416 protein-coding genes, 3 tRNA genes, 4 pseudogenes and 1 riboswitch are annotated in these 461373 nt (G+C 45.8%); of the genes and pseudogenes, 236 read left to right on the top strand and 187 right to left on the bottom strand.

Annotated elements, in window-relative coordinates; genetic code table 11:
* Nucleotides 1-360 precede the first annotated feature (360 nt).
* The 10 genes from Q7A_RS02100 to Q7A_RS02055 all read right to left on the bottom strand — a co-directional run bounded on the left by Q7A_RS02100 (nucleotide 361) and on the right by Q7A_RS02055 (nucleotide 15133).
* A complete protein-coding gene (locus Q7A_RS02100; protein WP_041354241.1) occupies nucleotides 361-1620 on the bottom strand; it encodes an alginate export family protein in 1260 nt (419 codons plus the stop codon).
* Nucleotides 1621-1688: 68 nt separating this feature from the next.
* Nucleotides 1689-2375: a carbonic anhydrase gene (locus tag Q7A_RS02095; protein ID WP_014705676.1), complete on the bottom strand. Its 687-nt coding sequence runs from the start codon at nucleotides 2373-2375 to the stop codon at nucleotides 1689-1691.
* A 16-nt stretch (nucleotides 2376-2391) separates the two neighbouring features.
* Complete coding sequence (gene narI / locus Q7A_RS02090; RefSeq protein WP_014705675.1) at nucleotides 2392-3087, bottom strand: respiratory nitrate reductase subunit gamma; 696 nt, start codon at nucleotides 3085-3087, stop codon at nucleotides 2392-2394.
* On the bottom strand, nucleotides 3087-3620 hold the full coding sequence (gene narJ / locus Q7A_RS02085) for a nitrate reductase molybdenum cofactor assembly chaperone (RefSeq protein WP_202971546.1): 534 nt from the start codon (nucleotides 3618-3620) through the stop codon (nucleotides 3087-3089). Before narJ ends, narI begins: the two co-directional genes overlap by 1 nt.
* Before the next feature lie 9 nt (nucleotides 3621-3629).
* Nucleotides 3630-5174 (bottom strand): nitrate reductase subunit beta, encoded by a 1545-nt coding sequence (narH, locus tag Q7A_RS02080; protein WP_014705673.1) that lies wholly within the window; start codon nucleotides 5172-5174, stop codon nucleotides 3630-3632.
* A 31-nt stretch (nucleotides 5175-5205) separates the two neighbouring features.
* The gene (locus Q7A_RS02075) at nucleotides 5206-8961 is read right to left on the bottom strand and encodes a nitrate reductase subunit alpha (protein ID WP_014705672.1); all 3756 of its coding nucleotides are present in this window, start codon (nucleotides 8959-8961) and stop codon (nucleotides 5206-5208) included.
* Between the two features lie 40 nt (nucleotides 8962-9001).
* On the bottom strand, nucleotides 9002-10612 hold the full coding sequence (locus Q7A_RS02070; RefSeq protein ID WP_014705671.1) for an MFS transporter: 1611 nt from the start codon (nucleotides 10610-10612) through the stop codon (nucleotides 9002-9004).
* 12 nt (nucleotides 10613-10624) lie between these two features.
* Nucleotides 10625-11890 (bottom strand): MFS transporter, encoded by a 1266-nt coding sequence (locus tag Q7A_RS02065; RefSeq protein ID WP_014705670.1) that lies wholly within the window; start codon nucleotides 11888-11890, stop codon nucleotides 10625-10627.
* 661 nt (nucleotides 11891-12551) lie between these two features.
* On the bottom strand, nucleotides 12552-13214 hold the full coding sequence (locus Q7A_RS02060; protein WP_014705668.1) for a response regulator: 663 nt from the start codon (nucleotides 13212-13214) through the stop codon (nucleotides 12552-12554).
* Nucleotides 13211-15133, bottom strand: coding sequence for a type IV pili methyl-accepting chemotaxis transducer N-terminal domain-containing protein (locus tag Q7A_RS02055; RefSeq protein ID WP_014705667.1), 1923 nt, complete (start codon nucleotides 15131-15133; stop codon nucleotides 13211-13213). Before Q7A_RS02055 ends, Q7A_RS02060 begins: the two co-directional genes overlap by 4 nt.
* 793 nt (nucleotides 15134-15926) lie before the next feature.
* On the opposite strand from Q7A_RS02055, the gene Q7A_RS02050 reads away from it, so the two are divergent.
* The 3 genes from Q7A_RS02050 (at nucleotide 15927) to Q7A_RS02040 (ending at nucleotide 19151) form a co-directional block, all read left to right on the top strand.
* Nucleotides 15927-16316 carry a putative zinc-binding protein gene (locus tag Q7A_RS02050; RefSeq protein ID WP_041354239.1) on the top strand — a complete coding sequence of 130 codons (390 nt, stop codon included), beginning with the start codon at nucleotides 15927-15929 and terminating at the stop codon, nucleotides 16314-16316.
* A 113-nt stretch (nucleotides 16317-16429) separates the two neighbouring features.
* Nucleotides 16430-17437 carry a GTP 3',8-cyclase MoaA gene (gene moaA, locus Q7A_RS02045; protein ID WP_014705665.1) on the top strand — a complete coding sequence of 336 codons (1008 nt, stop codon included), beginning with the start codon at nucleotides 16430-16432 and terminating at the stop codon, nucleotides 17435-17437.
* 493 nt (nucleotides 17438-17930) lie between these two features.
* Nucleotides 17931-19151: an NnrS family protein gene (locus Q7A_RS02040; protein ID WP_014705664.1), complete on the top strand. Its 1221-nt coding sequence runs from the start codon at nucleotides 17931-17933 to the stop codon at nucleotides 19149-19151.
* A 118-nt stretch (nucleotides 19152-19269) separates the two neighbouring features.
* On the opposite strand, the gene Q7A_RS15695 is transcribed toward Q7A_RS02040, so the two are convergent.
* From Q7A_RS15695 to norR, 3 genes are read right to left on the bottom strand one after another with little or no spacing between them, the layout of a single operon-like run.
* Nucleotides 19270-19497: a cytochrome C oxidase subunit IV family protein gene (locus Q7A_RS15695; protein WP_014705663.1), complete on the bottom strand. Its 228-nt coding sequence runs from the start codon at nucleotides 19495-19497 to the stop codon at nucleotides 19270-19272.
* Nucleotides 19498-19518: 21 nt separating this feature from the next.
* Nucleotides 19519-20094, bottom strand: coding sequence for a cytochrome c oxidase subunit 3 (locus tag Q7A_RS02030; RefSeq protein WP_014705662.1), 576 nt, complete (start codon nucleotides 20092-20094; stop codon nucleotides 19519-19521).
* Nucleotides 20095-20122: 28 nt separating this feature from the next.
* Entirely contained in the window at nucleotides 20123-21679 is a 1557-nt protein-coding gene (gene norR, locus Q7A_RS02025; protein WP_014705661.1) for a nitric oxide reductase transcriptional regulator NorR, read from the bottom strand.
* A gap of 284 nt (nucleotides 21680-21963) precedes the next feature.
* Between norR and Q7A_RS02020 the strand changes: the two genes are divergently transcribed.
* Genes Q7A_RS02020 through Q7A_RS02005 form a run of 4 tightly spaced genes read left to right on the top strand, consistent with a single transcriptional unit; the run spans nucleotide 21964 to nucleotide 26526 of the window.
* Nucleotides 21964-22413: a c-type cytochrome gene (locus Q7A_RS02020; RefSeq protein ID WP_014705660.1), complete on the top strand. Its 450-nt coding sequence runs from the start codon at nucleotides 21964-21966 to the stop codon at nucleotides 22411-22413.
* A 16-nt stretch (nucleotides 22414-22429) separates the two neighbouring features.
* Nucleotides 22430-23842 carry a cbb3-type cytochrome c oxidase subunit I gene (locus Q7A_RS02015; RefSeq protein ID WP_014705659.1) on the top strand — a complete coding sequence of 471 codons (1413 nt, stop codon included), beginning with the start codon at nucleotides 22430-22432 and terminating at the stop codon, nucleotides 23840-23842.
* Between the two features lie 20 nt (nucleotides 23843-23862).
* Nucleotides 23863-25734 carry a nitric oxide reductase activation protein NorD gene (locus Q7A_RS02010; RefSeq protein WP_014705658.1) on the top strand — a complete coding sequence of 624 codons (1872 nt, stop codon included), beginning with the start codon at nucleotides 23863-23865 and terminating at the stop codon, nucleotides 25732-25734.
* 18 nt (nucleotides 25735-25752) lie between these two features.
* The gene (locus Q7A_RS02005) at nucleotides 25753-26526 is read left to right on the top strand and encodes a CbbQ/NirQ/NorQ/GpvN family protein (protein WP_014705657.1); all 774 of its coding nucleotides are present in this window, start codon (nucleotides 25753-25755) and stop codon (nucleotides 26524-26526) included.
* 534 nt (nucleotides 26527-27060) lie between these two features.
* Here the strand turns inward: Q7A_RS02005 and Q7A_RS01995 are convergent.
* The 6 genes from Q7A_RS01995 to Q7A_RS01970 all read right to left on the bottom strand — a co-directional run bounded on the left by Q7A_RS01995 (nucleotide 27061) and on the right by Q7A_RS01970 (nucleotide 38278).
* A complete protein-coding gene (locus tag Q7A_RS01995; protein ID WP_041354824.1) occupies nucleotides 27061-27330 on the bottom strand; it encodes a hypothetical protein in 270 nt (89 codons plus the stop codon).
* A 109-nt stretch (nucleotides 27331-27439) separates the two neighbouring features.
* Entirely contained in the window at nucleotides 27440-30394 is a 2955-nt protein-coding gene (locus Q7A_RS01990; RefSeq protein ID WP_014705654.1) for a DUF748 domain-containing protein, read from the bottom strand.
* Nucleotides 30395-30631: 237 nt separating this feature from the next.
* Nucleotides 30632-31366 (bottom strand): endonuclease/exonuclease/phosphatase family protein, encoded by a 735-nt coding sequence (locus Q7A_RS01985; RefSeq protein ID WP_014705652.1) that lies wholly within the window; start codon nucleotides 31364-31366, stop codon nucleotides 30632-30634.
* Nucleotides 31336-33453, bottom strand: coding sequence for a VTT domain-containing protein (locus tag Q7A_RS01980; RefSeq protein ID WP_014705651.1), 2118 nt, complete (start codon nucleotides 33451-33453; stop codon nucleotides 31336-31338). Before Q7A_RS01980 ends, Q7A_RS01985 begins: the two co-directional genes overlap by 31 nt.
* A gap of 129 nt (nucleotides 33454-33582) precedes the next feature.
* Nucleotides 33583-34893, bottom strand: a complete 1311-nt coding sequence (locus Q7A_RS01975) for a sodium-dependent transporter (protein WP_014705649.1) — start codon at nucleotides 34891-34893, stop codon at nucleotides 33583-33585.
* A gap of 430 nt (nucleotides 34894-35323) precedes the next feature.
* Nucleotides 35324-38278 carry a bifunctional diguanylate cyclase/phosphodiesterase gene (locus Q7A_RS01970; protein ID WP_014705648.1) on the bottom strand — a complete coding sequence of 985 codons (2955 nt, stop codon included), beginning with the start codon at nucleotides 38276-38278 and terminating at the stop codon, nucleotides 35324-35326.
* Nucleotides 38279-38452: 174 nt separating this feature from the next.
* Between Q7A_RS01970 and Q7A_RS01965 the strand changes: the two genes are divergently transcribed.
* The 3 genes from Q7A_RS01965 (at nucleotide 38453) to Q7A_RS01955 (ending at nucleotide 42522) form a co-directional block, all read left to right on the top strand.
* The gene (locus Q7A_RS01965) at nucleotides 38453-39334 is read left to right on the top strand and encodes a flagellar motor protein MotB (protein WP_014705646.1); all 882 of its coding nucleotides are present in this window, start codon (nucleotides 38453-38455) and stop codon (nucleotides 39332-39334) included.
* Between the two features lie 86 nt (nucleotides 39335-39420).
* Nucleotides 39421-41061, top strand: coding sequence for an acetolactate synthase large subunit (locus Q7A_RS01960; RefSeq protein WP_014705645.1), 1641 nt, complete (start codon nucleotides 39421-39423; stop codon nucleotides 41059-41061).
* 9 nt (nucleotides 41062-41070) lie between these two features.
* Complete coding sequence (locus Q7A_RS01955; protein ID WP_014705644.1) at nucleotides 41071-42522, top strand: aldehyde dehydrogenase family protein; 1452 nt, start codon at nucleotides 41071-41073, stop codon at nucleotides 42520-42522.
* A gap of 411 nt (nucleotides 42523-42933) precedes the next feature.
* On the opposite strand, the gene Q7A_RS01950 is transcribed toward Q7A_RS01955, so the two are convergent.
* From Q7A_RS01950 to cfa, 3 genes are all read right to left on the bottom strand, one after another.
* Nucleotides 42934-43404, bottom strand: coding sequence for a Dps family protein (locus Q7A_RS01950; RefSeq protein ID WP_014705643.1), 471 nt, complete (start codon nucleotides 43402-43404; stop codon nucleotides 42934-42936).
* Nucleotides 43405-43469: 65 nt separating this feature from the next.
* The gene (locus tag Q7A_RS01945; RefSeq protein ID WP_014705642.1) at nucleotides 43470-44927 is read right to left on the bottom strand and encodes a catalase; all 1458 of its coding nucleotides are present in this window, start codon (nucleotides 44925-44927) and stop codon (nucleotides 43470-43472) included.
* 139 nt (nucleotides 44928-45066) lie between these two features.
* On the bottom strand, nucleotides 45067-46170 hold the full coding sequence (gene cfa, locus Q7A_RS01940; RefSeq protein ID WP_151903889.1) for a cyclopropane fatty acyl phospholipid synthase: 1104 nt from the start codon (nucleotides 46168-46170) through the stop codon (nucleotides 45067-45069).
* Between the two features lie 510 nt (nucleotides 46171-46680).
* On the opposite strand from cfa, the gene Q7A_RS01935 reads away from it, so the two are divergent.
* Genes Q7A_RS01935 through Q7A_RS01925 form a run of 3 tightly spaced genes read left to right on the top strand, consistent with a single transcriptional unit; the run spans nucleotide 46681 to nucleotide 48991 of the window.
* Entirely contained in the window at nucleotides 46681-47004 is a 324-nt protein-coding gene (locus tag Q7A_RS01935) for a PepSY domain-containing protein (protein WP_238595939.1), read from the top strand.
* Between the two features lie 2 nt (nucleotides 47005-47006).
* Nucleotides 47007-47669 carry a response regulator transcription factor gene (locus tag Q7A_RS01930; protein WP_014705639.1) on the top strand — a complete coding sequence of 221 codons (663 nt, stop codon included), beginning with the start codon at nucleotides 47007-47009 and terminating at the stop codon, nucleotides 47667-47669.
* Nucleotides 47666-48991 (top strand): ATP-binding protein, encoded by a 1326-nt coding sequence (locus tag Q7A_RS01925; RefSeq protein WP_014705638.1) that lies wholly within the window; start codon nucleotides 47666-47668, stop codon nucleotides 48989-48991. Before Q7A_RS01930 ends, Q7A_RS01925 begins: the two co-directional genes overlap by 4 nt.
* 309 nt (nucleotides 48992-49300) lie before the next feature.
* Here the strand turns inward: Q7A_RS01925 and Q7A_RS01920 are convergent, their stop codons facing one another.
* Complete coding sequence (locus Q7A_RS01920) at nucleotides 49301-49618, bottom strand: PepSY domain-containing protein (protein WP_014705637.1); 318 nt, start codon at nucleotides 49616-49618, stop codon at nucleotides 49301-49303.
* A 184-nt stretch (nucleotides 49619-49802) separates the two neighbouring features.
* Nucleotides 49803-51035, bottom strand: a complete 1233-nt coding sequence (gene hmpA, locus Q7A_RS01915; protein WP_014705636.1) for an NO-inducible flavohemoprotein — start codon at nucleotides 51033-51035, stop codon at nucleotides 49803-49805.
* A gap of 86 nt (nucleotides 51036-51121) precedes the next feature.
* On the opposite strand from hmpA, the gene Q7A_RS01910 reads away from it, so the two are divergent.
* From Q7A_RS01910 to Q7A_RS01880, 7 genes are all read left to right on the top strand, one after another.
* A complete protein-coding gene (locus Q7A_RS01910; protein WP_014705635.1) occupies nucleotides 51122-51562 on the top strand; it encodes an RrF2 family transcriptional regulator in 441 nt (146 codons plus the stop codon).
* Complete coding sequence (locus Q7A_RS01905) at nucleotides 51559-52119, top strand: 5-formyltetrahydrofolate cyclo-ligase (RefSeq protein ID WP_014705634.1); 561 nt, start codon at nucleotides 51559-51561, stop codon at nucleotides 52117-52119. The genes Q7A_RS01910 and Q7A_RS01905 overlap by 4 nt, the downstream gene beginning before the upstream one ends.
* A 150-nt stretch (nucleotides 52120-52269) precedes the next feature.
* Entirely contained in the window at nucleotides 52270-55233 is a 2964-nt protein-coding gene (locus Q7A_RS01900) for a hybrid sensor histidine kinase/response regulator (protein WP_014705633.1), read from the top strand.
* 11 nt (nucleotides 55234-55244) lie between these two features.
* Nucleotides 55245-57443, top strand: coding sequence for an EAL domain-containing protein (locus tag Q7A_RS01895; protein WP_048480970.1), 2199 nt, complete (start codon nucleotides 55245-55247; stop codon nucleotides 57441-57443).
* Nucleotides 57444-57565: 122 nt separating this feature from the next.
* The gene (locus Q7A_RS01890) at nucleotides 57566-58090 is read left to right on the top strand and encodes a peroxiredoxin (protein WP_014705631.1); all 525 of its coding nucleotides are present in this window, start codon (nucleotides 57566-57568) and stop codon (nucleotides 58088-58090) included.
* Nucleotides 58091-58177: 87 nt separating this feature from the next.
* Complete coding sequence (gene gorA, locus Q7A_RS01885) at nucleotides 58178-59533, top strand: glutathione-disulfide reductase (RefSeq protein WP_014705630.1); 1356 nt, start codon at nucleotides 58178-58180, stop codon at nucleotides 59531-59533.
* Nucleotides 59534-59809: 276 nt separating this feature from the next.
* Nucleotides 59810-60943, top strand: coding sequence for a WG repeat-containing protein (locus tag Q7A_RS01880; protein WP_014705629.1), 1134 nt, complete (start codon nucleotides 59810-59812; stop codon nucleotides 60941-60943).
* Here Q7A_RS01880 and Q7A_RS01875 read toward each other — a convergent pair.
* Together Q7A_RS01875 and Q7A_RS01870 are read right to left on the bottom strand one after the other, a co-directional pair.
* Nucleotides 60940-62367, bottom strand: coding sequence for a sigma-54-dependent transcriptional regulator (locus tag Q7A_RS01875; RefSeq protein WP_014705628.1), 1428 nt, complete (start codon nucleotides 62365-62367; stop codon nucleotides 60940-60942). The two genes, Q7A_RS01880 and Q7A_RS01875, sit on opposite strands and share 4 nt — an antisense overlap.
* The gene (locus Q7A_RS01870) at nucleotides 62364-63824 is read right to left on the bottom strand and encodes a sensor histidine kinase (RefSeq protein ID WP_014705627.1); all 1461 of its coding nucleotides are present in this window, start codon (nucleotides 63822-63824) and stop codon (nucleotides 62364-62366) included. The genes Q7A_RS01875 and Q7A_RS01870 overlap by 4 nt, the downstream gene beginning before the upstream one ends.
* 205 nt (nucleotides 63825-64029) lie before the next feature.
* Here Q7A_RS01870 and Q7A_RS01865 point away from each other — a divergent pair, with 205 nt between their 5' ends.
* Complete coding sequence (locus tag Q7A_RS01865; protein WP_014705626.1) at nucleotides 64030-64407, top strand: DUF4168 domain-containing protein; 378 nt, start codon at nucleotides 64030-64032, stop codon at nucleotides 64405-64407.
* A gap of 77 nt (nucleotides 64408-64484) precedes the next feature.
* Here the strand turns inward: Q7A_RS01865 and Q7A_RS01860 are convergent, their stop codons facing one another.
* From Q7A_RS01860 to Q7A_RS01810, 11 genes are all read right to left on the bottom strand, one after another.
* Nucleotides 64485-67607 carry an efflux RND transporter permease subunit gene (locus Q7A_RS01860; RefSeq protein ID WP_014705625.1) on the bottom strand — a complete coding sequence of 1041 codons (3123 nt, stop codon included), beginning with the start codon at nucleotides 67605-67607 and terminating at the stop codon, nucleotides 64485-64487.
* A 9-nt stretch (nucleotides 67608-67616) separates the two neighbouring features.
* The gene (locus Q7A_RS01855; RefSeq protein ID WP_014705624.1) at nucleotides 67617-68843 is read right to left on the bottom strand and encodes an efflux RND transporter periplasmic adaptor subunit; all 1227 of its coding nucleotides are present in this window, start codon (nucleotides 68841-68843) and stop codon (nucleotides 67617-67619) included.
* A gap of 4 nt (nucleotides 68844-68847) precedes the next feature.
* A complete protein-coding gene (locus tag Q7A_RS01850) occupies nucleotides 68848-70143 on the bottom strand; it encodes a TolC family protein (RefSeq protein WP_014705623.1) in 1296 nt (431 codons plus the stop codon).
* Nucleotides 70144-70213: 70 nt separating this feature from the next.
* A complete protein-coding gene (locus Q7A_RS01845) occupies nucleotides 70214-70534 on the bottom strand; it encodes a hypothetical protein (RefSeq protein ID WP_041354231.1) in 321 nt (106 codons plus the stop codon).
* A gap of 32 nt (nucleotides 70535-70566) precedes the next feature.
* A complete protein-coding gene (locus Q7A_RS01840) occupies nucleotides 70567-70827 on the bottom strand; it encodes a hypothetical protein (RefSeq protein WP_014705621.1) in 261 nt (86 codons plus the stop codon).
* 25 nt (nucleotides 70828-70852) lie between these two features.
* Entirely contained in the window at nucleotides 70853-72241 is a 1389-nt protein-coding gene (locus tag Q7A_RS01835; RefSeq protein ID WP_014705620.1) for a sodium:solute symporter family protein, read from the bottom strand.
* Between the two features lie 124 nt (nucleotides 72242-72365).
* Entirely contained in the window at nucleotides 72366-72557 is a 192-nt protein-coding gene (locus tag Q7A_RS01830) for a YjfB family protein (protein WP_014705619.1), read from the bottom strand.
* 42 nt (nucleotides 72558-72599) lie between these two features.
* Nucleotides 72600-72956 carry a hypothetical protein gene (locus Q7A_RS01825; RefSeq protein ID WP_014705618.1) on the bottom strand — a complete coding sequence of 119 codons (357 nt, stop codon included), beginning with the start codon at nucleotides 72954-72956 and terminating at the stop codon, nucleotides 72600-72602.
* A gap of 76 nt (nucleotides 72957-73032) precedes the next feature.
* Nucleotides 73033-73467 (bottom strand): phage holin family protein, encoded by a 435-nt coding sequence (locus tag Q7A_RS01820; RefSeq protein ID WP_014705617.1) that lies wholly within the window; start codon nucleotides 73465-73467, stop codon nucleotides 73033-73035.
* A 39-nt stretch (nucleotides 73468-73506) separates the two neighbouring features.
* A complete protein-coding gene (locus Q7A_RS01815) occupies nucleotides 73507-73779 on the bottom strand; it encodes a DUF883 family protein (RefSeq protein WP_014705616.1) in 273 nt (90 codons plus the stop codon).
* A gap of 81 nt (nucleotides 73780-73860) precedes the next feature.
* Nucleotides 73861-74046, bottom strand: a complete 186-nt coding sequence (locus tag Q7A_RS01810; RefSeq protein ID WP_014705615.1) for a hypothetical protein — start codon at nucleotides 74044-74046, stop codon at nucleotides 73861-73863.
* Nucleotides 74047-74239: 193 nt separating this feature from the next.
* Between Q7A_RS01810 and Q7A_RS01805 the strand changes: the two genes are divergently transcribed.
* Both Q7A_RS01805 and Q7A_RS01800 read left to right on the top strand, forming a co-directional pair.
* Entirely contained in the window at nucleotides 74240-74404 is a 165-nt protein-coding gene (locus Q7A_RS01805; protein ID WP_014705614.1) for a DUF1328 domain-containing protein, read from the top strand.
* 278 nt (nucleotides 74405-74682) lie between these two features.
* Nucleotides 74683-75414 (top strand): Crp/Fnr family transcriptional regulator, encoded by a 732-nt coding sequence (locus tag Q7A_RS01800; RefSeq protein ID WP_202971545.1) that lies wholly within the window; start codon nucleotides 74683-74685, stop codon nucleotides 75412-75414.
* Here Q7A_RS01800 and Q7A_RS01795 read toward each other — a convergent pair.
* The 6 genes from Q7A_RS01795 to tpx form a co-directional block, all read right to left on the bottom strand.
* On the bottom strand, nucleotides 75411-76025 hold the full coding sequence (locus Q7A_RS01795; protein ID WP_014705613.1) for a nucleotidyltransferase family protein: 615 nt from the start codon (nucleotides 76023-76025) through the stop codon (nucleotides 75411-75413). The two genes, Q7A_RS01800 and Q7A_RS01795, sit on opposite strands and share 4 nt — an antisense overlap.
* Before the next feature lie 12 nt (nucleotides 76026-76037).
* On the bottom strand, nucleotides 76038-77033 hold the full coding sequence (locus Q7A_RS01790) for an XdhC family protein (RefSeq protein ID WP_014705612.1): 996 nt from the start codon (nucleotides 77031-77033) through the stop codon (nucleotides 76038-76040).
* A gap of 2 nt (nucleotides 77034-77035) precedes the next feature.
* Nucleotides 77036-79354, bottom strand: coding sequence for a xanthine dehydrogenase family protein molybdopterin-binding subunit (locus tag Q7A_RS01785; protein WP_014705611.1), 2319 nt, complete (start codon nucleotides 79352-79354; stop codon nucleotides 77036-77038).
* Nucleotides 79351-79815 carry a (2Fe-2S)-binding protein gene (locus Q7A_RS01780; RefSeq protein WP_014705610.1) on the bottom strand — a complete coding sequence of 155 codons (465 nt, stop codon included), beginning with the start codon at nucleotides 79813-79815 and terminating at the stop codon, nucleotides 79351-79353. Before Q7A_RS01780 ends, Q7A_RS01785 begins: the two co-directional genes overlap by 4 nt.
* 123 nt (nucleotides 79816-79938) lie before the next feature.
* Nucleotides 79939-80586: a hypothetical protein gene (locus Q7A_RS01775; protein ID WP_014705609.1), complete on the bottom strand. Its 648-nt coding sequence runs from the start codon at nucleotides 80584-80586 to the stop codon at nucleotides 79939-79941.
* Nucleotides 80587-80754: 168 nt separating this feature from the next.
* Nucleotides 80755-81249, bottom strand: a complete 495-nt coding sequence (gene tpx, locus Q7A_RS01770) for a thiol peroxidase (RefSeq protein WP_014705608.1) — start codon at nucleotides 81247-81249, stop codon at nucleotides 80755-80757.
* A gap of 369 nt (nucleotides 81250-81618) precedes the next feature.
* Here tpx and Q7A_RS15475 point away from each other — a divergent pair, with 369 nt between their 5' ends.
* The 4 genes from Q7A_RS15475 (at nucleotide 81619) to Q7A_RS15460 (ending at nucleotide 83684) form a co-directional block, all read left to right on the top strand.
* Entirely contained in the window at nucleotides 81619-82032 is a 414-nt protein-coding gene (locus Q7A_RS15475) for a molybdopterin-dependent oxidoreductase (protein WP_238595938.1), read from the top strand.
* A 66-nt stretch (nucleotides 82033-82098) separates the two neighbouring features.
* Nucleotides 82099-82416 (top strand): molybdopterin-dependent oxidoreductase, encoded by a 318-nt coding sequence (locus Q7A_RS15470; RefSeq protein ID WP_238595937.1) that lies wholly within the window; start codon nucleotides 82099-82101, stop codon nucleotides 82414-82416.
* Between the two features lie 115 nt (nucleotides 82417-82531).
* Nucleotides 82532-82954 carry a molybdopterin-dependent oxidoreductase gene (locus tag Q7A_RS15465; RefSeq protein ID WP_238595936.1) on the top strand — a complete coding sequence of 141 codons (423 nt, stop codon included), beginning with the start codon at nucleotides 82532-82534 and terminating at the stop codon, nucleotides 82952-82954.
* A 25-nt stretch (nucleotides 82955-82979) separates the two neighbouring features.
* A complete protein-coding gene (locus Q7A_RS15460) occupies nucleotides 82980-83684 on the top strand; it encodes a molybdopterin dinucleotide binding domain-containing protein (RefSeq protein WP_238595935.1) in 705 nt (234 codons plus the stop codon).
* Between the two features lie 127 nt (nucleotides 83685-83811).
* Here Q7A_RS15460 and Q7A_RS01760 read toward each other — a convergent pair whose 3' ends face one another.
* The 3 genes from Q7A_RS01760 to Q7A_RS01750 are packed head-to-tail and all read right to left on the bottom strand — an operon-like array spanning nucleotide 83812 to nucleotide 86120.
* Nucleotides 83812-85158: a TolC family outer membrane protein gene (locus Q7A_RS01760; protein WP_014705607.1), complete on the bottom strand. Its 1347-nt coding sequence runs from the start codon at nucleotides 85156-85158 to the stop codon at nucleotides 83812-83814.
* 15 nt (nucleotides 85159-85173) lie between these two features.
* Nucleotides 85174-85743 carry an OmpA family protein gene (locus Q7A_RS01755; protein ID WP_014705606.1) on the bottom strand — a complete coding sequence of 190 codons (570 nt, stop codon included), beginning with the start codon at nucleotides 85741-85743 and terminating at the stop codon, nucleotides 85174-85176.
* A complete protein-coding gene (locus Q7A_RS01750) occupies nucleotides 85740-86120 on the bottom strand; it encodes a FecR domain-containing protein (protein WP_169712021.1) in 381 nt (126 codons plus the stop codon). The genes Q7A_RS01755 and Q7A_RS01750 overlap by 4 nt, the downstream gene beginning before the upstream one ends.
* A 535-nt stretch (nucleotides 86121-86655) precedes the next feature.
* Here Q7A_RS01750 and Q7A_RS01745 point away from each other — a divergent pair.
* Complete coding sequence (locus Q7A_RS01745) at nucleotides 86656-86796, top strand: entericidin A/B family lipoprotein (RefSeq protein ID WP_014705603.1); 141 nt, start codon at nucleotides 86656-86658, stop codon at nucleotides 86794-86796.
* A gap of 93 nt (nucleotides 86797-86889) precedes the next feature.
* On the opposite strand, the gene Q7A_RS01740 is transcribed toward Q7A_RS01745, so the two are convergent.
* On the bottom strand, nucleotides 86890-87063 hold the full coding sequence (locus Q7A_RS01740; RefSeq protein WP_014705602.1) for a YqaE/Pmp3 family membrane protein: 174 nt from the start codon (nucleotides 87061-87063) through the stop codon (nucleotides 86890-86892).
* 175 nt (nucleotides 87064-87238) lie between these two features.
* On the opposite strand from Q7A_RS01740, the gene Q7A_RS01735 reads away from it, so the two are divergent.
* The 4 genes from Q7A_RS01735 to tpiA all read left to right on the top strand — a co-directional run bounded on the left by Q7A_RS01735 (nucleotide 87239) and on the right by tpiA (nucleotide 91315).
* Nucleotides 87239-87760: an ankyrin repeat domain-containing protein gene (locus tag Q7A_RS01735; protein WP_014705601.1), complete on the top strand. Its 522-nt coding sequence runs from the start codon at nucleotides 87239-87241 to the stop codon at nucleotides 87758-87760.
* A gap of 506 nt (nucleotides 87761-88266) precedes the next feature.
* Nucleotides 88267-89337: a class II fructose-bisphosphate aldolase gene (fba, locus tag Q7A_RS01730; RefSeq protein ID WP_041354228.1), complete on the top strand. Its 1071-nt coding sequence runs from the start codon at nucleotides 88267-88269 to the stop codon at nucleotides 89335-89337.
* Nucleotides 89338-89417: 80 nt separating this feature from the next.
* The gene (locus Q7A_RS01725) at nucleotides 89418-90422 is read left to right on the top strand and encodes a class 1 fructose-bisphosphatase (protein WP_014705599.1); all 1005 of its coding nucleotides are present in this window, start codon (nucleotides 89418-89420) and stop codon (nucleotides 90420-90422) included.
* A 44-nt stretch (nucleotides 90423-90466) separates the two neighbouring features.
* The gene (gene tpiA, locus Q7A_RS01720; protein WP_014705598.1) at nucleotides 90467-91315 is read left to right on the top strand and encodes a triose-phosphate isomerase; all 849 of its coding nucleotides are present in this window, start codon (nucleotides 90467-90469) and stop codon (nucleotides 91313-91315) included.
* Nucleotides 91316-91491: 176 nt separating this feature from the next.
* On the opposite strand, the gene Q7A_RS01715 is transcribed toward tpiA, so the two are convergent.
* Entirely contained in the window at nucleotides 91492-92241 is a 750-nt protein-coding gene (locus Q7A_RS01715; protein ID WP_014705597.1) for a hypothetical protein, read from the bottom strand.
* A 703-nt stretch (nucleotides 92242-92944) separates the two neighbouring features.
* On the opposite strand from Q7A_RS01715, the pseudogene Q7A_RS15455 reads away from it, so the two are divergent.
* Nucleotides 92945-93323, top strand: a pseudogene (locus tag Q7A_RS15455) (IS30 family transposase); the annotation flags it as partial.
* 24 nt (nucleotides 93324-93347) lie between these two features.
* On the opposite strand, the gene Q7A_RS01700 reads toward Q7A_RS15455, so the two are convergent.
* Genes Q7A_RS01700 through Q7A_RS01690 form a run of 3 tightly spaced genes read right to left on the bottom strand, consistent with a single transcriptional unit; the run spans nucleotide 93348 to nucleotide 96972 of the window.
* Nucleotides 93348-95261, bottom strand: a complete 1914-nt coding sequence (locus Q7A_RS01700) for an esterase/lipase family protein (protein WP_238595934.1) — start codon at nucleotides 95259-95261, stop codon at nucleotides 93348-93350.
* Nucleotides 95262-95293: 32 nt separating this feature from the next.
* Nucleotides 95294-96301, bottom strand: coding sequence for an Lnb N-terminal periplasmic domain-containing protein (locus Q7A_RS01695; RefSeq protein WP_238595933.1), 1008 nt, complete (start codon nucleotides 96299-96301; stop codon nucleotides 95294-95296).
* Between the two features lie 32 nt (nucleotides 96302-96333).
* Nucleotides 96334-96972, bottom strand: a complete 639-nt coding sequence (locus tag Q7A_RS01690; RefSeq protein ID WP_014705591.1) for a TetR/AcrR family transcriptional regulator — start codon at nucleotides 96970-96972, stop codon at nucleotides 96334-96336.
* 478 nt (nucleotides 96973-97450) lie between these two features.
* On the opposite strand from Q7A_RS01690, the gene Q7A_RS01685 reads away from it, so the two are divergent.
* The 9 genes from Q7A_RS01685 (at nucleotide 97451) to Q7A_RS01645 (ending at nucleotide 106786) form a co-directional block, all read left to right on the top strand.
* Complete coding sequence (locus Q7A_RS01685; RefSeq protein ID WP_014705590.1) at nucleotides 97451-98938, top strand: efflux transporter outer membrane subunit; 1488 nt, start codon at nucleotides 97451-97453, stop codon at nucleotides 98936-98938.
* Nucleotides 98939-98952: 14 nt separating this feature from the next.
* Nucleotides 98953-100032: an HlyD family secretion protein gene (locus Q7A_RS01680; protein WP_014705589.1), complete on the top strand. Its 1080-nt coding sequence runs from the start codon at nucleotides 98953-98955 to the stop codon at nucleotides 100030-100032.
* A gap of 3 nt (nucleotides 100033-100035) precedes the next feature.
* The gene (gene rbbA / locus Q7A_RS01675; RefSeq protein WP_041354222.1) at nucleotides 100036-102798 is read left to right on the top strand and encodes a ribosome-associated ATPase/putative transporter RbbA; all 2763 of its coding nucleotides are present in this window, start codon (nucleotides 100036-100038) and stop codon (nucleotides 102796-102798) included.
* Between the two features lies 1 nt (nucleotide 102799).
* Entirely contained in the window at nucleotides 102800-103930 is a 1131-nt protein-coding gene (locus tag Q7A_RS01670; RefSeq protein ID WP_014705587.1) for an ABC transporter permease, read from the top strand.
* Nucleotides 103931-104049: 119 nt separating this feature from the next.
* On the top strand, nucleotides 104050-104190 hold the full coding sequence (locus Q7A_RS15450) for a hypothetical protein (RefSeq protein WP_014705585.1): 141 nt from the start codon (nucleotides 104050-104052) through the stop codon (nucleotides 104188-104190).
* A gap of 221 nt (nucleotides 104191-104411) precedes the next feature.
* Entirely contained in the window at nucleotides 104412-104642 is a 231-nt protein-coding gene (locus Q7A_RS01660) for a helix-turn-helix transcriptional regulator (protein ID WP_014705584.1), read from the top strand.
* Nucleotides 104643-104720: 78 nt separating this feature from the next.
* A complete protein-coding gene (locus tag Q7A_RS01655) occupies nucleotides 104721-105230 on the top strand; it encodes an LAGLIDADG family homing endonuclease (RefSeq protein WP_104934283.1) in 510 nt (169 codons plus the stop codon).
* Between the two features lie 33 nt (nucleotides 105231-105263).
* On the top strand, nucleotides 105264-106379 hold the full coding sequence (locus Q7A_RS01650) for an AAA family ATPase (protein ID WP_014705582.1): 1116 nt from the start codon (nucleotides 105264-105266) through the stop codon (nucleotides 106377-106379).
* A gap of 59 nt (nucleotides 106380-106438) precedes the next feature.
* A complete protein-coding gene (locus Q7A_RS01645) occupies nucleotides 106439-106786 on the top strand; it encodes a hypothetical protein (RefSeq protein WP_014705581.1) in 348 nt (115 codons plus the stop codon).
* 14 nt (nucleotides 106787-106800) lie between these two features.
* Here Q7A_RS01645 and Q7A_RS01640 read toward each other — a convergent pair whose 3' ends face one another.
* The 3 genes from Q7A_RS01640 to Q7A_RS01630 all read right to left on the bottom strand — a co-directional run bounded on the left by Q7A_RS01640 (nucleotide 106801) and on the right by Q7A_RS01630 (nucleotide 109820).
* Entirely contained in the window at nucleotides 106801-108606 is a 1806-nt protein-coding gene (locus tag Q7A_RS01640; protein WP_014705580.1) for a relaxase/mobilization nuclease domain-containing protein, read from the bottom strand.
* The gene (locus Q7A_RS01635) at nucleotides 108587-108952 is read right to left on the bottom strand and encodes a plasmid mobilization protein (RefSeq protein WP_014705579.1); all 366 of its coding nucleotides are present in this window, start codon (nucleotides 108950-108952) and stop codon (nucleotides 108587-108589) included. The genes Q7A_RS01640 and Q7A_RS01635 overlap by 20 nt, the downstream gene beginning before the upstream one ends.
* Before the next feature lie 169 nt (nucleotides 108953-109121).
* A complete protein-coding gene (locus Q7A_RS01630) occupies nucleotides 109122-109820 on the bottom strand; it encodes a helix-turn-helix domain-containing protein (RefSeq protein WP_014705578.1) in 699 nt (232 codons plus the stop codon).
* Nucleotides 109821-110448: 628 nt separating this feature from the next.
* On the opposite strand from Q7A_RS01630, the gene Q7A_RS01615 reads away from it, so the two are divergent.
* A complete protein-coding gene (locus Q7A_RS01615; RefSeq protein ID WP_014705577.1) occupies nucleotides 110449-111594 on the top strand; it encodes a tyrosine-type recombinase/integrase in 1146 nt (381 codons plus the stop codon).
* 6 nt (nucleotides 111595-111600) lie between these two features.
* Here the strand turns inward: Q7A_RS01615 and Q7A_RS01610 are convergent.
* The 5 genes from Q7A_RS01610 to rpsU form a co-directional block, all read right to left on the bottom strand.
* Nucleotides 111601-111677 (bottom strand) — tRNA-Ile (locus tag Q7A_RS01610).
* Between the two features lie 10 nt (nucleotides 111678-111687).
* Nucleotides 111688-113526, bottom strand: coding sequence for an RNA polymerase sigma factor RpoD (rpoD, locus tag Q7A_RS01605; protein WP_014705576.1), 1839 nt, complete (start codon nucleotides 113524-113526; stop codon nucleotides 111688-111690).
* Nucleotides 113527-113621: 95 nt separating this feature from the next.
* A complete protein-coding gene (gene dnaG / locus Q7A_RS01600; RefSeq protein ID WP_014705575.1) occupies nucleotides 113622-115346 on the bottom strand; it encodes a DNA primase in 1725 nt (574 codons plus the stop codon).
* Nucleotides 115347-115414: 68 nt separating this feature from the next.
* Nucleotides 115415-115876: a GatB/YqeY domain-containing protein gene (locus Q7A_RS01595; protein WP_014705574.1), complete on the bottom strand. Its 462-nt coding sequence runs from the start codon at nucleotides 115874-115876 to the stop codon at nucleotides 115415-115417.
* 23 nt (nucleotides 115877-115899) lie between these two features.
* Nucleotides 115900-116115, bottom strand: a complete 216-nt coding sequence (rpsU, locus tag Q7A_RS01590) for a 30S ribosomal protein S21 (protein ID WP_014705573.1) — start codon at nucleotides 116113-116115, stop codon at nucleotides 115900-115902.
* A gap of 152 nt (nucleotides 116116-116267) precedes the next feature.
* On the opposite strand from rpsU, the gene tsaD reads away from it, so the two are divergent.
* Complete coding sequence (gene tsaD, locus Q7A_RS01585) at nucleotides 116268-117284, top strand: tRNA (adenosine(37)-N6)-threonylcarbamoyltransferase complex transferase subunit TsaD (RefSeq protein ID WP_014705572.1); 1017 nt, start codon at nucleotides 116268-116270, stop codon at nucleotides 117282-117284.
* Here the strand turns inward: tsaD and plsY are convergent.
* Complete coding sequence (gene plsY / locus Q7A_RS01580) at nucleotides 117276-117872, bottom strand: glycerol-3-phosphate 1-O-acyltransferase PlsY (protein ID WP_014705571.1); 597 nt, start codon at nucleotides 117870-117872, stop codon at nucleotides 117276-117278. The two genes, tsaD and plsY, sit on opposite strands and share 9 nt — an antisense overlap.
* Nucleotides 117873-117948: 76 nt before the next feature.
* Between plsY and folB the strand changes: the two genes are divergently transcribed.
* On the top strand, nucleotides 117949-118302 hold the full coding sequence (folB, locus tag Q7A_RS01575; protein ID WP_014705569.1) for a dihydroneopterin aldolase: 354 nt from the start codon (nucleotides 117949-117951) through the stop codon (nucleotides 118300-118302).
* A complete protein-coding gene (gene folK / locus Q7A_RS01570) occupies nucleotides 118299-118826 on the top strand; it encodes a 2-amino-4-hydroxy-6-hydroxymethyldihydropteridine diphosphokinase (protein ID WP_084227429.1) in 528 nt (175 codons plus the stop codon). The genes folB and folK overlap by 4 nt, the downstream gene beginning before the upstream one ends.
* Here the strand turns inward: folK and Q7A_RS01565 are convergent.
* On the bottom strand, nucleotides 118758-119477 hold the full coding sequence (locus Q7A_RS01565; protein ID WP_014705568.1) for an SDR family oxidoreductase: 720 nt from the start codon (nucleotides 119475-119477) through the stop codon (nucleotides 118758-118760). The genes folK and Q7A_RS01565 overlap by 69 nt on opposite strands.
* Nucleotides 119478-119493: 16 nt before the next feature.
* Here Q7A_RS01565 and Q7A_RS01560 point away from each other — a divergent pair, with 16 nt between their 5' ends.
* Nucleotides 119494-120657: a class I SAM-dependent methyltransferase gene (locus tag Q7A_RS01560; protein WP_014705567.1), complete on the top strand. Its 1164-nt coding sequence runs from the start codon at nucleotides 119494-119496 to the stop codon at nucleotides 120655-120657.
* A 53-nt stretch (nucleotides 120658-120710) separates the two neighbouring features.
* Here Q7A_RS01560 and Q7A_RS01555 read toward each other — a convergent pair whose 3' ends face one another.
* The 6 genes from Q7A_RS01555 to Q7A_RS01530 are packed head-to-tail and all read right to left on the bottom strand — an operon-like array spanning nucleotide 120711 to nucleotide 124179.
* Nucleotides 120711-121586, bottom strand: coding sequence for a hypothetical protein (locus Q7A_RS01555; RefSeq protein WP_014705566.1), 876 nt, complete (start codon nucleotides 121584-121586; stop codon nucleotides 120711-120713).
* 24 nt (nucleotides 121587-121610) lie between these two features.
* Nucleotides 121611-122621 (bottom strand): NAD(P)H-dependent glycerol-3-phosphate dehydrogenase, encoded by a 1011-nt coding sequence (locus tag Q7A_RS01550; protein WP_238595932.1) that lies wholly within the window; start codon nucleotides 122619-122621, stop codon nucleotides 121611-121613.
* A gap of 33 nt (nucleotides 122622-122654) precedes the next feature.
* On the bottom strand, nucleotides 122655-123137 hold the full coding sequence (gene secB, locus Q7A_RS01545) for a protein-export chaperone SecB (RefSeq protein WP_014705564.1): 483 nt from the start codon (nucleotides 123135-123137) through the stop codon (nucleotides 122655-122657).
* 22 nt (nucleotides 123138-123159) lie between these two features.
* Complete coding sequence (gene grxC, locus Q7A_RS01540; protein ID WP_014705563.1) at nucleotides 123160-123417, bottom strand: glutaredoxin 3; 258 nt, start codon at nucleotides 123415-123417, stop codon at nucleotides 123160-123162.
* Nucleotides 123418-123433: 16 nt separating this feature from the next.
* Nucleotides 123434-123853, bottom strand: coding sequence for a rhodanese-like domain-containing protein (locus Q7A_RS01535; RefSeq protein ID WP_014705562.1), 420 nt, complete (start codon nucleotides 123851-123853; stop codon nucleotides 123434-123436).
* Between the two features lie 35 nt (nucleotides 123854-123888).
* Entirely contained in the window at nucleotides 123889-124179 is a 291-nt protein-coding gene (locus Q7A_RS01530; protein ID WP_014705561.1) for an ArsR/SmtB family transcription factor, read from the bottom strand.
* A 158-nt stretch (nucleotides 124180-124337) separates the two neighbouring features.
* Between Q7A_RS01530 and gpmI the strand changes: the two genes are divergently transcribed.
* Genes gpmI through Q7A_RS01505 form a run of 5 tightly spaced genes read left to right on the top strand, consistent with a single transcriptional unit; the run spans nucleotide 124338 to nucleotide 129763 of the window.
* Entirely contained in the window at nucleotides 124338-125870 is a 1533-nt protein-coding gene (gene gpmI / locus Q7A_RS01525) for a 2,3-bisphosphoglycerate-independent phosphoglycerate mutase (RefSeq protein WP_014705560.1), read from the top strand.
* An 8-nt stretch (nucleotides 125871-125878) separates the two neighbouring features.
* Entirely contained in the window at nucleotides 125879-127027 is a 1149-nt protein-coding gene (locus tag Q7A_RS01520; protein ID WP_151903887.1) for a murein hydrolase activator EnvC family protein, read from the top strand.
* 24 nt (nucleotides 127028-127051) lie between these two features.
* Entirely contained in the window at nucleotides 127052-128383 is a 1332-nt protein-coding gene (locus tag Q7A_RS01515; protein ID WP_014705558.1) for a S41 family peptidase, read from the top strand.
* A 9-nt stretch (nucleotides 128384-128392) separates the two neighbouring features.
* Nucleotides 128393-128947 (top strand): DJ-1 family glyoxalase III, encoded by a 555-nt coding sequence (locus tag Q7A_RS01510; protein WP_014705557.1) that lies wholly within the window; start codon nucleotides 128393-128395, stop codon nucleotides 128945-128947.
* A gap of 12 nt (nucleotides 128948-128959) precedes the next feature.
* Complete coding sequence (locus Q7A_RS01505) at nucleotides 128960-129763, top strand: response regulator (RefSeq protein WP_014705556.1); 804 nt, start codon at nucleotides 128960-128962, stop codon at nucleotides 129761-129763.
* Here Q7A_RS01505 and Q7A_RS01500 read toward each other — a convergent pair.
* Complete coding sequence (locus tag Q7A_RS01500; RefSeq protein ID WP_014705555.1) at nucleotides 129760-130656, bottom strand: LysR family transcriptional regulator; 897 nt, start codon at nucleotides 130654-130656, stop codon at nucleotides 129760-129762. The genes Q7A_RS01505 and Q7A_RS01500 overlap by 4 nt on opposite strands.
* Nucleotides 130657-130756: 100 nt before the next feature.
* Here Q7A_RS01500 and metE point away from each other — a divergent pair, with 100 nt between their 5' ends.
* Nucleotides 130757-133036, top strand: a complete 2280-nt coding sequence (metE, locus tag Q7A_RS01495; RefSeq protein WP_014705554.1) for a 5-methyltetrahydropteroyltriglutamate--homocysteine S-methyltransferase — start codon at nucleotides 130757-130759, stop codon at nucleotides 133034-133036.
* A gap of 59 nt (nucleotides 133037-133095) precedes the next feature.
* Here metE and Q7A_RS01490 read toward each other — a convergent pair whose 3' ends face one another.
* The 4 genes from Q7A_RS01490 to Q7A_RS01475 are packed head-to-tail and all read right to left on the bottom strand — an operon-like array spanning nucleotide 133096 to nucleotide 136371.
* A complete protein-coding gene (locus tag Q7A_RS01490; RefSeq protein WP_048480968.1) occupies nucleotides 133096-133803 on the bottom strand; it encodes a (5-formylfuran-3-yl)methyl phosphate synthase in 708 nt (235 codons plus the stop codon).
* Nucleotides 133793-134383 (bottom strand): DUF447 domain-containing protein, encoded by a 591-nt coding sequence (locus Q7A_RS01485; RefSeq protein WP_041354215.1) that lies wholly within the window; start codon nucleotides 134381-134383, stop codon nucleotides 133793-133795. Before Q7A_RS01485 ends, Q7A_RS01490 begins: the two co-directional genes overlap by 11 nt.
* A gap of 7 nt (nucleotides 134384-134390) precedes the next feature.
* Nucleotides 134391-135818, bottom strand: coding sequence for a DUF6513 domain-containing protein (locus Q7A_RS01480; protein ID WP_014705551.1), 1428 nt, complete (start codon nucleotides 135816-135818; stop codon nucleotides 134391-134393).
* On the bottom strand, nucleotides 135811-136371 hold the full coding sequence (locus Q7A_RS01475; protein WP_041354213.1) for a flavoprotein: 561 nt from the start codon (nucleotides 136369-136371) through the stop codon (nucleotides 135811-135813). The genes Q7A_RS01480 and Q7A_RS01475 overlap by 8 nt, the downstream gene beginning before the upstream one ends.
* 137 nt (nucleotides 136372-136508) lie before the next feature.
* Here Q7A_RS01475 and Q7A_RS01470 point away from each other — a divergent pair, with 137 nt between their 5' ends.
* Nucleotides 136509-137825, top strand: coding sequence for an NAD(P)/FAD-dependent oxidoreductase (locus Q7A_RS01470; RefSeq protein ID WP_014705549.1), 1317 nt, complete (start codon nucleotides 136509-136511; stop codon nucleotides 137823-137825).
* Nucleotides 137826-138221: 396 nt separating this feature from the next.
* Here the strand turns inward: Q7A_RS01470 and gyrB are convergent, their stop codons facing one another.
* The 3 genes from gyrB to Q7A_RS01455 all read right to left on the bottom strand — a co-directional run bounded on the left by gyrB (nucleotide 138222) and on the right by Q7A_RS01455 (nucleotide 142044).
* Complete coding sequence (gene gyrB / locus Q7A_RS01465) at nucleotides 138222-140636, bottom strand: DNA topoisomerase (ATP-hydrolyzing) subunit B (protein WP_014705548.1); 2415 nt, start codon at nucleotides 140634-140636, stop codon at nucleotides 138222-138224.
* Nucleotides 140637-140708: 72 nt separating this feature from the next.
* Nucleotides 140709-141785, bottom strand: coding sequence for a DNA replication/repair protein RecF (gene recF / locus Q7A_RS01460; RefSeq protein WP_014705547.1), 1077 nt, complete (start codon nucleotides 141783-141785; stop codon nucleotides 140709-140711).
* Between the two features lie 94 nt (nucleotides 141786-141879).
* A complete protein-coding gene (locus tag Q7A_RS01455) occupies nucleotides 141880-142044 on the bottom strand; it encodes a rubredoxin (protein ID WP_014705546.1) in 165 nt (54 codons plus the stop codon).
* Nucleotides 142045-142184: 140 nt separating this feature from the next.
* On the opposite strand from Q7A_RS01455, the gene Q7A_RS01450 reads away from it, so the two are divergent.
* Complete coding sequence (locus tag Q7A_RS01450) at nucleotides 142185-143096, top strand: hydrogen peroxide-inducible genes activator (protein WP_014705545.1); 912 nt, start codon at nucleotides 142185-142187, stop codon at nucleotides 143094-143096.
* Here the strand turns inward: Q7A_RS01450 and Q7A_RS01445 are convergent.
* A complete protein-coding gene (locus Q7A_RS01445) occupies nucleotides 143093-143713 on the bottom strand; it encodes a hypothetical protein (protein ID WP_014705544.1) in 621 nt (206 codons plus the stop codon). The genes Q7A_RS01450 and Q7A_RS01445 overlap by 4 nt on opposite strands.
* 52 nt (nucleotides 143714-143765) lie before the next feature.
* Here Q7A_RS01445 and murJ point away from each other — a divergent pair, with 52 nt between their 5' ends.
* Nucleotides 143766-145310 (top strand): murein biosynthesis integral membrane protein MurJ, encoded by a 1545-nt coding sequence (murJ, locus tag Q7A_RS01440; protein ID WP_014705543.1) that lies wholly within the window; start codon nucleotides 143766-143768, stop codon nucleotides 145308-145310.
* A 104-nt stretch (nucleotides 145311-145414) separates the two neighbouring features.
* On the opposite strand, the pseudogene Q7A_RS01435 reads toward murJ, so the two are convergent.
* Nucleotides 145415-145879: pseudogene (locus Q7A_RS01435) on the bottom strand (OmpW/AlkL family protein).
* A gap of 254 nt (nucleotides 145880-146133) precedes the next feature.
* On the bottom strand, nucleotides 146134-146883 hold the full coding sequence (gene fnr / locus Q7A_RS01430) for a fumarate/nitrate reduction transcriptional regulator Fnr (protein WP_014705540.1): 750 nt from the start codon (nucleotides 146881-146883) through the stop codon (nucleotides 146134-146136).
* Between the two features lie 97 nt (nucleotides 146884-146980).
* Between fnr and hisB the strand changes: the two genes are divergently transcribed.
* The 10 genes from hisB to tatC are packed head-to-tail and all read left to right on the top strand — an operon-like array spanning nucleotide 146981 to nucleotide 152157.
* Complete coding sequence (gene hisB / locus Q7A_RS01425) at nucleotides 146981-147574, top strand: imidazoleglycerol-phosphate dehydratase HisB (RefSeq protein ID WP_014705539.1); 594 nt, start codon at nucleotides 146981-146983, stop codon at nucleotides 147572-147574.
* Nucleotides 147575-147621: 47 nt separating this feature from the next.
* Nucleotides 147622-148257: an imidazole glycerol phosphate synthase subunit HisH gene (hisH, locus tag Q7A_RS01420; RefSeq protein ID WP_014705538.1), complete on the top strand. Its 636-nt coding sequence runs from the start codon at nucleotides 147622-147624 to the stop codon at nucleotides 148255-148257.
* A 25-nt stretch (nucleotides 148258-148282) separates the two neighbouring features.
* On the top strand, nucleotides 148283-149032 hold the full coding sequence (hisA, locus tag Q7A_RS01415; RefSeq protein ID WP_014705537.1) for a 1-(5-phosphoribosyl)-5-[(5-phosphoribosylamino)methylideneamino]imidazole-4-carboxamide isomerase: 750 nt from the start codon (nucleotides 148283-148285) through the stop codon (nucleotides 149030-149032).
* A 5-nt stretch (nucleotides 149033-149037) separates the two neighbouring features.
* Nucleotides 149038-149811: an imidazole glycerol phosphate synthase subunit HisF gene (hisF, locus tag Q7A_RS01410; protein ID WP_014705536.1), complete on the top strand. Its 774-nt coding sequence runs from the start codon at nucleotides 149038-149040 to the stop codon at nucleotides 149809-149811.
* Nucleotides 149808-150191, top strand: coding sequence for a phosphoribosyl-AMP cyclohydrolase (gene hisI, locus Q7A_RS01405; protein ID WP_014705535.1), 384 nt, complete (start codon nucleotides 149808-149810; stop codon nucleotides 150189-150191). The genes hisF and hisI overlap by 4 nt, the downstream gene beginning before the upstream one ends.
* Nucleotides 150188-150508 (top strand): phosphoribosyl-ATP diphosphatase, encoded by a 321-nt coding sequence (locus Q7A_RS01400; protein ID WP_014705534.1) that lies wholly within the window; start codon nucleotides 150188-150190, stop codon nucleotides 150506-150508. The genes hisI and Q7A_RS01400 overlap by 4 nt, the downstream gene beginning before the upstream one ends.
* A complete protein-coding gene (locus tag Q7A_RS01395) occupies nucleotides 150505-150843 on the top strand; it encodes a histidine triad nucleotide-binding protein (RefSeq protein WP_014705533.1) in 339 nt (112 codons plus the stop codon). The genes Q7A_RS01400 and Q7A_RS01395 overlap by 4 nt, the downstream gene beginning before the upstream one ends.
* Before the next feature lie 9 nt (nucleotides 150844-150852).
* A complete protein-coding gene (gene tatA, locus Q7A_RS01390; protein WP_014705532.1) occupies nucleotides 150853-151098 on the top strand; it encodes a Sec-independent protein translocase subunit TatA in 246 nt (81 codons plus the stop codon).
* Nucleotides 151099-151103: 5 nt separating this feature from the next.
* Nucleotides 151104-151424 carry a Sec-independent protein translocase protein TatB gene (tatB, locus tag Q7A_RS01385; RefSeq protein ID WP_014705531.1) on the top strand — a complete coding sequence of 107 codons (321 nt, stop codon included), beginning with the start codon at nucleotides 151104-151106 and terminating at the stop codon, nucleotides 151422-151424.
* A complete protein-coding gene (tatC, locus tag Q7A_RS01380; RefSeq protein WP_014705530.1) occupies nucleotides 151414-152157 on the top strand; it encodes a twin-arginine translocase subunit TatC in 744 nt (247 codons plus the stop codon). The genes tatB and tatC overlap by 11 nt, the downstream gene beginning before the upstream one ends.
* Before the next feature lie 3 nt (nucleotides 152158-152160).
* On the opposite strand, the gene Q7A_RS01375 is transcribed toward tatC, so the two are convergent.
* Nucleotides 152161-152505 carry a pentapeptide repeat-containing protein gene (locus tag Q7A_RS01375; protein ID WP_014705529.1) on the bottom strand — a complete coding sequence of 115 codons (345 nt, stop codon included), beginning with the start codon at nucleotides 152503-152505 and terminating at the stop codon, nucleotides 152161-152163.
* An 11-nt stretch (nucleotides 152506-152516) separates the two neighbouring features.
* A complete protein-coding gene (locus Q7A_RS01370) occupies nucleotides 152517-152765 on the bottom strand; it encodes a hypothetical protein (protein ID WP_014705528.1) in 249 nt (82 codons plus the stop codon).
* 403 nt (nucleotides 152766-153168) lie between these two features.
* Between Q7A_RS01370 and Q7A_RS01365 the strand changes: the two genes are divergently transcribed.
* Nucleotides 153169-153405 (top strand): TIGR02647 family protein, encoded by a 237-nt coding sequence (locus Q7A_RS01365; protein WP_014705527.1) that lies wholly within the window; start codon nucleotides 153169-153171, stop codon nucleotides 153403-153405.
* Here Q7A_RS01365 and folA read toward each other — a convergent pair.
* Complete coding sequence (folA, locus tag Q7A_RS01360; RefSeq protein ID WP_014705526.1) at nucleotides 153402-153887, bottom strand: type 3 dihydrofolate reductase; 486 nt, start codon at nucleotides 153885-153887, stop codon at nucleotides 153402-153404. The two genes, Q7A_RS01365 and folA, sit on opposite strands and share 4 nt — an antisense overlap.
* Before the next feature lie 95 nt (nucleotides 153888-153982).
* Here folA and Q7A_RS01355 point away from each other — a divergent pair, with 95 nt between their 5' ends.
* The 10 genes from Q7A_RS01355 (at nucleotide 153983) to Q7A_RS01310 (ending at nucleotide 166850) form a co-directional block, all read left to right on the top strand.
* The gene (locus Q7A_RS01355) at nucleotides 153983-155599 is read left to right on the top strand and encodes a Na/Pi cotransporter family protein (protein WP_104934270.1); all 1617 of its coding nucleotides are present in this window, start codon (nucleotides 153983-153985) and stop codon (nucleotides 155597-155599) included.
* Nucleotides 155600-155844: 245 nt separating this feature from the next.
* The gene (locus tag Q7A_RS01350) at nucleotides 155845-158019 is read left to right on the top strand and encodes a primosomal protein N' (protein WP_014705524.1); all 2175 of its coding nucleotides are present in this window, start codon (nucleotides 155845-155847) and stop codon (nucleotides 158017-158019) included.
* Nucleotides 158020-158096: 77 nt separating this feature from the next.
* Complete coding sequence (gene argS / locus Q7A_RS01345; protein ID WP_014705523.1) at nucleotides 158097-159860, top strand: arginine--tRNA ligase; 1764 nt, start codon at nucleotides 158097-158099, stop codon at nucleotides 159858-159860.
* Between the two features lie 11 nt (nucleotides 159861-159871).
* Complete coding sequence (locus Q7A_RS01340; protein WP_104934268.1) at nucleotides 159872-160468, top strand: SPOR domain-containing protein; 597 nt, start codon at nucleotides 159872-159874, stop codon at nucleotides 160466-160468.
* Between the two features lie 93 nt (nucleotides 160469-160561).
* A complete protein-coding gene (locus Q7A_RS01335) occupies nucleotides 160562-161836 on the top strand; it encodes a formylmethanofuran dehydrogenase subunit B (RefSeq protein WP_014705520.1) in 1275 nt (424 codons plus the stop codon).
* A gap of 12 nt (nucleotides 161837-161848) precedes the next feature.
* Nucleotides 161849-163516, top strand: coding sequence for a formylmethanofuran dehydrogenase subunit A (locus tag Q7A_RS01330; RefSeq protein WP_014705519.1), 1668 nt, complete (start codon nucleotides 161849-161851; stop codon nucleotides 163514-163516).
* A complete protein-coding gene (gene fhcD / locus Q7A_RS01325; protein WP_014705518.1) occupies nucleotides 163513-164415 on the top strand; it encodes a formylmethanofuran--tetrahydromethanopterin N-formyltransferase in 903 nt (300 codons plus the stop codon). The genes Q7A_RS01330 and fhcD overlap by 4 nt, the downstream gene beginning before the upstream one ends.
* Nucleotides 164412-165227 (top strand): formylmethanofuran dehydrogenase subunit C, encoded by an 816-nt coding sequence (locus Q7A_RS01320; RefSeq protein ID WP_014705517.1) that lies wholly within the window; start codon nucleotides 164412-164414, stop codon nucleotides 165225-165227. Before fhcD ends, Q7A_RS01320 begins: the two co-directional genes overlap by 4 nt.
* Nucleotides 165228-165386: 159 nt before the next feature.
* Nucleotides 165387-166397, top strand: a complete 1011-nt coding sequence (locus tag Q7A_RS01315; protein WP_014705516.1) for a class 1 fructose-bisphosphatase — start codon at nucleotides 165387-165389, stop codon at nucleotides 166395-166397.
* Nucleotides 166398-166454: 57 nt separating this feature from the next.
* Entirely contained in the window at nucleotides 166455-166850 is a 396-nt protein-coding gene (locus Q7A_RS01310; RefSeq protein WP_014705515.1) for an MAPEG family protein, read from the top strand.
* A 25-nt stretch (nucleotides 166851-166875) separates the two neighbouring features.
* Here the strand turns inward: Q7A_RS01310 and Q7A_RS01305 are convergent, their stop codons facing one another.
* Nucleotides 166876-167133: a TIGR03643 family protein gene (locus Q7A_RS01305; protein WP_014705514.1), complete on the bottom strand. Its 258-nt coding sequence runs from the start codon at nucleotides 167131-167133 to the stop codon at nucleotides 166876-166878.
* Between the two features lie 48 nt (nucleotides 167134-167181).
* Here Q7A_RS01305 and Q7A_RS01300 point away from each other — a divergent pair, with 48 nt between their 5' ends.
* Nucleotides 167182-167712 carry a lipocalin family protein gene (locus tag Q7A_RS01300; RefSeq protein WP_041354209.1) on the top strand — a complete coding sequence of 177 codons (531 nt, stop codon included), beginning with the start codon at nucleotides 167182-167184 and terminating at the stop codon, nucleotides 167710-167712.
* On the opposite strand, the gene Q7A_RS01295 is transcribed toward Q7A_RS01300, so the two are convergent.
* Together Q7A_RS01295 and Q7A_RS01290 are read right to left on the bottom strand one after the other, a co-directional pair.
* Nucleotides 167688-170852: an efflux RND transporter permease subunit gene (locus Q7A_RS01295; protein ID WP_014705512.1), complete on the bottom strand. Its 3165-nt coding sequence runs from the start codon at nucleotides 170850-170852 to the stop codon at nucleotides 167688-167690. The two genes, Q7A_RS01300 and Q7A_RS01295, sit on opposite strands and share 25 nt — an antisense overlap.
* A gap of 6 nt (nucleotides 170853-170858) precedes the next feature.
* The gene (locus Q7A_RS01290) at nucleotides 170859-172034 is read right to left on the bottom strand and encodes an efflux RND transporter periplasmic adaptor subunit (RefSeq protein ID WP_238595931.1); all 1176 of its coding nucleotides are present in this window, start codon (nucleotides 172032-172034) and stop codon (nucleotides 170859-170861) included.
* A gap of 67 nt (nucleotides 172035-172101) precedes the next feature.
* On the opposite strand from Q7A_RS01290, the gene Q7A_RS01285 reads away from it, so the two are divergent.
* The gene (locus Q7A_RS01285; RefSeq protein ID WP_014705508.1) at nucleotides 172102-173178 is read left to right on the top strand and encodes an AI-2E family transporter; all 1077 of its coding nucleotides are present in this window, start codon (nucleotides 172102-172104) and stop codon (nucleotides 173176-173178) included.
* A 306-nt stretch (nucleotides 173179-173484) separates the two neighbouring features.
* Nucleotides 173485-173910 (top strand): plastocyanin/azurin family copper-binding protein, encoded by a 426-nt coding sequence (locus Q7A_RS01280; protein WP_014705507.1) that lies wholly within the window; start codon nucleotides 173485-173487, stop codon nucleotides 173908-173910.
* An 822-nt stretch (nucleotides 173911-174732) separates the two neighbouring features.
* Here the strand turns inward: Q7A_RS01280 and Q7A_RS01275 are convergent.
* Nucleotides 174733-176901, bottom strand: coding sequence for a TonB-dependent receptor family protein (locus tag Q7A_RS01275; RefSeq protein ID WP_014705505.1), 2169 nt, complete (start codon nucleotides 176899-176901; stop codon nucleotides 174733-174735).
* A gap of 1293 nt (nucleotides 176902-178194) precedes the next feature.
* Here Q7A_RS01275 and Q7A_RS01265 point away from each other — a divergent pair.
* The 7 genes from Q7A_RS01265 to Q7A_RS01235 all read left to right on the top strand — a co-directional run bounded on the left by Q7A_RS01265 (nucleotide 178195) and on the right by Q7A_RS01235 (nucleotide 186574).
* Nucleotides 178195-179007 (top strand): hypothetical protein, encoded by an 813-nt coding sequence (locus Q7A_RS01265; protein ID WP_014705503.1) that lies wholly within the window; start codon nucleotides 178195-178197, stop codon nucleotides 179005-179007.
* Nucleotides 179008-180045 (top strand): substrate-binding domain-containing protein, encoded by a 1038-nt coding sequence (locus Q7A_RS01260; protein ID WP_014705502.1) that lies wholly within the window; start codon nucleotides 179008-179010, stop codon nucleotides 180043-180045. It begins immediately after the preceding gene.
* A complete protein-coding gene (locus Q7A_RS01255) occupies nucleotides 180042-181565 on the top strand; it encodes an ABC transporter permease (protein WP_041354203.1) in 1524 nt (507 codons plus the stop codon). The genes Q7A_RS01260 and Q7A_RS01255 overlap by 4 nt, the downstream gene beginning before the upstream one ends.
* A complete protein-coding gene (locus Q7A_RS01250; RefSeq protein ID WP_014705500.1) occupies nucleotides 181562-182584 on the top strand; it encodes an ABC transporter ATP-binding protein in 1023 nt (340 codons plus the stop codon). Before Q7A_RS01255 ends, Q7A_RS01250 begins: the two co-directional genes overlap by 4 nt.
* A gap of 487 nt (nucleotides 182585-183071) precedes the next feature.
* Complete coding sequence (locus Q7A_RS01245; RefSeq protein ID WP_014705499.1) at nucleotides 183072-185291, top strand: NADP-dependent isocitrate dehydrogenase; 2220 nt, start codon at nucleotides 183072-183074, stop codon at nucleotides 185289-185291.
* A gap of 145 nt (nucleotides 185292-185436) precedes the next feature.
* Nucleotides 185437-186273 carry a plastocyanin/azurin family copper-binding protein gene (locus Q7A_RS01240; RefSeq protein WP_014705498.1) on the top strand — a complete coding sequence of 279 codons (837 nt, stop codon included), beginning with the start codon at nucleotides 185437-185439 and terminating at the stop codon, nucleotides 186271-186273.
* 224 nt (nucleotides 186274-186497) lie between these two features.
* Nucleotides 186498-186574 (top strand) — tRNA-Asp (locus Q7A_RS01235).
* 429 nt (nucleotides 186575-187003) lie between these two features.
* Here the strand turns inward: Q7A_RS01235 and Q7A_RS01230 are convergent.
* The 15 genes from Q7A_RS01230 to Q7A_RS01160 are packed head-to-tail and all read right to left on the bottom strand — an operon-like array spanning nucleotide 187004 to nucleotide 200163.
* The gene (locus tag Q7A_RS01230; protein ID WP_014705497.1) at nucleotides 187004-187759 is read right to left on the bottom strand and encodes an HAD family hydrolase; all 756 of its coding nucleotides are present in this window, start codon (nucleotides 187757-187759) and stop codon (nucleotides 187004-187006) included.
* Nucleotides 187756-187932 (bottom strand): DUF3012 domain-containing protein, encoded by a 177-nt coding sequence (locus Q7A_RS01225; RefSeq protein WP_014705496.1) that lies wholly within the window; start codon nucleotides 187930-187932, stop codon nucleotides 187756-187758. The genes Q7A_RS01230 and Q7A_RS01225 overlap by 4 nt, the downstream gene beginning before the upstream one ends.
* A gap of 19 nt (nucleotides 187933-187951) precedes the next feature.
* The gene (locus Q7A_RS01220) at nucleotides 187952-189235 is read right to left on the bottom strand and encodes a dihydroorotase (RefSeq protein WP_014705495.1); all 1284 of its coding nucleotides are present in this window, start codon (nucleotides 189233-189235) and stop codon (nucleotides 187952-187954) included.
* Nucleotides 189235-190206, bottom strand: a complete 972-nt coding sequence (locus Q7A_RS01215) for an aspartate carbamoyltransferase catalytic subunit (RefSeq protein WP_014705494.1) — start codon at nucleotides 190204-190206, stop codon at nucleotides 189235-189237. The genes Q7A_RS01220 and Q7A_RS01215 overlap by 1 nt, the downstream gene beginning before the upstream one ends.
* Nucleotides 190196-190726: a bifunctional pyr operon transcriptional regulator/uracil phosphoribosyltransferase PyrR gene (gene pyrR / locus Q7A_RS01210; protein WP_041354201.1), complete on the bottom strand. Its 531-nt coding sequence runs from the start codon at nucleotides 190724-190726 to the stop codon at nucleotides 190196-190198. Before pyrR ends, Q7A_RS01215 begins: the two co-directional genes overlap by 11 nt.
* Nucleotides 190723-191142, bottom strand: coding sequence for a Holliday junction resolvase RuvX (gene ruvX, locus Q7A_RS01205; RefSeq protein WP_014705492.1), 420 nt, complete (start codon nucleotides 191140-191142; stop codon nucleotides 190723-190725). Before ruvX ends, pyrR begins: the two co-directional genes overlap by 4 nt.
* Nucleotides 191139-191696, bottom strand: a complete 558-nt coding sequence (locus Q7A_RS01200) for a YqgE/AlgH family protein (RefSeq protein ID WP_041354199.1) — start codon at nucleotides 191694-191696, stop codon at nucleotides 191139-191141. Before Q7A_RS01200 ends, ruvX begins: the two co-directional genes overlap by 4 nt.
* Nucleotides 191697-191699: 3 nt before the next feature.
* Nucleotides 191700-193073, bottom strand: coding sequence for a Trk system potassium transporter TrkA (trkA, locus tag Q7A_RS01195; RefSeq protein WP_014705490.1), 1374 nt, complete (start codon nucleotides 193071-193073; stop codon nucleotides 191700-191702).
* Nucleotides 193074-193082: 9 nt separating this feature from the next.
* Nucleotides 193083-194357 (bottom strand): sigma-54-dependent transcriptional regulator, encoded by a 1275-nt coding sequence (locus tag Q7A_RS01190; RefSeq protein WP_014705489.1) that lies wholly within the window; start codon nucleotides 194355-194357, stop codon nucleotides 193083-193085.
* A 2-nt stretch (nucleotides 194358-194359) separates the two neighbouring features.
* Nucleotides 194360-196519, bottom strand: a complete 2160-nt coding sequence (locus tag Q7A_RS01185; protein WP_014705488.1) for a sensor histidine kinase — start codon at nucleotides 196517-196519, stop codon at nucleotides 194360-194362.
* Complete coding sequence (locus tag Q7A_RS01180) at nucleotides 196504-197085, bottom strand: DUF4390 domain-containing protein (protein ID WP_238595930.1); 582 nt, start codon at nucleotides 197083-197085, stop codon at nucleotides 196504-196506. The genes Q7A_RS01185 and Q7A_RS01180 overlap by 16 nt, the downstream gene beginning before the upstream one ends.
* Nucleotides 197063-198370 (bottom strand): 16S rRNA (cytosine(967)-C(5))-methyltransferase RsmB, encoded by a 1308-nt coding sequence (gene rsmB, locus Q7A_RS01175; RefSeq protein WP_014705486.1) that lies wholly within the window; start codon nucleotides 198368-198370, stop codon nucleotides 197063-197065. The genes Q7A_RS01180 and rsmB overlap by 23 nt, the downstream gene beginning before the upstream one ends.
* A complete protein-coding gene (gene fmt, locus Q7A_RS01170; protein WP_014705485.1) occupies nucleotides 198363-199295 on the bottom strand; it encodes a methionyl-tRNA formyltransferase in 933 nt (310 codons plus the stop codon). Before fmt ends, rsmB begins: the two co-directional genes overlap by 8 nt.
* A gap of 8 nt (nucleotides 199296-199303) precedes the next feature.
* Nucleotides 199304-199807 carry a peptide deformylase gene (def, locus tag Q7A_RS01165; RefSeq protein WP_014705484.1) on the bottom strand — a complete coding sequence of 168 codons (504 nt, stop codon included), beginning with the start codon at nucleotides 199805-199807 and terminating at the stop codon, nucleotides 199304-199306.
* Between the two features lie 38 nt (nucleotides 199808-199845).
* Complete coding sequence (locus Q7A_RS01160) at nucleotides 199846-200163, bottom strand: c-type cytochrome (protein WP_014705483.1); 318 nt, start codon at nucleotides 200161-200163, stop codon at nucleotides 199846-199848.
* 186 nt (nucleotides 200164-200349) lie between these two features.
* Here Q7A_RS01160 and Q7A_RS01155 point away from each other — a divergent pair, with 186 nt between their 5' ends.
* The 4 genes from Q7A_RS01155 (at nucleotide 200350) to topA (ending at nucleotide 205371) form a co-directional block, all read left to right on the top strand.
* Nucleotides 200350-201381 carry a LysM peptidoglycan-binding domain-containing protein gene (locus Q7A_RS01155; protein ID WP_014705482.1) on the top strand — a complete coding sequence of 344 codons (1032 nt, stop codon included), beginning with the start codon at nucleotides 200350-200352 and terminating at the stop codon, nucleotides 201379-201381.
* Between the two features lie 10 nt (nucleotides 201382-201391).
* Nucleotides 201392-202513: a DNA-processing protein DprA gene (dprA, locus tag Q7A_RS01150; RefSeq protein ID WP_014705481.1), complete on the top strand. Its 1122-nt coding sequence runs from the start codon at nucleotides 201392-201394 to the stop codon at nucleotides 202511-202513.
* Between the two features lie 23 nt (nucleotides 202514-202536).
* Complete coding sequence (locus Q7A_RS01145; protein ID WP_014705480.1) at nucleotides 202537-203004, top strand: DUF494 family protein; 468 nt, start codon at nucleotides 202537-202539, stop codon at nucleotides 203002-203004.
* A gap of 84 nt (nucleotides 203005-203088) precedes the next feature.
* Nucleotides 203089-205371 carry a type I DNA topoisomerase gene (topA, locus tag Q7A_RS01140; protein WP_014705479.1) on the top strand — a complete coding sequence of 761 codons (2283 nt, stop codon included), beginning with the start codon at nucleotides 203089-203091 and terminating at the stop codon, nucleotides 205369-205371.
* A gap of 53 nt (nucleotides 205372-205424) precedes the next feature.
* Here topA and Q7A_RS01135 read toward each other — a convergent pair whose 3' ends face one another.
* From Q7A_RS01135 to purE, 3 genes are read right to left on the bottom strand one after another with little or no spacing between them, the layout of a single operon-like run.
* The gene (locus Q7A_RS01135; RefSeq protein WP_041354194.1) at nucleotides 205425-205700 is read right to left on the bottom strand and encodes a SelT/SelW/SelH family protein; all 276 of its coding nucleotides are present in this window, start codon (nucleotides 205698-205700) and stop codon (nucleotides 205425-205427) included.
* Nucleotides 205700-206830: a 5-(carboxyamino)imidazole ribonucleotide synthase gene (locus Q7A_RS01130; RefSeq protein WP_014705477.1), complete on the bottom strand. Its 1131-nt coding sequence runs from the start codon at nucleotides 206828-206830 to the stop codon at nucleotides 205700-205702. The genes Q7A_RS01135 and Q7A_RS01130 overlap by 1 nt, the downstream gene beginning before the upstream one ends.
* A gap of 14 nt (nucleotides 206831-206844) precedes the next feature.
* Complete coding sequence (gene purE / locus Q7A_RS01125) at nucleotides 206845-207339, bottom strand: 5-(carboxyamino)imidazole ribonucleotide mutase (RefSeq protein ID WP_014705476.1); 495 nt, start codon at nucleotides 207337-207339, stop codon at nucleotides 206845-206847.
* Between the two features lie 234 nt (nucleotides 207340-207573).
* On the opposite strand from purE, the gene gltB reads away from it, so the two are divergent.
* The 3 genes from gltB (at nucleotide 207574) to hemE (ending at nucleotide 214692) form a co-directional block, all read left to right on the top strand.
* Entirely contained in the window at nucleotides 207574-212064 is a 4491-nt protein-coding gene (gene gltB / locus Q7A_RS01120) for a glutamate synthase large subunit (RefSeq protein ID WP_041354192.1), read from the top strand.
* Nucleotides 212065-212087: 23 nt separating this feature from the next.
* On the top strand, nucleotides 212088-213494 hold the full coding sequence (locus Q7A_RS01115) for an FAD-dependent oxidoreductase (protein ID WP_089418492.1): 1407 nt from the start codon (nucleotides 212088-212090) through the stop codon (nucleotides 213492-213494).
* A gap of 133 nt (nucleotides 213495-213627) precedes the next feature.
* Complete coding sequence (hemE, locus tag Q7A_RS01110; RefSeq protein ID WP_014705472.1) at nucleotides 213628-214692, top strand: uroporphyrinogen decarboxylase; 1065 nt, start codon at nucleotides 213628-213630, stop codon at nucleotides 214690-214692.
* A gap of 71 nt (nucleotides 214693-214763) precedes the next feature.
* On the opposite strand, the gene Q7A_RS01105 is transcribed toward hemE, so the two are convergent.
* The 3 genes from Q7A_RS01105 to Q7A_RS01095 are packed head-to-tail and all read right to left on the bottom strand — an operon-like array spanning nucleotide 214764 to nucleotide 217179.
* The gene (locus Q7A_RS01105) at nucleotides 214764-216047 is read right to left on the bottom strand and encodes an ammonium transporter (protein ID WP_014705471.1); all 1284 of its coding nucleotides are present in this window, start codon (nucleotides 216045-216047) and stop codon (nucleotides 214764-214766) included.
* A gap of 18 nt (nucleotides 216048-216065) precedes the next feature.
* Nucleotides 216066-216404, bottom strand: a complete 339-nt coding sequence (locus Q7A_RS01100) for a P-II family nitrogen regulator (RefSeq protein ID WP_014705470.1) — start codon at nucleotides 216402-216404, stop codon at nucleotides 216066-216068.
* Nucleotides 216405-216459: 55 nt separating this feature from the next.
* Entirely contained in the window at nucleotides 216460-217179 is a 720-nt protein-coding gene (locus Q7A_RS01095; RefSeq protein ID WP_014705469.1) for a TorF family putative porin, read from the bottom strand.
* 280 nt (nucleotides 217180-217459) lie between these two features.
* Here Q7A_RS01095 and lgt point away from each other — a divergent pair, with 280 nt between their 5' ends.
* Nucleotides 217460-218236, top strand: a complete 777-nt coding sequence (gene lgt, locus Q7A_RS01090) for a prolipoprotein diacylglyceryl transferase (RefSeq protein WP_014705468.1) — start codon at nucleotides 217460-217462, stop codon at nucleotides 218234-218236.
* Here lgt and Q7A_RS01085 read toward each other — a convergent pair.
* Nucleotides 218233-218592, bottom strand: a complete 360-nt coding sequence (locus Q7A_RS01085) for a diacylglycerol kinase (RefSeq protein ID WP_014705467.1) — start codon at nucleotides 218590-218592, stop codon at nucleotides 218233-218235. The two genes, lgt and Q7A_RS01085, sit on opposite strands and share 4 nt — an antisense overlap.
* 148 nt (nucleotides 218593-218740) lie before the next feature.
* Between Q7A_RS01085 and mnmG the strand changes: the two genes are divergently transcribed.
* The 15 genes from mnmG to Q7A_RS01010 all read left to right on the top strand — a co-directional run bounded on the left by mnmG (nucleotide 218741) and on the right by Q7A_RS01010 (nucleotide 232563).
* The gene (gene mnmG, locus Q7A_RS01080) at nucleotides 218741-220624 is read left to right on the top strand and encodes a tRNA uridine-5-carboxymethylaminomethyl(34) synthesis enzyme MnmG (protein WP_014705466.1); all 1884 of its coding nucleotides are present in this window, start codon (nucleotides 218741-218743) and stop codon (nucleotides 220622-220624) included.
* Nucleotides 220624-221250 carry a 16S rRNA (guanine(527)-N(7))-methyltransferase RsmG gene (gene rsmG / locus Q7A_RS01075; RefSeq protein ID WP_014705465.1) on the top strand — a complete coding sequence of 209 codons (627 nt, stop codon included), beginning with the start codon at nucleotides 220624-220626 and terminating at the stop codon, nucleotides 221248-221250. Before mnmG ends, rsmG begins: the two co-directional genes overlap by 1 nt.
* 5 nt (nucleotides 221251-221255) lie before the next feature.
* Complete coding sequence (locus tag Q7A_RS01070) at nucleotides 221256-222038, top strand: ParA family protein (protein ID WP_014705464.1); 783 nt, start codon at nucleotides 221256-221258, stop codon at nucleotides 222036-222038.
* Between the two features lie 16 nt (nucleotides 222039-222054).
* Nucleotides 222055-222918 carry a ParB/RepB/Spo0J family partition protein gene (locus Q7A_RS01065; RefSeq protein ID WP_014705463.1) on the top strand — a complete coding sequence of 288 codons (864 nt, stop codon included), beginning with the start codon at nucleotides 222055-222057 and terminating at the stop codon, nucleotides 222916-222918.
* 287 nt (nucleotides 222919-223205) lie between these two features.
* Nucleotides 223206-223580: an ATP synthase subunit I gene (locus tag Q7A_RS01060; RefSeq protein WP_041354190.1), complete on the top strand. Its 375-nt coding sequence runs from the start codon at nucleotides 223206-223208 to the stop codon at nucleotides 223578-223580.
* Between the two features lie 7 nt (nucleotides 223581-223587).
* A complete protein-coding gene (gene atpB / locus Q7A_RS01055) occupies nucleotides 223588-224487 on the top strand; it encodes a F0F1 ATP synthase subunit A (RefSeq protein ID WP_014705461.1) in 900 nt (299 codons plus the stop codon).
* 57 nt (nucleotides 224488-224544) lie between these two features.
* Nucleotides 224545-224778, top strand: a complete 234-nt coding sequence (atpE, locus tag Q7A_RS01050) for a F0F1 ATP synthase subunit C (RefSeq protein WP_007144166.1) — start codon at nucleotides 224545-224547, stop codon at nucleotides 224776-224778.
* 45 nt (nucleotides 224779-224823) lie between these two features.
* Nucleotides 224824-225294 carry a F0F1 ATP synthase subunit B gene (locus Q7A_RS01045; protein WP_014705460.1) on the top strand — a complete coding sequence of 157 codons (471 nt, stop codon included), beginning with the start codon at nucleotides 224824-224826 and terminating at the stop codon, nucleotides 225292-225294.
* 12 nt (nucleotides 225295-225306) lie between these two features.
* Nucleotides 225307-225837, top strand: a complete 531-nt coding sequence (locus tag Q7A_RS01040) for a F0F1 ATP synthase subunit delta (protein ID WP_014705459.1) — start codon at nucleotides 225307-225309, stop codon at nucleotides 225835-225837.
* Between the two features lie 24 nt (nucleotides 225838-225861).
* Nucleotides 225862-227403 (top strand): F0F1 ATP synthase subunit alpha, encoded by a 1542-nt coding sequence (gene atpA, locus Q7A_RS01035; RefSeq protein ID WP_014705458.1) that lies wholly within the window; start codon nucleotides 225862-225864, stop codon nucleotides 227401-227403.
* 14 nt (nucleotides 227404-227417) lie between these two features.
* Nucleotides 227418-228284, top strand: coding sequence for a F0F1 ATP synthase subunit gamma (atpG, locus tag Q7A_RS01030; protein WP_041354186.1), 867 nt, complete (start codon nucleotides 227418-227420; stop codon nucleotides 228282-228284).
* A 50-nt stretch (nucleotides 228285-228334) separates the two neighbouring features.
* Nucleotides 228335-229711, top strand: a complete 1377-nt coding sequence (gene atpD / locus Q7A_RS01025; protein ID WP_014705456.1) for a F0F1 ATP synthase subunit beta — start codon at nucleotides 228335-228337, stop codon at nucleotides 229709-229711.
* Between the two features lie 18 nt (nucleotides 229712-229729).
* Nucleotides 229730-230152, top strand: coding sequence for a F0F1 ATP synthase subunit epsilon (locus Q7A_RS01020; protein ID WP_014705455.1), 423 nt, complete (start codon nucleotides 229730-229732; stop codon nucleotides 230150-230152).
* 95 nt (nucleotides 230153-230247) lie between these two features.
* Nucleotides 230248-231615, top strand: a complete 1368-nt coding sequence (gene glmU / locus Q7A_RS01015; RefSeq protein ID WP_014705454.1) for a bifunctional UDP-N-acetylglucosamine diphosphorylase/glucosamine-1-phosphate N-acetyltransferase GlmU — start codon at nucleotides 230248-230250, stop codon at nucleotides 231613-231615.
* Nucleotides 231616-231648: 33 nt separating this feature from the next.
* A complete protein-coding gene (locus Q7A_RS01010; protein ID WP_014705453.1) occupies nucleotides 231649-232563 on the top strand; it encodes a type II toxin-antitoxin system PemK/MazF family toxin in 915 nt (304 codons plus the stop codon).
* Between the two features lie 707 nt (nucleotides 232564-233270).
* Here Q7A_RS01010 and bfr read toward each other — a convergent pair.
* The 3 genes from bfr to Q7A_RS00995 form a co-directional block, all read right to left on the bottom strand.
* The gene (gene bfr / locus Q7A_RS01005; protein WP_014705452.1) at nucleotides 233271-233750 is read right to left on the bottom strand and encodes a bacterioferritin; all 480 of its coding nucleotides are present in this window, start codon (nucleotides 233748-233750) and stop codon (nucleotides 233271-233273) included.
* A gap of 277 nt (nucleotides 233751-234027) precedes the next feature.
* Nucleotides 234028-234399 carry a hypothetical protein gene (locus Q7A_RS01000; protein ID WP_041354184.1) on the bottom strand — a complete coding sequence of 124 codons (372 nt, stop codon included), beginning with the start codon at nucleotides 234397-234399 and terminating at the stop codon, nucleotides 234028-234030.
* Nucleotides 234400-234552: 153 nt separating this feature from the next.
* A complete protein-coding gene (locus Q7A_RS00995) occupies nucleotides 234553-235128 on the bottom strand; it encodes a TetR/AcrR family transcriptional regulator (RefSeq protein WP_014705450.1) in 576 nt (191 codons plus the stop codon).
* A gap of 101 nt (nucleotides 235129-235229) precedes the next feature.
* Between Q7A_RS00995 and Q7A_RS00990 the strand changes: the two genes are divergently transcribed.
* On the top strand, nucleotides 235230-235706 hold the full coding sequence (locus tag Q7A_RS00990; RefSeq protein ID WP_014705449.1) for a nuclear transport factor 2 family protein: 477 nt from the start codon (nucleotides 235230-235232) through the stop codon (nucleotides 235704-235706).
* A gap of 111 nt (nucleotides 235707-235817) precedes the next feature.
* On the opposite strand, the gene Q7A_RS00985 is transcribed toward Q7A_RS00990, so the two are convergent.
* A complete protein-coding gene (locus tag Q7A_RS00985; protein ID WP_014705448.1) occupies nucleotides 235818-237203 on the bottom strand; it encodes a DegQ family serine endoprotease in 1386 nt (461 codons plus the stop codon).
* Nucleotides 237204-237224: 21 nt separating this feature from the next.
* Nucleotides 237225-238118: a DnaJ C-terminal domain-containing protein gene (locus Q7A_RS00980; RefSeq protein ID WP_014705447.1), complete on the bottom strand. Its 894-nt coding sequence runs from the start codon at nucleotides 238116-238118 to the stop codon at nucleotides 237225-237227.
* A 152-nt stretch (nucleotides 238119-238270) separates the two neighbouring features.
* Between Q7A_RS00980 and Q7A_RS00975 the strand changes: the two genes are divergently transcribed.
* Nucleotides 238271-240328: a TonB-dependent receptor gene (locus tag Q7A_RS00975; protein WP_014705446.1), complete on the top strand. Its 2058-nt coding sequence runs from the start codon at nucleotides 238271-238273 to the stop codon at nucleotides 240326-240328.
* A 77-nt stretch (nucleotides 240329-240405) separates the two neighbouring features.
* Here Q7A_RS00975 and Q7A_RS00970 read toward each other — a convergent pair whose 3' ends face one another.
* On the bottom strand, nucleotides 240406-241890 hold the full coding sequence (locus Q7A_RS00970) for a RimK family alpha-L-glutamate ligase (RefSeq protein WP_014705445.1): 1485 nt from the start codon (nucleotides 241888-241890) through the stop codon (nucleotides 240406-240408).
* 167 nt (nucleotides 241891-242057) lie between these two features.
* On the opposite strand from Q7A_RS00970, the gene Q7A_RS00965 reads away from it, so the two are divergent.
* From Q7A_RS00965 to Q7A_RS00910, 13 genes and pseudogenes are all read left to right on the top strand, one after another.
* Nucleotides 242058-243128, top strand: coding sequence for a DUF2817 domain-containing protein (locus Q7A_RS00965; RefSeq protein WP_014705443.1), 1071 nt, complete (start codon nucleotides 242058-242060; stop codon nucleotides 243126-243128).
* Entirely contained in the window at nucleotides 243112-244242 is a 1131-nt protein-coding gene (locus tag Q7A_RS00960; RefSeq protein WP_014705442.1) for a GNAT family N-acetyltransferase/peptidase C39 family protein, read from the top strand. The genes Q7A_RS00965 and Q7A_RS00960 overlap by 17 nt, the downstream gene beginning before the upstream one ends.
* Nucleotides 244243-244294: 52 nt before the next feature.
* Nucleotides 244295-244750, top strand: a complete 456-nt coding sequence (locus tag Q7A_RS00955; protein ID WP_014705441.1) for a tellurite resistance TerB family protein — start codon at nucleotides 244295-244297, stop codon at nucleotides 244748-244750.
* A gap of 489 nt (nucleotides 244751-245239) precedes the next feature.
* Nucleotides 245240-245731 carry a sigma-70 family RNA polymerase sigma factor gene (locus Q7A_RS00950; protein WP_041354182.1) on the top strand — a complete coding sequence of 164 codons (492 nt, stop codon included), beginning with the start codon at nucleotides 245240-245242 and terminating at the stop codon, nucleotides 245729-245731.
* A gap of 13 nt (nucleotides 245732-245744) precedes the next feature.
* Nucleotides 245745-246686 carry a FecR domain-containing protein gene (locus tag Q7A_RS00945; protein ID WP_014705439.1) on the top strand — a complete coding sequence of 314 codons (942 nt, stop codon included), beginning with the start codon at nucleotides 245745-245747 and terminating at the stop codon, nucleotides 246684-246686.
* 334 nt (nucleotides 246687-247020) lie between these two features.
* Complete coding sequence (locus Q7A_RS00940; RefSeq protein WP_014705438.1) at nucleotides 247021-249468, top strand: TonB-dependent receptor domain-containing protein; 2448 nt, start codon at nucleotides 247021-247023, stop codon at nucleotides 249466-249468.
* A 152-nt stretch (nucleotides 249469-249620) separates the two neighbouring features.
* Nucleotides 249621-250118, top strand: a complete 498-nt coding sequence (locus Q7A_RS00935) for a sigma-70 family RNA polymerase sigma factor (protein ID WP_014705437.1) — start codon at nucleotides 249621-249623, stop codon at nucleotides 250116-250118.
* A gap of 5 nt (nucleotides 250119-250123) precedes the next feature.
* Complete coding sequence (locus Q7A_RS00930) at nucleotides 250124-251077, top strand: FecR domain-containing protein (protein ID WP_014705436.1); 954 nt, start codon at nucleotides 250124-250126, stop codon at nucleotides 251075-251077.
* A gap of 75 nt (nucleotides 251078-251152) precedes the next feature.
* A complete protein-coding gene (locus Q7A_RS00925) occupies nucleotides 251153-253579 on the top strand; it encodes a TonB-dependent siderophore receptor (RefSeq protein WP_014705435.1) in 2427 nt (808 codons plus the stop codon).
* 207 nt (nucleotides 253580-253786) lie between these two features.
* Nucleotides 253787-253960, top strand: a complete 174-nt coding sequence (locus Q7A_RS15365) for a sigma factor (protein ID WP_014705434.1) — start codon at nucleotides 253787-253789, stop codon at nucleotides 253958-253960.
* A gap of 15 nt (nucleotides 253961-253975) precedes the next feature.
* A pseudogene (locus Q7A_RS15360) lies at nucleotides 253976-254296 on the top strand (sigma-70 family RNA polymerase sigma factor); the annotation flags it as partial.
* On the top strand, nucleotides 254293-255291 hold the full coding sequence (locus Q7A_RS00915) for a FecR domain-containing protein (RefSeq protein ID WP_014705432.1): 999 nt from the start codon (nucleotides 254293-254295) through the stop codon (nucleotides 255289-255291). The pseudogene Q7A_RS15360 and the gene Q7A_RS00915, both read left to right, overlap by 4 nt.
* 135 nt (nucleotides 255292-255426) lie before the next feature.
* Nucleotides 255427-257856 carry a TonB-dependent siderophore receptor gene (locus tag Q7A_RS00910; protein WP_169712020.1) on the top strand — a complete coding sequence of 810 codons (2430 nt, stop codon included), beginning with the start codon at nucleotides 255427-255429 and terminating at the stop codon, nucleotides 257854-257856.
* 235 nt (nucleotides 257857-258091) lie between these two features.
* Here Q7A_RS00910 and Q7A_RS00905 read toward each other — a convergent pair whose 3' ends face one another.
* On the bottom strand, nucleotides 258092-258274 hold the full coding sequence (locus Q7A_RS00905; RefSeq protein ID WP_041354180.1) for a HigA family addiction module antitoxin: 183 nt from the start codon (nucleotides 258272-258274) through the stop codon (nucleotides 258092-258094).
* Nucleotides 258275-258339: 65 nt separating this feature from the next.
* Nucleotides 258340-259884, bottom strand: a complete 1545-nt coding sequence (locus Q7A_RS00900; RefSeq protein ID WP_014705428.1) for a Fic family protein — start codon at nucleotides 259882-259884, stop codon at nucleotides 258340-258342.
* A 291-nt stretch (nucleotides 259885-260175) separates the two neighbouring features.
* On the opposite strand from Q7A_RS00900, the gene Q7A_RS00895 reads away from it, so the two are divergent.
* The 8 genes from Q7A_RS00895 (at nucleotide 260176) to Q7A_RS00860 (ending at nucleotide 270743) form a co-directional block, all read left to right on the top strand.
* A complete protein-coding gene (locus Q7A_RS00895) occupies nucleotides 260176-260676 on the top strand; it encodes a sigma-70 family RNA polymerase sigma factor (protein WP_014705427.1) in 501 nt (166 codons plus the stop codon).
* A 9-nt stretch (nucleotides 260677-260685) separates the two neighbouring features.
* Nucleotides 260686-261654, top strand: coding sequence for a FecR domain-containing protein (locus Q7A_RS00890; RefSeq protein ID WP_014705426.1), 969 nt, complete (start codon nucleotides 260686-260688; stop codon nucleotides 261652-261654).
* A 102-nt stretch (nucleotides 261655-261756) separates the two neighbouring features.
* Entirely contained in the window at nucleotides 261757-264174 is a 2418-nt protein-coding gene (locus Q7A_RS00885; RefSeq protein WP_014705425.1) for a TonB-dependent receptor domain-containing protein, read from the top strand.
* A gap of 12 nt (nucleotides 264175-264186) precedes the next feature.
* Nucleotides 264187-265308 (top strand): PepSY-associated TM helix domain-containing protein, encoded by a 1122-nt coding sequence (locus tag Q7A_RS00880; protein ID WP_041354177.1) that lies wholly within the window; start codon nucleotides 264187-264189, stop codon nucleotides 265306-265308.
* A gap of 545 nt (nucleotides 265309-265853) precedes the next feature.
* Entirely contained in the window at nucleotides 265854-266354 is a 501-nt protein-coding gene (locus Q7A_RS00875) for a sigma-70 family RNA polymerase sigma factor (RefSeq protein WP_014705422.1), read from the top strand.
* Nucleotides 266351-267328 carry a FecR domain-containing protein gene (locus tag Q7A_RS00870; RefSeq protein ID WP_014705421.1) on the top strand — a complete coding sequence of 326 codons (978 nt, stop codon included), beginning with the start codon at nucleotides 266351-266353 and terminating at the stop codon, nucleotides 267326-267328. Before Q7A_RS00875 ends, Q7A_RS00870 begins: the two co-directional genes overlap by 4 nt.
* 169 nt (nucleotides 267329-267497) lie before the next feature.
* Nucleotides 267498-269906, top strand: coding sequence for a TonB-dependent siderophore receptor (locus tag Q7A_RS00865; protein WP_014705420.1), 2409 nt, complete (start codon nucleotides 267498-267500; stop codon nucleotides 269904-269906).
* Nucleotides 269907-269912: 6 nt separating this feature from the next.
* On the top strand, nucleotides 269913-270743 hold the full coding sequence (locus Q7A_RS00860; RefSeq protein WP_014705419.1) for an alpha/beta hydrolase: 831 nt from the start codon (nucleotides 269913-269915) through the stop codon (nucleotides 270741-270743).
* 189 nt (nucleotides 270744-270932) lie between these two features.
* Here the strand turns inward: Q7A_RS00860 and Q7A_RS15445 are convergent, their stop codons facing one another.
* The 4 genes and pseudogenes from Q7A_RS15445 to Q7A_RS00845 all read right to left on the bottom strand — a co-directional run bounded on the left by Q7A_RS15445 (nucleotide 270933) and on the right by Q7A_RS00845 (nucleotide 272739).
* Complete coding sequence (locus tag Q7A_RS15445; protein ID WP_014705418.1) at nucleotides 270933-271271, bottom strand: hypothetical protein; 339 nt, start codon at nucleotides 271269-271271, stop codon at nucleotides 270933-270935.
* 150 nt (nucleotides 271272-271421) lie between these two features.
* Nucleotides 271422-271484 (bottom strand): annotated as a pseudogene (locus Q7A_RS15690) (hypothetical protein); the annotation flags it as partial.
* Complete coding sequence (locus tag Q7A_RS15160; RefSeq protein ID WP_014705417.1) at nucleotides 271474-271644, bottom strand: hypothetical protein; 171 nt, start codon at nucleotides 271642-271644, stop codon at nucleotides 271474-271476. The gene Q7A_RS15160 and the pseudogene Q7A_RS15690, both read right to left, overlap by 11 nt.
* A 105-nt stretch (nucleotides 271645-271749) precedes the next feature.
* The gene (locus Q7A_RS00845; RefSeq protein ID WP_014705416.1) at nucleotides 271750-272739 is read right to left on the bottom strand and encodes a helix-turn-helix domain-containing protein; all 990 of its coding nucleotides are present in this window, start codon (nucleotides 272737-272739) and stop codon (nucleotides 271750-271752) included.
* A 183-nt stretch (nucleotides 272740-272922) separates the two neighbouring features.
* On the opposite strand from Q7A_RS00845, the gene Q7A_RS00840 reads away from it, so the two are divergent.
* From Q7A_RS00840 to Q7A_RS00810, 8 genes are all read left to right on the top strand, one after another.
* Nucleotides 272923-274911 carry a TonB-dependent receptor gene (locus Q7A_RS00840; RefSeq protein WP_014705415.1) on the top strand — a complete coding sequence of 663 codons (1989 nt, stop codon included), beginning with the start codon at nucleotides 272923-272925 and terminating at the stop codon, nucleotides 274909-274911.
* Nucleotides 274912-274922: 11 nt separating this feature from the next.
* Nucleotides 274923-276038 carry a PepSY-associated TM helix domain-containing protein gene (locus tag Q7A_RS00835; protein ID WP_041354777.1) on the top strand — a complete coding sequence of 372 codons (1116 nt, stop codon included), beginning with the start codon at nucleotides 274923-274925 and terminating at the stop codon, nucleotides 276036-276038.
* 1 nt (nucleotide 276039) lies between these two features.
* The gene (locus Q7A_RS15100) at nucleotides 276040-276204 is read left to right on the top strand and encodes a hypothetical protein (protein ID WP_014705413.1); all 165 of its coding nucleotides are present in this window, start codon (nucleotides 276040-276042) and stop codon (nucleotides 276202-276204) included.
* Between the two features lie 2 nt (nucleotides 276205-276206).
* Nucleotides 276207-276902: a protein-S-isoprenylcysteine O-methyltransferase gene (locus Q7A_RS00830; RefSeq protein WP_014705412.1), complete on the top strand. Its 696-nt coding sequence runs from the start codon at nucleotides 276207-276209 to the stop codon at nucleotides 276900-276902.
* A gap of 159 nt (nucleotides 276903-277061) precedes the next feature.
* Nucleotides 277062-277601: a sigma-70 family RNA polymerase sigma factor gene (locus Q7A_RS00825; RefSeq protein WP_014705411.1), complete on the top strand. Its 540-nt coding sequence runs from the start codon at nucleotides 277062-277064 to the stop codon at nucleotides 277599-277601.
* Nucleotides 277598-278572, top strand: a complete 975-nt coding sequence (locus Q7A_RS00820) for a FecR domain-containing protein (RefSeq protein WP_014705410.1) — start codon at nucleotides 277598-277600, stop codon at nucleotides 278570-278572. The genes Q7A_RS00825 and Q7A_RS00820 overlap by 4 nt, the downstream gene beginning before the upstream one ends.
* Nucleotides 278573-278653: 81 nt before the next feature.
* Nucleotides 278654-281110 carry a TonB-dependent siderophore receptor gene (locus Q7A_RS00815; protein WP_014705409.1) on the top strand — a complete coding sequence of 819 codons (2457 nt, stop codon included), beginning with the start codon at nucleotides 278654-278656 and terminating at the stop codon, nucleotides 281108-281110.
* 303 nt (nucleotides 281111-281413) lie between these two features.
* Nucleotides 281414-281710, top strand: a complete 297-nt coding sequence (locus Q7A_RS00810) for a Rho termination factor N-terminal domain-containing protein (protein ID WP_014705408.1) — start codon at nucleotides 281414-281416, stop codon at nucleotides 281708-281710.
* 27 nt (nucleotides 281711-281737) lie between these two features.
* Here the strand turns inward: Q7A_RS00810 and Q7A_RS00805 are convergent, their stop codons facing one another.
* Together Q7A_RS00805 and Q7A_RS00800 are read right to left on the bottom strand one after the other, a co-directional pair.
* Entirely contained in the window at nucleotides 281738-282910 is a 1173-nt protein-coding gene (locus tag Q7A_RS00805; RefSeq protein ID WP_014705407.1) for a DUF748 domain-containing protein, read from the bottom strand.
* 112 nt (nucleotides 282911-283022) lie between these two features.
* Nucleotides 283023-285098 carry a catalase gene (locus Q7A_RS00800; protein WP_014705406.1) on the bottom strand — a complete coding sequence of 692 codons (2076 nt, stop codon included), beginning with the start codon at nucleotides 285096-285098 and terminating at the stop codon, nucleotides 283023-283025.
* 312 nt (nucleotides 285099-285410) lie between these two features.
* On the opposite strand from Q7A_RS00800, the gene Q7A_RS00795 reads away from it, so the two are divergent.
* From Q7A_RS00795 to Q7A_RS00765, 7 genes are all read left to right on the top strand, one after another.
* Nucleotides 285411-285926 carry a sigma-70 family RNA polymerase sigma factor gene (locus Q7A_RS00795; protein WP_014705405.1) on the top strand — a complete coding sequence of 172 codons (516 nt, stop codon included), beginning with the start codon at nucleotides 285411-285413 and terminating at the stop codon, nucleotides 285924-285926.
* Nucleotides 285926-286933: a FecR family protein gene (locus Q7A_RS00790; RefSeq protein ID WP_014705404.1), complete on the top strand. Its 1008-nt coding sequence runs from the start codon at nucleotides 285926-285928 to the stop codon at nucleotides 286931-286933. Before Q7A_RS00795 ends, Q7A_RS00790 begins: the two co-directional genes overlap by 1 nt.
* 80 nt (nucleotides 286934-287013) lie before the next feature.
* Nucleotides 287014-289425 (top strand): TonB-dependent siderophore receptor, encoded by a 2412-nt coding sequence (locus Q7A_RS00785; RefSeq protein ID WP_041354172.1) that lies wholly within the window; start codon nucleotides 287014-287016, stop codon nucleotides 289423-289425.
* Nucleotides 289426-289960: 535 nt separating this feature from the next.
* On the top strand, nucleotides 289961-290242 hold the full coding sequence (locus Q7A_RS00780) for a DUF3649 domain-containing protein (RefSeq protein ID WP_014705402.1): 282 nt from the start codon (nucleotides 289961-289963) through the stop codon (nucleotides 290240-290242).
* Nucleotides 290239-291882: a PepSY-associated TM helix domain-containing protein gene (locus tag Q7A_RS00775; protein ID WP_014705401.1), complete on the top strand. Its 1644-nt coding sequence runs from the start codon at nucleotides 290239-290241 to the stop codon at nucleotides 291880-291882. The genes Q7A_RS00780 and Q7A_RS00775 overlap by 4 nt, the downstream gene beginning before the upstream one ends.
* Nucleotides 291882-292232, top strand: a complete 351-nt coding sequence (locus Q7A_RS00770; RefSeq protein ID WP_014705400.1) for a DUF3325 domain-containing protein — start codon at nucleotides 291882-291884, stop codon at nucleotides 292230-292232. Before Q7A_RS00775 ends, Q7A_RS00770 begins: the two co-directional genes overlap by 1 nt.
* A gap of 26 nt (nucleotides 292233-292258) precedes the next feature.
* Entirely contained in the window at nucleotides 292259-292474 is a 216-nt protein-coding gene (locus tag Q7A_RS00765) for a hypothetical protein (protein ID WP_014705399.1), read from the top strand.
* Here Q7A_RS00765 and Q7A_RS00760 read toward each other — a convergent pair.
* Both Q7A_RS00760 and argH read right to left on the bottom strand, forming a co-directional pair.
* On the bottom strand, nucleotides 292471-293835 hold the full coding sequence (locus Q7A_RS00760) for a DUF5924 family protein (protein ID WP_014705398.1): 1365 nt from the start codon (nucleotides 293833-293835) through the stop codon (nucleotides 292471-292473). The two genes, Q7A_RS00765 and Q7A_RS00760, sit on opposite strands and share 4 nt — an antisense overlap.
* Before the next feature lie 91 nt (nucleotides 293836-293926).
* Complete coding sequence (gene argH / locus Q7A_RS00755; protein WP_014705397.1) at nucleotides 293927-295309, bottom strand: argininosuccinate lyase; 1383 nt, start codon at nucleotides 295307-295309, stop codon at nucleotides 293927-293929.
* A gap of 119 nt (nucleotides 295310-295428) precedes the next feature.
* Here argH and hemC point away from each other — a divergent pair, with 119 nt between their 5' ends.
* Genes hemC through Q7A_RS00735 form a run of 4 tightly spaced genes read left to right on the top strand, consistent with a single transcriptional unit; the run spans nucleotide 295429 to nucleotide 299338 of the window.
* Nucleotides 295429-296358: a hydroxymethylbilane synthase gene (gene hemC, locus Q7A_RS00750; protein ID WP_014705396.1), complete on the top strand. Its 930-nt coding sequence runs from the start codon at nucleotides 295429-295431 to the stop codon at nucleotides 296356-296358.
* On the top strand, nucleotides 296348-297115 hold the full coding sequence (locus Q7A_RS00745) for a uroporphyrinogen-III synthase (protein ID WP_041354169.1): 768 nt from the start codon (nucleotides 296348-296350) through the stop codon (nucleotides 297113-297115). Before hemC ends, Q7A_RS00745 begins: the two co-directional genes overlap by 11 nt.
* Nucleotides 297105-298139 carry a uroporphyrinogen-III C-methyltransferase gene (locus Q7A_RS00740; RefSeq protein ID WP_014705394.1) on the top strand — a complete coding sequence of 345 codons (1035 nt, stop codon included), beginning with the start codon at nucleotides 297105-297107 and terminating at the stop codon, nucleotides 298137-298139. The genes Q7A_RS00745 and Q7A_RS00740 overlap by 11 nt, the downstream gene beginning before the upstream one ends.
* Nucleotides 298136-299338 (top strand): heme biosynthesis HemY N-terminal domain-containing protein, encoded by a 1203-nt coding sequence (locus Q7A_RS00735; RefSeq protein ID WP_014705393.1) that lies wholly within the window; start codon nucleotides 298136-298138, stop codon nucleotides 299336-299338. The genes Q7A_RS00740 and Q7A_RS00735 overlap by 4 nt, the downstream gene beginning before the upstream one ends.
* Nucleotides 299339-299403: 65 nt before the next feature.
* Here Q7A_RS00735 and dnaN read toward each other — a convergent pair whose 3' ends face one another.
* Both dnaN and dnaA read right to left on the bottom strand, forming a co-directional pair.
* On the bottom strand, nucleotides 299404-300507 hold the full coding sequence (gene dnaN, locus Q7A_RS00730) for a DNA polymerase III subunit beta (RefSeq protein WP_014705392.1): 1104 nt from the start codon (nucleotides 300505-300507) through the stop codon (nucleotides 299404-299406).
* A gap of 14 nt (nucleotides 300508-300521) precedes the next feature.
* Nucleotides 300522-301886, bottom strand: a complete 1365-nt coding sequence (dnaA, locus tag Q7A_RS00725; protein WP_014705391.1) for a chromosomal replication initiator protein DnaA — start codon at nucleotides 301884-301886, stop codon at nucleotides 300522-300524.
* A gap of 265 nt (nucleotides 301887-302151) precedes the next feature.
* Here dnaA and rpmH point away from each other — a divergent pair, with 265 nt between their 5' ends.
* From rpmH to gloA, 8 genes are all read left to right on the top strand, one after another.
* The gene (gene rpmH, locus Q7A_RS00720; RefSeq protein WP_014705390.1) at nucleotides 302152-302286 is read left to right on the top strand and encodes a 50S ribosomal protein L34; all 135 of its coding nucleotides are present in this window, start codon (nucleotides 302152-302154) and stop codon (nucleotides 302284-302286) included.
* A 28-nt stretch (nucleotides 302287-302314) separates the two neighbouring features.
* Nucleotides 302315-302668, top strand: a complete 354-nt coding sequence (gene rnpA / locus Q7A_RS00715; protein WP_238595929.1) for a ribonuclease P protein component — start codon at nucleotides 302315-302317, stop codon at nucleotides 302666-302668.
* Nucleotides 302611-302889, top strand: coding sequence for a membrane protein insertion efficiency factor YidD (yidD, locus tag Q7A_RS00710; RefSeq protein ID WP_407939536.1), 279 nt, complete (start codon nucleotides 302611-302613; stop codon nucleotides 302887-302889). The genes rnpA and yidD overlap by 58 nt, the downstream gene beginning before the upstream one ends.
* Nucleotides 302882-304525: a membrane protein insertase YidC gene (gene yidC, locus Q7A_RS00705; RefSeq protein ID WP_014705388.1), complete on the top strand. Its 1644-nt coding sequence runs from the start codon at nucleotides 302882-302884 to the stop codon at nucleotides 304523-304525. Before yidD ends, yidC begins: the two co-directional genes overlap by 8 nt.
* A gap of 57 nt (nucleotides 304526-304582) precedes the next feature.
* Nucleotides 304583-305941 (top strand): tRNA uridine-5-carboxymethylaminomethyl(34) synthesis GTPase MnmE, encoded by a 1359-nt coding sequence (gene mnmE / locus Q7A_RS00700; protein ID WP_014705387.1) that lies wholly within the window; start codon nucleotides 304583-304585, stop codon nucleotides 305939-305941.
* 18 nt (nucleotides 305942-305959) lie between these two features.
* Nucleotides 305960-306583: a methyltransferase gene (locus Q7A_RS00695; RefSeq protein WP_014705386.1), complete on the top strand. Its 624-nt coding sequence runs from the start codon at nucleotides 305960-305962 to the stop codon at nucleotides 306581-306583.
* Nucleotides 306584-306963: 380 nt separating this feature from the next.
* The gene (gene corA / locus Q7A_RS00690) at nucleotides 306964-307917 is read left to right on the top strand and encodes a magnesium/cobalt transporter CorA (protein ID WP_014705385.1); all 954 of its coding nucleotides are present in this window, start codon (nucleotides 306964-306966) and stop codon (nucleotides 307915-307917) included.
* Between the two features lie 26 nt (nucleotides 307918-307943).
* Nucleotides 307944-308498, top strand: coding sequence for a lactoylglutathione lyase (gene gloA, locus Q7A_RS00685; protein WP_014705384.1), 555 nt, complete (start codon nucleotides 307944-307946; stop codon nucleotides 308496-308498).
* Here gloA and Q7A_RS00680 read toward each other — a convergent pair.
* The 22 genes from Q7A_RS00680 to dsbD form a co-directional block, all read right to left on the bottom strand.
* Nucleotides 308452-309858 (bottom strand): diguanylate cyclase domain-containing protein, encoded by a 1407-nt coding sequence (locus Q7A_RS00680; protein WP_014705383.1) that lies wholly within the window; start codon nucleotides 309856-309858, stop codon nucleotides 308452-308454. The two genes, gloA and Q7A_RS00680, sit on opposite strands and share 47 nt — an antisense overlap.
* Before the next feature lie 86 nt (nucleotides 309859-309944).
* Entirely contained in the window at nucleotides 309945-310862 is a 918-nt protein-coding gene (locus tag Q7A_RS00675) for a LysR family transcriptional regulator (RefSeq protein ID WP_014705382.1), read from the bottom strand.
* 484 nt (nucleotides 310863-311346) lie between these two features.
* Nucleotides 311347-313407, bottom strand: a complete 2061-nt coding sequence (locus Q7A_RS00670; RefSeq protein WP_014705380.1) for a BCCT family transporter — start codon at nucleotides 313405-313407, stop codon at nucleotides 311347-311349.
* 190 nt (nucleotides 313408-313597) lie between these two features.
* Entirely contained in the window at nucleotides 313598-313777 is a 180-nt protein-coding gene (locus Q7A_RS00665) for a PLDc N-terminal domain-containing protein (protein WP_014705379.1), read from the bottom strand.
* 79 nt (nucleotides 313778-313856) lie between these two features.
* Nucleotides 313857-315299: an efflux transporter outer membrane subunit gene (locus Q7A_RS00660; RefSeq protein WP_014705378.1), complete on the bottom strand. Its 1443-nt coding sequence runs from the start codon at nucleotides 315297-315299 to the stop codon at nucleotides 313857-313859.
* On the bottom strand, nucleotides 315296-318442 hold the full coding sequence (locus Q7A_RS00655) for an efflux RND transporter permease subunit (RefSeq protein WP_014705377.1): 3147 nt from the start codon (nucleotides 318440-318442) through the stop codon (nucleotides 315296-315298). Before Q7A_RS00655 ends, Q7A_RS00660 begins: the two co-directional genes overlap by 4 nt.
* Nucleotides 318443-318444: 2 nt before the next feature.
* Nucleotides 318445-319617 carry an efflux RND transporter periplasmic adaptor subunit gene (locus Q7A_RS00650; protein ID WP_014705376.1) on the bottom strand — a complete coding sequence of 391 codons (1173 nt, stop codon included), beginning with the start codon at nucleotides 319615-319617 and terminating at the stop codon, nucleotides 318445-318447.
* 3 nt (nucleotides 319618-319620) lie between these two features.
* Nucleotides 319621-320247: a TetR/AcrR family transcriptional regulator gene (locus Q7A_RS00645; RefSeq protein WP_014705375.1), complete on the bottom strand. Its 627-nt coding sequence runs from the start codon at nucleotides 320245-320247 to the stop codon at nucleotides 319621-319623.
* A gap of 78 nt (nucleotides 320248-320325) precedes the next feature.
* Complete coding sequence (locus Q7A_RS00640) at nucleotides 320326-321615, bottom strand: DUF2254 domain-containing protein (protein ID WP_014705374.1); 1290 nt, start codon at nucleotides 321613-321615, stop codon at nucleotides 320326-320328.
* Nucleotides 321616-321743: 128 nt separating this feature from the next.
* Entirely contained in the window at nucleotides 321744-322088 is a 345-nt protein-coding gene (gene erpA / locus Q7A_RS00635) for an iron-sulfur cluster insertion protein ErpA (RefSeq protein ID WP_014705373.1), read from the bottom strand.
* Nucleotides 322089-322238: 150 nt separating this feature from the next.
* On the bottom strand, nucleotides 322239-322676 hold the full coding sequence (locus Q7A_RS00630) for a bactofilin family protein (RefSeq protein WP_014705372.1): 438 nt from the start codon (nucleotides 322674-322676) through the stop codon (nucleotides 322239-322241).
* Between the two features lie 8 nt (nucleotides 322677-322684).
* On the bottom strand, nucleotides 322685-323389 hold the full coding sequence (locus Q7A_RS00625; protein ID WP_041354166.1) for a DUF6776 family protein: 705 nt from the start codon (nucleotides 323387-323389) through the stop codon (nucleotides 322685-322687).
* A complete protein-coding gene (gene argC, locus Q7A_RS00620; protein ID WP_014705369.1) occupies nucleotides 323389-324417 on the bottom strand; it encodes an N-acetyl-gamma-glutamyl-phosphate reductase in 1029 nt (342 codons plus the stop codon). The genes Q7A_RS00625 and argC overlap by 1 nt, the downstream gene beginning before the upstream one ends.
* Nucleotides 324418-324470: 53 nt before the next feature.
* Nucleotides 324471-327104 (bottom strand): class I adenylate cyclase, encoded by a 2634-nt coding sequence (locus Q7A_RS00615; RefSeq protein WP_014705368.1) that lies wholly within the window; start codon nucleotides 327102-327104, stop codon nucleotides 324471-324473.
* 13 nt (nucleotides 327105-327117) lie between these two features.
* Nucleotides 327118-328683, bottom strand: coding sequence for a bifunctional phosphoribosylaminoimidazolecarboxamide formyltransferase/IMP cyclohydrolase (gene purH / locus Q7A_RS00610; protein ID WP_014705367.1), 1566 nt, complete (start codon nucleotides 328681-328683; stop codon nucleotides 327118-327120).
* A gap of 29 nt (nucleotides 328684-328712) precedes the next feature.
* Nucleotides 328713-329003, bottom strand: a complete 291-nt coding sequence (gene fis / locus Q7A_RS00605) for a DNA-binding transcriptional regulator Fis (RefSeq protein ID WP_014705366.1) — start codon at nucleotides 329001-329003, stop codon at nucleotides 328713-328715.
* Nucleotides 329000-330001 carry a tRNA dihydrouridine synthase DusB gene (dusB, locus tag Q7A_RS00600; RefSeq protein WP_014705365.1) on the bottom strand — a complete coding sequence of 334 codons (1002 nt, stop codon included), beginning with the start codon at nucleotides 329999-330001 and terminating at the stop codon, nucleotides 329000-329002. The genes fis and dusB overlap by 4 nt, the downstream gene beginning before the upstream one ends.
* A complete protein-coding gene (prmA, locus tag Q7A_RS00595) occupies nucleotides 329994-330863 on the bottom strand; it encodes a 50S ribosomal protein L11 methyltransferase (RefSeq protein ID WP_014705364.1) in 870 nt (289 codons plus the stop codon). The genes dusB and prmA overlap by 8 nt, the downstream gene beginning before the upstream one ends.
* Before the next feature lie 11 nt (nucleotides 330864-330874).
* Nucleotides 330875-332215 (bottom strand): acetyl-CoA carboxylase biotin carboxylase subunit, encoded by a 1341-nt coding sequence (gene accC / locus Q7A_RS00590; RefSeq protein ID WP_014705363.1) that lies wholly within the window; start codon nucleotides 332213-332215, stop codon nucleotides 330875-330877.
* Between the two features lie 54 nt (nucleotides 332216-332269).
* Nucleotides 332270-332737 carry an acetyl-CoA carboxylase biotin carboxyl carrier protein gene (gene accB / locus Q7A_RS00585; RefSeq protein WP_014705362.1) on the bottom strand — a complete coding sequence of 156 codons (468 nt, stop codon included), beginning with the start codon at nucleotides 332735-332737 and terminating at the stop codon, nucleotides 332270-332272.
* Nucleotides 332738-332746: 9 nt separating this feature from the next.
* On the bottom strand, nucleotides 332747-333184 hold the full coding sequence (gene aroQ, locus Q7A_RS00580; RefSeq protein ID WP_014705361.1) for a type II 3-dehydroquinate dehydratase: 438 nt from the start codon (nucleotides 333182-333184) through the stop codon (nucleotides 332747-332749).
* A 135-nt stretch (nucleotides 333185-333319) separates the two neighbouring features.
* The gene (gene dsbD / locus Q7A_RS00575) at nucleotides 333320-335158 is read right to left on the bottom strand and encodes a protein-disulfide reductase DsbD (RefSeq protein ID WP_014705360.1); all 1839 of its coding nucleotides are present in this window, start codon (nucleotides 335156-335158) and stop codon (nucleotides 333320-333322) included.
* Between the two features lie 136 nt (nucleotides 335159-335294).
* Here dsbD and Q7A_RS00570 point away from each other — a divergent pair, with 136 nt between their 5' ends.
* The 11 genes from Q7A_RS00570 to Q7A_RS00520 all read left to right on the top strand — a co-directional run bounded on the left by Q7A_RS00570 (nucleotide 335295) and on the right by Q7A_RS00520 (nucleotide 349323).
* Nucleotides 335295-336944: an inorganic phosphate transporter gene (locus Q7A_RS00570; protein WP_014705359.1), complete on the top strand. Its 1650-nt coding sequence runs from the start codon at nucleotides 335295-335297 to the stop codon at nucleotides 336942-336944.
* 58 nt (nucleotides 336945-337002) lie between these two features.
* Nucleotides 337003-338226 carry an organoarsenical effux MFS transporter ArsJ gene (arsJ, locus tag Q7A_RS00565; protein ID WP_014705358.1) on the top strand — a complete coding sequence of 408 codons (1224 nt, stop codon included), beginning with the start codon at nucleotides 337003-337005 and terminating at the stop codon, nucleotides 338224-338226.
* Between the two features lie 81 nt (nucleotides 338227-338307).
* Nucleotides 338308-339000: a phosphate regulon transcriptional regulator PhoB gene (phoB, locus tag Q7A_RS00560; protein ID WP_014705357.1), complete on the top strand. Its 693-nt coding sequence runs from the start codon at nucleotides 338308-338310 to the stop codon at nucleotides 338998-339000.
* A 12-nt stretch (nucleotides 339001-339012) separates the two neighbouring features.
* Entirely contained in the window at nucleotides 339013-340302 is a 1290-nt protein-coding gene (gene phoR / locus Q7A_RS00555; protein ID WP_014705356.1) for a phosphate regulon sensor histidine kinase PhoR, read from the top strand.
* A 141-nt stretch (nucleotides 340303-340443) separates the two neighbouring features.
* Entirely contained in the window at nucleotides 340444-341400 is a 957-nt protein-coding gene (locus tag Q7A_RS00550; RefSeq protein ID WP_014705355.1) for a PstS family phosphate ABC transporter substrate-binding protein, read from the top strand.
* Nucleotides 341401-341555: 155 nt separating this feature from the next.
* Entirely contained in the window at nucleotides 341556-343832 is a 2277-nt protein-coding gene (locus Q7A_RS00545) for an ABC transporter permease subunit (RefSeq protein WP_014705354.1), read from the top strand.
* A 12-nt stretch (nucleotides 343833-343844) separates the two neighbouring features.
* Nucleotides 343845-345512, top strand: coding sequence for a phosphate ABC transporter permease PstA (gene pstA, locus Q7A_RS00540; RefSeq protein WP_014705353.1), 1668 nt, complete (start codon nucleotides 343845-343847; stop codon nucleotides 345510-345512).
* Nucleotides 345512-346354, top strand: a complete 843-nt coding sequence (gene pstB / locus Q7A_RS00535) for a phosphate ABC transporter ATP-binding protein PstB (RefSeq protein WP_014705352.1) — start codon at nucleotides 345512-345514, stop codon at nucleotides 346352-346354. The genes pstA and pstB overlap by 1 nt, the downstream gene beginning before the upstream one ends.
* Nucleotides 346355-346377: 23 nt before the next feature.
* Complete coding sequence (phoU, locus tag Q7A_RS00530) at nucleotides 346378-347094, top strand: phosphate signaling complex protein PhoU (RefSeq protein ID WP_014705351.1); 717 nt, start codon at nucleotides 346378-346380, stop codon at nucleotides 347092-347094.
* Nucleotides 347095-347228: 134 nt separating this feature from the next.
* Nucleotides 347229-348734, top strand: coding sequence for an exopolyphosphatase (ppx, locus tag Q7A_RS00525; RefSeq protein WP_014705350.1), 1506 nt, complete (start codon nucleotides 347229-347231; stop codon nucleotides 348732-348734).
* A 55-nt stretch (nucleotides 348735-348789) separates the two neighbouring features.
* Nucleotides 348790-349323, top strand: coding sequence for a hypothetical protein (locus Q7A_RS00520; RefSeq protein ID WP_014705349.1), 534 nt, complete (start codon nucleotides 348790-348792; stop codon nucleotides 349321-349323).
* Between the two features lie 48 nt (nucleotides 349324-349371).
* On the opposite strand, the gene Q7A_RS00515 is transcribed toward Q7A_RS00520, so the two are convergent.
* Entirely contained in the window at nucleotides 349372-349776 is a 405-nt protein-coding gene (locus Q7A_RS00515) for a c-type cytochrome (protein ID WP_014705348.1), read from the bottom strand.
* A gap of 428 nt (nucleotides 349777-350204) precedes the next feature.
* Between Q7A_RS00515 and Q7A_RS00510 the strand changes: the two genes are divergently transcribed.
* The 5 genes from Q7A_RS00510 to Q7A_RS00490 all read left to right on the top strand — a co-directional run bounded on the left by Q7A_RS00510 (nucleotide 350205) and on the right by Q7A_RS00490 (nucleotide 354140).
* The gene (locus tag Q7A_RS00510) at nucleotides 350205-350933 is read left to right on the top strand and encodes a sulfite exporter TauE/SafE family protein (protein ID WP_014705347.1); all 729 of its coding nucleotides are present in this window, start codon (nucleotides 350205-350207) and stop codon (nucleotides 350931-350933) included.
* Between the two features lie 42 nt (nucleotides 350934-350975).
* Nucleotides 350976-351914: a sigma 54-interacting transcriptional regulator gene (locus Q7A_RS00505; RefSeq protein ID WP_014705346.1), complete on the top strand. Its 939-nt coding sequence runs from the start codon at nucleotides 350976-350978 to the stop codon at nucleotides 351912-351914.
* A 127-nt stretch (nucleotides 351915-352041) separates the two neighbouring features.
* Nucleotides 352042-352875: a thymidylate synthase gene (locus Q7A_RS00500; RefSeq protein ID WP_014705345.1), complete on the top strand. Its 834-nt coding sequence runs from the start codon at nucleotides 352042-352044 to the stop codon at nucleotides 352873-352875.
* 1 nt (nucleotide 352876) lies between these two features.
* A complete protein-coding gene (locus Q7A_RS00495) occupies nucleotides 352877-353308 on the top strand; it encodes a bacteriohemerythrin (protein WP_014705344.1) in 432 nt (143 codons plus the stop codon).
* A 97-nt stretch (nucleotides 353309-353405) separates the two neighbouring features.
* Nucleotides 353406-354140 (top strand): cytochrome b/b6 domain-containing protein, encoded by a 735-nt coding sequence (locus Q7A_RS00490; RefSeq protein ID WP_014705343.1) that lies wholly within the window; start codon nucleotides 353406-353408, stop codon nucleotides 354138-354140.
* An 8-nt stretch (nucleotides 354141-354148) separates the two neighbouring features.
* On the opposite strand, the gene Q7A_RS00485 is transcribed toward Q7A_RS00490, so the two are convergent.
* The 4 genes from Q7A_RS00485 to radC form a co-directional block, all read right to left on the bottom strand.
* Nucleotides 354149-355285 carry a PepSY-associated TM helix domain-containing protein gene (locus Q7A_RS00485; RefSeq protein ID WP_014705342.1) on the bottom strand — a complete coding sequence of 379 codons (1137 nt, stop codon included), beginning with the start codon at nucleotides 355283-355285 and terminating at the stop codon, nucleotides 354149-354151.
* A gap of 71 nt (nucleotides 355286-355356) precedes the next feature.
* A complete protein-coding gene (locus tag Q7A_RS15440; RefSeq protein ID WP_331231974.1) occupies nucleotides 355357-356739 on the bottom strand; it encodes a TonB-dependent receptor in 1383 nt (460 codons plus the stop codon).
* A 33-nt stretch (nucleotides 356740-356772) separates the two neighbouring features.
* A complete protein-coding gene (locus tag Q7A_RS15435; protein WP_238595927.1) occupies nucleotides 356773-357393 on the bottom strand; it encodes a TonB-dependent receptor plug domain-containing protein in 621 nt (206 codons plus the stop codon).
* 126 nt (nucleotides 357394-357519) lie between these two features.
* Complete coding sequence (radC, locus tag Q7A_RS00475; RefSeq protein ID WP_014705341.1) at nucleotides 357520-358194, bottom strand: RadC family protein; 675 nt, start codon at nucleotides 358192-358194, stop codon at nucleotides 357520-357522.
* A gap of 505 nt (nucleotides 358195-358699) precedes the next feature.
* Between radC and Q7A_RS00470 the strand changes: the two genes are divergently transcribed.
* From Q7A_RS00470 to Q7A_RS00435, 8 genes are all read left to right on the top strand, one after another.
* Nucleotides 358700-359863: a cytochrome P450 gene (locus Q7A_RS00470; protein WP_014705340.1), complete on the top strand. Its 1164-nt coding sequence runs from the start codon at nucleotides 358700-358702 to the stop codon at nucleotides 359861-359863.
* Between the two features lie 551 nt (nucleotides 359864-360414).
* Nucleotides 360415-361140 carry an MOSC domain-containing protein gene (locus Q7A_RS00465; RefSeq protein ID WP_014705338.1) on the top strand — a complete coding sequence of 242 codons (726 nt, stop codon included), beginning with the start codon at nucleotides 360415-360417 and terminating at the stop codon, nucleotides 361138-361140.
* A gap of 200 nt (nucleotides 361141-361340) precedes the next feature.
* Complete coding sequence (locus Q7A_RS00460) at nucleotides 361341-361856, top strand: phosphate-starvation-inducible PsiE family protein (RefSeq protein WP_014705337.1); 516 nt, start codon at nucleotides 361341-361343, stop codon at nucleotides 361854-361856.
* A gap of 149 nt (nucleotides 361857-362005) precedes the next feature.
* Nucleotides 362006-362548, top strand: a complete 543-nt coding sequence (locus Q7A_RS00455; protein ID WP_041354160.1) for an NMCC_0638 family (lipo)protein — start codon at nucleotides 362006-362008, stop codon at nucleotides 362546-362548.
* 175 nt (nucleotides 362549-362723) lie between these two features.
* The gene (locus Q7A_RS00450; protein ID WP_014705335.1) at nucleotides 362724-363062 is read left to right on the top strand and encodes a hypothetical protein; all 339 of its coding nucleotides are present in this window, start codon (nucleotides 362724-362726) and stop codon (nucleotides 363060-363062) included.
* A 100-nt stretch (nucleotides 363063-363162) separates the two neighbouring features.
* Nucleotides 363163-364110 (top strand): malate dehydrogenase, encoded by a 948-nt coding sequence (mdh, locus tag Q7A_RS00445; RefSeq protein WP_202971543.1) that lies wholly within the window; start codon nucleotides 363163-363165, stop codon nucleotides 364108-364110.
* Between the two features lie 170 nt (nucleotides 364111-364280).
* Nucleotides 364281-364679, top strand: coding sequence for a DUF1801 domain-containing protein (locus Q7A_RS00440; protein WP_048480967.1), 399 nt, complete (start codon nucleotides 364281-364283; stop codon nucleotides 364677-364679).
* 67 nt (nucleotides 364680-364746) lie between these two features.
* Nucleotides 364747-365754, top strand: a complete 1008-nt coding sequence (locus Q7A_RS00435; RefSeq protein WP_014705332.1) for a YihY/virulence factor BrkB family protein — start codon at nucleotides 364747-364749, stop codon at nucleotides 365752-365754.
* A gap of 61 nt (nucleotides 365755-365815) precedes the next feature.
* Here the strand turns inward: Q7A_RS00435 and pstS are convergent, their stop codons facing one another.
* Complete coding sequence (gene pstS / locus Q7A_RS00430; RefSeq protein WP_238595926.1) at nucleotides 365816-366889, bottom strand: phosphate ABC transporter substrate-binding protein PstS; 1074 nt, start codon at nucleotides 366887-366889, stop codon at nucleotides 365816-365818.
* Nucleotides 366890-367086: 197 nt separating this feature from the next.
* Nucleotides 367087-368925 carry a fibronectin type III domain-containing protein gene (locus tag Q7A_RS00425; RefSeq protein WP_014705330.1) on the bottom strand — a complete coding sequence of 613 codons (1839 nt, stop codon included), beginning with the start codon at nucleotides 368923-368925 and terminating at the stop codon, nucleotides 367087-367089.
* 311 nt (nucleotides 368926-369236) lie between these two features.
* Between Q7A_RS00425 and Q7A_RS00420 the strand changes: the two genes are divergently transcribed.
* Complete coding sequence (locus Q7A_RS00420; protein ID WP_014705329.1) at nucleotides 369237-370700, top strand: phospholipase D family protein; 1464 nt, start codon at nucleotides 369237-369239, stop codon at nucleotides 370698-370700.
* Between the two features lie 239 nt (nucleotides 370701-370939).
* Here the strand turns inward: Q7A_RS00420 and Q7A_RS00415 are convergent, their stop codons facing one another.
* Nucleotides 370940-372226, bottom strand: a complete 1287-nt coding sequence (locus Q7A_RS00415; RefSeq protein WP_014705328.1) for an MgtC/SapB family protein — start codon at nucleotides 372224-372226, stop codon at nucleotides 370940-370942.
* A 186-nt stretch (nucleotides 372227-372412) separates the two neighbouring features.
* Between Q7A_RS00415 and Q7A_RS00410 the strand changes: the two genes are divergently transcribed.
* The 6 genes from Q7A_RS00410 (at nucleotide 372413) to Q7A_RS00385 (ending at nucleotide 376438) form a co-directional block, all read left to right on the top strand.
* Nucleotides 372413-372667, top strand: a complete 255-nt coding sequence (locus Q7A_RS00410; protein WP_014705327.1) for a DUF1488 family protein — start codon at nucleotides 372413-372415, stop codon at nucleotides 372665-372667.
* Between the two features lie 40 nt (nucleotides 372668-372707).
* Complete coding sequence (locus Q7A_RS00405) at nucleotides 372708-373319, top strand: uracil-DNA glycosylase family protein (RefSeq protein WP_014705326.1); 612 nt, start codon at nucleotides 372708-372710, stop codon at nucleotides 373317-373319.
* 132 nt (nucleotides 373320-373451) lie between these two features.
* Nucleotides 373452-373727 carry a DUF1971 domain-containing protein gene (locus Q7A_RS00400; RefSeq protein ID WP_202971542.1) on the top strand — a complete coding sequence of 92 codons (276 nt, stop codon included), beginning with the start codon at nucleotides 373452-373454 and terminating at the stop codon, nucleotides 373725-373727.
* A 116-nt stretch (nucleotides 373728-373843) separates the two neighbouring features.
* Nucleotides 373844-374164 (top strand): hypothetical protein, encoded by a 321-nt coding sequence (locus Q7A_RS00395; RefSeq protein WP_014705324.1) that lies wholly within the window; start codon nucleotides 373844-373846, stop codon nucleotides 374162-374164.
* Between the two features lie 247 nt (nucleotides 374165-374411).
* Nucleotides 374412-374708, top strand: a complete 297-nt coding sequence (locus tag Q7A_RS00390; protein ID WP_014705322.1) for a DUF1840 domain-containing protein — start codon at nucleotides 374412-374414, stop codon at nucleotides 374706-374708.
* Between the two features lie 155 nt (nucleotides 374709-374863).
* Nucleotides 374864-376438 carry a cation:proton antiporter family protein gene (locus Q7A_RS00385; RefSeq protein ID WP_014705321.1) on the top strand — a complete coding sequence of 525 codons (1575 nt, stop codon included), beginning with the start codon at nucleotides 374864-374866 and terminating at the stop codon, nucleotides 376436-376438.
* An 83-nt stretch (nucleotides 376439-376521) separates the two neighbouring features.
* Here Q7A_RS00385 and ycaO read toward each other — a convergent pair whose 3' ends face one another.
* Nucleotides 376522-378264, bottom strand: coding sequence for a 30S ribosomal protein S12 methylthiotransferase accessory factor YcaO (gene ycaO, locus Q7A_RS00380; protein ID WP_014705320.1), 1743 nt, complete (start codon nucleotides 378262-378264; stop codon nucleotides 376522-376524).
* 214 nt (nucleotides 378265-378478) lie between these two features.
* A riboswitch (cyclic di-GMP riboswitch) is annotated at nucleotides 378479-378558 on the top strand.
* A 17-nt stretch (nucleotides 378559-378575) separates the two neighbouring features.
* Here ycaO and Q7A_RS00375 point away from each other — a divergent pair.
* The gene (locus tag Q7A_RS00375; RefSeq protein ID WP_014705319.1) at nucleotides 378576-379334 is read left to right on the top strand and encodes a thrombospondin; all 759 of its coding nucleotides are present in this window, start codon (nucleotides 378576-378578) and stop codon (nucleotides 379332-379334) included.
* Between the two features lie 133 nt (nucleotides 379335-379467).
* Here the strand turns inward: Q7A_RS00375 and Q7A_RS00370 are convergent, their stop codons facing one another.
* Nucleotides 379468-379902, bottom strand: a complete 435-nt coding sequence (locus tag Q7A_RS00370) for a GlcG/HbpS family heme-binding protein (RefSeq protein ID WP_014705318.1) — start codon at nucleotides 379900-379902, stop codon at nucleotides 379468-379470.
* Nucleotides 379903-380490: 588 nt separating this feature from the next.
* Here Q7A_RS00370 and miaB point away from each other — a divergent pair.
* The 10 genes from miaB (at nucleotide 380491) to ytfE (ending at nucleotide 391088) form a co-directional block, all read left to right on the top strand.
* On the top strand, nucleotides 380491-381831 hold the full coding sequence (gene miaB, locus Q7A_RS00365; protein ID WP_041354751.1) for a tRNA (N6-isopentenyl adenosine(37)-C2)-methylthiotransferase MiaB: 1341 nt from the start codon (nucleotides 380491-380493) through the stop codon (nucleotides 381829-381831).
* Between the two features lie 21 nt (nucleotides 381832-381852).
* On the top strand, nucleotides 381853-382827 hold the full coding sequence (locus Q7A_RS00360) for a PhoH family protein (protein ID WP_014705314.1): 975 nt from the start codon (nucleotides 381853-381855) through the stop codon (nucleotides 382825-382827).
* Nucleotides 382824-383288, top strand: a complete 465-nt coding sequence (ybeY, locus tag Q7A_RS00355; RefSeq protein ID WP_014705313.1) for an rRNA maturation RNase YbeY — start codon at nucleotides 382824-382826, stop codon at nucleotides 383286-383288. The genes Q7A_RS00360 and ybeY overlap by 4 nt, the downstream gene beginning before the upstream one ends.
* A complete protein-coding gene (locus Q7A_RS00350; RefSeq protein WP_014705312.1) occupies nucleotides 383285-384154 on the top strand; it encodes an HlyC/CorC family transporter in 870 nt (289 codons plus the stop codon). The genes ybeY and Q7A_RS00350 overlap by 4 nt, the downstream gene beginning before the upstream one ends.
* The gene (gene lnt / locus Q7A_RS00345) at nucleotides 384154-385665 is read left to right on the top strand and encodes an apolipoprotein N-acyltransferase (RefSeq protein WP_014705311.1); all 1512 of its coding nucleotides are present in this window, start codon (nucleotides 384154-384156) and stop codon (nucleotides 385663-385665) included. The genes Q7A_RS00350 and lnt overlap by 1 nt, the downstream gene beginning before the upstream one ends.
* 6 nt (nucleotides 385666-385671) lie before the next feature.
* Nucleotides 385672-387123, top strand: coding sequence for a TrkH family potassium uptake protein (locus tag Q7A_RS00340; RefSeq protein ID WP_014705310.1), 1452 nt, complete (start codon nucleotides 385672-385674; stop codon nucleotides 387121-387123).
* Nucleotides 387120-387698, top strand: a complete 579-nt coding sequence (locus Q7A_RS00335) for a class I SAM-dependent methyltransferase (RefSeq protein ID WP_084227424.1) — start codon at nucleotides 387120-387122, stop codon at nucleotides 387696-387698. The genes Q7A_RS00340 and Q7A_RS00335 overlap by 4 nt, the downstream gene beginning before the upstream one ends.
* A 123-nt stretch (nucleotides 387699-387821) precedes the next feature.
* Nucleotides 387822-388022 (top strand): 50S ribosomal protein L31, encoded by a 201-nt coding sequence (gene rpmE / locus Q7A_RS00330; protein ID WP_014705308.1) that lies wholly within the window; start codon nucleotides 387822-387824, stop codon nucleotides 388020-388022.
* A 27-nt stretch (nucleotides 388023-388049) separates the two neighbouring features.
* Entirely contained in the window at nucleotides 388050-389525 is a 1476-nt protein-coding gene (locus tag Q7A_RS00325; protein ID WP_014705307.1) for a M48 family metalloprotease, read from the top strand.
* A gap of 888 nt (nucleotides 389526-390413) precedes the next feature.
* Nucleotides 390414-391088 carry an iron-sulfur cluster repair protein YtfE gene (gene ytfE / locus Q7A_RS00320; RefSeq protein WP_014705305.1) on the top strand — a complete coding sequence of 225 codons (675 nt, stop codon included), beginning with the start codon at nucleotides 390414-390416 and terminating at the stop codon, nucleotides 391086-391088.
* Nucleotides 391089-391109: 21 nt separating this feature from the next.
* Here ytfE and Q7A_RS00315 read toward each other — a convergent pair whose 3' ends face one another.
* Nucleotides 391110-391547, bottom strand: a complete 438-nt coding sequence (locus Q7A_RS00315; protein ID WP_014705304.1) for an Rrf2 family transcriptional regulator — start codon at nucleotides 391545-391547, stop codon at nucleotides 391110-391112.
* Between the two features lie 9 nt (nucleotides 391548-391556).
* Nucleotides 391557-392726: an NnrS family protein gene (locus tag Q7A_RS00310; protein WP_014705303.1), complete on the bottom strand. Its 1170-nt coding sequence runs from the start codon at nucleotides 392724-392726 to the stop codon at nucleotides 391557-391559.
* Nucleotides 392727-392802: 76 nt separating this feature from the next.
* Here Q7A_RS00310 and Q7A_RS15600 point away from each other — a divergent pair, with 76 nt between their 5' ends.
* Nucleotides 392803-393900: a methyl-accepting chemotaxis protein gene (locus Q7A_RS15600; RefSeq protein WP_014705302.1), complete on the top strand. Its 1098-nt coding sequence runs from the start codon at nucleotides 392803-392805 to the stop codon at nucleotides 393898-393900.
* 147 nt (nucleotides 393901-394047) lie between these two features.
* Here Q7A_RS15600 and Q7A_RS00300 read toward each other — a convergent pair whose 3' ends face one another.
* A complete protein-coding gene (locus Q7A_RS00300; protein WP_041354158.1) occupies nucleotides 394048-396447 on the bottom strand; it encodes a penicillin-binding protein 1A in 2400 nt (799 codons plus the stop codon).
* Between the two features lie 188 nt (nucleotides 396448-396635).
* Here Q7A_RS00300 and Q7A_RS00295 point away from each other — a divergent pair, with 188 nt between their 5' ends.
* The 8 genes from Q7A_RS00295 (at nucleotide 396636) to Q7A_RS00260 (ending at nucleotide 405003) form a co-directional block, all read left to right on the top strand.
* Nucleotides 396636-397694 carry a pilus assembly protein PilM gene (locus Q7A_RS00295; RefSeq protein WP_014705300.1) on the top strand — a complete coding sequence of 353 codons (1059 nt, stop codon included), beginning with the start codon at nucleotides 396636-396638 and terminating at the stop codon, nucleotides 397692-397694.
* Entirely contained in the window at nucleotides 397694-398254 is a 561-nt protein-coding gene (locus Q7A_RS00290; RefSeq protein WP_014705299.1) for a PilN domain-containing protein, read from the top strand. The genes Q7A_RS00295 and Q7A_RS00290 overlap by 1 nt, the downstream gene beginning before the upstream one ends.
* A 2-nt stretch (nucleotides 398255-398256) precedes the next feature.
* Complete coding sequence (locus tag Q7A_RS00285) at nucleotides 398257-398844, top strand: type IV pilus inner membrane component PilO (protein WP_014705298.1); 588 nt, start codon at nucleotides 398257-398259, stop codon at nucleotides 398842-398844.
* Nucleotides 398844-399392, top strand: coding sequence for a pilus assembly protein PilP (locus Q7A_RS00280; protein WP_014705297.1), 549 nt, complete (start codon nucleotides 398844-398846; stop codon nucleotides 399390-399392). Before Q7A_RS00285 ends, Q7A_RS00280 begins: the two co-directional genes overlap by 1 nt.
* Before the next feature lie 10 nt (nucleotides 399393-399402).
* Complete coding sequence (gene pilQ, locus Q7A_RS00275; RefSeq protein ID WP_052501223.1) at nucleotides 399403-401580, top strand: type IV pilus secretin PilQ; 2178 nt, start codon at nucleotides 399403-399405, stop codon at nucleotides 401578-401580.
* Nucleotides 401581-401672: 92 nt separating this feature from the next.
* Nucleotides 401673-402200, top strand: coding sequence for a shikimate kinase AroK (aroK, locus tag Q7A_RS00270; protein WP_041354156.1), 528 nt, complete (start codon nucleotides 401673-401675; stop codon nucleotides 402198-402200).
* A gap of 5 nt (nucleotides 402201-402205) precedes the next feature.
* Nucleotides 402206-403291 carry a 3-dehydroquinate synthase gene (aroB, locus tag Q7A_RS00265; RefSeq protein WP_041354743.1) on the top strand — a complete coding sequence of 362 codons (1086 nt, stop codon included), beginning with the start codon at nucleotides 402206-402208 and terminating at the stop codon, nucleotides 403289-403291.
* Nucleotides 403292-403299: 8 nt separating this feature from the next.
* Entirely contained in the window at nucleotides 403300-405003 is a 1704-nt protein-coding gene (locus Q7A_RS00260) for an SPOR domain-containing protein (RefSeq protein WP_014705292.1), read from the top strand.
* Here Q7A_RS00260 and Q7A_RS00255 read toward each other — a convergent pair.
* Genes Q7A_RS00255 through Q7A_RS00235 form a run of 5 tightly spaced genes read right to left on the bottom strand, consistent with a single transcriptional unit; the run spans nucleotide 404978 to nucleotide 410158 of the window.
* Nucleotides 404978-406159, bottom strand: a complete 1182-nt coding sequence (locus tag Q7A_RS00255; protein ID WP_014705291.1) for a pyridoxal phosphate-dependent decarboxylase family protein — start codon at nucleotides 406157-406159, stop codon at nucleotides 404978-404980. The two genes, Q7A_RS00260 and Q7A_RS00255, sit on opposite strands and share 26 nt — an antisense overlap.
* Nucleotides 406156-406731 (bottom strand): amino acid kinase family protein, encoded by a 576-nt coding sequence (locus tag Q7A_RS00250; RefSeq protein ID WP_014705290.1) that lies wholly within the window; start codon nucleotides 406729-406731, stop codon nucleotides 406156-406158. Before Q7A_RS00250 ends, Q7A_RS00255 begins: the two co-directional genes overlap by 4 nt.
* Nucleotides 406732-408117 carry an aminodeoxychorismate synthase component I gene (gene pabB / locus Q7A_RS00245; RefSeq protein WP_014705289.1) on the bottom strand — a complete coding sequence of 462 codons (1386 nt, stop codon included), beginning with the start codon at nucleotides 408115-408117 and terminating at the stop codon, nucleotides 406732-406734. It lies immediately after the preceding gene.
* A gap of 9 nt (nucleotides 408118-408126) precedes the next feature.
* Nucleotides 408127-409170 (bottom strand): hydantoinase/oxoprolinase family protein, encoded by a 1044-nt coding sequence (locus tag Q7A_RS00240; RefSeq protein WP_014705288.1) that lies wholly within the window; start codon nucleotides 409168-409170, stop codon nucleotides 408127-408129.
* Entirely contained in the window at nucleotides 409163-410158 is a 996-nt protein-coding gene (locus tag Q7A_RS00235; protein WP_169697660.1) for an ATP-grasp domain-containing protein, read from the bottom strand. Before Q7A_RS00235 ends, Q7A_RS00240 begins: the two co-directional genes overlap by 8 nt.
* A gap of 22 nt (nucleotides 410159-410180) precedes the next feature.
* Here Q7A_RS00235 and Q7A_RS00230 point away from each other — a divergent pair, with 22 nt between their 5' ends.
* Entirely contained in the window at nucleotides 410181-410876 is a 696-nt protein-coding gene (locus Q7A_RS00230; protein WP_014705285.1) for a HisA/HisF-related TIM barrel protein, read from the top strand.
* A gap of 41 nt (nucleotides 410877-410917) precedes the next feature.
* Here Q7A_RS00230 and fae read toward each other — a convergent pair whose 3' ends face one another.
* From fae to pilG, 12 genes are all read right to left on the bottom strand, one after another.
* A complete protein-coding gene (gene fae, locus Q7A_RS00225; RefSeq protein ID WP_269147703.1) occupies nucleotides 410918-411478 on the bottom strand; it encodes a formaldehyde-activating enzyme in 561 nt (186 codons plus the stop codon).
* 76 nt (nucleotides 411479-411554) lie between these two features.
* On the bottom strand, nucleotides 411555-412433 hold the full coding sequence (locus Q7A_RS00220; protein WP_014705283.1) for a triphosphoribosyl-dephospho-CoA synthase: 879 nt from the start codon (nucleotides 412431-412433) through the stop codon (nucleotides 411555-411557).
* On the bottom strand, nucleotides 412423-413349 hold the full coding sequence (locus Q7A_RS00215) for an ATP-grasp domain-containing protein (RefSeq protein ID WP_014705282.1): 927 nt from the start codon (nucleotides 413347-413349) through the stop codon (nucleotides 412423-412425). Before Q7A_RS00215 ends, Q7A_RS00220 begins: the two co-directional genes overlap by 11 nt.
* Nucleotides 413350-413358: 9 nt before the next feature.
* Entirely contained in the window at nucleotides 413359-414342 is a 984-nt protein-coding gene (gene mch, locus Q7A_RS00210) for a methenyltetrahydromethanopterin cyclohydrolase (RefSeq protein ID WP_014705281.1), read from the bottom strand.
* Nucleotides 414343-414404: 62 nt separating this feature from the next.
* Nucleotides 414405-415646, bottom strand: a complete 1242-nt coding sequence (locus Q7A_RS00205) for a multifunctional CCA addition/repair protein (protein WP_014705280.1) — start codon at nucleotides 415644-415646, stop codon at nucleotides 414405-414407.
* A 9-nt stretch (nucleotides 415647-415655) separates the two neighbouring features.
* Entirely contained in the window at nucleotides 415656-417599 is a 1944-nt protein-coding gene (locus Q7A_RS00200) for a transglycosylase SLT domain-containing protein (protein WP_014705279.1), read from the bottom strand.
* Nucleotides 417600-417608: 9 nt separating this feature from the next.
* Nucleotides 417609-418094 (bottom strand): chemotaxis protein CheW, encoded by a 486-nt coding sequence (locus Q7A_RS00195; RefSeq protein ID WP_014705278.1) that lies wholly within the window; start codon nucleotides 418092-418094, stop codon nucleotides 417609-417611.
* A gap of 22 nt (nucleotides 418095-418116) precedes the next feature.
* Nucleotides 418117-423822, bottom strand: coding sequence for a hybrid sensor histidine kinase/response regulator (locus Q7A_RS00190; protein WP_014705277.1), 5706 nt, complete (start codon nucleotides 423820-423822; stop codon nucleotides 418117-418119).
* Between the two features lie 28 nt (nucleotides 423823-423850).
* Complete coding sequence (locus tag Q7A_RS00185) at nucleotides 423851-425113, bottom strand: methyl-accepting chemotaxis protein (protein ID WP_014705276.1); 1263 nt, start codon at nucleotides 425111-425113, stop codon at nucleotides 423851-423853.
* Nucleotides 425114-425137: 24 nt separating this feature from the next.
* On the bottom strand, nucleotides 425138-425686 hold the full coding sequence (locus Q7A_RS00180) for a chemotaxis protein CheW (protein WP_014705275.1): 549 nt from the start codon (nucleotides 425684-425686) through the stop codon (nucleotides 425138-425140).
* Entirely contained in the window at nucleotides 425683-426054 is a 372-nt protein-coding gene (pilH, locus tag Q7A_RS00175; protein ID WP_014705274.1) for a twitching motility response regulator PilH, read from the bottom strand. The genes Q7A_RS00180 and pilH overlap by 4 nt, the downstream gene beginning before the upstream one ends.
* Before the next feature lie 7 nt (nucleotides 426055-426061).
* Nucleotides 426062-426469 (bottom strand): twitching motility response regulator PilG, encoded by a 408-nt coding sequence (pilG, locus tag Q7A_RS00170; RefSeq protein ID WP_269147702.1) that lies wholly within the window; start codon nucleotides 426467-426469, stop codon nucleotides 426062-426064.
* 648 nt (nucleotides 426470-427117) lie between these two features.
* Between pilG and gshA the strand changes: the two genes are divergently transcribed.
* Nucleotides 427118-428392 carry a glutamate--cysteine ligase gene (gene gshA / locus Q7A_RS00165; protein WP_014705271.1) on the top strand — a complete coding sequence of 425 codons (1275 nt, stop codon included), beginning with the start codon at nucleotides 427118-427120 and terminating at the stop codon, nucleotides 428390-428392.
* A 19-nt stretch (nucleotides 428393-428411) separates the two neighbouring features.
* Here the strand turns inward: gshA and Q7A_RS00160 are convergent, their stop codons facing one another.
* From Q7A_RS00160 to Q7A_RS00150, 3 genes are all read right to left on the bottom strand, one after another.
* Entirely contained in the window at nucleotides 428412-429554 is a 1143-nt protein-coding gene (locus tag Q7A_RS00160; RefSeq protein ID WP_014705270.1) for an FIST signal transduction protein, read from the bottom strand.
* A gap of 207 nt (nucleotides 429555-429761) precedes the next feature.
* On the bottom strand, nucleotides 429762-431204 hold the full coding sequence (gene gatB / locus Q7A_RS00155; protein ID WP_014705269.1) for an Asp-tRNA(Asn)/Glu-tRNA(Gln) amidotransferase subunit GatB: 1443 nt from the start codon (nucleotides 431202-431204) through the stop codon (nucleotides 429762-429764).
* A gap of 46 nt (nucleotides 431205-431250) precedes the next feature.
* Entirely contained in the window at nucleotides 431251-431907 is a 657-nt protein-coding gene (locus tag Q7A_RS00150) for a histidinol-phosphatase (protein WP_014705268.1), read from the bottom strand.
* Nucleotides 431908-432055: 148 nt separating this feature from the next.
* On the opposite strand from Q7A_RS00150, the gene Q7A_RS00145 reads away from it, so the two are divergent.
* Nucleotides 432056-432571: an RNA pyrophosphohydrolase gene (locus tag Q7A_RS00145; RefSeq protein WP_014705267.1), complete on the top strand. Its 516-nt coding sequence runs from the start codon at nucleotides 432056-432058 to the stop codon at nucleotides 432569-432571.
* Here Q7A_RS00145 and argA read toward each other — a convergent pair.
* A complete protein-coding gene (gene argA / locus Q7A_RS00140) occupies nucleotides 432568-433863 on the bottom strand; it encodes an amino-acid N-acetyltransferase (RefSeq protein ID WP_014705266.1) in 1296 nt (431 codons plus the stop codon). The genes Q7A_RS00145 and argA overlap by 4 nt on opposite strands.
* A 122-nt stretch (nucleotides 433864-433985) precedes the next feature.
* Between argA and ilvD the strand changes: the two genes are divergently transcribed.
* Nucleotides 433986-435839 carry a dihydroxy-acid dehydratase gene (gene ilvD / locus Q7A_RS00135; RefSeq protein WP_014705265.1) on the top strand — a complete coding sequence of 618 codons (1854 nt, stop codon included), beginning with the start codon at nucleotides 433986-433988 and terminating at the stop codon, nucleotides 435837-435839.
* Nucleotides 435840-436172: 333 nt separating this feature from the next.
* Here ilvD and Q7A_RS00130 read toward each other — a convergent pair whose 3' ends face one another.
* The gene (locus Q7A_RS00130) at nucleotides 436173-437957 is read right to left on the bottom strand and encodes an ABC transporter ATP-binding protein (protein WP_014705264.1); all 1785 of its coding nucleotides are present in this window, start codon (nucleotides 437955-437957) and stop codon (nucleotides 436173-436175) included.
* Between the two features lie 936 nt (nucleotides 437958-438893).
* Here Q7A_RS00130 and Q7A_RS00125 point away from each other — a divergent pair.
* Nucleotides 438894-439439: a HugZ family pyridoxamine 5'-phosphate oxidase gene (locus tag Q7A_RS00125; protein WP_014705262.1), complete on the top strand. Its 546-nt coding sequence runs from the start codon at nucleotides 438894-438896 to the stop codon at nucleotides 439437-439439.
* 41 nt (nucleotides 439440-439480) lie between these two features.
* Here Q7A_RS00125 and Q7A_RS00120 read toward each other — a convergent pair whose 3' ends face one another.
* On the bottom strand, nucleotides 439481-440158 hold the full coding sequence (locus Q7A_RS00120; RefSeq protein WP_014705261.1) for a TIGR04211 family SH3 domain-containing protein: 678 nt from the start codon (nucleotides 440156-440158) through the stop codon (nucleotides 439481-439483).
* A 154-nt stretch (nucleotides 440159-440312) separates the two neighbouring features.
* On the opposite strand from Q7A_RS00120, the gene arsC reads away from it, so the two are divergent.
* Nucleotides 440313-440753 carry an arsenate reductase (thioredoxin) gene (arsC, locus tag Q7A_RS00115; RefSeq protein WP_202971541.1) on the top strand — a complete coding sequence of 147 codons (441 nt, stop codon included), beginning with the start codon at nucleotides 440313-440315 and terminating at the stop codon, nucleotides 440751-440753.
* A gap of 33 nt (nucleotides 440754-440786) precedes the next feature.
* Here arsC and Q7A_RS00110 read toward each other — a convergent pair whose 3' ends face one another.
* Both Q7A_RS00110 and Q7A_RS00105 read right to left on the bottom strand, forming a co-directional pair.
* Nucleotides 440787-442577, bottom strand: a complete 1791-nt coding sequence (locus tag Q7A_RS00110) for a GGDEF domain-containing protein (protein WP_014705259.1) — start codon at nucleotides 442575-442577, stop codon at nucleotides 440787-440789.
* A gap of 93 nt (nucleotides 442578-442670) precedes the next feature.
* Nucleotides 442671-444023 (bottom strand): OprO/OprP family phosphate-selective porin, encoded by a 1353-nt coding sequence (locus Q7A_RS00105; RefSeq protein ID WP_014705258.1) that lies wholly within the window; start codon nucleotides 444021-444023, stop codon nucleotides 442671-442673.
* A 228-nt stretch (nucleotides 444024-444251) separates the two neighbouring features.
* Between Q7A_RS00105 and Q7A_RS00100 the strand changes: the two genes are divergently transcribed.
* The 3 genes from Q7A_RS00100 to groL all read left to right on the top strand — a co-directional run bounded on the left by Q7A_RS00100 (nucleotide 444252) and on the right by groL (nucleotide 446831).
* Nucleotides 444252-444707 (top strand): FxsA family protein, encoded by a 456-nt coding sequence (locus Q7A_RS00100; RefSeq protein ID WP_014705257.1) that lies wholly within the window; start codon nucleotides 444252-444254, stop codon nucleotides 444705-444707.
* Between the two features lie 147 nt (nucleotides 444708-444854).
* On the top strand, nucleotides 444855-445145 hold the full coding sequence (groES, locus tag Q7A_RS00095; RefSeq protein WP_014705256.1) for a co-chaperone GroES: 291 nt from the start codon (nucleotides 444855-444857) through the stop codon (nucleotides 445143-445145).
* A gap of 57 nt (nucleotides 445146-445202) precedes the next feature.
* Nucleotides 445203-446831: a chaperonin GroEL gene (gene groL / locus Q7A_RS00090; RefSeq protein WP_014705255.1), complete on the top strand. Its 1629-nt coding sequence runs from the start codon at nucleotides 445203-445205 to the stop codon at nucleotides 446829-446831.
* An 89-nt stretch (nucleotides 446832-446920) separates the two neighbouring features.
* On the opposite strand, the gene Q7A_RS00085 is transcribed toward groL, so the two are convergent.
* Both Q7A_RS00085 and Q7A_RS15685 read right to left on the bottom strand, forming a co-directional pair.
* Nucleotides 446921-447289 carry a DUF6164 family protein gene (locus tag Q7A_RS00085; RefSeq protein WP_014705254.1) on the bottom strand — a complete coding sequence of 123 codons (369 nt, stop codon included), beginning with the start codon at nucleotides 447287-447289 and terminating at the stop codon, nucleotides 446921-446923.
* Nucleotides 447290-447352: 63 nt separating this feature from the next.
* Entirely contained in the window at nucleotides 447353-447475 is a 123-nt protein-coding gene (locus Q7A_RS15685) for an alternative oxidase (protein ID WP_151903934.1), read from the bottom strand.
* 173 nt (nucleotides 447476-447648) lie between these two features.
* Between Q7A_RS15685 and glnE the strand changes: the two genes are divergently transcribed.
* From glnE to Q7A_RS00005, 16 genes are all read left to right on the top strand, one after another.
* Complete coding sequence (gene glnE, locus Q7A_RS00080) at nucleotides 447649-450456, top strand: bifunctional [glutamate--ammonia ligase]-adenylyl-L-tyrosine phosphorylase/[glutamate--ammonia-ligase] adenylyltransferase (protein ID WP_041354738.1); 2808 nt, start codon at nucleotides 447649-447651, stop codon at nucleotides 450454-450456.
* Between the two features lie 42 nt (nucleotides 450457-450498).
* The gene (locus Q7A_RS00075; RefSeq protein WP_041354149.1) at nucleotides 450499-451428 is read left to right on the top strand and encodes a branched-chain amino acid transaminase; all 930 of its coding nucleotides are present in this window, start codon (nucleotides 450499-450501) and stop codon (nucleotides 451426-451428) included.
* Between the two features lie 47 nt (nucleotides 451429-451475).
* Entirely contained in the window at nucleotides 451476-452225 is a 750-nt protein-coding gene (locus Q7A_RS00070; RefSeq protein ID WP_014705251.1) for a YebC/PmpR family DNA-binding transcriptional regulator, read from the top strand.
* 14 nt (nucleotides 452226-452239) lie between these two features.
* Complete coding sequence (ruvC, locus tag Q7A_RS00065; RefSeq protein ID WP_014705250.1) at nucleotides 452240-452779, top strand: crossover junction endodeoxyribonuclease RuvC; 540 nt, start codon at nucleotides 452240-452242, stop codon at nucleotides 452777-452779.
* A complete protein-coding gene (gene ruvA / locus Q7A_RS00060; protein WP_014705249.1) occupies nucleotides 452776-453372 on the top strand; it encodes a Holliday junction branch migration protein RuvA in 597 nt (198 codons plus the stop codon). The genes ruvC and ruvA overlap by 4 nt, the downstream gene beginning before the upstream one ends.
* 2 nt (nucleotides 453373-453374) lie before the next feature.
* Nucleotides 453375-454388: a Holliday junction branch migration DNA helicase RuvB gene (gene ruvB, locus Q7A_RS00055; RefSeq protein WP_014705248.1), complete on the top strand. Its 1014-nt coding sequence runs from the start codon at nucleotides 453375-453377 to the stop codon at nucleotides 454386-454388.
* Entirely contained in the window at nucleotides 454388-454792 is a 405-nt protein-coding gene (ybgC, locus tag Q7A_RS00050; RefSeq protein ID WP_014705247.1) for a tol-pal system-associated acyl-CoA thioesterase, read from the top strand. The genes ruvB and ybgC overlap by 1 nt, the downstream gene beginning before the upstream one ends.
* Nucleotides 454782-455450, top strand: a complete 669-nt coding sequence (gene tolQ, locus Q7A_RS00045) for a protein TolQ (RefSeq protein WP_014705246.1) — start codon at nucleotides 454782-454784, stop codon at nucleotides 455448-455450. Before ybgC ends, tolQ begins: the two co-directional genes overlap by 11 nt.
* Before the next feature lie 14 nt (nucleotides 455451-455464).
* A complete protein-coding gene (gene tolR / locus Q7A_RS00040) occupies nucleotides 455465-455911 on the top strand; it encodes a protein TolR (protein ID WP_014705245.1) in 447 nt (148 codons plus the stop codon).
* A 6-nt stretch (nucleotides 455912-455917) separates the two neighbouring features.
* Nucleotides 455918-457000, top strand: a complete 1083-nt coding sequence (tolA, locus tag Q7A_RS00035; RefSeq protein WP_089418489.1) for a cell envelope integrity protein TolA — start codon at nucleotides 455918-455920, stop codon at nucleotides 456998-457000.
* A gap of 11 nt (nucleotides 457001-457011) precedes the next feature.
* Nucleotides 457012-458313, top strand: coding sequence for a Tol-Pal system beta propeller repeat protein TolB (gene tolB / locus Q7A_RS00030; RefSeq protein ID WP_014705243.1), 1302 nt, complete (start codon nucleotides 457012-457014; stop codon nucleotides 458311-458313).
* Nucleotides 458314-458334: 21 nt separating this feature from the next.
* Nucleotides 458335-458904 carry a peptidoglycan-associated lipoprotein Pal gene (gene pal, locus Q7A_RS00025; protein ID WP_014705242.1) on the top strand — a complete coding sequence of 190 codons (570 nt, stop codon included), beginning with the start codon at nucleotides 458335-458337 and terminating at the stop codon, nucleotides 458902-458904.
* Nucleotide 458905: 1 nt separating this feature from the next.
* A complete protein-coding gene (ybgF, locus tag Q7A_RS00020) occupies nucleotides 458906-459736 on the top strand; it encodes a tol-pal system protein YbgF (RefSeq protein ID WP_014705241.1) in 831 nt (276 codons plus the stop codon).
* Nucleotides 459737-459759: 23 nt separating this feature from the next.
* On the top strand, nucleotides 459760-460401 hold the full coding sequence (queE, locus tag Q7A_RS00015) for a 7-carboxy-7-deazaguanine synthase QueE (RefSeq protein ID WP_014705240.1): 642 nt from the start codon (nucleotides 459760-459762) through the stop codon (nucleotides 460399-460401).
* Nucleotides 460398-461066: a 7-cyano-7-deazaguanine synthase QueC gene (gene queC, locus Q7A_RS00010; RefSeq protein ID WP_014705239.1), complete on the top strand. Its 669-nt coding sequence runs from the start codon at nucleotides 460398-460400 to the stop codon at nucleotides 461064-461066. Before queE ends, queC begins: the two co-directional genes overlap by 4 nt.
* Before the next feature lie 140 nt (nucleotides 461067-461206).
* Nucleotides 461207-461282: transfer RNA gene (locus tag Q7A_RS00005), tRNA-Lys, on the top strand.
* Nucleotides 461283-461373: the final 91 nt, after the last annotated feature.

Raw genomic sequence — 461373 nt, 5'->3', positions numbered from 1 at the left:
GTGGAAGTTGTTACTCTAGATCCAGATGTGAACTGGATGTGTAAGCTCCTTGTTCGGTGATTTCGTTGAGTAACTACAGGAGCGTCAGGTCATACACTGTTCCAGTGTTTAACTTTTCTGACGATGTGTAAGGCTGGGCTGTGGGCTCAAGCCCACACAGGAGCGACCACCCAGCCATGGCAATAAACGTTTTGATCATAAATCCCGATGATGCGAAATACACGGAGGTAACTCGCAAATGGCCCCCTCCTGCCTCTGTGGTGCCTTTTTATCCATAACAAAGGCGGATCTAAAAAGATCCACAATCCCTCGTTTTATAATCAAGATGCATTACAACTTTATAATTACGCCGCACAGAAATTAGAATTTAACTTGTCCATAAACCCAGAACTTTTCGGTGTCCACCAATGATGCATATTCTTTATCGGCATTGTAGTCGGCATATTTCACACCTAAAGTGTAATGCTCTTTAAAGGTTTTTTCTAACAGAATGTCGAGTTCATTACCGGCATCCAAACTGCCTTTATCGGTTTCAAAATCATGATAAACCACAACCAATTTGGCACCAAAAACACTGCCGGTAACCGTAAAGAATAGATCTTCCAGGCCTACATCGGGCGTAGCCAAAAATTGATCAGCCCAGCCCTGGAAAGCGTGGTTGGTGCCCAGACGTGTTTGAAAGCTGTCTGTACCATCACCTTCCAGCATTTCATAAGACACTTTGGCCAGCCAGCCCTTATATTTACCGCCCAGTTCAAACAGATAGTAATCTTGCCGATCCATTTCACCATCAGCAAAATCGTCTTGGGTTGCGTATTCAGCGCTATAAATCAGTTTTGTTGTTTCATTAACAGCCTGCACACCACTTAACCGTAACCCGTAGGTTTCGGTTGAAAACTTATTGTCATCTGGTGCATCAGAATAATCCAGTAGATAGCTATAACCTTCCAGGCTGCCGATCGGCAGACCACTGTATTGAATATTAAACAAATGACTGTTCATATCGACATCGCCATCTTTAACAAAGATTGCGGCAGCATCACGGTCATGACCAAAGATGGTATGGACTTTATTGAGGTAAGCGTAGCTGATTTTGGTATCAGGCAGCGAGGTATTACTGAAGCTCAAAGCATCAAATGATTGATGATTTTGACGCCATAGCACGTTACCAATAAAACGATGAAAAGGTGCATCACGATAGGTGATTTCCTGGCGACCAATTTTTACTTCCGTATCAAAACCGTTATATGACAGATAAGCCTGATTAACTTCGGTACTATCCGGATCGGCCACAACCGAATACTCTGTTTCGTCATTGGTTGTACTGTTAAAATTGTCTGAACCAATTTCAGACACGTCCTCAAACTCAATAAAGCCACTGAAACCGTGGAAAGCCCCTGTTTTATAACCCAAGGTAGTGCGTAACGTCAGCGCATCGGCATCTTTCAAAGCATTGTCCTGCTCTACTGACTCATAACGCATACGTGCTGAAAAGCTGACGTTACCTTCCGTTATCGCTTCAAGAAGATTGTCTTGTTCTGCCTGTGCCTGCGGTACAAATAAAACACTGATTAGACTTGCCAGCATTGTTATTGCCGATGGGCGGGAGTGTATGTTCATGATGATATCCTTACTTTAAGAATTTTCAACGTTAAGGCCTGCCCCCATGTATTTGCTGCTATAAAGGGCTATCTTTTGGAGCTAGAAAAAGGGCTTATCGGTCTTTTGTCGCCATTTGCCACAAGCACTTCAAACTTGCCACTCTCTTGCTGATACTGAAGTAATTCACCTTTATCCATATCGAAATACCAACCGTGTAAAGCCAGTTTGCCCAGCTCTACACGTTTGCTAATCCATGGGTACGACCGGAGATTTTCCAGCGAGATCAGTATTGAGGCCTGCTCGCAGGCATGCGCCTGAACCTCAGGCGTTTTATTGGGCAATTGTTGCAACACCTGCTCACGAGCTGATTCGGCAATTCCAATCCACTGTGAAATCAATTTCGATTCATCATTCTCAGGCGTTTTGTGTGTCATTAATGCCTGAATACCACCACAATGCGCATGTCCCATAATGATGACATGCTCTACTTCAAGACTGCTAACGGCAAAAGCAATGGCAGAACTTGTAGCGGCAAACAATCTGGCCTGATCATAGGGAGGCACCAGATTGGCGACATTCCGTACCACAAACATATCACCAGGCTCACAATCCGTAAGCAATGCCGGATCACAGCGAGAATCACAACAAGCAATCATCAGAGCTCGCGGACGTTGACCTTCTGTAAGCAGTTGATCAAACAGTGCGTGCTGCTCTCCCAGATAATGTTGCTGGAACCGTCTAAATCCCTGAAGAAACTTTCCAACATCTCGCATATGACTGCCTTTTATATCAAGACTTAAACTTACGTTTACTGCGAACAATTTGATACGGTCTTGCTAAGTAACCAATTGGCGCACTCCAGATATGTACCAAACGGGTAAACGGGAACACCAGAAATACTGTCATACCGAAAAACAGGTGTACTTTGAAAATGGTGTCCACACCCATCAGTAAAGCTGGTTCAGGTCGCAAATAAACGATACTTTGCACCCATTCAGCCAGAGCAATCATCACGCCCGGATCGCCAGCATTAGCATGACCAATCGATACTGGAATAGTTGACATTCCAATGATCAGGGTAACCATGATCCAGCTCAGCACAAACTTATCTGAGCCACGGCTTGCAGCTGAGACACGTGGATTAAACATACGGCGGATCCACAGCATTGCACCACCAATCAAACATAAAGTCCCAAAAATTGATCCGGCCCAGATTGCAATCATCTGATGGGCCATATCGGAGACTCCGATTGCCGTGAAAACACTATGTGGTGTTAACAACCCGACCGCATGTCCAAAGAAAATGGCAATAATGCCGATATGGAATAAATTACTGCCTAGTCGCAGATTTTTCTTTGATAACAATTGGCTGGAATCACTTTTCCATGTGTATTGCTCACGGTCAAACCGCATAAGACTACCGAACAAAAACAAACTCAAAGCAATATACGGATAAACTCCATAGAGAAAATTGTGCAGACTCATTATGATACTCCTTGGGCAGTTAAGCGCGTTAAAGTGGCGCGACTTCCCACTATGGATAGTAGTGCCGCGTATGGGCTACTGGCTTTTTCCAAATTTTCGGTCAAGATCGTCAGTATTTTTTTAGCATCCGACAGGAAGACCATCGCTTCGTTATCTTCCAGTTGGGCAGCAAACTCCAGAGTGAGTGGCAGATAATCAGGCAATTCATTGGTCACAACTTCCACGCCATAATCTTTGTACAACTCACCCAAGTCGATCAGTGCCGGCCCACGGTTTTTGTCATCGCCAAATAGATGATGTGATAGATGAAGACTATGTTCTGCCGTCATATCAAATGTTTGCACGTAATCTTCTTGCAGTTCAGTCAATGACTTACTGGCAAGATAGTCATTAAACCCGTGCAGTTTCTCAAGTTCATCATCTTCGAGATCGTCACTCTGCTCCAGTCGTTGTTTTATTTCCGGTAAGTTATCGATCAATTCCTGGCTTGGATATTCCAGCAGTACCGACAGTAATTTATATATTTGCATCATATTCTCCTGTTACTCATCCGCTGGAGGTGCCAGCTCTTTGGATTCCACTGTTTCTTTACGACGACGTGGAAACAACGTGATCTTGCTGACACCGGCGGAAGTATCATTGCCGAAAGTAAAGCCATTCTGTCCCTGGAAGCCAAAAGCATCATCCAGCGTTTCTTCTGTATGGCCAGTAGGAATAACGAAACGGTCTTCGTAATTGGCAATCGCCAGATAACGGTACATTTCTTTCGCCGTTTCTTCGGTAATACCAGCCGCTTCCAACGCCCGGGTATCTGCTTCACCTTCCACATGAACTGAACGATGATAACGACGCATCGCAATAAGACGATTGAGCGAACTTTCGACTGGCTCTGTTTTACCTGCGGTGAGCAGATTAGCCAGATATTGAACTGGCAAGCGCATAGAACCTGCTAGTGGAATGGCACCGTCAGGCCCGACAGGCAGATTTCCCTGATCAAGCTGTGACTGTACTGGTGACAATGGTGGTACATACCAAACCATCGGCAGCGTACGGAATTCCGGATGGATAGGGAAAGCGATCTTCCAATCCATGGCCATTTTCCAGATTGGTGATTTACGTGCAGCTTCTATCCAATCCTCGTTAATGCCTTCTGCACGTGCTGCTGCAATGACTTCTGGGTCGTTCGGATCGAGGAAGATGCGACATTGTGCTTCATACAAATCTTCTTCATCCGTTACGCTTGCCAACTCTTCAATGCGGTCAGCATCGTAGAGCATGATGCCGTTGTAACGGATACGACCGACACAGGATTCGGAACAAATTGTCGGCATTCCAGATTCTACGCGTGGGTAACAACCGACACATTTTTCCGCTTTTCCTGATTCCCAGTTGTAAAACACTTTTTTATACGGACACGAACTGACACACATCCGCCATCCGCGACATTTGTCCTGATCTACCAGAACGATGCCATCCTCTTCCCGTTTGTACATCGAACCGGAAGGGCATGAGGCAACGCAGGCCGGATTAAGACAGTGATTACAAATACGTGGCAGATACATGTGGAACGTATTTTCAAACTGTCCATACATCTCTTTTTGGATGTTATTCATGTTCTGATCTTCGCTGCGCTTGGCATACTCGCCGGCCAGATCGTCTTCCCAGTTTGGTCCCCAAGTGATTTTTTCCATCGACTTGCCCGTTATCTGTGAGATAGGTCGTGCGGTCGGCGCAGCCTCAGACAGGGGAGCATTTTTCAGATGTGCATAGTCAAAACTGAATGGCTCATAGTAGTCATCAATTTCGGGCAAATCAGGGTTAGCAAAAATATTCTTAAGCTTGGATGCGCGGGTACCAGATTTAAGCTCCAGCTTGCCTTTTTTAAGCTCCCAGCCACCTTTCCATTTTCCTTGATCTTCCCATTGCTTGGGATAACCAATACCTGGTTTGGATTCAACGTTATTAAACCAGGCATATTCAACACCTTTACGATTGGTCCAGACATTCTTGCAGGTTACTGAGCAGGTATGGCAACCAATGCATTTGTCCAAGTTAAAAACAAAAGCGAATTGTGCGCGTACTTTCATGTGATTCTCCTAATAATTCTGACCGGAACGCTTAGCGTTTACCGACCCCTATTGGGTTACGTTGTTCTTCCCGCTCCGCTGTCAGCGGACGTTCTAACCAGTCAATATCTTTATCCGCAATCTTATGCAGAACCACCTGTTCATCACGCTGGCAACCCACTGTCCCGTAATAATTAAAGCTGTACGAGAGCTGTGCATAACCACCGATCATATTGGTTGGTTTAATAATGACGCGGGTGACGGAGTTCAGGATACCGCCGCGTTTACCAGTGGAAGATGATCCCGGTACGTTGACGTTCTTTTCCTGAGCGTGATACATCATCGCCATACCACGGGGGACACGCTGCGATACTACGACACGAGCCATCGTGGCGCCGTTGCCGTTAACCGCTTCAACCCAGTCATTGTCTTCGAGCCCGATTGACTGTGCATCAGTCTCTGATACCCAAACGTATGGTCCGCCTCTGAATAACGTCAGCATGCGCAGATTATCCTGATAGGTGGAGTGAATCCCCCATTTGGAATGTGGCGTGATCCATGAGAGCACCAGGTGAGGCTTGGCTCTGACCGCATCTGGGAGAACCTCCTGAGCCTTCATATCTAACGGTCCACGATAAGCGCAGAAGCCTTCACCGAAATCAAGCATCCACTCATGATCCTGATAAAAATGAGCACGGCCAGTTAAGGTCCGGAACGGAATATGCTCATGAATATTGGTGTAACCAGCGGTGTAAGATACCGTTTCTGACTCAATGCCGGACCAGGTTGGTGCCGTAATAATCTTACGCGGCTGAGACTGAATATCTTTGAAGGTAATCTTGTCTTCATGACGACCAACATACAGATGGTGATGGTCAATACCGGTTTTAACAGACAAGGCAGACCAGGATTTATGTGCCACTTCACCGTTTGTTTCTGGTGCCATGCGCATTACCGCATCGCAGACATAGATATCCTCTTCCAGTGATGGCATCCCAAAGGAAATACCCGGTTCTTTAACCGTTTTGTTGTATTGTTTTAACTCTTCGTATTCCTGATCAGTGTTCCAGTCAATCCCTTTAACATTGTTTCCAAGTTTGGTCATTAACGGACCAAGAGCAATATACTTCCGGTAGGTATTGGCATAGTCACGCTCTACCACTTTAAGAATTGGCATGGTTTTACCTGGGATAGGCTCCAGTCCCTCTTTCTTCCAGTCAGATACATAACCGAATGGTTGAGCCATTTCAGCAGCGGAGTCATGTTGCATTGGCAGAGCGACAATATCCTTGACCGTTCCCAAATGCTTTTCTGCCAGTGCTGAGAACGTTTTGGCGATAGATTTAAAAATCTGCCAGTCAGATTTTGATTGCCAGCCCGGACTTACCGCTTCTGACAGTGGGTGAATAAACGGATGCATGTCCGTCGTGTTGAGGTCATTCTTTTCATACCAGGTCGCTGTCGGCAGAATAATATCGGAATGCGCACCGGTAGAGTTCAGGCGGAAGTTTATGTCCACCATCAAATCCAGCTTACCGGTAGGAGCCTCTTCATGCCATTTCACTTCTTTGTTATCACGACCGGCACCGGATTCCTGCAACACACCATTCTGTGCGCCAAGCAAATGTTTAAGAAAATACTCATGCCCTTTGGCGGAAGATCCGATAAGGTTGCCACGCCAGACAATCAAGTTACGAGGCCAGTTGACCGGATTGTCCACATCGGCAAACGAAACATCCAGCTCACCTGTTTTAAGCCTGTCAACGATATGCTGAGTGATTCCAGCTTCATCTTTTGCACCGGCTTTTTCAGCATCTGCAACTAACTTAAGAGGATTCGCGTTCCAGTGTGGTGCAGTTGGCAACCAGCCCATACGTGAGGCGGCAACGTTATAGTCGGCCAATGAATAACCTTTGTACTTACCTTTACCAGCAGGAGACAGCAAGTCATCAGCTTTTACCGTTTCATAACGCCATTGATCAGTATGGAAATACCAGTACGAGGTAGAATTCATATGACGTGGAGGACGGCTCCAATCCGTTCCGAAGGCGATCGGTGCCCAACCAGCTTGCGGACGCAGTTTTTCCTGACCTACGTAGTGAGCCCAGCCACCACCTGACTGACCGACACAACCACACATGTGCAGCAGATTCATGATCGAACGATAAGCCAGGTCATTGTGGTACCAGTGATTAATGGCAGCTCCCATGATAACCATGGATTTACCTTTGGTTTTGGAAGCGTTATAGGCAAATTCACGCCCTGTACGCTCGATATCAGCCGCTTTGACACCAGTTACCTTTTCAGCCCATGCCGGGGTATAGGCTACATTAGCGTCAGAATAAGATTGAGCAACATTACCGCCACCCAGTTTCCGGTCAATACCGTACTGCGCCACCTGCATATCGAAAACAGAAGTAACTAATGCTTCCTCGCCGTTGGCAAGCTTAACCTTGCGTACTGGCACATTGCGAAACAGCAGTTCATCTTCTCCCAGGTTGAAATGCGGAAAGCCAACCGAAACCACACTATCCAAGTTATCGATGCAGCTCAGTTCGGCAACAATGTCTTCCTGAGTTGCGGCATTCTTCGCTAACAGGTTCCATTTACCGTCCTCACCCCAGCGGAAACCGATAGAACCGTTAGGAGCAACAAACGCTTTTTTGACTTCATCATAAACGATGGTTTTCCAATCCGGATTATTTGTCTCTCCTAAAGCATTATCGAAATCGGAGGCACGCAGGAAGCGATCTGAAACATACGCATCGCCGTGCTTGCGAAGCATGACTTGCATTGGCAGATCGGTATATTTCTGAGCGTATTCTTGGAAATAAGGATCCTGCTTATCGATGTAGTACTCTTTTAACGCCACATGGCCCATTGCCAGAAATGCCGCGGAATCAGTACCCTGACGGATCGGCATCCACAAGTCTGAGAACTTACAGAATTCGGCATAGTCAGGTGCCATGGCTACAATTTTGGCCCCTTTATAACGAACTTCAGAAGCAAAATGCGCATCCGGTGTACGGGTCATTGGTAAGTTGGCACCGGTGATGATGATATAAGTTGAGTTATACCAATCAGCCGATTCCGGTACGTCAGTTTGTTCACCCCACGTTTGTGGAGAAGCAGCAGGCAAATCGCAATACCAGTCATAAAATGAGCCACATGCGGCACCAATCATTGACAGGTAACGTGCGCCGGCAGCATAAGAAATCATCGACATGGCAGGGATAGGAGAAAAACCGTAAATACGGTCTGGTCCCCATTTCTTGATGGTGTAGACGTTAGCAGCCGCGACGATTTCTGTGATTTCATCCCAATCAGTACGGACAAAACCGCCTAACCCACGCACCGCAGTATATTGCTTGCGTTTCTGTTCATCAGCTTGAATCGCAGCCCAGGCTTCTACCGGATCTTTACCTGTTTTACGTTCAGCCCGATACAAATCAAGTAAACGGCCACGAATCATCGGATGCTTGATACGATGTGGGCTATAGAGATACCACGAGAAGGAAGCGCCACGTTGGCAACCACGTGGTTCATGATCAGGTAGATCTTCTCGGGTCCGTGGATAATCGGTCTGCTGCATTTCGAATGACACCAAGCCGTTTTTAACGAAAATCTTCCAGCTACAGCCTCCTGTACAGTTAACACCGTGCGTAGAACGCACGATCTTGTCATGTTGCCAACGATGGCGATAAGCGCTTTCCCATTGGCGATCTTCGTTAGTGACGATGCCATGGCCGTTGGAGAAGGTCTCTTTGACCTTGTCGAAGAAATTCAAGCGGTCTAGAAAATGACTCATATTGTTTGCTCCAATTAAAATCGTTATTTCAGGGTGGCTTTTAAGGGTTCTTTATTTCAGCGCCGGGGCGCAGATAGAACCACCAGTTCAATACCAAACACAATGCATAGAATCCCGCGAAACCATACATGGCAATTTGTGGCGTGCCGGCCTGGATCTGTTGATTAATGATTGCCGGGGCGATAAAGGCACCATAAGCAGCAACTGCTGATGTCCAACCCAGTACTGGTCCTGCTTGTACCCGATCAAAAACCATCCCTACACTACGGAAAGTTGAACCGTTACCTATGCCACTTGCAGCGAACAAGATGACAAACACCACCAGGAATTGAGTAAAGTAAATTTCAGGGGTGGCCGACTGATACGCCTGCATCATTACAAATCCTGCGTAGGCTGAGGCCAGCACCATGATTGCAGAGATCATCTGAGTAACAATGGAACCGCCTACCTTATCGGAGATCCAGCCACCAACCGGGCGAATCAACGCTCCGACAAAAGGCCCGATCCAGGCATAAGTAAGTGCAGAGGGTGCATTCGGATTCCTGACGTGAAGCCACGTTTGGGTGGCAACATCATAGATATGCTTTTCACCAAAGATGATGGTGATCGACAATGGCAATGCCATCGAAAAGCCGATGAAAGAACCAAAAGTCAGTACATAAAGAACCGTCATCGACCATGTATGTTTATTACTGAAGATCGCAAACTGTTTTTGGATGTTTTCCTTCATGGTGCCAAAGGCAGCCAGCTTCATCATCAGCAGCGTACTCACCATGATCAATGGCAAAGCAACCCACATATTCAAAATACCCAGTCCCGTCGGTGCAGGCAGATAGAAGTACAGACCGACAATAGTCGGTATAAAGGTCAGAGTATAAAGCCAGGTGATTTTGATAAAAGCAACTAGCGTACCACCAATATCAGAGGAAATTGAAAGCAGATTATTCATTCCAAACCAGCTAGCAATTGCCAGTGGGATCAGCAATAAAAGCCACACATAACCAGCATTTTGAATAAACGTTGGGGTGCCCGCTTCAATCTTGCCCAGAATCCAGCCACTGTCTTTGACCAGCGCCACCGGATCACCACCCATAGCCCCAAAAACGCCGGCAGTCATCACCAGGGGGATCAGGATTTGCATGGTTGTTACACCAAAGTTACCGAGCCCAGCATTTAATCCCAGGGCAGTTCCCTGTAAACGCTTAGGAAAGAAGGTACTGATGTTACTCATTGAACTGGCAAAGTTGCCACCGCCGACACCTGACCATAATGCCAGCAACTGAAACACCCACAGCGGCCATTCTGGATGCTGCAGGGCAATCCCTGTACCAACGGCTGGGGTAATCAGCATTGCTGTTGTCAGGAAAATCGTATTCCGTCCACCGGCCAAACGGATGAAAAAGGAAGACGGAATGCGCATTGTCGCCCCCGCCAGGCCGGAAATGGCCGTCAACGAGAATAATTCTTCTTTGCTGAACGGGAAACCAAGGTTCAACATCTGAACACTGATCATGCCCCACATCAGCCATACCGCAAAACCACATAACAGACAGGGTATTGAAATCCACAAGTTACGGTAGGCGACGCGTTTACCCGTTGATTCCCAGAATTCCGGGTCCTCAACGTCCCACTTTTTAATATTGATAGTCACTTTATGGGCTCCTTAATATTGACTTTTTAATGGTTGGCTTGGCAGCTGATTGCTGCCAAGTTTGGTGGGGCGAACCTCGGTCCAGTACATCCACAGCAATGACACCCAGATGATGCCGAACATCAACATAAAAACGGATGAACGGATACCAGTCAGGTCGACTAATGCGCCAAACATGACGGGAAGTAGGAAGCCTCCCATGCCGCCCATAAGACCAACAACACCTGATACCACACCGATATTGCCTGGATAATCGTCAGAGATGTACTTGAATACCGATGCCTTGCCTATGGCGAAAGCAATGCCCAAAGTGAACATGATGATGGTGAAGAAGAGTACGTTCAGTCCGAGATGGAAACTTTTTGAACCATCTACCGTAAGAATGCTGATTTCAGTTTGTGGATAGGACAGAAAGAACAGGCATACCAGCGAAACCCACAATACCCACCAGGTCACAGTATGCGCACCAAATTTATCTGAAAAATACCCTCCCAAGGCTCTAAGAATCCCCCCCGGGATACTGAACGCGGCGGCCATCAACGCAGCCGTTTTTAAATCAAAACCATATTCCGTGATGTAATATTTAGTCATCCACAATGCCAAGGCGACATAGCCACCAAAAACGATTGAGTAATACTGACTGTATCTCCAGACTCTAGGGTCTTTGAGTACCGCTAACTGTTCTCGAATAGTGATTGCTTTGGCGACCTTATGTTCAGGGTCAGAAAAGGTAAAAATCCAGAATAGGATGGCCGTTACCAACATGAGAATTGCGTAAACCTTTGGCACCATCATCCAGCCGTATGCCACGACAATAAGTGGTGCAACCAGTTTGGTGACTGCAGCGCCCGTATTACCAGCGCCAAAAATCCCCATTGCCAATCCTTGTTTATTCTTTGGAAACCAATGAGCACAGTAAGCAATCCCTACCGTAAATGATCCACCAGCCATGCCAACAAAGAGACCGACAATCAAATATTGCCAAAACTGTGCGCAGTAGGAGATCAACCAGATGGGTATGACCGTGGAGAGCATCAATAGGAAAAAAACAATGCGTCCACCAAACTTGTCCGTGAGCATGCCAAGTGGTAGCCGCATTAATGACCCGGTTAATACCGGCGTGGCAATCAATATGCCAAACTCGGTTTCATTAAGTCCGAGGGTTTCTTTAATAGGGATCCCTATAACAGCAAACATCATCCAGATCATGAAGCACACTGTAAAAGAAAGCGTGCTTGCAATAACAACTGACCATGCTTTGTATTGTTGATTCATCATCACAGACCACCACGATTAGAACATGGTGCAATCTTAGGCTTATGCATGCATCGAGCATATTCCTCAGAAGCATAGGTTTAGCAATTAAAAGAACTAGTTCTTTTGAACTAGGACTGCCTGAAAATCGGTAAAATAAAACATGGCTGTAACGCAGACAAAAACAATATATGCCGGATAGGTCCTAAAATATTCATCCACAGGCAAGCGGCTATTTCACTTGGTGAGACAGCGCTTTGAACATAATGGAGCCCCTCGGACTCCAAAGACTTTCCGACGGGTTATCACCGCCCTGCGGGGCGCCGCAAACATTCATAACGTACAAAAGGACTTCATTGCGAAGGCGGAGGGGAGGCCGCAGGAATCCATACATCCACAGATCAAGCAGCTGGATGCAGATTATTCCAAGAGATGAACAAACCTATGCCATTATCGGCACGGCAATAACGATTCATTCCCAATCATCTATCGTCTGGTTCAACAGCGGCTTAGTTCTCAACTATCTCGAACATTAGGTTGCAAAAGCCCGGTCCATCAGCTTTAGTGTCGGGAGAGTGTAACTAAAAGACTTATTCTTAATTCGTGCACATATGCGTAATCTGCGGATTTATAAAAATGCCCTCTCGTTCCCATATAGAACTAATATATCGGATTGAAAAACAGATTATGATTTATCCACCAAACCGTTTTCTACCGCATATACGGCAGCTTGCACCCTGCTGGTTAGGTTGAGCTTACGTAATATTCCTTGTACATGAATTTTAACGGTTGACTCAGCTAAGCTCAGGTTGCGAGCAATTTCTTTATTGCTGGCACCTTGTGCCAACATGACAATCACATCCCGCTCTCTGGGTGAGAGCTTATTGGTATCCATGATTATTTTTTTATTGCTTCCATCGGATAAAGCACGCATGGCATCTGCCATTCTATTGGCCATTTCAACAGACATTACCGAATCACCGTTATTAGCGCGACGGATTGAGTCCAGCAGGTAATCGGTGTCGATATTCTTCAGTAAATAACCGCGGGCACCATTATGCAGGGCATCCAACAAGTCTTCTGCATCTTCAGAAACCGTTAGCATGACTACCTGGGCTTCAGGGGCCTCCTCTTTTATCAGAGGAATAGTTTCCACTCCTCCTATTCCCGGCATATGCAGGTCAAGCAAAACTACATCCGGAGACAGACGCTTCGCCAATTTAACCCCTTCCAGACCATTGCCTGCTTCCCCGACAACTTCAAAACCCTTTTGACGTTGTAACAGTAACTTGATACCACTACGAAACAGGGAGTGGTCATCAATAATAAGGATGCGTATCGGTTTCATGCTGTAATACGTTGCTCCGTGATTATCGAAACAGGCTGCCAGGAGAGGCTAACGACGGTTCCTTGATTGGTTGCAGAAGAAATGGAGAGTTCACCACCGAAACGATGGGCACGTTCTCGCATAATATAGATACCAACATGGGTATCATCATTTTTTTCATCGATATTAAAACCCTTACCATTGTCTTTAATGGTAAGACGGCTTTCACCTTCCGTGCGAAGTTCTACACTTACCTGTGTGGCAGTGGAATGTTTACGGATGTTAGAAAGCGATTCATGTACGATATGTAAAATTTGCAACGCATGTTCTGGAGGCAAGTCCATGGTGGGACCAGAATATTCAAAAGACGTACTGATTCCCACTTGTCCTTCGAATTTATTCAATGCGTTAGCGATAGCACCTTCCAGATCAGCATGTTTTAACCGGGTACGGAAATGTACCAGTAATTCCCGTACATCATCGTAACTTTCTTGCACACCTTCTCGAATTTGGTCAACCACTTGTAGGGCTTCAGCAATATTTTCATTATTCAGATCATTTTGTAACAACTGCACTTGTATGTTCAAAAAAGCAAGCGACTGGGCAATGCTGTCATGCAGTTCCTGTGCAAGTAAATTACGTTCTTCTGACACGGCCATTTCTCGTTCACGAGCAACCAAGCGCTGATTTTCAATAGCAACGCCAAGGTGTAAGCCTACTGATTCAAGCAGCTTTATCTCTGCAGGCGGCAGAATCCGTTCCACATTGAATAATAAATTGAGGGAACCAATAAGGCGCTGATTCGAGCGAATTGGAATCGCCGAAACGGCGCGGAATTTTTCCTTGTTACAAGATTGCTGTCTGGAAGTCTTCAAATCTGAACTAACGGCAATACCATTTTGGGCAACTTCGCCGCAAATACAGGAGCCCACCGATAGATAGTTTTCATTTTCCACAAATGCTTTACTGACTCCCTCGGCGGCTACAACGTGTAACTGTTCACCCTTGGGATCCGTTAGCCGTACGATACCACCACGAGCTCCGGTCAGATCCATCATCTGCTTTAATACACTTTCACACAGAGGCTCTGCAGAGGTGCTTGAGCTTAGAAAAGCAGCCACTTTATACAGTGCGCCAAGTTCACGATTCTTCACTTTAATACTGTCTGTTTTCTGAGCTACCCGCTGCTCCAGAGTGGTATAAAGATTCTGAAGCTTTTCTGCCATCTGATTAAAGCCCTGAGCCACTTCTCCTAATTCATCATTAGTAGATGCTGGCAGACGCACACCGAAGTCGGCCTTTCCCATGCTCTGTAATCCCTGGTTAATTCTTTGCACCGGCCGTACCAGTAGCAATGAAAAGATGTAATCTAAAAAAATAGTTCCCAGTAAGGCGACAACCATTAATGCAATCTGTATGTAACGTAGCATGGTTGTATAGTGCGCAGAATTTTTTTCCATTAAAAAGACCAGTTCATCAAGCTCTTTGACAAAACTTTCCATCATGGGGCGATAATTCGTCAGAAGCGTGTCTTTCTGCAGTGTTGCCGGGGTATCAAGAATCTTTTGGATGCCCGGTTTCATCGTATTGTACCAACTGCTACGCAACTGGTTCATCTGCTCCTTTATAATGGCATCTTCTGGAACAAATAGTGGTCTTTGTGGGTTTCCGTTTTGCAATTCGACCAATGTGTTTTCAAAAAAGACCATTTCTTGAGTGAGAGCATGCTCCAGATCAGGAGACGGATAATGTACCTGTTGCCCCAATAGATAGGCGATACGGTATGAGCGCATCCGTTCTCTGCCTGCGTCATTGATCGCAGCAGCACCACCTTCAAGTTTCCATGAAACGTAAAGGGTAGAACTTATGGCAATCAGGGCACATAAAAAATAAAACACTAACAGACCAGTGATTTTTTCGCGGATTTTCAGTTTCAACACTGAGGTTCCTCATGGAAAATACTATAACCGGTTTAGCTTACACCTCTTCGCATAAAATTAGCAGCCAACAGTGTAGGGAACCAGGCCGGTTATTGATCCTGATCAATGATGGAAAGAAACGTCTATAGTAGGATTACTGTTTGTCATCGTTATTGTTTTTCGAAAAGAAAGGCTCTAAAGAACCGTATCCCGCTAAGCTTTCTGGCCTTTGGAAAGGTTGAACATACATCACTGCCGCTTATGACTGGAAAGAGCTGAAGCAGTGATTGAGAAATACCGATTGTGAGATATATCAACGTATCTCTCCTTTTTTAGGATTTACACTCAACAGCGTTTATTACCATGGATGGATTGTTTGCGCGGTCGTTTTGTAATTGTTCTTTGCAGATGACGAGCAAAGCTTCTGCTCACGCCCGGAGGTGACTTTTCAACCTCTCTCCAGGGCCTCAGCCTTAATAAGGTTTACGTTAGAATATCAACACCGCACCTTTTTCGCCTTATCAGACCAGTTTAATTTTTCAACGGTGGAGGTGCGAACAGATAATCAAGCGCGAGAAGCAACACGATATTAATGCAAGGAAGCTGTTTAAACTGGGTTTTGAAGTGAGAGCTTTTTTGCTCCGTTAAATCTTACTGAAAAACAGATAAGTAGACTACTTTTGATCTGATACAAGTGTAATTATCTTAGGATAATTGATTGAGCCCGAAGCTGGTTACAAAAAAACAGCTGTCATTTTGCTGACTTGCCGAACAGACCAAAGTATTTATTTTTTAATGTAAACAGGAGGGTTGCATGTCTTCCAACCAATTGCCTATTGTGTACTCGTGTTCCGGCTGCTCAAATGTAGCTCAGTTGGCGAATACTCTAGCGCTACGACTGGATCGTTCTGGTGCTGCAGAAATGTCCTGTATTGCCGGTGTGGGCGGTAAAGTGCCAAAAATGGTTCGTACTGCTCGTTCCGGACGACGGATTGTGGCCATCGATGGTTGCAAAATGCATTGCACGCTGGCCTGTCTTGATAATATTGATGTAGAACCTGATTTACATTTGACGCTAAGCGATTTCGGTTTACGTAAGCGTTACGGTGAAGACTGTAATCTAGAGCAAGCGGATAGCCTCGAAGCAGAGATAAAACAAAAGCTGGAACTCCTGCAAAATACAACTGTTACTGAAAGCGTTTGAAAAAAAGATAAGGACTATCTCTGACATATGGCTGCTGGACGCTGCAGCGATGGGGGGATTACTGCAGACAATAACAGCTCCCCTCTCACCAAGATAACAACGAGAAACTAACCATGGCTGACATTCAGAAGCATGCAGGACTGGTAGATGGGCTGGGACGACAGATTGATTATTTGCGGATATCAGTAACCGATCGATGTGATTTCCGCTGTGTTTACTGCATGTCAGAGAAGATGACTTTTCTTCCTCGGCAACAAATACTCAGTCTTGAAGAAGTTGAGCGTTTAGCCGCATTTTTTGTTAGTCAGGGAGTGAAGAAAATTCGCTTGACGGGTGGCGAACCACTGGTACGAAAAGGCATTGTTAAACTCTGTGCCAAAATAAGTGAATTACCTGGCCTTCGAGAACTGGTAATGACCACTAATGGTTCGCAGCTAACCAATCTGGCCAAACCGTTGGCTGAGGCTGGTGTAAAACGTTTGAACATCAGTCTGGATAGCCTGAATGCGGAAAAATTCAACGCTATTACCCGAACCGGTAGCTTGTCTCAGGTTCTGGCGGGTATCGATGCTGCAAGTCAGGCTGGGTTTGAGCATATCAAACTGAATGTGGTGGTGATGAAAGGACGCAATGCCGATGAAGTACCGGATCTGATTGACTTCATTCTGGATCGGGGACTGGATATCAGCTTTATTGAGGAAATACCCTTGGGAAATGTCGGCCATTCACGAGGTGAGACATTTTGCTCCAGTGAAGAAGTCCGCTCGATTATCAGTCAAAAGCACTTTCTGATCGACAGCACTGAAAACAGCGGTGGCCCGGCACGCTATGTTCGGGTTAAAGGTTACTCACAAAGTCGCATTGGTTTTATTTCTCCTCATTCAAACAGTTTCTGTGCCACCTGCAACCGCCTTCGCCTGACGGCTGAAGGTCGGTTATTGTTATGTCTGGGAGAGGAAAACTCTCTGGATATGCGTTCACTGATCCGGCGTTATCCAACAACAGACGCACCGATACAGAAAGCCCTGCTTAATGCCTTGCAAGTCAAGCCGGCACAACATAATTTTTCTATCGAAGGCCCTGCAAAAGTAATTCGTTTTATGAATATGACGGGAGGTTAACTATCCTTCGCTTCCGCTTACTGGAACGGTGGGATTCTTAGCATCGGTTATTCTTTCGATTACCGTTTTATCTTGTTTATCTTAGTCTATATCGGCTCTCTATCGGCCTTAATAAACCGCTAGCCATTATCAAAGTTGTCCTGTTTTTTTAAGGATAAAGTAGAAGAACTACGGATTTTCGATTAACCTGATCACTGTAAAGTTCTTCATTGAACGACAAACGCTTCAGAAAATAAATGCTCATCGCATCATTCGCTACTAAAAAGGTTTACCATCACGTCTCGACAGATAAATGGTGTGTAGAGGTATTACTGAAACAATCCAAAGTTACGCATTCAGATTTGTCATTATTGATACGTAAATATGACGACTAGGCTGTCGTTTTCTCATTAAGGCGTATGGGTAGATTTTTGAATGTTCTTGCAATAGTCTTTTTTGTGATAACCATACTGTTTACGGCTTTCCAGGGCCGACAGATAACCGGAATTTAATTATGCAAAAGCTGAATAAACGTTGGCAGATATTTTCATCCGCACCACATCGTCTGTTCTTTTTTACAGGTACCATGCAAGCACTATTAGCCATGCTGTGGTGGTTTAGTGATTTAAGCGGTCGCTTTACCGACTTTGACATGCCGGTTAACTGGGTAATTCCGGCTAATGATGCGCACGCTTTCTTGATGATTTATGGTTTTTTTGCTTTTTTCATTTTTGGCTTTCTAATGACTACTTACCCTCGATGGATGCAGGGCGAAGAAGTTGATAGAAAACTGTATATCCCAGCATTCTCTTTGCTGAATGCAGGTATCTTATTGTTTTATATCGGGCTCATCAGCAACACGTTTATACTAACAATTGCTTTGGTGATCTTTCTTATAGGATGGTCTTTCGGACTATATGCTTTGTTGCAGGTTTATCTGCGAGCTAAACATCCCGACAAACGCCACGCAACCATTACGAGCGTAATGCTGGTTATTGCCTGGGTGATGATTGCCGGTTTCATCTCAGGACATTTTGAGATGGTGCGATTGGCCAAAATTGGTGGTGTCTGGTTATTTCTGCTTCCTTTATTTTTTGCTGTCAGTCATCGGATGATTCCTTTTTTTTCCGCCAATGTGCTGCCAAATTATGACATTATCCGACCATACCGGGCTTTATCACTCGTTCTGTTGTTTGCCATTATCCATGCGATCTTGGAAATGGGTAATCTTTATGCCTGGCTTTGGCTGGTTGACTTACCGATGGCCATTATTGGCTTTTACCTGACAGTCAAATGGCAAAGTTTTAAGAGCCTTGCCCACCCGCTTTTAGCCATGTTGCACATCAGCTTTGTCTGGTTTGGTATCGCCATGACGCTCTATACTCTTCAGAGCTTTTATCTGCTTTTGACTGGAGAATACATTTTACTCAGAGCGCCACTGCACGCACTCGTGATTGGTTATTTCAGCTCAATGCTGTTAGCCATGATAACCAGAGTCACACTGGGACATTCCGGCCGGCCGCTAATACTTGACATGGCCAGCTGGGCACTTTTTTTGTCTTTTCAGTATGTCACCATCTTAAGGATAGCAGCGGATATCCCCGGTATATCGTCTCTTTTCACCGGTTGGCTGTATCTTGCTGCCGGATCGCTCTGGTTACTGTGTTTTGGCGTATGGAGCTACAAATATGCCCCCATCTACTTGAACCCTCGAGCTGATGGACGAGCAGGCTAGTTTCCGTTAAACACATGAAACAAAAATATCCGATTTTGTCATTTTTATACTTGTTTAATAATGACCACCCAGATCAGCAAATTACATTGTAAGGCACCCTGATCTTGGACAATCCATATCAAAAATTAATGATGAAAAAACACGTTACCGGTAACATCACTGAATACAGTTGCATGGCACTTCGCCAAAGCGTAGGGGCGTGATTCATTTCCATGAAGACTTCGCAGATAGTTAGCAGTTTTACAATTGTTAACAGCAAGATCAGCAATTGAAAACTTTTAATATTAAAAGCGGCCATCATGCCCGTTGCAGTTATCAGAAATAACCAATAAAACCATAATTTCATAATCAACTACTCTTTGTTAATTCAGACTATATAAATGAGTAAAAACAGAATGATCCACAACATGTCGACCATGTGCCAGTAGCTGCCCGCAGACTGAAGCCCTTCCAGACTTGGTGGTGGATCCGCTTTTTGATAACGGCTGCGAAAATTATTCAGAATGATCAATGCCAGAATAACGTGTAACCAATGGAATAAAGTCAGAAAGAAATAAAAACTAAAAAAGGTATTGGTATGCAGGGTATAGCCAATACTATAAAGCTGCTGCCACTCCCAGAATTTTGTACCTATATATACAAAACCACAGATCATCGCCAGCAACAAATACCCGGCAACACGAGTATTCTGTTGTATCTTCGCTTTATTGACAGCCAAGGCAACAAACAGACTGGAAGTCAATAACATGATGGTGTTGATAACCCCCAAGTTTAAATGTAGGACGGCTTTATACTGCTCAAACGAACTGCCATTTAGACGATACAAAACGGAGTAGGTCAGAAAAAATAACGCAAACGTCGTAATCTCTACAAAAATGAATAACCAAACACCAGCATTACCCGGCAAAACTTTTGCTTGTCTGCTACTGAGACCCTGATACATAAACACTCCAGCGATAATTACTTTTTAATTACTCTAATCGTTTCATCAAACGATGAAAATTTCCTCTGTCTAACCCCAAAGAACGCGCTGCAGCACTTCGATTACCATCAAACTGGTCCAACCTTTCTTGGATCAGATATCTGAGAAACTCATCCTGTGCATCTCGGACGTTGTCAAAATGACTAAACCGGCTCCATTCTGGTGTTAACCCCGTTATTAATTCTTCCTCAACAGAATCCGTATCAGAATCCACGAGGTGCAAACCTAAATTCTTTTCCTGCAATATCACCGGATCCGGATGTTTTTTACCGGCAATTGCTTTTAACGCAGCCCGGCTAATTAAATGTTCGAGCTCTCGCACATTTCCGGGCCAGTTATAAGCGAGCAAAGCCTGCTGAGCCGCCTGTGATAACCGAAGCCCCCTCACACCCAGCCGACGTTGATTTGCCTCCATAAAATATCCCGCCAGCAACAATATATCGTTTTCTCGATCACGTAGCGGTGGTACGGTAATCGGATAAACAGACAAGCGGTGATATAAGTCGGCCCGAAATTGCTTACGTTCAATTTCTTCAAGCAGATTACGGTTTGTCGCAGCAACAATTCGTACATCTACTTCTTTATGTCGATCACTGCCCACTCGCTGTATCTCACCACTTTGCAAAACCCGTAATAATTTCGCTTGAAGAGACAGTGGTAATTCACCAATTTCATCCAGAAACAAGGTTCCACCATGTGCAATTTCAAACTTACCGGCACGATCACTGGTTGCGCCGGAAAAAGCACCTTTTACATGACCAAACAACTCACTTTCGGCAATGCCTTCAGGTAACGCTGCACAGTTGATATAAACCAATGATTTTTTATTACGTTGAGATTTGTTATGCACAGACCGTGCCACCAATTCTTTACCGACACCGGTTTCCCCCAGAACCAGTACTGTCAGATCTGACCGTGCCACCACATCTATTTCATTGCATAACTTTTCAATGGCAGGGCTGCTTCCTACTATTTCTACCTGTTGGTTTTGTTCTTGCAATGTTGCAGCAACTTGATGTTCATGTTCAGCGCGGGCGGCTAATGCCGCAATACGGCCTGCCGCCTTTACTGTCGCCTCCGTTAGACCAATAAAGGTTTTCAGAATCGTCGGTTCAATTTGATCAAAACGACGAGGATCCATTGCATCTAGCGTCAAAACTCCCCAGGGCCTGTTATTTATATGTAAAGAAGCCCCCATGCAATCGTGAACATGTAACTTATGTCCAGCATTTTCGACAAGACCATCATATGGATCCGGAAGCTCACTATCTGCAGCAAACCGGACAGGGTCACGGGAATGTAAAAGCCTTTGAAGCCGCGGGTGTTCATCAACTTTGAAACGCCTGCCCATTGTATCCACTGATAACCCTCTTACTGCCAACGGTTTTAGATAACCATTCTCAAATTGGAGTAAGGCGGCGGCATCACAAGGAAAAATATTTACAACTTCTTGTAATAAGCGGCTATAGCGCTCCTCAGCGGGAAGATCGCTGGAAAGATCAGAAACCAGGCGAATAAGCGCTTTATAAAAAACGGGTGATGTCATAAGCACAACTTTTGTTATTTTAACAACATTATCAGTGATGTCTAAATCACAACATGCTGAGCTGCTTATTTAGAAATCGTCAACTTCATCATATCAGCCAAAGCCGGAATAATCACAAAAGTGCTTGTAACACTTCGTTTAGCGAGCAGTTTCGCTATACAATAGACAGTCATAACTATTTGGCATGATTCTGGCTATGGTCTTTCTGGGTAGCATCTTATTTTAAGTCGGAGAACAACAAAAAATGTTTTTATCAATCAAGATAAACGGTATGAGGAGACACCATGGCGACTGAATTTTTTAACAAAGGAATGGCCCGTAATATCTATTACGGCGGCAGCTTCTTTTTTATCCTGCTCTTACTGGGGCTGACTTTTGACACGATGCTGGTTTTACCAGAACGGGATAACCGACATTTAATTACCGAGTCTGTCGTTGAGGGTAAGCACTTATGGGAAGCCAATAATTGTGTGGGTTGCCATTCCATTATGGGCGAAGGAGCCTATTACGCGCCAGAGCTCATGAATGTTTTTGATCGCTATGGTAATGGTGATGAAGAAATTTTTAAAGGGTTTATGCGTGGCTGGATGGCAGCCCAACCGTTGAATGTACCAGGTCGTCGTCAAATGCCCCAATTCAACCTGACTGATGAACAAGTTGATGCGTTGTCAGATTTTCTTATCTGGACTTCTCGTATCAAAAATAATAACTGGCCGCCTAATATTCAAGGTTAAAGAAGGAGTTTTTGTAATGAATTATCAATCTCAGGCGGTGGCAAAACCGTATTTTATTTTCGCACTCATATTATTCGCCGGACAGATCCTGTTTGGTTTGATTATGGGTTTGCAGTATGTTGTGGGTGACTTTTTATCCCTATACATACCTTTTAATGTTGCCAGAATGGTGCATACCAACTTATTACTTGTCTGGTTACTATTCGGCTTTATGGGAGCATCTTATTATCTGGTACCCGAAGAGTCACAAACGGAGTTATACAGTCCGTTATTGGCAAAAATAACTTTCTGGGTCTTTGCAGCAGCGGGGGTCGCCACAATTCTGGGTTATCTGCTGGTGCCTTATTCTGAGCTTGCCCGCCTAACCCGGAATGATCTGCTTCCAACAATGGGACGTGAGTTTCTGGAACAACCAACTATTACAAAAATTGGACTGGTTGTGGTTATTCTGGCATTCGTATTCAATATAGGAATGACCATTCTCAAGGGCCGTAAAACCGTCGTTAATATGGTATTGATTACCGGCCTGATCGGTTTGGCTCTCTTGTTTTTGTTTTCATTCTATAACCCGTCAAACCTGGTACTGGATAAATTCTTCTGGTGGTGGGTTGTTCATCTCTGGGTTGAAGGTGTCTGGGAATTGATCATGGGTGCTATTCTTGCCTTTGTATTGATTAAAGTCACTGGCGTCGACCGTGAAATTATTGAAAAATGGTTATATGTCATTATCGCTATGGCATTGATTTCCGGCTTAATCGGTATGGGACATCACTATTTCTGGATTGGCCCTGGCGAATACTGGTTGTGGTTAGGTTCAATTTTCTCTGCTATCGAACCTGTTCCATTTTTCATGATGATGCTGTTTGCTTTCCGAATGGTTGAACAACGTCGGATTCACCATAAGAACGAAGTAGCAACATTGTGGGCGAAAGGCACAGCTGTTATGGCATTCCTGGGTGCAGGTGTATGGGGCTTTTTACATACATTAGCTCCCGTCAACTACTATACCCATGGGTCACAACTTACAGCAGCACATGGTCACTTGGCCTTTTTTGGGGCTTATGCGATGGTTGTAATGTGTATTATTTCTTATGCCATGCCAATTATGAGAGGACGGCCTCAGGGTAACTCACCTCAGGCACAACAACTAGAACGCTTTGCTTTCTGGGCGATGTGTATTGCCATGATAGGTATCACGCTGGCATTAACTGCTGCCGGTGTATGGCAAATAATCTTACAACGTATTCCTGATGATGCTAATTCTCTGGCATTTATGGCCACACAGGAAGCTATCAGTCCTGTCTACTGGGCACGTCTCGGCTTTGGCCTGTTGTTCCTTGGAGGCTTGATTGCTTATTTTGCAAGCTTCTTTGTCGGTGGTGATACCGTTTCAGATACCGAAGCGAAAGTCGTTACCAATCCTGCATGATGTTGTGATAAGCAGGGGTTTTGGAGTCATCCAAAACCCCGTTTATTATCGTCTGGGAAGAGTCAAATATGGAAGAGTACGTTGGAACAGTCTGGCATAAACTCATCAGCCAGAAAGCAAATATCAACCATCAAGAAGCCACTGTATCGCTTTCGGACCTTCAGAGTGAATTGGCTACTTATTACCGCGCAATGGGTGGAGACCCAGGCAAGTCTATAGAGGCAGCCAATACCCATAAAGTCAAAATCCATCGCCGTTTTATCGATAAGGTTGCCGGTAGTCAGCAACGCTTTTACCTAGCCTGGCAAGATGAACGTTGTTTGCGACTTCCTCCAACAGTATCCATTTGTACCGATACCAGCCTTAATGAAGATATCTATTTTTGGCTTACGGCTATGGCAGCACAAATGCCAAATATAAACTCTTGGTTTACTGATAACCAATTTGCCACCTTACAACTACTCAAAAAAAGACCGGGACTAAAGCGCCGATATCACGAGTTAGTAGAAGCGGTTTCTGATGAACGCAAGCGTTATTGGAAAAAGCTATCTGCAATAAACGAACAAGAAATACAAATTCAACAGGCACTCAGCGAGCCTGGATCTGTTAAACAGCTGATAGAATCTAAACTTCATCCTTTACCTGTTGCCTTATGGCTATACCCTTCCCCCTGGATGCCCACAGACTTCATAGCGGCAGAAGAAACTGAGGAAGGAAGTTCATCCGAACCAGACGCTATTGAAGAAGCTGATGCCGGACGAAAACAAGCCAATCGTGAAGATGACAGTAAAGAAACGGACGGACTTTTAATTTTTCGGCTTGAGAGCTTATTCAGCTGGACAGAGCATATTCCAGTTGATCGACCTCAAGAAGAAGATATGGATGAGGATGCCAAAAGCGCTGCGGAGGATCTGGATGTCATCACATTGTCGAAAAAGCGCAGAGCCGGAGCAGCTAAAATACGCTTTGATATGGATCTTCCCTCTCCAATACATGATGAATTACCTTTAGGAGAAGGCATTCGGCTGCCTGAGTGGGATTATAAAAAGCAACAAATGCGAGACAACTTTTGTCTGTTGCAACCCTTTTTAGCCGATGAAGCCCCCCCCACGCCAATGCCGGTTCATCTGCGGGCTCTAGCCGCTAAAATTTGTCGGCAATTTGAATTGTTAATACCGGAAAGACGCTGGTTAAACCGACAGTCTCAAGGCGAAGAGCTGGATTTAAATGCCTGGATAGATCATTTGTCCAACCCGACACAATCCGTCGATATGCCAGATTGTTATCGTCGGCTCTCCAAAGATCACCGTGATTTATCCTGTCTCTTGCTGGCAGATATTTCCATGTCGACAGATGCCGCTATTAACGATGAACAAAAAGTTATTGATGTCATCAAGGACAGCTTAGTCATTTTCTCCTCGGCATTGGCATCCAGTCGTGACCATTTTGCACTTTACGGTTTTTCATCCGTTAAAAACAAACAAATCCGTTATCACCTGCTGAAAAACTTTAATGAACCCTTGTCAGATGGTGTTTATGGGCGAATTCATTCATTAAAGCCTGGATATTATACCCGTATGGGGACCGCCATCCGCCAGTCGACAGAAATACTGAAAGAGCAAAAAACCCAGCAGAAGTTAATGCTGATTTTGTCCGATGGTAAACCAAACGACATCGATCACTATGAAGGTCGTTACGGTATCGAAGATACGCGCCAGGCAATTCTTGAAGCAAAAAAGCAAGGGATTAAACCCTTCTGTATCACTATTGACCACGAAGCAAATAAATACCTGCCCTATCTTTTTGGCGAACAGGGCTTTTGTCTAATCAGCGATCCAGCACGTTTACCCATACTACTGCCCCGGCTGTATCTGAATCTGACCAAAAACTAAAATGGATGAATCCTTTCTATGGCTAATTTAAATTATATTTCACAGAACAATGAAGTCGAGATTTTCCTGGCAGCAGCAAATAACCGCTTACCGGTTTTATTAAAAGGGCCTACTGGCTGTGGCAAAACCCGCTTTGTTCAATATATGGCGGAACAACTAGAACGACCGTTATATACCATCGCCTGTCATGATGACTTGTCAGCAACAGACCTGGTAGGACGTCACTTGATCGATGGCAGTGGCACATATTGGCAGGATGGGCCGCTAACCAGAGCTGTACGGGAAGGCGCTATTTGTTATCTTGATGAAGTAGTAGAAGCACGTAAAGATACTACCGTTGTACTGCATCCACTCTCTGATCATCGCCGCGAACTACCATTGGAACGCACAGGAGAATTAATCCAGGCACATCCCAACTTCATGTTAGTCATGTCTTATAACCCGGGTTATCAGAATGCCATGAAAGGCTTAAAACCCAGTACCCGACAACGATTTGTATCTCTAAGCTTTGATTATCCCCAAACAGATCATGAAATCGTTATCTTGTGTCAGGAAACGGGCATAGAAAAGCAGACCGCTTCACTTTTAATTAGTCTCGCACAAGATTTGCGGCGCTTACAGGAACACGATCTGGAAGAAGCTCCCTCAACCCGTCTCTTGGTTTATTGTGCAATTATGATTAAATCCGGTGTGGATCCGAAACAGGCCTGTTATTCCTGCCTGGCAGAACCTTTATCCGATGACGCCGAAACACTGAAAACTATTTCGCGCATAATTGATAATTATTTCTAAATAACCAGAGCTTCACTATGACTTCACTTTCTGATAAGCGACCTGGCCTATTCCGACGTTTATCTCCGTTTTTCAGCAATTCCTGCTGCCAGACAGGAATAAATTTCTGGCAAAAATCATCGACTTCACAGAAAATTTCAACTAACTTGTCCATGCCTGCTTGCCTTTGTGATCAAATTATTCTTGCTCGAAAGATCTGATCCGTAAGCAGGCACTTAGTTCATTTTCTTATCCCGAGTTCAGGTTTGTTAGCCATTGAATAATGAAAAAACCCCACTATTCATGAAGTTTGTTCCTTTTTCTGTATGAAGCCAAAACAAACCAGCTAAATTCAACAAAACAGTTAACCAATAAATATTTATCAATTGCATAAGCGATAAATGCAAATAGACTCATCATTAGATACCGACAATAACTAAAGGCAACTTCAGTTGACAAACTCCAGCACAGTGAAAGTTTGGTATTGGGTGTATCGCATTATTATAAGTTCTCCCGACTTCCCAACCACTTTCTTAAAATTACAACAAGTGTAGGCTAGAAAAAAGTGTTTATTAGATCATGAAGGCTTGCCGACCAGCGCATATAGCCAAGCGATCCCAAATCGTCGTGTAAATCTAAAATCTCCATTGTAATTGCCACAAAGAACACTGGAAACAAAGCTAATACATCGAACCGCCCGCGCCGCCACAGTACTACAGCCAGGAAGAACACCAGCAAACCTACATGTATATGAATGGCATCTTTGGAAAGGCCCAGGACGTCAAGAATAGTTAGCTTCAGATTCTGATATGCGGAAGTTTCCATTCTTTCCACCTATTTTTAACAGCATGATAGTAAGACCGTTGGTCCCACAATATTTATTAATGGTCGGCTTTTCATTTTTGACCTTTTCATTTCTTACTCAAAAAATCATTCAGAGCGTATCCAAATCAAACTTCATGCTCAGCCAGCCATCATCAACTTTAGTGGAAAAATTGTCAGTGGTTTGCAGTTGGTCATCGTTTAATTCAGCGCTTTGCTTGATGAAAGCCACAACAGTTTGCTGTCTCTGCTCTGCCAGTGACTGCAACTGATCAACAGTGACCGGTTCGGCTTCGATTAGCCGTTCCTTTAATGCTGCGTTATACGCCAGCATGTCCCGTTGAGGTTCTGTCTGCTCCTCGCCTTCAGCGCTTGCTGAAAATTCTTGTTGCAGGGTTTGCAAGTCAGGGCTCAGACCGGCTTGACGATATAAGTCTTCCAGCACTTGCTGACGTTTTTCATCGCGTTGTTGGGTGGATTCTGTATCATCTAAACGGCTTTCGATTCGTGTTTCCACCGCCGTGACTCGTAACCTCTGCCCGTCGGCAGCTTTATCAAACGGGGCCGGTATTTGCAGTGTCAGTTGTGGGCGTTGTGATAAGGCTTCAACTAACTTATGCAGCTTTTCCTGCTCGGGTGGCGCCAGATCAGCTCGTCCTGCACGAAACCGAATCTCGTCTATGGCTTCATCGTCATTACCAAGACCTATCAGGCTGCCGAGAAAGCGGAAAGGTGCCGTCACAATATTCTTTAGTGCATTACCTATAGCCCCACGAATCACAGGACCCATCGCGAATTGTGGGTCGTTTACATTGCCACTCACGGGTATATTGAGTTCGATTACACCATCGCTGTTTTTGAGTAATCCCACGGTCAGATCCAATGGCAAATCCATTGCATCTGGTGATTCAACACGTTCGCCTAAACGGATATCGCGGATCACAATATTGTTTGATGCCGTTAACTCGCTTTCAACAATCTCGTAACTCAGATCAATATCGCCTTTTCCTTCAGCAATTCGTCGTCCGGCAAATTTGACGGTGTAAGGACTCATGGCTGGCAGATCCAGATTGCTGAACGCCAGGTTGATTACCGTTTGATCTGTGACATTCCGTGGATTTATCGCACCCTCTATGACCACCATGCCATATTCATCGACTTGCCCTTCCAGAGCAATATCTACTGGTTGTTTCGAGCGGGTCGAAAAGCCACTTATTTCACCGTTCAAATTCTGCATCTGGGCATCAAAAACAATTGGCAGATTCTGATCGGTAAAGCGCGAACTGGCGTTGTTAATCTTGACCCGTCCCAACGCAAATTCATAACCCGTTGCGTCACCCGCCCCCCTCATATCCGCATCAATATTTTCTGTTTTCGGTGGATCTTTCATCAATAAAGCCAGATTGGTCTCGCCGTTTTCATTAATTAATACCCGACTGTAAAGCGCATCGATAACGATTTCTGAAATAGCCGTACGCTGCCCGGCGAGTGAAAAATCAAAACTGTTCACGGCTAACGTGTCGATGCCTAACAACTTTTCTTCAAGCAGCTGGTTATCTAGCTGCAAAGTGGAAAGCGTCAGGTTGCCCTGTATGCCTAACGGCTCTTGCTGATCAATGGTGAAGCTGGCGATAGAATCAATTTTGCCACTGACCATTTCAATATAGGCAAATTCACTTAAATAGGGCTGAACCGGTAATAGTGACATTTGCTCAATATCTGTATCGACCTGAACAGCTAATGCAGGAAATAGCTGTAACAGCCCTTGTACAGTAATAACCCCACCTGACGCCAGGCTGATATTCGTCTTAAAAGGCATCTGTTGATCATCTGACAGACTGAAATCCTGCATCTCTGCAGATAACATCAAGGTGAGATTGGCCGGTATGGCGGGTGTTTGGTCTTCTAAAGTCAGTTCAGTATTAACCACTTCAATATTGGCAATATTCAGTTGCAGCTGCTGCACTTCACCCTCTATCGGCTCGCCATCAGTATTGCCACTGAGCAATGGCTCAAACAGTTGCAGCCAATTGAGTTCTCCCACACTATTTTGTGATGCTGCCAGCTTAAAGTCATTAAGCACCACATCACCAATGCTGAGCTGATTATCCGGAAAAATAAAATAACCATTTTTAGCCTTCAGTACTCCGCTTTGTAATAAAGCCGCGGATTCACCCGGTTGATGAAGGCTGAATCCGGACAGATCCAGAGTGATTTCACTCAGTTCTACATTTGCGGTATCGACCAGATCAATATCATAAGCAAACGCTAAACCCAGTCTGCCTTGTTTCAGTTCAAACGGCAGCTGAGCCTGCAGATACCGATAAGGTGTCTGCAGACTGAAGTTTTGCAGGTTAACCTGACCGGAAAACTGCAATGGAGAGAACACTATATTGCCATTTAAGCTCAGCCTGCTGTCATTTTCCAGCGCAATCACCAGATCCTTGCTCGCCATTTGTCCGGCTGCTGTTGAAAAATGATCCAGATGAATATCAATTGGCTTCAATATTGTTTCAAAACGGGTCGCTGGCACATCATCACGATAGGTAATTTCACCATTGCTATAATTGAACTCACCGATTTCCAGCACGAAAAGAGGTTCATCCTGCCTGCTGGCCTCTTCCTGCTCCATATTTTCTACAACCACCTCATCTTTAGTAGTCGCCTTCCAACGGTCGGTTAATCGGGTCAGTGTATTGTCGCTTGTCGAGTAACGTCGGAAATGCAGTTCTGGTGCATCAAAAGTGATTTCGTCAATTCGTAGCTTAAGTTGCAACAGTTGGAGTGGCTGCAGATTGAGATAGAGCCGGTCCCATGCCGCCAGTGGCTCATCCTGTTCATTAGCCAAATGTAGCATGTCGATCGTCACTTCAAACGTATAAGGATTGAAATGTATTTTTTCGACCGTGGCTTCAATGCCCAGCCGTTTATTCAATGTTTTCAGCAATTGGCGTTCGGTCAGCCAAGGCAGGAGAAAAAAGCCTATCAAGGTATATAGCAGCAGAATACCGGCAACCCAGATCAATAAACGTCGGTATTCGGGAAAGGTGTTTTTGACAGATTTCATAGTTGATGGATTGTCTCAGATCAAGAGATAAATCAGTGTACCTAAATAATGTGGCTGAGCGTAACGAAAAGGCTGAAATTGATCGTTGTATTCAACTTGATAGCTTTTTAACTTGCCAAAAATATGCTGGGGAAGATCCGTGTCGAGTAAGAAGGTTAATCGAAAAGCCGTCATCTTATGCAGCACCTTTCAGGATGGCTTTATACAACTAAACCTGTCTTAACTTTTTGCTGGCGATCAGAAAGCAATGTTGGCTACCAGCGGTAAATGATCTGACGCCTGTTTTGCCAATACAGATTTATGCACTGATAGCTTAATTTGGCATCGTTGCGGTGCAATCCAAATTCGATCCAGAGCAAAAAGTGGCCAGCGAGCCGGAAAAGTAGCCAAATGTGGTGGCGTACTGAAATGTCTGTGCAACCAACGCAATGGGCGTCCCCATAACAACCACTCATTCACATCACCCAGTAAACAGCTGATATCGGCTTCCTGTTGTGATTTAACATCGAGTAACTGCTTCACCTGCCAGCGTCGCTCTGCCGACTTCAACCCTAAATGGGTTGTAATTACCTGCAGTTCATAGCCGGCGACATCAAAAGTCGCTTCGATAGCTCCTCGCGGCTCGAAACCAGCAACACTTAAATCAATATGTTTGAAGGACTTTAATGGTAATTTTGTTAGCAGGGCATTGCCATAATGACGGGTTTCCCGAAACAATGTCGGACCGGCAATAGCTTCATGCCCCGTCTGATAGGCCAGATACTCCAGTAAGTCCAGCTCATCAATCGAATGGTGTTCGACTTCCTGTAAAGCAATAATATCGGCATCGATTTCTTTTAAAACGGCAGCGATACGGGCAGGATCAAATTGTCCATCCCCCCCTATGCAGGCATGAATATTATAAGTAGCGATCTTGAGGGTAATTGGTTGTTTTATTTGGGTCACGTGTCTGTCGAAATTCTGTTCAGCCATCTTTTGACACCGTACATCAAGCTACCAATCCCTAAAACCACCAATACAAAAATAGTAATCTCTAATGGTTCGGGCTGTTGAACGACACGTAACAGCGAATTCGCAAAAACGGTTATTGCTAAAATCCCCGGTAACATTCCCAGCAGGGTTCCCCAGATAAAGTCTCTTAATTTGATATGAGAAGCGCCAGCGACCAGGTTTATCAACACAAAGGGTGCGACGGGAATAATCCGAACCGTAATAACGGCCATCACACCATGATTGGCCAAACGTTTGGACAATCGGTTTAATTTTGATCCGGCCATTTGCGACACGCTTCTCCGACCCAGCCACTCACCAACGATATATCCCAAAATCGCACTCAGCATTGACCCCAGAATAGCGTAGAGACTACCCGGCCATGCACCAAAACTTATCGCAACGGCCACGACCAGTAAGGTCAGCGGTATGGCGAGCAAACCCGCAACAGCAAAACCGGTAATAACAATAAGGGGAGTAAAAGGATAGTCGTTGAGGGTCTCGATCAGTTGTTGAAGATTTTCAGCTGTTAACCAGTCATTTAGTGGTGTCCACTTCCATAAAGCCGTCATTGCAATGACGGCCAATAATACTAATGCAGCGATAATGATCTGTTTTTTTGGAGATTTTGGCTCATCAATTGGTACCAGCTTCCGGCTCATTTCAACCGAGTCTACCGGGCGTTCAGGATCAATATAATCAGCTGTGGGGGTTAATTCATCGATGCTTTCGTCAATTTCACAATCCAACCTTCTCAAGGTCCGTGGAAACTGTTCACGAGCATTAATCAACGAGATCAGCGAATCATGCTCTGCTAGCATTTCCTCAAGTTCATTCGCTGAAACATCAAGATGCTCACTCAGCAATCTATGGCGAAAAGCTTTTATCGCATCAGACTGTTCTGCATTTTCTGCTTCAATCGCCAAGTCACATTCACTATCAAGCCCCATCGAGCGATTACTTAAATTTGCTGAGCCCACTCGCAAAAACACATCATCAACAATCATCATCTTGCTATGCAGGCTGATGTAAATATCGCCTAATGCCTCGTGATGCGGGTAACAGATCCGCAAACGATCATATTTATCGGCATCACACAGCTTTCGGCTGACTCTTGCACGCAACACATCCATTGTGTGCTGTTCAAGCCAGCCACCGGTCATTCTGGGACAGATAATTACCACCTCCGGACCATCTTGCTCCTTAAGTCGCTGGGCTAAAACCTCCGCCAATTTCCAGGAGGTAAAATACTGATTTTCTATGTAGATAAGTTTTTGGGCCGCCGCAATGGCATCCAGGTAAAGAATTTCAACTTCGGTAATTTCCCTGTTCCCCTTAAATTCCGGCTGGGTTCGGGCAATAGCAATATTGACCTGTCGAAAATCAACGTTGATATCGTCAGGCCAAATATCATCCTGATTTGGGGAGGGGGGATCGAGATGCTGACCTGTTGCTTTTTGCCAACGTTGCCGCGCCAATTCTGCCAGGCTCTTTGCCGCTTCTCCATCAACCATCATCTGCATATCATGAAAAGGGGGATAGAGCTCATTATCAGGATCAATACGACGCTGATCGTCCGGTGCATGTTCACTGCTGTCCCAGCGATGTTTACCCGGATCAATACCACCACAGAAAGCGATTTTATCATCGATAACAACCACTTTCTGGTGCTGAGAACTACCAAATGGGCACTCACCATCAAGCTGATAATGTAATCGGGGCTGCTTTTTCCAACTGGGGCGAAACAGGGGTAGCCATTCCCGCTCCAGCGTATAGAGCATTGCCCAGTCCCAGTTGAGGATATAAATATTTAGCTCCGGCTTCTGCTTGAGAACGGCATTAATCAACTCTCCTAATTCCGCAGGCAAATCCGTATGGGTTTCCCCTCGCACCAGTCTCAGTCGGCTGTCAATATCCCAGGCAAGAATATAAACGGCAGATTGTGCTTGTGAAATTGCAGTCTGCAGGGTACGAAAGTAATTTTTTCCATCCACCAACAAGGAGGCTCTGTCAGCCTGAACATAACGCCAACAGTTTTCTTCCGGACGGATAATTTTTTTATCATGCATATTCAGAATGAGCTCCCTGCAATGATTCATTACCCGTCAAGCCTAGCACAGCAATGCTTGAAACAAATTTACTCAGGTTAACCACAAAAGTGGTTATCACATCAGATTCATCAATAATCTGTTCAAAGATCAACTGAAATACTTCATGAGAATAGTAATTAACATGAATATCGGCAGGAAACGGCCAACCAGATATATTCGCCATTCCCACCAATGTGAATACGTCCCCAAAACCGAATGAATTTTGGCCGGAGGTATGAACCAGCAAAACAATGCAGCGCCGATGATGCCAGACAGAATAATAATATTGCCCCCGGCAATCCTATCCACCATGTCGAGCACCGGTTCACCCGCTATCTGTAAATTCATTGGGGTAAAACTCAGAGCGGAGGCCGAGCCAAAAATCAACATAACCAACGCCACCAGCATAACCGCTTTAAAATTAGTGATGCCGAACTCCTCGGCAAAAGCGGATACAATGACCTTTAATCCTGCCAGCGTGGAGGTGAAGGCAGCGGCGAAAAACAAGACAAAAAAAACAATGCCAATGAACCAACCCGCTGACATTTCTGCAAACACTTTAGGCATTGTTGCAAAAGCCAATTGGGTACCTTCTTCTGGAGACAAGCCCTGACTGAACACAAATGGAAAGATCATCCATGCGGCAAGCAAGGCAATTGAAGTCTGAAATACCGCGACGATAATACACGCTCTGGGAAGGTTGGTTTTTCGCGGAATATAACTTCCGTAGGTGATTAGATAGCCTTGGCCAATTGCCAGCGTATAAAAAGCCTGGCCGAAGGCAAAAACCCATAATTCACCACTGGTCATTTTGGTCCAGTCAAATTTGAAGAAAAAATTAATGGTTTGTTCCCAGCCGGAAGTTTTACTGGCCATTACCACTAAAAAAACCATTACCGCCAGTAGCACCGGCATCAGCAATTTTGACAATCGCTCAATTGATTTCAGGCCGTTAATCAGGACGATAGAGGCCAATCCGATTATGACCAGAAAATACCAGAAACTGTTATAGCCCTCGGTAAACTGCTCAAATACTCTTAACTCTCCTCGGCTGGCATCAATGGCATAGCCCAGGGTCCAACCGGTAATAACTAAATAATAGCTGGTAATAGCAATCGTAATGGTCACAACCAACCAGCCGTAATAGCTTCCCAGACGATTGACTTGTCTGAATGTGGCAACGGTATTCCCATGGGTAAGACGTCCGGCTGCTACTTCAAGCATCATAATGGGTAACACAACGATAAATAACGCCAGTAAATAAGCGATGACAAAGACGCCACCACCATTTTCGCCCACAATATAAGGAAACCGCCATAGATTACCTAGCCCAACAGCTGCTGCTGCCATCGATGCTATAAAGGCCGGTTCAGAGCTCCATTGTTTTCTCGATTGAATGATAAAACTTTGGTCTGGCATAAAAATCTTCCGTTTCAAACATCAGAGTTAAACGGTTTAAAGTTAGTTGAAAACAGAATTACTGGGGAATAACGCGATAGTAACCACTTTTCCCACATATCAATAAGGCCGGAGTTCTAGCGGGTAACATTTCTTCAGCACTTTCGACCGCCTGAACAATTGCTATTTTGTTGCCCGCGGGTTTATCCAGAATATATTCAACGTTCAGCTCGGATTTCAGCTTTTATCAAAAGTCAGTTCTGCACCCAACATACCGTACCACCGATCACTGTTCGCTAGCGATGATGTTTAGCACCTGAGCATTTCTCTCTGATCTTCCGTGATGAGCCGATGCGCAGCCATCTTCAACCGCCATGATCTTGCCAAAATCAGATCAACTGATCTTTACTATCATAAGGTTTTTGATTGTCATGAGAAAATGCAACTGAGGTCAACTTACTTTATCTTGAAACAAGCTCCATTCATGCTGTAATTGGTATTCATGGCACCAGTTCAAAACGTTTTCGGCTGGCATAGGACGAGCAATCTGATAGCCTTGCGCAAGATCACAGCCCATCGATAACAACATCAAACCATGCTCAACTGTTTCGACACCCTCTGCAATCACTTGCCGATTAAATGCCTTGGCCAGACTAATGACACCATCAACAATATTGTAATCACTGTCATCTTCCAGCATATCCCGTACAAAACTCTGGTCAATTTTAACCGAGTTAGACGCCAAATGTCGCAGATGGGTTAGCGAGGAATAACCGGTACCAAAGTCATCAAGTGCAATCAAAACACCTACCCTATGACGGCAATCATCAATAATGCGACTGAGTGTAGGCACATCACCCAATGCACTGCTCTCCAGAATTTCCAGTTGCAGTGAAGCAGGCCGTATATCGTGATAACGATTTAAAATTTGTTGTAAAGACTGAATAAAGTTTTTGGCCTGCAGGTGATTTGCTGCAATATTAACACTTACCACAATCTCCAAACCGGCCTGCTGCCAGTACTGTAACTGTTGCAGAGCTGAATCGATAACCCACAGGCCCAGCTCAAACTCCAGCTCAGAGCCTTCCACATCTGACAAAAAGTCGCCAGGGAACAACAATCCACGCTCCGGGTGGTGCCAGCGAATCAAAGCCTCTACTGCAATTATTTCGCCGGTTCGCATATTTATTTCAGGTTGATAATGCAAGACAAATTCATCGTTTAACAAAGCCTCACGTAACCGCTGTACTACATGATGCTTGTGGATAACCTGCTGGTTTAGTTCAGGATTGAACATTCTGGAAGTATTGCGCCCAGTGATCTTGGCTTGATACATTGCCTGATCAGCATGACGCAGCAAGGTATCCAAATCCACATTATCCATTGGATACAGGGCGATACCACTGGAGGCGCTGATCGTAATGCTTCGGTTATCTATCCAATAAGGCTCTGCAAGTGTCTGATGCAATCTGATGAGTAGCTGCTCACATTGCTCATAAGAATTGATATCACGAAATAAAATAGCAAACTCGTCGCCACCAAAGCGGGAAATAGTATCTTCATCCCTGACGCTGGCACGTAGCCGATCAGCCACTTCAATCAGTAATAAATCACCCACATTGTGGCCATAGGTATCATTGACCGGTTTGAAATCATCCAAATCCAGAAAACAAATCCCTAACCAGGTACCTAAACGCTGACTATGAGCCACAGCCTGACTGAATCTGTCAGCAAATAACACCCGGTTTGGCAAGTGAGTCAGCACATCGTAATGTGCCATCAGTTCGAGCTTTTCCTGCTGCGTTTTTGACTGGGTAATATCGGAAAACAAGCCTGCGTAATATTGCTTGAGGCCTTGGGGATTAGTCATCACCGTGATGGTCAGTTGCAATGCATACAAATGTCCATCTTTATGCCGATTCCAGATTTCACCTTGCCAATGTCCGTGATTTTCCAGCTTTCGCCACATTTCCTCAAAGAAAACATCATCATGTTTGCCTGATTTCATGATGGCGGGTGTATTTTGCAACGCATCCTGAGCAGTGAAGCCGGTAATTTCAGTAAAAGCCGGATTAACTTCCAAAATACGTCCCTGGGTATCGGTTACCACTATTCCCTCATGTGCCTGACTGAAAATCTGCTCAGAAAAGTGAATTTTCTGTTCTGCCAGTTTACGGCTGGTTAAGTCATATACCACCAGTAACAACTCTTTGTTCACGGTATCATCCAGTGGTGAAACTGAAAGCAATACTTCGCGTTGTACACCATCTTTACATTGGACGCTGATTTCAACGGCGTGATCAGGCAACTGCTCTGCATCATTAGTTGAATCACACCAAGTATTTATTTTCTTCAAATATTCCTGATTGATATCGGTTTTATTCCACCACAAGGCAAGGCTTGGCAAATCAGTGAGGCTATAACCATAGTGTTCTGCAAAGGCGGGATTGATAAAACTGATTTTTCTGTCCTTCCCGACCAGAATATAAGGAATGGGTGATGACTCAATTACCTGCCGAAATTTCAGATTGGCCAGAGACGCTGTAAACATAAAGCGTACAAAAGCGGTCAACAAAGCAAAAATGGCCGATGCAATGCAGAAAAGCAGAACTCGGGATTGCCAGACAGCATTATTGATGGTTTTCCAGCCACCTTCAGGTTGTCCTGTCAGCAGCCAATAGCCTTCTGGTAAGGTCAATGGCATCGTTAAGACAGGATTTTCAAACAAGGAAGCTTCACCAAAAAATACTTCGCCATCCGTCCCAAGTCCATCCTTGCCACGAATCGCTACTTCAATGGGTAAGGTATTATCGATAAGACCAGAAGCCTCAAAAAACGCCTCAACATCAATAACGGCTGAAATAATGCCCCAAAAATATTCATCTCCTTTCTCATCATTAAGATAGACAGGGATACGGGTAATCAATCCAACCCCACCCTGTTTAAGCTCAAGCGGGCCAGCCAGTACCAGTTTTCGACTCAATCTGGCACGTTCAGCCGCGTCTTTTTGTGTGGGCTCCTGAAGATAATTCAGACCGATAGCCTGTTCATTTCCTGCTATCGGGTACATATAACGAATAACCATATCGGGTGCAGCAGCAATATTTCGCAGTTGCGTGTGCTCACCAATCAAATGTTGCATGGCAATTTCAAATTGTTGCTGGGTTAAGTCAGGATTTACGGCGAATAGGCCCGGTAGGCCACGCACGATCTGAATATGGTTCTGTAAATTTGTAACCAGATTGTTATGCAACATACTCAGGTGCTGCTGAGTTTCCGCCAGCAACGCATTTTTATGCCGATCCTGAATAACATGATCAAGATAAATTGCAGCGACCAGAATCAGTAAAGCGATTATGGCAATCATGCTGTTGAAAACCGGTTTAGTTGCAACAAAGGGACGCATTTGCAATCCGTGAAATAGTCAATAAATACCACATATTACAGCTGGAACAACGTGATAAAAAAGTGATTGCCGAACGATGTGTTATGGGTCACAACCTGTTCTACCCAACAGGATTACTATTAGGCGACTTGATGCTACGGCAAAATCTTGATTTATCATACAGTTACGGTAACAATGAAACCTCGAATAAATACTGTCTTAATCCCATCAGCCAATTATGAAAATCTGAATGAATTGGTGACCGGACAAATGACCAATCAAAAACGGATGCCGGGTGCTGCAAATCGCATGGTAAAACGCAAAGCCATTCCTGCTTATATCGCTATCTTTGCTGATTTGATGACGCTATTGTTATGTTTCTTTGTGTTACTTCTATCAATGTCTGAGCTCGATGTAGTGCGGTTAAAGATGGTTGCCCAATCCATGCATAATGCTTTTGGCGTTGAGCAACCGGAAGAGCCTGACCCCATCCCAAAAGGCACATCAATCGTACAGCAAACCTTTTCACCAAATCCTTCTGATATGACTGTCATTCAGCAAGTCCAACAGGACGCTGATCCTAATAACCCCACTCTTGACACCGCTGATCTCAATTTATATATGCAAGCCAAGCAACAGCGGCAATTGATGGAAATCAAAGAAGCTTTAAAAGAACAAATTGATGAGGGATTACTACAGGTTGAAACCCGAGAGGACCGGGTGGTCATCACCATTGATGAACAAGCCTCCTTTCCTTCTGGTCTGGCCTCAATAAAACCAGCTTTTGTTCCTGTTCTGAAAACTATTGCTGATGCCCTGGCAAATATTGAAGATCCCCTGGTCGTTTCTGGGCATACTGATGATCGACCTCTGAACACATCACAATATCGTTCCAACTGGGAGTTATCCGGTTCACGGGCCACTTCTGTTGTGCATGAACTGCTTCGCTATCCAGAATATCAAGCCGAACGTTTTCGTGTTGAAGGCTATGCTGATACTCGTCCGCTCACAGAAAATGATACTGAATCAGGTCGAGCACGCAACCGAAGGGTGGAAATAGCTGTCCTCACTCAATAAGGGCTGTGATGCCTTGATTATTTATGGTAAAACCAAGCGACGACGCAATGATTGCTCCGCCATCCCAGAGGACCTAGGAACACTCCATGAAAACATCTGATCTACTGGTTAAAGCGTTAGAAAACGAAGGGGTCGAATATATTTTTGGTATCCCCGGTGAAGAAAATCTCGATTTCCTTGATTCATTACAACACTCCTCCATCAAACTGATTATTACCCGGCATGAACAAGGCGCAGGCTTTATGGCGGCTAATTATGGACGGTTAACCGGCAAACCCGGTGTATGTTTGTCAACCCTGGGGCCTGGCGCGACCAATCTCATCACCCCCGCGGCTTATGCCCAGCTGGGGGGCATGCCAATGTTGATCATTACCGGCCAAAAACCGATAAAGGCCAGTAAACAGGCACTATTTCAAATTGTCGATATTGTTAATATGATGCGGCCCATCACCAAGTTCACCAAGCAGGTGGTACATGGTAATACGATTGGCGCCGTGGTTCGGGAAGCCTGTCGTCTGGCGGTCCAGGAACGCCCTGGTGCGGTGCATATTGAGTTACCTGAAGATATTGCTGCTGAGGAAGTTCAGGACAGAATTTATGTGGTGGAAAACATTCGCCGACCGGATGCAGATAACACGGCGATAAAAGATGCGCTGGAAATGATTCGCAAAGCTAATATGCCACTGTTATTGATTGGTGCCGGAGCAAATCGGAAACGTGCAAGCAAAGCGTTAACCCGATTTGTTGAAAAAACCGGGATTCCGTTTTTTAATACTCAGCTCGGTAAAGGCGTTATTGATGAGCGTCATGATAGTTATCTCGGTACAGCAGCATTGTCCGAGTCAGACTATCTGCACTGTGCCATCGAACGAGCGGATCTGATTATCAATGTCGGCCATGATGTCGTAGAAAAGCCGCCCTTCTTTATGAATGATGGTGGGGCACCGGTTATTCATATCAATTTCCAGCCAGCGGAAGTCGATCCGGTGTATTTCCCACAACTGGATGTCATCGGTGATCTTGCCACGTCAATTAATCGTTTATCTGATGCCTTGTCACCACAGTCAAACTGGGATTTTTCGTATTTCTATCGCGTTAAGCAGGAGGTTCAGCAACGTCTGGGGCTCTATAGCGATGATGATCGCTTTCCAATTTTACCGCAGAGCGCAGTCACCACTATTCGTGCAGCGCTGGGTGAAAAAGATATTCTGGCGCTGGACAATGGGCTATACAAAATCTGGTTTGCCCGGAATTACCAATGTTATGAAAATAACACGCTGCTACTGGATAACGCGCTGGCAACAATGGGGGCCGGCTTACCCACAGCAATGTTAGCCAAACTGATAAACCCCGATCGTAAAGTAGTTGCGGTATGTGGTGATGGCGGGTTTATGATGAATTCGCAGGAAATGGAAACCGCGGTTCGATTGAAACTGGATCTGGTGGTGATTATTCTTAATGATAACGCCTATGGCATGATCAAATGGAAACAGCAGGGCATGGGGTTTAAGGACTTTGGTTTAAGCTTTGATAACCCTGATTTTGTTAAATATGCTGACAGCTATGGTGCTATCGGCCATCGTCCCTCCAGCTACATTGAGTTTGATAAAATGCTACGTGAATCACTCAATACCCCTGGTGTTCATTTGATTGATGTTGCCATTGATTATTCTCTCAACCACTCAATACTTAATGAAGGGTTGAAACAAAAAATCTGCATTCTATAAGGAAGCTTTATGTCTAGCGCACCTCACTTCGCCCTGAATTTACCCGGCGTAGCAGCCAAACAATGGGCACAGATTGATGTGACCAATCCATATAATGATCAGCTGATCGCTACTGCTGATGTGGCAGATAGCGATGCCGTCGAAACCGCTCTGGAAACAGCGCATAGTTTATTTAATGATAGAAGCAAATGGCTTTCTGTTCCACAGCGTCTGGCTATTCTGGAAAAATCACTTGAATTAATGCAGCAACAATCTGATGAGCTGGCCAAAGGCGCTGCCGAAGAAGGTGGCAAGCCGTTGATTGACTCCAAAATCGAAATGGTACGTTGTATCGATAGTATCCGGCATTGTATGGACACCTTGCGTCATCAAACTTCGCATCCAGTTCCGATGGGCGTTAATCCGGCGTCACAGCATCGATTAACCATGCTGCACAAAGAGCCCATTGGTGTAGTGGTTGCCATCAGCGCCTTTAATCACCCGTTAAATCTGATTGCTCACCAGGTGGGACCGGCCATTGCGGCGGGATGTCCGGTAATTGTCAAACCGGCTGAAAACACTCCGTTATCCTGTTTCCGGCTGGTCGAAATCTTTCATCAGGCAGGTTTACCTGCAGAGTGGTGCCAGGCTTTACTGACAGAAAATCATCAGGTTGCGGAGCAACTTGCCACCGATCACCGGGTAGCTTTTTTAACGTTTATCGGCAGTGCCAAAGTAGGCTGGTATTTACGTTCCAAACTGTCGGCTGGAACCCGCTGTGCATTGGAACATGGTGGCGTGGCTCCGGTAATCGTCGATGAAAAAGCCGATATTGATGCAGCCATTCCTGGTTTGGCCAAAGGCAGCTTTTATCATGCCGGTCAGGTATGTGTGTCGGTTCAGCGAATTTTTGCTCATCATTCGATTGCACGTGAGCTGGCTGACAAACTGGCAGCGGCAGGCAATAAAATGCAAATTGGCGATCCATTATCGGATCAAACCGAAATCGGTCCATTAATCCGTAACAGTGAAGTGACTCGGGTGAATGACTGGGTACAGGAAGCGGTTAACCAGGGCGCAGAATTATTATCCGGTGGTGAAACGCTGGCAAATAACTGCTATGCAACAACGGTTTTATTTGACCCACCAGCAGATGACAAAGTATCGAAAAGCGAAATTTTTGGCCCGGTAGTCTGTGTCTATCCTTATGAGGATGTAGATGAAGCCATTGCCGAAGCCAATAGTCTTGATTTTGCTTTTCAGGCGTCGGTTTATAGCCATAATATTGATAACGCCATGTATGTTGCAGAAAGACTGGATGCTTCTGCTGTAATGATTAATGAACATACCGCATTCCGGGTTGACTGGATGCCATTTGCCGGTCTGAAACATTCAGGCCATGGTACCGGTGGCATTGCCTACAGCATGGAAGATATGCAGATAGATAAGATGATTGTACTCACCTCTAAAAGTATCCCTTAGGTGTGAATCCCATATTGCAGACAAAAAGAGACCGCCCGAGGGCGGTCTTAAAATTTGAGAGAGAAACTTAGGGTCTGTTAATCTTTCATAGTCGCTTCTGCTGGAGGCTATTTTTTCGGCCAACAAGGCGGAAATGATGCGATGTAGTTGTTCTACATAAGTCATTTTCCAACGCAGTGGGGCGGAAAAATAGTCCCAGCCCTACGGGTTGCGGCTGAAAATGCGCTACTCTGCGTTGCTCGTCGTTTATTTAGAACGACTACAAAAACGCCAGGAGCGTTTTTGAGCGCAAGCCCCAAAGGGGTGAGATACATGGATGTATCTCACAAACTTCACTCCTCGCGCCTTGATTGGCACATTTTCAGTCACAACAGAAGCAGCTATGAAAGATCAACAGACCCTAACATTTTGCTACTGCGTCATTGCCCGTAACATCCAGGCCGTTTTTTCATGGATCCGCATACGGTCTGATACTAATGCTAACGACGATTCATCATCTGCTGCTTCTGCCACTTTCAATACTTCACGGCAGGTTTTCACCACTAATTCGTGGTTATGCGTCAGAATTTCGGTCATTTCCATCGCATCAGGTACACCGTCCTTTTCCTTGATAGAACTTAATTCCGCAAACGCTTTATAAGTACCTGGAGCTGCGACACCCAGTGTTCTGATTCGTTCCGCAATATCATCGACGGCTGTGGCCAACTCGACGTAGTGTTCTTCAAACATCAAGTGCAGGTCACGAAAGCGTGGACCCGTGACATTCCAATGGAAATTATGGGTTTGCAAATACAAGGTATAAGTGTCTGCCAATAGCTTTTTCAAACCTTCGGCGACCTTTTCTCTGTCTTTCTTATTAATACCAATATCAATCGAACTCATACATTTACCTCCTGATAAAATTCGAAGTCTGCCGTGACATCACGGCGACCATGATCCATATTTGTTTAGTTCACATCGTTCAGCGAAATACCAATCGCATCCGCCACACCTTTGCCGTAGGCATGATCTGCTTTCAGACAATTGCGAATATGACGTTTCTTAACTTCGTCATCAGCACCATCAATTGCCCGAGCAGTATTTTCAAACAGCACTTGCTGTTTCTCTGGCGTCATCAAACGGAACAAGTTACCGGGTTGTGAATAGTAGTCATCATCATCTTCCCTAAAGTTCCAATGATCTGCAGCACCATTGATGGCTAACGGCGGTTCACTGAAATTAGGTTGTTCCTGCCATTCTCCATAGCTATTAGGTTCATAGCCTTTGGTACTTCCGTAATTACCATCAACTCGCATTGCCCCATCCCGATGATAACTGTGATAAGGACATCTAGGTGTATTCACCGGTATCTGATGATGATTCACCCCTAACCTATATCTATGGGCATCACCATAAGAAAACAACCGTCCATGCAACATTTTATCTGGAGAAAAGCTAATCCCTGGCACAACGTTAGCCGGTGTAAACGCTGATTGCTCTACCTCTGCATGATAGTTTTCAGGGTTACGATTCAGCTCCATTACACCAACATCGATCAACGGATAATCTTTATGTGGCCAGACTTTCGTCAGATCAAATGGATGAACATGATAGGTATCTGCATCTTTTTCAGGCATAACCTGCACTTTTAATTCCCAGCGGGGATAATCAGCGCGATCAATTGCTTCAAATAAATCCTTTTGATGACTTTCACGATCTTCACCGACGGCTCTGGCCGCCTCCTCATCGGTCAGGTTTTCAATACCCTGCATGCATTTGAAGTGAAATTTCACCCAAAAGCGCTCGTTATTCGCATTGATAAAACTATAGGTATGACTGCCAAAGCCGTGCATGTGACGGTAACTTTTTGGCAAACCGCGATCACTCATTACAATCGTTACCTGATGAAGTGCTTCAGGTAATAAGGTCCAGAAATCCCAATTATTCTGTGCGCTACGCATATTGGTCTTAGGATCCCGTTTTACGGCATGATTCAAATCCGGAAACTTCAACGGATCACGCAGGAAAAACACCGGAGTGTTATTACCAACCATGTCCCAGTTACCTTCTTCGGTATAGAACTTAACGGCAAATCCACGAATATCCCGCTCTGCGTCTGCCGCCCCTCTTTCACCGGCAACAGTGGAGAATCGGGCAAATAATTCCGTCTGTTTGCCAACTTCAGCAAAGATTTTGGCACGGGTGTATTGAGTGATATCGTTGGTCACCGTAAACGTGCCAAAAGCACCAGAACCCTTAGCGTGCATTCGTCGCTCAGGTATAACCTCACGATCAAAGTGAGCCATTTTCTCCAGAAACCACACATCCTGCATCAATAACGGGCCACGGGGACCAGTTGTCATGCTGTTCTGGTTATCTACAACCGGTGCACCACCAATTGTGGTGAGTTTTTGTTTGCCTGCCATGTTCGCCTCCTTGAGGGCATTAAATAAAACTCATGTTTGTGAGTTTTGAATAACTATAGATGAAACAGACGAATCGGTAAAACAATTAATACTAATAACATTAATCGTTTATATCGATACACAAAAATTTTGATATAACTTATCTTAGAGAGCGGTACTCGCCTTCACGGCCTCGTTTACTTAATACGAGTTGCCATAACTGGCCTTGTTTGGAGCGAAAGAAACCGGCACAGCTATGCAAATAATATTTCCACATACGGTAAAACCTTTCATCATAGTGGGTGGATAAATCGGGCCAGGCTTTATCGAAATTTTCCCACCACGCCATCAGTGTTTTGTCATAATCCGTGCCGAAATTATGCCAGTCCTCGATGACAAAACGGCTGTTAAGGACTGATGCCAGTTCTTCTGCCGAAGGCAATTTGCCATTACGAAAGATGTATTTATCAATCCATGGATCGACTTTCAACGAAGTGGCGTGAATGCCGATGGTATGCAGCAGAAACAGTCCTTCCGGCTTGAGCAATTTCATTGCGCTGTCAAAATAGATGGAATAATTTTTGGGCCCAACATGCTCGAACATACCGATGGAAACAATTTTGTCGAATTGACCTTCCAGATCGCGATAATCCATCAATTCAATCGTCACAGGTAAACCAACACAACGCTGCTGGGCCATGGTTTGCTGCTCTTTTGAAATAGTAATGCCATGGACTTCTACGCCATAATTCTCTGCAGCATATTGAGCAAAACTGCCCCAGCCACAGCCAATTTCAAGCACCTGCTCACCGGGTTGAAGCATGAGTTTTCTGCAGATTAAATCCAGCTTATGCTTTTGCGCCTGAGCCAGATTATCCGCCTTTGCCCAGTAACCACAGGAATAGCTCATTGTCGAATCCAGCATGCCCTGGAAAATATCATTGCCAGTATCGTAGTGCTTTTTCCCAACTTCGTACGCTCGTTTACTGGTTTGACGATTGAACAGGTTCTGGCGAAACATTTCAAAATACAAACGGATTTTGGCTACACTTCCAAGATGCTTTTCAATATCAACCTTCAACAGTCTATGAAACAGCTCATCCAGTTGATGGCTTTCCCACATATTATCCATGTAACTCTCACCAAAGCCGAGAGAACCCTGAGTTAACACCCGCCGATAGACTCTTGAATCAAACACCTGTATATCCCAGGGCTGATCGCCATTAAAACTGACACCAGCGAGATCCGCCGCCTCCTTTAAAATAGCGGGGGGGCAACCGTTTGACTTTGCCGTGCTTCTCTGGGCTTTACGTGAGGCACTTTTGAAGTAGAATCAGTCATAGACGGCTTTCTCCTCTATTCTTTCAGGGTTACAGCCCTACCATAGCTCAAAAATATAATGATTTGTATAGCGTTATGATGGATTCTTCAGCTCAGAAAGTTGATTAAAAAGGGTTTAAAGAGAAGAAAACCACCAGTGTTCTCTGCTCACTTACAGGTTCGTTATAAAGAACGCTCATATAACCAATAACATAGTGGCCTTTTATGGCGGTGAGAAATTAGTTCAAATCAGCAAAAGAAGTATGCCAACGGGTTCGCACAGCGCATCCTTGATACTGAAAAGGGCTTATGGAGAACCTTTGCTTGGTAAAAGGTGCTTCCGGCAGTAATGAAAAGAACAGATGGATTCACCGCAACCATTAAGCTTAAATTAAGCGTGATTGGCTAAAATGTCTCTTAACAAGCTTGAATAAAACAAATATATTCAGGAATAATGATGAAACAGCTATTTTCTTCTGCAATTCGATTAATCCGTTTTTTATTAATTTCTGTGATTATCACAAGCCCTGTAAGAGCTGAAGATGTAAACCATTCTGAAGCGAGAACGTTGCGTGAATCTGGCAAGATCCTGCCATTAGAAACTATTCTTGAAAAATCCAAGGCGTTCCGTCAGGGAGAAGCTATTGACACTGAGCTTGAGCGGGATAACGGCATGCTGGTTTATGAAATTGAGGTTCTGGATGATCAAGGTCGCGTGTGGGAGCTCGAGTTTGACGCAACCAATGGTGATTTACTCGAACTCGAGCTGGACGATTAAAAATGCGAATATTGCTGGTTGAAGATGATGTGCAGATGGGCCCAACGTTACAGAATGCATTATCACAAGCAGGTTATGCCGTTGATTTGTCTGTCGATGGTATTGATGCTGAAGCCTTGGGCGATATTGAACCCTATGATCTGATTGTATTGGATCTGGGGTTACCTAAACGCTCTGGCATGGAAGTACTGCAAAACTGGAGAAGTCGTAACAATCATGTACCTGTGGTCATTTTGACGGCCAGAGGCAGCTGGGAAGAAAAAGTACAGGGATTTAAAACGGGCGCAGACGACTATGTGGCCAAACCGTTTCAGACAGAAGAGTTATTGGCTCGGATCAGTGCCGTACTGAAACGTAGTTCCGGCACCAGTGGCGGGCCATTACAGGCTGCCGGATTACTGCTTGATGAAGATGCTCAGTCAGTTAAGTTAAAAGATGGCCGTTTTTTTAACTTAACGGGAACGGAGTTCCGACTGTTACGCTACTTTATGTTGCATCCAGGCCAGGTTATATCGAAAAGTCGTCTGACAGAGCATGTTTATGAATACGATAGTGATCGAGATAGCAACGTGATTGAGGTGTATGTCAATCGATTGCGACAGAAGGTCGGTACAGATTTGATTCAGACCCGCCGTGGACAAGGCTATATCTTCGGTCCTGCATGAACTCCTTAAAACGCCGACTGTCGATTGGTCTGACATTTACCTTGAGTCTGTTGATCTTATTACAATGGGCTCTGATAACACTGGTTATTGAACGTGTTACTGAAACACAATTGCTGGAGCGTCTGGAAAATGAAAGTGAAGGACTGCTGGCCAGCGTTGAAGTCAACCCAGATGGCTCGTTCTACCTTAGCTCGCTTCGCCTGAGCAGCTTGTATCAACGACCTTTTTCTGGCCATTACTATGTCGTATGTTCTGTCGCGTCCTGTAAACAGTCTCGATCCTTATGGGATGAATCATTAAAAATTGAACAACTTTCCAGCGGTCAAAAAATACAATCACTACTGAATGGCCCGAATGAAGAGCGCCTGTTCAGTCTGCAACGTGGCTATTTCAAACAAGGTCACAGTCTGACCATTATGGTGGGTCAGAATATCAGTGAACTGGAGGAAGATATTTTTCAGTTTCAGATGCTGTACTCCCTGGTATCCGCTATTGGGCTGTTTGTACTATTGCTCATCCAATGGCTAATTGTTGGCAAGGCACTTCAGCCCTTACAGCACATTCAACAACAACTTTCACGGTTGCGCCGTGGAGAAACGGAAGCCATTGAAGCTCAGGGACCAGAAGAAATTCAGCCGATGGTAGAAGAATTAAACCGTCTTTTAAAAACCATGACCCGTAAAACTCACCGTTCACGCGCCGCATTAGGTAATTTGGCTCATGCACTTAAAACCCGGTTAACCCTTTTAAATCAAACCGCTGAAAGTTCCGAGCTAAAAGGCATGCCTGAGACACAAAACGCATTGCATCAAGTCAGCCAACATATGGAACAAATTATTGAAAGAGAATTAAAACGTGCCCGTTTATTGGGTGCATCGATGCCCGGAAAAAAAGTCGATCTGGAGCAGGAAATTGCTGAAATATCCAGGACTTTGCAATTGCTTTATCGTGACAAATCTCCCATCATCGATTGGGAAATTGAAGCTGGTCTACTGTTTTTTGGTGATCGTGAAGATCTGCTGGAGATGCTGGGCAATCTGCTGGAAAACGCCTGCAAATGGTGTCGAAAACGGATCAATATTCATGTTTATCAAAACCAGTATTGCTGTTTTGTGGTTGAGGATGATGGTCAGGGTTGCGATGAGAGCAAAATGTCACAGCTGCCACAACGAGGATTCAGGGCGGATGAATCAGTGCCTGGTAGTGGCCTGGGTTTAGCTATTGTGTCTGACATTGTGGAGAGCTATGGCGGTGAAATACGATTCAGTCAATCTTCCATGGGTGGGCTGAAAGTGGAAGTTCGCTTACTTTTGACGGTCTAACATCTAACCCCACAGGGTTATTGACGAACAATTGAGAGCTGCTTTTAATCGCTATCAGTATAAACCCGATGTTATTAACTGCTGATTTGCATCCCGAATTAAAGTATCTGCAACAACGGGAAGCTTATTACCGTTTCAAATAAAGAAAATACCTTACTTTTTATCTCTAACTATTTTTATTAATGATGACCAGCGCTATAAAAGTAAAATTAATGCAACCTGAAGTTTAAATTTTATATTTACAATACAGATAAAAATACGGCCCGTTCAAAACGGGCCGCTGCTTTTTACATCAAGATTATTGAGTGATCAATCCCGTTCTACTTTTCGGATTTCACCCGTTTTGGCATGGATATCGATATCCCATTCCGTACCATCTTCTTGTACTACTTCGACTTCATATTCCCAGCCGCCACCATTGTCGATTCCATCTAACTCAATATCATCAACGACTCCTGACTTGGCTTTCAAAGCAATATTTTTAGCGTCTTCCACGCTGATCAGTCCAAACGTATCCACTTTCTCCTGCATTGAATGCATATCATCGTCTGCCATAACAACAGAGGTGGAAACAGTCAGTGCCGAAGCAAATAAAGCGGCTAAAGTGATTTTATTAGGTTGTTGCATGCTGTACTCCTTTTTCATTTAGGGTAAGCATACTTTACAAAATAAAACTTAAATCAACCTGAATAAAATTATTTCCACTTTTTATTATTTTATTTATATTGATAAATTAACGCTAACATTAATATCTTATAAATCGATACTTTTTTACGCCGTTATGGATGATTAAATCAAAATAATCGCTGTTTCATGTAAAGCGCCTTGCCTGAGGCTGTTGTTGATAAGGTCCAAAATATTCAATGAAAATAGAGGAGCCATTTACGCCGTACTCTTGAAGTAGCCTCACCGTGTTTTGCATCATTGCCGGCGGGCCACACAGATAATAGTCTGCTTGTAAGTCCAGTGATAACTGTTTAAATAATGCATGATCGATATAACCTTCACTATGATGAATCTGCTTGTTATGGTCATCGGTTAAAGGCTGGCTTAATCGAATGTACCAATGCAAATTTGGGTAGGTTTCAGCCAGTCCGGATAATTCCTCATAAAACGGCAAAACCTCATCATTTCTGGCTAACTGAATCAAGGTAAAAGACCGTTTGCTATCTTGAACCAAACCACTTTGCAACATGGCCATGAGTGGTGTTATTCCCACTCCACCAGCAATAAGGACGACTGGATGATTAACAGTGTCATGCCGTTTTAAGACAAAGCTTCCAACCGGCGGAGACACCAAAAGCAGGTCACCATCGTGTAAACGATCATGCAATAAGTTTGACATTACCCCGGCTTGTTGGCCTGGCATACCTACATGTCTTTTTACACTGATGCGAAAATAATCATCTCGTGGAGACATTGACAAACTATAATTACGCATTATCTGCCTACCGTCGGTCAGTTGGGCTTTCAGAGTAATATACTGACCTGGTAAATATGCTTGTAACGGCTTGTTATCCGTTGGTCGTAAATAGAAGGACGTTATATCGCTACTTTCTGAATACCGTCGAAACAGGAGGAACGTCTTAAATCCAGTCCAGCCATATTTATCCTGTTGTTGATGATATAAATCATCTTCTTTGTCGATAAAAATACCTGCCAACACACCATAAGCTTCTGTCCAGGCTTCGATGACTTCCTCTGTTGCCGATTCGCCCATTACTTCGCGAAGCGCCAACAGAAAATGATTTTCAACAATAGGGTAATGTTCTGGTTTTATCCCAAAAGAAACATGTTTTTGAGAGATAAGCCCTATTAATTGTTGTAATTGGTCAAAGTTCTCAATATGGCGGGCATACGCACAGATGGTTGCAGCCAAAGCCCTTTGCTGAGCACCGGAATGTTGATGAGCCGGATTGAAAAACGCTTTAACTTCTGGATTATTGTGGAACATATTTTTGTAAAAACAGTCAGCTAATAATTCGCCATGCTGCTCCAGGACGGGCACTGTTTGACGAATAATATCGAAAGTTTCAGGCTTCATTGCCGAACTCCTAATTAGCTGAACAGGCATTTTACATACCCGTTTAAAAACACATAGTATGGTTCCGTCTTTTTGGAGTCAATGAAATGCAGCTGACTACGCATACCGATTATGCCCTTAGATTACTGGTATATCTGGCGATACATCATGGAAAGCAAGCACCGACTATTCCGGATGCGGCAGCACGATTTGACATGTCATCCAATCATCTTGCAAAAGTCGCACAAACATTGGTTCAGCATGGCTATATTGTCAGCTATCGAGGCCGTGGAGGTGGCTTGAAACTGGCTTTACCAATCGATGAAATCGGCATAGGAAAACTGGTGAGGAAAACGGAAAACCTGCGATTACTCCCCTGTTTCGGGAGTGAAGCCTCCTGCCCGATCCAGCCAGCTTGTTTTTTGAAAAATGCTCTGCATAAAGCCCAGGATGCCTTTCTAAAGGTACTGGATGATTACACGTTGGCCGATATGGTATTAAATCAGGATCGGCTGCAGGAAATACTGAAAATATCGGAACCCGCATGACCACTTGGAAACAATGGCGCAACGAACAACGTTATCGGCTAACTCAACAACGGTTAGCTTTTGCTAATGATCTCCGCTTGATCCATCAGGTAGCGTTGTTTAATCAATTACAGTTAATTATTGATCCGCTACCCAAAGGTACTATTGGCTTCTACTGGCCCATTCGTGGTGAAATTGATTGCCGTGATTTTATTTGTGGACTCATCAAACAAGGCTGGCAAGCCGCTTTACCAAAGATTATTGCCCCCAAACAAGCTTTGCAATTTCGTCAATGGCGGCCAGAAACCATTATGCAGGCTGAAACATGGGATATTCCGGTTCCACAAAATACCCCCATCGTTGAACCTGATGTACTGATTATTCCATTAGTCGGTTTTGACAAGGATTTACATCGTTTGGGAAATGGCGGAGGGTTTTATGATCGCACTTTGGCCGTTTCTGAAAAACCATTATATATTGGTGTTGGATTTCAATGGATGTTACTTGAAAGCATAGATCCTCAACCGCATGATATCCCCATGGATAAGATTGTTACCGAAGAACAGATTTATTCATAACACCGCCTGTTGATCATTGCTGACCGGTAGCAATCACCTTTTTTTAGGATATCAAAGCTAAAAGCATGTGACGAAGCGCGTTATTAACGTATATTCATCCGTTAATTGCTTTTTTGTCACCCACAGCTGGATGGCCGGAGTCATCTATATATGATCATAAGCCGTTTACAGAACAGTCCTTTGTTGGATTGGCTGGTTTTTTTATTGCTGGTTCTGGTGTTGTTAGCCGATAGATACACTGTCCCGGGCTTTGCCCACGGAGTGTTATATACTCCCATTCTCGTGCTATCCGGTATCGGTAACCGTCTTCGTCGTCTGACAATTACTTTTACGTTCTGTCTTCTCTTTGTCTGGTCTGGTGTATTGATAATGCCCGCAGGTATGGAAGCCATTTTACAGTCTCAGTTTGTCGCTAATCGAATATTGGCAACGCTGGCGTTAATAACGATCTTTTTTCTTAGCCGTTTTACCATAAGCTCTCAACAGCAACAGACTAAAAACCAGCAGCAGCTCAAACTTGCTGCTGAAATCGCAAAACTGGGTTATTGGCAATGGGATAAGACAGGTTTTTTGCAGTTAAGTCCCGAAGCCGCACAACTTCTGGAACAAAAAAATCTCAACCCGTTTACGCAAAAACAATTTGTTTCCTGGTTCTCGGAGAAACAGCAGGATGCCTTGACTCAGGCATTAAAAGCCACATTACAAAACCAACAGCCCCTTGATGGTGAGTTCCTTTTTGCCAGCCAGAAGGGGCCGCGACGACTCCGAATAATGGCTTATCATGATCGGCATGTGACAGAGCATATTCAGGGCATCATTCAGGATGTCCATGACAGTAAACTGATTGAGAGCAGTTTATTAGAAGAACAGCGTCGTTCTAGTTATATGGCTGAAACGACCCTGCAATTGATGTGGACCGTCACCAAAGAAGGGTTGTTGGACTCTGTATCGCGTTACACCCTCGAGTTTTTCGGTGAATCAGAAGCTTATATTCTTCAAAACTGGCTTGAGCTTCTGCACCCTGATGATCAGTTGGCTGCAAGTGAACGCTGGTGGCATTCAATGAGAACTGGAGACGCCTATTCCGATGAGTACCGTCTACGACGTTTTGATGGTGAATATCTGTGGTTTTTGGCTCAAGCCAGTGCCATCCACGATGAACAGGGTCAAATCATAAAATGGTATGGCACCAGCATTAATATTCACCAAACTAAAATGCTGCAACAACAAAGTGAAGCCTTATCACAGCAACTGCAGAATACGCTGGAAAGCATCACTGACGCCTTTTTCACCTTAAACCCGGAATTATATTTTAATTATGTGAATAATCATGCCGTCGCTTTATTTAATATTCCGCAATCACGACTACTGAATCATAAAAGTATCGAAGACACCGATATTGATCCCAGCGGTTTCTTGCATAAAAAACTGTCATTAGCACTATCGCAACAGCAAGTGATTTCATTTGAATATTTTTATGATGCAAAACAACTCTGGCTGGATGTCAGAGTTTACCCTTCAAATAATGGGTTAACTGTCTATTTACGGGATGTGACTCGTCAACGCCGAGAAGGTGAAGAGCTTAAATTATTGCGAAGCGCCGTTTCACAACTTAATGACGTAGTCATTATTACAGAAGCTTCGCGTAATTCTCACGAAAAACCCAATATCGTTTTTGTTAATAGTGCTTTTGAACGCGTAACGGGTTATAACCGTCAGGAAGTCATCGGAAAAACGTTACAAATCCTGCATGGGCCAAATACTGAAAAAAATGAACTCCGTAAAATTAAAGCCGCCTACAACGCCTGGCAACCCATCCGAGCTCAACTGACGCAGTATCATAAAAATGGCCGTGAGATAGTGCTGGAACTGAATAGCGTGCCCATTGGATTAACGGCTGGTTGGTATACTCACTGGGTTTCAGTAGAACGTGACATAACCGAAGAACGCCATTTACAACAACAATTACAACTGGCTCAACGCATGGAGGCCATAGGGCAATTAACCGGCGGCATTGCCCATGATTTCAACAACCTGTTAACCGTCATCACAGGAAATACAGAACTATTAATTGAAGCCCTTACTGATAACCCAACCTTGCAACCTTTAGCAAAACTAATCAGTAGTGCAGCAGAACGTGGAGCAGGGTTAACCCGTAATCTGCTGGCCTTTGCCAGACGCCAGCCATTATCGCCAGAAGCGGTTAATATCAATATGTTGATACGTAATATTGAGCCCTTATTACGAAGTTCATTGGGTCAAAAATATCAACTGGAGCTAAATCTTAGTAGTGATATCTGGCCGGTTATGATCGATCCGGTTCAACTGGAAAGTAGCCTGTTAAACCTGACGCTCAATGCTCGTGATGCAATGCCTGAAGGGGGCAAGCTTAAGATAGTTACCGAACGATTTATCTTGCCAAATCATCAAAAAATTCCACTAAACGAACTTGAGGCAGGTGAGTACATAAAAATTGATGTTATAGATAACGGTGATGGCATACCTCCAGCGTTACAGGATAAAGTATTTGAACCCTTTTTCACGACCAAGCCAGCCGGAAAAGGCAGTGGTCTTGGGTTAAGTATGGTGTTTGGCTTTATCAAACAATCTGGCGGACATATTCAGGTGGAGTCTGAGCTTGGCCGGGGGACACGATTCCAGCTGTTACTCCCTCATAATGACTTAGTGACTCCTGTCTCAGTACTACAGGAGATTGATTCTCCGATAACGACACCGCATTATCAGCAAACAATCCTCGTGGTCGAAGATAATGATCTTGTCAGACATTATGCACTTTCCCAGCTACGGGATGCCGGTTATCAGGTGCTGTCAGCGGCAGATGGTCATCAAGCTTTAAACTGGCTTGCGTCTGCACAGCAAATTGATTTACTGTTCACAGATGTACTCATGCCCGGAGGACTGAGTGGCTACGAATTGGCACAACAAGCCCGACAGCTGCGAAAAAACCTGCCTGTTTTATACACATCCGGATACACTGAAAAAGTATTAAACGAAGAAGAAAAACAAAATGGAAGCATCCCTATTTTAAATAAGCCTTATCATCGTGCCGCGCTATTAAACAAGGTCGCACAAATGTTGGCTTATAAGACCTGAGTAATGAATACATGTCGGAACAAAGACTACTGATACTGGATGACGACGAACTGACTGGAGAAACGATCCGTAATGTCGCTGAGTACGCGGGGATGTCAGTAAAAGTAACCACCAATGCGAATAATTTTTTCAGTTTATTGAATGAATGGCAGCCATCCCATATTGCACTGGATCTGATCATGCCCGATATGGATGGCGTAGAAGTTCTGGGGGCATTGGGTGAGCAGATGGTTACGGCCAAAATCATTATCACCAGTGGTGTAGGTCATCAAGTTTTACAAGCCGCCGCCCGCTCTGCTGCAGCACACGGATTAAACATTGTCGGGATTTTACCAAAGCCCTTTAATCCGAAAGCTTTCCGTGAAATGATCGATTTGCCATCACTTAATCCGACTGATTTGCTTGATGGCCAACATCTGCAATCATCTTCCAGTGTCCCCGCCATCACAGCCGCAGATGTTGCTCAGGCAATTAGCAACCGGGAAATTACCTTGGCGTATCAACCCAAAGTAGGCTGTATCAGCGGTGAATTAATGGGGTTTGAGGCGCTGGCTCGGTGGAATCATCCGGAATACGGGTTTATTGCTCCGGATGTATTCATTGCCATTGCCGAACAAAACCATTTAATTGATGATTTGACCTTACTGGTTTTCGAACAAGCCCTACCCTGGTTTAATCAGTTCTGCCAGCAACAACGACAAAACCCTACCACGGCCCAAGCCAACCAATTAATCTGTTCCATCAACATTTCTGCTGTATCTCTTCGCAACCTGAAGTTATTTCATCAAATCGAAGCATTATGTGTTTCTCATGGGGTAAAACTTCACAGCATTATGCTTGAGCTGACTGAGACTGGAGCAATGGATGATCCGGTCGCTTCACTGGATATTCTGACTCGATTGAGAATGAAAGGCTTTCAATTATCGATTGATGATTTTGGCACTGGTTTTTCGTCGATGTTGCAACTGGTACGTATGCCGTTTTCTGAGGTAAAAGTTGATAAATCCTTTGTGATGACGGCACAGCAATCCCGAGAGTCAAGGTTGGTTATTCAGGCCATCATCGAATTGGCCCACAGTCTGGATATGAAGGTTATTGCTGAAGGTATTGAAGACTATGCCACTTTACAATTCCTGCAGCAGCAAGGTTGTGATAAAGCCCAGGGGTTTTTTATTGGCAGGCCTGTTCCAGCCGATGAGATTGATCAGTGGTTGCAACAACGCAAACTGGCACTGGAACAGCAACGGCTGAAAGCACTCGAATCATTAAAAATTATGGACACTCCAGCCGAACAGCGTTTTGATCGAATAACCCGGTTAGCTAAACGCATGTTCGATGTACCGATTGCACTGATTACTTTGCTGGATGACGAGAGACAATGGTTTAAGTCAAAAATTGGTTTAGATGTCTCTGAAACACCTAGAGAACAGGCTTTTTGTAATTATACCATCGAGCAGGAAAATGGCTTTATTGTAAATGATGCAAAAATTGATGCTCGCTTCACTGATAATTCACTCGTGGTAAATGCTCCTTTTATACGGTTTTATGCCGGCTTTCCGTTCCGGGCTCCCAGTGGCGAAAGATTAGGAGCGTTATGCCTGATTGATCATAAGCCTCGTTATATAAGTGAGCGGGATTCACGTTTATTAAGTGAGCTGGCACTGATGGTAGAAGAAGAAGTCGCTACAAATCAGCTATTGTGTGAAGATCATTTAACGGGCTTACTAAATAGAAGGGGCTTCGAATTCAGAGCAAACCATATTTTACAAATCTGCCGTAGCCAAGACTATGAAGCATCACTGATCTATTTTGATCTGGATAACTTTAAACAGATCAATGATGGCCATGGTCATCAGGCTGGCGATAATGCATTACTGCAATTCTCAATGCTGTTAAACAGCACCTTTCGTGACTCAGACTTAATCGGCCGAATTGGTGGAGATGAGTTTGTGGTGTTGATGGTTAATCAGAATGATTCTGATCAAGCCACGATCCTGCAGCGGCTTTCCAACACGGTAGATTCCTACAATCAATCTATTCATAGTGATATTCACTTACATTACAGTTTTGGTATCACGACGACAAAATCATTAAGTGATTACGATTTGCAGCAGCTTTACTCGCTGGCTGACGAAGCCATGTATAAAAATAAGCGTAGTGGGCAACAACTGAATATGGCGATTGATCTCAATAGCCAACCCTCCAGATAATCGTTTTTTTCGATTAGAAAAATTGAAACAATCTGTTTTATTAATTATTTTTTATTCGTTACACTGCTCGCAACTGAATAAATGTTCAGCTTATAACTCATACCAAAAAGGAGATTCACAACATGACTCAACGAGTACCTAATGTCGTTTTTAAAACCCGTGTAAGAGATGAAAGCATTGGTGGCGATAACCCTTTCCGTTGGCAGGATGTCACCACCGATGAAATTTTTAAAGGTAAAAGCATCATCGTATTTGCTCTTCCTGGTGCGTTTACTCCAACCTGTTCAAGTACCCACTTGCCCGGTTACGAAGAACACTATGATGAGCTGAAGGCAAAAGGCATTGACGAGGTTTATTGCCTGTCAGTCAACGATGCCTTCACCATGTTCCAATGGGGCAAACGTCAGGACGTGAAAAAAGTTAAATTGCTGCCGGATGGTAATGGTGAATTTACCCGTGGCATGAACATGCTGGTGAAAAAAGAAAATCTGGGCTTTGGTGAACGCTCATGGCGTTATTCCATGCACGTGGTAGATGGCGAAATCAAAAAACTGTTTGCTGAGCCAGGCCAGATGGATAATTGTCCTGATGACCCGTTTGAAGTCAGCGGTGTCGATACTATGCTCGATTATTTGAATAAACAATAACATGCATTAGTTATATTACACCGGGCCTGTGATCTTTCAGGCCCGGTATTTTTTTGTAACATTGAGTGGCCGACAGGAGTTTTTTAGATGCAATATGATTACGATTTATTTGTGATTGGTGCCGGTTCAGGTGGCGTTCGAGCCAGCCGTATGGCAGCATCCTATGGTGCAAAAGTCGCAGTATGTGAAGATCGTTATCTGGGCGGTACCTGCGTAAACGTGGGTTGTGTTCCTAAAAAACTCTATGTTTACGCTTCTGAATATTCAGCCCATTTCAACGATGCCAAAGGTTTTGGCTGGCAAGTCAGCAAACCAGCCTTTGACTGGGCGACGTTACGTGATAACAAAACGGATGAAATCAGTCGTTTGAACAGTGTTTATGAAGGCATTCTGGATCGTGCTGGCGTTGAAATTATCGACGGTAGAGGCAAAATAATTGATGCTCATACGGTAGAGGTCAATGGTCAGAAATTTACCACTGAACGTATTTTGATCGCCACTGGCGGCTGGCCTTTTGTCCCTGATATTCCCGGTAAAACACATGCCGTAGATTCCAATGGCATCTTTGATTTAGACGAGTTTCCGCAACGCCTTGCCGTAGTTGGCGGGGGATATATTGCCGTGGAATTTGCCGGTATTTTTCATGGACTGGGCGCTCAGGTTACGCAAATTGTCCGTGGTGGTGGATTACTTAACGGTTTTGATAAAGAGACGGCGGAATTTGCTGCAGAGCAGATTCAACAAAAGGGTGTGCATATCCGGTTTAATACCGAGATCACCTCCATCGAGAAACAACCGGATGGCAGCCTCGATTTAACCATGACTGACGGACAACATTTAACCGTTGATGCGGTGTTATTTGCTACCGGCAGAAAACCTCACCTGGACGGATTAGGGCTGGAAAATGTTGCCATCACGCTGAGTAAAAGCGGACATATTGAGGTGAATGAAACGTTTCAGACCTCTGAGCCCAGCATTTATGCTCTGGGAGATGTGACGGGGGGCATCGAGTTAACACCGGTTGCATTAGCCGAAGGTATGGCACTGGCGGGCTATCTGTTTGATAAGCAACCTTGTAAAGTGGATTACAGCAATATTGCCACCACAGTGTTCTGCCAACCTAATATTGGTACGGTTGGCATGACCGAAGAGCAAGCTCGTCAGGATTATTCCAATGTCTTGAAGTTTCGCTCAAACTTTCGTGCGATGAAGCACACCTTAGGGGGATCCCAGGAGCGGACATTAATGAAACTACTGGTCGATGGGGATACGGACAAAGTCCTGGGCGCACACATGGTTGGTGAGTCTGCTGGGGAAATTATGCAGGGTATTGCAATTGCGATTAAAGGCGGAGCAACCAAGGCCGACTTTGATGCTACCATTGGCATTCACCCCACTGCTGCAGAAGAATTTGTCACCATGCGTACTCCAGTGAGTGACTAATCAAAAAAATCCTGAGTTGCTTCGTGTGGATCTCTGAGGTTTTAGTGGTTGCAACCCGAGACGCTTTACCTAAGTCAGCAAATGCTGATATCAGGACTTGTTGATCTTTCATCTCCGCCTCTGGTTGTGAGGTGAAAAATCAACGCACCCTAGGGTAAGGCTGAAAGCTAAACAGAGCCTTTAAAGAGCGTTTTCCCATTTTAGATTTTCACCAGGTTTTCACCCGAGCGAGAACAGACTTATCATGGGAATAATTCCCGGAAAGTGGGTGAGGTTATGAGTAGAAAGCTATTTAAAACATTGGGATATATTCTGTCAGCGCTGACATTCACAGGCATCTCTGCCAGTCATGCTGTTCAGCCTACCATGGCTTATGTGGAAAACCTGAAGATTGATCTTATTTTTGATGATGCCGGCAGTTTTAAAAATGACCGGGCAGCGGTAATGATTGCCGATCAGGGCATTGCACAATTTGCCATGATCAATCCTGATGGCGACATTCTGTTCACTGCCGATGAAATTAATGATTTGGACAGCGGCGTCACTGCCTATCGTAGAAATAATCTATGGGGCATTGTGGATCGAAATGGAAAAATAATACTGCAGCCTAGCTATCCTAAAATTCAATCTTTTAAACAAGGATATGCTGCTTTTATCAAGGATGGCTCCTGGGGCTTTCTTAATACTTCTGGTCAGGAAGTAATCCCGGCCAAATATGACAATGTGGGCGTTTTCTCTGAAGGTCTGGCGGGTTTCAGAGTTAATGATCAATGGGGCTATCTGAATACTGAGGGAGAAGAAGTCATTAAGGCACAATTTGATGAAATTCAGATCTTCAGCGAACAACGTGCGGCCGTTAGAGTTGGCGAAGAATGGGGATATATCGATGCCGAGGGAAAACGGTTAATCAAGCCAGCATTTGACCAGAGCCGGGTATTTCGTGAAGGACTTGCGGCTGTTTCTGTTGATGGAAAGTGGGGGTATATCGATAAAAAGGGCGGCTGGCTGATACGTCCTCAATTTGATCAAGCCAAAGCATTTGGTGAAGGTTTTGCCGTCATTAAACAAAGTGGGCTATACGGTTTTATTGATTCCAGTGGAGAAATAGTAGTTAAGCCCTATTTTGATGATGCCTGGAATTTCCGCGAAGGTTTGGCCCGGGTGGAGAAAAACGCCAAGGTTGGCTATATCAATACCGATGGCCAGATTGAAATTGAACCGGAATATGTCTGGGCATATTCATTCTCGGATGGTCTGGCAGTGATAACCTACAACTACCGGCAGTATGGTTATATTAACCGGCAAGGTGAAGTGGTTATCGAACCCCAATTCGAACATGCTCAACCATTCAATGAAGGTTTGGCGGCAATAAAAATTCGTGATAAATGGGGTTATATCTCGAGGGATTAAGCGGTATCTTCTGCCTCATCAGTTTCCTCATCCAGCCAGCGATACAAAGTACGACGACCAATTCCCAGTAACGCAGCGGCGCGACGTTTATTACCGTCCACCTCTTTTAAAACCATATTTACATAACGTTTTTGTAACTGATCCAGGGTTGGCAATACAGCACCGGCCAATAACTGATCATTTTGCCTATCCGTTTCAGGGCTTGCCATCGCCGGTTGGGTCGGTTGATTTTCCAGTAAACGCGTTGGTAAATGCTGCGGTTGCACCCAGTCTTCGTTGCAAAAGGCAAACGCTCTCTCCACGACATTCTGTAGCTCCCTGACATTGCCAGGAAAGGCATAGTCACGAATAATGTCCAGTGCCTTATCGCTGAAACCCTGAATTTTGCGTCCCTGAGCCACTACCAGTTGTTGTAAAAACTGCTGTGCCAGAATTTCCCTATCCTCTTCACGGTCCCGTAATGGAGGAACTGATAAAGCAAAGGTTTCCATACGATAGAATAAATCTTCCCTAAAACTGCCTTCATAAACTTTTTGTTTCAGATCCCGATGGGTGGCCGCAATAATACGGACATCCACTTTTTCTTCGGTATCATGGCCCACCGGACGAATCGATCCATCCTGCAAGGCGCGTAATAATTTTGCCTGCAATGCCATTGGCATTTCACCAATTTCATCCAGTAATAAACTGCCCCCATTGGCTTCCTGTAATAACCCTTTGCGGGCTTTGTTAGCACCGGTAAATGAGCCTGCTGCATGACCAAAAAACTCACTCTCCAATAATTCTTGCGGAATGCCGGCACAATTCACCGCTAAAAATGGCCCGTCAGCACGATCACTTTCTGCGTGTAATGCTTTGGCGACCAGTTCTTTACCGGTTCCACTCTCGCCATTAATCAATACCGGCCCCTGAGCCCGGCCAATAACTTTAATCTGCTCAAATAAATTACGCATGGCTTCACTGCGACCAAACATCTGATGAAAGGCAGGCTGCCGGTTGAGCTTGCGAAATTGAAACAGCTCATCATGTAATTTACGGGTAGCGACCACCCGTTCAACCGCCAGCAAAAAATGTTCCAAATCCAGAGGCTTGGTGAGAAAGTCATCAGCACCCGCCTGTAAAGCCTGCACTGCCTGTCGCACACTGCCAAATGCCGTAATAACGATAAGCCCTGGTCGTTGTTCTTCCGGCCAGTGGGTGACGACCTGCTCAACCACCTGCATTCCATTGCCATCAGGCAACCGCAAATCAGTAACAATCAAAGCCGGTTGATTAATGTTGAGCCAGTCCAGAGCCGATTGAAGCTGATGATGAATCTCCAGATTCCAGCCTTCAGCTTCCAGCTCATCTGAAATCAGTCGGGCTAACGCCTGATCATCTTCTATCAACAGGATGGGTAAATTTTTATTCTGTTTTGTGGTCATGCGGTTGTTCCGGAATCTGTTGTTAAAACTAACGGTAAAATCAGACTGAATCTGGCGCCACCCAGTGGACTATGACTCAAAACAACCTCCCCCTGATGTTCTCGCAAGATCCGTTTCACAATAGCCAGCCCCAGACCACTGCCTTCACCCGGCGCTTTGGTCGTGACAAAGGGATCAAAAATCTGGGTTTTCTGCTCTTCGTTAATACCAGGGCCAGCATCATCTACATGGATTTGTAACTGTTTTCCACCCTGTTCCCAAGAGAGTTCAACCGGCCCATCAGGACAGGCCTGACAGGCATTGCGTAATAAATTGATCAAAGCCTGTTCCAGGCTTAATGAATCGCCTTTAATTGTTGCCATGGATCCCTTAACAAGGTTGACTCGATAACCTTGATTGGCCAACAATGCTTCGGCCCTTTCGATCAATGACGTCACATCAAGTTCTCGAAATTCAGCACGCGATGAACGGCCAAAGCTGAGTAATTGCTGAATAATCGAGGTCATTCTGGCTGCCTGCTGACGAATTTCATTTAATTCTTTTACGTCATTTTCATTTTCCAGCCGCCTTAATAATCGGCTGGCTCGTCCATCAACCACTGTGAGTGGTGCACCTAATTCATGAGCGACACCGGCCGATAATTGTCCAAGCGCTGCCATGGTTTCAGTTTGCCTGAGTCTTTCTGCCATCTGCTCCCGGGCGGAACGTTGCTGAGCTTCGCTTTTCTCTGCAGCTTCAATTGCATTGAGCATGCCATTGAGTCCTTTTGCCAATTGGCTAATTTCAATTGGTCCCTGTTCTGCTGCCCGGTGCTCTCTATCCCCCTGGCTTACTCGCCGCATGCTTTCAACCAACTTCTGCAATGGCGTTTCAATGGCACGTTGATGCGAATAGGTAATAACCCCGAGAATAATTAAGGACACCAGACCAAAGCCGCCCCAGGCCCAATATTTTAATTCGGTCAGCTCACGATCAATATCACTGCGCCGACGTGTTACCTGTAATAGGCCATTTGGCTGGCCAGTCGCATCAAATATAGGCATAAAAAAGGAATACACATTACGGCCACGAATCCGTTCATATTGTGCAAATTCACCTTCGACTATCTGTTCAAGTGCATCCGTCGCCTGTTCTTTTGTCGGATTAACGACACCAAAACTGCTTAAACGCCTGCCATTAGCATCGAATAAATAGGCTCCATATACCTCGGTAATACCAAAAACCGATGCCATACTGTTTTGTAACTGATCCAGATCCTGTCGTTCCAGTGCCTGAGAAACAGGTAAGTGAATGGTTCGAGCCACTTGCTGTAAATCCCGCTGCATTCTTTCCTCGATAAATTGGCCCACCATCGAGAGACCAATGGCGAGGATCATCGCCAGCACCAGTAACACTGGCAATGCAACCTGCATGATCAACACTAATCGCAGATTGCTGAAAATGGATGGAAAACGCATTCAATGCCCTTTTAACAAACTTGAATTTATGGCACATGGGCCAAATTGACACACACTAAGGCACCCGTCAAGCTACAAATAGACTTCATAAAATCTAACACAGAATATTTTATCTAATAAATACATTGACTTATAAATATGTGGATTTCTGGCATGATTGTCGCAATTGCTTATATGTGTTCCACAATCAATAAAGGAAAACACCATGAAAAAAACAGCTATTTTTGCTTCAATATTAATGGCCCTGGGTCTAAGTGCTCCTGCTTTTGCAGAACAACCACAACAGGCAGCTCCTCAAGCGCCAATGCCTGAAACAGCTCCAGCAACTGATTTCAGTGATACTGAGTTGCAAAAATTTGCCGATGTTCAGGGTGATCTTGAAGAAATTCGTAATGAATATTCAGGCCGTCTGGAAAGTACTGAAGATCCTGACCAAGCTGCCCAGTTACAACAGGAAGCCAGCCAGAAAATGGTCCAAACCGTTCAAAACGAAGGTCTGGATGTAGAAACATATAGCAATATCGCCTTGGCCATCCAAAGCGATGCTCAATTGCGCGACAAAGTGCAATCTATGTTGAACTAATACGTTTCAGCTTCGTATGTTGTGGAAAAGCCGGGGTTCTCCCGGCTTTTTCATTTCTAGCCTACCGACCTTCGACCTTATTTTGATTTGAATCTATAGGCTAAAAAATACAAGGCTGGTAACACCAGCAAGGTCAATAACGTTGAAGAAATAATTCCCCCCACCACGACCGTAGCTAATGGACGCTGAACTTCAGCACCGGTTCCCGTATTCAATGCCATCGGCAGAAACCCTAAACCGGCTACCAGGGCGGTCATCAATACAGGTCGTAAGCGTTGCATTGCACCGTCGAAAACAGCTTCCAGCAACACCAAACCCTGTTCCCGCAGCTGTCGAATAAACGTCAACATCACCACGCCGTTTAAGACGGCTATACCCGATAAAGCAATAAATCCCACTGCCGCAGAAATGGATAACGGCATATCCCTTAACATCAGTGCAATCAGTCCACCGGTTAATGCCATTGGTACACCGGTAAAAATCAGCAAAGCATCTTTTAATGAATTAAACACACTGAACAATAACATCAGGATCAGCAACAGTGTTACGGGCACCACAACCATAAGTCGCTTGCTGGCCGATTCCAATTGTTCAAAGGTTCCGCCATATTCCAGCCAATATCCGGCTGGCAAATCGAGCTGTTGTGCACTCTGTTGTACATCCGCTATAAAAGATCCCAGATCCCTATCCACCACATTGGCACTGATAATGACGTGACGTTTGCCGCTTTCACGGTTTATCTGATTGGGGCCGCTGATAGCTTTAATATCGGCAATTTCACCCAACGGCACATAAGATAAATCTGGATCATCACTGTTGGGTAAAGCAATGGGAAGTTTCGCCAAGCGGTCGGGATTCTTACGTATCTCATCCTCTAACCGAACCACGATTCGGAAACGTTTATCCCCTTCATAAATCAAGCCGGCAGAGGTGCCGCCAATCGCCGTTTGAATACTTTGCTGCAGACTGGCGATATCCAAGCCCAACAGAGCGAGATGATCACGTTGTGGCTCAATTGATAGCATTGGCAAACCGGTCAGTTGTTCCATCCTTACATCTGAAGCACCAGTAACACCTGACAACATTTGCTCAGTCTGAACGCCAAGTTGATAAAGCGTCTCCAAGTCATCGCCATAAATTCGTAAAGCCACGTCTGCACGGACCCCGGCAATCAATTCATTGAAACGCATTTCAATCGGCTGGGTGAATTCATAGAGATTTCCTGGCACCGCTTCAACAGCTTCACGTAATTCTGCCAGGAATTCCGCTTTGCTCAATTCAGGCTCAGGCCATTGTTCAAGTGAGTGCAAAATAACAAAGGTATCTGCAACACTTGGTGGCATCGGGTCAGTAGCGATATCCGGCGTACCAATTTTCGAGTAAACATGTTTGACCTGTGGAAACTCGGCGATCACCGATTCCAGCTGATTTTGCATTGCCACAGATTGTTCCAGTCCGGTGCCGGTAACACGCAAGGCATGCAAGGCAATATCACCTTCATCCAGTTGTGGCAGAAACTCGCTGCCTAAACGCGAACCATAATAAACCGTGATACTGACCATCAGCGTGGCCAGTAACACAATTATAAAAGGCAGACGTAAAGACAGACTTAACAGCGGCCGATAAACCCAGCGCGCCATTCGCATAATGGGATTTTCCTGTTCGGCCACCTTGCCGGTGATCAATACCGCCACCGCAGCCGGCACAAAGGTCACGGCAAATATCAAAGCCCCGGTTAGCGCTGCCACCACAGTAAATGCCATCGGATGAAACATTTTGCCTTCAACACCACTGAGGGCAAAAATCGGTAGGTACACCAGCATGATAATAAACATGCCAAATACCGCCGGGTTAAACACTTCACGGGTACTCTCAATTACCTCCGCCAGGCGTTCCTGCAAGCTTAATAAACGGCCCAGACGTTGCTGTGCCAACCCAAGACGACGCAAGGCGTTTTCCACGACGATCACCGCACCATCGACTATCAGGCCAAAATCAATCGCTCCCAGACTCATCAAATTGCCCGACACTTTGTTGCTGACCATTCCGGTAATGGCAAATAACATACTTAACGGGATGACCAGCGCCGTGATTAATGCTGCCCGAATATTTCCCAGCAATAAAAACAATACTACCATCACCAGCAAAGCGCCCTCGAACAGATTTTTTTGGACTGTTTTAAGTGTTTTGTCGACTAATGTAGTCCGGTCATATACCGCTTCAGCCACAATACCTTCCGGTAAACTCAGATTTACCTGCTCCAGACGTTCAGCAACTGCTCTGGCGACCACTCGACTGTTTTCGCCAATCAGCATAAACGCCGTACCTAACACCGTTTCCTTTCCATCCTGGGTTGCAGCGCCGGTACGCAACTGTTTTCCGTAAAACACCTCGGCCACATCCGCTATCCGGATTGGCGTGTCATCACGTTTGGTAATAACGACATTTCGAATATCTTGCAGAGAGGTTAACTGACCTGGAGAACGTACCAGCCACTGTTCACCATTACGTTCAATATAACCGGCACCCGCATTCTGGTTGTTGCGAATTAATGCCTCGCTGAGTTCGGCCAGGCTGACTTTGTAGGCCAGTAGTTTGGCTGGATCAGGAGCCACCTGATATTCACGTTCATAACCACCGATGCTATTGATCTCGGTAACGCCCGGCACTTTTACCATCTGGGGACGGATAATCCAGTCCTGGATGGTGCGTAAATCTTCTGCCGTATATTCAGTGCCATCGGCTTTCAACGCATCCAATTTCGCCTGCACACTGTAGGTAAACACCTCCCCCAAACCAGTGGCGATCGGTCCCATCTGCGGTTCTATGCCAACGGGTAACTCACTGCGAATTCCCTGCAGGCGTTCGTTTATTAACTGCCTGGCAAGATAAATATCTGTATCTTCTTCAAACACCACCGTGACTTGAGATAATCCATAGCGTGATAAAGATCGGGTGTAATCGAGATTGGGTAAGCCGGCCATCGCATTTTCGACGCTATAGGTAATTCGCTGTTCAACCTCCAACGGTGAATAACCTTCTGCTTCGGTATTAATCTGCACCTGGACATTGGTAATATCCGGCACAGCATCAATATTAAGCTGGAAAACGTTGTAAGCGCCCACTCCGGCAATAAGCATTGTTAAGAAAAGCACCAGCCATCGGCGATGCACTGAAAACTGTACAATTGAATGAATCATGCTTATTTCCTAGTGATCATGGGTGGCGCCGGATTTAAGCACCTCTGCCTTGAGCAGAAAACTGTTTGTCGTCACATACTGGCTGCCTGGTTTTAACCCCGAAAGCACTTCGATATAGTCCGCTCCCTGTTTGCCAAACGTGAGCATTCTGACTTCAAATGTATTGCCATAACGAACAAAAACTACCGGCATATCCCGATAACTTTGAATAGCACTGTGTTTTACAGCCAGCTCAGCAGGGTATTGTTCAACTGTCACTTCAGCGTTGACATGCATACCGGGTCGCCAATGCCCTTCTGCATTGGTAATTTCAGCACGGGCCCGGGCAATGTGACCTCCGGTCATTTTGGGGGAGATGTAACTGATTTTCCCCCCAGCTGATTCATGCTGATGTAAATCATTCACCTTGACCGGCATACCGACCCGTAATTGTTCGATATCAGAGGGAAACATCGACAGCTCAACCCAGACTCGGGATAAATCACTGACTTCCAGCAAACTGCCCATATCACTGTGATCACCGGCATTGGCCATACGCCGGGTGACCTCACCGTTGGCCGGACTGCGGATAGAGTAGCTTTGTAAAGTGGTTTGATTACGCACGGTCACTAGCACCTGACCTTTTTTGACTTTATCGCCGGTATTAACCATCACCGATTCAATAATGCCGGGGTACGGCGCATGCACCCGATACTGGCGGTCCTCCGCGACACTTACTACCCCATAGAGGGAATTCGTTATTGATAAGGTTTGTGGTCCAGCTGCTTCTGTTTCTATTCCTGATAGCGTTATCATGCGATCCGTTATCGTGCTGCGACCCTCAAAACTGTCATAGTGCCAATGATGGGACTTACCCTGATATTCGGCTTCCACAACCACTTCAAATGAATGTGGTTCGTCTATAACCGTATCTCCTAACAGATAATCCGCTTCAGTCGTAAAGTCGATAAGATTCTGTTCATCGTCCAGTCGATTTAACGTTACCGTTAAATTGATCTGCTGAGGATCGACTGGCTTTCCATGTTCATAGGCATAAACCCGCATTTCCGGTGGTACGCCCTGTTCATAAATGGTTATTTCCACCGCAAAGTTTTCATTCTCCAACAAACGTCCACCATGCGGTCCTTCCAGGGTTTCTTCGTGATCATGCGGTTCACTATGAGCATGATCGTTCGCCGCTAGAACTACTGAACTCGACAGTACCAGCAGGCTAAAAAATAAGGTGCTTAATTTCATCGGACTATTCCTGATAACTGGCAGTAAAGATTGAGCGGCTTAAAGGCATCCCGGTTAACCGCTCCAGTTCAAGTAACTGGGTATGTACAGCGGTTTGTGCTTCAATCAGATCACGTTCAACAGTGAATGCTTCGCGTTGTGCATCAATCCATTGCAAGACGTTGTATTGTCCTGACTGATAACCTGTTTCCGTTTGTTTCAAAAGCTCTTGCGTCAAAGGCGTCAGCGTTTTTTGCAGCCGATCGATTTGTTGATGGTTATTCAGCATGGCCTGATAGATTTCCAATAAGGCCATCCGCAATTCAGTTCGCGTCAGCTGTTGCTGCAATACTCCAGCTTCATATTCCGCATGTGCCGCGGCGATATTGCCCTGATTGCGGTCGTATAACTGCAGCGGCATTGAAAAACTGAACACCAGAGCATTGTCGTTTTGACCTTCCAGACGGCGAATACCGGCGCCGAAGCTGAAATCAGATCTGGATTTGGCTTCACTCAGACGTAATTGGGCTTCACGTAAGCGGATTAAGCTATGGCTCTGTAAGAAGGCCGGAGAATGAAGGATGGCCTGTTCCAACGTATCCTGTTCCGGCAAAGTTGGCAGTTCCTGTAATTGCCCTTCCAACTCGGCAAAATCGACTTCTTCTCCCCAACTGGCAGCGACATGCTGATAAGCAAGTTTGCGTTGTCCATTTAGCTGTTGTTGTCTGGACTCAGAGCGTTCAAGCAACAGTTGCATCCGTAAAACATCTGCCTGACCAACCGCTCCGGCAGCAGCACGTTGTTGTATAACCTCCAGGGCCTGCTGCTCAATCTGAATACGCCTTTGATTCCAGCTTACTAATGCATCTATCCGTAATGCCTGCAGATACTTGGCGGTCACATCAGAAAGCGTGTCCAGACGCTGGATCTCAAATTGCTGTTGCAATTGACTGGATTTGGCATCGACCAGATCGACGCGTTTCTGCCGTTTATCGCCCATTTCAACAAGCTGGCTTAACGATAGAGTTAATTCCGCACCGGAAAGACCCCGGCTATTGCCGGAGCCCAGCACATTTTCCAAATCTGCCTGTAATTTGGGATTGGGTGGCAACCCAGCCTGTAGTTTCTGTGCTTCAAGCGCGCGCTGTTGATAGGGGAACGGCTGTAATCTCGGACTCAGTAATAACGTGCGCTCTAGCGCTGTGGCCAGATTCAGACTTGTTCGGTTATCTGCGTTCACGGCTGACGTCGCTAACAATAGAGAGATCAGCAACAGCGGTATCAATACCCTGTCGGCGAGCGAATTTATTTGATAATTCATGATGAACTCCATAACACCACCAGCTTAGAAGCAGGCAGCAAAACTAAAAGTTTTTTAAAACGTTATGGAATTAAGCGTTGGGGGGCGGTAACAGAGGGGAATAATACAAAGTCACCAGCTGACTGCTGCTGGTGTGGGCAACGGCATCAGCCGTCCGAGCCTGAAAAAATAGTGAATAACTGACTAAATCCGCAACCAAATGCAGATGCAGCTGATGGTCATGATCAAGATTCTCATGCTGATAGTCATGATCAGCATGACTATGCGCAATACTCAAATGGGCTGAATAATGATCGTCTGGGAGGTGAGCCACAGACGCAGTAACGCCACTGACCATCAATAAATTGATGATAACAAAGAGAGCGGTCAGTATGCGTAAGCGGTCAGTCATGAAACAATTCTAGCGTGATTGCATCGTTAAAGTCAGCCTTTTAACAACACGGCATTTTCAGGAATATCCTGTTTCAACGTTTCACAGTCACCCTGGGCCGGTTGCTGTTCAGGATCACGATTTTTAAACCATATACGGCAAAAACCCGGTGAGGGAATATATTCGGCAGGGACTGCACTGGACGATCCCGAATAACGATCACTGTTGACGACACTATAAGCAGCACAACTGCTCATAGCAGCCAGTATCGGCAAGATCAGTAGTCCTTGAAGACGGGTTATCGATAATTTCATCTTGTAATTCCTCAGCAATGTCTGACTATTGAGCATCTGCCAGTTTAGCGGCTTTTGCAGCAGGTCTATCAACGCAAGTAAAGGCAATTAAGTTGGCAAAAAAACCAACCACCAAAGCATCAATCTGCCATGGCTGCTGTAATACTACATTCCAGACAATGGCAGAGCCGATTCCAGCCACCGCTCCGGCAATAAACCGTTTACGACTCACATAACAGCCCAGAATTGCCATCGTCAAAGGCACTAACACGGTTGGGGCCCAAAAGTTATACGCATAAATCAGAATATCGATTACGCTATCAATCGATAAAGCAAAAACCATTGATGCAATGCCCACTAATAATGTGACTACACGAGCGAGCATTAATTCTGCTTTGGCTGTTAAGGGTGTTTTCCGTAATGGCCTGACAATATCATTACTGAAGGCAATTGATGCCGAATTTAAAAACGAATCTGCTGAAGACATAATGATAGAAACAATGGCTGCTGCCACAATACCTTGCAGGATTGGCGGGACAGCCTGTTGAATAACATAAGGCATCGCTAAATTAGCATCTAGTGAGGGTTGCATGGCTAATGCCACTAAACCAATCAAACCGGTAATGGCAAAAAACGGAATCGAAAACAATCCGCTTAATAATGACCCACGAATAACATCTTTACTGCTTTTACCAATTAACAACCGTTGCAAATAGGGTGGTACCAACGTTTCACCCAGCATGAATGTCATAAATAACGATAATAATGCAATAACTGCCAATGGTTCTATGGGTAAGGTAAAGTGCGTTGCAGGTAAATTGTTTTGCATGGACTGCCAGCCACCAACATGCTGTAAACCAAAATACAATGTCATCGGGATGCCGAAGGCCAGCACGATAAATTGAATAATATCGGTCCAGACCACGGAACGCATTCCACCAACCGTTGCATATGCGATAACAATGCCGCAACCAATCAATACACCCCACACCCGATCAACATCAAGAAACAGGTTAAACACATAACCCATAGCACCAATTTGGGCGCCGAGGATCCCCGCGCACAGGGCGAGCGAAAATACACCACTGAATAGCCGGGCCCCTTTACCGTAATGTTCATCCATAATATCGCCTACTGAAATGGCATTTGGATAACGCATCATTTGCGGTGCAATATAGCGGGCGACCAGAATTTCTTTTATGCTAAAGCCCCATAACGCAACAATATTACTGATGCCAACCAGAAATACCTTTTCGGCATTTCCCATGGAAAATCCACCACCGATAAACGATGCCGATAAAGTGGCAAATATCACCAGCATGCCAAAAGATTTCCCTGCCAGAGCATAATCCTGCATGGTTTTTATGCCACGTCCGGCCCACAAGCCTATAAGCAGCACAAAAAACAGGTAAATAATTACAACAAGGGTTTCCATATCCACTTATCCAAGAAATGAAGTCAGGTAGAAGCTTACGTGTTTTTCAGGCATTAAAAAACCACCCGAGACAATGTCTGGGGTGGTTTCAATAAAACTTGTATTGTGAAACGTTAAATTCTTGTCACACTTTTACATTAATGATATTGCCTACATTTCCCTGAGGCACCGGAACAGCATCCAGTAACTTCAATACTGCCTGGCCTTGGGCCTCAATCTGATCATTGCTGAGTTTAAGCGTCGCAACCATTTGTTGCTGGGCTGACTGCTGAACGGACAACTGACTTGCCATTGCAGCAACATTCGTTGTATCCATTATGCCTTCCTAAAAACTTATTCTAAATGCTATATCGGCAGCTTATTTCAAAACTTTATCAGCAATTTGTTCAACAACAAACCCCAATACTTGCCGTATTTCATTTCGTGGCTGATCTTCCATCTCAGCAATCTCAGCAGCTGAGAGACCTTCAGACCAATGTTGACGGACAATACGCATTTTTTCAGCCGTTAATGAACTAAGCACTTCTGCTGTCATTTGATCCTCTATAAATTCAGGATCTACTTCACTTAGCTCCAGCTCACCGGTTACCGGCATTCTATCCTGCTGTCCCCACCTTTCAAGTAACAGACCCGCTTTGCTGATCCGTTCCTTACGCTGGTTTTGCAACGCTTCAATCCGCACTTTACCAGCAGTACGATTCAGTTTTTTTCCCACAGCACACCTGCCTGACGTCAATGAACTGAATGTTAATAACTTTTGATGACCAGCAAATTAGCTGGTCAGAAAAGCTTTATTTTTCTTCAAAGAAACGCTTAAATACGTCTTTCGCCGTATTACGCGTGTCCTCATTGTAACCGACAACCAACCCGGCAAGTAAAGTCGCTAAAACCGATTTGCCAGGATGCTGATGTACAATCTTGCTGAGTGCAGGCGTAATAACTGCTTGCAGAACATTTTCCAAATCATCCACATCCGGTTTACTGGACTTCTGGATACCTGGGGATGCTTGTTTTGTGCGGTAAACTGCAAATTTTGCTACCAGCATCACCAGGATGGCAGTAAGAGCATAACCACCAGCGGTGATGACGGCAGCAATATTTGGTGGGTAATGAGTCAATAACGCAAGATAGACGGCAAAACCAGCGAAGCCAAGCGCAAATATGCCTAACAGCGTTGCCACTGCTAGCGCTACGGTATTAATTTGTACTCTTGATCGCCAGCCCATAGATGTCTCCAGTAACCAATATCCGTATCAGATGTGATGTTAGCGATCCAGAATTTTGCCTAGAACCAAACCTAAACCAAAAGCAACAGCCATACTACTATATGGATGGCTTTCTACTTCATTTTGAACTTTGCCAAATGACTCTTTAACTTGATCCTGTGCCTGTCCAGCTGCCACTTTGACACGATCCTGGCTCTCTTTTGCGTACGCTGACGTCATCTCTCTTAATGTTTTAGTAACTTCTGCAAAATCTTTACGCAACGTATCCAATTGTTCCTGGAGTTCCTGGTTGGTCGCTTGAGTTGTTGCCATTTGACTATCTCCTTGAATAAATTTTGATGATTTTGAACCGTTCAATATCGGACACCAAAGTTAGACTAATTACTTCATCAATTAATCGGTCGCTTCTTCAATAGCGTCACCAGTTTCTTCTACACTTTCATCTATCGCTTCACCGGCTTCTTCAACTGGGCCTTGATCTTCACATGCTGTGAGAAAACCGGCACCTGACAAGACAAAAGTCATTAATAAAATTCTGGATAAAAAGCGGAAGGCGTTGGAGTTAATATTTTTGAACATAATCGTTTACCTCGTTGTTTAAAGAAAAGACAAAACGTTGAAGCACTTATTTATATTGGAAAAATTCAATACTTTTTCAAGTGTACTCTCACGGTAACTTTTGGGTTTATTTTTTGCTTTAACCTGTGTTAAGGATTTTTTTACTTAAACTTTCTATGGTGAATGCCCCCTTCAACTTTTACAAGGATATACCATGATTAGTTGGGCGTTAACATTTCTGATTATCGCAATTATTGCCGGTGTTTTAGGCTTAAGTGGTGTTGCAGGAACTGCAAGCAGTATTGCCTGGATTCTATTTGTGGTGGGTTTAGTACTTGCACTGATATTTTTTATCACCGGACGTAGACCACCGCTTTAACCTTTAAAAAATTTAAATAAATAATACAAATTATAAGGTTTAGTATAAATCTGATCCTGGTGATAGCGCAGGATTGAAATGAGATAAAGTCACCCCAGCCATTCAATTTATTTAGTAAGCATAGCCTACCAAATTGTTAGATGGTTACCTTTTGGCACCGCCCGTTTTTCGGGTGGTGTCTTTTTTTTGATTAGCGCTAATTTATTAAATTGACTTCACATATTTCCGGGGTATATTTCTTTCGAATCACATTTTTTAGTGAATATAAAGGAACGCTTATGAGTTTGCTCTTGGCTGAGAGCTGTATCGTTCATCAGTTCCAAAAATTCGCCGATCTCAACGAACATGAAATTCGCTTACTACAAGGATTGGAAAAAAATCTCCAAGAATTTGAGGCTGATCAGCCTATGGCCTTTGAAGGAGGTAAAGCCGAACGTTTTTTTACGCTTCAGTCCGGCTGGGCTTGCGCCATGCGGACACTTACCGATGGACAACGTCAGGTACTGGATATTTTTCTACCAGGTCAGATCCTTGGACTGCGAGAGATTGGTTTTAAACACAACCTTTCCGAATTCAGAACATTAACTCAAGTCAAAGCCTGTCCTTTTCCCCGGCAGCGTCTAACTGATATTTTTGATCAAGCACCACGTTTAACCGATATCTTTTTTTTGATCCTTGCCCGGGAGCAATCCATGCTGATCGAGCGGGTCATTAATATTGGCCGACGCAGCGCCGTTGAGCGGCTGGCACACTTTATTGTGGAAATGAAAGTAAGGCTCAATGTCGAAGCTGACAAATTTGAATTACCCATGAATCAAACGCTAATTGGTGACACCTTAAGCCTGTCTTCAGTCCATGTGAGTCGTACCTTTAAAGTACTGCGGGATGAGGGTTTACTTGACTCCAATAATGGTGATATTCATATTTTGGATCTGGAAGGTCTCATCGATATCTCTGGGTTTGATCGTAACTATTTAGAAAGTCATTCCAACTGGGCCAGACAGGACTAAACCTTACCTAAACGCTCGATAACAGTCACATCATCGATGGAATCAACGTCAGCTAATACCCCCCTTTCAATTGTCTTAATTTTGTGAATCTTATCCGCTTCTCGCTGTAGCAGGTTTTTGGCACCTGTATCTCCCTCTAACGCCATCAACTCATCTTTATAAACACTCTTAAATCCAACCGGGTGACCACGTTGATCGTCACAATAGGGTGCCGTAATGTCGGCACCCTGCTTTAGGTTCAGACAGATCTGCTGTAACACAGCATGAGGAATCAATGGCATATCGGCCAGACCAATGACCCAGCCGCCAGCTCCACCTGTAGCGGTGATAGCCGCTTTAAGGCTGTGGCCCATGCCATAAATTGCCTGTTCGGCTTCAATCAGATTAAGTTTTTGATACTGTTGCTCCGACCAGCTAATAATTGCATCTTTTAACATCGGATTATCCGGCCGGATGACAATGTATAATTCATCAAACACCGAACACCACAATTGCAGCGTATGCTGAATCAATAGTTGCTTTTTGTTCGCTATGGTTAGCTCATGTAATAATTTGTCAGCGCCAAAACGTGATGATTGTCCAGCGGACAGAATGATCCCGGTGGGAGTCATTAGCTGATTCATTTAATTACAAACGGATTGAATTTCTGCAACCTGGCTTGGCTTACTACTAGCCACTGCTGATCGTCTTAGCTGAATTAGCTCAGCCAATATGGCGATAGCAATTTCAGGCGGCGTTCTGCTGCCAATCGGTAAACCTACGGGTCCATGCAATCGCTCAATTTCCGAAGTCGATAAATCAAACATCGCCAAACGTTTCCGACGATTGGCATTATTGCTTTTACTGCCCAATGCACCGACATAAAAAGCAGCTGACTTGAGCGCTTCCAATAACGCCATATCATCCAGTTTGGGATCATGGGTTAATGCCACAATGGCGGTATGTGCATCCGGTTGCATGGCCAGCACTGCATCATCCGGCATCAGGTTGAGCAGCTCTACTCCATCCACGTCCCAGCTTTCCCGCATTGCATCACGCGGTTCACAAATTGACACCTGATAATCCAGCGACTGCGCCATCTCCGCCAGATAAGCCGATGTCTGGCCTGCACCGATAATCAATAATCGCCACCTTGGTCCATAGACTACAGATAGGTGCTGATCTGTGATTTGCACTGCAGTATCAGTAACTTTGGCATCGCTGCAATGCGATTGTAGTGAAGAAAGGTTTAATTCACGTTTTATTAATCGATGGCCATTTATTGCATTGAGAATTTCAGCTACCCATATGTTAGTTTTAACGGGCTCGACCACCAGCTCCAATGACCCGCCACAAGGCAGATTAAAGCGTTGAGCTTCATCCCGGGTCACGCCATACACCATTAATTTGGCCTGCTCTGTTGGCAGTTCGCCGGACACAGATTTACTGGCCAGATCATCTTCAATACAGCCTCCGGAAACCGATCCGACCAACACACCATCACTGCGTAACACCAGCATGGCACCCGGTTGACGTGGGCTGGATCCGAAGGTTTTCACCACCGTCACCAGCCATACCATCAAATCGGCTTCCAGCCATTTCTGCAATGTTTTAAAGACTGAAAGGTCAACACTGTCCATAATCAGCTTTCCAGTTGATAGCGAATAGGTAAATTACGGATCCGCTTACCGGTCGCAGCAAAAATAGCATTGCATATTGCCGGTGCAATTGGAGGCAGGCCCGGTTCGCCCACACCGCCTAATGGCGTATTGAAATCATCTGCGGGCAGTAAATGCACATGAATTTCGCGAGGCGATTCATTCATTCGAGTCACTTGATAACTATCAAAATTATCCTGCTCTACCGCACCGTCTTTAAAACTGATTTCACCAACGGTGGCCAGACTAACACCCATGATGCAGGCCCCTTCCATCTGTGAGCGTATTCGCTCTGGATTTACCTGAGGCCCACAATCCACAGCAATATCCATTCTCGGAATAGTTAACTCACCATCTTTTGACACCTCCACCTCTACAATAGCAGCGGTAAAGCTGACAAAACTGTAATGTGTTGCCAGCCCTAGTCCTCGCCCAGCCGGCAAGTCGCGTCCCCAGTTGGCTTTTTCACAAACGGCTTCGACTACCCGGCGTAATCTGCCTGTATCTAAAGGATATTTTTCCGGCGATTCCCCATAGTTCCATTCATCGTTCAGTTCTACCGGATTAATTTTCCGTGCCGGACCAATCAGTTCCAATAAAAATGCTTTGTGATCACGGTCCAAATCATGGGCCATTTCAGCAATAAAGGACTGGATCGCAAACGCCCGTGGAATATTGGCCACCGAACGGAACCAGCCAATCCGGGTATGGGCCTTGGCTTCCGGGTTTTCTATTTGCACGTTGTCGATGGCAAACGGGATATTCATTACCCCCATGCCCAGCTCAATCGGCATTTGATGTACTGAAGAAGCATCAAAGGTTGATGATATCGACGGTGCTACGGTGCGGTGTAACCATGCCGTGGTTTTACCATCAGCATTCACCGCGGCTTCAAGATGTTCTATTGAAACTGTGTGTAGATAGCCATTGTGTATATCGTCTTCACGAGACCAGGTGACCTGCACAGCACGTCCCTCCATTGCCTTGGAAAGTAATGCGGCTTCGACTAAATAGTCAGGCTTTGATTTACGGCCAAAGCCACCACCCAATAAGGTGACATGAATGGTGACATCCTCAGGTGACATTTCCAGCCATTTGGCAACGGTGTCTTTACTGGCTTGCGGGGCCTGGGTGGGTGCCCAGACTTCACATTTTCCATCCTGAATTCGGGCTGTAGCAACGGGTGGCTCCATCGGCGCCTGAGACAGATGTGGTATGTAATAATCTGCTTTGTAGGTTTTATCTGCAGTTTCTAACGCTTTAGCAAAATCACCACTGCTGCGGAGGACTTTGCCGCCAGAGGTTGAAGCGTCTTTGAGCATTTGTTGACGATATTCCTCGGTGTTATAACTAGCATTTTCGCCATGATCCCACTCGATTTTCAGCTTTTCACGGCCTTGCATGGCCGCCCAGGTATTTTCAGCAACCACGGCCACACCACCTAACGGATTAAATACCGCAGGTGGTGGACTGCCTTTCAAGGTCACGACTTTAATCACACCGGGGACTTTCAAGGCTTCACTGTCATCAAATGACTTCACTTTGCCACCATAGACCGGTGGACGGGCAATCACCGCGTGAACCATTCCATCAACTTGCACATCAATTCCGTAGATAGCTTTACCGGTAACAATATCTTCACCATCAATCAGCTTGGTGGATTGCTTACCGATATAACGGAACTGATCCGGGGTTTTTAAGCGCAATGTTTCGCGCTCTGGAACATCCAGCGCTGCAGCAGCTTTTGCCAATTCACCATAACCCAACATTTTGCCGGAAGCCCGGTGTTTGATTTGATGATTTTCAGCGAAAACCTCATCTACACTCACACCCCAATGTGCCGCAGCGGCCGCCTCCAGCATCATTCTGGCCGCTGCACCGACATTTCGCATCGGCATAAAAAAGTGTCTTACACTGCGCGAACCATCAGTATCCTGATTTCCATAACGTTCTTCATCACCGGGGGCCTGGATAACTTTAACTCTATCCCAGTCCGCTTCAAGCTCATCAGCCACGACCATCGGTAAGCTGGTTCGCACTCCCTGCCCCATTTCTGAGCGATGGCTGACAATCGTTACGCTGCCATCTTCTGCTATCGCAACAAATACCAATGGATTATCAACCCAGCCATGAGGCATGGCATCTCGTCCATATTTTGGCGCTTCTTCATCTTCGGCAAAACCAGTAAAGGGCATGCCCACGGCTAATACAAATCCCGTTAAGGCAAAGCCTTTTAGCAGATTACGGCGACTAATATTAGTGATTTCAGTTTGCAGACTTTCTTTTTTGAGTTGCGAGTTCATTGGACGCCTCCGTTATTGGTGGCGGCCAATTTAATCGCATCTCGTATTCGATTATACGTGCCACATCGACAAATATTGCCACTCATCGCATTATCAATATCGGCATCACTGGGGTTCGGGTTATCACGCAATAAAGCAGTAGCAGAGACTACTTGACCAGACTGACAGTAACCACATTGCGGCACACCCAGCTCTACCCATGCCTGCTGAATTACCTGGCCAACTTTATCTTTACTGACTGCTTCCACGGTAGTGATTTGTTTGCCTTGTGCTGCACTTATCGGGGTTGAACAGGAACGAATTGGCTGGCCATCGAGCATTACCGTGCACGCACCACAGAGCGCCTTGCCACAACCAAATTTAGTGCCGGTCATGCCCAGCACATCGCGTAAAGTCCAAAGAATGGGCATATCTTCAGGCAAATTAACTTCATGGCTCTCGCCATTGACTGATAATTTCATGAGGGCTTTCCTGTAGTAAATTTAAAGCGTAACCGGCTGTTGACAACGTTATCAGCTGCATATTATGGTTAGATTAACGATACGAAATTATCGTAAAGTTGCATTTAAAAGCTGTCGGACTCGCTAAGATTTAGTCACCATCGATTCCAACATGCCATTCACAATTCGTGATGCTTCATCGGTTTTGGTGCCCCGAAATATCGAGACCAAAAGCTTCGCTTCGTTATAAGCGGTATCAATTTCCTGACGGAACAATTCACGAAAGCGTTTACCTCCTATTACAAAGGAGCCTTGCTGCTGGGTAATCTGATCAAAAATCTGACCCTCAGTGACACTATGGCTTTGCACAATCAACTGTCCGGCCAGACGACTGAATACCGGAACGGCCATAACAAAAGTGATCAACTTGTTAACTTCACGTGGACTTCGCTGTTTCCAATACTGAGCATAAGAAGAAATCTTACGAAACGTGCGCCAATCCACTTCCGTCAGTTGTGCTATGGGTCCAGAAGGCTGCGCGCCATCAAACAAATGCTCCAGATCCACACAAAATGCATGATAATCCGGTAACGCGGCCAATGACAGTTGCGTCGCAATATTGGCGATATCGGCCTCCAGCTCCTCACGGGGCTCCAGAGTTCTGTCGTAAAAAATAACCGTTGAGTGGAATTGTAGAGTTTTACTGTCCTGCCAAAAACGGATTGCTTTCAGTTTTGGATGAAACTCTGCGATAACAGCCACTGAGGCAAAAAGTTGATCCAGATTATCCATAGCACCGGTTCACTATCAGAATTAATTTTGTCTTTGTCCTTGTGACAGAACAATCACTAAAAATATTCAACTTGTAAGCTAGGGCTTGTTGATCTCTCAGAGACTAAGCATACATAAAAAAATCCCGATGTTTGCCACCGGGATTTTAGTATCTGATTTCCAGCTTTATCAATTCAATGCGTTTAACGCAGCATCATAATCAGGTTCATCAGCGGTTTCGGCAACTTGCTCGGTGTAAATAACTTTGCCGTTTTCATCAATGACGACGACTGCACGGGATAATAGCCCTTTTAACGGACCGGTTTTAACCGTAACGCCATAGTCTTCACCAAAACTTGAACGGAATGCTGAACCAACTTCAACTTTATGCAGACCTTCAGCACCACAGAAGCGGGCCAAAGCGAAAGGCAGGTCTTTTGAGATACAGACTACCGTGGTGTTATCAAGCGTCGTAGCTTTTTGATTAAATTGACGAACTGACATTGCACAGGTGTCAGTATCAATGGATGGAAAAATATTCAGTACGATGCGACCACTGATATCCGTTAAATTCAGATCAGACAGATCGTCTTTTACTACTGAAAAATCAGGCGCTTTATCGCCAACTTTAGGCAGATTCCCCACGGTCTCGAATGGATTTCCTTTCAAAGTGACTGTTGCCATGCTATTGCTCCTTATTCTTTATCAACCAGATAGTGAGCCTACACCCAAGCTGTGGGATGTCAAATACATGCTTCTCTGGATAAAAACATACTAACTCGCAGACGATTACTGTTCACAATTTTAGTTAACCGGATTGATTTTACATTTAAGCAAACATTTTAAAATGATAGGGCGATTGTCCCCACCTCTCAAAATAAATCAACGTTACGCTCTACCCAACAGGCTAAAAAGGCAATAGATCATGTTTTAATCTTCAATATAAACAATAAAGTACATGTGCCTTAACAACGCTGTATCAGCGGACAAATTTCCCGTGACAGTCTTATAGTCAACAAATCTTGTTGATAATACCTCGGGAGGCAAATAGCCATGGCCAGTGTAATGAAAACCATCCATCACGGCGGCTGTCCGCTCGACTGCCCTGATACCTGTTCGATGGTTTACGAAGTCGAAAATGGTCAGTTACTTTCTGTTCGTGGAAACCCCGAACACCCAATGACGCGTGGTGGCTTGTGCGTCAAACTCAAAGATTACGAAAAACGTCATTATCATCCCGAGCGCGTTTTACATCCGATGCGTCGCGTTGATCCTAAAGGCCGTGGCCAGTTTGAACAAATCAACTGGGATGAGGCACTGACCGAAATTACCGACCGCTGGAAAGCAATTATTGAGGAGTATGGCCCGCAAGCCATTATTCCTTATAGCTATCTAGGCAATCAGGGCCTGGTAAATGGGTTAAACGGTGGCGATGCTTTCTTTAACAAAATGGGCGCCACCGTTTGAGAACGGACTTTTTGTGGTGAAGGCTCAGGCACCGCATGGCTGTTAACCGTCGGTCCAACGGCCGGTGTGGATCCCGAAAGTTTTATTCATTCCAAGTACATTATCATCTGGGGCTGTAACTCCGTCAGCACCAATCTGCATCACTGGCATATTGTGAAAGATGCCCAGAAACGCGGCGCTAAAATTATTGTCATTGATCCTTACAAATCCAAAACAGCCAAAGAAGCTGACTGGCATCTTTCCCCCAGACCAGGTACCGATGGAGCTCTGGCCATGGCAATGATGCATACCATCATTGAAGAAGGATTGGTCTATCAAGATTATGTCGATAACTATACTGTTGGGTACGCAGAATTAGCTGAGCGCGCTAAACAACGAACCTAAGAATGGGCAGAAGAAATTACCGGAGTAAGCGCTCACGACATTCGCCAGCTTGCACGCGAATTTGCCACCACCCAACCTGCAGCCATTCGCCTGGGGGTTGGTTTGGAACGTAATTATGGTGGATCGGGCAATCAGCTCCTTACCCGCATTAGTCGGCGCATGGCGGCATGTTGGCGGTGGTGCTTTACAATTCCCGGTCTGGGAACATCCTTATAAATTTGATGTTATCTGCCGACCGGATTTAATCCCGCAAGGTACTCGGGTGATCAACGCCATCCAGATAGGTCGCGCCTTGACCAATGAGATGAACCTGGATATTCCAATCAAATCGATGATGTGCTGGAATGCCAACCCTGTCACCCAAGCAGCTGAAACGGACAAAATCATCACGGGCTTGATGCGAGAAGACTTATTTCTGGTGTCGGCCGAACACTTTCTGTCGGATACTGCGTCTTTTGCTGATATCGTTTTGCCTGCTTCGATGGGCGCAGAAATGGCAGATATGGTGTTGTCATGGAGCCATCTTCACCTACAATGAAATCTTTCGTCGGCTCGCGGCCAAGATGGGCTACGAAGAAGAAAACTTCAAATGGAGCGATAGTGAATGTCTGGAAAATTATGTGGACTGGGATTCTCCAGCCTGTGAAGGCATTGATTTAACCTATCTGTTTGAACATGGTTATGCCCGCCTTAATGTTGGAACCCGAGATAACCGTGCACCGCACAAGGCCGGTAATTTTCCAACGGCTACCGGCAAATGTCATTTCCGTATTGATGATGCCACTAACTTTGTTGCCGGCCCATTCAGACAAATGTATGACGGTTTTCAGCCCGGTGAACCGCTGGATAGCCTGCCGGATTATGTGGCTTCAAGAGAAATGCCACAAACCAATCCGGAACTGGCTAAGCGTTTTCCATTGAATATCATTTCACCGAAAAGTCATGGCTTTTTGAACTCCTGTTACGCCAACATAGACAACAAGCTCAAAGCACAAGGTGATCAGTTTGTCATGATCAGTGCTGCTAATGCCGATCTAAGACAGATCCAACAGGGAGATACTGTTCGAGTATTTAATGACCGGGGCGGTTTTGATGCCAAGGCACAGAGCACCGAAGATGTCAGCCCGGGTATTGTTGTGGCTACGCTCGGATATTGGCGTCAACGCAATAATGGCACGGTGAACTGTGTCAGTTCAGCAGAGTTTGTTGATATGGGGCATGCGCCAACCTTCACCGATAATCTGGTGCAGGTGGAGGCTATTAGATAGTCTAAGGCTTTTTTATCTTTCATATCCACCACTGCTGGCGACTATTTTTGTGTCCAACCAGACGGAGATGAACGATCAATAAACCCTAGAAGCGGATATCATGAGTTAGTCGGATATCCGCTTTTATTTATTCTGTATCAGCTTCCTGATTGGCTACTGTAATCGCTTCTTCACGTTGTTCGATAGCCATGGTTTCCAGCAGTTTACCCATTGATTGCATCAACCAGTAACAGGCGTAGATACGGTCATAATAAACTTCGGTATAGTCAATGCCTGCACTAAGCAATTCATTCTCAGTATCTAATAAATCAACTAAGGTGCGTTGACCCACGCGAAACTGGGATGCATAAGCTTCACGAGTTTTTTCGGCAGCTTCAACGCGTTGCTGTAAGCCGGGTAAACGATTATTAGCATTTTCCAGTGCATTCCAGGCCAGGCGAACATTCAGCCTAATTTCCCGCTTTGCCCGATTAATCAGCTCTTTTTGCTGTTCACTCAAATGTTCAATTTGTTCCACCCGAGCCATGTCTGCGCCGCCATTCAGCAGGTTATATTGCAGGCGGAACATCGCATAAAGGCCTTTATCATGGCCAGACAAACCATCAATGTTATTGTCGGCTGATGCACCCAAATCCAGATCTATGCGAGGATGAAACGCAGATTTAGCTGCATTTTCCTGCGCCAGAGAGGCTTCGTGATCGGCCAGTGCGCTGCGTAGGGTTGGATGCTGGTTGTAGGCGATATTTACCGCATCATCCAGCGTGGCAGGAGCGTTATCGCAGCAATCATCACCTGGATTGGTGATATCTTCCGGCATGATGCCAACAACCCGCTGAAAGTTGGTTCGGGCATCTTCGATATTGCCAAGTTGTGATTCAAGATTTGACTGTGCCAGAGATAAACGTGCCTGGGCCTGTTCAACATCGGCCTGACGGCCTACCCCGCTCTCCGCTCGTTGCTGGATCTGAGAAAAAATTGTTTCATGCGATTTCAGGTTGGTTTGGGTCAGTTCCAAAAGATCCTGACGACGCAGAACATCAAGATAAGCTTCAATTGCCTGCAAACTAGTACGTTCAGAAATATCCGTTACTGCATACCCGGCCGAGTCGGCAGCGGCGGAGGTACGATCGACCTCGCTTTTGGTATAAAAGCCGTCATATAACATTTGCTTTGCGGTAATGCTGGCCTCGCCTCGCGTCAGCGTCTCGCTGTCGGGGCGTGTAGCAGGATTCTTGGTATATTCCCGACCATATCCCAAATTCAGGTCAACTTTTGGCGCATAACCAGCGCGTGCCTGATCAATCGTTTTATCCACACTCAATCGGCGGTATGCTTCGGCCAGAACTTCAGGGTTGCTTTGAATGGTCTGCTCGACGGCCTGAACCAGCGTCTGCGCCAGAATTGTCGGAGAAAAGGCCGTTACACCCGTCAACAAAGTAGTGCTTAGTGCGAGTACTTTAATTTTTTTGTTCATCTATCCAACACTCCATCAGCGAACGTCTATTTCAACACGTCGATTTCTTGCTTCAGCAACTTCATCGGCAGTATCAATTAGCAGCTCCGATTCGCCCATACCCTTGGTTGTAATGATATTTTCCGGAATGCCTCGCCGTATAAGTTCCTGACGAACCCTCTCTGCGCGGCGTTCTGACAATCCAATATTATATTGTTCAAAACCCATAGTATCAGTATGTCCGATAACAATCGCTTCAGCAATTTGTCTGGTTTTTATTTCATCAAATACTTTTTGAGCCGCTGCTTCTGATTCTGGAGTAAACGTGCTGGTATCAAAGATGAAATACAGACGGGCGCGATAAGGTTCTGCAGGTAAAGCGGCCATCGCAGGCTCCATTTCGGGATCTGCTTCTACAGGCGGCTTAGCACAAAACGGTGATTCGCCCTCAGCCAGCACAAAAGGAGCTTCAACCTCTTGCCGCATTTCGGAAGTTGGCGTTTCTGGGCCAAACGAATTGACAGCACTGCTGTAACCGCTGCATCCGGTGATGAATACGGAAAGTAACAAAAAAGATAAAATTCGGAATATATGTGTCAGCATCATGGCGCTTCTTTAGTAAGTGGTTCGACTTTTACTGATAATGTTGAACATGAAGCCGTCAGCGTCGTCGTTGGTGTATGGACTTTTACTGCATCCAGTCTTTTGGCTGTCAATTGGCCACCAACTAATGCCAGCGTTCCATTAACAATAGATAAATCTGCCTGTCCTTGTTGTGATTGGTTATCAAAATGATAACTGTCAATCGAAAAACGAGTGTTGGGGCCAGCACCGATACGGGTGTTGTCGTTAAACAAAATCCCTACACTGCTATTGCTGTCGGTGTGTAATGCATCATCAATGAAGACTTCATCTCCCAAGCCAACTTTAACAAATTCACCGGCACGAATTAACTGCACATCACCCAGCAGTGTTTTTACCACTCCCACACTTTGAGCATACCCTGTCGAGCTAAAAAGCAGAGTGAAGGATAATAAAGCTAAAACTATTTTTTTAGGCACCATATCTCTCAGAACCATCCATTGGTCACAGCCGTTATAACGAAGTTATACGTTTGTTTTAAACACTATAAAAGGCGAGATTGCTCTAAATCGCATGAATCACACAATGGTCAGATCTATGTTTTATTCAAAAACTTCCGCCAACACAATGTGAATTCTGTCACATTTTTTCGAGATGACTATATTTAACAGAAAAAAAGCTTATGAATTCAATTTCTTCAAACCAACAAACTGTACATCAATTAATAATCGTTTCTTTTGGATTGACTGTTAACCACATTATCGGCATAAATAGCATCTGGGTGAAGAAAAAATACAATAACAAAATGTAGCTCCAAACAGAGTAGGCGATTTAATTGACGGTAAAAAATTACCTGCAATTACGTTTGTTTGCTCTGGCCTTAAAGATTGGGTTTCCCTAATTCTTTTTACACATTCATTTTTCTAAGGAATTAACATGAAAATTACAGCTGTATTTTTATCTTTATTTTTTATCTTTGGACTAGCTGCTTGCAATACGATTGAAGGCGCAGGCAAAGATGTAGAGGCTGCCGGTGGTGCAGTTGAAGAATCTGCACAAGAAAATAAAAACTACTAGTGTTACGTGCTTTTCAACGAACCTACTTAGTTAAGTTAAATGAAACAAGCCCTGCTGACATAACGTTCCGCAGGGCTTTTTTTAGCGCGATTTTTAATGTTTCAAAATCACATATAACGCATGAATAATGCCTGGAATGAATCCGAGCAATGTCAGCAATATACTTAACCAAAAATGTCCTTTAAAACCAACTTCCAGGAACACCCCTAAAGGTGGCAGTAAAATAGCGAACAGAATTTTGATTGGATCGGTCGCGGTAAAAGCCATATTCATTTCCTTTGTTTTGGTTCGTCGATTTATTGCACGAGCATTCAGTATAGACACACTTCACTCATCCACATTAACCTGTGTTTAATCAAATCCTGGACAATTACATTTTTAGCTACAGGTCGACTCAACTCTGCCAGATTTTTATCAGAGAATAATCGATAAGGATAAACTCGTGGATACACCACAAGACAGTCAAAAACCCTCGCTTGATGATGAAACTCTGGAACTGGCGCAACAACTGTTCGAACTGGCACGACAAGGTAATACTGAAGCACTGGAAAAACCGCTGGAACTGGGATTGGCTCCCAATATTCGCGACAGCAATGGCAACAGTCTATTAATGCTGGCGACCTATAATGGCCACGAAGCGATGACCCGACTTTTACTGCAACATGGTGCGGATCCTGAACTCGCGAATTTACGCCGCCAAACACCGCTGGCGGGAGTGGCTTTTAAAGGTTATGTAGATATCGCTCAAATACTGATAGAGCATGGTGCTGACGTTAATGCCACCACTCCTGATGGAAAAACACCACTGATGTTTGCGGCTATGTTTAACCAAACAGCAATCATGGAGTTATTACTCTCTCATGGAGCTAATGCTGATTTACAGTCCGCCGATGGCATGACAGCAATGAGTCTGGCGCAATCAATGAATGCTCAGGACAGTATTCGACTATTGTCCAATCGTTAGTCCTAGGGCTTGTTTATCTTTCATCTCCGCCTCTGTTGTGAGCTGAAAAAGCGTCAATCAAGGCACGAGGAGCGCCCTTTAGTTATTCTAAATAAGTGACGAGCAACGCAGACCGGCGCGCACCTCCCTGGCGCGCCGGCATACAGTCCATCCGTGGACATAAGTGGCGCTTTTTCAGTCACAACCCGTAGGGCTGGGACTATTTTTGCGCCCGCCTGCGTTGTCAATCACTTATGTAGGATGGCTACACTGCGCGCTTTCCGCCTTGTCGGACACAAAAATAGCCTCCAGCAGTGGGGGGGGAGATGAAAGATAAACAAGCCCTAACATATACACATAACTTTTTCTTATACGCATCATAAAAACATCTAACTTCTTTTTATCAAAAAAATATGCCTAAACTGCCTATGGTTTTTATTCAAGCAAGGTCGATGCTGGCTTAAATCAGTTTCAGCGGCAGTCCTGCTTCAAAAAACCTCTGATTTGCAAAATAAAAAGGTAGGCTTATGGCGTTAATATCAATGCGACAACTGCTGGATTATGCTGCTGAACACCAGTTCGCGATTCCGGCTTTCAATGTCAGCAATATGGAACAGGTCCAGGCTATTATGCAGGCAGCTGATGCCGTCGACAGTCCTGTTATTCTGCAGGGCTCGGCCGGTTCACGTTCTTATGCTGGTGAACCCTTTCTTCGCCATCTGATTCTTGCTGCAATAGAACAATATCCACATTTGCCTGTTGTGATGCATCAGGATCATGGAGCAGAACCTGCTGTCTGCGCACGTTCAATTCAATCAGGCTTTAGCTCGGTGATGATGGATGGCTCTTTGATGAGTGATATGAAAACACCTTCGTCTTTTGACTATAACGTCGACGTCACCCGTAGAGTGGTTGAAATGGCTCATGCCTGTGGTGTTTCTGTAGAAGGCGAACTTGGCTGTCTGGGATCCCTGGAAACCGGCATGATGGGTGAAGAAGATGGCCATGGCTCTGATGACAAACTGGATCACAGTCAGTTATTAACTGATCCTGATGAAGCCGTTGAATTTATCAGACAGACCCACGTAGACGCGCTTGCAGTAGCTATTGGTACCAGCCATGGTGCCTATAAATTCAGCAAGCCACCGACTGCTGATGTGTTAGCCATCAGTCATCTGCAAAAGCTGCAACAACGTCTGCCAAATACCCATTTTGTAATGCATGGCTCCAGTTCGGTACCACAGGATTGGTTGCAAACCATTAACAATTACGGTGGTGATATTGCTCAAACCTATGGTGTGCCGGTTGACGAGATAGTCTCCGGCATTAAATTCGGCGTACGCAAAGTCAATATTGATACCGATTTACGTATGGCTACCACTGGTGCAATTCGACAGTATCTGGGCCAGCCGGAACATGCCAGCGATTTTGACCCACGTAAATTCTATAAAGCCGCTACCACGGCAATGCAGGCGATCTGCCAATCCCGTTATGAAGCTTTCGGTAGTGCCGGGCATGCCAGCAAAATCAAAGTGATTTCACTGGAAAAAATGGTGAAACGTTATGCCTCCGGAGAACTCTCCCCCAAAGGTATCTGATTTCTCTCCGTAACAAATCTCTGCCTTTTTTCTTTGGCATTGGCAGTAAATGGCGTAACCGTTTCTTAAGGATAACAACCATGAAGCCGCATATCAGCTTGACCCAATTTATTATTGATCAACAACGCAGCATTCCCAACGCATCTGGCGATTTCACCATGTTACTGAGTGATATTGCCAGTGCTTGCAAGCGTATTGCTCATGCCGTCAGTCGCGGTGCAATGTCGGGTCAGCTTGGCAGTGCCGAAAGTGAAAATGTGCAAGGTGAAACTCAAAAACAGTTGGATATTATTACCAATGACATCATGGTTGATGCGCTGGAGTGGACCGGCCACCTGAGTGGCATGGTCTCTGAAGAAATTGATGAGCCGATTGTCATACCCGAGCACTTCCCCAAGGGAAAATATCTCGCTCTGTTTGACCCGTTGGATGGATCATCGAATATTGATATCAACCTGACCGTGGGTACTATCTTTTCAATATTAAAGGGTCGCGAAGGCTGTAATGCCAGCCTGGAAGATTTTCTGCAATCAGGCAGCCAGCAGGTTTGTGCGGGGTTTGTTTTATATGGTCCTTCAACCTTGATGATTCTCACTACCGGGCATGGCGTTAATGGCTTTACGCTGGATCCGGATATCGGGGAGTTCGTGCTGACCCATCGCAATATGACCATTCCCGAAGATTCGCAGGAATTTGCCATCAATATGTCCAACCAGCGTTTCTGGGAAGCCCCTGTGCAACGTTACATTGATGAATGCATGCAAGGCAGGCAAGGTCCCCGCGGTAAGGATTTTAATATGCGCTGGGTCGCTTCCATGGTTGCTGAGGCTTATCGAATACTGACCCGTGGCGGAATCTTTCTTTACCCTCTTGATCAGCGTCAGCCAGACAAAGGCGGCAAATTGCGGTTGATGTACGAAGCCAATCCAATCGGCTTTATTATTGAGCAGGCTGGAGGTCTTTGCTCAACGGGTCGACAACGCATTCTGGATATTCAGCCTGACGGCATTCATCAACGTGTACCTGTCATTCTCGGCTCAAAAAGTGAAGTTGAACGGGTGGTTGATTACCATCAGCAAACGTAACCAGAACCATTGTTCAAAACCGTTTTATCTAAGGTGTAAAAATTATGCGTAAACCATTGGTGGCCGGAAATTGGAAAATGAACAATCCAACTGAAAGCCCACGAACATTACTCCAGAATATTTTACACAGCGCCCATATGCTGGACAGTATTCTTTCCAGTAGTGAGAACGCTCTCCCAATAGATATCGCTCTGTTTCCACCATCGGTGTATCTCAGAGAAGCACAGGAAGTACTGTCCGGTTCCAGACTTCAATGGGGCACCCAAAATGTCTCAGCCTACGATGAAGGGCCTTATACCGGTGAAATTTCTGCTTCGATGATAAAAGGCTTTGGCTGTCACTACGTGTTAATTGGCCACTCAGAACGTCGTTGCCTGTATGAAAAGCTGGAACTCGATCAATACGTTTTAGATCAGATCGTCGCTGAAAAATATGCCCAGGCAATCAACAATGACCTCACTCCCATTATCTGTATTGGCGAAACCGAAGACGACTATGAGTCAGGGAAAACTGAGGAAGTGATTGCTCGCTTACTGGATATTCTAATTGCTCATAAAGGGCCAAAAGCATTAGCCAATGTAGTGTTGGCCTATGAACCTGTCTGGGCTATCGGCTCCGGCAAATCCGCCACCCCGGAATGGGCTCAAAGTGTACACAGCTTTATGCGCCAGCGAATTGCCAAACATGACCAGGCCAGCAGTGAATCTGTTCGAATTATTTATGGTGGTAGCGTCAAAGCCCATAATGCTGCTGCAATCTTCTGCCAAGCAGATGTTGACGGCGGCCTTATTGGTGGTGCCTCACTCGACGCCGAGGAGTTTATCCAAATCTGTTTTGGCGCGACTCAATCCTACACTTGCCAGCCTGGCTATGTGAATGTCCCGCCATGGTAGTCAGCAAAAGAGTGTGTGTTCGCCTGAGAAGAGTCTAAGCCTAAGGTATTTAATGGGTTTGAGAATGGAAACATAAGAATAAATACTTGGCCCCACACTTAGGAATTTTCAGGGTTAGTTAAGCTTTCTACTTTTACTTGGAGTTCTGTCAATAACTGTACGATACATGATTTATATCAGTCTAAATCCGTAATTATTGCTGGTAAAAACTCAATCATATCTTGAGCAATTTTCATCAACATAAAGTATGGGAGTGGACAACCAGCAAAATCAAAGTCAAATAAATACTCTATTAACTTGTCGTACATATTATTTTGATCTTCTCTATTTCTATCTATTGGGTGTGAACCACCGAATGCATTAGCAACTCTATTTATCAGCATTTTTCTTGAGATACCTATGAGTTCTAATTTTCCATCACCGTTTCTAAAATTTAATCTAATTACTTCAGCACCAAGCCATTCAATAAAATTAAGTTGTTTTTTTACTGGATAAAGGTTTAGGTTTGGCGTTTCCTTTGGTAAAGAAGGATAATTGTAGCTAATATCAGATACTCTCATCGGCCCATCAATACCGTCCTTAGCAAATCTAAATGCTATCGTAGAGCCTGATTTAAAGTCTTTTCTTGAAGCAAAAAAGTTGCCCTTATCCGCATGGGTAATTACATAATCAGGCATAAATGTAATAAAAAATTCTGTGTGTTTGTAATTTTTAAGTACTTGTTTATTGGGGGAGTAATTCTTGAATAGTCTATTTGAGAGTATCTTATTTCCAGAAATAGCTGCTAGCCTATCTTTAATATCTACCCATACTCTTAAAGCATGTGAGAGATCTAGTAAAGAAACATCATCATATGTCTTCTCAACATGCTCATAATGCCTTTTTAGACGCTTAAAATCGGTCTTTAATGCTTCTGGAACGGTCATTTAACTTTTTTACCTGAATAAAAATTATTAATTCATAATAACCTTATGCATTAAAATATGTTTACCGAATAGAATAAATCTTAGCCTTAGTACTATTCTTAAACTTGAGGCTAAAACAAGTTACATTCCATATATTGTCTACATGAAATAAAAACAAAAAAGCCTTAGAGCTAAAAAGCGCTCTAAGGCTTTGATTTAATTGGTGGGCCCACCAGGACTCGAACCTGGGACCAAGGGATTATGAGTTGGTGAAGTAGATTTTAACTTATTGTTTTTATTAACTATTAACCGTGATGCCCGTTGCTAATTTGCATCACAATGCAGAACTTTTCACAATTCATCCACGCAAAATTCCCGCAGGAATGTTCAACAAGACTTTTTGATTAAATCAAGGCATTTGATATTCAAGTATCAGGTAGCCGTCATCAAAACACCACTCATCTTCTTATGCCAGGAGTTTTTTAGCAGCATCATGCAACTTTTCGGAACCGAAAATCGTTAAGTAAGCCTTCTCAATTTAAGTTTTAACATCAATGAATGGATGGGAGTATCCATTATCAGTGCGAGTGTTCGGCATGGAGTAATCCCCCAAGCGCTCGAAAATAGAATTGAGGATTCCCTAAGCACGGAAAGAACAAACTCATCAGCTGTAATAGTGCATGTAATCAGTACAGCCTTCACCACTTTTCTATACAAGCTTTCCACCATCCTCGTTAAATTAAAAGGCAAAGATGCGACATCCTTGCCCCATGCCCTGACAGATAAATTTAAAGAGATCTCTGTCGACCTTAAAAAGTCACTGACCTGAGATCGAGGGGTCTAATTAGCTAAACACGCTGAACTTACAGCAATACAGGTATGGCAGTGTATTTCTGCGATCCTCAGGGTCCCTGGCAGCGAGGCACGAATGAAAATAAAAATGGCCTTATCCGCCAATATTTCCCAAAAAAGAAATCTTTAGCTCAGCATTCACAACAAACACTGAACGTAGTGGCTGAGCAACTAAATACTGCCCGAGGAAAACACTTAAATTTGAAACACCGAGACAGGTAATAGAAAAGTGTGTTGTGTTGATAGGTTGAATCTGCACTCCCGGTACCATACAACTAGCGCACCGCTGAGTTGAGGGGTTCTTTCTGTTGGGTCATATCCTCTTTCAGAATGCGCTGGATCTCCAGTATTGCTGACGCATTCTGTTGCACGCTGTGCCCCGAAATGATGACTTTCTCGGACTGCGCGCCAGGCAGGTGAGAGCTGCGGTAAGGCACCAGACCATCATCAGAATCAACGAGGGCCACATCGGGATTAGCTTGGGCCACGATCGAGTGATAACGCACCTGGGTAGAGATGGGAAAGCCCGCAGCCGCGCGCAAGAAAGGATCGTTCTCGTCGAGGTTGTCGACGCTATTGGGGATATACCCCAGGCTTTGGTGGCTACTGGCCGCCGCATTGGGCACCAGTGTGTGGGCAAGTTCTTCGAGCACCGTAACGGGAAAGTGAATGAATCCCGCCATCCAGCGCCCGAGGCACCCACCCGCGACTGATGTGCCCCGGTGCGGTGCTGCGATGAAGATGGCACGGCTGACATGCGGGAAGGGCTCGAAACTCAACATCGGAGCTATGCGTTCTATCTGCTTCAGTGTTAGCCGTCCGCGGTCTCTGGCCAGCTGCACCAGCGACTGGTCGGTTGACGATACCATCAAACGCGCAATGACACCGCCCATGCTATGCCCTACCAGTACGAGGTCGGACGAGGCAGGTGACTGGCCGGAAGGATCGAAATGCGCCAGCGTATCCTTTAGCGTTCTGCGAATCATTGCGTGGTTCAATGCGATCGGCATATTGGTCGGGTAGTAGACCTGCCAGAGCTGGTAGTGCTGGCGCAGCAACTCATCTCCCAGGATTTCGTTGGCGAGTTCCACCCAGGCTTCCGGGCTGCTGGCCAGTCCGTGGAGCATGACGATGACACGTCTGTTCGGATCATAGGGCTGCATCAGGTAGACGTGAGGGCGGTCAATGCCACCTTCACGTCCAAGCAGGCTGCGGAGCGACTGCCGTTTGAATTTGGCACGAGCCAACCATACGCCGTAACCGGCGGTGAAATTAGCCGCCAGGGGTACGCGCTGACCGCGCATCATGATGGCCGACTCCACATAGGGGTCATGCACCGTCAAACGGACCGTACGGGTTTGCAACACGCTGTCCAGGTCGTCTCCATCCGGGTGCAACAGAACCGTCATGGACGGCGCGGGCATCTCGCTCCAGGGTAGAGGCTGCTGATTGCGTTTGACAGCTGGACGGCCATCCCGAGTGGCGGCAGTAGTCAAGGGTTCGTCCGGCATGACTGCCACCAACTCGGCTCCAAAACCGTCGCGGCGGTAGAGGCTGCGCAGTCCGCGGAAAGACAACGACGAGGCTGGCAAAAGTTCGGCTGGCACCGCCGTACTGCCCGGCAAACGCGCGCTGCGCATATCCACGTGCAATTCCCAACCTGCGATGTTTCGTTGGGGCTGCGGTGGCAACTGCGTAGCCGTTTGTTGCCCAAATTCAAACATCGCGGTGGCGGCACGTTCGACAGCATAGTTATACCAGTCCCGTACTTGTGTCTGGCGATCCTCGAAGGCTCGCTCTCCTGGGGTATGGTCGCCGAGAAAGAGGTAGGCATAGGCGTAACGGATGGTTTCAAACCAGGCGGCTTGCTGCTCGGATCCGGGCTTCATGGCTTGCGCCTGCGCCAGCCACAGTTCGGACAGCGCAGCCAAGCGTCGATCCGTGGCCACCCCCTTCACCTCGACTAGGGCTTCAACGCAATTCGCTGAGACTGGTTTTGCACAAGCTTGCGCATCTAGGGCCGCCACCCTGATGGTCTGGGTCGTCGCATCGCTGAGCTTGCCGCGTGTCAGGATGTCGCTGCGCTTGAGTTCGATGGCCTCCTCGGCCGTCAGCGTATGAATTTGCACCACTGGGCCGAATTCGCTCAGAATCGAACAGCCTCCCAGCAACAGCGGGGCTATGGCCATCCATGCCACAAGGAAGCAGGGCCGCAGGAACCTCATGGATACACCTCGTTGGCCGGCACGCCAGGCACACCCTGCCGAATTGAAGTCGAGAAATTGGCCGCCGATGTGTCGGAAGCAAGGGCGCGTTCGTTGATGTACCCCAGTGCCTGCAGTTCTGCGTAGCTATAATCAGGTACCAATCCGTGCAGGTCGTAGACGTATTCCGCAAAGTATCCCGACAGCATCAAGCGATAGTCTACCGGCAACGCTGGCGATATGAGCCGAGCTAGCTCGAACACGATGGTCGTGCAGTTACTGGTCAAGGTGTTGTAAAAGCGGGGAGACCGCCGCAGTTCATTGGCCACATCCACATACTCCAGAAACAATGCGCGGACTTTCACCTGACTCATCTGCAACCGATAGAGATACACCTGCTCGCCTCGCGCATTGCTGCGTGTACGCACAATGTCACCCTCATCGGCGGCTACCAGGATCTGCTCGAACTGACGGAAGAATCCACCGACTGCGGAGAAGGACTCGTGGCGCTCCTTGCGTATTTCCAGTGAGAACACTACCTGCTCACCATCATCGAAGCCGAACGACACCAGTGCGTGAGCGATATGCGGCCCCATCCAGTAAGAAAGTAGCAAGTCGGCGCTACGCAGGCGGGCCAGATCGTACGTGCGGCTCTCCCAACGAGGCGTGTAGTCGGTTTCACTGCGCCATTCGAAGTTGCGTACATTTTTCAGTTGAACATAGTCGCCGTCGACCCTGGCCTCCAGCAATTGGGTGACATCGTCAGCCCATAGACGGTGGTGCGAGGGCTTAAGAGTGTTCCACCACACCGCCAGGAGAGCTACGGCACTTGCGAACGCCATTGCCGTGAGATTGCGTGACTTCCGGCTGGGCAGGCCCGTCGACGCCACCACCATCGATAACCCGGCTGCCGCCCAGAGCACAAGGGTGATCATGCGGAAAGCCGGCTGCAGCATCTGATGCCATAGAGCCAGTAACCCCCACGCAGTCAGCATCAGCACCGCAAAGCCGGTCACCAATCGCATAAGGGGGCATCTGGTCTTTTGCCTTTCCCTGCTCATCTAGGTTGCAAAAGCTCAAACAGCAGTTGCCGATGCGCATCCCGTGTTTGCGTGAGCGATATGGAAGGGGTGCCCCTGGATATCATTAAGGAGTTCAGCCACAGCAGTGCGGGAGCGAGTGCGAGTGGGAAAAAGTGCTCGGTCAAGACGCTTGGGCGAATGACTCCAAGCTCTATGTAACGTTGGATAATAAGCTGTGCCCGCTCCCGTAATCCGCACGCAACCTCCTCATGCCAACTCCTTACCAAGTCTGGCGTTCTGGAACTTTCGGCCAGAAGCAACCGGTAGATCGACATCGTGGCAGGGGAGCTAAAAGTCGCATACAGGCGATCTAGGTAGACTTCTACCAGTTCTGGCAACGTCAGAACTTCATCCGGGAGCCAGCCCTGGAAATCGCAAATCTGCTTTGTCGTACGTTCGAGCATGGCGTGAAAAATTTCTTCCTTACTGTTGAAGTGGGCGTAGATGCCTGCCTTGGACAATCCCGCACATTCCGCCAGACGCTCCATCGACACGGCGTTGTATGTCCGATCCGCAAACTCGATCAGGGCCGCGTCCAGTATTTCCCCTTTCCTGGCCGCAGAGGATAGGTAGCGGCGCTTTTCTGGTACGTCATTATTTTTCTTGGTTGGCATTCAAAAGTTCCCTGTTCAGAAATCTGTTGGATTGTGCCATGGGCTGGTCACCGGTTCCACCATGAAAGCCTGATCAGCCCAGGCTAATCAATTCCAACTTACGGGTATGTAGCGCCTGGCGAACTGCTAGTTGCGTTTATGGGATTGTACCGTGTAAAATAAAAAACAACCACCCGGTCGTTTGTTTTGAAGCATGTACGATTTGCAGGGATGTATACGAACCCGAAACCCTGAAAAATGAAGCAGTAAGAGCCTCCAGCGATCGGCCGCTAGAGGCATCGGTGCAGACCTTAATAAGGAAGTGGCGTGAGATTGATAACTCTTTCGAGAAAGGCCATACGTGACGTAAACGACCATCAAGGTCGCGCTCGATTACAGCGTTTGTTGATGATTGACGTGCCGACGCAACGCTGTACGTGGGTGGCTACTCCTATACAGCCAGGCTCCATTCAGCTAGCCCCCCCTACGGAATGTGACTATGCCCCCAGCTCTTCCCTTATTTCCTGAGTTCAGGCTGCGCACTTTCTCGCTGGCGTTGAGCGCCGTCATATTTACTGGCTGCATGTCGCTCGCTCCTGCTCCTTACACCCCGCCGCTGCCGGTACCCGAGGTTTGGCCTGATCATATTGAATCGGGCACCGAGGGTGTCCGCGGGGGAGAGCTTGCCTGGCAGGCGTACTTCACGGATCCTTTGCTGCAACGCCTCATTAAGACAGCTCTGGAGAACAACCGCGATCTACGCCTGGCCGCGCTGCGTGTCGAGGAAGCCAGCACGGCATTCCGTATTCAGCGCTCGGATCGATTTCCTGCCGTACGCGTCGGGGCCCAGGGTGGAAGCGCACGCATCCCTGGCGATCTGAACGTTTCAGGCCGGTCGCAGGTTGGCGGCGAGTACCGGGCCGAGGTGGGTTTGAGCACTTGGGAGCTGGATTTGTGGGGCCGGGTCCGTAATCTGGAAGACGCTGCCCTGCAACGCTGGCTGGCTTCCGACGCGGCCCGCCAGGCCGTCCACCTGGCGCTGATCGCCCAGGTGGCCGACGGTTATCTGGGCTTGCGCGAGATAGACGAACGCGTGGCCATTGCGCGGCAAACCGTCGTGACCCGCGAGGAGTCCTATCGCATTTTCCGGCGGCGTGTTGAAGTCGGCTCGACTTCGAAGCTGGATCTCATTCAAGTCCAGACTTTGCTGAACCAGGCTCAGACGCTGCTAACCCGGCTTAAGCAAGCTCGCGACACGCAACTGCACGCGTTGGCACTGCTGGTAGGCGCCGATCCTGGTTCGCTGCCCGCCAAGGCACCCTTCGATGAAACAACGGTGCTGGCCGAACTCAGGGCCGGTCTGCCCTCGGAGCTCTTGGTCAGTCGCCCGGACATCATTTCCGCCGAACACAAATTACGTGCCGGCGATGCCAATATCGGCGCGGCCCGTGCGGCGTTTTTCCCGCGCATCGCGCTGACCGGCAGCCTCGGCACGGCGAGTTCCGATCTTAACGGCCTGTTCGATTCCGGCAGCCGCGCCTGGATCTTCATGCCTACCTTGTCGCTGCCCATCTTCGATGGCGGGCGGCGGCGCGCAAACCTGGAACTGAGCGAAGTGCGTCGTGACATCGCGGTTGCCGGCTACGAAAAGACTATTCAAACGGCCTTTCGCGAAGTGGCCGATGCGCTGAGCGCCAAGTACTGGCTGGCTGAGCAGTTGACTATCCAGCGAGCCAATCTGGAAGCGCAGAACGAACGCGCACGGCTGGCCCAGTTGCGCTACGACAACGGCTCGGCCGCTTTCTTGGAGGTGCTGGACGCTCAGCGCGATTTGCTTGATACCGAACAGCAGTTGATACAGGCCCGCCGTGCGCTGCTATCCAGCCAGGTGGCCCTATATGCCGCGCTCGGCGGCGGCACCCTCGCCGCAACTGGCCAGGCGCAGGATGCGACCTCGACGCCCGCTTCCATCCCATCAACCCGTTAAGGCACGCGAAACCTATGATTGTCTCATCCTCTCTCAAGAAAAAACTCCTGGTCGCTGCCGCTGCAGGGGTTGTTATCGCGCTGGCCTACTGGGGCTGGACAGAGCTTGCAGACAGCGGGCCCGGTGATGGGTTCGTCAACGGCAATGGCCGCATTGAAGCTACCGAGATCGACATCGCCACCAAGCTGCCCGGTCGTATCGAAGACATCCTCGTGCGTGAAGGCGACTTCGTCACGGCGGGCCAGCCACTGGCCAAGATGCAATTGGAAACGCTGGAAGCGCAGCGCGACGAGGCCCTCGCCATGCGCCAGCAGGCCGAGCACTCGGTGACCGCAGCGCAGGCACAGGTGGCGCTGCACGAAGCCGACGTTGTCGCTGCGCAGGCCCTCGTTGGTCAGCGTGAGTCGGAGCTCGACGCTGCGCAACGGCGGCTGAAACGTTCGCAGACCCTGTCCCAAGAGGGTGCCGCCTCGCTACAGGAGCTGGACGATGACCTAGCACGCGTACGGGGTGCACAGGCGACGCTCGCGGCAAGCAAAGCACAGACTGCCGCTGCCCGCGCCGCGGTCGAGGGCGCCAAGGCGCACCTTGTCGGCGCGAGATCCAGCGTATCCGCTGCCACGGCCAGCATCAATCGCATCGAAGCGGACATCCGCGACAGCGAACTGCGCGCGCCGCGCGACGGAAGAGTTCAGGTTCGTGTGGCGCAACCCGGTGAGGTGCTTGGAGCCGGCGGACGTGTCCTGAACCTGATCGACCTGTCGGACGTGTACATCACCTTCTTCCTGCCCGAAACCGTGGCCGGCCGCGTAGCGCTTGGCACCGAGGTACGCATCATTCTGGATGCCGCGCCGGATTTTGTTATTCCAGCCACTGTTTCCTTCGTCGCCAGTGTGGCGCAATTTACCCCTAAGACGGTTGAAACCGCGAGCGAGCGGCAGAAACTGATGTTCCGAGTGCGCGGGCAGATTTCCCAGGATCTGCTGCGTGAACATCTGGATCAGGTCAAGACCGGGCTGCCCGGAGTGGCCTGGGTCAAGCTCGACGCCAATGCCGAGTGGCCAGAGAACCTGTCCCTTCGCGTGCCGGAGTAAGGTATGAGCCACAGTGCACAACCCGTGACCGTTGCAAGCGTGTGTCAGGTGCGCTTACGTTACGGCAACGTCATGGCCCTGGACGGCATCGACCTGGACATCCCCGCCGGACAGATGGTCGGCCTGATCGGTCCTGACGGCGTAGGTAAGTCTAGCCTGCTCTCGCTACTGGCCGGTGTGCGCATCATTCAGGAGGGCACGATCGAGGTGCTGGGCGGCGACATGGCCAGCAAGCCCCATCGCAAGCAGGTGTGCCCTCGCATCGCCTACATGCCACAGGGGCTGGGCAAGAACCTGTATCCGACCCTCTCGGTTGAGGAGAATCTGCAATTCTTTGCGCGCCTGTTCGGTCATGTTCCCGCAGAACGCCGCCAGCGCATCGATGAGCTCACCGAGGCTACCGGCTTGTACAAGTTCCTGTCACGTCCTGCAGGCAAGCTTTCCGGGGGCATGAAGCAGAAACTCGGCCTGTGCTGTGCGCTGATTCACGACCCGGATTTCCTGATTCTCGATGAACCAACGACCGGCGTGGATCCGCTGGCGCGCGCGCAGTTCTGGGATCTTATCGAGCGCATCCGCGCCGATCGTCCCGGCATGAGCGTGATCGTGGCCACCGCCTACATGGATGAGGCACAACGCTTCGACTGGCTGGCCGCCATCGACGACGGCAGGGTCCTTGCCACCGGCACGCCGAAGGAATTGCTGGAAAAAACAAATAGCCCGAACCTGGAAGAGGCATTCATCCGCCTGCTCCCGGAAGAGAAAAAGCGCGGACATCAAGCGGTAGTCATTCCACCCTTGCCAGAGGGCGGCGCGGACGATATTGCCATCGAGGCCGAGAGGCTGACCATGCGCTTTGGCGACTTCATTGCCGTCGACGGCGTCTCTTTTCGCATCCGACGCGGCGAAATCTTCGGCTTCCTCGGCTCCAACGGTTGCGGCAAGTCCACGACGATGAAGATGCTCACCGGGCTGTTGCCAGCGAGCGAGGGACGGGCCTCGCTATTCGGCCACGAAGTGGATCCGCATGACCTCGACACCCGTCGCCGTGTCGGCTATATGTCGCAAGCGTTCTCGCTCTATAGCGAAATCACGGTACGACAGAACCTGGAATTGCACGCCAAGCTCTTCAGCGTGCCCCCGAAGGACATTCCCGGCCGCGTGAATGAGATGGTGGAGCGCTTCGGGCTAGTGGAAGTCCTCGACAGCCTGCCGGCCAGTCTGCCTCTGGGCATACGCCAGCGCCTGTCGCTGGCGGTCGCCATGGTGCACAAGCCCGAGCTGCTGATTCTGGACGAGCCGACCTCCGGCGTCGATCCGGTGGCACGTGACGCATTCTGGCGGCTGCTTATCGAACTGTCGCGGCGAGACCGGGTGACGGTCTTCATTTCCACCCACTTCATGAACGAGGCTGATCGCTGCGACCGCATGTCGATGATGCATGCGGGCAAGGTGCTTGATAGCGACGTGCCCGCCAGACTGGTCGAGAAACGCGGTGCTGAAACCCTTGAAGAGGCCTTTATCGGCTACCTCCTTGAAGCCGAGGGCGGTACAGCCGCCCCGCCCAGCCAGCCTGAGGCCGACAATCACGAGAAGCAGCTATCAGCGATGCACACTGAACACGGTCGGCACCGCACTGGCGGATTCAGCTTGCAGCGCATGTTCAGCTATCTGTGGCGCGAGACCCTGGAGCTCCAGCGGGATCCGGTCCGCGCTACCCTGGCGCTGGGCGGTTCTTTGCTACTGATGTTCGTGATCGGCTTCGGCATCACCATGGACGTCGAGGATCTGAGTTATGCGGTGCTTGATCGGGATCAGACCACGCTCAGTCAAAGCTATACATTGAACCTGGCCGGCTCACGCTACTTTACCGAGCATGCGCCGATCGTCGACTACGACGATCTCGACCGGCGCATGCGCAGCGGCGAACTGTCGCTGGCCATCGAAATCCCCCCTGGTTTCAGCCGTAATGTGTTGCGAGGTCAGAACGTGCAGATCGGCGCCTGGATCGATGGTGCCATGCCGCAACGCGCGGAAACCATCCAGGGCTACGTTCAGGGCATGCACCAGCACTGGCTGTTGGCGCAGGCCAGCGAGCGCGGCGGCCCCAGCATAACCGCAAATGCCAGCGTCGAGACTCGCTTTCGCTACAACCCCGATGTCAAGAGCCTGCCGGCCATGGTGCCGGCCGTGATTCCCCTGTTGCTGCTCATGCTGCCGGCGATGCTGACCGCGCTTGCGGTGGTGCGCGAGAAGGAGACCGGCTCGATCACGAATCTCTACGTGACGCCGGTTACGCGCATCGAGTTCCTGCTAGGTAAGCAACTACCCTATGTCGGCCTGGCCATGGTGAACTTCCTGCTTATGACGCTGCTCGCGGTCACTGCCTTCGGTGTGCCAGTCATGGGCAGCTTTTTTACCCTGGCGCTGGCCGCGCTGATCTTCTCTTTCGCTGCGACAGGAATGGGGCTGCTCGCCTCGGCCGTCACCCGCAGCCAGATCGCGGCCATGTTCTTTGCCATGATCGGCACTCTGATACCGGCCACCCAGTTCGCCGGTCTGATCGATCCTGTGTCCTCGCTCGAAGGTTCCAGCAAGTTCATCGGCGAGATCTATCCCGCCACGCACATGATCTCCATCAGTCGCGGCGTGTTCAGCAAAGCGCTCGGCCTGGCCGATCTGACAGGGCCGCTGTGGTCGATGCTCATGTCGGTCCCGGTCATTCTCGGCGCAGCCGTTTTGCTACTCAAGAAGCAGGAGCGCTGAGATGCGTAGAAGAAACCTAGCCAATATCTACGACCTCGGTGTCAAGGAGTTGTGGAGTCTGTGGCGCGATCCGATGATGCTCGTACTCATCGCCTATGTGTTCACCGCGTCAGTCTACACCTCAGCCACGTCCATGCCGGAGACGCTGCACAACGCGCCGATCGCGATCGTCGACGAGGATAATTCGGCGCTGTCCCTGCGGATTGCCTCGGCCTTCTACCCGCCGCAGTTCACGCCACCGGCCATGGTCGACTATGGGGATGTGGATCCGGGCATGGACGCGGGGATGTACACCTTCGCTCTGGTCATTCCGCTCAACTTCCAGCGTGACGTGCTGGCGGGGCGATCACCCGCAGTGCAGCTCAATGTCGACGCCACCCGCATGAGCCAGGCCTTCACCGGCAGCGGTTACATCCAACAGATCTTCACAGGTGAGGTCAATGAGTTCGTCAAACGTTACCGCGGCACCGAGGCGCTACCCGTGGATCTGGCATTGCGCGCGCGCTTCAACCCCGCGCTCGACAAGGCCTGGTTCGGCTCGGTGGTAGAGATCATCAACAACATCACGCTGCTGTCCATCATCCTGACTGGCGCAGCACTGATCCGGGAGCGCGAGCACGGTACCATCGAGCACCTGCTGGTGATGCCCGTGACTCCCGGGCAGATCATGCTCTCCAAGGTCTGGTCGATGGGCCTGATCGTGCTGGTCGCCGCGTTCCTATCTCTCAATCTCATGGTGCGCGGTGTCCTTGGTGTGCCCATCGATGGCTCTATTGCGTTGTTCCTTGCCGGCGCGGCACTTAGCCTGTTCGCCACCACCTCGATGGGCATCTTCATCGCCACCCTGGCGCGCAACATGCCCCAATTCGGCATGTTGATGATGCTCACCATCATGCCGCTGCAGATGCTTTCCGGTGGCGCCACACCGCGCGAAAGCATGCCCGAGATCGTGCAAAACATCATGCTGATCGCACCCACCACCCATTTCGTGGAACTGAGCCAGGCCATCCTCTACCGGGGCGCCGGCCTGGAGACGGTATGGCAGCCGTTCCTGGCGCTGGCCCTTATCGGCACGGTTCTGTTTTTCCTGTCGTTAGCACGCTTCCGCAAAACGATCGGCCAGATGGCCTAATCGTTTGACTGCCCGATTGGGCATTTCAATCCCAGCAAGGAGTTTGACCAAGAGCAATGAAACCATCCCCATCAACATCTTCAAGGCGAACCTGCAACTGCGCCTACAGCGCTTGATGCATGAAAACGGCCAGCAATGGCTGGAGAACTCCACGCGTGCTGGAAGCGAAAAACATTCCCGAGTCTGGCGCCGAAATTGGAAGTCTGCTCAAGACCCGGAACTGGCAGGAGTTGGCCATGCTGCCCGCGCAGGCCTTCTAGCGTCAGTTCCAGCACCAGATGGGCGGCGACGCAAGTCGCCATCAAGATCCAGACAACCTTCACCCATGGCACACAGTAAGCCATTTAGGATTAGCAGAAATCGGTCACGCAGGCCCTAGGTCAGGCAGATGCGGTCCTGCCGTTCCAGGGATATTTTCAAGCAGTGCGAAGCGGTGTGTGCGAGTATAATTTAATTAATCATGAATTAGGCCTTATACATAATGCCGGTCGAGCCGAACCAATTAAAAAAATTACGTAAAGAGCTAGGTTTAACCCAAGCTGAAGCAGCAGAATCAGTCCGCGTTGAACGCCAAACTTGGATTAGTTGGGAGCGTGATACTGATAAACCTACAGCAAGAACTATCCCTGATGGATTATTAGAATTGTTTTGTATCAAACATAAAGTTAATTATAAAGTACTTGACAAAAAAGTATACATCGTATACCATTAGTTTCAAATGTCACTTGCTTTGCGCCAGTTTTTTTTGGCCCCAACAGGTATACATTGTAAACTTTTATAGGATGTATATATGTCACTCTCAAAAGAATCAATCTCTACGGAAAATCATATTTTGGACCAAACAACTTCTTACCTAGATGAAGTATCAATCAAAGAAATGATGGCATTATCATGGGCAGGTGGTTTTATCGATGGTGAAGGCTGGATTGGCATTGCAAGGCAAACGCGTAAAGGCTATGACACTATCTCTCATCGTTTGAAAGTGGCCATTACCCAAAATAACCTCGAGGTGCTGGAGCACTTCAAAAATATTATCGGTGAGTCTGGAGCAATCAATAAAGGTGTGCGGACAGAAAAGATGAACCGTCAAACGTATTCTTTAGTATTTGATAGCCGGCATGCATTGAATGTTCTTAACAAAATCCGTCCTTACTTGAAGCGAAAAGGGCATGAAGCAGATGCCGTCTTTGCCATGTGGGAGGAGGGTCTTATGGGTAAACGTCCAGGGGCCAAAGGATGGCCACCAGAAATTTACAAAATTCGGGAAAAGTGGGCACAGAAGATCTCACGGCTGAAATGAGCTGTTCACATACCCCAACCGGGCGGTTGAGGTATGCAAACAATTTTACTGAGAATAATTATGGATAAGTCCACATTACATAAATTAATTGATAAAGCAGAAGCCAATAAGACTCAACCTCCCATGTTTTTTGATGAAGAATCCTATGATGAGATGTTGGTACAAGCAGCCTTGTCAGCAAAAAACCATAAAGTTATTTATGACAAATCCCTAGTCAATCGTGTGTACGACAATGAAACCAGCGGCAAACGAAAAATGATTCTGCGGGCTCTACTAAAAGAGCCCAATCATAAGCCTTTAGCTGCTCCCGAACCTGAGGTAATCCATAAGCTTGATGACCTAGCCAAACGGTTTGGTAATTTCAGTGACGTTATCAATATTTGTAAGAATGCATGTTTACTGGGAAGCTTAGTGACGCCCAACCTTTTTTCAATGCCTCCCCTGTTGCTGTCTGGGCCTCCTGGTGTAGGCAAAACACGATTTATTTCCGAGCTGGCATCAGTATTAGGTACAGACTTTTATTCGCTCGATTACTCTACAGTGTCATCAGGCTTTGTCGTTGCAGGTGGTGCCAGCTCATGGAGTGACAGCAAACCGGGTTTTATCAGCAACAGCATACGATCTAGCCGTTTTGCCAATCCCATTATTATGTTGGATGAGCTCGACAAAGCATCGGTTGATACAAGACACGATCCAATGGGTCCAATGTACAGTCTTTTAGAAAAGCACACCGCCAAACGATTTATTGATGAGTACCTGGAAATTCCTTTTGATGTCAGCTCAATCATTTGGATAGCGTCTGCTAATTATCCCGAAAGGATCCCAGAACCGATTCGATCTCGGATGTTAGAGATAACGATCCCTCTGCCAACAAAAGAGCAATCAATAGCCATTGTCCGCTCTATTTACACTGAGCTGTTATTGGAACCTTGGGGAGAACACTTTGCTGTTGAGCTCGATTTAAAAGTTATTAATAAGCTTGTAACTGTATCTCCTCGTATAGCAAGGATCCAGCTTGAAAATGCTATGGCGAATGCAGTACAGCGTTCAAAAGCTAAAGTTAAACCAATCGTGATTCTACCAAAAGATGTCTCCTCCTCATTAACCAAGCCAAAAGCAAGGGGCATCGGGTTTTTGGCCGAAATTTGAGAGAAGCTAATACAAAACACCAGCTAGAGCAGACAACTATTACTCACAAGGAGAAAGTAATGCTGATTGGTTTGCCCCGTTCAGATATTCAATTGATTAACTGGAATATCATCTGTTTAAACTTGCCATCTGGAGAGTCAGGAGAATTTTTCATCGGCTATAGCTTGAATGATCGACTGGCTCGTTTCAGCACACTCATTCTAGAGTTTGATGAAGAGAAAAAAATTGGTAAAACCAAATCCGGTTCTACTTACTCTTTGCTGGGTCAACCAGGACATCCTTGCGAAGATGGACTGCACGTTTTATATCAGTTATTTGGTAAAGCACGTATCCAAAATGAACTTTTCTCTGATGAGACTGAAGGTATTCTCTGTTTTAAATACTCTACTTCCAATAAATCCGATTAATTAGTAGAAAAGGTTTATGAAATAGTCTTCTTCTGTTGCTGTGATTTTTGTATCTGTGATGCTTGTTCCTTATTAAACCATATAGAATCAATCAATCCATTTCCAGGTTGACTAAACCAATTTCGTCCAACTTCTTTAGTAAAACGTGCATGCAACTCTCGAGATCGCTGAGACGCTGATTTGATAACATCAAGGCGTCGCTCTGACTTTGTAATTGTCTCAGCAATTGCCGCTCGAGCTCGGTTAATACGTTCTCGCTCATACATCTTCTCCATAATCATTTTCTGTTGGGGTGTGAGGGGAACAACATCAATGCCTTCTTTAAAAGCAAGTTCGGCAGCCAGCTCGAAAAATGCCAGACTGCCGCTAAGTTTGATCACTTGCCAATGCCTGGCCTTTGAGCCGGCAATCAAGCGTATTGCGGCTTTCTTGTCACTCATCTTTTTTGCTGTAAGGCTTGTTTTACCTACTTCGATTTGGCTTCCATCATTAAATCGCAAAAGCCTCTTATTCAAATCAATGTGTTGAATATCATTGAAAGGCAGGATTTCGCCAAACAGCTGTTTTTGTCTACGTGGTTGAGTGGGTACGTCTCTCTTTACTGCCGAAGGATCCGGTAACCGTTGTTGTACTGCGGGGCTGTTTCGTCGATTTGCACGCAAGTCCTGCCGTCGCAATTCTTGACTTTCAGTTTTTTTTGCGCGTCTTTGAGCTGACTCAACAGCCGGTTCTGATTCTGAACCTCGGCTTTGAGTTGCTCCAGTTGCCAAATTTCGTACTGAATCACCAGTACTGGCAACAACAGCAGGGAGAGACTCACCAAGAGCGGCATAAGCCAAATCAGCCTCCATTTCTTGTGCCACTTCTGTCTGAGATTTGATAGCTCGTTGATTTCGGCGAGTAGCACTGTTTTTTGATTGCTGATACTTTTTTTGATTATATTGAGCTCGCTCCCCACGTTTTTTTTCAAGCTGTCTGTAAAATGTTGCAGCTGCTGCCGAGTCTGGTTTTCTATCAACGCCATTTCTTCTTGCTGCTTTTGCTGCAAGCGTTCGGTCAAAGTCAAAGTTTTCATCAAATAGGGCTCCTTTTAATCGCCAACGGTTACCTGATTCAAGATCGGGATCCATTACGGTGATGTAATTTTTACCGGCACGGGATATTTCGAATCCTGCTTCTTCCAAGTAAGCAATCATGTCCTTACGGTCTTTGACTAAGCCGCTCACGATGCCCGTCTGAACATATTCAATAATGGCCTGCCTCGGATCTTCGAGGCCGCTGGTCACGGCAGTTCTGACATCCCGGTATACCCTGTGTCCCGGCTGAATTACCCTCGCATTTTCCGGGTGAGCATCGATGTCAGGACTTTTCCATCCATACCTTGTGTTGAAGTGGTCTCTCAGTGGATCGAAGGTTTTTTGCCAACCCGGTGGCGCAGGATTGAAAGACCTACCCGTTCTCAGCTCGACTCGGGCAATAATGATATGAAGATGAAAGCCTCCCAGATTGTCATCATGCCTTACTACGCCCCAAGAATATTGTTCGGGATCCATCCCGGCAAAAGCCGTCCTCTCAAATTCGTCGGTAAGCGTCTCAAGCTGTTCGTCGGTGGGCATATCGTCAGGGTGGAAGGAAACCACCGCGCTGCTGTAGCGATACTTGAAGTCCAAACTGTCTGCCAGTGAAGCTAACTGGTATAAATCGCCACGACGAATCTCAACGCCAGCTCTGCGTTCACCTTTCGCATCAGTGACAGCCAACAGGTATTCCACGGCATCAAGAACTTGACCGGTACCATGTTCAAGAAATTTGATGTGCATCCTGTACCCGTTTCAACCTGCGCTCGATGGTGAGCAAGGTCTTTAATAAATCAAGCGATGTGTCGAAATCGTTCTGGTTGACCCTTCTAGCTATCTGGTTAAGGTTGTTGCCGAGCCGGCTGATCTGACGTAATAAGTCAGGATCGACAGGTGTATATTTACGATAGGTCATCCTGCCTACAGGGCTACGCTTTAAGGTATCAAGGGCAAGCTGTCTGCGGGCATAATTGGCCAACGTTACACCATCAGCATCCGCTGCCTTTTTAAGCTTGGCAAACTCGTTTTCGGTAAGCCTGACCTTGAGCTGTCTATCTTTAGTTTCCTTCTTTTTTTTATCAGCAGTCATCTACTCTCCAGGGGTTTGAAGGGGCAGCGCCCCTCACCAGCCCTCGGTCACAAAACGCAAGTTTTGGGGTCCGAGGTAGGCTGGCTTAAACCAGATCCCAAAATATCACTCATGTGATTTCCTGGCGCGGTATTCGAGTTAACGATAAAAATAATTGATTGCACGAAAGTCATTTTTGCCCAGTCGTTATATGCCTTAACCAATCCATAACCTGTGCAGGCTTAAGCCCCAACTCGGTCGCTGCATCAATTACTTGTTCCCAGCTCATCACATTGGCGCCCCTAAACATCTCATTGAAGTCTGTAATCGATATAAAGCCTTTTTTCCATTCATGGATAGCTTCGGCAGACGCTTGCAACGGAGTTGGAAATGGATAACGACTATTATCTTGAATTGGCTTTAACCATTCAGTGTCTTCAAGATATTCTGGAGAAAACCAAGGTAATTTTCTGGCATCACTTATCGCGTCTTTAAAGGTAGATGTTTTTAATATCAACAATGCTTTGTGGCCACTTTCATCTGTGAGTGTTGCCATTGGCTGTGAAAACAAATCACTTAGTTCGTACCGCTTTACTCTTTTTTTAACGAGCGGCATTAATTTAGGTTTATCGAAACAGGTTTTTACGAGATGCTGGAGCTGCCCAAAGTCTCTTCCTACCCGCCAGACAAATACTTTAGACGTTGTTAATTGATCATCATCTACGCCAAGCACAAACTGGACTCTTTCAATTGCATCGTCACTCAAATAACGGTCTTGAGTGAACCAAGCCGATAGATTAGCCTGGTCAACCCCTGCATGATTTGCAATTTTTGTCATCGAAATTGGGCTCAAATCTATGAGAGCCCGCATGGTGATTTTATTTGTCATGTAATTTCTTAGCTCTAAATATACATTGATATACATTATAATTTGACTAGACTTACAATGTCAATATACAATGTATATCAATGTATTTATTTGGCTATATAAAATCATGCGGGGCTAAAAATACATCGCTGCGGAATCTATTTTTATGGTCGTAGTTACGCCCCGCCCTGACAATAATTAGAGGTATATATGTTTCAACTGATTCATACCGTTATGAGTATGTCGTTAGTCGCCGAACATTATATGGCGTTATTTAATCAACTGAAGCTAAAAATGCAGACAGAGATTGACGCCGCCGAGGAGAGAAAACGTCTGCTTTTAAGGGGTTGCGATCCTAATACAGGACCACCCTTATTCTCATTTTTACTGAACAGTTTACTCATGCTTAATCTAGGGATGGGTATGTCATGAGTAACCATTCCCCTCTTCCAAGAATTCTTAGGTTTCGCGATGCGCCAGGTTATCTCGGTATGGATCGCAACCGTTTTAACCTCATTGTCAGACCATTCATCACTGAGATCCCGATCGGAATACAAGGTATTGCTTTTGACAGACTTGAATTAGATCGCTGGGCGGACCATTATATATCTAGCAACGGGCGTCCCGGTAAGACATCAGGAGATGAATTATGGGACGAAAAAAACCCGCAGGGCTCTTTAACAGAGATGGAATCTGGCACATCGACAAATGGATCGGTGGGCGACGTATTTGCAAAAGCTGTGCAACAAGTTCACTCGCAGAGGCGGAAGCTCAATTAATTTGCCTCATCGAAGCAGACCGACAAGCACGCGTTTTCGGTATCCGCCCAAAGAGAACATTTGAAGAGGCTGCTGCTGCGTATATAAAAAAATATGCCGATCAGAAGTCTATCGATAGTGCTATTAGTAAACTCAAGCAGGTCGTGCCCTATATTGGTCATCTTCCGCTTGATGAGATTAATCGTGACACTCTTGATGAATGGGTGGCTATGCGTATGGAACTTAACCTAGCCACTAACACGATTAATCATGGCCTGAAGATCGTTAGGCGGGTGCTGAATGTTGCTGAGAGAGAGCTCATTGATGAAAACAATCTCACTTGGCTACTTAAAGCGCCTTTTATAAAGCTGCTGCCAGTAGAACAACAACGTGAGCCTTATCCCATTACTTGGGAGGAAGAAAAGGCTTTACTCAATGCGTTGCCGACACATTTAAAAGAAATGAGTCTGTTTGTACTTAATACTGGCTGTCGAGATCAGGAGATCTGTCATCTGCGCTGGCATTGGGAAGTTACTGTTCCAGGACTCAATATATCGGTATTTGTTATCCCCAAAGCTTTTACTAAGGGGAAGCGTGATCGATTAATCGTTTTGAACAGGATTGCCCGTGACATCGTAGAGCGGCAGCGAGGCAAGCATCCTGAGTTCGTCTTTTCGTATGGTGGCAATGGGCTCTACCAGATGAATAATACGGGATGGCAAAACGCTCGACAGAAGATTGAACTGCCTGAGCTGAGAGTACACGATCTGAGACACACCTTCGGCACACGTCTCAGAGCTTTGGGATCTTCTTTTGAGGACTGTCGTGATCTGCTTGGCCATAAACCCAAAAGGACTACTGATATATATTGTCAGCACAGTATTACGGGGCTACTCAGGGAAGTGGAAAAGTTATGCCCAAATGCCTTTGGTGGTCATCCAAAAATCGTGCTATTCAGGAAACCTGTGGGACTGGACTCCCGCAAAATTCCCGCAGGCAAAAAAAAGCGGCCAGCTGAAATTCAGCTAACCGCTTGATTTAATTGGTGGGCCCACCAGGACTCGAACCTGGGACCAAGGGATTATGAGTCCCCTGCTCTAACCAACTGAGCTATAGGCCCGATTTTGTAATCAGCTGTCTGAGTCGAGGAAGCTTCTCAGTTGATCCGAGCGTGATGGGTGACGCAGTTTACGTAAAGCCTTGGCTTCGATCTGACGAATACGCTCACGGGTAACATCAAATTGTTTACCGACTTCTTCCAGTGTGTGGTCGGTATTCATATCAATACCAAAACGCATACGCAATACTTTGGCTTCTCGTTCGGTGAGACCGTTCAGAACACCCTGAGTGGCTTCTCTGAGGCCTTCGATGATTGCCGAGTCTGCTGGTGACATAACGTTGATATCTTCAACGAAATCGCCCAGATGTGAATCTTCATCATCACCGATTGGTGTTTCCATCGAGATCGGTTCTTTGGAAATCTTCAGTACTTTACGTACTTTGTCTTCCGGCATTTCTACGCGTTCTGCCAATTCATCCGGAGTCGGTTCACGCCCCATTTCCTGCAGCATTTGACGGGCAACACGATTGAGTTTGTTGATGGTTTCAATCATGTGTACCGGAATACGAATGGTACGTGCCTGATCGGCAATCGAACGGGTAATCGCCTGACGAATCCACCATGTTGCATAGGTAGAGAATTTATAACCACGTTGATATTCAAACTTATCAACCGCTTTCATCAGACCAATGTTGCCTTCCTGAATCAGATCCAGGAACTGCAGACCCCGGTTGGTGTATTTTTTGGCAATTGAAATAACCAGACGCAAGTTAGCTTCGACCATTTCTTTCTTGGCACGACGTGCTTTGGCTTCAGCAATCGACATCTGACGGCTGATTTCTTTAATCTCGGAAATATCCAGTCCACGATCTTCTGCAATTTCCGCTAATTTGCTTTGTGCGGCCAGAATGTCATCAAGATTTTTCTTGATGGTGGAGGAATAATGTTTTTTAGCGCGAATGAATTTATCTGACCACTCAAGATTACTTTCATTGCCCTGGAATGCATCGATAAAGTCACGGCGATTCATACCCGCCTGCTCTACAACGATGTCCATAATGATTTTTTCTTGTTTACGCACTTCGGCGATGGTTTCTGCCATCAAGCCATTTAAATAAAGCAGCGTTTTTGGGGTCAGTTTGAATTCCATAAACAGGTTACTGGCCTGTTCACGAGATTCGATCATGGCATCACCTTCGGTGGCCAGAACGTTTTTGTAAGCTTCTTTCAATGCGGTAAAGCGAGCGCGGGCTTCTTCTGGATCAATTTCACCAGAATCATCTTCATCATCGCTTACGCCATCAACATCATCGTCATCATCGTCGTCGCTGTCAGAATCATCAGAGTCAGAGCTGCTGGTAACATCATCATCGTCGTCATCACTTGCGACCAGCTCTTCAGGTGCGACAAAACCACGAATCAGTTCATTCAGGCGCATTTCGCCTGCTTCAACAGCATCGTAGAATTCAAGGAATGACGAAATAACCGGTGGGTAAGTTGACAGCATCAGCAGACTTTCACGAAGGCCAGCTTCGATGCGTTTGGCGATAACGATCTCGCCTTCGCGAGTCAATAATTCAACAGAGCCCATCTCGCGCATGTACATACGCACAGGATCCGTTGTACGACCAAACTCACCATCGGAACTTGCCAGGACAGCTGCAGCTTCTTCATCAGAGACTTCGTCATTTGATGAGACAGCTTCGGCAAGACGTTCCATCTCATCGGTATCCATGCCATCTTCATGGACCATGATACCCAGGTCGCTGAACATACTGACGATATCTTCGACCTGATCCGCATCGACCAAATCTTCTGGAAGGTGGTCATTGATCTCGCCGTAGGTGAGATAACCGCGCTCCTTTCCAAGGGCGATAAGTTCTTTAACGCGTGATTGCTGATCTTTCATTCGGCCTCTTTATGCATGGTGACGCTGTTTTTGGCGGTAACACTATATTATAGTGAAAGCACTTCGTTATTGCATCATTTTTGATTACAAAACACCTACTTATAGGAATTAATTTCAATTCTTTCAGACTCAGTTAAATTGCTGAGTCCTTTATTTATCAAATAAGTATAGCGTTCATCTCTTGCTTGTTTGTTTAGACGACTTACAATTCCGATGAGTTCATGCTCCAGTTGTTCTGGCGACAAATTCAACGGTTGCATTGCGAGTTTTTCCATATAGGGAGCTTGTTGAGTATCTCGCCAACGCTCTAAAAGCTGTGCGGTTTTAAGATGGGGATGCTCACGCATGGTTTCAAGTAGCTGAATTAAAATCGCCAAACCTGGCATATCCAGCTGATGCAAATTACCTGTATCCGGAACAGCCTCATACAATTGTGGATGCTGTAACACAATCATCACCGCCATGCGCACAGGCGTCATATTGGCCATTGCATTTTGCTTGGCGTTCTTTGCTGGAGGTGGTGGCGCAGGTTTTTCCAGATGTTTATTTAACGTGGCAATATTGGTTTTAGCATGATCTGCCAGCTGCTGCTCCAACATATCGCGATACAAGCCTGCAGGGATATGCCTTAGATAGGGTTTGGCAATTTCAACCAGCCTGGCGCGGCCATCCATCGATTGACTGTCTACCCGGGAAAGTAATGTCGCAAAGAAAAAATCAGAATAGCTTTGCGCCTGACTGACTAACTGATGAAATGTAGCAGCCCCCTGCTCTCTTACCATGGTGTCAGGATCCTGACCTTCCGGCAGAAACATAAATTTCAGTTCAAAATTACCACCGAGTATCGGCATCGCATTTTCTGCGGCTCGCCATGCGGCTTCTTTACCTGCGCGGTCACCATCAAAACAAAAAATAATTTCCGGTGCGCTGCGAATCAACTGACGTAAGTGTTCTGAAGTTGTCGCCGTACCTAACGTTGCCACTGCATTGTTAATCCCAAACTGAGCCAGCGCAATAACATCCATATAACCTTCCACGATCAGGATGCTTTCCAGTCGACGATTGGCTTTACGGGCTTGATATAAACCGTAAAGCTCCTGTCCCTTGTGAAAGATTGGGGTTTCAGGAGAATTCAGGTATTTCGGCGTGCCGTCGGCATCAATAACGCGACCACCGAAAGCGATAACGCGGCCCCGACGATCGCGAATGGGGAACATTAATCGATCACGAAAACGATCGTAGGTTCGACCTTTATCGTTTTTAATCAACATCCCCGCTTCAAACAATTGATCCTGACTTTGCTGATTGTTGCCAAAAGTACGTAATACATTGTCCCAACCATCCGGCGCCATACCAATATCAAAAGCAGCTACGGTTTCAGCGCTAAGACCACGCTGTTGGATATAATCCTGAAAAGCCTGGCGCTGCGGATGGTTTTGCAACTGATGTACGTAGTAACGACTGACTTTATCCATCAGGTCGTAAAGGTTTTGTCTGGCGGGGGTGAGTGCAGCTTGTTGCGTGACTGGCACCTGCATACCGACTGTGTCGGCAAGCTCCTGAATTGATTCAGGAAAGCTGAGCTGGTCGTATTCCATCAGAAAACCGATCGCCGTGCCGTGCGCACCACAGCCAAAACAGTGATAAAACTGTTTATCAGGACTGACAGTAAATGAGGGAGTTTTTTCGTTGTGGAATGGACAGCAGGCGTACAGGTTTTTACCGGCTTTTTTCAGCGGTACACGCGCATCAATAATATCAACAATATCGACTCGTGAGAGCAATTCGTCAATGAACTGTGGAGGGATTTGTCCGGCCATAAATCAATTATGGCCGAAGTCTGTCTTGAATGTTAACCACGTCTGAAAAAAGACCTGGCATTGCTGGCTTAAGAACTGAGCGCGGCCTTAACCTGGCTGCTCACTGCGCCCATATCAGCGCGCCCCTGAACTTTCGGACGCAACACATTCATCACCGCACCCATATCTTTCTGGCTACTAGCGCCTGTCTGTTGAATTGCATCAGCAATAGCTGCCTGCAATTCTGCTTCGCTCAAGGCTGTTGGCAAGAATTCTTCAATAATCGCCAATTCAGCTTTTTCGATAACGGCTAAGTCATCACGGCCAGCTTGCTCAAACTGCGATAAGGCATCTTTGCGTTGCTTAGTCATTTTGGTCAGCACAACAATAATGTCATCATCTGACATATCCTGGCGATTATCGACCTCAACTTGCTTGATGGCAGCGGTAATTTGTCGCAATGTGCCAAGACGATCTTTGTCTTTGGCGCGCATTGCGTCTTTTACGCTATCTTGAATTCGAGCTTTGAGTGGACTGGCTTCTTGAGGCATTAGAATAAGATTCTAATCAGCAATTAGTACATGCGAACGCGGCTAGCGTTTTCACGTGACAGTTTCTTCTGGTGACGCTTAACAGCTGCTGCAGCAGCACGTTTGCGAACAGTTGTTGGTTTTTCATAAGCTTCGCGAGCGCGAGCTTCTGCAACCGTACCTGCTTTTTCACAAGCACGTTTGAAACGACGTAAAGCTACGTCAAATGGTTCGTTTTCTTTAACCTTAACAGATGGCATTCAATACATTCCTAAACAGACAATGACGGAAAAGCCCTTAATTGTACGAGATCTATTTCGGAAAGAAAATACTAAATGCTAATTAGTTGGATGAGACCACCCCCAGCAAGGCATAATAATCGGCATTTATTTAATGCAGTCAGAATAAATTTATGCGTGTTTTAGGAATTGAATCATCTTGCGATGAAACCGGTATTGCGCTCTATGATACTGAAAAGGGGCTGTTGGCTCACGCACTTTTCAGCCAGATAGAAATGCATGCCGAATATGGCGGTGTGGTGCCGGAACTGGCTTCCCGCGATCATATTCAGAAAACATTGCCCTTGATGCAACAGGTTTTGGATGAAGCGGGTCTGCAGCGTAAAGATATAGATGCGGTGGCTTATACAGCGGGTCCAGGCCTGGTAGGGGCTTTACTGGTGGGCGCGGCAATTGGCCGCAGTCTGGCCTGGGCGTTAAATATTCCAGCCTTGCCAATCAATCATATGGAAGGGCACCTTTTATCGCCGTTACTGGAAGCCAATCCACCGGCATTTCCATTTGTATCTTTATTGATTTCCGGCGGCCATACCTTACTGGTTGATGTTAAGGGCGTGGGGGAATATGAATTAATGGGCGAATCCATTGATGATGCGGTAGGTGAAGCATTCGATAAAACGGCCAAAATGTTGGGGCTGGGTTATCCAGGTGGCCCGGCCTTAGCGGCTTTAGCGGAAAAAGGCCAAGAGGGCGCCCATATCTTTCCCAGACCGATGACCAATCGTCCGGGTTTGGATTTCAGCTTCAGTGGCTTGAAAACATTTGCTTTAAACACCTGGCATAACAGTGATCAAAGTGAACAGGCCAAAGCTGATATTGCGCTGGCATTTCAAACAGCGGCGGTGGAAACCCTGGTGATTAAATGTCGCCGGGCATTAAAACAAAGTGGTCATAAGCGTTTGGTCGTGGCCGGTGGTGTCAGTGCCAATAAGTCCTTGCGCACGGCTTTAGATGCATTACCGAAAGTGCAGGTTTATTACCCGCAATTACAATTCTGTAGCGATAACGGGGCGATGATTGCGTTTGCCGGAGCGATGCGTCATCAGGCCATGATTGCTGAAACTGAAGCAACATTTAATGTGCGTTCGCGTTGGCCATTAGATGAGCTAACACCACCAGCTTCAGCCTGACTTCTTCTCTTCACCGGCCAGCAACCGCTGGATATTGCTGCTATGCCGCCAAAGCAAAAGCAGGGCAATTAACAGAATAACCGTGCGTGCAAACACCGTATCTATAAGCCACAAGCTATAAACCGGTGTCATTGCCGCAGCGGCAATGGCTGATAAAGACGAAATCCGGCTAATGGCAAAAACCACAATCCAAGTCAGTAACGCCGCTCCAGCCAACGCAGGTGACAGCGCCAGAAACGCGCCCAAAGCCGTTGCCACACCTTTGCCACCTTTAAACTGGAAAAATACAGGGTATAAGTGCCCAAGAAATGCAAAGAAAGCAATTAAAGCCAGGATATCGATATCAAAGCCTAGCATTCGTCCGATTAATACCGGGATGACGCCCTTTAGCACATCGATGAGCAAGACCAGTGCCGCCAGCTTTTTGCTACCCATCCGCAATACATTGGTCGCACCGGGATTTCCTGAGCCCTGAGTCCTTGGATCCGGTAAACCTGAGACCTTGCAAAGCATGACAGCGCTCGATAATGAGCCTATAAGGTAGGCGCCGAGCAATGCAAGCAGCGCGATGGCAGTTAATTCAGGCATGTTATGATGCGACCTTTGAAAATGTAGCGGTATTATTCAGTACCATTACCACTTTTGCCAACATTGAAGCGACATCATGGATAAAATTTTTCTAAATGATCTGAAAATTGACACGATTATCGGCATCTATGATTGGGAGCGCGAAACACTACAAACATTGCGCTTTGATTTGGAAATGGATTGGGATATCCGTAAAGCCGCTGCATCGGATGATATAACCAACACGTTGGATTATGGTGCGGTTGCCAATGTCGTTGTCGAGTTTGTCAGCAATAGTCGATATCTGTTGATAGAAAGCCTGGCTGAAGAGGTCGCGCAACTTTTACTCAAGACCTTTGCCATTCCGCGGCTCAAACTCACCTTAACCAAACCCGTCCAATTGCATGGGAAAAACCAGGCACAAATTGTGATTGAGCGCTCCAGCGAATGAAACAGCGGCAAGGCTATCTGCTTGGTTTAGGCAGCAACATAAATCCTCAGCAAAATACCGAGAAAATGGTTACTGCGCTGCTACAAGAGTTTAAAGAGCTAAAACTAAGCCGAGTGTTAAAAATCCCGCCTGTGGGTATGAACAGTCATCGGGATTTCCTCAATACCATCGTCTTCGTTGAAACCGATTTGCCCCAGATAGAATTAAAGCGCTTCTGCAATCAGATTGAAATCAATTTAGGTCGGGATAGGGACGATCCGTTAAGCAAAACCAAAGATCGACCAGCCGATATTGATATTCTGAAACAGCTAAGCTTGCCTGAAGAAGCTGATATCCCGGTCAGCAGCATTACTGATGAGTATTTTCTTTACCCCATTATTCGGGAGCTGCTTAGTTATCTAACGGACACTGCGGAAGTCACACCTCCTGCAGGTGTTTTGATACAAACGTCTAACTTACGCTTTGGAGAGACGGCGACCACCATCTACTGGGATAGTCGCGCCGGTAATAAAGGGGTTCTCTAACAAGCTTTTTATGGCGAGATAAACCGGCTCCGCACCACCTTCACGGGCCAGCGGGGTTTCAGATAGCATTTTCTGCCTGGCTTCCTGTGTATGTGACTCGGTGAATAAAACGGGTCCCGGAGCCACTGAATTCACCTTGATCTGCGGAGCAAGTTTTTTTGCCGACACCAGCGTCAGGTTATGCAATCCCGCTTTGGTTGTGCCATAAATATCAAACCGTGGGGTAGGGTTTTCAACATTGATATCGGTGATATGAATAATATCGGCCGGATCATTGCCTGGTCCCTTTAATAGCTTTGATAACGCCTGATTGATCAGAAACGGCGCTAACATATGTATGGTAAAAAAATGTTGATATTGCTCCGCAGCCTCAACCAAATCATCTGCTGTCGGTGTAAATGCTGAGGCATTATGCACAATGCCTCGATAAGCCGGACTGAATTGCTGCAGTTTGTCGATAAACTCCATAATGCTGGCAGTATCCTGCAAATCAGCCTGAATAGTCTGTATGTCTAATTGTTTTAGTTTTTGGACATCATCCGTTTCAGTACGGTAATGTGCCAATACCTCATAACCATCCTGCTTTAGCCTGGAAGCGATATGAAATCCGACCCGCTTTCCGGCACCTGTTACTAAAATGGGATTATTCACTGAAATTACCGACTAAATGAAACATACCGCCAAGTTACCTGCACCTGACCCCATTGCGCAACAGCATAGCGATCAACTGTTGCAACTGATTTTTCAGACCATAGAAGCCCGGAATGGTTGGCTGAGCTTTGCAGAATTTATGCAGATGGCCTTATACCAACCTGGACTCGGTTATTACAGCAATGGCTTAAGCAAGATCGGCGAAGCAGGGGATTTTATTACAGCACCGGAAATAAGCCCGTTATTTTCACTGGCGCTAGGCAATCATATTGCTGATGTGCTCAGACAAATACCGGCGGCAGATTGCCTGGAATTTGGCGCAGGTAACGGGCAAATGGCGGTCGATATTCTGCAGTATCTGCAGGAAATTGACTGCCTTCCGGCACATTACTACATTATCGAAGCAAGTGCCTACTTACGGAATAAACAAAAGGATATAATCCATAAACTTTTTGGAAGTGACCAGAATCGTGTGATTTGGCTGGATCAACTGCCTACTGAATTTAATGGAGTGCTCATTGCAAATGAAGTGTGCGATGCCATGCCTGTGCATCGAATGCAGTTTGAAGAAAATCAGATTCTGGAGTTAGGAGTAGGGCAGGAAGAAGGGCAACTGACATGGCTGTCACAAACGGTGACAGATCCTTTTTTACAGACACGTTGCGAACAGATTTATCCTTTACTGCAGCAGTTTCCCTATCAGACAGAAGTGGCTATGCAAGCACCTGCCTGGCTTGGCACTATCGCCGAAATACTGACACAGGGTGCTATATTTTTGATTGATTATGGCTATGAAGCCAGTGACTATTTTCATCCCTTGCGGCATCAGGGCATGTTGCGTTGCCATTATCAACATCAGGCACATAATGCGCCATTGACCCTGGTCGGCCTGCAGGATATCACTGCCCATGTGGACTTCACAGCATTAGCTGAAACGGCCCATGCAAAAGGGTTGCAGGTCGAGGGTTATCAAAGGCAGAGTGATTTTCTGCTGGCAGGTGACATTCTCAATCTCAGCCAACAGAATGCGCCAGATTCCTTTCAGCAGATGCAACAGGCCGCAGCTTTGAAACGTTTATTATTACCAGAACAGATGGGAGAACTGTTTAAGGTGCTCAGTCTGTCAAAAAATGTCGATATGGCTCGCTCCAAATCCGCTGATTTGCGTTATCGTCTTTAAAGAACGCAATAAAAAAGGCGCCGTAGCGCCTTTTTTAATGTATTAAGAAATCATTATTGCTGATTACTTTCGTCCAATTGTTGTTTGAGCTGTTCAAGCTGCTCAGACATCTCAAACAGGACTTCCTTAATATTGGCCACATCATCAGTCAAATTATCTGTTTGACGTTTGGTTCTGGCAATTTCTTCACGCATTTCAGGCGTTAATGCGCCGGTATCCTGTCCTTTACGCTCAGCTGCAGACGCTAAGACGGTAGGGATATCAATCACTAGCCAGTCAGACCGTTCAGAGCCATCTTCCTGATGATATGAAATGCCATTATCTAAAGCAATTTTGGTTGCTGGATCAGAATCGGACTTACGGGTTCCCGGTAATAATGGATTTACCCGACGATCTATTTCCTGACCAGTATATTGGTCTTTATCGCGATACTCCTGATGAACAAGACCAAAGATAATATTCAAACGGCCATTGTTATCAACAAACACGCGGCCACTGTTAGTTTTACGTTCCGCCGCAATCGCTCCGGCATGAACCCCTAGCGTGACAAAGGTAATATCTTCGTTGGGTTGGGCACGATTTAAACCCTGTGCTAGGGTTGAACTTAAAATTTGCAACTCACCCGGTGAAAACAATGGAACTTGCTGGTTTCTCAGTAAAACGCGCTGATTGACGTAAAGCGATGAAAGCACTTCACGCATTTCATCCTGATTAATTGGTAAAGGATGCTGATTGGTTCCAGGCTGATCGCGCTCTACCATGCGAACGTATTGCAGATTTGATTCCCACAGTACCGGACCACTTTGTGACATAACGACTTCATCATCATCTGATGATTTTTTACTGAATGGGTTGCCACAGGCAGACAAGCCGACAGTCATTGCCACGCTAAGTGCAATGATGCTGCTGTATTTCACAATGCCTTGCATATAATTTTCCTCAATTAATTCGTATCACGATTTTCCGATTACCGGAGATTCTGCTTTTTGTTCACGACATAATAATGCCTGAACCGATTTGCGCGGATCGTACCCTTCAAACAGGATTTTGCATACCTGCTCAACAATTGGCATCTCAACACCCGCCTGTTGAGCGCGTAATAAAACTTCTCTGGCAGCATGCATACCTTCTACCGTCTTACCGACTTTTGAAACCGCTTCATCAACTGTAAGACCTGAACCAATCGCTAAGCCTAGCTGGCGATTGCGGCTCTGATTATCAGTACAGGTCAGGATCAAATCCCCCATACCAGACAGACCAAACATGGTTTCCGGTTCAGCACCCAATACACTGGCTAAACGCATAATTTCTGCCATACCGCGGGTCAGCAGAGCAGCACGGGCGTTGGCACCATATCCTAATCCGTCACAGATACCTGCCGCAATTGCCAACACGTTTTTCACCGTACCACCGACTTGCACCCCTAAAACATCCTCCGTGGTGTAAGCCCGCAAAGCAGGTCCATGAAGCGCACTTGCCAAGGCTTTGGCAAACGCTGTATCACGGGAAGCAACCGTTAAAGCGGTAGGTAATCCGGTCGCAACCTCTGCGGCGAACGATGGGCCAGAAACGACGGCTAAAGCATGTTTAGGACCCAGAATTTCGATAGCCGTATCGTGCAGAAATTGACCATTGTGGGGCGTTAAACCTTTGGTCGCCCAACTAATCGGGATATCTTCAGACAGAAAAGGTTTAATGCAATGCAATATTTCACTAAACGCCAGACTTGGCACTGAAACCATTATATGCCTGCATTTCTCCAGAGATTTTTCCAGATCCATTTCAATTTTCAATGTATCCGGAAAAATAATTTCCGGTAAATAGCGGCTGTTCATCCGTTCAGCCGCTATCCTAGAAAGCTGTTCTTTGTCACGACCCCAAAGCCTGACTTCATGACCATTGCGGGCCATGGCAATCGCCAGCGCCGTACCCCAGGCTCCGGCACCGATGACAACTGTGGGCATTAAAGAAGAAGCGGTCATGACCATGTAGACAAACTAGTGCGTAGCTTGTGCTGCTTCCATCTGCTGACGAGCCTGATCAATCTGATGTTTGTACACTGCATCAAAGTTCACTGGTGCCAGCACGAGTTGTGGGAAACCGCCTTTGATAACCACATCAGAAATAACTTCCCGTGCAAATGGGAAAATAGTATTCGGGCAGTAGCTGCCAATCAGCGGTCCCATTTCTTCTTTGCTGTAACCGGTCAAAGTGAAAATTCCAGCCTGTTTAACTTCCGCCAGAAATGCGACCTGATCGTTTACTTTTGCGGTGACAGTGACGATCAGAATAATTTCATGGGTATCATCATCAAGACGGGTATATTCATTGCCTAGCTGCAGATCCAGTTTTGGTTTCCATTCTTCACGGAAAATTTCTGGAGAATTAGGCGTCTCAAATGAAATATCTTTGGTGTAGATCTTCTGAATGATGAACTTCGGTTGTTGTTCTTCTGTTGCTGCTGTGTTTTCTTCAGCCATGATTTTCCCTCTTTAATAGAATTTAATTATTTGTCAGTAAAACGTCGAGCTGACCCGAACGGTCGATATCAATCAAATCGGTATATCCACCCATTGATTTACCATTAATGAATATTTGCGGCACGGTACGTTGCTGACTTTTTTGCATCATTTCCTGGCGTTTTTCAGGATGCTGATCCACACGGATTTCGTCATAACTGACACCTTTTCGATCCAGTAACTGCTTTGCCATTGTGCAGTACGGGCAATGCGCGGATGAATAAATGGTGACTTTGCTCATAACAACACTCCAAGTCTTAACTGAATAACGGCAGTTTGGCATCTCGCCATGCGTGCAGACCACCTGACATTACGTAAATATTGTTGTATCCATGTTTTTTGAACTGTTTGGCAGCAGCTTTTGAACGCTGACCACTGTCACACACCAGTACCAGAGGCTGATCCTTCTTTTTTAGCGACTTGAGATTCGCCTCGATATCGGCCACCGGTACATTTATGGAATCGACTATATGTGACGTTTCAAATGCAGCTTTATCGCGAATATCGACAAAACAGCCTTTTTGCTGATTCACCAGATTAACAGCTGTTGGCACATCAACGGCATTAAACCCACCTAGTTTGCGAGTGAGTGAGTCAGAAAAAACCAAAAACAATAACACCACAAACAAACTGGACAGTATCCAATGATTAACAATAAATTCGCCCAGATTTTCCATTAAACAGCCCTAAATTTATGAATAAAAAATGATTTCTATTTTACGCAAAACAATTCGCACATCATGCTGATTAGCCGTAACAGACGCTCATCGTTAACACGGTAAAATATACGATTTGCTTCTCGTCTTGCCGCCAGAATGTTTTTCTCTTTCAGCTTGGCAAGGTGTTGAGACACATTGCTTTGTGTTGTGCCAACCTGTTCAACAATCTCCTGCACAGATAATTCATGATCGCCCAGTGCACAAAGGATTTTCAAACGCAGTGGATTCGACATCGCTTTCAACGCAAATGCGGCACGTTCAATATCATCATTCATAACCTGCATTTGCGGGTTTCCAGTTTGTGAAGAGAGGCCAATCAACTTGATTGCAACTGTAATTGATTACAAAAGACCATATAATACACAGCATTGTTGTTGATTTGCAGTGATCACTGTTTTTCATGACCGCAGGTCATCTCAACCCGTGTTTAAAGGATAGTTTCATGAGCCACAAGCACCGCCCACTTGCGCTAATCATTCTGGATGGTTGGGGTTATAGTGAAGAGGTACAGCATAATGCCATTATGGCTGCCAATACCCCTGTCTGGGATCACCTCTGGAAGGATTACGCACATACATTGATTAACGCCTCTGGCGCTGGCGTCGGCTTACCCGGCGATCAGATGGGAAATTCTGAAGTCGGGCACCTCAATATTGGTGCTGGCCGTGTGGTTTATCAGGAATTTACCCGGATTAGTGGCGTCATTCGAAACGGAACATTTTTTACGAATCAAACACTGACTGCTTTGGTGAATGAAGTGGTTCAAAAGGATAAAGCCCTGCATATTCTGGGCTTGCTCTCCGATGGCGGCGTGCACAGTCATGACAGTCATATTCAAGCCATGGTAAAGCTTGCTGCAGACCGCGGTGCGACCAAAATCTATCTGCACGCTTTTCTGGATGGTCGCGATACGTCACCCAAATCTGCTCAAAAATTCATTGAGAACATGCAAGCCAGTTTTAACAAGACCGGTAAAGGACGCTTCGCCAGTATTGTCGGACGCTTTTATGCGATGGACCGTGATCAACGCTGGGATAGAGTTCAACAGGCTTATGAACTGATTGCTAATGGTAAAGCTGTTTATCAGGCAGACAATGCAATTGAAGCTCTTCAGCAGGCTTATGCGCGAGAAGAAACGGATGAGTTTGTTAAAGCCACCAGAATTGGTGATGTAGTGCCGATTGAGGACGGTGACAGTATTGTCTTCATGAATTTCCGTGCTGATCGCGCTCGTGAATTAACCCAGTGTTTCATTGATACTGAGTTTGCTGGATTTCCTATATTGGCTGCACCAAAACTGTCAAAATTTGTCACGCTGACGGAATATAAGAAGGATTTTGATGTTCCGGTGGCTTTTCCGGCTGAAAAGCTCAAAAACCTGCTGGGCGAATGTATTTCTGCTGTCGGCTTGCGCCAGTTGCGTATTGCTGAAACCGAAAAATATGCGCATGTAACGTTCTTTTTTAATGGCGGAAGCGACGTTCCTTACGAAGGTGAAGATCGGATTCTGGTGCCCTCACCAAAAGTCGAAACCTACGATTTGCAACCGGAGATGAATGCTCCGGAAGTGGCCGAAAAACTGGTTAAAGCCATTCACAGCAATCAATATGATGTCATCATCTGCAACTTCGCCAATGCCGATATGGTCGGCCATACCGGTAATTTTGATGCGACCGTTAAAGCCATTGAAACACTGGATAACTGTCTGGGTAAAATCTGGTCCGCATTAAAAGAAAGCGGTGGCGAAATGCTGGTAACAGCTGATCACGGCAATGCTGAAAAGATGCTGGACAATGAGAAAGGACAGGCGCATACCGCCCACACCAGCAACCTCGTGCCGTTAATTTATGCCGGACGTTCAGCAGTGTGTGCGGAACAGGGTGGTTTATCTGATATTGCCCCGACCATGCTGAGCCTGCTTGATCTGCCGATTCCAGCGGAAATGAATAATCATCTTTTGGTGAAACTCACCTGAACGTGCAGATGATAATTCGTGGTTTGATCTTGTTTTTCTGGCTTTTTATGCCATTAAATCTTGCTGCTGAACCTTCTTCAGCCAAGAAGCTCGAAGCGGTACGCAGTGAAATTTCTGAACTTGATAAAACGCTTAGCCTCAATAAGAAAACCAAAGCGGAACTGCAACAGCAATTAAAAAAGCAGAGTCTCAAGGTTTCTGAAATAAGTCGCGAGTTAAACCAGATTAAACAATCTATTGCGGTTAAAGATGACGAATTACTCAATCTTCAACAACAGCTTGGAGTGACGCAAAAGCAACAGGCAAAGCAGCTGGAGGCTTTAAATCAACAGATTCGTTCTGCATTTATGAATGCTCAACCCAGTTATCTGAAGATATTATTGTCTGAACAATCACCTGAGCGGGTCAGTCGAAGTAACACTTATTACCGTTATTTTCACACGGCACGCCAGCAGCAGCTCGAGACATTACACACCACTTTGCAAAACTTAACGGAACAGGAAAAAGCTATTTATGCCGTTAAAAGAAATCTTGACGAACTGCAACAGCAACAACTGGCTCAGCAGGAAGCTTTCAAACAGCAAACTGTTGAACGTGAAAGAACACTTGCCGCACTGAATAAAAAAATCTCGGGACAGGATGCACAACTGGCTGCGCTAAAAGAAGAAGAGAAAAACCTGCAGTCATTATTAGACTCACTCGCCAAAAAAGCAGCAAAAAGACCTCCACCATCAAAACCGGTGAAACCAAGTGAACGATTTTCGAGTCTGAGTGGGAAATTACAATGGCCGTTGTCCGGAAAAATACTGGCAAGCTATGGTAGCCAGCGTAATCTTGATAAACTCAGCTGGAAAGGCATACTGATAGCCTCTGAAAAAGGCACATCTGTTAAAGCCAGCGCAGAAGGCAGAGTGGTTTTTGCCGATTGGATGAAAGGTTTTGGCTTGTTAATCATCATCGATCATGGCGAACAGTTCATGACGCTTTATGGCAATAATGACAGTCTGCTGAAAAACACGGGGGATACCGTGAGTGCTGGTGAAGTTATCGCTCAAAGTGGTGATCAGGGTGTCAGACAAACCGCTGGGCTATATTTTGAAGTACGTCATAAAGGCAGTCCGACCAACCCTATGCAATGGCTGCGCAAGCAAGGTTAATTTGAAATAAGGAATAAAGTTCATATGCGCTTTTTGAAACGTGATTTTGCGCTGGTAACAGCGGGTGTCATTATCGGCATCACATTGATTTTTGGCCAAATGGTCTTCGCCGATAAAGACACTGTCGCAAAGCCGGACCTGCCAATTGATGATCTAAGAGCTTTTTCGGAAATTTTTGGCCGCATTAAAAGTAGTTACGTTGAACCGGTGGAAGACAAAACTCTGCTGGAAAACGCTATTCGCGGCATGCTTTCTGGACTGGATCCCCATTCATCCTATCTTGATCTCAGCGAATTCAAAGATCTGCGTGAAGGCACCTCTGGAGAGTTTGGTGGCCTAGGCATAGAAGTTTCCATGGAAGATGGCTTCGTCAAAGTGGTTGCACCCATTGACGAAACTCCCGCTGCTGAAGCAGGTGTAAAAGCCGGAGACTTGATTATTCGCCTCGATGATACTCCCGTTAAAGGCCTGACACTGACGGAAGCCGTAGAGATTATGCGCGGTGAGCCGGGTAGCAAAATTGTTCTGACGATTATTCGTGAAGGCGCAGATAAACCGCTGAAACTGGAACTGACTCGCGCCATAATTAAAGTGAAAAGTGTGCGAACCGAAGTTCTCGAGCCGGGTTATGGCTATGTACGAATCACTACGTTCCAATCTCCAACCGGTGAAAATCTTCGTGACGCCGTTAATCAGCTCAAAACTGATAATGGTGGGAAGTTGAAAGGCATGGTGCTTGATTTACGCAACAATCCAGGCGGCGTTTTGGATGCTGCGGTAGAAGTATCTGATGCTTTCCTCAACAAAGGCATGATTGTCTACACGGAAGGACGTATTCAGGATGCTGATCAAAAATTCCATGCCAAACCTGGCGATATGCTGAATGGCGCACCTATTATTGTGCTGGTAAATGGTGGTTCAGCTTCCGCGTCTGAAATTGTTGCCGGGGCTTTGCAGGATCATCAACGGGCCGTGATACTGGGCACTAAAACCTTTGGTAAAGGGTCGGTACAAACGGTGATGCCTTTAACCAACGATACAGCGGTCAAAATGACAACTGCACGATATTATACCCCTTCAGGTCGTTCGATTCAGGCTGATGGTATACACCCTGATATCGTGATTGATGCCTTACAAATCAGTGCAGCTGAAGATAATGGCTTCCAGCCACTGCGAGAGATTGATCTCAGCCGTCATCTGGAAAATGGTTTACTGGAAGAGCTGGATGCTGAAACAACTGATAGCGACGTTGATGCTGAAGAAGAAGAGGAAAAACAACCTTTAGCGCTGCGTGATTATCCGCTTTCTCAGGCATTGAACCTGCTGAAAGGCATGAACATTATGAGCAAACGTTAAACGTTATTCATGGCAACGGTATTAATCCCACTCGCTGAGGGCTGTGAGGAAATTGAGGCGGTCACGCTGATAGATGTTCTCAGACGGGCTGAGATACATGTTGTTACTGCCAGTTTGACGGATGATCTACACATTACTGCTAGCCGTGGTGTCCGCTTGGTGGCGGATGCCACACTGGATGCAGTGATTGATGATGAATTCGACATGATGGTTCTGCCGGGCGGACAACCCGGCACCAACAATCTGAATGCCGATCAACGTATTCATGCGTTGCTCAAACGGTTTAACCAGGCTGATAAATGGTTAGGAGCAATATGTGCGGCGCCGATGGTTCTGGCACATGGAGGCCTGCTGGAGGGATTAAACGTCAGCTGTTACCCAGGAGCTCTGAAGCCAAACGAGTGGCCAGAAGTTCAATTCAGTAATGATGCTGTAGTCTGTGATAACAAAATCATTACCTCCCGCGGACCGGGAACGGCAATGACTTTTGCGTTAACAATTATCGAAAAACTTATGGATGAAGAAACTCGCCAACAAGTGGAAACGAGTCTCGTTATTCGCTAAAACGGAACCAGCATGTACTCGCTTAATGAATCAGAACTCTCGATATTACTGGTTGAGCCATCTTCCGTTCAGCTGAAAATCATCATGCGTGAATTACGCCAGGCGGGTGTGAATAAAATTGATGGTGTTCACGATGGCGCTCAGGCTATCGTGGCGATGCAGAAGTATCCACCGGATCTGGTGATCAGCGCCATGTATTTGCCTGACATGACCGCGACTGAACTACTCTCATCAATTCGTCGACTGGATAATCTGGAAAACACCCATTTTATGCTGATCTCCAGCGAATCAAATATTGAAGCGCTTGAGCCACTTCGCCAATCCGGTGTCGTGGCCATTCTGCCCAAACCCTTTGATCACGCCAATCTGCAACGAGCCATCCGTACGACCCTGCAGCATATCGATCCCACTGAAATTGAATTACAGAATTACGAAGTAGAACAGCTGGAAGTTTTACTGGTCGATGACAGCCTAGTATCGCGCAACCATCTGTTTCGCGTGTTTCAGAACATGGGCATAAACCAGATTCATCAGGCTGAAAATGGCATTGAAGCGATTGAAATGCTCAAACAACAGAGTTTCGATTTGGTAGTGACCGATCTGAATATGCCGAAAATGGATGGTCAGGCGCTGGTTGAACATATCCGCAGTGAGATGGGCAATACCTTCGTCCCCATTTTAGTTGTCACCAGCGAGCAGAACCAAACCCGATTGGGGCAGGTTGAGCAGGCGGGCGTATCGGCAATTCTGGATAAACCTTTTGAACCTGAGTCTATCCGTGAAATCCTTTATCGAGTGCTTGACGAACAAAGTTAATCGTTTACAGCATTGCTGGATTGCACGCCAAGGGAAATAAATTTTTGCAGGTAGCTGACATCCTGATCTGACTCTCTTATGGCAGCATAAAGCGTTTTCGCCAAACCGCCTCTTCCAAGTCGTATCGCTTTAACCGGCAGCGTTTGACAAAACTCATTGGCCAGCCAGTTAGGCAACACCGTCACCGCTCTCTGTAACGCCACCATCTGCACCATAATATCCATTGATTGCATGGCTTTGGTTCGAGGGTTAATCCCGGCGGGCATCAAAAACTGGGTAAACACATCAAGTCGTTCATGGGCGACGGGAAACGTCAGCAATAATTCCTTGTGCAGCGCTTCAGCCTGAATAAATTTCTGCTCACTTAATGGATGACCTTCAGCCACCAGCAAAACCAACTCATAATCAAACATCGGCTGATAAAGTACGCCAACCTGTTTTACGGCATCCGGCGTCACCAGCAAATCAATATGATGATTCAACAACCCTTCCATGCCTGAAAACTGGAATTGATGCACGATATCGACATCCATTTGCGGCATTTCGCGCAGATAGTCTGCCAGAATTTTTTTCAGCCATTCATAACAGGGGTGGCACTCCACGCCCAGACGTAAAATACCTGCCCGTCCCTCTGAATAGGCCTGTAAGGTCTGCTCAGTTTGCTCCAGAACCGGTAAAACCTGCTGAGCAACCTGCAACATCAGTTCGCCTGCCTGTGTCAGTCTTAACTTACGACCATCCCGCTGCCATAAGCTTATTTCCAGCTTCTGCTCCAGATATCGGATCTGATGCGATAAGGCGGATTGTGTGAGAAATAAGGCATTGGCTGCTGCCGTTAAACTGCCATTTTCTGCCAAGGCTCGAATGATTCGTAAATGCGCGCGCTCAATCATATATGAACATCCCTCATAAATAAGTAAATAATCATCATTATTACTCATCAATAAGTCTGATTACAATGGAGCTTTTTAAAACCGATTGAGAGGATATCGAATGGTCACCACACATAATCTTGGCTTTCCCCGTATTGGCAGCCAACGAGAATTAAAATTTGCCCTGGAACGCTATTGGCGCGGTGAAACAGCTGCTGATGATCTAGAACAAACCGGCAAAACATTACGTTTACGTCATTGGTCATTGCAAGCTGACCTGGATCTGGTGCCTGTTGGAGACTTTTCCTTTTACGACCATGTTCTGGACACCAGTCAGCTGTTGGATAATCTGCCATCACGAGTCGATAAAAATGCTGATGCCTTAACCCAATATTTTCAGGCATCGCGTGGACAGGCAGGTTCATCCTGTTGCAATCATCAGGTCGCAGCTGCAGAAATGACCAAATGGTTTGATACCAATTACCATTACCTGGTACCGGAATTTAACGCGGAAAGTGCATTTAAGGCATGTCCGGAACGATTGCTGGCGCAAATCAAAGAAGCAAAAGCTGCAGGTTTTAAAATAAAACCCGTTCTGGTTGGTCCAGTAAGCTATCTCTGGCTGGGTAAAACCAAGGACGAAACAGACAAACTCGCTTTACTGGATAAGTTATTACCGGTTTATGCAGAAATTCTGGATCAGCTAGCAGATAACGGCGTCGAGTGGGTGCAAATCGATGAACCTGTTCTGGTCACTGAACTGTCAACGGAATGGCAACAGGCTTTGCAGAAAGCCTACTTCAGTTTAGCGAAATGTCGTGTCAAATTGTTGCTGACAACCTATTTCGGCCAACTTCAGCAAAATCTGCAGCTAGCCTGCGAATTACCCACAGCAGGACTGCATATTGATGCGATCAATGCTGCAGATGAACTTGTCAGAGTGGTTGACTGGCTGCCTTCCCATAAAGTGCTGTCAGTGGGCATTATCAATGGCCGCAATATCTGGAAAACCGATCTAACTCAGGCGCTTGAACTACTGGAGCCGATTCATACCCGGCTTGCTGAACGCTTATGGTTGGCACCAAGCTGTTCGTTACTGCATGTGCCTATTGATTTAAGTTCTGAGCAGAATCTGGATGAGGAGACTCGTGACTGGTTGGCCTTTGCGGTACAAAAGCTGGAAGAGTTAACGTTAATAGCTCAGGCGCTCAATCTGGGGCGTGACAGTGTTGCCACACAGTTGGCAGACAACAAACAATCCATTCAACATCGCCAGCAGTCCACTCGGGTTCATAATCCAGCCGTCAAACAGCGTTGTGAAGCAACTCATTCCGCGTCAGGCCAGCGGCATAGTGCTTATTTACAACGGGCAGCCATACAACAGCAAGCGTTGCAGTTGCCCGCATTTCCAACCACGACTATTGGCTCTTTTCCACAGACCAATGATATTCGCCAGACGCGTAAAAAGTATCGCCTGGGTCAACTAGCTGATGCCGAATATCGCCAGCAAATTCAGGCGGAAATTCGCTATGCCATCGATAAACAACTGGAACTGGGACTTGATGTGTTAGTGCATGGTGAAGCTGAACGTAACGATATGGTCGAGTATTTCGGTCAACAATTACAGGGCTTTGCTTTCACAGAGTTTGGCTGGGTTCAGTCCTATGGTTCTCGTTGTGTGAAACCACCGATCCTCTATGGTGATGTGTCACGGCCTGGCCCTATGACCGTTGAGTGGATTCAATATGCCCAATCATTAACCGACAAACCGGTAAAAGGGATGTTGACCGGGCCAGTCACCATTCTCAACTGGTCTTTTGTCAGAGACGACCAACCGCGTAGCGAAACCTGTAAACAGATTTCACTGGCGATTCGGGATGAAGTAATCGATCTGGAAAGTGCCGGGGTCAATATCATTCAGATCGATGAAGCGGCTTTAAGAGAGGGTTTGCCATTACGTCAATCTCAATGGAAGACTTATCTGGACTGGGCAGTGGAATCATTCCGAATCACCGCTAATGGTGTGGCAGATGAGACACAAATCCATACTCATATGTGTTATTCCGAATTCAACGATATTATAGAAGCCATTGCCGCCATGGATGCCGATGTCATCACCATTGAGACCTCACGCTCGCAAATGGAATTACTGGATGTTTTTCAGAAGTTTGATTATCCCAATGCGATAGGGCCGGGGGTTTATGATATTCACAGTCCGAATATTCCATCAAAGCAGGAAATGGTGGAATTGCTCAAACTGGCCGCTCAGCGAATTGATAAAACACTGTTATGGGTGAACCCGGACTGCGGTTTGAAAACCCGTCGCTGGGAAGAAGTGGAACCTGCGTTGAAAGCCATGGTTTCAGCAGCACAATCACTAAGATTAAAACTGGCTGCTTGATAAAACATAAACCGGGTAGGGGGAGGTATCTTTCTCTATCCGGTTTTTTGCGTCTACGTCTAACAGGCCAACACTTCTGGCAAAGCCACGTTCAATTGGGTTTGTATTTGTTTAGCCAACTCAGGATCCAGAAGGTTAGTGCGGCGATGCTGCTGACATAACGCACTGCGAAAGCCAAGATAATCCGGCTGCAATGGACTGAGTGTTTCGATATCCTCAATCCTCAGTGCGCCGGCCAAACCGCACAACAGTCCAGCGGATTTTGCCTCCACAACAAACTGTTGCAGAGCTTCTACGGATAAATGATTCAACAATCCCTGACCATCTTTGCGGGCAGTATCCAGCATCACGCCGGCGAATCCGGATTTTGCCAGTAATGGAATTAGCTTTTGCTGAGGCAACTGATCAGCAAATATGACCGCAATCACAGGTTTTTTAAGACTTCTGATGGTGGGCTCTAATTGTTGAATGCATTGGATAAGCCCGGATTCATCGAACAGGCCAACTTTGACATAATCCACGCCTGTTTCAGCCATGCTGCGAATTGCTGCTGAAATTATCTCTGGTTGCATGGGAAGGTCACCTACCGTTGCACTACAAAGACAACCTTTGTTGATCCAATTAACGATCTCGGTGACAGTTTGATGGTTTAAAGCGCCCAGAGCGCCTTTAGACGGGTTTTTCATATCGAGGATATCTGGCAGCTGCTCCACCAGAAGTCTGGCCTCCTCAAGCGATTCTACGCTGGCTAACCATTTAGTTATCATTTAGCTTTATTCCGGATTGTTCAACTTTTTCCATTAACCAGCCCCAGGCCTGGAGCTCACGTTCACCAGCCGTTTTCTCAATAGCGATAGTCAGGTAGGCAATTTCGTCGCGGACTTTATGTTCTGGCAACATGCCCAGCCGACTCACCAGAATGGCTGCCTCAATTACTGCATTCTGGGCACGGTTAAAGCCTCTGAATGGCTTATGGTTTACATCGCAAATTACAGCGCCATAAAAACAGGCTCGTGGATCATCATCTTCCAGACGAACAATCTCCAGCTCAATATGTGAAAGTGCATCGTCGATAAACTCACCTTCAATCTGATGACAAGGAGAAGTCGGCCAATCACGATGTCCTGTTAATGCACCAGCAAAGATGCGTACATCATCGACAAAGTTGATTGAGCATTGACCATGCCGGAGCAAATTATCGTAAGTCGTAGAGGGTTTGAATGGCTTTATTTGAAAGTGACCACTTACTTCGCTTATCCCCATGGGTACAGAGTGTACTTTTCCATTCTCTGATATCGTAGTGACGATAACTTCATGAATCTGACTGGTCAGCAATGCCACATGCATGCTCCTGTTATTTATTCTTTTTACTCTCGGCTGTACCACAAGCCCGTTGCGGATCTTTTTGCATCGTCGTGCCTTTCGATTTCTGCCGGGTTAAGTCTTTCTCTTCCTCTTCAACAGCACAACCCCATTGCAGGTCTTCGTCCTGAGTATATCGTTTACCAAGTTGCCAGGCGATTTGAGCCCGAGCTAACTCCACTCCCAGATAAAAGGCGTGCCCGGGATCATCTTTTACTTGCAGCTGCGGATAAAAGGCGAACGGATCGGTACCCTGTAGCAAGCCATCCCGATTGAAAACAAATATTCCTTTAGGGGCAATTTTAATTCGATAGTTTGGATCTTTGATGTTCTCCGATAATTGGATAATTTCCTGCTCCGTATCGGTAAAAGGTCTACGTTCATGACTAACCAATAAGTCTGCAGTGAAATCTCGAGGTAAGCTATTGTCATCGCGAGCCGCAAACATCATCCGTCTGGCAATATCCGCTTCTTTGATGGCTCGCCGCGCATGCGGACTAACCTCGGTTGCCAATACATTGGTAATGTTTAATTCCGAGATAATCCCAAACAACAACGCATTGATCCCGCTGGTATCGGCATCGGTAAGCTCGGTTAAATTGCCCACCCCCATCATCATTGGTGCTTCAGGATATTTTTGGCGCAGAGTATGATAACGAACTATCGACTCTGTAAAACCAAAATGAATTGGATCCAGTATCGGATCCGCTATCCATGGTTTACCCAGTTTATCCATGGCTTCCATAGCACGCTCAAGTGATTCGAGGGGTCCGAGAGGAACCAGGACGGGGATTGCATCCGTTTCTTTGGCAAGGTCAATCGTTTTTTCCGACAGACTCAACAAATAATCTGCACCAGCTTTACTTGCACGCCTCAAATCATCCATTGACATTGAGTCGACACTAACTTTAAATCCATTTTCATGCAGTGCAGCTATCGCTTCTTCCATTAGTGGAAACTTTTCTTCCGGAAGACAACCAATATCAATGACATTTGCTCCTGCCTGACGATAATAATTGGCTCGCTCCAGAATGCCGGCAATATCACGTTGTGGAGCATCAACTATTTCTGCAAAAATATTGACATCATATTTACTGAGATCTGGCTCTTTGCGGGCTTTGCCAAAGAATAGTGGCAGATCCTTAATCTCTTCCGGACCACGTACCACCTCAATTCCAAGAAGTTTACTTAATTCAGCTAAATCACCACGACAGCGTCCTGGAACCATGATTTGTTTACAACCGGCATAATCCTCCGGTTTCAACCTTCTGGCAATCATTTTATCGGTCATTAATGCAGCAACCGACAACCCCAGCTGATGGATTTTATACTCAAATGGTAGCGGCGCCATTTCATGTAATACTTTTTCAACACTGGGTTGAGCAAGCTTACCGGTGAGGAAGAGAATGGTCTCAGCCATGATCGGCGTTAACGTGTTCCAGACGTTTTGTTAAAGTTTCGTGTAAAGCCGTTGCACTTTCCACGACGGTTGTCGCTTCAAATCCACGAAGAGTTTCCGTGTGTGCAAGATCTATTGCTCTGGGCCATAGCCTCACCATACGATCAGGAGCAGGGGTATCAACTTCTGAAACGGCATCACAGGCCAAAACGATACTAGGAACTCGACATTTTCCTGCCTGTGCATACACATTAGTGACCAAAGTATCAGACAAACCCAGAACCATTTTTGCAACCGTATTTGATGTGGCGGGCGCAACCACCAGAGTATGGTAATCCCCTCGATAGAATAATCCGACAGGGGGAGAGCTGGCGGCTCTATCTCGATAGACATGGCCGTCTTTATGCAAGGATTTAGGATCGTGCCCATACATGCGAATGACTTCCTCTCCTGCACGACTGTAAAACAGGTCCACATCCGGTAATTCACGAATAATTTCCAAACACTCTTCCAAATAATGTCCAGATCCTGTTATTGCCCAGGCCAACTTTGGCTTTTCCGGCCGTGATTGCATGCTACGATCTCAATTGATTTCAAGCTTTTAATTTTGCCAGAGTCTGGCCTAGTAGTAAAAATTATATAGGTTCATTACTATCATATAAGTTAAAATTAATAACAATTTTGCAACGGATTGATGGGAGTCATATATCTATGTCAGAAGCAGTGCCAAAAATTGTGGTTGTAGGTGGTGGAGCTGGCGGCTTGGAGCTGGTTACCAAACTTGGGAAAAAACTTGGCAAAAAAAAGAAAGCGCAAGTCACTTTGGTTGATAGCACGCATACGCATATCTGGAAGCCGCTATTGCACGAAGTTGCTGCTGGAACGCTTGATTCCCATGAAGATGAGATTGAATACCTCAGCCAGGCAATGTGCAGTGGTTTTCGTTTTCGTTTAGGCAAAATGGATGGGCTGGACCGCCAAAATAAGAAGATTATGGTGGCTCCGACCTTTAACGAAGAGGGCCTGGAAATTATTCCACGCAGAACTTTTGATTATGACTATCTCATTATTGCTGTTGGTAGTGTCAGTCATGACTTCGGTATCAAAGGTGTGGGAGATCATTGTTTATTTCTTGATACCACCAAACAAGCTGAGTATTTTCAAAATCAGCTTCTTGAATCTTATCTACGCGCACATACTCAAGGACGCCCCCTTGACGAAGGTCAGTTGAATATTGCAATTGTTGGTGCTGGCGCCACTGGCGTTGAATTATGTGCTCAACTCTATGAAGTATCTCACCTCTTAAATGCCTATGGACTGGATGAAGTTAAACCGCACGATGTAAAACTTTCTCTTATCGAAGCAGCTGATCGTATTTTACCTGGATTACCTGAAAATATTTCTGCTGCGGCTCATCAGGAGTTATCACAACTTGGTGTTGAAATCCTTGCTGGCGAACGTGTCATAGAAGTGACAGAAACAGAGATTAAGACGCAAAGTGGCCGTAATATTCCTGCAGCAATTAAGGTCTGGGCAGCGGGAATCAAGGCTCCGGAGTTTTTGAAGGATATTGGTGGCTTAGAAACAAACTGGATGAACCAATTAGTCGTCAAACAAACATTACAGACGACTTTTGATGACGATATTTATGCCATTGGTGACTGCTGTGCCTGTAAATGGTTGGGTCAGGATCAGAATGTTCCACCCCGTGCTCAAGCAGCGCATCAGATGGCGTCGCTAGTTTACAAATCCATTAAAAACCGTATGAAAGGCAAGGAAGACCTTCCTGATTATCACTACCATGATTATGGTTCTCTGGTTTCGTTGGGTCGTTATGGTACTGTCGGTAACCTCATGGGTAATTTAAGTAAAGGCAGTATGAAAGTTGAAGGTTTGATGGCGCGGCTGATGTATCTTTCTTTATACAAAATGCACCAAGTCGCACTATTCGGGCCATTCCGCGTGCTAATGCTTTCGCTTTCACATGTTTTCCGCCGTAGCGTACATCCTAAAATCAAATTGCATTAATTCTGTAATTTCTAATTTCAACAAAAAAGGCTCAACTAAGAGCCTTTTTTGTTATGAATGGCGAGAACACACAACTTTACCTCCACTGCTTATCTCTTTTTTTACTTTTAACACCGTCTATTCGATTGTCATTATTCGGCATAAAAAAACACCTAACCTTTCTTATGCCTTGTCTTTCCGCCTACAAGGCGAAAGTCTGCGTGCTGCTAAATCGATTGTCCCTGGCCGCTTATACTTACAGTATGATGCTTTTCGTACTTTGTTTGTAGAACCTCAATATCGTAAAAGCCGACCATACAAATACATATTAATTTCAATTAATAAAAGGAAGCCCGCTCCATGTTTGATGGTTGGCCAGGCTTGAGGTTGTTGTCTTGAGTTATTAGCTAGTTAGTGTTAAATATCTAAATTTGATGCCTGTAAAGCATGGGTTTCAATAAACTCTCTCCGTGGTTCGACATTGTCCCCCATCAAGGTGTTGAAGGTTTCATCTGCGGTGATAGCATCTGAGATTCTGACCTGCAGCAAACGTCGTTTCGATTTATCCATCGTGGTTTCCCATAATTGCTCAGGATTCATTTCGCCCAAGCCTTTATAACGCTGTACATGCTGTCCGCGACGGGCTTCCACCATTAACCACTTTACTGCCTGTGAAAAATGCTGAACTTTTTCGCTTCTTTCACCGCGTTCTATTCTTGCATCTCCCTCAAACAAACCATTGATTTTATTCGAAAAAGACATAATTCTCTGATATTCCGTACTGGCAAAGAACTCGCCTGGGACATGAAAATCATTACTTATACCATGCCGAGTGAAGCTGATGTTTACATGCGGCATTGGTTCATTTTCATTTTTTTGCAGATTCAGAACATAGTGGGTTCCTGTTGGCATGATGGCATTCATACGTGTTTCAATCGCTTTTAACCAAGTATTCATTGCCGTACCATCGTTGAAATCAGGTATCGCGGCCTGGTAAATCAGCTCATCTAAAAAAGCAGGGTAATAATGATTAGCCAGTCGTGTAATGATGGCTCTGATGGTTTGATATTCATTCACTAGCTGTGCTAATGCGTTGCCGTCTATCGGTGCTGCTTCTGCTGTTGGGTAGAGCACTGCATTGGTCAAAGCAACCTCTGTCAGATAACGCTCCATTTCAGCATCATCTTTTACATAACGCTCTTGTTTACCCTTTTTAATCTTATACAAAGGCGGTTGCGCGATATACACATGGCCTCGCTCAATTAATTCAGGCATCTGTCTATAGAAAAAAGTAAGGAGTAGGGTGCGAATATGTGACCCGTCTACGTCAGCATCAGTCATTATAATAATATGATGATAGCGTAGTTTTTCTGGGTCATATTCATCACGACCAATACCACAGCCCAAAGCAGTAATTAACGTTCCCACTTCCGCCGATCCAATCATCTTATCGAAACGAGCGCGCTCAACATTCAGAATCTTACCTTTCAAAGGGAGTATTGCCTGTGTTCTTCTATCTCGACCTTGTTTTGCACTACCTCCCGCCGAGTCCCCTTCCACCAAAAAGAGTTCCGACTGTGCAGGATCTCTTTCCTGACAGTCAGCAAGCTTACCTGGTAAACCAGCGATATCCAGCACACCTTTACGACGGGTTAATTCACGAGCTTTTCTCGCAGCATCCCGGGCTCGTGCAGCATCAATCATTTTGTTAGCAATCAGCTTGGCTTCGCTTGGATTTTCGATTAGAAAATCCTGGAAATATTCATTCACTAATGACTCAACAATCGTTCGTACTTCGGATGAAACCAATTTATCTTTCGTTTGCGAGGAAAACTTAGGATCAGGCACTTTTACTGAAAGCACCGCCGTGAGCCCCTCACGCGCATCATCACCACTGGTGACCACTTTTGATTTTTTGGCCAGCCCTTCACTTTCGATGTACTGGTTCAAGCTTCTGGTTAACGCCGCTCTAAACCCCGCTAAGTGAGTGCCACCATCTCGTTGTGGAATATTATTTGTAAAACAGTAGATATTTTCCTGATAGGAGTCATTCCATTGCATGGCTAACTCGACTACAACGTCGTCACGCAAACCACTAATGCTAATAACATGTTCATGTACGAACGTTTTATTCTTATTAAGATGTGTGACAAAAGCTTTGATTCCACCTTCGTAATGAAAAACTTCTGTTTTCTCATCTCTTTCATCTGTAAGTACGATTCTTACACCTGAATTTAAGAATGCTAATTCCCGGATTCGCTTGGCAAGAATTTTGTAATCATATGTTATGTGTGTAAATGTTTCTTCACTTGGCCAGAACTGTATTTTCGTTCCTGTCGCTGCTGTTTTTTCAAATGCTGTTAAGGGAGCATCTGGTACCCCATGGGTATAATTTTGTTTATGCAGAAAGCCATTACGTTTAATTTCAAGCGATAGTTTTTTTGATAACGCATTAACGACTGAAATACCAACGCCATGCAAACCACCAGAGACTTTATATGAGTTGTCATCAAACTTACCACCAGCATGCAGTACGGTCATAATAACTTCTGCTGCAGATACTCCTTCACCTTCATGCATATCAACGGGAATTCCGCGACCATTATCTTCAACAGAGACCGAGTCATCAGGATGAATCCGGACGTTTATTTCGGTACAATAACCAGCCAATGATTCATCAATTGAATTATCCAGCACCTCAAACACCATGTGATGTAAGCCAGTTCCATCATCAGTATCACCTATATACATGCCCGGTCGTTTTCTGACGGCATCTAATCCCTTAAGCACTTTGATATTAGAAGAATCGTAACTATTGTTTTCAGTGGTCATAAATTAATCCATTTACAGCAAGGTAAAGCCAAACATGCATTCTACTATGTATCGTCTTTCGTTGACAGCTTACTATGTTAGCCGAACATCTCCACGTTTCACGTGGAACATTGCGTCATTTTCATTTAACGCTAAGATTGCTGACAAATCAGGATTTGTAGAAGAAACAAAGGTTTGAACTTTTAAAGTTTTGATAGCTTGTAAGACATATCTCTGGTGATTACTGTCCAGTTCGGAGCTAAGATCATCAATAAGTAAAACGCTTTTTTGTTCCTTAACCTGTTGCATTATGGAAATTTGAGCAAAACAGATAGCAAGGAAAAATAGTTTTTGCTGTCCTCGTGAAAATAGCTCTGCTGGATCCAATCCATCAATTTTTATTGACCAATCGGCTGCATGGGGCCCAGCCCTGGTATAACCCAATGCGCGATCTCTATCGATTGTTTCGTGTAGAACTTCTGAAAAATCTTCACTTTTTGGCCATCCAGGTAAATATCGCAGTTCGAATTTAGCCTTTGGAAAATCATCACACAATAAGCGAAACCATTTCTCATACTGAACTACCAATTTTTTTAAATATTCCCTTCTGTACTGTGCTAACTTCAAGCCGTGAACATTTAAAGAGGCATCCCAAACCTTTATTTCTTCATTAGGTCTTTCGTTTCTTAAAGCCGCATTACGTTGAGAGAGCACTTTCTTATAAGCTTGCCAATGAAATAAAAAATCATGTTCCACGTGAAACAAACCCCAATCCACCACTCTCCTACGAAACCTTGGTCCCAACTCAAAGAACTCATGACAGTTTGCAGGTATATATTGAAGAGGGAGGTGGCAGGCCAGCTCAGACAGTTTTTTTAACGGCGCATTGTTGAGTCGAATTTGTAGCCCCGTCGTTTTACTGAACTGTAGTCCAACCGGAATACCCTGTGAGATTCTGGCAAACAACTGACACTGTTGCTGATTGTTTTGAACCACGTGTTTCAAATTACGAGAACGAAACGAACGCCCCATCGCCAGCAAATAAATCGCCTCTAAAACGCTTGTTTTTCCCGAACCATTTTCACCGACGAGCAAGTTTACCCCGGTAACGGGATAAAGGACCGACTTGTTAATATTTCGAAAATACGTAAGAGAAAGCTCTGTCAGCACATGTACTGCCAAATGGTAATACGATTAGTTCGTTTTAACATAGTATTGTGATCGCTTTAACTTTTATTAAATAAAGTTAAAGAAAATAAAAAAATTAAATTTCCAGCATTTCAAAATCTTCTTTACCTACACCACACTCCGGACATTCCCAATCATCTGGAATATCTTCCCATGCTGTACCGGGAGGAATGCCATCTTCTGGTAGCCCTAGAGCCTCATCATAAACAAAACCACATACTAAACACTGCCACTTTCGCATATTAAGTCCTATCAAATTTATTAAACCGTTCTGACATCTTACAACAAACGTCTTTTTTGTTGGTTTACGATTTACTATTCGTTATATGTTAAATTACACAAAACAAATCATTATAAGACTAATAAGTGGATAGACCGATTATGAGACTTCCGACCTTACGGCAGCTCCAATATCTGACCGCAGTAATTGATGAAAAACACTTTGGACGTGCGGCAGAAAAGTGTCACGTAACACAATCAACCCTTAGTGCAGGTATCCAGGATTTGGAAGACCTGCTGGAGATTGGTTTATTAGAGCGCACTAATCGAAAAGTACTGACAACGCCAATAGGAGAAGAAATAGCAGAAAGAGCCAGGCAAATTCTGTCGTTGAGTGATGATCTAGTCGACTTGGCACAAGCTGAAAAAAATCCTTTGGCTGGTCGGATACGAATTGGTGTAATACCAACAATAAGTCCATTTCTGTTACCTCGAGTACTTCCGCGCATTCGAAAACATTTACCTGAATTGGAAGTACTACTCTTAGAAGATCAATCCGAAAGGTTATTAGAGCAGGTAGAAAAGGGCAGTATCGATATAGCGATAATGGCTTTTCCATTCAATACCCGAAATTTAAACTTTCGTGTAATCTCTCAGGAACCTTTTTGGGTAGCACTGCCAAAACAACACGCTTTAAGTAAATACACATCATTACAACCACATCAACTTCCAATAACAGAGTTATTACTTTTGGCGGAAGGGCATTGTATGCGCGAACATGCCATCAGTGCCTGTCAATTACCAGCCTCAGCACAACGACGTAGTGTACAAGCAACTAGTTTATATACGTTGATCGAAATGGTCGCTAGTGGGTTGGGTATTACCCTGATTCCACAGATGGCAATAAACTCAGATATGGTGCGCCATGCAGATATATGTTTACGTCCATTAAAACAAAACAGTTTGGCTAATCGTGAAATTGGACTGGTGTGGCGGCCAAGTTTCCGCCGAACCAGTACGCTTGAAGAGTTGGTAATAAGTTTTACTGCAGCAATGGAAGAAGCGGTAATTTAATGCTTCAGAGCATATTGAGAGCGTAGCTGAATAAAACTTTGTCTTATGAAAACTGAAGTAAATGGGGCTTGAAACCCTGCTACAAGCATTGCTTTTGGATTGATTAAAAAAACGGTATGGTTCAGATCTTGATAGGAAAAACTACTGCTTGTTGTGAAAAACGCAGTCCACTCTTCCTGTTCCTTCAAAGAGCCTGAAGGGGTGATAATCCGGGCATCAAGATTTTGCAATTGACTTAGCCCCAAGAGCTTATCTGATTGAAGATCTGTAGTGCTCACTACCAGTTGAACTGAACGGTCTGCCAGCCCATCTTTTAGATTTCTTAGTACTCTGAAAACCGCATCACAATCAAGACAGTCTGCTGAAGGAATAAAAACAAAACTCCACTTACCTGTCAGCGCATCATTGGTAAACACCGTATTATCCGTTGAATAGGCAAGAAACTGAGGCACTTCCACGGTTGGATCAAAAACCGTCACCATAGACCGGTCTGTTTTTGGGATGTCCACTGGCTGTTGCTGGTTGAGTGTTAAAAAAAGCAACAACAAAAAAACTACTAAGCCAAGATATGTCAGTAAAAAACGCTTAGAATGGACATTTTTGAACATATTCTGCATCGTTTATTCTCCGTGACACGCTGACAATTTTCTCACTACTAATTAAGAGCCCATGAAAGAAAAATTGCTTAAGTCTACTCTGGTTGTCAGCTTAATGACCTTTTTATCCCGCATTTTAGGATTTGTTCGAGATATTGTCATTGCCAGATTTCTAGGTGCCGGGATGGGGGCGGACGTATTTTTTGTTGCTTTTAAGATTCCGAACTTTCTCCGTCGCCTGTTTGCAGAGGGAGCTTTTTCACAAGCGTTTATTCCCGTTCTCGCTGAGTATCGCGAACGCGGTGATCAGGATTTGAAACAACTTATTGCGGCAACCAGCGGCACACTTGCAAGCGTCTTATTTTTTATTACCCTGATAGGGGTAATTGCAGCACCAGTAATTATTCTGCTTTTTGCTCCCGGCTTTAGTGATCAGCCTGAAAAATTACAACTTGCCAGAGAACTGTTAAGGATCACTTTTCCATATATTCTGTTCGTTTCACTTACCGCACTGGCCAGCTCCATTCTAAACAGTTTTGGTAAGTTTGCCGTGCCGGCATTTACACCTGTTTTTCTCAACATTTCGATGATTGCCTGTGCATTATGGCTGGCACCACATCTAGAAGAACCGGTAAAAGCACTTGCCTGGGGGGTATTTATCGGTGGGGTGGTGCAACTCCTGTTTCAAATGCCTTTTTTGATGAAAATAGGGAGTTTGCCAAAACCGCGTTGGGGCTGGAAAGATGAGGGAGTCCAAAAAATTCTGCGACTGATGATACCGGCCATGTTTGGTGTCTCCGTTTCACAAATCAATTTATTGTTGGACACATTACTGGCGTCATTTCTCATCACTGGCAGTATTTCCTGGCTATATTATTCTGATCGTCTGGTGGAGTTTCCACTGGGAATATTGGGAATAGCGCTGGCGACTGTTATTTTGCCTAACCTTTCCCGCAAACATGCTACTGCCTCAATGCAAGAATTTTCACAGACCATTGACTGGGCATTACGCTGGGTGTTTCTAATCGGCGCTCCAGCAGCATTAGGCTTAATTATTCTTGCTGAGCCATTGCTGCTTACCTTATTTCAATATGGTGAGTTCACACCTTATGATGCCCATCAGGCATCGTTAAGCTTAAGAGCTTACGGTTTGGGATTATTGCCGTTTATCTTTATAAAAGTACTTGCCCCAGGCTTTTATGCGCGTCAGGACACAAAAACACCCGTCAAAATTGGCATTATTGCGATGATCAGCAATATGGGATTGAATATTATTTTGATGCAGTATCTGGCACATGTCGGACTGGCTTTAGCCACAGCATTATCCGCGATGCTAAATGCTGGTTTACTGTATTACACTCTTCGGAAAAAAGCGGTCTATCAACCTATCTCTGGCTGGAGCTTATTTTTTATCCGGATGCTCCTTGCTAATAGTGTTTTAGTGGTATTTTTGCTATGGCTAACACCCATTAATAGTGATTGGGTAGCGTGGAGTGGCTGGTATAGATTCAGCATATTAATGGGGCTGATTACCTCTTCTGCGATGGTTTATTTTGCCGTTTTGACTTTATGTGGCGTAAAACTAAAATCGCTCCTTTCTCCACAAAGCCATGAATAAAAAACCCTCTTGAAGAAGGCTTTCAGGCAAGGTTTGTGGCTGAGAGCGGAACTTAAAAACGGCACCCAATACCGAGACCATACACAAAGGGGTCAATATCAACATCAATTTTGGCATCGCCAACGGACGTTTTTTAAAACTGGCCGTCGTATCAATATCCAGCTATTTGACATCCATATTGAAAACCAATGCTGGTTCATCGCAATATCAACGCCGACTTGAGCTGCCCATCCCCAATAGCTATCCAGCTTTACTTCATCGCCCGCTTTACTCAGTTGAGAACTACTCGGAATTTTTTCATCAAAAAAGTAAGTGTAGTTCACCCCAGCTCGATATACGGACGAATAGAGGTTTCAGGCAAAAAGTGATATTGCAACGTTCGAGTAGGTGGCAACACTTTGGTTTCTGTGACATCTCCCAGGGCTGACCACGTTTTTTTCACTTGGAATAGTGCCTAAAATCAACTCCACCCGCCAATTACGGTTGAGCATATAGGTAATATCCAATTCAGAAACAGTATCATTGAAAACTTTTACTTTAGTGCCTTGACCCTCACCATGAATTGACAACCTACTACTACTGTCATTTGGATTAACATTAATAACACGCCCCCGAATTAGCTAGTCACCTGCTTCACAAGCCATAACTGTAGATAGTGGACTAACCAAGCTAGCAGCCAGCATGACTGAAGACATCAAGGAATTTTTTTTCATAGGACTTTTCCAAAGAATAATCAAAAGTGTTAAACCACTTCAGATCATACGAAGCGTCCCCTTTTTGGCATTGATCTAAATCAATGATTTCCCGTTGTGGTTAAGGTTGTTTATCCGCAACGTTGTTTTAATGTCGGCAAATCCAGAATAGTGAGTTCTTTACCCTGAATTATCAGCAACTGTTGCTCTTGTAATTGTGAAAATAAACGACTGACCGTTTCAATGGCTAATCCCAGATGATTGGCGATATCACCGCGAGACATGGTTAATTGAAAAGACCTCGCTGAGAAACCTCGCTCACTGAAACGTTGGGACAGTGACAACACAAAACTAATCAGCTTTTCCTGGGCATTTTTTTTCCCCAAAGACAATAACAAGTTTTTATCTGAAGATAATTCTTTACTCAAACGGGTCATTAATTGATTTTGTAATTCCGGAATAGTGGCACTTAAGCCCTGCAGATGCTCATAAGGGAGTTCACAAACACTACTGGCTTCAAGAGCGCAAGCGGTTGATAAATAACGTTGCTGATAAATAGCATCCATACCAATAAATTCACCCGGAAAATAAAAGCTGGTGACCTGCTCGCGGCCATCTGCCGCTGAAATGGTTGTCTTGAACGAGCCTGAGCGAACAACAAAAAGTGTTTTGAATGTCGATGATGGCTCAAAAAGAATTTGGTGACGTTTGTAACCTGAACTGCGTTTGATGATTTGATCGATCTTGGATAAGTCATCTCGATGCAGCCCCAACGGTAGACATAGCCGGTATAAAGCACATGACTGGCAAGCAAGTTGATGATGATGTTCAACCTTCGCCAAATCGTCAAAAAGTGGAGAGATCATGCGAACTTGTGTCATTTTTTTTCCATATAAATAATCACAGACCATGATAACGCTTCAAACCCGGCACTGAAACAGTTATTATTCGTTTTTATTTCAGTTTTCAGGAAAGCAAATGATCGCTCGTAGCGCCACTGTTGCGCGTAACACGCTCGAAACCCAAATTGAAGTTTCTATTAATCTGGATGGAAATGGTCAGTTTGAATCTGAAACCGGCGTGCCCTTTCTCGATCACATGATGGAACAAATTGCCCGTCACGGTTTATTTGATTTGCAAATCAAGGCCAAAGGTGATTTGCATATTGATGCACACCACACAGTTGAAGATGTCGGTATTACGATTGGTCAGGCTTTAAAGCAGGCCTTGGGAGACAAAAAAGGTGTTGTCCGTTATGGGCATTCTTATGTTCCGCTGGATGAGGCATTATCCCGTGTTGTTATGGATTTGTCTGGCAGACCCGGTTTTGAATTTGATGTTACGTTCACCCGCGACAAAATCGGTGAATTTGATGTGGATTTGTTTTATGAGTTTTTCCAGGGATTGGTCAACCATGCCGGTATCACATTACATATCGACAACCTCAAAGGTCGTAATGCACACCATATTGCCGAAACTATTTTTAAGGCTTTTGGACGTGCCTTACGAATGGCTGTTACCTTGGATGAGCGCGCCTTGCAACAATTGCCGTCGACCAAAGGTGCTCTATAATCGTTTAACGGTTTTAACTCTCTTTTTCTAGTTCGGGTCTTTGTTTTATGCGTCGCGTTGCAGTTATTGATTACGGCATGGGTAATTTACGCTCTGTCTCCAAAGCTTTGGAAGCCGTGGCTGATAATGACACTCAAATATTTATTACCGCTGATCCTTTTACTATCCGTGAATCAGACCATATTGTTTTTCCGGGCGTCGGCGCCATTCGGGACTGCATGGAAGAACTCAAAAAGCTTGAACTTGATAAACTCATTAGCGAGATGGCCACACAAAAACCTTTTTTGGGGATTTGTCTAGGCATGCAGGCGTTATTAACGCATAGTCAGGAAAATCAAGGGTCTGATGGCTTGGGCATTATTAATGGTGACGTTTTGTATTTTGACAATGCGTTTGAGCAAGGGCTAAAAGTGCCACATATGGGCTGGAACGAAGTTGAACAGACCATTACACATCCTTTATGGCAGGATATCCCACAAAATAGTCGTTTTTATTTTGTACACAGTTTTTATGTGAAACCTGCTGATGAAAGCAAAATATCTGGTCGCTGTCACTATGCATTACCATTCGCTGCCGCACTGAGCCAGGAAAATCTGTTTGCCGTTCAGTTTCACCCCGAGAAAAGTCAGCATGCTGGCTTGCAGTTATTGAAAAATTTTATCAACTGGGACGGTCAGTCCTGACATTTTGTTTGATGGAGATAGTGTTATGTTATTAATCCCTGCCATTGATCTTAAAGAGGGTCACTGCGTTCGATTGCGTCAGGGACGCATGGAAGATAACACCGTATTTTCAGAAGATCCGCTGGCAGTGGCGACCAGATGGGTTGAAGCAGGTGCCAAGCGTTTGCATATGGTGGATCTGGACGGTGCTTTTGCGGGTAACCCGGTTAACGCTGAAGTTATTCACCGAATTTGTGCTGCTTTTCCAGATCTTGACGTGCAAGTCGGAGGAGGGATTCGCGACGAAGACACTATTCAAACTTATCTTGATGCGGGTGTACGTTATGTCATTATCGGCACGAAAGCCATTAATGCACCGCATTTTGTCGGTGATGTCTGCGCCGAATTTCCAGGACATATTATCGTCGGTCTGGATGCCAAAGATGGCAAGGTTGCCATCGATGGCTGGTCAAAATTGTCCAATCACGACGTAATCGATATTGCTCAGCAATTTGAACAGGATGGGGTAGAAGCCATTATTTACACTGACATCAGTCGTGATGGCATGATGCAGGGAGTAAATTTACAATCCACTCGCGATTTGGCCCGTGCCATTAATATTCCAGTAATTGCTTCCGGTGGTGTCACCAACTACGATGATATCAAAGCACTTTGTCACTACGAATCTGAAGGTGTAATGGGAGCCATTATTGGTCGTGCTATCTACGAGGGCACCATTGACTTGGCAGAAGGTCAGGCATTGGCTGATCGTTTAAATCCACCGCTGCAATTCTAACTAATATGGCTCTGGCAAAACGCATTATTCCCTGCCTGGATGTCGACGCTGGTCGTGTAGTAAAAGGCGTGCAGTTTGTCGACATTCGTGATGCCGGTGATCCGGTTGAAATTGCTAAACGTTATGATGAACAAGGTGCTGATGAACTGACCTTTCTGGATATCACCGCCACACATCACAACCGTGACACAATGGAAGATGTTGTCAAAGCGGTTGCCAGCCAGGTGTTTATTCCTCTCACTGTTGGAGGTGGTATTAGAACTGTAGCGGATATTCGCCGCATGCTGAATGCCGGCGCAGATAAAGTTGGTATTAACTCTGCAGCCGTTAAAAACCCGGATTTTGTTCGTGAAGCTGCCGAAAAATTTGGTTCACAATGTATCGTGGTCGCTATTGATGCCAAACGTGTTTCTGCAGAGGGGCAGACACCAAGATGGGAAATTTTTACCCACGGCGGTCGTCATCCCACCGGTATAGATGCTGTTGAATGGGCAAAAAGAATGGTACTGCTGGGTGCTGGTGAGATTTTACTAACCAGTATGGATCGTGATGGCACCAAATCCGGTTTTGATTTAGAGCTAACCCGAGCCGTCAGTGATGCGGTTGTGGTGCCGGTGATTGCCTCAGGTGGTGTGGGTAAATTGCAGGATCTGACTGATGGCATCAAATTAGGTCATGCCGATGCGGTACTGGCCGCCAGCATCTTCCATTTCGGTGAACATACGGTGGGCGAAGCCAAACAGCAAATGGCAGAACAAGGTATTGAGGTACGTTTATGACGGCATGGCTGGAGCAGGTCAACTGGGGAAACGATGGATTGCTTCCCGTTATCACACAAGAGTTTTCGACTAAGCAAGTACTTACTTTAGCGTGGATGAACCGTGAGTCATTGCAGCTAACTGCCGAAAACGGCCACGCTGTTTATTGGTCACGATCCCGGCAAAAACTGTGGCATAAAGGTGAACAATCCGGCCATCAGCAAATCATCAAGTCTATACGTATGGACTGTGATCAGGATGCCATTTTGCTTGAAGTTGAACAGATAGGTGGCATCGCCTGTCATACTGGTCGGCATCATTGTTTTTTTCTGGAACTGCACGATGGCGAATGGCAAGCCACCGAACCAGTGCTGAAAGATCCAAATGAGATATATCGATGAGTGATACCTTGCTGAGACTGATGGCGGTGCTAAATGATCGCAAATATGCAGATGCTGACAGCTCATATGTAGCCAGCCTGTATGCTGCTGGTACAGATAAGATTTTGAAAAAACTGGGTGAAGAGGCCACAGAAACCGTCATTGCAGGAAAAGCTGGCGACAAACAGCAAATTATCTACGAAACAGCCGATCTTTGGTTTCATTCAATGGTATTACTGGCGCATAATGATATTGATGTTGAGGCCGTTTTACATGAGCTGGATCGTCGATTTGGCTTATCAGGCCTCGAAGAAAAAGCCAGCAGGAGCAAAAAATGACTGATTGTATTTTCTGCAAAATTATTGCCGGTGAGATTCCATCCGCGAAAGTTTTTGAAGATGATCTGATCTTTGTGTTCAACGATATTAATCCCAAAGCCGCCGTGCACCTGTTAGTGATTCCAAAACAACATATTGCCAGGCTGGATCATCTTGATCAGAGTCATCAGGAGTTAATTGCACATATGTTTCTTAAACTTCCTGAACTGGCCCAGTCTCAAAGCCTAAAGACAGGGTTTCGCACAATCATAAATACCGGACCAGGTGGTGGTCAGGAAGTCGATCATTTACATATTCATTTGTTAGGTGGAAAGAATCTGCCTGGCTTTCATTAGGAGTACAGCATGGGATTTGGTGGAATCAGTGTATGGCAATTATTGATCGTCTTGGTCATCGTCATTTTGCTTTTCGGCACTAAAAAGCTCCGTTCTCTTGGCGGTGATCTGGGCAGTGCTATTCGCAGCTTCAAATCCTCAGTCCGTGACGGCGAAGAGGAACAAAAAAATGATGCCAGCAATCTTAAACATGACGACAATAGTGAAAGCCAACAAAAGCAGCAGCACGAAGAACACGGCTCAACTAAACGATAATCACCGTGTTTGATATTGGGTTTTGGGAATTATTATTAATTGCTGTCGTTGCATTGATTGTTGTGGGGCCGGAAAAGCTCCCTAAAGTTGTTCGTGTCTGCGGTTTATGGATTGGCCGTGCCAACGCCTCACTTCAATCGGTCAAAAACGATATCGCCAAAGAATTACGTGCCGAAGAAATCAAACAAGCTTTCAAAAAACCGGATGATTTACCCGATCTTAATGAAGTCATTGATATTGATGCTCCGGCAAAAACTAAACCGAATCTTTCAAATACAACTAATACTACTTCTGTAGATAAAAAGCAGGCTGAAGATGGAAAATAGTGAACAACAACCACTAATTTCCCATCTGGTTGAGCTTCGGGATAGGTTACTACGAGGAATCCTTGCGGTATTGATTATTGCTGTATGCCTATTACCATTTGCAAATGAGTTATATCTTATTTTATCGGCACCTTTAATGGAGCATTTACCAGAGACCAGCTCAATGATTGCCACTGAAGTGGCTTCACCTTTCCTGACTCCATTTAAGCTAACATTGACCGCCGCTATTATGCTGGCGATGCCAGTATTACTCTATCAGTTGTGGGCGTTTATTGCTCCAGGCTTGTATAAACATGAAAAGCGTATCGTTTTTCCCTTAATGTTTGCCAGTACAGTGCTGTTTGTTCTCGGTATAATATTCGCTTACTACGTTGTTTTTCCTCTTGTTTTTGGATTTTTAACACAAGCTGCGCCAGAGGGTGTGGCTGTGATGACGGATATCAGCAGTTATCTTGATTTTGTCCTGAAATTATTTTTTGCTTTCGGACTGGCCTTTGAAGTGCCTATCGCAACCTTACTGTTAATCTGGAGTGGTGTTTCCACTCGACAAAGCCTTACTGAGAAAAGGCCTTATGTTATTGTGGGGGCATTTGTGATTGGAATGTTACTTACACCACCTGATGTAATTTCCCAGACACTTCTGGCTGTCCCTGTTTGGTTGTTGTTTGAATTGGGTCTGCAAGTATCACGATTTTTACCTAAGATGAAAGGCTCTTCCGAAACCACCTCCTAGCCGTTAATTGTTATAACGCATTCGGGTTCCATGCAATAAAGACAGGCTAATTTCTTCAGCGGTTAATTGTTCCGGAAAATAGACCCCAGAAATTTTTGCCCCATGAATACTTGCCCCTTGTAGACTGACACTTTGACTAAAGTCGATTCCACGCAAATCAGCCTGACGGAAGTAACTGTTACTAAAATCAAGACCGTTGGCAATCAATCCCTGAAGATTAAGATGGCGAAAATCACAACTGGTTAAGTCAACAGATTCACCCTTTGCAATGCGGTGATTGAATTCTTCAATTTTTCCATCTCGCAATAATTGGTAAAGAAGTTCTTGAGTGATTTTAGGTTTAACCATATTCTCGTGCCTTATACGGTGATATCAATTGTGCCGCCAGGATTTTCAGGGTCAAAACCTCCAGCTTCATTTTGAGCAACTTCATTTACCACTGCGGTCGTTTGCAAGCTGGTGGATTCCTGTTCCTGAACAACTGTTGTTGAGGCTGTTTCACTATTTTGCTGGGTAGGAGACTGTCGTCCTATCAACTGATTTTCTGTAGACAGAGGGTTAGTCAATGTTGGTTGACCACTAAAAGGGGCAATACCTGGAATTTCCATCTTTCTGCTCCTAAATAAAATAACACCTACAGATTACTCTTCTTACTGAGCCATTGTAAACGCAGGCATTTGAAAAACCATGATTTTCTCTCAAAACTCAGTAATCTCTGCTACTTTTGTTTTTCCGTTTTTTTTGCTCCCGTTGTATCTGCATGCTATAGAGGAACAATAGTTGCGCGCAGGAAAAGCCTTTATATTTTTTGGGTTTCTTATTCTTTCATTTAGGTCTTAATTTGTGATTAAAAGAGTATTGGTCGAGTCAGCATCATTAACCATATACACGTATCTCGCCCCCAATCGGGATCTTACTCAAAAATATTTACTACTACGCAAGTCCATTTGTTCACATTACACTCTTAAGTACTTTAGGAGTAAACTGAGATAAATAAAAATGGAGTTGTATATGCAGCAAATGAAAATTGATCAGCTCGAAGTATTATTACAATTTGATCCCAGTAATACTTTGCAAGGAATTAAAATTCACCATTCAACCGCTCGTGAAGGTCTGGTGGAAGCAGCACAGAAATTATTCGATAATGGCCTGATAAGCCAACCTGATGGCGGTTATCTTACCGATCTCGGCCATGAAGCTTCTGAACATTTGCATACTGCTTTACAGCTGATGTCGCCAGCGAATTAAACCCGCTGATAAACCTCGAAGCTGTAGGTATAGTCATTTTTCTCATCGGCCGGGTGGGATTCCTGGCTGAGTAATTGCCATTGACTTTCATCCCACGCTGGAAACCATGTATCTCCTTCAAGTTCGGCATGCACCCGAGTCAGGTAAAGTATATCGGCGGCATCAAACATTTGCTTAAATAGCGATGAGCCGCCTATAACCATCAACTCTTCAGCATCCCCAGCTGCGTTTAACCCATCCTCGATGGAGTGAACAACATCACAGCCTGGCGCCTGATATTCCGGCAGAGAGCTCACCACGATATTTTGCCGTCCTGGAAGAGGACGGCCAATAGATTCATGAGTATGGCGTCCCATTAAAATGGGTTTACCCATGGTGATACGGCGAAAGTATTGCAGATCAGCAGAGAGTCGCCAGGGGAGATCGTTATCCCGCCCAATTAATCCATTTTCATCCATTGCTACTACAAACGCCGTTCTCATCGGTCACCTCATTCAATAACTTTGGCATAGCATAGCATTGCTGATTTTTTATCCGGTATTATCAATTCAACTATGAAAATCAATAAATCGGGTAAATGATGTTGAATATGTTGGGATCGCTGATAGGTGGCTTGGGTTTGTTTATGCTGGGGATGTGGTTGATGTCTGACGGCCTTAAACAAATTGCCGGGGAAAGGCTCAATCAAATCCTTAAAAACTGGACTAACAGCCGTCTGCGTGGCTTAAGTGCGGGTTTTCTGCTCACCGCGATTATTCAACATTCAGGTGCAGTTACTTTGGCCACGATTGGGTTTGCCAATGCCGGTATTCTCAGCCTGCGTAGAGCTATGTGGATTGTATTTGGCAGCAATGTTGGTACGACGGTCACCGGATGGCTGGTTGTGCTGATCGGTTTCAACCTGAATATTGAACATTTTGCCTTACCGCTAATTGGAATAGGCATGGCGATGCGCTTATTAAACAGTAATCGAGCCTATGCGAATATCGGATTGGCACTAACCGGTTTTGGCCTGCTGTTTATGGGTATAGCGGCCTTAAAAACAACCTTCTCAGGAGCTGACAGTTTATTTGATCTGCATTTCTCCAGCGGATTATTGGCCATTGATATTGTGATGTTTGCGTTGGCGGGTTTAATTCTGACCACTTTACTGCAATCTTCCAGCCTTACTTTAACTCTTGCATTGACTTCGCTCGCTGGCGGAATCATCGATTTATTACCTGCCGCTGCAATTGTGATTGGCAGTAATCTCGGCTCAACGACGACAGCTATATTCGCCGTTATCGGCAGTCAGCCGGTCGCTAAACGTATTGTCGCCAGTCATGTTCTTTTTAATCTGCTAACAGCTATCGTCAGTCTTATTTTGCTGGTGCCGTTAATCTGGATTATCCATTGGTTTCAGCAATTAGTGGTTGAGGATGTCCAATTCACCACTACTCTGGTTTTATTCCACACCGTGTTTAATTTATTAGGCGTAGCACTTATCTGGAAGCTGGCCGATCCCCTGGAAAACGGGTTGAAAACGAAATTTTCAGCAACGGATGAAAATATTGCCGAAACCAAATATCTCGATAACACCACATTAAAGATACCCAATCTGGCAATCACCTCCATTCGTCTTGAATTAATTAGACTGAATAAACATGTTCTAAAAATGGTAACTCACTGTATCCATAAAAACCGTTCCATCAGCTGGTTAAAACAGCAACACGCTTTTACCGAGCAAAATATTTTAAAAATTGGCAACTTCAGTCACAAACTTTATCAACAACACATCAATGAACAAATTGCTGAAAAAACGGCCGATTTATTACGCGTTTCGCAGTACTGTGATGCAATTTCTGCCTTAACCGTTGCTATCGCTGAAAATCGTGCTTTATCTAGTCATCCGATTGAGGCCCAACTGCAGCAACAGCTCACCAATTTTAATGTGGATTGTTTATTGCTGATTGATATTTCTGCTTTAGATAAGCTCAATCCATTCTTAAAAAACCAGCTCGACAGCCTGGAAAAAACCTATCTTTCCTTAAAGTCTTTGTTATTGCGTCGAGGTGCTGAGGGAAGACTTTCAATCGCCCGCATGGAAAAAGAATTACAAGCCATATCTCAATTACGAAGAATTTGCCAGCAAGCCGTAAAAGCCAGTCTGTTTTTTTCCAACAGCCAACTCGATCATCCGATAGATAAACCGTAAAAAAGGACTTAACAACTACGGTATGCTTTGCTTATAAAACATGGCATAAGCTGTGGATAAGATTACCTGTGGATAAGTCGTTAAGTTATCCACAAGAGATCGATCCCGCAACGATAAACTTATACACAATTAGATCATTCTTTAACGTAATGAATAAAAAGGCTTTTCAGGATTAATACAGCTATCCACAGGACTAAAGCATTAACATCATTAAAAGATCTCTTTTATTTAATTAGTATTGTTTAATGAGTTGCATTGTCGAAATTGCCTTAGCTTGCCCCTTGCGCCAGACGTTTGATTATCTGAGCGATGAACCAGTTGAACACTGGCAACCTGGTATGCGTGCTGTCATTCCATTTGGCAGCAGACAGCTGATAGGAATCGTCATTGCCATCAAACCTGTCAGCGAGATTTCTACCGATAAACTCAAAAAAATCGAACAGCAAATTGATAAACAAAGTTTTTTACCAGTTGAAATCATGCAGCTGGTACAGTGGGTAAGTCGTTATTATCATCATCCTATTGGCGAATGCTTTCAGGCGGCATTACCCAAGAAACTCCGTCTGGGCGATAGTGATGAAATGCAAACCGAAACCTATTGGGCCTTGCAACAGATACCGGTAAATAAACCCGGTAAAAAACAACAACAGATTCTGGATTTACTGGAAGACTATCCGGAAGGACTCAGTGAAAAAGCATTACGAGTCCAATTTGGCAACGTGAAAAGCAGTTTGACTACTTTGGCACAACAAAACGTAATTACTGCCAGAGAACACGTTGCATTACCGGTCCCCTGTCTTGAGTTGCAACAAACTGTTTCATTAAATAATGAGCAAAAACAGTCTATTGAAAAAGTTCTTGCGGAAAAAGGACAGTTTTCATCTTTTTTGTTGCACGGTATCACCGGGAGTGGCAAAACAGAGGTTTATATTGAAATATGTCGTGAGTTTGTCGAAAACCAGCAACAGGTTTTAGTGTTAATTCCAGAGATTGGATTAACCACACAGTTTGTTGAGCGTTTCCGTCATTCCCTTGCGGCCAACATCGTTGTTATAAACTCATCGGTCTCAGATGCTGATCGTAAACAGGCCTGGTTATTGGCCAGATCGGGTAAGGCCGACATTATTATCGGTACCCGCTCTGCAGTTTTTACGCCCATGCTCAATCCGGGACTGATGATCATCGATGAAGAACATGACAGTTCCTATAAACAACAGGATGGACTGCGTTATCACGCCAGAAATGTGGCATTAATGCGGGCTAAAACCTTGAATATTCCCATTGTGCTGGGCAGTGCAACCCCTTCTCTGGAAACTCTTTACCAAGTAAAATTAAAGCGTTATCAATTACTTAAGTTAACTAAACGTGCTGGTGGAGCGACACTACCCAACGTTAAGCTTATTGCTGCCAATAAAACGGCAGATAACAATGGCTTAAGCTCAGTGTTAATTAACTCGATTAAAAAACATCTGCAGCAAAATCACCAGGTTTTATTATTTATAAATCGTCGTGGATTCGCACCGGTTTTGATGTGTCATGAATGCAACTGGCAGGCCAATTGCCGAAGTTGTGATGCCAAAATGGTGGTTCATCAACATCAAAACAGATTGTTTTGTCATCATTGTGGTTTGATCCAGACATTGCCGAAAAAATGTCCAGAATGTGGTCATTCCGAACTTAAAAGTTATGGCGTCGGAACAGAAAAAATTGAGCAGGCTCTGACAGCCATTTTTAACGATATACCGGTTTTACGGATTGATCGAGATAGTACCCAACGGGTCAATGCCTTTACCAATATGGTCAAACAGATTAATCAGGGTCAGGCGGCTATTCTGGTGGGTACGCAGATGCTGGCCAAAGGGCATGATTTTCATGATGTGACACTGGTCGGTGTTGTGGATGCTGATCAGGCGTTATTCAGTGCTGACTTTCGAGCCACTGAGGGACTGGCACAGTTAATTACTCAGGTGACTGGTCGGGCTGGACGTGGCAAAAAGTCGGGTGAAGTGTTGATACAAAGCGAACAACCGGAGCACCCTTTCTGGAAAAATTTACTGCAGGATGGTTATGAAGCTATCGCTGAAAATTTATTAAAAGAGCGAATTCAGATGGAGCTGCCACCCCATGGTTTCTGGGCAGTCTGGCGCGCTGAGGCACAAGAAGCCGATTTGGCTATGCAATTATTACAACAGGTTGCCGAATTATTGCAACAAACTGCATCACCGGTAATGATTTTAGGACCGGTTCCAGCGTTAATGGAAAAACGTGCCGGTCGATATCGGGCACAATTGCTGATGCGATCCGCAGATCGTGCGTCGTTGCATCAATTAATCGATCAGCATATCGAAGCTGTCAGCAAGCTTAAACTGGCGCGAAAAGGTCGTTGGTCGATTGACATTGATCCTACTGAATTAATCTAATCGGCTGGATGATGTCATCCGCTAGTCTGATCGGTTAAAATGCGCCATCACAATTCTGTTATCCGGACTTCATTACCTTGAAAGACCAATTAAAAGAACTTATTGAAAGTGCTTTAGCTTCGTTGATTGCCCAACAAAGCCTTCCTGCAGATGTTTCATCGGCTGATGTTCAGCTGGAGCGAACCAAAGATCGCAGTCATGGTGATTTCGCCAGTAATATTGCGATGGTATTAGCCAAGCCTGCCAAAATGAATCCTCGGCAGATAGCGACATTGATAGTTGATGCGCTTCCACAGCATGAAATGATCGAGAAAGTAGAAATTGCCGGTCCAGGGTTTATTAATTTCAGCTTATCCGCTAGCTCAAGACAGCAGGTAGTGGCAGATGTCTTGAAAAAAGCCGGTCAATTTGGTCTGAGCAATTACGGCAATGGTCAGAAAGTCCAGGTGGAGTTTGTTTCGGCCAATCCAACCGGACCACTGCATGTAGGCCATGGACGTGGCGCAGCATATGGTTCAGTAGTCAGCAGCTTGTTAAAAGCCGTAGGGTTTGATGTTCACCGTGAATATTACGTAAATGATGCCGGCCGTCAGATGGATATTCTGGCCACCAGCGTCTGGCTGAGATACCTGGAAAAATGTGGTGAGCAGTTTACTTTCCCAAGTAACGGTTATCGTGGTGAATATGTCTTAGATATTGCTGAAACATTAAAACAACAGCATGGAAATGCATTGTTACATCCAGTATCTCTGGTTTTTGATGGTGTTCCGGCGGATGAACCCCAAGGTGGTGATAAAGAGCTGCATATAGATGGGCTGACACAACAGGCCAAACATCTTCTCGGTGCAGATGTGTATCGTCAGCTGTTTGATTTGGGCCTCAATGCCATTCTGGATGATATTCGTAATGATTTGGCTGGGTTTGGTGCCGAATACGATGAATGGTTTTCTGAGCGTTCACTGGTGGAATCCGGTGTGGTTGATAAAGCTGTTGAACAACTGAAAGACGCCAATATGCTTTATCAGCAGGATGGTGCCTGGTGGTTCAAATCCACTGATTTTGGCGATGAAAAAGACCGGGTGGTGGTTCGTGACAATGGTCAGGCAACCTATTTCGCTTCTGATGTTGCTTATCACCTGAATAAATTCAATCGCGGCTTTGATCAGATTATTGATATCTGGGGCGCCGATCATCATGGATACATTACGCGGGTTAAAGCCTCCATGGAAGGGCTGAATCAGGATGTCAGCAAGCTGAAAGTCTTACTGGTACAGTTTGCTGTGTTGTACCGTGGTAAAGAAAAAGTCGGTATGTCGACGCGTAGCGGAGAGTTTGTCACATTACGCGAACTACGTGACGAAGTCGGTAAAGATGCTGCCCGTTTCTTTTATGTGATGCGCGGTGCTGACCAGCATATGGATTTTGATCTTGAACTGGCAAAATCACAAAGTAATGATAATCCGGTATATTACGTTCAATATGCTCACGCACGTGTCTGCAGTGTTTTCCGTCAACTGGCAGAAAGGCAGCTGAACTGGGATGAACAGACAGGATTACAGAATCTGTCTTTATTGACTGAAGAGCATGAACAGGCTTTGTTTACCATGTTGTCACGTTATCCCGAAGTAGTGGAACTGGCAGCTATAACGCATACCCCCCATTTATTGGCGCATTTCCTAATGGATTTGGCACGTGATTTTCACACCTACTACAATGCTCACCAGTTTATGACAGATAATATTGAGTTAAGTCAGGCACGGCTGACGCTGATCACCGCCGTCAGGCAGGTTATTGCCAATGGTCTTGGGTTAATGGGCGTTTCAGCGCCACAATCAATGTAAGAGGTTTTTTTGTGGCAACCAGAAGAAATACTCGTAAACAGTCTTCAAAACAAGGCGGAAGCATGCCTTGGGGACCAATGTTAATTAGTTTTGCCGTAGGTGCTTTTGTGATGTTTTTATTGCACCTGAAAGAAAATGTTCCAGCGGATCAACAACAGGCAAAAACCACTCAGCAACAGCCAAAAAAATCGAGTGTGGAACCCACTTTTGATTTTTATACGTTATTACCCGAAACTGAGGTGGTGGTAGAAAAGCCCAAAACGATTGCCAATCAACCCCAGAAACCAATCGTTTCCTCGCCACCTGAAGAAATTTCGGCAGCACCAGAGCAAACTGAGCAGGCCGCAGCTAAACCATCGGAAGATGCCGTCAGTTACATGATTCAGGTTGGGTCGTTCAAAAAACTTGAAGATGCGGATGGTTTCCGGGCCAGATTAGCCTTTTTAGGTATTGAATCAAAAGTACAAACCGTCACAATTGATAATACCGATACATGGCATCGGGTGCAGGTTGGACCGGTGGTAGGACGAAGTAAGGCTGATGCATTACAGAAACAGTTACGTGACAATGATATTGATTCACTCCTGCTAAGGGCGAAGCATGGATAACGCCATGCACATTTCTGCCGAATGTCCGGCTGGGCTTGAAGCAGGCCATAATGGCCCCAGTGTATTTAATTGAAAACTATCGAGGACAGCGATATGACAGAAAACAGTACGGCCACCGTTTGGCATGAAGTTGCCAGTCCATTTTGTGGAATAGCGTCCGATGATCTGACGATAGAGGTCAACGGCAATACTGTTAAAGTGCTGGAAAATGGCGATGCTGTCACCCGGCCCGGTTTTGAAACACCTATCACTGATACTCAGCCCCGAATTAACGGCAAAGAAGTCACACTCGATCAGGCCGTATCACATATTGCTGATTTACTGATTAATAGTAAACAGCCATTGATTGCCGGTATGGGGACCGACTTAAACGGTGCGCGTGCAGCGATGGCGCTTGCCGATAAAAGTGGCGCCACCATCGACAGTTATTATTCTCCAGCCGCATTTCGCAATATCCTGGTATTACAGGATACGGGCTATATGACCACCACACTGACAGAAGTCAGAAACCGGGTGGATTTATTAGTGGTTGTCGGTACTGATATTGAATCTACTTTTCCACGTTTTTACGAACGCATGGTGTGGAACAAGGAAAGTATGTTCGGTCAGGATATTGAGTCTCGTGAAGTTATTTATTTAGGCAAACCTCCAAGTGGTGATGCCTCCACTTCACCAAATGGTAAAAAGGCCCAGGTTATTGCCTGTGATAATGCGGATTTACCAGAAGTCGTATCTGTTTTACGTGCTTTAGTAAAAGGTAAACAGATTCAAGCTGAAACCGTCGCGGGTGTAGCCGTGAGTGATTTAACCGCCCTGGCAGATAAATTAAAAGCTGCTAAATATTCGGTAGTCACCTGGTCAGCTGGACAGTTAGATTTTGATCATGCAGAAGCGACTATCCAAAATATTTGTGAAATGATTAAAGAGATCAATGCGACGACGCGTAGTAATGGTCTGCCGATAGGTGGAAAAGAAGGCGACGCGACAGTGAATGCTGTCGCCTCCTGGCAAAGCGGCTACCCAATGCGCACAACATTTAATCGTCGTTTTCCGGATTATGATCCATTTTTAAACGACAGCAGACGTATTCTGGTGAATGATGAAAGTGATCTTTTAATCTGGGTATCCAGTTTCAATACAGCGGTAACACCACCTCAATCATCGGCGAATACCATTGTGCTTGGACGCAGTGGTATGCAGTTTGAAACGGAACCGGAAGTCTATATTCCGGTCGGTGTTCCCGGGATTGACCATGAAGGAAGAGCCTTCCGCAGCGACAGTGTGGTTTCAGTGCCACTCAGAAAATTACGCGACAGCGGCTTACCCAGCGTGTTTGAAGTTCTCAGTGCGGTCGAACTGGCCTTGTAAACGGAGAGAAAGATGCTTTTAAAATTAACCGGCGGACGTATTTTTGACCCGGCACACGAAGTAAATGATGTAGTGCGGGATATTTATATCCGAGATGGACGAATTGTCGAAAAACCGACCGATGGTCGGGTCGATGAAGAAATAGATGTAAGTGGCAAAGTGATTATGGCTGGTGCCATAGATATGCACACGCATATCGGCGGTGGTAAGGTCAATATTGCCCGCACCATGTTACCCGAAGACCATGCTGAAGCCGTTTATGAACGCACCGAACTGTTACGCTCAGGCACAGGCCATGCGGCTCCAAGTACTTTGACGACAGGTTATCGTTACGCAGAGATGGGGTATACCGCAGGCTTTGAACCAGCTGTATTACCGATTAATGCCCGTCAGGCCCATATGGAAATGCATGACACACCCATTATCGATAAGGGTGGTTATGTGATGCTCGGCAGTGATGATTTTCTGCTACGTATGATGGCGGCCAATTCTGATCAGGAAGCCATTAACAACTATGTTGCCTGGACCATTAACCACGCACAGGCGGTAGGCCTTAAAGTAGTTAACCCGGGCGGTATCAGTGCCTTCAAATTTAATCAGCGTAAGCTGGATTTAGATGAAAAAAATGATTTTTATGGCGTCACGCCACGCGATATTCTGCATAGACTGTCGCGAGCGGTGCAGGAAATCGGTGTGCCACATCCATTGCATGTGCATGGCTGTAATCTCGGTGTGCCGGGCAATATGCAAACCACATTGGATACCATTCAGGGCGCTGAAGGCGTGCCGATGCATCTGACACATATCCAGTTTCATAGCTATGGCATGGAAGGGGATTTCAAATTCTCATCCGGTGCAGCGGAAATTGCTGAAGCGATTAATAAACATAAAAATATTACTGTAGATGTTGGTCAGATTCTGTTTGGCCAAACGGTTACAGCCTCGGGCGATAATATGCGTCAATTTGCTGGGGCACCGCATGCTCACCCTAATAAATGGGTATGTATGGATATTGAATGTGATGCCGGTTGTGGTGTAGTGCCATTCAAATACAAGGATCAAAGCTACGTTAATGCATTGCAGTGGATGATTGGTTTGGAAACCTTTTTGATGGTCGATGATCCATGGCGTATTTTCCTGACCACCGATCATCCCAATGGAGCACCATTTACCAGTTACCCACATTTGATAAGATTATTGATGGATAAATCTTTCCGTAACGATATGCTGTCAACCTTGCATCCGGAAGCACAGAAAGCAACCCATCTGGCGTCGTTGGATCGCGAATACTCATTATATGAAATTGCCATTATGACCCGGGCAGGTGCAGCAAAACTGGTTGGTCTGGCGGATCGTGGACATCTGGGAATTGGTGCAGCGGCGGATATTACGGTCTACACCGATAACAGCGATCGCGAAAAGATGTTTGAAAAACCGGACTATGTCTTTAAAGATGGTGAAATGGTGGTGCGTCAGGGTCAGGTCATTAAAATTACCTGGGGGACCACCCATGTGGTGAAACCTGAATACGACATAAGTATTGAAAAACCACTGAAATCTTATTTTGATAAATACCACACGCAAAAAATGAGCAATTTCAAAATCAGTAATGATGAAATCGTCGATGATGGTCGTGGTAGCTTAACGATACAGCCGCTGCATAAGGGAGGCAGACTATGATCATCAATGGCGTCAGCATTGATAAAACCTTTGCTGAAGCGTTTCCGATGAAAGGAACGCGAATCATTATTACTGCTCAGAATCTGGAATGGGCGATGCATTCAGCTACTGCCTTCACCGGTTTTGCTACATCGGTTATTGCCTGCGGTTGTGAAGCTTCCATTGAACGAACCTTAGAGCCTTCTGAAACCCCTGATGGTCGTCCCGGCGTCGCATGTCTGATTTTTGCCATGGGCGGTAAAGGACTGGCGAAACAGGTTGAAACCCGCGCTGGTCAGTGTGTTTTAACTTCGCCGACATCTGCTTTATTTTCAGGGATTGAAGGTGAAGAAGGTAAAGAAATTGCGTTGGGTAAAAACCTGCGTTTCTTTGGTGATGGTTATCAGATATCGAAAATGATTGATGGTAAACGTTACTGGCGTATTCCGGTTATGGATGGTGAATTTCTGACCCAGGAAAATACCGGTGTGGTTTCCTCTGTTGGTGGTGGTAACTTCCTGATCCTGGCCGAGTCCCAGCCCCAGGCACTGGCAGCGTGTGAAGCAGCTGTTAAAGCCATGAAACAGCTGCCTAATATCATTATGCCGTTTCCCGGCGGCGTGGTTCGCAGTGGTTCTAAAGTTGGTTCCAAATACAAAGCGTTAAATGCCTCAACCAATGATGCATTCTGTCCGACCTTAAAAGGTCAGACCAAATCCGAATGTTCGCCAGAAGTCGAATCCGTTATGGAAATCGTTATTGATGGCTTGAGCAAAGAAGATATTGATAAAGCCATGCGTGTCGGCATTCAGGCGGCATGTGATTTAGGCGCTGAAAATGGTATTCGCCGAATCAGTGCCGGTAATTATGGTGGCAAACTGGGTCCATTCCACTTTCATCTGCAGGAGATCATGGCATGAAAGCATTGACTCTTAAACTCAAAACGGATTTGACACAACGTGTTGATTGTTCTCCGTTAACACCGGATAAACTGGCGGGTAAAGATGTTGCAGATATTGCTGCGATGGAACTGGTGAGTGGTCGTTTAACGCTGCCGGTAGAGGAACTGTTTGATATTAGTGGTGATGATGTAAACAACATCCGCTTTGAAAACAGCTCAGCCAAACTGGATCATATCGGTCATGCCATGAGCCAGGGTCGGATTACCATCGAAGGTGATGCCGGTGCTTATCTGGGGCAGTTTATGACCGGTGGAAATATTGAAATCACTGGCAACACGTTTATTTATAGTGGCTGTGAAATGAAAGGCGGCCAAATCAAAATTAACGGTAATGCCGGAGATTTTGTCGGCGCGGCCCGCAGCGGATATAAAAACGGCATGACTGGCGGCACTATTATTGTGACGGGTAATACCGGAGCACGCACCGGCGATCATATGCGCCGTGGCATGATCCTGATTGAAGGTGATGCGGGCGAATACTGCGGTTCACGGATGATTTCCGGTACCATCGCGGTATTGGGTGACGTTGGCAAACATCTGGGCTATGCAATGAAGCGCGGCACGATATTGCTGCCTAAAATGCCGCAGCATGGCATCACTGCCAACTTTAATGATTGTGGTTCGCATACCCTGGCATTTTTACCATTGATGTTTGCCTCATTTAAAAAACTGGATAGCAAGTTTGCCAATGTTGAGGGGTTTTCCCGGGTACAACGATACGCTGGCGATGTCGGTGGCATTGGTATGGGCGAGATTCTCGTTAAGATTTAAGGCTATTTGCTAGGGGATTAGCCTGTCTAATCCCCGCCGTTTTTGAAACCCCATTGATCTGCTCTTGGCATTTTCCTGCCTACTGGTTTACTCTCTCATTAACAGCTGCGAATCATCAGCCAAACTCCCGGAAAATAAACATTCAAAGAGAGAAACGCCATGTCTGATATCGGCAAATCGGTTAATCAATTTATCGTTGAAGAACAAAGATCTCACCCCGATTCGACGGGTGATTTGACGGGATTATTAGGCGATATTGTCAGTGCCTGTAAAAAAATATCTCATTTGGTCAGCCGTAGCAATATCATTGGTCTAGGCGGGTATGCTGACAGTGAAAATGTGCAGGGTGAAACCCAGAAAAAACTTGACATCATTACCAATGACGTAATGGTTGATCATCTGAAATGGACGGGCCATCTGGCTGCCATGGCCTCTGAAGAAATAGAAGAGATTATTCAGATCCCCAGCAAATTTCCCAAAGGCAAATATCTGATCTGTTTCGATCCTCTGGATGGTTCATCGAATATTGATATCAATCTGTCGGTAGGCACTATTTTCTCCATTTTGCGTTGCCCCAATGATTGCAAAAATCCGACGTTAAAAGACTTTATGCAGAAAGGCACAGAACAGGTTTGTGCCGGCTTTACCGTGTATGGTCCGGCCACCATGTTGATACTGACCACGGGTAATGGCGTGAATGGTTTTACGCTGGACAGTGATGTTGGTGAATTTATTCTGACCCATCCCAATATGCGCATTCCCAAAGATACCGCCGAATTTGCCATTAATATGTCCAACCAGCGCTTTTGGGATGCTCCCGTTCAGAAATATATTGAAGAGTGCCTAAAAGGAACCGAAGGTGGGCGCGAGAAAAACTTTAATATGCGCTGGGTTGCATCAATGGTTGCTGAGGTTTATCGCGTGCTGACACGAGGCGGCATATTTATGTATCCGATAGACTCCAAAATAGCCAAGCAGGGTGGCAAATTACGGTTAATGTATGAAGCCAATCCGATGAGCTTTATTATTGAGCAGGCTGGGGGCGTGAGCTCAACTGGAAAAGGAAGAATTCTGGATATCCAACCTGAAAGTATTCATCAAAGAGTGCCCGTAATTATGGGGTCCAAAAATGAAGTCGAAAAAGTAGTGCGCTATCATCAGCAGGACTAAACAATACTTTAGAAAAAACTGTTAATCCCCTCTAACCTTTGCTAGCTGGAGCAACACATGCCTGCTTTATTTGTTGTGTTATTTATCGTTACGTTTTTTCCGATGATATTAGCCTTTATCGGGGGATACTTACGTTACAAGCATGTAGATAACTTTGATAATCGGCATCCCAGAGAACAACAGGCAGAGCTGACCGGTGTTGCCTCTCGCATATTGGCAGCACAGAAAAATGCCTGGGAGGCGTTGATCTTTTATTCAGCCGTTACTTTGCTGGCGTTTTATTCCAGTGTAAATTTACGGGAACTGAGTGGTGCCGCCATCCTGTTCTTAGCTTGCCGCGTTTTGCATCCAATCTTCTACGCGTTAGATCTGGCTCTTTTCCGTAGTCTGATTTTTATGGTGGGCTGGTTAAGTTGTGTATATATTGCCGTAAGAGCTTTTCTAGCGGTCTAAACAAAAAAAAGCTGTTGTGGCAGACTCAACGGGGTTTGTATTGCGTGGGGCAATAAGCTCGTAAAATACCAGGATCTCGTAAGGCGTGATGTTTGGTCTTGCGACCTGAAACACGCGCACGCCATAAACGAAACGATCCCGCTTTCATTTCACGGCGCATTAATTTAATCACCTCTTGTTCCGGCAACCCATAAAGCTGCAAAATTGCCTCAAAAGGGGTGCGATCTTCCCAGGCCATTTCAATGATCCTGGAAATATCCGCTGATTTCAGAGTCTGATTCATACTAATTCTTTTAAACAAAACCTCAAGATAACCAGGGCTATGTGAAATATGCGTCTATATAAAATTTTATTGCTGTCTCTAATGTTAACGGCTTGTACCGGAACACCAGAAGGCGTCGAACCGGTAACTGGCTTTGAACTGGATCGTTATCTGGGTAAATGGTATGAGATAGCGCGTCTGGATCATTCGTTTGAAGAGGGGTTAACTGCGGTGACGGCGGATTACAGTCTGCATGAAGAGGGTCATGTTCAAGTGATTAATCGTGGTTTTAATTCAGCAGAAAACCAGTGGGAAGAAGCTGAGGGAAAAGCGAAATTTGTTCAATCGAGGGATATCGGCCAGCTTAAAGTTTCGTTCTTCGGCCCATTTTATGGCAGTTATATTGTGTTTGGACTGGATAAACAGGACTATCAATACACGTTTGTTTCAGGACCGAATCATGGTTATTTATGGTTATTGGCTCGCACCCCACAAGTCAGCGATGAGGTTATCGCCGACTTTATCAATGAGGCCTCACAACGCGGTTTTGAAACAGATAAACTGATTTTTGTTGATCAGGATTCTGTCTCAGCTGAATGAGCTTGTACTGGATGTTCTCTCTGTGTCCACGACAAAACTGTGACCAGTAAACTGGGTAGGAAAGTGAGTGTAATCAGAGTAGAAACAGCAATCCCAACTAATACAACAATCCCCACGCCTCGATATAGCTCGGTACCGGCCCCCGGAATAAAAACCAGTGGTGCCAGTCCAAAAATAGTGGTTAGCGTTGACATTAATATTGGTCGTAACCGTGTTGCCACTGCCTGATTAACCGCAGTATGTATTGATATTGCTTTATCGGCCAGATTGCGTCTGGCCTGTTCAACTATCAGGATAGGGTTATTGACTACCGTACCCAATAGAATGACAAAGCCCAACATGGTAATCATATCAAACGGCTGAATGATGGCCGGTAATCCCATCGCATTCAATAAACTGCCCGAAGCATTGACTCCCACTAAGCCAACGATACCGCCAGCGATACCCAATGGCACCGTGGTTAAAATAATCAATGGATAGCCCCAATGCGAGAAAATAGCCACCAGTACCAGATAAATCAGAATGACGGCCACCAGCAGATTTTCAGATAACGATTCACGGGTGGCATCCAGTTGATCTGACGCACCGGAAATCGACAGATTGACCCCTTTGGCAACTTCACCATCAGTTTGCATTGCTGGGATCATTTCATTGCGAACCTTGTTCACAGCGGTTTCTAACGCTACTTCACGGGGCGGGATAATCAGTAAGGTGACCGTACGACGACTATCAACCCGCCGCAGAGTGGCACTATCAACCGTTTCTTCCAGGTCGGCTAATGCATTTAGCGGTATGACATCGCCATTGGGGGTCAGGATAGGTAAACCGGCAAGCCCGGATAGATTCTGCTGTTGGCCAGCGGTACTGAATAAAAACATGTCGACTTTGTCATCATCGATAAAAAACTCATCGACAAATGCACCATCACTCAAAGCAGCCACCGCATAACCAAAATCATCTGCAGTAAAACCTGTTTCAGTTAACCGCGACCAACGTGGACGTATTTCAATTAACGGTTGATCCAGCGATAACGATCCTGGAATGGAGTCAATCTGTGGGTTTTCAAACAAGCCTTCGGCCCGCTTCAGTGCAAACTCAGCCGTACTGTATAAACTTTCCATATCCGGTCCAGCGATATCCAGGCTGACGGCACGGGTTCCGCCCTGATCGCTGGAGATAATCGAGCCCCGACCGGAGAAAGCCCGCATTCCCGGATAACTTTCGAATAAATCGGTTAAGGCATTCATCATCGGGATGATATCTTGAGTTCTAGTGGGCTCACTCAAAACCCGTAATCCGGTGGGAGAGGTCCGGATGAAATAATAGGCGAGCGATGGGATAGGGGCCTCACCTTGATCAAACAGGGCCGGATCGGCGCCTTTGGCATCAGCCAGAATTTCAATGACTTCTTCACTGATGCGTAACATTTCAGACAGATTATAACCGGGCGGTGGAATCATGCTGGTAAAGGCCTTGGGTTCCTCTCCCTCCGGTAAATATTCTGCAGGGGGCATCAGATGCCACGCGGCAACCAAAGTGGCACACACCGTAATAGCCATCGTCGTTAAACGTCTCACCGAACCTTTGGTTAACCAATTAACGCCATGCAGGATAATCCCCCGACGATGCAGATCTTCATGTGTACCTTTGCTTTTTCCAAGACCAAAACGAGCACAGGCAGCTGGAACAACGCCTACAGCAAATAACATTGATGCAAGGATCGCCACGGAAATAGCAATCGCGATATCGGAATATAATTGACCGGCTTCTTCCTGCACAAATAACACGGGTGCAAACACCAGGATAGTAGTCATACTGGAGGCTAGTACTGCCGTCCAGACTTCCCGAACCCCCACAATTGCGGCTTCAATTCGGTCCAGCCCTCGCCGCCTGGCTTGTTCAATGCTTTCCAGCACCACGATGGTGTTATCAACCGTCATACCGATGGCAAACGCAATACCGGCCAGAGAAATAACATTGATTGTCCGATCAAAAACCAAGAGCCCCAAAAAAGCGGCAATGATACAAACCGGCATTCCCATTAAGCCAATTAACGTACCGCGCAGGCTGCGCAGGAATAAAAACAGGATAAAGGTGGCCAGTAAAGCCCCTAACAGCAGATTTTGGGAAACATTCTGAATTGATGACTCTACATAGCGGACATCGTCCCCAATAAGTATCAGATCTAACCCGTTTGGGTTTAATAAATCACGACGCAGCTCCTCGACCACTTCCATCATGGCGTGTTTGATATCAATTACATTCGAGCCAGGTTCACGCTTAACGGCCATGGTCAGAGCATGTTCATCATTTACTACAGCAACCTGACGGACTTCATAGTGATCAAGTTTGATGGTAGCGATATCCTTCAACTGAATATCCGTACCATTGCGGTGTGCCAGGATGAGGTTTTCCAATTCCTGTTTATCTTCAAAGCGTCCAATGGTTCTGAGCAAATAACGTTTTTTGCCGTCATCCAAATCACCGGCAGAGGTGTCGCTGTTGCGAGCTCGTATCGCATCACGAACCTCGGTCAGACTTAACCCTCGCTGAGCCAGTTTGGCGGAATCAATAAAGATCTGCATTTGCCGTTCAGCTCCACCACGCAGCTGTACCTCGGACACCCCCGACACACGTTCCATCTGCGTGCGAACGTTGTCATCGATAAAGTCGGTAATCATATCGATGTTGAGATTCAGCGGGTTACCCGGCAAGGGTGATATCGCAAAATACATGAATGCATTTTCCGAAAAAGAGCTGCTGCGGATACTGGGCTGATCGACATTTTCAGGGTAGCTAGGAACCTGGCTTAACGCATTGGAAACTTCGATTAACGTTTCGTTGATGCCAACCCCAAATGGAAAGTCCAGCTCTATATAAGCTTCGCCGGTTTCAGCAAAGGCTTCCATACGGCGGAGATTGGGAATGTTCCGCAAATACCGTTCCTGCTCGATTAGGATTTCTTTTTCGATATCCTGCGGGGTGGCACCAGGCCATTGAGTGACCACGCTGATAGTGCGAACATCCAGATCCGGGATCATCTGTACGGGTATTAAACGTGCGGCGGCTATACCTAATACGCAAACAATAAGCACAATGACGGTCAGCAGTTTGCCATTGCGAATAGGTGCTTCTAACATGCGGGATTAATTCCTTTTTTTATCGTCGCGAACGATTTCTACTTCATCATTTTCCTGAAGCACCTCATTGCCCCGTACCACCACTAAATCATCCGCGGTTAAGCCATCGGTAATAATAATTCCATCCGAATCTTCACTGCCAACATCTACGCTTCGGCGATGCGCCTGATTGTTTTCATTGATAATAAATACACTACGACCGCCGTCCGGATGACGCAAAACTGCATCACGTGGAATCCGATAACCTTTCCTCTCATCGCCGCCCAGATAAAGCACTGCACTGGCGGACGTACCAGGAAGCAGCGTCGCATCAGCGGAATCGATAACAATACGCACTAAAAATGAGCGTGCCTGAGCATTACTAACGGGTACCAGAGCAGTTATTTTTCCAGAAAGTTTTCGTGAGGGCAGCGCATCTGGCAGAATTTCCACTCGTGTTTCGAGGGTGATATCAGAAAATTTTTCCTGCGGCACATTTACATCCAGTCTGACCGGTTCCAACGCAACCAATTCCAACACCTGATCTCCACGGTTTACCCATTCACCTGCTTCCGTCATTTTGCTGCTGATAACCCCACTGAAAGGTGCGGGTAATTCGTGGCGGCGAAATTGTTCTTCAGCAGTCTTTTGCATGGCTTGAGCTGCAGCCAGTGCAGCTTGGTTCAGCGCAAAATTGGATTCGCGATTCGCCAGTTCAGTGGCAGAAATGTAGTTTTCTCCGCGCAAACGTTGAGCTTCATCTACCAAACGCTGAGCTTCATCAACTCTGGCCTGAGCTTCATTTGTCGCAGCTTTTGCCTGCTCAAGCTGCTGACTGGCAATCGCGGCATCCTGACGCATTAAGATATCGCCTTGTTCAACCCGATAGCCGGCATCAACTAATACTTCTTTGACCAGGCCATCTACCCGAGGTGAAAGTAGTGCCCGACGTTCAGCCGTTAACGATCCTGATAAGGTCAGTTTTTCAGTAGATTCAGAAATTATCGGTTTACTAACGCTGACGGGCGTTGCTGCGAAACTGGAATAATTAATCAGTAAAAAAAATAAACCGTACAGCAGTTTGCTGGAAAAAAAAGAGTTCAGCATAGAGGTTCGCATGGTAGGTGGATGCAGATAATGAACATAACCCGGGTTGGATAGTTCCTGAAAGTTGAGTGGTAAACTATTTTTAATTGGTAACAAGTCTTATTCCGGTATGCCAGAATAGTACCAGACATTGAGTAAGACGCTAAACAGGACCAAAACAGATATGACCTTGCGCGCAGTTTTCAAAGATTGGACAGAACGATATTTTTCTGACGAAGAAGCCGTCATTTTGCTGATAGTCCTGATTTTGGGGTTTGCGGTAATCATCTGGTTAGGCAGCATGCTGGCACCGTTTTTTACCGCTCTGATCATCGCCTTTCTGCTTCAAGGAGTCGTGAATATGTTGGTGAAGCAACATATTCCGGAAACGGTCGCTGTGGCGATAGTCTTTTTGGGCTTTGTCAGCGTGATGTTGGCCCTGGCTTTTTTGCTGATGCCATTGTTATGGAATCAGCTGGTCAATCTGGTTCTTGAAACCCCCAGGATGCTCTCCAGTGGACAGACCTGGCTGGATGGACTTCAGGCAAAGTATCCAACACTGATAACACCGGATGAAATACAGAACTGGATTTCAATGGTCGCGCGTGAACTGAGTGTTTATGGCCAACGAGCGCTCACGTTATCGCTGGCTTCGCTAGGTAACGTTATTGGGCTGATTGTTTATCTGGTGCTGGTGCCGATTCTAGTTTTTTTCATGCTCAAAGATCGCGAGAAACTGGTTAAGTTTATTTTATCGATGATGCCCGAAAAGCGTGGTTTGATGAGTCGGATCTGGAAAGAGATGGATGGTCAGATCGCCAATTATGTGCGTGGAAAAGTGGTTGAAATTATTATTGTTGGCACGGTTGCCTTTATTACCTTTGCCTGGTTTGGGTTGCCGTATTCGGCGTTATTGGCCGTTTTAGTCGGTTTCTCTGTACTTATTCCTTTTATCGGTGCTGCCGTAGCAACGATACCCGTTGCAGCTGTGGCGGGTTTTCATTTTGGCCTGACAGATGAGTTTGCCTATGTGTTGGTGGCGTATGGCATTATTCAGGCTCTGGATGGAAATGTACTGGTTCCCATTCTATTTTCTGAAGCCGTCAACCTGCATCCGGTCTCTATTATATTAGCGGTTCTGTTCTTTGGCGGGATTTGGGGATTTTGGGGTATTTTCTTTGCAATACCTTTGGCCACGTTACTGAAATCGCTGGTTACTGCCTGGCCGAGAGGCTTGAAGTCACAGATTAAAGCGGAATGACAGAACTTGATAAGTCTTCTATTCGCCGTTTCGGTACACAAATTAACCAACCCCCATTGACAGCCATATCATAAATAAACGACAGCATGATGTGGCTGTCATAATTACCTTCGAGCGCCATTCCATATTGGTGTACAGGTTTTAGTGTAGATACGGTTACTTTGATACAGCTTTCGGGATTGCTTTTGCCACTAATGTTTAATACCTGAAAATACATACCGAATATGTTCAGTATGTGTTCAGCTTAACTATGGGAGACTAGCTTAGCACTGTGGCAAATAACTCAATTAAAGAAAGGAAATACTTATGAAATATGGCAAATCACTGATCGCGGCAGCAATAGGTGCTGCATCTATGTTTTCGATGACTGCTTTTGCTGAGACCCATGTGGTTACGACTGCTGGTATGAAGTTTGAGCCTTTAGTGGTCAAAATTGCACCAGGTGATACCGTTCAATGGGAAAATATGCCCACTCATAATGTTGAAACAATTGATGGTTTAGTGCCAGAAGGTACAGAAAAAATCAATTCTTCCATGGGTGAAAACTACCAACATACTTTTGAAAAAGAAGGTATTTACGTTTATAAATGTACTCCACATATTGGCGCCGGTATGGGTGGTGCCATTATTGTTGGTGAACCAACAAACCTGGATGTTCTTAAAGCTGCCGATGCAAAAGGTGGGGTTGGTCGAGTGGTTAAAAAAGCCATTTCTGAAGCTGAAGCAATGTAATCAACTTAAAGGTAGCCCACTAAAACCTCCCGTTTTTATAACGACGGGAGGTTTTTTTATATCTTTGAGATGGAACGATTAGTCTTTATTTTTTTAAATAACGGTTATCAATATTATTTGTTCATGAAGTTTCGTTTAGCAGGCATGCAGCATTCACTCGGTAACGAGCGATACGGGTGCCTGACGAAACGTTCTTAATACCACCAATAACCAGATGGATAAGCAAATAAAAACCAACGATCATGACAGAAGCCTGGACAACGGCCTTTAATTGCCTCGTGCAGAAGACGGTGCAAAAAATTGAGTCGGAACAAAATCGTCATACGTTATGTGCAACAAGACAGCGTACCGAACATCAATAACATCAGGCTAAGTAATTGAGAAAGCAATTAAGAGTACCCAGGATGGGCTAAATTTACGAACATAGCTTGGCTGAAACTAAGTAAAACGCTATAGATACGGTTTATTGTTGTTCTCAGGGAAGATATCAAAAAACGTGATGTAAGCTATTTTTCAACAACAGCTTGCCAGAAGATGAAAATTCTCTAGTGAAAACTATGGAGCTTGATTTAGGCTTTTCAAATGGTTATACAGCTTCAAGCAGGCACATGAACGGTTAAAAATAAACGTCAGCCATATCGCCAATATCAAAAATAGTATAAGTTCAACCTTCCGTTCTCTGAAAAAAAAGAAGCCCCGGTAAAAATACCGGGGCTTGTCGGCAAAGGTCTTACAGAAACAGCAAATCTGGGAGAAAAGACTGTTTATTTATACATATTAAAATATGTTCTGTAAAACCATCTCCGTCAACGTTGAAACCGATTAAAAGTTATAAGTAATACCACCGTAGTAAAGACGTTCTCGACCCGCTAACTTACCTTCGTTACGGCTGGCTAGGTACTCTTTATCAAACAGGTTTTCAACTCCGGTAAATAACGTTACACCAGTATTCGGCACGCGGTAATTAACCGTAGCATTCCAGATAGTAAAGCTTGGAATGGTTCCCTGAAGACCGCTAACATCTTCGACGCGAGTATTTCCATCATCAACAAATTGTTTACTGACGTGTTGTACACCGATTCGAGCATGTACGCCGCTTTGATGTTCATAGCCGAGGTCAATGTTTAACAGGTGCTCAGGTGCATATTGCATTCTGTTTCCGTTAATTGTTGGATCTGGACCATCTTCATATTCAGCAGTCCAAAGATTGGTATACGCCCCTGACAAATAAATGTTATTTGACCAGCCATAAATATCACCGAAATCAACACGACCCGCTACTTCAATACCGGTTTGTTTGCTGTCGCCGCTGTTATCAAACGTATTACCAAAATCAATCAGTGTATTTTTAATATCGTTATGGAACAGCGCTGTTTCAAAGCTGATGCCTTTGAAATAGGTACTGCGTACACCTACTTCATACAAGGTGCTTTCTTCTGGTTCAGCTCGGCCACCATCTTCACTAAATTCACGGTCTGCTCGTGCTGGTGCAATACCTTTATGAATACCGGCAAAGATGGTTGTGTTAGCAATGCCATTCCAGGTTAAACCAAAGCTTGGCAAAAACTCTGTGTAGGACAGGCTTTCACGACTATCTTGAACGCCGCCATCAAAGATGGTTTCACTGGTACGTACATCTTCCACACGAAAGCCTGGGGTGAAAGACCAATTACCTACATACGTAGTATTTTGCATGTAGTAAGACAGTGCGTTAGTTTTATAAAATCCTTCTTCAACATCATCCGGATTATTGGCTAACGCCAAATCATAGTCTTCACGTTCAGCAGCATTTTGTGCCAGGATTTCCTGACGATGCACATTTTCTTCGTGGTAACGCACTCCAAAGATAGTGTCATGCTCAAGGCCAAACAGACTGTGCGACAAGTCGCCCCGGGTTTCTATGCCACGAGTATAGTATTGACGAGGTGCGTGACGACCGCCGCATTGACTGATATCAGCCACGTTACCCGCCGGTATACCTTCACCACCTTCATCTGGACAATTTCTAAATAAAGAAGTGATATTACCGTTATCATCTAGCACATCTTCATTTTCTTCGGTACTGCGTAAACCATTACGGAAGGTATCGGTGTAATACGCTTGAGAACTCAGCTTAAAGTTATCATTCACTCTGAAAATATGTTGTAACTGAACGACATCACGATCTTGTTCCCATTCATCGTTTTCAATGGACGGGTGGGAATAAGGATCTTGATCATATTCAAATGGGGTTAAGTAGGCCTCAGTTGAATTGCGACGGTCACGAGTGTGGACCAGTTTTAAAGCAAGCGTTTGGCGGCCGGTAATATCCAGCTCACCTTTAAAACGGTAGTCTTTAACATCAAACTCAGCATCGTCATAAACACCGTCACCTTTGTTCTGGTTGAAATCAAACATAACTCCGCCAATTTCATTACCAAAACCAACGCTGCCGTTCAGCATACGATAACCTTGGTTACCAAAAGCGGAGGTGACACTTCCTTCAATTTCACCGTTACGTGGAACGGGTTTGGTGACAAAGTTCACGGCACCACCAAGCGTTTGTGGTCCATAAAGGATTTGACCTGCACCTTTAATGACCTCAATACGGTTAATGGCTTGTGATGGGGTGGTGTAATGCACAACGGGATCGGCATATGGAGCCAATTGTAAATGCATACCATCTTCCATAATCATTGCTTTGGCGCTACGACGTGGGTTTTGGCCACGGATACCAATATTGGTATCAAACCCCATACTGCCGTCAGCAACTACATTGATGCCTGGTATTGATCTCATCCTTTCCAGGTTAGATATCGGCCGACGTTCTTCCAGATATTCCTCATCAATGATACTGAAAGAGCCTGAAACAGCTTCCAAGCGGTCCGGCAGAATTCCTGTAACAGTCATTTTGCCCGAATCAACAGTATCTTCCTCAGCCAGAACGGCATAAGGCATCAGCATCAGCGATGACATTATCGCGGAGCTGATGAGTTTTGGTTTTAGATTCATTTCTCTCTCCTGTACGTAAAAAGCCCGTGCAGGCTAGCGCTACGCTTATGGGCTGGGTATAGGAAAAATTCCTAAAACAGCGTTAGATAAAAGTGGGGACACGGTGATGTAGCCTATAAAAGACTCGAGGCATTTGAGAGTGGTTTAAATAAGCCACTTTTGAGAGAGAATGGTTTTAGTTGTTGTTTAGCTATATCAATATGAAAATTGGAACCCTTTTAATAGATGGCTGAAATATTTCACTTATATGGTTATAAACAAACACTTTTTAAAACAGTTGTTAACAAGACCAAAACACGAAAAATTGTTGCTTAAAAACAACGAAATAAGGGGTTTGAGTTTGTTTTTATAAACACTCTTTGGGAATTTGCGCACAAAATTTCAGGAGAAAAGCCTTGCTTTGACCTTGCCTGAAAATCCTTCTATAGCTGTATAGAATAGGTTTGACAGTTGAAAACACAAAGCAAACGTTGTTCTTGTCGGAATACCCTGGTTTATACCAACGAAAGTCCTTTTTTATCCTATGAATAGTGTTACAAGAGGGTATGTCGGATAGCCGTTTCATCAATGGCAGACCAATAAAGCAAGTTTGTTCAATGAGTGCTGCCACCATCATTCTTGCCATTGCTGTCGTCATTCGGTTCATCCATTACCTTTGACATTTTGGGCATTAAACTTGTCCAGACAACGGAAGAAAAGATCTGAAACCGTTGCTTCGACGATGAAATGTTTCGTTTTGAAGTTGCCTCGATACGATGAAGAAACTTCTCAGACGGCGCAACCAAAAGTAAACGCACACACGGGAAAAGACATTTTAAATAGAAAGAAAGTCATGGTGACCATTATTGAAAGTGATAAGAACTCCAGTGCGTGCGTATGCCCATGTCAACCATGGTTTGTTGACACAAAAGACAGTGTTCAAAGATGAACTGAAACGAAATAAAAACGGGTAGAAGTTGAAAAGCTGGTCTTGCTGCGTTGCCTGAAAAAAACAAGCAGTGATGGGTGAAAAGCCATCCTGAACCAGCCCAGGGCTTATTCCATCGCAGAGAGGTAGAACGGTTTTCTGTAGAATAACAAGATCGCATTATTTCAAACTTGATTTGTGAACGAAAAAAGAGTCTCCAACAGTGAGGTAACTGAACGACCAACAAGACCTTACACTTGAGTAACAATGCTCATAGAAAAACAAGAGTCAGGAGAACATTCTGTTTACCCTGGTAATAGAAATGAGTATCATTATCAAATTTTCGATGATCTAAAAACCATTCTGCTTTCAGGAGACATAAAACGATGATTTTCAATAGGATTAAACGTCAGCATTGGATCAACCTGTTGGGGGCCGCCGTGTTGTTTTCAGCATCGGCAACTTTTGCTAACGGACCCGTTGGCGAGCATGTTAACCACCTGTCTGACAACATCGAAAACTACACTGAGGAAGTGAATTGGCTGAACACCAAGGTTGAAGAAATGATCATTCGCTATCTTAACGGTGGCGTCGAAGAAGCCAAACCAGAGCAGCTGGTTGAATACTGGGAAGAGGTGAAATTCCACTCAGCTATCGAAACCAATTATGTCCCTGTTTATGCGTCAATCTGGCAGGGCCTTTTTGGCATTAAAGGCGCCATCGAAGATAAAGCCCCTATTGAAGAGGTTCGAAAACAACAGCTGTTTCTGCAGCAGTCTTTATGGCAGGCATTAGGAGCTGTCAAACTGGCTGCGCAATATCAGGATAAAGGATTGACCGATCATGTCACCATTACGCAGGCAAATCCGACGAATTCACTGGAAACATTGGATGCGATTAAAAATCGCCTGGATCGTGTGGTTGCCAAATATGCAGAAAAACTGCCTAAAGAAGCCGTTAGTTTAGTGCATGATATTTACCTGAATCTGTTTGAAGGTGTAGAAGGTGAACTCATTTCGCTTGACGCCAACCTGGTTGAAGACATGGAAAAAGACTTCAATGTTGTACTACCGCAGGCAATTGCCAAAGCTGACAACATTGATCAGGTTCGTGATGTTGTGAATACCATGAAAGGTAAAATAGATGATGCTCACTCTTTGTTGTCGCAATCAGCTGAAAAGAGAAAGGACGTTTTCTAAATGCAACGCAGAACCTTTATGCAATCCATGGCAACGCTAGCCGCTGCTGGCGCTTTGCCACTTAGTATCAATCAGGTACTGGCCGATCCGCACAGTGCTGTCTCCGTGGAGGATTTGCCCAAGTTGAAAGGAGAGTTGACACTCTATCTTGGCCGAGGGGAGGGGGGATTGTATGAGAATGTGATTAAAGCGATTGAAGACCGCAACCCTGATTTCAAACTACGGATTCGGCGTGGGCCGACAGCATCTTTGACGAATGCTGTTCTGGCTGAAGCCAAAGCGGGGGTGAGGCGGGTAGATGTTTTCTGGGCAGTCGATTCCGGAGCAATTGGAATGGTCACCGCTGCCGGATTGGCAAAAAGTCTACCAGAAGATCTCATTGGTCAATTAAAACCGGCGTTTCGCTTCGCTGACTGGGCTCCCATCACTGGACGGATTCGTACAATCCCATACAATACAGAGCGCTTCAACGCGGAGGTGATTCCTCAGGATATTATGGCGTTACCGGATAGTCATTTCAGTATTGGTTGGGCTCCGGCATATGCCGCGTTTCAATCGTTTGTTACAGCCATGCGTCTTCTGGAAGGGGATAAAGTAACCACAGCGTGGCTGCAGGCCATGAACAAAAAAGCAAAACAATATGCTGGAGAGCTTGGCGTTGTGATGGCTGTTGAGCGTGGTGAGGTCGATATCGGTCTGGCGAATCACTACTACACGCTACGATTGAAAGCAGGTAAGCCAGATGCCCATGTTGATTTAGCTTTTACCCGTGATGATGCAGGCTGTTTGGTCAATACTTCTGGTATTCTGGCGTTGAAAGAAGGTGAGTTACCGGTTAACTTTATTCGATATCTGTTGACTAGGGAAGTACAGGCTTATTTGGCTGAAGAGGCCTGTGAGATTCCACTGGTCAACAATGTACCCCTTCCTGAAGGGTTACCTTCGCTAAAAACCATCAACCCACCGAACATTGATTTGACTCGCCTAGCCGATTTGCGTCCTACCATTGATTTGATGCGAAACGCTGGCGTTCTATGACACGATGGTCCCCGTCCTATCCCCTGGCATTTGTCATTTCTCTGCTGGCGTTAATGCCGGTATTAGTCTTGATGGTACTGGCAACAGACAGTCCACAACTGTTTGATGCGCGTAATCTTCAAATCCTAAGTAACACACTATCATTGATGGTGTTCACCGCCGTCGGTGCGATTTTAATCGGGGTTCCGTTGGCTTTATTGACGGCCTATGTCAAGTTGCCGTGGGCAAAGTTTTGGCTGGTATTACTGGCTGCCCCTCTAGCCATTCCCAGTTATATAGGTGCTTTTACACTTTATGCCGCTTTCGGCCCCGGTGGGGAAATAGACCAGCTGACAGGGCTGGCCACACCGGCTTTTGATGGTTTATTCGGCTCCAGCGTGGTGATGGCTTTATATACTTATCCCTTTGTAATGCTGACTGTGCGGGCCTCCTTACTGAGTCTTGATGCCAGTCTGGTGCATGCGGCACGCACCTTGGGAATGTCTCTGTTCAGTAGCATCTGGTATGTCATTTTACCTCGTATTACCAACGGAATTGCAGCGGGTGCTTTGCTGGCAGCTATGTATGCCTTGTCTGATTTCGGAACACCAGCGATCCTGCGGTTGGATACTTTTACCAGAATGATTTATGTCGAATACAATAGTTTTGGTCTGAGTCAGGCGGCGATGCTTTCTCTACAGTTACTAGTGATTGTCGGCTTAATTCTATTTCTGGAGTCACGTGTTATTGGCACCCACGAGCGACCCGGAAAATCATTATCCTTATGGCCTGGACGCTTGAGAACAGCGTTGATGTTACTGGCTTGTCTGCCGGTGGTAATTCTGGCGATTTTGTTGCCTCTGACGATATTTGGCATCTGGTTATGGCGCGAGGGGGTTGGCAACTTCGAACTGATTTATGCGTGGAACTCTGCGTATGCAGCACTATTCGCCTCAATTGCCACGGTGCTTTTTGCTTTACCAGTGGCACAAGCCGCTATCAGTGGTAAGTTTGGCAGGCTGATGGAACGGGTCAGCTTTCTTGGGTTTGGTGTGCCCGGCATTGTGATGGGAACAGCACTGGTCTATGTTGGTCTGCAGTTTTCAGTGCTCTACCAGACAATGGCTTTATTGGTTATAGCTTATGTAATGCGTTTTCTGCCACTGGCGGTGGGTGCGATTCGATCTACTTCCGAACGGCTTGATCCCAGCCTGGTCAGAGCGGCACGGTTACTGGGTGCCAGTCGCAAAGAAGCTTTCAGACGAATCACTTTCCCGTTGAGTATTCGGGGTATCGTCGCTGGGGCGGCTTTAGTCTTCCTCGAAGTCATGCGAGAATTACCGGCGACACTAATCCTGAGTCCCTTTGATTTTGAAACTCTGGCAACCTATCTGTGGCGAGTTTATGAAGCAGGTTACTTTGGGCAGGCTGCCATCCCGGGCCTGTTGCTAGTGGTGATTTCCGTCCTTGCGCTTGCTGTTATGTTCTACGGTGAACGCTGGAATCAAACTGATGTACTAGAAGATACCTATCATTCATGATTGAAATTCATAATCTGTCTGTCCATTATGCTCAGAAAAAAGTCGTGGATGATCTCAGCCTGACACTGGGTGAGGCTGAATTACTGACACTGGTTGGTCCAACTGGGTGCGGTAAAACCACTATTCTTCAAGCGCTTGCTGGACTGATTCCGATCTCTGAAGGAGTCATCAAGCTTGGCTCTCAGGCAGTGACCGCGAAGAATACGCTGGTGCCGGAAAAACGTCATGTTGGTATGGTCTTTCAGGACTTCGCGCTGTTTCCTCACCTAACCGTTGAACAGAACATCAGTTTCAAGTTGAAAGACCTGAATCTGGTTGATCACTGGATAAATCTGCTGGGACTTAACCCCTGGCGACATGCTAAGCCGGCTAATTTATCGGGGGGGCAGAAACAGCGTGTGGCTCTGGCCCGCACATTAGCCCATGAACCAACATTTGTACTGCTGGATGAGCCATTATCTAATCTTGATGCGGCACTCAAAGACGATTTACGTTGGGAAATACGCAATACTCTCAAAGCTGCTGGTGTTCCGGCGATATGGGTCACTCATGATCAAGAAGAAGCGCTATCCGTTGGAGATAGAATTGGTATTCTGCGTGATGGTCGGCTGGAGCAAATCGGCTCGCCGGAAAGCTGTTACAGCAAACCGGCCAATCGATTTGTTGCCCGTTTCCTCGGAGAGGCCAGTTTCTTGCCCGGTGTACTGAAGCCGGACAGTAATATTGTTGCCACACAATTAGGCAACGCGCCAGCAACACCAGTTGATAGCGCATCGGGTGAGGTTGATTTGTTGTTGCGTCCGGATGACCTTTCACTGAACCTGGACGAACAAGGTAATGGTGAAGTTATCTGGAGCCGCTATGAAGGGAGTGCTCGTCTCTACGCAGTTAAAACAGATAATGGTGCTACAGTCAAAATTCGCTGCAGTCATGAAAATATCGCTATTCCCGGACAGCGTGTCATGCTACATATCACGACCACTCATCCTTTAGCCGTTTTTGCCCGTATGGCCAATTAAAACTCACCTGGTGATTCCCAATTAAGTCGCGTTTCAGAGGATAAGTTCTGGACCTGTCCTTCAAAACAAGCTCTGTAGGCAAAGACAATGTTATCTCGAATAAAGCATTAAAAGCCCTCCCCCATCCAGTTGTCGACACACGAAGACCGTTGAACAAGAGGAGCCCTCCTTTACTGTCCGCCAAATCAACAGATAAACAGTCTTGATGGCTTATAATGTTCGCCAAGGTGGTCTGTTGACCTTTTGTCAACGCCTTTGTTGTAACTGAAAATGCACTGCGCCGTTGGAATTGACTTCTGTAGAATAACAATACCGCATCATTTCGGTCTTGTTGGACAAAATACGGGTTCCAGTTATGGAGACAGTAAACGTTAAACAAGCTCAAAATTCGGTGGCCTTTCCCAGTTGCCAAATAACTTTCTGGCTGGATTAAGCGTTTACCAAAAAGATGCTCTCCCAGCATTCGAAAAATTAGCAAGGATCAAGAATGTCGAAAATTATTTATACCAAAGTCGATGAATCTCCCGCTGCAGCAACATTTTCTTTGTTGCCGATTATTACGGCTTTTATCAAGGCCGCAGAGATTAGCTTTGAAATCAGCGATATTTCGTTGGCAGGCAGAATTATCGCCACTTTTCCTGATAATCTGACCGATGATCAGAAAATCCCTGATCACCTCGCTGAGTTAGGCAATCTGACTCAGGATCCGGCAACAATTATTATCAAACTACCGAATATTTCAGCTTCGGTTCCGCAACTGAAAGCAGCGATTAAAGAGCTAAAAGCCAAAGGCTATGACTTGCCGGATTACCCTGACAATCCGAAAACAATTGCAGAACAAACAATCAAAGATCGCTATGCCAGAGTGCTGGGATCAGCTGTAAATCCAGTATTGAGAGAAGGTAATTCGGACCGCCGAGCACCAGCCGCAGTCAAAAATTATGCTCGCAGCCATCCGCATTACATGGGGCAATGGAATGTTGACTCGGCGACAGATGTGGCGCATATGCAAGCTGATGATTTTTATGGCTGTGAGCAATCATATACCTCAGCGGAACAAGATGATTATCAAGTCAGCTTTGTTGATGCCAGCGGTAAGCAGACCATTTTGAAAAAATCGATCCCCATTCAGGCCTGTGAAGTGATCGATGCCACCCGCATGCGTGTCAGAAGCCTGCAGGCCTTTTATGCCGATGCCATTGCCGAAGCCAAGCAGAAAGGGGTGCTGCTGTCGTTGCACCTGAAAGCGACCATGATGAAAGTCTCTGACCCGATCATCTTTGGTTTTGCGGTCAAAACCTATTTTAAAGAGCTAATTGAAAAACATAGTGCGCTATTTAATGAACTGGGTGTGGATTTCAATAATGGGCTTGGTGATCTCTATAACCGGCTAAGAAACGTTGATGCGGTTACCCGAACTCAAATTGAAGCGGATATTGAAGCGGTCTATTCCAAACAACCCGGCCTGGCGATGGTGGATTCCAATAAGGGGATTACCAATTTCCATGTCCCATCCGATGTCATCGTTGATGCTTCCATGCCTGCCATGATTCGTGCAGGGGGCAAGATGTGGAATAAAGATGGCGAACAACAAGACACACTGGCTTTGATCCCGGATCGCTGCTATGCCGGTGTTTACAAAACCGTCATTGATGATTGTAAAGCCAATGGTGCTCTGGACCCAGTCTCGATGGGCAGTGTGCCTAATGTTGGACTGATGGCACAAAAAGCGGAAGAATACGGATCCCATGATAAAACCTTTCAGGCATCAGCTGATGGCAAAATGGTTGTCACCAACCAGCGGGGCGAGATTGTGTTTGAGTTTGAAGTGGAAGCTGGTGATATCTTCCGCATGTGCCAAACGAAAGATGATCCCATCCGTGATTGGGTGAAACTGGCGGTGACTCGGGCACGTCTCTCGAATACCCCGGCCATTTTCTGGCTGGACCAGAACCGGGCTCACGATGCAGGGCTGATCAGCAAGGTGTATCAATATTTATCGGAACACGATACCGATGGACTGGACATCCGGATTTTGGAACCGGTTATAGCCACTCAGATTACGCTTGACAGAATGCGTAAGGGTGAAGACACCATCTCAGTCACGGGTAACGTTTTACGAGATTACAATACGGACTTGTTCCCAATTCTGGAACTGGGCACTTCGGCCAAGATGCTTTCCGTCGTACCACTGATGAAAGGCGGTGGTTTATTTGAAACCGGTGCCGGTGGAACCGCACCGAGACTGCTGGACCAACTCATTGATGAAAATCATTTGAGCTGGGATTCGTTAGGGGAATTGATGGCTCTGGCGGCCTCACTGGAACACTTGGCTAATACCCAAAACAATGCCCTGGCTAAAGTGCTGGCTGACACATTGGATGCTGCTACCGGAAAGCTGTTGCAGGAAAACAAAACCCCAAAAGAACAGACCGGTACACTGGATAACCGTGGTAGCCATTTTTATCTCGCCATGTTTTGGGCTCAGAAACTGGCAGAACAGGGTGAAAACCCGGTACTGAGGAAAATCTTTACACCGATCGCTCAGGCAATGATTGAAAACGAAGCCAGGATTATTGAAGACCTCATCGAGGTGCAGGGAAAGCCGGTGGAGATGGGGGGGTATTATTTGCCTGATGATGCGATGATGTTGAATATTATGCGTCCAAGTGTGACGTTTAATCAGATCCTTGCCGAATTAATTTAGCCGTTTTGTTTAAGAATTAAGAGGCGAACGATTATCGGGAAGGGCCTGAAAGCATGCGAGAAACTAAAGGTGGGCACACATTTGCTTATAAAGTGCATGGATGTGATGGTATGATCGGTGACAAATTCATCATTTGGAGGCTCCAATGCGACATTCCCGATCAATCATTACTTTAACCATCATCATTGCCATAGCTATTTTTGTGGTGGCAGCGGTATCTTCATTTATTTCTGGAACAAGTGATCATTATGAACGCCCAAGCTCTCCAGACGAAGTTCTTGAAAAGATGACTGAAGCTGCTGAGACAACGGGTGAAACTACTCCATCTGAAGCTAAAACAGAGACAAGTGAAGAAGTTTCTCAGGCAGCCCAACAGGAAGCAGAAGCTTTGGAAAGTAATGCCCAGGAAGAGGTATTGGATAATACTAATGAAGCAGTCGAATCCGCTATTGAAAGCGCCAAGGAAACCAGTAAAAGCGTAAGTGAGCGTGCCAATGAAGCGATTGCTGCGGCAGAAAATTCGGCTGCAGAAGGTCGGGCTGATGCTGAAGCAAGACTAGCAGCAGTTGAAAAAGAGGCGGGTATTGCTGAAGCGGCTGCAGAGGTCGAACAGGCTACAGTAGAGTCGAAAAATCATACCGTTACAGCTCAAGGCTTGATTTATAACCCGTTGGTTGTAACAATTGCACCAGGCGACAGTGTTTCATGGACCAATATGAGTACCCATAATACCGAATCGCTGGAAGGTTTGATTCCTGAAGGTGCTGAAATGTGGGTTTCTAAAATGAGTGAAAACTATACTCATACGTTTACGCAAGAAGGCATTTACCTTTATAAATGTACCCCTCATTTTGGCGCTGGAATGGGCGGTGTAATCATTGTTGGTGAACCAGTTAATCTGGAACAGATTAAAAATTCAGGCGCTAAGGGGGCTGCAAAACGTTTGGTTAAGAAAGCGGTACAAGCTGCTGAAGCCATGTAAATAAGATTCCCCCGCGAGCTGATAATTGAGCTCCCGGGGGATTTTTTTGTCTGTTATTTATCGCCAGCGTTGATTTTGTTCAATCAATAAAATCGTTTAAAAACCACTGTTTCAAATACTTACCGAGAAAAGGACGATTTTTTCTATCGAACACTAACACCTTTTGATTTTTTGCTGTATTCTTGCACGCTTCCTGACCGGTTGTATGTAAACCATCAGGTCGCGGAGCGGTAGTTCAGTTGGTTAGAATGCTGGCCTGTCACGCCGGAGGTCGCGGGTTCGAGTCCCGTCCGCTCCGCCATTTTTATGGTAGACCTTTCCATCTAAGTTAGTGTTGTCTGGTTATCAAATTTGTTTCAATTAATAAAGCGAAACAGGTGATACCAGGAGAACCCGTGAAACTTACCATCCGACGCTCGCTTCCACGCTATAACTATCATTATCAATATAAATCTGCTCAAAATTCAGAAAAGTTGTTTGTAGTAGAAATAAATTTCCCCAAAAACTAATTAAAGGCTGGTCATTATTATTGGCCAGGATTGTTATATCCACAGATTAACAGCCCCCGGGCCTTGGCTCTGATGATATGACGTTATCGCTGTGATACATAGGTGGCTAACAACACTTTGTTAGGCTGTAAGTCAATGGTTCAAAGGAACTGCACAAGAAGCCTTTTAAGCATGCTCAAATTTGTACCCAACGCTGAATAACAAAGTTTTATAGCAGCATTTCAGTTGGGTAAAGAGGGTGTATCCAAAGTGTTAATTCGTGGATTTTTCAGGGCAGCTTGCAGGTCTTTAGTCGTGTTATAACCCCAGGTAGCGAAACATAACTGGATAGTGGATAACGATGGCGTTCTGATGACATCCAATAAGGTAGGCAGACGATCTTCAATAAATAAAATGGTTGTTTGAGGATGTGACTGCTGCAAATTGCTCAGGATTTGTGGTTTTTTCAATTTGCGATCTAACCCGTAAATATGCGTCGGGATAATGTCTATCTGGTTTGCCTGAAGAATTGCCTGAACGAAACGTTCCTGCTTGGTGGTAATGATAAAAAGCTGGGACAATGGGATTTGCTGCAGTAGTTTGCCGATACCCGGATAAAGCGGATTCATTTTTATCCAACCCGAAAAATCATTTTCAATCCAGTTATCCCTGTACTCACCAAAGCGTTTTTTCAAATCCGTGGTATCAAGCTGATCGCGTGAAAGAATAGCGTCTATTCGTTGGGTAAAGTCAGTCATTAAAAGGTCAGGTTTTATTCCTTCAAATAATAGCCGACAAATCAATATGGCTTCAAAACCGGTTTCCATAACCGGTCGGATATAGCGGAAATCGATCATGATTTGCTCAGGCATATTTTCAGGCATATCTTGCCAGAGCTGCGTTGCGACTTGCCAGCCAGTTAATCCTGTTTCAATCGCACTATCACAAACTACCCCATCAAAATCCAGAGCAAATAATTTGTTTTCTGCGATCTTCAAAGCAAACAATGCTCCGCATAGGCACCGGCTTCATTAGCTGTCCAGTCGCCTTTGGGTTTCTCTTTCATATGTACACACCACTCATCCGAGCCCACCTCAGGAGTGCAGGCTGAGAAGACTATGGCTAATGTCATCAGCCCAAGAAATCGGAAACAATAACGGGAGATAGTCATTTTGAAGACTCCATGTGGGTTAGTTGGACTCGCGCTGATAAACAACTTTACCCTGAAACAGGGTATGGCTGACCTGATGTTGGAACAACCATCCGCCAAATGGACTGTTTTTACCGGCACTGATAAACGCTGAAGGCAAACAGTCATACTGAACATCTGGGTCAATAATACAGATATCTGCACTGGCACCGGCTTTGAGCTGCCCAGCGTCAATTCCTAGAATAGCCGCAGGCTGGCAGGTCAGACTGGCGATAGCCTGATGCAGGCTAATCTCATCATCTTCAACTAATTTAAGCGTAAGAGGTAACAGGGTTTCCAGGGCCGAAAGCCCTGGCGTCGTTTCTGCAAACGGACCCAGTTTGGCATCCGCATCCAATGGTTGATGATGGGAAGAGACCGCCTGGATAACGCCATCGCGCAGGCCTTGTTTTAGCTGTTCACGATCCCGAACACCACGTAAAGGCGGCATCACATGACTGAAACTATCGTAATTACCCAGATCATGTTCACATAGATGTAAGTGGTGGGCACTGACATCAGCGGTGACCGGTAGCCCCCGATCCTGTGCTTCACGAATCAGCTTAACCGCTTTACCAGTAGATATACTATGAAAGTGAGCACGTACTCCGGTTTGTTCGATCAGAATCAAATCGCGGCTTACGGCGATGGTTTCTGCACTTTCCGGAATACCGGATAACCCCAGCCGGGCACTGACAGTACCTTCATGTACACACCCCTGTTTCTGTAACCAGGGATCGGCTGCATTGATAAACACTGTTAAATCCAACGTGGCGGCATATTCAAGTGCACGCCTCCAGACTACGGTATTTTTAATCTCGGTTACGCCGTTACTGACACCGACACAACCAGCCGCTTTTAACGCAGCCATCTCGGCCAATAGTTCACCATTGAGTTTTTGGGTCAATGCGCCCACCGTCAAGACCATGGTACGACCGGCTTTTTTGGCGCGATCCTCTATCAATTCGACCACGGCCGGATTATCAATAACCGGATCTGTGTCAGGGGGAACGGCGAGTGTAGTGACACCTCCAGCTGCTGCAGCACGGGTTTCACTTTCTATTGTTGCCGTGTGTTCCTGGCCGGGTTCACGCAGTCGTGCACTTAGATCCACCAGGCCGGGACAGACAATTTTGTTATACGCATCAATTTCAATATCGGCATCAAACCCTGACAAATCTTCAGCTATGGCAACAATTTTTCCGTCTTCAATATAGATATTTTGATCGATATCCAGCTGGCTGGCAGGGTCAATGACGCGACCATTTAGAATACAAATCTTCATTATTCGATCTCTGCCTGTTCTGATTGACTGGCCAGCGCCATCGACATCACCGCCATACGGATAGCAATGCCGTGGGTTACCTGTTCAAGAATTACTGATTGCGGCCCATCAGCAACCGATGAGGCTATCTCTACGCCTCGATTAATGGGGCCGGGATGCATAACGATGGCATCCGGTTTGGCATATTTGAGTTTTTCTTCTGTTAGCCCGTAACAGCGGAAATATTCTCGAGCGCTGGGTAACAATGCCCCTTGCATACGTTCCAGTTGCAGGCGCAGGGTTATCACCACATCGACCCCCTCAAGGCCGCTTTCCATATCGTGATAAACATGTACCCCAAGGGTCTGACTTTCTCTTGGCAATAAAGTCTGTGGACCAATAACGCGGATTTCACCAACACCAAGTGTTGCTAAAGCCTGAATCTGCGAACGTGCCACACGCGAATGCAGAATATCGCCAATGATCGCTACACGTAAATTGGCAAAATCGTGTTTGTGGCGGCGGATGGTAAACATATCCAGCATCGCCTGGGTGGGGTGAGCATGACAACCGTCACCAGCATTAATTACGCTGACATGTGGTGCCACATGCTGAGCAATAAACTCGGCTGCACCACTTTGATCATGGCGAACCACAAACATATCTGTGTGCATGGCTTCAAGATTATGCAGAGTGTCGAGCAGGCTTTCGCCTTTGGAAGTGGCGGATGTGTTGATATTAAAATTCATCACATCGGCGGACAGTCTTTTGGCGGCCAGTTCGAAAGTTGAGCGGGTACGGGTACTGTTTTCAAAAAACAGATTAATAATGGTTTTGCCGCGAAGCAACGGGACCTTTTTTACTTGACGGTGACTGATTCCGGAGAACTGTTCAGCCCGATCCATAATTTCGGTTAATAAAGGGCGTTTCAGACCTTCAATGGTCAGAAAATGTCTCAGCTGGCCGCTCTCTGTCAGTTGATTACTCGGCATTCAGTGCTCCAGCTGCACGGATCTCCAATTGTAAGCCATCTTTATTGCGCAATTTCAGATGTTGATTTCGCGGCAAAGTAACGGAGGCACCAACAATATCCGGCCGAATCGGTAATTCGCGGCCATTTCGCTCGATTAGCACCGCTAATGTGACACTGGCGGGGCGACCATAATCAAAAATTTCATTTAGCGCCGCTCGCGTAGTGCGACCACTGTAAAAAATGTCATCCACCAGTACCAGATGACGATTATCGACTTCAAAAGGCAGATCGGATGGAGACACTTGAGGATGCATGCCAATGCGCGTGAAATCATCACGATAATAGGCAATATTCAATGTCCCCAGCGGGGCATCAAAAAAGTCTTCTCCAAGGATGTTTTGCAATGCTTTTGCCACCCAGACCCCGCCGGTATGAATCCCCACCAGCAACGGATCTTTATCGGCGAGTTCTTCGCGTATGGTTTCAGCCATCTCTTCGAGCAGGCTCTGAATTTCTGCTGATGTTTTGGGCATTGTCATTGTTGGTCCAGCCATGATTGAAGAATAATTTGAGCCGAGAGTTTGTCGACATCACTACGTTTGTCAGTCTGCATTTTACTGCGTATTCCCATTTGGCCGAGCGCTTCAAAAGTAGTTAAACGCTCATCCTGCCAGACCACTGGGATATTAAAACGATTGTTCATGCGATTGCCAAATTTTCTGGCTGCAGTGGTCATTAGTTGTTCAGTACCATCCATATTCAGCGGTAAACCCACAACGATAAGGCCGGGCTGCCATTCGGCTACTATTTTAGCGATATCATCCCAATCTGGAATCCCGTCCCGGGCCGATAAGGCAGCGATGCCTCTGGCGGTATGGGTTAAATGATGTCCAACCGCGACACCTATACTCTTCATGCCAAAGTCAAAGCCGAGAATATTTTTCTCTGTACTCATGCATGGCCTGTTGTATTAGACATGAGATTGATATCAATGCCCAGTAATTTTGCTGCAGTCTGCCAGCGTTCATCGGCCGGTGTTTCATATAGCAGTTCCGGGGTTGCCTGAACGGTAAGCCAGCTGTTGTCGGCTATTTCCTGTTCCAGTTGTCCGGCTTCCCAGGCAGCATACCCCAGCGTCACAATTGAATGAGGAGGGCCATTCTCGGTGCCTAATGATTCCAGGATATCGCTGGAGGTGGTTAAAAATGTTTCATCAGTAATCTTCAGCGTATTTTTCCACTGCTCGCCACCGTCATGCACTACCATGCCCTGATCTTTCTGCACTGGCCCGCCAAACAGAACGGCTGTTTTAGTCGCCCATTCGGAATTATTGGTAATCTGCAGATGGTTAAGCAGTTCCTGCATCATGATCCGGGTCGGACGATTAATAATCAGTCCCATCGCACCCTCTTCGTCGTGTTCACACAGATAAATCACCGAATGATAGAAAAAACTGTCTATCAGCGTCGGCATGGCGATGAGAAAATGATGTTTAAGAGAGTAAGACATAAATTAGAAGAAAGTGAACCCTACCTGGAATAAACGCTCTACCTCCTTGATATAACGTTTATTGGTTAAAAACAAAATCACATGGTCCTCGGCTTCAACGACAGTATTGTGATGCGCAATAACCACTTCCTCTCCACGCACGATTGCGCCAATAGAAGTGCCCGGTGGTAAATCAATTTCATCAATTCGTCTACCCACCACCATTGACGAGCTTTTATCGCCATGAGCAATCGCCTCAAGTGCTTCGGCGGCACCACGCCTTAATGAATGTACCGCAACTATATCGCCACGACGAATATGCGCCAGCAAACTGCCGATAGTCGCTTGTTGAGGAGACAGGGCAATATCGATGGTACCGCTTTCTACCAGATCCACATAAGCAGCACGGTTAATCAGTGACAGCACCTTGCGTGCCCCAAGACGTTTGGCCAGCATAGCTGACAGAATATTTGCCTCGTCATCATTGGTTAATGCACAGAACAAATCCACATTGTCGATTTCTTCTTCAAGCAGCAGTTCTTCATTGGCCACATCGCCTAATAAAACAATACTTTTAGATAACTCTTCAGATAAGTAATCAGCCCGGGCACTATTGGCTTCGATGATTTTGATTTGATAGTCATGTTCCAGCGCTCGTGCTAGCCGTATACCGATATTGCCCCCACCTGCCAGAATAATGCGTTTATAAGGTTTTTCCAGCCGCCGTAATTCAGCCATCACTGAGCGGATATCTTTGCTGGCAGCGATAAAAAACACTTCATCATCTGCTTCGATAACCGTTTCGGCTTCCGGCAGAATCGCTTTACCATTACGGAAAATAGCGGCGACGCGGGTTTCGGTTTTGGGAATATGTTTACGTAATTCGCGTAGGGGGTTACCGACTAATGGCCCGCCATGAAAGGCTCTGACCGCCACCAGCTGAACCAGTCCATCGGCAAAATCCAGCACCTGTAAGGCATTCGGGTGACTGATTAATCTTTCAATATAATCGGTCACTAATTGTTCCGGGCTGATTAATACATCAATGGCAATGGCTTCATTACTGAATAATTCAGGTTTGGTGAGGTATTCCGGAGTACGGATCCGGGCAATTTTGGTTGGCGTGTTATACAGCGTATGGCAAATCTGGCACGCCACCATATTGGTTTCATCACTATTGGTGACAGCCAGCACCAGATCGGCATCGGCTGCTCCGGCCCTTTCTAATACCTCGGGATGCGAGGCAAGCCCTTGCACTGTACGTATATCATAGTGATCCTGAAGTTTATGCAGGCTATTGGCATCGGTATCGACCAGCGTAATGTCATCATCTTCACGGGCGAGGGTGGCTGCAACAGAAGCGCCAACCTGTCCGGCACCGAGGATCAGAATCTTCATTGCAAGTCCTTATACTTGTTTACTATCAATGCCCAGTGCTCGAAGTTTACGGTAAAGATGGGTACGTTCCATTCCCGCCAGTTTAGCGGCTTTGCCCACATTTCCATCGGTTTCCTGCAGTTTTTGCAGCAGATAAATTCGTTCAAACTGTTCGCGTGCTTCGCGTAGCGGCTGATCAAAGTTGATTCCGGTGACATCATCAGCTTGAGGTGGCTGCTCAGACTGCATAGCTTTTTCCACATCATCGACATCAATATCATCTGAATCACCAAGCACTAATAGTCTTTGAATAACATTTTTCAGTTCCAGTACATTGCCTGGCCAAGAATAGTTTCGCAGTCGATTTTGTGCTGCAACCGTAAAACGGCGATACGGTAGATCAGCTTGTGTGGTCTGTTGATCAACGAAAAAGTGCACCAGTTCAGGGATGTCTTCTACATGATCCCGTAGAGCAGGTAATTGCAGTGTTATGGTATTAAGCTGATAAAAAAGACCTTCACTGAAATCGCCGCGAGCGATAAATTTGTCCAAGCCAAGCTGAGTGGCGCAGATTAATTGGCATTCTTTCAGTCTATCGCTTTCAAGTAAATGTTGTAGCATCGCCTGAGCCTCATCACTAAGCAAAGCCACATCATTTATATACAGGGTATTTTGCTGCGCTAATGAAATCAGTTTGTAACTGTCTGATGGAAAGCTTTCTGGACTGACTTCTATAAACTTACCATTACTACATAAGCCCAAACGATGGAGATAATAAGCAAAACAGTGTTTACCCGTGCCACCTTCACCAATCAGTAAAATTGGCATTTCATGACCTGCTATACGCTCAGCCTGCTCACGAAGCTGCGACATCTGGGGGCTTTTACCAACAGGTTCTAATGCAAACTCATGGCGTTGAGCCGTCTGTTTAGTCCGATTTTCAATGGCTAATTCTACAGCCCGCAGCAACTTTGCCATGGATAATGGTTTTTCAATAAAATCGTTGGCACCTGAGCGAGTGGCTTCAACAGCAGTTTCAATAGTGCCATGCCCAGACATCATAACAATGGTGACACTCTTGTTTTGTTGCTTAAATTCCTTGAGCAGTGTAATACCGTCAACATCCGGCATCCAGATATCCAGTAACACCAGCTGTGGCTGATTTTGGTTGAATACCAGACGAGCTTCTTCACCATTACTTGCGGTGACAACCCTGTAGGCTTCATCCTCAAGTATGTCTTTAATGAGCTCACGGATATCGGGCTCATCATCTACAACTAAAATAAGTGGTTTTTCAGTACTCACGCCTAATCTTCCTCCAGTGGTAGCCGAATTATTATACCTGCTCCTTCGGGATTAAGGTTTTCCGCCCAAACATCCCCGCCATGTTCTTCGATGATTTTTTTGACAATCGCCAGCCCCAATCCAGTACCTTTGATTTTGGTCGTCGCATAAGGCTCAAACAACTTGTCCACCATATTTTGGGGAAATCCTGGTCCCTGATCATTAATAATGATTTCCAGCCACGGCATATGTTGCTGAACAATCATGTGATAGCTGATCACAATATCGACAGCTTTTTCGGCTTCTTCACTAGCCTCAATGGCATTTTTTAACAGATTATGAAAGACCTGACGCATCCGGTTTTTATCCAGCCTGATACGGATGTCAGTTGGACTGTTCAGTAATGTAAATTGATGGTTGGAATGGCTTTGATAAAGGGTTAATACCTCTCGTAGCAATTCGCCAATCGAAACTTTTTCCAATTGTAATCCTGGGCTACGAGCATAGTCAGAAAATTCGTTAACCATGTCTTTCATGGCTTCAACCTGTTGCACAATCGTGTCGGTGAGCTTTTGCAACGTCTCGGTTTGATCCGGAGGTACTAATGAGGCGTATTTGTGTTGTAAACGCTCTGCTGATAATTGAATGGGGGTTAACGGATTTTTAATCTCATGGGCCAGACGCCTGGCGACCTCACCCCATGCTGCATTGCGTTGGGCCTGTAATAAGGCTGTGATGTCATCAAATACGATCACCCAGCCAGTATCTGCGGGTAAAGGTGTACCATGACACATCAAGGTTTGTCGCCCTTTGGTTTGTTGCAGTTCAATTTGTTGTTGCCAGGCGACGGCTTTAAAGGTGTAGTTCTGAATCAGCAAGGCAAAGCTATGCAGGTTGTCATTCAGTTTCGCCAAGCTATCCAAAGAGCTTTCCAGTCGTTGTTGTAAGTTAACACCGAGAATTTGACTGCTGGCCACATTGGCTGTTCGTAAGTACAGATCCTTATCAATAGTAATTACGCCACTTGATAGACTGCCAAGTACCGTGGTCAGGTAACTGGTCTGTTGCTCCAGTAACCGATGGCTCCGATCCGAAGCGTTCCGGGCTTGTGTCAGACGCTGTGTCATCTGATTGAACGACCGCACCAGAAAGCCGATTTCATCATGACCTGAAGCAGTGAGCTGCATATTATAATTGCCGGAAGCAACTGCCTGAGTGCCTGCAGCCAATTCCTGCAAAGGCTGAACCATTCGTCGGGAGATCCACACTGCAAACCAGATTGATGCCAGCATGGTCAGAAAAACTATCAGGCTCAATGTTAAGGTAAAGATGGTGACCAATGGTTTACGTAAATAACTCAGTTCTTTGTAATCGGTGTAGGCATCCTGAACATTCTTGCCCAGCGAGCTCAGATGTTCATTGACGGGAAAAGCCACATGTAAAAAACGCTCTTCAGCAAGGATAGATTTACGTGGCAACATGACTGCAGCACGTAATTGCAGCTCATCATTTGCTGCTGGATCCAGGCCAATGTAATCTTCTCCCTGTTGTAAACGACGCACGATAGATTCATCGGGCGCGTTGGGAAGAATAATCGCCGGGTTTTCAATACTGGACACCACCAGTCGTCCTTGCATATTCCATATACTGATTTCCAGTGCACCACTTAATTGCACCAGCTCACGCAGACTATTAGTGAGACGAGTATCCGGTAGTTCTGATAGTACACCAGCCATCATTCGCGTCTGGCGCAGTAAGGTGCGCATACGAATACCAAAGGCATTTCGGCTCAGTTCCAGGGAGTCCTCCAACGCCTGTTCAACTTTCACATCAAACCAGCTATTTATGCCGCGTTGCAGAAAATGCACGGAGAACCCATAAACAATACTGGTAGAGCCAACGATCAGTAATACAAACAAACTGACTAGTTTCAGTGTGAGTCGCGAGCCGGGGGCTTTGCGTTTAAAGTCGCGATAAAGCCGATACAAACCACGGCCGAGAATTCCGGCCAGCAACAATAAACAGATTAATCCCAGCCCAAAAATATACAAAAATAAGTCATTAAGGCGAGAGGTGTCCTGAGTGGCAGCACTCAGCATGTAGGCTAGTATTAATAGTAATAAAGCCAGTGAAAAATACGGTGCGGTTCCCGAGCTGAGCCCCCGGATTAATTGGAAGGCCATGCCACCTCAAACCAATCACTGGCTAAGTCCCATTTATTTGAAAGAAACGCTCCGGGTCGCATTGGCGAAGGCAGGGCGTTTAAATCAATCTGAGTGCGTAATCGGAGAACTAGGTTGTGTGTATCAAGCGTATGTTGTGGTGGAAGGCTAAAATCCTTTATTACACCCATTCCACTTAACGCACTCTCCAGAGTGGTAAAATTACGATGTGTTTGCGTATCCATCGAATGCAACAAATATTGTTGGGACAGATCGTGATAGCGCAATACATAGCGTATTTCAGTGGACCAGATATTGCTTTGCCATTGCCACCATTCACCCAAAACGGGATAGCTTCTTATCAGTTGGATTTCCTGAACAAAAGAGATGGGTACGCCATTGTAAAGAGCTTCTTTAACCCGAGCATTGAGTGGATATTGAATATTTGCATTAAGCAAATAACCATTGCCTGCTGGGGAGGTGTGAGCATCATTGATAAAAAACGCTCCAGCCTGCGCGGTTTGCACAGACAAAAATACACCAAAAACCAACGCCAGAAGACGTTTAACGGTGACGTAGGCAGGCATAATAGAAACCATCCAGATCGTTATCTCCCGGTAGCAATTGGTAGCCGAAGCTTACTCTTCGTGCTGGAGCCCGAACTGGAACGTGTTCCTTCGCTTCAGGCTGGCGTTGCAAAAATGCTTCTATTTGTAATTCATTTTCCTGCTTAAATGCAGAGCAGGTAGTGTAAACCATCAAGCCATCAGGTTTCAGTAATGGCCACAAGTTATCCAGCAACGCTTGTTGTTGTTGGGCCAGCTGATCAATATCATGAGGTTTTCGGAGCAGTTTTATATCCGGGTGTCGTCTGATAACCCCACTGCCAGTACACGGAGCATCAATCAATATACGGTCAAATTGTTCACCATTCCACCAGTTTTGTGGATTGCTGGCATCTGCTGCGAGACAATTTGCCGATAAATTCAGACGGGATAGATTTTCCTCAACCTGTTTGAGTCGCTCCTGACTGATATCCAAAGCAATTAATTCATTGGTTGGAACTCTCTCCAGAATATGACAGGTTTTGCCTCCTGGTGCTGAACAGGCATCGAGAATGCGCTGATTGGGCTGTAAATCAAGCAAATCAACCACTTGTTGTGCGGCGCCATCCTGCACAGAAATCGCACCTTCTACAAAACCTGGCAAAGCAAATACATCACAGGCTTGTTCCAGCAAGATCCCTTGAGGACAGTTTTCAATTGCGGTGGCAGAAATGGCGGCTTTCTCTAATAATTCCAGATATTCCGACTGAGAATATTCTCGGCTGTTAACCCGCAGCATCATCGGTGGTTGCTGATTGTTGGCTGTCAAAATGTTTTGCCACAACGCTGGCCAGTCAGCCTGATATTTTTCAATCAGCCAGGCTGGGTGAGCATATTCCGTCACTGTTTGTTCAGTCAGGTTTTTTTCTAAGGTTTCCTGCTGGCGTTGATAATTCCGCAGACAGGCATTGATTAAGCCGCTTGCCCATTGTTTGTTCAAGCGGTTACTGGCGTTAACCGTTTCTGACAGGGCGGCATGATCCGGTATACGTAAGGAGCGAAGTTGATATATACCCACCAGCAGCAACGCCTGAATATCAGCATCTTTCGTTTTTAATGATTTTGAAAGTAATTGCTGGCTGATGCTTTCAAGGGCAAAAAACCAACGGATTACACCATAGGTTAATTGGTGGAACAGGGGGCGTTGAGTTTCATCCAGTCGTTGACTGATATCTACAAAAGCGGTGTTTAATGATTGGCCCTGAATTACCCGCTGTATGACTAAAGCGGCGGCACTGCGTGGGCATAATAAATTACTTTTAGCCAAAATAGTCGCCTGCCTTCAAGGAGTGCGCATTCAGAAAGTCATTGGTTGGAACGGCTTTTTTCCCCGGTGCCTGGAGCGATAATAAGCGAATGACACCATCCCCGGTAGCAATATCAATTCCCTGACGGTCTGCCTGGATAATCGTGCCTGGTTTCACAGCATGATTTTGTGAGTCAATAACTTCTGCCTGCCAGATCCGCAGCATTTTGTCCTGCCAGAGGGTCTGGGCAATCGGCCAGGAATTAAACGCGCGGATCTGCCTATCAATTTGCTGTGCTGATTGTGACCAATCTATATTGGCTTCTTTTTTGAGTATTTTTGCCGCATAACAGCTTTCTGCATCATCCTGTGGCATCGACTGGGATTGTAATACCTCAAAGTTATTCAATGTTTCCAGCAGGGTGTTGGCCCCCAGCAATGCCAGTTTGTCATGCAGTTGTTCGCCAGTATCATTTGCTTCTATGGCTATTTCTGCACGTTTGATAACCGGTCCGGTATCCAGACCGGCTTCCATTTGCATAATACAAACACCGGTTTGTTTATCCCCAGCCAGGATGGCACGTTGAATTGGCGCGGCACCACGCCATCGAGGCAACAGGGAAGCATGAACATTAATGCAGCCAAGTCGGGGAGTGTCCAGAACACTTTGTGGTAACAGTAACCCATAGGCTACTACAATCATTAAGTCTGCCTGAAAACTGGCAAGCGTAGCTCGATCGGCTTCAGCTTTGAAATTGAGTGGTTGTTCAACCGGGATATGATGTTGTAAAGCAAGTTGCTTAACCGGGCTGGCAGTCAGTTTCCGACCTCTGCCAGCCGGACGATCCGGTTGTGAATAGACGGCGCAGATTTCATGTTCCGTTGTCAGTAAAGCCGCCAGCGTGGTTGCTGCAAAGTCCGGTGTGCCGGCAAAAATGATACGCATGGATGTCCTTATAGTTTCTGTTTCTGGTGTTTCTCCAGCCGTTTTTTGATACGTTGACGCTTGAGGTTGCTTAGATAGTCAACAAACAGTTTTCCTTCAAGATGATCGATTTCATGCTGAATACAGGTTGCCAGAATACCGTCGGCATCCATTTCAAACGTTTCGCCTTGCAGATCCAACGCACGAACACGGATTGTGTCGGCGCGGGTGACGGTTTCATAAGCTTCCGGTACCGAAAGACAGCCCTCTTCAAATTCACGCTCGCCTTCGGTTTCAATTAATTCCGGGTTAATCAAAAACAGAGGACTGGATTTGTCTTCTGAAACATCAATAACAATCAATCTTTTTTGTTCATTGACTTGTGTTGCCGCCAGGCCAATGCCCGGCGCGTCGTACATGGTTTCAAGCATATTATGAGCGAGCTGACGGATTTCATCGGTTACCTTCTCGATGGGCTTAGCTTTTAAACGTAACCTGGGATCGGGGAAGTGCAATATATTCAGTCGAGCCATTTCAGTACCTGCTATAAATCATTTAATCAGCAGTTTATTTATTTCAGACTGGAGTAGTAAGCAGCAAGGTTAGCAATATCTTCGTCAGATAAATTAGTAGCTTGCATTTGCATAACCGCCGCCATACCACCTTGACGTTGTTTATCACGATAGCTTTTAAGTGCTGCCTGCAGGTATTCAGCATTTTGCCCAGCAAGGTTAGGGTAGGCCGGCATAATTGCGATACCTTCAGCGCCATGGCAAGTTGCACAGACGGCCGATTTTGCTTTCCCTGCAGCCACATCACCCGCAGCAAAAGTCATTGAGCTAATACTAAGCGTAGCGATACCAACGATAAAGGAAGTTGTTAATTTCATGGTGTTCTCCGTTATATGAGTTGCCGTGTCAGACATAAAAAATTTAACCAGTCGAGATATTGACACATTATAAACCAAGTTTGTTGCTGGATTACTTGATTAGTGTAAACGCTTATTAGACACTATGAGCCGTTGCTGTTTATCCAGGGATAATGGCTGCCCTGTAGCGTCCATGAGGATTTTATGATGATACGTCACGTTTGTTTAGGGGTGTTTGCCCTGTTGATAAGTAATATGTTGTTTGCAAACGAGGTCGCTCTTAAGCCTGATCATCCGGATCGTTATGTGGTGGTTAAAGGAGATACGCTCTGGGAAATATCAGCAAAATTTTTGCAATTTCCCTGGCACTGGCCAGAAATCTGGCAGGTAAATCCACAGGTGGAAAATCCTCACCTTATCTATCCGGGAGATGAATTAACGCTGGTTTACCGTGATGGTCGGCCAGTTCTTGAATTAAACCGTGGTCAACAGACGTTCAAGCTTTCACCCGAAATGCGTGAGATTCGACTGGATGAAGCCATCCATACCATCCCGTTATCCATCATCCGACCGTTCTTAACCAAACCACGTGTGGTGGGTGCTGAAGCTCTTGATGCAGCCCCTTATGTTGTTGCTACTTCGGATGAAAGACTATTGTCAGGAGCCGGTGACATCGTCTATGCCCGTGGTGTTACTGAGCCAGAAAAAACGGATTTCAATGTTTTCCGTGGTGGTAAAGTGTATTTAGATCCCAATACCGGTGAAGAACTTGGCGTTGAGGCTATATATACCGGGGATGCCGTGGTGAAAGAGCCAGGGGAAGTTTCCACCTTGGGCTTAACTTACACCAACCGGGAAGTTATGGTGGGTGATAGATTACTGGTAGTTGAAGACGAAGATTTTGAACTTAACTTCTTTCCTCGAGCACCTTCTCAACCAATGAACGGTACGATTATTTCGGTATTTGATGGGGTTTCGCAAGTAGGTCAGTATCAAATAATTGTATTAAACCTTGGAACCCGGGATGGATTGGAAAGTGGTCATGTTTTGTCTGTGTACAAAACCGGAAAAACCGTACGGGATGCCGTTAGCGAAGATCGCAAAGCAACAGTAACGTTACCGGATGAACATGCCGGAGAAGCGATGGTGTTTAAACTGTATGAAAAGGTTAGTTACGCGATAGTAATGAAAGCGACAACCTCCATGCATCTTTTTGACAAGGTCCGTTCTGCAGAATAAAGGAAACCGTTTGCATAGATTTTCTGTTTCGCAACTGTCTCTGGCATGTCTGCTGGCTTTACAACGTATTCCCGGTATTGGGCCAGCTACCTTCAACAAACTCATACAGCAAGTTAATCAGCCAGCTGATATCTTTGGTGAGCCCCGGTTGTTAAAAGGCATTGATCCTAAAATTGTGTCGTTACTACAAACGCCGGATTGGGAACAGGTTGAGCGGGATTTGGAATGGTTATCAGAGGATAATCGGCATGTCATCGATCAACAGCATCAACTTTATCCCGAGCTGCTCCAACAAATACCCGATCCTCCAGCGTTACTGTTTATTCAGGGCGATATCAAATTGCTTAGCAAATGGCAGTTGGCGATAGTAGGCAGTCGCAACCCAACTGCTTCTGGTCGAGACACAGCATTTGAATTCGCCAGATACCTGGCTCAGGGCGATATTGTCATTACCAGTGGTTTAGCGACCGGTATTGATGCGGCTGCTCATAAAGGTGCTCTGGCAGCATCAGGCAAAACAATTGCCGTGATAGGTACCGGTTTGGATCGTGTGTATCCGGCCTCACACCGGGAACTGGCGCATTATATCGCCGAAGGTGGTGCAATTGTGTCGGAGTTTCCATTAGGGACATCACCCAAAGCGGAAAATTTTCCCCGCCGTAACCGCATTATAAGTGGTTTGAGCCTTGGCACTTTGGTCGTGGAAGCTGCAGTGAAAAGTGGATCATTAATTACGGCCAGAATGGCTATGGAACAGGGCCGTGAAGTGTTTGCTATTCCAGGCTCGATTCACAATCCATTATCCCGGGGCTGTCACCAGTTGATTCGTGAGGGAGCCAAGCTGGTAGAAACGGCAAATGACATTATTGAAGAACTAGGGGCCATTGCCGGTGTTGTTCCGCAAGCTGTGGAGAAACCGACCTCATTAGAGCAAACATCGGTGCAAGCAGAATATGACAATGATTACCAATTATTGTTTGCGTTTTTGGGATATGACCCGATCCATATCGATATACTTATTGACAAAAGCGGATTGACGGCTGATGCCGTTTCATCCATGCTGTTATTACTGGAGCTGCAAGGTCAGGTTGCTTCACTACCTGGAGGACGTTACGTTCGAAACGGAACCTGATCACGCCCACAACAGAGAAGCCGATGAAAGAAAATGTAATTGATGTGTTGCTCTATCTGTTCGAAAACTATATCGATACAGAAAATAGCAGTCAGCCTGATAAAGATGTCCTGGAGCTTGAATTAGAACAGGTAGGCTTTCAGGAAATGGAAATACACAAAGCACTTGATTGGCTTGACAATATGACGGTAGTGTCTCCGCAGACAGACAATCCCAATACACATATTCGTGTTTTCAGTGAGAGTGAAATAGAGCGTCTCGATATTCATTGTCGTGGCTATTTACTGTTTTTGGAACAGGTAGGCGTTTTGGATGTCGAAACACGCGAAGTTGTTATTGAACGCGTATTGGCATTAGACAGCGAAGAAATTGATTTGGAGCAGCTCAAGTGGGTCGTACTCATGGTGCTGTTTTATCAACCGGGCCGAGAAGTTGCTTATGCCTGGATGGAAGATCTGGTGTTTGAAGATTTGGAGGCGGTTATTCACTAAATCTGACCGCTCTTATTCTCCTTAATACTGCCCGTTTTACACGGGCAGTATTATTTAGAGCGTCTATTTTTGGTACGGGATTATATGGGAAAAAAACTCGTTATTGTTGAGTCACCGGCCAAGGCCAAGACCATCAAAAAGTATCTGGGCAAAGATGTAGAAGTCTTGGCATCTTATGGTCATGTGAGAGATTTACTGCCCAAAGAAGGAGCCGTCGATCCGTCAAATGATTTTGCGATGAAATATCAGGTGATTGATCGCAACAGCAAACATGTCGAGGCGATTGCCAAAGCCATGAAAAAAGCTGACACGCTCTATCTGGCAACGGATCCGGATCGTGAAGGGGAGGCAATCTCCTGGCATCTATATGAGTTATTGAAAAAGAAGGGAGTGTTAAAAGATAAAGAAACCTTCCGTGTCGTTTTCCATGAGATCACCAAGCAGGCAGTTAATGATGCTGTAGCCAATCCCCGCGAACTGTCGATGGATCTGGTTAACGCTCAGCAGGCACGTCGTGCGCTGGACTATCTGGTCGGCTTCACCCTTTCCCCATTATTATGGAAAAAAGTGCGTCGTGGCTTATCTGCTGGCCGGGTACAAAGTCCTGCTTTACGGATGATTGTTGAGCGTGAGCTGGAAATTGAAGCTTTCAAAGCTCAGGAATACTGGACTATTGAAGCAGATGCAACTGCTGAGAAAACTCCGTTCCAGGCAAAATTAACCCATTATAAAAACGAAAAGCTCAGTCAATTCAGCATTGACCATACCGAGCAGGCCGATGATGTTGTTACGACATTAACAAAAGCGGCTGAAGGCAAACTGCTAGTTACCCACGTTGAGAAAAAACAACGCAAGCGTAATCCTGCAGCACCTTTTACTACCTCTACCTTGCAACAGGAAGCCTCCCGTAAGCTGGGGTTTGGTGCTCAGCGCACGATGAGTGTGGCACAACAGTTATACGAAGGTGTCGATACAGGTGAGGGTGCAGAAGGTTTAATCACCTATATGCGTACTGACTCGGTGACGCTGGCGGCAGAAGCGATTGAAGAAATCCGCATATTTATCGGTCAACGATATGGTGCGAAATCGGTACCAGGCAAACCGCAGGAATACAAAACTAAATCCAAAAATGCCCAGGAAGCGCATGAGGCAATCAGACCAACTTCAGTTCTGCGCACCCCCGATGAGATGAAGGCTTATTTATCCGTCGATCAGCACAAACTTTATAACCTGATATGGCAGCGTACCTTAGCCAGCCAGATGATTCACGCGACTTTGAATACGGTTGCTGTGGATTTGGGCTGTGGTAAGGGCAATACTTTCCGCGCCAATGGTTCTACCGTGGTAAACCCGGGGTTCATGAGTGTTTATCTGGAAGGTAAGGACGATACCAAAGGCGACAAAGATGAAAATATCCTGCCACCGATGGAAGTCGGGAAGGTCGTTGATCTGGTCGCCATTCGCCCTGAACAGCACTTTACCGAGCCACCACCAAGATACAGTGAGGCCAGTCTGGTCAGAAGTCTGGAAGAACATGATATTGGTCGACCATCGACCTATGCCAGCATCATCTCTACATTGTTACAGCGTGAATATGTTGAGCTGATTACTAAACGTTTTCACCCCACCGATGTGGGACGTGTTGTCGGCAAGTTTCTGGTTCAGCATTTTACCCGCTATGTGGATTATGACTTTACAGCCAAACTGGAAGATGATCTGGATGCGGTATCGCGTGGTGAAGCCGAGTGGATCCCATTGTTACGTAATTTCTGGGGACCATTTAAAGAGCAGGTTGAAACCAAGGATAAAGAAGTCCAGCGTAGCGATGTGACGCAGGAACTGCTGGATGAAGATTGTCCTAAATGTGGTAAAAAACTCTCCAGCAGGTTAGGACGCAGTGGCCGATTTATCGGTTGTACCGGTTATCCGGAATGCGATTACACCCGCAATATTGATGGTGAAGAAACCACAGCCAGCGAACCGGAAGTGGTTGAAGGGCGTAAATGCCCGAAATGTGAATCTGATTTGTGGGTACGCACGGGTAAATACGGCAAATTTATCGGTTGTAGCAGTTACCCGAAATGTAAACACATTGAATCACTGGAACAGCCCGAAAATACCGGCGTTGAATGCCCCAAATGTAATAAGGGTGAAATTCTGACGCGCAAGTCACGCCGAGGCAAAGTATTTTATTCCTGCTCGGAATATCCGACCTGTGACTATGCGTTATGGAACGAACCGATCAAAGAAGCCTGTCCAAATTGTCAGTGGCCGATATTGACCATTAAAACAACCAAGAGCAAAGGCACCGAAAAAGTCTGTCCGCAGAAGGATTGTGGCTTTAGTGAGAAAGTGGAAAGCGCTTAAAAATAAAAAAGGGACGTGAAAACGTCCCTTTTTTAATTCACCGAAGTGGAATTTTACTTTTTGCGCTCCGAATGACCTAAATCCTGTTCTGGAGCAATTACGTCGCGCACCCGCTGCTTTAACTCAGTAATTTCCGGGAAACGGCCTTCCTGTTTTCTGGACCAGACCAACTGATTGTCTGCTGTAACTTCAAAAATACCGCCGGTACCCGGTTTGAGGGTTAATTCTGCAATCTCTCCATCAAAGGTGCTGAGCAACTCCTGCGCCATCCAGGCCGCACGGAGCATCCATCGACATTGGGTACAGTAAACAATGATAACGCTATGCATTAATCTGCCTTGATGTCCTCAAACACCGTATTGGCGGATTGCATTGCCAAATCCGTAGTGTCTGCCAGAACATTAAAGTGGCCCATCTTGCGTCCTGCACGGGCTTCTCTCTTACCATACAAATGCAGTTTAATATCTGGTTGATTGAGTAGCTTATCCCAGTCAGGTTGGCTGTTTCCCCATACATCACCCAGAATATTAATCATCACCACGGGGGATATTAATTGGGAACTTCCAGCGGGCAAACCGCATAACATACGTACCTGTTGTTCAAATTGTGAGGTTTTGCAGGCATCCAGTGTGTAATGTCCCGAATTATGTGGACGAGGGGCAATCTCATTGGCAATGATTTCGCCTTGCTTGGAAACAAAAAACTCAACCGCCATAGTACCAACGTAATCAAGTCCATCAGCAATTTTACCGGCCATTTCAATAGCCGCTTGTTGCTGTGTTTCAGCGGCAGCGCTAGGAACCGTGGTGGAATGTAAAATTCCGTTGATGTGGACATTTTCAGCGACCGGGAAAGCGGTGATCTGACCATCTTCGCCACGCGCCAGAACGACCGAAATCTCGCGCTCCAAATCGATTCGCTGTTCCAACACACATTCTTTTTGGCCTAAAGCATCAAATGCTTCATAAGCAGCCTGCACATCTTCACAAACAATCTGACCTTTTCCGTCATAGCCAAAGGTGGCGACTTTAAGAATGGCCGGGAATTTAATTTGAGTGCTGATATCAGCAAAATCATCTCGACTGGTTATGCGGACAAACGGCACGGTGGCAATGCCTTGCGCACGAATAAAAATTTTCTCTGTATTGCGATTTTGTGTGCTGGCTAGAGCAGAAGAGGAGGGATGCACAACGGTACGTTTTTCGAGAAATGCCAGGGTGCTGGCGGGAATATTCTCAAACTCGGTAGTGATTGCTGCACAATGCTGAGCCAGCTCGGTCAAGGCTGCTTCATCAGTGTAAGCGGCGCAAATATGCTGATCAGCGATAATTCCGGCAGGACTATTTTTGTCTGGATCTAGCACAATAACTTTGTAGCCCATCGTCTGGGCCGCGGTGGTAAACATGCGGCCCAATTGACCGCCGCCAAGCATTCCTAATGTGGCACCTGGTAAAATCATCTACATCCTCAGTTCTAAGCTAATGGGGGAAGTTTCATATCCAGCACGGCCTGATGCTGGTTTTTGCGGAACTGTTCCAGTTTTGCAGCCAGTTGTGTGTCATGAATTGCCAGCTGGGCAATAGCAAACAAAGCAGCATTTGCCGCGCCAGCTTCACCAATGGCAAATGTAGCAACCGGAATACCTTTAGGCATCTGGACTATGGATAAAAGAGAGTCCTGGCCTTTGAGGTAACGCGAAGGAACCGGAACACCGAGTACCGGGACTAATGTGTTTGCAGCGAGCATGCCTGGCAAATGGGCGGCCCCGCCAGCTCCCGCAATAATACAACTTAAACCTTTGCTTTTAGCCGTTTTGGCATATTCGGTCAGCAGATCGGGGGTTCGGTGAGCAGATACAACCTGAGTTTCGTAGGCAACGCCAAAAGCGTCAAGTTGTTCAACGGCTTTTTGCATGACTGGCCAATCACTATTGCTGCCCATCACTACACCTACCAGTGGTTTGTCCATTGTTAGTCCGGTTATTTGTCAGAAAAGCAGTGCATTTTAGCTATTTTATTGAAAATAGGAAAATTTACTGCTGATGATTGTTGTCCAAAAAATGCAGCTGGAATTGAATGGCAGTGAATCAATCGTTATACTAGGTGATCCTTTTCTGCCGTGTTTTTGTGCGACGCTCCTCAGTTTTGATATAGCTGTGCCGGATTAACCTCCGGAATGGAGCTGCGACGGCGCTAACAAACGATGAAGGTATATGACGTGAGTCAGCCAACAGAACTAACACAAAGTCTCTATAGACCAGAATTTGAGCGCGATAATTGCGGATTCGGATTGATTGCCCAGATGGATGGTATACCCAGTCATTGGCTTGTTAAGACAGCCATTGAAGCCTTGGGTAACCTGACTCATCGTGGTGCAATCGGTGCAGATGGCAAAACCGGCGACGGTTGTGGTTTATTGCTGAAAAAACCTGACAGCTTTTTTAAGGCTATTGCCGAAGAGCTTGGCTTTACGCTCGCGCAACGCTATGCGGTCGGTATGGTTTTTCTGTCACAAGATGACAATAAAGCACAGTTAGCCCAGGATGCAGTTACTGAAAAACTGACAGAGCAGGGGCTGCAAGTCGTCGGTTGGCGTGAAGTGCCGGTCGATGCTGAAACTGCCTGTGGCCAGGAAGCACTTCGTTTGCTACCGAAGATGCGCCATGTATTCGTTAATGCTGACGAGTCAATGGATGATGCGGCATTTGAACGCAATCTCTATATCGCGCGCCGCAAAGCTGAAAAAGCCATTACTGAAGATAAAGATTTCTACATTCCAAGCCTGTCATCACAAGTGGTGTCCTATAAAGGCTTGGTAATGCCTTCATATTTGCCAGTGTTTTATAAAGATCTCAGTGATGAGCGCATGGAAACCGCTATTTGTGTATTCCATCAGCGTTTCTCCACCAACACCTGGCCGCAATGGCGTCTGGCTCAGCCATTTCGTTATCTGGCTCACAATGGTGAGATCAATACTGTCCAAGGCAACCGGAACTGGGCCTTGGCGCGTGGTGCAAAATTTGCCACCTCGTTAATTGAGAATATGGAAGATATCCGTCCATTAGTTGGTACCACTGGTTCTGACTCATCCAGCATGGATAATATGCTTGAAGCATTGTTAGCTGGTGGCGTAAGTATGTTCCGTGCAATGCGCTTACTGATCCCACCTGCTTGGCAGAACGATCCCACAATGGATAGTGATTTGAAAGCCTTCTATGACTTTAATTCCATGCATATGGAGCCATGGGATGGTCCCGCTGGTGTAGTAATCACTGATGGCCGTTATGCAGCATGTACGTTGGACCGTAATGGTTTACGCCCTGCACGTTATGTCATTACCAAAGATCGTCATATTACGTTGGCTTCTGAAGTAGGTGTCTACAACTATCAGCCGGAAGATGTGGTTGAAAAAGGTCGTCTGAAACCTGGCCAGATGCTGGCGGTAGATACCAAAACCGGTGAATTGTTGATGCCGGAAGATATCAACAACATGCTCAAAAAAGCGCAGCCTTACCGCGAGTGGCTGGATAATAATCTGCAGCGTCTGCATGACACAGAGAAAGATGACCAGCATACCTTGCCGGAAATACAGGGCGATGAGCTGGATATCTATGAAAAAATGTTCGGTGTCAGTTTTGAAGAACGTGATCAGGTGATTCGTGTATTAGGTGAACTTGGACAGGAAGCAACCGGATCAATGGGCGATGACAGCCCGTTTGCGGTGATGTCTGAGAAAGTCCGTTCATTGTATGACTATTTCCGTCAACAGTTTGCGCAGGTCACCAATCCACCTATCGATCCATTACGTGAAAACATCGTCATGTCTCTGGAGACGTGTATTGGTGAAGAGCGTAACCTGTTTGAGGAAGGTGAAGACCATGCCCAGCGTGTGGTACTTGATTCGCCGGTATTAACCGGAAAACTGTTTAATCAGATCCTCAAGCTCGGCGATAACGATCCTGAATACAAATCTTACCGTATCTTTCTGAATTATCAGCCTGAAATCGGTTTGGAAAAAGCGATTGATAACATTTGTGCTGATGCAGAAAAGGCCGTGCGTGATGGCAATGTCGTATTAGTGCTAAGTGATCGTGATATTTCCAAAGAAACATTACTGGTGCATGCTTTATTGGCAACCGGTGCGGTGCATCAGCACCTGATCAAAGCAGGTTTGCGTTGTGATGCGAATATTATCGTTGAAACCGCGACAGCGCGTGATCCGCATCACTTCGGAGTATTGCTGGGCTATGGTGCGACGGCAATTTATCCTTATCTTGCCTATGCCTGCCTGCAGGATCTGCGTGCCACTAAGGAAATCAGAGATGTCGAACATGCCGAGTTATGTCGTCGTTATCGTAAAGGCATCAATAAAGGTTTATTCAAAATCACTTCGAAAATGGGCATCTCGACAATTGCCAGCTATCGTGGGGCACAATTGTTTGAAATCGTTGGCCTGAATGATGCAGTTGTCGACAAGTGTTTTACTGCTACAACCAGCCGGGTTAATGGTGCTGACTTTGAAGCCTTGCATGAAGATCAGCTGCAACTATCAAAACTGGCTTGGAATCAACGTAAAAAACGTGATCAAGGTGGTTTGCTGAAATTCATCCATGGTGGTGAATATCATGCTTATAACCCTGATGTGATTGGCGCATTACAGAAAGCGGTTCAGGGCGGTCATTATGATGACTATAAAGCCTATGCCGCTTTAGTGAACGAACGTCCTGCGATGGTGTTGCGTGACTTGCTGGATGTCAAACTGGCCGAAACGCCGTTGGATATCGAAGAAGTTGAAGACACGGGCGCTATTCTGCAACGCTTTGACAGCGCAGGTATGTCCTTAGGAGCGTTATCGCCCGAAGCGCATGAAGCGCTGGCAATTGCGATGAACCGCTTAGGTGGTCGTTCAAACTCGGGTGAAGGTGGTGAAGATCCGGATCGTTTTGGTAACGAGCGTGTCTCCAAAATCAAACAGATTGCCTCAGGCCGTTTTGGTGTAACACCACACTACCTGGTCAATGCTGAAGTTTTGCAGATTAAAATTGCCCAAGGTGCAAAACCGGGTGAAGGCGGCCAGTTACCGGGTGGTAAAGTTAATCAGATGATTGCCACGCTTCGCCATTCGGTGCCTGGCGTGACGTTGATTTCACCGCCACCACATCATGATATCTATTCTATTGAAGATTTGGCTCAGCTGATCTTTGATCTGAAACAGGTCAATCCTGATGCATTGGTATCAGTAAAGCTGGTCTCACAAGCTGGTGTTGGAACAGTCGCTGCGGGTGTGGCAAAAGCCTATGCCGATTTAATTACCATCTCTGGTTATGACGGTGGTACAGGTGCCAGCCCGCTGACTTCGGTCAAATATGCTGGCGGCCCTTGGGAACTTGGTTTAAGCGAAGCTCATCAGACGCTGCGCGCCAATGACTTGCGTGACAAAGTGCGTCTGCAGACTGACGGTGGTTTGAAAACCGGCCTTGATGTTATCAAGGCCGCTATTCTGGGTGCAGAAAGCTTTGGTTTTGGTACCGGGCCGATGGTCGCGCTGGGTTGTAAATATCTGCGAATTTGTCATTTGAATAACTGTGCGACCGGTGTTGCAACACAAAATGAAAAGCTGCGGACGCAGCATTTTATTGGCTTGCCACAGATGGTGATGAACTACTTCCAGTTTGTTGCACGTGAAACACGTGAATGGTTGGCAAAACTGGGTGTGCGTAGTTTGCAGGATTTGATCGGCCGTACTGATTTGCTCGAAATCCTTCCGGGGACGACGGATAAACAGCGTGGGCTGAATCTGCAACCATTGTTGTCGAATGCCGGTGTTCCTGCCGACAAACCGCAATTCTGTCTTGAGCCAAAAAATGAACCCTATGATAAGGGTGAGTTGGCTGAGCAAATGGTGGAGGATATTAAAGAAACTATTGTCAATAAAACCGGCGGTGAATTCAGTTACGAAATTCGTAACATCAACCGTTCAATCGGTGCCCGTTTGTCTGGTGAGATCGCCAAGGTTCATGGCAATTACGGCATGATTGATAAACCTGTTCGTCTGAACCTCAAAGGTTCTGGTGGACAAAGTTTTGGTGTATTCAATGCGGGTGGTCTGGAGATGCGTCTTGAAGGCGATGCCAATGACTATGTAGGTAAAGGCATGGCAGCCGGTAAGCTGACCATCTATCCATCACCGGAAAGTGATTTTGAAACGCAAAATGCCAGCATTATCGGTAACACCTGTTTATATGGTGCTACAGGTGGTGAGCTGTATGCTGCGGGTAAAGCGGGTGAACGTTTTGCAGTTCGTAATTCCGGAGCAGTTGCGGTTGTTGAAGGCGTTGGTGATCATGGTTGTGAGTATATGACCGGCGGTGTTGTTACCGTTCTGGGTGAAACCGGACTCAACTTCGGTGCAGGTATGACCGGTGGTCTTGCTTATGTATTGGATTTAGATAACACCTTTGCGAAGCGTTATAACCAAGAGCTGGTTGAATTGATGCGGATTGATAGTAACGAAATGGCTGATGCCGCTTTGCATCTTAAAGGCCTTATTGAAGACCATGTGCGTGAAACCGGTAGTGTCTGGGCGCACCAGATTCTGGATCGTTTTGAACAGGCGATCAAAGAATTTTGGCTGGTCAAACCTAAAGCAGCGTCACTGGATGGTTTATTAAAAATTGCCACCAAAGCGGCCTGATATAACGGGTAAAACGAATAACGATGAAAAAAAATACGTTTCAATTTTTAGATGTAGGGCGTGTCGACCCCAAAAAGCTGGATGCAAATATTCGTAAACAGCAGTTTGGTGAAATCTATGGACAATTTGATGCCTCACAAGCGGCTGAGCAGTCTGATCGCTGTCTGGAGTGTGGTAATCCTTATTGTGAATGGAAGTGTCCAGTACACAACTATATTCCAAACTGGCTGAAACTGATTAGTGAAGGCAATCTGGAACAGGCTGCTGAACTGGCTCACCAAACTAATACATTGCCTGAAATCTGTGGCCGGGTGTGTCCTCAGGATCGTTTATGTGAGGGCGCCTGTACCTTGAATGACGGATTTGGTGCAGTAACCATTGGTTCGGTGGAAAAATACATTACGGATACCGCGTTGACTCAGGGCTGGCGGCCGGATCTATCCAACGTTGTCGATACCGGTAAACGGGTTGCTGTGATTGGTGCGGGTCCTGCAGGCTTAGGTGCTGCTGATGTATTGGTTCGCAATGGCGTTAAGCCTGTAGTGTTTGATCGCTATCCTGAAATCGGTGGGTTGCTGACATTCGGTATTCCAGAATTCAAACTGGAAAAGGAAGTTGTTAAACGCCGTCGTGAAGTTATGGAAGGCATGGGGATTGAATTCCGTTTAAATACTGAAGTAGGCAAAGACATTGAATTTGGTGTTTTGCTTGGAGAGTATGATGCGGTTTTCCTGGGTATGGGGACATACACATACATGAAAGGCGGTTTCCCTGGTGAAGAATTGCCGGGCGTATATGAAGCTTTGCCTTATCTGGTGGCCAACAACAAAAAACTGCTGGATCTGCCCTCTGAAAACTATGTTTCTCTGGAAGGCAAGCGTGTAGTCGTGCTTGGTGGTGGTGATACTGCTATGGATTGCAACCGTACCGCGATTCGCCAGGGGGCTACCAATGTTATCTGTGCTTATCGCCGTGATGAAGAAAATATGCCCGGGTCACGTCGCGAAGTGAACAATGCACGTGAAGAAGGCGTTGAATTTATGTGGAATCGCCAGCCAATTGAAATTGTTGGCGATGGCAATAAAGTCACTGGTGTTAAGGTCGTTACTACGGCAATGGGCGAACCCGATGAGCGTGGACGTCGTCGTCCTGAGCCGGTCGCTGGCAGTGAAGAAATCATTTTAGCAGATGCAGTTGTTATTGCATTTGGTTTCCGTCCAAGCCCAGCACCATGGTTTGAAAAATTCAATGTCAGCATTGATGATGGTGGCCGTGTGGTGGCTCCTGCTGAAGGTGCTTGTGCCTATCAAACCACTAATCCGAAAATTTTTGCTGGCGGTGATATGGTTCGCGGTTCGGATTTGGTTGTTACCGCTGTTTGGGAAGGTCGTCAGGCCGCTGAAGGTATTCTTGATTATCTGGACGTATAAACTTCAGTTTTTACCGGCAAAATAGTGGCAATTTTATCGCACTGGGTTGGTCATATTCGCTTGAAAATGACCTCTCAGTGCGATTTTGTTTCAGAAGTTAGACGTTGTCATCATCAACTCAAAAGGGGCTCCGGTGTCCGAATTAAAAAATGATCGTTACTTGCGTGCTCTATTAAAACAGCCCGTTGATAAAACACCCATATGGATTATGCGTCAAGCAGGGCGTTATTTGCCTGAGTATCGTCAGGTGCGCGAAAAAGCCGGTGATTTTATGACGCTTTGCACCACGCCGGAACTGGCCTGTGAAGTGACGTTGCAACCGCTGCGTCGTTATGATTTGGACGCATCAATTATCTTTTCCGATATTTTGACCATTCCCGATGCGATGGGGCTCGGATTGCATTTTATCACTGGCGAAGGACCAAAATTTCATAAAACGGTCCGTAGTGCCGCCGATGTGGCCAATCTCAGCGTACCAGATATGGAAGATAGTCTGGGTTATGTGATGGATGCTATCCGCCTGACCCGCAGAGAAATTGATGGCAAAGTGCCGTTAATTGGCTTTAGTGGCAGTCCCTGGACATTGGCGTGTTATATGGTTGAAGGCAGTTCCAGCAAGGATTTCGCCAAAATCAAAGCCATGATGTTTGATACGCCTGCTGTTATGCATGATTTATTATCAGTGCTTGCCAAGTCAGTTACTGCTTACCTGAATGCACAAATTGCTGCTGGTGCTCAAGCCTTAATGTTATTTGATACCTGGGGCGGAGCATTAAGTGGACCAAATTACAGAGAATTCTCCCTTGCTTATATGCAGCAAATTATCAGCGGTTTAACCAAAGAAAATGATGGCAGACGTGTACCGGTAACGGTGTTCACCAAAGGCGGAGGTCAGTGGTTAAGCCATATGGCTGAAGTGGGAGCCGATGCGTTAGGTTTGGACTGGACTACTGATCTTTCACTGGCACGTTATCAGGTAGGCGATAAAGTCGCTTTACAGGGCAATATGGATCCATGCGTGTTATATGCTCAGCCCGAGCGTATAAAAACAGAAGTAAAAGAAATCCTCAAAGCCTATGGTCACGGTAGTGGACATGTGTTTAATCTGGGGCATGGCATCCATCCGACGATTAATCCTGAACATGTCGCAGTACTGGTTGATGCTGTGCATGCTGAGAGTATTCAGTATCATCAATAAAACGTTGTAAAGTTCAGGCATAAAAAAGGGCAGGAAAACCTGCCCTTTCTGTTTCAAAGCTAAAGAATAACTTAGTTAGAATTAGTGAACTCAGGGTATGCTTCCATACCACATTCCACTAAATCCACACCTTCGTATTCTTCTTCTTCGGTGACACGCAGACCCATAATCGTTTTCAGTACTACCCAGACAATGAAGCTGGCAACAAATACCCAAACAAAGATGGTGGCTGCACCGATGATTTGTGCTAAGAAACTGGCGTCAGGATTGGTTATAGGAACTGCCAGCAGACCCCAAAGACCAACCACACCATGCACAGAGATAGCACCGACTGGGTCATCGATTTTAACTTTATCCATAAAGACGATTGAGAACACCACAATCGCACCACCAACAGCACCGATAATGGTAGCCATTAATGGAGACGGTGTGTCTGGACCAGCAGTAATCGCTACCAGACCAGCCAAAGCACCGTTTAGAATCATGGTTAAGTCAGCTTTGCCGAACAGTAATTTGGCGACAACCAAAGCAGCAATAACACCTCCAGCTGCCGCTGCATTGGTGTTCAGGAACACCATTGCAACTGTATTGGCACTAGCCATATCGCCTAATTTCAATACAGAACCGCCGTTAAAGCCGAACCAACCCATCCACAGGATGAAGGTACCTAAAGTCGCTAATGGCAGGTTAGCACCTGGAATAGGACGAACTTCACCATTAGAACCATATTTGCCTTTACGAGCACCCAGTAAGATAACACCGGCTAATGCTGCAGCAGCACCTGCCATGTGAACAATACCGGAACCAGCAAAGTCAAGGAATCCAAGACCTTCATCGCCGGTTAATTGATAGAGACCGAAAACAGGTTGCTCACCCCAAGTCCAAGAACCTTCTAAAGGATAGATAAAGGCAGTCATCACAACGGCAAATGCAGCGAATGCCCACAGTTTCATACGTTCAGCAACAGCACCAGAAACGATAGACATTGCCGTAGCAACAAACACTACCTGGAAGAAGAAGTCAGATGCAGCAGAGTAAACTGAATCACCTTCAAAGCCTTCTTCAGCAGATGATGCCAATGCATCAGCAACCAGTGTTTCACCACCATCAATTCCAGCAAGGAATAAGCCACCGCCGTACATGATGTCATAGCCAACGACCAGATAAGAGGTGCAGGCAATAGCAAACAACATAACGTTTTTAGTCAGAATTTCAGTCGTATTTTTGGCACGAACCAGACCTGCTTCAAGCATCGAGAAGCCAGCCGCCATCCACATAACCAGCGCACCACAAACTAAAAAGTAAAAGGTGTCCATGGCGTACTGGAGTTGGAAGATTTGATTTCCTAATTCCATGTTAATATCTCCTCAAGCTTACAGAGCATCAGGGCCGGTTTCGCCAGTGCGAATCCGAACCACTTGCTCAAGTGGGTAAACGAAGATTTTGCCGTCACCGATTTTGCCAGTGTTCGCTCCTTTGATAATGGCTTCGATAACTTGTTCTACGATGCCGTCATCAACAGCTATCTCCAGTTTCAACTTAGGCAGGAAATCCACAACGTACTCCGCCCCACGGTATAACTCCGTGTGACCCTTTTGACGTCCAAAACCTTTTACTTCAGAAACCGTTAAACCTTGTACGCCGATTTCAGAGAGTGATTCGCGGACATCATCAAGCTTGAAGGGCTTGATAATAGCTACAACATGTTTCATAAGCGTATTCCTTCTTTAAGAATGGCTGCACTGAGATCAGCGCAGCCAGCAGGTGTTACAGTGATTTAGAAATAGTGAAAACAACGCGATCTTCTGCTAAATCCCCGTAGGCATCTTCGCCGTCCCCATCCATATCGTAATAAGTCATATCAAAAGTGAAGCCAGCAAAGTCTTTAGCAACGCCAATTCGGTAGTCTTGATGATTCTCTTCAGATACTTCCTCGTCATAATCGTAGTAACCATAGCCTGCACTAAAGGAAACGTCGTATGGGAGATCGTAATCAAAGCCCAATGAATAATACGTTCCCTTTTCTCCTGAACCATAAACATCGCCAGAGTGTGCTACACCCAGGCTAAAGAAACTGTAGCTAAGTGAGCCATAGACTTCGTTCCAGTCAAGACTTTCTTCTCCTGGATAGAGGTAACGTAGTACGCCCACATCATAAGCAATGCCTGTATCACCAAATGCACTTGAAAAACCAGCATAGATATCCAATTCCATACTTGCATCCACGTCATTATCAGGGGTATCAAAGTCTACATTTGAAGCCCATGTACCAGCATACAAACCACTACTGTGTGCATAGTCGAAGCTGCCTGAAATCGCAGCACCTTCATCAGTTTGTGAATATCCGCGCCATACATAGTCTGAAGAGAGTGCGATGCTGGCACTGGTTGAGTGTTGACCATCCTCACTTTCCCATGCCATGACTGAAGAGGTAGCTAAAACAGTAGTAGCAGCAAGACACATTGCCGAGAGCATTTTCATTTTCATTTATATCTCCTCGTTTGAGTTTTTTAGTCTTGTTGAATCCGATGCGTTGACCTTTTACAACACGATGTATTCAGACTGCTACAGATAACGCAGGTTATATGCCAGATTTAAAGTTCTATTTATAACAATGTGTTAGGAGCGTTATGAAAAGCTTTTATGATCATTTAAGTGTTATTTTGGTGCGCATTGGATAGGTTAGCGCCCAGTATTGGTGCAACAAACTATTGATGAAGATAAAGACAGACCTTGCTATGATGCCGATACTAAAAAATGAGAGAAAATGATGACTTATCCTCTGATTGATCCGGTCGCAATCCAGTTAGGACCGTTGGCTGTTCATTGGTACGGTTTAATGTATTTGGTTGGTTTTGTTGCTGCCTGGGCGCTTGCAAGGTTTAGAGCGAATGATTACCGATGGGAAAAATCTCAGGTAGAAGATCTACTGTTCTATGGCGCGATTGGGGTAATCATTGGAGGCAGGATTGGTTATGCGCTTTTCTATGATTTGCCAAATGTTATAAGCAATCCAATAACGCTGTTTAAAGTTTGGCAGGGAGGCATGTCTTTTCATGGTGGATTGTTGGGCGTTTTAATAGCGATCGGGTTCTTTGGTCGTAAATCTGGTAAATCCTTTTTTGAAATTAGCGACTTTGTTGCCCCATTAGTACCATTAGGTTTATTTTTTGGACGCATTGGTAATTTTATCAATGGTGAGTTATGGGGAAGAGTGTCTGATGTTCCCTGGGCTATGGTTTTTCCAACAGGTGGTCCGCTAGCGCGTCATCCATCCCAGCTTTACCAGGCCATGCTGGAAGGCTTGTTACTGTTTATTATTCTCTGGTGGTTCTCGGCAAAAACCCGCCCACGGGCAGCGGTTTCAGGGCTGTTCTTACTGGGCTATGGGTGTTTCCGATTTATTGCCGAATTCTTCAGAGTTCCTGATCCGCAATATGGTTATCTGGCCTTTGATTGGTTTACCATGGGACAATTGTTATGTGTACCGATGATTATTGCCGGTTTGATCATGATGATTTGGGCTTACCAAAGAAAAACTTAACCAAGTAAAATTATCAGCCAGGTTGCCACACTGAGCAATAAGGTTAGTAACACGGCTAGCGAACCATAGTCCTTGGCTCGTCCAGAAAGTTTATGTACATCTGTGCTGACGCGATCAACAACACACTCAATGGCTGAATTAAGTGCTTCCACGATTAAAACGGCGACAAGCGATGCGATCATCAATAGTCTTTCTGCTGGTGTGACATCAAGAAAAAAGCTAACTACGCCCAGTAATAACAGCAGAATAAATTCCTGGCGGAATGCGGATTCATAGCGAATTCCGGCATATAACCCCTGCAATGAATAAACCAGAGCAAACATTAAGCGTTTGATGCCAGTGTTTTTTTCAATCATGGTCATGCTTTCCAATTGCTAAAGTTTAATAAGACGAGGTCAATTCTGTTTGTCACAACTGACCATAAATGATTGAAATAGTAGGCAAAGATTGTGACTGGCATGTTAAAATCCACAGTCTTTTACAAGAATTTTTCGTGGGTGAGTTATGCAGTATCAGGATCAATATGATGTGATAGTGGTTGGTGGTGGCCATGCCGGCACTGAAGCTGCGTTAGCGGCGGCTCGTCAAGGCGTCAAAACGCTGTTACTCACGCAAAATATCGAAACACTGGGTCAAATGAGCTGCAACCCGGCCATTGGTGGTATCGGTAAAGGGCATCTGGTTAAAGAAATTGATGCGCTGGGCGGCATTATGGCAAAAGCCGCCGATCGTGCCGGTATCCAGTTCAGAATTCTTAATGCCAGCAAAGGTCCGGCGGTTAGAGCCACTCGTGCTCAGGCTGATCGCATTCGTTATAAAACCGCTATTCGTGAAGTCCTTGAGTCTCAACCCAATCTTTATTTGTTTCAGCAAGCCGTTGATGATCTGATCGTTGAAAATGATCGTGTTGCAGGTGTTGTTACCCAATCCGGTTTACGTTTTGGTGCTAAGACAGTTGTGCTGACCGTCGGCACCTTTCTTGGTGGCGTTATCCATATTGGTCTGCAACGCCATCAGGGTGGTCGCGCTGGTGATCCTGCCTCTGTTGCGTTGGCAGAACGTTTACGGGCTTTACCGTTCCGGGTTGATCGATTAAAAACCGGCACACCACCGCGTATTGCGACCAGCAGTATTGATTTTTCCCAGTTAGCCGAACAACCGGGTGATAACCCAACACCGGTCTTCTCTTTTCTGGGTAAGCGGGAACATCATCCAACACAGATATCCTGCTATATCACCCATACCAATGAAAAAACCCATCAGGTGATCCGTAACAATCTGGATCGCTCACCGATGTACAGTGGTGAAATTGAAGGCATTGGTCCACGTTACTGTCCTTCAATTGAAGACAAAGTGGTGCGTTTTGCTGATCGGAATTCACACCAGATATTCCTTGAACCGGAAGGTCTGAACTGCAACGAAGTCTACCCTAACGGTATTTCCACCAGCCTGCCATTTGATGTGCAATATGAAATTGTGCGTTCAATGAAAGGGTTGGAAAATGCCCATATCACCCGTCCGGGCTATGCGATTGAATACGACTTTTTTGATCCACGGGATTTAACGCCGTGGCTGGAAACCAAACATATGGCAGGTCTGTTCTTTGCTGGACAGATCAATGGTACAACGGGTTATGAAGAAGCCGCCGCACAGGGGTTAATCGCCGGTCTTAATGCTGGCTTGCAGGCTCGTGAGCTCGAGCCCTGGTATCCACGTCGTGATGAAGCCTATATCGGCGTATTAATTGATGACTTGATCACTTCAGGTACAAAAGAGCCCTATCGCATGTTCACCAGCCGTGCAGAATATCGTCTGATGTTACGTGAGGATAATGCCGATTCCCGACTGACACCCATTGGTCGCCAGTTAGGTATTGTCGATGATAAGCGTTGGAGCGTATTCAGTGAAAAGCTGGAAGCTATTGATAAAGAAAATACCCGCTTGAGTTCCACGCGCGTATCACCCGAAAAAATAGATCAACAACGTGCGACCTCTGTGCTGGGTGAGCCTCTGGCCAAAAGCAGTACGGCAATTGAATTATTACGTCGTCCAAGTGTGGATTATCAAGGCTTGATGACATTACTGGACGAAGAGCAAACCGTTGCTGATGATGTGGCTGAGCAGGTAATGATCCAGGTGAAATACGCTGGATATATCAATCGCCAGCAAAATGAAGTCAACCGTTTGCAGCGCAATGAAAATACATCATTGCCTAATGATATGGATTATCACAATGTGCACGGCCTATCTAATGAAGTGCGTGAAAAATTACAAAATGCCAAACCACAGAGTTTAGGGCAGGCTGCGCGGATTTCCGGCGTGACACCGGCGGCGGTTTCGTTATTGCTGGTTCATCTGAAACGTTCAGGCTGGAGCGAAGCCAGCTAATGACGGTTGATTTAAAGGCACAGCTCGATAAGGGTTGTGCTGAACTGCAATTACAACTTTCCGACCAGCAAAAAACACAACTACTGGATTATCTTGCGTTACTGCAAAAATGGAATAAGGTTTATAACCTGACCTCAGTGCGTGATCCACAAGGCATGTTGACTCGGCATATCCTTGATAGTCTGTCCCTTATTCCGTATCTGCAGTGCAACAGCTTGCTGGATGTTGGAAGTGGTGCTGGTCTTCCAGGGATTCCAGTGGCGATCTGTTTTCCGCAAATGGCGGTGACTCTGCTTGATAGCAATATCAAAAAAACACGTTTTTTGCAGCAAGTGAAAGCCGAGCTGAAATTGAATAATGTGACGGTAATACATGGCCGAGTTGAACAACTCACCCTGCCAAAGTTTGAGGTAATAACCGCCCGGGCTTTCGCTACAATTGCCGAGATTATTGATTTAGCTGCGAGACACTGCGATGATGCGGGCAGCCTGGTTTTAATGAAAGGCGTATACCCGGAACAGGAACTGGCCAGTGTTGGCGGCGGTTTCACATTGAAAGATGTGATTGCTCTGAATGTCCCGGGAGATCAGGCTGAAAGGCATCTGGTAAGACTGATTAAGGATTAATGTCAGTGGGAAATATATTTGCGGTTACTAACCAGAAAGGCGGTGTCGGTAAAACGACTACCACGGTAAATCTGGCAGCGTCACTTGCCGATTCAGGCAAGAAAGTGTTGATGATTGATTTGGATCCGCAGGGTAATGCCACTACCGGTTGCGGCATTGATAAAGACGCCATCGAAACCAGCAGTTATGACGTCATTATGGCGGAAGCCAAAGCCAGTGATGCCATCATTCGTCCGGAAGGATTGGGCTTTGATGTAATGCCAACCAATACCGATCTGACTGCCGCCGAAGTCCAGCTGTTGGAAATCAAATTACGTGAACATCGCCTGCGACTGGCGTTGGAATCCAGCAAAGAAAAATACGACTTTATCCTGATCGACTGTCCTCCCTCCCTGAGTATGCTTACGGTGAATGCCCTGGTGGCTTCCAAAGGTGTATTGATCCCGATTCAGTGTGAATATTATGCCCTTGAAGGACTGACTTCACTGCTGCGCACCATTGAACGGGTTAAACAGCGAGCCAATCCCGCTTTAGAAGTGACTGGCATGGTGCGAACCATGTTTGATGCACGGAATAATCTTGCCAATCAGGTATCACGCCAGCTGATAAGTCATTTCCAGGGCAAAGTCTTTCATTCAATCATCCCGCGGAATGTTCGTTTGGCTGAAGCGCCCAGTCATGGTCTGCCTGTGTTAAATTATGACCGGGCTTCGCGTGGCTCAATTGCCTATATGGCGCTGGCAAGTGAATTGATGCGACGTGATAAAAAAGCAACAGCGGCAAGCTAACACAGGTATTTCCAGCATGGTAAGTAAAAAAAGAGGATTAGGCAGAGGACTTGATGCGCTGTTAGGTGATGTTAATCAGGATGAAAACAGCCTGAATGACAGCTTGCAACATTTCCCGCTGGACATGATTCGGCCCGGCAAATACCAGCCGCGTATGGATATGTCTCAGGAATCTCTGGAAGAACTTGCTGACTCCATCCGCTCTCAAGGCTTGGTACAACCCATTGTTGTCAGGCCAATAGACGGCGGACATTACGAAATCATTGCAGGAGAACGCCGCTGGCGGGCTTCCAAGCTGGCTGGGCTGGAAAGTGTTCCGGTATTAATCAAGAATGTTTCGGATCGCAATGCCATTGCGATGGCTTTGATTGAAAATATCCAGCGTGAAAATCTGAACCCGATGGAAGAGGCCAATGCTTTGCATCGGCTGCGCGAAGAATTTGAATTAACTCACCAGCAAACCGCTGAGGCAGTGGGTAAGTCACGTGCGACCATCAGTAATTTACTGCGGCTGCGAAATCTTAATGATGATGTTAAGAAATTACTGGAGAACTGTGATCTGGAAATGGGCCATGCAAGAACGCTGTTGGCTTTAGAAGGCGAAAGCCAGTCCGAGGCAGCTTTACAGATTGTCGAGAAATGCCTGTCAGTGCGCGAAACAGAACAACTCATTCGTCGACTGTTAAAGCCTTCCTCTGCAGAGAAACAGGAAGTCCCACAACCCTCACTGGAAGAAATCGAGCGAATCGAGCAGCGCATTACGGACAAGCTGGGGAAAGGTTTCAGTATCAAGCATCGGCCCAACGGTAAAGGGAAACTGGTATTCGATTATTCCAATGTTGATGAGTTGAAGCGACTGATTAAGCAGATTGGAGTTTAAGTTTTGCCAAGAGTGCAGGTAGATTTGAACGTATAGTTTTGATAACGTCAAATTAGGCCGGTAATGTAACCGCAAGTGTAAAAAGACTGAAAATGCTAACCAACGAAACACCGTTTCAGGGATGAATTTATTTACCACAAAAAAATACTGTTTCCCCTGAAGCTTAAAGCAGCCCACTTTTTTGCCGTAAAAATAAATTAAGCGATATAGTCGTTGACCGTGCAAAGGGTAGGTCTATATAATTCCCTGATTTGCTTAAGGCAAAACTAAAGATCCAGCGGATACAAATGGAGCAACTAGCCAGAGTCAGGCCGGTAAATCAGCTACTAATAACACAGGTTATAGTGCTGTTTATAATTGTGGCTTGTGTCTTATGGTTACAAGGCAAGGATGTCGCCATAGCCGTATGCTTTGGGGGCATGATCAGCGTGGTCAACACGCTGTTGCTGAAATGGCATTTACTGAGAACAGTCGTTAAGGCTGGTGCCAATCCGGCAAAGAATCTCGGTGGCGTATACAGGTGTATTGCAGAACGATGGGTGTTTACCCTGGCCATGTTTGTGGTTGGCTTCGCGGTGTTTGAATTTTCCGCGTTACCGCTCCTGCTCGGCTTCGTCGCGATACAAGTGGTTTTATTGTTTGGAAATATGAAACAGGCTTGAGACAAACATGGCGGAAGAATTAACAACTTCAGGATACATCAAGCATCACCTGCAGAATCTGACCTTTGGACAGAAACATGAAGAGACAGAGCCAGGCGTTTGGGTTCCAACAGATGATTATGGTTTTGCAATGTCTTCCGGTGAAGCAGCGCAAATGGGTTTTTGGTCTATCAATGTCGACACCATGTTTATGTCGATTCTACTTGGCGGTTTGATGATGTGGTTCTTCCGCAGCGTTGCCAAGAAAATCTCCGCAGGTGTCCCAACCAATACACAGAATTTCGCAGAATGGATCATTGAATTTATTGATGATTCAGTTCGTGGCTCCTTCAGCGGTGGCAAAAATACTCTGGTTGCCCCGATGGCATTAACCATCTTCGTCTGGATTTTCCTGATGAACCTGATGGATTTAATTCCAGTCGATCTTATTCCTTTAGCCGTAGCACACGGCGCATCAGCAATTTTCGGTGTTGATCCTCACGATGTCTTCTTCAAAATCGTCCCAACTACCGATCCAAATGCCACTCTCGGCATGGCATTATTTGTTTTCTTACTCATGCTGTATTACAGCTTCAAAGTCAAAGGCGTCGGTGGTTTCATTGGCGAGTTGACCTTGCAGCCGTTTGGTAAATGGGCACTACCTATCAACTTTGTGCTCGAAACTGTCACTTTGATTGCAAAACCATTTTCACTGGCATTACGGTTGTTCGGCAACATGTATGCAGGTGAGATGGTGTTCATTCTGATCGCCACCATGTACGGTGCCGGTCTGGTTCTAGGTTCTTTTGCTGGCCTGTTACAGGTTGGCTGGGCGATTTTCCACATTCTTATTATTACCTTGCAGGCATTTATCTTTATGGTGCTGACCACGGTATATATGGATATGGCACATCAGGAACATCATTGAGTTTGATTGGGTTGTAACTTTATTTTTTTAGTCTTTAGACGTTTGTAGGAGAGAAAAATGGATATGGGTTTAGTTTATATTGCTGGTGCACTGATGATTGGTCTGGGTGCTCTGGGTGCTGCCATTGGTGTAGGTCTGTTGGGTGGTCGCTTCCTGGAAGCTGCAGCTCGCCAACCTGAATTAGTACCAATGTTGCGTACACAGTTCTTCCTGGTCGCGGGTCTGGTTGACGCGGTACCAATGATCGCTGTTGGTTTGGCAATGTATGTACTGTTCGCGGTAGCTGGTTAAGATCATTAACTCAACTCCCAATAGCGATAAACAAGAGGTACAGGCATGAATATCAATGCAACCTTGATAGGCCAGCTAATTGCCTTTGCGATTTTCGTCGCATTCTGCATGAAGTACGTCTGGCCGCCTATCATGCAGGCGTTGGAAGAACGCAAAAAGAAAATCGCTGATGGTCTGGCTGCGGCAGAACGTGGCCGTCATGAACAAGAGTTGGCAGAAAAACGTGCCCAACAGGTAATTCATGAAGCAAAAGATCAGGCAAGCGAAATTGTTTCTCAGGCTCAACGCCGCGGAAACGAAATTGTCGACGAAGCCAAAGGCACTGCGCGTACTGAAGGTGAGCGTATTCTCACATCTGCCCGTGCAGAAATTGAGCAGGAAGCAAACCGAGCCCGTGATGAACTGAGAGCACAAGTTGCGTCAGTTGCACTGGCAGGTGCTGGCAAAATCCTTAGTCGTGAGATTGATGACAAAGCCCACACCGACCTGCTCGATGAGTTGGTCAGCCAAATCTAGAGGAATCATAGGATGGCAGAATCAATAACCATCGCTCGCCCCTACGCATCAGCCGTATTTGCGATTGCACAAGAAAAAGGCGACATGCAGGCATGGTCTGAACTGCTCACGGTACTGGCGCAATGCGCTGCTACTCCCGAGGTCGAATCCATTTTGGTGAGTCCTGCGGTCAGTGATGAACAGGCAGTCAATCTGCTTGCTGATATTACTGGTGAACTTAGTACAGATGCTCGTAGTTTTCTGCTGCTTCTGGCAGAAAATAATCGACTGCTATTGTTACCGGAAATCGCAGAGCTTTATGAAGAGTTACGCGCCGATGCGGAACAAATGCTGACAGCTGATGTAATAACTGCACGGCCGTTGTCAGATGAACAAAAAAGCAAGATTGCAGCCGCACTGAAAAAACGCCTGGGTAAAGAAATTACCCTCAGCGAAAGTGTAGACGAGAGTCTGCTGGGTGGCGCAATCATTCGGGCAGGTGATCTGGTAATTGATGGATCTGCCGTAGGTAAATTGAACAGACTGGCCAGCGCGATAAGCTAAGCGGCCCGTAAAGAGGAAACAGAGATGCAACTGAATTCAGCAGAAATCAGTGACCTGATTAAAAAGCGAATTGAAAGCTTTGACGGGGCTACTGAAGCACGAACAGAAGGCACCGTAGTCGGTGTAACCGATGGTATTGTGCGTATTCATGGTCTTGCCGATGTCATGTCCGGGGAAATGCTTGAGTTTCCAGGCAACACTTTCGGTATGGCTCTTAACCTGGAGCGTGACTCAGTCGGTGCCGTTATTCTGGGGGCTTACCAACATATTTCTGAAGGCGACAAAGTCAAATGTACTGGTCGTATTCTGGAAGTTCCAGTAGGTGAAGGCCTGTTAGGACGTGTTGTTGACTCACTGGGTAAACCAATCGACGGCAAAGGCGACATTCAAGCCAGCGGCTCTTCTCCAATTGAGAAAGTAGCGCCAGGCGTTATCGCTCGTAAGTCAGTTGACCAACCATTACAAACTGGTCTGAAATCAATCGATGCGATGATTCCAGTCGGTCGTGGTCAGCGTGAGTTGATTATCGGTGACCGTCAAACGGGTAAAACAGCTATCGCGGTTGATGCCATTATCAATCAGAAAGGTACAGGCGTTAAATGTATCTATGTAGCGATTGGTCAAAAAGCGTCTTCTATTGCTAACGTGGTTCGTAAACTGGAAGAGCACGATGCACTGGGTCACACCATCATCGTTGCGGCATCTGCTTCTGATTCAGCTGCTTTGCAATTTATTGCACCTTACGCGGGTTGCTCAATGGGCGAATACTTCCGAGACAAAGGTGAAGATGCGCTGATCATCTATGATGACTTAACCAAACAAGCATGGGCTTACCGTCAGGTATCCTTGTTATTACGTCGTCCACCAGGTCGTGAAGCTTATCCTGGTGACGTTTTCTATCTTCACTCACGCTTGCTGGAACGTGCAGCACGTGTAAACGAAGATTACGTAGAAAAACTCACTAACGGTGAAGTGAAAGGTAAAACCGGTTCATTGACTGCGTTGCCTATCATCGAAACCCAGGCGGGTGACGTTTCTGCTTTCGTACCCACCAACGTCATTTCGATTACAGATGGTCAGATCTTCCTGGAAACTGACTTGTTCAACGCCGGTATCCGTCCTGCGATTAACGCGGGTCTGTCGGTATCACGTGTTGGTGGTGCCGCTCAAACCAAGATCATCAAGAAACTGGGTGGTGGTGTTCGTCTTGACTTGGCTCAGTACCGTGAACTGGCAGCGTTTGCTCAGTTTGCTTCTGACCTTGATGAAGCAACCCGTGCACAAATCAGCCGTGGTCAACGTGTTACCGAGTTGATGAAACAGAAACAATATCAACCATTATCGATTGCTGAAATGGCGATTTCATTGTTCTCGGCCAACGAAGGCTTCCTGGATGATGTTGACGTCAGTAAAGTCGGTTCATTTGAAGCGTCACTGCTGTCAACCATGCGTTCACAGCATGCTGAGCTGATGGACACAATCAACACTACTGGTAATTTTGATGACAATATCGCTGGCCAAATGCGCAGCGCGATTGAAAAATTCAAAGCCAACGGTAGCTGGTAAGCGAGGCATAATTCATGGCTAGCGGTAAAGAGATACGTACGCAGATAGCAAGCATCAAGAGCACGCAGAAGATCACTTCTGCGATGGAAATGGTGGCTGCCAGTAAAATGCGTAAGGCTCAGGAACGCATGGCGGCAACACGTCCTTATGCTGACAAGATCTTAAATGTCATTCAGCATTTGGCTTTTGCCAACCCGGAATACAGACATCCTTATTTGCAAGACCGTGAAGAGAAACAACGTGTAGGTTATATCGTGGTTTCTTCGGATCGTGGTTTATGTGGTGGCTTGAACAATAACCTGTTCAAAGAAGTGCTGCACGAAATCAAATCCAAGTCAGATAAAGGCCTGCAGGTTGATATCTGTGCAATTGGTCAAAAAGCCTCAACATTCTTCAGCCGCTTGCCAGTGAACATGGTTGCACAGGTTACCCAATTGGGTGATGCGCCACGTGCTCATGAATTGATTGGTAGCATCAAGGTTATGTTGGATGCTTACGAATCAGGTCATATTGATAGTCTGTACCTTGTTTATAACCAGTTTGTGAACACCATGACGCAGGAAGACACATTTATTCGTCTGTTACCTGCCACTCCTGGAGCGCCAAGCGAGGAAATGTCTCATCACTGGGATTATATTTACGAGCCGGATGCGAAAGAAGTTTTGGATGATTTGCTGGTCCGTTACATCGAGTCAGTGGTTTATCAAGGCGTTGTTGAAAACATTGCTTCTGAACAAGCATCACGCATGATTGCGATGAAAAATGCGTCTGACAATGCCGGCGATCTTATTGATGACCTGCAACTGGTTTACAACAAAGCTCGCCAGGCTGCGATTACACAGGAAATCTCTGAGATTGTTGCGGGTGCCGCTGCGGTCTAACTGAATTAAAAGGGCTGAGCAGCCCGAACTTATTTGAAAGAGGAAGCAAGATGAGCTCTGGAAAGATTGTACAAATTATCGGTGCGGTCGTTGACGTGGAATTTCCCCGCGACAGTCTGCCAAATATCTATGATGCCTTGATGGTTGAAGAGGCTGGTTTAACCCTTGAAGTACAGCAACAGCTTGGCGACGGCGTAGTCCGGACCATTGCAATGGGTACTACTGATGGTCTGAAACGCAGCCTGGCAGTAAGCAATACTGGCAAAGCAATCAGTGTTCCTGTCGGTCAGAAAACACTGGGCCGTATCATGGACGTATTGGGTAACCCAATCGACGAGAAAGGCGACATCGGTGAAGAAGAGCGTTGGGGTATCCACCGCAAAGCACCTGCATTTGATGAACTGTCTGCCAGTAACGAATTGCTGGAAACCGGTATTAAAGTTATCGACCTGGTTTGCCCATTCGCTAAGGGTGGTAAAGTCGGTCTGTTCGGTGGTGCCGGTGTAGGTAAAACCGTCAACATGATGGAGCTTATCCGTAACATCGCTATCGAGCACAGTGGTTTCTCAGTATTCGCTGGTGTTGGTGAGCGTACTCGTGAAGGTAACGATTTCTATCACGAAATGACTGACTCCAACGTTATCGATAAAGTATCTTTGGTTTACGGTCAGATGAATGAGCCACCAGGTAACCGTCTGCGTGTTGCGTTAACTGGTCTGACCATGGCGGAATTCTTCCGTGATGAAGGTCGTGACGTATTGTTCTTCGTTGATAACATCTACCGTTACACATTGGCCGGTACCGAAGTATCTGCCCTGTTAGGTCGTATGCCTTCAGCGGTAGGTTATCAGCCAACACTGGCCGAAGAAATGGGTGTACTGCAAGAACGTATTACCTCAACCAAAACCGGTTCTATCACGTCTATCCAAGCGGTATATGTACCTGCGGATGACTTGACCGATCCATCTCCTGCAACCACCTTCGCTCACTTGGATGCGACGGTTGTATTGTCACGTTCAATTGCAGAACTGGGTATTTACCCTGCGATTGACCCGCTGGATTCAACATCACGTCAGCTGGATCCGTTGGTTGTTGGTAACGAGCATTATGATATTGCCCGTGGTGTTCAAAACACGTTGCAACGTTATAAAGAACTGAAAGATATTATCGCGATCCTGGGTATGGATGAATTGTCTGAAGAAGACAAACTGTCTGTATCACGTGCTCGTAAAATTCAGCGTTTCATGTCACAGCCATTCTTCGTTGCTGAAGTATTCACCGGTGCACCTGGTAAATACGTTTCACTGAAAGATACTCTGGCTGGTTTCCGTGGCATTCTGGATGGTGAATATGATTCACTGCCAGAACAAGCGTTCTACATGGTTGGCACCATTGATGAAGCGATTGAGAAAGCCAAAAAGTACTAATCTCTTGGGAGGTAGCTGATGGCTATGACAATTCATGTTGACATCGTAAGTGCTGAAGAATCCATTTATTCTGGATTGGTAGAAGCGGTAATTGCCTCGGCACAAGAGGGTGAGGTGGGTATTTACCCACGTCACGCTCCATTGCTGACACGTTTAAAAGCCGGTGAAGTTCGTTTACTGAAAGATGGTAAGGAAGAGCAGTTTTATATTTCCGGTGGCATTTTAGAAGTTCAGCCGCACATCGTCACTATTCTGGCCGATACCGCATTACGCGCTGATGACGTTAATGAAGCTGCTGCTTTGGAAGCCAAAGTATCTGCGGAAAAAGCGCTTAGTGATAAATCTGCCAAACTGGACTTTGCTGAAGCACAGGTTCAACTGGCAGAAGCAATGGCACAGTTACGCGCCATTGAAAGAGCACGTAAAACACGTAAGCATTAATCACGAAAGTGATGACCCAGAAAAGGCTGTCTTCGGACGGCCTTTTTTGTTTGCAGGTCTTTGCTAAACTACAGAGCTGATACAAGGAATCTTTTATGTCTCTGGCTATTATTATTCTCGCTGCCGGTAAAGGCACCCGCATGAAGTCAGCGAAACCCAAGGTGATGCACACCCTGGCGGGCAAACCGATGTTACAACACGTTATTGATATCGCTAAACAGCTTTCTCCAGGCCAGTTAGCCGTAGTCTGTGGTAATGGCGCAGACGAAGTCGTGCCGTACCTGCAACAGCAGCAAATCGAAGTTGTGATGCAGCATGAACAGAAAGGCACCGGCCATGCAGTAGAGCAGGCCAAAGCCAGTTTTGCTAACAGTGAACAGGTATTGGTGTTATACGGTGATGTGCCGTTAATCACAATGGATACGCTGCAGGATTTGATTGAATCAGGTGATAAAGACAGTCTGAAAGTGCTGACAGCGATACTGGAAGATCCCACCGGCTATGGCCGTATTGTGCGTGACTATGATGACAATATGCTGTGCATCACCGAAGAAAAAGATGCTGATGAAGAAACCAAACTGATCAATGAAATCAATACCGGCATTATGTGTATCCCGGCTAAATGGCTCACAGAAGCTTTGTCCCAGCTCGATAACAACAATGCCCAGGGCGAATATTACCTGACCGACCTGATTGCTAAAGCCGTCAATCAAGGCATCGAAATCAACTCAGTCACCTGTGAAGATGAAATGGAAGTGGCCGGTATCAATAATCGGGTGCAACTGGCTGAGGTAGAAAGCTACTATCAGCAACTTAAAGCAACAGACTTAATGATGTCAGGTGTCACCTTCCGTGATCCGGCTCGAGTGGATATACGCGGTGATATAAAAGCCGGGCAAGATATCACCATCGATATCAACGTCATCTTCGAAGGTAATAATACTATTGCCGACAATGTCAGCATTGGTGCCAACTGTATTCTTATCAATAGCATCATCCACGAAGGTGCAGAAATCCTGCCCAACAGCATTATCGAAAATGCTGAAGTGGGTACTAACTGCTCAGTAGGTCCTTTTGCCAGACTACGTCCAGGCACCAAGCTTGCAGCCAAGGCTAAAGTTGGTAACTTTGTAGAAGTCAAAAATGCCAATATTGGACTGGGCTCCAAGATCAATCATCTCAGCTATATCGGCGATACTGATATGGGCGCTGATGTAAATATTGGTGCAGGTACTATTACCTGTAATTATGATGGGGCTAATAAACATCGTACGGTGATTGGTGATCGGGTGTTTGTTGGTTCAGATACGCAGTTGGTTGCGCCGGTTACGGTTGAGGATGGGGCTACGATTGGGGCCGGTTCTACTATTCGGAAAACAGTTCCTGGTGATGCGTTGACGTTAACTAAGTCGGAGCAGAAGACGGTTAAGGGGTGGCAGAGGCCGGTAAAAAAAAATAGCTAAAATAAATAAAAATAGAATATTGGATAATGATAAATGGAAGTAATTTTTACTGATGCTGAAAACAATGAGCTTGGCCGAATCAAACATTCAGAATTTGTTGAAACATTAATCCCAAGTTTTCGTCAAAATACCCATGATATGTTTCTTAAGCATATCTTCGCATCGAAACCAACGGTTAAAAATTGGTTGATAGAGGATTTAAAAATTGAGGACTCATCAGCGATCATATTTTTATCAGCATCAGATCCTACGAGTTCGGTTGTAAACTTTGCTGAGAGTCAAAATAAGAAAATTGAATATTACCTCAAGCCTTTTAATGTAATTGAAGTAGATTTTGGCTTTTATAATGATCTCTGGAACACAGATGGTACTATAAGGAGAAATGACAGAGCACATACAGGACTACTTTCGGGTGAAATGCATAAGCGTCGTCCATGTATTGTTTTAAGTGTCAGAGGGGATTGTGTTCAGGTGTTACCCTTGTCAACAAAAGAGGGGTTGGAGCATGATCCTAAATGTATCCCGATTACTTCTAAATCTTTTACTAGACTAGCTCCTCGTTATAGGGAGAAACAATCTTTTGCACTTTTGGAAATGATTCAAACTGTATCCGCAAGAAGAGTGTTTCCACCTAGAAATGAAAATTTTAAATTTGAACACATCTACAATATTTTTAGACTCACAGGTGAAGATAAAGCCAATTTAAAAAAGGCATTAGCCGAACAGTACAATAAAGATATAATATTTAAGCTTGATGATATGGAACGTCAGAACGAAAGCTTACGGCAAGAAAAGCAAACAATATTTAAGTCTCGTAACGCTATAATGGAAGAGAAAACCGCATTACAAAAAGAACTTGATGATTTAAAAGAGTTTATCCTAAAATTTGGTAATGATTTAGGCGCAGGTAATTCTCTTGAAGAAATACTTAGTTATTATCAAAATTGAGTTGACGTGCAAATATTATTACCTTAGTATGATCTTACAGGCCTTGGAGGGGCGTATCACTCGACCTTGGCGACAGGCAAAAGCATAAGCTGTTTAGTTTATGTGGATGCTGTTGATACAATTGCAAAATAAAAAAAGCTGGTTAATTCCAGCTTTTTTTGTCTGAAATAAAGGCAGAACGGTAGTAGTTTGGGTTGAGGTACGAAACCCAACGTTAAATTCAATATTTCAACCCAGATACACCGGTAACAGATTAATTCACCTACATGGGTTACACCCAGATCACCCCATAGCTTATATTGTGACTACCAACTAAGCAGTTTCGGACTAAAGCCTGAGTTCATTTAATTTGATTCGTAGCATCCATGCTACTCACCCTTCGGGCGTTTACCGCGTCCAAATTTGGTCCCGACGAATTTGTGTTTGCCCAAAATAAACGAACCAAACAAAAGGGCAGCCCATGCTCGCCCTGCGGGTTCCCTGTGCTTCTCGATCTGGTCGGGCATGAAGGTAAACTCGCTGCGCTCAGACAACCTTCATGCTGATCCGACCAGCTCTGCGATGCTCGGCTTCGCATAAGGGCGTTATCAAAGCTTTCTGTAGGTTGGCGCTGAGGTTGCGAAGCCCAACATCTTTTCAAAGTTTACACGTGATTTGTTGGGCTTCATTGTAATCAGCCCAACCTACCATTCGGTCATCAATGAAATCTAAGCTTCAGCCAGAGTCATGGCTTGTTGATAATTTCTTAAACCCATTTTATCGATCAGGCCAAGTTGTTGCTCCAGCCAGTGGGTGTGATCTAACTCGGTATCTTCCAATTGTTTAAGCAACATTTGCCGAGTTTCATAATCGTCTTCTGCTTCACATAAAGCGATGCCTTCTCGAAGGTTCTTGACCACAGCGTATTCCAGATCCAGATCATTTTGCAGCATTTCCGGTACGGTGTGACCTACACGTAGCGGTTCGCGATGTGTCAGGTCAGGCATGCCTTCCAGAAACAGAATGCGCTTGATCATTTGATCGGCATGATCGGTTTCATCCTGCATCTCATGCGAAATTCGGTTATAAAGTCTTATAAGACCCCAGTCTTCGTACATTCTGGAATGGATAAAATATTGATCCATTGCGGTCAACTCACCAGCAAGAAGTTTATTAAGCAAGTCAATGACTTTTTGGCTGCCTTTCATATGCGTTTACCTTTTGTTCCTTGTTTTCAATTCAAAGCATGTAACATTAGTAGGAATAAGCTTGCATCATAAGCTGTTGCTTGTCACGGTCTTTATTGTTCTGTAATCATCATGAAAGATGTGTGTTTGATGTTGTAGTAGTGTTGTGTCGTTAAAGAGCCTTATTTATCAAACTACTAAATGCTTCCAGTGTCGTCGATATGAAACATTTTTTTGTAAACGCGCCAACAAAGCTTTTGATGATGAAAAGTTTGGCTGGGTGAGCCAGAGAGAAGCGTTAATTACGATACCTGTAATCCCGGTGATTTTTTCGACATTCATAGCGATAATGATCTCGATGTTTATCCTTCCCACGGTAAGTTTTCTCCGGATGATGTTTATGGTTTGAATAATATTTTTTCTGTTGAATATAATGCTTTCTATGTTTTGAGAAATGCTTTTTGGGTTGATGATGGTAGTGTCTGCTATAGCTGTATCGCGAAGCATGTTGCTGCACGATATAACTGTGATGATGATCCACATAGCCAGTTGGATGCCCAAGCCCGATATTTATTCTGACATCGGCTCTGGCCTGATTTACTGAAAAACCGATGATGAATAATGAAAACATCAGCAGAATGGATGTTCTGGTAATTTTTGAATTAGACATTATGCTTACCTCACTTTAAGAGCCTCTTCACAGATAATCAGATTAGGTCTTTTCTTAGTAAGTCTGGCTCAAGCTATGTAAATGTAGGTAAATATTAAGCAAAGAACAGAGCTTATGATGATTAAGGGGCTTTTTTCTATTATAACCCGCTATTCAACTTATATAGGCTGCCAATACAATCCAGGTCATCGCTTTAGCCTTTTGTGCTGCGGTTAAATCACCCTGGACATGGGCCATTACAATAGCCCCTTCTTTTAACAGGCTAATTGATTCGGTGACATATTGAATGGCTGACTCGCTAATTCCCAGGGCACGAATCTGTCTTTTAATTAAGCTGTTAACTCTGGTTTTGTGCTCTTGGCATTGCAGATATACAGGATGATTTGTGTCGTTGTATTCCGCACACGTGTTAATGAAAAAACAGCCATGGAAGTCTGTTAGTACATCAACACGGTTATGCATCCAGTCATCAACAGCATCAAATAATTCATTAAGCCCATCATAGCCTGGTTTTACCTGTTCAAGCCGCGATGCTAACCAGTTGTAGAAATTTTCATCACGATATTCGACTACTGCCTGTATTAATTCTTCTTTACTGGCAAAGTGATGATAGAGAGTTTTTTTCGCAATACCGGCTGTTTGCAGAATCTGATTAATCCCGACAGCATGAATACCATTTTGATAAAACAGATTAAATGCGGTGTGTATTAATTGCCGACGTTTATCCATAGTGAATACCCATAAAAACTCCACCAAGTTTGACAGAGGTATACCGATCTGTCTATTATTGAAGTAGACAAACCGGTATACCTCAAGTTAGGAGTGAAACAATGCAACAAATTGAACAAAAACCTCCATTTCCACCGTTTACACTCGAGACAGCAAAACAAAAAGTTCGGATGGCTGAAGATGGCTGGAATAGTCGTGATCCGGAAAAAGTTGCTTTAGCTTATACCGTCGACAGTCAGTGGCGAAATCGTTCAGAATTTCCTGTTGGACGTGAACAGATCAAATCTTTTTTACAGAAAAAATGGCAACGCGAAATAGAGTATCGATTGGTAAAAGAGCTTTGGGCTTATACCGAAAATCGTATCGCCGTCCGCTTTGCCTATGAATGGCATGATGAAAAAGGGCAGTGGTTTCGATCCTACGGCAATGAAAATTGGGAATTTGATGAAAATGGGTTGATGAAAACCCGTTATGCCAGCATTAACGATCTGTCTATAAGTGAAGAAGAACGCAAACTGATTTGGCCACAGGGCCGACGCCCAGATGATTATCCCAGCCTTAGTGAGATGGGATTGTAAAGGTTGAATAGTCTTTTGCTAATCAGCGAGTAACCATTTCTATAAAGAATTATCATGCATAGGACAACATAAAAGGTGTGGAGCAGAGGGGCTTGCTCCACACCTTTTAGTTTATCGTAACAACAAGAACATGGCCTGATTATCCCGGACAATATTCAGTAATAACTCCGGTTGATTAGAAACCAGTTGTTTGAACTGTTCAAGATTGGCTACCGGTTGGCGATTGACCGAGGTGACAATATCATAACTGCGTAAACCTGCGACCCAGGCCGGGCTGCCACGTTCAATCGAGTACAGCATAACACCCTGCACTCTGCCGTAAGCAGGTGAGCTTTCTTCTATATCACCGAAGGTGGCGCCACGCAGTTTCGGATGCACATCGCCAGTTTGAGTTTTATTGGATTGGACCTCAGTGACTTTTGCCGTCAGGGTCTTTCCCTTACCATCACGAATGATGTCCAGTTTGATAGTTTGCCCCACCATTAATAAACCGATGGTATTACGAAGGTTGTCAGCGTTTAACAGAGAAACGCCATCGACAGCGGTCACTACATCTCCCACTTTTAAACCGGCTTTTTCAGCAGCAGAATCTTTAATAACATTGGTTACTACGGCGCCGCCACGGTTGTCTTCAATACCAAATGCCTGAGCGAGTTCTGGGGTAATGTCTTGCATCTGCACACCCAGATAAGCACGACGAACTTCCCCATATTCCAGTAACTGATCAGTAATCTGTTTGACAAGATTACTCGGAATAGCAAAGCCAATCCCTACATTACCGGATTGATTCGGTGAAAAAATAGCGGTGTTAATACCCACTAATTCACCTCGCAGATTAACTAATGCACCACCGGAGTTACCTGGATTGATGGAGGCGTCGGTTTGAATAAAATTTTCGTAACCTTCAAGTCCCAGACCGCTCCGACCCAAAGCACTGACAATACCGGATGTCACCGTCTGTCCAAGGCCGAACGGATTACCAATAGCGACCACAAAGTCACCTACTCGCAGTCTGTCGGAATCCGCCAGTGGCAGAGCGATAAGTTTTTCGGGTGGAATGCGAATCACGGCGACGTCAGTCGCAGGATCGCTGCCGACTACTTCAGCCTGAAACGTACGGCCATCATGCAGGGAAACGGTAATTTCATCGGCACGCTGAATCACATGATTATTGGTTAATACCAGACCTTCTTTAGCATTAACAATAACCCCACTCCCCAGGCTTTGGGCCTGACGCGTACGGGGTTGCTGTTGTTGAGGTAAATTAAAAAAACGTCGGAAAAATGGATCATTTAATAATGGATTATCCTGAATTCTGACTTCACTACGTGTGGCAATATTCACCACGGCAGGTTTGGACTGATCCAGCATCGGTGCCAGTGTGGGCATTTGATTATCATCATCCAGCCAGGGAAATGGCAGGGCAGCGACGGCCACCTGTGTCAAAAGGGTTACACCGGCCAACCAGACAACAGCAGATTTCAGTTTTTTCATCATTTTGTCTCTACCTCAAAATGCTTATTCAATGTTCTCTCTTGGATTAAACGGAAGTTTTTCAGCCATTTGCTGATAAAACTTTTTCGCCTCGGCAGTTGTGGCCGGAGGTGTCATTATCTGTAAAACAACAAATTGATCACCAGGCGTTTTAGCAGGAAGCCCTCGACCTTTCAAACGCATTTTTTGACCACTTCGAGTACCCGCCGGGATATTCAGACTGATTTTTCCAGCTAAAGTTGGCGCGGTAATTTTGGCACCTAATGCTGCCTCCCATGGCGCAATTGGCAAATCCAGGTAGACATCCTTACCTTCCAACCGATAAAGCGAATGTGGGGCAATCTGTATTTCCAGATATAAGTCTCCCGGTTTACCACTCATTCCAGCTTTACCTTGTCCGCTTAAACGGATTTTTTTACCCGGTTCGATGCCGGCAGGGATCTTGACGTTAACGGTACCTGTTTGCGTGGCACCGGCAGGACGACGAATGGACTTATTCGCACCGTTAAACGCATCTTCGAGTGAAATAGTAATTTTGGCGTTTACATCCTCGCCTCGGGCGAAAAAGTTATCCTGTTGACCGCCGCCCATTCCGCCCATGCCACCAAACATGTTTTCGAAAAAGCTGCTGAAATTGCCCTGACCAAAGCCACCGACATTTTCTTCCCAGCCTGGAGGTGGAGAAAACGATTGACCATGACGGAACTGTCCACCAAACTGGTCATATTGAGCCCGCTTTTCTGTATCGCGCAGCACCTCATAAGCCTCACCGACTTCTTTGAACTTTTCTTCGGCATTCACCTCTTTGCTGACATCAGGGTGATATTTCCTCGCCAGTGTGCGATAGGCTTTTTTTATCTCCTCTGGTGTTGCTGTCCGGCTTACGCCAAGGATTTTGTAATAGTCTTTGTATTCCATGGGCTCATTCGAAAAAAATTGATCTGGGTCATTAGATGGGGATGATAGGACGTTTTTCAACGTCAATTAAGGATTTTTCTGATGTGTTGTAAAAAGACAACATGAGAAAATGCGTTAACTTTTTACAACATACCGTTTAGGAATCATAGCTTATGCCAACCTTACGCAAATTGCCCATTCTAATGGCCTTGGCCAGTTTAAATATAGCCTTACCAGCTCATGCACAGGAAGAAGAGGATTTCTCTCTGGACGAGCTGGTTGTTACCGGCACCCGCTCGGGAACACCAATATTGGATTTAGCGGGTAATACCGGCAGAATTTCAGAAGAAGAAATCGATCTGGTGCGCCCGGATCACATCACCGAAATCGTCAATCGTGTCAGTGGTGTCAATATTCAGCGCGGTAATGGTCAGGAGCATCTGACGTCTATTCGTTCGCCAGTGTTAACCGGTGGTGCTGGTGCCGGGTCATTTCTGTTTCTGGAAGATGGTATTCCATTACGCGCAGCGGGCTTTGCTAACGTAAATGGTCTGTTTGAAGTTAACTATGAACAGGCTGGTGGAATTGAAATAGTGCGTGGTCCGGGCAGTGCTTTGTATGGTTCTAATGCCGTCCACGGCTTAATCAATGTATTGAGTCGCGCCCCCTCTCTGGATCTTGAGCGAGAAATTGATCTTTCCATTGGGCCACACGATTTATATCAAATGAAAGGTACAGTGAGCGATACCATTGGACAACATGGTTACCGCCTAAGCGTAAATGGAACAACTGACGGCGGGTATGTCAGTGACTCGGGCTACGATCAGCAAAAAGTCAGCTTCCGTCATGATTATTATGGCGATATCGACAGCTTTAAAACCTTATTCAGTCATACCAATCTTAATCAGGAAACCGCTGGCTATATCACTGGGTTTAAGGCTTATGAAGATGAAAGTCGCTCGCGTACCAATCCCAATCCAGAAGCCTATCGTGATGCTAAAGCGACTCGTTTATCCACCGAGTGGGAGCGTCAGTTAACAGATACCTCCACTTTTAGATTGACGCCTTACCTGCGTCATACCGAAATGGAATTTTTAATGCATTTTCTGCCTGGGCAACCGGTTGAGAATAACAAGCACAGTAGTGTGGGACTTTTAGCTGCTTATACCAAGGATCTGGATGGTGGTCACAAAGTTATTTTTGGGACTGATTTTGAATATACGGAAGGCGAGTTATCAGAAGTACAGTTCAATCCAAACCCATTTGGGAGCAATAATTTCCTCCCGGGTGTTCATTATGATTATGAGGTGGATGCAACCGTGCTGGCACCCTATATTCATAGCGAATGGCAGGTATTGGACAAAACCCGTGTAACTGCTGGCGTCCGATACGAATACACCAAATACGATTACACAAATAACGCGAATTCACGGACGTATGGTGATCGATACTTGAGACCTGACAGCGGCAAAGACACCTTTAGTAACCTAAGTCCTAAACTTGGCTTGGTGCAAGAGTTGTCTGATGATACAGCAGCATTTATTAATTATGCCCGTGGTAACCGCGCACCACAGACTACCGATTTGTACCGTGCTCAGATTGGGCCTTCGCGTACCGGTGAAGCTGATTCAGAGTCTATTGATAGCATTGAGATCGGGGTTCGTAAGGTGGGTGAGGGCTTGCAGTATGAGATAGCTGCATATCATATGAAGAAAGATGACTATTTCTTTACTGACACAAACAACGAAAATGTTCCCAATGGTAAAACAAACCATACAGGCCTAGAGCTTGGCGTATTTTACCCTTTCAACGAATTGTTCGATATTGGTGTCAATGCCACATTCGCCAAGCATGAATATGACTTTAATAAGCCGGGTAATGAAGTCAATATCGAGAAAGGCGACTATTTAGTGACTGCGCCTAAAAGAATGGGGAATATTCGACTGGGTTGGAATGTAACCCCAGACACTCGTGCTGAACTAGAGTGGGTGCATATGAGTGAATATTACATCACTGATGGCAATGACAAGAAGTACGACGGCCACGATGTGTTTAACTTACGGGCGTCCCATGATGTCACCAATAACCTGACGCTTTACGGAAAAGTACACAACCTGTTTAACACGGAATACGCTGAACGCGCTGATTTTGGTGGCGGTGGTGGTGGCGATTATCGCTATTTTGTCGGTGAAAAACGTTATCTGCATGTCGGAGCAAGTTACTCTTTCTAAGATAACGATAAGCCAAACCAAAAAAGCGGTGGTTGAATTTTTAGCCACCGCTTTTTTTATATTAATCAATAAGGCTTTTATTGACGATGGGATTTGCGAGCTTCCAGTCTTCGCAAAAATTCACGCATTATATCGTCGTATAAAGCAGGTCCTAGATAAGCATCTTCCACGCCGCTGTCGATACTGGGGTTATCGTTGATTTCAATTAACACCACCCGGCTACCACTTTGTTTGATATCGATGCCATAAAGACCATCTCCAACCAATTTAGCCGATTTTACAGCGATTTTCAGTACTTTTTCCGGAACTTCAGAAATCGGCACCGCTGCTGATTTACCTGAGTCCGTGCCTTTTTTGGTGTTGTGGTTATAAATCTGCCAATGACCTTTACTCATAAAATACTGGCAGGCATAAATTGGTTTGTTATTAAACACGCCAATACGCCAGTCATAATCGGTAAACATAAATTCCTGCAACAGGATTATCGCCGATTGCTGGAAAAACTCTGCTGCATTGCTACGCAGTTCTTCGGCATTGTTGACCTTGATAACCCCTTTGGAAAAAGCGCCATCAGGAATCTTCATTACCAAAGGGAAAGTCGCTTCAGCACAGATTTTTTCCAGACCGGTTTTATCATTGCGATAGAGCAAATGTGATTCCGGCATCGGCAAATTATGCTTTTCCAAGAGTTCTTTCAGATAGATCTTGTTGGTGCAGCGAATGATTGAAGTCGGATCATCAATAACGACCAAACCTTCGCTTTCAGCGCGGCGGGCAAATTTATAGGTGTGATTATGTATCGCCGTGGTTTCACGGATAAATAAAGCGTCATATTCAGCAATACGGATATAGTCTCGCGGCGTGATCAGTTCGACATCAATACCGATACGTTTACCACTGGCGATAAAGCGTTTTAATGCGGTGGCATCACTGGGTGGCATTTTTTCATCAGGGTTATGCAGAATGGCCATGTCATATCGGTATTGGCGACGCTTAGAAGGTTTGCGCCATAACTTATGACTGAATGCATCCAAAGCATTGGCGAAGTTGTCCTGCTCACTGTCGCTGAGCTGATTAAGCGGAGCAGCCTTGATAGCAGAGATTAACCAGTGACCTTTATGGCTGAACTCGATTTCGATGATTGGGCAGGGATACTGTTCAAAAATCTGTCTTGCCAGCTTCTGCAGGCCTTTAAATTCACATTGCCCAAAAAAGACTTTCAGCTTGAAACTGGTTTCAGATTGTTTATCACTGGCCGCAATGACTTTATCCAGCTGGGTTCCGAAATCCGATAAATCGTAGGCATAAAGACTTTTACGGGATAAGTCATTAATGGTGCGCAAACTCGGCATCACCCGATGGCCTCGTGCTTCAGCGACCATGGAGCAGTAATAGCCGGGGCTTAAATATTCAAGACCGTGACAGAGGTTAATAATTTGCGCACGCTCACTCGCACTGGGGGAAGGGGTTTGCAGATAATCATCCACTGCGATGACCTGCGCGCTGGGGAAGTAAGGTGCCCAGTCTTCGATATTTTCAAGAATTATCAAATGGTTAGTCATATGACTTTAGCGTTGCTCCGAATCAGATTAGTCAGACGATTTGTGCATCATAAAGTGATTGTGTCATGGTTGAGATAAATATTTTTGCCACTATGCTGATTATCTGGTCAAAATCATAAAAGTCGCCTATTCTTCGCCGAATTTTCATCTACAGGAGAGTTGTTGCCATGTATGCAGAAGCCGTTCTGAGTGTGTTTTCTCAGCGCTATGCTGGTGCACGTGACAAGTTCATATCAGCAGTGGAAACAAGCTCCATTGTAGAACGGGTCAACAATATTATTCACCCGCTTCGCGGGCCAAAAAACGAACGTTTGTTTTGTGATATTGCCTGGGCTGGCAGCCCCAAGGCAAAAAATATTCTGGTACTGGTTTCTGGCGTTCATGGTGTTGAGGGGGGAGTAGGCTCAGCAATTCAATCTGATTTTGTGGGACGTCACCGACGGTTACCCGCCGATGTGTGTGTTGTTATGGTGCATGCGTTAAATCCCTGGGGATTTGCCTGTGCCAGCCGAAATGACCATGAAGGCATCGATATCAACCGTAACTTTGTTGATTTTACGGCTAAGCTTCCAGACTCTGCTGATGCGATAGCGATATGGGAAAAGCTCAGTAAGCAAAAGGACGCAGTGGATATGATTGGGGAGCAGCGAGAGCAGTTTGATAAGCTCAGCCAGGGCCAATACAGCAAAGCCGATGCGCTTTATTTTGGTGGTGAACAAGCCAGCTGGTCACGTCAAACCATTGAAGAGCTGGTCGCACAACTGAAACCAGAAAAACGCGATAACGTTATTGTTATAGATATTCATAGTGGACTCGGACCTTATGGATATGGCGAATTAATCTGTGATCATCTTCCTGAAACTGCCGGTCAAAAAAAAGCGCGGCAATTATTTGGCCCGACAGTGACCGAACCGGCGCTGGGTACGTCTACTTCTGGTGTTAAGTACGGTTTGCACGATTATTTCTGGCATCAGCAAGGGAGTAACGTGTGTTTTCTGACATTGGAATTCGGTACTTTTAGCAATCAACAAATGCTTAAAGTGCTGTTTGCAGATCAACAGTTACAACAATCCGGCAAAATCGATTGGTCCGACCAGAAAACGCTGGATATTAAACACGCAATGCAGGATTTTTTCTGTCCTGATGAAACTCAATGGCAAGAGCTGGTATTGTTCCGCGGGCGCCAGGTCATCGAAATGGCCCTGGAGGGTTTGACCACTAATGCAACAGGCAGTTAATCAACAGGTTGATCCAATAACCTTTCGTGCAGCCACGTTGGCCGATGTAGATGCGCTGCTGGCTATCGAAAATATCTGTTTTGACAGCGATCACCTCTCCCGCCGCAGTTTTAAATGGATGATCAACAAGGCCAACGCGTTATTACTGGTCGCCGAGCAGCAACAAAAATTGATGGGCTATGTGCTGTTGCTATATGCCCGGGGCACTTCGCTGGGACGCATCTATTCGCTGGCGGTATTACCTGAATATCGTAATCAGAAAATTGCCCGGGCTTTGATGCGTGAAGCCGAGCAGGCGGCATTGACAGCAGGCCGCAGTTTTATTCGACTGGAAGTACGGCCCGATAATGCTGGTGCGATAAAACTTTATGAAAGTCTAGGCTATCACCAGTTCGAAATCGTCACTGACTACTACGAGGATCATGCCAACGCCCTACGTATGATGAAGGTGTTGCAACCGCAACCGGAAGAACTGCATCAGCAGGTATTTCATTATTCACAAAGCACCGATTTTACCTGTGGCCCAGCCAGTTTGATGATGGCAATGAAAACGCTGCAACCGGTCATGCATCTGGATCGGGGGCTGGAATTACAGTTATGGCGTGAAGCTACCACCATATTTATGACTTCCGGACACGGTGGCTGTAGCGCGCAGGGTCTGGCTCTGGCGGCATGGCGACGTTATTTCAACACTACCTTAATCACCAATAGTAATGATGTGCCGTTTGTGAACGGTGTACGTAGTGAAGATAAAAAAGCGGTGATGGAATGTGTGCATCAGGACTTTATGCGACAGCTGGAAACCTCGGAAGTCGAGCAGCAGATGCGGCAAATCGATGTGAATTTACTGCGTGACTATCTGAACCAGGGTGCACTGGCAGTAGTGTTAATTAGCTCATACCGGCTCAATCAGAACAAATCACCGCATTGGGTGGTGCTGGTATCGATTTCAGATACCTTTGTCTATTTTCATGATCCGGATATTGATTGGGATGATGACAAAACCCTCACCGACAGCTTCTACGTTCCGGTGACTCATAAAGAGTTCAATCGCATGTTAGGTTATGGAAAACCCCGTTATCAGGCGGCTGTGATTTTACACTCGACAAAATAATCCTTAAGAACTGCTGCGTGATTAATCTGTCACTTCAGTACAGGAGAAACCTATGCTCGATAAACTCAAACAACTTTTACAGCGAGAATTGCTTGACGATAACGATTCCGGTGATGCTGCACATTTATCCGTGAAGCTTGCAGCCGCTGCGTTAATGATAGAAGTCATTGCTGCTGATTATCATTTTAAAGATGAAGAGCGGGACACGTTGCTATCCATTTTGCAGAAACGTTTTTCACTTGATAAAGATGTGGCAGAAAGTCTGCTCACTGAAGCTGAACACGCACACAAATCTGCTACAGATTATTTTGCCTTTACCTCGGAAATCAATCGTCGTTACAGCCAGAAAAAGAAAATTGAATTGATCCATATCCTCTGGCAATTAGCCAATGCTGATCAGGAAATCCATCAAATAGAGCAGCATGTTATTCGCCGTATCAGTAACTTGTTATACGTCGAACACCGTGACTATATTGCCGCTAAGCTAGCGGCAACCGGGCATTCATGAGTCGTAAATTCTTAAATTAAGTGTTTAGTTGAGGCTTTTTTAAATCGGTGTCATTGTCTGTTAAAGCAAAACAATATTAATGCGTCTCATTCTCCACTAAACAGAAAAGATGTATCGAAATTGTTTCGTTTTGCGCAGTGTCTTACAACGCTGTTTGAGAATAAAGTTGTGTTCATACTAAAGGTGCAACCCAGGACTGAACAGTTAGGTGATGCGGTGATCATATTAATGCGTATGGTTAAATAGTAATGTATGCTATTCGCATTTAGGGGCCTTAATGGATTTGGATGAAACCTGCATTAAACTCCGAAGAGAAGAAAGATTGTGGCGTTCGTTAGCGATATTATTTCTCCTTGTTAAGGTATCAGCAGCAATACGAATGATGAAGTGCTGTTAAATTGACATGGCGAGAGATGGTCGTTATGAAACCTGATTATTAATGGCCTTATAAGCATCAGCGATTAACTGACAACCGAGGTTTTAAGGATTATGTCTCATTCACATTTTGAGGCCCTTTACAAAACACATCACAATTGGCTTTGGCACTGGATTAGAAAGAGACTGGATTGCGCAGATCAGGCCAGTGACTTGACGCAAGAGACTTTTATCAAGGTGTTAATTCAGGAGCGTGCTATCGAGTTGCGTGCACCCAAAGCTTATCTTAGCAGTGTTGCCCGCGGGCTTTTAATAGATCTATTTCGTCGGCGTAGTGTCGAACAAGCTTATCTGGATGCACTGAAAGAACAACCCGAACAAAATGATATCTCAGCTGAAACACGCCACAGTATTATTGAAACCTTACTGGAAATTGACCGTATGCTCGACAGTTTGAGTGAACGGAGCAGGCAGATTTTTTTAATGGCTCAGCTTGATGGGCTTTCTTATACTGAGATTGGTCGTCGGCTTGGAATTTCAGTCAATACTGTGCGAAAGCATTTTATCCGTGCTATGACGCAATGTTTATTGATGATCGAGGATTAACTGGTTTTAATCAATGGAAATTAATGCTGAAATTCTGGAAGAAGCGGTGACGTGGTATTTGGATTTAAACTCCGCTAATTCAGATGACTCTCTGCATGAAGCCCATACAAGATGGTTGGAATCAAATCCTCTGCATCAGAAGGCTTGGCAACGAGTCGAAAAACTACAAAAAACAATGGACAGGCTTCCCGGTGAAATCCGTACCGGAACGATGGATAACGTGCGACGCTCTCGAAGGGAAATGATTAAGGTTCTTACGCTAATGTTGATGGTCGGTGGTGTTGGAACCGCATGGACAAAAAAAACAACAGTTTATGGCTTTGTGGCAGATTATCGGACGAGAGTTGGTCAACAACGCGATATTTTTTTGGCTGATGGCAGTTTAGTCAACCTCAATACCAACACGGCTTTTGATGTTAATTATGATAATGCAATACGCGAATTAACGCTCCACTATGGTGAAATACAGATCGCCACAAGTGAGGATAAACAGGCCCGGCCATTTATTGTGCGAACCCGGCATGGACAAATCCGGGCATTGGGAACGCGTTTTCAGATCCACTGCGACGATGATAAAACCCAGGTAGGCGTATTTGAGCATGCTGTTGAGATCATGCCGGAAAAAATGCTTGCCAAACCTATCAGACTGCAAAGCGGCCAGCAGGCCGGCTTTACCTTTGATCGTTATGGTGATGTCCGAGCGTTGCCAGATACGGCCGCTGCCTGGACGCAAGGTTTGTTAATAGTCAGCAACTGGCGTTTGGATCGTTTTATTAAAGAGCTAAGTCGTTATCACAAGGGCGTATTGGATTACGATCCTGCTGTTTCAGCTTATCGAATTTCGGGCTCATTCCACCTCAACGATACACGTGCTGTTCTGGAAAATCTCAGCGGTACCCTGCCGGTCAGAATCCACTATTTCACGCGTTTCTGGGCCAGAGTGGAGCCTGCTTAACAGCGGTCTTTGCAATTCCTATCATCCGCAGATTTCGCAGATTAAGAAAAGTAGCATGACTTATAGAAAGTTGGCTATGGAGCCCATTTGAATGGAGATAAGCCGAAACAGTTTTTTCAATTGAATCGGCATAATTTGTTGATAAATATTGTTACTCGTAGCTGTGGTTAATGATCTTGGGAGGCATTCTTCAACCCAATCTGTGAACTGCTTTTGAGGTAGCTTTTGTAAAAAAACTAAAATTAAGTGTTGTTGATTTTGATTCCTATTCGGCCTGTTAGATAGAAACGTTGTAAATCAACGTAGCAACTTAATCGAAAAAACAGGAAATGGAATGAAAAAACAACATGCTTTCTGGAATAAACTCAAACCACTTAATCGCCATTTACTGGCAGCAAGCATTGTTAGCAACATAGTGCTGACGGGTGGTGTAATGATAACGCCTGCTTATGCCCAGACTGCGTTGCAGCAACAGCGCATTACTATTGCTGCAGGATCTCTGGAGTCAGCTTTGATCCAGTTTTCAGTGCAGAGCGGCATCACGGTCTCTTTTACCCCCGATATCGTCAAGGGGCAGACTGCTGCCGAATATACCGGTAGTTATGTGCCCGAAGAGCTGCTCAGCAAGCTGCTGGTAGCGAGCGGCTTGCAGTCAAAGCAGCTCGAAAATGGCAGCTATACGCTGGTTAAGCGGCTACAGCAGGCGCAAGCGTCGGTGGAATTGGAGACAGTAACGGTAACGTCTTCCAGATTCGGTAGAACGATGGATACCCTTTCTCGCAGTGTGACAACCATCGACAAAACAGCCATTAAGCAACAACAGGAGATGTCGGGTAACGTGGCGGAAATACTCGGTAAACTGGTGCCCGGCATGGCCCCGTCGAGTGGCACTTTAAGTAACTCATCACAAACTTTGCGGGGGCGAAAGGTTCTGGTGCTGATTGACGGTGTACCGATGAACACCAACCGAAATGTCTCGCGGGATCTTTTCAATCTCACTGCATCGAGTATCGAGAGTATTGAAGTGGTGCGCGGCGGCAGCTCTGTTTATGGCGGTGGCGCGGCAGGCGGTATCATTCATATCAATACAGTCAAGGGCGAAGCGGGACCGGCAAGCTTTGAGACCAGCCTGTCTGGGGGTAGCAGTCTGACGCAACTTGACTCAGATAGTTTGTCGGGGAGACTGGATCAGAAAGTCAGTGGCAAACAGGGTGCGGTGGATTATCTTTTGTCGTTTTCCGGTGAGCGGGTGCAAAGCTTTTATGATGCGGATGGTGCAAGAATTGCCCCTGAACCCAGTCAGGGTGACCTGATGGATACCGACAGTCTGGATTTACTCGGCAAGCTCGGCTACGATTTTGGTGATCAACGACTCCAGTTGACGGCCAGTTTTCTTGATGCCGAACAGGATACGGACTTTATCTCTGATCCGGCGGTCAGAGCCTTTCCCCCTGGTGATGTACAGGCACGATCGCTAAAAGGACTGCAACTGGATGATCAGACTGATCGGCAGAATCTGATTCTGAATCTGGATTACAGCAAACAGGATTTGTTCGGCAGTACCTTAAATTCTCAAATCTATTACCGTGACTACGAAACCCGTTTCTCGCCATTCGATGGGCGACCCTTCGGCAGTTGGAACAACCTCGCGCAGACCTTTCTGGAGTCCGAGGTTTACGGCGGCCGCCTGACCTTTGATACACCTCTGTTTGATATGGCCCCCGTTGATGCCACGCTGCTCTGGGGTGCAGATTTTAACCATGAGGAAACTGCTCAACCGGCCACCCTGTTTGATGGTGATGCCTTTGATTCTTCAGGTGGCACCCATTTTATCGTAACCGATTCAGAACGCACGTTCGTGCCCGAGATTAAGACCGAATCCTATGGTGTGTTTGGACAGCTCGAACTTTTCCCGGCCGATTGGCTGATCCTGCGTGGTGGCGTACGTCATGAATGGGTGGATGTCAGCTTTTCGGATTACACCACTCTCGGGCAGGGTAATTCGATCGAAGGCGGGGAGCTGGACTATTCAGAAACCAGCTATAATTTCGGCGCGGTCGTCACACTCAGCGAAAGCATTGATGTTTATGCCGATTTTTCCCAGGCATTTGAACTACCGGATATAGGTCTGTTATTACGACTGGCGCCAGCTGGATTTAATGTTGATAACCCTAATCTGGATCCTAACATTACCGACAGCTACGAAATAGGTATTCGGGGAACAGGGCGAAAATTAAGCGCCAGCCTTGCCGGCTTTTATAGTGAATCCGATAAAGGTCGTATATTCATCGAGAATTTCTCCGTCGCGCAGGATCGTAGCCGCGAGCAGATCTACGGCGTGGAAGCAGCGATGGATTATTCCGTCAATGATCGGCTGAGTCTGGGGGGCACATTTACTTGGCTTAAAGGAGAGCGGGAGAATCCCAGTGGCGGTAGCGATCTCGCTCTGGACAGCTTACGCATCCCGCCATTAAAACTGACAGGTTACCTCCAATACAGTCCTTACGAGTGGTGGAATGTACGTTTGCAGGCGCTGTATTCGGGCCATCGCAATGATGCTTTCGACGATGGCGTTGATCGACTTGAAGTCGATAACTACACCACCGTCGATCTGCTTAATACCCTCAACGGACGTATGGGAACACTGAATGTCGGCATTGAGAATCTGTTGAACAATGACTACCAGACTGTTTTCGGTCAGTTGCTACGTGACGGGCAGAACACCAGCAACATCCCGGCACGCGGAGCAATGCTTCGCGTTTCTTACTCTTTCCAATGGTAGAAGCCCAGGCCCTGGATCACTTTTTCCCCGGTTAAAATGGTGATACAGGGCTTATTCATTTAATCCATAAGTATTGTTTTTCTATGCTTGTCAGTTAATTGATAAGACGTTAATGTATCTCATTCTCATTAACTGTAGTTTGCCCACGACGTATGCCTCCAACACAATTGGAAACCATTTATAAAGACCATCATAATTGGCTTCGGGGATGGCTATATCAAAAAGTTGGTTGCGATCAGCGTGCCGCGGATCTGGCGCAAGATACGTTTGTTCGTTTATTGCAGGCTCAACACAAACAAACAGACTTTACTCCAGAACAGCCTCGGGCCTATCTGCGTACCGTTGCCAACGGGCTGGTGATTGATTACTTTCGTCGTCGATCACTGGAAAATGCCTATCAGAATGCCTTGGCTAATATGCCGGAAATCACCATGATTTCGGAAGAAGAACGGCTGTTAATTCGTGAAACTCTGGAGCAGCTGGACGCTCTGATAAACCGGTTGCCAGCGCGTGTCAAAACCATCTTCCTGTTATCGCAGCTGGAAGGGCTGACATATGCACAGATTGCTAAACTGACCGACGTTTCATTAAGTACGGTAAAACGCGATATGCAACAGGCGTTTATTCACTGCCTGACATTATTATGGTGAGCGACATGGAGGCCAAAGTCCCGCCAGCACAAATCATTGCCGAAGCAGCTGACTGGCTGGTCAAAATACAGGAACAACCTTTAACTGCAAGTGAACAAAATCAGTTACAGCAATGGTGTGCGCAAAGTGCTGATCATCAACGTGCCTGGCAAGCCGCTCAACAATTAAATCAATCCTTTGATCAAGTGCCAGAAAAACTAGGTCTTTCTGTATTGAGCCGAAAACAGGCTCAGCGGCGTAACCTTATTAAAGCCATCAGCGCATTGCTTGTTATTCCAACCGGGAGTTGGCTGGTCTATCAACATTCACCCATATCATCCTGGACCGCCGATTATCAGACGACGACCGGAGAATTACGTGAAGTCATGCTGGCAGATGGCTGCAAGCTGATATTGAATACCCGCAGCGCGGTGAATGTGTTGTTTGATGAAAACCAGCGACTCATTGAACTGCTGCAAGGTGAAATCCAGATCACAACAGCCAGTGACGTATTGGCCCGACCCTTATCAGTCAGAACAGAACATGGGCAAATTCATGCTTTGGGAACGGTGTTCACGGTGCGGTTAAGTTCAGAATATTCTCAGGTAGCCGTACAGCAGGATGCAGTAGAAATTCATACGGCTGCGACGGATAAGCTTCAACGCATCACAGCAGGCCAGCAAAGCCAGTTTTCCAAAATGGAAATTGAGCCTGTCACAGCAAGCACATCATCAATTGCAACCGCTTGGACGCAAAAACAATTGATGGTCGACAACCAACCTTTAGGCGAGGTTATTTCCGAGTTATCCCGTTATCGTCGAGGATGGTTGAGATGTGATCCAGCAGTGGCAGAGCTGCGGATATCCGGTGTTTTTCAACTCAGTGATACCGATATTGCTCTCAGCAACATTGCTCACAGCTTTCCGGTCAGCGTGGTATATCGCAGTCCATATTGGGTAACTGTGACGAAAAATAAATGAACCTTTTTTTCAGCTGCTTCGGCATCAGTAGTAAATGAATCTCATTTCCACCATTTACGCTGAAAAGGAAGCTCCATGAACTCTGCTCAACCCATACAGGCGAAAGCCTTAAAAAAGCCGACACTGCTCAATCAGTCAATAAAAGCAGCACTTATCGCTACGGTTGTTGTAACCGCAGCTTTACCCTTAACCACATTACTCGCCGCTGAAGCCACTGTTTCCCAACAGCAAACGTTTCAAATTCCAGCCGGTCCACTGGCACAGTCACTGAACCAGTTTGCCAGCCAGGCTGATATTACCCTGTCTTTTAATCCAGACTTAGTCCGGGGTCAGCAAACAGAAACGCTCTCAGGCCAGTACTCTGTCGAACAGGGGCTGAATAAATTACTGGCCGGTAAATCTTTGCAAATCATCGTACTTAATCAGAACAGCTATCGGGTTGAAGCGGCAGAAAAAACTTCTGATGAAGTTGTACTGCCCAGAGTGAATGTTTCGGCTGCAGCCTATTCTGAGGCGGGGTTAGGACCTGTAAGCGGTTATGTGGCAAAGCAAAGTATTACCGCTACTAAAGCTGATATTCCATTAATTGAAACGCCACAGTCAGTGTCGATTGTGACAGCGGATCAGATTACCATTCAAAATGCCGAGTCATTGCATCAGGTAATGAAATATACACCTGGCGTGGTGCCTATGGGCGGTGATAATACAAGCAGTGATGGGATGATTATTCGTGGCTTTAACGTAACCGGCTCTGCCCCAATGTATTTGAATGGAGCTAAGCTTTCACGAAATACCTTCAGCGGCGTTTCTGAACCCTATGCGATGGAAAGAATAGAAATTCTAAAAGGCCCGGCATCAGTGTTATATGGAAATGCTGCGCCGGGGGGCATTGTAAATATGGTGACCAAACAACCCCAGACAGAGCCCTTGCGTGAGTTAAAAGTGCAGGCGGGAAGTTTTGATCGTAAGCAGTTGGCAGGGGACTTTGCCGGGGCATTAACCGAAGATGGCGGCCTCTCATATCGGATGACAGGACTTGTCAGACGTAGCGATACCATGACTGACTATGTTCCCGATGATCGTGAATTTGTGCAGGGATCGGTGCGCTGGGAACCTAATGACGATACCAGCCTGACGTTACTTGCCAACTATCAAAATAATGAAACTGGCTTTGTCTATGGCCTGCCGGCGGAAGGAACTGTGCTGGATAATATCAATGGCGATATCGACCGCGACCGCTTTATTGGTGAACCTGACTTCGACAAATATGACGTGCAAAACCACACGCTCGGTTACTTGCTAAGGCATGATATTAATGACCAGATGACTTTTCGTCAGAACTTTCTCCACTTTGATGGGAAGACGGACTGGAACTATGTTGGCGCTGGTGCTGTGGATGCCAGTCAACAATTGGTTTCCCGCGGCGCAACAGCTCGCGCTGATGAGAACCGCTCCTGGAGCATTGATAACCAATTGGAAATTAAGTGGGATCTGGGTGCTAGCCAACATACCTCACTGGTGGGGCTGGATTATACAGAACAGTCCTTCGAGCGGGTGCAATACGGCGGCAGCGTAGCTGACCTAAATCTTTTTAATCCGGTCTACGGTTCAGTTGTTACGCTCAACAATACTCCAGCAGGCCATGGTAAACAGGACAGCAAGCAACTGGGTCTTTATGCCCAGGAACACATCAAGATTGCTGATAAATGGGTGGTTATGCTCGGAGGTCGGTACGATAAAATTGAGTCAGATTCAAAAAATAAATTAACAAACATAACTACCGAAGATTATAACGATGATGCTTTTACAGGTCGGGTGGGCTTGGTTTATCTGTTTGATAATGGTCTTGCGCCCTATATAAGTTATTCGGAGTCATTTGAATCTCCTCCAGGTGGTCAGGATGCCAACGGTTCGGCTTTTCAACCGACAGAAGGTGAGCAATATGAAATCGGCTTGAGATATCAACCTGAAGGCCAGGCATTATCCATCACGGCTTCTGTTTATAAATTGACCCAGAAAAACGTCACTACTACAGATTTGGATAATACAGCCTTTTCCATTCAGGAAGGAGAGGTGGAATCGAAAGGTTTTGAACTGGAAGCCAGAGCCAATTTAACCAATAACCTGAATCTGATTGCCTCGTATGGCTATATCGATAATGCAGTCACCGAGAGTAATAGTGGTACGGAAGGCAATCGCTTTGGTGCAGTGCCAAGGCATATGGCGTCATTATGGGCAGATTATAAGTTTAGAGAGACTGTCCCCGGTCTTGGCTTAGGGGCTGGGGCACGTTATTACGGCAGAAGCTATAATCTTGCAAACACCTATGAAGCACCAGGGTTTACCGTGGTGGACGCGGTAGTGAATTACAGCCTTACTCCTGAATGGTCGCTGGCATTAAATATCAACAATGTCTTTGATAAGGAGTATGCCACCTGCTCTTATGCCTGCTTCTACGGAGTAGAACGCTCAGCAGTCGTGACAGCAACCTACAACTGGTAGCCGGTTTATTCATCTCAAAAACCGTCAGGCAAAAAATTGCTTGGCGGTTTTTTATTTTTACCGTTATCAAATTGTAGTCTGATGCTGAACTGACTGATGGATATCTGCCGTTTATTTGCATGTACCGGCAGAGGTCAATATAATTGCGAACAATTCCTATTCGCAATTATGGCGAGTTTACCCCTTATCCCAGCAGGATAAAAAACGTTGGCTAGACAGATAAATCCACAACAGGACGTGTTGACGTTGTACAGCGACCACCATAATTGGTTGCAAAGTTGGCTGCTTGCGAAATTAGGTAATCGCTTTGATGCGGCTGATCTGGCGCAAGATGTATTTGTCAGGCTGCTTAATCGCCAGCAATCCATACAGCCCAAATAGCCAAAGGCGTTTCTCTCCAGTATTGCCCGTGGACTGGTGATTGATCATTGGCGTCGCCGTGAGCTGGAACGTACTTGGTTAGAAATATTGTCCATTCTGCCAGAAGAAGAGGCTCCCTCACCAGAAACCCAACTGCTGTTTTTGGAAACGCTTAATACCATTGATCGGGTGCTGGATTCGTTAAAGCCATCCATTCGCCAAGCCTTTTTGTTAGCTCAACTGGAAGGATTTACCTGTCCCCAGATTGCCAAAAAACTCGATGTGTCATTGGCCACGGTAAAACGCTATATCGCCAAAGCGTTACGTCGTTGCTATGAATGCAGATATGAAGCATGACCGATGTAAACGGGACGCTTAATGGTGAGTCCTTACCGGATGCAATTGTGGATGATGCCATCCTCTGGGCCGTTAAGCTAAATTACAATCACGTCTCTGAACAAAATCAGCAGGCCTTTGAAGCCTGGTTAAACGCTGATCCACTGCATGCCAAAGCCTGGCAACGTATCCGTTTGATGCAGGCAGAATTTTCCTCATTACCGGAAAAGCTGGCCTTACAGACGCTGAATAAAGTAGAAGCCACGCGACAAACTCTTCATCTGGATCGCCGTCAGGCACTTAAATTATTGTCGTTATCCGGTGTTTTTGCGATGAGTGGCTGGCTCGCACATCAGCACACGCCCTGGCAACGATTGTTAGCGGATGCCAGTACTGCAATTGGTGAGCAACGAACGGTGACACTGGCAGATGGCAGCGTCATCCAGCTCAACACCGGTACGGCTATCAGCACGGAACTCGATCCAACACAACGCACGATTATTCTGCATCGTGGAGAAATTCTTATTACCACCGGGGTTGATGATGCCTTTTCCAATAAACGTCCGTTTTGGGTGCAAACGCCTGTTGGCAAACTACAAGCTTTGGGTACCCGTTTTGTGGTCAAGCTGGAGCAAGATCGGGCGTTAGTCAGCGTTCAACAAGGTGCTGTTGAATTGCATCCGGCCAACAGTAATGAATCATTGATAGTCCCAGCAGGAGAACGTCGTTGGTTAACAGTAGATAAAACGCAAGCAGCAGCAAATTCCGGCTTTGAGGATGATGCCTGGGCCGATGGTGTGATTGCCGGTCAGAATATTCGATTGGCGGATTTGTTAACCGAACTGGCTCGTTATCGTCATGGAGTAGTGCATTGCGACCCACGAATTAAAGAACTTCGGGTTTCCGGTATTTTTCATTTGAAAAATACCGATCAGGCATTACAGTTTCTAGTTCAGACCCAACCTATCAAGCTCAACTACCGCACCCGTTTTTGGGTCTCGGTATCGCCCGGCTAAAAGAGGGTGAGCTCACCGTGGAGTATTACCAGAAAAATCATTTCAACAAAAATGAGGGGATTAAGATTTTCATCCGGTCTGTTTGATAAGACGGCTCTGAATGGAGCCAAACTTATTTACTTAACCGAGAGAGAAATGATTATGACTGCTTGCTTAGCCATTCCCCCCAAAATGCCAATAGCTCATCATCGACTGCGATATCCGGTCTTATCGACTATGCTGAAAATAAACATTGTCTGTCTGCTGGGTGGCGCAATGGTTAGCCAAACCGCTTATGCCGAAAGCCAATCAAACGGCGTGATTGAAACCGACAGTAAAATATTTAGCGTACCAGCCGGACAGCTTCATCAAGCTTTGGATAGCTTTGCCCGTCGTGCTGGTGTAAACCTGACCTACGACGCTGCTTTGTTGCAAGGGTTAACAACGGAGGGAATAAACGGACGATATACAGTTGATGAAGCTCTGAGTATGTTACTGGTAAATAGCGGATTACAGCTCAGTCATATAGGAAGTGGAGGATATTTAATCGCCTCCTCGGGGGAGGTAAAGAGCGAAATAACCTTGCCAGCATTGATCGTTGGTGCTGCTGCGGAAAAGAACACTTCCATCATGTCACTAAACGCTCCTTCAAGCATCAGTAAATTTGGCACTAGCGTAAAAGAAACACCTGCTTCCATTTCCATTATAGATAAAGAGTTTATTCGCGAGACTGGCGCCAAAACTGTAGATGAAGCTTTGCTTTACACACCAGGGGTTCACTCGGGCAACTCCGGTTTTTCTACTCGTGCAGATTGGATCACTATTCGTGGTGTTGATGATCTTGTCAATTATCGTGATGGATTACGAGGCTATGGTGGCGAGGGCGGGCCTCGGGTAAACGTCTATTCCCTTGATAATATTGAGGTTCTCAAAGGACCTAGTGCCGCCATGTATGGCCAAGGTGGACTAGGCGGAATACTCAATACAACGACCAAGCTTCCTCAAGCTGACTCACAACACGAAGTGTGGCTACAGGGCGGTAGCTATGATCGAAAGCAAGCTGCTTTTGACAGTACAGGAGCGTTAACCGATGACGGAAAATTCTTATATCGTATTGTTGGACTACAACGGGACAGTGATACCCAAGTGGACTATGTCAACGATGACAGCTACTTTCTGGCGCCCAGCTTTACGTGGAAACCCAGCGATAAAACCAAGGTTACACTACACCTGCATCACCAAGAAGATGACAGCATCATGGGTGAGCAGTTTCTCCCCCAGTCTGGCTCTCTGGAATCCGCTTCGAGAGGCAAAATTTCAACCAGTACCTTCGTTGGGGAGCCAGATTGGGATCGCTTGGATAAAGACACCACGGAAATGTCTTTATTTATTGACCATACTCTTACGGATACATGGCAACTGAGCGCTTCAGCCAGACAAAGTGAGTCATCATCAACTTTTCGCTCTCATCGAACGCCATTTTTCAGTGCCAGTAACCAACCCAATGCAGACGGCAATATCACGCGGATTGTGCGTACATTGGATACCGATAATAAACTTACTAATCTTGATGTACACCTTAAGGGAAACTTTACGACGGGCTTAACTCAGCACAGTATGAGTGTTGGTATAGATTATTTTAAGTCATTAAGTGAATCGGACAATTTTTTCCTTGGCATAGGGCAAGGGGGCGAGTTTAACCTTTACGAGCCAAGCTATGGCAATGTTCAAAGCGAAGTCGTTAACCCTTTTGATCTCAATGACAGTGAAATTAAACAAACTGGCTTGTATCTCGCTGATCATATTACACTTAATAACTGGTCGCTTTCTATCGCATTGCGCCATGACAATTATCAAAACACTCAACTAAATGTCGATGCTCCAAATATCACTCATAAGGAAACGGAAACCACAAAACAAGCTGGGATAATGTACAACTTTGATAATGGTATATCTCCTTATGTTAGCTATGCAGAGTCTTTCACTCCTAACACAGGCAACGATGGTACAGCCGCCAGCAATATTCTGAAACCTACCAAAGGAGAGCAAAGGGAGCTGGGTATTAAATACCTTTCTCCAGAGCAAGACGTAGGGCTCACATTCGCTTACTTTGATATTGAACAAGAAAACCGCGTTTCAGATGGTTTCACTTTTGGTGGTGTGCAACAAATCGGTGCGGCTGTCAAAGGTTGGGAAATAGAAGCGAAAAAAGCATGGCAGAACCTGACATTACAAGCTAGCTACACAGATCTGGATGCACAAGACAAAGGTGCAGATACCCGAATTCCTCATATGCCAGAAAAGCTTGCCACACTTTGGGGACAATACCAACTTCCTATGGGGATACGTCTCGGTGCAGGTGTCCGCTATAAAGGAAATATTGTTGGTGCTGGAGATGGTCCGTTGTTACCTTCTGTCACACTCTTTGATGCAACCATAGGTTACTCGTTCGACGACTGGGATTTTAGTCTAGACGCAAAAAACCTTACTGATAAAACATATATCGCGCGTTGTCGTTCAGAAAACGCGGATTGTTACTATGGAGACCGTAGAACGATTACTGCCAATGCTAGGTATAGTTTTTAATCAATAGTCTATTTTGAAAGCCCCTGTGTTTTTACAGGGGCTTTTTATTTACCTACTCTGTCACTATTTTATGAATTGAAACACAGCCCTGTACGTCAGATATCCATGTCAGAAGAGTTCAACATTTATTTTCAAGCGTGTAGCTTGTGGTTAAAGTCAGTGAAACCCAACATTTAAGTAACGAAGCATTCAAAGGGTGGCCATTACGATAACTTATTCCTCTATGTGTTTTATTCTAAGCCGCACCTCGGCTGTGACGAAGCTGAAACAAATCATAATTGGCTTGCATGGTTAGCCAGAACTCAGCACTGCCAGCCCCGACCTGTTCCAAAGCCAATGCCATTTCGGGTGTGACAGAGGCGCTGCCGTTAATGACCCGATTGCCAGTTACCGGACACTTTGATGGCATGTTGGCCATTCAGCTTGCTGTTCCGATTATTGGATGGGTGCAACTTGGTCAGATTTCGACTCTAAAATCCAATTTCATCCGACATGAAATATTTCGTTATATTTATTTTCGATAGCCTGAACCTCATTATCCGTCAGTGCTGAGAATTCTTTGCTGCGGGCCCGGTTTGATAGTTGTCCTTGATGCTGATTTAGAAACCGGATTAACAAATCAACCAACTTATCTGGCATATCGATATAGATTTTAATGAAACTGTTTAAAAGCTCATATTTTGTCAGATAGTCCACCTCTTCAGGCAAGGTTTTATTGACCGTTTCTTCAACACATTCAAACAAAAATTCTGCCTGCTTAGTTGCATCGAAATAACGATATAAGTCGATTGTGTCATTGAGAACTTCGACATTACCTTTGTCTGTTGGGCGCCATTCGATCAGATCTAATCGGTGCTTGGAGTAATGCTCCAATGTAAGTCGGTAATCGTCGATACGATCCAAAATAACGGCAGACACCGGAAACACCAGCCCCTTCGGTGCAAAGCTTTTTTCAGCCAACATGTGATGAAACAGATAGCGATGAAGCCGACCATTGCCATCTTCAAAGGGATGAATAAATACAAAACCGAATGCAATAATCGTAGCGATAAGAACCGCATCATAATCACTGTTAGTTAAACGCTGATAGGTTTCTAATAACCCGGAAAGTAAGCTTTGCAAATCCTCTGAGCGAGCTGAGATATGCACTGGCATTGGCATACCGGTGGTGCGGTCATGATCGCCAACGAAACCGCCTTCAATTCGGCATCCGAGTCTAATGAATCGGTTATCCGCAATCACAATAGATTGAAGATACTCCAGTTCTTCAACGCTCAACATCCGTTGTCCGGCTTCGCCAATGATTCTGCCCCAACGTTCAATACGATTATGCGCCGGCTTCTCGCCTTCTATCGTATAGGATGCCTTGGAGTCTTTTAGTAAGAGAAATGCTGCCGCCCGGCTTTGTAAATCCGCATGTGTTTTTCCGATGTGATCCACTGCTGTCTGTGACAGATTCATGGCGATAAACTGATCCAGTTTTTCAGTACGCCGAATCAACGGGCAGAACTCACGAGTGCCCGGCAAATTATTACGAACACGGTGACGTTTGGAATTATGTGGTGTGGCTGCATATTGATGCTTGTCATTAAGCAAGGGAACAAAGTTACCCTGAGTAGCATCATCCAAATCAAGTTGTGTGTCGGTCAGCCATTCATACAAAAACCAGATGCGGCGACTATAGGCACCTGTTGGTTCAGCTTTGACAAAGTCGACGATTTCTTGCGGCTCAATTCCGTTAAACAGCGCTTTAAGAACGGCGAGATCAATACCTTCATACTTCAACGCAAACGTGAGATGGCCTTGCAGCGTGTCGTCGGGTTTATGACGAGGCGTGTAAAGCTGCCAATGGCTGCGCTCGACTTTTCGATGTTTTGTGCTTATGGCGCTAAGGCTATCCGGTGCAGGCACAGTCAGTTTATGGCCGTCAATTAATGCGGCATAACCCGCATAGGTCTCCCCTTTTTCCAATACAGGAAAATCGTGAAAAAGGGTTTGATGACCTGAATATTGATTATATTGAGCCATAATTATGAATCTTGATTAGAAAAAGTCGTTTTGTATCGTTGCATGAAAAATAATTATTGTCTATGAAAAATGATTACATTTAGGGTTTTTAGTGAAAAATAATCAAACGATATAAAGTTTGATAATAGTGAGCGAGCAGATACTAATAATTAATCTGTATTGCAGAAGATTGACCATGGGTTTAATAACATGATCTTTGCCTTTATTTGCATGTGTTGGCAGACAGCAATATACTTGAGAACAATTCTTATTAGCGATTGTGGCGAGTTTGCCACGGGTTATAGGCGCTTCATGTCGATCGACCAGACCAAACAGCAAGTTCAGTCAATGTATATTGAGCATCACAGCTGGCTGCAGGGGTGGTTGAGATCCAAATTGGGCTGTAGTCATCAAGCTGATGATTTAGCCCAAGATACCTTTACGCGAATTTTAGCGGCTCGCAAACAAACCCAAATTAATGAACCACGGGCCTATCTGACTACGATAGCCAAAGGTCTGCTGGTGAACTGGTATCAACGTCAGGCATTGGAGCGTGCTTATCTTGATGCCTTGGCTTTGTTGCCATCGCAGGAAATCCCTTCAGAAGAACAACGTTACCTTATCCTCGAAGCACTGAATGAAGTCGATCAAATGTTGGATGCATTACCACCATTGGTGAAACGTGCATTTTTGCTCTCGCAGATTGAAGGACTTAAATACGAAACTATTGCCGAGCAGATTGGTGTGTCGTTGATCACGGTGAAACGCTATATGAAGCAGGCATTCCGGCATTGTCTATTGGCGATGGAATAACGCGTCAGCATGTCAAAAACCAGCACAATTGATCCACACATACTTGACCAGGCGGCTGACTGGTTGATGCGGTTAAGTGCCTCCGATGCAACCGAATCGGATCGTGCAGCCTGCCTTCGCTGGCAGCAACAGCATCCGGATCATGCCCGTGCCTGGGCCAAGGCCGAATTACTGATTAGTAAACTTGGTTCGCTGCCACCGTCATTGTCAATCCCTGCACTGGATAGACCTGAAAACCTCAATCGACGCGCTATTCTTAATAAATTGGCCGTTTTGTTGGCAATAGCTCCAGTCAGTTGGGGAAGCTGGCGGACACTGGAAACACTGGGTTGGACGGCTGATTATCACACTGCCAGCGGCGAGAGAAGAGAGCTGCAATTGGCTGATGGCACGCAGATGACCTTGAATACCGCGACATCAATTGATGTGAAGTTTGATAGCGAGAAACGTTTTGTCTGGCTGCGATCTGGCGAAATTTTGATACAGACTGCTCCCGATAATGCACACACCTCACGCCCATTTATGGTCGGCACCAGACAAGGACAACTCGAAGCATTGGGCACAAAATTTACGGTGTATCAGCAAGCAAATTCAACTCAGCTTGCCGTTTTGGAAGGTGCTGTGAAAGTCACCCCCAAGGATGCCGATATTTCACAGCAGATTATAGTCAATGCGGGGCAGCAGCTCCGCTTTAACCGATATGGCATTGAATCATCAGACGCTCTGGATCACACAGCAATCGCTTGGACTCAGGGCATGTTAATGGCTGATAAAATGCCTTTAGGGGAATTTGTGAGCGAGCTGGCCCGTTATAGAAGTGGCGTTGTCAGATGCGATCCTAAAATTGCAGATTTGCCTGTCTCTGGATCGTTTCCAGTCTCTGATACCGATATGGCATTACGAATGCTGGTCTCGACTTACCCTATTCAACTGACATCACTTATGCAGGGTTACTGGATCAATCTGTTGCCCGTTTGAAATCAGCAATAAATAAAAATGTGAACAGACTGATACTTTTTTTGCTTTCAGCTGGCAAGGAGGATGAGAACACATTTTTGACTTATTCCAAGGATCAGCTGAATGTCCCCTGCAAAATCAACTTACCTTCAAACAAGGCCCAAAACCTTAAAAGCCAGTCGACTCAATTTATCTATTCGTTGTGCTTTGCTTGGCATAGCTCTGACAACGGGCATAGCCATTAGCAACAATAGCTTTGCCGAAAACGCCTCCCTCAATACCACGGAAATTAAAACCTACCATATTCCAGCTGGGCCTTTGGGCCGCAGCTTATCCAGTTTCGCCGTTAGTGCTGGTATCCCACTGTCATTTGATTCAGTTCTTACTGACGGACTAACCAGCCCAAATATTTCCGGAGAATATTCACAACAGCAGGTGTTGGATAGGTTGCTGGCAGGCAGTGGGCTGACCATTTCACAGAAAGCAGATGGCAGTTTTACGCTTTATAAAACGGTACCTGCTGAAACGAATCATCAAGTTGCCTTACCCACCGTTATTGTCTCGGGAGAAAAAATCAATCGCCGGCTGCAGGACACTTTATCCAGTGTCGCGGTATATGGTCAGGAAGATATTCGGCAGCATGCGGATCAGGACTTGCAAAATATTATGGCCAGAACCCCCGGCCTTTATACCCAATCTGGCAATGAAAACTGGGGAATTCGAGGAGTGCCGGTTTCCGGATTTGACTCTCAGGGTGCGGGTACAATGAATGGTGCCGTGACCGTATTTGTGGATGGTGCTGCCCAGACCCACAGGCTGGTGACCTTGAATCCGCTGCGCCTGTGGGATGTGGAGCAGGTCGAAGTTTTCCGTGGATCGCAATCCACGACGCAGGGGCGCAACTCGCTTGCCGGGGCGCTAGTGATGAAAACGAAAGCTCCGAGCTTTCAGCCCGAATTCGCAGCGCAGACCAATATTGGCAAATACGGTGAACAGGGCGCTTCTTTCGTGGCGGGCGGAGCGCTGATCGAAGATGTGGTTGCTGGCCGGTTGGCGTTTGATTATCAGGAAGATGATGGCTACCTTCGCAATGAAACCCTAGATACTGACGGCAATGCCAGTCGTACTGTCGCGACCCGCGGCAAGCTGCTTATCCAGCCAAATGATAAGCTGGATCTATTATTGACACTCACGCGCAACGAAAATAAGCGTGGCGCGCATACGGTTAGCGCCGAGAATGGTAAGCCTTTTTATTTCAGTCATCTCTTGAATACCAAGGAAAAACAAGAGCTGGATCAGAATGCGGCTGTTGCCAAGCTGGATTATTACCTATCGGATAACTGGACACTGACCAGTATTTCCAGCGGCACCTGGGCCAAATACCAGGCGTTGCTTGACTTTGACTCGGGCGTGGATCGTGAGCGAGAGGCCGTGCGTAAACACGAGCAGCGCTTGCTCAATCAGGAACTACGACTGAACTATGAAAGTGACAGACTGACCGGGTTTTTCGGGTTTTATTACGGTACTCATAACAATGAAATAATTGATCAGATTAACCTGAAACTGGTCGGAATCAATGATCCTGCTTTGATAGTTGATGGCGATGTGCGCATCAAAAACATGGCTGTTTTTGGCGAAGCGAACTGGGAGTTCATCGATCGTTGGCGATTACATGGCGGTTTACGCTACGACAGAGAGAAAAACCGCACTAAGTTCAATTATAGCGATCCTCTGGGTTTTGCTACTGTGTCCAGCGCTGATTTAGAAAAAAACTTCAACGAATTGTTGCCGAAGGTCGGCATCAGTCACGAACTTTACGACGATCATCTGATCGGGCTGGAGTGGAAGCGCGGTTACCGCGGTGGCGGTGTAGATCTGAGTACTTCCACCGAACATCTGCCCTATGACCCTGAATACACCAGCACCTATGAACTGTCCTGGCGTGGTGCCTGGTTGGACAAAGCATTGCATACCAGCCTTAATCTTTTCCATACCGATTGGGATGATCAGCAAGTTGAAGTCGACCGCAATGGTGATGACATTGCTGAAGTTGTTAATGCAGCCAAATCTCGCATGCAGGGCCTGGAGTTCTCGGCAGATTATCACGTTACGCCCAAACTGGAACTGTTCTTCGGCACATCCTATGTTGACAGCGAATTCCGCAAGTTCGTGGTTGACGGTGTTGATCTGAGCGGTAAGCGATTCGAGTTTGCACCGCGACTCAAAGCTACGCTCGGTGCTGCCTATACCTTTAACAATGGTCTGAGAGTCGCTGGCGACATTGTCTCGCAAACCAACAGTTTTACGCTGGATATCGACGACTTTGATGACGATGGTCAGAGTGAAGCGGTTGAACGCAAAAACTCCGGCATCACCCTGGTGAATTTGAATGCCGAGTATAAGCTGAGCGGCAAAGTCAGCCTTAGCGGCTATGTCAGAAACGTATTTGACCGGGAATACATCACCAACAACCAGGGCGATGACTCTCTGGATGTAGGCGCTCCAAGAACCTTTGGTATTGCCATCCGTGCCGAGATGTAATCGAACCAAAAAATGCGTAATATAATTTTTCGGCGTCGATTCTGGGTGCTTTTGCATCGTTGGGTTGGTGTCTTCATTCTGCTGTTTATTGTGATAGCCGGTCTAACCGGATCGGCAATTGCATTCTGGCGGGCAGCGGATCAATGGCTTAATCCTGCTTGGTATTTGGTTGACGTTGGAGATGATCCTCAATTATTGAAAACATTGTCAGAACAGGTTTTACAGACCTATCCAACGGCTAAAGTTCATGGAATTATTCTGGCCAAAGATAATACATCCAGCGTGATTTTTTATCTTGCCGGGGAGCCAACGGGAATTGATGAAGTATTTATTAATCCGTATACCGGGCAGATTCTTGGCGGTCGGGATATTGATCGAACCAGTTTGGCCCGAAGCCATTTGATGCCTTTTCTTTATCGGCTGCATTACAGCCTGGGTTTGGGATCTTTCGGCAAATACTTATTGGGCGTTGTGACGGTTTTGTGGCTGGTAGTTACGCTGATAGGTATTTGGCTGGCCTGGCCTAAGAAAAACAAATGGCAAAAAGTACTTAGTATTAAATATACGGCCGGTTCATCCCGATTATTGTTTGATTTGCATCGATCATTCGGGCTGATATTTTCGGTTTTGTTTCTGCTCATTCTGTGGACAGGTTTATGGTGGAATATGGATGTGGTTATCCGACCTGTTATCACCAGTATCTTTCCTGTGACACCAACATTTCACCTTGCCAGCAAAGCCGTTTCCCAGGTTGGTAATGGATTTAATAAAGCGGTTGAAGCAGCATTGGAGGTGCGTCCAGATTCAGAAGCCTATTATCTGAGAAATCATTCCGAGAAAGGTTTTTATACGGTTTATTTAAGAGAAAAAGGTTCTGCCGGACCTTATGGAAATATCTTTGTTTTTGTCGGTTTGGATGGAACGATATTGCATGTCGATGAACCGCAAAACAATCTGTCTGGAGACAGTTATGCTGCGTGGCAGTTACCATTACACACAGGTCAGTTTCTGGGGATCTCAGGACGAATTATCTGGATGGTTACCGGGTTCATCCCATTGTTATTGACAATTACCGGTGTTGCGCTTTGGCTCAGAAAGGTACGACTGCAAAACCTAAAACGAAACATCAACTGAACTGAATATGGATGACCCGCTAAAGCGGGCAGAAACGAAATAGTAATTTTAACTGTAAAGGCCTTTCTTTTATGCAGAGCCTTTACCGGAACAGGATCTATTACAGCCGTAATGCTGCAATCTCAATCCGTGCTGCAGTGCCATACAGTTTCGAAACATCACCATCGACATTACCTTCAGGATCCAGTCTTGGAAGGCAATAGTGTTGAATCTAGCTGGAATCTTAAGATGGAGGTTTTATCGTTATACCTTTTAGTTGCTACATCAGGTCAGTCAGTTTAACGAAGATGAACTTCCGGTTATTGCTGGTTGATACCCTGGTCAGGAGTAACGCCAAATCAAGGGAAACGCTGGTTGATATGAGGAAGCCTCATCGAGATGAATTCAATCTAAATCACAGAACAGAACAAAAAGGTCAACTTTGTCGATGGTGAAAAATTCGCTAAAGCAATAGTTCGATTGTTAACGACAAAATTAATTTGTTTCAGCAGTACAGCAAACGATAATGTATATTATTCTCATTTACTGGTTTGGCTGTACGGATCATGACTACATCTTCCATTGAAAGCTTATACAAAGACCACCACAACTGGCTTTATGGTTGGTTACGCAGCAAGTTAGGCTGCGCGCACAGTGCAGCCGATCTGGCGCATGACACTTATGTAAGAGTTCTGACTACTGGCAACGTACCTCAAGCTGATGATTCACGCCGTTATCTATCACAGATTGCCAAAGGTCTAGTGATTGATTTATATCGGCGTCGGCAAATTGAAGCCGCCTATCTGGAAACGATCAGTCATTTACCCGAGCTGGAAGCGCCTTCGGCAGAAATGCGCCATATCATTATTGAAACATTGCTGGAAATAGACAGCATCTTGCAGCAACTTCCGGAAAAAGTACGCAGAGCTTTTTTATTAAGGCAATTTGATGGGCTGAGCTATCAGCAAATCGCTAAACAATTAAATGTTTCGGTGTCATCAATAGAAAAATATATCGCCAGGGCTTTAGCTGCCTGCTACAAGGCGATGGTGTTATATCCATCATGAGTTCAACGGTTCACTCTTCAACGGAGGAAAAACTTATTGATCAGGCTGCCAGTTGGATGGCGCGTTTATGGTCAGACGATGCGACCAAAGCTGATCAGCAGGCATGCGATGCATGGCGTCAAGCCGCACCGGAACATGAACAGGCTTGGCAGAATTTACTCAAGGTGACCGAGCGGTTTAATGCGATTCCTACCCCAGTGGGTAAAAAAGCACTGTTGGAATCACCCCATAACCAGTCTTCACGCAGACAGCTATTGCAATGGCTGGGTGTCATGTTGACTTCATCGGGTCTCGGGCTGGGAATATCAAAAACTGAGAGCTGGCAACAGGCCTTTGCTGATTATCAGACCGTTACCGGCGAAATTCGCTCGGTGCAGCTGGCTGATGGAACAGAGATTATCCTCAATACTGCTACAGCAATTGATGTGACTTTTAATCATCAGCAACGGCTTATTCAATTGCATCATGGTGAAATCGAAGTCACGACTGGCCATGACTCAGAGTATCAAGATCATTCTTTATTGGTTCAAACAGCACATGGGCGTATTCAGGCTCTTGGCACCCAATTTACTGTCCGGCAGAGCGAAAATGAAACGCAGGTTTGCGTCACCGAAGGTGCGGTTGAAATTACGACTAAACAAGATTCTTCACAAAAAATGCAGTTGCATGCTGGCGAGCAAAGTCTTTTTTCCTCAGCTGCTATGGGACAGGTCGAGCCGATGAATCAAACTTCCAACAGTTGGCAACAAGGCTTGCTGGTTGCTGAACAGATGCGGGTCGCAGCTTTTTGTGCCGAATTGTCGCGCTATAGAAATGGCCTATTGCGTTGTGATCCCCGCGTCGCAGATTTACAGGTAAGCGGTGTGTTTTCAGTCCGAGATACCGATAAGGCTTTGCATAACCTGACGTTGGCGTTGCCGGTAAAAGTTATCTATCGAACCGGCTTGTGGGTCAGTGTAGTGCCTGATACATAGATTTTTTTACAGTAAAAAGTCGATATGGATGCAGGCCATAAAGGCTAAATCAATGGCAGTATTTTTGAAGGCAATTAATTTTTATAAAAAAACTTACGGCTTTTGTTATCTCATTCGGAAGAGCAGATGAAGACACCATAAATTCTGCCAACTTAGAGGATAACAACATATGCCTATCACCCATGATGCTGTAACAAAAACAGCACGTTTTAATGTTCTGCCACTGGCCCTGATGATTAGCCTTAGTTTAGGTATGAGCATTGTCACTATTCCTGCCTCAATGGCGGCTGAAACCGCTCAATCATCAGCAGAAATCATAACCTATCGGATCACTGCGGGCAGCCTGGATCACGTGTTGAACCAATTTGCTGTGACTGCCGGAATTGAATTATCGATTGATGCACAATTAACACAAGGCAAAACCAGCCCGGGATTAACGGGCCAGTTCTCAGCAGAGCAGGGTTTGCAGAAACTGCTGTCAGAGCATAATTTGAATGCGGTTCATTCTGGTTCGAATGTTTATACGATTAAGGTCAATACCAGCAAGGATAATGAAGAAATCAATCTTCCGGTGGTAAAAGTATCCGCTGACAGAGAGAGTGCATGGGCACCCATTGATGGTTATCTGGCTAGTAATACGGCATCGGTGAACAAAACGGATACTCCCCTGCTGGAAACAGCTCGGTCTGTGACAGTAGTGACGGCCGACCAGATCCGTGATCGCAAAGTGCAGACGGTGGAAGATGCCTTACGTTATACCGCCGGTGTGCAGGTGAGTGGTTCTGGACATGATCCACGGTTTGACCAGATTAATATACGCGGCTTTTCCGTGACGACGGATGCGGATTTTCGTGATGGTTTACGCCAGTTCAATACCGGCTGGTTGTCCTACTATCGTACGGAGCCTTATGGTCTGGAACGTATTGATGTAGTGAAAGGACCCAACTCGGTTCTGTTCGGGCAATTGAGTCCGGGCGGTATGGTGAATAGGGTATCCAAGCGTCCGGTTGCTGAAAGTATTAGAGAGGCAGAGGTTCAGGCCGGGACTGATGATCATTATCAAGGGCAATTTGATCTTGCCGGTAAGCTCAGTGAAGATGAAAGTTGGTTATATCGTGTTGTGGGACTGGCGCGTGACAGTAAAAGTGATATCGAAGGCGTGATCGACGACAATCGTTATTTCGCACCTTCTATTACCTGGCAACCCAGTGATCAGACCTCATTGACCTTGCTGAATCACTTTCAGGATTATGAAACAGCGGGGTCACCACGACCTCTGCAATTGCCTTCGGGAGAATTGAGCCATTTTTGGGCTGGCGATGAGAAATTTGATTTGCTGGAGCAAAAACAATATGTCACTGGTTATGAATTTAAACATCGTTTTAATGACACGGTCAGCTTTCGGCAAAATCTGCGTTATGGTCGAGTAGAAACTGACAATCAATATACGCTTTCGTCCCTGCAGGCCGATGGCCGAACCGTGTCACGAACAGCCTATGGTATCTATGAACATATGAATACGTTGACTATGGATACCGCATTACAGACCAACTTCAGCACGGGTGATTGGCAGCATAGCCTCACCATGGGGGTGGATTATGCTGATTTGACCAGCCGGGTTCGTTATCTTTTTGGTCCAGCTCCCTCTATCGATATGCTTAACCCCGACTACAATCAGGATATCGCGACGCCGACCAATGCCATTTCTGATTCTAAAACCGATGCCCAGCAATTGGGATTGTATGCTCAGGATCAAATCAACTGGAACAATTGGCGTTTATCATTGGGGTTACGTAGAGACAAGGCTGAGCGGGATCAGGAAAATTATCTCACCTCGACAAAAACTGATGCAGATAACTCGGCGACTACCGGTAGTGCAGGACTTTTGTATTTGTTTGATTCTGGTGTGGCTCCCTATATCAGCTTCGCAACCTCTTTTGTCCCTCAGTTTGGCAGTAATATCAGTGGTGATACTTATGAACCAACAGAAGGAGAACAATGGGAAGTCGGTTTGAAATATCAGCCAGTTGGTTATAACAGCCTGTTAACGGTAAGTTTGTTTGATTTAACGCAGAAAAATGTATTGACTACCGATCCGGCCAATATTGCCAACCAAATTCAAAAAGGCGAGCGTCAGTCCCGAGGTGTTGAACTGGAAGCGACCACCAGTCTGGATTTCGGTCTGGATTTGGTGGCCAATTATACGTATCAGGATGTTGAAATCAGTAAAAGTAATGATGGTGACCAAGGCAAAAAAGCAGTTGGTATTCCAAAACAAATGGCATCAATTTGGGGAAACTATGCATTTCAGACAGCCGAGCTGCGTGGGCTGGAACTTGGTATGGGTGTCCGATGGGTAGGTGAGAGCTATGCTGACAGTGCCAATACACTTAAGAATGATGCATATACCATTGCTGATGCACGGCTTGCCTATCGGCTGGACAATTTGATAAATGGTGCAACCATTGCCGTCAATGCCAGCAATTTAAACAATGAAGAGTATCTGATGTGTAACGCAGGCTACTGCTATCGAGGTTTGGGAAGAACGGTGATTACCAGTTTTAATTACAACTGGTAAAGCCGTATGCAATTCAACACTTTAAAAAGCAGCCTGTACCTAGTCTGCTACCTGCCAATTCTGGCGGTAGCAGATCCAGTAGTTTTAGCCGGAACCGAAAGCTTCAGCCTGAAAAACTCCGCCGGACAGCAATATCAGATCATGGTGAGCTTACCGGAACAACAGTCAGAGGAAAAACCTGCAGCAGTTTTATATTTGCTTGATGGTAATGCCTTTTTTGCTGCCTTTCATGATGCCAAAAGACTGCAAAGGGCGTTTGCTGATCATATTATTGTCGCTATTGGCTATCCTACTGAAACGCCATTTGATTTTTACCGGCGTTCCTATGATTTTTCGCCACCGGTAGGACAAGCTGATGTTGATCCGCCTCAGGGGGGGCAGGATGAATTTCTGACGTTTCTTGAAAACACCTTGCAACCCGAAATATCTAAAAGGTATTTAATTGATAATCAGCGGCAGGCATTATTCGGACATTCATTTGGAGGTATGTTTACCTTGTATGCCATGTTTAGCCGACCGCAACTGGTTAATCATTATATTGCTTCCAGTCCCACGCTTTGGTGGCATAACCGTTATCTCCTGGCAGCAGAAATAGCTTTTAGCGAACAGGCTGAAAAGCACAAACTGAATAATAAAAGTCTATTGCTGGTAGTGGCCGAAGGTGACCCGATCCAAGAACGCCAGGATGCTGTATTGCTGGCAGAACGAATGGTCAATCTCTCACGATTTGGTTTACGCAGTGCCTTCCATCAACAAGAAGATGAAACCCATATGTCATTGCCGGTGAGTATTGCCAATCGCGTTTTACACCAAGCTTTTACCCCAAGATTAAAATAAAAAAGAGATAAAATTCACCGTACTAAAGAAGTTATCCAGCCAACGGTTTTATATTTCATCCTGATGCTCTCGGCTGATTCCCTTTATTTTGCGGGCCGATTAATGAGCGGATATCTTGTGGCCGAAAATCCTTCAGGGCTTGTAAAGCAACGTGCAGCCTAGGGTGGGAACTGGGGGTAGTACAACCATTCAGATGACCAACTTGTCCTTCCATGCACGAAACTCTGCGGGGGTCAGCCGGTAGCGTACCAGCACGCCTTCGTGTAATCGACGGATATCGTCCAAGGCCATCTCTATAAAAATAGATCGATCATCATTGGGGATCGTTTGTGCATAGGCTTCTACAATGGTGGTGTATTGTGTCTGACCAGCACGTACTACATCGCCAACCACTTGATGCAGCTGAGTGCGGTATTTAAGACGCAGAGGTTCAGGTTCTGCCAGAGTCTTTTTCACTTGAATGTAGCGTTGTGCCGAGCGTTCGTAAGCCCAAACAAATAAATCACGCAGCAGTTCAATACGGCGCATTTCGTATACTCCGAGCAGGGCCTCTACGTATGCACGCTCAGGCACTTCCACGAAGGTTAGCGAGCACAGATTGTGTTTGATAAAGGCGATGTTGGCGCCGATGCGTGCTACACGTTTGTTCACGTCCTCGAATGGTTGCAGATACGGCAAGTGCACGAGAAGAAAGAACGCTTGCTCGAATGGGTCGAGAATTTGCTCCGCTTTATTGAGCAACAAATGAAAACAATCCTCGACTACCTGCGGAATAGCGCTGGGCGTATATACAGTGCCACTGAATCTGCGGTAAATCGGCGCTAATGGTATCTATACCAACGCCTTGCGGGAAAGCCGCGACGATGTCCAGCACGTCCTGATTGTTTACATTAGGCTTCATTTTTTTCTGTCCTTGGGCCGGCATCGAGGATTGCGCCAAATAAGTGGCGCAATTATGGCGCGATTTACCAATTGGATAGAAAATAATGCCTTATGCTTAAAAATGTCAACGTATTGAAGAGGGCGAGCAGCCGTATTCGCGTTTGAACAAATAGGCAAAATAGCTGGGGTTGGCGTAACCGATAGACAGCGAGGCTTCCGTCACAGTTAAACCTTCTAGAAGTAATATTCGGGCCTGCTCAAGGCGTTGTCGTTGCAGATAGCGATGAATTGGCTGGCCATAAACGATTCGGAAACCGATTTTCAGACGTTTTTCATTAAGCCCGACTTTCCGGGCGAGGTCGTTGATGGTCCATGGGAAAGCAATATTTTCCAGCATCAGTGCATGAACCTGTTCAATATTGCGGGTTTCTTTACGGGTTAACGGTCGATCTTCTATCCCCGTTTTTTGTCCTGATTCCAGCGTTTTCAGCAGATTTGCCAGAATATTCAAGGCATAAGCTTCCAGTTGCAGGTCATTATCTGGCGGGCCGAAAATATGGTTAAGAATGAACTGGGCGGAGTCATCGACCAGGCGACTGGTGGGCGTGGAGCCCAGCCAGACATTGCTAGAGGAGGTAATACAGGCTGAATGGTGGCTATCTAATTGATTAAAGAGTTCTGATTGATTGAGTTTTTCCAGAAAATCTAACGTAAATCGGATATCAATCCCTTTAAAAATTGTGTCTGGTGGCAAAACCGAACAGCCTGTGACAGGCTCAAACATGACAGAAATATATGTCAAACCCCGCTGGTATGGAATTTTCAGGGTTTCATCGCCACTTTCTGGATAAATCTCGCCATGTCCTTCACCCTCCAGCATGATGTATATGGCAACACAGGGATCGGCTTTCATATGAGAAGTGTGTGTGAGGGTTTCCAGCTTTAAATCAAATCCAGATACATCCAAACCATCACGCAGATTAAGGCGGCAGGAGCGGCCACTAATTCCGGTCAGTTCATTCATGTATTTATCAAAATCATAGCCTACATTCCGAAGATCAGAAGTGGTTTCCCGTTGCAGGACCGGACGCTCACTGATCTGTAATTGCCGCATTTTTAATTCTCCTCAACAGTATTTTAAACTGATAATGATTCGTATTATCAAATAATACCTTTTTCCGTTCATATTTACCCTAATCCCATTAGCACGCAATGTTAACGGGCTATAGTCTTGTCGCACGGTTTAACTGAGATAGTGAGATGAATAAACATAAAACACTTTATTGGAGATAGTGAGATGAATAAACATAAAACACTTTATTGGATGATTGGAGTGGCATTAGTTAACAGCCAGACTGTCTGGGCTGAAGAGCATGATGAAGTAGCAAAGTTGTCGACCATGGTGGTCAGCAGCAAACGAGCGACGGAACTGGAGAAGTTGGATGCAGAAACCAAAATTATCAGTAAGGAAGTCATAGACAAAGCAAATATCTACTCTATTGATCAGCTTGATGGGAAAGCTCCTGGATTGGTGGTACGTCAAAGAGGAGCTCGTATTTACGATAATATTTCATTGCGCGGGCAAACCTCAATGGATTTTTACAGCCCGAAAGTTCTGGTCTTTGTAGATGGGTTACCTCAGGATTCTGGATCTTTTGCACAAGCCTTACCGATTGGCCTTCGTCAAGTAGAGGTTTTAAATGGCCCTCAGGGAACCTTGTATGGACGAGGGGCTGTAGGCGGAGTGATCAATGTTGTCACCGAAAAACCGGGGGAAGGAAATGAAATGACATTGAGCACATCACAAAGCAATCTCACACAAGGGGTCTCGGGTCGGATCAATCAGACCTTGATCGAGGATAGTCTTTTTCTCGATGTATCTGGTCATTACCTGGATGAAGATGGCGAGTATGAAGGTCTACTAAGTGGTGAAGATCTTGGGGATAGTCTAAATAAACAAGGCCAAGCTCGCTTGCGTTGGGCGCCATCTCAGTCTCAGTGGGATGTTATGCTTTCACTCAGACATGATGATATATATTCAAACGAAGAGCAGTTTGTTCCAGCTGGTTTTTTTAGAGCACGCAAAGCATATCCGGTTGAGGGTGATTATCAATTAAGACTTGATAGTTATGGATTGACGACTAGCTATGATTTTGAAAGTGTTCAGTTCACATCGCTGACAAGCTACCAAGGACGCGATCTCAATCGTACCGTTTTCTCTCTATACAGTCCTGAAACCTATGACAGTTTCTCTCAGGAAATCCGCATCGCTTCCCAACCGGATGAGAGCACCAGAATGAGTTATGTTGCTGGTTTCTATTATGAAGATACCGATTTCACCTTTGCCCGTCCGACATTAATGCAAAAAACAAAACACACTATGGAAAGCTATGCTCTGTTTGGTGAAATGACGTGGGCGCTGACGGAAAATCTTGACTTAACGACTGGCTTGCGACTAGACAGAAACGAAGTGGCAGCAACCTCTGAAGCCATGACGTTTATTCAAAAAGGAAACGATACATTTCATAGCATTTCACCAAAGTTGGCACTCGGCTATCAGTTGACTCCGGCAACGAGGCTATATGCACTTTATAGTGAAGGTAGTAAATCTGGAGGGTTTACTCGAACGGGCACACCGGCAACAGTATCATTCAGTTATAAGCCGGAAAAAACGAGAAATTATGAAGCCGGAATTAAGACCCGTTTGTTAGATGAGCGTTTGACTTTGTCAGCAGCAACCTACTTTACCGAAACTAAGGATTACCAACTTTTTATCGGTTTTCAACCCAATCAGTATCTGGCCAATGTAGGAGAAACGGAGGTCAAAGGTATCCATCTGGATGCAGAAATTGCCGTTACGGACCGCTTTATGATTTCGGGTATGTGGTCATATAACACAGCAGAATTTTCCAAATCTAAGGTTATAGGTAATGATCTAAAGGGAAACTGGACACCTTATGTTCCTCGCTCCACTGCTAGCGTAGGTGCTGTATATAAAATTGATATTGCCCCAGAGTGGGGCTCGTTAACGTTGAATAGTGATATCAGTCATGTAGGAAAAATGTATTTCGATCAAGAAAATCAGCTTAGTCAGTCTGCTTATACTTTGCTGAATGCCAGTGTAGGTTGGCAGCTTACCCAAAATCTCAGTATGGATTTGTACGGAGCTAATCTCACAGACAAAGATTATGCTGTTTATCTATTTGATGCCGGTCCGGGGCTCGGGCAGTTTTTTCAACTGGGACGAGGTCGAGAGGTTGGGCTTAAATTAACCGTTGGCTTCTAATGTCCAAGTGTATGACTGTACGGAATTTCTGGTTAAGTTTGCACAAATGGAGCAGCCTGATCGCCATGCTGGTGATGCTGGTGGTTTTTGTTTCGGGTTTGCCATTGGTATTTAAAGCGGAGATTGAATACTGGCTTGGCTATGGTACGGCTGAGCATCAAGAACGTGCCGAAATGCCTCTGGATAGTTTGGTTGCAGCCGCTGAACAGCGCCGAAAAGATAAGGTTGTACAGTTTATCGTTTGGGAAGACAACAAACCCGGCACCGTGATTATGTCGATGGCGGATACGCCGGATGAAGCGCCTTATCACAATATCTCGGTGCTGGTTTCTCCTTATGATGGGCAAATCGTCAATGATGAGCCTGAGCCATTAGCCTTTTTTTCTGACTTGCATACACAGTTATTGATGGGGAAAGGTGGGGCTTTTTTTCTGGGGATAATCGCCATTTCCTTAGTCTTATCATTGATTTCAGGGGTAATGATCTATACGCCCTTTGCTGGACGAAGGCCGTTTGGCACAGTACGAAATGGCAAATCAAAGCGGGCTAAATGGCTGGATGTACATAACGTTTTAGGCATTATTGTTTTTGGTTGGATGCTGGTGGTCGGTGGCACAGGTTTAATTAATAGCTGGGGCGAGTATTTGGTGCATTTCTGGCGTGCTGACCAGGTGGCGGAGATGACGCGTGATTATCACAATAAACCAGCACCCGAAAAAACTCAGTTCGGCAGCGTGCATCAGGCCCTGGAAATTGCCAAGGCTCCTTACCCTGAAATGGTTCCCTGGTTTATTTCTATGCCGGGATCCATGATGTCGGATGCGCATCATTACACTATTTATCTGCGTGGTGGCACGTCGCGAACCGCACAGCTTGTAAGACCTGTGCTGGTGGATGCCGTAACGCAAACCATTACCGATAGCCGAGAGATGCCCTGGTATATGAAAACGTTGATGTTATCGCAGCCGCTGCATTTCGGAGACTATGGTGGTTTCCTGCTCAAGCTGATTTGGTTCTTGTTTACCTTGATCTCAACGGTGGTGCTTATAACTGGTTTGTACCTGTGGTGGTTGAGAAGAAAGCAACGTTATAGCGCAGATAATTGGCAGGAGCTTTTGGAATCATGAGATGGATAAATCATCCCATTTTCATACCCGTATGGTTATTTATCATCAGCATAGCCGGATTGGTAACAGCACTGATGGGGGATGGTGTCTGGAACTGGCTGGCATGGTTTTGTCTGTTGATACCAATTTGCTATGGCCTGACGGTATTGAAAAAAGGAATAAGTAAAAATGAAAAAAGATAAAACGTTGCAACAAAGTAGTACAAGCAACTGGTTTTATTCTCTGCTGATCTTGCTGTCAGCACTTATTATTATGACGCTTCTGTTGAAAATGCAGACCTTAACATGGGCAGAAATCGTCTGGTTTCTGGCATTTACGGCCACATTTATAATTCGTTTACCATTTACTCGAATGGTGAAACAAAACCATATAGTCCTGGCCAAGCAGGATACTTCCGAAAAGGTACTGTTGTTTGGCATGTTTGCCAGCAGTATGTTTTTGCCGGGGATGTATTTGATTACTTCATGGCTGGATTTTGCGAATTATTCTGTGTCTGAACAATTTGTGCTGATCGCGGCTTTACTACAAATTCCCTATTTATGGCTTTTCTGGCGATCACATGCTGATCTTGGGCGTAACTGGAGCCCGACACTTGAGCTGCATGAGCAGCATAAGTTGGTGACAAAAGGCGTGTATGCCCGACTGCGACATCCGATGTACAGTGCGATCTGGCTGTTTGTGATTGCCCAGCCTTTTCTTTTGCAAAACTGGATTGCCGGTTTTCTTATTGTGCCTGCGTTTACTTTACTATCATTGGGTCGTATTCCTCGTGAGGAAACCATGCTGCGCGAGCAGTTCGGTCAGGCATATGAAGATTATATTGCTAGGACAGGGAAGCTTTTTCCCAAATTCCATGGGAAGTAAGAGAAAACAACATGTTTCCAGAACTGAATTAACCGATCTAAAACATTTCATTCCCGTTTTAATTTAGATGAAAATCGTCGGTTTAAGGTTGTCTGGAGAAAATTATTATCATAGAATGTAACTGAGAATAATTATCATTAGCAGTTGTGAGTAGTTACTATGAATGCGCCATTGTCTCCACCACCCACAGAGAGCCTGGAAAAACTCTATCAAAATAATTTCAGCTGGTTGCAGAACTGGTTACGTGAGCGTTTGAGTTGTTCGCATCAGGCGGCAGATTTGGCGCAGGATACGTTTGTAAGATTGCTATCAGCCCCGGATTTTAATGGCAAAATTGAGGCTATTCGTGAGCCGCGCAGTTATCTGGTAACGGTAGCAAAGCGGGTGATGATCGACCATTTCCGTCGTCGCACGATAGAGCAATCTTACCTGCAGGCCTTAATGCAGCAAACGGAGCAGGAAGTCATCTCGGCAGAGCAGAGCATGATTGTGCTGGAAACGTTGTATCGCATTGATACCATGCTGGATGGTTTGGGTGTGAAAGTGAAAACCGCTTTTCTGATGTCCCAGCTTAAAGGCATGACCTATCGTGAAATTGCCGGTGAAATGGGATTGTCAGAAAGCTCGGTTAAAAAATATATGGCCAAAGCCACACAACATTGCCTGTTATTTTCATTATATGAGCAGCTTGATGCATGAAAGCGGCTTTAGCGAGATTAACACCGCAGCAGCGAAAAGCGCTGGCGGATACAGCCCAGTGGCATGTGGAACTCACGGCGGACTCCAATACTGATAAAACGCAGCAAGCCTGGCAAGGCTGGTTATCGAAACAACCTGAAAATCAATGGGCCTGGCAGCAACTGGAAAAACTGCAGCAACAACTCAAACAGCTTCCCGGCGATGTGGCGTTTGATTCTCTTAAACCAGATATAGCAGAGCAACCCTCAAATACTCGAAGGAACGTGCTGAAAAGCATCGCCGGCATTGGGGTTATTTCTTCATCAAGCTGGCTTGCCTGGCAATATTCACCTGCTAGTTTGATGCTGGCAGATCATTCCACGCACACCGGAGAAATCCGGGAAGTGCAGCTGGCGGATGGCTCAACCGTTATGCTGAACAGTGCCTCAGCTATCAATGTCCACTTTTCAGAAGTGGAACGCAGGATCCGCTTGCAACAAGGTGAGATTATGATCTCCACCAGTTCGAATAGTGATATCCGGCCTTTTTATGTGCAGACCCGGCAAGGTTTATTAAAACCGCTGGGTACTCGGTTTTCAGTTCAGCAACAACAGGATAAGACGGTATTGTCTGTGTTTGAGCATCAGGTGAAAGTCAGCTTGCCAGATAAGCAACAGATTATCTGTCCGGCCGGGCAAAAGCTGGCCTTTACCAATAAACAGTTTGAACCATTGACTGCTATCGTCGATGGGGAAGATGCCTGGCTGCAGCAAAAGCTGATTATTAATGATATGCCTTTGAATGAGTTTTTAGCTGAACTTGCCCGTTACCGGCCCGGTGTGATCCGTGTTGATCCTGAACTGGCGAAATATCATATCAGCGGCACTTTTGATGTGACCAATACCGAGCAGGCATTAATGGCGGTAAGTCGTCTTTTCCCGGTATCAGTTACTTTCCGCAGTCGTTATTGGGTGTCTGTCCGCCCGGCATAATTTCATAACTTATACCTTTTCAAATACCCATCCGTCTTTGTGAGTAACCCATTAACTTGCGTTATTCATACAAGAGGACTTATGCAAACCAATCTATCGATACCCCAAAAAACGTCCATCGTTCGCGCCATTCAGCAGCTAACCCATTCCAGTAGACATATATTGTTATGTAGTGCGTTATTCATGCCGGTCACTCTGTATTCAACCAACACCTTGGCGGAAACCGTGACGCAGAGCTATTCGATTCAGGCCGGTGAGTTAGGCAGTGTGTTAAATCGTTTTGCCAGTCAGGCAGGTGTGAATATCTATTTTGATGCCGCCTTAACCCGCGGACTGCAAAGTCCGGGACTGGATGGAACACATTCTATTGATTCAGCGTTGCAGAAGTTACTGCAGGGCACCAATTTGCAAGTAGTGAAAACCTCTGCTGACAGCTATCAATTGCAACAACGTCCCTCAGGGGATAATACAGAAGTAGATAGCGTAACCTTGGCACCGGTCCAGGTTAGTGCCGCTGGTATCGGAAGCAACACCGAAGGTACTAATTCCTATACTACTGGCTCGATGAATACAGCAACACGACTAGGCTTATCAATTCGTGAAACACCACAGTCAGTATCTGTTATTTCAAGACAGTTGATGGATGATATGCAGCTGGAATCATTAACGGATGTCGTTAATACGGTGACTGGTATCAATGCAAAATCATTTGATAGTTCTCGATTTGGTTTTTCGGCTCGTGGTTTTGATATTGATAATTATCAGATAGACGGTGTTCCAACCACTTGGTCATCTGGTTGGGCGGCGGGTGAGTCCCAAATGGACACCGTTATTTATGATCGTATTGAAGTGGTACGTGGTGCCAGCGGATTGATTTCCGGCGCGGGTAATCCCTCTGCTGCAATTAATTTAGTACGCAAAAAAGCGGATAGTAAAGAATTTACCGGGCATGCTTCTGTGAGTGCAGGCAGTTGGGATCGCTATCAGGGCACGGTTGATATTTCGACACCGCTTAATGAAGCCGGAACAGTGCGTGGTCGGGTAGTAGGCAGTTATTTGGATGAGCGTTCCTATGTCGATTTGCTGGAAAATGAAAAGACCGTGTTTTATGGCACTCTGGCAGCAGATCTAACAGACAATACCTTAATGAATGTGGGTATTAGCCAGCAACAGAATAAACCGACAGGTTCCACCTGGGGTGGTTTGCCAACCTGGTTCAGTGATGGCGGCAGAACCGACTGGTCGCGATCAAAAACCACTGCAGCCGACTGGACGGAGTGGAGCTCAACCCATACCAATTATTTTGCCAATCTTGAGCATGTATTTGATTCTGGTTTAAAACTTTATGCCGGATACACCAAAAACATTAATGAAGCCGACTTACGATTACTATATCTGTCCGGTGCACCAGATAGAGCGACGGGGTTGGGCATGTCCGCCAGCCCGGCCTGGTACGATGTGAAAAGAGAACAAGACACCATTGATATCTATGGCTCACTGCCTTTCGATTTTGCTGGTAAGAATCATGAAATCACGGTGGGTTTCATGCATAGTAAACAGGATTTAACGACTGATAACCGTCCACGCGTTGCAGCAGCTCCAGGAAGTTTTTACGACTGGGATGGTTCCTATCCTGAACCTGAGTGGGGTGAAAAAACCACCTACACGACCCAAGACACGAAACAAATCGGTGGTTATGCTGTCGCTCGATTGACCCTTGCCGACCCGCTGAAGTTAATCCTGGGTAGCCGTATCACTAACTGGGAAATTGAAGGAATGAAATGGAATGGTGAACGATACAATTTTGATCATCATCAGGTGGTTACTCCCTACGCTGGTTTGATCTATGACATTAATGATATTTATTCAGCCTTTGTGAGTTATACCGATATCTTTAATCCGCAGGATTATCAGGATCGTAATGGCAACTACTTGGACCCGTTGGAAGGTGAGAACTATGAAGCGGGTATCAAGGCTGAATATCTTCAAGGCAGGCTCAATGCGATGGTGTCGGTTTTCCGGATTGAACAGGATAATCTGGCCCAGGTAGATGCGGGTTATTTGATTCCTGGGACCATTAATCAAGCTTATTACGCTGCAGAAGGCACTACCAGTAAAGGTTTTGAAGCCGAAATTTCGGGCGCCATTACCGATAACTGGAATCTGATCGTGGGCTGGTCACAGTTTCAGGCAGAAGATGCTGACGGAGCGTCAGTCAATATACGTTATCCGCGTCGAACAGCCACGTTGTTTACTACTTATCGTTTAGACCAACTAACGCTGGGAGGCGGGGTCAACTGGGAAAGTTCCAACTACACACTGGTGACTAATCCATTAGGTCAAACCGAAAAGTTAAAACAGGACAGTTATGCGTTGGTCAGACTGATGGCGAAATATCAGGTGACACCGGCATTAAGCGCTCAACTGAATATTAATAATCTGTTTGATGAGAAGTATTACACCAATATCGGTTTTTACAGCCAGTTGGCTTATGGAACACCACGAAATGCAAATCTGACATTGAAATATGATTTCTGATTAATTTATAAATCAATCAGAGCATTCAGGTTCTGCCAGTGATACTGGCAGAACCTTTTTGTTCTTTGAATAAGATGTTACCTCCGTAATGCAGACATATTTTGTGTGTCTATCAGCACTATTTCCCTTAAGTTGAAAGCCTCCGACAGGCGGTTTGTCTCTGTAATTTATTCATTCACCATCTTGTTATTAGGTTTGGCACTACCATGGAGTCGGTTACTTTAACTTAGGATATTGGCAGGGTAGCAATGACATTGTTAACGTGGGATGTGACTTTTTAATACTGTCAACAGGAGGAATGCAATGGTTGCCGAATGGACAGATAAAGATGAACGTCAATATGAGCATATTAAGGAGCAGCAGAAAAAAAGCGGTAAAAAGACCAATAAAGCTGAAGAAATTGCGGCTCGCACCGTCAATAAGCAACGTCGTGAGGAAGACCGTACCCCCAGAAAAAATAGTCAGGGAACAGGCAATCCTAATAGCTCCCTGGAGTCACGGACAAAACAGGAGTTGTATAACCGTGCCAGTCAGCTAAATATTAAGGGACGTAGCAACATGAGCAAGTCGGAATTAGTGGCCGCTATTCGTAAAAACTGATTTTCAAAATTTCTCTTATTTGGTCACTTAGTCACATTTATCCCACATAGGCCGAAGCTGGCAATTCACCGCATCGGTTTCAGCTTCTGATTTGGATTCGGGCTCAGAGCGAGATTCAGATGCAGAAAATGTGTCTTGGGATGGTGATGATTCGGCATCGGTTTCACGTCCAAAATCACTTTCGAATGCATCTACAAAAGCATTTTCCATAATGGCGAGAAAGGCCTGCCAGGCACTGGCATCGGGGTCATCCAGATTGCCACGTATCTCAACTTGGGTAGCGATACGGTTTTTGGGATCGTTGCGGAATATCTGTCCAAATGCTCCGACAATGGCTTGCCAGGCCGCACTGAAAACGCCATCTTCCAGATCTTCTTCCAAATCAAAGATTTCAACATTATCCAGAACGGGTTTTGCATAGCCGGTTAATTGAGCCTCCTCAGCCTGCAATTCCATCACAAAATCGCCGTTACCGGATTTGAAATTAAAATTACCATAAGCCTCAGAGACTTCATTGAGTTTAGTGAGGTTAATACCAGTGATTTTTAACTTGAGTTCAAAATTATGAAAATCACCTAAAGGATCCAAGCGTCCATCCAGTCTAGCCGAAGCGCTATCTAGCACTTGCCCCTGAACATCAAAATTAGCGTATTCCAGTCCATCACTACGATCAGCATTACTTAGGTTAGTTATTTCACCGTCTAATTGGTAAAACACCAGATGTACTTGGGGATCAGAATTGAAGTTATGAAAATGAATTTCACCATTATCTATATTCAACCGATCAATTTGTAATGGAATAACCTCCTGAACGGTCTGGCGCCAGGTGGATTCTTCTTCAGGTTTGTCTTCTGCTTCGTCATCGACCAGATGGATTTCGGCATTTATCAAATCAACATCTGCGACCACTTTGCCTTTGAATAGTGACGCCCAGCTGACAGAAGTGTCTATGGTTTCGGCATTAAAAAATTCCACCGAAGGCTGGTCTTTTTTGGTGATTTCCAGTTGGTCGACAGAGTAGGCGCCGCGCCATAAATGAATATCTACATCGGCTATCTGTCCTTGATACTCACCCATATCAGCCAGTTTGCCATTCAAATAGTCTTTCACTATTGACGGCAATTGCATTCGCAGAATGATTAACGCGACAGCGAGTAACACAAGAATTATCAGCGTATAGGAATAGCGTCTGGCGATCATGGTGATCTCCTTCTAAGACGGTTTAGATGAACTACAAGCTAACGCAAAATCACCTGTCTGAACATTCAAACGGGTGACCTGATTCAACTGGTTATTTCATCATAAAAACCAACTAGCCAGCACGTTGCCAAAAACGAATATCACGACAGTTTTGGGTAAATTCGTCCGTGGTTTTAGTATTGGTCAACTGCAAACAGCCTTCATCCAGCATCTCACTGATACCGGCCTTTTTCAAAAGCGGCATGGCATCCTCAGCGTAACCAATAAATTTCATATGATTAAAGGCATCACTGACAAAGGTTAAAGCCGGTGGCATTTCTGCCAGCATTTTCGCACCGTCGCTACCAGTCAAAATCACAATGGCATCAAATAACACCGAAGGTCCGCCATCAACCTTTTCATCAACCTTGATGCTGTCACCAGCACTGCTGGTGATTTCACCGGTATGTGGCGCAACAACTTCAAACATTGCCCCTTCTGCTTTAAGTGATTTCTCCAGCGATTTGAAAATATCAGCATCAAATCCATCCGTCATCAAGACACCAACTTTACGGCCTTTAAAACTATCAGGACCATTTTTGAGAATGCTCAATTTGTCAGAAGCGGGCAGATCATCACGCGTTGGCATAGCTGCATCAGCCGGTTCCGGTAACGGATCAATACCCAGTTTTTCAGCGACATTTTCGGCCAGTTGCTGATCAATATTCAGCAGATGACTAACCATGCGTTTACGGATTGCCGGTGTTTTGACCTTGCTGAGCTCAAACGAAAAGGCATTGATAATATGTTGCTGTTCTATATCGGTCTGGCTGATATAAAACTGCCGGGCCTGACTGTAATGATCAGCAAAAGTCTCTGAACGAACGCGTTGCTTGGTGCCTTCGACTTCTTCAGGAAAACTTTCAAATCCTTTAACCGGACATTCACGGGGACCACCATCTTCTTCCCCCCAGCTGTTCGGTTCGTAATTAGCCCGACCGGTTGGGTTGCACATTGCCATATGACCATCCTGCTGGAAGTGATGCATTGGACACTTAGGTGCATTAATTGGTAAATGGGTGAAATTGGGACCGCCAAGCCGTTTCAGCTGTGTATCAAGGTAAGAGAAATTTCGTCCTTGCAACAAGGGATCATTCGAAAAATCAATACCTTTGACTATATTCTGGGTGCAGAATGCCACTTGTTCAGTTTCGGCAAAAAAGTTATCAACGACCTTGTCTAATACCAAACGGCCGACGATACGAACGGGAACTTGTTCTTCGGGAATGATTTTGGTGGCATCGAGTACATCAAATTCAAATTGCTCGGCAAATTCTTCATCAAAGATCTGCATGCCCAGATGCCATTCCGGATAATCACCACGTTGAATGGCTGACCAGAGATCGCGACGATGAAAATCCGGATCCGCACCATTGATTTTCAGCGCTTCATCCCAAAGGACTGATTGCAAGCCTTGTTTGGGTTTCCAATGAAATTTTACAAACTGTGACTTACCTTCTTTGTTGACAAGCCGAAAGCTGTGAACGCCAAATCCTTCCATAAAACGGAATGAACGCGGGATGGCTCGATCCGACATGATCCACATCAGCATATTCATGCTTTCTGGCATTAATGAAACAAAATCCCAGAAATTATCATGAGCGGTTTGTGCTTGAGGAAAACCGCGATCGGGTTCCTGTTTAGCCGCATGGATTAGATCGGGAAATTTAATGGCATCCTGAATAAAAAAAACCGGGATATTATTACCGACAATATCCCAGTTACCTTCCTTGGTATACAGTTTGACAGCAAAGCCGCGAACATCACGGGCCAGATCGGCTGAGCCTTTATTGCCTGCAACAGTTGAAAAGCGAACAAAAGCAGGAGTTCTCTCGCCTTTTCGCTGGAAGATATCGGCACTGGTGATATCTTCAAGTGTTTCGGTTGTTTCAAAATAACCATGGGCACCAAAACCACGAGCATGCACAACACGTTCAGAGATACGCTCATGATCAAAATGAAAAATCTTGTCGCGAAAGATGTGATCTTCCAACAGGGTTGGACCACGTGCTCCGGCTTTTAATGAATTCTGATCGTCTGCAATCGGACCGCCTTGTTGTGTGGTCAGGGTGGAGGTATTTCCGGTTGCTTGCTGGTGATGTTCTCCACCATTTCCACGAGGTTTTTTTGGATCGGAATTATTATCCATGACTTCTCCTTACTTATTCTGGGATATAGGGAATTTGTACGAGAAATAGACGTTTTTTATCTGGTGAGGACCTGTCGTGACCATTTAAACCACGGCAGTTAAAGCATTAAACGCCCCAAGCTCAAAACCATTCTCCACCGCACTCAGCGATATGCATTAACCTGAGTAAAGTGAACTGAATCACAAATTCAGAATTAATGGCAGACTGTAGTTATTGGTTACAAAGAATTTTTAATGGACAAATAACTTGTCAAATTGCCATTCAAACGATAATGTGTCTCATTTACATTGAGTTGATGATCTGCTGTATTTATGACTGTTGCTGCACAATCCCACGTCGAAGCACTCTATAAAAAGCACCATTCCTGGTTATATCAGTGGCTTAGAAAGCGTCTTGCCTGTGAGGAAAATGCAGCAGATGTCGCACATGACACATTTCTTCGGGTACTGACTTCGCGACGCGTTTTGACAGAGATTCATGAACCTCGGGCTTTTCTGACAACTACGGCAAAAAATCTGTTAATTGATAAAGCGCGTCGAAAGGCCATTGAAGACGAATTTATGCAGCAGTTGCAGATAGCCATGCAGGAAATGCCAGACAGCTATCCATCACCTGATTTGATTTTGTCGGCAATTGAGTTATTGGAGCAGCTGAGTCATGTACTTGCCAATGTTTCTGATAAAGCAGCAACCGCATTTCGGCTGCACTATCTGGATGGCATCAAGCAAAGCGACGTCGCAATCAAAATGGGCGTCAGTTCGCGTATGGTCCGACATTATCTAACCCAGATTCTGCTGGATCTGCATCGGTTGAATATTGCTATTTGATGGCAAATCAAAATCTAAATCAGGATAAACCAATAGCTGAGCAGGCTGCCCAGTGGGTGGTCGCCTTGTCCGATGACTCACAAGATAACGGCTTACTGCAGCAGCAATATAAGCAATGGCAACAAGCCCATCCAGAACACGCTAAAGCAGCGCAGAAAATGGAAGCCTTGCTGGGAAAGTTTGACGCCATCCATCAGCTAGGTGATAAGCGTCAGCAGATCCTCAATACCAGCCTTGATGCTGGATTAAGAGTTACAGAAAAGCGTAAAGCACGCTCTCGCAAAGCAATAAATACTTTGGCGCTGCTGGCGGTTTTATTGTTACCGGGCTGGATAATCACGCAGATTTATCCACCAGCCTATCTATTGGCTGATTTACGAACCGACACCGGCGAATGGCAGCAGCATACGTTGGAAGATGGTTCGCAATTGTCTTTGGGCAGTCGCAGTGCAGTGAGTCTTGAGTTTAACGATGGGTTACGTCAGCTCAAACTGGTCACCGGTGAAATTTTAGTAGATGTCGCAAAAGATGCCTCAAGGCCTTTTGTTGTACAAACACCGCATGGTCAAATTCAGGCGTTGGGTACGCGGTTTATGGTGCGCCATTCTGATCAACAAACCCGAGTAATCATGCTCGAATCTGCGGTGCAGATCGACCTGGCCAAAGCCAGTGAACCAAAACGGATTCAGCAGGGTGAGCAAGTGACTTTCAATCAATATGCTTTTGCTGGCATTGAAAAAATCGATGCCAATAGTTGGCAACGCGGCTGGGATTCCAAAACGTTACTGGTGGATGACATGCCTCTAACAGACATTCTGACCGAGCTGGATCGGTATCAAAAAGGCCGCATTCTGTTTAATCGAAAACAGCTTGAATCAATGCAAATTTCGGCTGTGTTGCCGTTGGATAAGCCGGATCAGGCATTAGACTTACTTTTGGCCAAGTTCCCAGAGTTACAAATACGGGTGGTTACGCCATATCTTAAATACGTTTCGCTATCTGATTAGTTTTTTTTGAGCTTTTTTATTTCCGCTTTTGTGAATGGCTTCGTCATAACTCATAACACTCACAAAAAATTGGAAATTTTATGAAGCCATCGACTCCATACTCTTATCGACCACGGTTTATGATTAAACCATTACTGGCCTCCCTATTAATTGGATTATCCCCGGCGTTAATGATGGCTGCACCAGTGCAAGCTGCCGAGCAGAGCGAGCAATTTAATATCGCCCCTGGGCCACTGGCGCAAACATTGAATCGATTTGCCCAGCAAGCTGGTGTGGCAGTGATCATGGATCAAAACCAGATTGCCCAACAACAAAGTAAAGGCTTGCAAGGATCGTTCACCGTCAGTTCAGGATTTGCTCAACTGCTGACGGGTAGTGGTTTTCAGGCCAGAGAAACCAATAGTGGTTATGTGATTGAACCGGCCACATCAGCTGAACAACAATCAGAAAGTGTGACTTTATCGCCGGTTAAAGTCAGTGCCTCTGAGATAGGAAATCTCACCGAGGGCTCGCGTTCCTATACCACCGGTTCGGTTAATAGCATCAACCGTTTGAACATGTCGCTACGCGAAACGCCGCAAACCATCACTGTAGTGACCAGTCAGCAAATCAAGGATTTCGGTTATCACCAAATGGATGATGTGCTGCGTAGTACCAGCGGGGTATATGTTTATAACCGCGGCTTGAATGGCGGTGCGTATTTATCCCGTGGTTTTTCATTACAAACCCAGTATGACGGCGTGCAGAATCCATGGGGAATAAGTGAGCAGAATCGTAATCCATCACCCGACAGTGCGATTCTGGATCATGTAGAGATTGTGCAAGGTGCGTCGGGCTTATTAACGGGGGCCGGTGATCCAGGTGGGACGGTCAATATGGTCAGAAAAATGCCAACGGCCACACCACAATCATCGTTTGAATTATCCGGTGGTTCATGGGATTTCCAGCGTGCTGTTGGTGATGTCTCCGGACCCTTAATTGAATCCGGCGCTATTCGTGGACGGATGGTGATGGCCTATCAGAAACAGAATTCCTTTGTGGATTACGAATACAGTAATCGCCGGGTATTTTATGGGGTGTTGGAAGGAGATTTGACCGACACCACCACGGTCACAGCGAATGTACAGTTTCAGAATAATAAATATAACGATGATTATGGGGTGCAAATGGGGCCTCAAGGTCAGGATCTGGGCTATAACCGATCAAAATATTTTGGTGCGACCTGGGGGGATATGGAAAAAGAAAATCGTCTTTATACCCTGAGACTGGATCAACAACTGGCAGATAACTGGCAGTTAAGAGCCACTTTTAATCGCAGTGAAACTGATGTTGATAATGAAAGTGTTTTTATGTCGGGTGAAGTGGATCTTGCTACGGGTGGTGGTCTGAGCTCTCGATCGGTGCTGTTGCAACGTGAGTTTGCATCTAATGCCTTTGATGTGTATCTGTCCGGTCCGGTGCAACTGTTTAACCGGGAACATGAGCTGGTATTTGGTGCTAATACGGTCAATCAGACCAATCGTAGTCGGGGCATTTACACGGATATTCCCGCCAATTTATATACCTATGATCCGGCGACCCGGCCTTATCCCGACAATAGCCAATTTGATCCCTGGCCGCGTAAGGAAAAAACCACTCAGGATGGCATCTATACGGCGGGCCGCTTTAATCTGAATGATTCACTGAAATTGATTCTTGGCGCGCGGATGAGCTGGTTTGAAAGTGAATCGCTCAAGGCCACCCAGGAAATTTCGCCTTATGTCGGTATTGTGCAGGATCTGAATGAGTGGGCTTCGGTGTATGCCAGCTATTCAGACATTTTTAACCCACAGGACCGCCAGAAAGCCAGTGGTGATTTTATTGAACCGGTGGTCGGCAGTAATTATGAGGTTGGTGTTAAAACTGAGTTTTATGGTGGCAAACTCAATGCCGGTCTGGCGCTTTTCAGATTGGAACAAACCAATCTGGCCGAGGTGGATGAGACCATTGCACCAGATACGCTGTGTGATGGAAGCTGTTACACCGCTTCCGGTAAAGTCGTCAGCGAAGGTATCGATATCAACCTGGCTGGGGAGTTGTTACCGGGCTGGAATATGATGACCGGTTATAGCTATGTGGATAGTGAATATGCCTCTGGTGAAGAGAAAGGTCAGCAGTACAATACACAGTTGCCGCAACATATTTTCAGGCTGTCGACTATTTACCAGTTACCCCAAACTAAATGGAGTATTGGTGGTGATATGCAATATCACAGCAAGGTTTACCAGGAGAGTGCTAACTACAACGGTGTTGAAGGTTATCGAACTGAGCAGGGCGGTGTGGCATTGGTGGGGTTACTAGCGAAATATCAAATTAATGAGCGTTCAGAGGTGAAATTGAACGTGAACAATCTGTTTGATCGCAAATACTTTGAAAGTGTCGGCGCTCCAAACTATTACAACACCTACGGGGCACCGAGAAGTTTCTATTTGACCTACAGTTTGTCACTCTAATCTAAAAATACTTCTGCATGATATGGCGGCATATCATGCAGAAGGTTAGCAATGGTTAATCGGCTTTATAATCTGATTAAAGAAGATTTAATGGCAGTGCTGCATAAATCCGACTCTACTTATGAAGTATGGGGAACACCGACCTAAAACATGTATGCCGTCATCCACGTTAACCGGGAAAGTCTTCGCCCCATATTAATTCAGCAGATATCGATATTAATGCCAGTGTAGTTGGGTACTATCGAGGAACCATAGCGGCTTCTGTGGGATCGAGACCAATGGTGCCAAAGTGTAGCTAAATCGGAATCTGACTATATAGAGAAAAGAGATACTTGTTAATTACAAATGCAAACGATAATCTATATCATTAATAACGCATATAAAACCACTTTCCCTGTTAAATGGACCTTTAGGTGGTGTTATTCGGCTTTAAATAAGTTGCTGAAATTTTCTGACTTTTATCAATGTTGTTGAAACAAAACAGAATAATCGATGACTGTTTTACTCGCTAAAACTGTTTATGGAACACCCCAATATGACCCTGTCTTACTCTGGCCGAATTTTTTCGCTGGTGCTGGCCGCTACATTAGGTGGCTATTTATTGACCTCGGCAGTGATGATTTTGATTGCCGCGATTTTGCCTTTATCTCGTGCCGATGCCGTTATTACCAGCGCATTACTGAGTTTTGCCGTGTATACCGCCGCGGTCATCTGGGTGTTTGCCGTTAAAAATGCCAAACGTGCCTGGATAGGAATGATAGGTGCAACAGTGATTATTGGCGGCTTAGGTTTGCTGTTGACGGAGTGGTTACGATGAGCAAATCGACGGATGTAAGTATTGAACAAGGACGATTCCGTCAATCGATGGCCTGGTTGCATACATGGGGCAGCTTAGTTGCCAGTTGGGCATTATTTGCCATTTTCTTAACGGGAACCATAGGTGTCTTTGATGATGCCATCACCCATTGGATGACGCCTGAACGGGCATTAATCGGTGAATTTGATCCCGCAACCAGTACTCAAGAGCAACGCCTGGATGCAGTCACTCAAGGTGAAAACTTTCTGCGAAAGGTCGCCCCCCAAAGCCATTTTTGGCGCATACGGTTGCCCAGTGAGGCCGATCCAGCAATTGGCTTATCCTGGGAAGATGATAATGCCGAAGTTCAGCAGCGCCGGTTACATCCTGTTAGCGGTGAAATAATTCCTGATCAGCAACAGCGTGAGACTCAGGGGGGTCATCACTTTGTGCATATGCATTTTGAGTTTCATGCCGGTATGACCGGTATCTGGCTGGTGGGATTTTTTACCATGATCATGCTGGTGGCTTTGGTCAGCGGCATCATTATTCATAAACGTATCTTCAAAGATTTTTTTACCTTTCGATCGGGTAAAGGCCAGCGCAGCTGGCTCGATGCACATAATGCATCTTCGGTTTTATCGTTACCATTTCAATTGATGATTGCCTACAGCGGGCTGGTGATCTTTGTGTCGATCTATATGCCAGCCGGAGTATTGGCCAATTATGACAAACCACAGAGTTTCTTTGCCGAGGTGTTCAACCAACCCGAGCATCGCCCAGAGACAGGTATTGAAGCTGATGTTTTATTGTTGACCGAGCTGTTTAAACAGAGCGAAGCATTAATGGAGAAACCGGGTAGTTTTATCAGTGTCGAGCATCCCGGTGACAGTAGTGCGGTTGCTAAAATCTTTGGCTTGTTTGAGCAGGAGAAAAATACTGGACGCTTATTATTTTTGAGTTCCGGTCAGGTTATTTTTGATGCGGTAACCGGTGAAATGATTCATATCGAAGCACCGGAAACATTTGATAAAAGTAGTGCCTTTGCCGCACAACGTATTATGCGGACCTTACATTTTGCCAATTTTGGCGGTTATACCGTTCGCTGGATTTATTTTATTCTGGGCATGGCTGGCACCATCATGATGGCCACCGGCGCCATTCTGTTTATGGTGAAACGCCGGCAAAAATCCTTGAATGAGTTCGGGACGCAAACACCAAAAGTCTACCGTGCTATTGAAGTCCTTAATATCAGCGCTATCAGCGGATTAATGATCGCCTGTGTGGCGTATTTTTGGGTGAATCGGCTGTTGCCATTGGATGTACCGGAGCGCGCCAGCTGGGAAATCAAACTGTTTTTCTTCATTTGGCTGGGCAGCTTATTACATGCAGCATTACGACCCGCTTCTCGAGCCTGGATAGAGCAGTTATCGACATTTTCTACGTTATGTTTATTACTGCCCATCCTCAACTGGCTGACGACAGGGCAACATTTAATCAGCTATTTCATTGAGGGTGACTGGCTGAATGTCGGCTTGGAATTAACCGTCGTGTTGTTCGGTGTGTTGGGCGTTTGCTGCGTCAAAATACTGAAAAGCAAACAACATAAAGCAGCGTCACGAAAGTCCAGTAGTTATAAAACCAAGTCGGAGGCAGCGTAATGCAAATGTTACTGATGATGTTGCTCGCAACAGCATTATGTTATGCCGGTATGGCGGGTTTGAGCCTGGCGATGCCCAGACACTACTCACAATTAAACTCAGCTAAATTATTAGTCAGTCGGACTCGTCTATTGCGAATTTCTTCTACTATGCTACTGATAGTTTCCTTATGGCCTGCTATCAGTGTGTGGGGTGTTGTGGTGGGTATTGTTGTCTGGCTGGGGCTGCTATCGGTGGCGGCGCTGATATGGGTCGGTTTATTGGCTTACTGGCCACGCTTTGCAGCAACAAAAGCGCTTCTTCTGGCTTTGATTGGCTTATCTGCTTGTATCGTTTTGTGGCTCAATTAATCTCGAATTTGATTCATGGAGTTTTTATGAAGAAAATCAGACTGAATTCGATATTAAGTTTTATCGCGATTATAGGGTTACTGATTAACCTGGCATTGAATCTTTATGCCTATTTTTATATCGATCCGCTTTCATCCTCACCGTTGGAAGAAGGTTGGTGGACAGTCTGGTTGCCAAGCTACCTGGTTTGGATGCTATTTTTAACGGTCGCTTCGTTTCTTGGGGTCAAGCGTAAGGATTAATTCTGTTCTTCAGAGTTCTCATGCCCTTCAGTGCTGTTTAGTTCTTCGGGGATTTGTTGTATTTGATCATCCCTTTCTTGCTCTTGGACGTTTTCCGGTTCTTCTGTGTTTTCCGGTGTTTCAGTACCCTCCTGTTCTTGAACAGTTTCCGATTCTTCAGGGTTCTCCTGACTTTCGGTCATCTCCTGAATAAACTGCGGCGCTAGACGCTCATACAGGCTTTGTTGTTCTTCAGTATTCTCCGGTTGTTGAGTGTCGTCAGCATCTTCAATGTTCTGCTGATCTTCGATTGGCTCTTGAAAAAACGGTGGTTTAAGACGCTCAAGCAGACTTTCCCGTTCATCAATGCTGGCTTCAACGCTAAAGCGTTTGATACCGATCAGCTGCCCTGAATCCGTGACCACTTTGACCTGCCATTTACCGACCGGATCCTCTGGGAAATTCAATTTTTGTGTCCAGGCCCGATAGCCTTGTTCACTGCCGCCTTCAATATTCAGCGTGATTCGATCGACTTGTTTACCGTTATGGAGCCAAAGATGATGAATTTTTTCCTGCAAGCCGCGAGGTGCGCGGATAGCGGTCCAGGCATATATGCCATCGCGTTTCAGGGATTGCACACCAAGACGATCAATATGAATGCTGTGCGTACGTTGTTCACGATCAACCTGTTGTACCAGATTAAACTCTGTTAATCGCAATGCTGCGGGAGGGACTAAGCTGGGGACTTGCCACAAGCCAGCGGCTAAAGCGGCCAACATTAATGTCATTAACGGCCGTCGCCACCAGCGACCATTGGCAACAAATTTCACTAAACTCGGCAGACTGAACAGCAGGGAAGCAATTAGGGCAAACGCCAGACTTTGACCGGTAGTCAGTTGCAGCAAGATGGGCAGAGCGACCAGTAATACGGCAAATAAAGCCAAGGCATGAAAGATAACAAACAGCGAGCGGCGTGGGGCAAGCTGTTTGTAATACAGTGGATCAATCACCGATATTAATGCACATAAAATCAATAATCCGGTAAATCCGGCCTGAGTGTGATTCCAGGTAGTGACGGCAAGGAAAAACGGTAAGGCAAAAAATAGACTTTCCTGATGCACCAGCTGTGTCACGTAATGCATTAGCGTGGGTGGGATATTAAAGCCAAAGCGGTTTTTGAAGCTTTCTCGTAGCCAGTTTTCCAGTACCAGAAAAACCCAGCTGACCAACATCAGGATAGCGATAACCTGCGCCAGTGATTCTTTACGTTCTACCAGAAAATAACTGGCAAGACCGGAAATAAAACCAATGCCAGCAATCAGCCCAGGCCAGCGTTTGGCCAGTTCAATCAGAGCAAATACAAACGATTTTAATGACGCCATTTGAGCGGAAGCACCGGTGAGTAAACAAGCAAAATAACGATTATCAGTTAGTTATAACTGCTATCAGAAAGCTGCTGATTGCCAGAAAGAGTTACAGTTCGTTACGGGCGGTTTGAATCGCTTTTTTAACCTGTTCCGGTGCAGTTCCCCCCAGATGATTGCGAGCTGCCACTGAGCCTTCCAGGGTTAATACAGAAAATACATCGTCACCGATCTGATCACTGAATTGCTGCAGTTCCTGCAGTGTTAATGCCGACAGATCTTTTTGTTGTTTGATGGCATAGGCAACTGACAGACCAACTACCTCATGGGCATCACGGAAAGCAACGCCTTTACGCACCAGATAATCTGCCAGATCGGTGGCGGTGGCATAACCTTTCAGAGCCGCCAGACGCATATTGTCTTTTTTGACGGTGATTACTGCGAGCATATCGGCATAGACACGTAACGAGCCAAGCAATGTGTCGATGGTGTCAAACAGCGGTTCTTTATCTTCCTGATTATCCTTGTTGTACGCCAATGGTTGGTTTTTCATTAGCGTTAGCAGGTTAAACAGATTGCCGTAAACCCGGCTGGTTTTACCGCGTACCAGTTCCGGCACATCAGGGTTTTTCTTTTGCGGCATGATTGATGAGCCGGTACAAAAGGCATCACCCAGATCAACAAAATCAAACTGGGCCGAGGACCAGATGATCAATTCTTCTGAGAACCGCGACAGGTGCATCATTAGCAATGAGGCGAAGCTGTTAAATTCAATGGCAAAATCGCGATCACTGACCGCATCCAGCGAGTTGCGACAGATACGTTCAAAACCAAGCAGTTCAGCGGTGTATTCACGATCAATCGGGAAGGTTGTGCCAGCCAGTGCGGCAGCACCTAATGGCAGACTGTTGACCCGTTTAGTGCAGTCATCCAGCCGTTCCAGATCACGGCTGAGCATCTCAAACCAGGCCAGCATATGATGACCAAATGTCACTGGCTGGGCAGTTTGCAGATGGGTAAAACCGGGCATGATGGTATCGAATTCACGCTCTGCCACATCCAGCAAAGTCGAACGCAAGCGTTGCAATTCACTGCGAACAGGCACAATCATGTCTCGCAGATACAAACGCACATCGGTTGCCACCTGATCATTACGTGACCGACCGGTATGCAGTTTTTTACCGACTTCACCAATCAGTTTGATCAGTCTGGATTCGATGTTCATATGCACATCTTCCTGCGCAATCGACCATTCAAACTGATCGTTATCGATTTCACTTTCAATCTGCTGCAAGCCATCAATGATTTGATCGCGTTCAGTTGTCGTCAGCACATCTACTTTGCACAGCATGGAGGCATGCGCGACGGAACCCTGAATATCCTGCCGGTACATGCGTTTATCGAAGGTTACCGAAGCCGTGAATTCCTCAACAAATTTATTAGTAGGTTGGGTGAGTCGGGCAGAAGAAAGCTTTTTATCAGATGCGGTCATGGCGCGGGCCTGTGATTGCTGGCAGAAAAAAATCGCATTATAACGCGGCTGCTCGTGGATCCGCAGAGGAAAATGTTAGAATTGATGGCACTGTTAACTTTTAAGTGGATATTTATTTCATGAGTCAACGCACTGTTCGAATTGCTACCCGTCGCAGCCCACTTGCCATCTGGCAGGCTGAATTTGTTCGTGACAGTCTGTTGGCTCTGGATCCCCACCTGAATATCGAACTGGTTCGTATCAAAACTCAGGGCGATATCATTCTCGATACCCCATTAGCCAAAGTGGGCGGCAAAGGCTTGTTTGTCAAAGAACTGGAACAGAGCATGCTGGCCGGTGAAGCCGATATTGCGGTGCATTCAATGAAAGATGTACCGGTGGAGTTTCCGGAAGGTCTGCATTTACCAGTGATCTGCGAACGCCATGATCCACATGATGCGTTTGTTTCCAATCATTTTGAAAACGTTGATGATTTACCTGAGGGTGCCGTTGTGGGTACTTCCAGTCTGCGCAGGGAATGTCAGCTTCGTCACTACCGACCGGATTTGAAAATTGTACCGCTGCGCGGCAATGTAAATACCCGTCTTGCCAAGCTGGATGCAGGTAACTTTGATGCGATTATACTGGCCAAAGCCGGCTTGGAAAGATTGGGTTTTGATCAGCGTATTCGCAGTGCCTTAACGCCAGAGCAAAGTTTGCCTGCGATTGGACAGGGCGCACTAGGTATTGAAACCCGTATCAATGATGACGAAATGAATGCGTTAATTGCCCTGCTTAATTGTGAGTTGACCTCAATCACTGTCAAAGCTGAACGGGCATTAAATCGTCGCTTAAAAGGGGGCTGTCAGGTCCCAATCGGTGGCTACGCCATATTAAATGGTGATGATCTCTGGGTACGGGGGCTGGTGGGGCGTCCTGACGGAACCGAGATGCTGCAGCAGGAAATTCGCGGCAAGGCCAGTGAATCCGAACAACTTGGCTTAACATTAGGTGAGATGTTACTTAACCAGGGCGCTGATAAAATTCTGGCTGACGTTTATGATGCCTGAGCATTCGGCTCTGGCATTGGAAGGCCGCAAGATTTTAGTAACACGTCCGATTCGACAGACGGCTGGACTGGTCGAGCTTATCGAACAGCAGGGTGGAGAGGCAATAGTCTTTCCGGTCATTGAAATTACGGCTATTGATGTCAAACAATGGGGCGAATGGAATCCGCAACAAACCAATTGGCTGGTATTTGTCAGTCGTAATGCTGTTGAACATTTTCTACAGGGTAATCCGCACCCATTGCCAGCCCATGTTAAATTGGTCGCTGCAGGCGAGGGCACGGCGCAGGCATTGCGGCAAAACGGTTTAACGGTGGATTTACAGCCTGAGCTATCAAACGGCAGTGAAGGTTTGCTGCAGTTACCCGAATGGCAACAAATGGCTCAACAGCAGGTCGTCATTGTGCGGGGTGAAGGTGGACGTGAGCTGATGGCGGATACGTTGCGTGCCAGAGGTGCTAAAATTAGTTATCTGGAAGTTTACCGCCGACAATTACCGACGGTATCGTCCGAACTTCAACAACAATCCTGTTCAGCCGATTGGTTGACAGCAACCAGTGCCAATGGTGTGACAAACCTGTTAAGTTTATTATCAGTCAGCTGCCCGCAGATTTTGCAAAAACCTTTGTTGGTAGTCAGTAAACGAATCAAGGCTTTTGCCTTGGAACAAGGATTTAAACAGGTGCATGTCAGTCTAGATGCCAGTGATGGTGCAATCATTCAGCGACTTATAGAAATGGGATCAGATCATGGAGCCTAACAGCAAATCTGAGCAGGTCGAAAAGCCCGCCAAAAAAACTGAAAAAAATGTCTCAGAAACACCCAAAAAGACGGTTTCAGTAAAGTGGGTGCTACTAATTATCTTAGCGATATTGATAACGTTGCCAGGGGCTGGCGCACTTTGGCTGGTATGGCAGCAGAAACAGCAACTGGTGGATGTGGAAAGTCGAGTTGATGAAATCGCCAAACTCGAAACGGATATTTCGCAACTGACCAATAGCCAGCGTCAGCTGGACAGTCAACTATCGTCACTAAAACAATCACAACTGGAACATGGTGACGTACTGACCAAGCTACAAAACCAGTCACCGTTAACGACTGAGGAAATCGAGCTTGAATGGGCATTGGCGGAAATCCGTTATTTGCTCAATCTCGCCAATCAGCGGGCTTTATTGGCGAATGATACCAGTGGGGCGGCGCTTGCCCTATCACTGGCTGATCAACAGATCCGTGAAATTGGTGACTATCGAATGCAACCCTTGCGTGAGCTTATTGCGGAGGAAGAGCTGGCACTTGAAGCAGCTGGAGAAGCTGATGTAGCAGGCATCGCTGCCGATATGTTGGGTTTGATGGGTTCGATTGATAAGCTGCGTGTTGTTACTGGCCCTAAACAGTCTTTCTACGACGAAACTGAAACAGAAGTAACAGAACAATCAGCCTGGCGTGAAGCGGTTGCCGATATCTGGACACAGCTACGTTCACTGGTGGTTATTCGTCAGCAGGAGGATGCCCCGCAAGCAGTATTAATGCCTGAGCAACGTTACTTCCTGTATCAGAACCTGCGCTTGCAACTGGAGACCGCTCGCTTTGCTGCGCTTTCAGGCAACCAGCGTATGTTTGAGCAGAGCCTGCAATCAGCCAGCAGCTGGCTTGAACAGTATTTTGTCGGTGATCATCGCGATGCGATGCTGGAAAGTCTGCAAGCCATGCAAAACCAGGCCATCAGTATCGAAACACCGGATATTTCGGGATCACTTCGCTGGTTGAAAGGATTTGAACCATGAAATGGCTGGTTATTATTGCCATTGCGCTGGCATTAGGCGGTGTGTTTGTCTGGTTAGCTGATTTCGAGCCAGGCTTTGTATTGGTGCAATACGGCCAGTGGACGCTGGAAACCTCGTTGATTGTGTTTAGCGTGGCTTGGTTGATTCTGCTGTTAGTGGTTTATTTTACGCTGCGCAGTCTGGCGGTGATTAAAAGTACGCCAAACCGCCTGTCGCAATGGCAGGAAAACCAGCGCCATAAACGTGCCACTAAAGCGCTAACCAACGGGTTGATAACTCTGGAAGAAGGCCGTTGGGCAGAAGCTGAACGATTGTTACTGCGCCATGCCGGCAACAGCGAAACACCGTTATTGCACTATCTGGCAGCTGCACGGGCTGCACAGAAACAACAGGCGCCAGAGCGGCGTGACTCTTATTTGAAACTGGCCCACGAAACGACTCCCAGCGCTGATATTGCGGTCGGTGTGGTACAGGCTGAATTACAACTTTCCGCCGGACAGAAAGAACAGGCATTAGCCACCTTGCAACATCTGCGTCAAGTTGCACCTAAACATCCCTATGTATTACAGCTTCTGCAACAGCTGTATCAGGAAACGGATCAATGGCAGGAAGTACAATCTGTATTACCCGATTTGCGTAAGCGACATGTTTTGGATGCCGGTTCAGCCAATGCTTTGTCGGCAGAAGCCACTGTGGGACAGTTGCAAAATGCATTGATACGTCAGGAATGGCAGCGAATGGAGCAGATATGGCTGCAATCTCCGGCGAAAATCAGACAATCTGAGCAAGTATTGAAAACCTATGTAAATGGGTTGTTATTGCAGGGTGAGCAACAGCAGGCAATGCAATTGATTGAAGAATATTTACGCAAAAACTGGAGTGATGCGCTGATCTATCAGTATGGCAAAATTCTGCAGGGCGGTTTACTAAAACGTCTGGCTACGGCCGAAAAGTGGTTAAAACAACATGAAGAAAACCCCTGGTTATTGCTGACGTTGGGAAGATTGGCACAGGCCAATAAATTATGGGCCAAAGCCGAAGCCTATTTGCGGGCCAGTATTGAGCACGGGCCGCGTGGCGAAACCTATCAGGCACTGGCGGAAGTATTAATGGCGCAGGATAAACGCGATGCTGCAGCCAATATATACAAACAGGGTCTGGACGTCATGTTGCAGAATAATTCGAATAAATTGATCTAATCTTCTTCAAGAATATATAAAAACGGCGCTTTTTAAGCGCCGTTTTTATATTTGAAATTAACGTTTTACAACCGCATCGGCATAACCACATACTGCCGTGTGAATTTAGGATCATTTGGGGTAATCAACGCACTGCTGTTTTCATCAGTAAATAACAGTTTTACTTTGTTATCGGGAATGGCGTTGAGCAGATCCAGCAGGTACGCATTATTAAAAGCGATTTCCAAATCCGGACCATTATATTCCACTGCCAGTTCTTCCTCAGCGGACTCTTGTTCCTGATTGGTAACGGTGGCTTTAAGCAGGTTGTTACTGAGATTCAGCTTTACACTGCGATGCTTGTCATTGGCCAGAATAGAAGCCCGGGATAATGCTTGTTTAAGCTCATCTCGTTCGGCAATGACTTCTTTATCACCACCGACCGGTAAGACACGTTCGTAGTTAGGGAATTGGCCATCAATCAGCTTGGAAGTGAAATGCATATCCGGCAGTTCGACTTTAAGTTGCTGGGGACTGATCGCCAGAGTCACGTTATCAGTAACATCACCTAATAAACGTCCCAGCTCCAGAATGGCTTTGCGGGGCACGATGACGCTGTGTTTTTCGTTGGTTTTTTCAGCCGTTTCAATACTGCCCAAAGCCAGTCGGTGACCATCTGTTGCTACCGCACGCAAGGTATTTTCTTCGCGTTCCAGTAATAGGCCATTCAGGTAATACCTTACATCCTGGCTGGCCATGGCAAAACTGGTTTCATCCAGCAGATCTTTTAATGCTGATTGGGGGACGGTCAGTTGATCAAGGTAGTTTGCCCCTTCGCTGTCCGGAAAGTCTGTTGCCGGAAGCGTGGCTAACGAAAAACGACTTTTTCCTGCCCGAACCAGTGATTTATTGTCTTCAGCCTGAAAGCTGATGGTGGCATTGGCGGGCAGGGCGCGCACGATATCCAGTAACTTGCGGGCAGAGACGGTGGTTTCACCCTCTTTTTCGACCGCTACCGGCAGTGTGGCAATCATTTCCAGTTCCATATCGGTACTTGTCATGGTTAATTGCTGATCACGGCAACGTAACAGAATATTGGACAAAATAGGCAGGGTGGAGCGCCGTTCAACGATGCTGCACACCAGTTGTAAGGGACGGGCAATAATGTCTTGGCTCACAGTAAATTGCATGATGTCTCTCTCAGCTAGCTGGATAAAGTACGAAGTAAATTACGGTAATCTTCCGCGATGCGGCTATCAGTTTCTTTCAGTTCCACCACTTTTCGACAAGCATGCAGAACGGTGGTGTGATCGCGTCCACCAAACGCTTCACCGATTTCCGGCAAGCTATGACTGGTAAGCTCTTTTGCCAGCGCCATGGCTATTTGTCGTGGACGGGCGACCGAACGCGTGCGTTTTTTTGCCAGTAAATCCGATACCCGTATTTTGAAGTATTCTGCAACAGTTTTCTGGATACTTTCCAGTGTGACCAGTTTTTGGTGCAAAGCCAGTAGATCTTTTAATGCATCCTGAGCCATATCAATCGACAGCGGCTGGTTAGTAAAGCGCGAGAATGCCATGACGCGTTGCAAGGCACCTTCCAAATCACGGACATTTGATTTAATACGTTTAGCAATAAAAAAGGCCACATCATCCGGTAAGGTAATCAGATTTTGTTGCGCTTTTTTGATCAAAATCGCGACGCGGGTCTCAAGCTCTGGCGGCTCGATGGCGATGGTTAACCCCCAACCCAGGCGAGATTGCAGACGCTCATCCAGATTTTCGACTTCTTTGGGAAACCGGTCACAGGTCAGAATGATTTGCCGTTGGCCTTCCAGCAGGCTATTAAAGGTATAAAAGAATTCTTCCTGAGAGCGTTCTTTTTTGGCAAAGAACTGGATGTCATCAATTAATAATGCATCGGCACTACGGTAATGCGCTTTGAATTGATCAATGGCGTTATTGCGCAATGCGGTAATCATGTCCTGTACAAATCGCTCGGAGGATAAATAAATCACTCGTGCTTTAGGATTGTTCTGGCGAATTTTGTTGCCGACCGCCAGCATTAAATGGGTTTTGCCAAGCCCGGTGCCGCCATAGAGAAACAAAGGATTGTAACCGGAGGTACCCGGTGCTTCGGCAACATGCAAAGATGCTGCGCGGGCGATCTGATTGGATTTACCTTCAACATAATTATCAAAGGTAAACAACGGGTTCATCGGACTGCCGATCGCCGGGGAAGGTTCTGTTTCAGAAACTGCTATCGATGCGGGGGCTTTATCAGTTGTTTTGACACGACGTTTGGTTTTTTCAGCGGAAATGGAATCTTTGGTACCGACTTCGATTTCAATTTTATTGATGTTGCCGTTGGTCAATCCTTTGATCAGCGCATTTATCTGTTGTTCAAGCTGTTCATGAACCCAGGCCTTAACATAGGGATTTGGCGCCAACAGGCGCAAACTATCTTCCGTTTCGATGGCTTGCAGAGGCCGTAACCATGTGTTCAGCTGTTGTGCCGAAAGATCACCTTCGAGATGGGATAGGCATTTTTCCCAAAGGGGTGAAGACACAGCAACTCCTTGACTAATATATAGGTTTACAGAAAACAGACTAATAACTGCGGGCTTTCGTGATAGTATAGCGCGACAGACAGGGCATCTAAAGTTATCTGCATGCGGGGCTTTTGGCAAGTAAAATAATGTTGCATGACCGGATGAATGCGGTTTGACTTGTTATGCCTGCAAACTCTATAATCCCATGTCTTTTGCCCCGGCTGTTTCCGTTCGAGAGACGCTTACCGGCTGCAAAACCATTGTTATTCCTGGAGTTGGTGAAATGAAAAGAACTTTTCAGCCTAGTAATCTGAAGCGCAAGCGCACTCATGGTTTCCGCGCACGTATGAAAACTGTCGGCGGCCGTCGTATTATTAATGCCCGTAGAGCCAAAGGCCGCGCAAAACTTTCTGTTTAATTCTCTCTGTTCTCAGAGGGTGCATGACTTGGCCACTTTCAGCCGAGCCATGAAAATGAATAGCCCGGGAGATTTTACCCGGGTTTTTCGTCAGGGTAAGCGCACTGGTGGCGGTGGTCTGACGATTCTTAGCGTTGAAAACTCTGTCGGGCATCCCCGACTGGGACTGGCGATCGCAAAGAAGCATCTTAAACTTGCCAGTCAACGTAATCGGGTAAAGCGGATTATTCGGGAATCTTTCCGACAGCACCAATCAACTTTATCCAATATCGATATTGTGGTGTTATCACGTCCTGATATAAGTCAGCGGGATTCGTCGCAATTATGGGCAGCATTGGAGCGACATTGGTTAACGGTGGTGGCACAATGGCAAACATCCTAATCGCTTTTGTTCGCGCGTATCGCTTTTTATTAAGCCCGTTCATGGGCATGCACTGCCGCTTCCAACCTACTTGCTCCCAATATATGATTGAGGCCATTCAAACGCATGGCTCGCTTCGTGGTGTGTGGCTCGGTTTACGCCGAATCTCATGCTGTCATCCTTGGCACGCCGGCGGCGTGGATCCTGTTCCTGAACTAAAGACAAAAAAACACAATGGATAACCTCAGAACTCTGTTTATTTTTGGCCTGTTAATTGTTTCTCTGTTGTTGTGGGAAGCCTGGCAAAATGACTATGTGCGTCCGCAACAGGTTGCAACGCAGAATAATGTAGACCAGCCTGTTTCAGAAAGCGCCCCGTCTCAGGATGATTTACCCGAGTTACCAGCAGATGCTGCTGATGGCTTGCCTGCTCTGCCGGAAAGCGAACAAACCACAACGACTTCAGCCAATCAGCTCCGTATAAAAACCGACGTAATTGAAGCGACAATTGATTTACGAGGGGCGGATATCCGTGAACTGGCATTATTACAATATCCTGTTGATGTGGATTTGCCAGATGAGCCGGTACAGTTATTAAATGACAGCCGTAAAAATTTCTTTGTCACCCAATCAGGTTTACGAGCGGAAGGCACGGCACCAACACATTACGAAACCTATACTGCGGAACAATCCGAATATGTTCTGGGAGAGAATGCCGATAGTCTGAGCGTGCCGATGCGTTGGGAATCTGATAACGGTCTGACCGTGATTAAAACCTATACTTTTACCCGTGACAGTTACCTGGTAGACGTTAATTATCAGATAGAAAACCAGTCTGGCGAACGTTTTGCCGCTTATCCCTATGCGCAATTTAATCGTAATCAACCTGAAGACGATAGTTTCATGATTTATACCTATACGGGAGCTGTTTTTTCCAGTCCGGGTAATGAATACGAAAAAGTGGATTTCGGTGAACTGGAGAAAAATGACTTCCGTCGCGATGTGAATGGCGGCTGGGCGGCAATGATCCAGCATTATTTTGTTGCAGCATTTATTCCTGCCGAACCATTACAGGAAATCAGTCTTTACGGTAAAGCGATCAACAACACAAATTATACGGCCGGTATCCGTTTCCCTGCGGTCGTCGCTGAAAATGGTGAGCAAGCTCAGACTTCTTATCAGATTTACCTTGGTCCGAAAGAACATCAACGGCTGGAGCCGGTTGCGGATAATCTGGATTTAACGGTTGATTACGGCATTCTGACCATTATTTCCAAGCCGTTATTTATCGTCATGGAATGGCTGCATAAATTAACGGGCAACTGGGGCTGGTCCATTGTATTGCTGACCATTTTGATCAAACTGGCATTTTATAAACTGTCAGCAGCCAGCTACCGGTCAATGGCGTCGATGCGTAAATTGACACCGAAACTGGCCACTTTAAAAGAACGCTACGGTGACGATAAACAAAAATTCAATCAGGCAATGATGGATTTGTATCGCACCGAGAAAATTAATCCGCTGGGTGGTTGTTTGCCGATTCTGGTACAGATGCCGGTCTTTTTGGCTTTCTACTGGGTGTTAGTGGAAAGTATTGAACTGCGCCAGGCTGATTTCATTCTGTGGATTAATGATTTGACGGCAATGGATCCCTATTTTGTCTTACCAGTGCTGTTTGGTTTATCCATGTGGTTCCAGCAAAAACTGAATCCGATGCCTCAGGATCCGGCGCAGGCGATGATGATGAAGATCTTTCCGATTGTCTTTACCGTCTTTTTTGCCTTCTTCCCGGCAGGTCTGGTGCTTTACTGGGTGGTCAACAACCTTCTATCAATTGCTCAGCAGTGGTATATCACTCGTAAAATGGGCGCGTTGTAACCCTTCAGCAGCATAAACGGATCTCCACTGTTTACAGTTGAGTAAACAGAGTTATTTATGACAGAACATTACACCGACACTATCGTAGCCATTGCCACTGCGCCCGGACGAGGTGGTGTCGGTGTTGTGCGTTTATCCGGCCCTGAAAGTACTCAGATAGCTGAGCAAATTTGCGGCAAACTGGCCCAAACCCGTCAGGCGAAATTCACCCACTTCCGAGCAGCTGATAAAGAAATTATCGATAGCGGCATTGCGTTGTATTTTGCCGCACCCGCATCCTTTACCGGTGAAGATGTCATTGAATTACAGGGGCATGGCAGTCCATTGGTGATGGCTCGTTTATGCCAGCGAGCAGTGGAATTGGGTGCCAGAATGGCAAGGCCCGGAGAGTTTTCTGAACGTGCATTTCTGAATGGCAAGATGGATCTGGCTCAGGCTGAAGCCGTCGCAGATTTAATTGAAAGCTCAACCGAAGTGGCTGCTCGTAGTGCAATGCGTTCGTTGCAGGGGGAGTTTTCCAAAAAGGTTAATGACTTCTTGCAAGAGCTGACCTATTTAAGAATGTTTGTTGAAGCCTCAATTGATTTTGCTGATGAAGAAATCGATTTTCTCGGTGAAGCTCAGGTCGATAAACAATTACAGCAACTACTGGCAACGCTGGCGGGCATTCAAGGCAGTGCCCGACAAGGCCGCTTATTACGTGAAGGCATCAGTGTGGTTCTGGCTGGTCAGCCCAATGCTGGCAAATCCAGTCTGCATAATCGGCTGGCGGGGCATGATGCCGCTATTGTGACTGAAGTAGCCGGTACCACGCGTGATGTATTACGAGAGCAAATTCATCTGGGCGGTTTGCCACTGCGTATTTCCGATACTGCCGGCCTGCATGATGCCACCAGTGATATCGTTGAGCTGGAAGGTATCCGCAGAACGCAGAACGAACTGGCACAAGCTGATCATATTCTGCTGTTAATTGATGATCAGCTGGGCATGACGGAGCAGGATACAAAAATCCTTTCTGCTTTACCGAGCGATAAAGCATTCACCTTGATTCGAAACAAGATTGACCAAAGTGGCCATGCTGCTGAAATAACGCTTGAAAATGGTATATCTGTGATCTATCTGTCCGCTAAAAATGGCGAAGGGATGGATTTGCTGACCCAGCATTTGTGTGAGGTGGTGGGGTTTCATCCGGAAGAAGAAGGAATATTTATGGCCCGTCATCGGCATCTGGATGCTCTGCAGCGTGCTCAACAAGCCATTGAAGCAGGCTATGACTGCCTGACAGGAATGGGCGCGGGGGAATTACTGGCTGAAGAACTGCGTATTGCTCAGTCTGCTCTGGGGGAGATTACCGGGACATTCACGACTGAAGATTTACTAGACCGCATCTTCTCCAGTTTTTGTATCGGTAAATGATCTTTTTGCAGGCATGTCATGTTCCCAAATCAAGACACCCAAATCAGTGATTTGCATGAAGTACGCCATCAACACATCCTCAAATTAGTTCAACAAAGCGGGGTCAAACAGCTGTTGGACATAGGCTGTGGATCAGGTAATTTTCTGTGGCAGCTGTTAAATGAAACGCCAATTGAGCAGGTTATCGGTGTTGAACAATCCAGTTTATCTATCCTGCAGGCGCGTGAAAAACTGGCAGTATACCTTCAGCAAACGCCATCTCAATTAAAGTTAATTAACGCATCATATGCTGAACCGCTTCCAGAGCTTTGTCATTTCCCGCTGGCAGTGATGATTGAGACCATTGAGCATATTGAGCCCAGGCTGTTATCCAAGGTTGAACAAAATATTTTTGCAGTGATGCGCCCAAAACAAATCATACTTACAACACCTAACTGCGAATACAATCCGCTATATGGGCTGTATCCCGGACAGTTTCGGGATCCGGATCATCAATTTGAATGGACTCGGCAGAAATTTCAGCAATGGGCCAGGGGCGTTGCTGCACGTCATGACTATCAAGTACGATTTGCTGGAATTGGTGAAGCGGATCCTCAGCTTGGTTCACCGACTCAAATGGCGATATTTAACAGGGCTTATTGATCTTTAATCTCCACCACTGCTGGCGACTATTTTTGTGTCCGACAAGGCGGAAAGCACGCAGTGTAGCCTTCCTACATAAGTGATTGACAACGCAGGCGACCGCAAAAATAGTCCCAGCCCCTCGGGTTGTGACTGAAAAAGCGCCACTCGGCGTTATTCGTCGCTTATTTAGAATTACTAAAAGGCGCTCCACGTGCCTTGATTTACGCTTTTTCAGCTCACAACAGAGGCGGAGATTAAAGATCAACAAGCCCTGGGTCTGAAATCAGTCTGTCATGGAATTGCCACTCAAATGTCATAGTCTGTGAAGCATGATATAGTCTTGCGTTACAATGTTTTAACCATTCCCTCAGGCAAACCCAAACGAATTAGGAGCCGGCATGTTACGCCTATACAAAATTGCTCATGGCTTAATTAAGGAAATCAAAGTTGAAGGCGAGGTATTGGGGCATCATTTAAAAGAAGCCGACTGGATTGATGCGTTGGAGCCCGATGATGATGAACGCGCATTACTCGCGACCTTGTTCAGCGATGAAGTACCCGATGTCGATGATGTAGAAGAAATTGAGGCCTCAGCTCGGTGCTTTACCGATCAGGATGGTCTGCATGTGCATTCATTATTTCTCGGTTATTCAGAAGGGCGACATCACACGGTTTCGGTGGCGTTTATTTTGCAGCCCGACAGGTTGATTGCCATTCGTGATGGCGAATTAAGTGATTTTCGATTATTACGGATGCGGGCTCGTCGTGGGCAGGTGAGTTGTGAAACGCCAACGGATTTACTGATCACTCTGTTGGAACAAAAAGTCGAAAATCATGCCGATAATCTGGAAGATATCCATCGTCAGCTGGAACGTGTCAGTCATCTGGTTTTAGAAGATGAAAGTGCTGATCTGGAAGATGCCATAAGTCAGTTGGCGCGTCTGGAAGACAGTAACGGAAAGATCCGTTTATGTTTAATGGACACCCAACGGGATATCTCATTCTTGTTACGGCACTTACGAGAAGCGGGTGCTTCCCGTGAAACCTTATATGAGATATTGCGGGACTTGGAGACATTGATGTCGCATACGACATTTTTATTCGATAAGATAAATTTCTTAATGGATTCCACTCAGGGGTTTATCAATATCCAGCAGGCACAGATCATCAAAACGTTCTCGATTGCCGCGGTGGTGTTTCTGCCACCAACATTGATTGCCAGTATTTACGGTATGAATTTTAAATATATGCCTGAGCTGGATTGGAGCTTCGGTTATCCATTTGCCATTGGTCTGATGGTGGCAGCAGGCATGGCGCCATACCTTTATTTCAAACGTAAAGGCTGGTTGTAAGCATTTTCCAAGGGAGTCAGTCAGAGATGAGTCGACATTTTGATAAAGCAGAGGGATTGAGCGAACAGCATGATCCAGCAACACATGACTATGTGTTTAACCAAACGATGTTTCGGATTAAAGATCCAAAACGTACTCTGAAGTTTTATTCTGAAGTCATGGGGATGACGCTGATCAAGCGGTTTGATTTTCCTGAAATGCAATTCACCTTATATTTCATGGCGGCTATTTCACCGGAGCAGCGGCAGGACTGGTCTGAAAATAACGATGAACGTATCAAACAGACTTTTGCCCGTCCGGCTATGTTGGAGTTAACGCATAACTGGGGTGATCAAGACAATGATGAGGTTGCTTATCATAACGGTAATAGTGAACCACGGGGCTTTGGTCATATTGGCTTTGCGGTGCCGGATATTGATGCCGCTTGTGAGCGATTTGAAACCTTTGGTGTGCCGTTTATTAAACGACCTAATGATGGAAAAATGAAAGGCATCGCTTTTATTCAGGATCCGGATGGCTACTGGATAGAAATTTTTACCCCCGATCGTCAGCCGGATTTGCTGAAAGATCACCTTGTATAAATTCTTCGGGTTTAGTTGACCCACTACCCAGTAACGGGCTGGCAAAAACCTGGACTCGTTCAGGCAGCTTTTTGGCCTCATACATTGCCCCATCGGCATACCGAACCAGTTGCATCGCATTACTGCCATGTAATGGGTATAGCGCTATGCCAATACTGACGCCAATATGCAGGATTTTTCCATCCACTTCATACGGCAGACTCAGACACTCACAGATTTTTTCGGCAGTCTGCTGGGCATTCGCTATATGGTGAATATTTTGTAATAAAATGACAAATTCATCGCCACCAATACGGCCAACGATATCGGCCCCACGCAAACATTGTCGAATACGATTGGCTACCTGTTGTAATAATAAATCACCAATGGCGTGGCCGTGCTGATCATTGACGGGTTTAAATTTATCCAAATCCAGAAATAATACCGCCAACGCCTGTTTCTCACGCTCGCTTAATACGATGGCTTGATTTAGATGCTCGGTAAAACTGGCACGGTTGGGAAGGCCGGTCAGGGTATCATGATGAGCCATATGCAACATGTGCTGCATCATTAATTTATGTTCAGTGATATCTCGGGCAATTCCAGTGAAGGAATCCACTTCGCCATTATGATCTAGTAATGGTGCAGTATTGCTGCGGTGCCAACACCAATGGCCATTAAAGTGCTTAATTCTATATTCAATGCCACCGTGTTTTTGGCGGCTATGCCTGATTTGTTGCAAAAGTCTGTGGCAGGCTGGGACATCATCCGGATGCACAAATTGCTTAAAATGATGACCGATAACGTCACTAATTGGATGACCAAGGATTTCGGTCCAATTGGGTGATACGTAGGTAAGCAAACCATCCAGCGACAATGAATAGATAATATCATTGGCATTTTCAACAAAGGCCCTGAACTTTGCCTCACTTTCATTCAGGGCGGCTTCATAGTTTTTGCGTTGTGTTATGTCATTGCCATAACCCGTCCAGACAATGGTGCCATCAGCTTCGCGAAAAGGGGTGTCATAGGCTTCAACCCAGATGGTGTGACCATTTTTGAGGATCATGCGAAACTCACTATGCCACGCACTGGCGGTTTCAGCAGATTGAATGCTTTCATTGATTACCCGTTGATAATCCTCCGGGTGAATCATTTTTAATAATATGGAGGCATCTTCGGCAACCTGTTGCTGGGTTACGCCAAATAAAGCTTCTAATCGTGAACTGGTGTAGGTGTATTGAAATTTACCATCAGGAGTTAAGCAAAGTTGATAAATAAATCCGGGCAGATAAGTTGAAACCGCACGTAAATGGTTAAGCAACTCATTATCTGTTGAAGTGGAACGGCCCTGTTTACTGTCAGGTGGAGAGTGCATCATGCCTAGTGAACACCATTTAGTTTTAATTCAATAATAAGCGGATGCTTTTATCGCTTCAAGTTTTTTGTGACACAGCGCACATTCGTTCAGCAGTTCCAGGCAGCAGGCAGATCCTTTTTCAAATGATCAATAAACACCCTGGTGCGTCTTGATAAATTTCCATAGGGATACATTAACCAGATCGGTAAACTGGGAGCTTGCCAGTCCTGCAGACAACGTTGCAATTTGACGTTCTGCTGACTGATGCCTAACTCAGCTAACCAGTTCGGATAAAGCCCCAACCCTTTACCCCGAGCAATGGCATCAGCCTGCATAACGAATTGATCGGCAGAGATCTGGGATTGCTGGGGAGGTAATTGAAATGGTTTTTCGTCAGGATGTTTCAATTGAATATTTTGTGTCGAGTGCTCCAGGGTATCAATCCACTTGTGTTCACACAGTTGACGCGGGTGATGGATTTCTTCGGCCTGTTGCAAATATTCCGGACTGGCGTAAATACCTTGTGAAAGCTGACCCAGACATTCATGGCGAAGGCCATTCTCTGTAACAGGACCCAGCCACAAAATGACTGACTCACCGATGGTGGCCTGAGGCAGATTGAATCCGGTGCGCATTTTAAGATGCAATTTTGGATGTTGCGTCATCAGCATTTCTACTTTCTCGCTAAGCCAGCGGCAGCTGAAAGCATTATGAAAGGTAAAATTAAGCGTTCCACTTACCTCAAGCTGCAAAGCATCCAGTGCTAACAGACTTTGCTGGGCAAGATCGATAAATTGCTGACAATACTCGGCAAATATCTGGCCTGCCTGAGTGGGTATAAGTCGATTGGATTCCCGCCGAAGTAATTGCTGACCAACCCGTTGTTCCAACTGGCTGATACGTCTACTTAAAGTGGATTTAGGGATATCCAACTGTTCTGCGGTAAACGTTAGACTGCCGGATCGAATGATCTCAACAAAGGCTGTCACCGCTCTCATATCTGGCAAAACTGCACGATCATTCATATGTAAGCCTGTTCAGATTTTTGCAAGCAAGTGTTTATGATTCAATACTTTTAATTATAAATAATAAGCATTATCATTATCATTAAGGGTTTTGGAGTGTAATTGATAAAGTGAATGATCGCCAGGGCTTGTTTATCTTTCATCTCGTCGCTGTTGTGAGCTGAAAGATCAAGCGCCAGGCTAATGCGTGATTCACTTGGTTTAAGCATAAAGGGAGCATGGTTAAGAAAGCATTAACACTAAGGTCTGTTAATCTTTCATAGCCGCCTCTGAAAGATCAACAGACCCAAGGCGCCTTATCGAAACGTTTGAATTGTTCCCCGATTTATTGTTTGTTTGCCCTTTCCCGATGTTACTGCAAAGTGCATCGGGTTTTTTTGTCTCTAAATCGTAGTGGGTACTTTATTCATCTCTTTTTCATAATTGTCGTTAAGTTACTAAAAACGGTAAAGCAGTGATGAAAAAGCAAGAGCATATAATTTCATCAGCTGGGTGTTTTCAGATCATCGTTATGGATTTCGCCTTTGTCATCGAGCATATCGTCATGCTCCTGCATTTTCCATGGTAAAATGCCTGGCGAGATATGAATGAAATGCAGATATTTCTCGAATTGATTTAGAATGTCATCAATGACTTCCTGCTGATCACAGTTAAACACATCATAGGCTGCGCCGCCTCGACGCATAAAGACTTCAGCCCGGTAATAACGCTTATCACCGTCTTCTTTTCTTGCCATCTGTGGATAAGCAAAGGTAGGCATAGCATAACCGCGCATACGTATTTCATAAATAAAATCCAACTCTTCTTCACGAATCACTTCTATATAAGCACGATGTTGAGTGTCATCAAAAAATACCGTAACTGGCCAGCCTTTCTCTTGCAAAACCGTTTCAACTTTCTGCATGGCAGGATGTGCGGTGGTTTTAATAAACTCAGCCACCTGCGGATAATCCGGATAATGAATTAATCCGGCTAAACGTTTTTTCCAATTACCCGGCCGGTGTTGCGAGCTATGCATAAAGGCTGACAAACTGGCTTCACGATGACCTTCAATCGCTAAGGCACGCCACATTCCAATTGCTGCCAGCACCATAATGATGGCAAACGGCAGGGCACTGGTAATACTCATGGTTTGCAAGGCGCTTAAGCCACCGGCAATTAATAATGCAGCTGCTACCAGACCTTCCAGAGCTGCCCAGAAAACCCGCTGCCAGACTGGCGTATTACTGGAACCACCAGACGCTAATGAATCAATGACCAATGAGCCGGAGTCGGAAGAGGTAACAAAGAACGTCATAATCAGAATAACAGTAATAAATGACACTATTGATGTTAGAGGCAAGCGTTCATATAACTTGAACAAGGCAATAGCGGTGTCATTCTGCACCTCAGTAATTAATGCGGTATACCCCTGATTCATAATCATATTGAGGGCAGTATCCCCAAAAATGGAAAACCAGATAAAGGTGAAAATGGTCGGCACCAGCAACACACCAAAGACAAACTGCCGGATAGTTCGACCTCGACTTATCTTGGCAATAAACAGCCCGACAAACGGTGCCCAGGCAATGGTCCAGCCAAAGATAAATAAAGTCCAGTTACCAATCCAGTCACTGCGAGTGTAGGCTTGAAGGTTAAAAGTCCGCTCAACAATATTGTTCAGATAACTGCCGGTATTTTGTAAAAAAGTTTCCAGAATAAAAATACTTGGCCCAGCGATAAAGACAAACAGCATCAGTGCTAAGGCCAACACCATATTGACGATAGAAAGACGTTTTACACCTTTATCAAGCCCAGCCACCACTGACAAAATAGCGAGCATGGTAATACCAGCAATAGTGACAACCTGCACAAAAGTACTGACAGGTATGCTCGGCCATAAATAATTCATCCCGGCGTTTATCTGGGCAACAGAAAGTCCCAGCGTCGTAGCGATACCAAATAAGGTCCCTAAAATGGCAATGACATCAACGATATGACCGATGGGGCCATAAATTCGGTCGCCGATAAGAGGATAAAGTGCTGAACGCATCGACAAAGGCAAGCCATGACGAAAAGCGAAATAAGCTAATACCAGACCGGTCAGGCCGTAAATAGCCCAGATATGAAAGCCCCAATGGAAAAAGGCAATTTGCATGGCTTGTTTAGCCGCATCAACCGTTTCGGGTGCTCCTTGTGGCGGAGAGGCATAATGCAATACCGGTTCGGCCACCCCGAAAAATAGCAAAGCAATGCCGTAGCCAGCTGAAAACAGCATCGCAAACCACGCAGGGAAGCTGTATTGCGGTTCGGCATGATCGGGGCCTAATTTGGTTTTACCCCAACTGGAGATGGCCACGGTTACGATAAAAACCAGAAAGAAAGCCACCGCCAGCATGTAAAACCAGCCAAAGGTTTTGGTCAGATAACTGAGTGTGGCAGCAAAGGCTTCGCCAGCTAATTCTGGATTGCTGATTGTGCCTATTACTAACAGTAACGTGATAATAACGGCAGGAAAAAAAACAGGAACCAGAATAGTAGATGGGATCTTTGACTCAACTTGCATGATCAAACTCCGATTTTGATTCAGATGAATCATTAGCGTCATGCAATATTAACGTGAAAGATTTGGCCTGATGCTGACAATGCGAAGTGATATAAATACGCTTACATCATCGGCATATTGCATGCTGGGTGCTGTTGCAGAAAAAAATCACCGTACAAACCGAATACAGTTTGTACGGTGAAGTATTCGTCTAGCCTTTAGGGCCAAGAAAGAACCAAATGATAAGGCCTACCACAGGGAATAATAGCAATATCAAAATCCATAACACTTTGGATAAGGTACCGGCACCACTTTTCGCTACTTTGAGAATGGCCCAAATAATGATGATCAGCCAAATAAGGCCTAACAGACCACCGACTTCAACACCCATTTTTCGCTCCTTTGCTAGTCAGATAAAAACTTAATTCCGCCTTAGCATAACGATAAATCGTATGCTAAACCAACTCTTTTCATGGCATTGCCGGTTCAATCACTTCGCCGGAGTATGCTTTTAAGCCACCACCCAATGCCTTATAAAGTGTTAACTGGTTACGTAAACGTGCCAGACGGGTATCAATTTGAGCTAACTGGGCATCGATATGACTGCGCTGCGCATCCAATACTTCCAGATAGCTGTCCACCCCGGCATCGTAACGGATTTGAGCTAATTCCAGGCTTCGATTGGTTGCTTTGGTTAAATCCTGTTGAGCATTTAGCTGTGCATCCAGGGTATCTCTTGCCTGCATTTCATCAAGAACCTCTTTGAATGCCCGCTGAATGGTTTCCTGATAACGAGCAATATTGATGTCTTTTTCTAACTCAGCGACATCCAGGTTTGCATCATTCACGCCCCAATCAAGTAATGGAACGGATAGCTGTGGAGAAATCTGCCACAAACGATTACCGCTATCACTCAGATCAGAAGGGGTTGAGCCTCCAATACCAATGGCTGTGGTCAAACTGATACGTGGAAAAAATGCTGCTCTTGCCGCACCAATATTGGCATTGGCAGCTTTTATCTGGTGTTCGGCCTGCATTACATCCGGTCTGGCCAACAACACTTCAGAAGAGAGGTTCACAGGTAAGTCCTGCAATAACGGATCATCATCTTCCCAATCAGCCTGCCAATGCTGACGATCCAGTCTCTGTCCAACTAACAACTCCAACGCAGTAAAGTTTTGATTGGCTTGCTGCTGAAAACTCGACTCGGCAATACGTGCTTCATGTAATGCTGTTTCAGCTTGTCTCAGGGCAAGTTCCGAAGCCAGACCGGACTCAAAGCGTTTGTTGATAAGTTCATAACTTTCTTCCCGGGCTTCACGGGTGGAGCTGGAAAACTCCAGCTGGGCAACAGTTGCCTGCCAGCTGAACCAGGCATCGGCCACTTCGGAAACCAATGTCAGCTGAATACTTCTACGGCTGGCCTCACTGGCCAGAAACTGTTCCAGAGCGGCTTGCTGCAAACTGTCAATCCGACCAAAAAAGTCTATTTCCCAGGCCGAGATTCCAACACCAATCTGGTATTCCTCATAAATTCCACCGCCGCCAACAGTCTGACTGCCGGAGCTAACGCCTTCAGATAAGCGTTGACGTGTGGCGCTGGCAGTGCCATCAACTGCTGGCAATAATTCGGCGCGTTGAATTTTGTACTGTGCACGCAATTGTTCAACCTGCAACACCGTGGCACGAAGGTTACGATTATTTTCCAGTGATAAAGCAATCAGTTGTTGCAGCTGCTCGTCTTGGTAAAATTCCTGCCAGCCAGTATCTGCAGCCAAAGAGGCATCCACAACTGACTCACTATTTTCAAGCATCACAGGATTCGCAGGACGTTGATAATCGGGAATCATTGAGCAGCCGCTAAGCACTGCTGATATTGTCATTACAGAAATCAGTTTCAATTTGGCATTCATGCCGTTTCTCCTTGAGATGCCTGCGCTTTGGCAGGTGTTTTACCAGTAATTTTTTTAGCTAATGTAAAGATCACTACAAAGAACACGGGAATAAAGAATATCGCCAGGCTAGTTGCTGCCAACATGCCGCCGAACACTCCGGTTCCAATCGCATTCTGTGCACCACTGCCAGCACCACTGGCCAACATCAGCGGCGTAACGCCCAGCATGAAAGTAAGTGCTGTCATTGCAATTGGGCGCAGTCGCATTCTGATCGCTTCCAGTGTCGCCTCCGTTAGCGACATACCATCTTCGTAGAGGGTTTTGGCAAATTCGACAATCAGAATGGCGTTCCGGGCCGATAACCCTATGGTGGTTAACAAACCGACCTGGAAATATATATCGTTGGACATTTCTCTGCTTAACGCGAACAGGACGGCGCCGAGGACACCTAATGGAACCACCAACATGACAGAGAAAGGCACTGACCAGCTTTCATATAAAGCCGCTAAAAACAGAAATACCACCAAGATCGATAAAGCATACAAAAGTGGAGCCTGTGCCCCCGAAGCGCGTTCCTGTAAAGAGAGTGCTGTCCACTCATAACCAAACCCCTCTGGCAATTGAGCGACCAGTTCTTCCATGGCTTGCATAGCTTCCCCGGAACTCAGTCCGGCTGCGGCTTGACCCTGAATATTCATGGCTGGTACACCATTGTAGCGTTCAAGGCGTGGCGAGCCGTATATCCATCGCGAGTCACTGATGGCTGATAAAGGCACCATTTCCCCGCTATCGTTACGAACATACCAATCACCCACATCTTCGGGCATCATGCGAAAGGGTGCATCACCCTGCACATAAACCCTTTTGACACGGCCTTTATCAATGAAATCATTTACGTACGTTGAGCCCCACGCCGTTCCGAACGTCCTGTTGATATCTTCCAGGGAAACACCAAATGACATGGCTTTTTGATGATTAATATCGATTTTGAATTGTGGGCGATCCTGCAAGCCACTGTGTCTTACCTGATGCAGACGGGGATCCTGATTGGCCTGCATTAACAGGGTGTCACGGGCTTTAACCAATTCTTCGTGACCCATGCCACCCAAATCCTGCAACATCATATTAAATCCACTGGCGTTGCCAAGCTCGCGAATTGGAGGCGGGGCAATGGCAAAAGCAACAGCATCCTTAAACTGACTGAAATAGCCAGAAGCGCGATTTGCTATCGCCTGGGCGCCTTGTTCGGCTCCAGTGCGTTGATCCCAGCTTTTTAAGTTCACAAAAATCAGGCCACTATTCTGGCCTCGGCCACTGAAGCTATAACCTATGACAGAAAATACCGATTCGACATTATCAGCTTCCTGTTCCAGATAATAATTTTCAATACGATTCATCACTTCGATAGATCGCTGCTTCGATGCATTCACCGGTAACTGCATTTCGGTAAATAAAATTCCCTGATCTTCATCGGGGAAAAAAGATGAGGGAAGTTGGGTGAACAAATAAGCCAGCCCTGCTACTATCAATACGTAGATAAGCATAACGCGGGCAGAGCGTTTGATCAGATAGCCGACTGCACTCTGGGTGCCCCTGCTGGTCTTTTCAAAGCCACGATTAAACCAACCAAAAAATCCCCGTTTTTTGGCCGGATCATGTTGGGCATCTTTTAATAAAGAAGCACACAGAGCTGGGGTGAGCGTTAACGCAATTAGCAGTGATAAGGCCATTGCTGATACCACCGTGATTGAGAATTGCCGGTAAATGACCCCGGTTGAGCCTGGGAAAAAAGCCATCGGAATAAAAACGGCAGAAACCGTTAACACAATACCGACCAGAGCACCGGTAATTTGATCCATTGATTTACGAGTAGCTTCTTTTGGGGATAAACCATCTTCATGGATAACACGCTCAACGTTTTCCACCACCACGATGGCATCATCCACCAATAGTCCGATGGCCAGCACCATAGCAAACATGGTCAGCATATTGATGGAGAAGCCCAACACAAACAGAATGCCAAACGTCCCCAAAATGACGACCGGAACGGCAATGGCCGGAATAAGCGTGGCACGAAAATTCTGCAAGAACAGATACATGATCAGAAACACCAGGATCATGGCTTCTATCAGTGTTTTGACCACCCCTTCAATAGAGATTCTGACAAAGGGAGTAGTGTCGTAGGGATAGGTGACTTCCAGGCCTTCAGGGAAAAACGGTTCAAGTTCGGTAATTCTGTCACGGATCATCTGGGCAGTTTCAAGTGCATTTGCACCTGAGGCTAAGGTTATCCCCAGCCCTGCAGCCGACTGCTTGTTGTATTCCGTTTCAAATTGAAAATTTTCACCACCCAATGAAACATTGGCTACATCTTTAATACGGATTTCGGAGCCATCCTGATTGACTCGCAGCAGAATGTTTTCGAATTCGCCGACCGTTTCCATCCGCGTTTCAACCACAATACTGGCAGCAATCTGTTGTCCTTCAACGGCAGGCGTTCCGCCAATTTCACCGGCCGCAATTTGCACGTTTTGCTGGCGAATAGCGTTAACAATATCCTCAGTAGTTAATTCATAGTTCGCGAGACTATTGGCATTGAGCCAAATCCGCATGGCATATTGCGAACCAAATAAATTTATTTGACCGACCCCATTTACCCGGCTGACGGGATCCTGAATATTGGCTGCCACATAATCAGCAATATCATAGCGATCCATTTTCCCGTTATTAGACACAAAGCCCAGTACCATTAAAAAACCGGTGCTGGATTTGGTGATCTCCAGTCCTTGTTGCTGAACATCTTGAGGCAATAATGGCATTGCGGCTTGCAGTTTATTTTGCACTTGAACCTGTGCAATATCCGGATCGGTATCGGCTTGAAAGGTGACAGTAATTTGTCCGACACCACTGGAATCACTGGTGGAGCTGATATATTGCAAGTCATCCAGTCCAGTCAGATTCTGTTCGATAACCTGAATAACTGAATCTTCAACCACTTTGGCCGAAGCGCCGGGATAAGCCGTACGAATTTCAATCGCTGTTGGTGCGATACCAGGATATTGCGCGATCGGTAGTTGGAAAATCGACAGCAAGCCAGCCAGCATGATTAAGATCGCGATAACCCACGCAAAAATAGGCCGATCAATAAAAAAACGTGCCATGGTTACTCCTCAGTTTGCGGGTTGGTGGTGTCAGTTTCAATGTCAATTTCCACGGCAGAATCGACGGCAATTTTCTGTAAACCTTCTACAACCACTTTTTCACCACCAGTTAGCCCTTCCAGGACCAACCAGTTATTCCCAATAGACTGCTTTACTTCAATAAGGCGTTGTTCAACCTTATTTTCACTATTTACCAACATCACACTTGCCTTACCTTCCCGAGAAAATGCGACAGCTTTATGTGGAACTAAGATGGCATCCTGCATTTTCCCTTCTTGCACTTCAGCTTTCACATACATGCCTGGCAACAGAAGGCCTTCCGGATTGGGAAATTGTGCCCGCATGACCAGGCTGCCAGTGTCTTCATTCACATTCACTTCAGAAAATTGCAGCGTGCCAATGTGTGAGTAGATCGTTCCATCTTCCAGTTTTAACCGGACTTGAGTCGCTTCTTCATTCGTAATACCCCCCGACATCAATTGTCGGCGTAATTGCAGTATTTCTTTTGATGCCTGAGAAATGTCGACATAAATTGGATCGGTTTGGGTAATAGTGGCTAAAGGTGTCTCTTGCTGCGCCGTCACCAAGGCGCCTTCTGTAATATTAGAACGTCCAATCCGACCATCAATCGGGGCCTTTACCTTGGTATAACGTAAATTTATTTCAGCTGTTTGAATGCTGGCCTGTGCAACAGCAACTTCTGCCTGGGACTGTAGATAGGATGCTAATGCATCGTCATAATCTTGTTGGCTAATGGCTTTGTTATCAATCAATCCTTTAAAACGATCGGCGCGCGCTTTTGTCGACTGAATGTTGGCTTCCGCCCTGGCCAGCTCAGCTTTAGCCATTTGCAAAGCCGCTTGAAAGGGGGCTTCGTCTATTTGGTAAAGACGCTGGCCTGCATTAACATCTGCACCTTCTTCGAACAGCCGCTTCTCAATAATGCCATTTACCTGTGGCCTGACTTCAGCCTGTCGGAAAGCGACTGTTCGTGCCGGTAATTCCGTTTTGATTGTGATGGTTTGTGGAATCAGGCTCACTACATCCACTTTCGGAGCCGCTTGCTGTGTATTTTGCTGGGCATCTTCCGAGTCGGAGGATTGGCATGCTGCCATATTGAGCGTCAATAAACTTATCAGCATCAATGTTTTAACAGATAAAAAATGGCGTGGCATGTACTACTCCTGATTTGATTGTCTGTCAGTATCGTCGTTCTGTGATGGCGAGCAGGCGATAGCATCCCAGCTGGCATCAATAATATTGGTCAGGGCGTCGTTATCGACTTTGATAACGTCCACTAAATGTTGGCGAGCGAGAAACAGATAAGGTTCAAAACTCAGACTGATGAGAATATCGTCGGATAAGTTTTTAATTTGTTCTGTAGTCCGTCCCTTTTCAAACAAATCCTTAAGTGGTTGAAGTCCATCCCATGCATGGCTGCGTTGGCACCGTAAGATATCTGGAGGCAGATGATCAAATTGCGCTTTACTATAAGTGATGCAGGGGTTATCAATGCAAAAGTGCCAAAGGTTGCAACACATACGACGATATTGTTGCTTAAGTGGCAGCTGGGGGTCATGTCCCTCAAGCGTTGCTTTTATGAAGTCATCAATTATTTGTGTATTGAGCTCACGAATCAGCTCATCCCGGTCTTTGAAATAAAGATAAATAGTGCCGGTCGCCACACCAGCCTCTTCGGCAAGTTGCTTAATCGAAAAACCATGAAAACCGTAATTGGCCAGCAATTTTAAGGAGGCACAGAAAATAGCTTCACGCTTATCGGCAGTGCTTTTGGCTGGTGACATAGATGACTTATTATGAATGAACGTTCATTCATAATATACATGAGCTAAGTTAAGGTAAAGTTAACGTAAGACACTTTTTTATAGGAACGTGTCCTGGATAAGCGCTTCGGATGAAATTAATTGATCATAAATAGGTTTTAAACGCTGTCTATCTGCTTCCACCAATGAAGATTGATCTGTCCGCTGTTTCATCAGCTGTAAATGACGTGATACTTCTTCTCCAAAGACTTCCGGTGCGATCATATTTAAGGCCGCAAGTGCTTGCTGCAAGCGAAGTTGCACCTCAATCATGTTGGCTCCATCACGTTCGATTGGCCTAAAAAGATCATCCAGCAGATCACCAAGTTCCAGTTCTGGCACCCGTACATGGCGATAGATTATCTGCTCATCGGTATCAGCAAATTTATAGTCTTTCCAGGAAATAAGAATTCGAAATCCACGATTGATAACATCAATAGCGGTACCGGGATCATTGACTGCAGGGGAGAGTGCTCGTGAGGCAATTTCAGCTAAAACGGACAAACCAAAGCGGGGATCCTGGTCAAAGGAGCGTTCATTGCCTAATGTGACAGCAGAACAGATTTTAGCAACCATCTCATCACTGGTCTTTGTGTTTATCCAGACAATAGGCTTGGCTGGATGCACAAATTTACCCGGTAATGCCAGCACACCTATTTCTGCCTCATATTGTTTGGCGTAATCATTTAATGCACCAACATCAATATGTCGGACATAGCCAATGCTATTGGCGTAAATAGCATGGGCATTGTCAGGAATGTGATTTTTTTCAATAAGCCTTTTTGCTCCCAGAGTTGGATGTTTAATACGTTGAGTAATAGTGTTGGAAGCCGCATTTTCTACCCTTTCAGTAGTTTCTCCCACGCGACCGAGTTGAGAGAGATGTTCAATCCAGCGAAGAATAGTAATGACAATCAAAATAATCACACCGATGGTCACGACAAACAAAATCAAGCGACCATTTTCACCATATTGATCGGTGCTCAAAGCAATGATACCGACCAGACTATATAAAAAAGAACCAATAAAAGTAGCTAAAACATTCTGAGTAGTGGTGTCCTGTTGCACTAGTTTGGTAGCACGAGGTGTTACGCTGCTGCTTGCTGCAGTATATGCCGCCACCATTACGCTTAATGAGAATGTCGTAACCGCCAGCATACTGGATGCCAGAATATCCAGTATTTGCCCCACCGAGTCCGCCCCGACACTAAAAGGGAATGGGTCGTTAATCATATGTTGTACAGGAATGGCAATCAGTGCTGTCGCTACCGCCAGTAAGGCAAAAAGTGAGGCACGGATCCATAATGTGCGGGTGAGTTGTGAGAGTAACCATTGCCATTTAGAGAGCATGCTGTTGAATTTCCTTAAATAAACTTTATATCAGTTTGTCCGCGATTAGAGAATAAAATCAACTGACATAAAAAAACCACTACACCGCATGGCGGTATAGTGGTTTCATTTTTATATTAAAGGGGCTGTTAGGGTGTGAAGGAAGAGCCACAGCCACATGTAGTAGTGGCATTAGGATTGCGAATCACAAATTGGGACCCTTCAACACCATCAGAATAGTCAATTTCGGCACCCACCAAATATTGGTAACTTGCCGGATCAATCAGCAGGGTAACGCCATCTTTTTCTACTTCAGTATCACCTTCACTGACTTCTTCTTCAAATGTAAAACCGTATTGAAACCCGGAGCAACCACCACCAGTGATAAATACGCGCAGTTTTAATTGATCATTACCTTCTTCGGCAATGAGTTCGCTGACTTTTGACGCAGCCGAATCGGTGAATAGAACTGGACTTGGCATTTCGCTCGTCATTATTTACTCCGTTGATATCTAAGATAGTTCATTTATTATCCAATTCTGACTAAAATAGTCAAGTATTAGGACCTCTTTATCTTTAAGCGCTACCAATTATTGAGGCCGTTTTTCAGTCACAACAGAGGCGGCTCTGAAAGATCAACAGCCCTATGTCTGTTGTTCAAGGTTTAAATTGGGATCGGTTTGGGAATGTTCAAGGTTCAAATCGGTTTCTTCCGCCTCACCAACATGAATCAATTGCCCGTTGACTTCACTGCCAACAGCCATTTCCAGCAGCTTATAAAAAACATTGCCATTGATACGTGCTTTATTGGCCAGTTCAATATGTTCAACTGCATATAAATTGCCTTTGACATCACCATTGATAATTTGAAATGGCACCCGGACTTCGCCTTCTATACGGCCTTTTTCGCTCAGTGTTAATAATGCGGGCTCACCTTCATCAGCGATAATATTACCAGTGATTACACCATCTATCCGTAAACCACCACTAAAGTGAATATCGCCTTTGAGATGGGTGTTCTCACCAATTAATGTGTCAATTCGGGCGGCCTTACGCCGTTTATTTTTTTTGCTGCTGAACATGAATTACCTCATTGCCCGACGGGTGTTTCTGTTTGCCAATCAAAGCTGCGTGAAATTAGTATTTTGTCTTTCTGGCGCAAACTGACGCTGATTTGTTCAGGATCTGACAATTCACCAAGATTGAAGACACCCTCAATAATCTGAACATGACGGAGGTTAAGTGGATGCTCAGTGATGTTGAGATCGACCGCTTTGGCCTCGTCGCCTTCACCTTCAGTATTTTGCAATCTGATGATCACCTCGCCGGTAATCGGTTCGCTGATATTTTTACCCTGGGTAATGACCAGCCGATAGCGAACCTGATCTGAGTTCTCGGTTTCTGGACGTAACTGTAAATCGCGGATTTGCAGTTCACTGGTACTGTTACCTTGGGTAATATTTTGATAAAAAAGCAATTCTTTATTCAGTTCAATTACTTTCTTTTGCAGTTGTTGCAATCGATTTTGTAATTGCTGGGCTGTTGCCTGATGCATGGCCTGGACTTGTTCCTGGTTTTGCAGTAGCTCCGACTGTTGCATCAGCTGAGTTTTCATTACAGCAAGCTGTTCCGTCATTTGCTGATTTTGCTCGATCAGCTGGGCTGTATCGCCGCTGTCACGATTAAACCAATACCACTGGAGAAGTCCACTGATAACGATAGCGATTATTAACCAGACAACAAAGCGCAGAGGCCGCTTTGGTTTTATAACGTAACTATCGAGAGGCGAGCTCATCAGGGGAGGGTTGCTATGTGGTTAATGCCAAGACGTTCATCAAGACCGAACATGATATTCATATTTTGTATCGCCTGTCCTGATGCGCCTTTAACCAGGTTATCAATAACCGATAACACCACAACAGTATCAGCATTTTCAGGTTGATGTACGGCTATTCTGCAGACATTGGCACCTCGTACACTTCTGGTTTCAGGATGTGAGCCTGCGGGCATCACGTCGACAAAGGGTTCATCAGCAAAACGTTGCTCAAATAAACTTTGAAGATCGGCTGATTTGAGCAGCTGGCTATACAAAGTCGCATGAATACCACGAATCATCGGTGTGAGATGAGGCACAAACGTCAGGCCCACTTCTTTGCCATGCATCTGATTCAGACCCTGACGAATTTCAGGTAAATGACGATGCCCAGCAACGGCATAGGCCTTCATATTTTCACTTGCTTCGGTCAGCATCGTGCCAAAACTGGCTTTGCGTCCGGCCCCGCTGACGCCTGATTTGGCATCGGCAATCAAATGTTGTGGATCAATCAGGCCTGCTTCCAGTAAAGGCATATAGCCTAACTGGACGGCAGTTGGATAACACCCGGCGACTGCCACTAGTTGTGCTTCGCGAATGGCTTCACGATTGAGTTCTGGCAACCCATAGACCGCCAGTTCTGCCAAGTGTGGACAGGTATGGGGCGTGTTATACCATTTCTCCCACAACGGGATATTCTTCAGCCGAAAGTCAGCCGATAAATCAATCACCCGAACTCCACGGTCAATTAACGATGGCACACTTGCCATAGCAACGGTATGTGGTGTGGCAAAGAAAACCACATCACAGGTCGATAATGCCGCATCATCTGGAACGGTAAAACACAAATCAACATGGCCACGAAGGTTCGGATATAAATCACTCACCGGCATACCGGCTTCGCTGCGCGATGTGATGATCTCCAGGGAGACCTGCGGATGAATGGCTAATAAGCGAAGCAGCTCAACTCCGGTATAACCCGTGCCACCGACAATTCCTACTTTAATCATACGAATTCTTTGTTTCTAGTCAGGCCCCCATGATAAAAGAGCTGCTGCGAAATCTAAAGCTTTACCTGATTAAACTGTTGCTCTAATTCGTATTTGCGGTTCAGGAAAAAAAGACTGGAATAAGGTGTCTTAGGCACAAACTGTAACTTATCAATAAAATAAATCTCAGGCTTATGTCCGGTATTATGTTGAAATAATTCAGCCAGGAGCGGAAGAAGCTGCGGATCACCAAGATCGGTTTTAACCGTTTGTGACTTCAGGTTTAATGCCAGTTGAGCACCCGTAATTTGCCAAATAACCGAAAAAGGAGCTGGTTCAGATCGTGAAGGTTGGATCGGATTTATTTGCCAGCGCTGTTGCTGTCTTAAAAGTTGATAACAATCGCATTGCACTACCGCGTCACCCACGCTATTACGAATAAACAGTTTCAACTGGGCAAGGATTTGCGCTTCCGTTAATGATGGATAGGCAAACTGCTGCAGATGTCCGAGTTCATCAATGACATAGATCTCTGTGGTTTCTGTCATGCGATAGGCAAACAAACTTACCGTCTGCGGTTGTTGATATAGCAGCATCGAATTGAGCAGATTGTCACTATCCAGGTAGCTATCGACGCGAGTCGGCAGGTACTGTTTTTGTTCTTCAGCGAGAGCATGGTTGAGGTCTTTTTCTGCTGCAAATTGTTTTATTTGCAGTTGATCATCCTGCCACTGCAGCTGAGATAGACGGTCTCCCAGCAACATCAGGTACCGACCTTGCCGTGGATGATATTGATAATGGGTCAATACGGCGTCAAACAGTTGCTGCAAACGGGTATTAATCGCCTGACCAAAAAAGCCGGTGGCGCACCAGCATGAAATATGGCTGCTCAATTGGGCGGTTGGCTGCGATTTAAGTACCTGACGGAGTGCTTCAGTGATTGCATTATCGCCGTCAAAACGGTAATGATGCCATTGTCCCCAACTGGTATAGATCAACAGATCCAGACTGCTGACCAGATTCTGTCTGTTTGAGGTATAGCTTAAGGGATCATTGTTCAGACTGGCCATCTGTATCGGACCACTTTGCTGGATATCATTACCGGCCGTTTGCAGATTGGCAAACAGCATTAAACGTTCCGCTTTGGCCGGTTGCAGAAATACTTCCTTGCTCATGACCCTCTGATGCAACGGTAATGCTGATTTCAACAAGTTCTGGGTCAGTTCAAGTACCAGATTAATATTTATCTGCTGTTTTTGATCGGCCACTCTTAACCAGCTGCGTGTGGTCAAAATATGATTGCGAACGGCCCATACCAGAAGATATGTCAGCGATTTATGCTGTTTCAGACCAACCTGTTTTGCGTCATTAAGCGGTATTGAGCTGAGTTTCCATTCCGTTTGATCAGTGAACCGGAAAAGGTAAAGTTGTTCCGGCCCATCGGTCATTTGCAACGCAGTTGGTAACTGTTCAATAACTGACTCGGTGGTGTCCAGCGATTGCGCGAGTGCTTTTTCCAGCACATTAAGCTGGCTCGCATCACTGATCAGGTGCTGTTTGGCAAACTGCTGCAGATCTAACACAAATTCCTGTAGTTTGGGGCTAAGATTGGTCCACCATTGATGACGTTGGGGATAATCCCAGGCCGAACGGTTATCTTCTTTTTTCAATGTTTCGGCCGACCAGTTCCAGTCTTTGTAAATGCTTTGCAGGCTATGGCGGCGCCAGGCAAACTGGGGATGTTTTACCTGTTGGGATAAGCGTTCTCCACACAAAGCATAATAAGCCTGCCTTGCAAGGAGTTGATCATCATCCGCTGCATTTCTTTCTATTTCGGCCAGTTTGAGACTGGCTGGTTCTACTTGCAGACTATCGGTTTCACCATGCTCGACCTTTGCTTTATAGCGGTCAGACAAATGCACAATCTCAGGAAACAATCTCAACTGAGACTGCATAAAGATTAAATCCAGTAATGCTGTTACATCGCCATCAATAGCTTTGCTAAATATCTGGCAGGCTTGATTAAACAGGTGCTCAGGCTGGGGGGAGCGATCAAACCCAAAGTTCAGTAAACTGATTTGGGTTAAGCCTCTTTGTGACAATAACCTCTCAGCAATTTGCAAATATGTCTGATGTTCTTCACTGGTAATTAACCACCAAAGCGGGGCGCTGCCGGCGACACACAGACCCTGTAAATAAAATGCTTCTCTTTCGGCACTTGAAATAGTCTCGTTTCGGCACTGCGTTTCATCCAGTAACCGAAATCGCAACTCAATGCCCAGCGTTGCCGCCCACTGAACAATACCGTCAACTTTGTTTTGCAGCATAGCCAGCTGATCAGGTTTTAAGGTGGCATGATGCACCAGCCATAGATCAAAGCTGGTGGGGTCAGGGTAGCGGATTTGTCCTGCGGGATTAAGCAAATAGATACCGCGTAATGCATAACGTCTTAACGCTTTGCGGCGATGACTGAAATTTCGATTCAGATTGATAGCACTGTTGAGCGCTTCGCTATCAGGTTGATAATCCATAATGCCAGCCGGGCAGTCATCACTGACATAACCCGGCAGCAGTTTATGGTTGATATGAAATAATAATGGCAACAGGCGATAGAATATCGCCTGTTTGTGTGGTGCCAGCTCTATTAAATGACTGATTCGGGCACGATTATGTGCCTGAAATATACGTAGAGCCTGGGCGCGATCCACAAGTTACTCAAACTTAGTGGCGGAAATGCCGCATGCCGGTAAAGACCATTGCAATGGCATGCTCATCCGCTGCAGCAATGACTTCATCATCACGCATCGAACCTCCCGGTTGGATTACCGCACTGATCCCTGCTTCTGCAGCAGCATCCAGACCATCACGGAATGGGAAGAAGGCATCGGATGCCATCACTGCACCGGGAACAGTCAAGCCTGCATCATTGGCTTTAATACCAGCAATGCGACTGCTGACGACACGGCTCATCTGGCCGGCGCCAATTCCTACCGTCTGCTGATTTTTGGCATAGACAATCGCATTGGATTTCACAAATTTTGCTACGCGCCAGGCAAACAGCAGATCAGCCAGTTGTTCTTGGGTAGGTTGCAGTTTAGTGACAACTTTTAATTCAGCTTCGCTGACAATCTGGATATCGCGATCCTGCACCAATAATCCACCTGTCACACGTTTGAAATCAAAATCAGTGGCAAAAGTCGTTGGGAAATCACCACTGCACAGCAAACGCACATTGGCTTTGCCAGCAACCACGGCTTTGGCGGCCTCACTGATTTTCGGCGCGATAATCACTTCAACAAACTGACGGTCAATAATGGCTTGTGCCGTTTTTCCATCCAGTTCACGGTTAAAGGCGATGATGCCGCCAAATGCTGAAGTCGGATCAGTTTGATAGGCCAGATCATAGGCTGTAAGCAAATCATCAGCGGTGGCGACACCACAGGGATTGGCATGTTTAACAATGACACAGGCCGGTTTGTCGTTAAAGACTTTGACACATTCCAGCGCGGCATCAGTATCGGCGATGTTGTTATAGGACAATTCCTTGCCCTGTAACTGGGTAGCGGCACCGATTGAACCGGTTTCAGCCTGCTTCTCAACATAAAAAGCAGCTTTTTGATGTGGGTTTTCCCCATAACGCATAGCTTGTTTGAGCTGGAACTGGCTATTGAATGTGCGTGGGAAGGCGGCCTTGCTTTTATCGGCCTGAATGGTGCCAAGATAATTGGCAATCGCGCCATCGTAGTGTGCTGTATGTTCAAAGGTTTTCAGCGCCAGATCAAAACGGGTGTGATCATCCGTTCCACCCTGCGATTGAATCTGCTCAATGACGCGCGAGTAATCAGCCGGATCAACAACAACCGTCACATCAGCATGGTTTTTAGCGGCCGCACGCAACATGGTCGGGCCGCCAATATCAATATTTTCTATAGCGTCTTCCAGCGGGCAGTCTTCACGCGCCACGGTGGCTTCAAACGGATATAAATTCACCACTACCAAATCAATTGGAGCGATGTTATGTTGCTGCATGATGTCGTCATCCTTGCCCCGACGACCCAGCAGGCCACCATGAATTTTCGGATGCAGGGTTTTGATGCGGCCATCCATCATTTCCGGAAAGCCGGTGTGTTCGGAGACTTCTTTGACGTTTAGACCAGCTTCGCTCAGTAATTTAGCCGTACCGCCGGTGGAGAGTAGTTCAACATTCAGATCTTGCAGTTGTTTGGCAAATTCAACAATGCCGGTTTTGTCAGAAACACTCAACAGTGCGCGTTTAATCGAGTTCATCAGGATTCCAGATTGGGATTCAGGCTTATTTACAAGCCGTATTGCTTGAGTTTTTTTCGTAGCGTGCCGCGGTTAATGCCCAGAATTTCAGCAGCGCGACTTTGATTGCCTTGAGTGTGGGTCAAGGCCGCTTGTAACAGAGGTACTTCAACCTCGGTCATCAGCATTTCATATAAATTGGCAGGGGAGTGGCCGTCCAGTTGTTCAAAATAGGTTTTCAGCGCATTGGTAACGCATTGATTTAAAGGCGCGTGTTGTTGTTCCGCGGTTACGCCCAGATCAATACAGTCAGCAAAATCGTCGTTCAATGCGTTATTCATGCGGCCAGAGAATCCTTTTCAGCGAGTTGCGCAAAAAATGCATCTGTAAAAGCCAGCTGATGTTCAGCCTTTCCCAGTGTATTCATTTGTTGGCGAAAGGCATTGCCATTGCGCAAGCCTTTGCTATACCAGGCTATATGTTTGCGGGCCATGCGCACACCGGAATACTCACCGTAGAAATCGTACAGTGTGTTGAGGTGACAAATCAAGATTTGTTGCACTTCTGTTACAGAAGGTTTGGCTAAACTCTCACCGGTTTGCAGAAAATGATTTATCTGCTGGAATATCCAAGGATTGCCTTGGGCAGCGCGACCAATCATCAAACCATCAGCACCGGTTTGTTGTAAAACCAACAAGGCTTTTTCCGGCGTTTCGATATCACCATTGGCAATAACAGGAATGGCGATACGGGATTTGATTTCAGCAATGGTGTCGTATTCGGCATCGCCTTTATAGGCATCGGCACGGGTTCGGCCATGTACTGCCAGCGCTTGAATTCCGGCGTCTTCGGCAATTCGGGCAATTTGTACTCCATTACGATTATTGCTATCCCAGCCAGTACGTATTTTTAGCGTCACTGGAACATCAACGGCGTTCACTACCGCTTCAAGAATCTCGCCGACCAGCTTTTCATGTTGCAGTAATGCCGAGCCAGCCATTACATTGCAGACTTTTTTGGCCGGGCAACCCATATTGATATCAATAATATGTGCGCCTTCGGCCACATTATGGCGTGCTGCTTCGGCCATCATCTGTGGATCAGCACCGGCAATCTGAACGCTGCGCGGTTCTGGTTCACCTTCATGGTTGGCCCGTAACAATGATTTTTTACTGGCCCATAACGCTTTATTAGCAGTGATCATTTCTGAAACCACCATTCCGGCGCCGAGTTTTCGGCACAGTTGGCGAAATGGTCGATCGGTTACCCCGGCCATTGGAGCCAGAAATAAATTATTTGGCAGTGTATAAGGACCGATAGAAAGCGCTTTATCAGCCATGACGAACGCCACTCAAACGCACCCATTCTTCCAGCACAACCGTGTTATCCATCTCAAACTCGGCCTGATAATGCTGGCTGACGGTATCGGCCTGCACATCCAGAATTCCCGATAACACCAGTTGTGTGTCAGGTCGGGTTAATTCAACAAAGCGTGGCATCAGTTCCATTAAAGGACCCGCAAGAATATTAGCTAGCAGTAAATCACATTTAACCGTTGGGCAATGCTGTGGCAGGTAGGTCTCGATGATCACACCATTACGTTGTGCGTTGGCCTGAGTTGCTTCCAATGCCTGTGGGTCAGTATCCACACCAATAACTTTATTGGCGCCCAGCAGGGCGGCGGCTATCGCCAGGATGCCACTGCCACAACCATAATCAATCACTGTTTTACCGATTAAATCGGCTTTATCCAGCCATTGCAGACATAACGCTGTTGTCGGATGCGTTCCAGTACCGAAGGCGAGACCCGGATCCAGCAGAATATTGACGGCGTAGGGCTGTGGCGGCTCATGCCAGCTGGGCACGATCCATAATTTCTCACCGAAACAAATGGGTTTGAAATTCTCCATCCATTCGCGTTCCCAGTCTTTATCTTCCACGGCTTCAAAACGATGATCAGGCAACTCGCCAATCTGGGAGCGAAGGGCCGTCAGCAGTGCTTCTGTGTCTGTCTCGGCATCAAACAGGGCAATGACCGATGTCGCAGACCATAAAGGCGTCTCGCCAATGGCTGGTTCATAGATAGGCTGATCAGCATTATCCTGAAAGGTAACCGCGGCTGCACCGCATTCAGATAGTGCATCGGATAATGACTCTGCCTGCTGCGGTGAGCTGGTAAAAATAAGTTGGATCCAGGCCATAACGAACGGACTTAAAGTCCGAGTTTCTTTTCAAGATAGTGGATATTGGTACCACCGGTCTGGAAATGCGTGTCATCCATAATGTCACGTTGCAGCTCAACGTTGGTTTTAATGCCTTCAATACCAATTTCTTTCAATGCAGTACGCATCCGCGCAATCGCTGATTCACGGGTATTACCATAGGCGATCAGTTTGCCAATCAACGAGTCATAATTTGGTGGAACCTTATAGCCACTGTACAGATGTGAATCCATACGAATACCGGCACCGCCCGGAGCATGATAATGGGTGACCAGACCAGGACTTGGCATAAAAGTACGTGAGTCTTCAGCGTTAATCCGGCATTCAATGGCATGACCACGGATAATGATGTCTTCCTGGCTGAACGATAATGGCATACCAGAAGCAATACGAATCTGTTCGGCAACCAAATCAATACCGGTGACCCGTTCTGTGACCGGATGTTCTACCTGGATGCGGGTGTTCATCTCAATGAAATAGAACTCACCGTCCTGATAGAGAAATTCAAAGGTACCCGCACCACGATAGCCAATGCGAACACAGGCATCGGCACAGACTTTACCCATGCGAGCACGCATTTCAGGGGTAATTCCCGGAGCCGGTGCTTCTTCGACGACTTTCTGGTGACGACGCTGCATTGAGCAGTCCCGTTCACCTAAATGCACTGCATTGCCATGCTCATCGGCCAGCACCTGGAACTCGATATGACGTGGGTTTTCCAGGAATTTTTCCATGTAAACCATATCATTGCTGAAAGCAGATTTTGCTTCACTCTTGGTCAGGGAAATAGCGTTGAGCAGATGCGCTTCACTATGCACTTCACGCATACCACGGCCACCACCACCGCCAGCGGCTTTGATGATAATCGGATAACCAATTTCACGTGCCAGACGCAGATTGGTCTGGTCATCGTTACCGAGCGGGCCATCTGAACCGGGAACACAAGGTACGCCAGCCGCTTTCATCGCTTTGATGGCTTCAACCTTGTCACCCATCATACGAATGGTTTCAGAACGCGGGCCAATAAAAATAAAGCCGCTTTGTTCAACGCGTTCCGCAAAGTCTGCATTTTCAGACAGGAAACCATAACCGGGATGAATTGCCGTCGCATCGGTAATCTCGGCGGCACTGATCAGCGCGGGTACGTTGAGGTAGCTGAGATTTGATGCCGCTGGACCAATACAGACGCTTTCATCAGCCAGTAATACATGTTTTAAATCACGATCCACATCAGAGTGAACAGCAACCGTTTTAATGCCTAATTCCCAGCATGCTCTGAGAATACGCAAAGCAATCTCGCCACGATTAGCGATGACAATTTTATCAATCATGTTGTTTTATCCGCAGTTTTTGGTTTGCCATAACAGCCGAAGCTGTCAGCAAAATTATTCGATAACGATCAACGGTTCGTCATACTCAACCGGGTGACCATCTTCAACCAGGATGGCTTTAACAATACCGCTGCGATCCGCTTCAATCTGATTGAACATTTTCATCGCTTCAATGATGCAAATCACATCACCGGCAGATACCTGCTGACCTACTTCCACAAAAGCAGCTGCATCGGGTGAGGGTGAACCGTAAAAGGTGCCAACCATTGGCGAGCGTACAGCATTGACTTCGATAGAAGATTTTGTTGCTGCTGCTGTCGCAGTGGTTGCCGCTTCACTGGCAAATGACGGTGTGCTGGGTGCTGCAGGTGCCGGTTGAGGCGCAGCAAAATATTGTTGTTGTGGATAAGCGGAGCTGGCGCGGCTGATACGAACAGATTCTTCACCTTCAGAAATTTCGATTTCAGCAACATCCGATTCCTGAATCAAATCAATCAATTTTTTTATTTTACGAATATCCATGATTAAGCCTTAAGGGTTGAGTTGTTTAGTGGCAGCTTGTAATGCCAATTCATATCCCTGAGCACCGAGACCGCAAATTACGCCAACAGCCAAATCTGAAAAGTAGGATTGTTGCCGGAATGCTTCACGACGATGCACATTGGAAAGATGTATTTCTATAAAGGGTATTGCTACCGCAGCCAATGCATCACGAATGGCTACACTGGTATGAGTAAACGCTGCGGGATTAATTAAAATAAAATCATATTGCTGGCGTGCTGCCTGAATGGCCGAGACCAATTCATGTTCGGCGTTGCTTTGCATTGAATCAAGTTGATGGCCATCAGCCTGAGCTAACTCAGCCAGGCGGGTATTGATATCGTCTAAGGTGGTGGCACCATAAATTTCAGGTTCGCGCTGACCCAACAAATTCAGATTGGGGCCATGCAATACTAGAAATTTCGCCATAATAAACACACACCAACACTGGAAATATAAGCCGGGATTTTGCACCAGCTAACGCTTTATTGTCCAGCTTTTTAACTAAAAATCCGGCTTTTTGTCGCTAATTTCGTCGAAATGGAGAAGTTCTTGCAGTTTTACTTATCGGGCCTGAAAATCCGCCAGATGTGCGTTCAACTGGGCGGCTGAGACGTGCCCTACCAGACGATGTTCAGCAGATTCTTGTGCATTTTCGTCAAAAAACAACATGCTGGGTGGACCAAATACCCGCAGTGATTTTAACAAGGCTTGATGCGCATCCGTATTGTCAGTGAGATCCACTTTCAGCAAAGTAAAATTCTGCAAGGTGCTGATAACCTCCGCATCACGGAAAGTCGTCTGTTCCATGTTTTTGCAATCGGTACACCAGTCCGCATAAAAATCGAGCATCACTGGCTGATTACTTTGCTCCAGCTGAGTCTGCAATTCCTCCAGTGATTTGACATAGGTAAATTGCAGAGCCGGTCGAGCAACTGTTGTGTCGGGAAAAAGACTCAATTTATGCAACGGTTGCAAAATGGATTGCCCGCCGCTGGCACTGCCAATCAGCATCAATGCACCTGTGATAAGCGATAACAGTCCCAGACCTTTCCAGAATTTTTGCCAACCAGTGGCTTCAATCGGCAGATTGTTGAGGGCGCCCAGATAGACTGCGGTCATCACCAGCAGGGCACCGCTCATAAACAGAATGGCCCAACCCGGCAGAATGCGATCCAGCATCCATATTGCCAGTGCGATAAGCATCACACCGAAAAACGCCTTAATATTTTCCATCCAGCGTCCGGCTTTGGGCAGCAGGGTTCCGGCTGAGGTGCCAATAATCAGTAATGGAATACCCATGCCCATACTCATCGCAAATAATGCCGCACCCCCCAACACCGGATCAGCGTGTTGACTGATAAATAACAAGGCACCTGCTAATGGAGGGGCCAGACAAGGCCCGACAATTAGTCCTGATAGCAGCCCCATCAATACGACGCCAGCTAATGTACCGCCCTGCTGACGGTGGCTAAGTTGATGCAATCGTTGTTGCAGACCATGCGGTAGTTGTAATTCATAAAAGCCAAACATCGATAACGCTAGTAATATCAAGATGCCAACAAAGCCTGAGATCACCCACGGATTTTGCAGCATGGCCTGGAGATTGCCGCCGAGTAAGCCGGTCAATACCCCCGCCACGGTGTAGGTGACGGACATGGCCAGTACATACGTCAGTGACAGAATAAATGCCCGGCGGGTGGTAATGTGTTCGCCCTGGCCGACAATAATGCCGGACAGAATCGGAATCATCGGAAAAACGCAGGGGGTAAAGGCCAGTAATAAGCCTAATCCCAGAAAGCCGAGCAGAATTTGCAACAGATTGTCATTTTGCAGGCGTTGCGAAATCTCATCCTGCTGGCTGACTGGCGTTGAAGACTGGAGTGAAGCGGGAGCGGTGGTTTGTACATCAATGGTTGCCGACTCACTTGCTGCGGTGATTGCGGGTAACTCCAGATCGAAGGTTTTGCGGGTTGGCGGGTAACAGATACCAAACGTTTCAGAGCAACCCTGATAATGCGCCGTTAATGTGATGCTGGTCGAATCGGACTGGGTGCGTATCAGCGGCAGATTGATCTGCACATCACTGGTATATACCTCGGATAAACCAAAATACGCATCATTTTTCATATCCCCGCCGGGCAAAGTAAATTCGCCCAACTGAACAGAATCATCCCCGGTTATTTCGAAGCGAATTTTATCCTGATACAGATAATTTCCTTCCATTATCTGCCAGCCTGCCAATATCGTTTTGGGATCAGTAACGACCACTTCAAAGTCAAAAGCTTCATCGACTTCAGGGGGAGAGTCTGCACTGTCGAAACCAAATTTCTCCAACAGACTTGGGCGCGCCTGTGCGGAAAAACTGCTGAGCAGCATGAGCAGGATTAAAAATTGTTTCATTACATTATCGCCACTGATTCATTGCAGTTACAGACCATTCTAACAGTCGAATGTTACACGGGTGAAAGCAACGGGATGTCATGTTGTCTTTAAACTGTAATAATTGCCTTCATTTTTGGCGAAACACAGGTGTCTTGTGGAAATCAAAACCCTTCATAAACTTGAAAAACAGGCCTACAAAAAAAGCCATGCCGAAATAGCCAGAATAGGCTTTGCACTTTTTTTCCTTGCTGCCATTCTGGCATACAGTTTTGCTACTTCCGGTGGTGTTCCCAATAATCTGTTTCTGGCTATTGCCGCCGTGTTCGGTGGTTATATGGCAATGAATATCGGTGCCAACGATGTGGCCAATAACGTTGGCCCAGCGGTGGGCTCCAAGGCGCTGACGATGGGTGGCGCCATTATGATTGCAATGATTTTTGAGGCTGCTGGCGCCTTTATTGCTGGCGGTGAAGTGGTGTCAACCATTAAAGGCGGCATCATTGATATCAAGCAATTTGGTATCGATACTGAAACCTTTGTCTGGGCCATGATGGCCGCATTATTAGCGGCTGCTTTATGGCTTAATCTGGCGACCGTCGCCGGAGCGCCAGTATCAACTACTCACTCGATAGTGGGCGGCGTAATGGGCGGTGGTATGGCTGCCGCCGGCTTCGGTATTGTTGACTGGGGCACCATGGGTGCCATTGTCAGTTCCTGGATTATTTCGCCATTGATGGGGGGTATTATTGCAGCCGCTTTTTTATTGGCTATTAAGAAAACCATCATCTTTCGTGACGATAAAATTCAGGCCGCCTTTCGCTGGGTGCCAATTTATGTTTCGGTGATGGCCTGGGCATTTTCCACTTACTTGGTGATTAAAGGACTTAATCAGGTATGGGGACAATTTATTAATTCACTTAATGGCCTACCTCTTGTGGATTTTGCTCCTCAAGCCAAACCCAGTTTTTTTACTGCAGCGGTAATAGGCCTGCTGATTGGTGTTCTGGTTTTCTGGATTGTTAAAAAATCTATCGGCAGCAACCTGCCACAGATGAAAAATGATCGTGCCAGTGTCAACGCCCTGTTCACTATTCCCTTAATCTTTGCGGCTGCCTTATTGAGCTTTGCCCATGGTGCGAATGATGTGGCAAATGCTATCGGTCCTCTGGCCGCAATAAATGACGCCATTATGTCAGGTGGTATCACCGATAAAGCCGGTATTCCGCTTTGGGTCATGGCCGTGGGTGCGTTAGGTATTGCCATTGGTTTGGGTCTGTATGGTCCAAGACTGATTCGTACCGTAGGCGGTGAAATTACCGAGCTGGATCAGATGCGCGCCTATTCAATCGCTATGGCTGCTGCTTTGACCGTCATCATTGCCAGCCAACTCGGCTTGCCGGTCAGTACAACGCATATTGCCATTGGTGGGGTATTCGGGGTGGGCTTCCTGCGTGAATGGCTGGATGAATCCAATAAAATCGAACGCCAGATTGATCGCGAAAAAGCCGAAATCAAAGATGATAAAAAGATGCTTAATGCGTTGCGCGGTGAACTGAAAAAACTGGAGAAAAAGCCCTCCAAAACCGTGGATGAATATCAACGTATAACGGAGCTTTATCGGTTGATTGAAGAGGAAGAGTCCTCGCTGAAAAAAGCCAAAAAAGTTCTCAAAAAAGAAAAGAAAAACCTGTTCGTCAAACGCGATATGGTGAAAAAGATTGTTACAGCGTGGGTGGTCACCGTTCCAGCAGCGGCAACTTTATCAGCCTGCATCTTCTTTATGATTAGAGGCATCATGCTGTAATCAAACCTTCATTAAACTGACATATTATTTTCAGCTTATTTGTCAGGACGATTTGAACATGCTGAATAAACTTAAAGCATTGCCGATTGCGATTCAGCAATATCTGGTGGTGACCTTCAGCTACTGGGCGTTTACCGTTTCCGACGGTGCGTTACGCATGTTGGTGGTATTGTTTTTCCATCAACTGGGCTACAGCCCGCTTGAAGTGGCAATGCTGTTTGTTCTGTATGAATTTTTCGGCATTGTGACAAACCTGGTCGGTGGCTGGCTGGCCGCCAGATTAGGGTTAAACGTCACTATGCATCTGGGCTTGTTATTACAGGTCATTGCATTGACTATGCTGCTGGTGGATCCGCAATGGCTCACCGTGGCTTATGTCATGGTGGCGCAGGCGCTCTCCGGTATTGCCAAAGATCTGAATAAAATGAGTGCCAAATCCAGCATCAAAATGCTGGTGGCGGATAACGCGCAATCTACCTTATTTAAATGGATATCCATCCTTACCGGCTCCAAAAACGCCCTGAAAGGGGTTGGTTTTTTTGTCGGTGCGGCCCTGCTTTCCTGGATCGGTTTTCGTGGCGCCATACTGGCGATGGCGGTTGTACTTCTGCTGGTGTTGATTTTCAGCATCATCATGTTGCAACGCGATCTGGGCAAAGCCAAAAATAAACCAAAATTCAGTGATATCTGGTCAAAAAGTGCGCCGGTAAATCATTTATCGCTGGCACGTTTCTTTCTGTTTGGTTCACGAGATATCTGGTTTGTGGTGGCCTTACCGGTGTTTTTGCATGCTCAGTTACAGTGGCCACCCATTTATGTCGGTGGCCTACTGGCGGCTTGGGTAATTGCTTACGGTATTGTGCAGGCGCTTGCCCCTAAACTGACTGGCTTTTCCAGACAAAACGCCCCTGATGGCTATCATGTCTGGCTATGGTCCTTCCCCCTCTTTGTGTTGCCGTTATTGATTGCCGCCGCGGTGTATTTTGAATGGGCTGTCATACCTGCTTTAACCGTCGGCTTGTTAATTTATGGTGCTATCTTTGCGATCAATTCTGCCATTCATTCCTATCTGATCGTGTCATATGCTGATGCGGCCGGGGTGTCATTGGATGTCGGTTTTTATTACATGGCCAATGCCGCTGGAAGATTGTTTGGTACATTATTATCTGGCTGGGTTTATCAGGTTGCCGGGTTAGCAGCTTGTCTGGTCATTTCTGCCTTAATGATTCTGGTCGCCAGTTTTATTTCAAAAATGTTACCGCGTAAAGCCCAGACTGTATAAAGCTTTCAGCGTTGTTATCAAATTGTCATATTTAGCCGTTAAGCTTTACTCTTAGTAAAATAGTTCAGGAAAAAATCGGATATGAGCATATCGGTATTACTGGTTGAAGATGACGCCGCCATTCGTGACATGATTAATTTCAGTCTGCGTCAGGCAGGATTTACCTGCGAAGCGGTCAAGGATGGCGAAACCGGTCTGGATTGGTTGAAAAATCAACAACCAGACATGATTTTGCTGGACTGGATGTTACCCGGAATTGATGGCATCGAGTTTATCCGCCGTCTGCGTGCCAATGAGTTTTTAGCCTCCATTCCCGTAATCATGCTCACCGCCAAAGGCGAAAGTGAAGATATGGTTAAAGGGCTGAGTGTCGGCGCTGATGACTATATTAATAAACCGTTTTCCCCACCTGAATTAATAGCGCGAATTAAAGCGGTTTTACGTCGTTGTCGTCCGATGGAAGATGATGATGCCCAGAAACTGCAGATGGGTGAATTGGTCATGGACACCAAAAGCCACCGGGTCTCGGTGAATGGTGAACGCATTGAATTGGGACCGACCGAATTCCGCTTACTACACTTCTTTATGAAAAACCCCGAACGTGCCTATAACCGTTCCCAGCTGCTGGATTTTGTCTGGGGTGACACTGTCTATATAGAGGAGCGCACAGTGGATGTGCATATTCGTCGTCTGCGTAAGGCGCTGGAACACAGCGGTCATGACAACCTGGTACAAACCGTTCGCGGTGTCGGCTACCGCTTTTCTGCTGAATAGCAGGATTTTCTGATGCAATGGGATTATTGGCGTTTACTGACGGTACTCAGTCTGGCCGGTTTTGTTGGATTGGTTGTCGGCCATATGATGGCTTTCCTGTTTGTCGCTGCGCTTATTTACATTTTTTGGATGCAGAGCAAATGGAACCAGTTGCAAGCCTGGCTGGATAAGCCGAAGAAAAATAGCTCTCCGCAAGCCGAGGGGGTTATTGATGATGTGTGCCGGCAGATCGAACAGATGCGCGCACAAAACAGCAGCCGTAAAAAAAAGCTCACCGGTTATTTAAAACGTTTCCAATCGGCAACGGCTGCTTTGCCCGATGCGGTGGTCGTCATGGGCGAATTTGGGCAGGTCAGCTGGGCCAATACCTCAGCTATGACCTTGTTAGGAATCAATTGGCCTCATGACAACGGCGTCAGGGTCAACAATCTGGTTCGTGACCCGGCATTCCAGAAACTTCTTGAGCTGGAGAATAATGCCGAGGATGTCATCATCGCCGCTTCACCGATGAATGATCGTATCCAGCTTGAATTCAAAGTGGTGCGGTACGCCAGTAAAGATCGGTTATTGATCGCCAGAGATATTACCCAGACCCAGAAGTTGCAGCGTATGCGGCGGGATTTCGTAGCCAATGTGTCGCATGAATTGCGTACACCGTTGACGGTTTTGCGGGGGTATCTGGAAACCTTGACCACGGAAAGTGATCAGGAACTCTGGCAACAGGCTTTACCGATCATGCAGCAACAAAGCCAGCGAATGCATCTGATGATCAAGGATCTGCTGGCATTATCCCAACTTGAAACCGGTGAAAAGCCGTTGCAACACCGTCCAACGGATATCTGTAAATTGCTGCATAGTGTGGTGGAAGATGCCAAACGACTGGAACATTTTCATCAACATCAGATCAGCCTGCACTGCCTGAGCGAAAAATGGCTGATGGCAGATGCTGATGAACTACGCAGTGCAATCTCCAACCTGGTCTTTAATGCCGTCAAATATACTCCGGCAGAAACCTTGATCGATGTCAGATGGCATATTGAGGGCATTTTTGCCGTCATTGAGGTGAAAGATACCGGTGAAGGTATCGCCCAACATCATCTGGATCGCCTGACAGAACGTTTTTATCGTGTTGATAGTGGTCGTGCCAGGGAAACCGGTGGAACAGGACTGGGGCTGGCTATTGTCAAGCATGTGTTGCAACGACACAAAGCAGAATTGGTGATTCAAAGTGCTATCGGTGAAGGATCAAGTTTTAAATGCTGTTTTCCCGTCAAAAGCGTGATGGATAAAATCGACATTTAGCCTTGCTGAATACGGTTTGCGGCCATGTCACAGTATTGTCATATTACTTTCATATCCTTGTCACAGTTAATCGCGATACTGCTCGGGTGCTCAACGCGGTAAGCGTTGGAACTTATTTTTAACCCAAGGAGTTAATGACTCATGTTCAAGAAAAATTTTGCTATATATGGTGCCGCTTTGGCAATGACCTTTTCCTCTGCCACGTTTGCAGACGTTGATCCAAACCTGTCAGTTTATGAAAAAACCAGCGGTGTATCAGGCAGCTTATCTAGCGTCGGTTCAGACACTCTGGCGAACTTGATGACCTTGTGGGCTGAAGAGTTCAAACGCGAATATCCTAATGTCAGCATCCAGATTCAAGCAGCGGGTTCTTCAACTGCGCCGCCTGCATTAACTGAAGGTACATCGAATGTTGGTCCGATGAGCCGTGAAATGAAAGACAGCGAAATCAAAGAATTTGAAAACAAATACGGTTACAAACCAACCGCTATTCCAGTTGCAATTGATGCTCTGGCGGTTTATGTCCACAAAGATAACCCAATCAAAGGTATGACCATTCCTCAAGTAGATGCTGCTTTCTCTGCAACTCGTAAGTGTGGCTATTCAGAAGATATCACTGACTGGTCACAATTAGGTGTTGAAGGTCTGGGGTCAATCCAGTTATACGGTCGTAACTCAGTATCGGGTACTTATGGTTACTTTAAAGATAATGCTTTGTGTAAAGGTGACTATAAAAACAGTGTAAATGAGCAACCAGGTTCAGCTTCAGTTGTTCAGGGTGTGACTAAATCAACCAACGGTCTGGGTTATTCTGGTATCGGTTACAAAACATCTGGCGTTAAACTGGTTCCTTTAGCGAAAGAAGCCGGTCAACCATTTATTGAAGCCAATGGTGAAAATGCTGCTGATGGTTCATATCCAATGTCACGCTTTTTGTGGGTTTATGTGAACAAAGCACCTAATAAACCAATGTCTCCAATTGACCGTGAATTCATGAAAATGATTCTGTCTAAAGTGGGTCAGGAAGTTGTTGTTAAAGATGGTTATGTACCACTGCCAGCTAAAACTGCAGCAAAATATATGGAAATGCTGAAGTAATATTGCGAATTAAAATCACCCCGCACATTGCAAGATGTGCGGGGTTTTTTTATCTAATAGCGTTAATCAATTTGCCTGCAGATTGATTAGCAGTATTAAAATTAAGCAATCACCCTATTGCGTGCGTATTTCTTAAACGGAAACCAAATCAGATTATGGCTGAGCAAACTATTGAAAATAGCGTTATAGCTGCTGCTAATTCAAAAACGGCCCGTCGTCGGCGAAATTGGCGCGAGTTTAAAGATAAATTAGCCCGGGTTGTTGTAACTGGTGGTGGCATCATGGTGATTGTCGCCATCGTGCTGATCTTCTTTTATCTGCTATATGTGGTAATTCCACTGTTCAATAGTGCTGACCTGCGTACTGAACAACAATTCGAACAAGTGCCAACCAATAATGTTCATCTGACCCTGGATGAATATAATGAAGTGGCATTATCGCTGGATGAAAAGGCGAATTTACGTTTTTTTAATGCACATAATGGCAATGAAATATCCGCTGTTGATCTACCCATCCCAGCCGAAAGTTCTGTCAGCAGTTTCTCAGCAGGTAGTGCCTCAACCGGTGTGTTTGCTTATGGTCTGGACAATGGTCAGGCGATAGTCTTCCAGGAAAACTACAAAATCAGTTATCCGCAGGGAACACAACGACTGATTACGCCAGAAATCCAGTATCCCATTGGTGAAGAACTGGTCGAAATCGATCCACAGGGACAGCCGTTGCAGATGCTGACGGTTCAAAGTTATGACGACCTCACCACCTTAGTGGCGCTCACTGCTGATAATCGACTGGTTATGTCGCGTATTACCAAGGATGTGAACTTTCTTGATGAAACCGACTTTACACTGGACAACGAAAACCGCGAAATCCCATTGGATAGTAATGCACCGGTGTCAAAGATTCGGTTAGATATCGATCAGCGCGAGTTATATGTCATTCACAATGATGGTGATATTGCCTATTACGACGTACAAAACATAGACGATGTCAGAATGCTGCAGCGGATCAGCGCAGTACCTGAGGATGTTGAAATTACGGCAGCAGAATTTCTGACTGGCGGTATTTCAATATTAATAGGACGCAGTGACGGCCAGATTGACCAGTGGTTTCCAGTACGTGACGCTGACAATAATTACACCATTGAGCGGGTCAGAAGCTTCTCCGAACAGACTGCGCCCATTCGCAGTATTCTGGCTGAACAAGCTCGTAAAGGCTTTGTTGCGTTGGATGATACCGGTGATATCGGTATTTATCACACCACTGCAGAGAGAAACCTGTTGGTGGAGAATATTCTGGCCGACGCCAATGCCAAAATGGCCTTGTCACCTCGGGCAAATGGTCTGATAACGGTTGCAATGAATGGTGATACTCAGTTTCATGAAATTGAAAATGAACACCCCGAAGTTTCCTGGCATTCCTTATGGGAAAAAGTCTGGTATGAAAGTCGCAGCGAACCTGAGTATCTATGGCAGTCTTCTTCTTCCAGCAATGACTTTGAACCGAAACTCAGTCTTACTCCATTAACATTCGGCACCATTAAAGCGGCATTTTACGCCATGATGGTCGCCGTGCCGCTGGCGATTATGGGGGCGATTTTTACCGCCTACTTCATGTCACCGCGAATGCGTAATCTGGTGAAACCGACCATTGAAATCATGGAAGCCTTACCAACGGTTATTCTGGGGTTTCTGGCCGGTTTATGGTTGGCCCCGCTGGTGGAAAACAACCTGCCCGGTGTTTTCAGTATTCTGATCCTCACCCCCATTATGGTGTTGCTCACCGCCTGGCTATGGACCAAATTACCTAAATCATTGCGTCAGCGAATTCCTGATGGTTGGGAAGCGGCGATCTTGATTCCTATCGTTATTCTGGTCGGTATTATTTCGATGAAATTAAGTCTGCCATTGGAGAATCTGTTATTTGGTGGCGATATGCCGGGTTGGCTGGAATCAACCGGTATCGGCTATGATCAGCGTAACTCGTTAGTCGTCGGTATGGTGATGGGCTTTGCCGTTATCCCGACCATTTTCTCGATTACCGAAGATGCCATTTTCAGTGTGCCAAAACAATTGACCATTGGTTCTTTGGCACTGGGTGCAACACCTTGGCAAACCTTAACAAAAGTGGTGTTACTTACCGCCAGTCCGGCAATTTTCTCGGCCGTCATGATCGGTCTGGGGCGTGCGGTAGGTGAAACGATGATTGTATTGATGGCGACCGGAAATACGCCCATTATGGATTTCAATATTTTTGAGGGATTCAGAGCCTTATCAGCCAATATCGCGGTAGAAATGCCTGAAGCGGCGGTGAACAGTACCCATTATCGTGTGCTGTTCCTTGCAGCGTTGGTGCTGTTCTCAGCGACTTTTGTGTTTAACACCCTTGCAGAGCTGGTTCGCCAGCGTCTGCGTAAGAAATATAGCAGCCTTTAAACAGAGATCAGCATGTCTAATTCAACATTTAAATCCTGGTATCAAAGTGGCAGTCCGTGGGTCTGGCTTAATGCCGGTGCAGTTTCCATCAGTCTGATTGCGGTTATTGGTCTGGTTTTATTGATTGCGGTTCGTGGCCTCAGCCATTTCTGGCCAGCAGACATTATGTCAGTGGAATACAACGAGCCTGGTTTGGAGCCGACAGTTCTAATTGGTGAAAGAGTTGATCATGAGATTGTTCCTGCGGAAAGAGTGCCTTCTGATTACCAGCTAAAAGAAGGTCAGATAAGTGTTGAGCGTTACCTGCTAAAAATCGGTAATCGCGATCAATTCGGTCTGGATTTTCGCTGGGTAAACAAAGACTGGATGGGTGAGGTCAGCTATCCGGAAGATATTCTGGCTATTGAACGTCGTGAATGGGGTCATTTCTATGGTTATCTGCTATCCGTGCAGCAACAGGGCGAAACAGTAGCCGATGGTGACCAGGCCTGGCCAGAGTTTCAGCAACGGCTCGAACGTAGCAATAATCTGGTTGCTGAAATCAAATATATTGAAAAGATCGAAATTGGCAAAATAAATCAGGCACTTGAATCTCTGCGTCTGGATGAGAGACGTTTGGAGTTGGATAATGTTCCTCAAGATAATGCTGCCTATGCCGAGATTGAAGCTGCAAAAGCGGTACAAAATGAAAAATATGGCGAATTACAAACTCGACTTAACGATTTAAATCAGGCTTTGGTGCGTGATCAGGTGGTCATGCAAATGTCCAATGGCGATGAAGTGATCATTCCGATGTCGAAAATTGTTGATGTCGTGAAACCGAACGATATGAATCGTTTCGAAAAATTGCAGCACTATTTTCATGAAGTGTGGAAATTTGTTTCCGGCGAGCCTCGCGAAGCCAATACGGAAGGTGGGATTTTCCCGGCCATATTCGGCACCGTGATGATGGTGCTGATTATGTCAGTGATCGTCACGCCTTTTGGTGTCATTGCTGCAATTTATCTGAAAGAATATGCAAAACAGGGTTTTATCACCCGAACAATTCGTATCGCGGTCAATAATCTGGCCGGTGTTCCGTCAATCGTCTACGGCGTATTCGGTCTGGGGTTCTTTGTCTATTTCCTCGGTGGCAATATTGATGAAATATTCTTCCAGGCAAAACTACCTTCACCAACTTTTGGTCAACCCGGCTTGATGTGGGCGTCGTTAACGCTAGCTATTCTGACCGTGCCGGTGGTTATCGTGGCAACCGAAGAGGGGTTGTCACGTATTCCACGGGCGATGCGTGAAGGCAGTCTTGCTTTGGGCGCTACTAAAGCGGAAACCTTATGGCGCACGGTTATTCCAATGGCGGCTCCTGCAATGATGACCGGGTTGATTCTGGCGGTCGCCCGAGCAGCGGGTGAGGTTGCTCCGTTGATGATGGTGGGTGTAGTAAAACTGGCGCCAGCGTTAGCAGTTGATTCTGTTGCACCGTATTTGCATCTGGACCGCCAGTTTATGCATTTGGGTTTCCATATTTATGACGTGGGTTTCCAGAGTCCGAATGTTGAAGCAGCACGTCCGCTGGTTTATGCCACTGCATTTCTGCTGTTGCTGATAATAGTAGTGTTGAATTTAACGGCGATTAGTATCCGTAATCGTCTGCGTGAAAACTTTAAAGCGAGTGATAACTAATGGAAGCAGTCAATCAACAAAAAAACGCGGCGCGTGGCATTGATATCGAATCAATGAATCGTGGCCCGAAACTGAATATGGCTGATGAAAAGACCTGTATTGAAATTAAAAATTTCAATTTGTTTTATGGCGACGCTCAGGCATTAAAAGATATCAACCTGACCATTCCACGTCATAGAGTAACGGCTTTTATCGGTCCAAGCGGGTGCGGTAAATCAACTTTCCTAAGATGTTTCAATCGAATGAATGACTTGATTGATAACGTCAATATTCAGGGGCAGTTACTGCTGGATGGTGAAGAACTGAACTCGCCGGCAGTCAACGTATCTGATTTGCGTCGTAAAGTTGGCATGGTGTTTCAGAAGCCGAATCCATTTCCAAAAACAATTTATGAAAATGTCGCCTACGGCCTGCGTTTGCAAGGTGTAAATGATCGCCAGACGCTGGATAAAGTCGTGGAAAAATCGCTGAAAGGCGCTGCATTGTGGGATGAAGTAAAGGATCGATTGCAATCCTCAGCAATGGGTCTGTCAGGCGGTCAACAGCAAAGACTGGTGATTGCCCGTGCCATTGCTATCGAACCGGAAGTATTATTGCTTGATGAACCGGCCTCTGCTCTGGATCCTTTATCTACGCTTAAGATCGAAGAACTGATTTACGAACTGAAAGAAAAATACACCATCGTTATCGTCACACACAATATGCAACAGGCGGCCAGGGTCTCGGACTACACAGCGTTCATGTATATGGGGGAGTTAATCGAATTTGGTGCCACGGATGAGTTATTTACCAATCCGGGCAAAAAGCAAACGGAAGACTATATTACCGGCCGTTACGGCTAGGCTGCAGGTTCAGGAGATCCTTTATGGCTACAAATCAATCACAACATATTTCGCAACAGTTCGAGAAAGAGCTTCAAGATATCCGCAGCCGTGTTCTAGCCATGGGTGGAGTGGTCGAAAAACAGGTTTCGGGCGCGATGGAAGCTTTGGTTACCGGGGACGCTGACTTGGCTCGTCAGGTCATCAGTGGTGATGAAGACGTTAATAAACTGGATGTCAGCATTGATGAAGAATGTATTCAGATCCTTGCACTGCGACAACCCACGGCCAGTGACTTACGTCTGGTGACCGGTATTCTGAAAACCATCACCGATCTGGAACGAATTGGCGACGAAGCCGTCCGTATTGCGCGAATGGCACTGAATCTTGCCGAAAAGGATCGGCCGAAAAAGAATTATCGTGAACTGCATGCTTTAGGCCAGCATGTGTCAGGTATGTTGCATAACACTCTGGATGCCTTTGCTCGTTTTGATGTTGATGCTGCCTTGCAGGTGGCGCATGAAGATCGGCAGGTCGATGCCGAATATGAAAGCATTATGCGTCAATTAATGACTTATATGATGGAAGATCCTCGTACTATCAGCCGAGTAATCGACATGATGTGGTCTGCTCGTTCTCTGGAACGGATTGGTGATCATTCACGTAATGTTTCTGAACATATTATCTATCTGGTAGAAGGCAAGGATGTCAGACATTTAACCGTGGAAAAAATGGAAAAAGTAGTCAAAGGCGGCGAATAATTTCTCTCGGTGCGACTTGGGCCCGCCTCAATTGTGGAAGCGGGCTTTTTTTTGAACATAAAACGCAAAGTTCATAGCATCGATGGCCTTAGTCAGGCAAAATGCCATCACCTCCGTATAAGCAAACTGAGTTTATGGAAACACCTGAAGATTATAATGTACTTGCCGCTGTAGATCTTGGTTCTAACAGCTTTCATATGATTATTGCCCGCCTGAGGGACGGGCATTTCCAGATTATGGATCGACTGCGTGAAATGGTGCAGTTGCGTGCCGGCTTGAATAAGCAGAATGTACTGTCTGATGAGGCTCAGACACGTGCCATTGCCTGTTTGGAGCGGTTTGGAGAACGTATTCGCCATTTACCGGCTGGCAAGGTGAGGGTAGTCGGCACCAATACCTTACGCATCGCTGAAAACAGTCGTGAATTTCTCCGCAAGGCTCGTCAGGCCCTGGGACATCCTATTGAGATCGTCACGGGTGAAGAAGAAGCCCGGCTGATTTATATGGGCGTTTCCCGCTCACTGGCGTTTGATAACACCCGCCGTCTGGTCATGGATATTGGCGGTGGCAGTACTGAATTTATCATCGGCGAAGGACTGGAAGGACTGCGTCGTGAAAGTCTGGAAATGGGCTGTGTCAGTTTCAGTCAGCGGTTTTTCAGTGATGGCAACGTCAGTCAATTACGCATACAGGCGGCGCTACTTACCGCAGCAATCAAATTACGTTCCATTCAACGGCCTTATCAAAACCTTGGCTGGGTTGAGGCAGTCGGCGCTTCTGGAACCATTCGTACTGTGTCCAGTATTGTCACGGCGCAGAATTGGAGTGAAAACGGCGTTATCACTAATGAAGCACTGGATAAAATCATTGCTCACATGGTGGAAGCCGGTCATCAGGATAAGTTTCAACTGGAAGGCCTAAGTCCTGAAAGGGTCAATGTGCTGGCCGGTGGCGTCGCGGTTTTGAAAGCCTCATTCGATCGGTTGAAAATTGATCGCATGATCGTGTCGGATGGGGCATTACGTGAAGGTTTGCTTTACGACCTGCAAGGTCGTATTCAACATGATGATGAACGTGATCGCACAGTGAATTCCCTGGCGCGACGTTACCATGTAGATGAAGCTCATGCCGAGCGGGTCAGTAAAATGGCCGCCGAATTATATGAGCAAGTGGCTGACGAGTGGCAAATTAAGTCAGAAGAGCAATTACAGCGTTTGCAATGGGCTGCCAAACTGCACGAAGTCGGGCTGGAAATTTCGCATTATCAATATCACAAACATTCGTCATATTTAGTTGCACATTCAGATTTACCGGGTTTTTCCAGAGAAGAACAGCAGGCACTCGCTGCAATGGTGCGAGGCCAGCGCCGGAGTTTCCCACGTAAACATATCAAGCAATTGTCTGATGATATGCAGCAGTCCACGTTGCGATTGACGATTCTGCTACGTTTATCCCTGGTATTTAATCGTGGTCGTAGTGAAAAAACCGATACCCATGTTGGCCTCAGTCTGCATCGAAATACATTAATATTGACACTGCCTGAAGGCTGGCTGGAAGAACATCCATTGACCGAAGCAGATCTATTGCAGGAAAGACAGGAACTCAAGGAAATTGATATTCGCTTGAAATTTCGTGATTAAACAGGAATTTCAGCCCACTGCAACGGTCAACTTGTTACTGAGGAAGGGCAGAATTATGTGGCAATCATTAGCGATAATTGTGTCAGCTGCAATGTTGATGTCACCGCTTTATGCTGAAGAAATGCATTATCAAAGCGAGACCGGAGGAGATCGCTTGACGATCAGTCAAACCCCCGACGGCAAACACTGGGCTACACTGATAATCAGTGACAGACATACCGCCAGTTTTGCCCATAATGAACTGATTCTATTACAAATTGACGAGCAAACACCCATCTCTCTTGAGCATGACAATCTGAGCTGTGGATCGCCCGCTAAAGCAGACCAAACGGTTTTTTATGACTTTTCCGAATCTGCAAGTGCCTCGCTTGCAACAGCCAATCCCCAGCCTTTACCAAAAGGCTTCCAGCAGGTCAGACAGCGGGATGTGTTTTCTTCAATAATGGCAGACAGACGTGCTGAAACGGTGGATTTTTTGTTAAGTGACGCCTCACTCAGTCTTCAGCAATTATCTTTCGTTAAAACAGTAAAATTTCGTTTCGTTACCGATGATGGCCAGTGTCGCCAAGCTATTTTCAGGCTAAATTAATAGCCTCTTTTGCTGGCTTGTCTTTTATGACAAGCCAGCGAGCTCGGTTTAATTCGCTTTTTTGGGTTTGACCTCACCAATAGCACCATCAGCACGGGCTTTCAGGTAAGCATATAACTGATCAATTCCTTCCATTACCTGTGGATTGCTTCCCCAGGCTGGCATCATGCCAATTTGTCCCATTTTTCCCTCAGTAACTGAAGTTATAAATTCATCTTTGGAGATTATATTCAGGCTGTCTGCCAAGTTAGGTCCCGCCATACCCTGTCCATAGGTGCCGTGACAGCGAGCACACCAGTTTCGATAGAGTTTATAACCGTTATAGGTTTCACTATCCAGAAGCTGTCCATCGGTAACGGTGTAAGGTTGCTCTTCAGCCTGTATGAAAGGACTGAAAGCCAATAGGCTTGCCATCATCACTAAAGGAACGGTTTTTATTTTGTTTGTCTTCATCTTTTACCCCCATAAATCGTAACAATCAGGTTATTGAAGCGTAACCGAAACACTCATCACAACATCAAAGAACTTCGGGTTCAAACTCTTGCTGAAATCAACCAAAAGATCGCTATCGCAATGATCAAAACCTTAATTTAACAACAGAGAGGTGTAAACTTCTGCTTTTAAGGTTTGTGGTTGGGTAACATTCAAGCAATTTCAACTATCAGTTTCAGTTTGTTCATTTTCGTCATGGTTTTGTTCGCTCAAATGTGCAATAAACCTTTGACGTTTTTGAATAGCAACTTCTCTAACCTGTTGAAATGAGTTTAGACGATCCCTTAACTGGGAAAATGTGTATTTTGCTACAGGGCTATGGCAAATCACACAATAATCACAAGGTTAAAGTGTTAATCTGCCCACTAGAAGATTTTCAGGTTATATAAATGGATGCGCACATTACCTCTTTAGCTACCGCCTTTTTGCTGGGCTTGTTCAGCTCGGCACATTGCATTGCGATGTGTGGTTCAGTGATTGGTGCATTAACGTTAACGTTACCTGGTCATATTCGTGAGCAGCCTCAAAAAATGCTGCCTTTTGTACTGAACTACAATATTGGTCGAATTCTTAGCTATACCCTCGCTGGTGGATTGGTTGGTCTATTTGCCTCACCATTAGCTCAAATCAATGGATTGCCTTTTTTACGCTATCTCTCCGCGTTGGTGATGATCGGTATGGGATTGTATCTGGCTGGCTGGTTTCCTAAATTTGCGCATGCTGAAAAAATTGGTGCACCAATCTGGCGTAAGCTGCAGCCCATTGGTCAGAAGTTGTTGCCGGTACGAAACCTGAAACAAGCCTTTTTGTTGGGAGCGGTATGGGGCTGGCTGCCATGCGGTCTGGTCTATGCCGGACTTGCTGTTGCTGCCACAACAGGTGATATTTTTTATGCTGCCTCAGTGATGCTGGCATTTGGTTTGGGTACCTTGCCGGCAGTGATGGGGGCCGGTATGTTTGCTGGCTTACTGGCCTCTTTAGCGCGCAATCAATTGTTTAGAAAAATTGCAGGGGGGCTAATTATCTTTATGGCCTTAATGGTTTTATTATGGCCGCAAGCCGATCATCAGCATCATGAAATCATGGATCTTGAACCCATTACGGTGCCGGAATCATAAAATGCGTTGGATAGATATCAGTCTCAAGGTGAGCAGGTCAACATGACGACGGAAATGATTGGTCACTCACCGCAAATTACGCATATTCAGCGCGTGTTACCGATGATCGCGTTAAGTGATGCCAGCGTATTAATATGTGGTGCGACCGGAACGGGTAAAGAATTGGTAGCACAGCGCCTGCACCAGTTAAGTCGGCGAGCCGATAAATCAATGATGACGATTAATTGTGCGGCATTACCAGTACAGGATGTCGAAGTGGATTTATTTGGTCGGGCCAATGCTGATGGTGAGGTAATTGAATCAGGCCGTTTGTTAGCTGCACAAGGTAGTTCCGTGTTTCTTGATGAAGTTGATGCGCTTCCACTATCGGTACAGGCAAAAGTTTTACGCTTTCTGGAAGCCGGCGAATGTCAGTTGGCAGGAAGTCATAAGTTGCACGTCATTGATGCACGAATTCTGGCCGCAACCAGTGTGGATTTACCTGCTGAGGTTAAAGCAGGACGCTTTCGGGCTGATCTCTATTATCGTCTACAGGTTGTGCCTCTGGAATTACCACCGTTAAATCAACGCAGTGAAGATATTTCGTTGTTATTGACCTATTTTGCCAAACAGTTTGCGGGCAACAATGCACCGCTGCGGTTTTCAAAAGAAGTGATTCATCAATTACAACGATATGATTGGCCCGGCAATGTCCGTGAGTTATCAAATTTTTGTCAGCGCCTTAGTTTATTGCAGCCTGGAATTATGGTGCAGTCAAAGGATTTGCCATTAGAGATGCAACAGAAATCCTTATCCAGTGCTCAGCAGTTCACTCTTCCTGCTGAAGGTATTGATCTTGCCCAGCTGGAGCTGGACTTAATTGAACAAGCATTAGAGCTAGCTGCAGGGAATCGTTCCAAAGCCGCCAGATTATTAGGTGTTACGCGCGATACGCTGCTGTATCGTATGCAGAAATATGGCCTCTCGGACGACGCAAAATAAGCTTTAGAGTCTGAATGTTTTACTTTGGCTCTCGATAGCATTTTGACAGACAAACTGACCCGTAGTCAGTGCGAAAAAATCGTTGATGGTTTACAGTAGCGGCACGGCAACAAACGAGTAATCAAGCATGAAACAATATCTCGATTTACTTCGCGATGTGATGGAAAACGGCACCGACAAAGGTGACCGAACCGGTACCGGTACCCGTTCAGTATTTGGCCGGCAGATACGCTATGATTTGGTGGACGGTTTTCCATTGCTGACCACTAAAAAACTGCATATTCGCAGCATTCTGCATGAACTTCTGTGGTTTCTCAGTGGCGAAACCAATATTCGTTACCTCAAAGAAAACGGCGTATCGATTTGGGATGAATGGGCCTCTCCAGATGGTGAGCTTGGTCCGGTGTATGGCGCACAATGGCGGAATTGGAAGGGGGCTGACGGTAAAAACTATGATCAAATTGAAGCATTGGTTGATGGGCTGAAAAATAACCCCGACAGCCGCCGGCATATTATCAACGGTTGGAATGTCGCTCTGTTACCGGACGAAAAACAAAAGCCTTGGGAAAATGCCGCAGCGGGCCGAATGGCATTGCCTCCATGCCATGTTTTGTATCAGTTTTATGTTGCCAACGGAAAACTCAGCGCCTCGCTGTATATCCGTTCCAACGATTTGTTTCTGGGCAATCCCTATAACACGGCGTCATTGGCTTTTTTAACACATATGCTGGCCCAGCAATGTGATTTGGATGTTGGTGAAATTGTGCTCAGTATTGGCGATGCACACATATACAGCAATCACTTCGATCAAGTTGAAACGCAGTTGCAACGTACTCCCGGCCCGTTACCTAAATTAAGACTTCATCGTAAACCGGCCTCTATGATGGATTACCGGTTTGAAGATTTTGAAATCGTTGATTATGTGGCACAACCACATATTAAAGCTCCTATAGCGGTGTAATATGGAGAAAGCACAAAAACCTTTATATATCGTTTGGCAGGACAAGTTTTTGCAAAACGAATCAATCATTGATGAGCAGCATCGTGGAGCGGTGGCGATAATCAATTCGCTGCATTATTTCATTCAGCAGGGCTATGGTTTGCGGGATCTGATGCCTACCGTCAATGTATTGAAAAGCTATCTGAATTTTCATTTCAAAACTGAAGAGGGTATTTTGCATGCAATGCAAAGCCCCTTGCTGAAACAATACCGGTTGGATGAAGCAAAGATAATGGATGAGTTTGATATTCAATGCCGTCTGGGCTTGAGGGATAACGAAGCCCAGATCTTGCTGGTATTTCTAAAAAAATGGTGGCAAGACCACTTAAAACTCCACAAAAAAATTACTCCGTATTTGCATAAGTGGGAAGGTGATTACTGCCGTACAAGCTGATTTCTTTCAGGCAGAAGCCGTTTCAAATGCAGTTAAGATTCATTTAAGCAAGCAGGTTTATGCTACTGGATAATCGATAAAGTTGAGGAACATCAATATGGCACAATCAAATCTAAAAGCTTATCCGGTATGGGATGGCGGTGTTCGTTTATTTCACTGGGTAAATGTGCTGACTATTATAGGGCTGTTGGCTATTGGTTTAGTGCTGATGTTCAGTAAAGATTTGGGCATTACTGATGAGGGTAAGATTCTGTTGAAAGCCGCTCATATCTGGGTCGGTTATGTGTTTGTGGTCAATTTACTGGCTCGATTTGTCTGGGCCTTTTTAGGTAACCGTTTCGCTCGTTGGAAAGCTATCTTACCGTTTGGCAAAGTGTATAAAGCTCAATTTCAAGCCTATCTGCAAGGCCGTAAAATTGGGCGAGATGTGCATTTTCTGGGACATAATCCGTTAGGTCGATGGAGTGTTTTACTGATGTTTTTGCTGATGATTGGTCAAGGCATAACGGGGCTGGTGTTAGCAAGTACTGACTTATACATGGCCCCGTTTGGTTCACAAATGAAAGCCTGGGTGGCTGAGGATGAAGCGGCTATAGCGATGGTTCAACCCTATCAGAAACAGGGTGTTGATCCTATTGCCTATCAGGAAATGCGAGATTTCCGAAAACCCTTTCGCACACTGCATACCTACTTTTTTTATCTGTTAATGTTTTCGATAGTACTGCATATCTCAGCCGTTATCGTGGAAGAAAAACGCAGACGTAACGGCCTGACCTCAGCGATGATTACCGGTGAGAAAGTCTTTAAAGAAAAACCGTTTGATGCGGATTAACTAAATCGTTAAGCCGTATGGCGACTGGTCACCAGTCGCCGTGCCCGGCGCTTTTGTAACCAACGGATCAAACCGGTCACAAATAATATTAATGGTAAAAAGCCAGCAATAAACACTAAGATCCGGCCGGTCATGCCAAACACTTCACCGTTATGCAGCGGATGTAACCAGTGCATTAATACATCACCACCAGTGTCTTGTTTAGTATCACGAAGCGCCAGAATCTCCCCACTAATGGGATCAATCCACACCTGAGTTCGAGGAAAACGTCGACTGGGTTCACCCTCTTGATACAACGCAATTCGCCATGCTTTTTGGTTATTTAATCCAGGTGTTTCAACCCAGCGTAATTCTGCGTCAGGAAACCAATTTTTGGCGATTTCGACAGCCTGATCCGCCGTAATGCGATCAACACTTTCGCTATGGTTTAAGGCAATCTTTGGTGCACTGGTTAAATCAGAAAATGGCCTAACCAACATGGCCGCTTCATCGGGCAAGGCCAGTGCCGCCCCGGTTAGACTTAAAATCAGCAAAAACACTAAACCGTAACTGCCTGTCAGCACATGCAGATCATAATTAAATCGTGCTTTGCCAGATCGAAGCTGTGGTTTTAAAGCATGATTTAACCCCGCCCAACCCGGCCACCACAGCCAAATTCCCGAAATAAACGAGATCAACGAAATCAGCCCGATAATGCCAATCGCGATTTTGCCAGGTTTGTTCAACAGAAGACTGTAATGCAAATCGTAAATCCAGGTCATTGCATAATCGCCCCATAAACGGGAGCTGGTCACCTCCAGCGAGATCGGATCGACTGTCAGCATTAACGGTGCGAAATTTTTTCCAACTGATTCAATCGGGGTGTAATAACGCGCCATAATCGGCCAGTCTGTATGCATTGGCTGTTCGATTCGCCAGGAATTTTGCCGCTTCGGATGTGCTTGTTGCAAGGCATCCAAAATATCCTGTTGGGCTGGCATTTCGTAAGGAACGCTGGTGGGTTCCATTTGCGGATTGAGGATTTGATCGATGTCCAGATAAAACACCAGAATACTGCCAGTCAGCCCCAGCAATACCAGCACGGCACCGATACTCAAACCGAGGTATAAATGAATGCTCAGCCAGATGCGGCGGGCGTTTTTCATGGTGGGCTTTTATCCGAATGACGTAGCTGATTTGCTGCCAATAGTGACAGCGAATCAAAAAAAGTTATGGGCTAGAAGTCTACCTGAACTGAGCCATATACAGCACGTCCATCGCCGGGGGAGTGCAGTGTCAGTGTCTGAACCTCATCAAACCAGACATATTCATAATCGCGGTCCAATACATTTTTGAGTTCCAATCCCAGTTTTACTTTGTCAGTGAGTGTGTAACTGGCCGAAGCATTGACCAAAACATACTGACCAAATTTTCGTGTATCTTTCTCTACGTTCAGTTGGTAATTATCTTGCGCACTGATCCAACTGGATAGTTTCAGTTTGGGGTTGGCCTGATAATCGATACCAGCATCAACTAAATAACTCGGCACATGATCAATTTCATTGCCTTTTGAACCGGGTTTATCTGAGCCTGCTTTCAGTATTTCCGAATCCTGAAATGCTGCGGCAAACCACAAACCTAATTTTTCGGTGGCTTGTGCATTAAATTGAATATCGATGCCACGACGTTCAGTTTTACCAATATTTTCACTGTCATTATTGGCATCACCTAACTTTGTTTTGAACTCTCCTGAGGCAACCTGCTCCCAGAGCGCAACACGACCATTTAGCCAATCAGTCGGCGTAAATTTCAGACCGATCTCCCAGCCTTCGTTAATAGATGGATCCAAATCATCGGAGAAAACATTTTTCTGGTAGCTGGCGGCACCTGAAGCCACTTGAAAAGTTTTACCCCAATTGCCATATACTGCATAACGGTCGGTGAGCGAATACACAGCACTGAATTTTGGCTGACTGATATTGCCATAGTCATTTATATCACGATGCACACCGGCATCGTTCAAGCTGCCGCGAACCGTATCCACGCGATAAGCCGGTACCAGTTTTAACTTTTCGGTCGGTTTGTAAATGGCCTGGACAAAGCCCCCATAGATATCAAAATCAAAGTTTTGATCCCGCGTCTGCGAGGTCCGATTTCTAAAATCATCCACAATATAACGGCGGCTTTCATTGTCTTGAAACTCGGCGCTCAATCCACCCATCAAGGCGAACTCATGCGCCCAGCTCACTTCAGGTCGCCAGGTCAACGTGCTTAAAGCGCCTTTATGATCTTCCTGGGTGATGCGTTCATTATGATTACCACCGGCGGAGAAGGTTACATAGCGATATTCATCAAGCTGATTCAGATAGGCTTTGGTATTCCAGAATAAGTTATCGCTGAGATCAACATCCAGATGTGCACTGAATTGATTCATAGAGCGATCCCCTCCATCCGGGGCATTGTGAGGACGGGATTGTTCTGGATCATCGCGGGCTTCAAAACGGGTTAAATAACCTGCCTCTTCAGCATCGGCCTGACCATGGCGGGCGATAAAACCAATCTGAGCACGGCCACTTTCCGGTGTATAAAACCATTTTCCAGAAAACGTGCTTTTTTCGATATCACTATGATCACGGTAACGATTTGAATCTAGTTAACTGACCGCATAGTTTTGTGAAAAACCGTTGCTTTCGAGGCCACTTACAAATTGAACATGACGCGTATCAAAGCTGCCATAACTGGCACGCGCTTTATTATAATTGCCGCCTTGTTGGGTCAGTATGTCAGCATTGCCAGCAATATTATGTAATCCATATCGCGGGTCATTGGTACCGCGAACAACTTCAATGCTCTCAATCTCAAGTGGCGTCAGTAATTCAAGATAAGGCATATTGCCTGAATTCTGATTACTCGGAATTCCATCAATCAGCAATTTAACAGCATTAATTTCGCCTTCACCATTAAAGCCCCGAAAGGATATTTTGCCGGATTCATTCCCCATACCATATTGTGTGAGCATTACGCCTGGCATTTGATCAAACAATTGCCAGGTGTAATTCACGTTTTGATCTTCAATGCGATCCTGGCTTAATACATCAACCGATGTAGAGAGATTACGAGAAGTCAGCGGGCCAATATTGTCTGAAGACACCACCATACTTCCCAGGTTCAGACTGGCATCATCCAGCAGATTGGGAGATTCGGCAAAAGCACCATTGGCATAAATCACGGCAAGCGCCATGCTGATGGGTTTGAGTTTGTTTGTTATAGTCATGATGTTGGTCACGTCTAATGGAATGAATATGTTTTACATTCGCAAAAGCATAACCTTCTGCTGACCAACAAAAATGCGTGATATACATCAATAGTGTGGCAAAAGCCTGAATTTTAATAGGTCCTTCTAACAGTGCCCTAATTCCGCTAATGAAGTGGTTTCCGCATCGCCGACAATAATATGATCCAGCACCCGGATATCCACCAGATCCAAGGCACTGCGTAAGCGTTTAGTAATTTGAATATCCGACTGACTCGGCTCGGCCACCCCGGAAGGATGGTTATGAGCAAAAATTACTGCAGCAGCATTATGTTTCAATGCCTGCTTAACCACTTCACGTGGATACACACTGGCCCCATCAATCGTGCCTCGAAACAGTGGCTCAAAACTGATTAACCGATGTCGGGTATCGAGAAACAGACAGGCAAAGACTTCATGGGGAAAATGCCGTAACTGACGTTGTAGATAAAGTCGGGTAGTCGCGGCATCGGTAAACGCATTACCTCGTGTCAGAGTCGATTCCAGATGCCGAAGGCTCATTTCCAACACTGCCTGCAACTGCACAAACTTCGCCGTACCCAAGCCATGCTGCTGACAAAAACGGTGATGATCTGCTTCAAATAAAGCCCGTAAACCACCAAAATCAGATAGTAGTTTTCGGGCTAGATCGACAGCTGAAATGCCGGTCACACCGGTTCGAAGAAAGATAGCCAGCAATTCAGCATCTGATAAGGCTGCTGCACCTGATTGAAGCAGTTTTTCACGCGGCCGCTCATCTGCCGGCCAGTCCTTGATTGCCATGATTCGCTCCCTGCGATTTCAATTCATGGATAAAGCTAACGATGAAAAACAGTAATCACAAACCATAATTCCTAATTTTGTGAACCAGTGCGTTTAGTTTTTTGTTTGAAGAAAACAAAATTCTCCACTTAGCTGGCTGCCTAGCGGTGAAATACATAGTGCCTTGATTGGCGTTTTTTCAGCTCACAACAGAGGCGGAGATGAAAGATCAACAAGCCCAAGTGGTATTCATGCTTGGCCAGGTGATTCCTATGCTAGGAATTTACAGGTAGATGATTTTGCCAGAGGACAGTAGAGAATCTCGGAAGGTTGTTGGCTGAGTGCAGAATACACATCTTCCAATCCTGCTTTCCAGTCGCGGCTGTTGTTCAGAAGCTTGAGAATTATGCGGTTTGTAACAGTGTTGATGCAAATCGCTTCGCCCGTCAACAGATGATTTATGTCAGCAGGGCAATACAGTTGTCTGATATGTTAGATTAGTCTTCTTTGTTAAAGAGGATTTGCAATGGCGAATAATTCCCGCAAAGCAGACTGGAATCCCCGGTCAGAAGAGGCCCTGAAAGACCAGATAAGCACCTATGACACGATGCGTACGCAGTGCCCTGTCGCCTGGAGTGATTATCAGCATTGGACGTTATTCCGACATGGCGATGTCATGCGGGTCCTGGAAGATCACCACTCCTTCAGCAATGCGGCTTCCAGCCATCTATCGGTACCCAATGGCATGGATCCTCCTGAACATGCCCTCTATCGTCAGGTGATCGAACCTTATTTTTCGACTCAGGCGATGAGTGAGTTTGAACCAACCTGCCGTAATATTGCAAGACAGCTTGTCGACACACTGCCCAGCGGTCAGCCATTTGATGTTGTTGATCTTTTTAGCAGAGCCTTTGCTTTACAGATACAGTGCGCTTTTATGGGATGGCCCGATTCTCTCCGTGCCCCTCTCCGTGAGTGGGTGCTGAAAAATCACCATGCTACCCTTTCAGGGGACCGGCAGGCGATGGCTGACGTTGCCCATGAGTTTGATGGCTATATTCATGACTTACTGGAAACTCGACGGCAGGCTGGGGCTAACGCCCCAAAAGACGTGACCACATCGTTGATGAAAGAGACTGTCAATGGTCAAACCATGACCGATGAAGCTCTCACAAGTCTTCTGAGAAACTGGACTGTTGGTGAATTGGCTACCATCAGTGCCAGTGTATCGATTCTGCTAAATTATTTATCAGAACACCCGGATCTGATGCATAGTCTTTCCATTGACACCAATGCGCTTTCGGATGCAATTGATGAAATTTTACGCATGGATGCACCACTGATGTCCAATCGCCGGGTCACAACGCGAGACGTGGAGATGGGTGGAAAAAGCATTCCCGCAGGTGAAAAAATCACTATTCTGTGGGCGTCTGCCAACCGCGATGAAGAGGTTTTCGGTGATCCAGATGCCTTTTCCCCACAGCAAAATCGTGAGCAGAACCTGCTTTATGGTGCAGGCATTCATGTTTGTCCCGGGGCCCCGCTGGCCAGAATGGAACTCAGGGTTTTGATGGAGGAATTTCTTGCTGCGGTTGATACTTTGAAACATGCGCCCAATGAGCAAGCTGAACGAGCAGTGTTCCCAACCGGAGGCTTTAGTTATCTGCCGATGATTATTGAAAAAAACTAAAAGAGACCGCTCGTCAAGACGGACGAGCCTGCAGCTGCGTTCAGAAAAAACGGAAAACACGGATGAGGATTTCTACGTTCGCCAAAAAGTGTCTACTCTGTGGACATAGCTGTTTTTTATACCTATCCGGTAGAAGCTAGGGTCTGTTGATCTTTCATAGCCCCTGCCTGCGGGTTGAGGCTGAAAATGCATCACTCCGTGTTGCTCGTCTTTTATTTAGAATGACGACAAAAACGCCGGGACAAGCAATGTTCCAGACATTGCTTTTGCATACGATGTGCAAGGATGCACAAGTGTCGCGGGTGCAGGAAGCACACAGGCGACTACTCCATCCATGGAGATAAGCGTTTTTGAGCGCAAGCCCCAAAGGGGTGAGATACATGGATGTATCTCACAAACTGCTCTCCTCGCACCTTGATTGGTGCATTTTCAGTCACAACAGAGGTGGCTATGAAAGATCAACAGACCCTAAGACCACTTCATAATTTTTTTGCGGCTTGTCTGAAACCAGACTTGCTGGCAATAACTGCCTTTTAGATCAGGGATAATTGATGACTTGCCAAATCATTCAAACTACTCTCCTTCAACTGAGGATCGGCCAGCTGCAGCCACTGGCGGATACCGGAGTAAGTACTGGTATCTTCAAACAGGAGACTGTTTCTGCCTTTGTGAACAAACACGGTTTGGAACAGGACGAATACGGAGACACTCAACACCATGGTGGCCCGGAAAAAGCCTTACACCATTTTGCCTCAGACCATTACGGCAGACTGAAAGAACAGCTTCCCGCCTCCGCTGCTGACCGTTGCCTTCCTGGCGCTTTTGGTGAAAATCTGGTTACGGAAGGACTGACCGAAGCTGATGTCTGTGTAGGGGATATTTATAAACTGGGGGAAGTCATCGTACAGGTGTCCCAGCCACGGCAACCCTGTTGGCGATTGAATGCCCGGTTTGGCCTGCCAGATATGTCTCACCGTCTGCAGGGTACACTCAGAACCGGCTGGTACTACCGGGTGCTGCAAACAGGAATGATCCACCAGGGTGACACGTTGGTTCTTATACAACGCCCGAACCCGGAATGGCCTCTTAGCCGGATGTTATCGGTACTCTACCTGACAACGAAGGATTGGCCTGCCTTGTCAAGCATGGCTGAGTTGGAACTGCTCTCTCCCAACTTGCGGCGATTGGCCAGAAACCGATTGGAAACGAGACAGGTTGAAGATTGGGGAAAACGGCTCTTTGGTTCGGCAGAAGTCAAAGGGCTTGGTCAGGGTTAACAAGCCTGATCTGTAATTGGAATTGCTGGTACTTTACAACCTATATCTAGGGTTGCTCTTTTTTGTGGTGCGTTTGGCGTGACAAGGGGTGTCGTTTAATACATGCTGCTCAGGCATTAGCCGTTACGATAACCTGTAAGCTCAGGAAATATGAATGCTTATCATGGTGATCTACATTCAGACGAACATTGAGGTTTTAAATGGGTGACGATAATCAAGTGAAACCAAACCATTCCGAACAGCAGCAACAGCAACAGCAAGATCTGCATCAGGAGCTTCCGCTTGACTCTCCCGACCCGTTTTTCCGTGCTCTTCACCGGGTTATTCGTTTTGCCATTCGTATTCTTGCCGTGTTGATGGTAGCAGTCATACTCTGGGGAGTGGCAGATATCATTTATATTATTTTCGAAAGGCTAAATAAACCGCCGTTCCTGCTTTTGGATATTAATGATATTTTTTACACCTTTGGGGCCTTCATGGCAGTGCTTATTGCAGTGGAAATTTTCATTAATATCCGGCTTTATCTTGGTACCAATGTTTTTCCTGTGCAATTGGTTGTGGCTACAGCACTCATGGCCATTGCCCGAAAAGTTATTGTTTTGGATTTTGAAACGTTGACGCCAATGTATCTGCTCGGGATTGCTGCAACTACACTGGCATTAGGCGTAACCTACTGGCTGCTGAAACAGAGTAGTCTGGATCATGGTAGGGCATAACTAATTTACTGTCGTTCTAAATGGTCGACAGAAAAAAGGCCTGCTGCTCGCTTACGCTATAAAAAGACAGCTATTGATAGGGCTTTCTAATTCAGATCAACGGGACCTGAGCGAAGTTAATATAGGTACTACTAAGGAGAGTAAAACACATGGACGTAAAGGTCATATTCCTCACTATGTTTTTAGTCATTATTTCTGCCTGTAATCAAGCTAATGCTCGTGAACCTGAATTTTTTGGTGCAAACTTCTCTCTTTCAAGTTGTGTTCAGAATGCCGGAGATGCTGATGCTCTCCATGATTTCATGACCACCGGCATGAGAATAAATAACCCACTGCCACCTGAACTCGCCAATCATTTTCTCAATGGCTCAGATGGAACAGCTTGGTCATTTCAATCTCCGGATGGAAACTACGCAGTTGTGTATAGAGATGATGGTCTTTGTACTGTTTTTATCAAAGAGACTGACGTCGCTAAATACATCAAATACATGAATGAGAGTATTAAGCGTATCTCCGAAAAATCTGACTGGACATTTTCTACTAACAAAATTCCAATGTTTGCAGTAGAAGATGAGCTTAAAACATATGAATTTACTGTTTCGTTACCAGACAAAAAAGTCAGGGTTGTTATGAGTGCCATCACTAAAGTAAAAGGCAATTATCAAGTAGCCTTTAGTGCGACTCTTTTGTAATACTTAATCAGCTACCAAACTTAATATTTGTGAGGATAACTGAGGCTTTGACCCTTTGGGTTTCCTGGGTTGATATACAGTCCCGAAATCAAGGGGCAGCATAATTTCTTAGCCATTCTTGTTAATAATTATTTGAAGTCGCAGGCCTCTTTACCAGACTGTTATGGGCATATTCATGAAAGATCCAATAGCAATAGATAAAGTATTAGTACAGCTCCCAAACGAACCTTTGCGTGAGGTAACCATTCAGGTGTGGCGCCCGTTTAAGGATCCCGAATATCCCGATGAATGGCTATGCCCGGCCTCGCTGGAGCCTCTTCACTCGAATTTACTTCCTGCACGTTCCAACTCGGCTTTTCAATCACTGTGTCTGGCTAACGCCAGAGTACTGAATTTATTACATGAAGTCGTGGAGAAAGGTGGTTCGGTGTGGCTGGAGCCAGGTGCGTCTTTTCCGTTTGAGGCATATGCTTTCGGGGTAGCCGTAAGCTTACCTGATAGTTATAGTCGATGAGGGATGCTTGGTGGTTTAACAATCAAGGTGCCAGCAAGCTGGAAAATTTTAATCAGAAATAGGACTAAATAAAAACCGAAACCCGACAAAGTAAGGAAGCATGATGCAAAACAAAATTGCTCTCTATGGTGCTGGCAATGTTGGTGCCACTACGGCTCACTGGTTAGCTCAGAAAGAATTAGGTGATCTCGCATTATTTGATATTTATGAGCAAAGTGCCGAGGGCAAAGCACTTGATTTAATGCAGTCCGGACCGGCAGCGGGATTTGATGCGAAAATTACTGGAAGTAATCATCCTGAAATCATTGCTGATGCCAATATTGTGGTGGTTTCTGCCGGTGTGCCACGGCGTAAAGATCCTGAAACCGGTAAGTATCCGGGCCGCGATGAACTAATCAAAATCAATCAGGTTGTAATGGAACAGGCGGCAAAGAAGATTAAATGCTATGCGCCGGATAGCATTGTGATTGTTGTCACCAACCCGATTGAAGCGATGTGTCATGTAGTGAAAGAAGTCACCGGCTTTCCCACTGAACGCATTATTGGTCAGGCGGGAGCTCTCGATACAACTCGTTATAAAGCCTTTATTGCGATGGAGTTGGGTGTTAGCGTTAAAGATGTAAATGGTCTGGTGATTGGCGGTCATGGTGATGCGATGGTGCCGTTACCTACCCATACCACTATTTCCGGTATTCCTATTCTGGATTTGATCAGCGAAAAACGTCTGGAAGAAATTATTCATCGCACAGCACATGGTGGGGGAGAGATCGTAAATCTGCTGGGTTATAGCAGTTATTACGCAGCTGCAGCCGCTACCGCACAGACCATAGAGTCGATATTGAAAGATCAAAAACGGCTTATTCCCAGCGTTGTTTATACCCAAGGGGAATATGGTTACACAGATTTATTTATCGGTTTGCCCGCTATTTTAGGATGTAATGGCGTAGAAAAAATCATTGAACTCAATTTGGATTTTGATGAAAAAGCCAAACTCGATCATTCAATGAATGCCGTGAAAGATGTTGTTGCTTTGTTAGGTTATAACTAAGTCACAGAGTGGCGAATACAAGAGACAGTGTTTGAAGTATTAACAAAGCGAAAATCAAATGAGCCACAAACTTCATTCAAGCTGCTCTATTGATGACCGTTGTTAAACATATAAGAGATTGAAGCGATGACATCAAACAAATTTAGCCCAGTTGAAGATTATTTGTTGGTGTGGGATTCGACAAAAGGAAATACGCTTACAGAGGTGATTGGGGTTATTCTCAAAATTTTCCGGAATTGGAATCTAAACTTGCCTGGAACGTGCCGCAGATTTGTAGAGGCAGTGATTATGTATTTGGCGTATCAGCACTGAAGAACCACCTTGCGCTTGCTCCCTGGAGCACTGAGGTAATGGAAACATTTAAGGCTCGGCTCGAAACTGATGGCTATGTTGTGAAGAAAAACTTATTTCAGGTGCCAAGTGATTGGACTATCGACAAAACACTATTAATCGATCTGATAAAGGCCAGGCTCGCTGAGCTGGATTTAAAGCCTGCAAAAATCAAGGGTGCAGCAAACTTGATTAAAAGGGGCAGTGTCAAAATCCACTATCAACTTAAGAATGAATGAATTTTTATCTATGAATTATCACTCTGACTATACGTTTTAACAGTCGCCAGCACCGTGAGGGGGCTTTATGCCAAAAGATGATATCACGCCGCATCCAGCACAAACATCGTCCGATGATAAACGTGGGCGACAAGCCAGCAAGCCGCCTGAAATCAATTGGCGAGGATGGTGGGATATCGGTCGGCGAGTCATTAGCAATGTGAATCGACACGATATTTCGCTGCTCGCAGCCGGCGTGGCGTTATTTATGATGTTGTCCATCTTTCCGGCGCTGAATGTAGCCGTTTCGCTTTTTGCGCTTTTTTCTTCACCTGAAAACATCATTTCGCAAGTGGAACCGTTTCGGCAACTGTTGCTCGAACAGGCATTCGAGATATTTACCGAACAGCTTACCGAGCTCACGGATACCGGTGGAGCTGCCTTTAACTTAACCCTGGTCGTATCGCTGTTAGTGTGGCTTTGGGTAGCGCGCAAAGGCGCTATGGCGGTCATTAAGGCTTGCAATATTATTTACAAAGAACAGGAAAAGCGCCCATTTTGGAACCTGCTGCTGGTATCGCTTTTATTTACAGTGGTTGGTATCTTCAGTTTTGTGGTTTTAGCGTTGCTCGCCATTTTGGTGCCCATCGTTCTTGGCTTTATCCCCTTGGGTGAAACGTTGGAAACCTTATTGAGAACATTGCGTTGGCCAATTCTGGCGATGATATTCATTCTCTTACTTGAGTGTCTTTACCGATTCGCCCCCAATAGAAAAAATGCGAAGTGGCGCTGGGTCAGTGTAGGTGCGGTCGTAGCGACCTTGTTATGGCTTTTGGCTTCTTTCGGTTTCACTGTCTATGTGCAAAATTTTTCTAATTACAATGAAACCTATGGTGCTATTGGCAGTGTGATCGTTCTCATCTTTTGGTTTTATATCAGTGCCTTTGTCGTGCTGCTGGGAGCCGAGATAAATGCCGAGATGGAACATCAAACAGAAGTCGACTCAACGGTCGGGGAAGACAAGCCAATGGGCGAGCGTGGTGCATACGTAGCAGACACGGCCGGAGCAGAACCGTTAGAAGATAAGCAGCAATAAACGGCAGTGACATTTGTGGCAGAGTATAAACTCACAAACATCTTATACTGGATTTGAATTATTACTCTTGCTCCAACTTTTCCTGTTCTGCCTCAATAATTTCTGGCGATAAAGGAAGGTAATGCAATGGTGCTGCTAGTGATTGTCCTTCATTCAGCGTCCATTTTATAAAATCTCTTATTTCACTGCCGATGCCTGGGGTTTCATATTTTTTACGTATTAATGCCCAGGTATATGCGACGATTGGGTAAGCAGATTCTCCCTCGGGATCAGCAATTGATGAAACAAGTTGCTCTGCTTCTGAATACAATTCATCGACGAGGCCGATGTCGCCCGTCTCGTTATTGGGCAGAACAAATTTTCCGCTTTTGTTTTCCAGACTTGCAACTTTTAAGCCCAGGCGCTGAGCGAAGCCAAATTCAACGTAGCCGATGCTATTGTTGGTAATTGCCAGGCGTTGGGAGACACCTTCGTTACCTTTTGCTTCCATTGTTGTTCTGGGCCAGTCCAGTTTTTTTGTTGCGCCAAATGTAGTTTTCCAAGCCGGGCTAACCGTCGACATATGATTAGTAAACGCGAAGGTTGTACCACTGCTATCGGAACGTGCAATGACCTGTATAACACGGTCAGGTAAATTAATATCAGAGTTTGCTGCAACAATTCGTGGATCATTCCAGCGGGTGATTTCACCAAGAAAGATATCTGTATACACATCTCTTGGAAGTTTGAGTGTGTCAGTCAAACCTTCTACGTTATAAGCAATACTGATCATTCCTGAGATGACGACGATTTCCTCGTAATTTTCATTTAAGCGAGCAGCCTCCTTTTCGTTAATCGGCGCATCCGTTGTCCCGATATCCGCATCACCCGTTATAAATTGTTCAATACCTGCACCACTGCCTATCGAATGGTAGCTAAACTTTTTGCCCTGCTCATAGGTTTGCAACACTTTTTCAAAGAAAGGGGAGGCGAAGGTCGATCCTGCAATGATTATTGCAGAACGGTTGTCATCAATCTCTGAGATTTCAGCGGGATCGTTGTTGGAGTCACAGGCTGTAAGGCTAAGTGATACCAGCGTAACCACAAAATAGATAATGGTATTAATTAAACGAGTCATTGTATTTTCCTTGAACATTAGTTTATTTGGTTCCGTTAACGTTGAGCATTTACTGGGAAGATACATATTCATCATTACATATATATGTCAAATCATATATTTTGGAATTCTGATATATCTTGATGCGCTTCAGTAGCTAGAAAACCCACGATTTGCTTATCGGGATGAGTCAGAAAGATGTATTGAGGTAAGTGGGAATTTAGTGATTACCGAGGTTAATTGCCGATCGAGAATTCATCAAATAACTGAACTTCAGATACTGGATCAGCGGTATCGAAAACATAACTTTTCACCGTAGCTGTACCAGTATCCAAAATCGAGAACGTGGTCAGTTGATTGCTTGAGACAAAGGGTAATTTCGGAAAGGCTTTATCCAGCAGATGCATCGGACTGAAAAAGCTGGGGTGGATCATTTGCCGTCCATGAGGATCGCCATTGGCAGCGTAAGTCGCCGGATCCCAACGCGAGTTTTCCGAGTTCAACTCTATCCAGAAGTTGGCTTTGCTGTTGCGATTGTTTTGTAGATAAATGCCGGTTGGATCGTTGTAATAAGCTCCTAGCGTATTCCCGACATTGGAGGTTTCCAGATAATGCATACGGCCGACTTTTGTGCGATTCCAGAGATGTGAGTGACCGATTTGCACCAGATCTACGCCATGTTTGACTAATAACGGCTCAATATCTCTGCGCCAGATATCGTCGCTGAGCGGATACTGATAACGAATTTCACGGATGTTGGGTAGCATAGGTAATACGGTATTTTGCCAATCCTGCGGGCTGATGGGAAAGGTCAGCTCGGTCAGTTTTTCGATATCATTTCCATCTGTTTCTACCAGTTGCATGAGTGGATTGGCCAGCACCGGCACAACATTATCACCCAGTCCAAATATGCCTTGATGGGCGAGCACCACTTTAAATTTGGCTTGTTTAAATGCTTCCGATTGCAGCACAGATTCCAACCATTGGTATTGCTGTGAATGTGCATCAAAACGCTCGAACATAAATTCACCAAAGCCCCATGCATCTGGAATTTGCAACTCGGATAAGGCTTCAACAAACTTGCTGCGATGTTGACCACTCACATTCCACGAACGCCAGATCCGCGAGACATTCATTGAGATCAGAAACACGTCACCAAATGCCATGGCGTAATATTCTTTGCCGCGCGGGCCATCCTCCGGGAATGAAAAAATTTCCAGATAGGTATGCTGGTTATGGGAGTTGTCCAGGAGCCATTGGGCTTTGATCGGTGGATCATTGTCAGGATTGATTTGCTGTTTTATCTGCTCATAGGCGATTTCGGCATACCAGCGCGGCTGCGGATCATTAAAACTGTTATTCATTCGGTGATCTGGTTGCTGTGGGAGAAAACGCCCCATCACTTCATGATTACCAATGGCGGCAAATAGCGGTGTATGTTGCAAAATTTCACCACCGTTATAGACCGAGTCGGGTTTGAGTTTCTGATAGCGTCCCTGCAACGTCGGGAAAAAGGGCGGCGCACCGTCTTCGATTTGATCAAACCATTCCGAAGCACGATCCGGAATATTGACCAGGTCGCCAGCAAAGAAAACGGCATCCGGCTGACCAATGGTTTCCACCACTTTTTGATAATTGGCAGGCGCGTTGGTTTTGGATTGGAGATCCGAGGTGAGCAGAATTTTCAGTGGCGTATTTTTCTCTGGCAACGGTGCAAGGCTATAGCTGTCACTGAGAAGAATCTGTCCCTCATCGGTTATGCTTTTCACCTGATAATTCAGGCGTACACCGGCCGTTAATGATGTTGCTGTCGCTTCATGACGATAAACCTTTCTCAAGGTGAGAGTTTGATAATCCCTGCCGGGTTGGGATGAATCCGCATCCTCAAACGTCCTTGTCATCTTGGTGGTTGTGGCATCAGCAATCAGTCCATCACCATAGTGCAATTGATGGCTTTGCCCTGCAAAGTTGGTAAACCAGACCACATTGACTGAATCTAGTGTGGGCAGTTGGAGAAAGGGATCACTCAGAAACTGACCATTTTCTTCAATGCTTTCCGGTACTTTTTTGACCACTGCTACTCCTGACGCATTAAAACCAGATAAAAAAATAAAACCTATGAAGATAAAACACAATTGCGTTAGCTTTGTCATCAGAATGCTGCACGCTCTCAGATAGAGTGTAAGTGAATTTTTCTATCTAGTATCGGTAAAGCTTGTTACCAAAGGATGATCATGGGGTTTGCCGGACTAAGATTTTTTGGACAGATGTTTCCGGCTCACACGGTCATCAAGTATCATCTTTTGACAATAAAGTCGTCATGGGCGATGCAGTTCAGATGGATTTGAAATGGATAGCTATACCAAGTTAAAGGGAGCGTTGCCAAATGAAATTGTTTATTGCTGACAGGCCAGCACATCGCAGCCGACACATGGGGTTATGGATACTGAGTGTGTTGGTTATTATGCTGGTGGGCATGGGCTTTTATCACGTCTACAAACCGCTGCCACCGGGAGTGGATTTTTCTGGGCCGGAACGCTCTGCCATCGATGTGCAGTTTTTGGCTGACAGAACGTTTATCAGTGCGAATGGCGAACGCTATACCGATCAACAAATATTCGGTGCCGTTTTTGAGATGATTGCCGGTGCCCGCCGGTTTGTGCTGGTGGATATGTTTTTATTCAATGGTTTTCAGGGCCAGCTGGCCGAGATACATCGCCCTCTATCTGACGAACTGACTGACGCTCTGATTGCTCAGAAAAAGCGCTACCCGGCGCTTGATATACAGGTTCTTTCCGATCCGCTGAATACTCTTTATGGTGGACGCCCTTCGCCACATTTTTCACAACTTGAAGCTGCCGGTATTTCTGTCACGTTGACCGATCTGACCCGCTTACGCGATAGCAACCCGGCATATTCTGCCTTGTGGCGTCTGTTTATTCAGCCCTTTGGCAATAGTGAGGGTAAACTGTTGCCTAATCCTTTTGGGGAAGGGCGGGTTTCGTTGCGTAGCTATCTTGCCATACTCAACTTCAAAGCGAACCATCGCAAACTGATCATTGCCGATGATGGGACGCAACTGTCAGCATTGGTTACTTCTGCCAATCCTCATGATGGCAGCAGTGCTCACGGTAATGTGGCGTTGCGGTTTAAGGGGGCCGCAGCCTGGGATCTGTTTGAAAGCGAAGCAGCGGTGCTGGAGTTTTCGGATGCCCCCGTTCCAATCCCTGAAGTAGAACAGCTATCAGAATCGAGCAGTAACGGTCTTACCGTTCAGGTGGTCACCGAACGCTCTGTTGAGCGATCCTCAATCGAGATGATTGATGGGGCTGGGCCTGGTGATAAGTTGGATATGGCGATGTTTTATCTGTCTGACCGCGACATAGTAAACGCATTGAAACGAGCGGCAGAGCGCGGCGTGAGCATACGGGTTCTGCTGGATCCCAATAAAGATGCATTTGGTCGGAAGAAAAATGGTGTACCGAATCGACCCGTGGCCCATGAACTAGTAGAAGCGGGCATTGCTGTGCGTTGGTGCAATACGCATGGCGAGCAATGTCACGCAAAATGGCTGATGCATCGCGGAGCAGAGGAGCGAAGTACCATGTTGCTTGGTTCCACCAATTTAACCCGCCGCAACCTGCATAACCTCAACCTGGAAACCAGTGTGATTCTGCGTGGATCTGCTGGGGCTGAACCTTTGCAACGAGGGCAACAGTGGTTTGAAGAGCGTTGGAATAACCAGAATGATCGTATCTACACCGTAGATTACATCAACTATGCCGACGAGAGACTTTGGTCACGAATGCTGTATCGCATTATGGAGGCTACTGGATTAAGTACTTTTTGAGTCCCCTTTATTGGAACAAACTAACTGTCTCGGCTTTTTTAAAAGGGGCTTGCATTTGCTAACACCAATCAAAGTTGGGGAAGCAGACTACGGCTTCTCCTATGCCTTAAACTGCAGCACACCGAGGGCGCTCGGATGGAGTGCAGCTCAATTTTTCTATCGAGTATTGGTAAAGCGTATTGCCAAAAAATGATTCCAGAAGGGTTTTGATCAGGTGTAAGTTGAAAACATAAGCAAATTTACATCCTTAAAAAGACCACCGCTAGACCGGCAGATAATGATAGTAACATTGGTATTAATACGCGGATACCTAATGCAAAAGGGCCGATGCCAAGCGCCAGACTGGCTTTGAAAAGATTGTTGACCATAGCGGCGATAATAATTGCTAACACTGCGGTAGCCGCCGTTAAATCCTCCCGTGCCATGCGAGTCAAGGATAAGGTAATAGCATCCACATCTGTCAGTCCGGAAATAGCGGCCAGCAGAAAGACTCCTGCATCACCCATCACATTTTTCATCCATTCGCCGAGCAATAAAATGACTACCAGTAACAAACCAAAAAGTAGCGCTGCGCGGAGTTCCAGGGGGTTCTGTTCTTGAGGTTGACTCACGTTGCCTGAACCGGAATGTTGCCACCATATCCATGCAGCTGAGCCATAAAGCAGTCCCCCCATAGCGATGACAGGTATCAGTAATTCTGTCAGCAACGGTGGATAAATAAGTGCTGCATAAAGCAAAATGCGTGGGAACATTGTGCCGCATGCGATGAGAATTCCTGCGGCCAGGAGAGGACTTAGCTGACGTGAGTCTGACTGTCTTGAAAGACGTGAAAAATGTAGTGTGAGCGCGGTGGAGGAGCTGAGTCCTGCAAACAGGCTGGTAAACATGATACCGCGTGCCGATCCGCCAAAACGCATAGCAAAATAACCGATGAAACCAATTGCAGCGATAAGCACAACCAGCCACCAGATTTCCCTGGGATTGAGCACATCGCCAGGTCCAAACCCTTCGTTTGGTATTAAGGGCAGCATCACCACTGAAATCAGCAGAAGTCTCAAACCTGCATCCAGTTCATTGGCTTCCAATGCTTTCAGAAAACGATGAATGGTTTCTTTATTATCCAGGATCATTGCGGTAACAACTGCCGCCGCCGCCGCGATCACAGGTTGTCCGGCAACCACCAGCGCACCAAAGCAAAATGTCAGTACCTGACCCACCCAACTGGTAATACTGAAATCTTGCTGCTGACGGTTTTGCATCAAAAATCCGGCAAGTCCGGCTAATGCAACCATAACCAACAATATTGCAGGTACCCAGTTACCCAATTCGCGGCCGAGTTGAACGGACAGGCCACCCAGCAAACCAAGGAGTGCGTGTGTGCGAATTCCTGCGACGCGTTGTCCTGCTGCTTTATCCCGGGCGAGCCAACCACGTTGCAATCCGATTAAGGCTCCCAGAGCTAGAGCGATACCGAGAGCAAAAAGGTCCTGGCTGACTGGGCCGAGAAAGTCACTCAGTTGGTACATTAGGATAATTCCTGATTAATGACTGACAAATATTATAAGCATCAGCTGGTACGCTTTAGGAATCATTGTAATAACAATGAACAACAATTAAAGATCAACAAGCCCTAAGAGGCTTGTCACTTTAAATCTTCTTTTCTCTATGTTCCAATTAATAGATGAAAACCTGATAAACCAAAAGGAGATGTTATGGATGTCGACTTTACCGGTGAATATTTGGTTAATGATCAAGATGTGACGTTTTATGCCATCGTCAATAACCAGACGGTAGCATGTATTGTTTCTACAACGGCCCTTGATGAGTTGGCTGACCCGGATGATGAGATGGATGCTGAATCTGTGTTTCTGGATCATCAATATAAATTTGAAGAGATTGCGGAAGGATTGATCCTTAACCACAAAGTGGTGGATGGCGAGTTACATATTAATCGCGGTGAAATGTAATCATTCTTTTTAACTATCACTGGCTTTGGGATTATTTGTTTTGAAACGATCTGCCTATTGCCAAGATGATGATGTGTTTACATTGCTAAAAGAGGTTCGTGGTTGTCGACTTTGTGCTGATAAGTTACCGGTTGAGCCACGACCCGTTTTGCAATTTCATCCTGCTGCAAAGGTTTTGATTGCCGGGCAGGCCCCGGGCCGAAAAGTACATGAAACCGGTATTCCGTTTGATGATGCCAGCGGCGATAGATTGCGATCCTGGCTTGGCATGTCTCGCGATGTGTTCTACGACGAACAGCAGGTCGCTATTCTGCCAATGGGATTTTGCTATCCGGGAACCGGCAAGTCAGGTGATTTACCGCCGCGACCGGAATGTGCTCCGACGTGGCGTGAGGCTCTGCTGTCCAAGTTGGAAAATATTCAATTGACATTGGTGATTGGCCAATATGCGCAGGCCTATCATTTTGCTGATAATAAAGCCTCACTCACCGAAAAAGTCTTAGCTTGGCATGAACTCTGGCCCCACGTCGTGCCTTTGCCACACCCCAGTCCGCGCAATAATCGCTGGTTGAAAAACAATCCCTGGTTTGAACAAACATTATTACCGGATCTACGCCAACGGGTGGCTGAAGTTTTATCTGAATCGCATTGAATATTCATCTACGCTTGTACGGGGGGAATATGTAAAACGACATAATTGAATGTTATATAGTGAGAATCGCTATTGATTAAATGACTTTGCAGATATGTTGTCTGCATGATCCGGTTCTATAAAGAGGTAAAGATGATGAAATCGCTACCAGACAATGTTGTTGCTTATAAACGTACGCCGGAATTTGATGAGAGCTCTGTCCCCACCGGCTTACTGAACAATCACCAAACTAAGGAGGGTGTATGGGGAAAGATTGTGGTTTTAAGTGGCAAGTTGCTTTATACCATTCAGGACCCATTTGAAGAAATCTTATTGGATTCAAATAAATATGGTGTAGTTGAGCCTACCGTGTTACACCAAGTAAAACCTATGGGGCCGGTCGATTTTTATGTTGAATTTTATCAATAAATAGAGTCATAAAGTGTTTTAACCAAAATGATTGTCGACAAGATCGCTGGCAGCATATAACTGATTAGTAATAGGCTATCCAGCATATTTCAGGTTTATTAATTGGAGACATCAAAATGAAACTACTGGCATTAGTGGTAAGTCTGTCAGCGGCATTAGTCCTCACCGGCTGTGCGGTGAAAACTTCCGGTGTTAAAAAAGTTGGCCCTGATACCTATACGGTTTCAGCTGACCATCTGAATGCCTCCACGGCAAAAGCTTCAGTTCTCGAACAAGCTGGCGAGTACTGTGCCAATCAGGGAAAAGAGCTACTGGTCACTAAAACCCTGAAGCGACAACAGGTGAAATATTTTTATGATGTAACTTTCCTGTGTCTGAATGAAGGTGACCCACGGTTAGTAAGTCCAGAATACGAAACAACGGTTGAGCCAAGATAACCCTTTAATCTTCAATTAATTTCCCGTTGACGCTTGTTTTATGGTGAACTCAAATAACGATAAAACCTGAGACTGTTCTTTTTGGCCTCAACCCATAGGGTTGGGGGTATTCCCCACCCAGCGACATTGCGTCATTATCTGCTTTGTCAAACAAGATGAGCCACCAGCAGTGGTGGTTATGAAATCAACAACCGTTTGCGCTGGCCGGGCTGTTGCAGATCAATAAACCATTTAATGGAGAGCTTCAATGATTGTCACGTTTAGCACCAAAGCTTATGCCGATATCACCATGTTCGGCGATGTGGCCAAAGATATGTTGAAGATTATGGGGCATAGCGGCACCATTCCGGGGGCATTTCAGCCACAGGACTTGCCATCGGCTTTAGCGAAGCTGCAAAAAGCGGTTGATTCCAGTAAAGCTGCTGAGCAGGATCCCAAAGATGGTGAATTCAAACCAGGTTTGTCACAAAGAGCTTTACCGTTAATTAATCTGTTAAACGCAGCAATTGATGCCAATGCAGATGTCATGTGGGATGGCAAATGAAGTTATTCTCAACTTTTCCAAAATGTGGCCCGAACCTATCGATCAGGCTTAGATAAAGGTGTAAATAACAATCCCTCGACGACAATGGGGTGAAGTTAGTTTTGTGCGGTATGATTGACTTTCAATCAGCCATTAGACTGAGGAGGAGTCATATCGTGGAACCGGCTTATTTTATTTATGCTTTTGCAGGTGGATTGCTGGCGATGATTTTACGCCTGCCACCACTGGCAGGCTTTCTTGCAGCTGGTTTTTTACTCAACTATTCAGGCTATGAATTAACGCCAACGCTTACAGCTATCGCTAATCTTGGCGTAACCTTATTACTGTTTACCATTGGGCTTAAACTCAATATCCGCACCCTGCTGCAGTCTGAAGTATGGGGAGTGGCCAGTTTACATATCACCTTATCCAGCCTGTTATTTGTCGGGATCCTGGGGCTGCTTAAGTTCGGCGGTATTTTTCTGATGCAATCTACCGACTGGACAGCCATTGTGATTCTGGCTTTTGCCTTGTCTTTTTCCAGTACGGTGTTTGCCGTTAAAGTTCTCGAAGAACGCAGTGAAACCCAGTCTTTTTATGGCCGTGTAGCGATTGGCATTCTGATCATGCAGGATATTTTTGCAGTGATTTTTCTCTCTGCAACCACCGGTACGCTACCATCAGTTTGGGCATTAGCTCTTTTTTTACTGATTCCGGCAGCACCGGTTTTACGACGATTACTGGATCGTCTTGGGCATGGTGAGATGCAGGTATTGTTTGGCTTTGTGCTGGCATTAGTGCTCGGTTACAAACTGTTTGAACTGGTGGGTTTAAAAGGCGATCTCGGTGCACTGATCATGGGGGTTTTGCTTGCGCCGCATAAAACTTCGGCCAATCTGGCCCGTTCGTTATTCAACATTAAAGAGTTGTTTCTGGTCGGCTTTTTCCTGTCGATTGGTCTGACAGCATTACCTGGATGGGAGCATTTTGGGTTAGCGTTGCTTCTGTTAGTACTGTTACCCTTGAAAACCTTATTATTTGTGATGATGTTTCCACGCTTCAGGTTACGTATTCGTACCTCGGTGTTAACTTCGCTGACACTGACGAATTACTCTGAATTTGGGCTGATTGTGGCAGCATTAGCGCTTTCTGAGGGTTGGCTTAGCAATGATTGGATGGTAATACTTTCATTATCAGTGGCCATGAGCTTTGTTGTTTCAGCAATTTTGAACAACTACAACGAACGTGTATATCAGTTAAGTAAAAGCCGACTAACAGAAGTACCAACAGACCAGCTGCATTCGCATGATAAACCGATTGAGCTGAACTCAACCCAGGTAGTTATTTTGGGAATGGGTAAAATCGGTCGAGGGGCCTACCAACGGTTGGAACAAAAATATGGCTTAAAAGTGCTCGGTGTTGATAATGATGAAAATAAAATCAGTCGTTTAACGGATGGTTTCAAGATTGTTGAAGGTGATGCTGTTGACTCCGATTTTTGGGATAAACTGCTAATGAGTGAGCAGATACAGTTAGTGGTGTTGGCTATGCCGCATCATGCCGGAAATGTGTATGCCCTTAAGCAATTAAGGGGCCGTGACTTTAAAGGTCATGTGACGGCCATTGTGGAATATCCTGATGAAGTTGAGCGGCTGAAGGAGTTGGGAGCCGATGAAGTTTTTGAAGTTTATGAAGGAGCGGGATTGTCGCTGGCAGATCAGGCAATGCAGAGGATTGAGATTAGAGATTAACTCGCTGTCCAATTAACCCATTTGCTATTTTCAGCTGGGGTAACAGGCTATAAAAGCAGTCCTGTCATGACTCTCAGCTGTATTTATTTCCAGTTATAACGCTTGGCTTGCTGAAGTTTCTCATAGCCTGCCAGTAATGCATTATGCCGTTCAAACCCGTCCAGACTGAGGCCGGGGCAATGCAGGTTGTGGAACAGTTTTTCGCCTTCGACGATCTGAATGCCGTCATCGACATTTTGCTGACCGTACATTAAAGCCAGGCCTTTGCTGTATTCAGCGTAATCGCGTTCATCATCCCATTTGATTTCCAGCAGTGCCTTCAGGCAACGGTAAAACAAAATGTTTTCTTCGCTGGCCTGATCCAAAGCCAGACACCAATCAATCCAGTCAATCGCTTCTTCATCTTCCAAGGCCAGATAGAGCATGGCTTTGAGTTCGCCAAGACGAAGCTCTGACCATAGCGTACCGGGATCTGCAGCCAGCCCAATAAACGGTGCGACGGGTGTTTGATCGTTATAACCGCCTTCATCCAGGCGATCCAGAATATCCTGCCATTGTTCCGGGTCACCATCCTTAAGGGTCAGGAAATCCTCGCGGAATAATGCGCCTTCATTATTGTTTTCCCACACCAGTTCATCGATCGGATAAATATCCGACATGCCCGGCACCAGAATACGGCAGGCGTAGACATCAAGGTGATTGTAATCGGCAATGTAAATATCAAAACCAAGCTCATGGATTTTGTCTGTCAGGAATTTGAATTCATCAGCTGTGGCGTCATCATAATCCCAGTCAAAGAAATCAAAATCCGGTGTTTCCCGGAAAAAGTCATAAGAAAGATAACCACTGGAATCAATAAAGTGCATTTCCAGATTGGCGGATGAAGCCACTTCATCAAGATCAAATGTGGGTGGGTGGAAAACATCCAGCTGATCCAACCCACGTCCTTGCAGTAATTCAGTAACAGTACGTTCCAATGACACTTCAAAACTCGGATGTGCACCAAATGAGGCAAATACAGAACCATCTTTTGGATTAATCAGTGTGACGGACATCACCGGAAATTGACCGCCCAGAGAGGCATCGGCCACTTTTAAATGATAGCCATGATCACGCAGTTCCTGCAAGGCCTGCTGGATTTTTGGGTAACGGTTTAATACTTCATCTGGTACTTCGGGCAGACAGATACCTTCAGCAATGATTTTGTTTTTCACATAGCGTTCAAAAACTTCAGATAAGCCCTGAACCCGGGCTTCGTTCTGGGTATTACCGGCCGACATGCCATTGCTGACGTAAATATTGCCGATAAGGTTGACTGGAATATAACGAACTTCACCATCTCCAAGGCGCTGATAAGGTACAGCACAGATACCACGTTCGCCATCGCCAGAATTGGTATCAAACAGCATATCCGGCGTCAGTTCATTTTCCGGATCAAAATATTTCCACAGGCTTTCATCCATCAAGCCCTCAGGCATTTCATCGCCATCCATATCAAACCAGCGTTCGTTGGGATAATGCACAAATTCACTATTGCTGTGATGTTCGCCCAGATAGAAGTCGGCAAAGAAATAATTGCCGCTGAGCCGTTCGAAATATTCCCCCAACGCACTGGCAAGACAGGCTTTTTCGCTGCTGCCTTTGCCATTGGTAAACATTAAAGGACAGGTTTTATCGCGGATATGGACTGAATAAACATTGCTGACCGGGTTAAGCCAAGAGGCCTCTTCGATATCAAAACCAAATGATTTTAATTTGGCCTGCATGGTGGCGATACTGGTTTCCAGATCACGGTCCTTGCCCTTGATAAAAGTTTGTTCTGACATTGTATTTGCTCCTGGGAACAGGTCTGGAAAATAAACGTGAAGGAAAGCCTAACAGACAAAATGAATATTGCGAGGTTTATTCGGTTGTGGCAGAAAGATGTTTTTGCCATAAATCTCATCTGTCTGAATTATCTTGAAATTTTTTGTTGTCAACCGGTTTAACCTTGGTTAATAATTTACATGGGCTTAATAGCTAAGCCTAAACGATTTGTGTCTAAATATTTGCCAAACTTAATGTGAGTTAAGGACGGAAAGCTACGGGTCTATTGGATGATAGACGGCTGGGTTGCACAAATTTAGGAGTGTCTAGGATGAAAACAATCTCTTTAATAGCCTGCGCGTTTGCTTTCACGGCAACATCGGCAGTTGCGGAAACTGTACCTGTCGATCTATCAACCTGGAGTACGCCGGATAGCAATGGCAACTGGAATGTTGCTGGCGATAATAACAGTGTGCTTCAAACTATAAATGGTCAGCCGACAGTATTTTTAAATGGTCTCAATCAAACTTCTTATACGTTAGATGGAACCTGGCGAGTCAATACCACTGGCGATGATGACTTTATCGGCTTTGTTTTTGGTTACCAGAATCCTTCTCAGTATTATCTTCTGGATTGGAAACAACGTGCACAGAGCGGTGGTGGCGGAGTTGCACAAGCCGGTTTTCGTATTCTCAAAGTGGATTCTGATACGGCTATTCCAAACATAGAGTTCTGGCCGGCCAACAGTTCGGCTTTCACTCTACTGGATAGTAATTTGGGAACTGATAAAGGTTGGAAAGATAATACAAGCTACTCTTTTCATCTCGATTTTTTTACTACGCCAGGGCAATTCAGTGTGGAAGTGAAACAAGGAGAGCTGACGCTTTGGGATACAGTAGTATTGGATACCAGCTTTACATCCGGACAGTTCGGTTTTTATAACTATTCTCAAGCTCAGGTCCAATATGCCGGTTTTACCCAGAAGCTGGTTGAGCCGCCAAGCGAAGTTCCTCTGCCTGCAGCTGTATGGATGTTTGCACCTGCTTTGATGGGCTTTTTAGGGTTGCGACGTCGTCAGACAAAAGCTTAAAACGTAGCGTAATAAAGGGAGTCATGTATTAAAGCATGACTCCCTATTTATTACGTGTGAAGATCAGAGAACGATCAGTTACAGGCTGTCACTACACTATCAGTGAAATGATGTGACTCCTCGTCAAAAAGTTCTATGTCCTCCACGGATGTTCCGGTAAGTCACAAACACCTATGGTTTCAACGCCTGCACGAGCAACCAGATCATCATTCTCAACCGAGCTTCCGCTGACTCCAATTGCCCCAGACATAAAGCCTTCGTCATCCACAATTGGTACGCCCCCCGGAAAAGTAATCATGCCATCATTCGAGTGCTCGATGCCATATAAAGGCTGACCCGGTTGGGATAATTGGCCGATCTCACCACTGGGCATACCAAAATATACAGCGGTACGCGCTTTTTTGATGGCAATATCAATACTGCCGACCCAGGCATCATCCATACGATAGAATGCTTTAAGCGCGCCACCAGAATCAACTACGGCAATGCACATACGAGTGCCTGTTGATTCAGCTTTTTTGAGTGCACCATCAATCGCTTTTTTTGCCGATTCTGAAGTAACGTGCATGGTTATCTCCTTATTGAATTGTTGGATAGGGAGCGGTTGAAAATTTTTTTCAACAGCAGTTTTTCACAAAAGAAACAGGATCCAGACAGGGATTATGACATACAGCAAAGTGAGTATACGGATATGGCACTTTACAACGTTAAAGCTACACAGAAACAAAAGCATTAACATAAGTCAAATGAAACCATGACGTTTGAAGGGAAGAAAAACTTATCAAACAATCCCCTGTTTTAATACTGAATTATGTTGATAGGAGTATTTGTAATGTCCGGCAGAGACTGTGAAGGGCGTCAGTTTGTTCAGCATGAATGTCGCCAGATATGAGATGACAATGTATGTTGAAATTAGAAAACTACTGAGCGTCTACCACCAGCAATTTTATCTGAAATCTGCGGCTATCGGATTTCGCTAGACTTTGCCGAAGTGTGACAAAAGGGAAACGCAAGAAGGAAATTGTTTACTATTGGCTTTATTTTGCAGATGTTTGATGCAAGCCAGCTATTTTTTGCGTGAACAAAAACAATCACTTGTCTGTACTCTGTGGCGTAAAAAGCGTATGCTGTGCGCCCTTTATCACTGACTGATTTTATGGCTGGAAAACTTTTTATCAGAACCTTTGGCTGCCAGATGAACGAGTACGATTCGAACAAGATGGCCGAGGTACTTGCTGCGTCACATCAATTGGAAACAACCGATATCGCTGAAGAAGCCGATGTGTTGTTGCTCAATACCTGTTCGATCCGTGAAAAAGCCCAGGAAAAAGTTTTTCATCAACTGGGGCGCTGGAAGCGCTGGAAAGATAAAAAACCGCATCTGGTGATTGGCGTTGGCGGTTGTGTGGCCAGTCAGGAAGGTGAGGCGATCCGTAAACGTGCGCCTTATGTAGACCTGATCTTTGGACCTCAAACTTTGCATCGTTTGCCAACCATGTTGGATGACGTCAGAAAAAATCATAAACCGGAAATTGATATCTCGTTTCCAGAAATCGAAAAATTCGATAATTTGCCAGCGCCTAAAGCGGATGGTCCAACAGCATTTGTTTCCATCATGGAGGGTTGCAGCAAGTACTGCACATTCTGCGTTGTACCGTATACCCGTGGTGAAGAAGTCAGCCGTCCAGTGGGTGCAGTGTTGCGTGAGATTCGACAACTGGCCACCCAGGGCGTGCGTGAAGTCAATCTGTTAGGACAAAACGTTAACGCCTATCGCGGCATTATTGAAGATGACGAAACCGCTGATCTGGCGTTATTGATTCACTATGTCGCGGCAATTGAAGGTATTGAGCGAATTCGCTTTACTACCTCGCATCCGGTGGAATTTTCCGATTCATTGATCGAAGCGTTTGCCGAAATCCCGGAATTGGTCAACCACCTGCATTTACCGGTGCAGTCCGGCTCAGATCGAATTCTGACGATGATGAAACGCGGTCATACTGTCGCGCAATATATTGAAAAAATTGAACGGGTGAAAAAAATCCGTCCCAATCTGAGTATGTCGAGCGATTTTATTGTCGGATTTCCGAATGAAACCGAAGAAGATTTCAACGCGACGATGGCGTTGATTAATCAGATAGGTTTTGATCACTCTTTTAGCTTTATATATAGCGCGCGACCTGGCACACCAGCAGCTATGTTTAATGATTCAGTTTCTGATGAAGAGAAGAAACAGCGTCTGCAAATCATGCAGGATCGTTTGCGTGAGCTAGAAAATGCTGTCAGTGAATCGATGCTTGGTACGGTGCAGCGTGTTTTGGTAGAGCGTGCTGCACATCGCGATGCAGGTGAAATAGCCGGCAGAACCGAAAATAACCGGGTGGTGAATTTTCCCGGTGATATGGCGCTGGTGGGCAAGTTTGTCGATGTGCGCGTCACAGAGGCACATACCAACTCCTTGCGAGGAGAACTTCTTGCTGATAGCGTTATCCTCTAACGCCTTTTTGGAATCTAATTTGTGGTCACTCCAGCTGTTACAGTTGACACGATAAGCTTTGAATTAAGTCCTGCGGACAATCCCCGCCTAGCCAATTTATGTGGTCATCTGGATGAACATATCCGGATGATGGAACGTGGATTTGGCGTGGAAATCAATAATCGCGGTGGCAAGTTCCAGATCATCGGTAAGCCGGAGATTCTGGCTGAAGTACAGGATGTGATACACACTCTGTATGCCGACACCGCCCAATCTGTTCTGGAACCGGAACAAGTCCATCTCGCGATTCGCGAATCGGGTGGTACTGAAACCACCGGTTTTGAAGAAGAAAAAGAAGTTACCATCAAAACCAAACGCGGCCTGATTAAGGCGCGTGGTGAAAATCAACAAGCCTATTTGCGCCGTGTAATGACGCATGACATCAACTTTGGTGTGGGACCTGCCGGTACTGGTAAAACTTATCTTGCCGTTGCCTGTGCAGTTGAAGCTCTGGAACGTGATTTTGCCAGACGGATTGTATTAGTCAGGCCTGCAGTTGAAGCCGGTGAACGTCTGGGTTTCCTGCCGGGTGATTTGGCTCAGAAAGTGGACCCGTATTTACGGCCTTTATTTGATGCGCTCTATGAAATGCTAGGTTTTGAACGGGTTGCCAAACTGATTGAACGCAATGTGATCGAAGTGGCACCCCTGGCATATATGCGTGGCCGTACTTTGAACGAATCGTTTATTATTCTGGATGAAGCACAGAACACCACGGTTGAGCAGATGAAAATGTTTCTGACTCGTCTGGGATATAACTCGACAGCGGTGATCACCGGTGATATTACTCAGGTGGATTTGCCGGGTTCAACCCGTTCAGGTCTGCGTCATGCCATTGAAGTCTTAAAAGATATTGAAGGCATTGGCTTTACTTTTTTCCAGGCAAAAGACGTGGTGCGTCATTCGCTGGTGCAGAAAGTTATTCTGGCTTACGAAAAGGCTGAAACAAAGTCGTGAACGTCATTATCGATCTGCAGCAGGCAACTGATGCAGATGTGCCATCTGAACAACAATTTCAACGCTGGGCCAGTGCTGCGCTGGCTGAAGTCAACGAAGACTGTGAATTAACTATTCGCCTGGTGGATGAAACCGAAAGTGCCGAATTGAATAATGATTATCGCGGCAAAAACTATCCGACCAATGTTTTATCTTTTCCCTTTGAGTCACCTGTGCCGTTAGAACCTGTGTTATTAGGCGATCTGGTGCTGTGTGTTCCGGTGGTAGAGCGTGAAGCTGCCGAGCAAGAAAAAACCACTAACGATCATTGGGCACATTTAATTGTGCATGGTTGTTTGCATTTACTTGGCTATGATCATATTGAAGACGATGAGGCAGAATTAATGGAATCGTTGGAAATTAAAATTTTACAAAAGCTTGATATTAACAATCCTTATACAGAGCAGAGGGTTACATCATGAGTGAGGGACGACCGAGTCGCTCAGACAGTCCAGTTTCCTGGGTGCGAAAATTAAGTAATCTGTTCCTGGAACCTAAAGACCAGGAACAGTTGATTGAATTACTACGCAATGCTTCTGAACGGCATATTCTCGATGCCGAAGCCTTGTCGATTGTCGAAGGCGCTTTGAGCGTCTCACAGATGCAAGCTCGCGACATTATGATTCCACGTTCTCAAGTGGTGATGGTTTCCCGAGATGCGCCACCGGAAGAAACACTTAAGCTGGTCACAGAAACATCGCATTCACGTTTTCCGGTGATTGATGATGATCGTGATGATGTTATCGGAATTTTGCTGGCCAAGGATCTGCTGGCGGCAGTGGTCAGCTCTGGTGAGTTTAATTTTGATCTGCGTGAATTGTTACGTCCGGCGGTGTTTATCCCGGAAAGTAAGCGTCTAAATGTACTGCTGCGTGAATTTCGCGCCCGTCGTAATCATATGGCAATCGTTGTTGATGAATATGGCGGTGTGGCCGGCATGATTACCATCGAAAACGTGCTTGAACAAATTGTTGGTGAAATTGAAGACGAGCATGATGTGGATGATGATGCGCCAATTTTGCAACGTGATGACAATACCTTCACTGTCAAAGCATTGACCCCGGTTGAAGATTTTAACGAGTATTTTGAAACCGAGTGGAGTGACGATGATTTTGATACGGTGGGTGGCCATGTGGTGAATCAATTTGGTCATTTGCCCGGCCGGGGTGAGCAGGTCACAATAGGTTCACTGGAATTTACTGTGTTACGTGCAGATAAACGTCGAGTTCATTTGTTACGTATGGTGAAGTTAGCCGAAGAAACTGAAAGCGAAAGCGAAACAGAATAATGACAACTTCCAGGCAGTTGGCTTGGCAAGGCGCATTTGGCGGCTGGGCAGCATTATTGGCCGGTGCCATCCTGCCAATGAGTCTAGCCCCATTCCATTATTACCCCTTGGCGGTGTTGAGCCTGCTCGTGCTGTTTCTCAGCTGGCAAGGTGTCAGTCCTCGTCAGGCGTTGTGGCGTGGCACCCTGTTTGGTACCGGCATGTTCGGTGTGGGTGTTTCCTGGGTTTTTGTGGCTATCCATGTTTTTGGACAGGCCAGCATAGTACTTGCAGGTTTGCTGACCGCATTGTTTGTGGTTGCCCTGGGTTTTATGATCGGCGTATTGGGGTGGGGGTTAAAACGCCTGACCGGACCAATATTATCCAGCAAAGATTTTCTGATATTACTGCCCAGCAGCTGGCTTTTATTTGAGTGGTTTAAAGCCTGGTTTCTGACGGGATTCCCATGGCTGGAATTGGGTACTGGGCAAATTGAAGGCCCGCTTGCCGGTTTTATTCCGTTAATCAGCGTTCATGGAGCCTCATGGCTGGTAGCATTGACCGCCGGTAGTCTGGCCATAGTGTTTTACCAGCGTAAATGGCTATTTCTCTTATTGCCTGCAGTGATTTGGGGCAGCGCTTTTTCCCTGCAGTCGGTTGAGTGGACCAAGCCCATTGGTGAACCGGTGAAAGCTGCCTTGATTCAAGGCAATGTGCCGCAGGAAATTAAATGGGATCCCCAGCAGTTACGTAATACGTTGCAGTTATATGCTGATCTGAGTCGAGAGAATTGGGATGCAGATGTAATTGTCTGGCCGGAAAATGCAGCAACAGCGTTTTATCACCAAATAGATGAAGGTTATCTCGAACCATTAGGTCGCGAAGCACGTTCTCAGAATACCGATATCCTTGTCGGGCTGCCTGTCTTGGATGAAAATGGTGAAGATTATTACAACAGTATGGTCAGTCTGACCGAAACCCCGGTGTTTTATCATAAGCGTCACCTGGTTCCATTTGGCGATTACGTTCCTTTTGAAACCCTGCGTGGATTGATAAAATTCTTTGATTTACCGATGTCAGCGTTTGTACCGGGTGCTTCCGAGCAACCACAAATGATGTTGGCAGGCCATCCGGTCGGGGTGTCTATCTGCTATGAAGATGCCTTTTCATCTGAAGTACGTGACACTGTGCCGGCGGCAACCATGTTGATTAACGCGACTAATAATGCCTGGTATGGTGATTCATTTGCACCGCACCAGCATTTACAGATTTCACGAAGCCGGGGGCTGGAGACCGGGCGGCCCATTTTACGGGTTACAACTAACGGGATATCAGCGTTTATTGATTATAAGGGCGTTATTCAACAACAAAGTCCTCAATTTGAATTAGCTGTACTGAAAGGTGACATTCAACCCAGAGAGGGTGTGACTCCCTACGTGCGTTTCGGGCAATGGCCATTATTGATCTCAACTTTGCTGTTGCTGACTTTGTGGGCGTATTATCAGTATTTTTATCGGCGTAACGAGTCTTAATCTTCCATGCAATTAATGACCATCCAGCGCATTCTGGGCATTTTACTGAGCCTGTTCAGTATTACCATGCTGCCACCTGTGCTGGTTTCATGGTGGTTTAATGACGGTGCTGCTACAGCCTTTCTGACAGCGTTTGTAATTCTAGTCAGTACCGGTTTGCTGTTATGGTTGCCTGCGAGAAAACACCATAAAGAGTTGAAGATCCGTGATGGATTTATCGTGGTGGTGATGTTCTGGATTGCCTTGGGATTTTCCGGGGCGTTGCCATTTTATCTGACCGAATCACCCGAGATGAGTATTACCGATGCGGTGTTTGAGTCCATGTCGGGTTTAACCACCACCGGAGCGACGGTTCTGGTAGGGCTGGATACGCTGCCAGAAGCCGTATTGTTTTATCGTCAGTTTCTGCAGTGGTTGGGGGGTATGGGGATCGTGGTCTTGGCCGTTGCCATCCTGCCATTATTAGGTGTCGGCGGCATGCAGCTGTATCGTGCCGAAACACCTGGACCGATGAAAGATGCAAAATTAACCCCGCGTATTACGGAAACCGCAAAAGCCCTCTGGTATATCTATTTGAGTCTGACTATCGCTTGTACCATCGCTTATTACTGGGCCGGCATGTCATGGTTTGATGCTATCGGTCATAGCTTTTCTACCGTCGCCATTGGCGGATTTTCAACGCATGATGCCAGTATGGGCTTTTTTAACAGCGCGACGATTGAAATGATCGCGGTGGCTTTCATGCTGGTTTCTGCGATGAATTTTTCCTTACATTTTCTCGCCTGGCGCCATCGCAGTCTGATGCATTATCTGCGAGACTCAGAGTTAAAAGTATTTTTAAGCATCATGTTTGTTATCTCCTTAGTGACGGCGTCCTACCTGTTTTTCACCGGTACTTTTGATGATGGCTGGACGGCTGCTCATCACGGTATTTTTCAAGCAGTGTCAATTGGTACCACAGCCGGTTTTACCACTACTGATTATTATTTGTGGCCGGGTTTTCTGCCAATTTTATTGTTGATGAGTAGTTATATTGGTGGCTGTGCCTTTTCCACTGGTGGTGGTATTAAGGTTATTCGCGTTATGCTACTGTTTAAACAAGGATATCGTGAAGTTTTACGGCTGATTCATCCTAATGCAGTGTTTGCCATTAAGGTGAATGGTAAAGCGTTACCGCCCAAAGTCGTTGGGGCGGTGTGGGGCTTTTTTGCTTTATACGTTTTCTGTTTCAGCATCATGCATCTTTTGTTGATGGCAACGGGGCTTGATGTGGTGACATCGTTTTCTGCCGTAACCGCTTGTTTGAATAATCTTGGTCCGGGACTGGGGGATGTGGGGGCTAATTTTGGACAGATTAATGCTCCATCAAAGTGGATATTATGCGTTGCCATGTTGTTAGGGCGCCTTGAAATCTTCACTTTACTAGTGGTGCTGACACCAGCGTTCTGGCGCCGATGATGTCAGATAGTCAGCAAAAATGGGATCAGCGGTATCGGTCGGAAATTGCGGTCTACCCCGAGCCATCGTTGGTACTCACTCAGAATCAGCATTTATTGCCCCAGCAGGGAAGAGCTCTGGATCTGGCTTGTGGTTTAGGTGCCAATGCCTTGTTGATGGCCAGTCTGGGGTTACGGACTCAAGCATGGGATATCAGTTCTGAAGCTTTGGCGAAACTGAATGCAGAAGCTCAACAGCGACAGTTACAGATTATTACTGAGCAGCGGGATGTGAGTGCGACAGCGCCTGACAATTCGAGATTTGATGTCATTGTCGTCAGTCAGTTTCTGGATCGCAAACTTTGCCCGAAACTTATCGATGCGTTAAAGTCCGGTGGGTTACTTTTTTATCAAACCTTCTGTCGCGATAAGGTAGATGGTTCCGGTCCGCAGAACCCGGAATTTTTACTGACAGATAATGAACTATTAAATTTATTTGCAGGTCTGAAATTAAGAGTTTACCGAGAAGAGTCGACACTTGGAGATACTTCCATGGGGTGGCGAAACATGGCGATGCTGGTGGGACAAAAGTCATAATAAAAATAAATACTTAATAGGACTTGCTGAAAAGACGTCGGATCAGTAGAATTACGCGGTTCAGAAAGGGCAAACATAAAAATCGTGTTTGTCGGGCAAACATCATTATTGGCGAGAACAGATATGAAAGCGGATATCCATCCAGATTATAGCGAAATCAATGTTACCTGCAGCTGTGGTAACAGTTTCAAAACCCGTTCAACACGCGGCAATGACCTGACGCTGGATGTATGCTCAGAATGTCATCCGTTCTACACCGGCAAACAGAAAATGCTGGATAGTGCCGGTCGTGTTGATAAATTCCGTCAAAAATACGGAAAATAATCTTGCGGGCTTAAGCCGAAGATACTAATGAACATCATCAACATTACATACAAAAGCCTCTGTCGATTGACAGGGGCTTTGTTGTTTCTGGGCCTTTTATCCGGCTGTGCGCAGAATCCGGTGACAGGTGGCCAGGATTTTGTCATGTTCAGTGAAAACAAAGAGCTTGAGATGGGCCGCACCTATCATCCTCAGATCATTGAACAGTATGGTCGTTATGAAGATGAAGCGTTGCAGAGATATGTTCAGGATGTCGGGCAAAGACTCGCCGCCGTCAGTCATCGTGATGATTTGGTTTATCGCTTTACCGTTTTAGATTCACCGGTTATCAATGCGTTTGCATTACCCGGTGGGTATATCTATATCACTCGGGGGATGATGGCCTATCTGAATTCCGAAGCTGAGCTTGCAGCCGTTCTCGGACATGAGATTGGCCATGTCACTGCCCGTCATGGCGTACGTCAGCAAAGTGCAGCCCAGGCAGCTAATTTAGGATACACGCTGGGAGCAATTCTGCTTCCGGGATTACGCACCGCAGGTGCCCAGGATCTGTTTAATGTGTTTGGTGGTGCATTGCTCAGTGGTTATGGTCGCGAACACGAATTAGAATCGGACAGGCTCGGTGCCGAATATCTGGCCCGTTCCGGCTATCCTTCAGAGGCCATGATAGAAGTTATTGGCGTGTTAAAAGATCAGGCAACCTTTGCTGAAGCCGAGGCTAAAAAACAAGGCCAGGATTATCAGGGTTACCACGGTCTGTTTGCTTCTCACCCGGATAATGATACTCGGCTGCAGGAAGTCGTTAAAGCGGCTGATAAATACAAAACCACTGTTCGTGAAGATGAAGGCACTGAGCGTTATTTGCAGCGTATCGATGGCATGGTGTTTGGTGATAGTGAATCGCAGGGCATTCGATCTGGTCGAAATTTCTATCATGGTGAAATGCAGTTTGCGTTGAGTTTTCCGCAAAATTGGCATATTCAGAACAACCCAACCAGCTTACGGGCAACCGCGCCGCAAGGGGCCGCTATTATTGAGATGGGCGCTTCCGATCTTAATCGGAAACAGACCCCGGCTGAGTTTATCCGGGATAGGTTGAATATTAAAGAGCTGAAAAATGGAGAACCGCTCTCCACAAATGGATTGCAGGGTTACACTGGCTTAACCGTCGCAGAGGGCAAGCCGGTTCGAGTGGCGGTCATATATTTGCGTGAACAGGCGTTTATTTTTATTGCGACCACCAAGTCGTCCGGAGATTTCAATAAGTTTGATCCGGCGTTCCGTGAGACGGTGATGAGCTTCCATGCTATGCGTCAGGATGAACAGCAATTTGCCGAAGCACAGCGTATCGAAGTGGTCAAAGTCGATAGCAATGATAGTTATTCAGGCTGGGCAGCCAAATCACGAATCAGCAATAGCCCAATACAGCAGTTGCGGTTATTGAATGGTGATTATCCAAAGGGTGAACTGAAATCAGGCCAATTGGCTAAACGTGTTCGTTAACTATTATATTGTTTGAGTGACGTTCAGCTTCAACGAATTCTATTTGAGAAATTGACATCATCAATAGAGCAGTGTTGACAGTCCTGTCTGCTTATAAGGATCTGCCTCGCCGTCTTTGCTGACCTGGAAAAAAGGTACTTGCCCCATAGAGATTTATTCATGTCTCATCATCAGTTGTGGTTGAAAAAGGATTACCACGCGATAGAGATGAAGTTAGAAGGCTATCCCTTTGCTCCATTTTTTTGTTGACTATTCACGCGAATGATATTGCTACCATTATGTGATTTACAGTCAAAAGATAATCAACATTAAGCAGCGTATTTTCAGCCGCTACACGTAATGGACGGGGCTGTTTTCTGCATTACGTTGTTGCAAATGACTTTTGTTGAATACCGGCAACGCATTATTTCTGTTCTGCTGGACGAAGTGAAACACTAGGATTTGTTGATCTTTCATCTCCGCCTCTGTTGTGAGCTGAAAAAGCGTCAATCAAGGCACGAGGAGCGCCTTTTGTGAGATACATTCATGCATCTCACCCCATTATTGGGGCTTACGCGCAAAAACGTTTATCTCCATGGATGGAGTGGTCACTCCTGTGCGTCCCTGCACTCGAAGGGCTGGGACTATTTTGCGACCGACTGCGCACCCTGTAATTCACCGCTACGCGGCCAGCAAAGCTGTTCAAATGCGTTCCAGACTTATTTTCAATTACTTATGTAAGATACTACACGGCATGCTTTCCGCCTTGTCGGACACAAAACATAGCCTCCAGAAGTGGTGGAGATGAAAGATCAACAGACCCTGAAGGACCATACTTGACATCGTTAAAGATGAGTCCATAATACCTTTCAAAAGATGTTTTTTAAATACACCTTTAAGGAGCGCATTATGACCACATCTACCCAGTCCCTGCTACAAACCAGTCTTGGCGAAATTGCCACGCAGCTTGCCGGTGCCACGCGGGTCTTTCGACAGTATAAGCTGGATTTCTGCTGCGGCGGGGGCATCAGTCTTGAAGAAGCTTTGCAGCGCAAACAACTGGATGCCGAACCCGTGCTGAAACAGTTGGAAGCGCTGAAAGATGAGTCACCCGAACAGGATTGGACAACACGACCGATTCCCGAACTGGTCAACTACATCTACAACCATTTCCATTTGGTGCACCGAGAGCAACTTCCGGAGCTTCGCCGTATGGCGCGCAGAGTTGAGACGGTACACGGAGACAAGTCCGATTGTCCGCTGGGGCTGGCAGATCAGCTTGAGATCTTGGAAAATGAGTTGGAAAGTCATATGCAAAAGGAAGAGAGCATTCTGTTCCCCATGCTTCAGCAAGGTGCTGGCGCTCATGCTGGCGGCCCTATTCAAGTCATGATGCACGAGCATAATGACCACGGAGAAGCGCTGCAGCGTCTGGTTGAGCTAACAAACGATATGACACCACCTGCAGACGCCTGTAACACTTGGCGTGCCTTGTATCTCGGACTGGATCAGTTGCGTAATGATCTGATGGAACATATTCATCTGGAGAATAATGTATTGTTCCGTCGGGCTCTGGCTGCCTGAAAGTTCTCCACAGGGAGGCACTCAGTTCAGGTTTAGCAGTTTTAACAGTTCTGGCCGGTGTCTGGCTGTGACCAGATCGGCCAGGCTGTATTGCCCCAGAACATCAATGAACGCCTGCTGTGCCTCTGCCAGAATGTGTTTGAGCTGGCACGCAGGGGTGATACTGCAGGTGTTGTTCTCAGTGTAACATTCCACCAGGCCTAAGTCGGTTTCTGTTTGCTGGAACAATATGCCCAGATTGACTTCTGTCGGTGAGCAATGCAGGTTCAGACCACCGTTCTTTCCCCGAACAGAATCAATATACCCTAATCGGCTTAGTTGATTTACCACTTTCATCAGGTGATTCTTGGAAATACCAAAGGTCGTTGAAATTTCTCTGATGGTCGTTTTGCGTCCGGGCTCTGCCGCCAGATAAATGAGGACGCGCAGGGCATAGTCGGTATAGCTTGTAATACGCAATGTTGTCTCCTAAGTACTCACTACCGGACGTTGTAGTGTTCGCAATTGATAAATCAGTGTTAATCCCCAGGCCAGTGACCAGCCACCAGCAGCGAAGAAATACAGTATTGTTCGCGCGCTCCAGGGAAGCAAGAGGAACAGATCGGGCAGGGCCCGACTGACGGCTGCAAGGCTGAAAAGCAGGGCAATCAGGGCCCACCAGCTTCCGGTTGGCAGGTCACGTTTGCGACGTTGTGCCGTCAGCCGCATAATTACACCAGTGGCCAGAATACCCAGAGTACCGATGGTCACCAGATGCAACCCCGGTCCAGTTGAAAGACCTCGTGTTTGTTGCAGCGCCATGACTATAAGTCCCGGTGCCAGCCAGCCATAACCTGCTAGCAGGCATAACAGATCCAAGCGGCCACCCAGACGCCACGGCTGCCAGCGGACGATTCGTATACAGATCAACAGTGCTGCTAGCCACAATGGTAGTGCGCTAAACCAACCTGGAATTTGAGTGCTCGACAAAGATAGAAGGGCGGCCGTAGCCAGCGTAAGGATCAGGCCTCCTTCGATACGTGGTTGCACTCGAGCCTTCAGTATTGTTCCACCGGTACGATCTATAGCATTGGCGATGGCTGGGGCCAGCAAACGGCCGCCCATGTAGCTTAACAATAATGCCAGCAATATGCCGGTAACTTGGGCGGTCGGCCAAAACCACATCGGCAAAGTAAGTCCTCGGCTCAACGCACTCAACACGCCCAGCCCCAGCAATGCAAAGATTAATGGCAGCAGTATGCGGTTTCGCCAGCGTTTAGCGGCGTTCAGACGCGGAAGTATCTGCCAGAGCAGCAGGGCAACTAGTAGCGCCTGCAGTACCGTAGACCAAAGACTATCTGGCCAGTTAAGCGAGGCCACCCGGGCTGCAAACCATGCCAGCAGTATCAGTAGAGCAACTTTACGTTCTGGGCGACCGCTTAGATAGCCAGCAATCAAACCAGTAACCAATCCGAACAGCATCTCATGCGCATGGCCTTCAGGCTGGCTCAGCCCTGGCAAGCCTTGTGTCTGATACAGGCTGTACAATGTCAGAGGCATAATGATCATCGCATAGGCGCTGACCAGCGGGAACAACCACAGAGCCAACCAGACCTTCGATTGATTGTACATAACTGTGCTGCTGACATCAGTCGGCATTTGTTATCCTTTGATGTTGTAATAAGATGTATGTAAAATACATTTATTATAAAAAATAATCAAAGAGGTTAGTGCCATGTTTGGAAGTGCATTGCTGTTCTGGCGCAACCCGCCGATTGATGATGAAAAGGATCTATTGATCGCGGAGAACCGTTCTCTTCAGGAACAGGTGCGGATGCTTGAAAAAGAACGTGAAGATTTGCGTTCCGAACAGATATCTCGGCAGCATCAGTTTACAGAACAGCAGGGTATTTTAAGTAGTTTTACCGGTTTCAGTGCCTCATTGACAGCGCTCAAGAATTCGTTCGGAGTGTTTTCCGGTCAGTTGGAAGAGGCTAATGCCGCTGCTGGTGAGTCTTTGTCGGCATCGCGATCTAACGAAACTGATCTGCACCAATTGGGCGCTGAACTCAGTCAGATTGTTACTGCAACCCGTCAGTCTGCCGAGCAAGTGCGAACTCTTCAGGAGCGCACGGAGGAGGTTAGTCGGTTTGTCTCCTTGATCGACAGTATTTCCGATCAGACAAATCTGTTGGCCTTGAATGCCAGTATTGAAGCGGCGCGTGCCGGAACCCACGGACGCGGTTTTGCTGTGGTTGCCAGTGAAGTCAGAAGTCTCTCCGAGCGTACCAGTGATGCCACACGCGAGATCAGATCGCTGGTCGACACTATTCAGGCTCAAACACGACAAGCGGATGCTGACATGCAGGCCAACTCTGAAGCAGTCAGTCGAGTGGACGAGAATGCCAGTCGGATTTTGGCTCGCACCACTGAAGTGCTGGGTCTGGCAGGCGATGGGGGACGTGTGCTCAATCGCACCGCTTTGGCCAGCGAAGTGGAGTTTGCCAATCTGGAAGAGTTGGAGATCAAGTTGTTAGTCTACCGTTGCTTACTGGGGCTGGAATACGTCGATCCAAAGTCGTTGCCAAGTGAAGAAGAATGTCGCCTCGGCCGTTGGTACTATGAAGGTTCAGGACAGACGGTGTTTATGAATGCTTCCGAATTTCAGCGCATTGAGGAGCCTCACCGTCAAGTCCATGTGCAGGCGAGACGGGCAGTTGAACTGTATCAAGCCGGAGAGTCCGAAGAGGCTCTGCAGGCGCTTTCGGCAATGGAAGAGGCAAACATGGAGGTCATGAATCGCTTGAGAAGGCTGGTCAGTGAAAGTGATTGAGCCAATCTTTCCAATAAAGCTGCTGGCTTACTCCATGAGTTCTATGGTTTGATGCCTGATGAATAAAATCTGCTCCAAGGACCTTAATAGGATCTTTCCCCAACCAATGGTGTCCCAGCAATAGTAGAGACGCGGGGTAAACAAGCCCTAGAAAAGTTCGATAAGTGAATCATCCTGTTCTTCGGCTGAGGTGCTACTGCCACCACGCATTGCCGGAACATTTTCTTTACGGAAGATTTCGTAAATTGCATCCGTATCGTCTGGTTGTGCCTGCAATCCTGTTTCCGGATCAATGCGAACAGTGACCATATCAACAGGCTGCTGAAAGCTTTGTTCGGGAATATCTTCAAGTGCTACACGCATAAAATCAATCCACATTGGTAAAGCAGCACGTCCTCCCGTTTCATAGCGACCTAAGGTACTTGGATTATCAAAGCCGACCCAGCTTATAGCAACCAGTTTGGGGTTAAAGCCATTGAACCAGGCATCCAGTTGATCATTTGTTGTGCCGGTTTTACCCGCCAAGTCACCGCGATTTAAACTTAATGCCTGGCGACCTGTACCAAACTTCACTACATCACGCAGCATGCTGTTAATAATGTAAGCATTTTGTGGGGTAATGACCTGTTTGGCTGGATAAAAGCCTAACAATTCAGCTTGCATCAGGGCTTCTTCTTCACTGATATCGGCTGCGGGTATAGCACAGCTGTCGCAGACTTTCTTGGGTTTGGTCTGCATCAGAATTTCACCAGCAGCATTTTCAACCCGATTAATAATATAAGGGTCTATCAGGTACCCACCATTGGCTAATGTCGCATATGCCCGCGCCATATCTAATGGTGCAGCGTTACCACTACCTAAGGCTATAGATAAATTCGGTGGTACTTGCTCAGGCAGAAATCCAAACCGTTGTACATAATCCACTGTATAGGCAATTCCAATATCTCTTAACAGCCGTATAGAAACAAGGTTTCGAGAGTGCGTAAGTGCTTCCCTTAATCGGGTGGGGCCAAAAAAACGTCCACTGTAATTTTCGGGGCGCCAGACATTCTCCAACCCCGGATCATCAAATACCACTGGCGCATCATTTACTACAGTTGCGGCCGTATAGCCTTTTTCCAGTGCAGCTGAATAAACAAAAGGCTTAAATCCTGATCCAGGTTGACGCTTTGATTGTGTTGCACGATTAAATTTACTCTGGAAGAAATCAAATCCTCCTTGTAAAGAGGTTATTGCGCCATCTTCAGGAGCAAGCGAGACCAAGGCTCCCTGTACTTCGGGAATTTGTGTTAACTGCCATTCATCGTCTTCTAACGCTCGTAGATAGATAATATCGCCAACAGTTAATACCTCATTTATGGATTGTGGTTTTTTCCCCATGCTGTATGCACTGAGCTGCGGCTGAGCCCAACTTACCGCTGAAAAGGGTAATTCAATTTGTCCGAAATCCTTCACAAATACCTGAGCAGAGTTATCTTTTATGCTCAATACCAGACCTGGGCTGATGGATCCTATAATCGAAAAATCTTTCAGAAACTGTTCTGATGCTGCCAAATCCGGTAATTCACTCAGATCTACTTTCGCTGTTGGTCCTCGATAACCATGACGTTTGTCATAGGCCAATAAAGCATCTTGCAATGCCTTGGTTGCCGCTTGCTGATGTTTAGCTTTGATCGTTGTAAATACTCGAATACCCTTTTCGTAGATTTCTTCACCAAATTCATCTATCAGATAAGTGCGCACCATTTCAGAAACATACGGTGCATAAACTTCTATTTCGCGTCCATGATAGCGTGCACTCACTTCTTCTTTTAAGGCATCTTGATATTCGGACTGAGTAATAAAACCCACATCAAGCATTCTGCTGAGTACATAATTTCGGCGGTCCATCGCTCGTTGCGGAGAAGTGATCGGATTCGTGGTAGAAGGAGCTTTGGGTAATCCGGCGATCATTGCCATTTGGCCCAGCGTTAACTCTTCGAGCTTTTTACCATAATAAACATCAGCTGCCGCTCCAACACCGTAAGAGCGATGACCCAGGAATATTTTATTTAGATACAAAGCAAGAATTTCTTCTTTGGAGAGAGTATTTTCTATTTCTAATGACAGAATAATCTCATTAATTTTGCGCAAATATGTTTTTTCATTACTTAAGAAAAAATTACGGGCAACCTGCATGGTAATGGTACTGCCACCCTGTGTTTTTTCGCCGGTAACAGCCAGCGAATATGCTGCCCGGAGCAACCCTTGATAATCCACGCCAGGGTGTTCAAAAAAGCGATCGTCTTCGGCTGCGAGGAAAGCTTGTATGAGTTTGGGCGGAAAATCCTCATACTGGACAGGAATTCGGCGTTTCTCTCCAAATTCAGCCATTAAAAGACCTTCTTCACTAAAAATACGTAAGGGTATCTGCAACTGAACCGAGCGTAGTGATTCCGGACTCGGAAGTTTAGGTGATAAAAATAGATAGACTACAGCGATAAACAGTAGACCGGCTACAAAAAAGCTAAAGCCCCATTTTAAAAGGCGTGACACAAGTCGCGACATTGGATTTTTTCGTTCGCAAAAAATAAAACCGTAGAGTATATATAAACACACTAATAAAGCCAGTTAATGACTTTTCAGGAAAATATCATATTTTTAGTTGTTGACATCCTGACAATAGTTAATAAACTACTTTAAGTTGCAAAGGTAAGTGTGCTACACACATCATTTCGATGGAATTGGGGCGATGCATGTTTGGACGTAAGAAATCCCCTTTACTAGGGATAGATATCAGCTCTTCAGTAGTAAAGCTGTTGGAGCTTAATAAGCGCGGCGATCGTTATACGGTTGAATCCTATGCGGTGGAACCTCTTCCGGTAAATGCGGTGGTAGAAGGTCGCATCGAAAACAGTGATGAAGTTGCTGGTGCGATAAAGCGTGCAGTGAAACGTTCTGGGACGAAATCTCGAGATGCTTCTGTCGCGGTTTCAGCGAATTCAGCCATTACTAAAGTTGTTTCTTTTCCATCTTCCATTTCAGAACGTGATATGGAAGAAAATGTAATGTTGGAAGCAGAAAATTATATTCCCTATCCACTTGATGAAGTCCGACTTGACTTTGAGGTTTTAGGTCCATCTGCCGCTGATGCCGATGCCGTAGATGTTTTATTAGCCGCTTCCCGCCGCGAAAATGTCGATGCTCGTACCAGTGTGCTGGAAAAAGCCGGACTCAAACCGAGACTGGTCGATGTGGAAGCCTATACTGTCGAAAATGCTTTTTCTCTAATCGCCAGACAACTACCCAATCAAGGTAATGGTTTAACCGTTGCTGTTGCAGATATCGGAGCTAATTTAACGACGTTACATGTTCTGGTAAACGGCAAAATTGTTTTTACCAGAGAGCAGACTTTTGGCGGCCGAATGCTGACCGAAGACATTGAGCGCTATTATGGAATGTCTTATCAGGAAGCAGGCCGTGCCAAAAAAGATAAGAGCTTGCCTGACGATTATGAACCAAAGGTACTGGAGCCTTTCAAACGTTCCATGGCAGTAACCATCACTCGAGCCCTGCAGTTCTTCTTTTCAGCATCAAGCCAGTACCAATCAATTGATCATATTATCCTTGCTGGTGGTTGTGCCTCGATTGAGGGAGTAGATAAGGTTGTTGAGGTAGAAACTGGTACCTCAACATCTATTGCCAATCCATTCACCGACATGGCCTTGGGCGCTAGAGTCAAGGTTCAGGCGCTCAGTAACGATGCCCCCTCGATGATGATTGCTTGTGGGCTGGCCATGAGGAGTTTCGACTAATGGCACATATTAACCTTCTACCCTGGCGTGAAGAAAAACGTCAGGAAAAGCAACAGCAGTTCTATATAGCGATGGGACTGACTTTAGCTTTTGCCATTATGGTCTTTATTTTATTTACTTCACATATCAACGGTCTTGTTAATGAACAAAATCAACGTAATGCCTACCTGCAGCAAGAAATAGCCCTAGTCGATAGTCAAATTAAAGAAATCCAGGATTTGGAGAAACAGCGAGATCGATTATTAGCCAGAATGCAGGTTATCCAGGATTTACAACAAAGCCGGCCTAAAGTTGTAAAAGTGTTCGATTCGTTAGTGAGAACGGTTCCGGAAGGAATTCACCTTCAAGTTTTAAGCCGTGAAGGCGATAAATTGATTGTGCAAGGAGTTGCGCAAACCAATGCCAGGGTATCAGTATTCATGAATCAACTCGATAAAGATCCGGAGTTTACGGAATCAAAACTTCGTGTTGTTCAGCGTACCTCCTCCCGAGATGATGCCATTCGTCAATTTACTTTGGAAGTCACCGAGTCCAAACCGCAAACGGATGAGGAGCAATAGTCGTGGATATCCCATCAGTCAATGATATTGATTTCAATGAAAGTGGTGAATGGCCGCTGATAGGAAAAATTGTTGCCGCAATACTAATCTGCGCAGTAATTTGGGGTGGTGGTTACTACTTCATAATTAAAGATAAACGGGCTGAATTGGCACAGCTTGAGCAAGCAGAAACGGAGTTGCGTACCAGCTTTGAAATAAAACAGAGCAAAGCGGTAAATCTGGAAGCTTACAAAGAGCAGATGAAAGAAATGGAGTTGTCATTTGCTTCGATGTTGCAACAATTACCCCGGAAAAGTGAAGTGGCTGATCTGCTGGTTGATATTTCCAGAACTGGCTTGGTAAATGGACTGGAGTTTGAACTATTCAAGCCCGAAGAAGAACGGCCGATTGATTTTTATATTGAATTGCCTATCACTATGCGCGTGACAGGCTCATATCATCAATTTGCTGAGTTTATTAGTGGGATAGCGGCATTACCCCGTATTGTGACACTGCATAATTTCAAAATGGGTCCATTAACCAGCGATGGAAATATGACCATGGATATTACGGCCAAGACCTATCGTTACTTTGACGAGCAGGGTAATTGATGATGAACATATCCATATCTAGCCATTCATTAATTCAAAAGCTTATTCTGCTTTCCATGGCATTTCTGCTGGTGGCCTGTTCGCAACCAAAAGATGATCTGCAAGCCTATGTTGCTGAAGTAAAAGCTCGTCAGGTTGTCGATATTCCACCGATTCCTGTGATGAAGCCTTATGAAAAATTCAGTTATGCCGCTGCTGAGTTACGTGATCCATTTGTTCCAACCGTTATTGATGTTCCCGAACCGGAACCGGAGCAAGTGGTTGATAATGGCATTCAGCCAAATGAAAACCGGATGAAGGAAATTCTGGAAAATTATCCGCTGGGTGATTTGCAATATGTCGGTACTCTGGAACAGGAAAGCTTATGGGCATTAATACGGGCTCCAGACAGTACGATACATCGTGTACAGATTGGTAATTACATGGGGTTGAACCATGGCCAGATTGTTGCGATCAGTGAAACACAACTGACACTGAAAGAAATCGTTCCTGAAGGAAACGGCTATAACGAGCGTGAGACGACAGTACCCGTCGTAGAGATAAATTAAGGGCCACAACATGATGCGTAAATACGGAATGACAATCACACGGCGACAAGTCATGACCAACACCGATAACAAACTATTGGAGCGATGGCGTTTTCGCCTGGGTTTGCTTTCATTATTGCTCATCAGCAGTTTTGCTTATGCAAATGAACTGCAATCACTCGATTATTCAACTCTTTCTGGAGACAGAGGGGTTGTGACGCTGACGTTTTCTGAAGCAGTAGAGACACCTGAAAGTTTTGCTACTGATGATCCCGCCCGGATTGTGCTTGACTTTAGAGGTATCAGTAACAAATTAAGTGAAACAACCAAGCAGATAAACAGTGGACAAACCCGCAGTATTGCAACGGTTGAAGCGGGTGAGCGGACCCGGATGGTTATCAATTTATTACGCAAATTACCCTATCAGGTTGAGGTTGAGGGTAATGTGGTCAAAGTCATGCTGAATGACAACACTTCAGTAGCATCTGCCATTGGCACAGGGACACCGGCTAAAGCTTCAAGTGGTGGAAACGCCGTTACCGATATCGATTTCCGACGTGGTGAGCAGGGCGAAGCCAAGCTGATGGTGGCTTTGCAAAATGAGAATACTTCATTGGATGTTCGACGGGAACGAGGTGATTTAGTCGTCGACTTACCTGGCGTCAGTTTACCTGACAATTTACAACGTAGATTGGATGTAATGGATTTTGCTACACCGGTAAACATGATTGACAGTATTCAGACATCTGACGGAACCCGCCTGATATTAACCACCAACGGCAAGTTTGAACACCTGGCGTATCAGTCTGGTGATATGCTGGTGGTAGAAGTGAAACCCGTTGTGGAACAAAATGCAGCTGATTCTGCGGAAAGTGAATTTGGCTTTGAAGGCGAAAAACTGTCGCTGAACTTCCAGAATATTGAAGTTCGGGCTGTTTTACAGCTGCTGGCTGATTTTAACGGGATGAATCTGGTGACCAGTGACACAGTGACCGGCAACTTAACGTTACGTTTGAAAAATGTACCCTGGGATCAGGCGCTGGACATTATCCTGAAAACCAAGGGTCTGGGTATGCGTCAAAATGGTAATGTCATGCTGATTGCCCCAGCAGCAGAAATTGCCGCTCGCGAAAAACAGGAGCTTGAAGCAAGACGGCAGCTGGTTGAGTTGGAGCCCCTTTATTCCGAGATATTTGAAGTCAACTTTGCAAAAGCCTCGGAGATGGCGGAGATTCTAACGACAACCCAGGGTCAGTCAACAGCAGGAAGCAGCGCTGGAGGATTTCTTTCTGAGCGTGGTAGTGTGGTGGTTGACCAACGGACAAACTCTTTATTGCTTCGTGATACGGCCGATAATCTGGCCGATGTACGCAAGTTAATCGAAAAGCTTGATATACCGGTACGGCAGGTGTTGATTGAATCACGGATTGTTATTGCCAATAATGACTTTACCAAAGAGCTAGGAGTACGTTTTGGAGCCTCCTCTGCTTCAAATTCTAATGGTAGCTTGATAAATAATGGAGCTGTTTCCGGGACGCTGGGTGATATTTCAAATAATGGCTCAGAGCTATCTACTTCTGGAAATATAGGAGGCCCGTCTCAAAGTGCAATTAACACTAATCAGGGTTTGAATGTAAATTTACCCGTTGCAAACCCCGCTGGTTCAATAGGTTTAGCTTTGGCAAAATTACCGTTAGGAACAATTTTGCAGTTAGAGCTTTCTGCAATGCAGGAAGAAGGTAAGGGTGAGATTATTTCCAGCCCACGAGTTATTACGTCGAATCAAAAGCAGGCAACCATTGAACAAGGTACCGAAATTCCCTATCAGGAAGCCTCGTCAAGCGGTGCAACCTCGGTTTCGTTCAAAGAGGCTCTGTTAAAATTGGATGTGACTCCACAGATTACGCCAGATGATCGTATTGTTATGGATCTGGAGGTTAATAAAGATGAAGTGGGTGAGATTTTTCTCAATGTGCCAAGTATTGATACCCGTAGCGTTCGTACCCAGGTATTGGTAGATAACGGCGAAACGGTTGTGCTGGGGGGGATCTATGAACAAACCTCGACACAGTCTTCCACACGCGTCCCGTTCTTTGGTGATTTGCCTTATGTTGGCTTTCTCTTCAAAACCAATTTAAATGAAGATCGCCAACGTGAACTGCTGGTATTTGTTACACCAAAAATTATTAAGGAAGGCATGGATTATTAAATTCAGCTTTTTCAGTTAAGATAAAAAACCGGATCGACGAATAGTCTGTTGATCCGGTTTTTTTTACGATAAACAGTTGAGCCATTAACCACGTGATTTCAGGTAATATATTTCTGGTGGGGCCAATGGGGTCTGGAAAGTCTACCATTGGTCGACAGCTTGCCAAAAAGCTACATCGCAAGTTTTTTGATAGTGATCGTGAGATTGAAAAACGCACTGGCGTATCCATATCCTGGATTTTCGAGATGGAAGGTGAAGAGGGCTTCAGGGAGCGCGAGCAGAAAATAATTGCTGAGCTTAGCGCAATGGATAATATTGTAATGGCCACCGGTGGCGGTGCTGTGCTGGCGGAGGCAAACCGGCGCAATCTGAAACGTGGCAAGGTTGTCTATCTGGCGGCCACAGCGGAACAGCTTTACCGTCGCACATCTCGTGATACCAGCCGCCCCCTGTTGCAGGTAGGCGATCGTCGCCAGCAAATAAAGCAACTAATGGCACAGCGTGATCCCCTTTACAGGCAAGTAGCTGATGTGGTGTTACAAACGGGTGATCAGTCTGTTACCCGAACCGTGAACGCAGTGATAAAACAACTGCAACAATTAAAAATAAAAGAAACCTGAATATGATGAAAACGCTTCAAGTTGCGCTCGGTGATCGCAGTTATCCCATCCATATTGGTGAAAACCTGCTATCGGAAAGTGATTTATTTACCGCCCATATCCGAGGAAAGGAAGTATTGATTGTTACCAATGAAACGGTGGCACCTCTGTACCTGGATACGGTAAAAACAGCGTTAAATGATTATCGGCTGGAAAGTGTTATTTTGCCTGATGGGGAGCAATATAAAACGCTGGACATCATGCAGCTGATTTTTGATCGTTTACTGGAAGCCAGATTGTCTCGTCAGGTAACCATTATTGCGCTGGGTGGTGGTGTTATAGGCGATATGGCAGGATTTGCTGCAGCCTGTTATCAGCGCGGAGTGCCCTTTATCCAGGTTCCCACCACCTTATTATCACAGGTCGATTCATCAGTCGGCGGTAAAACCGCAGTCAATCATCCTTTAGGCAAAAATATGATTGGTGCGTTTTACCAGCCGCAATGTGTACTGGCAGATACTGACACGTTAAAAACGCTGGATGATCGTCAGTTTTCTTCGGGGCTGGCAGAAGTCATTAAATATGGCCTGATTAATGATGCTGAATTTTTTGACTGGCTTGAACAGAATATGTCGTTGCTGGTTTCGCGTGATCCTGCGGCACTGGCACAAGCGATTGCCCGATCCTGTCAGGATAAGGCAACCATTGTGGCAGATGATGAGCGTGAACAGGGCGTCAGAGCATTGTTAAACCTCGGTCATACATTCGGTCATGCCATCGAGACTGGCTCTGGCTACGGGAATTGTCTGCATGGTGAGGCGATTGCAATAGGCATGGTGATGGCGGCCGACTTATCGCAACGTATGGGATGGCTTAGCACGGAAAAAGTTACACGTATCAGCAACATTATGATAGCCGCTAATCTTCCTGTTACTGTTCCGGACAAGTTAAGTTCTGCAGATTTTATGAACCTGATGGCGGTAGATAAAAAAGTTCAGGATGGACTGATTCGTCTGGTGTTGTTAAAAGATATCGGTCAGGCCATTATTTCCGATAACTACGATGGTGATGCCCTGGCTGAAACCCTGGCGAAATTTACTGCTGAAAATTGAGTAATGCAATGACTGCAGCGGCAGCTGAACCAAAATATATTTCGAGATTAGCGCTTCAGTCGAATCCCTTCAGTGCAGAGGTGACAGAAGCCGGACTGTATATGGGGCCGGAAATTAAGCAGCGTCTGGATTTGGTTCTGCATCTGTTGCGAGCCAGTGACAAAATTCCTTTGCTGTATGGCAACCACGGTCTGGGTAAAACCACTACTTTAAAAGCCTTAATGAATCGGGGTGGCGATGATCTGCGTTTTTGCCTGATTCAGGCAGAACCCTCGTTGACCATTCAGTTTATAGTCAGCCGCTGTTTGCAGGTTTTTGGTGCGCCTCAGGAAAGTACGCTGGGCAGTAACAACCTGCAGCTATTACAACAGCGATTACAGCAACTCCAGACTTTGCAGATTCGTCCTGTGCTACTGATTGATGATATCAGTAAGCTTGCTGAACCATTACTCCAGCAATTAAAAGCCTGGTTTGACTGGCAACATGAAGGCAACTATCTATGGCGGGCGGTAGTAACCGATGTTACGGCTGATGCCATGGCTACTCAAAATGAGCGTATTCAACCCTTACTGCTGGGGCCTATTCCACAGCAGGAAACCGCTGCTTATTTATTGCAGCGGTTACAGGGTGTTGGTTTCAACGGTGACAGCCCCTTTGATGACAAAGCATTAATACGTTTTCATCGACAGTCTTCAGGTGTACCGGCAGCATTGAATCACCTTGCCCATAAATTTTTACTGGGACAGGGGAAACCGGTGCAGTTGCCTTTCAGCTTCAAGTTTCCTGCTGTTTCTTTGCGCTGGAATAAATGGTTTGGACTGGTTCCTCTGGGTGTTTTATTTGCATTGATTCTGTTTTACCAGCAGCAGATAAATGACTTGTTTGTTGCTGATAAAAACACTATTGAAGACGATGTGCTAAACACGGATGTTTTAAACGAAAACTTGCCGATGGTCGTTGTGGATGAACCAGAAGAACTTACCAGTGTTGCAGAAGCCGATCGCCAGGAATTAGTCGAGCTGCTCGAAGAGTTGGAGCAGGCAGATGTAGAAGCTGAACCGACGACTGACTCTGATGTTGAACCAGCAATCGAAACCATTACCCCAGCAAATGAAGAAGAACCTGAACAGGAAGTCACTGCAGAAGTTGTAATCGATCCCGTAGAAATAATTGAACAACCATCGCAGACTGCTGATTCAGAGGAATCTATTGCTGACGTTGACACGGTGAATGATGATGTAAGTTCTGAAACAGAAAAAGTGACTTCTGAAACAGCAGATGAACAAGAGGTTGAGCCACCTTCACCGCCTGAACAAATTAACCCTCCAGTCGAATTAATTCCCGAACCCGCTACCGACACGGAGAAAGCTGATACAGCATTTTCTGATCTGGTTGATACGACTCTAAAGGATAAAGAGTGGATTATGCAGCAATCTGCCACCGATTTTACCTTTCAATTAATGGGTACATGGGATCGGGCCGAAGTGGACAGCTTTGTGGAAAAAAATGAACTGACAGGTAATGTCGCGGTTTTTGAAAGTCTGCGTAATGGTGAAGTCTGGTATGCCGTGATCTACGGAGTATATCCTTCAAAACAGGTAGCAATGCGTGACAGTCAGCAATGGTCCTCTCCGTTGAATAAAATATCGCCCTGGCTAAGACGTTATGACGGTGTTCAAAAACAAATTATAGATAAGGCGCCAGATCGCTAATCAGTGTGTCACTGCGGGTGCTAGGTCCGGCAAAGACTGCCCGATAGACTTTCTTTCCAGCAAGTTCCGTAAGTGAAAAAATACCTTTTTCCAGCAAATCGGAAAGGTCTGTTTGTGGTGGTGAATTAAAACAGACAATGCCAGTGGGAGAAACTTCTGCCTGCCAACCTGGCTGCTCATTGAGAAAACCGGCAAATTTTCTGGCCTGGTCGAGTTGAAAGTCGATTTGATCGACAAGGCCTGTTTTTCCAAGTGTTTTGATGGTCAGCCATAAAGGCAGTAACAGTTCTGCTCCATAGGAACCCGGTAATGTGTCACGTGGTGTTTGTGTCAGGTATTGGGTTGGCGAGGCTGCGGCTTTGATTGGTTGCTGATACATCAATAACCCGCAGGGACGGGGCTGACCCAGACTTTTGTGCGGATCAAAACAGACCGAATCTGCTTGTCCAAACTGTTTGTCCGTCAGTGGACTGGTGTTGATCAAACTTAAAAAACCACCCCAGGCTGCATCGATATGCAGCCAACACGGACTATGCTCAATGATCGCTTTAACCGCATTGATATCATCGATCTGTCCGCTACTGGTGGTGCCTGCTGTGGCAACAATGGCCATTGGAGTCTGCTCGTTACAGGCAAACGCAAGTGCTGCAATATCCATCTGCTGGGAATTATTGGTGGGTATCAATTGTAATTCCAGACCCAGAATGTCACATGCCTTGAAAACGGAATAGTGCGATTGATCGCTGGCATATACCCGGTTTGAATAACCACCGAATTTTTTTCGAGCCTGCCATAATGCATCAAGGTTGCCATAGCTGCCACCATGTGTCGCATGCCCGTGTTGTTGACCAAATAAAGGGCAGAAAAAATCAAAGATATCTTTCTCAACGATTGCAAGTTCTGGATAAAGCTCCGATGAGAGCAAATTGCCTTGGTGCAAAGCCGCCACAAGCTGTCCCAGTGCGGCTAATTCATTTACTGCAGGCGTCATATGGCCTGCCCAGTTTGCATGTCTGTGACGCTGTCCTGCAAGGAGTAAGGTATCAATCTGTTGGGAAAGTTGTTGAAGCGTTTTAGCGTTGATGTCGAATTGTTGCAGAGACTGATTAATTAACGCTGACAGCGTGGTAGATAGTTGATTTGAACTAATGCTCATCCGAGCTTAATTCCATGCTCAGGAAAGTTATCCGGGGCTTGATAATGGATCATTTGAGTTGAAATGGGTCTTTGTCGGAACAGTGCAGTAAAACCCTGATCAATAATGCCCTTTTTACTTAACTCGTTGAGATCTCCACTCTCTGCGGAAACACATTTGATTAGACTCAAGCGGCTTTGTGCAAATTGCTGTGCAAACCATAATGCCAGACTGTCGGAAGTGATCTGCCAGTTTTGGGTAATTTCTGTGACTTGCAGTAATTGATCATCTGGAAACCAGATAGACAGTTGGCAATGGCTGGAAACTTCTGCTGGTGTTTTTACAAGGACAGCGGAGGGTAACAAGGCCTGCAGCATCAACCCATATTGTGCCATGGCAAGGATCGCCATATGGTGAGCATGTTGATCATCAAATTTATGCAGTTGCTGCGCCTGACGCACCATGTCAGCAAAAGGACCACCGCCCGGAACAATTACCACACACTCATTAAGCGCCGTCTGTTCCAGCAATGTTAACCAGGATTTGAGTTCAGCAGTGTGATAAAGGCTGCCACCCAGTTTAACGATATGCATTTAACGTAATGACTCCACCAGGCCCAGCATTGCCGCGGCTTTATCAGCCACTTCCTGATATTCGGCTTCGAGTTCGGAATCCGCCACAATGCCGCCACCGGCCCAGAAACGCAGGCGATTATCACTGAATACCAATGTCCGAATCGTAATATTACTGTCCATATTGCCGTCAAAGCCAATAAAAGCAATGCTGCCACAATAGACACCACGGCGTTGCGGTTCGAGTTCTTCGATGATTTCCATCGATCGTAGTTTGGGTGCACCGGTAATGGATCCCCCCGGAAAACAGGCTCTTAATAAGCTGACAGCATCCTGATCTTCAGCCAGTGTCCCAGTGATGGTGCTGACCAGGTGATGTACGGTAGCAAAAGACTCGAGTGCAAAAGGAGAGGGCACGGATATGGAACCCGGTGTGCAGACTTTGCCCAGATCATTGCGCAGCAAATCAACAATCATCACATTTTCAGCACGATCCTTGAGGCTGTCCTGTAACTGTCGAGCGAGCAAACGATCGCGCTCTGCATTGTGCAAATCTCGTGGTCGGGTACCTTTGATGGGTTTGGTTTCCACCAGCTTGTTTTTAACCCGTAATAACCGTTCCGGTGATGAACTTAACACTGCTGCCTGGGGCGTGTTTAAAAAGGCTGAAAAAGGCGCGGCATTCTGCTTTCGTAACTGCTGATAGGCAATCCAGGGATCACCTTCAGCATTTACTTCGTAACGCTTGGCCAGATTGACCTGGTAACAGTCCCCATCAGTAATGTAGTTTTTTATTTTTTCAAAGGCTGTTTGATAGGCTTGTTGATCCATATTGCAACGTAATTCGCCATTCACCTTAAAGGTAGTTGAATCAGTTGTTTGTGGCCGTTGCAATCGATTGATTAAATCCGACCAGTTCTGGTGCGTGGCTGGGTCAACGCCATAACTGACTAACCAGCAGCGTTGTTGCTGATGATCACTAATGACCGCCCAGTCATAAATGCCAACAGCCATTTCCGGTATTTGTTCCGAATCTACCGCCAGACTTGGCAGGCTTTCAATTCTGCGGCCCAGATCGTAACTGAAATAACCGATAGCGCCACCACAGAAGGGCAGTTCGGTTGACTGCTGAGCATATTTTTTCAGCACAGTCTGCAACAACAAAAAGGGATCATCCGCCGAATTCAGGCTATCTGCAGTGCGATAATCAATAGTGGTTGTTTGACCGGTGGTTTGCAGGGTAATAAAAGGATCTGCCGCGATGATATCGAAGCGGGCATTATCGCCTTCGGTAATGGCACTATCCAGGAAAACTGCCCACGGCAAATCACGAATAGCAGCAAACAGTGTGGCACTGTCTATTTGATAGGGAAGCTCGGCACGTAAAGGCGGCAATTGAGAATTCATCACAGTATTTTACGTGAACTGCCTCTGGGCTAGAAGGGCGAGTGCGCTGGCTGGGGCGTATGTCGCAGCGGTTTCATGTGAGTCAAGCAGGCTATCAAAATCAACGTATGGACGCTGTAAACGCTCAGCAATCTGGCTGACGATAAATCGTCCAGCACCTGCGCCAATCACCGGTGCTTGTTTATCAAGATCACTATGAGCGGATAATACCTGTAAGCAGGCATTATGAATCTGCTGGATTTGCTGTTCAGAAAACCATATTGCGACATTCTGCCAGTCTTCTGCTGTAAACAAATTGGCATCGGTTCCCAGCATTCGAGCCAATCTGCGTTGACAGTTTTCGGTTTGCCAATCATTGCCATCAGCACTGTTATCATTAATTTGTGTAGCACTGATTTTATCCAGCAGCCGCCAGCAATCCCCAGTGGTGGCAAATAATTCAGCCGTGATGGTCTGCCACTGTCCACGAAACGGCAGCTTCTGCCCCACAGCCATCAACGGGGTACGGATAACACCGGTATACAGTAACTCACCACTTTTTAGCCGGCCTTGATCATCATATGCGGTTAGTTGTGGCTGAGATTGATTAAGCGTAATAATGTCGGTGGTTGTGCTTCCACAATCAACCAACAGTCCTGCTGGATAATTTGTAGCGGCTAACTGAGCACTGGCCAGCCAATTCATCGAAGCCACTTTATCCCAGTGAGTACGGGCTTCTTCCTGACTTAACCAGCCATCCCTGCTGAATACCGAAACCCGATCAGTTGGAAAATATTCAGCTATACAGGCCAGAATTTCTGATACACCGGAAGCTCTGTCAACAAAGCAATCTGCCAGTTCTCCGGTCATGGTGACTAGTTGTTGATCCAATTCATTGTTCAATGTATCAACTACCAGACGAATAGCCTTGCGCAGCGCTTCTTTGCCCCGCCAAAGTGGGCAGGGCAGTTCAAGCGCCTGTAACAGTTCGCCTTGATTATTACAGCGAACTACTTTTAAGTGTGCTCCACCAATATCCCAGCCGGTGAAACAGCCTTTTTCTTGTCTATGCATAATATGCTTCTTGTTGCTGCAAACGTTGTAGATGCTGCCATAACGGCAGGGCAGGGTTGCGCTGTTTATTTGTTGCCAGGTTGACATAGGCTGTAGTCAATCGGGGGTTGATATCTACCACCACCGGCCCTTGCTTAGTTAATATAAAATCGATACCAACATAGCCAGATAATCCTGCAATCGCCCGATCAATCAAATTGGCAAGCTGCGTTGCCTGCTGGTCAGTAAATTTCTTTGTCACAATAGTGTTTACCTGACACCCATGAAAGACAAATTGTTGTGCCTGTTGTTCGATTAATTGCTGATTAATTGACAGCAACTCAATGTTATTTTGTTCCACATACAAACTAACACTCAATGCCGGGCCATCAAGGTAGGGTTGCACAATCAGTTTGTCTCGTGCCTTTTTAGGCAGACTTATCAGGTATTGACGAGTTTGTTGGATCGAATCAAATTTGAGTGTATCAAGACAACCCGCGCCATCCTGGGGTTTGACGACATAAGGCTGGTCGAGCAGGCACTGGTCTAATAAACCATCGGCAGCTGAAAAAGTCACTGGCGTAGCAATGCCTTTATTTAGCAGTTGCTCAGAACATTGAAATTTGTCCGTACAAAAGCTGGTTGCCTCAATTGAACACCCTAGATAGAGATTGTTCGCAGCGATAACCTGCTGTTGCAGGGACAATAAAATATTATCGGTTTCGGGAGCAATCAGTAAAAAAAACGAAAGGTTTTTTAAACAATACTGCCAATTTTGATCAAATTCCTGGCGACTGGCACAAGGTTTTATCGTGATGTTGGAGGTCTGCATCCAGTCGGACTCACTCAGTCGCTTATCTCTAAGGATAGTGATATGAATCTGACCCAGCCGGAGAAGATCCTGCACAATGGCAGAAAGCATCATTTCGCCTTCATGTGAGAGCGATGCGGGTAACTGCTCGTCACACAATGCGCCACTGGTGATATGCTCGTAGACGACTAAGTTCATTTTTCTGAGGTTACTTAAAGAAGTGTTGATTATACCGGTCATTGATCTGATGGGGGGGAAGGTCGTTCATGCACAAGGTGGAAGGCGTGATCAATATCAGCTACTTAAATCGCAATTAACCTCCAGTGTCTATCCAAATGCGGTGATTAAACAGTTACTGAAATGGTATCCGTTCACTGATATTTATATTGCGGATCTGGATGCAATCGAAATTGGAAAAATCGATAAAGCGTTTTATTTGCAACTGCACCAGCTATTTCCACAATTAACCATTTGGCTGGATGCGGGCATCCGTACTCTGAATGACTGGCAGTTCTGGAGTGATATCCCAAATATTACGCCGGTATTGGGGAGTGAGACTCTGCAGAATCTTCAATTGTTAACCACGCTGCAACCCACGGAATTTATATTATCTCTGGATTTTCGGCAGGGGCGGTTATTGGGGCAATATGATTTGTTAACGCGGGTAGATTTATGGCCTGACACTATCATTGTGATGAGTCTGGATACGGTGGGGATGGATACGGGGCCAGATGAAAAGTTACTGAATAAAATTCAAATGATTAAGCCTGATGCACAGTTAATTGCGGCGGGAGGTGTGCGTGGGAAAGAAGATTTAATGCATTTGGCAAAAAAACAAATCAAAGGGGCTTTGATTGCCAGTGCTTTGCACAAAGGCAGACTTGGCGTCGATACAATACGCCAGATAATGAACTGAAAATGCCGCCCCGAAGGGCGGCATTTACATCAGTCTAAAACTTACTTAGCACCAAATGGGTGTTCAGAAGCTTTGTATTGTGCAACAACGTCAGCCGCTTTAGGCTCACGAGCTACTGCACGTTTGATAGCTTCTTTAGTTGCACGGTAGTTCCAGTCCTGGATTTTTTCATCACTGTCAGCAGTTGGTGAGATAAATACACCAACGCAAATGAAGCAATCATCAGCTTCACTGAGAGGGATAGTGCCATCTTCAACACACTCAGCAACCGCAACAGAAACACCACGTTGTGCAGGACCAAACATTTGCACAGCTTGTTTCATGTTTTTGATGGTTACTTTGTTGAACATAACGGTAGCTGGTTTGACCATCAGGTTAGGTGCAACCACAGCCAACAGGCCGTTAACACCTTGTTTCTGGTCGGTCATAGTGCGGCAGAAAGCATCTTCTGCTGCTGAACCACGTGGGCCCATTAATAAGTCGATGTGAGCAACGTTGTCTAAGTCTCCATCTTCAATGACTAAAGATTCACCTACAAGTACGCGATCGATAACTGGCATGTTATATTTTCCTGTTCCAAAAAAATTGTCAAAAAGGCTCATTTTTTCCTCAACCTTTTTATATGAGATTGAGGTTTATACGTAATAAAGGAACGTATCACCTGCTCAGTGCCGCCCGCTATAAGCATCGTGCTACTGAAATTCGGTTAGAATCAAACGCCTGCTCAAACGCAAATAGCAGCAATGCTGCTGCAGTCATATCTGCGGAGGTTCCGGGATTTATGGCATGACTCTTTAATTCGTGATCCCAGACGGTCAGCTCAGCTGTTGATTTGCTTAAGGGTCTATTTTTATTCATTTCTAAAATAAATAACTGTGCCTTTTGTGCCACGGTCTGGGCGATATGCCGGGATTGCTTTCTGACAATTAAAGTGTCCGGCACACGTGATAGTAGATAAAGATACGCGATTGTGCTTGCCCATTCAACCTTTTCCCCACATTTCAGCGCTTCTGTCAATTGTTTATAGCCGATTTCCCATACTTGCTGGTAATTATTTACATATTGCAGAGCAATCGTGTCCCGATTCTGCGCTAAAGCCATCGCTTGTTTCAGGGTGACGTTTGGTTGTTGGTGGACGTCTTGTTCTGCTTGATGTCCCAACCCTCCCGCATCTGCCAACCGAATAGCTTCATAACACAGTCGGGCATCTTCAATGGTTAAAGCTGTTAGGGTTTTTTCAAGCTCTGAAGATAGTTGATCAAAGCTGGAACATCGCTGAATTGCATCACATAATGGGGCAAATAATAATACGATACCAAGGTTGGTATTACAGTTGACGACCTTACGGGTAGCTTCAATGGACTGCAAAATCCGTTCGCCAACCTTTAGATTGGGTTGCGCCATTACCGGCGCAATTGCTGCAGCGCTGGAGAGAAAGTCCTGTACTGCCATATTATGTCCGTCACTCCAGACATTTACATTACCGGGTTTTGGAGCGTTGACTTCCTGCTCACAGGCCCAACGGACACTGTCAGCAATCTGTTGTTCAGCTAGCATGTTCGGGGAAAGATACCTGTCTGGTTTGCTGAATATGAGAAGCAACCATTGCTGCAAGTCGAGCAGCAATATCAATACCTGTTGCCTGATATAAGCCTTTCCAGGCGGGTACGCTATTAACTTCCAATACACTGAACTGGCCTTGCGGATCCTGAATCAGATCGACGCCGGCATAAGGTGCTTCCACCGCAGCCGTCGCTCTGATCGCAAGTTGTGCCATTTCATGAGTCACGGTACTGGCAAAACAGCTGGCACCTTGAGCAAAGTTGGTTATCCAGTGATTCGAGCGACGTGTCATGGCGGCAATGACTTCACCATTGACCACCATCAAGCGCCAGTCCTGCCAGCAACCGGTTTCAGCTGGCGCCACATAATGCTGAAGATAATAAGCCTCACCAACCACTGAGAGGTTATCCAGTTGTGCTAACTCATCAAGCCGTTGAATGCCCTTCCCCTGACAACCAAATAATGGTTTAACGACCAGGCTGAATCCTTTGGCGAATTCTTCGCGGGCAATTTGCAACGCCTGATCGCGGCTTTCGCAAGCCCAGGTCTGTGGCGAAGGGATATTCGCCAGATGAAGTCTTAATGACGTTCGCGCTTTATCGACGGTGAGTTCAATAGCATGGGCGGGATTCAAAACCGGCACACCTAATTCGGCAAAGGTATGCAATACGTCCATGCGTAAGGTGATTTGTTCGAGGCTACCGGGAGCGATGCCTCTGACCAGCACGGCATCAGGCAATGTCGCTTCAAACTGCGGAATCACCATGCCTGTTGGACTGCGGGTATCGATCCGGCATTCCGCCAGATCGATAAGCACCGTTTCAATATTTAAGTCAGCCAGTGCTTCAGTCAGCTGAGCACTATGCCACCCGTGGGTATCATTAAAAACAACAACGCGGGCGTTAGACATAGTCAATCATTACAGTCCGAAAGACTGTTTCAATAAGTCGGCATTCAATTCGCCTGCAGTGAAGCTTTTCCCGGTTTGGGTGCTGGTGATAATGACTTTGGCCGGACTGAACAGCATGGGATCTATTTTAAAAAAGTCATATTCGTAAGATTTGAAAATCTGACCGAACGGGCGGCCATAATCAGACGATGTATTACTGGGCATTTTCTCGGCAAGTTCTTGTGCTTCATCATTGGTACTGTCCACGAAAAGATGCACGGTACCGCCATACAGAATAGCGTCATTAGTGCGGCCCATGCCGGTCATAAAATCACCACCGGGTGGTGCCACAGGCGTGGTACCAAAACCATCGACAATTTTATCCATCGGGAAGTGCAGGGTATGGGCTTTATGCATGGCCACTTCCAGTACACGAATAGCAATTTGCATTACCCCCGCCAGACTGGTGGTTGGCGTCAGAATTAACGTCAGGTTTTCAGGTTTGATACCACAGTTATCAGCAACTTTATCGGCGATTTCGACGGGGGGCATGCTGTCCACTTCCAACACAATAACCGTTGAATCTGCTTTATCCTGATAGCCAAATTCCTTGAATAATTCTTCCCGCGCAGCAAGTGCACGACCTGGCCCGGAGCCCAGGGCAAAAAATTTCACATCTTCACTTTTATGGGAAAGACTCCAGCCTGCATATTGACTGCCAAGACAACTTAATACCGGCGTTTTTGCATGAACATACACTGACCATGGCCAATCGCTAAAACCGCTGGTGCTGCCAAGCGTTGCGGTACCCAGTCCACCCATGCAGATTTCACCAATCAATCGACCCGCTTCCAGACCGCCGGTGGCCTTAATACCTGCATCAACAACCCGTGTGCCATTGGATAAATGACTGATTTCCAATTGCAGGGCTTGAGCATTGTCGATTAATTTATCAACCAGTGGCTTACTGGCGGCGTTCACACTGGTCCAGTTGGCGGAGATTTGACTGCTCATGAAAAGATCCTGTCTGATAAAAAATGAAAATAGTATACGTTATGCATTGGGCGCTGTAATGTTCAGCTAGCTGTTCCACCGGTGTTTTTACGAAATGGTTTAAGCATTTGCTCGATTATCCTGCAACGCTGATCTGCCATGGCCGAGGCAATCGCCGGACCCTTGAGTCCCTCATTAACAAAAGCTGCTGCGCTTACCTTTGATGCAGCATCAAAACAGGCCTGAAAAGCGGCTTTTTCGGGCATATCAGCGTTTTCGTAACCAGGACGTCCTCGAAAGTCGGCCTCACAAGCCAAGAGATATTGTGACAATCGTTGCGGTTTGCGAAACGCATCAAGCCCTTCTATTACGTTTAATACTTCACACGATGATAATTCAAAAAGTAAATGGCAATGGGTGTGAAATTCAGCGACTTTCAGTGCCAGACTGCTGATTTCGCGGGGTACACGTAACCGTTCACATAACGCATGGGTTAATGCGATACTGCGTTGTTCGTGCCCTTTATGACCTGGCAAAATGTCGGCAGGGGTCGTTCCTTTGCCCAGATCATGACATACCACCGCAAAACGCACGGCCAGATCATCAGTCAGTCTGGCGGCTTGATCCAGCACCAGCATCACATGTACACCGGCATCCACTTCGGGATGCCATTGAGAATGTTGTGGAACACCAAACAGCCGATCAATTTCTGGAAACAGCGTTTTTAAAGCGCCGACTTCTCTTAAACAGATAAAAAATAAAGAGGGTTGATTGCTTAATAACGCTTTTTCCAGCTCCTGCCATACGCGCTCGGCGACAAGATGCTCCAGTTCACCATTGGCTATCATCTGGTGAATTAATAGTTTGGTCTCATCAGCCACCTGAAAACCGAAGCGGGCAGCAAACCTTGCCATACGCAATACCCTGACTGGATCTTCAACAAAGGCATTGGATACATGGCGTAAAGTCTTGTTGTGCAGATCGGTTTGCCCATCAAATGGATCGATGACATTGCCATCGTCATCTTCAGCCATGGCGTTGATAGTCAGATCCCGACGTGCCAGATCTTCTTCTAAAGTCACCTCTGGTGAGGCGTGAATTTCAAAACCATGGTAGCCCGGCGCCGTTTTTCGTTCTGTACGGGCAAGTGCGTATTCTTCATGGGTTTTGGGATGCAGAAAGACAGGGAAGTCTTTGCCCACGGGACGAAATCCCTGAGCCAGCATTTCATCGGCAGTGCTGCCCACAACAACCCAGTCTTTATCTTTTACCGGCCGTCCCAGTAAGCGATCCCGAACACAGCCACCTACTTTATATATTTGCATGACACTATATTAAGGGTTTTTGGGACGTACTGCTGGCATACGTTCCGACATTCGCTTGATAGTCTGTTTTCTTTGAAAGTCATAGGTGGCAGCATAACTGAACACCGTGCGAACATAGCGACGTGTTTCGGTAAATGGAATGTTCTCTACCCAGATATCGGCCGGCATGGTTTGTTCCGGTAACCAGCGTGAAACACGATGAGGCCCGGCATTATAAGCCGCGGTGGCCAGTATTGGATTGTTTTGAAATTGATCCTGCATACGACGGATATAAAAGCTTCCCATCTCAATATTACGCGGTGGATGATAAAGCTCAGAATCCTGCTTTAAAGGCTTATTCAGCCAGCGTCCAACCTGCTTACCGGTGGCGGGCATGACTTGCATCAACCCCATTGCGCCAGCATGTGAGCGCGCTCTGGGATTAAAAGCACTTTCCTGCCGGGCAATGGCAAGTAACCACGAAGCATCTACTCCTACATCAGCACTGGCCTGCCGCATTTCAGTGTCATAAAGCACTGGAAAACGTAAATCCAATGCATCCCAGTAGCGGGCAGTGCCTAACAGGGCAATGGTTTGATTATGCCAGCCCCACTTATGGGTTTCCGTGGCAACAATCTGCAGTTCGCGAGGGGTTAAAGTCTGTTGCAGAAAATAGGCTTCACGTCGGGCATCAAGTAATTCGTCCTGCAGGTAAAATTCACGCATACGTTGAACGCTTTCCATGGTGATAATGGAATTGCGGTATTCGGGCTCGGCGACAATAGGGTGGTGATTCATCGCATATTCAGCATCAACTTTATCTGCTGCAAGAAAGGCATAATAATCACGCTCATCCACCAGGGTGCGCCATATCGCTTCGGCTTCAGTCCGCTCGCCTAACTCGGCCATACTTCTGGCAAGCCAGTATTGCCAGCGTGCTTCCTGACGTGTGTGTTCATCCAGGCTGGCAATAGCTTTTTGTACTTCAGGCCAGTTTTGCTGCCATAAGGCTGCACGAACCCGCCATGGATGATTTGGTGTGTCACCGTAATAATAAAGTGCTTTATCGTCACGATCCAACGCGGCCCAAAGTCCAATGCTGCCCTGAATATCATGGCGTTCATCAGTAGAGAACTGATAACTGTTTTCCAGGCGTGTCCAGTGATAGTGGGCTTTAGCGGGATCATTTCTGGCTAAACGTTTCAGGCCATAAACAATAATTTCCCTGGCCATAGCAACATCCTGTGCCAGAGAGACTCCCTGAGCGGGGGCCGGGGCCGGTAACTGAGACAGCAAACTGACAGGGTTTTTATGAATATCTTCCCAGCGCTTGGTCCAGGCCTGGGCGGTTGCACTTTGTTTTACTGTTTTGGCAAGATAGTTTGCCAGAGCAAATTGCTGGTTGCGTAATGCCAGTAGCAGCCGTTGCCAGCGTAACTCATCTGTTAACCAGCCACGTTGTTCTGCGTGATGAAAAACAGCATCACATGCCTTGTCCTGGGATGCGGCAACCAGCCAGAGTTTTTCGAATGCCTCAGCAGCAGCCTGTTGTTGATTGGTAGCGATTAATGCCCGGGCATAATGACATTCACGTGCAGCCGACTGAGGCACTTGATAAAACTCCAGATACTGCTGCCATTGTTGACTGCCAGCCAATTTGTCCAACCAGGCACCGCGCAGGCGCGCCTTGAAAAAGCTGTCTTCACGGGTTTGCAGAAAGCGTTTGATGTTTGCTGCTTCGGTATCGTTTATCCGATGTTGCAGATATAAATAGTCCAGATATTCCTGCAACGGATAACCTTCCAGTTGAGCCTGCAGTTGACGAAACTGCGTCAGCTGATGTGTTTGCAGCGCTTTTTTGGCTTGCTGATAAAGCTTGCGCTGTTGATTGATGTCAGATGCTGCAGTCACTGCCTGAATAGGCAAAAAAACGGCAAGCATCAGCAATATTGCAATGCGAATTTGATTTTTCATGCCGGTATCTTAAAGCAAATTGTCAGAGATTGTATTACCCGACAAGCTGTTTTGCAGATGAGTTTCAATATTGTCTAGTTTTGGAATAAAAGCGACATTGGATCCGATCTTAATCTGGCAGTGAAGCCAGTCCGAATCGACAATATCATGCGTGGGTTGCAAAGCAGTTTCATTGATGGTGATAAGTTGGGGCGCCCCACAGCAGGCAACGGCATAATGTTTGATTTTAGCGTCGCTGTTGATGCCGTTGATCACGCAGAGTTTATTGATTTGACGATTGTTTTGTTGGCCACTTCCAATCAGCGTTTCCAAATCAATCACTTCTAATGGCATATCACGCCAGAAAAACTGGCCGATACACCAGGATGAGTTGATATCACTATCAGTCAGACGAGGCAGCGGAATAACTTCGGCAATCGTTGGATTCGGTAACAACAAATAATGCTGCCGTAATGGAATCAACATGCAATGAATAAAATCTTTTTCTTTCTGCATAATTGCCTTTTGTGCGTTGTTCTCAACGCTTTTCGTTAGGATATTTATAGGCGAGTTGTTGTTTCATCGAAATAATCAACTCATCATCCTGATAGGGCTTACCAAGGTAGGCATTCACACCGATGCTCATCGCTCGTTGACGGTGTTTATCACCGGTACGGGAAGTGATCATAATGATTGGCAAGTGTTTAAATTGCGAATCGTTACGAATAATCGAGGCGAATTCAAAGCCATCCATTCGGGGCATTTCCACATCGAGCAACACGATATCAGGTGTTTGTTCATATAATCGAGCCAGTGCATCAACACCGTCTTTCGCCGTCACCACGTCAAAACCAAGGCGGGTTAACAGGCCTTCCGTTGCTTTACGCATAGTAATCGAATCATCCACAATCATTGCCAGTGGGTTACGATTTTCTTCAATTTTCTTAAAGCTCTCACTGGCCTGTTGCAAGTTAGTTGTTCCGGAGGGGGCCTGGTAATCCTCGATTAGCGTTGGAATATCCAGGATAAAAATAACCCGACCGTCACCAAGGATGGTTGCGCCATTGATCGCACTAATTTGTCCGAGCTGTTGGCCGACTGATTTGATAACGATTTCCCGATTGCTATCAATACTGTCAACGGCCAGGGCAATTTTGATATCACCACTACGGAATAACAGTAACGGCATTTGGTGGGACAGATTTTCCAGTAGATTTAAAGGCTGACCGAGCAGATTACCGAGTGGAATGAAGTCATAATGTTCGCCATGGAAAGTATAGGTAGGCTTCTCCTGAGCCATCAACTCACCAATATGCTGGATGCTGATACGCTCACCGGCGTTGACAGCTGATAGCGGCACAGCAAACTGCTGTTGATTAACCGAAATCAACAATGCCTGCATAACCGACAACGTTAATGGCAGACGCAGGTGAAACTGGGTGCCCTTACCAGGTTTTGAACTGATTGATAAACGACCTTTTAGTGCCCGGATTTCGTTACTGACAACATCCATACCGACGCCACGACCGGCTAATTGAGAGATAGTTTCGGCAGTACTGAACCCCGATGTCAGAATCAACTGGATCAGTGTCTGTTCATTAGGAATATTATTTGCATCAATCAGGTTCTGTGCGATGGCGCGCTGTTTAATTTTTTCAATATTCAGCCCCTGACCATCATCAGCAATGGTAATGACGACTTCCGAACCTTCACGTTGCATCTCAATCTTTAACCGACCCGATTGTTGTTTTCCCTGTTGTGAACGTTCGTCGGCAGTTTCCAGCCCATGAGCGATAGCATTGCGAAGAATATGTTCTATCGGTGCCACCAGCCGATCCAAGATAGTACGGTCCAGTTCCAAATCTGCGCCACGGATCAGTAATTGGGATTGTTTATTTAATTCACTATTGGTTTGACGGACTATTCGTTCCAGACGCGGCACTATCGAATTAAATGGCAGCAGGCGGGTATGCATCAAGCCCTGCTGTAAATCTGTATTCAGCCGGGATTGCTGCAGCAGCAAAATGTCGGTTTCGCGCATCAGGTTACCCATTGAACGACTGATATTATTCAAGTCGTTAACGGTTTCGGTCAGACTGCGCGATAACTGCTGGATAGTCGAAAAACGATCCAGTTCCAATGGATCAAATTCAGTGTTGGTATCCTGAACAGTGTCTTCATAGCGATACAGGATCTGGGTTTCGGTTTCTATTTCCAGTTTGCGTAATTGCTCATGTAAACGGGAAACGGTTTCTTCCATTTCCTCGAGCTGCTGATGCATGACACCATGCTGCTGGGTTACCTGATCGCGAGTGATGCTGACTTCACCGGCAAAATTGCTCAGATAATCCAACAAGTCGGCTCTTACCCTGATTTTTTCCGAGCTTTGTGAGCTGCTGGATTTAGCGTTATCGGCTGGAGCTTTGTTAAAGCTGCTGGCTTCGGCAGGAAGTTGCTCAGCAGCAGAAGCTGGTTGCTGCAGCGTATCCCTGTTATCAATATCTGCCAGTACATAACCTGAATACTGTTGAATCTCCTGCAGTAAATCATTGGCTGCGGGAATGTCAGACCGGTTCGCCAGCTGTTCCTGCATTTCGGTCAGCCGATCCTGGCAGCGTTGCAGCAAACTGAAAAAACCATCGTCCGGTGTTTCCTGCTGGTCAGTAACGGACAGCACCAATGTTTCAACCTGATGAGTCAAATCTGCCATAGCCATGGTTGCCGTCAGTCTTGCACCACCTTTAAGGGTGTGCAGGTCGCGCTGTAACTGCATTGGGCCTGCTGGATTTTCCGGTTCGGTTTGCCATTGTTTGATAGCACGATCGGTTGATACTAATAATTCAGCAGCTTCTTCGGTAAACGCTTCCAGAATTTCTGGATCAACCTCAACCGTGGAGACACTGTCAAACGCTGTCAAAGTGGCACGAATCTGTTCACGGAAAAGGGTGAAATCGGCTGGAGTCTTATGCTGTATTAGCGCTTCAATCTGATCATTAACAATTTCCAACGCTTCATCAAGCAGGGCTTTTAAATTCTCGCTTCGGCTTTGGGGATGCGAAATAAGACGTTGCATTAATTGATAAAGGGCAGCCAATTGCGGTAGTACGCTATTTTCAGCGAGCGTGTTTAATGTCTGCTTTAATGCTAAGGGAGGCTCGCTATCCGTTTGCTGCCATGCAGTAAGTTGCTGGCTGTACTCATTAAGCAGGCCATCAGTCTCCTCGAGAAAGCTGACCAGTTGTTCCGGGTCCAGTCGCGCAGTGTGACTCTGTTCTGACTTTTGCGGGCAAAGTTCAAAAATTCGCCGATCCAGCAAGCGAATATCCGGCTCGTCTTCCCCTGTTTTCACTGCCTGCAACAACTGACTTAATTCCATTACGATATCATTCAATTCGCTGATGGATTCTTCAGTGAACGTTTGTTGCTGGTGGTAAAGATTACGGAAAGTCTGGTCGAGCTGGGTGGCAATGATGGCGACGGGTTTGACACCAGCAATATTGGCACAGCCTTTGAGAGAATGCGCCGCACTGAGCATGGATTTATTAATGACTTTGCCGACTTGTAAAACAGCTGTTTCAGCAAATAAATTTTGTAGGTGCTGTTCTGCTTCCTGATAGAAAATATCTCGTAAAGCTCTGTCTTCGTCCTCTTCATCGGCACTATCCAACACACTTTCCTGTTCAGTGAGTTGTTGGGCCAGTATGGTTAATGCTGCTGCAGATTCAGTGAAATCGGATTGTGCCTGAGTGAATAAACCTAAACAGTCGTTCACTTCCGGAACGGCTTCCATGACTAACGCCATGATTTCATCCGATACAGGTAAAGCATCTTCTAAAATCTGATTCAATAAATGTTCTACTGCTTGTGCCATATCGGCAATGGTGGTTGCACCAGCCATCCGCCCACTGCCCTTTAGGGTATGAAAATGACGGCGGATAGTTGGCAGATCGCCATTTTCCGGCGTTTCGCTCCAAATAGGCAGTAGTTGCTGCAAATCGTCTAAAACTTCATTGGCTTCTTCAACAAAAACTTCAGCGATTTCAGGATTGATATGCTCTTCAAATTGCCAGTTTCCGGAGCTAAAGCTATCGCTACTTTCGGAGGAGTCTGCAGATTCAGCAGAAAAAGATGTTTGATCTTCAAAAGCAACTGGCTCGGAAGTCTCGGACTCTACCTGATCAAAGTTGATGTCCGTTGACTGATAATCCTGTAACTCCAATGGTTCATCTGCAGTGACATTCTCGCTGAGATCTGCAACAGACGGTTGGAAATCTTCGAACTGCAACGTTTGAGTGTCAGTTTCCCTGTCGTCAAGTGCCTTGATATATAAATCGACAGAGCTCAATTTCAGAGGTTCAGCTTTTTCAGCGGGGACTTCACTGGAATCATCGGCAGAAAAATCAATCTCGGGCAGTTCCAATGCCTCAACCTGCTCTTCTGAGTAACTGATGTCTTGCGCTACTAAAGATTCCTGATCCGCTGGAGCGATGCTGAGTTGAGATGCGTCGATATCAGCTGCTTTATCTTCGAGCGCTCTGAGATACAAAGCAACCGAACTTAACTTCTCATCTTCAGCGGTAGGTTCATCCTCAGTGGAAAAATTAATCTCGGGCAGCTGCAATGTGTCAATTTGTTCATCGCTTTGCCCAAAATGTTGCAACGTATTAAGAGCTGTTTGCAGAATATTTTCATCGACCTGGCCGGTTCGGTGCAGATTCTCCAGATAAATTTCAGCCGACGCTAGTATTTCGGCCATATCCTGTTGAGCTTTGGGAGTATTAAACGATGAAGCATCATCATTGAACTTAGTTGCCAATGAAAAAAACAGCTGTGATGCTTTACCGATATCCAGTACATCCAGACTGCCAGCGAGCATGTTTAAGCTATTTGCCAGATTTTGCTGAGCTGTTTCATCATTGTCCGTCTGATGGCTTGATTGAAGAATCAAAAGTTCTTTAACACTGGCCAACTCATTAAGACACTCGGTTAATACGGTTTTTTGTAACTGACGATGAATCGCGTCAGTGGCATCGGTTTTTCTGAGCAATGCTTCGATTTGCAATAAATCGTCAGCCAGACTGGTCAGTTGATTATGATAGGACTTATCAGTTGCCAGGCATTTCTGCAGAGCCTTATGGTGTTTATGTAAATCATCACTTTGGGTCTGATGTTGTAAAAGCGTCAGCGTATCCGCCATGCTCAGTAGTTGCAGGCTTATATCGTTAACGGCCTCATCGGCCTGGTCTTCGGCCGTATCAAACTGACTGATACGCTCTTTCAGTTCTTCAAGTTGCTCGAGCAGGGCATTTTGCGCTTCCTGTAATGCTGCATCGCTATGACCAATTAATTGTAAAGCCTGATCGTAGAAGGTCAGCCCAAAACTCGCTTTCACGCCGGTGACTAAAGGGCCATAGCTGCTTGAACGGGCAACCAGTAACAGTAACTGTTTCAGCAGGGTTTCAGGATAACCGGCCAGTAATGAATTCTCATCGCTTTCACAGACCAGTCGAATTGGCGAAGCCATTTTGCCAATAAGTTGTTTGGCGCTGGAATCATCGCGGATGCCTCGGTGTGCCAGACCTTCGAGCAGAGCCTCAGCGACCCACCAGAAAAGCGTGGTTTTTTCCTGCAAACATTGCAGTCGTAGATGTCGCAGAATGCCCCGCATCTTACGCAGACTTTTATCGTCCTGTTCGCGCATCCAGGTCAGCAGCAAGTGTTGAAATACGTGCGCTACTTTATGTCTTTCCAGCTCTAGCGGGGGAGCCGTGTGAGCCGGGTTAGGGGCAATACTGTCCGGAAGACTGATGGATAAATCCGGGGCAAACACATCGGTTTCAGCAATAGCGGGTTTGTCTCTCAATAATCTTAATTCATTTATTGAGTCCAGCAGACACAAAGCATTGTCTGGAAACTTCTCATTCACCTTCTGTAAATAGGTCGGCAACAGAATCAAGCCACGGGTTAACGTTTCCAATGCTGAATTTTGTTTATCTTCCGGGAATGAACGCATATAACCCGCGATGGACTGCATTTCAGCTGCAAGCATCTGTGCCCCATCCAGATTGAGCATTTCCAGCGTACCGTTCACCTGATACAAATGCTCGACACAACGGCTCAGCGATTCTGATTGTTGTGGATCATCAATATAGGTCTGAACGGATTGTAATGCCGCAGCAAGTGACTTCTGCAATTCATCCTGCAGCCATGTCAGAGCATTATAATTGCCTCTGGATTGGGTCATATATGCTTCTCCGCCGGCTCAGGCTGTATTAAGGTAATTTGAAACCAGAGACTGACTTACGCAGTTCGTTTGTCAGTTCAAGCAGTCTACCGATCGCCGCCGCACTTTCATTGGTACCGGTTGAGGTCTGCATGGTGATTTCCTGAATCACACTCATACTTTCTGATGTGCTAATCGCTGCCGTAGCCTGTTGTTTGGCATTGCTGGAAATATTGTTAATCAGTTCGGCTAATTGCTGAGAAACGGTTTCAATTTGTTCCAGCGAGGCACCGGCATCCTGCGACAGACGTGCTCCGGAAACTACTTCAGCGGTACTTTGTTCCATGGAACTGATGGCCTCACTGGTATCACTTTGAATAGTTCGAACCAGCGCATCAATCTGGCGAGTGGCACTGCCTGAACGTTCCGCCAGTCGCTGAACCTCATCGGCAACGACGGCAAAACCACGACCGGCTTCACCGGCCATAGCGGCCTGAATCGCCGCATTCAAGGACAGAATATTGGTTTGTTCTGCGATGTCATTGATCAGTTCAACGATTTCACCGATTTGCTGCGAACTTTCACCCAGCCGTTTCATCCGCTTGGAGGTTTCCTGAATCTGTTCGCGAATAGTGTCCATCCCATGAATGGCTTTTTTCACCGCGCCGTTTCCTTGCACAGCCAAACTAACGGACTGTCTAGCAACTTCAGAAGATTGGCTGGCATTTTCAGAAACCAGTTCGATAGAAGCCGCCATTTGGGTAATGGCTGAACTGACTTCAGAAATCTGATGTGCTTGATGTTCGCTGGCATCGGTGAGATGCAATGCAGTAGCCTGCGTTTCCTGTGCAGCCGAAGCGACCTGCAAGGTAGTTGAGTTGATCTGTGCGACCAGACTGCGTAATGCGTCAATGGTGTAGTTGACGGAATCAGCAATTGCTCCGGTGATATCTTCTGTCACCGTAGCTGTGACGGTCAGATCACCATCTGCGAGATCGCCCATCTCATCCAGTAATCGTAAAATCGCATCTTGATTATGTCGATTTTGTAATTCCATTTCATCCATAGATTGTTTAACTTTACGTAATGGCTGATAAGCGACTATCAACGCGAATATCACCGCAAAAATGACGCTTAGACCACTGGCTGCAGCCGTTACCAATGGATCAGGGTGGACGAGTAAATATTGCCCGGAAACCAACAACCAAATGCCGGTGAGCGTCAAACCACTAAAAAGAATGATTAAAACAATGAAAAATAGGTTTTTGCCGTTAAGCAGCGAAGAAAAAAACAGTTTACTGGTGGCGTTCATGAGGCATATCCTGAAATAAAATCGTTAAGCCGCTGCATTTAGAAATCGGGGATCTTCAGCTAGTTTAAGCAGACTGAATACGTGCCAATAGGTTTCTTGCTGGTAAAGTCTGCCCTGTAAATACGGTTTGAGGTGTAAAAGCTGCCTTGCATCTGCCGGCTCAGGTTGACGCTGGAAATGTTTCAGGCCAAAAACTTCATCCACAATCAAACCAGTGAAAAACTCAGGGTGGTTCAAAACAATAACGCGTTTGCGTTTATCCGTCGGGCTGTAGTTACCTTGTAAAAACAGGTTTAAATCGACTAATGGTAGAAGATCGCCGCGCAGACTGGTCATGCCGACAACCCATGGTTGTGATTTTGGCACAGGAGTAATCTGTTGCGGTAGCGGGAAAACTTCTCGTGATTGGCCAAGAGGAATAAGTAAATGAAGGTCGTCCAGACGAAAGCCAATAGCTGTCCAGGCACCTTCCATATTGTCTTGTTGAGATAGGCCCGCAATGCGCTGCTGGCTGCGTCGTTCAATATCTTTAAGGATGGCAATTATATCTGTGGGATTATCCAGAGTGGTCATACCGAGACTTCCACCAATTCGTTAATTTGCATTATCAGATCATCCTCGGCAACAGGTTTACCAAGGTAGCCACGTGCACCTTGTCGCATACCCCACATACGGTCAGTTTCCTGATGTTTGGATGACACGATAACGATAGGAATATGCGCGGTTGCAGTATCTTTAGTTAATCTGCGGGTCGCCTGAAAGCCATTTAACCCCGGCATTACAACATCCATCAAAATTAATTGAGGTAATTGAGATTGCGCCATTGCAACTGCCTGCTCACCATCTGTAGCCACAATTACTTCGTGACCATTTTTTTCCAACATTTTCTGTAATACATACACTTCAGTTGGCGAGTCATCGGCTATTAAAATTAAAGCCATATAAAAATTAAGCGTCCTTGTTTTTGTCGAGCAAATGCGTCCGTATCGCATCTAGTAAATCATCGCGGGTAAAAGGTTTTGTCAGATACTGTTCTGCACCAACAACCCGCCCCTTTGCACGGTCAAACAGACCATCCTTGCTTGATAACATTACTACTGGGATATCACGATATTTGGGATTATTTTTTACCAAGGCACAGGTTTGATATCCATCAAGACGCGGCATCATGATGTCAATAAAAATGATATCAGGATGCTGCCCACTAATAATTGGCAATGCCTCAAAACCATTATCCGCGGTAAGCACCTCACAGCCCGCTTTCTGTAACAGGGCTTCGGCGCTGCGACGAATCGTTTTGCTGTCATCGATAACCATCACCTTTAGGCCTGAAAATTCTGATAAAGTCTCACTCACGGTCATTTATACCTACAGCCTGCCACATTCGATTAAAATCAGCCTTGAAGATAACCCATTTTTGAGCGTCAGGCTAGTGACTACTTTCGATGTTAAGGTCTGTTAATCCTTCATTTCTAAACGCATAGCAGAGTATGTATGACTTGAAATATCCGATCTGTGTCCCATATCACAGTAACAAAGGTCTGTTTATCATTCATCGTTATCAATGCCGGATACGGTTTTCACGTTCAATTAAGGCGGGAATTGCGCAATGCAGTTATGCTATATAGGGCATGTTCAACGCAAATGGGCGAGAAGAAGCTTAGTGATTTAGGTTGTGATAAATATAAGTAGAATATTAGGGTCAGTTTATCTTTCATAGCCGCCTCTGTTGTGACTGAAAATGCACTAATCAAGGCGCGAGGAGAGCAGTTTAGCCATTCTAAATAAACGACGAGCAACGAAGAGTAGTGCATTTTCAGCCTCAACCCATAGGGCTGGGGCTGTTTTTCCGTCCAACTGCGTTGGAAATGATTTATGTAGAACGGCTACATCGCATCATTTCCGCCTTGTTGGTAAAAAAATAGCCTCCAGCAGTGGTGGATATGAAAGATAAACAGACCCTAGCCCTGTTGGCCGCATTTTTATTGATTAAGAGAGTTCACCATGACATCAGCTGTACCCAACCTTACAACTGCCTTAACCGGGCCTTTACTGGAATTGGAAGCACATTTGCTTAAGCGACAGGCTGATGTTGAGTGTTGGTTACGAGAACAATGGTTGAAAACCCCCGCGCCTTTTTATGCATCAGTCGATTTACGAAATTCGGGTTTTAAATTAGCGCCGGTAGATACTAATTTATTTCCAGCGGGGTTTAACAATCTTAATCCAGCTTTTATGCCGTTGTGTGTGCAGGCAGCACAGGCAGCTGTTGAAAGACTTTGCCCAAAAGCCCGGCGGATATTGATTATTGCAGAGAATCACACGCGCAATTTGTTTTATCTGGAAAGTATAGAAACGCTGAAGGATATCTTTGAGAAAGCCGGACTAGAGGCACGTATTGCCAGTTTGCGCACTGATATTAATGAGCCAGTAAAAATTGAGCTGCCTTCTGGAAAAATCTGTGAAATTTCACCTTTGCAACGGCATGGTAACCGGGTTGCTGTTGTGGATTTTTCTCCCTGTCTGGTATTAATGAATAATGATATGTCAGGGGGACGGCCAGCTATTCTGGAAGGTCTGGAACAGCAATTGGTGCCGCCATTAAATGCCGGTTGGAGCACGCGCAAGAAATCAGATCACTTTACTCACTATACGATGGTAGCGCATGCATTTGCTGAACAGATTGATATTGATCCATGGTTAGTTTCGCCGTTGAGTTTGCAGTGTGGTGAAGTCAACTTTATGGAACGTAGTGGTATGGAGTGTCTGGCTCGTAATGTGGAAACTTTATTGACGGCTATTCAAAAGAAATATGATCAATACGGTATAGATAGACAGCCCTTTGTTGTTCTTAAAGCGGATTCTGGCACTTATGGTATGGGCATTATGATGGTGAAAAGTGCCGATGATGTATCGAAACTGAATCGCAAACAACGTACCAAGATGTCTTCTGCTAAAGAAGGGTTGCAAGTAGATAATGTATTAATTCAGGAAGGTGTCTATACCTTTGAAACGCTTGGTGATGAGCAAGCTGTGGCTGAACCGGTAATTTATATGATGGATCATTTTGTTATCGGAGGTTTTTATCGTGTTCATACCGGAAGAGGTGTGGATGAAAACCTGAATGCGCCGGGTATGCATTTCGAGCCTTTGGCGTTTGCACAATCCTGTATTACGCCAGATAGGCTTGATAAGCCAGACGCCGAACCAAATCGTTTTTATGCTTATGGTGTCATTGCCCGGCTGGCATTGCTGGCTGCGGCAAGGGAACTGGCATAAAGTTTATACCAGCTTACGATCAGGAATTATGTTCACTTAAATAAGCGATAGTCATGGTCTGGTTATGCAACAGGCTATGACTATCATCTTCTCCTGAGCAGATTTCACCGTTTGAGTAAAAGCCGGTAATGCCAGTTTGCATACCCAGTAGGCGCTGCACCGCATAGACTTCATCTGAAACCTGCTCTTGCATGACCAGTTTGCGTCCGACACAACTCACACAGATTGCCAGTGCCTTGTCGTTAATATCTACTTTCTTCAATAAAATCTGTCTGGCGGCTTCACTGGCGCCTGCCACCAGTTGATCGTGATCAGATTTGAGAAAACGGACAGTTGAGCCTTCAGCAATATTGCCAGCAAAAGTCATGCTGTTATCTTTTTGATTAATCGACAACAAGGTTCGTATCACATTGACGTTTTTATCATCCATGATGGCAAAGGGGAAATTTAAGCCAGAAGAAGGCAGTTCGCTGGCGTAATAGCCGATATACATTTTATAAAGTGGCAAGGCGGGTTTATTGTCCATTTCATAAACCACATTTTTAATGGCCTTGGTAATGCGTCGAGGTGGGCCATAAGGCTTCCAGCCACCCAATGCACCACTGGTGACGATGGCATCTTTACCGTAGATACCGACGGCTATGACTATACGATCTTTGATTTGATCATTATTCAGTAACAATGTCTTGGTAAATTTGGCATCATCGCCAGCCAATCCGCCGGTAATGGGGGTGTTAGGAAGAACTTCCTGCAGGCCTTCAACCAGTTCCGAGCCATTTACGTTCAGACCGTCACTGAGGACAAACACACCTTTCAAATCAGGCGCGACTAATTCATTGGCAATCTGCACACCTAAAGCATGAGATTGCTCCATGCTGTTCACCGGTTTGCAGATAAAGCGCAGCTGGCTTTTCTGCCATTGCATGGCAGTGATGTGCACGCTGTCATCGAAAACGCCATCACCGGTAATTTCACCGGAAGTGGTACAGCCGATAATTTGCGCATTGGGATAGCGTTTCTGTAATTGACTGGCGAAGTTACGTTCGCTAAATCGGTTAACCGAGCCGAAGACCAATACCCAGTTTGCATCACTCAACGCCGATGTTGAGGAGAGTTTGTTTAAACCGGTTTTGGAAGGTAAATGTTCCTGTACAAACTTCATTTTAGTAGGCCCAACATCCTGAATTTTAAATGAATCATTAGCGTCCTTGTTATGCGTGTTCAAAAAACATCAGCCGATACTACATCAGATTGTCGAATACTGGGAGTAGCTTAATCCAAAATGTGAACTGATTTGCACAAATCTGGCACACAAAAAAGCCCTGAGCGCCTATCCTGCGTCAGGGCTTTCGAGTTCAATATAAAAAGCCTAACCAGCCAATTTCTGTTTGAGGATCTCGTTGACCTGACCGGGATTGGCTTTGCCTTTGGAGGCTTTCATCACCTGTCCGACAAAAAAGCCGAATAACTGCTCTTTACCGTCACGATATTGCTGTAACTGTTCTGGATTGGCAGCAATCACTTCATCAATCATCGCTTCGATGGCACCAGTATCGGTGACCTGCTTCAGACCTTTGAATTCGATGACCGAGTCGGCGTCAGCGCCTTCACCAGTCCAGATAGCCTCAAACACTTGCTTGGCAATTTTGCCAGAGATAGTGTTGTCCTGAATTCGCAGTAAAACACTGCCAAGCTGCTCGGCAGATACTGGGGATTCGGTGATTTCCAGACCCGCTTTATTCAGCGCGCCGGACAGAGTACCAGTTACCCAGTTGGCGCATTGTTTAGGATCTTTATTGCCTGTCGCCGCCAGAACTGATTCAAAATAATCGGCCAGTTCACGACTGCTGGTCAGCACGCTGGCGTCATATTTGGATAAGCCCATATCACTTATCAGACGGTCACATTTTTCATTCGGCAGTTCCGGCAACGTTGCACGGACTTGTTCAAGCAGTCCTTCATCGAGCACCACAGGTAATAAGTCCGGATCCGGGAAGTAACGGTAATCGTTCGCTTCTTCCTTGCTACGCATGGAGCGGGTTTCATTTTTATCGGCGTCATAAAGACGGGTTTCCTGAACCACTGTACCACCCGATTCGATAACATCAATCTGCCGCTCAATTTCGATATTGATAGCGCGCTCAACGTTGCGGAATGAATTAATGTTTTTCAGTTCAGCGCGGGTGCCGAATTTTTCCTGACCTTTGGGACGAATCGATACGTTGGCGTCACAACGGAAAGAGCCTTCCTGCATATTGCCATCACAGATTTCCAGATAACGCACCAGAGAATGAATTTTTCTCATATAGGCCACAGCTTCTTTAGCGCTGCGCATATCCGGCTCGGAAACAATTTCCAGTAATGGCGTACCAGCACGATTCAAATCGATACCGGTTTGACCATGAAAGTCTTCGTGTAAAGATTTACCGGCATCTTCTTCAAGGTGGGCACGGGTAATTCCGACAATTTTCTCGCTGCCGTCTTCCATTTCAATGCTGATTTGACCTTTGCCAACGATTGGCAATTCAAACTGGCTGATTTGATAGCCTTTGGGTAAATCAGGATAGAAATAATTTTTGCGGGCAAACACTGAGCGATCAGCAATTTCAGCATCAACAGCAAGACCGAATTTAACAGCCATGCGCACGGCTTCTTTGTTTAATACCGGCAATACACCCGGTAAACCCAGATCAATGGCACACGCCTGAGAGTTTGGCGCCGCGCCGTAAGCAGTTGCTGCTCCGGAGAAAATTTTTGATTTGGTTGCAAGCTGGGCGTGGATCTCTAACCCGATAACAACTTCCCATTCCATAATTGACGGCCTGAATTTAAGTGATTAAAACCCCGAATTGTAGCAATTATTCACGCAGACTGAGGATTTTCCAGTCACGTTGTCGCGCAACTTCGGCCAGCTTGTCGTCCGGATCCACGGCGATTGGTGTATCGACCTGTTCCAGCAATGGCAGATCATTGTGCGAATCGCTATAAAAATAACTTCCCGCAAGATCCTGCTGATGTTCAGCCAACCAGTGTTGCAGACGTTCAACCTTGCCATGCTGAAATGACGGCATGCCGAAAACTTTTCCGGTATAGCGTCCATCCAGCATTTCAGGATCAGTCGCAATCAGATGGTCGATTTTCAGCAGTTCTGCAATGGGCGTCGTTAAAAAACTATTGGTTGCGGTGATGATTAACAGCGTATCGCCTTGCTGGCGGTGTTGTTCAATCAGCTCAAGGCCTTTTGGCAGAATAATCGGCAGGATTTTTTGTTGCAGATAATCTGCACGCCATGTCAGCAGATCTTGCATACTGTTTTTTGCCAAAGGCTCAAATACAAATTCCAAAAACGCATTTATGTCCAGCTTTCCTGCCTGATAATCGTGGTAAAAAGCCAGGTTAGTATCGTGATAACCCTGCGGATCGACGATGTCATTTTCCGCCAAATAGCGCCCCCATAAATAATCACTATCACCACCGAGCAAGGTATTGTCTAGGTCAAATATTGCTAAAGCCATTGTTCCAGGTCATGTTCCAATAAAATAATTGGCTATTGTAAGACAAAATGCGTTGCATCCTCATGTCTCATTCACTAATCTAAACTTATTAAATAAATTATTGTGCCGGTGGCTATTGCGAATTGTTGCCCCGGTGAGAGATTGAACCGTGATAGACAAAGATGGCTTCAGAGCCAATGTGGGGATAATCCTCTGCAACGACCTCAATCAGGTGTTGTGGGCGCAACGTGCTCAGCACGACTCATGGCAGTTTCCCCAGGGTGGCATTAAAATCAACGAGACACCGGAGCAGGCCGCCTTCCGTGAATTGACGGAAGAAATTGGTTTGGGCCGTGAACACGTTGAGTTGTTGGCAATCACCCGAAGTTGGTTACGTTATCGTTTACCCAAACGTTATTTGCGCTATGGTAACAAACCGTTATGTATCGGTCAGAAACAACGCTGGTTTCTGATGCGCTTTACCGGTGATGAAACTGATGTGCGGCTGGATCTGCATGAAAAGCCAGAGTTTGATGACTGGCGCTGGGTAGATTACTGGACCCCGGTTGAGGAGATCGTGTTTTTTAAACGCCGGGTCTATGAAAAAGCGCTGCATGAGTTTGCCCCGCTATTATTTCCCGAGTACCGTAAACGTGCCGGAAGTCGCGAATCGTCATTAAGTTAAAGCAGTTGTTTTCGAAATACGATCGAATTACGTTGGTAATTATATAAAGCTTGTTTTTGCATCGGTAAATCACTGATTGCAGAAGCCTGAAAGCCATGCTCGAGAAACCAGTGCGCTGTTTGTGTAGTGAGCACATATAACGTACCCCAGCCTGCGGCAATGGCTTGTTTTTCAAGAATGTTTAATAACTGTTTTCCACGGCCCTGGTGACGGTAATCAGAGGAGATTGCCATACAGGCCAGTTCAGCCGCATTGTTTTCCGGATAGGGGTACAACGCAGCACAGGCAACTACAGTGCCGTCACGCTCCATTACGGTGAAATGATCAATCTCCCGTTCCAGCAGTTCCCGTGAACGTTTGACCAGTACACCGCTTTGTTCCAGAGGTTGCAGTAATTCCAGAATACCACCGACATCCTCAATATTCGCCTGACGAGTAGTTTCAAAAGACGTTGCACTGATTAATGTGCCTACACCATCCCGGCTGAACAATTCCTGTAGCAATGCGCCATCAACCGAACGGTCAAGTAAATGTACCCTGCTGACACCCGCTTTACAGGCGGTAACGGCAGCATTCAGTGACGGATGATCGTAATCTTTAGTTTGTTGTATGGTTATTTCACGCGGCAGACTTTCATTGCTTTGACCAATAAAAATAAGTTTGTCAGCCTGCAACCGGGTAGCGACTGCTGTGGCGATGGATTCTGCCGATAAGTTAAAGATCTCACCGGTTAATGAATATCCCAAAGGCGGTAGCAATACCAGATTGCCACTGGTCAATTGCTGTTGGATACCTTCGGCATCAATTCTTCTGACTTCACCGGTATGTCCCAGATCAATCCCATCAATAATACCGGCTGGTCTTGCAGTAACCAGATTTCCACTGACACAACGGATCCGTGAGTCAGCCATTGGTGTATGTGGCAGACCGAATGACAGTTTTGATTCAATGGCAATACGCAAGTCACCCACTACGGCCCGGGCAATTTGCAAGCTGGCATCATCAGTAATTCTTAAGCCTTGATGATATTTCACTGCTACACCAAGCTTTTCACATTTCGCTTCAATTTGTGGGCGTGCACCGAACACCAATACCAGTCGTATATCCAGGCTATTGAGAATGGCCAGATCATGAATCAGATGATCAAAATTATCGGCTGCGACCGTTTCGCCATCAAAGGCGATAACAAAAGTCGCGCCACTGTGGGCATGAATATAGGGCGCAGCCGCTCTGAACCACGAGGTTGTGGTCGCGAAATGGGCATCAGTTGGTTGTTGTGATGATGAATTCATACCGTCTTTTTATCGTAGTCTCACCACGCTTGCCAAGTTGCGTGTAAAATATTTTAGTTAACCTGACACATTTTTTCTTAACTCAAAGATTCGTCAGACTCAAATTTAGTCGGAGAAAAGCAATGCCTGAATATCGTTCAAAAACGTCTACCGCCGGACGTAATATGGCGGGTGCTCGTGCTTTGTGGCGGGCCACAGGCATGAAAGATGATGATTTCAGCAAACCTATTATAGCGATTGCGAACTCATTCACACAGTTTGTTCCGGGTCATGTTCATTTGAAAGATCTGGGGCAGTTAGTCGCGCGTGAAATCGAACGTGTTGGCGGTGTTGCGAAAGAATTCAACACCATTGCGGTCGATGACGGTATCGCCATGGGCCATAGCGGTATGCTTTACAGTCTGCCGTCGCGTGAAATTATCGCCGACTCAGTTGAGTATATGGTCAATGCGCATTGTGCTGATGCACTGGTGTGTATCTCCAACTGCGACAAGATCACTCCCGGCATGCTGATGGCAGCATTACGCTTGAATATTCCAGTAGTGTTTGTTTCCGGTGGCCCGATGGAGGCCGGAAAAACCAAATTAGCGGGCCAAGATGTCAAACTTGATCTGGTCGATGCCATGGTGCAGGCGGCAGATGACAATGTCAGTGATGAAGATGTTGCTCAAGTTGAGCGAAGCGCGTGCCCAACCTGTGGTTCATGCTCGGGTATGTTTACTGCCAACTCAATGAACTGTCTGACAGAAGCGCTTGGTTTATCATTGCCGGGGAACGGTTCATTACTGGCGACACATGCTGATCGCCGCGAACTTTTTCTGGAAGCAGGTCGCCGTATCGTCGATCTGGCAAAACGTTATTACGAAAATGATGAAGAAGATGTCTTACCCCGCGCGATTGCCAGCAAAGCGGCATTTGAAAATGCGATTGCTTTGGATATCGCCATGGGCGGTTCAACCAACACCGTTTTACATTTACTGGCCGCTGCTCACGAAGGTGAGGTAGATTTCACTATGGCAGATATTGACCGAATGTCCCGTAAGATTCCGAATCTCTGCAAAGTCGCCCCGGCGACCAATAAATATCATATGGAAGACGTGCATCGTGCCGGTGGTGTGATTGGCATCCTGTCTGAACTGGCTGCCGGTGGATTGCTACATACCGAAGTACCTACAGTGCACAGCAAAACGATGGCCGAAGGTCTGGCTTTGTGGGATGTGGCACGCAGTGATCACCAGCCAGCGCAATTACGTTATCTGGCAGGTCCTGCCGGAATACCAACCCAAACCGCATTTAGTCAGGACTGCCGCTGGCCTTCTCTGGATCTGGATCGTGAAGAGGGTTGTATTCGCAATGTTGAGCATGCCTACAGCAAAGACGGTGGTTTGGCAGTGTTGTTTGGCAATCTGGCCGAAGAGGGCTGTATTGTCAAAACCGCGGGTGTGGATGAGTCGATACTTAAATTCTCCGGTCCGGCGCGTATTTTTGAATCGCAGGATCATGCCGTGACCGCCATTCTGACGGAACAGGTTCAGGCTGGTGATGTGGTGCTGATTCGCTATGAAGGCCCGAAAGGCGGGCCGGGAATGCAGGAAATGCTGTACCCGACCAGCTATCTGAAATCCAAAGGGCTTGGCAAACTCTGTGCGTTGCTGACCGATGGCCGATTCTCTGGTGGTACTTCAGGCTTATCCATTGGTCATGCTTCCCCGGAAGCTGCAGAAGGCGGCAATATTGGTTTGGTCGAAGAGGGCGATATGATTCACATTGATATCCCTAATCGCAGCATCAATGTTGATTTAACCGATGCCCAGCTGGCGGAAAGACGTGTTGCGATGGAACAACGCGGTGAGATGGCCTGGAAGCCGGTTAACCGTGAACGTAAAGTCAGCCTTGCATTGCAGGCCTATGCTGCTTTGACGACCTCTGCTGCCAAAGGCGCGGTACGTGATGTAGAGCAACTGAAACGCCGCTGAGGGATTAAAAAACTAACCACGGAGATACAGAGAGCACAGAGGTTTAAAAAATATATCCGCAGATTACGCAGATTTTCGCAGATGAAAAAAATGAGTAGAGTTAGCTTTTTTTCATGGGCAAATTTAGTGCTGATTATCTGACTTGATCGTGCTTAATCAATCAAGAGCACTGAAGCGAGCGTTTTGTTTTCTGGAGTGATATCTGAAAGGGGCTTGAAAAACAGCCGCTTTAATCAGTGCAAATCTGCGTAATCTGCGGATATTTTCTTTTTAGCCTGTAGGTTTTCAAAGAAACCTCTGTGCCCTCTGTGTCTCAGTGGTTATATCTAAAACCTAAATCTGCTGGGCATAAAGTTTCTGATAAATGCCGTGTTCCTGAATCAGACTGTCGTGATCGCCATCGGCGATGATTTCGCCACCATCAAACACCACAATACGATCGGCCTGTCGAACGGCACTTAAGCGATGCGCAATGATAATGGTAGTACGATTTTTCAGGTAATCCGCCAAGGCGATATGCAGATGGTGTTCGGTATTGCTGTCCAGCGCTGAAGTAGCCTCATCAAGCACCACTACACTTGGATTCATTAATGCCATTCTGGCTACGGCAAGGCGTTGCCGTTGGCCGCCCGAGAGCTTAACGCCGGAACGGCCAACCAAGGTATCCAGACCTTTCGGCATGGCCTGAATAACATCTCCAATCTGCGCGGTTTTTATCGCCTGCCAGATCGCTTCATCGGGATAATCGCGTCCCAGTGTAATGTTTTCCCGCACTGAGTCATTAAACAAGGCAGGATGTTGTAAAACGGTAGCCACATGCTCGCGTACCCCTTCCAGTCCTATTTCGCTGACCGGTACCTCATTAAAATACACCATGCCTTTATCGGCTGGATACAAACCCAGCAATACATTGACCAAGGTGGATTTACCGGCACCACTGGCCCCCACCAGAGCCACTTTTTCACCAGCTTTGATATCCAGCGAAACACCGCTAAGCACCGTATTATTTTCGTCATAACTGAAATGCAGGTTTTCAATGCGGATACTACTGGCCTGGCCTTCGATAAACGGATTGGTTTTGGCCGGATAAATTACTTCCTGTTTTAACGAAAACAACTTGTTTAAACGAGAAACCGCCGCGCCGGCAGCATAAAAGGCATACTGGATATTCAGTACTTCCTGCACCGGCCCCATCATGAACCACAGGTACCCAAACACCGCAAACATCTGACCGATACTCAAATCGGAAAATACCACCATCCACATGCTTACCGCGCGAAATACATCAAAACCAAACAGGAAAATGACAAAGGATATGCGGTTCGCAGCATCGCTTTTCCATGCATAGTCAGTGGCATGGGTGCGAACTCCGCGAGCCCGATCGATAACCCGCAGAAAATAATGTTTTTCACGGTTGGCAGCACGGATCTGCTGAATAGCATCGAGTGTTTCAGTCAGACTTTGCTGAAAAACTTCAACCGCGGTATTTTCATTTTTTTTCAGATTTTTGACGTGTTTCCCCACACGCATAGTGAAATAAATCACCAGGGGATTCATAAACAGAATCAGTAAAGCCAGTTGCCAGTGCAGAAACAGCAAAATTACTGCTGTGCCGATGATGCTCAACACCGCTACGATAAATCGACTGATGGTATTGCCAATGAAGTTATCAATCACCTCAATATCGGTGACAAAATGTGAGGAGATGCCACCACTGCCGCGAGTTTCATATTCACTAATAGCGATTCTTCCCAGCCGTTTGATCAGCTGGCGGCGAATTCGAAAAGTAATACGCTTGGCAATAATAGTGAAATAACGTGATTGCAACACGTTTAAAACCAATGAGGACAAACGCAATACCAGTGTCAGGATCAACATGGCACTGATGAAAAGAATAGGGCCATGCCAGTGTTCAGGTGTAAATGAAGAAATAAATGCTACAGCGGTTCCGGGTTGATCCAGCAGGACTTCATCCACCATTATCGGTAATAGTAATGGCACCGGAACGGCACAGAGAGTGGCAAACAGCGCGATCAGGTTGGCTTTTATCAGATGTTTTTTATAACTCAACGCCTGTTTGAGAATGCCTTTAAGCTGATAGCTGGTTTCTGTGCTCATGGATGTTAGTCAATTCAGTTAGGTCATAGGCAGCAATGCAACGTGAGTCTTTGCCGACATTAGGTTCTGCTGGGCCTGGCAGTTGAAAGCCAGCTTCGGTTGATAACTCCACAATTTCATAAGTTTTCAGCTTGAAGCTTCTGCCTTGTGATTCTTAGGCGACGAGTGTAACCGAGTGCAAAAGGCTCACTTAGTCAGCATAAAGACACGCTTGGTTCAGATCCTGAAAAGGCTGATCACAGCAAAGGTATTTTTCCGATGAATCAATTTTACCAAATTCAATAGCGGATGTTGCTATCAAAACTCTGGACAATGGTTGGTGTCTCCCGTGATAACAAGGAGTGCATCGTTGCAACAAAACGCTGGCAAGGTTTGTTTTAAAGCGGTAATAAGATAAGAGGGGCAGTTATATATTTCAGATGTTATCAAGCAAATTCAAGTTGATACACAATTAAAAGCTGGCTTGTCGTTTGAATATTCCTGTTACAGATGCCATCGCGAGAAATAAGCAAAAGCTATCGCCTATTTGAAGTAAGTATTTTTAAGCTCTTTTCTAAATGGTAATGATTGTTATTTACATACTGGTTTTGTTGTGATAATTTTCTCGAACAGTAACCGCTACTTTCAACTTTGTTGGCTTAAATAGAGGGTACAGCAATATCGGGGATGCATGTCGAATAAGGCTTTAAATGGTTCTTTTTCTAAGATCTGAATGATTTTATATCGCATTTTCAGGCACAATTCGTAAGGCTGGGATTATTTTTTCGTCTTACGACATTGGAAATGATTTACGCAGAAAGACTTTATCGCATCCTTTTCAGCCTTGTTGGTCGAAATGCGCCTCCAATAGTGGTGGCTATGAAAGATCAATAGTCCTCAGGACTGACTGATGCTGCCCCATGACAAGAAAAGAGCTTCCCGCCCAAGGACAAACAAATGAAAAGCAAATGTTTGGCACAACACATCAGCAACGAAATAATGATGATGGTCAATAGCCGGAAGACATTGATGCTATCGACACTGGATGAAAACAATCACCCCTATGCATCGTATGCAATGTTTGCAGCCGGCCGAGATTGTCTGTATGTACTGGTAAGTGATATTGCTGTGCATGGTATGAACCTGCGAATTCATCCGCAAGCGTCTGTCATGATTATTGAGGATGAAGATACGGCCATTGAGCTGTTTGCCCGTTTACGGGTGACGTATCAGGTTGAGGCAGAGTGCGTTCAGGTCGATTCAGACGGATGGCATGTGGGGATTGCTTTATTAACGGAGCGGCATGGACAGCGTATAACTAATCTGAGCCAGTTAACTGATTTTCGATTATTTAAACTTAACCCATTAGGTGGGCGCTATGTGAAAGGGTTTGGCAAAGCATATCAGATTGATACGGGAACATTGGCAGGAGAGAACCTGGAACATTTACGCAATGGTCATAAAAAACGAGAAGTGATTCTTTCGCCAACTAATTATAGTTAATTCATAAAATACCGAGAAAAATGGCATCGTGTCTAAAGCGTTTAGAAATTTCCCCAAGCATTTTTCTTACGTATTCTCAGACTCGGTAAAACCAGTCCGATAATCATGCCGCCAAACAATACAGCGGCACCAATTAAAAACCAGTTTTTGGCATCATTGTCTTTAAGCGTATTGTTTTCAATCACAATAGATTGAATTTCATGATCGATTTGCTGCAGCCGCTCTTTTAACTGGCGATTTTCATTTTCCAGTGCCACGGCATTAGAGGCGGTGCGTCGTAAGTCATCCAATTCTTTACTGAGCCGCTGAGCAGTTTCTTTCAGCGACATGTTCTGGTTATCTGCTTCACTGGTCTGTGAGCTCAATTGTTCAATTTCTTCTTTATAACCAGTAATTTCCAGTTCCAGATTGGCAATGCGTTGTTCTTTGGCTGCCAGTTGGTCACGTGCGCTAGGGTTGTTGACCAGATAACGGGATAACACCCAACCTTCAACGCCTTCATTGGTGCGAACCTTCGAATAACCTGAAGGATCATTTTCCAGTACAGCAAGTTCGGTACCGGATGTCAGCATTTTGCGAATACCAAATTCCAATCCTTGACCATTGCGCATCGTAATCTCAAGCTCATCCGAAACATAACGCGTTGTTTGGGCTGAACTGTTCCCCGAAATAAGTATTGGGGCGGCAATAAACAACAGACTGATAATGATTTTTTTCACGTGAAAACCCGAGATAAAATTAAAGGGTCATTCTAGCAGAAGCCATGTGGCTGATTTCAAGAACAGATAATAATCATTATTAAGAATAGTTGTGAATTAATGGGTTTGTCACAAAAGGTTGTTATGTTTAGCGGTGAATTTAATGAGGTGGGTTATGGATAAGTTCAGAATAATGTTTTTGTGCACAGGAAATTCCTGTCGCTCTCAAATGGCTGAAGGTTGGGCCAGATTTCTAGCTGGGGATGAAATTGAAGTACGTTCTGCCGGCATCGAATCACATGGACTGAATGCTCAGGCAATACAAGTGATGTCTGAAGTTGGTGTTGATATTTCACAGCAGGAATCTATTCGGATAAATGGTGAAATGCTGGAATGGGCGGATTTATTAGTCACGCTATGTGAAAACGCTGATGAACAATGCCCAGTGGTTAGTCCACATACGCTACGGTTGCATTTACCGCTGACCGATCCGGCAAAATATCGGGGCTCTGATGCCGAAATTCTGGCAGAATTTCGACTTACCCGGGAAAAAATCAAGCAACGGGTAAACTATGTACTGCAACAGTTAAACAAGTCTGTGGCAAATGCACGCTAAACGGTTAGGTCTTGTTTATTGCGTTTCTTTAACTTAACTCATCTCGGCCAATAGCTGGCAATCTGAAAGTTTAAGTTGATACAGACTGTTGCCCGGAATTTTCTTTGCTTTTGATTTGGCTTTGGTGGCATGTTCAGCCAGGTCTGTTTCATCGATCAAATAATCAAAATCACTAATAGTGACGGCGCCGATGGATAAACTTAACAAAGGATAGAAAACCTGTTCACCATGACGGTCAAAGGCTTGAATGCCACCTTGTTGCAGATGGGTATCACTATAAAGTTCACTATAGAGTAACGCAAACGCCTCCAGCATCATCTCACAGCGATGGCGCCAGTCCTGACTATCAAAGATTACGATGAAATCGTCGCCGCCAACATGGCCCAAAAAATCAATTTCATAATCAATGAACTGACTGAGGATTTTTGCTGTTTTGGTAATGACCTTGTCTCCTTTGTTATAGCCATAGGTATCGTTATACGGTTTGAAGTTATCCAAGTCGAAATAACATACCGTAGCATGGTGTTTCTCCCGGATGGCTTGTTGAATGTGCTCATTTAAAGGCACATTTCCGGGTAGCCCACTCAGTGGATTAGCATGGCGAGCGATGGTCAGCTGCAAGTCAGTAATTTGGCGCAACAAATCCATCAGATTACCTATACCACGGTAGTAACCTTGTTCAGAAATGATAAAAATGCTGTGTTGCTGAGAAGGTTCCTGGCTGGTGATTTGCTGACTGAGCGTCTTTAACGGCAAATTCGTTTCAGCAATGATAGGACGGTTATCCATAAACAGGTGAATCGGTTTGCGACCATGTAAGTCTCGACCATAACGACTTGCGTACAGGGTCATAAACTCATCCCGCCATACCATGCCGGCAATGGTATCGTTCTCATGTAAAACGGGGAGAGCGGCCAGTTTTACGGCATTTTGAAAACGTTCGCCCACCTGATTGACATCATGATAAATGCGAACCGGTGTTAATTGAGTCAGCAAGCTTCCCACCAGTGAATCTGAACGGGGAACCCCCGAATGAATCTTATTTCGGGGCTGGCGTTTGGCAAATAATTCAGGCGGTAATTCTCGCTTAGGATTCGGTGTTGGGCGGCCAAAATAATAACCCTGCGCAAAATGCATATCCATGGATTGAGCCACTAAATACTCTTCTCGAACTTCTACACCTTCACCAATAACTCTGCAATTACTGCTTTGTGCAATATCTATCATCGATTGGACAAACTGTTTTTTTTGCTGATCTTCATGGATATTCTGCATGAAGTGACGATCCAGTTTGACATAATCCGGTTTTAACTCTGACCAAGTGCGTAACCCCGAATAACCCGCCCCTAAATCGTCAATGGCAATCGAGAAGCCCATTTCACGATAATGTTGGGTTGCTTTGCGCATTAAAACATAATCGTCAATCGGGTATTGTTCGGTTAACTCGATCACCACCTGTTTTGCGGGAATTCCCGACTTTTGCAGGAATTTCTCGGTTAAGCCATGCGGATAATCCGGTTGCAATAATGCTGACGGGATAGTGTTAATAAACAGCTTGGCATTTAGTCGTAATTCACCAAAACGAGTGATGGCTATTTCACGGCAAAGCAGATCCAGTTCAGCTAAACGCCCATGTCGGCTGGCAGCATCAAATAAATTGATTGGAGAATGTAAAACGCTGTCAGAAGGGCCACGAATCAATGCTTCATAGCCATAAATTTCTTGGTTTTTTAAAGAAACAATTGGTTGAAAAAGAGGGGTAAGTGTTCCTGCGGTAAGGATATCTTCCAGTGAAGTAAATTGCAGTAACTCTTCTTTTGTCATTGGAATTTAACTCCCAGTAAGCCAGATACAAAAAAGCCCCACCCAAAGGAGTGGGGCAAGTTTGCAGAGGAGATAACTCTCTTGATTCCGCGGCTACCAGAAGGCTTGAGCGCGGAATTTAACAGCTGAAGGCTCTTCGTCAGCACCACTACCATTAACCGTCAGATCGGTAACTTTTGAGTAGTTGAGCATCAGACGAGTATTTTTAGTCGGATAATAGTTAACACCGAGAGTGAACTGGTCGTATTCATCTTCTAAAGATGAACCTGGGTCGATTTCGACACTCTCAAAACGTGCAGCAACTTGCCATGCACCGTACTGTGATTTAGGCGTGATGCCAGATGTGTAGCCTTTTGACCATTTTAGTGATTCACCAGTCAGGAAATAACCAGCTTCAACTGCATAACCTGTGGTATCGATATCACTACCTGTTTCAGGTTCAGCAGTATGGTCCAGATATTCAGCCATAGCGTGGAACGAACCGAATACACCCATAGCATCGATAGTGAATGCATCAGCTTGTTCAAGTGCGATAGAGCCCGTTGATACAGGTTTAAAGCTGTCATCATGGCTAACTAAGTCAGGTGTAAACCCGAAGTTATCACCGCCACCTTGGCGAAGGTAACCACCGCCAAGTTGAATCAGGTTTTTACCTTCATTATATGGAAGAAATGAGCCACGAACCGCAAAGGTACTTCCGTTGTTGTCCCAAGTTTCGCCGTCACCATCAAGCGGGCCGTTAGTCAGACCAGCAGACAGTAACCATTTGTAATCTTTATCATTGATTGCCGCTACAATACCACTCTCGCGTGCTGGAGAGACTGTACTGTCTGCAAACATTGGACGATCCATGAAAGTCATGTATTTAGAACTGATTTTGGTGTTAAGACCAAACGGGATATGGGATTGACCGAGTTTAACTCCCCATTTAGTGCTTTCTGTAAGTTTGTTGCCGTAACCCAAATAGGCATCTTTTACAGATACGTCATTACCAGCGAAGTCAGCTTCAAATTTATAGCCCCAGTCATAAATTTTACCTGAGAAACCTAATCGAGCACGACGTAATTCTGTACCTTTGACATCATCGTCACTGTTGTCAGTATCAGCATCAGCATTAACTGCATCCCACATGACACGACCAATTGGTTGGAATTCCCAGTTACCTTCACGGTCTGAAACAACCAATTTGCCATCGGTAGTGATTTTTGGCATTTCAGCAGTTGCTGTTTCAACTTCTTTTTTCAGCTCTTCTTTATCAGCTTCTGCCATTTCTTTATCAGCCGCTGCGGCATTGGTCAGCAATTTGTAATCATCGTTGCTGATTGTGCCTTTATCACGTAAAACCTGTAAAAGATCCATCATGGCATCATTGTTAGCCTGTGCAGGCAGTGTGGCGGCACCGAACAGTGCGCCGGCGATTAGTATTGCAGACGTTTTTAATTTCAAGGGACTATCCTCTTAGTTGATAAAACACGTTCGGTTTGAATCTCCGAGACCTGCACACCTTAAAACCCAAATATTTCAGCGTGATGAAAAAACTGTGACAGTTGTGTGACAACGCAACAAATCGCCAAAAATGTTGTTAAAAAACCACATCAATAATCGACTGACTTGGTTGAAAAGCCCGGATAAGCCCCAACCTTCCTAGTGAATGCTATCCGTTAAGGAATAAATATGTTCAAGTGGCTATTTTTGTTATTTCTGCTGGTTCCAATCGCAGAAATTTACGTTTTAATCGAAGTCGGTGAGGTGATTGGCGCTGGCTGGACCATTTTGTTTGTGATTGCGACTGCGGTCTTAGGCGCCTGGTTGGTCAAGTTACAAGGGCTGGCAACCATGCAGCGAGCTCAGCAATCAATTCGTCGTGGTGACACGCCGGCTTTGGAGATGCTGGAGGGAATGACCTTATTTATAAGTGGCTTTCTGTTACTGATTCCAGGCTTTGTAACCGATGCGGTGGGCTTTTTATTATTGGTTCCAGCCTTACGCCGAATGCTATTGCTGAAATTAATTCGTAACAGCAATGTGATATTCCGTCAGCAATGGTCAGCACAGAAGCGTTACTCGCAAGGCGATGATGTTATTGAAGGTGAAGTTATCAAAGATGACGATCAACGCCATATTCATTAATGTCGGTAAAGCAAGCATTTACGGCTATGTGAAAAATTTTTCAGAAATTTTTTAACTCAGGCACTTGAAGTTTACTCAGGCAGCCCCATTAAAGGGGTTCCTGGAATTTTCTTGGTCATTTTTTGTTACTTTTGGAGGATAAAACTAATGAACCTTCGTCCCCTTCATGATCGTGTGATTGTTCGTCGCATGGAAGAAGAAACTACCTCTGCTGGTGGAATTGTCATTCCTGACAATGCAGCAGAAAAACCATCTCGTGGTGAAATTATCGCAGCGGGTAACGGCAAACCTACCGATTCTGGTGAAGTCCGTCCTCTGGCTGTTAAAGTCGGTGACAAAGTGCTGTTTGGCAAATATGCCGGCACCGAAGTCAAAGTGGAAGGCGAAGAACTGCTGGTAATGCGTGAAGACGATATCGTTGCTGTGATCGAAGCGTAAGCTTCCCGACGATTTCATATCTGGTTACGTTAAACATAGCTATAAAGAGGAATTAAAATGGCTGCTAAAGAAGTCAAATTTGGCGCTGATGCGCGCCAGCTGATGGTCAAAGGCGTGAATACGCTGGCCAACGCGGTAAAAGTGACATTAGGACCTAAAGGTCGCAATGTTATTTTGGATAAAAGCTACGGCGCACCAACTATTACTAAAGATGGTGTTTCAGTTGCTAAAGAAATCGAATTAGAAAACAAATTTGAAAATATGGGCGCACAAATGGTGAAAGAAGTTGCTTCACAAACTTCTGACGCTGCGGGTGACGGTACTACTACTGCCACCGTACTTGCCCAGGCAATCTTACGTGAAGGCATGAAATCAGTCACAGCGGGCATGAACCCAATGGATCTGAAACGCGGTATCGATAAAGCCGTGACTGCTGCAGTTGAAGAGCTGAAAAAAATGTCTTCACCTTGTGACGATGATAAAGCGATTGCTCAAGTCGGTACTATCTCTGCCAACTCTGACAAGTCAGTTGGTGACATCATTGCTGAAGCAATGAAAAAAGTCGGTAAAGAAGGCGTTATCACGGTTGAAGATGGCCGTGGCTTTGAAAACGAACTCGACGTTGTTGAAGGTATGCAGTTTGACCGTGGTTACCTGTCTCCATACTTTGTAAACGAACAGCAAACTATGTCAGCCAACCTGGATGACCCATACGTTTTGCTGTACGACAAAAAAATCTCTAACATCCGTGAACTGCTGCCAACACTGGAAGCCGTTGCCAAATCAAGCCGTCCACTGCTGATCGTTTCAGAAGACGTTGAAGGCGAAGCGTTGGCTACTCTGGTTGTCAACAACATGCGCGGCATTGTTAAAGTCTGTGCGGTTAAAGCGCCTGGCTTTGGTGATCGTCGTAAAGCTATGCTGGAAGATATCGCTGTATTAACTGGCGGTACCGTGATTTCTGAAGAAGTTGGTCTGAACCTGGAAAAAGTCACTCTGGATGATCTGGGTCAAGCGAAGAAAATTTCTGTCAGCAAAGAAAACACCACTATTATTGATGGTGCGGGCCGTGCTGATGAAATCACTGCACGTGTTGAACAGATTCGTGCACAAATCGCTGATTCATCTTCAGACTACGACAAAGAAAAACTGCAAGAACGCGTGGCTAAATTAGCCGGTGGTGTTGCGGTAATTCGTGTTGGTGCTGGCTCTGAAATTGAAATGAAAGAGAAAAAAGCCCGTGTTGAAGACGCATTACATGCGACTCGCGCTGCCGTTGAAGAAGGCGTAGTTGCTGGTGGTGGTGTTGCTCTGGTTCGTGCCGAAGTGAGCCTGGGCGAGCTGAAAGGTGACAACCTGGACCAGGATGCTGGTATTGCTATCGCACGTCGTGCAATGCAGGAACCCTTACGTCAAATCGTAACCAACTCTGGCGATGAAGCTTCTGTTGTATTGAATGAAGTTGCTGCAGGTAAGGGTAACTACGGTTACAACGCGGCAAGCGGTGAATATGGCGATATGATTGAAATGGGTATTCTGGATCCAACTAAAGTAACGCGTACGGCATTGCAAAATGCTGGTTCGGTTGCGGGTCTGATGTTGACCACTGAAGCCATGATTGCTGAAATTCCGAAAGAAGAAGCGCCTGCAATGCCTGATATGGGCGGTATGGGCGGCATGATGTAATTCGTTACAGCATAGTTCTCAGCGCACAAAAAAGCCCTGCCTCGAAAGAGGTGGGGCTTTTTTTTTGCTTATTAAATTGAAAAGAGCTTTTAAGGATGTAATGTTTTCCAGAAAGGAATCAACATCAGACTCAATACAAAAGCTATTAACAGCAACACGCCTATAAAGCGAAGTGGATGCTGAAGAATGGATTGGAAAAACCCTGGGATTTCACCATTGGCACGCAGATTTTCATAATGCTGACGTTGTTCGATAGCGCGTTTGGTCTGATATTCATCGAGAGTGGCTTTGGCAATGGGAAATTGTTCATCATTCACCAACCATATGGCTGCCACACCAAGGCCAAAAAATCCGGCCTGAGTTTCGTAAAAGGCAAAGCCTTTCTCATCCAGTAATTGCCGGACATCTTCTGCTTCATCTTCAGCTACATTGTTAAGTCGAAATAATAAAGTCGCCATAGTCGTCCTTGTCTGTCAGCGTGGTCAGTTTTAGCCGGTTGTAACAATGAATGCAGCGGCATATTAGGCGTTTTGCAGTTGATTAGCAAAGTCATGACTCACAACACGATGTTTGGCCTCATCGTCTCTTACAACCAGAACCGCATTTCTGAAGTACGTTTCGGTGTGTAATGTGGCACACCATATTCAGTGCTATCCATTATTGTCCCCTATGACGAGACTGAAGTTCATTCAATCTTTGAAGGCACACGAACAGAGGTGAATTTTTTGTCGTTTATGCATCGCGAGAAAGCATGTGTTCTGTTAGTTTAATCACATATTTAATGATTGTGCACTTTGAAATGGCAAATGAGGCAAAAATGACCATCTCTCCTCCGCTACTGACAGAACAATGGCTATCAATTCTGCAGGATAAGCAATATCTGCTCGATGCTGCTCCTGAAGTATTAACTGCCAGTGAGTATGTGTTGAATCAGGGCGACAGACAGCCACAGCGGTTGCGTGAGTTGGTTGAAAGTGGTGATTTGGAAATTGTCTATGCAGAAGATGGCTATCAGCAGCGATTACAAACCCGACTGGCAAAGGTAAATGATGAAGCTACTTTGCACCAACAGTTGCGGATATTTCGACATCGCGAAATGGTTCGTATCATTTGGCGGGATTTAAGTGGTTGGGCGGATCTGACAGAAACGGTGCGAGAGTTGACTGCACTGGCAGATTGCTGCGTAAGACAGGCATTAAACAAACTTTATCATTGGCAAACTGAATTATTGGGCACACCAACAAATAATGCGGGCGACCCACAGCATTTGATTGTGCTGGGAATGGGGAAAATGGGTGCTGGTGAGCTGAATCTCTCTTCAGATATTGATTTGATTTTTACCTATCCTGATGAGGGTGAAACACAAGGCGCCCGAAAAAGCCTGACCAATGAAGAGTTTTTTACTCGCCTTGGCCGCAAACTGATTCAGGCTCTCGATAACGTGACAGTTGATGGTTTTGTGTTTCGGGTAGACATGCGTCTACGCCCTTTTGGTGATAGTGGTTCGTTGGTAGCCAGTTTCGATGCCATGGAGGATTATTATCAGACTCAGGGCCGGGAATGGGAACGCTATGCGATGATTAAGGCAAGACCTGTCACTGGCAGTGAACAGGATAAAAAAGCCGTCAACGAGCTGCTAAGACCCTTTGTCTATCGGCGTTATCTTGATTACGGCATGTTTGATTCCTTGCGCGAGATGAAATCGATGATCGCCAGGCAACTGCATTTAAAGGGTATGGAAAACAATATCAAGCTTGGTGCAGGAGGAATACGCGAAATTGAATTTATTGGTCAGGTGTTCCAGTTGATTTATGGCGGGCGTGACAGGCCTTTGCAACAAAGACCCATTCTGACGATTCTGGATTTATTGGCGGAACGAAAATTACTGTCAGGATACGCGGTAACGGCTTTAAAAAATGCTTATATTTTTTTGCGGCGTACTGAACATCGTATTCAGGCCTGGGCGGATCAACAAACCCATTTATTGCCTAAAGATAATGTAGCGCAGATGCGTCTGGCGCGTAGTATGGGTTTTGGAAGCTGGGATGAATTCGCCACAACGCTCAATGAACATCGTCAGCAGGTTCATGAACATTTTGCGCAGTTGCTTACCGCCCCTCAGGCCGATAATGAAGCCACTGAGACAATTGCACTGTTAACTTCCAGCGAGGAAGAAATCTTTGCATACTTGAAGAAATGGGGATATCACGAACCGGAGCAATCCCAGCAGACGATTGAAAAACTATTGAACCTGCATGTCGTCAAAAACCTCAGTCACACAGGTCTTGGACGACTCAAAAAATTATTGCCGTTATTGGTTCAGGCAGCTGCTGGTACTGACGATCCCGATACCTGTCTGAACCGGATGATTCCGCTATTGGAATCCATCATGCGGCGTTCAGCCTATATGTCGCTATTGGTCGAAAACACCTTGGCATTGTCGCAGCTGGTCAAACTCTGTGCAGCGAGCCCGCTGATCAGTCATCAATTGGCCCGCTATCCGGTGTTGCTGGATGAATTACTGGATCCACGCTCGCTTTATGAAGTGCCCGGCCGTGAACAGCAAAAAGCTTTATTGAATCAATTTCTATCAGTTGCTGAAGACACCGATCTTGAGCAGCAAATGAATTTATTGCGTGAGTTTCGGCAAATTGCGACTTTGCATGTCGCTGCGGCAGATGTCACTGAAGTATTACCGTTAATGCGTGTTGGTGATCAGCTCAGCGAACTGGCAGAAATTCTGTTGGAACGGGTATTGCTGTTAGCATGGCAACATCTGATTGTGCGTCACGGATTACCACCGGCAGCGGATAAAGACGATATGTTGGAGTGCGGCTTTAGTGTGATTGCCTATGGCAAATTAGGTGGGCTGGAGTTGGGCTATGGCTCGGATCTGGATTTGGTATTTGTGTTCAATGATGCGTTGAAAGGAATGACGGATGGGAACAAGCCAGTTGATTTAATGGTGTTTTATACCCGGCTGGCACAACGGATGATCCACTTATTAAATACCGTAACATCGGGTGGCGTGCTTTATGAAGTCGATATGCGACTGCGTCCTAGAGGTAACTCGGGTTTGCTGGTCAGTCCGATTTCAGGCTTTGCTGATTATCAGCAAAGCGAAGCGTGGACTTGGGAACATCAGGCGCTGGTGAGAGCAAGGTGTGTAGCAGGTGATAAAAAATTAGCCGGGCAGTTCAGCCATATTCGTCAGCAGGTTTTGTGCAAATCACGTACTGAATCAGAGTTGGCAAAAGAAGTCAGCGAAATGCGCCATAAAATGCGTCAGCAACTGGACAAGTCTTCTGTAGGAAAATTTGATCTTAAGCAGGGTGTTGGAGGTATCACAGATATTGAATTTATGGTGCAATATGCAGTACTTGCGTGGTCAGCAAACTTGCCAGATCTGATGGTTTACACCGATAATATCCGAATTTTGGATGCTTTAGTCGCGACAGGCAAGCTCAGTGAGCAAGAAGGGACCATGCTCGCAGATGCATATCGGTATTACCGTAGTGAAGCAAATCACTGTGTCCTGCAGGAACAGCCGGCAGTAGTGCCGGAAGCCAAAGTGGTCGATTTTCAGCAACAAGTGAATGCAATTTGGCAACGCTGGTTAGGTTAAAAACCAGTTTGATATCAACTTAAGTCTCAAAAGTAGGTAATTATGGCAGCAGTAACAATGGCAGATCGTGATGGCGTTATCTGGTTGGATGGTGAGTTTGTGCCATGGCGTGAAGCTAAAGTCCATGTGCTGACCCATACACTACATTACGGTATGGGTGTCTTTGAAGGCGTTCGTGCCTATCAAACAGAGACTGGAACGGCTATTTTTCGCCTGCAGGAGCACACTGACCGGCTGTTCCGCAGTGCCAAGATCCTCGGTATGAATATCCCGTTTGATAAAGCAACATTAAACGATGCGCAACGAGCGGTGGTTCGCGATAACAAACTGGACTCTGCCTATATTCGTCCGATGTGTTTTTATGGTTCTGAAGGCATGGGTATTCGCGCTGATAATCTGAAAACACATGTCATGGTGGCTGCCTGGAGCTGGGGTTCCTATCTGGGGGAAGAAAATATGACCCGCGGCATTCGTATCAAAACCTCTTCGTTTACCCGCCATCATGTCAACATCACTATGTGTAAAGCCAAAGCCAATGGCAACTACATGAATTCGATGATGGCGCTGCAGGAAGCCGTGAACGATGGCTATGACGAAGCACTTTTATTAGATGCCAACGGGTTTGTTACGGAAGGCAGTGGGGAAAACTTTTTTATGGTGCGTGATGGTGTACTTTATACACCTGAGTTGACCTCTGCACTGGAGGGTATTACCCGCGATACCGTTATGCGACTGGCGAACGATATTGGTTTGAAAGTCATTGAAAAACGCATTACGCGTGATGAAGTGTATATCTGTGACGAAGCCTTTTTCACCGGCACTGCCGCAGAAGTTACCCCCATTCGTGAATTGGATAATCGTCCAATTGGCGAGGGTAAACGCGGCCCAATCACGGAACAGCTACAAAGCATGTATTTCGACCAGGTTTACGGTCGTAGCGAATATTATCGCGACTGGAATACCCTGGTTTAATTCAGAAAACAAACTATTTAACGTAATAACAAAGAGGTTAGTACCAAATGGCAGGTCATAGTAAATGGGCGAATATTCAGCATAGAAAAGGTGCGCAAGATGCCAAACGCGGCAAACTGTTCACACGGCTGATTCGTGAAATTACTGTCGCTGCCAGAATGGGCGGCAGTGATCCTGCCACGAATCCACGGTTACGTGCTGCCATCGATAAAGCATTGGGCAGCAATATGACTAAAGATGTTATTGAGCGTGCTTCCAAGCGTGGTGCCGGCGAACTGGAAGGCGCGGCATACGAAGAAATTCGTTATGAAGGTTATGGCCCTAACGGTATCGCCATTATGGTTGATTGCATGACCGATAACCGTAATCGTACTGTTGCCGAAGTGCGCCATGTTTTCAGCAAGCGCGGCGGTAACATGGGAACGGATGGCTCAGTTGCCTATCTGTTTAATCAGAAAGGTATTATCAGCTTTGGTAATGACGTTACTGAAGATGATGTGATGGAAATTGCGCTTGAAGCCGGTGCAGAAGATATCGTCACCAATGCTGACGGTTCAGTAGATGTGTTTACTTCTCCAGAAGACTATTCGGCAGTGAAAGACGCACTTGATACTGCTGGACTGGAAGCGCAATCTGCAGAAGTGACGATGCACCCGGATACCACGGTCAGTCTTGAGCTGGAAGATGCACAAAAAGCTATTGCAATGATTGAAGCGTTTGAAGAATTGGATGATGTGCAACAGGTTTATTCAAATGCAGACTTTTCTGATGAGGTTATGGCGCAGCTGGAGAACTAGCGGCCATCCCCACTATGCCACGCATTCTCGGTGTTGATCCCGGCTCCCGTAAAACCGGTTTTGGCATCATAGAGCTTGACGGTAAACAGATTAAACATGTCATTAATGGCAGACTGCTGGTGGGTGATGGTGAATTTGCCGATCGTTTGAAGCAGATTTTTGATGGACTGACCGATCTGATTCTACGTTATCAACCTGAAATTATGGCCATCGAACAGGTGTTTCTGCATAAAAATGCTGATTCAGCATTGAAACTTGGTCAGGCTCGAGGGGCTGCCATTTGTGCCGCAGTCAATCAACAGTTAAAAGTCCATGAATATTCCGCTACCCAAATAAAAAAAGCTGTCGTTGGTAACGGACATGCCAAAAAAGAACAGGTCCAGTATATGATGTCCGTCATGTTGCAATTAAAAGAAGCGCCAATGGAAGATGCCGCAGATGCCTTAGCCTGTGCGGTAACCCATGCAAATCATGCCGCACTGGATAGTCTCAGCAATAAACTTCCCGCAGGAATGCGCATCAGTCGTCGTCGAGGAGGACGTTACAGCCGATGATTGGTCGTCTTACCGGAATTATTATCGAAAAACAGCCGCCGGAATTAGTGCTGGATGTAAATGGGGTGGGCTATGAAGTCTCCGCCCCCATGTCGACGTTTGTAAATTTGCCGTCACTTAATGAAAAAGTGAGTTTATATACCCATTTAGTCGTGCGCGAAGATGCCCAATTGTTATATGGTTTTGCGACTACTCGCGAACGATTATTATTTCGCAGTTTACTTAAGGTAAATGGTGTGGGAGCGAAACTGGCGCTGACAATTTTATCGGGGAGTGATGTTGATAGCTTTGCCCGAAGTGTGCAGGAAGGCGATGCCGCAAGTTTGACGCGTTTGCCAGGTGTCGGTAAAAAGACAGCAGATCGTCTTATTATAGAAATGCGCGACAGACTTAAAGAAGTCGGTTCTGCAATGGGGCTTGATGAACAAATTACGACGAATATGCCGAGCAGCAGCGGGGCACGAAAAGAAGCACTGGAAGCTTTGATTGCTTTAGGGTATAAAGCCGCCGAAGCAGACAGAATGATCCGTAGTTTTGATGCGCAGGATATGACTACCGAGCAAATCATCAGACAGGCGTTACAGCGTAACTAACTATGGATGAACGTTTTATTACTCCGCAAACGCTGAATGATGATGACCGGGTGGATCGGGCTATACGACCCATTAGGTTAGAGGATTATATCGGGCAGCCGGTGGTGCGTGAGCAGATGGAGTTATTTGTTGCAGCGGCCCGGCAACGTAAAGAAGCATTGGACCATACTCTGATATTCGGTCCTCCGGGTCTGGGTAAAACCACATTGGCCCATATTATCGCCAATGAAATGGGCGTTAATTTAAGACAAACTTCGGGGCCAGTTTTAGAGCGTCCTGGTGATTTGGCAGCATTGCTGACGAATCTCGAGCCGAATGATGTATTGTTTGTCGATGAAATTCATCGGTTAAGCCCGGTGGTTGAAGAAGTGTTGTATCCGGCGATGGAAGATTACCAGATCGATATCATGATCGGTGAAGGACCGGCAGCTCGTTCGATTAAGCTGGATCTTGAGCCATTTACCCTGGTCGGAGCAACAACCCGCGCTGGTTCACTGACCTCGCCTTTGCGAGACCGGTTTGGCATTGTGCAGCGATTAGAATTTTACAATGTTGCTGATTTAAGTACGATTGTGCAGCGTAGCGCACGTATTCTAGGCTTAACGCTGGACGTTAATGGTGCAGATGAAATTGCTCACCGTTCCAGAGGCACGCCGCGGATAGCCAACCGTTTATTACGACGGGTTCGTGACTACGCAGAAGTGCGGTTTGATGGTATTGTCACGGCAGAAATTGCTAGACAGGCACTGGATTTACTGGATGTTGATAAGTTTGGCTTTGATATGCTGGACCGAAAACTGTTGTTGGCCATTATTGAAAAATTTTCCGGTGGCCCGGTAGGACTGGACAATATTGCTGCAGCCATTGGCGAAGAGCGTGGCACGATTGAAGATGTTATTGAACCCTTTTTGATTCAGGAAGGATTTATCATGCGGACACCTCGTGGCAGAATCGCCACCAAACGGGCTTTTTTGCATTTGGGTCTGACACCGGATTTAGATCTAACAGGTGATTGATGCAGTCTTTTGATTGGCCGGTGAGAGTGTATTACGAAGATACAGATAGTGGTGGCGTGGTATATCACGCAAATTATCTGAAGTTTATGGAGCGGGCGCGAACAGAATGGCTACGCCAACTTGGTTTTGAACAAACTATTTTAAAAGACGAACATAATTGTCTGTTTGCAGTCCATTCGATGCAAATCAATTTTCGTCGCCCGGCACGTTTTAATGATGCCTTATTGATTCGATCTGAAATGACACAAATGAGCGGTGCAAGCATGCAGTTTGAGCAATCAGTGCTGTGTGACGGTGAGATGTTGTGCAGTGCGTCGGTCCGAGTGGCCTGTCTGGATGCTTTGCGATTTAAACCGTGCCCGATACCTTCTTTTATTTTGACGGAGATGCACTGTGAATGCTGATCTATCCTTGATGTCCCTGATATCTGAAGCCAGTTTACTGGTGCAGATCGTGATGCTGATTTTGCTGCTGATATCAGTTTATTCCTGGACCATTATTTTCAAAAAACGCAGCGAGTTAGCCGATGCCCGGCGAGATGCTGATTTATTTGAGGATAAATTCTGGTCGGGAAATGAATTAAACAGACTCTATGAGGACATTACTGCCAGACCACATTCTGGTCGGGGTATGGAGGGAATTTTCGAGGCAGGTTTCAAGGAATTTGTTCGTTTAAAAAAATCCTCTACTGATTCAACCTATGTATTGGAGGGGACACAGCGGGTAATGCGTATTTCCTTGTCCCGTGAAATGGATGAATTGGAAGTTTCGTTACCCTTTCTGGCGACGGCAGGCTCTACCAGTCCATACATTGGTTTGTTTGGAACGGTCTGGGGTATCATGAATTCATTCCGCGCCTTAGGTGAAGTGCAACAGGCGACTCTGGCTATGGTCGCACCAGGTATTGCCGAGGCGTTGATCGCAACAGCAATGGGCTTGTTTGCAGCGATTCCAGCGGTTGTAGCATATAACCGTTATTCACACGAAGTTGAGAGATTGATTAGTCGTTATGACAATTTCGTTGAAGAATTCTCTTCAATTTTGCAACGGCAACAAGGTTAATAACGGAGCCAACTATGGCGCTTTATAAACAACAACGCCAACGTCGCAAGCCTATGGCAGAAATTAATGTCGTGCCGTACATCGACGTCATGCTGGTCTTGCTGATCATTTTCATGATTACCGCGCCCATGCTTACCCAGGGCGTTCAGGTCGACTTACCCAAAGCAGATGCCAACCCGGTAGAAGCACCGGAAAACCTTGAGCCACTTGTGATTTCAGTGGATGCTAATGGTGCTTATTATGCGTCTGTGGGGGAGAATCAGGATCAAAGCCTTGGTGCACAGGAACTGGTTGCCAGAGTATCAGCCGTAATACGCCGTAACCCTCAAACACCAGTAATGGTCAAAGGCGATAGTTCAGCAAGTTATGGACAAGTGGTAGGTGCTATGGCGTTATTACAAAAAGCAGGCGTACCGAATGTCGGTTTGATTACTCAACGACCGGAAACGGACACACAGTAATTTAAGATGAAGCATCCAATTGTGCAAACTCTTCTTGCCGGTGGCACTTCAACAATACTGCATATATTGTTATTTCTGCTGCTGATCTTCAGCTTTGATATGCCCACTGATATTCGCCAGTTTGGTCAGCCAGAAGTCGAGATCGTACAAGCTACCGTGGTTGATGAAGATTTGATTCTTGAAGAAATGGCACGGTTGCAGGAAGCGGAAGAAAAAAAACGTGCCGCAGAAGAAGAGCGTCAGCAAAAGCTGGATGAGCAACTTGAAAAAACGCAAGATGAGCTGGCTCGTAAAGAGCAGGAATTTCTGGATATGCAGGAACGTGCAAAGCTGGATGCCGAACAACGAAAACAGGAAGCTGAGCTTGAACAGCAACGTTTGAAAGAGCTTGAGCAACAACGTATAGAGCAGGAAGAAGCACGTAAACAGGCAGAGTTGGAACGTCAACAAGCAGAACAAGCTAAACAACAGGCTGAAGCCGAGCGAAAAGCGGCTGAAGAAGCCAAACAAAAAGCTGAAGCAGAACGCTTAGCAGCAGAACAGGCCCGTGAGGAAGCTGAGGCTAAACGCAAAGCGGAAGAAGAAGCCAGACGCAAGGCTGAGGAAGAGGCCAAACGAAAAGCGGAAGAGGAAGCCAAGCTTAAGGCAGAAGAAGAAGCCAAACGAAAAGCTGCTGAAGATGAGGCGAAACGAAAAGCTGAGGCTGAACGCTTGGCAGCGGAAAAATCACGAGCAGAAGCTGAAGAAGCTTTGCAGAGACAATTAGATGCTGAAGCAGAACAACGCAAACAACAACGTATTACTGGAATATTGGATTCATATGGCTTGCAAATTCAGCAAAGAATTACCCGTTATTGGACCAAACCGGCAAATGCAGAAGCTGGGCTGCTTGTTACCCTGGAAGTGAAACTTATTCCGGGTGGAGATATTCGTAGTGTAAGAGTGATAAAAAGCAGTGGTAGTGAAATCTTTGATCGTTCTGCAGAAAATGCTGTTTACAAGGCCGCTCCAATGCCAATGCCCTCTGATCCTGATGCTGCGCAAAAGATAATTAATGAAGGCATTGAAATATACTTTAAACCTGAATAAGAGAAGCTGATATGGCCCTGAGATTAATTCGTTTTCTTGCCTTAATGGCTATGTTTTTTATGCCAATTCAGGCATTTGCCGTTTTGAAAGTTGAAATTACCGGTGGTTCAGATGGTGCGCTTCCCATTGCGATAGTGCCGTTTGGGTCCGAGGGAATGAAATCACCAGAGGATATAACCAGCATTATTCGTAATGATCTTGAGAGTAGTGGGCGTTTCGCACCATTAGATAATCAGGATTTGGTCTCTCGTCCATCCGAACAATCTCAGGTCAACTTTGCCGATTGGCGTTTATTACGATCGGAAGGGCTTGTCATTGGTAAAATCAGCAGTCAAGATGGAGAGAACTATCAGGTTCAGTTCCAATTATTTGATGTTTATCGTGGTCAGCAATTGGCAGGAAAACGTTACCAGGTTCCAGCATCTGGTCTGCGTGCTTTGGGGCATCAAATTGCTGATGTGATTTATGAAACTTTGACGGGTGAAAAAGGTATCTTTTCAACACGTCTGGCATTTGTTACACAAATAACAGCTGGTGATGGTAAAAAGTGGTTCGCTCTACAGATATCCGATGCCGATGGAGCAAATCCCCGAACAGTATTACAATCTACTCAACCTATTATGTCACCGTCCTGGGGCCCTGATGGTGATCAGCTAGCCTATGTATCATTTGAGAATGGTAAAACAGAGGTTTTTGTTCAGCAGTTGCAAAGCGGACAACGCAAGTCAGTTGCCTCCTTTGAAGGAATAAACAGCGCCCCAGCCTGGTCGCCTGATGGCAAAAAACTGGCTTTGACTCTGTCGAGAAATGGTAATCCGGAAATATATGTCATGGAGTTGGCTAATGGTGATTTAATCCGGGTAACCAACAATGCTCAGGCGATTGATACTGAAGCCGTCTGGTCGCCGGATGGAAGTGATATTTACTTTACTTCTGACCGTGGGGGGCGACCACAAATTTATAAAGTTTCAGCAAGTGGCGGGAGAGCTGAGCGGATCAGTTTTGAAGGAAATTACAATGCTTCACCTGATTTATCACCAGATGGAAGCAAACTGGCCATGGTCCATGGTGCCAATGGCGGTTTTTATATTGCTGTACAGGACTTGAAAACCGGCGCAATACACGTTTTGACCGATTCAGGAAAAGCTGAGTCGCCGAGTTTCGCGCCGAATGGCCAAATGATCCTGTATGCTACTGAGCAAAAAGGTAGCGGTATTTTAGCTGCTGTCTCTGTTGATGGCCGGATCCATCAACGTTTGAGCGAATCCGGAACTGTTGTGCGTGAACCAGCATGGTCTCCGCTGAAAAAATAATTTATGTCAGGAGTGTTTGTTATGAATCGTTATAAGTTCTCGGCTCTACTTATTGCATTGTTTTTACTCAATGCCTGTAGCGGTAACGCCACAAAAGATGGAACCGATGAAGTACTGGTTGAGGAGCGTAATGGCACTTCAACTTCAGGTGTTGATGGCGAAGGAGCAGATGGTAGTGATCTGGGAGCTGAAGCAAGTGTAATTGTTGGTGAGGATGGTTACGAAGGAAGTGAATTGAACGATCCTTCTAATCCATTATCCAATCGTGTCATTTACTTTGACTATGATAGTGCCAGCGTCAGAGCCGAAGATCAGTCTATTGTTGAAGCTCATGCCGAGTATTTGGGCAAAAACCCTAATCTGACTGTCCGTCTTGAAGGTCATACCGATGAACGGGGTTCACGTGAATACAATCTTGCATTAGGCGAGCGACGTGCTTTGTCTATTCGTCAGTTACTGATGTTGCAAGGTGCGAGTGCCCAACAATTTCGTGTGACAAGTTTTGGTGAAGAGCGTCCTGCTGTTGATGGCAGTGATGAATCTGCATGGTCGCAAAACCGTCGAGTTGAAATAATTTACATTGGTCGTTGATATGCCGTTTAAAAAGCAAAAACAACTTGCAATAGTAGTAATGGTGGGCGCTATATTGGCGCCCGCTGTTTCTTGGGCTGAGGAAGAGTCTTTACAGGCTCGCATGGATCGACTGGAACGTATTATTCAGGGGCAGGGATTAACCTCTTTGCTCACTCAGGTTGATCAATTACAGCGAGAGATTCAGCGTTTAAATGGTGCTAATGAAGAGCTTAATCACCAGATAGAGCAGATTCAAAAACGCCAGCGTGAACAATATCTGGATCTTGATCAACGGATAACAGAAATCCAGCAGCAACCACCAGTTTCTCAAGCTCCTTCAACTGTTGATTCTCCTAGTGTTGATAATGAGTCAATTGATGAAGAATTAGCTGAGAGTGGCTTGCAGAATACCCCCGATGAACAGACAAAGGCTGAAGACAGTTCGCTTGTACCTGTAGCTGTGGAAAGTGGCGAAGCCGCATATCAGTCTGCATTACAGGATCTGCGTGGCGGTCGTTATCAGGATGCTTTGTCAGCCTTGGGAGCTTTCCCTCAAACCTACCCAAACAGTTTATATCTGCCTAATGTCTATTATTGGCAGGGTGAAGCACATTATGTTTTACGTGAATTTGATAAAGCAATTGTAGCTTTCGATAAAGTCATATCCAGCTATCCCGATAGTAATAAAGTTGCAGATGCTTTGTTAAAACGTGGTTTCAGTGAATATGAAACTGGCGATACCAGTAAGGCGCAAGCATCATTGAATCAGGTTATTGAACAATATCCTGATACATCAGCTTCTCGCTTGGCGAAAGTGCGTCTGGATCGTATCCAGCAAAATGCCCAATAAAACAATTTTTGTAGATAACGTAGATGGCTCAATGTCGTATCACCGAGATTTTCTATTCATTACAAGGTGAAACCCGGACAGTGGGTCTGCCTACAGTTTTTGTCAGGTTGACCGGCTGCCCATTGCGTTGTGGTTATTGTGATACAGCTTATGCCTTTCATGGCGGGCAAAAAATGGAAGTAAGTGACATTGTTGCAGAAGTAAAAAGCTACAATCCCCGCTATGTCACTGTTACCGGCGGCGAGCCGTTGGCGCAAAACACCTGCCGGGAGTTATTAACCGCCTTGTGTGATTTGGATGTCGAAGTGTCTCTGGAAACCAGTGGTGCCATGGATATCGGTAATATCGATCCGCGAGTCGTTCGGGTTATGGATTTAAAAACCCCCGCATCAGGTGAAGTTTCCAAAAACCTATACAGTAATGTCGATCAGTTAAATCATCAGGATCAGGTTAAATTCGTTATTTGCAATCGCGAAGATTATGATTGGGCTCGTGAACAGTTATCTTCACTGGATCTGATAGATCGTTGTGAGATTTTATTTTCCCCAGTGCATGGTGATCTAACGCCAACGGATTTAGCGGAATGGATTATTGCCGATAATCTGCCGGTGAGAATGCAAATTCAATTGCATAAATATTTGTGGAACGATGCTCAAGGCCGATGACTAAACGTGCTGTCATATTACTTTCCGGCGGATTGGATTCCGTTACCGCCCTGGCAATTGCCAAAGCTGAAGGTTATGAATGCTTCAGTATCAGCTTTGATTATGGTCAGCGACACAAAACCGAACTTTTAGCGGCGGAAAATCTGGCTAAAAAAGCTGGTGTCGCCAGCCACAAAGTAATACAGATTGATCTTCGTGCCATCGGTGGTTCAGCATTAACAGATGACATTGATGTGCCAGAGACAGAACAGCAGGGTATTCCGATTACTTATGTCCCGGCACGAAATACAGTTTTTCTGTCGATTGCATTAGGCTGGGCAGAAGTGCTTAATGCCGAAGCCATTTTTGTCGGGGTTAACGCTGTGGATTACTCAGGCTATCCTGATTGTCGCCCTGAATTTATTGATGCATTTGAAAAGCTGGCTAACCTGGCAACCAAATCTGCAGTTGAAGGTTCCGCTATATATATAAAAGCACCATTGATGTATCTTTCAAAGTCAGAAATCGTTAAGCGTGGTACGGAGCTGGGGATTGATTACAGCGAAACGGTTTCCTGTTACCAAGCTGATGCGCAAGGCAGAGCGTGTGGACAATGTGATTCCTGCCGCTTCAGACGACAAGGTTTTATTGATGCCGGATTAGCAGACCCAACACGTTATCAATAAGTTATTGTTTCTTGGTAAGAATCAGTGATTACCTGTTTCCTGTAAGACTCCACCCACTAATCTATGTCAGTAAAATAGAAAAATATTGGCAACTGGGGTTGTCATTTTTATCAACTATAGTATTATGTCGCGCTTGGTTTGGGCCGTTAGCTCAGTTGGTAGAGCACCGGACTTTTAATCCGATGGTCCTGCGTTCGAGTCGCAGACGGCCCACCATTTTTTCCGCAAGATTTCAGTTTTATTCTAGTTTCATAATTCTGTAATAATTGTTGTTGACAGCCGGGCGAGTGGCTGTATAATTCTCGCT

Source organism: Methylophaga nitratireducenticrescens (assembly GCF_000260985.4).
GTDB classification, from domain to species: domain Bacteria; phylum Pseudomonadota; class Gammaproteobacteria; order Nitrosococcales; family Methylophagaceae; genus Methylophaga; species Methylophaga nitratireducenticrescens.
The sequence above is the reverse complement of the archived record's forward strand: the minus strand, read 5'-3'. Positions and strand labels throughout refer to the sequence as shown.

Coding starts and splice junctions, on each gene's coding strand:
- pabB (WP_014705289.1), bottom strand. CDS start 408,117: ATGAATTCTCAATTGCCGCCTTTACGTGCCGAGCTTCCCTATCAAATA.
- tsaD (WP_014705572.1), top strand. CDS start 116,268: ATGCGTGTTTTAGGAATTGAATCATCTTGCGATGAAACCGGTATTGCG.
- folB (WP_014705569.1), top strand. CDS start 117,949: ATGGATAAAATTTTTCTAAATGATCTGAAAATTGACACGATTATCGGC.
- Q7A_RS01260 (WP_014705502.1), top strand. CDS start 179,008: ATGCAACGCAGAACCTTTATGCAATCCATGGCAACGCTAGCCGCTGCT.
- Q7A_RS00070 (WP_014705251.1), top strand. CDS start 451,476: ATGGCAGGTCATAGTAAATGGGCGAATATTCAGCATAGAAAAGGTGCG.
- Q7A_RS01780 (WP_014705610.1), bottom strand. CDS start 79,815: ATGAAATTATCAGTCAATGGCGAGAGCCATGAAGTTAATTTGCCTGAA.
- Q7A_RS00990 (WP_014705449.1), top strand. CDS start 235,230: ATGCAACAAATTGAACAAAAACCTCCATTTCCACCGTTTACACTCGAG.
- fis (WP_014705366.1), bottom strand. CDS start 329,003: ATGAATAACGCATTGAACGACGATTTTGCTGACTGTATTGATCTGGGC.
- Q7A_RS01970 (WP_014705648.1), bottom strand. CDS start 38,278: ATGCGTCCCTTTGTTGCAACTAAACCGGTTTTCAACAGCATGATTGCC.
- dnaG (WP_014705575.1), bottom strand. CDS start 115,346: ATGGCCGGACAAATCCCTCCACAGTTCATTGACGAATTGCTCTCACGA.
- Q7A_RS00975 (WP_014705446.1), top strand. CDS start 238,271: ATGCCAACCTTACGCAAATTGCCCATTCTAATGGCCTTGGCCAGTTTA.
- accC (WP_014705363.1), bottom strand. CDS start 332,215: ATGATTGATAAAATTGTCATCGCTAATCGTGGCGAGATTGCTTTGCGT.
- Q7A_RS01895 (WP_048480970.1), top strand. CDS start 55,245: ATGTCGGAACAAAGACTACTGATACTGGATGACGACGAACTGACTGGA.
- Q7A_RS00240 (WP_014705288.1), bottom strand. CDS start 409,170: ATGCATAGACAAGAAAAAGGCTGTTTCACCGGCTGGGATATTGGTGGA.
- Q7A_RS15445 (WP_014705418.1), bottom strand. CDS start 271,271: ATGCGCCGTATTGAACTGCTGCGTGATTTATTTGTTTGGGCTTACGAA.
- Q7A_RS01615 (WP_014705577.1), top strand. CDS start 110,449: ATGGGACGAAAAAAACCCGCAGGGCTCTTTAACAGAGATGGAATCTGG.
- Q7A_RS01910 (WP_014705635.1), top strand. CDS start 51,122: ATGCAGCTGACTACGCATACCGATTATGCCCTTAGATTACTGGTATAT.
- Q7A_RS00675 (WP_014705382.1), bottom strand. CDS start 310,862: ATGAATGATCGTGCAGTTTTGCCAGATATGAGAGCGGTGACAGCCTTT.
- Q7A_RS01630 (WP_014705578.1), bottom strand. CDS start 109,820: ATGACAAATAAAATCACCATGCGGGCTCTCATAGATTTGAGCCCAATT.
- Q7A_RS00955 (WP_014705441.1), top strand. CDS start 244,295: ATGCTCGATAAACTCAAACAACTTTTACAGCGAGAATTGCTTGACGAT.
- ruvC (WP_014705250.1), top strand. CDS start 452,240: ATGCCACGCATTCTCGGTGTTGATCCCGGCTCCCGTAAAACCGGTTTT.
- Q7A_RS01115 (WP_089418492.1), top strand. CDS start 212,088: ATGAAAAAAAATACGTTTCAATTTTTAGATGTAGGGCGTGTCGACCCC.
- Q7A_RS01760 (WP_014705607.1), bottom strand. CDS start 85,158: ATGAACAAAAAAATTAAAGTACTCGCACTAAGCACTACTTTGTTGACG.
- Q7A_RS00215 (WP_014705282.1), bottom strand. CDS start 413,349: ATGTCTAACGCCCGCGTTGTTGTTTTTAATGATACCCACGGGTGGCAT.
- Q7A_RS00910 (WP_169712020.1), top strand. CDS start 255,427: ATGATTATGACTGCTTGCTTAGCCATTCCCCCCAAAATGCCAATAGCT.
- accB (WP_014705362.1), bottom strand. CDS start 332,737: ATGGATATTCGTAAAATAAAAAAATTGATTGATTTGATTCAGGAATCG.
- tpx (WP_014705608.1), bottom strand. CDS start 81,249: ATGGCAACAGTCACTTTGAAAGGAAATCCATTCGAGACCGTGGGGAAT.
- Q7A_RS01775 (WP_014705609.1), bottom strand. CDS start 80,586: ATGGATAATCTGGATCAACTTTTTGCCTCAGTGGCTGTTATCGCAGAG.
- Q7A_RS01875 (WP_014705628.1), bottom strand. CDS start 62,367: ATGACCACAAAACAGAATAAAAATTTACCCATCCTGTTGATAGAAGAT.
- mdh (WP_202971543.1), top strand. CDS start 363,163: ATGATGCAAAACAAAATTGCTCTCTATGGTGCTGGCAATGTTGGTGCC.
- Q7A_RS00185 (WP_014705276.1), bottom strand. CDS start 425,113: ATGAACGCCACCAGTAAACTGTTTTTTTCTTCGCTGCTTAACGGCAAA.
- Q7A_RS00260 (WP_014705292.1), top strand. CDS start 403,300: ATGACTGCAGCGGCAGCTGAACCAAAATATATTTCGAGATTAGCGCTT.
- plsY (WP_014705571.1), bottom strand. CDS start 117,872: ATGCCTGAATTAACTGCCATCGCGCTGCTTGCATTGCTCGGCGCCTAC.
- Q7A_RS00800 (WP_014705406.1), bottom strand. CDS start 285,098: ATGGATAATAATTCCGATCCAAAAAAACCTCGTGGAAATGGTGGAGAA.
- fba (WP_041354228.1), top strand. CDS start 88,267: ATGGCGTTAATATCAATGCGACAACTGCTGGATTATGCTGCTGAACAC.
- Q7A_RS00280 (WP_014705297.1), top strand. CDS start 398,844: ATGATGAACATATCCATATCTAGCCATTCATTAATTCAAAAGCTTATT.
- tolR (WP_014705245.1), top strand. CDS start 455,465: ATGGCGCTTTATAAACAACAACGCCAACGTCGCAAGCCTATGGCAGAA.
- Q7A_RS00075 (WP_041354149.1), top strand. CDS start 450,499: ATGGCAGCAGTAACAATGGCAGATCGTGATGGCGTTATCTGGTTGGAT.
- mch (WP_014705281.1), bottom strand. CDS start 414,342: ATGAGCAGTCAAATCTCCGCCAACTGGACCAGTGTGAACGCCGCCAGT.
- Q7A_RS00455 (WP_041354160.1), top strand. CDS start 362,006: ATGGACGTAAAGGTCATATTCCTCACTATGTTTTTAGTCATTATTTCT.
- Q7A_RS00220 (WP_014705283.1), bottom strand. CDS start 412,433: ATGCTAGCTGAACAACAGATTGCTGACAGTGTCCGTTGGGCCTGTGAG.
- Q7A_RS00640 (WP_014705374.1), bottom strand. CDS start 321,615: ATGCTCTCTAAATGGCAATGGTTACTCTCACAACTCACCCGCACATTA.
- Q7A_RS00235 (WP_169697660.1), bottom strand. CDS start 410,158: ATGAACTTAGTCGTCTACGAGCATATCACCAGTGGCGCATTGTGTGAC.
- Q7A_RS01220 (WP_014705495.1), bottom strand. CDS start 189,235: ATGAAGATTTGTATTCTAAATGGTCGCGTCATTGACCCTGCCAGCCAG.
- Q7A_RS00785 (WP_041354172.1), top strand. CDS start 287,014: ATGAAGCCATCGACTCCATACTCTTATCGACCACGGTTTATGATTAAA.
- tatA (WP_014705532.1), top strand. CDS start 150,853: ATGGGATTTGGTGGAATCAGTGTATGGCAATTATTGATCGTCTTGGTC.
- gorA (WP_014705630.1), top strand. CDS start 58,178: ATGCAATATGATTACGATTTATTTGTGATTGGTGCCGGTTCAGGTGGC.
- hisB (WP_014705539.1), top strand. CDS start 146,981: ATGATCGCTCGTAGCGCCACTGTTGCGCGTAACACGCTCGAAACCCAA.
- Q7A_RS00295 (WP_014705300.1), top strand. CDS start 396,636: ATGTTTGGACGTAAGAAATCCCCTTTACTAGGGATAGATATCAGCTCT.
- queC (WP_014705239.1), top strand. CDS start 460,398: ATGACTAAACGTGCTGTCATATTACTTTCCGGCGGATTGGATTCCGTT.
- Q7A_RS00845 (WP_014705416.1), bottom strand. CDS start 272,739: ATGCGGCAATTACAGATCAGTGAGCGTCCGGTCCTGCAACGGGAAACC.
- Q7A_RS01550 (WP_238595932.1), bottom strand. CDS start 122,621: ATGCCCACAGTTGTCATCGGTGCCGGAGCCTGGGGTACGGCGCTGGCG.
- Q7A_RS01185 (WP_014705488.1), bottom strand. CDS start 196,519: ATGGCCTTCCAATTAATCCGGGGGCTCAGCTCGGGAACCGCACCGTAT.
- Q7A_RS00310 (WP_014705303.1), bottom strand. CDS start 392,726: ATGCCGACTGATGTCAGCAGCACAGTTATGTACAATCAATCGAAGGTC.
- Q7A_RS00870 (WP_014705421.1), top strand. CDS start 266,351: ATGAGTTCAACGGTTCACTCTTCAACGGAGGAAAAACTTATTGATCAG.
- Q7A_RS01660 (WP_014705584.1), top strand. CDS start 104,412: ATGCCGGTCGAGCCGAACCAATTAAAAAAATTACGTAAAGAGCTAGGT.
- phoR (WP_014705356.1), top strand. CDS start 339,013: ATGCAATGGGATTATTGGCGTTTACTGACGGTACTCAGTCTGGCCGGT.
- Q7A_RS01840 (WP_014705621.1), bottom strand. CDS start 70,827: ATGAAATTATCGATAACCCGTCTTCAAGGACTACTGATCTTGCCGATA.
- Q7A_RS00885 (WP_014705425.1), top strand. CDS start 261,757: ATGTCCCCTGCAAAATCAACTTACCTTCAAACAAGGCCCAAAACCTTA.
- phoU (WP_014705351.1), top strand. CDS start 346,378: ATGGCTACAAATCAATCACAACATATTTCGCAACAGTTCGAGAAAGAG.
- Q7A_RS01200 (WP_041354199.1), bottom strand. CDS start 191,696: ATGTCTTACTCTCTTAAACATCATTTTCTCATCGCCATGCCGACGCTG.
- Q7A_RS01810 (WP_014705615.1), bottom strand. CDS start 74,046: ATGTTCAAAAATATTAACTCCAACGCCTTCCGCTTTTTATCCAGAATT.
- Q7A_RS01960 (WP_014705645.1), top strand. CDS start 39,421: ATGAAAACATCTGATCTACTGGTTAAAGCGTTAGAAAACGAAGGGGTC.
- Q7A_RS00795 (WP_014705405.1), top strand. CDS start 285,411: ATGACTGTTGCTGCACAATCCCACGTCGAAGCACTCTATAAAAAGCAC.
- radC (WP_014705341.1), bottom strand. CDS start 358,194: ATGGCAATCAAGGACTGGCCGGCAGATGAGCGGCCGCGTGAAAAACTG.
- Q7A_RS01285 (WP_014705508.1), top strand. CDS start 172,102: ATGACCTTGCGCGCAGTTTTCAAAGATTGGACAGAACGATATTTTTCT.
- Q7A_RS00485 (WP_014705342.1), bottom strand. CDS start 355,285: ATGAAAAACGCCCGCCGCATCTGGCTGAGCATTCATTTATACCTCGGT.
- Q7A_RS00410 (WP_014705327.1), top strand. CDS start 372,413: ATGGATGTCGACTTTACCGGTGAATATTTGGTTAATGATCAAGATGTG.
- Q7A_RS00820 (WP_014705410.1), top strand. CDS start 277,598: ATGAAAGCGGCTTTAGCGAGATTAACACCGCAGCAGCGAAAAGCGCTG.
- Q7A_RS01690 (WP_014705591.1), bottom strand. CDS start 96,972: ATGCCAACCAAGAAAAATAATGACGTACCAGAAAAGCGCCGCTACCTA.
- hemC (WP_014705396.1), top strand. CDS start 295,429: ATGAGTCAACGCACTGTTCGAATTGCTACCCGTCGCAGCCCACTTGCC.
- Q7A_RS01085 (WP_014705467.1), bottom strand. CDS start 218,592: ATGATTGAAAAAAACACTGGCATCAAACGCTTAATGTTTGCTCTGGTT.
- Q7A_RS01685 (WP_014705590.1), top strand. CDS start 97,451: ATGCCCCCAGCTCTTCCCTTATTTCCTGAGTTCAGGCTGCGCACTTTC.
- yidC (WP_014705388.1), top strand. CDS start 302,882: ATGGATAACCTCAGAACTCTGTTTATTTTTGGCCTGTTAATTGTTTCT.
- Q7A_RS01505 (WP_014705556.1), top strand. CDS start 128,960: ATGTACTCGCTTAATGAATCAGAACTCTCGATATTACTGGTTGAGCCA.
- Q7A_RS01145 (WP_014705480.1), top strand. CDS start 202,537: ATGAAAGAAAATGTAATTGATGTGTTGCTCTATCTGTTCGAAAACTAT.
- Q7A_RS01790 (WP_014705612.1), bottom strand. CDS start 77,033: ATGGACAGTGTTGACCTTTCAGTCTTTAAAACATTGCAGAAATGGCTG.
- Q7A_RS00930 (WP_014705436.1), top strand. CDS start 250,124: ATGGAGGCCAAAGTCCCGCCAGCACAAATCATTGCCGAAGCAGCTGAC.
- Q7A_RS00760 (WP_014705398.1), bottom strand. CDS start 293,835: ATGGCGTCATTAAAATCGTTTGTATTTGCTCTGATTGAACTGGCCAAA.
- Q7A_RS01315 (WP_014705516.1), top strand. CDS start 165,387: ATGTCTGATATCGGCAAATCGGTTAATCAATTTATCGTTGAAGAACAA.
- Q7A_RS00830 (WP_014705412.1), top strand. CDS start 276,207: ATGAAAAAAGATAAAACGTTGCAACAAAGTAGTACAAGCAACTGGTTT.
- Q7A_RS01215 (WP_014705494.1), bottom strand. CDS start 190,206: ATGCCGAGTAATCAACTGACAGAGAGCGGCCAGCTGAGACATTTTCTG.
- Q7A_RS00510 (WP_014705347.1), top strand. CDS start 350,205: ATGGATGCGCACATTACCTCTTTAGCTACCGCCTTTTTGCTGGGCTTG.
- folA (WP_014705526.1), bottom strand. CDS start 153,887: ATGAGAACGGCGTTTGTAGTAGCAATGGATGAAAATGGATTAATTGGG.
- Q7A_RS00775 (WP_014705401.1), top strand. CDS start 290,239: ATGAGCAAATCGACGGATGTAAGTATTGAACAAGGACGATTCCGTCAA.
- Q7A_RS00745 (WP_041354169.1), top strand. CDS start 296,348: ATGATGCCTGAGCATTCGGCTCTGGCATTGGAAGGCCGCAAGATTTTA.
- Q7A_RS00195 (WP_014705278.1), bottom strand. CDS start 418,094: ATGCAGAAAGAAAAAGATTTTATTCATTGCATGTTGATTCCATTACGG.
- Q7A_RS00655 (WP_014705377.1), bottom strand. CDS start 318,442: ATGGCACGTTTTTTTATTGATCGGCCTATTTTTGCGTGGGTTATCGCG.
- Q7A_RS00905 (WP_041354180.1), bottom strand. CDS start 258,274: ATGGCCAACATGCCATCAAAGTGTCCGGTAACTGGCAATCGGGTCATT.
- Q7A_RS00860 (WP_014705419.1), top strand. CDS start 269,913: ATGCAATTCAACACTTTAAAAAGCAGCCTGTACCTAGTCTGCTACCTG.
- Q7A_RS01755 (WP_014705606.1), bottom strand. CDS start 85,743: ATGATGCTGACACATATATTCCGAATTTTATCTTTTTTGTTACTTTCC.
- Q7A_RS01135 (WP_041354194.1), bottom strand. CDS start 205,700: ATGCATAGCGTTATCATTGTTTACTGTACCCAATGTCGATGGATGCTC.
- gyrB (WP_014705548.1), bottom strand. CDS start 140,636: ATGACCACTGAAAACAATAGTTACGATTCTTCTAATATCAAAGTGCTT.
- ppx (WP_014705350.1), top strand. CDS start 347,229: ATGGAAACACCTGAAGATTATAATGTACTTGCCGCTGTAGATCTTGGT.
- Q7A_RS01670 (WP_014705587.1), top strand. CDS start 102,800: ATGCGTAGAAGAAACCTAGCCAATATCTACGACCTCGGTGTCAAGGAG.
- Q7A_RS01595 (WP_014705574.1), bottom strand. CDS start 115,876: ATGCCTCAAGAAGCCAGTCCACTCAAAGCTCGAATTCAAGATAGCGTA.
- aroQ (WP_014705361.1), bottom strand. CDS start 333,184: ATGGCGAAATTTCTAGTATTGCATGGCCCCAATCTGAATTTGTTGGGT.
- miaB (WP_041354751.1), top strand. CDS start 380,491: ATGGCTGGAAAACTTTTTATCAGAACCTTTGGCTGCCAGATGAACGAG.
- Q7A_RS15450 (WP_014705585.1), top strand. CDS start 104,050: ATGAAAACGGCCAGCAATGGCTGGAGAACTCCACGCGTGCTGGAAGCG.
- Q7A_RS00965 (WP_014705443.1), top strand. CDS start 242,058: ATGTATGCAGAAGCCGTTCTGAGTGTGTTTTCTCAGCGCTATGCTGGT.
- Q7A_RS01835 (WP_014705620.1), bottom strand. CDS start 72,241: ATGGAAACCCTTGTTGTAATTATTTACCTGTTTTTTGTGCTGCTTATA.
- Q7A_RS15160 (WP_014705417.1), bottom strand. CDS start 271,644: ATGAAGCCTAATGTAAACAATCAGGACGTGCTGGACATCGTCGCGGCT.
- hisA (WP_014705537.1), top strand. CDS start 148,283: ATGTTATTAATCCCTGCCATTGATCTTAAAGAGGGTCACTGCGTTCGA.
- Q7A_RS00505 (WP_014705346.1), top strand. CDS start 350,976: ATGACGACGGAAATGATTGGTCACTCACCGCAAATTACGCATATTCAG.
- Q7A_RS15695 (WP_014705663.1), bottom strand. CDS start 19,497: ATGAAATTATGGTTTTATTGGTTATTTCTGATAACTGCAACGGGCATG.
- Q7A_RS00810 (WP_014705408.1), top strand. CDS start 281,414: ATGGTTGCCGAATGGACAGATAAAGATGAACGTCAATATGAGCATATT.
- Q7A_RS00925 (WP_014705435.1), top strand. CDS start 251,153: ATGAACTCTGCTCAACCCATACAGGCGAAAGCCTTAAAAAAGCCGACA.
- Q7A_RS01105 (WP_014705471.1), bottom strand. CDS start 216,047: ATGGAATTAGGAAATCAAATCTTCCAACTCCAGTACGCCATGGACACC.
- Q7A_RS00390 (WP_014705322.1), top strand. CDS start 374,412: ATGATTGTCACGTTTAGCACCAAAGCTTATGCCGATATCACCATGTTC.
- Q7A_RS01785 (WP_014705611.1), bottom strand. CDS start 79,354: ATGAACTCGCAACTCAAAAAAGAAAGTCTGCAAACTGAAATCACTAAT.
- Q7A_RS00790 (WP_014705404.1), top strand. CDS start 285,926: ATGGCAAATCAAAATCTAAATCAGGATAAACCAATAGCTGAGCAGGCT.
- Q7A_RS01130 (WP_014705477.1), bottom strand. CDS start 206,830: ATGATTTTACCAGGTGCCACATTAGGAATGCTTGGCGGCGGTCAATTG.
- ruvX (WP_014705492.1), bottom strand. CDS start 191,142: ATGAGTACAGAGAAAAATATTCTCGGCTTTGACTTTGGCATGAAGAGT.
- Q7A_RS00875 (WP_014705422.1), top strand. CDS start 265,854: ATGACTACATCTTCCATTGAAAGCTTATACAAAGACCACCACAACTGG.
- tpiA (WP_014705598.1), top strand. CDS start 90,467: ATGCGTAAACCATTGGTGGCCGGAAATTGGAAAATGAACAATCCAACT.
- hisH (WP_014705538.1), top strand. CDS start 147,622: ATGCGTCGCGTTGCAGTTATTGATTACGGCATGGGTAATTTACGCTCT.
- mnmE (WP_014705387.1), top strand. CDS start 304,583: ATGACAGAACATTACACCGACACTATCGTAGCCATTGCCACTGCGCCC.
- Q7A_RS01800 (WP_202971545.1), top strand. CDS start 74,683: ATGAGTTTGCTCTTGGCTGAGAGCTGTATCGTTCATCAGTTCCAAAAA.
- Q7A_RS00960 (WP_014705442.1), top strand. CDS start 243,112: ATGCAACAGGCAGTTAATCAACAGGTTGATCCAATAACCTTTCGTGCA.
- Q7A_RS01045 (WP_014705460.1), top strand. CDS start 224,824: ATGAATATCAATGCAACCTTGATAGGCCAGCTAATTGCCTTTGCGATT.
- def (WP_014705484.1), bottom strand. CDS start 199,807: ATGGCTCGACTGAATATATTGCACTTCCCCGATCCCAGGTTACGTTTA.
- Q7A_RS01520 (WP_151903887.1), top strand. CDS start 125,879: ATGATAATTCGTGGTTTGATCTTGTTTTTCTGGCTTTTTATGCCATTA.
- Q7A_RS00200 (WP_014705279.1), bottom strand. CDS start 417,599: ATGAAAAATCAAATTCGCATTGCAATATTGCTGATGCTTGCCGTTTTT.
- Q7A_RS00450 (WP_014705335.1), top strand. CDS start 362,724: ATGAAAGATCCAATAGCAATAGATAAAGTATTAGTACAGCTCCCAAAC.
- Q7A_RS01250 (WP_014705500.1), top strand. CDS start 181,562: ATGATTGAAATTCATAATCTGTCTGTCCATTATGCTCAGAAAAAAGTC.
- Q7A_RS01370 (WP_014705528.1), bottom strand. CDS start 152,765: ATGGAAATTCCAGGTATTGCCCCTTTTAGTGGTCAACCAACATTGACT.
- Q7A_RS01470 (WP_014705549.1), top strand. CDS start 136,509: ATGTCAGAAGCAGTGCCAAAAATTGTGGTTGTAGGTGGTGGAGCTGGC.
- Q7A_RS00375 (WP_014705319.1), top strand. CDS start 378,576: ATGAAAACAATCTCTTTAATAGCCTGCGCGTTTGCTTTCACGGCAACA.
- Q7A_RS00890 (WP_014705426.1), top strand. CDS start 260,686: ATGTCAAAAACCAGCACAATTGATCCACACATACTTGACCAGGCGGCT.
- Q7A_RS01265 (WP_014705503.1), top strand. CDS start 178,195: ATGATTTTCAATAGGATTAAACGTCAGCATTGGATCAACCTGTTGGGG.
- Q7A_RS00550 (WP_014705355.1), top strand. CDS start 340,444: ATGTTCAAGAAAAATTTTGCTATATATGGTGCCGCTTTGGCAATGACC.
- Q7A_RS02015 (WP_014705659.1), top strand. CDS start 22,430: ATGAATTATCAATCTCAGGCGGTGGCAAAACCGTATTTTATTTTCGCA.
- Q7A_RS15600 (WP_014705302.1), top strand. CDS start 392,803: ATGTTTGGAAGTGCATTGCTGTTCTGGCGCAACCCGCCGATTGATGAT.
- Q7A_RS00420 (WP_014705329.1), top strand. CDS start 369,237: ATGAAATTGTTTATTGCTGACAGGCCAGCACATCGCAGCCGACACATG.
- Q7A_RS00995 (WP_014705450.1), bottom strand. CDS start 235,128: ATGGATAAACGTCGGCAATTAATACACACCGCATTTAATCTGTTTTAT.
- Q7A_RS00865 (WP_014705420.1), top strand. CDS start 267,498: ATGCCTATCACCCATGATGCTGTAACAAAAACAGCACGTTTTAATGTT.
- Q7A_RS01920 (WP_014705637.1), bottom strand. CDS start 49,618: ATGCAACAACCTAATAAAATCACTTTAGCCGCTTTATTTGCTTCGGCA.
- topA (WP_014705479.1), top strand. CDS start 203,089: ATGGGAAAAAAACTCGTTATTGTTGAGTCACCGGCCAAGGCCAAGACC.
- erpA (WP_014705373.1), bottom strand. CDS start 322,088: ATGACGAGCGAAATGCCAAGTCCAGTTCTATTCACCGATTCGGCTGCG.
- pilH (WP_014705274.1), bottom strand. CDS start 426,054: ATGGCTTTAATTTTAATAGCCGATGACTCGCCAACTGAAGTGTATGTA.
- Q7A_RS01400 (WP_014705534.1), top strand. CDS start 150,188: ATGAGTGATACCTTGCTGAGACTGATGGCGGTGCTAAATGATCGCAAA.
- Q7A_RS00465 (WP_014705338.1), top strand. CDS start 360,415: ATGACTTGCCAAATCATTCAAACTACTCTCCTTCAACTGAGGATCGGC.
- Q7A_RS01650 (WP_014705582.1), top strand. CDS start 105,264: ATGCAAACAATTTTACTGAGAATAATTATGGATAAGTCCACATTACAT.
- Q7A_RS01065 (WP_014705463.1), top strand. CDS start 222,055: ATGGTAAGTAAAAAAAGAGGATTAGGCAGAGGACTTGATGCGCTGTTA.
- arsJ (WP_014705358.1), top strand. CDS start 337,003: ATGCTGAATAAACTTAAAGCATTGCCGATTGCGATTCAGCAATATCTG.
- Q7A_RS00130 (WP_014705264.1), bottom strand. CDS start 437,957: ATGAGCACAGAAACCAGCTATCAGCTTAAAGGCATTCTCAAACAGGCG.
- Q7A_RS00100 (WP_014705257.1), top strand. CDS start 444,252: ATGTTCAAGTGGCTATTTTTGTTATTTCTGCTGGTTCCAATCGCAGAA.
- Q7A_RS01310 (WP_014705515.1), top strand. CDS start 166,455: ATGCCTGCTTTATTTGTTGTGTTATTTATCGTTACGTTTTTTCCGATG.
- Q7A_RS00985 (WP_014705448.1), bottom strand. CDS start 237,203: ATGATGAAAAAACTGAAATCTGCTGTTGTCTGGTTGGCCGGTGTAACC.
- Q7A_RS01450 (WP_014705545.1), top strand. CDS start 142,185: ATGAGACTTCCGACCTTACGGCAGCTCCAATATCTGACCGCAGTAATT.
- Q7A_RS01455 (WP_014705546.1), bottom strand. CDS start 142,044: ATGCGAAAGTGGCAGTGTTTAGTATGTGGTTTTGTTTATGATGAGGCT.
- Q7A_RS01865 (WP_014705626.1), top strand. CDS start 64,030: ATGAAAAAAACAGCTATTTTTGCTTCAATATTAATGGCCCTGGGTCTA.
- Q7A_RS01930 (WP_014705639.1), top strand. CDS start 47,007: ATGCGAATATTGCTGGTTGAAGATGATGTGCAGATGGGCCCAACGTTA.
- Q7A_RS01490 (WP_048480968.1), bottom strand. CDS start 133,803: ATGATAACTAAATGGTTAGCCAGCGTAGAATCGCTTGAGGAGGCCAGA.
- Q7A_RS01255 (WP_041354203.1), top strand. CDS start 180,042: ATGACACGATGGTCCCCGTCCTATCCCCTGGCATTTGTCATTTCTCTG.
- Q7A_RS00840 (WP_014705415.1), top strand. CDS start 272,923: ATGAATAAACATAAAACACTTTATTGGATGATTGGAGTGGCATTAGTT.
- Q7A_RS01275 (WP_014705505.1), bottom strand. CDS start 176,901: ATGAATCTAAAACCAAAACTCATCAGCTCCGCGATAATGTCATCGCTG.
- lgt (WP_014705468.1), top strand. CDS start 217,460: ATGATGACTTATCCTCTGATTGATCCGGTCGCAATCCAGTTAGGACCG.
- phoB (WP_014705357.1), top strand. CDS start 338,308: ATGAGCATATCGGTATTACTGGTTGAAGATGACGCCGCCATTCGTGAC.
- rpoD (WP_014705576.1), bottom strand. CDS start 113,526: ATGAAAGATCAGCAATCACGCGTTAAAGAACTTATCGCCCTTGGAAAG.
- Q7A_RS01680 (WP_014705589.1), top strand. CDS start 98,953: ATGATTGTCTCATCCTCTCTCAAGAAAAAACTCCTGGTCGCTGCCGCT.
- Q7A_RS00325 (WP_014705307.1), top strand. CDS start 388,050: ATGAACATCATCAACATTACATACAAAAGCCTCTGTCGATTGACAGGG.
- Q7A_RS00085 (WP_014705254.1), bottom strand. CDS start 447,289: ATGGCGACTTTATTATTTCGACTTAACAATGTAGCTGAAGATGAAGCA.
- hisI (WP_014705535.1), top strand. CDS start 149,808: ATGACGGCATGGCTGGAGCAGGTCAACTGGGGAAACGATGGATTGCTT.
- Q7A_RS02040 (WP_014705664.1), top strand. CDS start 17,931: ATGCAAAAGCTGAATAAACGTTGGCAGATATTTTCATCCGCACCACAT.
- Q7A_RS15100 (WP_014705413.1), top strand. CDS start 276,040: ATGGATAAATCATCCCATTTTCATACCCGTATGGTTATTTATCATCAG.
- Q7A_RS00490 (WP_014705343.1), top strand. CDS start 353,406: ATGGCACAATCAAATCTAAAAGCTTATCCGGTATGGGATGGCGGTGTT.
- hmpA (WP_014705636.1), bottom strand. CDS start 51,035: ATGAAGCCTGAAACTTTCGATATTATTCGTCAAACAGTGCCCGTCCTG.
- corA (WP_014705385.1), top strand. CDS start 306,964: ATGTTACGCCTATACAAAATTGCTCATGGCTTAATTAAGGAAATCAAA.
- Q7A_RS01935 (WP_238595939.1), top strand. CDS start 46,681: ATGATGAAACAGCTATTTTCTTCTGCAATTCGATTAATCCGTTTTTTA.
- Q7A_RS01535 (WP_014705562.1), bottom strand. CDS start 123,853: ATGGAAAATCTGGGCGAATTTATTGTTAATCATTGGATACTGTCCAGT.
- Q7A_RS15475 (WP_238595938.1), top strand. CDS start 81,619: ATGGCCAGTGTAATGAAAACCATCCATCACGGCGGCTGTCCGCTCGAC.
- Q7A_RS01950 (WP_014705643.1), bottom strand. CDS start 43,404: ATGAGTTCGATTGATATTGGTATTAATAAGAAAGACAGAGAAAAGGTC.
- rpmE (WP_014705308.1), top strand. CDS start 387,822: ATGAAAGCGGATATCCATCCAGATTATAGCGAAATCAATGTTACCTGC.
- Q7A_RS01295 (WP_014705512.1), bottom strand. CDS start 170,852: ATGTTAGAAGCACCTATTCGCAATGGCAAACTGCTGACCGTCATTGTG.
- groES (WP_014705256.1), top strand. CDS start 444,855: ATGAACCTTCGTCCCCTTCATGATCGTGTGATTGTTCGTCGCATGGAA.
- Q7A_RS01305 (WP_014705514.1), bottom strand. CDS start 167,133: ATGAATCAGACTCTGAAATCAGCGGATATTTCCAGGATCATTGAAATG.
- Q7A_RS01965 (WP_014705646.1), top strand. CDS start 38,453: ATGAAACCTCGAATAAATACTGTCTTAATCCCATCAGCCAATTATGAA.
- Q7A_RS01020 (WP_014705455.1), top strand. CDS start 229,730: ATGGCTATGACAATTCATGTTGACATCGTAAGTGCTGAAGAATCCATT.
- dusB (WP_014705365.1), bottom strand. CDS start 330,001: ATGGCTGATAAAGCGCTTTCTATCGGTCCTTATACACTGCCAAATAAT.
- gshA (WP_014705271.1), top strand. CDS start 427,118: ATGACATCAGCTGTACCCAACCTTACAACTGCCTTAACCGGGCCTTTA.
- Q7A_RS01900 (WP_014705633.1), top strand. CDS start 52,270: ATGATCATAAGCCGTTTACAGAACAGTCCTTTGTTGGATTGGCTGGTT.
- Q7A_RS00915 (WP_014705432.1), top strand. CDS start 254,293: ATGACCGATGTAAACGGGACGCTTAATGGTGAGTCCTTACCGGATGCA.
- Q7A_RS01155 (WP_014705482.1), top strand. CDS start 200,350: ATGATACGTCACGTTTGTTTAGGGGTGTTTGCCCTGTTGATAAGTAAT.
- yidD (WP_407939536.1), top strand. CDS start 302,611: ATGGGCAGCATTGGAGCGACATTGGTTAACGGTGGTGGCACAATGGCA.
- norR (WP_014705661.1), bottom strand. CDS start 21,679: ATGACATCACCCGTTTTTTATAAAGCGCTTATTCGCCTGGTTTCTGAT.
- Q7A_RS00400 (WP_202971542.1), top strand. CDS start 373,452: ATGATGAAATCGCTACCAGACAATGTTGTTGCTTATAAACGTACGCCG.
- Q7A_RS01485 (WP_041354215.1), bottom strand. CDS start 134,383: ATGCATGTGGCATTGCTGACCAGTCAGATTCATGAAGTTATCGTCACT.
- Q7A_RS00970 (WP_014705445.1), bottom strand. CDS start 241,890: ATGACTAACCATTTGATAATTCTTGAAAATATCGAAGACTGGGCACCT.
- Q7A_RS00350 (WP_014705312.1), top strand. CDS start 383,285: ATGAGTGAGGGACGACCGAGTCGCTCAGACAGTCCAGTTTCCTGGGTG.
- Q7A_RS01160 (WP_014705483.1), bottom strand. CDS start 200,163: ATGAAATTAACAACTTCCTTTATCGTTGGTATCGCTACGCTTAGTATT.
- Q7A_RS00650 (WP_014705376.1), bottom strand. CDS start 319,617: ATGCCACGCCATTTTTTATCTGTTAAAACATTGATGCTGATAAGTTTA.
- Q7A_RS01805 (WP_014705614.1), top strand. CDS start 74,240: ATGATTAGTTGGGCGTTAACATTTCTGATTATCGCAATTATTGCCGGT.
- Q7A_RS02100 (WP_041354241.1), bottom strand. CDS start 1,620: ATGAACATACACTCCCGCCCATCGGCAATAACAATGCTGGCAAGTCTA.
- glmU (WP_014705454.1), top strand. CDS start 230,248: ATGTCTCTGGCTATTATTATTCTCGCTGCCGGTAAAGGCACCCGCATG.
- atpA (WP_014705458.1), top strand. CDS start 225,862: ATGCAACTGAATTCAGCAGAAATCAGTGACCTGATTAAAAAGCGAATT.
- Q7A_RS00545 (WP_014705354.1), top strand. CDS start 341,556: ATGGCTGAGCAAACTATTGAAAATAGCGTTATAGCTGCTGCTAATTCA.
- Q7A_RS02050 (WP_041354239.1), top strand. CDS start 15,927: ATGTCTTCCAACCAATTGCCTATTGTGTACTCGTGTTCCGGCTGCTCA.
- Q7A_RS00900 (WP_014705428.1), bottom strand. CDS start 259,884: ATGGCTCAATATAATCAATATTCAGGTCATCAAACCCTTTTTCACGAT.
- Q7A_RS01335 (WP_014705520.1), top strand. CDS start 160,562: ATGACAGAAAACAGTACGGCCACCGTTTGGCATGAAGTTGCCAGTCCA.
- moaA (WP_014705665.1), top strand. CDS start 16,430: ATGGCTGACATTCAGAAGCATGCAGGACTGGTAGATGGGCTGGGACGA.
- Q7A_RS01945 (WP_014705642.1), bottom strand. CDS start 44,927: ATGGCAGGCAAACAAAAACTCACCACAATTGGTGGTGCACCGGTTGTA.
- Q7A_RS00190 (WP_014705277.1), bottom strand. CDS start 423,822: ATGACCCAATCCAGAGGCAATTATAATGCTCTGACATGGCTGCAGGAT.
- murJ (WP_014705543.1), top strand. CDS start 143,766: ATGAAAGAAAAATTGCTTAAGTCTACTCTGGTTGTCAGCTTAATGACC.
- pstA (WP_014705353.1), top strand. CDS start 343,845: ATGTCTAATTCAACATTTAAATCCTGGTATCAAAGTGGCAGTCCGTGG.
- Q7A_RS01000 (WP_041354184.1), bottom strand. CDS start 234,399: ATGTCTAATTCAAAAATTACCAGAACATCCATTCTGCTGATGTTTTCA.
- arsC (WP_202971541.1), top strand. CDS start 440,313: ATGGATAAGTTCAGAATAATGTTTTTGTGCACAGGAAATTCCTGTCGC.
- Q7A_RS00695 (WP_014705386.1), top strand. CDS start 305,960: ATGTTCCCAAATCAAGACACCCAAATCAGTGATTTGCATGAAGTACGC.
- Q7A_RS00935 (WP_014705437.1), top strand. CDS start 249,621: ATGCCTCCAACACAATTGGAAACCATTTATAAAGACCATCATAATTGG.
- Q7A_RS00825 (WP_014705411.1), top strand. CDS start 277,062: ATGAATGCGCCATTGTCTCCACCACCCACAGAGAGCCTGGAAAAACTC.
- Q7A_RS00660 (WP_014705378.1), bottom strand. CDS start 315,299: ATGAATGCCAAATTGAAACTGATTTCTGTAATGACAATATCAGCAGTG.
- glnE (WP_041354738.1), top strand. CDS start 447,649: ATGACCATCTCTCCTCCGCTACTGACAGAACAATGGCTATCAATTCTG.
- tolA (WP_089418489.1), top strand. CDS start 455,918: ATGAAGCATCCAATTGTGCAAACTCTTCTTGCCGGTGGCACTTCAACA.
- Q7A_RS01715 (WP_014705597.1), bottom strand. CDS start 92,241: ATGACCGTTCCAGAAGCATTAAAGACCGATTTTAAGCGTCTAAAAAGG.
- Q7A_RS00110 (WP_014705259.1), bottom strand. CDS start 442,577: ATGACAAAAGAAGAGTTACTGCAATTTACTTCACTGGAAGATATCCTT.
- Q7A_RS00125 (WP_014705262.1), top strand. CDS start 438,894: ATGAAAAGCAAATGTTTGGCACAACACATCAGCAACGAAATAATGATG.
- grxC (WP_014705563.1), bottom strand. CDS start 123,417: ATGAGCAAAGTCACCATTTATTCATCCGCGCATTGCCCGTACTGCACA.
- Q7A_RS00515 (WP_014705348.1), bottom strand. CDS start 349,776: ATGAAGACAAACAAAATAAAAACCGTTCCTTTAGTGATGATGGCAAGC.
- Q7A_RS01330 (WP_014705519.1), top strand. CDS start 161,849: ATGCTTTTAAAATTAACCGGCGGACGTATTTTTGACCCGGCACACGAA.
- Q7A_RS01850 (WP_014705623.1), bottom strand. CDS start 70,143: ATGAATTATCAAATAAATTCGCTCGCCGACAGGGTATTGATACCGCTG.
- Q7A_RS00765 (WP_014705399.1), top strand. CDS start 292,259: ATGAAGAAAATCAGACTGAATTCGATATTAAGTTTTATCGCGATTATA.
- Q7A_RS00255 (WP_014705291.1), bottom strand. CDS start 406,159: ATGAGCATTAGTTCAAATCAACTATCTACCACGCTGTCAGCGTTAATT.
- purH (WP_014705367.1), bottom strand. CDS start 328,683: ATGAACTCGATTAAACGCGCACTGTTGAGTGTTTCTGACAAAACCGGC.
- Q7A_RS00665 (WP_014705379.1), bottom strand. CDS start 313,777: ATGGGTGTTGAAGTCGGTGGTCTGTTAGGCCTTATTTGGCTGATCATC.
- Q7A_RS01925 (WP_014705638.1), top strand. CDS start 47,666: ATGAACTCCTTAAAACGCCGACTGTCGATTGGTCTGACATTTACCTTG.
- Q7A_RS02030 (WP_014705662.1), bottom strand. CDS start 20,094: ATGTATCAGGGTCTCAGTAGCAGACAAGCAAAAGTTTTGCCGGGTAAT.
- Q7A_RS01890 (WP_014705631.1), top strand. CDS start 57,566: ATGACTCAACGAGTACCTAATGTCGTTTTTAAAACCCGTGTAAGAGAT.
- Q7A_RS00735 (WP_014705393.1), top strand. CDS start 298,136: ATGAAATGGCTGGTTATTATTGCCATTGCGCTGGCATTAGGCGGTGTG.
- Q7A_RS01795 (WP_014705613.1), bottom strand. CDS start 76,025: ATGACTCCCACCGGGATCATTCTGTCCGCTGGACAATCATCACGTTTT.
- bfr (WP_014705452.1), bottom strand. CDS start 233,750: ATGAAAGGCAGCCAAAAAGTCATTGACTTGCTTAATAAACTTCTTGCT.
- Q7A_RS01820 (WP_014705617.1), bottom strand. CDS start 73,467: ATGGGCTGGCGATCAAGAGTACAAATTAATACCGTAGCGCTAGCAGTG.
- Q7A_RS02060 (WP_014705668.1), bottom strand. CDS start 13,214: ATGAAACCGATACGCATCCTTATTATTGATGACCACTCCCTGTTTCGT.
- Q7A_RS01635 (WP_014705579.1), bottom strand. CDS start 108,952: ATGACTGCTGATAAAAAAAAGAAGGAAACTAAAGATAGACAGCTCAAG.
- Q7A_RS01100 (WP_014705470.1), bottom strand. CDS start 216,404: ATGAAACATGTTGTAGCTATTATCAAGCCCTTCAAGCTTGATGATGTC.
- dnaN (WP_014705392.1), bottom strand. CDS start 300,507: ATGCAATTTACTGTGAGCCAAGACATTATTGCCCGTCCCTTACAACTG.
- Q7A_RS00980 (WP_014705447.1), bottom strand. CDS start 238,118: ATGGAATACAAAGACTATTACAAAATCCTTGGCGTAAGCCGGACAGCA.
- Q7A_RS01870 (WP_014705627.1), bottom strand. CDS start 63,824: ATGCGTTTTCCATCCATTTTCAGCAATCTGCGATTAGTGTTGATCATG.
- Q7A_RS01700 (WP_238595934.1), bottom strand. CDS start 95,261: ATGGCCATAGCCCCGCTGTTGCTGGGAGGCTGTTCGATTCTGAGCGAA.
- Q7A_RS00625 (WP_041354166.1), bottom strand. CDS start 323,389: ATGAGCTCGCCTCTCGATAGTTACGTTATAAAACCAAAGCGGCCTCTG.
- Q7A_RS01975 (WP_014705649.1), bottom strand. CDS start 34,893: ATGCCAGACCAAAGTTTTATCATTCAATCGAGAAAACAATGGAGCTCT.
- hisF (WP_014705536.1), top strand. CDS start 149,038: ATGGCTCTGGCAAAACGCATTATTCCCTGCCTGGATGTCGACGCTGGT.
- Q7A_RS01980 (WP_014705651.1), bottom strand. CDS start 33,453: ATGCATGATAAAAAAATTATCCGTCCGGAAGAAAACTGTTGGCGTTAT.
- Q7A_RS01695 (WP_238595933.1), bottom strand. CDS start 96,301: ATGCGATTGGTGACCGGCTTTGCGGTGCTGATGCTGACTGCGTGGGGG.
- Q7A_RS01530 (WP_014705561.1), bottom strand. CDS start 124,179: ATGCAGGTTATGAATGATGATATTGAACGTGCCGCATTTGCGTTGAAA.
- Q7A_RS02095 (WP_014705676.1), bottom strand. CDS start 2,375: ATGCGAGATGTTGGAAAGTTTCTTCAGGGATTTAGACGGTTCCAGCAA.
- Q7A_RS01855 (WP_014705624.1), bottom strand. CDS start 68,843: ATGAAATTAAGCACCTTATTTTTTAGCCTGCTGGTACTGTCGAGTTCA.
- atpB (WP_014705461.1), top strand. CDS start 223,588: ATGGCGGAAGAATTAACAACTTCAGGATACATCAAGCATCACCTGCAG.
- Q7A_RS01225 (WP_014705496.1), bottom strand. CDS start 187,932: ATGACTATCTCCCGTTATTGTTTCCGATTTCTTGGGCTGATGACATTA.
- Q7A_RS01560 (WP_014705567.1), top strand. CDS start 119,494: ATGAAACATACCGCCAAGTTACCTGCACCTGACCCCATTGCGCAACAG.
- pal (WP_014705242.1), top strand. CDS start 458,335: ATGAATCGTTATAAGTTCTCGGCTCTACTTATTGCATTGTTTTTACTC.
- Q7A_RS00460 (WP_014705337.1), top strand. CDS start 361,341: ATGGGTGACGATAATCAAGTGAAACCAAACCATTCCGAACAGCAGCAA.
- mnmG (WP_014705466.1), top strand. CDS start 218,741: ATGCAGTATCAGGATCAATATGATGTGATAGTGGTTGGTGGTGGCCAT.
- gloA (WP_014705384.1), top strand. CDS start 307,944: ATGAGTCGACATTTTGATAAAGCAGAGGGATTGAGCGAACAGCATGAT.
- Q7A_RS00780 (WP_014705402.1), top strand. CDS start 289,961: ATGACCCTGTCTTACTCTGGCCGAATTTTTTCGCTGGTGCTGGCCGCT.
- Q7A_RS01445 (WP_014705544.1), bottom strand. CDS start 143,713: ATGCAGAATATGTTCAAAAATGTCCATTCTAAGCGTTTTTTACTGACA.
- Q7A_RS01745 (WP_014705603.1), top strand. CDS start 86,656: ATGAAAATTACAGCTGTATTTTTATCTTTATTTTTTATCTTTGGACTA.
- gatB (WP_014705269.1), bottom strand. CDS start 431,204: ATGGAATGGGAAGTTGTTATCGGGTTAGAGATCCACGCCCAGCTTGCA.
- Q7A_RS00770 (WP_014705400.1), top strand. CDS start 291,882: ATGCAAATGTTACTGATGATGTTGCTCGCAACAGCATTATGTTATGCC.
- Q7A_RS00645 (WP_014705375.1), bottom strand. CDS start 320,247: ATGTCACCAGCCAAAAGCACTGCCGATAAGCGTGAAGCTATTTTCTGT.
- Q7A_RS00205 (WP_014705280.1), bottom strand. CDS start 415,646: ATGCAAATATATAAAGTAGGTGGCTGTGTTCGGGATCGCTTACTGGGA.
- Q7A_RS00740 (WP_014705394.1), top strand. CDS start 297,105: ATGGAGCCTAACAGCAAATCTGAGCAGGTCGAAAAGCCCGCCAAAAAA.
- Q7A_RS00180 (WP_014705275.1), bottom strand. CDS start 425,686: ATGACCACTCTGGATAATCCCACAGATATAATTGCCATCCTTAAAGAT.
- Q7A_RS00495 (WP_014705344.1), top strand. CDS start 352,877: ATGGAGAAAGCACAAAAACCTTTATATATCGTTTGGCAGGACAAGTTT.
- pilQ (WP_052501223.1), top strand. CDS start 399,403: ATGATGCGTAAATACGGAATGACAATCACACGGCGACAAGTCATGACC.
- ytfE (WP_014705305.1), top strand. CDS start 390,414: ATGACCACATCTACCCAGTCCCTGCTACAAACCAGTCTTGGCGAAATT.
- Q7A_RS01480 (WP_014705551.1), bottom strand. CDS start 135,818: ATGGCTGAGACCATTCTCTTCCTCACCGGTAAGCTTGCTCAACCCAGT.
- folK (WP_084227429.1), top strand. CDS start 118,299: ATGAAACAGCGGCAAGGCTATCTGCTTGGTTTAGGCAGCAACATAAAT.
- Q7A_RS00520 (WP_014705349.1), top strand. CDS start 348,790: ATGTGGCAATCATTAGCGATAATTGTGTCAGCTGCAATGTTGATGTCA.
- Q7A_RS00630 (WP_014705372.1), bottom strand. CDS start 322,676: ATGTTCAGCAGCAAAAAAAATAAACGGCGTAAGGCCGCCCGAATTGAC.
- Q7A_RS00370 (WP_014705318.1), bottom strand. CDS start 379,902: ATGCACGTTACTTCAGAATCGGCAAAAAAAGCGATTGATGGTGCACTC.
- aroB (WP_041354743.1), top strand. CDS start 402,206: ATGAAAACGCTTCAAGTTGCGCTCGGTGATCGCAGTTATCCCATCCAT.
- gpmI (WP_014705560.1), top strand. CDS start 124,338: ATGAGCCACAAGCACCGCCCACTTGCGCTAATCATTCTGGATGGTTGG.
- argH (WP_014705397.1), bottom strand. CDS start 295,309: ATGACCGCATCTGATAAAAAGCTTTCTTCTGCCCGACTCACCCAACCT.
- Q7A_RS00150 (WP_014705268.1), bottom strand. CDS start 431,907: ATGGCTTTAGCAATATTTGACCTAGACAATACCTTGCTCGGTGGTGAT.
- tatC (WP_014705530.1), top strand. CDS start 151,414: ATGGAAAATAGTGAACAACAACCACTAATTTCCCATCTGGTTGAGCTT.
- Q7A_RS00880 (WP_041354177.1), top strand. CDS start 264,187: ATGCGTAATATAATTTTTCGGCGTCGATTCTGGGTGCTTTTGCATCGT.
- Q7A_RS00415 (WP_014705328.1), bottom strand. CDS start 372,226: ATGTACCAACTGAGTGACTTTCTCGGCCCAGTCAGCCAGGACCTTTTT.
- Q7A_RS01350 (WP_014705524.1), top strand. CDS start 155,845: ATGAGTTGCATTGTCGAAATTGCCTTAGCTTGCCCCTTGCGCCAGACG.
- atpD (WP_014705456.1), top strand. CDS start 228,335: ATGAGCTCTGGAAAGATTGTACAAATTATCGGTGCGGTCGTTGACGTG.
- Q7A_RS01725 (WP_014705599.1), top strand. CDS start 89,418: ATGAAGCCGCATATCAGCTTGACCCAATTTATTATTGATCAACAACGC.
- Q7A_RS00470 (WP_014705340.1), top strand. CDS start 358,700: ATGGCGAATAATTCCCGCAAAGCAGACTGGAATCCCCGGTCAGAAGAG.
- Q7A_RS00835 (WP_041354777.1), top strand. CDS start 274,923: ATGACTGTACGGAATTTCTGGTTAAGTTTGCACAAATGGAGCAGCCTG.
- rbbA (WP_041354222.1), top strand. CDS start 100,036: ATGAGCCACAGTGCACAACCCGTGACCGTTGCAAGCGTGTGTCAGGTG.
- gltB (WP_041354192.1), top strand. CDS start 207,574: ATGAAGGTATATGACGTGAGTCAGCCAACAGAACTAACACAAAGTCTC.
- argC (WP_014705369.1), bottom strand. CDS start 324,417: ATGATTAAAGTAGGAATTGTCGGTGGCACGGGTTATACCGGAGTTGAG.
- Q7A_RS01995 (WP_041354824.1), bottom strand. CDS start 27,330: ATGGAAACTTCCGCATATCAGAATCTGAAGCTAACTATTCTTGACGTC.
- Q7A_RS01510 (WP_014705557.1), top strand. CDS start 128,393: ATGGCAACGGTATTAATCCCACTCGCTGAGGGCTGTGAGGAAATTGAG.
- Q7A_RS01815 (WP_014705616.1), bottom strand. CDS start 73,779: ATGGCAACAACTCAAGCGACCAACCAGGAACTCCAGGAACAATTGGAT.
- ycaO (WP_014705320.1), bottom strand. CDS start 378,264: ATGTCAGAACAAACTTTTATCAAGGGCAAGGACCGTGATCTGGAAACC.
- Q7A_RS01475 (WP_041354213.1), bottom strand. CDS start 136,371: ATGCAATCACGGCCGGAAAAGCCAAAGTTGGCCTGGGCAATAACAGGA.
- Q7A_RS00670 (WP_014705380.1), bottom strand. CDS start 313,407: ATGCAAGTTGAGTCAAAGATCCCATCTACTATTCTGGTTCCTGTTTTT.
- Q7A_RS01240 (WP_014705498.1), top strand. CDS start 185,437: ATGCGACATTCCCGATCAATCATTACTTTAACCATCATCATTGCCATA.
- lnt (WP_014705311.1), top strand. CDS start 384,154: ATGACAACTTCCAGGCAGTTGGCTTGGCAAGGCGCATTTGGCGGCTGG.
- Q7A_RS02005 (WP_014705657.1), top strand. CDS start 25,753: ATGGCTAATTTAAATTATATTTCACAGAACAATGAAGTCGAGATTTTC.
- purE (WP_014705476.1), bottom strand. CDS start 207,339: ATGGACAAACCACTGGTAGGTGTAGTGATGGGCAGCAATAGTGATTGG.
- metE (WP_014705554.1), top strand. CDS start 130,757: ATGGTCACCACACATAATCTTGGCTTTCCCCGTATTGGCAGCCAACGA.
- dsbD (WP_014705360.1), bottom strand. CDS start 335,158: ATGAAACAATTTTTAATCCTGCTCATGCTGCTCAGCAGTTTTTCCGCA.
- Q7A_RS00950 (WP_041354182.1), top strand. CDS start 245,240: ATGTCTCATTCACATTTTGAGGCCCTTTACAAAACACATCACAATTGG.
- ruvB (WP_014705248.1), top strand. CDS start 453,375: ATGGATGAACGTTTTATTACTCCGCAAACGCTGAATGATGATGACCGG.
- Q7A_RS00290 (WP_014705299.1), top strand. CDS start 397,694: ATGGCACATATTAACCTTCTACCCTGGCGTGAAGAAAAACGTCAGGAA.
- rpsU (WP_014705573.1), bottom strand. CDS start 116,115: ATGCCATCTGTTAAGGTTAAAGAAAACGAACCATTTGACGTAGCTTTA.
- Q7A_RS02020 (WP_014705660.1), top strand. CDS start 21,964: ATGGCGACTGAATTTTTTAACAAAGGAATGGCCCGTAATATCTATTAC.
- secB (WP_014705564.1), bottom strand. CDS start 123,137: ATGGCTGAAGAAAACACAGCAGCAACAGAAGAACAACAACCGAAGTTC.
- Q7A_RS01905 (WP_014705634.1), top strand. CDS start 51,559: ATGACCACTTGGAAACAATGGCGCAACGAACAACGTTATCGGCTAACT.
- Q7A_RS00945 (WP_014705439.1), top strand. CDS start 245,745: ATGGAAATTAATGCTGAAATTCTGGAAGAAGCGGTGACGTGGTATTTG.
- Q7A_RS01355 (WP_104934270.1), top strand. CDS start 153,983: ATGATGTTGAATATGTTGGGATCGCTGATAGGTGGCTTGGGTTTGTTT.
- Q7A_RS01985 (WP_014705652.1), bottom strand. CDS start 31,366: ATGGCTGAACAGAATTTCGACAGACACGTGACCCAAATAAAACAACCA.
- Q7A_RS15460 (WP_238595935.1), top strand. CDS start 82,980: ATGGGCTACGAAGAAGAAAACTTCAAATGGAGCGATAGTGAATGTCTG.
- trkA (WP_014705490.1), bottom strand. CDS start 193,073: ATGAAGATTCTGATCCTCGGTGCCGGACAGGTTGGCGCTTCTGTTGCA.
- Q7A_RS01375 (WP_014705529.1), bottom strand. CDS start 152,505: ATGGTTAAACCTAAAATCACTCAAGAACTTCTTTACCAATTATTGCGA.
- Q7A_RS01300 (WP_041354209.1), top strand. CDS start 167,182: ATGCGTCTATATAAAATTTTATTGCTGTCTCTAATGTTAACGGCTTGT.
- ybgC (WP_014705247.1), top strand. CDS start 454,388: ATGCAGTCTTTTGATTGGCCGGTGAGAGTGTATTACGAAGATACAGAT.
- Q7A_RS00895 (WP_014705427.1), top strand. CDS start 260,176: ATGTCGATCGACCAGACCAAACAGCAAGTTCAGTCAATGTATATTGAG.
- fmt (WP_014705485.1), bottom strand. CDS start 199,295: ATGCGTATCATTTTTGCCGGCACACCGGACTTTGCAGCAACCACGCTG.
- narH (WP_014705673.1), bottom strand. CDS start 5,174: ATGAAAGTACGCGCACAATTCGCTTTTGTTTTTAACTTGGACAAATGC.
- atpE (WP_007144166.1), top strand. CDS start 224,545: ATGGATATGGGTTTAGTTTATATTGCTGGTGCACTGATGATTGGTCTG.
- Q7A_RS01060 (WP_041354190.1), top strand. CDS start 223,206: ATGGAGCAACTAGCCAGAGTCAGGCCGGTAAATCAGCTACTAATAACA.
- Q7A_RS00335 (WP_084227424.1), top strand. CDS start 387,120: ATGATGTCAGATAGTCAGCAAAAATGGGATCAGCGGTATCGGTCGGAA.
- fnr (WP_014705540.1), bottom strand. CDS start 146,883: ATGACACAAGTTCGCATGATCTCTCCACTTTTTGACGATTTGGCGAAG.
- ilvD (WP_014705265.1), top strand. CDS start 433,986: ATGCCTGAATATCGTTCAAAAACGTCTACCGCCGGACGTAATATGGCG.
- Q7A_RS01515 (WP_014705558.1), top strand. CDS start 127,052: ATGCGCTTTTTGAAACGTGATTTTGCGCTGGTAACAGCGGGTGTCATT.
- Q7A_RS01740 (WP_014705602.1), bottom strand. CDS start 87,063: ATGGCTTTTACCGCGACCGATCCAATCAAAATTCTGTTCGCTATTTTA.
- groL (WP_014705255.1), top strand. CDS start 445,203: ATGGCTGCTAAAGAAGTCAAATTTGGCGCTGATGCGCGCCAGCTGATG.
- Q7A_RS01180 (WP_238595930.1), bottom strand. CDS start 197,085: ATGCCTGCCTACGTCACCGTTAAACGTCTTCTGGCGTTGGTTTTTGGT.
- Q7A_RS01880 (WP_014705629.1), top strand. CDS start 59,810: ATGAGTAGAAAGCTATTTAAAACATTGGGATATATTCTGTCAGCGCTG.
- Q7A_RS01990 (WP_014705654.1), bottom strand. CDS start 30,394: ATGAAATCTGTCAAAAACACCTTTCCCGAATACCGACGTTTATTGATC.
- ybgF (WP_014705241.1), top strand. CDS start 458,906: ATGCCGTTTAAAAAGCAAAAACAACTTGCAATAGTAGTAATGGTGGGC.
- Q7A_RS00395 (WP_014705324.1), top strand. CDS start 373,844: ATGAAACTACTGGCATTAGTGGTAAGTCTGTCAGCGGCATTAGTCCTC.
- Q7A_RS01655 (WP_104934283.1), top strand. CDS start 104,721: ATGTCACTCTCAAAAGAATCAATCTCTACGGAAAATCATATTTTGGAC.
- Q7A_RS00300 (WP_041354158.1), bottom strand. CDS start 396,447: ATGTCGCGACTTGTGTCACGCCTTTTAAAATGGGGCTTTAGCTTTTTT.
- Q7A_RS01860 (WP_014705625.1), bottom strand. CDS start 67,607: ATGATTCATTCAATTGTACAGTTTTCAGTGCATCGCCGATGGCTGGTG.
- Q7A_RS00940 (WP_014705438.1), top strand. CDS start 247,021: ATGAAAAAACAACATGCTTTCTGGAATAAACTCAAACCACTTAATCGC.
- rsmG (WP_014705465.1), top strand. CDS start 220,624: ATGACGGTTGATTTAAAGGCACAGCTCGATAAGGGTTGTGCTGAACTG.
- rpmH (WP_014705390.1), top strand. CDS start 302,152: ATGAAAAGAACTTTTCAGCCTAGTAATCTGAAGCGCAAGCGCACTCAT.
- pstB (WP_014705352.1), top strand. CDS start 345,512: ATGGAAGCAGTCAATCAACAAAAAAACGCGGCGCGTGGCATTGATATC.
- Q7A_RS01830 (WP_014705619.1), bottom strand. CDS start 72,557: ATGGATACAACGAATGTTGCTGCAATGGCAAGTCAGTTGTCCGTTCAG.
- narI (WP_014705675.1), bottom strand. CDS start 3,087: ATGAGTCTGCACAATTTTCTCTATGGAGTTTATCCGTATATTGCTTTG.
- tolB (WP_014705243.1), top strand. CDS start 457,012: ATGGCCCTGAGATTAATTCGTTTTCTTGCCTTAATGGCTATGTTTTTT.
- argA (WP_014705266.1), bottom strand. CDS start 433,863: ATGAATTCATCATCACAACAACCAACTGATGCCCATTTCGCGACCACA.
- atpG (WP_041354186.1), top strand. CDS start 227,418: ATGGCTAGCGGTAAAGAGATACGTACGCAGATAGCAAGCATCAAGAGC.
- prmA (WP_014705364.1), bottom strand. CDS start 330,863: ATGGCCTGGATCCAACTTATTTTTACCAGCTCACCGCAGCAGGCAGAG.
- Q7A_RS01640 (WP_014705580.1), bottom strand. CDS start 108,606: ATGCACATCAAATTTCTTGAACATGGTACCGGTCAAGTTCTTGATGCC.
- narJ (WP_202971546.1), bottom strand. CDS start 3,620: ATGATGCAAATATATAAATTACTGTCGGTACTGCTGGAATATCCAAGC.
- Q7A_RS01365 (WP_014705527.1), top strand. CDS start 153,169: ATGCAGCAAATGAAAATTGATCAGCTCGAAGTATTATTACAATTTGAT.
- Q7A_RS01010 (WP_014705453.1), top strand. CDS start 231,649: ATGGAAGTAATTTTTACTGATGCTGAAAACAATGAGCTTGGCCGAATC.
- Q7A_RS00160 (WP_014705270.1), bottom strand. CDS start 429,554: ATGAAGTTTGTACAGGAACATTTACCTTCCAAAACCGGTTTAAACAAA.
- queE (WP_014705240.1), top strand. CDS start 459,760: ATGGCTCAATGTCGTATCACCGAGATTTTCTATTCATTACAAGGTGAA.
- Q7A_RS02075 (WP_014705672.1), bottom strand. CDS start 8,961: ATGAGTCATTTTCTAGACCGCTTGAATTTCTTCGACAAGGTCAAAGAG.
- Q7A_RS15435 (WP_238595927.1), bottom strand. CDS start 357,393: ATGACTATAACAAACAAACTCAAACCCATCAGCATGGCGCTTGCCGTG.
- pstS (WP_238595926.1), bottom strand. CDS start 366,889: ATGTTCAAGGAAAATACAATGACTCGTTTAATTAATACCATTATCTAT.
- Q7A_RS00805 (WP_014705407.1), bottom strand. CDS start 282,910: ATGATCGCCAGACGCTATTCCTATACGCTGATAATTCTTGTGTTACTC.
- Q7A_RS01555 (WP_014705566.1), bottom strand. CDS start 121,586: ATGCAAGGCATTGTGAAATACAGCAGCATCATTGCACTTAGCGTGGCA.
- Q7A_RS01845 (WP_041354231.1), bottom strand. CDS start 70,534: ATGACTGACCGCTTACGCATACTGACCGCTCTCTTTGTTATCATCAAT.
- pyrR (WP_041354201.1), bottom strand. CDS start 190,726: ATGACAATGCCCAAAACATCAGCAGAAATTCAGAGCCTGCTCGAAGAG.
- Q7A_RS00815 (WP_014705409.1), top strand. CDS start 278,654: ATGCAAACCAATCTATCGATACCCCAAAAAACGTCCATCGTTCGCGCC.
- Q7A_RS01395 (WP_014705533.1), top strand. CDS start 150,505: ATGACTGATTGTATTTTCTGCAAAATTATTGCCGGTGAGATTCCATCC.
- fhcD (WP_014705518.1), top strand. CDS start 163,513: ATGATCATCAATGGCGTCAGCATTGATAAAACCTTTGCTGAAGCGTTT.
- Q7A_RS01040 (WP_014705459.1), top strand. CDS start 225,307: ATGGCAGAATCAATAACCATCGCTCGCCCCTACGCATCAGCCGTATTT.
- Q7A_RS01280 (WP_014705507.1), top strand. CDS start 173,485: ATGAAATATGGCAAATCACTGATCGCGGCAGCAATAGGTGCTGCATCT.
- Q7A_RS00500 (WP_014705345.1), top strand. CDS start 352,042: ATGAAACAATATCTCGATTTACTTCGCGATGTGATGGAAAACGGCACC.
- Q7A_RS01645 (WP_014705581.1), top strand. CDS start 106,439: ATGCTGATTGGTTTGCCCCGTTCAGATATTCAATTGATTAACTGGAAT.
- fae (WP_269147703.1), bottom strand. CDS start 411,478: ATGAGCCTTTTTGACAATTTTTTTGGAACAGGAAAATATAACATGCCA.
- Q7A_RS01320 (WP_014705517.1), top strand. CDS start 164,412: ATGAAAGCATTGACTCTTAAACTCAAAACGGATTTGACACAACGTGTT.
- Q7A_RS01500 (WP_014705555.1), bottom strand. CDS start 130,656: ATGATTGAGCGCGCGCATTTACGAATCATTCGAGCCTTGGCAGAAAAT.
- Q7A_RS15465 (WP_238595936.1), top strand. CDS start 82,532: ATGGTGGATCGGGCAATCAGCTCCTTACCCGCATTAGTCGGCGCATGG.
- Q7A_RS01955 (WP_014705644.1), top strand. CDS start 41,071: ATGTCTAGCGCACCTCACTTCGCCCTGAATTTACCCGGCGTAGCAGCC.
- Q7A_RS00340 (WP_014705310.1), top strand. CDS start 385,672: ATGCAATTAATGACCATCCAGCGCATTCTGGGCATTTTACTGAGCCTG.
- Q7A_RS02065 (WP_014705670.1), bottom strand. CDS start 11,890: ATGATGAATCAACAATACAAAGCATGGTCAGTTGTTATTGCAAGCACG.
- Q7A_RS01095 (WP_014705469.1), bottom strand. CDS start 217,179: ATGAAAATGAAAATGCTCTCGGCAATGTGTCTTGCTGCTACTACTGTT.
- Q7A_RS00680 (WP_014705383.1), bottom strand. CDS start 309,858: ATGATGCACTCTCCACCTGACAGTAAACAGGGCCGTTCCACTTCAACA.
- Q7A_RS00435 (WP_014705332.1), top strand. CDS start 364,747: ATGCCAAAAGATGATATCACGCCGCATCCAGCACAAACATCGTCCGAT.
- Q7A_RS01245 (WP_014705499.1), top strand. CDS start 183,072: ATGTCGAAAATTATTTATACCAAAGTCGATGAATCTCCCGCTGCAGCA.
- ruvA (WP_014705249.1), top strand. CDS start 452,776: ATGATTGGTCGTCTTACCGGAATTATTATCGAAAAACAGCCGCCGGAA.
- Q7A_RS00250 (WP_014705290.1), bottom strand. CDS start 406,731: ATGCATATCGTTAAACTGGGTGGCAGCCTTTATCACACTGCTGAACTC.